Origin of the sequence: Rhodophyticola sp., from assembly GCF_965284195.1 — a bacterium.
Taxonomy (GTDB): domain Bacteria; phylum Pseudomonadota; class Alphaproteobacteria; order Rhodobacterales; family Rhodobacteraceae; genus Rhodophyticola.
On the sequence record NZ_CBDIRM010000001.1, the window covers coordinates 218,179 to 669,531 of the forward strand.

Below are 451,353 nucleotides of genomic sequence, written 5' to 3' on the forward strand. Positions count from 1 at the left end.
TGAGTTCGGTGCGATGCTCTATCTTTTTGATTTTACGTGCAAGATGGTCTGCCCCCGGTTTCACCTTTTTGGCCCACGCCTCAGGCGATGATGTCGGGGGTGAGTTCATCCTCGATCCGGGCAATCCGGTCTTTGAGCGCCAGCTTCTGCTTTTTCAGCCGCTTCAGCGTCAGCTGGTCGGGCATGGCGCGTTCGGACAGGGCCGCAATCGCGTCATCCAGATCGCGATGCTGCCGGCGCAGCACTTCAAGCTTCACGCGCAACACCTCTTCATGGGTCATCTCGGTGGGGGCGTTCATGAACCGGCCTTGATGGGATTCGTCTCGGTAGCGGTTCAAGATAGCGACAAATCTGCGTGACGCAAAGCGTTGCCGCCCTTGCAGCGGTGGCCCGAGCGCCCCATATTCTCCGATGACAGGGCTGCCGAATGCGGGGCCCGGATACGCAGATCGCTTGAGCTTTGAGGATGTGCCCGATGACGAAACTGACCCTTGGATCGCACCCTTTCCTTCTGGGTTTCGATCAGCTGGAACGCCTGGTGGAACGCACCGCGAAATCCGGCAATGATGGATATCCGCCCTACAATATCGAACAGAAGGGCGAAAACGCCTATCGGATCACCCTCGCCGTGGCCGGGTTCGCGGAAGAGGATCTGTCCATCACGGTCGAGGACCGGCAGCTGATGGTGCGCGGGCGCCAAGCCGAGGAAGACCATGAGAGGATGTTCCTGCATCGCGGCATCGCGGCGCGGCAGTTCCAGCGGTCTTTCGTTCTGGCCGAGGGGGTCGAGGTTGCCGGAGCGGCGATGGAGCATGGTCTGCTGCATGTGGATCTGGCCCGCGTGGTGCCCGACAAGGTGGTGCAGAATATCGAGATCAAAACCGGAGGTAAGAGCAATGTTTGAACAGAATGATGCCGCCCGGACCGTGGGTCAGCCTATCGTCTACATCCGCCAGGTCGCCGTGGCCGACCTGCCGAGAGAGTTGCGCAAACAGGCAGCGGGGCTGGATACGCTCTATGCGATCGGCAGCGAGACCGGAGAGCAGCTTGCCCTTGTGAGAGACCGCAAGCTGGCCTTCATCGTCGCGCGCCAGAACGACATGACGCCAGTCAGCGTGCACTGATATCTGCGGCACCAATGTGTGTGGGAAAGGACGCTCCCCGTTTGGGCGTCCTTTTTCTTTGGGGCTTGCCCCCGTGACCACCGATGCGCTGGCCGCGGCGGTCTTCTCTTTGCCTTGGTCAGCCGCCTGACTACAGGTGCCATCGCGGCCAAGCTTCAAATCTGCAAACAACCGCTCTTCGCCCGACTCGCCACGTAATCGAGAAGCTTAGGTCAAGGATGGCTAATGGATTGGCACCGCACACCGGCGCTGCGGCACCAATAGCTCTGCGACCAGGCGAGATCACGCGCTACTTCGTAGCGCTCTCGCGTTTGCGCCGTTCCCGGCCACCGTTTCCTAGTCGGTATGAAGGCTGATCCAGACGGTTTCACGTGGCTCGACGCCCTGATACCGGCGCGGGACGCGGCGGCGGAGGTGATAGAGACGGCCTCGTTTGGCAATGCTCATGGCGGAGAAACCCCCATTTGTGCAGCAAATTGTGAAGAAAATCGAGCGGACTAAACCCCGCCACCAGCGCGAAAACGCCGAATTCCGACCTGATATCAGGTGGTTGCGCAAAAGCCGATTTGAGGAAAATGGCGGAGGGGATGGGCCTCATATCCAACCTTCTCCACCTCGCAACACACTGATTCTACTAGATTAAATTACGCCTCACTTCGGCCTGTGGTCTTGCGCCGAGAGTTTTGCACATCGCGATGCCGTCATGGAAGAGCGACAACCACCCTATCTCCTGCCTTCAATTATGTTTTGCAGCAGCAACGTGCGCTTCGGGCTGCTCTTCTACTAGGGGTGTCCGTCGTCAGGGATTTTGGGACAGATGGCTGCCTAAACTAAGAGAGGGTCTGGCGCATCTGTTTGGTTTGATTATGCGGCGGATTTGCTGTGAAGCAAGCGTCGCGTTTCGATGGTCTTCTGTTTGATCCTTTCTCGTTGTTTCAGGATGGTTTCACCGCGTCCGAAGTAGACGTCAGCTGGCGTGAGGTTCTGTAGGCTCTCGTGGTAGCGTCGGTGGTTGTAGTGCTCGACGAAGGCGTCAATCTGCTGCTGGAGATCGCCCGGCAGGTAGTAGTTTTCCAGCAGGATGCGGTTCTTGAGGGTCTGATGCCAGCGCTCAATCTTGCCTTGAGTCTGGGGGTGATACGGCGCGCCTCGAACATGGTCCATCTGCTGATCTTCCAGCCAATCTGCCAGTTCGCCCGAGATGTAACTCGATCCATTGTCGCTGAGCAGACGTGGCTTATGCAGGACCGTCGCCTTATCGCAACCCGAAGCCAGCAGCGCGAGGTCGAGCGTGTCGGTCACATCTTCGGCCATCATCGTTGTGCACAGCTTCCAGGCGATAATGTATCGGCTGTAATCGTCCAGGATCGTCGAGAGATAGAACCAGCCCCAACCGATCACTTTCAGATAGGTGAAGTCGGTCTGCCAGAGCTGGTTCGGCCGAGTGGTCTTGTCTTGGAACTCGTCCGCAGCTGACAGAACCACATAGGCCGGACTGGTGATCAGGTCGTAGGATTTGAGGATACGATAGACCGAAGCCTCTGACACAAAATACTTTTCCGTGTCAGTGAACTGAACCGCAAGCTCGCGCGGCGATAGATCACTTTCCTTCAAAGCCAGGCCTTTGATCTTCTCCCGAACTGGCTGGGGAATGCGGTTCCAGACCCGCGACGGCTTGGGACTGCGATCCTCAAGGGCCTCGGGGCCACCCGACAGATACCGGTCGTACCAACGGTAGAAAGTGGTTCTGGGGATGCCGAGCTTATCCAGCGTTCGTTTGGTCGGGAGATGCGAGCCTTCGACCAGGCGAATGATCTCCAGTTTCTCAGATGCGGGGTATCTCATTCGTCGTCGTCCCCATCCGCGATCATGCTTTTTTGAGCAGCCGCAGCTCCAGGGCTTGTTCAGCGACGACCTCTTTCAAATCACGGGATTCCCGTCGCAGGCCTTTGACTTCGGTCGACGTCGCTGCACGGGCCGTATCGCCCGCCAGCCGCTTCTTCCCAGCCTCAAGGAACTCCTTGGACCAGCTGTAGTACAGGCTCTGGGCAATGCCCTCCCGGCGGCACAGCTCAGCTATGCTGTCTTCACCTTTCAGACCGTCCAACACGATCCGGATCTTCTCTTCCGCTGAATACTGCTTGCGCGTCGCACGGCGGATGTCTTTGACAACCTTCTCGCCGTGGCTCTTTCGTGTTCCGGGTTTCTGTCTCATCTCCACTCCTTGGTGGTTACGATGTGCCAGAAACCCTCTCTTATCAAATCGACCTAAACTGTCCCATTGGTGCTGACGTCAGACACACACCTGCCTGTGCAAGGCGCGTCACCATCGTGTGCCGCAGGCTGTGGAACACCAGACCGCTTTCCTTCATGCTCAGTCCCGGCAAGAGCACGTTGTTGAACCGGCGACCCAAGTTGCGGCCATAGCCCTCCTTGGCATTGTAGCTAAACGATAGGAATAGCCGCTTGTCCTTCGGCTTGGCGGCGACCCAATCGAGGAAGCCCAGCCCGATCAGGTCCGAGTGGACCGGCACGCGGCGCTTGGCGGCAGGGGTCTTGAGGCTCTTGTTTGACCCGTCCTCATTGATATCGAGGTACCAGATATCGCCTTCTTGTCGAATGTCGGCAACGTCAAGCTGTGCTACCTCGCGCAGTCTTGCGCCCGTGTAGAGGCCCAGAAGCGCCCCCCACTTGTGATCGTCCTCCTTCACAAACCCGGACGTGTTCTCAGTCAGTTCTTGGAACAGTCGCTTGGTTTGGGCTGGCGAGAATGCCTTGCGTCCGTCATCCGGCTTTTTCCGCGCCTTGATCTTCATTTCTTCAAACAGCTTCTCTGTGGCTACACCATGCGTGACGGCCCATTTCCAGAAGCGATAGAACATGGCCATATGGTTATTCACCGTCTCAACAGATACCTTCTTCATTCCCGGCACTTCTATCGCCTCAAGCAGCGATAAGTCTTTCGTTTCAGTCTTGGTTTTCCGATTGAGCGGCAGGGACTGCAACACCTTTTTGACTTCGGCAGCGTCATGGCGCGTTATGTCCGCCATCCTGCGATCAGGCCCGAAATACTCCAACAGCACAGACAAGAAGGCTCTCGCCTTCGCGGCCATCTGGTCAGACCATTGCGGCTCAGCCATGAAATCCTCGATTGCCTCTCCCAGAGACGCGGAGCGGGCCTGTGGTGGCCTTGGCGTTGTCTGGGCGGGTTCGTTGAAGGAATAGCCTTCAAGGCCCTCAGCGGCGCTTAGAATGGCTTTGATCTGGTCCCGGCGGGCCTTGCGCATCTCTTGGCGCAAGGATGGCTCGTTCGCGGCCCACTGAGCGTCTGTGAGGCCCGCTGAGGCGCGGAAGCCGTCCAAGGTGCCCGCATCAAGGTAGAGGTCTGACAAGTCGTCAAAGCCGCCTATGGCGTCCTCATGCACGTCCAACTCTTGGCGCAGGGCATCAAGGGACCGATCTGGCAGGCCGGTGTCGTTCAACCGTTCCACATAGCGATCCAGCGAAGCCGCAAAGTAGCTTCGCACCATGTCCCGCATCTCGTCTTGTCTGAGCCTAGCCAAAGTCTTGTTCTCGCGCATCAATCTGCCACAGGATGCAAGATGACGGGCAAGATCGCCAGCCCGATCTGGGCACTTCGTGCGAAGGGATATTCTGACGGTACGGCGCTTGTGATCCTCAGCACGAGGAAGGGGCCAACGGAAGTAGTAAACTCCGTGACGTGATGGCGACAGATAGGCGGACAGTTTCATTGGCTGTGCGTTCCACTTTGTGTCGCACTTGCCTGTCCAAGACCTAAGTCATTGTTTTAGCAGGTTATGGCGGAGACGAAGGGATTCGAACCCTCGAGACGGTTTCCCGCCTACTCCCTTAGCAGGGGAGCGCCTTCGACCACTCGGCCACGTCTCCGCCGACCCGTTTAGCGGAGACCGTGTGGAACACACAAGCCGAAAACACCCGGTCTGATGGTATTTGCCGGGGAATGGCCGGGCGTGAAGCGCAATGTCCGGGTTCCGGGCGGTCCGGGCCAGCGTGGCTGCGGAGCGCCCGGATACGGTTGATCCGTGTCCTTTGCCCGGCCTCGACCTGAGATCGCTGATGCGTCTGGACGGTCGCTGTTGCGGGGCGCCCAGCTATCCGAAGGGCCGCGCGGCTGGCCGGTTTCCTGCCGCGCGGCCGTAGTGTTCAGACGGTTTCCAGTTCCTTACCGCGGGCCATGGCGGCGGCCTGCACATCGGCGGGTAGGGGCACGCGCCAACTGGTTTCGGGATCGCGGCCCACGCTTTCGTCGACGAAGGCGTTGTCGAAGGTGATGTTCACGTTCTGCCAGACATTCTTGTACTCCTCGGGCAGGAACTTCTTGACGACAAACAGGGTGGGCCGCCGGTCACCGAAGGCGGAGCGCTGGATCAGCAGGCCTTCGGGCGCAACGATCCCCCGGCTGGCCAGAGCCTCGTCATTCAGGAGAACATCGAAAACGAAACGCGGGCGTTCGACGGGGGAAAGTGCGCTCATCTCGGTCATGAGCGCCTTGAATTCGGGCGTGGTGACGAAGTCGATGATCTCGTCATAGGTGGCGCGCATCACGCGGGCGAGCTCGTCGCGGTCATAGGCAAGGCCATCATAGCCCGTATAGGGCAGGGTCTGAGGTGTCATGGGGGTATCTCCCGTGCAAAATTGTGCAAAATCTGGGTGGGCGGCGCCCGCCATGATGCCGGGCGCCGCTGTTGAAATCCGAAAGGACAGAAAGAGCCGCTTAGGTCGAAAACCCGCCGCAGCCGCACACCGTGGCCGCACCGCCGCCGGCGCACGCACCCCAGCCAAGCGGATCGATATCCGAGATCCGGTCCAGTTTCGGGGTCACTTCGAAGCGGAGGCCGTTGACCTTATCCTCGAACACCCGGCTGGTGAGGCGGAAATCCTCCGGAATATCGGCCCCCGCCTTGCGCAGCCCCTCGATCGTCAGCATTTCGCCGACCTTCTCCATACCCGCGCCATCGGCGGCCTCGTCTCGGGCCACGCGCATACGCTCGATGAATTCCGGCGCGGTGATGGTCTCGATCACATTGCTGGTGATCTTGACCAGACGCTCCCGGTCAAGCTGCGCCTTGATCTCGGCGCGTTCCGCGTCGACCTTGGCCATGCGATCTTCCAGTTTCGATTGAATTTTGGCGTTTGCCATTATGAAGTCTCCTTTGCTGAAAACAGCAACTCAAGGCCGTGACGCAAAAAAACAGCGAAATACGCCATGCGCCACGTAATAAAATTGCCCAAGTCGCAATTCAAAACTCAGAAAATTATCGATTCGATGGGTTAACAGTGCAGATCATGTGCGCAATCGGCGAAAAGACGCCGAGATCCCGGCGGCCTTGCAGGTGCGGCCTCAGGTGTTGAACAGAAAGTGCAGCACGTCGCCGTCCTTGACGACATAGCTCTTGCCTTCGGCGCGCATCTTGCCGGCGTCCTTGGCCGGCTGTTCGCCGCCCAGAGCCACGAAATCCTCATACGCAATGGTTTCGGCGCGGATGAAACCCTTTTCGAAATCGCCATGGATGACACCGGCGGCCTTGGGTGCCGATGTGCCCGCGGTGATGGTCCACGCGCGGGCCTCTTTCGGGCCGACGGTGAAATAGGTTTCCAGATCCAGCAATTCGTAGCCCGCACGGATAAGCCGGTCGAGACCTGCCTCCTCCAACCCCATTTCCTCTAGGAACAACTGCGCCTCCTCGGCGTCCAGCTGGCTGATCTCCTCCTCGATCCGGGCCGAAATGACCACATGCGCCGCGCCCTGTTCGGCGGCCATCCTCGCCACTTCGGCGGAGCGCGCATTGCCGTTTGCCGCAGCCTCCTCCTCCACGTTGCAGACATAGAGGATCGGCTTGGTGGTGAGAAGTTGCAGCCCGGCCCAGACCTTCGCGTCCTCGGGGTCGACCGCGACCAGACGGGCGGGCTTGCCCTCTTCCAGCATCGCCAGCGCAGCTTTCAGCAACCGCTCCTGCTGGATCGCCTCCTTGTCGCCGCCGCGCACTTTTCGCACGAGGTTCTGAAGCCGTTTCTCGATCGATTCCATGTCCGCCAGCATCAGCTCGGTCTCGATGGTCTCGGCATCCGCGATGGGGTCGATCCGACCCTCTACATGGGTCACATCGCCATCCTCGAAACAGCGCAGCACATGGGCGATGGCGTCAACCTCGCGGATATTGGCCAGAAACTGGTTGCCCAGACCCTCGCCCTTCGATGCGCCCTTCACCAGCCCAGCAATATCCACGAAGGTGATCCGGGTCGGGATAACCTGCTTCGACTTGGCGATCTCCGCCAGCTTTTCAAGCCGGTCATCGGGCACGGCGACATCGCCCACATTCGGCTCGATCGTGCAGAACGGGAAATTCGCCGCCTGCGCCGCGGCGGTGCGTGTCAGCGCGTTGAACAAGGTGGATTTGCCCACATTCGGCAGACCGACGATCCCCATCTTGAAACCCATCTCGCGCCCCTTTTCGGCAAAGCTGCAATCGCGGCGCATCTAGGTCGCGCCCGGGGCGGGCGTCAAGCCGCGTGGTGCGCCTTGACTTGGATTGCGCCCTCCGTAATCTCGCCGGGCGGGCCCGAAGGGTCGCCCTCGCGTGGCTGAGGAGATATCTTTCGCGCCGAACCGGGGGCCCGCCGGACGCGCATCCAGTCTGGCCCATGTCGGTTGTCGCAAATGGAAAACCCGGCCCTCCGCCGTCGGGCGGTCGCACCCGCGCAGAGGTGATGCCGCTGCTTCGGCTGTCGATGCCGTTGATCATCGCCTTTGCCGCGGCCACGCTGATCGGTGTGATCGATACCGTCATGATCGCCCCTCTGGGCACGGTGCCGCTGGCGGCGGCCGGGATCACCACCGCCTTTCTGATCATCCTGATCTCGGCGCTTTGGGGCCTTGTCACGATTGTGGGCGTCAGGATCGCCCAGGCCCATGGTGCCGGCGACGCGGGCGAGGTGGCCAGCAATCTTCGCAACGGTCTGGCGCTTTGTGCAATCGGCGGGGCAGGGGCGGGGCTACTGATGGTTCTGGCCTTCCCGTTTCTCGATCTTCTCGATCAGCCGCCGGAGGTCCTGGCGATCCTCCTGCCTTACTGGCTCAGTATGGCGCTCTGGCTGGTTCCGATTCTGACGTTCTTCGCCTTCAAGGCCCTGTTCGATACGGTCGGGCGGCCCTGGACCGGGGTCGCAATCTCATATCTCGGTGTGGTGGTGAACCTGCCGCTGAACTACGGGCTGATCCATGTCGCGGGTCTCGGGCTGGTCGGGGCGGGCATCGCCAGCGTGCTGTCGAGCAGTGCGACGCTTCTGGTGGCATGGCTGTTCTGGCGCCGCTCCCCCGATCTGGCAGCTTATCGCGTGGCCGTCCCGATCCGGTGGTCCCGGATCAGATCGCTTTACCGCGAGGGGCTTCCGATATGCATCGGCTACGCAGGCGAGGGTGCGGCCTATGCGTTTCTGGGCATCATGCTTGGGTGGTTCGGCGCGGTCGAACTGGCGGCAAATCAGGTGGTGAACGCGATTGGCGGCGTCTTCTACGTGATCCCGCTTGGCATGGCGAGCGCGGTCTCGATCCGGATCGGTATGGCGATCGGCGGGAAGGAACGCGCACGGCTTCGCCCCATTCTGGCCGCAGCGCTCTGGATCGTGACGCTCTGGATGCTGGCGATCACCGCGCTTTACATCTTCGGGGGGCGGGCAATGTCGGAAGCGCTGACCAAGGATGGCGCAGTGGTGGATGTCGCCGTGGGTCTGTTCATCGTCGCCGCACTGGTTCAGGTGGCCGATGGCGTGCAGTCAAGCACTCTGGGTGCGCTTCGCGGCATGTCCGACAACCGCGTACCCACGGCGATCACGCTGATCAGCTACTGGCCGCTGGCCCTGCCGGCCGCCTATGTCATCGGCTTCCCGCTTGGTTATGGGGCCATCGGGGTCTGGGCCGGCTACGGCGCCGGCATCGGTCTGGCCGCGATCCTGCTTTCGGTCCGGTTCTGGCGAAAAACCGGATTCGCGCCCGGCCGATGAGCGTTGCGGCCGGGCCGCCCGTCCAAGCCCCATTGATTTCCTCCGGCCTTTGTCCCAAACCGTCCCGGATCAATGCCAAGGGACGCCCATGACACGTATCGACGACACATTCGCCCGCCTCAAGGCCGAGGGAAAGAAGGCCTTCGTGGCCTATGTCATGGCCGGCGATCCCGATTACGAGACATCGCTGGAGGTCATCAAGGGCCTGCCGGGCGCCGGGGTAGATATCATCGAACTCGGCCTGCCGTTCACCGATCCGATGGCCGACGGGCCGACCATCCAGCTTGCCGGCCAGCGGGCACTTGAAGCGGGCCAGACCCTTGAAAAGACGCTGCAAATGGCGCGCGAACTGCGCAAGACCGACGACAAGATCCCGATCGTGATGATGGGCTATTACAACCCGATCTACAGCCGCGGTGTCGCGCGTTTTCTGACCGATGCGCGCGAAGCCGGCATCGATGGTCTGATCGTCGTGGATCTTCCGCCGGAGGAGGACAAGGAGTTGTGCATCCCCGCGCAGGAAGCCGGGCTGAACTTCATCCGCCTCGCCACACCCACCACCGATGACGCGCGCCTGCCGAAGGTGCTGCAGAACACATCCGGTTTTGTCTATTACGTCTCGATCACCGGGATCACCGGCGCGGCAGAGGCGCAGGCCGGCGATGTGGGCCCCGAGGTGGCGCGGATCAAAGCGCAAACCGATCTGCCCGTGATCGTGGGCTTTGGGATCAAGACACCGGAGGCCTCGGAGGCGATTGCGGGGGTCGCGGACGGGGCGGTCGTGGGCTCTGCCATCGTGGGGGAGATCGCCGCGGGCAAGCCGGTGGCCGAGGTCCTCGCCTTCGTCAGATCGCTGGCCGATGGCGCACATCGGGCCTGAAAAGGGCCCACGGCAAATGCAATCAACCTCGGCGCGACGCGTTTTTCCGGCCCTTTCCTGCCGTCGGCGGCGGGCCTGACTTCCCCTAGGTCGGCCACCTTGCGTGTCCGATCTGCCGCATTGCGCGAAACCTGGCCTATTGGTAAATCAATGTGACCAATACGTGCCGGAAGGGAAGCCGATGCCCGTCATCACCGAGATCGAAGATCTGCGCCGCATGCATAAGCGCCGCACGCCGAAAATGTTCTACGACTATGCGGAATCGGGCAGTTGGACGGAGCAGACCTTCCGCGAGAACTCCTCCGATTTCGACATGATCCGCCTGCGTCAGCGGATCGCCGTGGATATGGCGGGAAGGTCCACCAAAAGCCAGATGATCGGCGAGGATGTGGCGATGCCGGTGGCGCTGGCCCCGGTAGGTCTGACCGGCATGCAATGTGCCGATGGCGAGATAAAGGCGGCCCGCGCGGCGGAGAAGTTCGGGGTGCCGTTTGCGCTCAGCACGATGTCGATCTGTTCCATCGAGGACGTGGCGGACCACACGACCAAGCCGTTCTGGTTTCAGGTCTATACGCTGAAGGATGACGAGTTCATGCAGCGGCTGTTCGATCGTGCGCGGGCAGCGAACTGCTCGGCAATCGTGATCACGGTGGATTTGCAGATCATGGGCCAACGCCACAAGGACCTGAAAAACGGCCTGTCCGCCCCGCCGAAATTTACCATCGCCAGCATGGCGAACCTGGCCACGAAAATCCCATGGGGGCTGGAGATGCTGCGGACCAAGCGACGCTTCTTCGGCAATATCGTGGGCCATGCGAAAGGTGTGAGCGACCCGTCGTCACTCGCCTCCTGGACCGCGGAAGCCTTCGATCCGTCCCTCGACTGGGAGCGGATCAAGCAGTTCCGCAAGATGTGGGGCGGCAAGGTGATCCTGAAGGGCATTCTGGATGCCGAGGATGCGAAGAAAGCGGTGGAGGTCGGCGCGGATGCGATTGTGGTGTCGAACCATGGCGGGCGCCAGCTCGATGGCGCGCTCAGTTCCATCCGCATCCTGCCCGAGGTGATGGATGCGGTGGGCGACAAGGTGGAGGTGCATCTCGACAGCGGCATTCGCTCCGGTCAGGACGTGCTGAAGGCGTTGGCGCTCGGCGCCAAGGGGACCTATATCGGGCGCGCATTCGTCAACGGTCTGGGCGCGATGGGCGAGGCGGGCGTGACCAAGGCGCTGGAAATCATCCACAAGGAACTGGACGTGACCATGGCGCTTTGCGGCGAGCGGGACGTCGCCAATCTGGGCAAGCACAACCTTCTGGTCCCGAAGGAGTTTTACGGCGATTGGGCATAGCGCGCCGAGCGCGCGCGCAACATCAGCGCCAGGATCGGCGCGATCAGGGCCAGCCCGCCCACCACCGCGAAGGCGACGCGGAGGCCGTATGCCTCCGAAACCTGGCCCATGACGAGCGGCGCCAGCAGGAAGGCCGCGAACCCCATGACGTTGACCCGCGCCACGGCGGAAGTCCGGTGTGCGGGTGGCACAAGCCGGCCCACCAGTGCGAGAGCCATGGGGCCGACGACGGAAACGCCGAGCCCCATGATCCCGAAGCCGATATAGGCCAGGAACGGCCCGCCCGCGAGGGCCGCCAGAAACGCACCGGCACAGGCCATGGCCGCGCCGAGCGTGATGATCGAGACATCCGAAAACCGCCCGCTGATCGCCTGACCCGAAAACCGGCCAAGCGCCATGGTCAGCCCGAGGATCGCCGGACCGAAGGCCCCTTCGGCGGCGCGGCCGCCCAATGTGCGTTCGATGTGAAGCGCGGACCAGCTTTCCACGACGGCCTCCACGAAAAAGGCCAGAAGCACGATCCCACCGCAGATCAGAACGATCGCCCAAGGCAGGCGCACCGCCCGGCGCTCCTCGTCCGAGACGGGCGTCACCTCGCTGCGCATGCCGAGGCTGAGGCCGGCGACGAGAAGCGCCAGCGCGGAGAAGATCTCCGCCGATGAAAGCCCGGCCTCGCGGGCAAATCCCGTGGCGATGGCGCTCACCGCGTAGGCCACGGAAAACATGCCGTGATTGGCGTTCATCAAGGAGCGGTTGTGCCGCGCCTCCAGTTCCGAGACACGGGCGTTGGAGACGATATCCAGAAGCCCGGAGCCCAGCCCGAGGCCGATCATCGCCGCCAGAAACACCCAAGGTCCGGTGGCCAGCCCCGGCACCAGATAGGCCAGCGCCACGGCAAGTGCCGCGATCGGCAGCGACAGCGCGCCAAGCCTCCGGTCGAACAGCGGGGCGAGCCACAAGGTGGCCAGAAGCCCGAGCGGGCTGCCCAGAAGCAACAGGCCGAACACGGCGTCATCGGCCCCGATCTGGGCTTTCAGAACCGGCACCTGTGCCGCGAAACTGCCCCACAACACCCCCATCGCCACGAAACCGAGCGCGGCGCGGCGGGACAGTCGGAGGGCGGAGAGAACGGCCATCGCGCACGATTGCCACGGGGCCCGGGGCCGCACAAGCCGACAAACCCAGAATCGCCTTTTCAAACCTGCATCTCTGCCCTATACGCACGGCTTCACGCGGCCCGACACCCTTGGAGGCAGCCGCATAACCTATGGAGAAATAGCAATGGCTGGTGAGATTCCTGATCTCGTCGCCGAGGCACGGACGGGGACAGGCAAGGGGGCCGCCCGTCAAGCACGCCGCGAAGGCAAGGTGCCCGGTATCGTTTATGGTGGTGGCGTTGACCCGCTGCCGATCAATATCCCCTTCAACGAGTTGCTGAAGCGCCTGAGAAGCGGCCGCTTCCTGTCGACCCTGTTCAACATGAAGGTCGAGGGGCAGGACGATGTGCGCGTGATCTGCCGGAATGTGCAGCGCGACGTGGTGAAGGACCTGCCGACCCATGTGGATTTCATGCGTCTGCGGCGCACCAGCCGGATCAACCTGTTCATTCCGGTCGAGTTCATCAACGAGGAAGACGCGCCGGGCCTGAAACGCGGTGGCGTTCTGACTGTCGTGCGCCCCGAGGTGGAACTGATGGTGACGGCCTCCGACATCCCCGAAAAACTGGTGGTGGATCTGACCGGCCTGAATATCGGTGACACGGTGACGATCAGCGCGATCAGCCTGCCTGAGGGCACCCGCACGATCATCGACCGCGATTTCGTGATCGCCAACCTCACGGCGCCGTCCAGCCTTGTCTCGCAAGAGGCCGAGGAAGATGCGGCCGCAGCCGAAGACGCCGCCGAAGCAGCCGCGGCAGAGGCCACGGAGACCGAGGAGGGCTGAGCCGCCCCCAACCGGTCAGGTATCGGAAACGCCGCGCGGGCAATTGCGCGGCGTTTTTCGTTTCTGCCGGCACCCTGGCCAGGATGATCTGGGACAGCCGGCTGCCCGGCGCGCGGTGTCCTGCCCTTGTCTCCTGTCCTGCTTCCGGCGGGCCGGGCAGGGTCGCGCGCTTCCGGTCATTCGCGTTTGCATCGCGCAATGCCGAATGCGACACTCCGCATCACGCATATCCCGAGAAAGACAGCCGCCATGCATTTTGCCCGTTTCCCCCGCGTTTCGCTCGCGCATCTGCCGACCCCGCTCGAACGTCTGGACAGGCTGTCGAAGGAGCTTGGAGGCCCGGAAATCTGGATCAAGCGCGATGATTGCACGGGCCTGTCGAGCGGCGGAAACAAGACCCGCAAGCTGGAATTCCTGATGGCCGAGGCCATGGCGATGGGCGCCGATATGGTGATGACCCAGGGCGCGACGCAGTCGAACCACGCCCGACAGACGGCTGCGGCTGCCGCGAAACTGGGCATGGCCTGCCATATCCTTCTGGAAGATCGCACCGGCTATCAGGACCACAACTACAACGAAAACGGCAATGTTCTGCTGGACCATCTGCACGGCGCCACGACCGAAAAGTTTCCTGGCGGCCATGACATGCCCGGCGAGATGGAACGCGCGGCCAAGGCCGCAAGGGCGGAGGGCAGGAAGGTCTACACGATCCCGGGCGGCGGCTCGAACGCGACCGGTGCGCTTGGCTATGCCAACTGCGCGATGGAACTGCTGAGCCAGGTGAACGAGCGGCGGCTGGTCGTGGATCATCTGGTCCACGCGACCGGTTCGTCGGGCACGCAGGCCGGGCTGATCGTCGGGTTGAAGGCGCTGAACGCGGGTATCCCGCTTCTGGGCTTCGGAACGCGCGCGCCGCAGGAACGTCAGGAACAGATGGTTTACGATCTGGCCGTGAAAACGGCCGAGAAGCTGGGCTGCGCCGGTGTGGTCGCGCGCACCGATGTGCGGGCCGACACCAGCTATGTGGGTGCCGGCTATGGCCTGCCCCGGGCCGATACGATCGAGGCGATCCGGCTTTTCGCGGAACTGGAGGGGATCCTGCTCGATCCGGTCTATTCCGGCAAGGGGGCGGCGGGTCTCATCGATTATTGCCGGACGGGGAAATTCACTAAGGGTGAACGTGTCGTGTTTCTGCACACCGGAGGCTCCGTCGGGCTGTTCGGCTATGACAATGTGCTGATCGCTGCGGACAAGCAGATGGCGGCGGAATAACCGATGATGCGCCGGGTCGGCATATTGGGCGGTATGGGCCCCCAGGCGACCGTTCTTCTGATGCAGAAAGTGCTGGCCGCCGTGCCCGCGCGCGATGACGCCGATCACGTGCCGCTGATCGTCGACCAGAACCCGCAGGTGCCGTCGCGCATCAGGCGGCTGATCGAGGGCACAGGCGACGATCCCGCACCCGTGCTGGCGGAGATGGCGCAGCGGCTGGAGGCGGCGGGTGCCGAGGCGCTTGCGATGCCCTGCAATACGGCGCACCACTATGCCGACGCCATTCGCAGCGCAACGTCGGTGCCGTTTCTCGACATGGTGGTGCTGTCCGCAGGCCATGCCGCGACGCTTTCCGGTCGCGGCGCCAGGGTCGGTATTCTCGCCTCGCCTGCGCTGCGCAAGGTGGCGCTGTTCGATGCGGCTTTCGCGCTGGAAGATCTGACGCCGGTCTATCCCGAGGACGATGACGCGATGCTTGCGGCCATCCGCAGGATCAAGGCGGAGGGGGCCAACGCCGCCTCCCGCGCGGTACTGGCCGCCGCTTCCGCCGAGGTGCTTGCGCAAGGGGCGGTGGTGCAGATCATCGCCTGCACCGAGTTTTCGCTTATCCCCGATGCGGTGGCCCCCGGCGCGACGGTATTCGACAGCCTAGACAGGCTTGTCGCGGAGCTGGTGGCCTTTGCCACGTCGCCAGCGGGTCGCGAGGGGATGACGGGTGAACCATCCCATGCCGGGCTCCGATCGGCTGCGGTACCGTATCGGGCAGGGCCTGTCTGACGCGCCGACAACGCTCAGCCAGAGACTGCGGAGATGAATGTGCTAAAGACCAACCCCTTATGGGAACGGCGCTGCGCCCCGGCCATGTCTCAGGCCGCGCGATCCAGCGGCGTGACCGCCCCCGCGCCGTAAAGCGCCCCGAACTCGGTTGCCAGAAAGTCGTCCAGCCGCACCTGTTCCTGTCCGATGAACCCCTTGGCGGGCAGCTTGCCCTGCCGCATCAGGTCGACCACGGCTGTCACCCCGGCGGCGGTGGTTACCTGAATGGCGCTCCAGGTCTTGCCTGCGATCTGGCGCGCAGTGCACTTGTTGACATAGGAGCGTTCGGTGAAGACGCCATCCTTCATCCCGGTCGCGGTGCAGAACACCAGCACCACGTCCTGTTTCGTTCGCGGCAGCGCGGTTTCGAAAACTTCTTTCAGAAGATCTCGGCGGCGGGCGAGCCCGAGATCGTCCAGCAAAAGCTTGATGATATCGCGATGGCCAGGATAGCGGATTGTGCGATAGGAGACACGCCGCGCCTTGCCGGACAGGCTTTCGGAAAGCGTGCCCAGCCCGCCGGACGTATTGAAGCACTCGTAATCCACGCCGTCATGGCTGATGATTTCCAGGTCTTCCAGGGGCGCAACCTTCACCGGGCGCCCGTCGATCAGGGCATCGCAGGGGTTGAGATACTCGTTGATCAATCCGTCCGTCGACCATGTCAGATTATACTTCAGTGCATTGGTCGGATAGAGCGGCAGCGCGCCCACCCGGAGCGACAGGGTATCCAGTTCATCGAACTGGTCGGCCAGATCCGCGCCCGCGATGCCGACGAACCCGGGGGCCAGCCCGCATTGCGGCATGAAGGCGGTTTCCGCATCCCGCGCCAGCGCGCGCACCGCATCCGTGGCGGCCACATCTTCGGTCAGGTCGAAGTAATGCGCGCCCGCGGCTTTCGCGGCTGTCGCAATCGCCGGGGTCAGGAAAAAGGGCGCGGCGCTGATCGCGGCATGGCAATCGCCGAACGCCTCCGTCAGCGCGCGGGCATCCTCCACATCGATCTGCATGACCTCAACCCCGGTCGTGTCGATCTGCGCCAGACCGCTGGCATCCCGGTCGATCACGCGCACGTCGTAATGCACCGAGGTTTTCAGAAGTGCGGCGATCATCCGCCCGATCTTGCCTGCACCGACGATACAGATTTTCCAACGCGCCATGAGAGCCCTCCGCCTGTTTCTTCCCAGTTCACCGGTGATCCTGTCGGGTGCGAAGACGGAAATCTGGCGATAATGCCGGCTCGTTCGGCAATTTGCCGGTCAAGGCTGCAATCTGTCAGGATCGCACGTTTGGTGGAAGCATCATCCGGGCGGCGGTCTCGCTGTAGCGCCTGTCGAATTTCCGCCCGAAGACGACGAAAGTCTTGGTGCGGATCACACCGGGGATTTCGGCGATTTCATCCACTAGAAGATCCAGATCCTCGATCCTCGGCGCCTCCGCAGTGAGAAACAGGTCGAACTCTCCGTTGATCGACAGGCAAAGTTTGATCTCTGGCAGATTGTTCAGTCTTTGCAGGATCTTGCGGGTGTCCTGCTGCCGGATTTCCAGCAGCATCAGGATCTGGACGACCTCGTCGCCCTGAGGCTGGCCCAGTACAACCGAATAGCCGGCGATGGTGCCGTCCCGTTCCATCCGGGCAATCCGTTCATGCACGGTGGAGCGCGCCACGCCCAGCCGCCCCGCGATCTGGGAGGTCGACGCGCGGGCGTTATGTTGCAGTTCGGCCAGGATCCTGCGATCAAGGGCGTCGCGCATGAAGCCTCTCTTGCGGCTGGACATCCGCTGCAGGTTTCGGGATATCCGGTGAAACGTCAAGCCTGGCTACGAGTATCCGTCGAATTGCCGGGGTTCCGGACATTCTGTGCCCGACCTGCATGGCGCAGCACAAGAGACGGGTCGCCGCCCTCAGGCGACACGGATACCGTTCGACCAGACCCCGTGCAGTACCGGCACCTCGCCCACCCGGGCGAAGCGGACGAGATCGGCGCGCATGCCGGGTGCGATCGCGCCCCGGTCCACCAGCCCCGCGGCCTTCGCCGGGGCCGATGTGACGGTGGCCATCGCGCGGGCCAGATCATCCCAGATCGCGCCCAGTTTCACAGCTGCGTAAAGCAGCGCGGCGGGCACATAGTCCGAGGACAGAATATCCAGAAGTCCGGTTTCGGCCAGCGTTTCGGCGGCGACATTGCCGGAGTGAGACCCGCCGCGGATCAGGTTCGGCGCGCCCATCATCACGGCGATCCCGTGCTGATGGCAGGCTTTGGCGGCCTCCAGCGTGGTCGGGAACTCCGCAAGCTGAATGCCGTGGCTCGCCGAAACGCGGACATGTTGGGCGGTCGTGTCGTCATGACTGGCCAGCACCGCGCCAAAGCGTTGTGCGGCCTCCACCGCCGCGATCTCATGGGCCGGCCCGACACGTGCGCCAAGGGCCACGCGCGCCTCCACATGGGTGTCGAAATCCTCCTGGCTCAGCCCGTGTTTGCCACGCATGTAGGTTTCATACTGGCTGAGATCGGCAAACTGCCTCTGGCCCGGCGTGTGATCCATCAGGCTGAGGATGCCGACCCGGTCGTCGGGGCCGAACCCGGCCAGTTCCTCCAGAAGCGTTTCCGAGCAGATTTCGGCCCTGAGATGCAAATGATGGCTGATTTTCAAGGCGCCTTCGGCCCGCATGGCAAGGATTTCATCGGCCATGGTGCGGGCGTAGCGTTGCCAGCCCGTGGCGCCCTTGCCCTCGATTGAGCCCACGCGGATCGCGTCGAACACAGTGGTGATCCCGGTCGAGGCAAGCTCCGCGTCATGGGCGACGATCGCGGCCTTATGGGGCCAGTTCACGCGCGGCCGGGGGCGCAGATGGCGCTCCAGATTATCGGTATGCAACTCGATCAGGCCGGGGGCCAGAATGTCGCCCCCGCAATCCGTCGCCCCTTTGGGCACGGCGGTGCCGGTGTCGATATCGACGATCTCGCCCTTTTCGATATACAGGCTGCCAGTGAGAGTTTCGCTCGGCAGAACCAGTGTCGCATTGGCAAGGGTCAGGTTGTCTGGCATGGCCGGGGCCTCCGGTATTCGGCGCAGGGGCCAAGGTTATGAGCGAATTCACCCGATACGCGATTTACATGCTGCCGCAAGGCGCTTTTTATCAGGCCGGAGCGGCCTGGCTGGGATGGGATGCGGAGGCCGGCGCGGAACGTGCGCATCCCGTGCTGGACGGCCTGCCCGCCACGCCGGAAGAGATCACGGCGACACCTCGCAAATACGGCTTCCACGGCACGATCAAGCCGCCCTTCCGTCTGGCGGAGGGGACGAGCCGCGCCGAACTGGAAACTGCCGCGGAGGCCTTGCTGGCCAGCCTTTCGCCGGTGCAGCTTCCCGGTCTTGTCATCCGACGTCTGGGCGGGTTCGTGGCCGCGGTGCCCGAGCGGCCGTCGGCGGGGTTGGCCGATCTGGCGGCGGCCGTCGTCCGGGGGCTCGACAGGTTCCGCGCCCCGCCGGGCGAGGCGGAACTGGCCCGGCGGCGCAAATCGGGCCTCAGCCGGCGGCAGGATGCATTGCTGGAGGCTTGGGGTTATCCCTATGTGATGGAGGAGTTCCGGTTCCACCTGACATTGAGCGGGCATTTCGCCGAGGCAGAGGCCGAAGCGCTGGCAGGCCGCCTGACAGCGCATTTCGCGCCGGTGCTGCCGCGCCCCTTCGGGGTCGATACACTGGCCCTGATGGGCGAGGCGCAGGATGGCCGGTTTCATCTGATCCACCGTTACACCCTTGCCGGGTAAAGTGCGGCCAGCGCGGCGGCGACGCTCGCCTCCAGCGCGCCGCTGTTGTCGATCTGGGTGACCCGCACGCCCTGCGGCATGGGTGGCGCAGCGCGTGCGAGCCTTGCGGCGATGTCCTCCGGTGTCTCGCGCCCGCGGGCCGAAAGCCGGTCGGCCAGAACCTCCGGATCGGCGCTGATCGCCAGCACATGAACCCGTGCGAACGCGGCTGCCGCATCCTCCAGCTTGCCGCGCGACAGGTTGGCCAGCACATCGCGACCGGCGTCGAGATCGTTGCGTATCTGGGCCGGGATCCCGTAGCTCAGGCCATGGGCCTGCCAATGCAGCACGAAGGCGCCCGCCCTTGCGCGCCGGGCAAAGGTTTCCGCGCTGACGGCCTCATAGTCTTCGCCGCCCGCCTCTGCCGCACGGGTGATCACCCGGCGCACCCGGTGCAGACCGGGCCGCGCGTGGCAGAGCGCCTCCATCACGCTGTCCTTGCCGACACCGGAGGGGCCGACCACCGCGATGAAGCGCCCCTGTGTCATGCAGCCCGTGCCGGGGTGAAGGCGCTGACATCGATTTCGCGGTTGGCCAGCCGGTCGCGCGCCGGGGCGTCGTGGAAGATGCCGACAATCGCGGTGCCGCGGGCCTTGGCCTCTTCGACGAGGCTCAGAACCACCTCCCGGTTCTGCGGATCGAGGCTGGCGGTCGGCTCGTCCAGCAGCAGCGCGGGGTAGGTGTGGGCGAAGCCGCGGGCGATGTTCACCCGCTGCTGTTCGCCACCCGAAAACGTGGTGGGCGACAGGGCCCAAAGCCGTTCGGGGATGTTCAGCCGCGCCAGCAGGCCGCGCGCCCGGTCAAGCGCTGCGCCTTCCTCCATGCCGATGGCCAGACAGGGCTCGGCCACCACCTCCAGCGTCGGTACGCGCGGAACCACGCGCAGGAACTGGCTGACATAACCAAGTGTTTCGCGGCGCAGCGCCAGTATCTCGCGCGGCTCGGCCGCCGTCAGGTCGACCCCGCCGATCAGCACCTGACCCGCCTGCGCCAGATAATTCCCGTAGAGAATGCGCATGACCGTGGATTTCCCCGCCCCCGACGCGCCGGTCAGTGCCACGCATTCGCCGGGTGCCACCGTGAAGCTTGCGCCTTCCAGAACCGGGATCACCGCACTGCCCTGATTGTGCAGCGTGAATGATTTGCCAAGCCCCTGAACCTCGATCATTCCCTGTCCTCTCATACCTGCAGAACCGAGCTGACAAGCAGCTGCGTATACCCGTGTTGCGGATCGTCCAGCACCTGGTCGGTCAGCCCGGTTTCGACCACATGGCCGTCCTTCATCACCATCAACCGGTCGGCCAGCAGACGCACCACCGCCAGATCATGGGTGACCACGATCGCCGAGAGGCCCATGCGCCGGACCAGTCCGCGCAACAGATCCAGAAGGCGCGCCTGCACCGAAACATCCAGCCCTCCGGTGGGCTCATCCATGAACACCAGCCGCGGCCCGGTGACCAGGTTGCGGGCGATCTGAAGCCGTTGCTGCATGCCGCCGGAAAAGGCCGCCGGGCGGTCGTCGATCCGGTTCGTGCTGATCTCGACCCGGTCCAGCCAATCCTCGGCGGCGGTCCGGATCTCTGCGTAATGGCGTGCGCCCACGGCCATCAGCCGTTCGCCCACATTGCCGCCCGCGCTGATCCGCATCCTGAGCCCGTCGCGCGGATTCTGATGCACAAAGGCCCAGTCGGTGCGGCCCAGCATCCGCCGTTCCGGCTCCGACATCCGCAGCGTGTCGCGCGGCCCGTCGGTGCGCGTGTCGAAGAACACCTCGCCCCGGTCCGGCTCCAGATGCCCGGCCAGACAGTTCAGCAAGGTCGATTTGCCGGATCCGCTTTCCCCCACGATCCCCATGACCTCGCCGGGGTAAAGCGTGAAGGACACATCGGCGCAGCCGGTGCGGGACCCATAGGTCTTGGTCAGGCTGCGAACATCCAGAAGCGGTGTCATATCGCTCTCCAATCGGTCGGCGTCGAGGTCAGGTTGGGGGCGAAGGTGAACCGGCACCCGCCGCCGTGGGGCCGGCCTTCGGCGTGGTTGATCCCGACATCCGGAAGATGATGCCGCAGCGGCGCACCCACGCCACTATGAGCCACGATCGGGATATCGCCGTCGGCGGGGGCGTCGAACAAAGCCCGGTCCACCGCACCGACGATGCGCCCTTGTGCGGTGCACGCCGTTTCCCACGCCTTGGCGCTCAGCGCCCGGTCCGTCACAGCGACGCCCGGGTCGATCATGCCTTCGGCATCGGTCAGGAAGATCACTTGTCCGGTCATGCGGCATCCTCTCGCCGGCCGGCGCAGAAATCGGTGTCAGAGCAGACGAACATCCGCCCGCCGGTATCATTGACGATCACCTCGTCGAGATAGCTGTCCTCGGCCCCGCAAAGCGCGCAGGGATGATCGGCCTTCGAGGGATCGAACGGGTGGTCGTCGAAATCGAGGCTCACGACCCTGGTATAGGGCGGCACCGCATAGATCCGCTGTTCCCGTCCGGCGCCGAACAGTTGCAGGGCTGCGCTTTCCAGCTTGGGGTTGTCGAATTTCGGGATCGGCGACGGGTCCATCACATAGCGCTCCTCCACCTTCACGGGGTAGGCGTAGGCGGTCGCGATCTCGCCATGCCGGGCGATGTCCTCGTAAAGCTTCACATGCATCAGCCCGTATTCCTCAAGCGCGTGCATTTTCCGCGTCTCGGTCTCCCGCGGTTCCAGAAACCTGAGCGGTTCCGGGATCGGCACCTGATAGACAAGGATCTGCTCCTCGCCCAGCAAGGTCTCCGGGATCCGGTGCCGGGTCTGGATGACGGTGGCCTCAGTCGTCTTCTCGGTCACCGCCACCCCTGCGGTTTTTTCGAAGAACTTGCGGATCGAGACGGCGTTGGTGGTGTCGTCGGCCCCCTGATCGATCACCTTGAACCGGTCATCGGGCGTCAGGCAGGCGGCCGAGACCTGAACGCCGCCCGTGCCCCAGCCATAGGGCATCGGCATCTCGCGGGAGGCGAAGGGCACCTGATAGCCGGGGATCGCGACGCCTTTCAGAAGCGCGCGGCGGATCATGCGTTTTGTCTGTTCATCGAGATATGCGAAGTTATAGTCGGTCATGCTGAACGGCCGTGATCTGAGGGAGAATGAGATGGAATGGATCTCTGAGCATCTTTACGGGATTATCTTTGCCGGCGTGATGAGCTTGGTGGGCATCTGGCTGATCCGGGTGTTCGGCCCGCTTTTCGCGCTGATCTTCCGCGCCGATCGCGAAAGCCGGGCCTTGCGCCGCCGCGGCTGATAGGCCGAACACGGTCCTTCCGCGGCCTTCCGGTGGCCGGTGGCCGTCCTTCCCGTCACGGCCGCATCTGTCCATTGGCTCGAAGAGCTTGCGGAATGGCGCCGCGTGGGTCTTATCGGCCCTGCGCCCGATTGCCTTGAGCGTGTCATCGGGCGTCACGCATGTGGCCGGGACCTGCCCGCCGCCCGTGATCGCGAGATGGATGATCTGCTTGGTCTGTCCTTGGAGATATGCCAACTTGCAGTCAGACACGGCACGCTCCGGGAGGATTTTCAATGGAATGGGTCATCTGGGGTTTCGGCAGCCTGTTGGCGCTTGCGCTGATGATCATCGCCGTAGCGGCTTGGCGGAGTCTGGTTCGCGACAGGCACGAACCCAATCTGGGCCCGCAACGGATGAGCGACGCGCGGCGCGCGGCGCGCAGGTCCATGCCGCGCGGCGTGCCCAAGTCGCGGTAGCGGGCGACAGCGGTCATTCCGCCGCCTCCTGCGCACGGGTGGCCATGGCCTCGGCTCTCAACCGGCGGATCAGTTCCAGCTCCGACTGGAAGTCGACGTAATGCGGCAGCTTGATGTGCTCAAGAAAGCCCGTGGCCTGCACATTGTCCGAATGGCTGAGCACGAACTCCTCGTCCTGTGCGGGCGCGCCGACATTGTCCTCGCCCAGTTCCTGCCAGCGCATGGCCCGATCCACCAGCGCCATGGAAATCGCCTTGCGCTCCGTATGGCCGAAGACCAGCCCGTAGCCGCGGGTGAATTGCGGCGGCTCGGTTTTCGAGCCGGTGAACTGGTTCACCGTTTCGCATTCGGTGACCGTGATCTCCCCAAGCTCGATGGCGAACCCCAGTTCGGGGATCTCCATCTCCACGGGTAGCTGGCCCACGCGCAGTTCGCCGACGAAGGGGTGATTGCGGCCATAGCCGCGCTGCGTGGAATAGGCCATCGACAGCACGAAACCTTCATCGCCACGGGTCAGCGCCTGAAGCTTCAGCGGGCGATCGGCGGGAAAATCAAGCGGCTCCCGGGTCAGGTCACGCGGTGTTTCGGTGCCTGCGGGTTCCGTCTGGATCAGGTCTTCGCGGGCCAGAAACCCGGTGATATGGGGCGTCTTGTCCGTTTGCGGGGTGGTCTGTGGTGCGTCGGACGCGTCTCCCTCGGCGGCCAGCGCGAAATCGATCAGCCGGTGGGTGTAATCGAAGGTCGGGCCCAGTATCTGGCCGCCCGGGGCATCCTTGAACGTGGCGCTGATCCGCCGGTCGCAGGTCATCGCGCCCGTATCGATCGGCTCGGATGCGCCAAAGCGCGGCAGGGTGGTGCGATAGGCGCGGATCAGGAAAACCGCCTCGATCATGTCGCCGCGCGCCTGTTTGATCGCCAGCGCTGCCAGATCGGGGTCGTAAAGCGAACCCTCGGCCATCACACGGTTTACCGCAAGGCTCAGTTGTTCGCGGATCTGCGCCACCGACATCTCGGCGACGGTCCGGTCGCCGCGCCGCTCTTCGGCCAGCCAGGCATGGGCATTGTCGATGGCGCGCTCGCCGCCTTTTACCGCCACATACATCAGATCGCCTCCGTCACGTGGGTGGATCGGGGCAGGGCGGCCAGTTGAGCGCCTGCGGTGAAGATACAGTCGAAGCCAAGCGGGAACCGCGCCCGGTTTGCCCGGAACGCGGCGATCTCCGGCAGGTTCAGACAGGCCCGGTCCCTGATCCCCGGCCCGCTCAGTACGGTGCCATCGGCGCGCAGGTCGTCGCGCTCCACGATCAGCGTTGCCGAGCGGTCGGGATACTCCGGGGTGCCGATTGCATAAGCCGACAGCGGCGCCAGCGCGTCCCATGTGCCAAGGGCGAACATCGCGGCTTCGGCGCCGACAAAGGGCGCACCGGTATGGAATGTGATCCAGGCGCGCGCGGCCTCCGTGTCATGGCCGGGTGCCAGATAGACGCCGGTCTCCGGATCGCAGAGCGTCAGGATCACGGCACCGGCCGCCGCAGAGATCGGGGCGGGCGGTGCGGCTCTGCTGACGGTTTCGATCCGCCCGGGGCGGGCCATGGCCTGCAAGACCGCGCGAAACGCGAAGGCCGCGTCGAAGGCGGGCGCTTCGAACCCGCCGGTCATCGCATCGCTTTGGGTCGGTGCCGACATCATCCCTCTCCCCGTACCATCGTGAAGAACTCCACCTTCGTCGCGGCGGCGCGGGCGGCGCGCGCGGTCCGCTTGGCGGCCGCCTCGTCGCGCAGCGGGCGCAGGATCGCGGCCTCCAGCGCTTCGGCCTCGCCGGCCTCGGCCAGCGCGTCGATCAACGCCGCCGTGCGCGCCGCCTGCTTGTCGCGGCCTTGCACATATCCATGGCCGACGGCGCCGTCGCTCAGCCGGATGGAACAGCGTGTCACGCTCATTTCACCCAGATTGAAGGGCGCCCCGACCGCGCCGGCCCGGCCCCGCACCATCACGGTTCCGATCTCCGGCGGGCGCAGCGTCTCATGCTCGGGCGTCCTGCCAAAGGCCTGCCAAAGAGCGGCGAGCCGCGCCGCCGGGGCCTGCGCCAGGGTCGACAGTCGGGCCTTGCGGTCTGTGTTCGCGTCTATCTCAGACATCTTGCGGAGTTGTCCATATTTATATACAACTAGACAAATTGTTACGCCCAGCCCGCGAGTCGCGCAAGCCCGGGCTCCGTGAAACTTTGATGACAAACGGATACCGACATGGGCCGCACCGCGCTTTGGACATCGATACGGGACACCCTGACGGGGGAGATCGGCGCGGGCCGCTACGCGCCCGGCGACAAGCTGCCGACCGAGGCGGAACTGGCCGCACGGTTCGGCGTGAACCGCCACACGGTGCGCCGGGCCCTTGCGGCCCTGGCCGAGATCGGCACGGTGCATGCACGGCGCGGCGCGGGCGTTTTCGTGACGCACCAGCCCACCTATTATCCGATCGGCAAGCGTGTGCGGTTCCACCAGAACCTGATTGCCGCCGGCCGGGAGCCGCGCCGCCGGTCGTTGCACCGTGCGACCCGCGCCGCCGACGCGCGGGAGGCCGACGCACTTGGCCTGAAACCCGGCGATCCGGTGCATGTCTCCGAAGGCGTGTCTTTCGCCGACGATCAGCCCATTGCAGTGTCGCGCGCCGTCTTCCCGGCCGAACGGTTCCCGGATCTACTCACCCATCTGGCCCGTACCGGCTCGGTCACCGCGGCGTTCCGGGCCGAGGGGCTGATGGATTACACCCGCAGCTGGACCCAGCTTACGGCGCTTGCCGCCTCGCCCACGCAGGCCGGGCATCTGCATCTGCAGCCGGGCGCGCCAATCCTGCGCACAGTCGGGCTGAGCGTCGATCCGGAAGGCCGCCCGGTGGAATACGGCCGCACCTGGTTTGCCGGCGATCGGGTCACTCTGACCCTGGCCGAGGGCGAGGGCTGACCCCCCATTGGCACCTTTGCGCACCCGCGTTATCACGGGGGAGCGCCGCGCCAATTCAGGACTTGCTTGCACCATGACATCCGCCCCCGTTTCCGCATCCGGCTCATGGCCGGTCATCCGATCCCTCGGCCTGACCGGGCTGCTGGTCAGCTTCGCGGATGCGTTCAGCGAACCTGCCAACCGGGCGGCGCTTGCGTTTCGGGCGGCCCTGGAACGGGACCCATGGCCGGGGGTGGAGGAAACCGCCCCCTCGCTGGTGTCGGTCTTTCTGCGCATCGACCCGCTGGCCGCCGATCACGCGGATCTGGTGTCCCGGCTGAGCGATCTGGTGTCCCGGCAGGACTGGTACGAGGCACCCCTGCCTGAGGGGCGGCGCCTGTTCCGCGTGCCGACCGTCTACGGCACCGATCTGGCCCCCGAACTGTCCGAGGCGGCTACGGCGGCGGGCCTGTCCGAAGCGGAGGCGATCAGGGAGCTTTCCACCGCCCGGCTGCGGGTCATGGCGCTTGGCTTCGCGCCGGGGCAGCCCTATCTGGGCGAGCTTCCGGAAAACTGGAACCTGCCACGGCGGACTGAGCTGAACCCCATGGTGCCCGCCGGCGCGATGATCCAGGCCATCCGGCAATGCGTGCTCTTCTCCCGGCCGTCGCCCACGGGCTGGCGGCATATCGGTCAGACCGCGTTCGAGAATTTCCGCCCCGACAGCGACCCGGCCTTCCCCCTGAACCCCGGTGACGAGGTGCAGTTCGTCGCCACCGACCGCGCCCATGTGGAGCGCATGATGGGCGATGCCGATGTGCTGGACGGTGGCGCCGAGGTCGAGGTGATCTCATGACCGCACTGATCGTCCACCGCGCGGGGCCCGGTGTCACCGTGCAGGATCTTGGCCGCCCCGGTCATCTGGCGCAGGGCCTTTCGCGGGGCGGGGCGATGGACCGGCTGGCACTTTACGAAGGCGCCGCGCTCCTCGGTCAGGCGCCCGAGCTTGCCGTCCTTGAAATGGTCGGCATGGGCGGAGAGTTCGAGGCCGATGCGCCCCTTCGCATCGCCCTTACCGGCGCGCCGATGAAGGCCACGCTCGACGGCGCGCCGTTGATCTGGAATGCCAGCCACCACATGCCCGCGGGCAGCAGACTGTCCATCGGCGGCGTGATCGAAGGCGCGGTCGGCTATCTGCATGTGGGCGGCGGGTTCGACACCGATGTCAGACTGGGCGCGCGCGCGGCGCAGCTGAACGCGGGGCTGGGCGGCCCGGTCGAGGGGGGCACGCATCTGCCCGTCGGCACCGACAGGCAGGGCGCGACCGGCATGGTGCTGGATGTGGCCGATCGCTTTTCGGGCGGTCGGTTGCGGATCTTGCCATCGGTCCAGACCGGCTTTTTCGACGAAGACACCCGCGCCCGGCTGGAAGCGACCGCGTTTCAGCGCGATCCGCGCTCGAACCGCATGGCGCTGCGCCTTGCGATGGACGGCGAGGGGTTCGCGCTGGAAGGCGGTCTTACCGTGGTCTCCGAAGTCATCGTGCCGGGGGATATCCAGATCACCGGCGACGGGGTGCCGGTGATCCTGATGGCGGAATGCCAGACCATGGGCGGCTACCCGCGGATCGCGACGGTTCTGCCGGCCGATCTGCCGCGCGCGGCGCAGACCCCGCCCGGCGCCCCGCTCAGCCTTGACTTCATCACGCCCGACGAAGGTCTGGCGGCGGAACGCGCCGATCTGGCCGCGCGCAACGCGCTCCGTTCCAATGTGCGCCCGCTTGTGCGCGACCCGCGCGACATCCCCGATCTGTTGAGCTATCACTTGGCCGACGGAGCCATTTCCGGCCATGAGGAGGAGCATCAATGAGCCTGACTGTCGATCTGAACGCGGATATGGGCGAAAGCTTCGGCCCCTGGGTCATGGGCCGGGATGCCGAGCTGCTGCAGATCATCACCTCGGCCAATATCGCCTGCGGTGCCCATGCGGGCGACCCCGACGTGATGGCGGAAACCATGGCGCTGGCGGTGGAAAACGGCGTCGGGATCGGCGCGCATCCGGGTTTTCCCGACCTGCAGGGGTTCGGACGCCGGCGGATGCATCTGCCCCACAGGACACTGGCCAATTTTGTCCGGTTCCAGCTTGGCGCGGCGCAGGCCATGGCGCGCGCCGCCGGCGGCAGGGTCCGGCATCTGAAACTGCACGGGGCGCTCGGTAACATGACCTCGGAGGATGCCGAACTGGCGCGGGTCTGCTACGACGCGGCGCTTTCGGTGGACCCTGACCTGATCATCATGGTGCTGACCGCCACCGCGCAGGAAGAGGCGACGCGCGCCCTTGGCTGCGCCTGGGCTGGCGAGATTTTCGCGGACCGCGCCTATAACGACGATGCGACGCTTGTCGATCGCTCCCGGCCCGGCGCGGTAATCCATGATGCGGGCGTGGCCGGGCCACGCGTTGCCGCTATGGTCAAGGCCGGCGCGATCATCACAGGAAGCGGCAAGGAGATCCCGGCGGCGATCGACACGATCTGCCTGCATGGCGACACGCCCGAAGCGGTGGAGATCGCCCGTTCGGTCCGCGCGGCGCTGGAGGCCGAAGGCGTGGCGCTGGCACAATTCGAAGGCCGGACGCCCTGAACCGGCCCCGGCCGTCTGGTCGGCGGGATCGCGCGCTGCTAGGTCTGCGCGCAAGGGATCGTCAAGCGGAGGGATGAAATGGCAAAACTGGCGTTTTTGGGTCTGGGGGTCATGGGCTATCCGATGGCCGGGCATCTGCGGAACGCAGGCCATGAGGTAACCGTCTACAACCGGACAACCGCCAAGGCCGAAGCCTGGGCGGCGGAGCATGGCGGCGATTTCGCGGCGACCCCGCGCGAGGCGGTGGCGGGCGCGGAGTTCGTGATGTCCTGCGTCGGCAATGACGATGATCTGCGCGCCGTCGTGATGGGCGCGGACGGGGCGCTTGCCAGCATGGCGCGGGGATCGGTTTTCGTGGATCACACGACCGTATCGGCAACGGTCACCCGGGAACTGGCGGCGCAGGCCGCGGAACAGGGGGTGGGCTGGGTCGACGCGCCGGTCTCTGGCGGGCAGGCCGGGGCCGAAAACGGGCAACTGGCGATCATGTGCGGCGGCGAGCAGACGCATTTCGCGGCGGCCGAACCGGTGATCGATGCCTATGCCAAGGCGATTGTGCATTTCGGCGATGTCGGGGCGGGCCAGTTGACCAAGATGATCAATCAGGTCTGCATCGCCGGTGCGATCCAGAGCATTTCCGAGGGTCTGTTCTTTGCCATGCAGGCCGGGCTGGACGCAAAGAAAGTGGCCGATCTGGTGTCGCAGGGCGCGGGCGGTTCGTGGCAATTGGCCAACCGGGCCGGCACGATGGTGGACAATGAGTTCGATCACGGTTTTGCCGTCGACTGGATGCGCAAGGATCTGGGGATCGCGCTGGCCCAGGGCAAGGAGATGGGCGTGAGCCTGCCGGTCACCGCGCTGGTGGACCAGTTCTATGCCGAGGTGCAGCAGCTTGGCGGCGGGCGGTGGGACACTTCCAGCCTGATCCAGCGGTTCCGCAAGATGCACGGGCAGGACATCTGACGACACCGCGCCGCCGCGTTTCGCCGCGTCCGGGGCGCCCGACCGGCGGGAGCGGATTTGCCGCGTGGACCCGTTGACGGGTGCCGGGGCCCGCCATGGCGCTGTTTTTTTGAGGCAAAGAGGACTTTGGGGAAAGGCGGATCCGACTTGGGCGACACCGGGGCATTTGCCGAAACGATGGATTGGGCCGCTGGCTTCGATGCGATCATCGACGTGCGCAGCCCGGCAGAGTTTGCCGAGGATCACATGCCCGGCGCGGTGAACATGCCCGTCCTCAGCGATGCGGAGCGGGCGCGCGTCGGCACGATCTACGCGCAGCAGAGCCCCTTCGCCGCGCGCAAGATCGGGGCAGCGCTGGTGGCGCGGAACGCCGCCGCCCATATCGAAAACTCCCTGATGGCGCAGGGCGGTGATTGGCAGCCGCTGGTCTATTGCTGGCGCGGCGGCCAGCGCTCGGGCTCCTTCGCCACGATCCTGCGGCAGATCGGATGGCGGGTGGAGGTTCTGGACGGCGGATATCGCAGCTATCGGCGGCGGGTGGTGGAGATGCTCTACGACCGGCCCCTGACGCAGCGGCTGATCCGGCTGGATGGCAATACCGGCAGTGCCAAGACCGACCTTCTGGCCCGGCTGGCCGCACGTGGGGTGCAGGTTGTCGATCTGGAAGGCCTGGCGGCGCATCGCGGCTCCATCCTGGGCGAGATGGAGGGGCCGCAGCCCCCGCAAAAGGCGTTCGAATCGGCGCTGGCCATGGCGCTCTCCCGAGTGGATCCCGCGCGGCCGCTGCTGTTGGAGGCGGAATCGAGCCGGATCGGAAAGCTGCGCCTGCCGCCCTCGCTCTGGGCTGCGATGCGGGCCGCGCCGCGTCTGGTCGTTGCCGTTCCGGCGCCGGCGCGCGCGGCCTATCTGGCCGATGTCTACGGAACGTATGCCGCCGATCTTCCGCGCCTGATCACCCGGCTGGATCATCTGCGCCCTCTGGCCGGACATGAGATGGTGGATGGCTGGATCGCGCTGGCCCGTCATGGGCGGTTGCAGGAGCTTTCCGCAGGATTGATCGAACGCCATTACGATCCGGCCTATGCCCGGGCGCGCAGATCCGACGCCACGGAACGGCTGGCGGAGTTTCGGAGTGACAGCCTGACGGTGGAGGCGCGCGAAGCCCTGGCGGACCGGCTCGCCCGATGGATCGCGAGCGCCTAGATCAGGGTGATCCGTGGCGCGCCGGTCCCGAACCGGCCGATGACGGCCGCGTCATGGCCGGCCGCGCGCAGCTCCGCCACCGCCGTGGCGGCATCGGTCGGCGGCAGAGCGGCCAGAAACCCGCCCGAGGTCTGTGGGTCGAACAGCAGCGCCTTCCGCGCGCCGTCGCCGCCGCTGATCCGCCCGGCAAGGGCGGCCTCGTTCTCCGCATGCAGGCTGGCCCGCTGGCCCGCATCCAGAAGCGCCCGGGCACCCGGCAGCATGGGCAGGTCGGCCAGCGCGATTTCGGCGCCGAGGGCCGAGGCGTCGCATATACCGATCAGGTGCCCGGCCAAACCGAAGCCGGTGACATCCGTCATCGCATGGGCAAGCGCGCCGATACGGGCGGCGACGTCGCCTTGCGGGCGACTCATCTGCGCCCAGGCGGTGGTCACATCCGCGCCTTTCGCGGCCTGCGCCATTTCAGCGGCGAGGATCACGCCGGTGCCAAGCGGGCGGGTCAGAACCAGCGCGTCGCCATCCTGAGCGCCGGCCAGCGTCACGGGCGGGCCATCGGGCAGACCGGTCAGGGTGAAGCCGATCGACAGTTCGGCCCCTTGGGCGGAATGGCCCCCGGCGATCTCCACCCCCTCGGCGGCGAAGATCGCACCGGCTTCGGCCATGATTTCGGCCAGCCAGGCCGCCTGCATCCGCGGCACCATCATCGGCAGGGTAACGCTGGCCAGGGCCGCCTGCGGCCGGGCGCCCATGGCCCAGACATCACCCATGGCATGGACCGCGGCGACCCGGGCCAGCAGCCCTGGATCGGGGCTGAACGCGCGCAGATGATCGGTGGTCAGCACAAGCGTCCGCCCGCCGATGTTCAGCACTGCCGCGTCATCGCCCGGGCGGCTCAGCACATCGTCGCGCAGGCCCGTCGGCAGCGCGCCCAAGGCCGTCTGCAGCGCCGTCCGGCCCAGCTTCGCGCCGCAGGCGCCGCAAGGGGCAGGGCCGCGCATCTGCTCGGCCACGCCGTCCGCGGCACCCCGGGGCACGGGGGGCGACGGCATCGGGCGCAGGTTGGTGAAGCGGGCCATGAAGGCGCGGTCGATCCGGTCCTTCCAGCGCCACATCAGCGCGCCGGACAGCATGATGCCCCGTTTCTCGGCCAAGGCGGATTTGCGGCCAAGGGAGATCAGCTTGAGATAGTCGCGCTGCGGGGCAAAGGCCCGCCTGGACCCGCCGGTCAGATCGGCCCGCAGGTTATGGGCCAGAACCGGCGCGGCGCGCACGGCGAAAACGCCGGCCTTGGGGCGCGGAGCATGGGAAAGATGGGCGCAGTCGCCCGCCGCGTAGATGGCTGGATCGGTGACCGAGCGAAGGGCCGCGTCGACCACCAGATACCCCGCCTCGGTCTCAAGGCCCAGATCGGCCAGCCAGTCATGGGGCCGGGCGCCCGCCGCGCCGATGGTCATGTCGCTGCGAAGCGCGCGACCGTCGGACAGGCGAAGTGTGTCGTCGCCAAGTTCGGTGACCCCGACCCCTTCGATCAGGGCGATGCCCGCGGTTTTCAGCGCCTCCATCAGCCGCGCGCGGCTTTTTTCGGGGAGCCCGGCAAGCGCCTCGGCCTGCTCGATGATCGTGACCGTGGGCGCGCATCCCAGACCGGTCAGCCGATGCTGCGCGGCCATGGCAAGCTCCACCCCGGCCACGCCGCCGCCGATCACGGCAATTTCCGGGCGGGCCGGCGGATCGGCGCAGAACCGGGCCCAGGTATCGGCGAAGCGGTCCAGCGGCTTCGCAGGCACGCCGAAGCTGGCGAAGCCGGGCAGGCCGGGCATGGCCGAGGTCACGCCCACATCGATCGATAGGATGTCGTAGGAGATGGGGGCGATCCGGCCCTCCACGCGGACGGTCCGGGCGTTCCGGTCGAGCCCGGTGGCCGCGCCGAGGATCAGCCTTGCACCGGCGAAGCGTGCCAGCCGCACCAGATTGATTTGCAGCTCATCCCGGTCGTAATGTCCCGCCACATGGCCGGGCAGCATGCCGGAATAGGGCGCGCTCGGGCCCGGGTTGATCAGCGTCAGGCGCGTGCCGGGCACCGGATTCATCCCCCAATTGCGCAGAACCAGCGCATGAGTATGGCCGCCGCCGATCAGGACCAGCTCCCTTGAGAACGGCGCGGCGGGGGTCATCCGGCAGGTTCCGCGAACGGATCCGACGCATAGCCGACCCCCGTCAGATAAAGCCCGAACGGGGGTGCGACCGGCCCGCAGGCGGCGCGGTCCGCGGCCTCCAGCGCCGCCTTCATGTCGGCGGAGCTCCAGCCGCCCGCGCCCACGCGTTCCAGCGAGCCGACAAGGGAGCGGACTTGCGAATGCAGGAAGGACCGGGCCCTGAGACGAAACTGAAACTCGACCCCGTGATCCAGCGGCAGCTCCGTGATCTCGATCGCGTCGAGCGTCTTGACCGGGCTTTTGGCCTGACAGATCGTGGCCCGGAAGGTCGTGAAATCATGACGCCCGATCAGGTGCCGGGCGGCCTCCCGCATCGGGTCCGCCCGCAGTTTGCCCCGCACATGCCAGGCCTGTCCTGCCTCAAGCGTCAGCGGTGCCCGGCGGTTGACCACCCGGTAGAGATAGCGCCGCTCCTCGGCCGAAAACCGGGCATGCCAGTCGTCATCGACCCGAGCGCAGGCAACAACGGCCACCGGCAGGGGCTTGAGATGAAAATTCACCGCCTCCGACAGGCGAAAGGGCGTCCAGTCGCGCGCCATGTCGCAATGGGCCACCTGACCCGTGGCGTGAACGCCCGCATCGGTGCGCCCGGCGGCGGCAATCGTGGGCACATCCGGCTCCAGCCTGGCCAGCGCCGCCTCGACCGCGCCCTGCACCGTGGCGCAGTCGGCCTGACGCTGCCACCCGGCAAAGGGCGCGCCATCATATTCCAGTTTCAGGGCATAGCGGGGCATGGGGTTCGCCTATGACAAAGCGGAGGGGCGCAATCAACCCTGTAAACCGCACCCGCCGATGACTATTCTTTGATCCTGAGGCAGGCAAAGGACGATTGCGCAGTGGTCATCGGGACAATAGCGGACACTCTGGGCCGGGGGATCGAAAGCGTGACCGGCGCCGTGTCGGAAACCTTTTTCGAACCGGTGGTCCGGTTGGGCGTGACCGGGCTCAGCCGGGCGGGCAAGACCGTTTTCATCACCTCGCTTGTCGCCAACCTTCTGGATCGCGGGCGGATGCCGGGGCTTGAGGCGGCGCAATCGGGCCGGATTCAGGCCGCGTTCCTGCAACCGCAGCCCGATGATACGGTGCCCCGGTTCGACTTCGAAACCCATCTGGCGGCCCTGACCGGCCCCAAGCCGCATTGGCCCGACAGCACCCGGCATGTGTCGGAACTGCGCCTGTCGCTGAGGGTGCAGCCAAGCGGTCTGCTTTCGGGCCTGTCCGGGCCGCGCACGGTCCATCTGGATATCGTGGACTATCCCGGTGAATGGCTGCTGGACCTGTCGCTTCTGGATCAGGGCTATGCAGACTGGGCCGCGCAGGCGCTCGATCAGGCCCGCAGCCGCCCCGGCGGGGCCGAATACCTGGCGCATCTGGCCGATCTTGACCCGTCCGCCAGGCTGGACGAGCCGCAGGCGCAGGCGCTGGCGCGCGCCTATACCGCCTATCTGGCCGCGGCGCGGGCGGCGGGTTTCTCCGATTGCACGCCGGGCCGGTTTCTCCTGCCCGGGGAACTGGAAGGCAGCCCCGCGCTCACATTTGCGCCCCTGCCGCCCTCGGCCAGCCCGCGCGGTTCGCTGGCGCGCGAATTCGCGCGGCGTTACGAGGCCTACAAGGCGCAGGTGGTCAAACCCTTCTTTCGCGACCATTTTGCCCGGATCGACCGGCAGATCGTGCTGATCGACGCACTTGGCGCGATCCATGCTGGCCCGCCCGCGGTGGAGGATCTGCGCCGCACGATGGCCGGGATCCTCCGTGCCTTTCGCCCCGGCCGGAACAGCTTTCTGAGCACGCTTGTGGGGCGGCGCACGGACAAGATCCTGTTTGCCGCGACCAAGGCGGACCATCTGCATCATTCCCAGCACCCGAAACTGACCGCGATCATGGAGGCGCTGGTGCGCGACGCCCGCGATCGCGCCGATTTCGCCGGGGCGGCCACCCGGGCCATGGCCATTGCCGCCCTGCGCGCCACGGTGGAAGAGACCCGCAGCCATGATGGCGGGCGCCTCGATCTGGTGCGCGGCACCTTGCTGGACGGCGGCAAACAGGCCGCGTTCCATCCCGGCGACCTGCCGGAGGATCCGAATGCGCTTCTGGTCCCCGCGCGGCAGGGACAGGCGGCGTGGCTGGACGGTGATTTCGACGTGATGCGCTTTGCGCCCGCGACGCTGACATTGAAACCGGGGGAGGGGCCACCCCATATCCGGCTGGACAGCGCGGCGGAGTTCCTGCTCGGAGACAGGCTCAGATGAGCGCCGGTGGCTTGCGCGGGACGGGGCTCTGCCCCCGGGCCGGACCCGCCCCGTGGGATTTTTTTGCACCAGAAAAGCAGGACAGGTTGGATGGTTAATCGCAAGGGCCCCGTTCTGATCGAGCTGGAGGACGCACCCGAGATCGGGCCGGGGGCGGCGCCGCCGGTGCCCGATGCGGGCGTGCCGGTCGCCAGCGGGCAGGCGATGCAGACCATGGCGACCCTGGCCGCGCGCCGCCCGTCGCGCCTGGGGCGATTCTTCTGGGCGGCGGCACTGGCGCTTCTTGGCTTCGTGCTGTCCATCGCGGCGTGGAACTTCGTCACCGGGCTTTTGGCGGCGAACCCGATCCTCGGCTGGACCGCGACGGTTCTGGTGGGGCTCGTGTTGCTGGCGCTGGTGCTGATCGCGCTGAAGGAGGCGGCGGCGTTTTCGCGTCTTGGCAGGTTGGATGACCTCAGACGGGAGGCCGATGCGGCGCTGTCCGCGGGGGATCTGGGCGCCGCGCGCAGGGTTTCCGACAGGCTGACGGCGCTTTACCGCGACCGGCCGGAGTTGCGGCTTGGCCGCGAAACGCTGGCGCGGCGGCGGGACGACGTCTTCGATGCGGCGAACCTCTTTGCCCTGACCGAAGCGGAACTGCTCGCCCCGCTGGATGCCGCCGCCCGCCGGGAGGTGGAGGCCGCCGCCCGGCAGGTGGCGACCGTGACCGCACTTGTTCCCATCGCGCTGGCCGATGTGATCGCGGCGCTGACCGCGAATTTGCGCATGATCCGGCGCATCGCCGAGATCTATGGCGGCCGGTCCGGCACGCTTGGCGCCTGGCGGCTGACGCGCGCGGTGCTGACCCATCTGGTGGCCACGGGCGCCGTGGCCGTGGGCGACGATCTGATCGGGTCGGTCGCGGGCGGTTCGGTCCTGTCGAAAGTGTCGCGCCGGTTCGGCGAGGGGGTGGTCAATGGCGCGTTGACCGCGCGGGTCGGCGTCGCCGCGATGGAGGTCTGCCGCCCGCTGCCCTTTGGTGACAATCGCCGCCCGAGCGTTACATCGCTGGTCAGGCGCGCCCTGACCGGGCTTTTTGGCCAGAAGGATTGAGACCGGGATGGAATCGCTTGCCGCCGATCTGACCACGATGATCCGCACACCGCTTCATGACGCCCATGTCCGCGCCATGGCGCGCATCGGCACCGAGCGGCATCTGAAAGCGGGGGAGTGGCTGGCCCATGCCGGCGATCCGATCACCGAGTTTTGCTATCTGATCGAGGGCGAGATCGAAGCGATCGATCCGCGCACCAACCAGCGATACGGCAATGCCTCCCTCGGGCCGACGCAATTCTTCGGCGATATCTCGTTTCTGTCGGGCGGGACCGCGATGATGTCGGCCCGCGCCGTGAAGGATACGACGCTTCTGTGCGTGCCGCGGGACGCGATGCTCGACCTGATGCGGCGGATCCCGGAAATGTCGGACATCATCATCACGGTCTATGCCGCGCGCCGCCGGGGGCAACTGGAGAGCGGGCGCGCCAGCCTGACCCTGATCGGCGCCGAGGCCGACAGGAACATCCGCCAGATCGCCAGTTTCGCCGGCCGGAACCGCATTCCGGTTCGCTCGCTCACGCTGGACGAGCATGAGGCCGAGGCGCTGGCCCATCAATGCAATATCGGGGCCCCGCAGCCGGCGGTGATTTTCGGCAAGACCGATGTGATTGCCGATCCGACGCCGCGCAAGGTTGCGGCCCTGCTCGGCCTTGATCTGACATTCGACGCGGACGAGGTTCACGACGTGCTGATCGTGGGCGGCGGACCGGCGGGCGTGGCGGCGGCCGTTTATGCCGGGTCCGAGGGAATGAACGCGCTGGTGGTGGAGGATATGGCGATTGGCGGGCAGGCGGGCACGTCAAGCCGGATCGAGAACTACATGGGCTTTCCCACCGGCATTTCCGGCGCGGACCTGTGTTGGCGGGGCGAGGTGCAGGCGATGAAGTTCGGCGCGCGCTTTGCGGTGCCGCGACGGGCGGCGGGCCTGTCCGTGCGCGACGACGGGACGTTCTGTATCACCCTCGATGACGGGGCCGAAACCTGCGCCCGCGCGCTGGTGGTGGCGACAGGCGTGCAATATCGCCGCCTGCCGATCGAAGGGCTGGAACGGTTCGAGAGCGCCGGCGTCTATTACGCGGCAACCGATGTGGAGGCACGCTATTGCCGCGATACCGAGGTGGTCGTGATCGGCGGCGGCAATTCGGCCGGTCAGGCCGCGATGTTTCTCAGCCGGACCGCGCGGCATGTCCATGTACTGGTGCGCGGCCCGTCGCTGGCCGCGTCGATGTCCGACTATCTGCTCAGCCGGCTGGAGGCCGACCCGAGGATCACCATCCATTACCGGACCGAGATGACCGCGCTGCATGGCGGAGAGGAGCTGGAGGGCGTCGATATCCGCGACAAATCCGCAGGCCAGGACTGGCGGATCAACAGCAGCGCGGTGTTCATCATGGTCGGCGCCGCCCCCAATACCGGATGGTTGTCCGGCCATGTGGACCTGGACGACCGCGGTTTCGTGAAAACCGGGTCGGCGGTCGGGGCGTCCTCGGCCTATGCCACGTCCTGCCCGGGGGTTTTCGCCGTGGGGGATGTGCGTGCGGGCTCGGTCAAGCGGGTCGCAAGTGCGGTGGGCGAGGGCTCCGTCGTGATCTCCCGGGTCTGGGATTTTCTCGAAAACCGGGACTGAACGCGATGCTGAGATCCCTGGGGCTCAGAAGCGATGTGGTGGTCCAGCGCGGCGTCAGCCTGATCGAGCGCCATCCCGACAGGCTTGTCCTCCGCACCCCGTCGGAGCCGGATTTCTGGTTCGGAAACATGCTGATCTTTCGCCACGGGGAAGTGGACCCCGACGCGCAGATCGCCCGATTTCACGCCGATTTCCCCGATGCTGGCCACGTGACGCTCGCCTGGGACGTGCCGGGTATGGTGCCGGGCGCGGGCCATGCGGAACTGGCCCGCCGGGGGTTTGCAATAGAGGCGGCCGATGTGCTGACATTGACCGGCCCGCTCCGGCGCCATGGCACTCCCGAAGGGATCACGATCCGCCCGGTCGCCACCGATGCGGACTGGGATCAGGTGATAGGCTTGCAGATCGAGACAGGTGTCGAGGAAGGGTATGATCCCGGCCCGCATCGGTCTTTTGTCACGGCCCGTTTCTGCAATCGTCGCCGCCATCTCGGGGTCGGCGGGGCGGTCTGGCTGGGGGCGTTCGAGGGTGACCTGCTGGTTGGCGATCTGGGCGTGTTTCTGGGTGATGGGGTCGCGCGCTATCAGAGTGTAGAGACCCGGGCCCGTTATCGCCGCCGCGGGATTTGCGCGGCCCTTGTCACCGCGGGCGCCGATTGGGCCGCCGCAGAGGAGCCACACGCGATCCCGGTGATCGTGGCGGATCTGGATGGCGCGCCGGGCCGGATCTATCGCCGCTGCGGCCTTGCACTGGCCGAGACTTTGATCTCCGCCGTCAAGGGCAGCTATTGACGGCTGACATCGCGGGCGAAACATGTCAGGCCTTGCCCCATGACCGCCGACCGCCCCCTTCTCGGCATCCTGCTGATGCTTGGCTTTTGCATCGTGATCCCGGTTGCCGACGCGCTCGCCAAGATACTTGGCGATACCATCCCGCTGCTGCAGTTGATCCTTGTGCGCTTCGGGGCGCAGGCGGGGCTGCTTCTGCCGTTTGCCCTCCTCGCAGGCGCCGCGCTCTTCCCCTCGGCGCGGATCGTGCGGCTGACATTGCTGCGCACGATCCTGCAGGTTCTGGGGCTTGGTCTGATGTTCACGGCGCTGCGCTATCTGCCGCTTGCCGATGCGGTCGCCATCGCGTTCGTGATGCCTTTCATCATACTGATCCTCGGAAAGTACTTCCTGGGTGAGGAGGTGGGCCCGAGGCGGCTGATCGCCTGCGCGGTCGGTTTTGCGGGCACCCTCATGGTGGTCCAGCCGAGCTTTGCCGAGGTCGGTGCACCCGCGCTCCTGCCGCTCGGTGTGGCGCTGGTGTTTGCGCTCTTCATGCTGGTCACCCGGAAAATCGCCAAGGAGGTGGATCCGGTGGCGCTGCAGGCGGCCTCCGGTCTGATGGCGCTGCCGCTTTTGTTGCCGCTCTTTCTGTTTGCGCCGGGTCCGGGCAGCAACCCGCCGATGATTGGCTGGATCGCCCCGCAGAGTACCGAGTTGTGGCTGCTGGCCGCCGTTGGCGTCTTCGGTGTCGTGGGTCACCTGCTGATGACATGGAGCTTGCGCTTCGCGCCATCGGCCACGCTGGCGCCCATGCAGTATCTGGAGATTCCCATGGCCACGCTGGTCGGCTGGCTGGTCTTCCGCGATCTTCCCGACGGGCTGGCGGCCTTCGGCATTGCGCTGACCATCGCCTCGGGGCTTTACGTCGTCCTGCGGGAACGGGCCGTGTCGCGGGCCGCGGCACCGCCTGCCGCCTAAACCGTTTCGCGCTGTTCCACCGCGTGGGCCAGCGGGGCGGCGCCCTGATGACGATAGACCGCACGATACGCCTCGGCCTCATACCGGCGCAGCACCGGCGCGGCCGTCGGGCCGTAGGCGGCCGGCCGCCGGATCAGATCGGGATAAAGGCTCAGCAGTTCGGCCATCGGCTCGTAGTCCAGCGCCGCAAGCGCCATGTCGGCGGGAAAGAAGCTTTCGCTGAGGCAGCCATTGGCATCGACGATCCGATGCCTGTCGAACATCAGATGGGTGTAGGTGATGGTCCCGCCCGTCCGGCGGTCGACCCCGGGCAGGCCAACCAGATGTTTGGCCGCGACCAGCGCCCGGTCATGGCCGAAAAGCAGATCCAGCGCCAAATCCTCGAAATAGATCCGGTGTTCCGGGGACACCACAAGCTCCTCGGAATTGCCGATTGCGCCCGCCGCGATCACCACCGGCGCAAACCGGCCTTCGGCCTCGACCGTCGCGCGGCCGATCCAGCTGACGGGGCAGGCCGGATCGTCCAGCGTCCAGATCATCTGCCCGATCTCCAGATCTTCCACCGGAACCGGGCCGTTCGGGCCGCGCAGCACCGTCCGCGGGCCGAAACAGGTTATGAAATCGGAATAGCTGGACGACCCGTTATTGCTGCCGCCGGTCTTGACGTAGCGGGTGCCGTCGACCAGCGCTATATCGCTGGCAAACCCCCAGACATCCGATGTATTTCCGCCTTGCGAGAAGACATAAACCGTAATCTGCGGCCCGGTTTCATTGCCGAACTCGTCCAGTGCGCGCAGGAAAATCTGCGATTCCGATTCAACGCTGGCGCCGTCGCTTACAATCCCCGCGCCATCGGTGATGGTGTGGCTGCCGGGCTGATCGTCATCGAAGATGGATGTGTTGCTGCTGAGATCGTTCAGCGCGATGTTCACGCCAAACCCGGCGGCGTAATCGAAGATCGTGCCATTCGGAGTGCTGGAATTGTTGATGATGCTGCTGCCCGGCGTCAGCGATGGCGATCCGGCGGCGACAGTCAGTCCAGCACTGTCGAAAGCGACAAAATTTCTGATAGCCATTCATTTTCCTGACTCAATACACTCATTACATACGCGGAGATATTGACTAAAATTCATGCTGCGAAGTGAAGAAATCGGGGCATTGTCGTGACGCAATGCCAGAGTTTGGCCAGAATTCGCTCATGAAAGAGCCCCCAATCCGGGTAATTCCGGCGGATTATCGCCGGAAACGGAATTAATTAACAAAGCATGAAGGGGCGCGGAGCCGATTTAACGGTTTCTTGCGAATCAGCCTGCAGACAGCGGCGTTCTCAACGTCGGTGCCGCCGCCGGCCTCTCGGAGCATGACCCCTCATACGACCTTTGCGCTGCTCCCGTCGAAGGGGCGGCGATCCCGCCGGGGGCACCATGGATCGGTGGTTCAGCGCGGGGCGCGTCGGCACAGGCCCTCAACGGGCGCTCCGTGGGTGCGTTCGGCATCTTTACGCCGCAGCGCCGCGCGCCTATAACCCGGGTCATGACGTATGTGATCGCGCGCATCATCATTCGAATTACAACCCCGGCTCTCTAGCAACTGAGACGCCGGGACAAGGTGTTTGAGCCCTCGCACCGCCCTGAAATCCCTGAAGAATTCCGCACCAAAGGACGCCTGACATGTGCGCCGAGACCCCTGATTACAAGTCCACCCTCAATCTGCCGCGAACCGAATTTCCGATGCGCGCGGGCCTGCCCAAGCGCGAGCCCGAGTGGCTGGAAAGATGGGAGAAAATCGGAGTTTACGACAAGCTGCGCGAGAAAGCGGAAAACCGCGCGCCCTTCACGCTCCATGACGGCCCGCCCTATGCCAACGGGAACCTGCATATCGGTCACGCGCTGAACAAGATCCTCAAGGACATGGTGGTGCGCAGCCAGCAGATGATGGGCAAGGATGCCCGCTACATCCCCGGCTGGGACTGCCACGGCCTGCCCATCGAATGGAAGATCGAGGAGAAGTACCGCCAGAAGGGGCGCGACAAGGATGCCGTGCCCGTGGTCGAGTTCCGTCAGGAATGTCGTGATTTCGCAACGGGTTGGGTGGATATCCAGCGCGAGGAGTTCAAGCGTCTCGGCGTCACCGGCAAGTGGGAGAACCCCTATCTGACGATGGATTTCCACGCCGAACGGGTGATTGCGGAGGAGTTCCAGAAGTTCCTGATGAACGGCACGCTCTATCAGGGCTCCAAGCCCGTTATGTGGAGCCCGGTCGAGAAGACGGCGCTCGCCGAGGCGGAGGTGGAGTATCACGACCACCAGAGCCATACGATCTGGGTCACCTTTCGGGTACTTGCTGACAAGCGCACCGATCCGTTGGTCATGGGGCCAGGTCTGACCCCGGGGCGGCTAGAGCCGCTTGGCGATCTGGACGGCGCGCATGTGGTGATCTGGACGACGACGCCCTGGACGATGCCGCAGAACCGGGCGATCTGTTTTGGTCCGGAAATATCCTATGGTTTGTACGAGGTTACAGGCCGCCCTGAGGAATGCTGGGCCAAAATCGGCCGCAGATATCTGATGGCGGATACATTGGCGGAAAGCATTTTCACCCAGGCGCGGTTGGACGACACCATGTATCGCCGGCTGCGCGACGTGACCGCCGACGAACTGGGCACGCTGGCTTGTGCCCATCCTCTGCGCGGCGTCGAGGGCGCGAACGGCGAGTGGGACTTCGACGTTCCCGTCCTTCCCGGCGATCATGTCACCGATGACGCCGGGACCGGGTTCGTTCATACCGCGCCCAGCCACGGCGATGACGACTACCAGATCGGGCTGAAATACGGGCTGCCGATGACCTATAACGTGCTGGAAGATGGCTCCTTCCGGCCCGACCTGCCGTTTTTCGGAGGCACGCAGATCCTCAAACCGAACGGCAAGGAGGGCAATGCCAACACCGCCGTGATCGACAAACTGGTCGAGGTCGGCGCGCTTCTGGCCCGAGGCCGCCTCAAGCACTCCTACCCCCACAGCTGGCGCTCCAAGGCGCCGCTCATCTATCGCAACACGCCGCAATGGTTCGTCGCCATCGACAAGCCGGTCGGCGACGGGCAGGACACCTATGGCAAGACCATCCGTGAGCGCGCGCTGCGCTCCATCGACGAGCTGGTCACCTGGACCCCGCAGACCGGCCGCAACCGCCTGCATTCGATGATCGCGGCGCGGCCCGACTGGGTGCTGTCCCGCCAGCGGGCCTGGGGCGTGCCGCTGACCTGCTTCGTCCGGAAGGGGGCCAAGCCCGATGAGCCCGATTTCCTTCTTCGCGATCCGGCGGTGAACGCCCGTATCCTCGCGGCCTTCGAGGAGGAGGGCGCCGATGCATGGTACAAGGATGGCGCCAAGGCGCGGTTCCTCGGCAACGACCACGATCCGGACGCCTATGAGCAGGTGTTCGATATCCTCGATGTGTGGTTCGACAGCGGCTCCACCCACGCCTTCGTCCTGCGGGACCGGCCCGACGGCTCCGAAGACGGCATCGCCGATCTCTATCTGGAAGGCACCGACCAGCATCGCGGGTGGTTCCATTCCTCGATGCTGCAGGCCTGCGGTACGATGGGCCACGCGCCCTATCGCGGCGTGCTGACCCATGGTTTCACGCTGGACGAAAAGGGCATGAAGATGTCCAAAAGCTTGGGCAACACCATCGTGCCCGAGACGGTCGTCAAGCAATACGGCGCCGATATTCTGCGGCTCTGGGTGGCGCAGGTGGACTTTACCAACGATCAGCGTATCGGGCCCGAAATCCTGAAAGGCACCGCCGACAGCTACCGGCGGCTGCGCAACACGATGCGGTTTCTGTTGGGCAGTCTGGCCGATTTCAGCGAGGCGGACCGGGTCGCGCCCGCAGAGATGCCCGAACTGGAGCGGTGGGTTCTGCACCGTCTGGCCGATCTCGACCAACTGGTTCGGGAGGGCTATGCCAGATACGATTTCCAGGGCGTGTTTCAGGCGGTCTTCACCTTCGCCACCACCGATCTTTCGGCCTTCTATTTCGATATCCGCAAGGACGCGCTGTATTGCGATGGCGACACGCCGCGGCGCCGTGCCGCGCGCACGGTTCTCGATATCCTGTTCCATCGACTGACCACATGGCTTGCGCCGGTTCTGGTCTTCACGATGGAGGAGGTTTGGCTGGAGCGGTTTCCGGGGGAGGAAAGCTCGGTCCACCTCACGGATATTCCCGAAACGCCGGCCACGTGGCGCGACGATGCACTTGCCGCGAAATGGGCGAAAATCCGCACCGCGCGGCGCGTGGTGACGGCGGCGCTGGAAATCCAGCGTCAGGACAAGGTGATCGGGGCTAGCCTCGAAGCGGCCCCGGTGGTCCATGCCCGCGATGGCGACATGCTGGAGGCGCTCAAATCCGTGTCCTTCGACGATATCGCCATCACGTCGGGTCTGACGCTGACCGGCGATCCGATCCCGGCGGAGGCGTTCCGCCTGCCGGAAGTGGAGGGCGTCGGCGTGGTGTTCGAGATGGCCGAGGGCGAGAAATGCCAGCGTTGCTGGAAGATCCTGCCCGATGTGGGCCGGCATGCGCATCCGGGCGTTTGCGGACGGTGTGATAAGGCGCTGTCGGACTGAGGAGGAAGGGCGCGACCGGTTCGCGCCCGTTTCCCGTGGACGGTACGGCGCGGGTTTGCGGCGTTGACCCCAAGTCAATTCGTACAAGCTCCGATGTCCTTCTCAGCCGCTGCCGTCACCGATATCGCCCATGCCTATACGGCCGCCTGGAATTCCGGCGATCCCGACGCGGTGGCATCGTTTATGCGGAGGACGGCGAGATCATCCTCAATCGCGGCGAGCCGTGGACGGGCCGTGCGCGCGTGGCCCAGATGGCGGCGGGATTCTACGCCGATGTTCCGGATCTGGCGCTGCCCTGCCATGTCGTGCGGCCAGCGGGCGATCACGTGATCTTCGTCTGGAGTCTCACGGGCCATGATGCCGGCACCGGGAACCCCCTGAAGATCAGCGGATGGGAGGAATGGGATCTCGATGAAGACGGCAAGGTGATTGCCTCCAAAGGCTGGTTCGACGCCGAAGACTATGCCCGTCAGGCATCAGGCGACTGACTTGCAAATTCGCACATTTGCTTGTGCCTTGGGTTTTCCGGTCGCGCGGCCTAGCTTGCGATGGAATTGCAAACAGGAGGCCCCGCATGACCCGTTCCGACGACTACACACCCCCCAAGGTCTGGACCTGGGACAAATCCTCCGGCGGGAAATTCGCCAGCACCAACCGCCCCATCGCGGGCCCGACCCATGACAAGGAACTGCCCACCGGCAAACACCCGCTGCAGCTTTATTCGCTGGCCACGCCCAATGGGGTGAAGGTCACGGTTCTTCTGGAGGAGTTGCTGGCGGCGGGCCACGCAGAGGCCGAATACGATGCATGGGTGATCAACATCTCCGAGGGGGATCAGTTCGGCAGCGGCTTTGTCGACGTGAACCCGAACTCCAAGATACCGGCCCTCGTGGACCTGTCTACCACGCCGCCCACCCGTGTTTTCGAGTCCGGCGCGATCCTGCTTTATCTGGCCGAAAAGCACGGCGCGTTCCTGACGGACGCCAAAGACCGGCCCGAGATGCTGTCCTGGCTGTTCTGGCAAATGGGGTCGGCTCCGTATCTGGGGGGCGGGTTCGGCCATTTCTATGCTTACGCGCCGGAGAAATGGGAGTATCCGATCGACCGGTTCGCGATGGAGACAAAGCGGCAGCTCGACGTGCTGAACCGGCATCTGGCCGACAGGGACTGGATGGCGGGCGGGGTCTATTCCATCGCCGATATCGCAATCTGGGCATGGTACGGGCAACTGGTTCTGGGCCGTCTCTACGATGCGGCGGAGTTTCTTGACGTGGCCAGTTACACCCATGTGGTGGAATGGGCCGGTCGCATTGATGCCCGCCCGGCCGTCCAGCGGGGCCGCATGGTCAACCGCACCTTCGGCGAGCCGAGCATGCAGTTGTACGAGCGTCACGACGCGGGCGATTTCGAGACCCGGACCCAGGACAAGCTGGACGCGGCGGAATAGGGCGCATGCAGGCGAGCGTGGAAACCCCGGTCGGCTGGCTGACCCTGACCGAGGAGGATGGCGCGATCGCCGCCGTCCGCTGGCGGCAGGGTGCAGGCGCGGCATCGACACCGATCCTGAGACAGGCGATGGCGGAGCTGGAGGCCTATTTCGCGGGAGATCTGACGGTGTTCACCGTGCCGCTTGCGCCAAGTGGCTCCACGTTTCAACGCGCGGTCTGCGATGCGATTTCCGCCATTCCCTACGGTTATACCCGCACCTACGGAGAGATCGCCGCCGATCTGGGCCAGTCCGCCCAATCCGTGGGGCAGGCCTGTGGCGGCAACCCGATCCCCATCCTGATCCCCTGCCACAGGGTCATGGGCGCCAAGGGTCTGACCGGCTTTTCAGGCGCGGGCGGGGTGGAGACCAAAGTGGCGCTTCTGCGTCATGAGGGGGCGGCCTCGCTTCTCATCTGACCGTCGCGCGTGGTGACGGTGCCGCCGCCCCGCGCGGGATTCACCCGGATCAGCCCCTGGCGCCGGGCCAGGACAGCCGCGCCTCGCCCGCCGTCATCGGACCCTTGGCGCGGTCGAAGCGCAGATAGGCCAGGGCACGCCCGTCGGCTTGGGTGTAGACCGTGCCCGCCGCGCGGCCATCCTCGGCCAGAACCTCCGTTCCGACCGGCACCGCGCCCTCGATCTCGACCTGCACCAGACCTTTGCGCAGCTCGGTCTTGTGCTTCATCCGCGCCGTCACCTCCTGCCCGACGTAACAGCCCTTGCGATGGTCGACGCCGGACAAGCGGTCAAACCCCATCTCCAGAATGAAGCTGCCATCGGGCACCAGTTCCACGCCTGTTTCGGGGACCACATGGCTTACGCGGAGCGCGTCCCAATCCACCTCGGGCTGGCCGCCCTCCATCCCGTAGCCGCGCCAGCCAAGCGCTGCATCGCGGGGGTCGGGCCATGCCCCGGCGGGGGCCTCGCCCAGACCGCGCACAACCGGCAGACCGCTGTCCTCTATCGTCACATCGGCGCGAAGCTTGTACATCATCAACCGCTGCGCCAGCGCCTGAGCCGCGTCGGCCTTCACGTCGAGCAGGATGTGATCGCCCCGATTGAGAAGGAAGAAATCGGCAAGATACTTGCCTTGCGGGCTCAGCAGCGCGGAATAGGCCAGCCCCTCCCCCTCGGGCTTGAGATCCTGAGTCACCAGCCCGTAGAGGAAATGCTCCCGCTCGGCCCCGCCGATCTTCAGGACCATCCGGTCCGTCGCGATTTCACCTGTCATATCATCGCTCCTGATATCTCAAATCACAGCTAATCATGACCCTGCCGCTGCCAAGACCTGCCCGTGCAATTGACCGGACGCAATCCCCGATTTACGTCTGGCCCTACTGTAAAGGAAAGACGCAAAGATGAGCCTTGCCAACGGTCGCCATTACCTCGCCATCCCCGGCCCCTCGGTCATGCCCGACCGCGTGCTGCAGGCCATGCATCGCCCCGCGCCGAACATCTATACCGGGGAACTGGTGGATATGGTGGCCGATATCGTGCCCGATCTCAAATCCGTGGCCCGGACCCGGCATGACGTGGCGATGTATATCGCCAATGGCCATGGCGCGTGGGAAGCGGCGTTGACCAATACCCTGTCGCGCGGCGACCGGATCCTGATCCTTGGAACCGGCCGATTCTGTCTTGGCTGGGGCGAGATGGCGAGCGCGCTTGGCGTGGAGGCGCAGGTAATCGATTTCGGTCTTGCATCGGATATCGATATGGGGCGCGTGGCCGAGGCGCTGGCCGCCGACCGGGATCATCGGATCAAGGCGGTTCTGGCCGTCCATGTGGACACTGCAACCTCCGTGAAGAACGACATTCAGGCCCTGCGAGAGACCCTGAACGCCGCCGACCACCCGGCGATGCTGTTTTCCGACAACATCGCCTGCCTGGCCTGCGATGAGTTCCATATGGATGACTGGGGTGTCGATCTGATGGTCACCGGCAGCCAGAAGGGCCTGATGACACCGCCCGGAATGGCCTTTGTCTATTTCAATCCCAAGGCCGATGCGGCCCGGGACACCGCCGATCTGGTCACCCCCTATTGGGATTGGCGTCCGCGAACCAAGCCGGAGCTTTTCTACCGGTACTTCTGCGGCACCGCGCCGACCCATCATCTTTACGGCTTGCGGGTGGCGCTGGACATGATCCTGAAGGAGGAGGGGTTGGAACAGGTCTGGGCCCGCCATGCCACGCTGGCCCGTGCGATCTGGGCCGCGTTCGAGACATGGGGGCAGGGTGGGCAGATGCGCCTCAATATCGCCGAGGCCGGCAAACGCAGCAACGCCGTCACCACGGTCAACATGGGCGGCGGGAACGCGACGCGGCTGCGCGAATGGATGATCCATGAGGCGGGCGTGACCCTGGGCATTCCGCTCGGCATGGACGCCGCGCCGGATGATTTCTTCCGGATCGGCCATATGGGCCATGTGAACGCGCAGATGGTTCTGGGTGTTCTGGGCAGCCTTCAGGCGGGCATGGCCGCGCTGCAGATCCCCCATCATCCGGGCGGGCTGGAAGCCGCCACCGCCGTCATCGCCGGAACAGGAGCCTAGCCCGCGGCCTCGGCCAGCGCGTCGGGTAGCGCGGCTTCGAACAGCGTCAGATCGGCCTCCGTTCCGCAGGAAACCCGGATGCAGCGATCTTGCGGCGGCGTGAAGGGCATGCGCACGAAAATTCCCCGCCGGCCCAGTGCGGCGACCACGGCGCGGGCGAAATCTCCGTCCCGCCCGCAATCGATGGTGACGAAATTCGTGGCCGATGGCAGCGGCGTCAGCCCGGCTTCGCGGGCGATCCGGCCAATCCGCTCGCGGGAGGCGGCGATGCGCGCAAGCGTGGCGTTCAGATGGTCCTGATCGCTCAGCGCGGCGAGGGCCGCGGCCTGCGCCAGCCGCCCGAGGCCGAAATGGTTGCGGATCTTGTTGAAGCCGGCGATCAGGTCGGCATGGGCCAGCGCATAGCCGACCCGCAGGCCCGCCAGACCGTAGGCCTTGGAGAAGGTCCGAAAGCGGATCACGCGGCGGTCCTCCATGTCCAGCGCCGGGGCGGTGCCCGGCGGGGCCATATCGACATAGGCTTCGTCCAGCGCCAGAAGGCAGCCTTCGGGAACGGCCTCAATCATCGCCTGCACGGGGGCCGCCGCGTGCCAGCTTCCCATCGGATTGTCGGGATTGGCGAAGTAGATCAGTTTCGCGCGCGCCTCTTCCGCGCGGGTGATCAGCGCGTCGGGGTTTTCATGGTCGCCCTGATAGGGCACCTGATGCAGCACGCCGCCGAAGCCCGCCACATGATAGTTGAACGTCGGATAGGCCCCGGCGGAGGTCACGACCGCGTCGCCGGGCTCCACCAGCATCCGGGCGAGATATCCCAGAAGCCCGTCGATCCCTTCGCCCACAACGATATTTTCCGGCTGCACGCCATGATGGTCGGCCAGTGCCCGGCGGAGATCGAACACTTCGGGATCGCCATACATCCAGGCTTCGGCGCCCGCATCGGCAATTGCCTTCAGCACATTCGGGGATGGGCCGAAGACGCTTTCGTTGGCGCCCAATCGTGCGACGAAAGCCGCGCCATTGGCGCGTTCCTGGGTTTCGGGGCCGACAAAGGGCACGGAGGCGGGCAGGCTGTCCACCAGCCTTGTGTAACGGGGTCCGGTCATGGGCGCAGGAAAAGCCGAAAGCGGGGCGCGGTGCAAGAGGCGTTCCGGGCCATTCGCCGTCATGGCCCGCGCCCGGCAGCCATCGGCCTTCATGCAGGATGTCTACCCCACTATGGGGTCGATGAAGGCTCTCTCTCGACGGCCCGGCCGGGTGCCGGCGGTGGACAGGTTGCCGGGAAACGCGCGCGCGCGGTCGCCGGTAACCCTTCAGCCGCCATCTTCCGTTAGGTATCGGGCATTGACCCAGCCGATCTGGCGGCCGTTCCAGCCGACCAGGCACCAGCGCGACTGACCGGCACCCCACGCGGATTGCTGCGCCTCGCTCAGCGCGAAGAACTGCTCCCGCGTTATGGTGGGGACGCAGACCACCTGAACCAGCGCGCGGGCGTCATGGGGCAGTGTCTCCAGCACCTGATAGCGGGTGCCGGGGCCAGCGCGCGCGTTCAGAACATCGTTCGCGGAGACACCGCTGACCCGCCACCCGTCGGGCCCGTCGGCCTCCGCAAGCGCGGGGGAGGCGAGGGACAATATCGCGGCCAGAGCCAGAAAAATGCGCGTCATCGGGGAAATCCTCGACTGGTCTTTGTGATCAAGGGTGCCGGGCCCGGGCGGCAGGCGCAATGGCGGACATCCACGGTCCCGCCTCGCGCCGCGCCGCTCACCCGATCTCCTCCAGCCGGGCCAGCGCGTCCCGGATCTTGCCCTCTTCCTCTTCGCGCGAGGCAAGGTTGTTGCGGGTTTCCTCGACCACCTCCGCCGGGGCGCTTTCGGCGAATTTCGGGTTGCCGAGGCGTCCGCGCAACCCGCCCAACTCCTTGGCCAGCTTGCCGAGGAGCTTTTCCAGCCGGGCCTTTTCCTCTTCCACGTCGATGATATCGGCAATCGGCAGGCCGAAGACACCACCCTCCACCGCGACGGTCACCGCGCCCTTGGGCAGGGCGTCGACAACGGTCAGGCTGTCGACCCGGGCGATCCGCCGGATGATCGTGGCGTTCCGGTCCCATGCGGCCTGCCCCCCGGCATCCAGGTCCGCCTGCAGCAGCGGCACTTTCATCCCGGCGGGCACATGCATCTGCGCCCGGACCGAACGGATTTCGTCGATCAATCCGATGACCCATGTGATTTCGGCATCGGCCTCCGCATCGACCAGTTCTTCGCCATAGGCGGGCCAGTCGGCATGGATCAGCATCTTGTCGCGCGTGGCGATCTGGCCCCAAAGCTCTTCGGTGATGAACGGCATGACCGGATGCAGAAGGATCAGGCACTGGTCGATGACCCAGGCCATGGTGGCGCGGGTTTCGGCAATCACGGCGTCATCGCCGCTGGCGAACAGCGGCTTGGCGAATTCCAGATACCAGTCACAGACCTTGCCCCATGTGGTGGCGTAAAGCCCGCCCGCCGCATCGTTGAAGCGATAGCCCGCCAGCGCCTCGTCATGGGCGACGCGGGCGCGCGCGATCTCGCCCACGATCCATTTGTTGACCGTCTGCGTCACCGCGCCGGGATCGAAACCGGCGACCGGTTTGCAGTCGTTCATTTCCGCGAACCGGGCGGCGTTCCAGAGCTTGGTGCCGAAATTGCGGTAGCCAGCCACGCGCTCATCGGAAAGCTTCACGTCGCGGCCCATCGCAGCCATTGACGCCATGGTGAAGCGCAGCGCGTCGGCGCCGTATTTGTCTATCAGGTCCAGCGGATCGAGGACGTTGCCGATGGATTTCGACATTTTCCGCCCCTTCTCGTCCCGGACGAGCGCGTGGACATAGACATCCCGGAACGGGACTTCGCCCACCACCGCAAGCTGCATCATCATCATCCGGGCGACCCAGAAGAAGATGATGTCGAAACCCGAGATCAGGACGGAGGTCGGAAAATAGCGTTCCAGTTCAGGGGTTTGCTCGGGCCATCCCAAGGTGCCGATGGGCCAGAGGCCCGACGAGAACCAGGTGTCGAGCACGTCGGGGTCGCGCCAGACCGGATAGAGGAGCTGGGTGGGATCCTGATCCACCGTATAGGTCGCAAGGCTCTCCGCCAGCATCTGTGCGGCGGCAGAGCGATCCGGCGCCTCCACAACCCGCGCATGGTTCAGCGGCGCCGGAAGCGCCGCGATCACATCGGCGAACTGGCCCGTGACGCCATCGAAATCCATGGCGGCGTGGTGCCGTTCACTGCCTTTGAGCAGGGTCTGCGCGTCGAGCAGGCGGAACATCTCCACCTGATCAAGCGCATTGTCACCCTCGTCATCGACGAAACCACCGGCGCCAAGATCGAAGCCATACCAGACCGGGATCTGATGCCCCCACCAAAGCTGGCGCGAGATGGTCCAGGGCTGGATGTTTTCCAGCCAGTTGAAATAGACCTTCCGGTGCTGCTCGGGCATGATGTTCGTGCGCCCGTCGCGGACGGCTTCCAGCGCCGGCCCCACGATTTTCGCGGTGTCCACGAACCACTGATCGGTCAGGAACGGCTCCACCGAAACCTTGGAGCGGTCGCCATGCGGGACCATGTGCCGGTCCGCGTCGATCCCGTCGAGCCAGCCATTGTCTTCGGCCCAGGTGACAATCGCATCCCGTGCCTCGTAGCGGTCGGCCCCGTCCAGCCGTTCGATGGCCGCGGCGATCATGTCCTCCGCGCAGCCTTCGGCGAAATCCGCATTGCCGCGCAGCGCCATCGCGGCCTTGGTGTCCATCACGTTGATCACGCGCAGGCCCGTGCGCTGGCCCACATCCCAGTCGTTGAAATCATGGGCCGGGGTGATCTTGACCGCGCCGGTGCCCTTTTCGGGGTCCGCGTAGCTGTCGGCCACGATCGGGATCCGCCGCCCGGTGATCGGCAGGATCACGTGTTTGCCGACCAGATGCGCGTAGCGCCGGTCGTCGGGATGAACCGCGACGCCGGTATCGCCAAGCATGGTTTCGGGGCGCGTGGTGGCGACGGTCAGGTAATCGCGGGTCTCCGTGTCGGTGACGTTGCCGTCCTCGTCGAACTCGATCGGGTGTTCATAGGTCTCGCCATCTTCCAGCGGATAGCGGAGCCGCCACATGTATCCGTCCTTCTCGATCTGCTCGACTTCCAGATCGGAAATCGCCGTCTCGAAATGCGGGTCCCAGTTCACCAGCCGCTTGCCGCGATAGATGTAGCCCTTGTTGTACATCTCCACGAAAACCCGGATGACCGCGTCGTGGAAATTGCCCTCCTCCCCTTCGGGGGCATTGGGCGCGCCCGACATGGTGAAGGCGTTGCGCGACCAGTCGCAGGACGCGCCCAGACGCTTGAGCTGGGTGATGATCGTATCACCGCTTTCGGTCTTCCAGTTCCAGACCTTTTCCAGAAACGCCTCGCGCCCCAGATCGCGGCGGGTGGCGTTGCCTTCGGTGGCCAGTTTGCGCTCGACCACCATCTGCGTGGCGATGCCTGCATGGTCCTGCCCCGGTTGCCAGAGCGTGTCGAAGCCGCGCATCCGGTGCCAGCGGGTCAGGATATCCTGCAAGGTGTTGTTGAAGGCGTGACCCACATGCAGCGAGCCGGTCACATTGGGCGGCGGGATCATGATGCAGAAGGTTTCATCCCGCGATGCATTGGCGCCGGCCTTGAAACAGCCCTTCCGTTCCCAGTCCTCGTAGATCCGCGCCTCGGCCCGGTTTGCATCGAAGGTCTTTTCCATCGCCCTGTACCCTTGGGGTTCTTGTCCGTCGGAGGACCATCTAGCGAACGGCGCGGGAAAGGCCAAGCCTCGATGGAGACGCGGGCCCTCTGGACACTGGCGCGCGGGTCGCTAATCTCAAGGCTGAAGCAGAATGCTGCGAGGATACACCCCATGACGAAATTCGGAACCAGCCAGCCGGTCACCCGGTTGGAGGACACCCGCCTGCTGACCGGCCACGGGCGGTATATCGACGATGTGGCCCCGAAGGATGCGCTGTTCGGCCATGTGCTGCGCAGCCCGGTCGCGCATGGAGAGATCACGGCTCTCGATCTGACCGGGGCGCGGGAGGCGCCGGGCGTGCATCTGGTGCTGAGCGCCGCCGACCTGGCGGAGGCCGGTTTGCCCAACGCGATGAAGTTCTCCACGGTGAAAAACCGGGACGGATCGGATGGCGCGGCCCCGGCGCGGCCCATTCTGGCCGAGGGTCGGGTGCGGTTCGTCGGCGAGCCCATCGCCTTCATCGTGGCCGACAGCGTCGCTGCGGCGAAAGATGCCGCCGAACTGATCGTGTTCGATTTCGAGGAGCTGGAGCCGCATATGGAGCTGCGCCCCGGCGGCCCCGAGCTGCATCCCGAAGCGCCCGACAACGTGGCCTATGACTGGGCGCTTGGCGACGAGGCCGCGACGGAGGCGGCGCTTGCGGCATCGGCGCATCGCGTGCGGTTCGAGATCGAGGACAACCGGATCATCGTGAATTCGCTTGAGCCGCGCGGCTGCTACGCCGAGACGGATGGCGACAGGCTGCATCTGGCGGTGAACGGGCAGGGTGTCTGGGGCACCAAGGCGGCGCTGGCCAAATGGTTCGGGCTTGAGGCCGGAAACGTGCGCGTGACGACGCCGGATGTGGGCGGCGGGTTCGGCATGAAGGGTATGGATTACCCCGAAAGCTTCATGGTTGCCCATGCCGCGCGGGTGTTGGGGCGCCCGGTGCGCTGGATGTCCGAACGGACCGAGGCGATGCTGAGCGACAATGCGGGCCGGGATCTGGTTTGCGTGGCCGAGCTTGGCTTCGATGCCGATTACAGGATGACGGGCTACCGGATGACCTCGCTGTCGAACATGGGCGCCTATAACTCCCAGTTCGCGCAGCCGATCCAGAGCCAGCTTTTTTCCCGCGTGCTGACCGGGGTCTACGATGTTCAGGACGTGTTCATGAACAATCGCGGCGTTTACACCAACACGACCCAGGTGGATGCCTATCGCGGCGCCGGCCGTCCGGAGGCGATCTACACGCTGGAGCGCGCGATGGATTATGCCGCCCGCGAGCTTGGCGTCGATCCGCTGGAACTGCGCCGCAAAAGCTTCATTCAGCCCGATCAGTTCCCCTACAAGACCGCCGTGGGCGAGCTTTACGATGTGGGGGAGTTCGACCGCCTGCTGACGCGGGCCGAGCACGAAGCGGATCTGGCCGGCTTTGCCGCGCGCAAATCCGTCGCGGAACGGGCCGGCAGGCTACGCGGCCTCGGGATCTGCTATTACATCGAAAGCATTCTGGGCGATCCGAGCGAGACCGCCAGGATCGAGCTGACACAGACGGGTGCGCGGGTCTATGTGGGCACCCAATCCAACGGGCAGGGCCACGAAACCGTCTATGCGCAGTTCGTGCATGACCAGACCGGCCTGCCGATCGAGGCGATCGAGATCGTGCAGGGCGATAGCGACCTCATCGCCCATGGCGGCGGCACTGGCGGCAGCCGGTCGGTGACCACGCAAGGCACCGCGCTGCGCGTGACGGGGCGGGCGCTGATCGCCGGGCTCGTGCCCTTCGTCGAGGGGATGCTGGACGCCAAGGATGTGTCCTTCGACTCGGAGGAGGGCGTGTTCCGCACGCCGGGGTCGAACACGGTCGTCACGCTTCTGGAGGCCGCGGAAGCGGCGCGGGCCGATGGTCAGGCGGCGCTCTGCGTGGCGGAGGAGACCGGCAAGCTCCCCGGCCGCTCCTATCCGAACGGATGCCATATCGCCGAGGTGGAGATCGACCGCGACACCGGCGTGACCGAGGTTGTGCGCTACACGGTCGTCGACGATTTCGGCAACCTGATGAACCCGATGCTGGCCGAAGGGCAGGTGCATGGCGGTGTGGCGCAGGGGATCGGTCAGGCGATCACCGAACATGTAGTCTATGATGAAACCGGCCAGTTGCTGACCGCGACCTTCATGGATTACGGGATGCCGCGCGCCGACAACATGCCCTTCGTGGCGTTTCACGCAGAGCCCGTGCCCTCCACCGCCAACGAGCTTGGCATGAAAGGCTGCGGCGAGGCGGGGACGGTCGGCGCGCTGGCCGCGGTTGCCAACGCGGTGCAGGATGCGCTCTGGCCGCTCGGCATCCGGCGCGTGGACATGCCGTTCACACCGGCGCGTGTCTGGGCGATGCTGCAAGAAGGAGAAAGGGGCATTGCTGCGGAATAGCCGCCTCTGGACCCGATGGAAGGGCTTTCGCAACGCGCCGCCGCCGGTCCGGCTGGCCCATGTGCCCGCGCCCCGCTGCCACGTCGTGCTGCTCGATGGCACGATGTCGAGCCTCAGGCGCGGATGGGAGACGAACATCGGGCTGACCTACCGGTTGCTGTCCGAACTGGGCCCGTCCTCGAATGTGACGCTCTATTACGAACCGGGTATCCAGTGGCGCGGCTATCGTCGCGCGGTGGAGGTCCTGGCGGGTGTCGGCATCGACCGGCAGATCAAGCGCGCCTATCTCTTTCTGGCCCGCAACTATCGCCCCGGTGACCGGATCGTTCTGATGGGGTTTTCCCGCGGCGCCTATGCCGTGCGGTCGCTTGCCGGGCTGATCGACAGGATGGGCCTGCTGCGCGCTGCACAGGTGGAGGAGGAGACGCTCGCCCGGGTCTATGAGCATTACCGTTCCGACCCGGACGGGCCGCGCGCCGCGGCTCTGCGGGCGGCGCTGTGCCACCCGCAGGTTCCGATCGCGTTTTTGGGGGCCTACGACACCGTGCGCGCGCTTGGGCTGAGATGGCCACTGGTCTGGCGGTTCATGCAACAGGCCCACCCCTACCATTCCGATGCGCTCGGCCCCTCGACCCTGCAGGCGCGCCACGCGCTGGCGATGGATGAAACCCGCGATGTCTATGCGCCGGTTCTGTGGAGCGTTCCCGAGGCGCGCGCCGGGCAGGTTCAACAGATGTGGTTCCGGGGCGCCCATGGCGATATCGGCGGGCAACTGGGCGGCTGGCGGGCGGCGCGGCCGCTGGCCAACATCCCGCTGGTCTGGATGCTGACGGAGGCCGAGGCCGCGGGCCTGCCGCTGCCGGAACACTGGCGGATGCGCTACATCACCGATGTGTCGGCGCCATCGGTCGGGACGACATCGGGGTGGGGCAAGATGTTCCTGTCCCGGCACCGCCGGATCATCGGGCGCGACCCGTCCGAGCGGATACACCCGACCGCACGCGCCGCGGCGGTGGCGGCGGGCCGGGTCCTGCCCCCGGTGGGCGTAACCTGACAGTGTCCGCAGGGATGGCGCCCGGCCCGCACCGCGGCATGGCAGATGCGACGGCGCGCGAGAGAGACCGCGGGCCGGTCACTTTCTCCGGCTGGCACGCAATGTGGGGTCTGCATGGCGGGGGTCTTCGGGCCAGGGATGCTTGGGGTAACGGGCGCGCATGTCCTTTCGAACCTCTGCATAGGAGCCGTCCCAGAAACCCGGCAAATCCGTCGTGATCTGGATCGGACGGTTCGCGGGCGACAGAAGGACAAGCTTGAGCGGCAGCCGGTCCGGACCGATCCGGGGATGTTCGGTGGTGCCGAACACCTCTTGCAGGCGCAGCGCGATCTCGGGCGTCCCGGTGCTGTAATCGATCGCTGCGGCCCGGCCGAGCGGCGTTTGCCAGGCCATCGGCGCAAGCTCGTCAAGCCGTTGCCGGCGCTCCCAGCCAAGATCGGCCCTCAGCGCCTCGGCCACATTGAAACGGCTGAGATCCCCGGCGGATTTCAGGCCCGACAGATAGGGCGCGGCCCATCGGTCCAGACCGTCCAGAAGCGCCGCGTCAGACATGTCGGCCAGTCCCGCAAACCCGATGCGCGCCCGCAGGAGCGTTGCCTCCCTGCTCCAGTTCAGCGCGCCCAGACCCAGATCGCGGATGCCCGCGACAAGCGCTTCGGCCACCGCCTCCGCCGGGGCATCGGGCCAGATCCGGTCATCCAGGATCAGGGCGCCGAGGCGCTCCTGCCTGCGGGCCATGACCCGGCGATCGCGGCGCGACCAGTCACAGGTTTCATGCCACGCGATCCGGTCCGCATGGAGCGCGCGAAGGGCGCTTTCGCTGATCGGGATCGCCTGCCGGATGCGGGCCTCCCGCGGGTCGCCGTCCAGATCGGTGACAACCAGAAGCCGCTGGCCCGCCAGAGGATCGCCATCGGGCAACATCGCGCCCTTGCCGCCCGACAGCAGGTAGCGCGGCGCATCGCCCGTGCGGCGGAGCGCGATACGGTCCGGATAGGCCAGCGATGCCTGCTCCGCCGGGTCGCGGGACGGGCCGGATTCAAATCGCGACAGGCGTTTGGCTTCGGTTCTGATCCGTGCCAGCGCCGCCCGGTCGGCATTGGCGGGCACGACGCCCTGCAATGCGCGGAGACGAAGTGCCAGATCGCTGCCCTGTCCGCGCAGCGGGTCGCGTTCGGACAGAAGGGCCGCGAGCATGGCAGCGCCGGTTCCGCCAAGGGTGAGCATATGGCCGAGACGCGGGTGAAGCGGCAGCTTGGCCAGCGCCCGGCCATGGGCGGTGATGCGATGATCCGCATCGAGCGCGCCAAGTGCCGCCAGAAGCGCCCGCGCCTCGGCCAGTGCCCCGTCGGGCGGCGGCGTCAGAAAGGCGAGGTTTTCGGCGCTGCCCCATTCGGCAAGATCGAGCGCGAGACCGGTCAGATCGGCGGCCTCGATCTCGGCGGGCGGGAAGGCGGGCAAGGCGCCCTCCGCGCCGTTGGTCCAGTTGCGATAGCAGTGACCCGATGCGGTACGCCCCGCGCGGCCCCGGCGCTGATCGGCCTCGGCCCGGGAAACCGGCTCCGTCACCAGACGCGACATGCCCGACGCGGCATCGAAGCGCGCCCGGCGCGCCCGCCCGCCATCCACCACCACGGTGATATCGGCCAGCGTGAGCGAGGTTTCCGCGATGGCCGTGGCCAGAACCAGCTTGCGCCCGTGGCTTGCCGGGCGGATCGCGGCGCGCTGATCGGTCAGGCTCATCGCGCCGTAAAGCGTATGCAGCGTGACATCGGCAGGCAGATGGGGGGCGACAAGCCCCGCGACACGGCGGATCTCCCCCTCACCGGGAAGAAAGGCCAGAAGACCGCCCCGGGTTTCGCCAAGGGCACGGCGGATCAGATCGGTCATGGTCGTCTCGAACCGCTCCGTCCGTGCGGGTGGCCTGTCGCGCCAGATCGTTTCGACCGGAAAGGCCTGCCCGGCAGAGGAGATCAGCGGCGCGTTGTCGAGAAGCTGCGCGACGGGTGCGGCATCGAGCGTTGCGGACATGACCAGGATCAGCAGGTTGTCGCGAAGCGCCTGACGCACCTCCCAGGCAAGTGCGAGGCCCAGATCGGCGTTGAGCGAGCGTTCGTGGAACTCGTCGAAGATGACGGTGCCGACGCCGGGCAGATCGGGCGCGTCTTGCAGCATCCGGGTGAGAATACCCTCGGTGACGACCTCGATCCGCGTCGCGCGGCTGACCGCGCTGTCGCCGCGTATCCGGTAGCCGACGGTCTGGCCGACCTGCTCGCCAAGGGTCTGCGCCATGCGTTCGGCGGCGGCCCGCGCGGCAAGCCGGCGCGGCTCCAGCATCAGGATCCGCCCCTTCGACACATCGGCCTGAAGCAGGGCGAGCGGCACGCGGGTGGTCTTGCCCGCGCCCGGCGGCGCTTGCAATACCGCGCGCCGCTCTGTCTCCAGAGCGTCAAGAAGCTCTGGCAGGATGTCCTCGATCGGGAGTTGCATGGTCTGGGTCTGTCTGCTTGTCCGCACCCGACCATAAAGGAAGGTCCGATCGGCCGCCGTCAACACCCCCTCTGTGGCCCCGGGGGTAGGCGGGCGGCCCTCGGCGCGCGCGCCTCTGCCACGCCCGCACTGGACAGACCCCGACCGGAGCGGGCAAGAAGCAGGACGGATACTCGAAATCAGGATCGGGAAGACAGACCTCCGATGACGCAAGCAGAGCCCCTGAACGGCGATCTGGCGGCCCGTGTGCTGGCCGGGGAGCGCCGTGCCCTGGCCCGCGCGGTGACGCTGGTTGAAAGCACGCGCGCCGATCATCGCGCCAAGGCGGCGGCGCTGCTGGAAACGCTGAGGGGCCATGGGCGGCAGGCCCTGCGCATCGGCCTTTCCGGCACGCCGGGGGTGGGGAAATCCACCTTTATCGAGGCCTTCGGGATGATGCTCGTGGCCCGCGGCCTGTCGGTCGCGGTGCTGGCGGTGGATCCAAGCTCCACCCGCTCGGGCGGCTCGATACTGGGGGACAAGACGCGGATGGAACGGCTTAGCCGGGAGCCGTCCGCCTTCATCCGGCCCTCGCCCTCCCTGTCCCATCTGGGCGGCGTGTCGCGCCGCACGCGGGAGGCGGTGGCGCTGTGCGAGGCGGCGGGGTTCGATGTGGTGCTGATCGAAACCGTGGGCGTGGGCCAGTCCGAGACGATGGTGGCGGAGATGTGCGACATCTTCGTGCTGCTGCTGGCCCCGGCGGGCGGCGATGAGTTGCAGGGCGTCAAGCGCGGGATCATGGAGATCGCCGACCTGATCCTTGTGAACAAGGCCGACGGGGAGTTGAAATCGGCCGCCACACGCACCTGCGCGGATTACGCTGGTGCGCTGAGACTGATGCGCAAGCGGGCGCAGGATCCGGAAGGGTTCCCCAAGGCGCTGCCGGTTTCGGCGCTTCGGGACGATGGGCTGGACCGCGCCTGGGAGGAAATGCAGGCGCTCGCGGACTGGCGGAAGGCGAAAGGTCACTGGCAGGGCCGACGGGCAGAGCAGGCGGCACACTGGTTCGAGGAGGAGGTGCGCAGCGGGCTTCTGGCGCGGCTTCGGACCGACCGGGAGGTGAAGCGCAGAATGGCAGAAACCGGCGCGCGCGTGGCCGACGGAGAGATCAGCCCCGACGCGGCGGCCCAGGAAATGCTGACCTGGCTCAAGGGGTAACCCCCCGGGATCGCCACGACCTGCATCCCGCTTAATCCTGCGTTAACTAAATTTGGGAATTCTCCCCCCGGGGTCGGACAACGGCCCGGTGCTGGCCGCATGGCCGGCTGCTGAGACGCGGCGACGGTAGGGGATCAGATGGCAAATCAGGAAACGGGCCGGTCGGTATCCGGCATGCGGGGCGGCTTTTCCGAAGAGGCGCTGCGCGGCCTCAGCGATCTGGAAGCGCGCATTCCGCCCGCGGATGCGGTGACCAGTGCGGCCTTCACCCGCCCGTTCCGGAAGACCGAGCGGCTGTCGCAGGATGCCGCGGCGGGGGGCGGGCTTCTGATCGACAAGACGGGCGGCGTGCGGCCGCATTACTGGGGCCACCGCGCGCGTCTCAGAACCCGGTTTCTGTCGGGTGGCCACAAGGCCATGCCCGATTACGAGCTGCTGGAACTCCTGCTGTTCAACGCGATCCCCAAGATCGACGTGAAGCCGCTGGCCAAGCGGCTGCTGGAAAGCTTCGGCGATCTCAACGGCGTGGTTGCGGCCAGTGAACACAGGCTGCTTCAGGTCGCGGGCGCGACGCCGAAAGTGTATCTGCAACTGCGTATCGTCGAGGCATTTGCCCACCGGATGGCGCAGGCCCGGGTCCTGCACCGGGAGGTCGTCTCCTCCTGGGATGCTCTGGTCAGCTATTGCCGGACCACTATGGCACATCGCGAAACGGAGCAGTTCCGCGTGCTGTTTCTGGATCGCAAGAACGTGCTGATCGCCGATGAGGAACAGGCCAGGGGAACGGTCGATCACGTGCCCGTCTACCCGCGGGAGGTGGCGAAACGGGCGCTGGAACTGTCGGCCTCGGCGATCATTCTGGTCCATAACCACCCGTCCGGCGACCCCACGCCAAGCCCGCAGGATATCGACATGACGCAACGCATCGCGGATGCCTGCGGCGCGATCGACGTGTCGATCCACGATCATGTGATCATCGGCAAGGATGCGGAGGTATCGTTCCGGGCGGAGGGGTTGTTCTAGGCGCTCCCGCGGGGTCTAGGGCCCGAAGATCGTATCGCCCTGCTCCTTGATCATCTGTCTGGCCTTGGCGATGGAGATGGCCGTCGCTTCGTCCAAAGAGGCGACCAGATCGGCCCGGATCATCTGGTGGGTCTTCACCTCGCCATCGATCTCCTTCTCGATCCGCGCCGCGATGCGGTGGCCGCCCGCCTCTTTCACCGGCGCCGGGAAGATGCGGAACCCATCATGCTCGATGGGGTCGGCCTGCGGGGCCGCCGCACCGGTTTTGCCACCGCCGAAGAGCTTGGAGAAGATCGACATGAAGTTAATCCTGTTGGTCCATCCGGTCGAGGTAATGTGTAACGCAATCCTGCACCCGGCGGAACCTGTCGCCGCCCAGATGGGTGCCGCCGAACCAGCGGGTGACGATGATGATGTGGTTTTGCAGCCTCGCCCGTTCCAGCATCCGCACGATCACCATGCCCGCGCCGGCTTCTCCGTCATCGTTCTTGACGGGACCATCGGGGGTGAGCAGAGCCCATGTATTGTGGGTGGCACGCGCGAATTTCTTGTTGCGCTTGAGGGTCTTGAGGAGGGCGAGGGCCTCGGCCTTGGTGGCGGCAGGGGCACCGGAGACGGCGTATCTGGAGCCTCGGTCGGTGAGAATGGCGTCGAACGTGGTGAGCGGCATACAGGCCGATCTAGCCGAAACCCGTCCGAAGGAACAGCGCAAAGCCGGACGCGGGCTTGCCCGTGGGATGGCGCAGCTACGATGGGGCGGCGCAGTTTATGCCAGCCAGATCTTTGCTTGCGATGACCGGAGCGCGAGGTGCCCAAAGCGCCAGCCCGCCGGGACGGGCAGGCGCTCGCCCGGCGGCCTATGGCCTTGGTTCCGGGCGGGCGGCTTCATTCGTTAGTGGTCAGATCGGTGGCCAGGTCTTGCCATGGTGAGATAGACCAATACTTGTTGGCGGCGCCAGAGGTGGAAGGTAAAATCCAGACATCGGGAAATCCATCGATGGCATAGCGTCCGAAACCGCCGACGGCTTGTTTTCCAAGGAATTCTTGGGCAGCACGTTTGCCGTTGAAGGCCAGTCTTCTTGGCTCCCATTCCTCAAGAAGCTGTGTCAATTGACGTGTAACAAAGGCATCGCGAGTGATTTGGGAATCCATCCCGGAAACCCTTTTGGCAAGATCGGTCAGGCCGACGGCGTAGTCCAATACATCCCTATCGCTTTCAGGTGTGAGAAGTCGGTCTGTTATCCCGACTTCATACAATACCTTCCAGAATTTGTTGCCACGCCCGGCATAGTAGTGACCGATCATGCCTGACCGGCGGCCCGCAGCGGTTCCACAAAAAAGAACCTTCAGCCGTGGCGCCAGATAGTCAGGCAACATCTCACTGATCCAGGAAACTCCGCAACTTCCTGCTCCGGCTCGGATGTTTCAGCTTCCGCAAAGCCTTCGCCTCGATCTGACGGATCCGCTCGCGGGTCACGCTGAACTGCTGGCCCACCTCTTCAAGCGTATGATCGGTGTTCATCCCGATGCCGAAGCGCATGCGCAGCACCCGCTCCTCGCGCGGCGTGAGGCTCGCCAGAACCCGGGTCGTCGTCTCTTTCAGGTTCTCCTGAATGGCTGAGTCCAGCGGCAGGACGGCGTTCTTGTCCTCGATGAAATCGCCAAGCTGGCTGTCTTCCTCGTCGCCGATAGGTGTCTCCAGGGAAATCGGCTCCTTGGCGATCTTCATCACCTTGCGGACCTTCTCCAGCGGCATCTGGAGCTTTTCGGCCAGTTCCTCGGGTGTCGGCTCGCGGCCGATCTCGTGCAGCATCTGGCGGCCCGTGCGGACCAGCTTGTTGATCGTCTCGATCATATGGACCGGAATACGGATCGTGCGCGCCTGATCGGCGATGGACCGCGTGATTGCCTGACGGATCCACCAGGTCGCGTAGGTGGAAAACTTGTAACCGCGCCGATACTCGAACTTGTCGACCGCCTTCATCAGGCCGATGTTGCCTTCCTGGATCAGGTCCAGGAACTGCAGGCCGCGATTGGTGTATTTCTTGGCGATGGAGATCACCAGACGCAGGTTCGCCTCGACCATTTCCTTCTTGGCCTGGCGCGCCTCTTTCTCGCCCTTCTGAACCTGGTTCACGATCCGGCGGAACTCATTGATATCAAGGCCCACATAGGTGCCGACCTGCGCCATGTCGGCCCGCAGCTCCTCAACCTTGTCACGGCTCCGCTCCATCAGCGCCTGCCAGCCACGACCGGAGTTTTCGGCCATGCGGTCCACCCATGTCGGGTCCAGCTCGTATCCGCGATACGCCTCGATGAACTCACGGCGGTTGATCCGGGCCTGATCGGCCAGTTTCACCATGCCGCTGTCGATCGACATGATCCGGCGGTTGATCCCGTAAAGCTGGTCGATCAGCGCCTCGATCCGGTTGTTGTGCAGATGCAGCTCGTTCACCAGTTCCACGATCTCGGAACGCAGCTTCTGATAGGCCTTCTCTTCCTTGGAGGAGAAGCTGCTGTCCTCGTTCAGCGTGGCCGAGATCCGCAGATCCTGCATCTCGCTCAGCTTGACATAGTCGCGCGCGATCAGATCGAGGGTTTCCAGAACGCGCGGCTTCAGCGCGGCCTCCATCGCGGCGAGGCTCATATTGGCCTGATCGTCCTCGTCCTCTTCATCGTCGGTGGCGATCGGGTTGCCGTCGGCGTCCAGCTCGGGCTGGGCCTCGCCCTCCTTCTTGGCAGGGGCGGCATTGTCGTTGGACACGGGCGAGGCGACGACCGGCTCGTCATCATCGCCTTCCAGCGTGCGGCCGAAGGTGGCGTCCAGATCGATGACGTCGCGCAGCAGGATGTCCTCGTCCAGCAGTTCGTCGCGCCAGATCGTGATCGCCTGGAAGGTCAGCGGGCTTTCGCACAGGCCCGCGATCATCGTGTTGCGCCCGGCCTCGATACGCTTGGCGATCGCGATCTCGCCTTCGCGGCTCAGCAACTCGACGCTGCCCATCTCGCGCAGATACATGCGCACCGGGTCATCGGTGCGGTCGAGTTTTTCGGTTTCGGTCGCGGAAACGGCCACCTCGCGGGAGGACGAGGTTTCAACAAGATCGGTGCCTTGCTTGGTGTCGTCGCCGTCTTCGGCTTCGTCATCCTCGATGATGTTGATGCCCATCTCCGAGAGCATCGACATCACGTCCTCGATCTGCTCGGAACTCACCTGTTCCGGCGGCAGGACCGTGTTGAGCTGATCATAGGTGATGTAGCCTCGCGTCCGGGCCTCGGCGATCATCTTCTTGACGGCGGCCTGGCTCATATCCAGGCTGATATCGGCCTCTTCGCCGTCCTGTTTGCGATCGTCGGTGTCTTTGGCCATGCGCGATATCCTTTTCCTACGGGGTGATTCGCACCCGCACCGTTAGTTCATGTCATAGCGCGAATCACTGATTCGCACACCCACGTCACCTTTTTTTCTTCTCCCAGGCACGGCCGTCTATCAAGCTGCGCAGATGCGCCGACAGCGCGGCCCGATCCTCGCCCTGATCCGCGGTCTCCGGCGGGGTGGGGTGATCTGCGCGATGCCGGGTCCGTACGGCGTGGTTCAGCCGCCAGGACAGGTGCGCGTCTTCTTCGGTCGTCTCCAGATCTTCCAGCGCCTCGGTCAGTTCATGGTCGATCCCGCGCCGCGCGGCGAGTTTGGCGAATTCCTCAAGCAGACACCGTGCGGCCTGGCCTGCGTCCCCATCGGCGCGCAGGAAGGGTGCGATGCGCACATGGCCGAGCGAAAGCAGGTTTTCAAGGGTTTGCCGCAGATTTGCCGTGTCCAGTTCGGCGGAAAGACGGTCTGCGTCCCGGATTTCGGTCTGCAGAAGATGCCGGGCCAGCCGGGCCTGGTCGGCATCATGCGGCGCGAGCCGGTCGAGATCGGCCTCGAACTGGTCGATGAGGGCGGGAAACCGGCAGAGCGTGGCAAGGATCAGCGCCGACCGCAGATCCGCATCGCCCAGAGACCCCGCGGCCAGCGCGGAGGCGCGGGTGGCCGCCACGGGGGCGGTGTCTGTCTTCGGCCTGAAGCCGCCGCGGGTCTGGCTCCGGCGCTGACCCTTGAACAACTGCCAGCGAAACTCATTGATCGCCTCGCCATAATGCCGCTTCAGGGACGGATCCTGAATCCGGCCGATCGCCGTGCGAAGCGTCTTGTCGAGGGCAGCCCGGCGTTCGGGGCTGTCGAAGATCTTGCCTTCGGTTTCCCTTTGCCAGAGCAGATTGACCATCGGCTGCGCCGCCGCGATCAGCCCGCGCATGGCGTCCGGACCTTTCGCGCGCAGCAGGTCGTCGGGGTCCATGCCGTCAGGCATCAGGGCGAACCGAAGCGATTTGCCGGCTTCCAGCATCGGCAGCGCAAGATCGACGAGACGCATCGCGGCGCGCAGGCCGGCGGTGTCGCCATCCAGCGCGATGACCGGCTCATCGGCCATGCGCCAAAGAAGCCGCAACTGGTCTTCGGTGATCGCGGTGCCAAGCGGTGCGACCGTCGCCTCGAACCCGGCATGGGCCAGCGCGATCACATCCATGTAGCCTTCGGCCACGATCAGCGGCTGACCCTTGCCCGCCGCTTCGCGGGCCGGCCCGTGATTGTAGAGCGCGCGGCCCTTGTCAAAAAGATCGGTCTCGCGGCTGTTGAGATACTTCGCCTGCGCCTCGGCGGCCATTGCCCGGCCGCCAAAGCCGATGCAGCGCCCGCGCGCGTCGCGAATGGGGAAGATGATCCTGTCCCGGAACGCATCATAGGGCGCCCGCCCGTCTTCGGGCTGGCGCGCGATATCGGCCGCGATCACCTGATCCGCGGCAAATCCCTTTTCAGTCAAAGCCTTAAAGGCCGCATTCTGCCCCGCGGGCGCAAAGCCGATTTCGAACCTGTCAAGCGCCGCCTGATCCAGACCGCGGCCGGACAGGTAATCGCGCGCCGCGCCGCCGCCGGCCGTTTTCAGTTGCAGGCGGAACCAGCCCACGGCCGCTTCGGTCACCTTCGCCAATTCGCCCAGATGATCGGCTTTTTCCTGAGCCCGCGGGTCGCGTTCCGGCATCGGCATGCCCGCGTCCTGCGCCAGCATGCGGACGGCCTCCATGAACGATACGTTCTCCGTCTCCTGCACGAATTTGAAGGCATCGCCACCTGCATTGCAGCCAAAGCAATGATAGAATCCCTTGCGGTCATCCACATGGAAGCTGGCGGTCTTCTCCTGATGGAATGGGCAGGGCGCCCACATGTCCCCCTTGGCCTGGTTCGATTTGCGGGTATCCCACGTCACCTTGCGTCCCACGACCTGCGTCAGGGAAATGCGCGTGCGCAATTCGTCAAGGAAACCGGGAGGCAGACTCATGTGCTGGAGTATTGGGGCGGCCACGGGCGAAGTCCAGCGGGGTGCGCGCCCCGCGCAAAATGCAAAACCACCCCAGAAAGGCCACAGATTTGGCCTAATCCAGCGCTAGCAACATGGTTAACGGGGTGCGTAAACAAAGAATGAGGACATTATCGTGTCTTTTGTCAAAACCTTCATGGGGTCCGAGAGCGGCGCCGTTACGGTCGACTGGGTCGTACTGACGGCCGCCCTTGTCGGGCTTGGAATTGCCGTTGTCGCCGTGGTCGTGGCCGGGGTTCGGGAACCCACGAACAGCCTGAACACCCATCTCGGCACGGACATCACCGGTATGCATGACTGGACGGGTGCGCCGCCAAACGATCCGAACGGCTGATCCGGGCGGGCAATTTGCGCGGCGGGGCGCCTCGCCGCTCACACGTGTTTGGGCCGGTTCCGGGGTTGCGTTCGGTTCGCCCCACATCTCCACATTTCAGTATAACGGGTTCGGGTCGACGCCGCGGGTATGATCCGACTGCCCGCGTTGCGTGCATCGGCCTGATCCAGCGGCGTAGCGGCGCCGAGCGGACGTGCCGCTGATTTCGGATTGATGCGGCGGGACCACGCAAACCGTCGGGGTTTTCATTCCCGAGGACCTGTTAGTACAGGTGGGCGCCAGGTAACCGGACCAGGGTCCGGACAGAGCCAGCTCCCTCGGAGATGTGTAAGGCCACCGGAATCGTGCCCCATATGACAAGAAAGGCAGTACCCGCCTGTTGTGCCAGATAGGCGGTCTGCCCTCTCTGAGCAAGGGCGCAGTTCACTTTGGGCGATCTGAAACGGCGGATCGCGTCCGCCGTCGGCTTCGCCCGCGTTCCGACCCGGCTTGATTTTTGTTCACCTATTGTTCATGCTTGAGCCATGCCGGATGACCTCTCTCCTTCAACGCCCCGCCCCGGTCAGTTGTTGGCCCGCGGCGTGTGCCGCCATCTGCGAACCCATGATTTTGCCGTGCTGGAGGAATTCTCGCCCGAGCGGGGCAAACGGGTGGATGTCATGGCCCTGGGGCCGAAGGGTGAATTATGGGTGGTGGAGTGCAAATCCTCCCGCGCGGATTTCACCTCCGACGCGAAATGGGAGGGGTATCTCGATTGGGCCGACAGGTATTTCTGGGCCGTCGACGAAGCTTTCCCGACCGATCTTCTTCCCGACGGGACGGGATTGATCATCGCCGATGCCTATGACGCGGAAATCCTGCGGTTCGGGCTGGAGAGCAGGTTGGCGGGGGCAAGACGCCGGGCGCTGACCCAGCGGTTTGCCCGCCATGCGGCCCTGCGTTTGCAGGGCCTTCGCGATCCGGAGGCGATTATCTGAGATCGGCAACGGGGGGCTGACTCCGCAGTTCAAGCTCCAAGGGCTGCACCTTCCGGTCCGCGTGATGGTGGGCGCGGTGAGGATCGGCGCCGCAAGATCAGGACATGATCCATTGCCGGGCACCGCCGGGAACCGGCATCTCGGTCCGGATCGACCTATAACAATTTTATATCAATTTCGGCGGAAGCACCCGCGCCTATTTCGCCATTTTCCGGGCCGCCTCGGCGGCGGCGCGCAGCTCGTCGGCGATTTCCAGCGCCTCGTCCGGATCGAAATCGAGCGGCAGGTCCACGCCGTCGCCTTCGATATATATACGGACCATGCCAAGCGTGGTGGGGCCGATCTGCAAATTCGCGGCCAGGTCGCTTTCTTTGTTGATGCTCATCGGGCAGGTCTCCGCGCCTTGGGTGCGGCGATGCAGGTAGCCCCTTGCGATTTGCGAGACAAGAGGCAAATACTTGCCTAAGGCAAGAATAAAGAGGGGACGGCATGGATGCAATAGACCGGATCAGGGCTTTCAACCGGGCTCATACGCGGCGTCTGGGCCTGCTGCGCCAGGGATATCTGGAGGCGGGCCTGAGCCTTGCCGAGGCCCGGGTGATCTTCGAACTGGCCGACGGGTTCGGCTGGACGGCCGGGGCGCTGGCCCAGCATCTGGGCCTCAACGAGGGCTATCTCAGCCGGATGCTCGGTCGGTTGCAGAAATCGGGGCTTGTGGAGAAGACCCGGCATCCCCGCGACCGGCGGGCCCAGATCCTCGGGCTGACGCGGGAGGGGCTGATCCGCGCCGCGGAGTTGACGGCCCTGTCGCGGGCGCAGATCGCGGAGTGGATCGAGGGCCGGGCGGAGCCGGACATCGCGGCGCTGGTGGCGCGGATGGAGGCGGTCGATGCCGCCCTGTCGGAGGCAAAGACCGCCGCGCCGCAGATCGAGCTGCGCGATCTGGCGATCGGCGATGCGGGCTGGCTCATCGAACAGCACGGCACGCTTTATGCCCGCGAGGCGGGGTTCGACGCCGGGTTCGAGGCGCTGGTGGCCGAGATCCTTGCCGATTTCATCCGCACCCGGGCCCGGTCCTGCGAGCGGGGATGGATCGCATGGTCGAACGGGCAACGCATCGGGTCGATCTTCTGCGTGAAGGGCCCGGAGCCGCGGGTGGCCAAGCTGCGCCTGTTCCTGCTTCTGCCGGAGGCGCGCGGCAGGGGGCTGGGCCAGCATCTGCTTGATACCTGCATGAGCTATGCCCGTGCGCGCGGATACGACCGGCTTGTTCTGTGGACCCACGAAAGCCATCGCGCCGCCTGCGCGCTTTACGAAAAGAACGGATTTGCCCTTGAAAGCGCGGTGCCGGTCCGCGCCTTCGGTGTGGACCTGGTGGAACAGCACTGGTCGATCGGGCTGACCACGTGACCGGACAGGGGGAGCGGGCCAGGCCGCGCGGGACATGCGCACGGCGCCGACGGTCGCTCTATTCGAAATGGCCGGGGGCTAGTTGCTGTAGCAGCGCGACCGGTGGCCGAACCCGGCGGGGGAACAGATGTAGCTGCCATTGCCGATGACCCGCACACGCACGGGACGCACCTGACGCGGCTGCGCGCCGGAGAGCAGGTTGAGCCCACTGGTGTTCGCCCTCGGGCGTTGTGGCTGTACCGGGGCCACTCGGTTGGCGGCCACGAATTGCCGGGCACTGATGATCTGGTTGGCCACGACTCGCTGGCGCGTTTCAGCCTGCCGCAGACTCACCTGACGCACGGGTGCCGTATACATGGCCAGATGCATGGCGGTGTGAATACTCCCGCCCTCATCCGGTTCTGCCGTCGCCAGCGGCGCGGAAACAGCAAGCGCCGCCGCCAGAACGGACATTTTGAGCACACGAAAAAGCGGTCTCAGAGTAGCGGTTTGCATCCAAACCTCCTGCATCGGTTACCTGCACGCGGCCGATGTATCGGTCGACCGGCCTGAGACCTTGGTACTGTCAGGAGCCTAACAAACCGTTTCTCACGCAGCACAAAGGTCGCGGAGATTTGGGGCTGAATGAGGGCCGCAGGTTGTTGATTCAGTGAGGAAATGGCGTCGAAAATACGCATAAAGTCGTGCAAAACCCCTTGAAAACAAGGGGATTCGACACGCCTTCAAAGGCGACCAGAGGCCGCTTATGGTGCAGAATACAGAGCGGGATTCCGCTGCTTCAGGCCGAAGCCCCGATCAAGGTTATTCGACGACGTGTTGGGAGAACCGCCAGTCGGGCAGCCCGAAATCATCGGGCCATGGATAAACCTCGGTCTGGTTGAAGTAGATCACGGCCTCAAGTGCCGGGAAATCCGCAATATCCTGACGCACGTCGTTCATCCAGCGGGTTACGTACTCAACATCGCCGCGAAAGCCGAGTTCGGCCACCACGATCGGCTTGCCGAATTGCAGCGCGCGCTCGTAGCGGGGGGCGAGAATGTCGCGAAAGCGTTGCTCCTCTCCGAGGATTTCCTGTTCCCAGGCCTGCAGGCCGAAGACCGAAAGGCCCACCACATCCACATAATCATCGCCCGGGTAATAGTTTTCGAACCCGGTCAGGCCGAGGGGCGACCACATGTAATCGATATCCTGCGCCGCGGCCCGGCACACCGTTACCATGCGCTGATAGGCGGCGATAAAGACCTCCGGTTCCCATGCGGCCCAGATGAACTGCCCCGAGCGGTCCTCCATCTCCTGACCCCAGCGGACGGTCACCGGGCTTGAGAATGTGTTCAGGACCGCGCAGATCGTCGCCATGTTCTCGTCATAGGCGCCCTCGTTGATGCCGGCGATGAGCACCTCCGGCGAGTTGCGTTCGTCACGTGTCCAGGTCCAGGGTTCGATCGTGACCAGAACGGAACGGTTGCGGTCGCGGGCATATATGTCCGCAAGATCCAGCGAAGGGAGGAACACATCCTCCCACGGCAGGAACAGATGTTCGATCTGGACATCCGGGTCATCGGTGAATTCCCCGTTCGGATCGTAGACGCCGAAGGGCAGGTCGCCCGGCGGAGCGGCGAAGGCCATGGGTGTCACCGCGCCCAGAATTACGCCCAAGGTCGCAACCCATGGCCAGGTGCGGTTCGAAAGATCGGTGCTCTTTGGGTAAGTCATAGAATCAATCCTCTCGGTTCGGGGGCGTTCCGCTCGACCAACCCGGGTCGAAGACCATATGTACGGTCCCGGGACGTCCCATTCCGGCGCCAGCAACAACATACTCGGTCCGAACCAGTTGGAACGGTTCAAGACCCACCATCAACGCATACGAGCTTTCGACGCCGCGGATCGTGGCGGCGAAGAAAACCAAAGCTGCCAGCACAGGCGGTGCCGCGATTTGCGTGACGGCACGTATCCCCACCTGTCTTACATTCAGTCCCGCAAGTTTAAAGTGATGTATCACCACGACGCCAACGATTATCGCGTAGATGGTGCCATTCAGCAGCGTCAGTAGATAGAAGCCGCGCGCATCGATCAGGTCGTCGACCAGCAGAACCGGCAAAAGACATCCCAGCGCCAAGGCGACATAGGGCAGGATCACCCGCATCGGCAATTGCGCCTCGGCGGCCTCTCCCTTGGGGGTGATCCGGAAGTCGACGAAACCGCCGAAGAGACGGTCACGCAGCGCCATGATGCATTCCCAAAGCACCCAAGGCCATTGTATGGCCAGAAACAGCGCCTTTTCCCAGCTCAGCACCTTGCCGTCGGTGGGTCGGAAAAAACCGTCGGCCCGAATGACATAGGCGATCAGCGTGATTGCCAGAGCCGGAGCCAGGGCATGAGCGAAAAAGGCCGGGTAGGTGACATTCGCATAGCGAATATCGAACAGCACGGCCACGACGGGGATGAGGTACAACGTCAGCATGAACAGCGCGAAAAGCGGATACAGCATCTGGCAAAACAGAAACTGCAGTTTCAGACCGGGGCTGAGACGGGGCAGATAGTCAGGTGTGTAGCGCAACAGAAGCGTCACAAGGCTGCGAGACCATTGAAATTCCTGTGTGCAAAGATCGGTGATCGTCGCAGGGCCGTCGCCCTCGGCGATCGCGTCAAGCGCATGGACCCCACGCCAGCCACCGGCATTCATCAGCATGGTCGTGGAGTGGTCTTCGGCCAGTTCCGGTCCCAGTCCACCGACCTCGCGCAGGGCCTTGGTGCGTACGGCGTAATGAGATCCAATGCACATGGGAGCCATGGTGCCGCTATATCCGGTCTGGAAGACACCGTGGAACGCGGCCTCGGTATACAACCGGGTGCGCGCGGCCCAGCTCTCTCTGGCATTCTGGGAGCATATGCTCGGGGCGCTGACATAACCGATGCGGGGGTCGGCAAAACCGCGCATGATTTCGGTCAGATATGACTGGCGCGGCACGTGATCCGCGTCCAACTGCGCCACGAAATCATAATTCTCATAGCCGTAAGTGTCATAAAAGAAGGCCAGATTGCCTTCCTTGCAGCGGGTCCGGCGGGGCCATTCCGTGCGGTGATAGTCCGGCTGCCCTTTCCGGGTCGATATCTTCACACCATGGGCTTCGCACCAGGCGATCGTGTCTGGTGCGGGGTCTTCATCGGCCAGCCAGGTGTCATGTGGATAGGTCTGATCGAGCATTGCCTGCAGCGTGCGCCGGACGATCGAAAAAGGTTCGGAAGGCGTTTTTGTCACGATCATCGCGACGCGAACCTTCGCCGGATCGGGCGGGTCGACCGCCGGCACCTTGGCCTGACGGAACACGGCGATGAAGAATATCTGCAGGAAGAAGAGCCAGCCGAGTGCGGCGGTTACGACCCAGTATCTCGACCCTTCGATGATATGTTCCGGTCTGAGCCACCACGCCCAGAACCATACCGCGGCAATGGCCCAAACCAACGCCAGAAGGTTGTATTTCACCCGCTTTCGTCCGGTGAACAGCGGTTTGAGATAGGGATGCGGCGAAGCGGCGGGCGGCGGTGAGCCGGACAGAGGTGCTGCGCCGGGCATGTCAGGCACAAAGGTCATCAAAAACCTCCAGCCCAAATCCCGGCGCAGCGTGACGCAATATCGTTTCGATGTCCGAATACTGCGTCACGAACCCAAGAACGCGGCGTGCTTGGGTTATATCGGCCACAAGGATCGGCGGGTCGCCCGGGCGGCGCGGGGCCGCGCGCCAAGGCATCTTCCGACCGGTGACATCTTCGATTGCGGTGGCGATCTCAAAGATCGAAAGCCCCCGGCCGGTGCCGAGATTCAGTGCAATATCCGGTTTGCCATCAGCCAGATGCTGCAAGGCAAGCACATGCGCCCTGGCCAGATCGGTGACGTGAATGTAATCGCGGATACAGGTGCCATCGGGCGTATCGTAATCGGTGCCGAACACATCGAGCGCGGGCCGCTGCCCGGCGGCCGCCATCAGCGCCAGCGGGATCAGATGGGTTTCGGGGTCATGGCGTTCGCGGAGATCGGCCTCCGGGTCGGCCCCGCTGGCGTTGAAGTACCGCAAAATGGCGAAGCGCAGCCCATATGCGGCGGCGTGATCGCGGATCATCTGTTCGCCCATCAGCTTGCTGTGCCCGTAGGGGTTGACCGGGCGCTGGGCCGAGCCTTCGGTGATGGGCAGTTGATCGGGAATGCCATAGGTCGCACAGCTTGAGGAAAAGACGATCTGGCCGGCGCCGGCCATGTCCATCGCGCGCAGAAGGGAGATAAGCCCGCCCACATTCAGATCATAGTAAAGCCCCGGATCACCCACCGACTCGCCAACATACGCAGCTGCCGCGAAATGCATGACAGTGTCGGCGCGATAGGTGGCGATCACCTTGGCGAGCCCCTCGGTATCCCGGATATCGAGCTGTTCGAGAGGGCCCCATTTCACCGCGTCGGAATGGCCGGTACGCAGATTATCCACTGCGACGGGCAGATACCCTGCCGCAGAAAGGCATTTGCAGGCATGGCTGCCGATGAACCCGGCGCCGCCGGTTACGATGACGGGTGTCGCAGACATCACTGACCCGCGGAAGCAGTGACGGCGTTGATTTTGGACAGCTCCGCCGCGAAATAAGGAATGGTGCGCGACAACCCCCCCGCTAGATCGCATTGCGGGCTCCAGCCCAAAAGCGTCTTTGCGGTCGAGATATCGGGGCGACGCTGGCGCGGATCATCCTGCGGCAGGTCACGGAAGCTCAGCGTCGAGGAGGAGCCCGTCATGTCCAGAACGATCTTTGCCAGTTCCAGCACCGTGAATTCGCCGGGATTGCCGATATTGACCGGCTGAACAAGATCGGCGGGAGAATGCATCAGCTTCACGAGGCCGTCGATCAGATCGTCGAGATAGCAGAACGATCTTGTCTGAGACCCGTCGCCATTGACCGTGATCTCGTCGCCGCGCAGCGCCTGCACGATGAAATTGGACACAACACGCCCGTCACCGGGGTCCATCCGAGGGCCGTAGGTGTTGAAGATTCGGGCGATTTTCACTTCGACGCCAAACTGGGCGTGATAGTCGTGAAACAGGGTTTCGGCCGCCCTTTTGCCTTCATCATAGCAAGAGCGCGGGCCCTGAATGTTGACGTTGCCGTGGTAGTCCTCGCGCTGCGGGCTGACCAGCGGATCGCCGTAGACCTCCGAGGTCGAGGCCTGAAGAATGCGCGCACCCTTCTTGCGTGCAAGATCAAGCAGATGGCACGCGCCGAAGACGTTTGTTTTGAAAGTATGGATCGGATCGATCTGGTACTTTGGCGGGGAGGCCGGGCAGGCCATGTTGTAGATCAGATCAATCGGCCCCGGAGGGGAATAGGGCTGCGTCACGTCATGGGTGACCAGCTTGAAATTCTTGTGAGGAAGGAGGTGGTGAATGTTCGTGAACCGCCCGGTGGACAGGTTATCCAGGCAGATCACGCGGTCGCTGTTTTCCAGGTAGTGTTCACAGAGACTTGAGCCGAGAAAGCCCGCGCCACCGGCAATCAATACGGTTTTGGGGTTTGGCCGGGCAATTGACAAAGCTTGACTGGCCCGCGAAATGGCGGGTGAACCGGAAGACATACGCATTACCTTTTCCCACGTTCTGCGGGTAACGATTTGTGCGCTCTGCTCAAATATGGCGGTCGCCTAGCTGTTTTGCTGCTTACACCGCGGATAGCGCTTTCGGAAATTGGCTTCCCGTAGAGTTCTTGCGTTACTCACATCTTAAAAAGTTGGACATCGATAACTCCGCACTAGGACAGGCGGAAATCCGCTCGTCAATCTTTTGTTAACCTTTTGCCCTAAAACTGCCACTTTTGGACAGGTTCATACACGTATAGGTTGTATTTTGACCTTTTCACACGCTGATAAATGGCGAATCGGTGGGTTCTGGCGGGAAAATTGTCGTCTGCGGCGCCGAATCGTTCCCCCTGACTTGCGGCTCTGGCTGGGGTCGAGCTATTGAGCATTGATGGAAGGCGCGGAAATCCGCCTAGAAAAGATTGGATTATGACAACTCGAAATCGGCCGGACAAAGGCGTTGGACGCGCTCTCCATACGCTACGAACCCCACCAGCTCGGAGCGGGACAGTATGCCCAGCTTACTGCAAGCCCTGGCCTTGTAGGTTTCGACCGATTTCAGGCTGATCCCCAGTCTGCCGGCGGTTTCCTTGAGCGTGAAGCCACGGCCGATTGCCTGAAGGGTCTGGCGTTCGCGCAGGCTGAGAGAGACCGGTTCCGGCCGCTCGGTCGAGTTTGCCACCGGAAAGGGGCGTTGAAGCCGCAGCAAAGCCCTGACCACCGCTCGGCGCAAGCTGGACAGGCCTTCGATCTTGCGGGCGAACCCGATGACCGAGTTGCGCACCAGCGCGAGGGCGAGCCTGCTTTGGTCCATGGAGGTGTAAAGCAATGTCGACAGCGCCGGGTTGTCCAGGATCTCGCTTGCATCGACCGCCAGGTCGCCAAGCGTTGAGGGATCGAGGATAACCAGATCGATGGGCGTAATGAGAATTGCGTCACGGCAGGCATTGATCGTCCCGAAATGCAGGACATTCGTGATCCCGTCCAGATTGGAAATGACCTCGCTCATCGCATTTGCGACCAGAGGATCTTTTTCAATGATGGCAGCCGTCACAGTTAGAGAAGGGCGCGCAGAGGGCCTGCGCGCAACAATGCGTTCGCTCATAATCGTCCTCCCAGAAGGACTACTCACAAAAATGTATTGTTCCCAGAGTCACTCCCGCGGCACGTCTTGATGCGTGCCAGGGGCGCGATGAGGAACGGGGCGTTGCGTTCGCCGCAATCTGCTTACCGAGGGCAACAATCCGCCTAAAAACGGCGGGAACTAGCTAAGCCTTGCTCAGGCCACAATTATGCCATGAACATACCAAAAATTTACCATTTGTTAATGGTGCATATGATTTTGTGATCATGTGCCGCGTTTTTCGAAACAGATTGTTTTCCAGTCCCTGGAAAGCGCGGATTCAGAGACAATCGCTACCTTGAGCGGTTGGTTAAAATTCTATTAAAATTATGGGTTTACGTAGTGTCACCTGTCTAAAAGGTCAGGCGGTGTTCAACTTGTGGTTGAATTGTGTCAGGATTTGCCTGACTGGCGCCTGCTTCCCTTCAATGTTGTCATCCGGGCTGTGCCGACTTGGCATGGCTGAGAAGCTGCTGTCTGAACTGTCCGGGCTGATTCTTTCCTGGATGGATCCGTAGATAACTCGGCGTCTGCTGCCGATACTCGCGGACAGACCCATATTCTTCACATGTCTGGGTTGAGTCGGGCCGCTGCGGTGATTTTTGCCGCAACCAGTTCTCGGGCGCGTTGCGCCCGTTTTGGTCCATCAACCGCCCGGGATCGGGCTTAAGGGTGAACACAATGAAGACGTATCTTACAACAACAGCGGTTGCGCTGGCGCTGGCGACGTCGCCGGCTCTTGCCAACAGTAGCCAAACAGACATTGATCAGATCCTCGATGGGGTCCAGGAAGCGCTGAACTCCATCTACGCTTACGGCGGCGGTACTGATATCGATCAGACTGCAACCAATGCCGGCAACATCATTTCGCGCGGCTCCGAGTCGCTGGACGACATCTTCCAGGATGTCGACCCCATGAGCCAGTTGGCAGAAAACTATCTTGAGGATGGCCCCGGTGGCGGTTGGACCGACGTTAATCAGGCGGCGACCAACGTGCTCAACAGCCTGAGCATGGATGGCGCAGACTCGCTTGAGGATGTTACCCAGAAAGTCGACGATACGGCCCAGATTGCCAGCAACTCGATCCTGTTCGACGCCGACAGCGCAGAACTGGTTCAGGCGGCTGTCAACGCGGCCAATATCGTTTCCGCCGATGGTGTGGAACTGGACAACAATGCGTATCAGAGAATCGATGATACGTACCAGGAAGCCATCAACAACGCGGTCGGCGATGATGGTCATGACGATCTGGACGACATCACGCAGGCTGCCACCAATGTCGGCAACAGCATCACCATGGGTGATGTGGACGATATTCGTCAGAAGGTGACAGACAGCGATCAGTTCGCAGAGAACTTCATCAATATTGAAGACGACCTGCGCGCTGAGGCATTCGACCTCAATACCCAGGATGCCGTGAACGCACTGAACCTGGCGTCGATCGTAAATGGCGACACTGTCCGCCAGAAAGTCGATGACGTCTCCCAGATCGCGCGCAACTACATCGATGGCGCCAGCTCCGGTGACAATATCGAGGAAGTCGCGCAAGCGGCAACCAACGTGGCGAACAGCCTCAGCCTCAGCCCCGAAGACACCTCCGGGCTGGAACTGAACGTTCTGCTGCAAGAAATCGATGACATGGAGCAGGTCGCGTATAACGAAATCGACTATGGCGCGGATATCTCTGATATCAGCCAGGCTGCCACGAATGCGGCCAACATCGCGGCATTCCAGGATATCGAAGAGTCGGTCGACCAGTTCTACTTCGACAGCTATCAGTCTGCAGAGAACGTTGTGTTCTACGGTTCCTATACGGCTCAGGTCGCTGACCTGACCCAGGCGGCAACCAACGTGATCAACTCGCTGTCTGGCGACAGCATTGAGAACGGGTCCGGCGGTTGGGATCTTCTGCAGTACACCAACATGTTCGGCTATGGCGAGATGCAGTATGCTGGCAACTACGTCTCGTTCGGTGATGGTGGCCTTGTGAACCTGGAGCAGGCGGCAACCAACGCTGCAAACCTGGTTTCGGTTGAGGAACTGCGTGGCACCAGCCGCCAGTTTGCAATCAGCCTTGACCAGATTTCGCAGAACGTTGCAGAACCCGGCTACTGGGCTTGGGGTGGCGATGTCGTCGGTCAGGTCGACGTGACCGAGCAGTCGGCAACCAACGCGGCCAACATCCTGACGGCTGTTGAGTTGCCGGATCTCTCCGGTACGACCGATATCGTTCAGGTCTCCGTCTGGGGTGACCAGTTCGCGGCCAACTCGCTTGATACCTTCGGTGGCAACGTGAGCAACTTCGCTCAGTCCGCCGTGAACGTGGCGAACTCGATCAGCCTGCCGTCCGCTCCGTAAGCGACGCAGGTCAGACAGACAATCGAGGCGGCGGTCATGCCGCCGCCTCACATTCCAGACCTTTTTATTGGATTTATTGGGCCCGTCATGACGCGCACCGTCGCCATATTCGCCTCGCTCGCTCTCAGCGCCACGGCCGCCATGGCCGACGATACCGAGGGCAGCATCTTTCAGCAGGAATTCAGCGGCATTCAGAGCGGTCTGAACGAGATTATCCTGAACGCCGGCTCACAGAACCCCGCCAGTCTTGAAACCGAATCCGATATCGGCACCGCCGCCCCGCTTGTGGGCGGCAATGTCGACCAGCTTATCACCAATGCGCTGAACGTTCTGGTCTCCAAGGGATCCGTGGTTTCCAATGCGACGCAGATCTCGACAGGGTCGCAATATGCGACGAACCTGATGGATGGGCGCAACGCCACGCTTGCGGATGGAACGCTGCGCCAGATGGGCGAGAACCTCGCCAATGTCATCACCGCCGAACAGGTGGACAGCGTGACGCAGCAATTCGGCCCGGGCGCGATGCAGGATGTGACCAACACGGCCCTTTTGCGGGGCAATGCGGGCTCGGTCGTGCAGATCGGGCGGAACACCGCGAACATCGTCGAGGCAGAACTGTCCATCGGCCTTGGCAGTCAGGTGTTTCCCTTCGATTCAACGCAGCAGATCAACAATTTCGTCCGGATTTCCGACGCCGCCCCGCTGCCCGCCGAGATGGCCGGGTTCGACGTGCCGGAGACGACGCTGATCCGGATGTCATCGGACGCCTCCATCTGGCAGGAGGGCACCAATATGGGCAACATCCTGATTGCCGATGAAGTGCGTGACGTGGCCCGGGTTTTCAACGGCCAGCAGATCATCAACAACCACATCATCCTGGACGATATCGGTCAGGCGCCGCCGCAGATCACCCAATCGGGCATCAACGTGGCGAATTTCGTGTCTGCCTCCCGGGTATCGGGGCTGACACAGGTCTCCGACGGGGTGCAGATTGTGGAAAACCGCGTGACCGACGGATCGCTTGCCGATCTCACGGCACAAGTGCCGCAATACACCCATGTGGCTGAAAACTATGTGAATGTCCTGCATATCCGGGCGCCGGGGAACCCGTCCGGCGGCACGTTGACGGTGCTGGACGCGACGGTTTCGGCCTCCCAGGAGGCGCGGATTCCGCAATCGAGCGTGTCAGGCAACGGCCGCCAGGTTCAGGTCGGCAACGCGGCAACCGTCGAACGCTGAGACCGGGCTGACGCCGGGGCTCGCATGCGAGATTGCCAACGTCCACCGCCGCAGTTCGTAGCCATCGGGACATACCGTGCAGGACAAGCCGGGGTCCGGGCCACACCTCCCCCAAGGCACAAGATACTTCAGATCATCTAACGGACGTCCGCGCAGGACAGATCCTGGCACCAGGGTCCTGCGCTGATGCGTGGGGCAGGGGGCCAGCCGTCCGGCTTCTGGCCTTCATAGGCGGCGGCCTCTTCGGAATAGGCCAGCGCGGCGCGCCGCAACCGCTCGGTGCAGATCGAGGCGCTCTGCGGACGGATCAGTTGGTAGATGATCCTGTCCATCCGCGCATCGGTGCCGACCGGAGGCTGCTGACCCAGATCTATGAAGAATTGCGCAATCTCGGAGGAATCCGAAAGCGGCGACCCCGGCAGCACCTGTTCGCAGGAAAATGCGATCAGCCGGTAATCGACCATCGACGTCAGGAACGGGCGCGGATCGTAGGGCGGGGCCGCGTCCGCGGGCGCTGCCTGCGCGTCCGCGCCGGTTTGCGGGGCTGTGGCATCGCCCGCGGTTTGGGCCCCGGCTGTCACCGGGGCCATGAACAGGGCCAGAACGAGGCCGGATATGAGGCGCGCGTTACTCAAGGTTGTCAATCGTGGCGTTAAGGGCCGCAAGCGCCTCTTCCCCTTGACCGAAGGCTTCGGGCAGAAGCGCGTCGCAGCTTCCATCATGGTTCAGGACTTCGCTGACAATATCATAGGCCGCCTCGGCCAGCATCCAGCGGATCCCGGCATGCAGACCCTCGATGTTCTCCCGCCCGATCTGCACGTCGAACAGCTCGTCCGAGAAGAACCGGAAGATCGATCCGAACACCTCGCGCCCGACCGCCTGTTTCGAATAGGCGTTGCTCAGCACGATTTCGGTGGTCTCGGTGTTGGTCACGCGCAGATCGGCGCCTGCGGTCAGTGCGAATACCCGTCGCCCGGCCGAAGCCCCGAAAAGCCCGACTTCGCCACCTTCGGAATAGACGTTGAAATCAAGCTGGGTGATCGACCCGTCAATGACGAAATCCGACCCGCGCAGAACGCCGCGGCGAAGCGGCCGGTAGGGAATGGTCTCCCCCTCCACGTTGACGGGGCCGCCATCGCCAAGGATCTGTTCCCGCGACAGGGCTATCTCGAACTCGGTCACGGCGGTGTTGATCCGGTTGACCTGGCGCACGCCGGCGCGGTCCAGTGCCGTCACCAGCATGCCGGCCACATCGCGCGGCACATAGGCGCCGACCTCGTCGACACTGACCCGCTGTGTGAGATCGGAGATGATATGCACCGCGAATACCGCGCGGCTGTTCCGGACTTCGGGGGTTTCGGAAAGGCAAGCCAGCGCCGCATCTGCCGGCGTATCGCTGACCACGGGCAACGCGCCCACCAACTCGGGAACCGGCCTGCTCAATGGCTCGGGTAGGGCTCCGCATCCCGCCAGCGTCGTGGCGAGAAGAATTCCAGTCAGTTTCCGCATATCAGTTCAGATTCTGCAAAGCGGTCGCAGCCGCGGCAATCGCGGCGTCCGGCTCTGTACCGGATGTCTGGTTGTTGTTGCCGTCGACATCCTGGATCGACTGATTGCCGCTGTTGGTCTGGTCCAGAGTGATCGTGTTGTCACCGTTTCCTGTGATCGTGATGCTGAGCTGGTTGCCGGTCTGGCCGATGCCCTGATTGGCAAGGCTCCCCTGACGCTCGAAGTTCATGAACTGAAGGCGGGTCTGCTCTTGCTGGAGCAGCACCTGCCGTTCGCTCGGCGATCTGAACTGAAATCCACGCGCTTCCCCGAACCCGTTCGCGAAACTCGCGGGTGCCGTAAAGGAAACTGCTATGCAAACCAAAGGTCCTAAAATCTTCATGCCTGCCATCTCGTCATAATCCCCCAATCAATGCAGCTTTTCTGATCGCATCATCCGCCTCCACGCCTTGTGCGCAAGCAAAATGTTAACTTTTCAAGGGTTCTTTACCTGACCGGTGCAGATTAACCATATGACGGAAAACAATTGGGGCGCCGTGCCTGTCAAAGGTCGATATTGCCGACCCGAATCGGGCGATTCCTCGTTGCATGCGGGTCGGAAAGATTGCTATAGGCCCGCTAGCCCCGCGGTTTGAGGGGTCATGATACGGTATGAAGCCGGTTTGCCGCCTTAGCTCAGTTGGTTAGAGCGCTGGATTGTGGATCCAGAGGTCCCCCGTTCAAGCCGGGGAGGCGGTACCACTCCTCTCAGGGTCTAGTCCGCCAGGTCGATCTCATGGGTCATTTCGCCCGTGGCAAGGTCGAACACCCGGATATGATCGTCGTCACTGACCAGAATCGCGGCGGTGCCGGTCTGGCTGTAGCCGGTGATCGCCACGCCTGCGGGCATCGGGAAACTGTCGGGAAAGACCAGCGCCGGCGCGGGCGCACCCGACATCCGGATGACAAGCAGCGCGACGATGGTTATGACCCCCCCAATCATCACCACCGTCAGCACGGTCACCAGATTGCGCAGCAGCTTCAGGTGGCCGGGAAGCGGCGGATCATTGTCGTCCTGCGGAGTGTCATTCATGTCTCTGGCCCAGATCGTCACGGTCCTGATCGGCCCGGACCCGGCCCCGCGCCTTGATAAGGCACTGGCCCGCGATGTGCCAGAGGCCGCGGCGCTGAGCCGCTCGCGGCTGGCGCGGCTGATCGCGGCGGGGGCGGTGACGGTGAACGGCGCCGTGGTGACGGATGGCAAGGCGCGCGTGGCCGAGGGCGATCGGGTGGAGATCACCGTGGAAACGGCGGTGGAGATACGCACCCGGGCAGAGGATATCCCGCTGGATATCCGCCATGAAGACGACGATCTGATCGTGATCAACAAGCCCGTTGGCATGGTCGTCCACCCCGCGCCGGGCACGCCGGGCGGCACGCTGGTCAATGCGCTCCTGCATCATTTCGGCGGCAGATTGTCCGGTGTCGGCGGCGAAAAGCGGCCCGGCATCGTGCACCGGATCGACAAGGATACCAGTGGCTTGCTGGTGGTCGCGAAATCGGACCGGGCGCATCACGGGCTGGCCGAGCAGTTTGCAGATCACAGCGTGGAGCGGCTGTATCAGGCGCTTTGCCACGGTGTGCCCGATGCGGCCGATCCGCGGTTGCGCGGTATCCGCGGTGTCAGTTTCGAACCCGGGGGGGCGCTGAAGATCACCACCCAACTGGCCCGCCACAAGACCGACCGGCAACGTCAGGCGGTGCTGTTTCAGGGCGGCCGCCACGCGGTGACGCAGGTGCGCGTGACCGAAGCCTTCGGCGTGGCCGCGCTGGTGGACTGCCGGCTTGAAACCGGCCGGACGCATCAGATTCGCGTGCATATGGCCCATGTGGGCCACGGGCTGATCGGCGATCAGACCTATGGCGGGCGGCGCCGGATCGGCGCGAAAGCGGTGGGGGAGGTTCTTGCCGAAAAGTTGAACGGGTTTCCCCGACAGGCCCTGCATGCCGCAAGCCTTGGTTTCGTGCATCCCGTGAGCGGAGAAACCCTGCGTTTTCAGGCGCCTATGGCGTCCGACATGTCGGAACTGCTGGACGATCTGCGCGGTGCGTCCCTGTAACTTGTGCGCAATTGCACGTTATTTATCTGTAACACGGATTGCCGTGCGCCTGCGCCAAGCGTACTCTGGACGCAAGCCAGATGACACAACATCTTGACGTGCTGTCCAGCAATACCCACCTTAGTTAAAAGTTAACCGAATTTACATTATCTGGAGCCAAGCAGGGGGTCCGTGACATGAGTACATATGCAAATCTGCCCGCACCGTCGCCGGAACAGGGCCTGAACCGTTATCTTCAGGAAATCCGCAAATTCCCGATGCTGGAGCCCGAAGAGGAATACATGCTCGCCAAACGGTGGGTGGATCATGAAGACACCGAAGCGGCCCACAAGATGGTGACCAGCCATCTGCGTCTGGCCGCGAAAATCGCCATGGGCTATCGCGGCTATGGCCTGCCCCAGGCCGAGGTCATCTCGGAGGCGAATGTGGGGCTGATGCAGGCGGTCAAGAAATTCGACCCCGAAAAGGGCTTTCGCCTCGCCACCTATGCGATGTGGTGGATCCGCGCCTCGATCCAGGAATATGTCCTGCGGTCGTGGAGCATGGTGAAGCTGGGCACGACAAGCGCGCAGAAGAAGCTGTTCTTCAACCTGCGCAAGGCCAAGGCCCGCATCGGCGCGCTGGAAGAAGGCGACATGCGGCCCGAAAACGTGGCCCGCATCGCCAATGATCTGGGCGTGACCGAGGATGAGGTGATCTCCATGAACCGGCGCCTGTCGGGCGGCGATGCCTCGCTGAATGCGGTCGTCGGCAGCGATGGCGAGGGCGCGACCCAATGGCAGGACTGGCTGGAAGACGATGATGCCGATCAGGCCGAGGATTATGCCGAAAAGGACGAGTTCCAGCACCGCATGGCGTTGATGGAGCAGGCGATGGAGGTTCTGAACGAGCGGGAGCGCGATATTCTGGAACAGCGCCGCCTGCAGGATCAGCCCGTGACGCTGGAGGATCTGTCCGGTGTCTATAATGTCAGCCGCGAACGCATTCGCCAGATCGAGGTGCGCGCGTTCGAGAAGCTGCAGAAGCGGATGCGCGAACTGGCCCGCGAAGACGGTCTGACAGCCGCCTGAGCCGGACTTTCCGACCTTTAATCAAAAGGCCCCGCGGCAAATGCGGGGCCTTTTTTGGTCGCGACCCCGCCACCGCCATGCAAAGGCGCAAACCGGCCCTTTCCGGCCCGGCGGTCGACACGGCGCACCAGAAAGGCGCGTTTCGGGGGCTTTTCGTGCGCAACCTGTCAAAATCCGCTATGGATTGAACCCGGGCGCGGCCCGCGCCGACCCATGACACACGACCCGACTGGACAGGATGGCCCCCATGATCCGCCTTTTGCGCCTTGCATCCGCCTTCGTCTGCCTTACCGCCCCGGCCCTGGCCCAGGATATCGCGGGCAGCGCCGATCACCCGCTGGTCGGGCGTTTCGACGGCAGCGTGATCCGCGCCTATGAGACCCAGGAGTTCGACGAGGTGCACCTGGCGCGCGCGCCCGGCGAGGTCAGCACGGTCGAGGGGGCCGTCACGCGGCTGTCCTACGCCTATCCGGCGGAGACCTCCCTTGTGCAGGTGGTGCGGAATTTCGAACAGGCGCTGGAGGGGCGGGGGTTCGACATCCTGCTGAGCTGCGATCAGGCGGATTGCGGCCGTATCAGCTATGATGTGGAGCAGTTCGGCAACTCCCCCGCATGGGCGGATGCGTTCAACTACCGCTATGTGATGGCCACGCGGGACGGGCCCGAAGGGACCGCCCATGTCAGCCTGTTCCTGTCGGTCAACAACGGCAATGTCCTGTCGGTCGTGACCGTGACCGAGGAAGAGGCGATGGCGTTCCGGATGATCGACGCCGCCGAAATGCAGAGCACGATCGGCGAAACCGGCCGCGTCGCCCTTTACGGCATCACATTCGACACCGATCAGGCCACGATCCGCGCCGAAAGCGCCCCGACCATCGCCGAGATGGCGGCGTTTCTGGCGGCCAATCCGGATCTGCAGGTGGTGATCGTGGGCCATACCGACAATCAGGGCACGATGGAGTACAATCTGGCCCTGTCGGCGCGCCGGGCCGCCGCGGTGGCCGACGCGCTGGCGCGGGATCACGGGATCGCGGCCGCCCGGATGGCCCATGCCGGTGCCGGGTTTCTGGCCCCGGTCGCGGTCAATACCACGGCGGAGGGGCGCGCCCTGAACCGCCGGGTGGAGATGATCGCGCGCTAAGCCGCGCCCACCGCCCTTCCCGACGCCACTCACCGGCCACCCGATTCGCGTCTGGCTTCTCTCGGGGCACGCGCGGCACGCGCGGGGCTTGCGATTGTCACGGGGTTGCGAGGGCAAGTCTCTGTTTTCGTGAGGGATGTTGCGGCGGGTCACGAGGGCGCGAGGGCGCGTGACGGGCCGGCGGATGGTGCAGATGTGTCTGTGCGTTTGCGCACCGATATCATGTGTTTTTCACGGGTTTGTGGGGTGAAACACAGGGCCGCACCCCATAACTTCATCTCATCGGACGCAAGACAGCGCCCCGCACAGAAACCGAAACACACATGACCCAGATCCCTGAAAGGACCATTTCAATGACACGCATCGCCCTCACCACCGCCCTCGCCCTGTCGCTCGCCGCCCCGGCCTTCGCGAATGACCAACTGGCCGCTTCCCTCGGCGTCGACGCCGGCGACTACACCGTGGCCGAGCTGATCCAGCTGCGCAGCGCGCTGGAAAACGACGATCACAGCCATGTCGCCTTCCTGCTGAACGGCGGCTCCGAGACGATTTCCACCCAGAGCTTCGCCGCCCCGGCCTTCGCGAATGCGCAGCTGGCCGCTTCCCTCGGCGTCGATGCCGGCGACTACACCTTGGCCGAACTGATCCAGCTGCGCGACGCGCTGGAAAACGACGACCACAGCCATGTCGCCTTCCTGCTGAACGGCGGTGACGAGCAGGTCTCCACCCAGAGCTTCGGGGAGCCCGAGCATGTGGCCATCGCCCGCGCGCTGGTGGGGTTCACCGACAGCGAGAACGAGTGATCGCAAAGGCGGAAGCGGGCGCGCGCGGCCGGGGGCCTCTCCCTCCCCCCGCCGCCGTACCCCGACCGCCGAGAAACGGCCCCCGCGGGTATCCACCCCGGGGGCCGTTTGCGCATGCCAAAGCCGTAAAGATGTGGCCGGGCGCGCGCGATGCGGCGGCAGGCGCGACGTTTTTTCCCCCGAATTGCGCGCGGGCGCGGCTCTGCATCGGTCGATGCCGTCTTTGCGGTGGCCGACAGGGCCCGGGCTGAGCTATCATGGTTCGACCGTGCACAAGGAGAGATACGGATGCCGCTCAGCGAGGAAGAGAAAGTCAACGGTCGCCTGAACGGCGAGCAGAACGAGCCCAGTGGTCGCGAAGGGCTGGTCATGCGCTTTGTCTACATGGTGCTGATCGCCGTCATGCTGAGTTTCGCGCATACGGTTCTGGGCGCGCTGACGATCATCCAGTTCGTCGTAATGGTGATCAATGGCGGCGAGCCGAATGCCCGGCTGGCCGAATTCGGCACCGATCTGGGCATCTGGATCGCCAAGGCCGCGCGGTTCCAGACCGCCGCCAGCGAGGTCAAGCCCTGGCCCTGGACCGAACTGGACTAGATCCCCGACACGCGCCGGGTAAGCCCATGGCGGGCTGCGCGGTTGCCCGCCCAGAGAGGCTTTCGCGGAGCGCATCCCGCTTCCGTCCCCGCGAGGACGCGGTCTGACTACCGTCGCCCGCCGCCGCGGATCCGGCGCCAGATCGGCGCGATGTCGAGCGCGGCCACGGCCACGCCAAGCGGGATCATCCAGAAGCCCAGAACCGGCAGAAACCCGAAGACCCCGCCCAGGATCAGAAGCAGGCCCAGGATCAGGCGCAGGCCCGGCGGGACATGCGACCGCACCCAGACCAGCGCGCGGGCAAGCCGCCCCCTGAGGGTGCGCTTGACGGGGGGCGTCCGGGGCGGCGTATCAGGCATGGAGGCAGCCCGGTCCGCGCAGGCCGGAAAGGCGCCGGTCACGCCGTTCCGGGACGCGGCTCACCCCTCCATCGCCTCCAGTTCGTCGATGAAGCCCTCGATCATACTCAATCCCTTGTCCCAGAAGGCCGGGTCGCTCGCATCCAGTCCGAAGGGGGCCAGAAGCTCCTTGTGGTGCTTCGATCCGCCGGCCTTCAGCATCTCGAAATACTTCTCCTGAAAGCCCGGCTCGCCCTCCGCATAGACCGCATAAAGCGCGTTCACCAACCCGTCGCCGAAGGCATAGGCGTAGACGTAGAAGGGCGAATGAACGAAATGCGGGATATAGGCCCAGAAGGTTTCGTAGCCTTCCATGAAATTGAACACCGGCCCCAGCGATTCCGCCTGCACCGACATCCAGAGCGCGTTGATATCGTCGGGCGTCAACTCGCCCTCGCGCCGCGCGTCATGCAGCTTGCACTCGAAATCGTAAAACGCGATCTGGCGCACCACGGTGTTGATCATGTCCTCCACCTTGCCTGCCAGCAGCACCTTCTTCTGCTCCGGCGTTTCGGCGGCGTCGAGCAGTTTGCGGAAGGTCAGCATCTCGCCGAAAACGCTTGCGGTCTCGGCCAGCGTCAGCGGGGTAGAGGACAGCAATTCGCCTTGCCCGGCCGCCAGCCGCTGATGCACGCCATGGCCCAGTTCATGGGCAAGGGTCATGACATCGCGGGGTTTCCCGAGATAGTTCAGCATCACATAGGGATGAACGTCGACCACGGTCGGATGGGCAAAGGCCCCGGGCGCCTTGCCGTCCTTCACCGCCGCATCGATCCAGCCATCGGTGAAAAACGGCTCCGCCAGATCGGCCAGGCGCGGGTCGAACGCGGCATAGGCATCGGTCACGGTCGCGCGGGCCTCCTCCCAGTTCACCAGCCGGGTATCCTCCATCGGCAGGGGCGCGTTGCGGTCCCAGACCTCCAGCGTCTCCAGCCCCAGCCATTTGGCCTTCAGCGCATAGTAGCGGTGGGACAGGCGCGGATAGGCGGCGACCACCGCATTTCTCAGCGCCTCGACCACTTCGGGTTCCACATGGTTCGCCAGATGGCGGCCCGCCTGCGGGCTGGGCAGCTTGCGCCAGCGATCCTCGATCTCCTTTTCCTTGGCAAGCGTGTTGTGCACCCGCGCGAACAGGCCCAGCCGGGTCTGGAAGGTCGCGACAAGCGCCCGCGCACCCGCCTCGCGCCGGGCACGGTCCTGGTCGGTCAGCAGGTTCAGCGTCGCCTCGATGCCAAGGCGTTCGCCCTCCACATCGAAACCGAGCCCCGCGATGGTTTCGTCGAAGAGCTTGTTCCAGGCCGCCGCGCCAACGGTGGACTGGTCGTGCAGAAACCGCTCCAGCTCATCGGAAAGCTGATAGGGTTTCATCGCCCGCATCCGGTCGAAAACCGGGCGGTAGCGCGCCAGATCGGCATTCCCGGCCATCAGCGCTTCGTAGGTGTCATCGCTGATCCGGTTGAATTCCAGAGAGAAAAAGACCAGCGGCGTGGTAAAGGCGGTGATCCTGTCCTGACAATCGGACATGAATTTCGCCCGCGCCGGATCGGTGGTGTGCTGGTAGTAGCGCAGGCCCGCGAAGGACATGATCCGCCCGCTCACCAGATCGATCTTTTCGTAGCGCAGCACGCAATCGAGCATCTCGTCGGGGCTCAGCCCGGCCAGCTTGCCCTCATAGGTCGCGGCGAAATCGGCGCATTCGCCTTCCAGCCAGCCCATGTCGCGGGCCAGTTCGGGTGCATCCTGCGCGGTGTAGAGATCGCTGAGATCCCATTCCGGCAGGTCACCCAGGGGCGCGCCCCCGGTATCGGCGGCGGCATCGCGGGCAGGGGCGGGCAGGGGCAGGCGCATCGGAAAACCTCGGGGCTGGATCGCGTTCCCCCCTGATATGAGCCAGCGGGGGTTGAGCCTCAACCCCTCCGGGCGCAATTCGTCCCCGCGCGCGGCCCGGCACCCGGTCCGTCCGGGGATGCGGCGGCGTGGCCTAAAGCTCCACCTCGCCGCCTTCGCCCGGTTCGGGCAGAACGGGCATGTCGTCGCGGCGGCGGATGATGATATCCCCGTTGGGCAGGCGTTCGGGCGGATGATAGGCGGTCATGTCGTCCATCGCATCGGCCAGACCCTGCATGAAGGGCAGCATCTCCTCTTCCAGGAAGGGCTGGATCTCCTCCAGCATCGGCTCCATTTCCTCGCGCAGCCCTTCAAGGATCAGCTCCGCGCCCCGCGCGAAGAGATCAAGACCTTCGCGAAAGCCGCTCTCGGGCTCCGCGCCGTCCTGCGCGAGGGCGGGGGCGGGCGCGGCAAGGAGGCTCAGGGCGACGAGGGCGGCGGGGGCGAGCTGTTTCATGACCTCGATATAGGGCACTTCACGGCGTGATTTAAGGGGAAAGGCCGTCCGGCCCGTCAAGCTCCAGAACGACCGGGAAATGGTCCGACGCGGTCAGAAGCGCGCGCCCCAGCGTCTCGTCGCGCCAGCAATCGGGGTCGTCGAACGGGTGCCAGATGCGCCAGCGCCGCGCCCGCGGGCGCAGATCGGGGCTGATCATCACGTAATCCAGCAGGGCCGACAGAAACCGGTTTTCATCGCGCAGATAGAACCGCGCGGTCGTGGGCTGGGCCGCGATCCGGCTTTGCAGCGCGCGGCGCGCATGGGGGTCGAACAGCTGCCTGTCGGGGGGCAGATCCTTGCCCAGAACGATCTCCACGCCCGACCGGCCGAAGAGCTTCTCATATTCGTCGAGCCCCGGCCCGTCGTTGAAATCGCCCAGCAGGATCAGGGGCTCGCCCGCATCCAGATGATGATCGACACGCGCGCGCAGCCAGATACACTGCGCCAGCTGCTTGCGGCGGTTGGCGATGGCGATCCGCATCAGCTCGTCATCGCCGCGCGCGCCATGCGGCGCCTTCGATTTCACATGGACCCCGATCAGGCGCAGCGCGCCCGCCGCCGTGTCCAGAGCCACTTCGAGCGGCGGTTTGGAAAACCGCACCAGATCCTCGGTCGCGTCGATATCGAGGTCGATCCGGAACGTCCCGTCGAAGCGCGGCGCGCCGTCCCGGCCCTTCTTGCCGGTGGCCGCACCGATCGGGTCGTGGCGCGCGGCCATCACATCGGGATCATGGAGCAGGATCAGTTCCTGCTGGGTGTCATTGGTGAAGCCCGCCTGCGCGCGCCGCGCCCGCAGCCCGAACCGCATGGCGAACCGCTCAAGGGCGGTGGCGCCGTTGCGGTGGCGGGAACTGTCGGGCGCCTCCACCACCAGCACCGCATCGACATCGAGCGCCTGAAACACGTAGCCGAGTGCGGCGATCTGCGCCGAACGGGTCACGTCCTGCCGCCCCGACCAGCCGTCATCGTCCAGAAGCGCGCCGTCATCGTCGAACAGGTTGGCGAACCATTCCACGTTATAGGTGGCGATGCGCATCGCGGTTTCAGCCCCGGCGATGGGCGGAGATCTCCTCCCACGCCCGGTTGATGCTTCGCAGCCGCATCTCGGCGAGACGGATGGCTTCCTCCGGCACGCCCCGGCCCATCATCCTGTCGGGATGGGTCTCGCGCACCTGACTGCGCCAGACCGCGCGGATCTCCTCCAGCGGCATGGTGCTGTCGACGCCCAGAACCGCATACGGGTCGGGGGCGGCATCGGGCACGTGGCGCGCGCGCAGGGACGTGAAATCGCGCGGGCTCATCCCGAAGATCTCCGCCACCCGTTCCAGAAACATGTCCTCCTTGGGGTGATAGGCCCCGTCGGCGCAGGCGATGTGGAAAAGCCCCTCCATCAGGTCCGACAGGACGGCGGGATTGTCGGCGAACATCCGCGCAATGCGCGCGGCATATTCCTCGAACCCCGCCACATCCTCCCGCGCCAGATTGAACACCCGGGACGCCGCCTCCTCCTCCTCGGCGGGGACCTGGAACACCTCGCGAAAGGCGGTCACCTCGTCGCGGGTCACCAGCCCGTCGGCCTTGGCCATCTTGGCGCTGAGCGCGATGACCGCGATGGTAAAGGCCACCGACCGTTCCGGCGGGCTGCGCAGCCTGTCGAAGACCGCGCCAAGCCCTTCGCCCTTGGCGAGTGCCGAAAGCGCGTCCGTTATGCGGGTCCAAAGCGACATGGAAGCGCTTTTAGCGGGAAACCGCCGGGGATGTCAGAGGAATTTCTGCATCAGCACAAGATCGTGCCAGCGTCCGAATTTCCAGCCCGCCTGCGGGATACGGGCGACCTCCCGATACCCCAGCGCCGCGTGGAACCCGCGCCCGGCTGCATTCTCCGCCGAGAGGCCCGCGATCATCGAATGGATGGTCCGGCCCCGCGCATGCGCCTCAAGCGCGGCCATCAGCGCGCGGCCCTCGCCCCGGCCCCGCGCCGCCGGCGCGATATGGATCGAATGCTCCGCCGTCCGCGCATAGCCGGGCCCGGCCCGGAACGCGCCATAGGTGGCGAACCCCGATACCGCGCCCGCGGTTTCCGACACGAAGAACGGCTGCGCGGCCAAAGCATCGGTCACCGCGCCGGCGGTTTTCGGCACGGTCGTGAAGGTGGCCGTGCTGCCGGTGATGACATCGGTCCAGATCGCCGCGATCGCCGCGGCATCCTCGCCGCGGGCCCCGCGGATCACAGGTCGAGCGGCCCGCGGGCGGTGTCGAACCGCAGGCCCAGATAGGGGCTGTCCTCGGCCACGATCTCCAGCCTCGGGTCGTCGAATAGCGGGGCAAGGGCCGCGCGCAGCGCGTCCGCCTGCGGATGGGCAAGGGTCAGCCCGATCAGCCGCACGCCGCGATCGGGCAGGCGCGGGGCAGGGTGGGCCGCCCCCTCCCATTCGATCAGCGCCGGAAACAGGCCATCGAAGGGCAGCCTGCCATCCACGGGTATCGCCATCCGCCAGCGCAGACCGGCCCGGCTCAGCGACCAGGCCACCCCGATCCCGTCGGGCGCGGCGGCGATGGCCGCATCCAGATCGGGCACGCGGGCAATCCATGCGCCCGGCCGGGTCGGGCCGCGGAACCGGTCCAGATCGAACCAGCGCGGCTGCCCGGGCGCGGCCCCATCGGGGTCTATCGCGATGACCTCCAGGTATTCCTCGGGCCCCAGCGACAGCAGCCGGTTATGGGTGCCCATCTCCGCGTGGGTCCCGCCGGGCTCAAGCGGCACGCCGAAGGCCGTCTCCGCCCAGACCGTGCCGGTGGTCAGATCGGACGTGGCGATGGCGATGTGATCTAGGCTCAGCATGGCGTGTCTCCCGGAACGATGCCCTCCTGCCTACCGCGCGCCCGGCGGTTTCGCAAAGCCTTGTGGCCGGGGCCGGGCCGTCCTTCCCCTACGCCGGCCCCCCTTGGTCATCCCGTCATGCGGCCCGGCCCGGTCCCGGCATGCGGGCGTTTTTTGTTGCGTCGCCGGGCATTCGGCGCGAACGCTCCTGTCCATGATCCGATACCGTCCAGCCCCGGGATATCCGCGCCGATGACCCTGTCCGAGCAGAAAGCGGCACTTCGCCGCGACGCCTATGCCGCGCGCAAGGCCGCCTTCGCGGAAGGTCACGGGCAGGCGGCCACCGCCGCGCTCCTGGCCGAGATCGGGCCGGTCTCCGGCCATGTCATCTCGGGCTACATGCCGATCCGGACGGAGCTTGACCCGATCCCGGCGATGACGGCGCTTGCCGCGCGCAACCGTGTCTGCGTTCCGGTGATCGCGGCGAAGGGCGAACCGCTGCGCTTCCGGGAATGGACACCGGCCGCGGAGATGGTCCCGGGCCCGTTCGGCGCCCTGATCCCGGCAGATGGCGACTGGCTGGAGCCCGATATCCTGATCGTGCCGCTTGTGGGGTTCGATCGGGCGGCCAACCGGCTTGGCTATGGCGGCGGGTTCTACGACCGGACCCTGGCGCGCCTGCGGGCCAACGGCCCCGTCCGGGCCGTGGGCTTCGCCTTCGCCGCGCAGCAATTGCCGCCCCTGCCGGTGGAGCTCACGGACCAGCCCCTTGACGCCGTGGTGACCGAGGCGGGAACGATCCGCCCGCCAGAACCGCCCTTGCCGTGAGGCGGCACAGGCCCTAAGCCGATGCCCATGAGATGTTTGTTTCTGGGCGATGTGATGGGCCGGGCGGGCCGGGCGGCGGTGGTGGCCCATGTGCCCCGGCTGCGCGAAGACTGGCGGCTGGATTTCGTCGTGGTCAACGGCGAAAACGCGACCTCGGGCGCGGGGCTGTCGGCGGCGCATGCGAAAACCCTGCTGGACGCCGGGATCGATTGCCTGACGCTTGGCGATCATGCGTTCGACCAGCGCGACATGCTGCAATTCATCGAGAGCGAGCCGCGCATCCTTCGGCCGCTGAACTTCTCCAAATCCGCGCCGGGCAAGGGCGCGCGGCTGTTCGATGCGGCGGGCGGGCGCAAGGTGCTGGTGGCCCAGGCGCTGGGCCAGGTCTTCATGAAACGGCCCTTCGACGATCCGTTTTCCGCGTTGCAGGGTACGCTGGCGACCTATCCCATGGGCGGGCAGGCGCAGGCGGTGATCGTCGATATCCACGCCGAGGCGACATCGGAGAAGATGGCCGTGGGTCATTTCTGCGACGGCCGCGCCAGCCTCGTGGTGGGGACCCATACCCATGTGCCCACCGGTGACGCGCAGATCCTGCCGGGCGGCACCGGCTACATGACCGATGCGGGGATGTGCGGCGATTATCATTCCGTCATCGGGATGGAGAAGACCGAGCCGCTGCGCCGCTTCATCACCGGCATGCCGAAAGAGCGCTTCACCCCCGCCGCCGGGGAGGCGACCCTGTCGGGCGTCTATCTGGAAACCGATGACCGGACGGGCAGGGCCGGCCGCATCCAGCCGGTGCGCATCGGCGGCCGCCTGCAGGAGACGGTTCCGTGAAACGGCGCGATGCCGCGTCGCTTCTGGGCCTTCTGCTCTGCATCGGCGCGGCCTGGGGCATCACCCACCCGCTGACCAAGATCGCCGTGTCCGAAGGCTACCGCCATTTCGGCATCATCTTCTGGCAGGTCGTCATCGGCGCCGTGCTTCTGGGTACGATCAACCTTCTGCGGGGCCGGGGCCTGCCGCGGGGCCCGCGCCATATCGCGCTCTATGTCATCATCGCGCTGATCGGCACGTTGTTGCCGAACTCCGCCAGCTATACCGCCGCCATCCATCTGCCCTCCGGCATCTTGTCCATCGTCATCTCGCTGGTGCCGATGCTGGCCTTTCCCATCGCGCTGGCATGGGGTCTCGACCGGTTTTCGGGCCTGCGGTTTCTGGGCCTGGTGCTTGGCCTCATCGCCATCGTGATGATCGCGGCCCCCGAGACGAGCCTGCCCGACCGGGCCATGGTCTGGTGGTTGCCCGTGGCGCTGATCGCGCCCACCTTCTACGCGATCGAGGGCAATTTCGTGTCGCGCTATGGCACCGAAGGGCTCGACCCGGTGCAGGTTTTGCTGGGCGCCTCGCTGGTCGGCATCGTTCTGACCGCACCGCTGGCGCTGATGACCGGGCAATGGATTTCGCCGCTGCCGCCCTACGGGACGCCCGACCTTGCGATCCTTGCCTTGGGCACGTTCCATGCCATCGCCTATGCGGGATATGTATGGCTGGTCGGGCGCGCGGGCGCGGTTTTCGCGGCGCAGGTCAGCTATCTGGTCACCGGCAGCGGCATCCTCTGGGCCAAGCTGATCCTCGGCGAAACCTACTCCCCCTGGGTCTGGGCGGCCATCGCGGTCATGTTCGCGGGGCTCTTTCTGGTGCAGCCGCGCCCGAAAGAGGTGCTGGACGGCGGTGCCGGCATCGGGAATGATGCGCGCTGAGGCAGCCGCGCAGGGGCATCCATGATCGACCTGACCCTATCGGCCCAGACCCAGGCCATCGCGACGCTTGCGGTGGTGGGCCTGATGTTCGTGATGTTCATTCGCGAACGCTACCCGACGGAGGTGGTGGCGCTGGCGGGGGTATCGCTTCTGCTGGTCACCGGGCTTCTGCCCTATGCCGATGCGCTTGCGGTTCTGTCCAATCCCGCGCCATGGACCATCGCGGCGATGTTCATCACCATGGGCGCGCTGGTGCGCACCGGATCGCTTGAACGGTTCACCGCCCTGGCGGAGGCCAAGGCCCAGACCCGGCCCTTCGTGGCGCTGGGCGCGCTGATGGCCTTTGTCGTCGTCGGTTCGGCCTTCGTGTCGAACACGCCCGTCGTCGTGGTGATGATCCCGGTCTTCGTGCAGATCGCGCGGTCGCTCGGCCGTCCGGCCTCGAAACTGCTGATCCCGCTCAGCTATGGCGCGATCATGGGCGGCACGCTGACGCTCATCGGCACCTCGACCAATCTGCTGGTCGATGGCGTCGCGCGCGCGCAGGGGCTCGAACCCTTCACGATTTTCGAGATCACGCCCATTGGCCTCGTCGTGGTGGCCTGGGGCATGCTCTATCTGGGTGTGATCGCGCCGCGCCTGCTGCCCGATCGCGGGTCGATGGCCGATATGCTGTCGAACCGGGGCAAGATGAAATTCTTCACCGAGGTGGCCCTGCCCGAGGACAGCGCGCTCATTGGCCAGAATGTCAACGAGGTCGACATTTTCAGCCGCGACGGCGTGCGCCTGATCGACGTGCTGCGCGGCGACGCCTCCTTGCGCCGGAACATGGCCGATGTGGAGCTTCGCGCCGGCGACCGGGTGGTTCTGCGCACGGAAATGTCCGAGGTTCTGGGCCTTCAGGCCAACAAGCAGCTCCGCACGGTCGACAAGCTCAGCTCGGTCGCGACCCAGACGGTGGAGGTGCTGATCACGCCGGGCTGCGGCATGGTCGGCCGCTCGCTGGGCTCGCTGCGCCTGCGCCGGCGCTACGGGGTCTACCCGCTGGCTGTGCACCGGCGGAACCAGAATATCGGCCGGCAACTGGACGATCTGGTGGTCCGCGTGGGCGACACCCTGCTGTTGGAGGGCGACCCGGCGGATATCCAGCGGCTGGCGGTGGATATGGACCTCGTCGATGTCTCCAAGCCGTCGGCCCGCGCCTATCGCCGCAGCCACGCGCCGATCGCACTGGCCGCGATGGCGGGCATCGTGATCCTCGCGGCGCTCAACGTCGCGCCGATCTTTCTTCTGGCGATCGTCGCGGTCGCGGTGGTGCTGCTGACCCGCTGCATCGACGCGGACGAAGCCTTCGCCTCCGTCGATGGCCGCCTGCTGGCGCTGATCTTCTCGATGCTCGCCATCGGCGCTGCGCTTCAGGCCACGGGCGCGGTGGCGCTGGTGGTAGGCGGGCTGGCCCCGTGGCTGGCCGATCTGCCGCCCTTCCTGCTGGTCTGGGCGATCTACCTGATCACCTCGATCCTGACCGAGCTTGTGTCCAACAACGCCGTCGCCGTGGTGGTTACGCCCGTCGCCATCGGCCTGGCGCAGGCCATCGGCGTCGATCCCCGGCCGCTGGTCATCGCCGTGATGATCGCCGCCTCGGCCAGTTTCGCCACCCCTATCGGCTACCAGACCAACATGCTGGTCTATGGCCCGGGCGGGTACAAATTCACCGATTTCATGAAGGTGGGCATCCCGCTGACATTGAGCCTCGGGCTTGTGGTCAGCGCCATCATTCCGCTCATCTGGCCCCTCTGACCCACAAGGACATTCCCCCATGCCCCGCGCCCTGATCCTCACAACCGCCGCCGCCCTCGCGCTGGCCGCCTGCACCGTCGGGCCGCCGCGCCCGCTCTCGGTATCGCTGACCGACACGACCATCACCGTGCCCATGTCGAACGGGACGACCTGCACCGACACCGCGCCCCCGGGCGCCGCGGCCGGCTGGTCCGGGCGGCTGCAAGGCTGCCCCACCGCCTATGCCTACACGGTGGAGATCGACGATCGCACCAACCCGGTCCGCTATGTGCTGGAGGAGATCTTCACTGCCCTCGGCGGCCCGGATGTCATCGCGCCGCTCGCCACGGTCACCATCACCGACGGCACCGGCCGGACGCGCACCTTCGCCTCGCCCCCGCCGCTGCCGGAAAACTGAAAGCCGGAAGACTGAAACCCGGAAACCCGAAACCGAAACAGGTCGGGCACCCGGTCAAACCAATTCCGGTTTTCCCGGGCGCCTTCTCCTGGTGCGGTCATCGGCTCCGCAGCCTGTACCGCCCGGAGAGCCTCGGTGATTCCGGTTAGCAAAGCGTAAAGGGCCCTTCTTCTGGTCAAAAATACCGCCGCCGGAGGCATTGAAGTCTCTGTTGCGCCAGAAAAGACAAGATGCCTCCGGCGGCGGTATTTCGACCCAGAAGAAGCGGGAAACGTGCGACCTAGAGCGGCCAGAACACCAGAATGGCGGGGATCGAGACCGCCACGATGATGATCTCCAGCGGCAGGCCCATGCGCCAGTAATCGCCGAAGCCGTAGCCGCCGGGCCCCAGGATCAGCGTGTTGTTCTTGTGCCCGATGGGCGTCAGGAAGGCCGAGGATGCGGCGATCGCCACCGCCATCAGGAACGGGTCGGGCGAAACGTCCAGCGTCTGGGCCATCTGGATGCCCACGGGCGCCGCGACGATCGTGGTGGCGGTGTTGTTCAGGATATCGCTGAGCGTCATCGTGACGACCATCAGCACCGTCAGGATCATCCAGGCCGGCAGCCCGTCGGTCAGCGCCACGAGGGCGCCCGCGATCAGCTCCGTGCCGCCGGAGGTGTCCAGCGCCGCGCCAAGCGGGATCATAGAGCCAAGCAGCACCACGACCGGCCATTCGATATGATCGTAGATCTCCGACAGCGGCAGGATCCGGGTCAGCACATAGCCCACCACCACGACCCCCAGCGCGACCGGCAGATAGACCAGCCCCAGCGACGCCGCCAGAACCGCGGCCCCGAAAAGCCCGATGGCAAGCCAGGTCTTGCTGTCCCGGGTCACGTTCAGCCCGCGATCGGCCAGCGCCAGCCCGCCCAGCCAGTCCACCACGTCATCGGTGGTGTCGGACGGGGCCAGCAGCAGCAGGATATCGCCGGGCTCCACCACGGTCTTGCGCAGATGGCTGGTGATCCGCTTGCCCTGACGCGCGATGCCCATCAGGACCGTGCGCTTGCGCCAGGAGAGGCCCAGAGATTCAGCGGTGCGCCCGGCGATCCGGGAGCTTTCGGGAACGACCATCTCGATCAGGCTGACCCCCTCGCCGATGGCATCCGCCGCCGGGTTGTCGGCCGGCACGATGGCCAGCGAAAAGGCGATCCGGAATTCGTCCAGCGCCTCGGGCGTGGCCTCCAGCACCAGCACGTCATCGGGTTTGATCTCAAGGTTGCGACCGGTCCCGAACCGCCGCTTGCCGTCCCGCATCAGGCCCAGAATGGCCACATCGGCTTTTTCCGCCGGGTCCAGCAGCTCACGCAGCCGGGTGCCGACCAGCTTGTTCTCGGCCGGAATGATCAGCTCGGCGAGATAGGGCGCCAGTTCGCCCATGCGGTCGCCGCCGACGCCGCTGTCGCGGGCCGGGATCAGCCGCCAGCCGATCAGCGCGATGAAAAGCAGCCCGGCGATGGCCGCGATCCCGCCCACCGGCGCGAAATCGAACATCCTGAACGGCTCGCCCAGCGCATCCTGTCGGATCGTGGCGATGATGATGTTGGGCGGTGTGCCGATCAGCGTGACCATCCCGCCCAGAATCGTGGCGAAGCTGAGCGGCATCAGCGACACGCCGGGGCTGCGCCCGGCCTTGCGCGCGGTGGCGATATCCACCGGCATCAGCAGCGCCAGCGCCGCGACATTGTTCATGAAGGCCGAAAGAACGCCGCCGATCCCGCCCATGATCACGATATGCGTCTTGAGGGAGCGTGTGGCATCCACAAGCGTGCGGGTGATCAGGAACACTGCGCCCGACCGCACGAGCCCGGCCGAAACCACAAGAACCAGTGCGACGACAAGCGTCGCGGGATGGCCGAACCCGGCAAATGCCGCATCCACGGGCACGACCCCCAGCAGGACCCCGGCCATCAGCGCGGAAAACGCCACCAGATCGTACCGGAACCGCCCCCAGAGCAGCAATGCGAAGACCGCGCCGAAAAGGGTGAATAGGATGATCTGGTCCGTGGTCATAGGACAAGTCTTATGGCGAAGCTCGGGGCGTGCAAACCGCCAAACGTGCCCGATGCCGGATAAATTCGCCGTCCGATGGATTTGCCCGTCAGATGAACTCGGGCGTCGGGCCGCGCACGGCGCGCGCCACCGCCAGCGCCTCGGCCAGATCGACCGAGCGGTCGAAAAGCGCCCGCCCGACCAGCGCGCCCGAGACATGGGGCACGAATTTCAGCCGCGCGATATCGTCAAGGCTGCGCGACAGGCCCCGCGCGATCACCGGCGCGCGCGCGATGTCGGCCAGCCGCGTGACCAGCGCCAGTGAGCCGTCGCTGTCCTGCACATCGGCGTCGATATCGGTGACGATGATCGCCGCCAGCGGATCGGTCTCATAGGCCGACAGAAACGCCTCCGGCGTGATCGCGCTTGTCCGGCGCCAGCCTTCGGTCATCACCTTGCCCTGGAAGACGTCCAGCGCGATCACGATCTGGTCGGGGTAGCGCCGCGCGGCCTGTTTCACGATATCGGGGCTGGTGGCCGCCAGCGTGCCTACCACCACCCGGCCCGCGCCCATGTCGATCCAGTCCGCGATCGCGTCGAACGAGCGCAAACCGCCGCCGAACTGCACCGGAATGCCGACGCTGCGGATGATCTCCAGCACCAGATCGCGGTTCCCGGTGTCTCCGGCGACCCGGTCGAAATCGGTCAGATGGAGCCACTCCGCCCCGGCCCGCGCAAAGCTCTGGGCCTTGGCCACCGGGTCCACATGCCAGATCTGCGGCTCCTCCAGCCGGCCCCGGTAGAGGCTCACGCAGCGGCCGTTCTGCAACTCGATCATCGGATAGATCATCATGGCGGACGCCTCCCCTTGCCAGCCAGAATAGCAGGTCTTGCGGCCCGTGCGGGATTTGAAAACGGCATTTCCCGGCAATCCGGCGGCGTGCATGGTGCGCCCGCGTCATCGGGGGATTGCCCCGCCGCCATGGCCTGCCGTATAGACGGGGCTGCCGAGAATTTTGCACGAGGAATACCGATGGCGGGCCATTCGAAATGGGCGAATATTCAGCACCGCAAGGGGCGTCAGGATGCGGTTCGCTCCAAGCTGTTTTCCAAACTCGCCAAGGAAATCACCGTGGCCGCCAAGATGGGCGACCCGGACCCGGACAAGAACCCGCGCCTGCGGCTTGCGGTGAAGGAGGCGAAATCCCAATCCGTGCCGAAGGACGTGATCGACCGCGCGATCAAGAAATCGCTGGGCGGGGATGCGGAGAATTACGACGAGATCCGCTATGAAGGCTATGGGCCGAGCGGTGTCGCGGTGATCGTGGAGGCGATGACCGACAACCGCAACCGCACCGCCTCCACGGTGCGGTCGACCTTCGGAAAACATGGCGGAAATCTGGGGGAAACCGGATCGGTCGCGTTCATGTTCGACCGCAAGGGGCAGGTCAGCTACCCCGCCGATGCGGGCGACGCGGATACGGTGATGATGGCCGCGATCGAGGCGGGCGCCGAGGATGTGGAAAGCTCCGAGGACGGGCATGTGATCTGGTGCGCCGATACCGATCTGAACGAGGTTTCGACCGCGCTGGAGGCGGAACTGGGCGAAAGCGAGTCGACCAAGCTGGTCTGGCGGCCCACCACCACGACCGAGCTGGATCTGGACGGCGCGCAGAAGCTGATGAAGCTGATCGAGGCGCTGGAGGATGATGACGACATCCAGAGCGTGACCGCGAATTTCGAGATCTCCGACGAGATCATGGAGCAGCTCTAGCCGCCGCGCCCGCCCCCGGTGGAGCGTGCAGCGCGGACCTCGTCAGTCGGCGGTCACCGGATGCAGCCGGTCCGCCGCGGCCTTCCGGATGGCCCGGGTCAGCGGCCTCAGCGCGTTGGCCATCTGCCGCGGCACCTGCCAGCTCAGCGCCACGTCGAACACCTGATCGGGCCCAAGCGGCACCAGCGATCCATCGGCCAGCGCCTCCTCCACAAGGCTTTCGGGGTTCAGGCCCCAGCCGATGCCCAGCTTCGCCGCCTCGACGAAGCCGTGGCTCGACGCGAAAAAATGGGTGGGAAGCGCCACCTTCTCCCCCGTCACCTGCTCGGCCCAGCGCTGTTGCAGCCGGTCCTTGGGGTTGAAGGTCAGCGCCGGGGCCTCGGCCAGCGCCTTGGCGGTGACGCCGTCGGCGAACCAGGTTTCGGCGAAGCCCGGCGCGCAGGTCGCGATGTAGCGCAGCGCCCCCAGCGGGAACACGTCGCAGCCCGGCACCGGCACGTTGCCCGCCGTCACCGCCGCCGAGACCGCCCCGCGTTTCAGCCAGTCCGCCGAATGGTCCTGATCGTCGATCTCCAGATGATAGAGATACCCCGGCACCGCAGCCAGCGCCGGCAGGGCCCATGTCGCAAGGCTGTCGGCATTCACCGCCAGACGCAGCGGCGTCGCCGGGTCGGGCAGCAGCCCCCCCAGATCCGCGGCAAGGGTCTTTTCCAGCAACCCCACCTCCTCGGCATGGCGCAGCAGCCGCGCGCCCGCGGGGGTGGCGCTGGCAGGCCGGGTCCGGCGCACCAGAACCGTGCCCAGCTTCTCCTCCAGCGCCTTCACCCGCTGGGATACCGCCGACTGGGTGATGTTCAGCTGCGCCGCCGCCCCATCGAAGGAGCCGCTGCGCAGCACGGCGGAAAGCGCCATCAGGGCGTGGGTGTCTATCATTCGCGACTCTAATGCGGGTGCAGAAAACGTAACTGGTCTTATGGAACCCTATGGCCTAACCGGGGCGGGTTGCCAAGAGAAAGCGCCTTTGAATGACCGCCGCCTTTTTTCCCGGATTTGCCCTTGGCTTCAGCCTGATCCTCGCCATCGGGGCGCAAAACGCCTTCGTGCTCCGGCAGGGGCTGCGCCGGGCCCATGTCTTCGCCGTCTGCCTGACCTGTGCGCTGTCCGATGCGGTGCTGATCACGCTCGGCGTCACCTCCTTCGCGGCGGTGGCCGAGGCACTGCCGTGGCTGGAGCCCGCCTTCCGCTATGGCGGCGCGGCCTTTCTGATCGTCTACGGCGCCCGCGCCTTTCTGGCCGCGTGGCGCGGGGCCGATGCGTTGCAGGTGGGGCGCAGCGGCGCGGGCAGCCTGCGCGCGACGGTGCTGACCTGTCTGGCGCTGACATGGCTGAACCCGCATGTGTATCTCGACACGGTGATGCTTCTGGGCTCGGTCTCCACCCAGTACGGCGATGGGGCCGCCTGGTTCGGGGCGGGGGCCGTCGCCTCCAGCTTCGTGTTCTTCTTCGGGCTGGGCTATGGCGCGCGGCTTCTGGCGCCGTTCTTCGCCCGGCCCCGCGCGTGGCAGATCCTCGATCTGCTGGTCGGGCTGGTGATGTGGGCGATTGCGGCGAAACTGATCTTTCTGCTCTGAGCCCGCTTGCGGCCCGCCCGCCGATGGGGTTCTTTGGGGCCCATGGCCGATGCCGTCCAAACCCCTGAAAAACCTGCCGCCCGCCCCTTGATGGGCGTGTTCTGGATGTTGGTCACCGGGGCCTGTTTCGTTGCGGTCACCGCCATCGTGAAGGTGGTGGGCAACGAGGTGCCGCCGGCGCAATCGGCCTTTCTGCGCTATGTTCTGGGGCTGGTGTTCCTGATCCCGATGATCCGCCCGATCCTGCGCGCGCGGCTCAGCACCCGGGCGCTCGGGCTCTTCGGCATCCGCGGCGTGGCCCACACGGCCGGCGTGATCTGCTGGTTCTACGCGATGACCCAGATCCCCATCGCCGAGGTGACGGCGATGAACTATCTCAGCCCGGTTTACGTGACGCTGCTGGCGGTCGTCTTTCTGGGCGAGCGTCTTGCGGTCCGGCGCATTCTTGCGGTGGCCGTCGCCCTTCTGGGCGCGCTGATCATCCTGCGCCCGGGCTTTCGCGAACTGGGGCCCGGGCATTTCGCGATGCTGTTCACCGCGGCCAGCTTCGCCATCGGCTATCTGATCGCCAAGATCATGGCCGATGAGGTGGAGGCGACCGTGGTGGTGGGCATGCTGTCGATCACGGTCACGATCTGTCTGGCGCCCTTCGCATGGGCGGTCTGGGTGCCGGTGACATGGGAGCAGCTGGGCTGGCTGTTTCTGGTCGCCGTCTTCGCCACGGGCGGGCATTACACGATGACGCTGGCCTTTGCCGCGGCGCCGCTCACGGTGACCCAGCCGGTCACCTTTCTGCAACTGGTCTGGGCGACCGCGCTCGGCGCGCTGGTCTTCTCCGAGCCTGTGGATATCTGGGTGATCACGGGCGGCGGGCTGATCATCGCCGCGATCAGTTTCATGACCTGGAGAGAGGCCGTCCTGCGCCGCCGCGCGGTCACCCCGTCGGTTCCCCAGACAAAGACCTGAGCCCGGTTAACACTTTGTTAATATTTGACAGTTCCCGGACGGGGCAGGCGACCCGCGGGTGGGCGCCCGCACCGCCGGCGGGTTTCCAGCCTGCCCGGAAATTGGGCAGCCTCCGTCGCCGTCGCCCATTGCGGAACCAATGGCGTGTGCTGCGGCGCGGCAAATGCGGCGGCGATGTTGCGCGCCGCCTGTCCCGGGGGTGCCATGAGCGCGGCAGGAGACGTTTCATGACACCAAAAGCAGTCATTTTCGGAGGGATCGGCAGCCTCGCGGAATGCGCCGAACTCGACCGCGCGGCGTGGAACGCCGCGTTCCGCATCCACGGCGTGCCCTGGGAATGGTCCTGGGATACCTATGCGGAGCTGATGCGCCCCGGCGGCGACAGGCAACTGGCCGCGCGCTTCGCCGATCACCTGCGCGTGACGGTCGATGCCGCCCGGCTCGACGCGACCCATCAACGGGTGTTCGCCGCACGCCTCTCGGGGGGCATTCCGCTTCGGCCTGGGGTGGATGGCGTGCTGCGCTGGGCCGCCCGGGCCGGGCTGACCCTCGCCCTTGTCAGCCGGTCAGAGGCGGCGCCGGTTCAGGCCCTGCTGAAGGCCACCGCCCGGGCGCGGGGCGGCATTCCCTTCGACATGACGGTGTTGCGCAGCGACGTGGAGCGCATGGCCCCCGATCCGCAGGCGATGGAGCTTGCGCTGGACGAATTGTCGCTCGCGCCCGAACAGGTGGTGGCCATCGTCGACACGCCCGTCGCGGCGGAGGCGGCGGAAACGCTCGGCATCCCCTGCCTGGGCTTTCCGGGGCTGCTCGCCGCGGAGGGCGGCTTTGCCGAAACCCTCGCCCGGGCCTCGATCCTGAGCGTCGCCACGGTGCTGGAGGCGTGGCGCGGCCTGCCCATGGCGGCGGCCGAATAGCGCCGGAACCGGCCGCCGGATTAACCCTTTGTTAAGATTTCGCTTGAAGCCGGGCGCGGCTTGGGCGACCTCTCGGACATGGGATTGTGTTCACGATTTGTTTGCGCCACGGCACTCCTCCTCTGGGCGGTGTCCGGCGCCGCCGCGCGGGAGGTGAGCGGGCCCGCCCGGGTCATCGACGGCGACACGCTGGAGGTGGCGGGCGTGACCGTCCGGCTGTTCGGGATCGACGCGCCGGAACGCGACCAGCCCTGCGCGCGCAGCGATGGCGGGCTCTGGCCCTGCGGCGACTGGGTCGCCGCCCGGCTGGATGCGCAGATCGCGGGCGCGCGGATCACCTGCACCGGCGCGCGGACCGACCGCTACGATCGCCTGATCGCGCGCTGCGCCGCGCCCGCGTCCGGCGATCTGGGCGCGTGGCTCGTCGGCACCGGCATGGCCCGGGCCTATCGCCGCTATTCGGTCGACTACGTGCCGCAGGAACAGAGGGCGCAGCGGGCGCAGCGCGGGCTCTGGGCCGGTCTCTGGGCCGACCCGGCGGCCCATCGGGCGGCGCAGCAGGCTCAGGATCCGCCACCTGCCGGCATCGGCGGCTGCCTGATCAAGGGCAACATTTCGGACAGCGGGCGGATCTACCATCTGCCGGGCAGCCGCTCCTATGCCGCCACGCGAATCGATGCGGCCGCTGGCGAACGCTGGTTCTGCTCCGTGGCCGAGGCGGAAGCCGCCGGCTGGCGCGCGCCGCACGGCTGATTTGATTTCCCTCAATTGCACCCGCCGATGAGGGTGCTACCACATGACTCGGACCGCAACAGGACGCAGAAGGAAACACCGATGAGCCACACACCCCACGAACTGGCCGAAGAATTCCCCGATCAGGTGGACAAGATTCACGAGTTGAAAACCTCGGATGCGCATTTCGCAAAGCTGATGGATGCCTATCACGAGATCAACCGCGCGGTGCACCGGGCCGAAACCGGCATCGAACCCTGCGAGGAACTGGCCGAGGTTCAGATGCGCAAGGAACGTCTGGCGCTGAAAGACCAGATCGCGGCCATGCTGTCGAAAGCCTGAGCCGGAACCTGGGGCCGGGGGGTCTTCTCCCGGCCCGCCGGGACTGTCAGCAAGATGAAGATGCGCGTCGCTCCGGGCAGGCTCGGGTGCGTGGTCTCCGGCCGGGCAGGGCGGGGACCTCTGGCCGCCGCCGGGCCCGCACGTGCCCATTTTCAGTCTTTGGCCGGGGTCTCTGCCCCGTTGCCTTCCACATGGTCCTGAAACCGTTCGAAAAACTGATCCGCCATGCGCCGCGCGAAACTGTCGATCAGGCGCGAGCCGAGCTGTGCGATCTTGCCGCCGACCTTGGCATCCACATCGTAATGCAGATCCGTCCCGCCATCGGCCGCATCGCTCAGCACCACTTTCGCCGCGCCCTTGGCGAACCCCGCGACACCGCCCTTGCCCTCGCCTGAAATCATGTAGCTGGTGCCGGGCACCACATCGCTCAGCACCACATCGCCCTTGAAGGTGGCCTTCACCGGGCCGACCTTCTGCTTGACCACGGCGGAAAACCCCTCCTCGGGCGTTCCGGTCAGCTCTTCACAGCCGGGGATGCACTCTTTCAGCGTCTGCGCGTCGTTCAGCGCGGCCCAGACCGTGGCCCGGTCTGCGGCGATGGTGCGGGTGGCATGCAGTTCCAAGGGACCTCTCCTTGTGTTGGTGAGACCCGATCAGAAGTACGGTGCGCGCCGGGCTCCGGTCAACGCTCGATCTCATAGGGCAGGATATCGCGGTGGTTCGGGTCGATCCGCAGCTTGCGTTCCAGCGGCGGCACCGAGCGCTGGTGGCAGCCCGTCCGCTCGCAGATCCGGCAGGAGATGCCGATCGGCTGGAAGCTTTCCGCGCTTTCCAGATCCAGACCGTCCGCATAGACCAGCGCGCCGGCATGTTTCACCTCGCAGCCGAGCGAGATCGCATAGCGGCGCATCGGCGCGTTCCATCCGCCCCCGGATTTGGAGACGTCGCGGGCCAGAATCACATAACGCGCCCCATCGGGCGTTTCGGCCAGTTGCCGCAGGAACTGCCCCGGCGTCTCGAAGGCGCGATGCACGTTCCACAGCGGGCAGGCCCCGCCGAAGCGCGCGAATTGCAGCCGGGTGGCCGAATGCCGCTTGGTGATCGTGCCGGCCTGATCGACGCGGGTGAAGAAGAACGGCACCCCCTTGGCGCCCGGGCGTTGCAGGGTCGACAGCCGATGGGCCACCTGTTCGATCGACGCGCCGAACTGGATCGACAGGCGTTCCAGATCGTGGCGGGTTTCGGCCGCCGCCTCGGCAAAGCGGGTATAGGGCATCAGCACCGCGCCCGCGAAGTAATTGGCCATGCCGATCTGCGCGATGGACCGCGCGGTGTCGGACTGGAACCGGGCCAGATCCAGCGTCGCGCCCAGCAATTGCGCCTGATCCAGCAGCGCGAACTGGTGCAGCAGCTGAAACCGCTGCGTCTCGGGCGCGGCGCGGGGCGACAGGGTCAGCGTCCGGCTGCCCGGATCGTAATGGCGCAGGCCCGTGCCGGCCTCGTGGCGGATCGTGATGCCGCGCGCGCGCAGCCTGTCTTCGGTGTGATGGGCCAGATCGGCCCTGGCCTGCGCGGCGAACCGTTCGGCGGCACGATCCACCGCGTCGATGTAATTGTCGCAGTAGTGGAAGAAATCCCGCACCTCCTCCCACGGGGAGGGGGCGGTATCGGCCCCGTCGCGGCCCAGCGCCTCGTCCAGCGAGGCCAGCCGCTCATGGGTCTGGCGATAGCTGCGATGCAGATCCAGGAAAGCGCGCGCAAGCGCCGGCGCGTTCGACGCGGCCAGCCGCAGATCGGCCAGCGGCGGGGCGGTGTCGGTGAAGACCGGATCGGCCAGCGCCTCCCGCATGTCGGAGACCAGACGCTCCGCATCGCCCGTGCTCAGTTCGGTCACGTCGAAGCCGAATTCCTGCGCAAGCCCCAGAACCACGGTGGTGGAAACCGGGCGGTTGTTGTTTTCCATCTGGTTCAGATAGGGCAGGGAGACACCCAGCTTGGCCGCGAAATCCTTCTGGGTCAGGCCAAGCCGGGTGCGCAATTCGCGCAGCTTGGCACCCGCATACAGCTTTCGAACGGCCATCGGAGCCCTCCGCTTTGCAGAATCTGGAGCTTTGTTTGCAAACTCCGGGGGGAGCAGACCCCGCAGACCCGGCCTTGGCAAGGGAATTCTGGGCGCGCGCGGGCGTCAGATGCCGGTGACCTGGCGCTCCCGCCGGATCGTGTAGACGATCGAGGCGACGGCCAGAACCGCGGTGACCAGCATGATCCAGATCAGCGGAAATGCCCCGTTGCCCATGGTCAGAAGCGTGCCGGCCAGCGCCGCCAGTGCCGCGCCGCCGCCGATCATGAAGGCCCCGCCAAGGCCCGAGGCGGTGCCTGCCAGATGCGGCCGCACCGACAGCATGCCGGAGGTCGCATTGGGAATGACCATGCCGTTGCCCAGACCCACGAAGGTCATGAACCCGAAGAAGATGACGGCGCTCTTGAACCCGGCCAGAAACAGCAGCAGCAGCACCGTTATCCCCACGGCGGAAATCAGGCAGCCCCAGAGGATCATCGTGTTGATGCCCACGCGCACCGAATACCGGCCCGAGATGAAATTGCCGAAGAAATACCCGACCGCCGGCGCGCCGAAGAAGAAGCCGACCATCGCCGGGCTCAGCCCGAACACCTCGGAACCCACATAGGGCGCCCCGCCCACATAGGCGAAGAACGCGCCCGAGGCGAAGGCGGCGGCCAGGCAATACCCCCAGAAGCGGCGCGCCGTCAGCAATTCGGGATATTCGGCGAACTGGGCGCGGATGCTGCCTGCGCCGGCTCCTGCCGTTTCCCCCAGATCGCGCCAGATCAGCGCCCAGACCAGCGCGCCGAGGCCCGCGAGAACCCAGAAATTCGACTGCCAGCCGAAGGATTCCTCCAACCTGCCGCCAAAGACCGGGCCCACCATCGGCACCACCGCCATGCCCATGGTGACATAGCCTATCATCGAGGCCGCCTGATCCTGCGGAACCATGTCGCGCACCACCGCGCGGCCCAGAACCATGCCGACCACCACGGTGGCCTGGATCATGCGGAAGAACAGGAAGATCTCGATCGTGGTCGCGAAGATGCAGCCGATCGTGGCCAGCACGAAAATGCCGATCCCCCAGAGCAGCACCGGCCTGCGCCCGTACCGGTCCGAGATCGGGCCGATGAAAAGCTGCAACACCGCGTTCATGCCCAGATAGCCCGACACTGACAGCTGGATCAGCCGGTAATCCGTGTCGAAATAGGTCGTCATGTTGGGAAGCGACGGCAGAAACAGGTTCATCGACAGCGCGCCGAGGCCGGTCAGCACGATCAGGGTAAAGATATGCGGAGGGGTCGAACGGTCGAGAAACCGGACCACGGGGCGGGATGTCATTACCCTCGTTTACGCCCGCGGGTGGGGGTTGTCCATGAGCGCCGGCGCACAAGCGCCTGTGCGCGCCACCCGCCAGGCACCGGGAAAGGCCGCGAGTTTGCTCATTTGCAATATTACAAATCATACGGCGCAGTAATTTGCAAATATTCCAATTCGCCCTGTATTTGCGCGATCTCCCTCTGTAATCTCCGCCGAAACGCGCCATGCGGATACCGGAGGGACCCACGTGAAAGACATCCTGCAAGAGCTTGAACACCGTCGGGAGGAAGCCCGCCTTGGCGGCGGCCAGACCCGCATCGACAGCCAGCACGCCAAGGGCAAGCTGACCGCGCGCGAACGGGTCGAACTCCTGCTCGATGAAGACAGCTTCGAGGAGTACGACATGTTCGTCACCCATCGCTGTACGGATTTCGGGATGGAGAAATCCAAACCCCGCGGCGATGGCGTGGTCACCGGCTGGGGCACGGTGAACGGCCGCATGGTCTATGTCTTCTCCCAGGATTTCACGGTTCTGGGCGGCTCGGTGTCGGAAACCCATGCTGCGAAGATCTGCAAGATCATGGATATGGCGATGCAGAACGGCGCCCCGGTGATCGGCATCAACGACAGCGGCGGCGCCCGCATTCAGGAAGGCGTCAGCTCGCTGGCGGCCTATGGCGAGGTGTTCCAGCGCAACATCCGCGCCTCGGGCGTGGTGCCGCAGATCTCCATGATCATGGGGCCCTGCGCCGGTGGAGCCGTCTATTCGCCCGCGATGACCGATTTCATCTTCATGGTGAAGGACAGCTCCTACATGTTCGTCACCGGCCCCGATGTGGTGAAGACCGTCACCAATGAACATGTCACCGCCGAGGAACTGGGCGGGGCCACCACCCATACGCGCAAATCCTCCGTCGCCGACGGCGCGTTCGAGGATGACGTGGAGGCGATGTCCGAACTGCGCCGCCTGATCGATTTCCTGCCGCTCTCCAACCGCGAAAAACCGCCCGTGCGCGCCTTCCACGACGATCCGGACCGGATCGAGGAAAGCCTCGACACGCTGATCCCCGACAATCCCAACATGCCCTATGACATGAAGGAACTGATCCTCAAGGTGGCCGATGAGGGCGACTTTTTCGAGATCCAGGAGGAGTTCGCGAAAAACATCATCACCGGGTTCATCCGGCTGGAGGGGCAGACGGTGGGCGTGGTCGCCAACCAGCCGCTGAACCTTGCCGGGGTTCTGGATATCGACAGCGCGCGCAAGGCCGCCCGCTTCGTTCGCTTCTGCGACGCGTTCAGCATTCCGCTGCTCACCTTCGTCGATGTCCCGGGCTTCCTGCCGGGAACCGGGCAGGAGTATAACGGCGTCATCAAGCATGGCGCCAAGCTGCTCTTCGCCTATGGCGAGGCGACGGTGCCGAAGGTCACGGTGATCACCCGCAAGGCCTATGGCGGGGCCTATGTGGTGATGGCGTCGAAACATCTGCAGGGCGACATCAACTATGCCTGGCCCACCTCGGAAATCGCGGTGATGGGGGCCAAGGGCGCGGTGGAGATCCTGCACCGGACCGATCTGGGCGACCCGGAAAAGATCGCCGCCCATACCGCCGAATACGAGGACCGGTTCGCCAACCCGTTCGTGGCCGCCGAACGCGGCTTCATCGACGAGGTGATCCAGCCCCGCAGCACCCGCAAGCGGGTCTGCCGCGCCTTCGCCGCACTGCGCACCAAGCAGGTGGAGATGCCGTGGAAAAAGCACGACAACATTCCGCTGTGAGGCCGTGATGTCCCGCCCAGCCGTTCCATCCGCATTAAAAAGGCATCTTTATGAAGAAGCGGGTTACCGCTGCGCTGTGCCGACTTGTAGAGGCACGAGCGGTTTGCAGATGGAGCATATTGAACCGTGGGCTAAAGTTAAGGCGCATGAATTTGACAATATGATCGTGCTTTGCGCGGTTTGCCATTCACGCATTACTTCAAGAGAGATTAGCAAAGACGCCATCCGTACTTACAAACGCAACTTGGCCCTCATTAACGGCCGGTATTCTCTATTTGAGCTCAGACTGATTCAGCACTTCTTCGAGAACGAGAAATTGTCGAATCCACAGTCAAACATTCAAGTTGCTGAGAACGACCTTCTGCACCTAAAGGGTTTGATTGATGATCAATTGGTTAACATCCAACGCGGCCCAGGGTCGGTATTGATTATGGGTATGTCAGTTTCACCAGTCTACGTCCTGCTGACAGACAAAGGCCGCGAATTTATTTCAGCTTACTTCCAAGGTGAGAATCTATCTTGACGATGTCTCAGCCTTTCACCATCTCTCACGCCGACGCATCCCCTTTTGCCGGCGAAGGCCTCCGCGCCTTTTTCGAGTATCGCGGGCTCGGCATCGCGGAGGCGACGGATGGCAGGTTCGGCGCGCAGGTGATCCGGGCCGTCCCGGGACGGAAAAGCCCGGGCGAGTGGCACTCCCACAGGCTCGAATTCCAGATGGTCTACGTCACGAAGGGCTGGGTCCTCTTCGAGTATGAGGGGGAGGGGGAGCATCTGCTGCGTGCTGGCTCCTGCGTTCTCCAGCCGCCCGGTATCCGCCATAGGGAGCTGCGCCATTTCGACGACATGGAGCTGATCGAGATCACCGCGCCCGCCACGTTCGAAACCGATCCCGAGGAGGGGCCGGAAGAGTCATGATCGGGCGAATTGATATACCATTGTTATACCTCGCCGCGCCGATCTTGGCCGTCACGGCGGCCTCTACGGCGGCGCAGGAGGCGGTCGCGCCCTCCGGTGTGACCATGGAACTGCACGAGACGCTTTACGAGGAACAGCCCTTTTCCGGGGAGCTCTGGACGGTGCTCCGCGTCCTCGCGCCCGGCATCGCCGACAGCTCCGCCGACCCTCAGGAAGACCTTGACTGGCTGTGCGCCGAATGGGGCGTGGCCGCCGCCCGGAACGCGCCCGAGCCACCCGCGCAGGTTGTGGTGCAGGTCATGGACCGCATCGTGCCGCGCGGAGAGACGGCGCCCGACGCCACGCAGTTTTTCGCCGGTTACGTCATCGAGAACGACACCTGTATATGGGAGGGTTTCTGATGACTCTACAACATGTTGCGGGGCAGCGTTCATGTGGACAAGTTTATGATGCATGTCCGCCACAGACCCGCGAGGCGCACCGAAACCGGTATGGCGCGGCAGCTATTCAGGGTATTCTCGGGGACGGTCACCTTCACGTGACCGAACCAATGGGTGTGCCCGGGATCAACCCGGATGCGCCCGCACATAACAGGAGAGCGAGATGTCCAAGAGCATCAAGGCCCTTCTTGCCCTGGGTCTTCTGGCAAGCGTCGCCGCTTGTGCGCAGGCCCCGCAGGAAGAAATCATCATTGTCGAGCCGGCACCGATTGTCGAGGAACCGGTCTACAGCAAGTACAACTGACCGTGTCCCGCCCGGACGGGCCACCCCGCCCGTCCGGCACATCGCGGTAACGAAAAATCTCCCGTTTATTGAACCTCTTCCCCGATTCGGTCGAACAGAGTACTGTGTGACCATTCAATTTAAGGGGAGAACCTCATGGTTAATGTGCGATTCATGGCGTTGGCCAGTACGGCGGCGGTCGTTTTGGCGGCCTGTGCGCAACCGCCTCAGCCGCAGGTGGCGCGTGCCGTTCCGCTATATGCGAAATCCGGCGAAGCGCTTTGTGTTCCAAGTGATCCTTTGCCCGGCACGAACTATCCGCCCGATCTCGTTCTTTGTGAAGAGATCTGCATCCAAGATCCCGTCACGGCGGCCAATGTCGCAATCTGTCCTCCGCTTGTGGATCGCGGCCGAGAGCGCGACGAAGATCAGGGCGACGACAGCAGCCAGACCGGCAGAACACCTACGGGCCAACAGACGCCTACGGCCGGTATCCCATAGGGCTGCCGCACATCTGACAGAGGGGAGGGCGCGATGATCAAGCATCGCGGCTTCCCCGGTCGCCTTCCGGGCACGGACTACCAGTTCACCATTCGGCGGCAAAACAAGGCTGGCGCCACGCCGCTGGTGCGTCGGGACCGGTACGCGGACCGACGGCCCGCGGATCGGCGGGCGGATGCGGCCTTCGTCGAGGCGCTCTGGCTGTATTTCGGGGCGGAGCCCTTCGAGCGCGGCAATCTCGACGCGGGCCGGCTCAGCTGGCTCTTCGGGCGCGAGGTGATTGCCGCCGAAGACCCGTTCGATCCCGAAAGTTATGACGCGCTGCTGCGGCTGGACGAGGGCCGCGCGCGGGCCGCTTTTCCCGAAGCCTTCGACGGTACCGGGATCTGGGAAGGCGGATCGGCATGAAGCTGCCTATGCCCGTTCTGGTTGCGCGAAATCCGGCTCAAAGCAAAACCGCCCCGAACTTGTCCTTTTGGACAGGTGGAGCCTGTGCAACGGTCGAATTGTCGGCCCCTGTCCCCAGCTTTTTCCGGGCCGATCGTGACAAGACGTGTTACCCTTCCCCTTCAAAGCGGTCGGCCAGTTATTTGTGCCGACCGCCTTTTTTTAGGTCGCGTAATGGGATAGGGTCCGGTTACAGAGGCATCATATCGACAGGAGAAGACGCAAAATGCGCGGAATCCATAAAATCACTCTCGCACTCGTTGCCACATTGGGCCTGTCGGCCTGTGTGTCATCGGATCTGGAACGTGCCGCCGTCGGCGCGGCTGTCGGCGGTGTCGGCGCCGCGGCGCTTGGTGGCAGTGTCGCGACCGGCATCGTGGTCGGCGGCGCGGTCGGCGCGATCTGTGACGAGGTCACAAACATCTGCCGCTAGGGCGCGGCACACAGGCACCGAATTCAACGATCTGACAGAAGGCCGCCGGGGCAGGACCCCGGGCGGCCTTTTCTGTGCTGCAAACGGGCGAAACAGCCTGAAAAGAAGGGACAACACCTGATGTTCAAGAAACTGCTGATCGCAAACCGCGGCGAGATCGCCTGCCGCGTGATCAAAACGGCCAGAAAGATGGGGATCACCACGGTCGCGGTCTATTCCGACGCGGACCGGAACGCGCTGCATGTGAAGATGGCCGATGAAGCCGTGCATATCGGCCCCGCGCCCGCCGCCGAAAGCTACATCGTCATCGACAAGGTGATGCAGGCGATCCGCGACACCGGCGCCGAGGCCGTCCATCCGGGCTACGGGTTTCTGAGCGAGAACAGGAAATTCGCCGAGGCGCTGGAGGCCGAGGGTGTGGCCTTCGTGGGCCCGCCTGCCACCGCGATCGAACAGATGGGCGACAAGATCACCTCCAAGAAGATCGCGGCGGAGGCCGGTGTTTCGACCGTGCCCGGCCATATGGGGCTGATCGCCGATGCCGAGGAGGCGGTGAAGATCTCGGGCGAGATCGGCTACCCGGTGATGCTGAAGGCCAGTGCGGGCGGTGGCGGCAAGGGCATGCGCATCGCATGGGACGAAAGCGAAGTGCGCGAGGGCTTTCAGGCGTCGAAGAACGAGGCGGCGTCGAGTTTTGGTGACGACCGGATGTTCATCGAGAAATTCGTGACCCAACCCCGGCATATCGAAATTCAGGTTCTGGCCGATGCCCATGGAAATGCCGTCTATCTGGGCGAGCGGGAGTGTTCGATCCAGCGGCGGAACCAGAAGGTGATCGAGGAGGCTCCGAGCCCGTTTCTGGACGAGGCGACGCGCAAGGCGATGGGGGAGCAGGCCGTCGCACTGGCGCAGGCTGTGGGATACACCAGCGCGGGTACGGTGGAATTCATCGTCGACGGCGAGAGGAACTTCTATTTTCTGGAGATGAACACCCGGCTTCAGGTGGAGCATCCGGTGACCGAGCTGATCACCGGGGTCGATCTGGTGGAACAGATGATCCGTGTGGCCGCCGGGGAGCCGCTGCCCTTCAGCCAGGAAGACGTGACCCTGACCGGCTGGGCGATGGAAAGCCGCCTCTATGCCGAAGACCCCTATCGCGGGTTCCTGCCGTCGATCGGGCGGCTGGTCCGCTACCGCCCGCCGGAAGAAATCGCCGCCGGGCCGCTTCTGGCCAATGACAGATGGCAGGGAGAGGCGGCCGCGGGCGAAACGGCGGTGCGCAATGACACCGGCGTTTTCGAGGGCGGCGAGATCTCCATGTATTATGACCCGATGATCGCCAAGCTGTGCACCTGGGCGCCGGACCGTGCGGGCGCGATCGAGGGGATGCGCAACGCGCTGGACGGGTTCGAACTTGAGGGGATCGGCCACAACCTGCCGTTTCTGGCCGCCGTGATGGACCATCCGCGCTTCACCTCGGGCAATATCACCACGGCCTTCATCGAGGAGGAGTATCCCGACGGGTTCGGGGGCGTGACGCCCGAAGGCAACGACCTGCAGCATCTGGCCGCCGTGGCCGCCCATATGAAGATGCTGAAAGAGGACCGCGCCGCCCGGATAAGCGGCACCATGCCCAACCATTCCCGCCGTGTGGCGAGCGACTGGGTGGTCTTCGTCGGCAGTCAGTCCTTTCCGGTTCACATCGACGAGACCGATTTCGGCACCGAGGTCACGTTTGAGGACGGCAGCCATCTCAAGGTCAATTCCGACTGGCATCTTGGCGACAGGCTGTTCAGGGGCACCGTGGGTGACCGCCCGATGATCGTGAAGACGGAATTCATCCGCGGGGGCGCACGGCTGCGCTATCGCGGTGCCGATCTGAAAGTGGTGGTCCGCACGCCGCGTCAGGCCGAACTTGCGGCGCTGATGCCGGAGAAACTGCCGCCCGATACCTCGCGGCTTCTGCTCTGTCCGATGCCGGGCCTGATCGTGAAGGTCGATGTGTCCGAGGGCGATGAGGTCCAGGAGGGGCAGGCGCTGTGCACCGTCGAGGCGATGAAGATGGAGAACATCCTGCGCGCCGAGAAGAAAGGTGTCGTGGCCAAGATCAACGCCGGGCCGGGCGACAGCCTGTCAGTGGACGATGTGATCATGGAGTTTGAATGACGGCCTTCGGGCCGGATAGCCGCGCGCCCGGGGCTGACGCCGGGGGGCGCAGCTTTCGATTGCAAATGTTCTTCTTATGTTCTAATTCTGACGGCCCGGAAACTGCGCCCGAGTCACCCCATGCCTCAGCGTGTATCGACCCTGTTCTTCGACATGGATTCCTATTTCGCTGCGGTCTGCCAGGCGGAGGAACCCGCGCTGATGGGCCGGCCCGTGGGCGTGGTGACGACCGATGCGCCGGGGGCGGCGATGATCGCGGCCAGCCGCGAGGCGAAAGCCTGCGGCGTGAAGTTCGGCACACGGGTGGCCGAGGCGCGGCGCCTTTGCCCGGGGATCGTGTTTCGCCCGGCGCAGCACGATGTCTGTGTGGAGTATCATCACCGGATCCGCGACGCGGTGGAGACGGTGCTGCCGATCCATACCGCCCATTCGGTGGACGAGTTTTCCTGTCTGCTGGACCGCTCGCAGCAGGATCTCGCTGTGGCGCTGAAGATCGGCGCGGCGGTGAAACGGGCCGTTGCCGAACAGGTGCATCCGGCGCTGACGGTGTCGGTCGGGGTGGCGCCGAACAAGCTTCTGGCGAAGGTCGCGGCCGAGATGGCCAAGCCGGACGGGCTCGACTGGATCACGGCAGAGACCCTGCCGGAGAAGATCCTGCGCTTACCCTTGCGCGAGTTTCCCGGCATTTCCCGGGGCATTCTGGCGCGGCTGGAGCGGGCGGGCATTCGCGACACGCAGGGCCTTTATGCACTGACCCCGAAAGCCGCCCGGCATCTTTGGGGAAATGTGGAAGGCGCGCGGTTCCTGACCCAGTTGCAGGGCGGCACGGTGGTCTACCCGCCGACGCGGCGCAGTTCGCTCGGCCACGGGCAGCGTCTGGTGATGCAGAACCGCACGCCGCAGGCGGCCCGGCTGGTGGCGCGGCGGCTGCTGATCAAGACCGCCTCGCGGCTCAGACGGGAGGGGTTGCTGGCCCGGTCGCTGCACGTCAGCGCCAGCTGCGACCGCCACGGGCGGCAATCGGTCGGCGATGCGATCATGGCGACGCAGGACACCTTCACGCTACTCAAGACGTTCGAGCGATATTGGCGCGGGCTGACGCTTGCGGATCCGCGCAGCGTATCGGTGATGGTCGGCGGGCTGATCCCGATGGCGTCGCATATCGCCGATCTGTTCGAAACGCGGGAGGCGGGCCAGCAAAGCACGCGCGAAAGGCTGTGTTCGATGATCGACGGGCTGAATGCGCGCTTTGGCCAGGATACCGTGCGTTTCGGGGAGCTGCCCCCGCACAAAGTGCCCTTCACCGGTGCGAAAATCGCGTTCCAGCGGGTACCGGACAGGTCCGAATTTCACGAATAGATCACTGCGTCTCTTCGATGCGGATCGGCATGTTGTCGATGGCGCGGATGATCTCGCGCACGTCGCGCGGCGAGGGGCGGCGAAGATTGACGGCGCCGTCCTTGTCCATCAGCACCAGCGCAAAGCCCCGCGGGCGCAATTGGCGGCGGATTTCGGACTGCGCGTCGGGATCGGTATCGAAGATGATCACCACATCGCGTTCCAGCAACGGCCCCGGACGCTCCGCCAGAAGCGCCAGCTGTTCGCGGAACCGGGGATCGGCCTCGGTGTCGGCAAACACGACGATCGGCCGGGCGATCCAGAGAAAATCGTTCAAATCCAAGTCAATGGCGGACCGCGGTTCAAGCGGGTCGACGGCTTCGGGGGTTTCCCCGGTCACGTCGCTCTGGGCCATGGCCACATCCTGCGAAAGGGCTGGAAACCCGGGAAACAGTGCGAAACCAAGGGCTAAGGTAAGGGCTAGAGTACTGCGCATCGATCCTCCGTCACTGGCAGATATAGGGGGTCGGCGGGTGAAAGCGAAGGCTTTCGTAACGTATTCTGCGCCAGATCGTGGCAAACCTGCGATTTACCGTGTCTTTAGCTCTTCGACGGCATGGTGGCTGCTCCAACGCATTGATTTGCAAAGGGGCAAACACATGGACGTCGTCCTTCACATCGGTGTGCACCGCACCGGCACCACCACTGTCCAGCGGGTCATGGGCGCAAGCCGGGAGACGCTGGTCGCCGGGCGCATCGCCTATTGGGGGCCGAAGCGTCTGCGGGGGGGGCTGTTTCAGGGTCTGTCCGACGATCCGTCGCAGATGCTGCCTTGGCAGGCGCGGCGCCGGAAGCGGATGGCCGGGCGGATCAAGCTGGCGATGGAAACCCACCGGCAGGAGGGGATGCGCACCCTTCTGGTGAGCGAGGAAAACATCGCCGGCATGCTTCGCCCCAATCTGACCCGGCAAAGCCTTTACCCCGATGTGGATACCCGGCTCGCCCGCCTTGCGGAGGCGTTCGGCAACAGATGCATCCGGGTGGCGATCGGCATTCGCTGCTACGACCGGTACTGGTCCTCGGCGCTGGCTTTCGCGCTTGCCCGCGGCGGCCCGCCGCCCACATCCCAGATGTGCGGCGCGCTTGTTGCGCAGCCGCGCCGGTGGCGCGACCTTGTTCACGCGGCGGCACAGGCGTTTCCGCAGGCCGAAATCGTCGTCTGGACGCATGAGGCCCTCGCCGCGCGGCCGGAACAGCAGGTCGCGGCCTTGCTGGGCGGGCCGGCGCCGCGGCTGAAAGCGATCCGCGACTGGCACAATGCATCGCCCACCCCCGGGGCGCTGCGCGAGGTCATGATGGACCGGGACGAAGACCCGGGCCTGATTTCGGAAATGTCGGGAAAGTTCATGCCGTTCACGGCGCTTCAAAGGGCCGCGCTGCGCGGCCAGTACGCCGAAGATCTGGGCTGGCTGCGCGGCGGCGCGGACGGGCTCGCCCGCTATATCGACGACCCCGCGACAGATTGGGGCGCGACAGGACAAGGAAGAGGACATCTGAATGACGGAGAACATCGACGCCTGGCGTGACCTGGCCGCCAAGGAGCTGCGTGGCCGCGCCGTGGAGGATCTGACCTGGGAGACGCTGGAAGGCATCCGGGTCAAGCCGCTTTACACCTCGGCCGATGCCAGGGACCTGCCTCATATGGGCAGCATTCCGGGCGAGGCGCCGTTCACCCGCGGGGTGAAGGCCACGATGTATGCGGGCCGGCCCTGGACGATCCGGCAATATGCGGGATTTTCCACGGCGGAAGAATCCAACGCGTTCTATCGCAAGGCCCTCGCGGCGGGGCAGCAGGGCGTTTCCGTCGCCTTCGATCTGGCCACCCATCGCGGCTATGACAGCGATCACCCGCGCGTGGTGGGCGATGTGGGCAAGGCCGGGGTCGCGATCGACAGCGTCGAGGACATGAAGATCCTCTTCGACGGCATCCCGCTCGACAAGGTGTCCGTCTCGATGACGATGAACGGCGCGGTGATCCCGGTTCTGGCGAATTTTATCGTGGCCGGCGAAGAGCAGGGCCATGACCGGGCGGTTCTGTCGGGCACCATTCAGAATGACATTCTGAAGGAGTTCATGGTGCGCAACACCTATATCTATCCGCCCGAACCAAGCATGCGGATCATCGCCGATATCATCGAATACACCTCGAACGAGATGCCGAAATTCAACTCGATCTCGATCTCGGGCTATCACATGCAGGAGGCGGGCGCGAACCTGGTGCAGGAGCTGGCCTATACGCTGGCCGACGGGCGCGAATATGTGCGCGCGGCGATTGCGCGCGGCATGGATGTGGACAGGTTCGCCGGGCGGCTCAGCTTCTTCTTCGCCATCGGCATGAACTTCTTCATGGAGGCCGCCAAGCTGCGCGCCGCGCGGTTCCTGTGGCACCGGATCATGACCGAGTTCGGCGCGAAATCCGACCGCTCCAAGATGCTGCGGACCCATTGCCAGACCTCCGGGGTCTCCCTGCAGGAACAGGATCCCTACAACAACGTGGTGCGCACCGCCTACGAGGCGATGAGCGCCGTTCTGGGCGGAACGCAAAGCCTGCACACCAATGCGCTGGACGAGGCCATCGCCCTGCCGACCGAGTTCGCGGCCCGGATCGCGCGGAATACCCAGTTGATCCTGCAGGAAGAAACCGGCGTCACGAATGTCGTCGATCCGCTTGCGGGCTCCTATTACGTGGAGGCGCTGACCGCCGAGCTGATCGACCAGGCCTGGGCGCTGATCGAAGAGGTCGAGGAGATGGGGGGCATGACCAAGGCCGTGGCTTCCGGCATGCCGAAACTGCGGATCGAGGAAAGCGCGGCCCGGCGTCAGGCGCTGATCGACCGGGGCGACGAGGTGATCGTCGGCGTCAACAAGTACCGGCTGGACAAGGAAGACCCGATCGACATCCTCGATATCGACAACGACGCGGTGCGCGCGGGACAGGTCGCCCGGCTGGAGCGTATCCGCGAGACGCGCGATGCGGGCGCCTGCGAAGGCGCGCTTCTTGCGCTTGAGCAGGGGGCGGCCTCCGGGCAGGGCAATCTTCTGGAACTGGCGGTGGAAGCCGCGCGCGCACGCGCCACAGTGGGAGAAATCAGCATGGCGATGGAAAAGTCTTTCGGCCGCCACCGCGCCGAGGTCAGGACGCTGGCGGGCGTCTACGGCGCCGCCTACGAGGGTGACGCGGGCTTCGCGGCTATTCAGGCCGATGTGGAGAGCTTCGCCGAGCAGGAAGGTCGCCGCCCGCGCATGCTGGTGGTCAAGATGGGTCAGGACGGCCATGACCGGGGCGCCAAGGTGATCGCCACAGCCTTCGCCGATATCGGCTTCGACGTGGATGTCGGCCCGCTGTTCCAGACCCCCGAAGAGGCCGCGCAGGACGCCATCGACAATGATGTGCATGTCGTCGGCATCTCGTCACAGGCGGCGGGCCACAAGACGCTGGCCCCGAAACTGATCGAGGCGCTGAGGGCCAATGACGCGGGCGATATCATCGTGATCTGCGGCGGCGTCATCCCCCATCAGGACTACGAATTCCTGCAAAATGCCGGTGTGAAGGCGATTTTCGGGCCCGGCACGAACATCCCCGAGGCGGCTCGCGACATTCTGAAACTGATCGGGCAGGCGCGGGGCTGATACGCGACCCTGAAAGCATTGGGGGCCTTTGCCCTTGCCCTGACCCGGCGCCTGTCGCATCTAGGTAGGACAAGGAAAAGGCGCGTGCCATGGCATTGCCGGTGAAACAGCAGATGATCTATTGGGGCATCGCGTTGGCGATGTTCTTCGTCATTCTGTGGGCGCTTGGGGATGTCATCCTGCCATTTCTGGTCGGCGGGGCGATCGCCTATTTCCTCGATCCCGTGGCCGACTGGCTGGAGCGGAAGGGGTTCACGCGGATCTGGGCGACGGTTCTGATTTCGCTGGTTGCGATCCTGGTGGTCGTGGTGGCGGCCCTTATCGTGATCCCGCTTCTGGTCAGCCAGCTGACCGGGCTGATCGCGGCGGCGCCGGAACTGTTCGAACGGCTGCGCGACTTCCTGACCACGCGGTTTCCGCAGTTGATGGATGAAAACTCGCCGCTCCGCGATTCGCTGGCGGCGATCAGCGAAACGCTTCAGTCCCGCGGCGGGGAACTGGTGAACGGATTGCTCAGTTCGGCCATGTCGGTGCTGAACTTCATCGTCTTCATCGTCGTCGTGCCTGTCGTCTCGTTCTATCTGCTGTGGGATTGGGACCGGATGGTGGCGCGCGTCGACGACCTGTTGCCCCGCGATCACCGCCCGGTGATCCGCCGTCTGGCCAAGGATATCGACCGGACACTGGCCAGCTTCGTGCGGGGGCAGGGGACCGTATGCCTTATCCTCGGCACGTTCTACGCGGTGTCGCTCATGATCGTCGGCCTGCAATTCGGCGTGGTGGTGGGTTTCGTCGCAGGGCTGATCTCCTTCATCCCCTATGTGGGGGCGCTCTTCGGCGGGGCTCTAGCGCTGGGTCTGGCGCTGTTCCAGTTCTGGGGCGAATGGTGGTGGATCCTGGCGGTCGCCGCGATCTTTCAGGTCGGTCAGCTTGTCGAAGGCAACATCCTGACACCGAACCTTGTCGGCGGCTCGGTCGGACTGCATCCGGTCTGGCTGATCTTCGCACTGTCGGCCTTCGGCTCCGTCTTCGGCTTCGTGGGGCTTCTGGTGGCGGTTCCGGTGGCCGCGGCGATCGGCGTGTTGATCCGTTTCGGGGTGGAGCAGTACAAGCAGAGCCTGCTCTACCGTGGCCTGGATAACCCCGGAGACGAGTGACCCATGGCCGAGCAACTGGTTTTCGACCTCCCGCCCCGCGCGGCGATGGGTCGGGAGGATTTCTTTGTTTCCCCGGGCAATGCCGCTGCTGTGGCGGGCATCGATGGCTGGCAAGGCTGGCCCTTCGGCAAGATGTTGCTGGTCGGACCCGAGGGCGCGGGCAAGACCCATCTTGTCCATGTCTGGGCCGATATCGTCGGCGCAGAGGTGATCAAGGCCCGGGATCTGACCGATGCCGCCGGAGAGGCGCTGGCCCGGGCCTCCGGCGTCGCGGTGGAGGATGTGGACGAGATTGCCGGACGGGGGGATGCGGAAACCGCGCTTTTCCACCTCCACAATGCCCTGGCGCAACGCGGCGCCCCGCTTTTGCTGACCGCGCGCACCGCGCCCGAGAGATGGGGGCTGGACCTGCCCGATCTGGACAGCCGGATGCGTCAGGCCGGGGTTCTGCGCCTTGCCCCGCCCGATGATGCGCTGCTTGCGGCGGTGATGATGAAACTGGCGCTGGACCGGGAGATGCCGCTGAAACCGCGTGTTCTGAGCTATGCCCTGAAGCGGATCGAACGCTCTTTCGCGGCGGCGCAGGCCTTCATTGCGGCGCTGGATGCCATGGCTCTGGCGGCGAAACGCCCGCCCACGCGAAAGATGGCCAAGGCTATCCTTGCGGAAGACAAGGATTAAATGTCACGCTCATGTCACATACCGGACCTAACGCCGAGCCCATGACAAACGCAGATTTCCTGACCGCCCCGATCCCTGACCCCGTTTCGCTTCCCGAGGCGCAAACCAAGGGGCCGCAACGTTTTTTCAACCGCGAGCTGAGCTGGCTGGCGTTCAACTGGCGGGTGCTGGAAGAGGCCGGCAATACGCGCGTCCCGCTGTTGGAGCGTGTACGGTTCGTGTCGATCTCGGCGGGCAATCTGGATGAATTCTACACGGTGCGCGTGGCTGGCCTGCGGGAACTGGCGCTGGAAGGCAACGCGATGCCATCCGATGACGGCCGCAGCCCGACAGAGCAACTGGCGCTGATCAACGAGGATGCCCGCGCGCTGATGCAGAGCCAGCAGAAAGCCTGGGTCGCCCTGCGCAAGGAACTCGAAGCGGAAGGGATCAGGGTCGTCACCCGCTCGGCACTGTCCGCGGCGGACCGGAAACATCTCGAAACGGTCTTCCTGACCCAGGTCTTTCCGGTGCTGTCGCCGCTGGCCATCGACCCGGCCCACCCGTTTCCGTTCATCCCGAACGAGGGCTTTTCGCTGGCCTTGCAGATGAAGCGCGAACGCGACGGGCGCTCCTTGCAGGCACTGCTGCCGATCCCGGGCCAGATCGACCGCTTCGTCCGGCTGCCCGCCCCCGCGGGCGAGGCCCGGTTCCTCCCGATGGAGGAGTTGCTGCTGCTGCATGTGGGCGCGCTTTTCCCCGGCTACAAACTGACGGGCTCGTGCAACTTCCGGGTCCTGCGGGACAGCGATCTGGAGGTGGAGGAAGAGGCCGAAGACCTTGTGCGCGAGTTCGAAACCGCGCTGAAACGCCGCCGCCGGGGGGAGGTCGTGCGCCTGCAGATCTCTCACGGGGCGCCGGCCGATCTGCATGACGAGATCACCGAAAACCTGCATGTGCGCGGGGACGAGGTGGTGGAGGTGAAGGGCATGATCGGCCTGATCGGCCTGAAAGAGCTGGTCATCGACGACCGGCCCGATCTTCTGTGGCCCAGCTTCATGCCGCGGGTGCCCGAACGGGTGCAGGATCACGAGGGCGACATGTTCGCGGCGATCCGGCAGAAGGACATGCTGCTGCACCATCCCTACGAGACGTTCGACATGGTGATCCGGTTTCTGGCGCAGGCCGCGCGGGATCCCAACGTGGTCGCGATCAAGCAGACGCTCTATCGCACGTCGAATGAAAGCCCGATCGTGGATGCGCTTTGCGAGGCGGCGGAAAACGGCAAATCGGTCACCGCGCTGGTGGAGTTGAAGGCCCGGTTCGACGAGGCCGCGAATATCCGCCAATCCCGCAAGCTGGAGCGGGCGGGGGCGCATGTGGTCTATGGCTTCATCAACTACAAGACCCACGCCAAGATCTCGACCGTGGTGCGGCGCGAAGGCGAGAGGCTGGTGACCTACACCCATTACGGGACCGGCAACTATCACCCGATCACGGCGCGGATCTACACCGATCTCAGCCTGTTCACCTGCGACGATGCCCTTGGCCGCGACGCCACGAAGGTGTTCAACTATATCGGCGGCTATGCCGAGCCCGAGGGTCTGGAGAACCTCGCGATCTCGCCGATCAGCCTGAAATCCACGATCCTGGAAAATCTCCGCGCCGAGGCGGAGCATGCGACGGCGGGCAGACCCGCGATGGTCTGGGCCAAGATGAACAGCCTGATCGATGCCGATGTGATCGACGCGCTTTACGACGCGAGCCAGGCCGGCGTGAAGATCGATCTGGTGATCCGCGGGATCTGCGGATTGCGCCCCGGGGTGAAGGGCTTGAGCGAAAACATCCGCGTGAAATCCATCGTCGGGCGGTTTCTGGAGCATTCGCGGATCGTGTGTTTCGGCAACGGCTCGGGCCTGCCCTCGAAAAAGGCGAAGGTCTATATCAGTTCGGCGGACTGGATGGGCCGCAATCTCAATCGGCGGGTCGAAACGTTGGTGGAATGCAAGAACGCCACCGTGAAGGCACAGATCGTCAGCCAGATCATGGCGGCGAACCTTGCCGACGTGGCGCAAAGCTGGGTGCTGTGTGCCGATGGCAGCTTCCAGCGGCCCGATCTCTCGGCGATCGAGAATCCGTTTTCCTGCCACCGGTTTTTCATGGAAAATCCGTCGCTGTCCGGCCGGGGCTCCGCCGGAGCCAAGGATGTGCCGGAGCTGACGCATTCCAACGATTGACGCATGGCGCACGGCCATGCCATGCCTGTGGATATGACGGGGGATGCAACGCCAGTGCTGGATCGCGACACAGCCGAGCCACATCCCGATTGGGGGCCGTTCGGCGCGCCATTGTTCGATGGCCCACAGGCACGTGCACTCAGCCGGGTGGGCGTGATCGATATCGGGTCTAACTCGGTTCGTCTGGTGGTGTTCGACGGGGCCGCCCGCTCCCCGGCGTATTTCTTCAACGAAAAGATCCTCTGCGGGCTTGGCGCCGGGTTTGCCGAGACGGGTCGGCTCAGCCCCGATGGCCGCGCCCGCGCGCTGGTCGCACTGAAGAGATTTGCCGCATTGGCGCTCGGAATGGACGTCTCGCCCCTGGTGACCGTTGCGACCGCGGCGGTGCGCGATTCCGAGGATGGGGACGAGTTCAGCGCCGAGGTGGAGGCCGAAACCGGGCTGCGCATGGTCGTTGTCGATGGCGCGGAGGAGGCGCGGCTCTCGGCGCAGGGTGTGCTGCTTGGCTGGCCAGGGGCGCAAGGGCTGATCTGCGATATCGGCGGCTCGTCGATGGAACTGGCCAAGCTGCTGGGCGAAGGCAAGGTCGGGCGGTGCGAAACCTCCGATCTGGGCCCGCTGAAACTGATGGGCATCAAGGGCGGCAAGAAGGCCATGCGCGCCCATATCAAGGACCGGATCGGGCAGTTGGCCGCCGATTTCGGAGAGCGGCCGGAGCGGTTGTTTCTGGTCGGCGGATCGTGGCGGGCGATTGCGCGGATCGACATGGAACGGCGCGGCTATCCGCTGAAGGTGCTGCATGAGTACCGGATGACGCCGCGCGCGATCATGGAAACGATCAAGTATATCGAGCAGACCGACACCGACACCCTGCGCGGCCAGACCGGAACCAGCGAGGCGCGGATGCGGCTTGTGCCGCTGGCCTCCGAAGTTTTGCGCGTTCTGGTGCGCAGCTTCAAGCCGCGCGAGGTGGCGATCTCCAGCTACGGGATCCGTGAAGGCCTGCTCTATGAACAGATGAATGACGAGCTTCGCCGGCGCGACCCGCTGATCGAGGCCGCGCGCCACGCCGAGGCGCAGAACGCCCGCCTGCCGGGCTTCGGGCGCGCGCTCTACAAATTCGTCGAACCGCTCTTCGCCAGCGCCCGACCGGAGCGCAAGCGGCTGGTCCGCGCGGCCTGCCTGCTGCATGACGTGAGTTGGAGAGCGCATCCCGACTATCGCGCCGAGGTCTGTTTCGACAACGCGACGCGGGCCAATCTGGGCGGGATGACCCATGCGGAACGGGTGTTTCTGGGTCTGGCGCTGCTGCACCGGTACAAATCCAGCCGTTTGGGGACGAATTTCAACACCGAGCTGTTGAACCTGCTGCCCGAGACGGATGTGATCCAGGCCGAGATCCTTGGCCGGGCGATGCGGTTCGGGGCCATGTTCGCGCTGGACAGGCCCACCGATCACGGGCGTCTGAAGTTGTTTCCGAAGAAGAAACTTCTGAGGCTTCATCTGCTGACCGGTTCGGGCTGCGACCTGTTCGGAGAGGTGGCCGAGGCGCGGTTTCAGGCGCTGGCGGGCGCTATCGGGGTCGAGGGCGTCGTCATCCGGGATGTCTGAGCCGCGCCTGTGCGCCGCCGTCATCTCTTGCCCGCCGAAAGCCAATCGCGTAGGCCGGGCGGGACGTGATTTGATGTGAGAGAGCCAATGCGCCTGAGCCGCTATTTCCTGCCCGTGCTGAAGGAAACCCCCGCCGAGGCGCAGATCGTCAGCCATCGGCTGATGTTGCGCGCGGGCATGATCAAGCAGGCCAGTGCGGGCATCTATTCCTGGCTGCCGCTCGGCTTTCGCGTGCTGCGCAATATCGAGCGGATCGTGCATGAGGAACAGCAGCGCGCGGGCCATATTCCGATGCTGATGCCGACGCTGCAATCGGCGGATCTGTGGCGCGAGAGCGGGCGCTACGAGGCCTATGGCGAAGAGTTGCTCCGCGTGCGGGACCGCCATGACCGGGACATGCTTTACGGCCCCACGAACGAGGAGATGATTACCGACATCTTCCGCTCCCATGTGAGCAGCTACAAGGATCTGCCGCTGACGCTCTATCACATCCAGTGGAAGTTCCGCGACGAGATCCGCCCGCGTTTCGGCGTGATGCGCGGGCGCGAATTCCTGATGAAGGACGGTTATAACTTCGATGTCTCCAAGGAGGCCGCGCTGCACGCTTATAACCGGCATCTGGTCAGCTATCTCAGGACCTATGAGCGGATGGGCCTGCAGGCGATCCCGATGCGGGCCGATGGCGGCCCGATTGGCGGCGATTACACGCATGAGTTCCTCGTTCTGGCCGAAACGGGCGAGTCGGAGGTGTTCTACGATGCCGACATCACCGATCTGCGCTTCGGGGAGCGGGAGGTCGATTACGACGATGTGGCGGAGTGCCAGGCTGTGCTGGAGGAATTCACCAGCCGCTACGCGCGCACCGACGAGACCCATGACGCGGCGATGTTCAACCAGATCCCCGAAGCCCGCCGGCGGGTGGCCCGCGGGATCGAGGTGGGGCAGATCTTCTATTTCGGCACCAAGTATTCCGACGCGATGGGCGCCACGGTGCAGACCGCCGATGGCGGAAAGGTTCCCGTTCACATGGGAAGCCACGGGATCGGTGTCAGCCGGCTGATGGGCGCCATCATCGAGGCGAGCCATGACGACAAGGGCATCATCTGGCCCGAAGCCGTGACACCGTTCCATTGCGGCATCGTCAACCTGCGGCAGGGCGATGCGGGCACGGATGGCGCCTGTGCGGAGCTTTACAAGGCGCTGAAGGCCAAGGGTCTGGATCCGCTTTACGATGACCGTGAAGAACGCGCGGGCGCGAAATTCGCAACGATGGACCTGATCGGCCTGCCCTGGCGGATCACGGTGGGGCCACGGGGGCTGGACAAGGGCGTCGTCGAACTGACCTGCCGCAAGACCGGCGAGAGCGAAGAGATGACCGCCGAGACGGCGGTGACGAGGGTGGCCGGCATCTACGCGCCGCATCACGCCCATGTGGCCCATCACGTGGAGCCGATGGCGCAGCGGAGTTTTCACACCTGGGTGTGACCGGATCCCTGGTTTGCAGGAAAAACGGGCGGCGCAGATCTCTGCGCCGCCCGCCGATCGAGAAGCCGCGATGTCTCAGGCCGCGAGGCCCAGATAATGCAGATGTATCTCGTAGATCGGGTGGGTGTCGCCGCCCACCACCCCTTCACGGTAGTGGCGGTAGACCGAGCGCCAGTATGGCTGGATGATCACGCCTTCGTCGCGCAGGATCTGCTGGATGCGGGCCATCACCTGGCTGCGGGCATCCGCATCGGCAATGGCCGAGGCCTCGGCCAGAAGCTGGTCGAACTCCGCATTGTCGAACCCGGTCTCGTTCCATGGCTCGCCTGACTTGTAGGCCAGCGTCAGGTTCTGGACACCCAGGGGCCGGTGGCCCCAGTCGGTGGAACTGAACGGGTATTCGGCCCAATCGTTCCAGAACGTGTTGCCGGGATAGATCGTCCGGTTGACGGTAAAGCCCGCATCCCGAAGCTGCGCGGCCAGCGCGTCGGTGGTGGGCCGCCGCCAGCTGTCGTCGATGGAGATCAGTTCATGCTCGAAATCCAGTTGCCCGGCGTCCTCCATCAGGCGGCGGGCTTCCTCGGGGTTGTATTCCGGCGGGCCGATATCGGCATATTCCGGGTGGATCGGACAGACATGGTGATTTTCGGCGACCGTGCCGCGACCGTCATACCCAAGCGCCAGCAGCACGTTGTTGTCGCAAGCCAGCGCAAGGGCGCGCCGCACGCGCACATCGTCATAGGGCGCGTTGGTCTGGTTTGTCCGCAAAACCAGCGAGTTGGCCGAAAGCGCCTCGGATCTGGTCCAGCCGATGGTATCGAATACATCGACGAAGTTGCCCACGGTCTCGTAGAGCATGTCGATCTCGCCGGCCTCGGCGGCGGCCAGATGGGCGGATTGCTCGGTGCCAAGGTCGATGAACTCGATCCTGTCGAGCGCGGCGCCGTTTTCCGCGTCCCACCATGTGTGATCGGGGTTCTTTTCCAGAACTGCCCCGACGCCGACCTCGTAGGAAACCGGCAGATAGGGGCCGGTGCCGACCGGGTTGTCGAGCGGATTGCCGGAAAACCCGTTCTGCACGATGGCCGACGGGTAGTCGGACATGGTCGGGATGATCGTGATGTCGGGGAAGGCGAGGTTCAGGATCACGGTATGTTCATCCGCGATCTCGATCACGCCATCGGCGATCCGGCCGGTCTCCTCGTTGATCAGGGCGCCCATGCGCGACGACATCGAGTTGCCTTCCATATCGCGGTTGCACCAGCGGGTGACGTTGTAGGCCACGTCCTCGGCGGTGAAGGGCGTGCCGTCATTCCAAGTGACGCCCCGGCGCAGGTTCAGCGTGTAGCGGGTTGCGTCCTCGTTCACGTCCCAGCTTTCCAGAAGCCGCCCAGAGAACACGCCGTCACGGCTATATTCCACGAGATATTCAAGCCAGCCGCGGCCGATATTCGCGATCTGCGGCCAGTCGAAGGTGGGTGGATCCTTCATGGCGCGCACGTCCTGCTGGATGCGGATCGTGCCGCCCTGGCGGACATGCGCGTCGGCGCGGGCCGGGCGCGCCGATCCGATCAGGGCGTAGGCGGCGGGGATGGTGACCCCAAGCGCGGTGGCGCGGGTCAGGAACTCGCGCCGGTCCATCGTTCCGTCGGCGACTTCCCGGGCGTAGGCCACGGCGGCAGGATGCACGGTCTGTGCGGTTTTTCTCATCTCTCTGGATCTCCCGTTGAACTTCTTCGAGCGCGCCCTCGCCCGGAGATAACCCGGGCGGGTCTGTGACTGCGGGCGCAGGCATTGGATGGCCCGGCGGACCGGCACCGTTTCATGTCGAAAAACGACACAACCGATTAAAAGCGACACGGCCCTCGCGTGCAAGTTGTATTGCGGGCGGCATGAACTCCGCTTGACCCCTGTCCCCAAAGCACCCAGTTTGCGCCAAAGAATAATGAGCAGGGGGAGCCAGTATGTCTGGCCGCACCAAACCGTTTTCGGGCTTCGAGTTCATGATCGCCTGGCGCTATCTGCGCGCGCGCCGCGCCGAGGGCGGGGTCAGCGTGATGACATGGATCAGCTTCATCGGTATCGCTCTGGCGGTGATGGCGCTGATTGCCACGCTCGCGGTGCGCTCCGGGTTCCGATATGAATTCGTCGGCACGATCCTCGGCGCAAATCCCCATATCTCGGTACTGAGCCCCGCCCGTCTTACCGAAAGCGGGCAGACGGTGCGCAGCCTGCCCGATTATGCCGACCTGGCCGAGCGTCTTTCGACGGTGGAGGGGGTGGTGCATGCCGCCCCGGTGGTGACCGGCCAGGTGATGGCCTCGGCGCAGGGGCGCAATGCCGGTGTCGTGGTCAACGGCATCCATGCCCGCGATCTGGCACAGGTGCCCCTGATAGCGGAGCCGGAGCGGTCCTGGGGCGATCTGGCCCGCTTCGACGACGGGATCGCGATCGGCTCGGGCGTGGCGCGGGAGCTGGGCGTCACGGTGGGCGACCGCATCCGCCTGATCTCTCCGGATGGTGCGCGTACGGCGTTCGGCACCAGCCCCCGCGTATCGGCCTATGAGGTGACCTACATCTTTCAGGTGGGGCGCTACGATATCGACGCCACGCGCGTCTACATGCCCTTTGCGGAGGCGCAGATCTATTTCAACCGGGACGGGGTCGCCGACGAGATCGAGGTGATCGTGGAAGACCCCGACAACGTGAACCGATATACACTGCCGATCCTGCAGGCGGCGGGACGCGATGTCGTGCTCTGGACATGGCAGGACAGTTCGGGCGCCTATCTGCAGGCGCTCCAGATGGAAGACAACATCATGTTCGTCATCCTCTCGATCCTCGTTCTGATCGCGACGATGAACATCGTTTCGGGCCTGATCATGCTGGTGAAGAACAAGAGCCACGATATCGGCATCCTGCGCACCGTGGGCTTGAGCGAGGGCTCGATCCTGAGGGTGTTTTTCATCTGCGGCTCCTCCGTCGGGCTGGCGGGCACGGTCGTGGGCGTGGCGCTGGGCTGCGCCTTCGCCATCTGGATCGACCCGATCTTCTCTTTCGTGAACTGGGTCGCGGGGGGCGGCGTCTGGGATCCGTCCGTGCGGCTTCTGTCGCAATTGCCCGCCCGGCTGGAATGGGGCGACGTGGCGTCGGCGGTGACGCTGTCGCTGGGCCTGTCCTTCGTCGTCACGATCTTTCCGGCGCGTCGTGCGGCCCGGATGAACCCGGTAGAGGCGCTGAGATATGAGTGAGGCGGTGCTGCGGCTCGACGGGATCGAGAAGGGCTACAATCACGGAAAGCCGAATGAGATCCGCGTGTTGCGCGGCGCCTGCGTTCTGGTGCACCCGGGCGAGGTGGTGGCGCTGGTGGCGCCTTCGGGGGCCGGAAAATCGACGCTGCTGCATATTGCGGGGCTTCTGGACACGCCCGATGCGGGCGTGGTGGAGATCGGTGGGGTGGATCTGGGCCGGGCACCGGACCGGGCCCGAACCGCGGCGCGGCGCGGCCAGATCGGGTTCATCTATCAGTTTCACCACCTGCTGCCGGAGTTTACCGCGGCGGAGAACATCATCCTGCCGCAACTGGCCCATGGAGTATCGCGCAGCGCCGCGGAGGCCCATGCGCAGGAGTTGCTGGAAAGTGTCGGCGTGGGGCCGCGCGCCGGGCACCGGCCCGCCGCGATGTCCGGAGGAGAGCAGCAGCGCGTGGCGTTTTGCAGGGCTCTGGCGAACCGGCCCGCGCTGCTTCTGGCGGACGAGCCGACCGGCAATCTGGACCCGGAAACCTCCGAACGGGTGTTCGGCGCGCTGATGGGGCTGGTGCGGGGGCGGGGGCTTGCGGCCCTGATCGCGACCCACAACATGGAGCTTGCCGCCCGGATGGACCGGGTGTTGCGGCTCGACAACGGCGTTCTGGTGGATGCGGGCGTGACGGCCTGAGCGTCGGCGGGGGCCACTGCCGGGCCCGATGCGTTACGACTTGCGTTCGAACCAGTCCGCGATGGAGGTCAGGATGCCGTCGCGCATGCCTGGCGCCTCCATCAGCACCTCATGCTCGGCGCCGTCGATCACGTCCAGACGGCCGCCGGGCCAGCGCGCCATCCTCTCCTTGATCGCGGTGGGTTCCACGATGCGCTCCAGCGCGCCCAGAATGGTCAGGGCGTCGACAGGCGGGGCGGGCATCGCCATCAGCGCATCGGTTTCGCGAAGGGCCGCGTTGACCCAACGGATCGACGGCCCGCCAAGGGCCAGATCCGGGTGTTCGGCAACCTGCCGGGACATGTAGTCGAAATTGTCCCGATCCGAGGTCAGCGGATTGCCGTCGAACACCATCGCCTCCGCCGGGCCAGTGGTGGGGGCGAAGCGCGTATCGAGGCCAAGCGGGCCGCTCAGCCCCATCACGATGCCCGAGATCGAGCGCAGGAAGGGCGACATCTGGATGCCCCACATGGGGGCCGTGAAAACCGCCCTGTCCACCGGTATCCCGTCATGGAGCGCCCTCAGCCCGATGGCTCCGCCCATGGAATGGCCGATCAGATACCAGGGCTTCGGCGGCGCGATCTGGTCAAGCACCTGACGCACGGCGGCCACGTCCTGGCGGTATTCGTCAAAGCTGACGACATGGCCCATGTCGCGCCGGTGCGCAGGCCGGTCCGCCAGACCCTGACCGCGCCAGTCGATGGCGACCATCCCGAAACCGCGGGCGGCCATGTCGCGGGCGAGACGCCCGTATTTCTCGATGTATTCGGTGCGGCCGGGGAACATCAGGATCGTGCCCTTGCTGCCACCCGGCCAGTATCCCACCCTGATCCGGGTCCCGTCCTCCGCAGTGACCCACCAGGCCGAGGCGTCCTCCGGCCCGTCTGCCACATCGGCAAGATAGGGCGCGGGGTCGATCGATGGCGTGGTCGGGTCGGGTCGCATCATGTCAGCTGAGCGCGCTGCCCAGTCGCATCGCGGTGCCCATGTCGCCATCGACCTTCAGCCGTCCGCCCATGAAGGCCGCGGTGGGGTTCAGATCGCCCGACAGGATATCCTGAAACGTGCCGGTATCCGCGGTCATCGTCACATCGGCTTCGGCGCCGTCATCGGCGGCGCGTACCCCGGCGCCATCGACCATGACCGCACCTTCGCCTTCGATCACGAATTTGGCGCTGCCGTCGAAACCGTCGCCGATTTTCGCGCTCAGGGCCGCCACCGCGCCGTCGATTACACTGCTCATCCGAATTCTCCTTCCAGTCGATCACGCGGCTTTGTTCTGGAACCCGCGCGTCATAGTGCTAATGTTGGATGCAGAATGAGAGTATTTCGCATCATACACAACACTCTCCTTGCGGCAGTTTTGGCGATGTCGGCGGGAACCGGCGCGGCCCTTGCCCAGTCCGAGCGTCTGGACGAGTTGTTCGACCGTCTGCAGATGCCCGATCTGGGCAACTGGGAGATCGTGGAAGACGAGATCTATCAGCGCTGGTCGATCTCCGGTTCGGCCTCGGCGGACTATCTGCTGATGCGCGGCCGCGAGGCGCTGGAAGCCGGCGATCTGGATGCGGCGCTCGACCATCTGACCGCCCTGACCGATCATGCGCCGGATTTCGCCGAAGGCTGGAATGCGCGGGCCACCGCCTATTACCACCTCAACCTTTACGGCCCTTCCATGGCGGATGTGCAGCGGGTTCTGGCGCTGAACCCGCGCCATTTCGGGGCGCTGACCGGTCTTGGCATGATGCTGGAGGACATGGGCGAGTTGCAGGCCGCGCTGGTCGCATTCGAAACCGCGCAATCTATACATCCGCATCGTCTGGACATATCTCAGGCCGTAGATCGGTTGAACCGGATGCTGGGGGGCGAGACCCTCTGAACTTCAGATAAAAGGCCGAAAGGGGCCGCCCCGTTCCGGGCGGTCAGGCAGGATGGCAAGCAGTATCTCGGGTCAGGGGCGGATCGCCGCCGTTCTGGGCCCCACAAATACCGGCAAGACCCATTACGCGATCGAGCGGATGCTGGCGCACCGGACCGGGGTGATCGGCCTGCCGCTGAGGCTGCTTGCGCGGGAGGTCTATGACAAGATCGTCGCGCTGCGCGGGCCGTCGGTGGTGGCGCTGGTCACGGGCGAGGAGCGGATCGTGCCGCCGCGGACGCAATACTGGGTCTGTACGGTGGAGGCGATGCCGCAAGGCAACGGCACCGACTTTCTGGCAATCGACGAGATCCAGCTTTGCGCCGATCCCGAGCGCGGGCATGTCTTCACCGACCGGCTGCTGCATGCGCGCGGGATGCACGAGACGCTGTTTCTGGGCGCGGACACGATGCGGGGGGCGATCGCGGCCCTTGTGCCCGGCGTACAGTTCATGCGGCGGGAGCGGTTTTCCGAGCTGACCTATACCGGGTCGAAAAAGGTCAGCCGGACGGCGCCGCGATCCGCCATCGTCGGGTTCTCGGTCGAGAACGTCTATGCCATCGCCGAGCTTCTGCGCCGGACCAAGGGGGGCGCGGCCGTTGTCATGGGCGCGCTCAGCCCGCGCACCCGGAATGCGCAGGTCGAGCTGTACCAGAATGGCGATGTCGATGTGCTCGTGGCGACGGACGCCATCGGCATGGGGCTCAACCTCGATATCCGGCATGTGGCCTTTTCGGGCCTGCGCAAGTTCGACGGCCGCCGGATGCGGGAGTTGATGCCGAACGAACTGGCGCAGATCGCGGGGCGCGCCGGGCGCTACACCGAACCGGGCACCTTCGGCGTGACCGGCGAGGCGGGGGCGATCAGCGAGCCGGTCGTCGAGGCGATCAGCAACCACCGCTTTGCCCCGGTGCGCAAACTGCAATGGCGCAACTCCCGGCTGGAGTTCGGCACCGTCCAGCGCCTGATCGGCTCGCTGGAGGAACGGACCGAGGATGAATGGCTGGCACGCGCGCGCCCGGCGAATGACCTGATGGCGCTGAAGGCGATTTCCGGCCAGCCCGACGTGGCCGCGCGGATCGACGGGGCGCGGGACGTGAAGCTGCTTTGGGATGTCTGCCGCATCCCTGATTTCCGGGGCATCAGCCATGCCGAGCACGCCAGCCTTCTGGCCGGGATCTTCGACCATCTGCATGACCTCGGGCGGGTGCCGGATGACTGGCTGGCGCGACAGGTCAAAAGAATCGATCGAACCGAAGGCGACATTGACGCGTTATCGAAACGGTTGGCGTATATCCGCACATGGACCTATGTGGCGCAGCGGAAGGGCTGGGTTGACGATGAATCCCATTGGCGAGACGCCACCCGTGCCGTAGAAGACCGCCTGTCGGATGCTCTGCACGAGCGGCTGACGCAAAGATTTGTCGACCGGCGCACCTCTGTGCTGATGCGCCGGTTGAAACAGAAGGAGAGCCTTGTGGCCGAGGTGAACGACAAGGGTGAGGTAACCGTGGAGGGCCAGTTTGTGGGCCGTCTGGAAGGGTTCCGGTTCCGTCAGGATGCATCCGCAACCGCCGATGAGGCGAAGACCCTGCAGCAGGCGGCGGTGGCCGCGTTGCGCCCGGAATTCCACCTGCGCGCGGACCGCTTCTACAACGCGCCCGAGACCGAGTTCGACTATACCGAGCAAGGCGGGCTGATGTGGGGCGATCAGGCCGTGGGCAAGCTGGTGGCGGGCCCCGATGCTTTGAAACCCGTGGCCGAAGCCTTCGTGGACGACGAGGCCGGGCCGGAGGTGATGCAGAAGGTGCAACGGCGCCTGCAGCATTTCGTCGACCGCAAGGTGGCGACGCTGTTCGAGCCGCTGCTGGCGATGTCGAAAGACGAGGCGCTGACCGGTCTGTCGCGCGGTTTCGCCTTCCGCATGGTCGAGGCGCTTGGGGTGCTGCCGCGCGCCGATGTGGCCGATGACGTGAAGGCGCTGGATCAGGACGCGCGCGCGCTCCTGCGCAAGCACGGCATCCGGTTCGGGCAGTTCACGATCTTCCAGCAGGCGCTGCTGAAACCCGCGCCCACCCGGCTGCGGCTTGTGCTCTGGGGCTTGGCGAAAGGGCTGCCCGAGTTTCCCGAGAGCCCGCCGCCCGGGCTGGTGACGATCCCCGCAAATGCCGACATGCCCGAGGGCTATTATACGATGTCGGGCTACCGGCCCGCGGGCGCCCGCGCGATCCGGATCGACATGCTGGAGCGGCTGGCCGACATGCTGCGCCAGCAGGACACGCGCGGCGGGTTCGAGGCGACACCGGACATGCTGTCGATCACCGGCATGACGCTGGAACAGTTCGCCGATCTGATGGGCGGCCTTGGCTACAAGGCCGAACGAGGTGAGCGCGCGAAAGTCAAACCCGCGCCCGCGCCTGAGCCGGAGCCGGCAGCGACCGACGCGGCCGAGACGATGGACGAAGAGCTGACCGGTGTGGCCCCGCCGACCGGTCTGGAAGGCGCCGATACGCCCGACCCGACACCTGTGGAGGTTCCGGGCGACACGCCCGGCGAAGGCACCCCGGACACCCCGCAGGAAACGCCTGTGGAACAGCCGCCGGAAACCCCGCCCATGCCGCCGCAGGAGGTGCCCGTCGAGAGCCCGCCGCCCGAGACCGGCGCCAGCCCCGATGTACCGGCGGCTGAGGGTGCGACCGCCGCAGAGACGGGCGCGGAGACGGGCGGGGCTGCCGATGCCGCGCCCGAGATGGAGGTGTTCTATACCTTTGCCTGGGCCCCGCGCCGCCGCGCCAACCCGCAGGGGCAGCGCCGTGGCGAGGGCGGTGCCGGCGCCGGCAAACCGCGTGGCAAGAAGGGCAAGCCGCCCGGCAAGCCCGGCGGAAAGCCGCGGGGCAACACCAAACCGCAGAGCTTTTCCGCACGGCCTGAGCGCAAGAAAGATCGGATCGACCCGGACAATCCCTTTGCGCAGGCTCTGGCGGGCCTCAAGGACAAGTCCTGAGCGAGGCGGCCAAAGACCGGCTGGACAAATGGCTCTGGCAGGCGCGGTTCTTCAAGACCCGTGGCCTGTCGACCAGGGCGGTGTCCGGCGGGCATGTGCGGGTCAACGGCGAAAAGGTGCAGAAAAAGGCCACGTTCGTCGGGCCCGGCGATGTTCTGACCTTTCCGCAGGGTCGCGTGATCCGTGTGGTGCGGATCAGGGCACTTGCCACACGGCGCGGCCCGGCGAGCGAGGCGCAGGCGCTCTATGACGATCTGACGCCGCCGGCCGAACCGGTTGCCGCCCGGGTCGGGGCGCGGCCCACCAAAAAGGCGCGCCGTGACATGGACGCGGCGCGCGGCGACGGGTCTGATAGTCTGTAATGCAGGTGTCAGGTAGAATTGACACATAACGCCACGACCGCGCCAGAGCCGTCTTGCAACTTCGCTACGGCTTGCGTAGCTAATATCTGATCGAGACAGTCGAGTTTGCCCATGACCTATGTCGTCACCGACAATTGCATCGCCTGCAAATACACCGATTGCGTGGAGGTTTGCCCCGTGGATTGCTTCTACGAGGGCGAGAATATGCTGGTGATTCACCCTGACGAGTGCATCGATTGCGGCGTCTGCGAACCGGAATGTCCCGCCGATGCGATCCGCCCGGATACCGAACCCGATATGGAGACATGGGTGGAGTTCAACCGCAAATGGTCCGAGGCCTGGCCGGTGATCATCACCAAGAAGGATCAGCTTCCGACAGCCGAGGAAATGGACGGCAAGCCCAACAAGATGGAGCTGTTTTCGGAAGCCCCCGGCGAGGGTGGTTGACTGATTCGCTGCGGCGGAGCAGGGTGGAGCCTGTCCGAACCGTGTTGCAGCGCAGCAAAACCCCGTGAAAACAGGGTATTTCACCTCTGTGATTGTCACGGATTTTGAACCGGCCGTATTTTGTGCTATATATCTGTTACAAATATGGTGATGACACGTTTTGCAGGTGTGCCAGCCTGCGACGACAAATCAGGACATAAGAGCTCCGGCTGTGGGAAGGCAGACTTTCCGCGGGTGTTTTTGTCGCCTGACCGCAAGGGTCCGAAAGGAAGAATTATATGAGTAAAGCACGCAAGTCGCAGGATTTCAGCCCGAACGAGTATGTGGTCTATCCGGCCCACGGGGTGGGACAAATTGTGTCCATCGAAGAACAGGAAATCGCAGGGCTTGTACTGGAGCTGTTCGTGATCTCCTTCGAGAAGGACAAGATGACCCTGCGCGTTCCGACCGCCAAGGCGACCGAGGTCGGCATGCGGTCGCTTTCCAGCCCCGACGTGGTCACCAAGGCGCTGGACACGCTGAAAGGCAAGGCCCGGGTCAAGCGCGCCATGTGGTCCCGCCGCGCGCAGGAATACGAGCAGAAGATCAATTCCGGCGATCTGATCGCCATCGCGGAGGTGGTGCGCGACCTGCACCGCGCCGATGACCAGCGCGAACAGAGCTATTCCGAGCGTCAGCTTTACGAGGCGGCGCTTGAGCGGCTGACCCGTGAACTGGCGGCCGTGAACGGCATGGACGAGACAGGCGCGCAGAAGCGCGTGGACGATGTCCTGGCCGCCCGCGCCGCTGCCTGATAAATATTGAAAATCAACGGTTTGGCCCGCCGCAGGACATTGCGGCGGGCTTCTTTCTGCTTGCGGCGTGGCAGGAAAACGCCGATCATCGCGCGGGTGCAATATGCCACTCGCCTCGCTTTCGCGGGTGGGAGATGATTGAACCTGCTTGAGGGGTGGTTCGACCCATTGATATACTGGGACCCGAACCCTCGAAATTGGAGAGGACATGTCATGTCGAAACTGTTTATAAGCGCCATTCTGGCCAGCACCTTCGCGCTTGCGGGCTGCCAGCTGAGCAATCAGGACCGCGCCAATCTGGGCCTTCTGGGCGGCGCTGCGGGCGGGGTTCTGCTGGCCGACGCGCTGGATGCCAACCCTGAAATGACCATCGTGGCCGGTGTGGCCGGTGCCGCCGCGGGCACGATGATCGCGCGCAGCACGCAGCAGAACCGCTGCGCCTATGCCACCGGCGACGGCCGGAGCGTCTACTACGCTGCCTGCCCGTAAAACGGCGCCCTAGATCAGGGCGGTCACGATGACCGTCAGGGCGGCGATCTCGGCCAGTTGCTGGCTGGCCCCCAGAACGTCGCCCGTCTGACCGCCGATCTTGGCCCGTGCCAACAGGCCCAGCCCGGCGGTCACCGCATATGCCATAACAAAGGCCATCGCCCCGGCCCAACCGGCAAGGGCAATGGCGATGACCCCGGCGAGGACTGCGGCCAGAGCGGCGGTCCGGGCCGAGGGGCGGCCGACGCTTCGCGACAGCCCGTCGTTGCGCGCCGGGCGCAGCATGGCCATCAACGCCACCATCGGGGCCCGGCTGATCGCCGCCGCCGCTATGAGCGCGACCGGCCCCGCCACCGCCGCCACGCCGATCAGCGACCAGCGCGACAGAAGGCCAAGACCCAGGGCCAGCACGCCATATGTGCCGATCCGGCTGTCGCGCATGATTTCCAGCCGGCGCTCCACCGTCCAGCCACCCCAGAACCCGTCAGCCGTATCGGCCAGCCCGTCTTCGTGAAGCGCGCCGCTGGCGAGGATCATGATCGCAAGCGCAAGTGCTGCGGAGAGGCCGGGCGGCAGGCCGAGCCATCCGCCGAGCCAGAGAACGAGCGCGCCGAACCCGCCGAGAACGAGCCCCGCCAGCGGCCAGGCCCATGCCGCCTGCGCACCGCGGGCCGGCTGGTTTGTGCCCGCCGGCAATGGCAGCCGCGTCAGCAGCCCCATGGCAATGCGGAGATCGGCGGGGTGAACAAGGCGTTGATCGGTCATTTCACCATCGGGCATCCGGTGGGCCTTTCTGTCGCGTGGCGCTTGGCCGAGGCTGCGATAAACACGAAACACAAGCCCTCCGCAATGAAAGACGCGCCAGATGACCGACACCCCCAAGACCCAGGCCGCCCTGCGCGAGATGCTGGACCGCGCCCCCGGGCCCGATGCGGATGCAATCGCCGCCGCCCGGGCGCGCAATGGTCAGTTGACCAAACCCCCCGGCGCCCTTGGCCGGCTGGAGGAGCTGGCAATCTGGTACGCGGGCTGGCGCGCCGATCCGCGCCCGCGGATCGCAAAGCCGCAAGCGCTGGTCTTTGCGGGCAATCACGGGGTGGTGGCGCGCGGTGTCAGCGCCTTTCCGGCCGAGGTGACCGTCCAGATGGTGGCCAATTTCGAGGCCGGCGGGGCCGCGATCAACCAGCTTTGCACGGCCGCGGGCGCCGATCTCCGCGTGCATGCCATCGATCTCGACCGGCCCACCGCCGATTTCACCCAAGGCCCCGCGATGAGCGAGGCCGAGCTGATGGAGGCCATCGCGATCGGCTGGGAAGCGGTCGATCCCGGTGCGGACCTGCTGATCACCGGCGAGATGGGGATCGGCAACACCACATCGGCCGCGGCCATCGCGCATGCGCTTTTCGGCGGCACGGCAGGGGACTGGACGGGGCGGGGCACCGGCGTGGACGATGCGGGGCTGGCCCTGAAAACCACGGTCGTGGCCGAGGGGCTTGCGGCAAATCCGACGGCCGCTTGCGACCCGCTGGAGGCGCTTCGCTGTCTGGGCGGGCGTGAACTGGCGGCGATGGCGGGGGCCATCGCGCATGCGCGCGTTCTGCGCATTCCCGCCATTCTGGACGGTTTCATCTGCACGGCCGCCGCGGCGACCCTGGACCGGGCGGTGCCGGGCGCGCTCGATCATGCGGTGGCGGGCCATGTCTCGGCCGAGCATGCCCATGCCCCGATGCTGGCCGCCCTTGGCAAGACGCCGATCCTGTCGCTTGACATGCGCCTGGGCGAGGGGACCGGGGCCGCGCTGGCGATCCAGATCCTGAAAGGCGCGCTTGCCTGCCATTCGGGCATGGCCACCTTTGCCGAGGCGGGCGTGGCCGCCGGCCAGCCCTAGCTCCCGCCGGAGGCCGGGGTGGAGCCGGTGCTGCGCGCGATGACGCCTTTCAGCGCGCCGGCATCGCTGCGGGTGTGGCGCGCGCCGGTCTGGGGTGGCTCGCCCGTTCCGCCCTCGTCCAACTGGCTGACCAGGGCAGCCTCCAGATTGTTGTTCAACTCGCGCGCCCGCTCCATATAGGCGGCGTTCTGCGCCACCGGCACGCCAGGACGCCAGACATCGGCCAGCGCGCGCAGGTTCTGCCGGTCGTGGCGGTAAAAGGCGGTTTCGAGCTCGTGGGCTTCGTAATCGGTCAGGCCCATATCCTCCAGCACGTAGCGCCCGGCGCGCAGCGAACTGTCGAACATCTCGCGCACGATATGGTCGGCGCCTGCGTTGTAAAGCTCGTAGACATGGAGCCGGTCATGGGCCCGCGCGGTGATCGCGATGTCGGGCCGCAGGCGGCGGGCATAGGCAACCAGACGGACGGCGGCCTGTTTGTCATCCACCGCCACGACGAGCACCTTGGCCTCGTCCAGACCCGCGGCATGGAGCAGTTCCGGGCGCGTCGGATCGCCGAAGAAGCCGCGAAACCCGAACTGGCGCATCAGCCGGATCATCGCCAGATCATTGTCCAGCACCACGGTCTTGAACCCCGAGGCCTGCACCATCCGGTTCACGACCTGCCCGAACCGGCCGATGCCCGCGATGATGATCGGGGCCTGCGCGTCGATCTTGTCCGGCTCGGGTGCGTCGTCGCCGCCATCGCCCATACGGTGGCTCAGAACTTCGTAGAGGATGAAGAAAAGCGGTGTCAGCAGCATCGAAAGCGCGACAACGAGCAGCAGCATCTCGCCAATCTGGACGGGCAGAACCGATTGCTGAAGCGAGAAGGAGATCAGCACGAAGCCGAACTCGCCCGCCTGCGCAAGGCCAAGTGTGAACAGCCAGAGGTTGCGCCCCCTGAGCTTGAAGGCCAGCCCGATGCCGTAGAGAAGCAGGCCCTTGATCACCATGATCGCCAGCGTCAGGCCGACCACCGCGAAGAGATTGGCCCAAAGCACGCTGAAATTGATGCCGGCACCGACGGTGATGAAGAAAAGCCCTAGAAGCAGGCCCTTGAAGGGTTCGATATCGGCCTCAAGCTCGTGCCGGAATTCCGAGTTGGCCAGAACGACGCCGGCAACGAAGGCGCCGAGCGCGGGCGACAGGCCGACGAGGATCATCAGGAATGCGATGCCCACCACGATGACGAGGGCCACCGCAGTATACATCTCCCGCAGGCGGGCCATGTGGATAAAGCGAAACAGGGGCTGCGAAAGGTAGTATCCGGCCAGAATGACGGCGGCGACCGCGCCAAGCGTGACGAGCGTCACGCCCCAGGCCGGCAGACCTTCGACCAGCGACATGGTGTGGAGCGCCTCGTCCTCCCCCGCGCGCTGGATCGAGCCGTCCTCGTCGAAGCTGACGAGACTCTGAACCGCCAGAAGCGGCAAAAGCGCCAGCATCGGGATCACCGCGATATCCTGCGTCAGCAGGACCGAGAATGCCGAGCGCCCGCCGCCCGTCTGCATCAGCCCCTTTTCGTTGAGTGTTTGCAGCACGATCGCAGTCGAGGACAGGGCGAGGATCATTCCGATCGCCAGCGATGTCTGCCAGCCGAAGCCAAGAAGCGACGCCCCGGCCGCAAGGGCCGTGGTGCTCAGCACGACCTGTGCGCCGCCGAGGCCGATCAGCTTCTTGCGCATTTCCCACAAGCCGCGGGGGTCCAGCTCCAGCCCGATCAGGAACAGCATCAGAACCACGCCGAACTCCGCGAAATGCTGCAGGTCTTCCGTTTCGGCACCGACAAGCCCCAGAACCGGACCGATGATGATACCGGCCAGAAGATACCCGAGCACCGACCCCATCCCGAACCGCACCGAAAGCGGCACCGCGACGACCATCGCGCCGAGATAGATGGTGGCCTGTAGCAGGAAATCGTCCATGAGCGGGCGTCCTTTGGATAGCGGCCTCTACAGAGGCAGCGGGGCGTCGGGTTTCATCTGGTCCATGACGATCTGGGATTGCACGCGAGCGACAGAGGGGTGCGGCAAGAGTATCCCGTGGATGATCTGGTGCAAGGCTTGCAGATCCGCACACCAGATCCGCAGCAGGTAATCGGCCTCTCCGGTCAGGGTGAAGGCGGCGGTGATCGCATCCTGTGCGCGGACGAGCCGGGCGAAACTGTCGTCATTGTCCCGGCTGTGGGCCGCCATCTGGACCTGAACGAAGGCCTGCACGCCCAGCCCGACGCGGCCTGCATCGATGATGGCGCGGGCCCCTGTGATGAACCCGGCCGCCTCCAGCCGCTGGCGCCGCCGCCCGGCCTGGCTGGCCGACAGGTTCAGAACCTCGCCCAGTTCCTGCGCGGTCAGGGTGGCGTTTTGCTGAAGCGCCTTCAGCAACCGCTGGTCGGTCTGGTCCAGCATGCGTATTTTCCGCATCTTTGAGATATTACATGCGCAAATCTCGCAAAAATACACGTGTATGTCTAGGAAAACGCGCAGCTTTCGCAGCTTTCCCGGTCTATTATCAGTGCAGCGAACAGAGTCTCACCAACCGAGGAGGAAACCAGATGGGTCCGTTCCCCCATGACGCCCCCCGTGCAACCATCACTGCGGAGAACCCCGCCGGCACCGATGGGTTCGAATTCGTCGAGTTTGCCCATCCCGATCCGGACGTGTTGCGCACCCTCTTCGCCAAGATGGGCTATATCCAAACCGCGACGCACAAGACCAAGGCGGTCGAGCTGTGGCAGCAGGGAGATATCACCTATGTTCTGAATGCCGAGCCTGACAGTTTCGCCAGCCGCTTCGTCGACACGCACGGGCCCTGCGCCCCCTCCATGGCGTGGCGGGTGGTGGATGCGGATCATGCGCTGAAACACGCTCTGTCCAAGGGCGCCGAGGAATACACCGGCCCCGACAAGACCATGGATGTACCCGCGATCATCGGGATCGGCGGCAGCCTGATTTATCTGGTGGACCAGTATTACGACACCAGCCCCTACAACACGGAGTTCGACTGGGTCCATGATGCGCACCCCGAGGGCGTGGGCTTCTACTATCTCGATCATCTCACCCATAACGTCCACAAGGGCAACATGGATGTCTGGTTCGATTTCTATGGCCGCATCTTCAATTTCCGGGAGATCCGTTTCTTCGATATCGAAGGCAAGTTCACCGGGCTCCTCAGCCGGGCGCTGACCTCGCCCTGTGGCCGCATCCGCATCCCGATCAACGAGGACCGGGGGGAGAAGGGACAGATCGTCGAGTACCTCAAGCGCTACAACGGCGAAGGCATCCAGCACATCGCCGTCGGCGCGCGCGATATCTACAGCGCGACCGACCGGATCGCCGAAAACGGGATCAGGTTCATGCCCGCGCCGCCGCCGGCCTATTACGAGTTGAGCAAGGAGCGGGTCGTCGGCCATGAGGAGCCGCTGGACCGGATGATGAAACACGGCATCCTGATCGACGGCGAAGGCGTGGTTGACGGGGGCGAGACGCGGATCTTGTTGCAGATCTTCTCGAAAACCGTGATCGGGCCGATCTTCTTCGAGTTCATCGAGCGCAAAGGCGATGACGGTTTCGGCGAGGGCAACTTCAAGGCCCTGTTCGAAAGCATTGAGGCCGATCAGATCGCACGCGGCGTCCTCGACAACGCCTCCTGAGCGAAACCGGGCCCGCGCCATCTTGCGGCACGGGCCCCGCCCCAGCCATGGACATGCCGTCCTTGCCAACCGGGTCTGGCTGGGCAATCTAGGCGCTCTGACATGCAGGAGACGCCCGATGGACGACCTCACCGCCCGCCACAACGAAAAGATGCGCAAGATCAAGGCCGCGCGCGACAAGCTGATGGCGACCAAGACCGAGAAGAAAGGTCTGATCATCGTTCATACCGGCGCGGGCAAGGGCAAGTCCTCCTCCGGCTTCGGCATGATCATGCGCTGCATCGGGCACGGTATTCCCTGCGCGGTGGTCCAGTTCATCAAGGGCACCTGGATCACCGGGGAAAAGGAGCTGTTGCGCACCCGCTTTGCCGAGGAATGCACCTTTGTCGTGTCGGGCGAAGGATTTACCTGGGAGACCCAGGACCGGGATCGCGACGTGGCCGCGGCGCAGGCCGGGTGGGCGCGGGCCAGGGAACTGATCCTCGATCCGGAAATCCGGTTCGTCCTGCTTGACGAGATCAACATCGCGCTGCGCTACGACTATCTGGACATTGACGAGGTGGTCGACTTTCTGTTGACCCGGAAACCGCAGATGACCCATGTGGTCCTGACCGGTCGCAACGCCAAGCCCGAACTGATCGAGGCCGCCGATCTCGTGACGGAGATGACGCTTGTCAAACACCCGTTCAAGGACGGGGTGGTGGCGCAAAAGGGCGTCGAATTCTGAAACCGCCACCGGCACCGGAGGAGAGAGGCAAGATGAAGCGTTCCGAGATCAACGAGATCATGGCCGAGGCGGATGCGTTCATCCGGTCGTTCGGATTTGTCCTGCCGCCCTTCGCCTATTGGACGCCCGAGGAGATGCAGGCCAACCGCACCCGCATCGGCGGTATCGTGTCGGGGCGCATGGGCTGGGACATCACCGATTACGGGCAGGGCCGGTTTGACGAGTTGGGGCTGTTTCTGTTCACGCTGCGCAATGGCCGGCTTGCCGACCTGCAGGCGGGCGGGGGCATGTGCTATGCGGAAAAGCTGCTGATTTCCAGGAAAGACCAGATCAGCCCGATGCACCGCCATTATCTGAAGGCCGAAGACATCATCAACCGCGGCGGCGCGACCATGGCAATCGAGCTTTACGGCTCCGCCGCGGACGGCTCCTTCGATGAAAACGCGGGCGGCACCGTACTCTGTGACGGTATCGAAAGACCGTTCAGGCCCGGAGAGATCCTTCTGTTCGAGCCCGGCCAGAGCGTGACGCTGATGCCCGGCGACTGGCACGCGTTCTGGGGCGAAGGGGGCGATGTGTTGATCGGCGAGGTCTCCACCGTGAATGACGACGAAACCGACAACTGGTTTCGGGAGCCGATCGGACGTTTCGCCGAGATCGAAGAGGATACCGCCCCGACCCATCTGCTGGTGTCGGATTACAAGACCTGGCTATCCTAGCGCGCGCCAGCCGATATCGGAGCGCGCGAACCCTTCCGGCCAGTCTATCCGGTCAACCATCCCATAGGCCTTGTCGCGCGCCTCCTGCAGCGTGGCCCCCCGGGCTGTCACGTTCAGCACACGTCCGCCCGCCGCCTGAAAGCTGCCCTCCGCCCGGGTCGTGCCGGCGTGAAACACCATCTGGAAGCTGTCTTCGGGCAGGTCATCCAGCCCCTTGATCACGCTCCCTTTTTCGTAACGTCCGGGATAACCCCTGGCCGCCATGACCACCGTCATCGCATGGTCGTCGGCCCAGTTCACCCGCATCTCGGCCAGCCGATCCTCGGCGCAGGCCAGCATCAGGTCCAGCGCCTGCGCGCCAAGGCGCATCATCAGCACCTGACATTCCGGATCGCCGAAGCGCACGTTGTATTCCACCAGCCGGGGCGCACCATCCTTGATCATCAGCCCGGCATAGAGCACGCCGCGATAGGGTGTGCCGCGTCTGGCCATCTCGTCGATGGTGGGCTGGATGATTTGGGCCATGGCCCGTGCCGCGACCTCCTCGCTCAGCACCGGCGCGGGGGAATAGGCCCCCATCCCGCCGGTGTTCGGGCCCGCGTCGCCGTCGAAGGCGCGCTTGTGGTCCTGCGCCGTGCCGATGGGCAGCGCGGTCTTCCCGTCGGAGAGCACGAAGAACGAGGCTTCCTCCCCGTCCATGAACTCCTCGATCACCACCTCCGCGCCGGCGCCGCCGAAGGCCCCGCCGAACATGTCGTCGACCGCCGCCAGCGCGGTTGCCTTGTCCATCGCGACGATCACGCCCTTGCCCGCGGCCAGCCCGTCGGCCTTGACGACGATGGGGGCGCCCTGCGTCTCGATATGGGCCTTGGCGGCAGCCGCGGTATCGAAGCGCGCCCAGGCGGCGGTGGGGGCGCCGGCGACATCGCAGACCTCCTTGGTGAAGGTCTTGGAGGCCTCCAGCCGGGCCGCCGCCTGCGAGGGTCCGAAGGTTAGAATGCCGGCATCGGCCAGTGCATCGGCCACGCCCGCGGCCAGCGGCCCCTCGGGCCCAACGATCACGAAATCAATCGCCTCGTCACAGGCGAAATCGGTCACGGCGGCCGGGTTTTCTATATCCAGATCGGCACACTGCGCGATCAGGGCGATCCCCGCATTGCCCGGGGCCACGATCAGCTTGTCGCATTTCGGGTTCTGCAGAACCGCCCAGGCCAGGGCGTGTTCGCGCCCGCCGCCGCCGAGGATCAGAATGTTCATGCGCCTGCCTCCTTGGCCTTGGATCACAGGCGTTCTAAGCTTGCGCAACCCCAAGGGCAAGGCGGGCAGATGAACGACCTGATCGATGATGACGACACCACGGGCAATGCACCGGAATTCACCGTTTCGGAGATTTCGGGCGCGGTCAAACGCACCGTCGAGGGCGCGTTTTCCCATGTTCGCGTGCGCGGCGAGGTGGGGCGGCTGTCACGCCCCCGGTCGGGGCATATCTATCTGGATCTGAAGGATGATCGCAGCGTTCTGGCCGGTGTGATCTGGAAAGGCGTGTCGGCCCGGCTGGCGCATCAGCCCGAAGAGGGGATGGAGGTCATCGCGACCGGGCGGATCACCACCTTTCCCGGACAGTCGAAATACCAGCTGGTGATCGAAGATATCCGGCCGGCCGGCGTCGGCGCGCTGATGGCGATGCTGGAGAAACGTCGCGCGGCGCTGGCCGCGGAGGGGCTGTTCGACGCGGCGCGGAAACAACCGCTGCCCTATCTGCCGGAGGTGATCGGCGTCGTCACCTCGCCCTCGGGGGCGGTGATCCGGGACATTCTGCACCGGCTGCGCGACCGGTTCCCCCGCAGGGTCCTGATCTGGCCCGTCGCCGTGCAGGGGGAGAAATGCGCCCCTGAAGTTTCCAATGCGATCAAGGGGTTCAATGGGCTGACACCCGGGGGGGCGGTGCCACGCCCGGACCTGATCATCGTCGCCCGTGGCGGGGGCAGCCTTGAGGATCTGTGGGGGTTCAACGAAGAATCGGTTGTGCGCGCGGCGGCCGAAAGCGCGATACCCCTGATCTCGGCCGTCGGGCACGAGACCGACACCACGCTGATCGATTTTGCCGCCGACAAGCGCGCGCCCACACCCACCGCGGCGGCGGAGATGGCGGTTCCGGTCCGGCTGGAACTGCTGAGCTGGGTGGAGGGGCAGGGGGGCCGCTTGTCACGTGGTGTGACGCAGGCGATTGCCGCGCGCAAACAACGGCTCGGCGATCTGGGCCGCGGTCTGCCAAGGGTCGAGGCCCTGTTGGAGACGCCCCGGCAACGGCTGGACCGGGCGGTGGTGCAACTGGGACCGGCGCTGCGAAACGCAACACAGACACGGCGGCTTGCGGCGGATCGACTGGGCGGGCGATTGGCGCCCGCGCTGGAAAAAGCGCTGAATGTCAAGCGGATGCAGGCCGGCCGCGTGGGCGCGGGGCTGGCCCCCGGACGGCTGGCGGCGGGGCTGCGAACCCGGCGCTCGGAGTTTTCCGGGCTTCTGCGCCGCTTGCAGCCCGCGCGTCTGGCGGAGCGGGTGCAGATGGCCAGAGATCGATTCAGCGAGATGGAGCAACGGTTTGCGCGTGTCGCGGCAAGTTCGGTCCGCCCCCGGCGGGACCGGTTGGAGGCGCTGGAACGGCTGCACCAGACCCTTGGCTATACCGAAACGCTGCGCCGGGGATATGCCGTTGTGCGCGAGGGGAAAAACCTTGTGACCAGCCGATCCGCCGCGGCGAGGGCCGCGTATCTGGAAATTGAGTTTGCCGATGGGCGGCTCGATGTGCTGCCTGGTGGCGGCGGGGCGCGGAAACCGGCTTCGAAACGAAGCGCCGGAGCCGCGCCGAAAGCCGGGCAGGGAAGCCTGTTCGACGAGGATTAGGGTGTGGAAATCTCGGACAGGGGCCTTTCTTGTACCCTGTTGGCCGGATTCTCACCCCTCGCGCAAGCCAAGCGCGCGGCGCAGATGCAGCATCCGCCAATGCCCGGAAAACCCCGGAACGATCAGCAATGTGAGGCCCAGAAAGACATAGCCGAGCAGCATCGCGGGCAGCCAGATGGCGCCGCAGACCAGCCCGATCGCGCCTGCGATCCTGTCTGCCGCGACCTGTGGCATCACGCGGCTCAGCGCCAGATGCATCAGCGCGCCGCCGGGCAGCGGACGCATCGGAACGAGGCTGAGGATGGCGAGGCAGAGATTGAGCGTCGCAAACACCTCCACCGTCCAGATCAGAGCCTCCCCCCGCAGCAGCGGCAGCGCGAGTGACGCCAGCGCCCAGAAGGTCAGGTTGGTCAACGGCCCCATCGCCAGAATCGTCATCCGGTGACCGGGGTCGGCGGCGTCCGTGTCGCAAAGGCTGAGGCCCGCCGAAACTGCGACCTGGCGCACCTGAATGCCGTGCAGCCGCGCCACCACGGCCTGCCCCAGCCCGTGCAGGTAAAGGGCCAGCATCAGCAGCATGAAGGCGATCAGTTCAGCCACCACATCCCACGCGGTGCTGTTGTAATGGATCAGGATGGCGGCCAGAAACAGTGTGCTGAGATGAACCTGAACCGGAATGCCGAAAAGGCCGCGAAAGCGAAACAGGGTTGGATCATTCGGGATCATCTTGTGCGCCTTCGGCTTGATCGGACGTGTTTTCCAAGCAAGCTGACGGCGGTTTGTGGCAAATTTCGAGCGGTGATGCGGTGCATTTGAGACAGCACCGCCTGCCTTGGCGCGCCGCGAGGGAGCAGCGCGAAAGTCATGCGTCTTCAGCGCGATAGCCGCCTCGCGACGGGCAAAGCGGCTCTGGGGTCAGAGGATGAAATCGAACCGCCGGTTGAGCGGCAGGTCGCGGACCCGTTCACCCGTCAGATCATAGATGGCATTGGCCAGCGCGGGCATGGACGGCGGGGTGGATGGCTCCCCCACACCGCCCAGATGGGGTTGGGTTTCGAGGATACGAACCTCTGTCTCGGGGACCTGATGTATCCGCAGCGCGTCGTAATCTGGGAAGTTGAACTGCTCGACCTCCCCGCCGGCAAAACTGATCTCGCCCATCACCGCCGCCGACAGGCCGTAGATGAGGCCCGAGACCATCTGCTGTTCGATAATGGCCGGGTCCAGTGCCGTGCCCACATCGCAGGCGATCCAGGCGCGATCCATGGAAATGGTGCCGTTCCGGTCGCTGACCTCCATCGCGATGGCAACGGGCGTGTGGAAGGAGTAGGTCATCGCCACGCCGCGCCCGATCCCCACCGGGGTCTCGCCCGACCAGTTGGCCATATCGGCCACCGCTTCCAGCACGCCGGCCGTCGGGGCGTGTTCGCCGCGGGCAAGATCGAGACGGAAGGCCAGCGGGTCGCGGCCTGCGGCGTGGGCCATCTCGTCGATGAAGCTTTCCATGAAGAAGCCGTTGAACGAATTGCCGACGGATCGCCAGAAGCCGATGGGCACGGCCAGATCGGCCAGATGGCCCTGCACGCGGTAATTCGGGATGCCGTAGGGCTGGTTGAACATCCCCTCCACATGGCCCTTGTCGGGGCCGGGAGGCGTGAAACCCGCGACGCGGTTCAGCGATTGCCGGGTCACCGACGGGGCCGCGACGCGCCCGTCCAGCGTGTGGGCGAACCCTTGCCGGATCACCCCGCGCATACGGGCCGCGGCGGCGGGCCGGTAGAAATCATGGCGCATGTCCTCGTCACGCGACCAGATGGTTTTCACCGGCGTGCCGGGCATCTCGGCGGCGATGTGTGCGGCAAGAACGGCGAAATCGGTCTCTCCCCGCCGTCCGAACCCGCCACCCAGGAATGTGACGTGGCAGGTGGCCTGCGCGGCGTCGAGCCCCACGGCCTCGGCGGCTTTCTGTTCCGCCAGAACCGGCGCCTGCGTCCCGCACCAAAGCTCCAGCGCGTCGCCTGTGTAAAGGGCGACGGCATTCATCGGCTCCATCGTGGAATGGGCGAGCCATGGCACGGTGTATTCCGCCTCCAGCACGATATCGGCGGCGTCGGGGGCCTCGTCCGCGTCGCCATCGTTGCGGAGGGTCGAATTGGGGCTGTTGTCCAGCGCGGCGCGGATGATCTCCATCATCTCGGAGCTGCTTTCCGGATAGGGCGCGGGGGCCCATTCGATCTCCACCGCGTCGGCGGCCTGCATCGCAAGCCAGGTGTTGCTGGCCACGACCGCGATCCCTGTGCCCAGATCGATGATGCGTTCGACACCGGGCATCGCTTCGGCGGCGCTTGCATCGAAGTGCCGCATCTCGCCGCCAAGCCGGGGAGACATGCGCAAGGTGGCGTGTTTCATGCCAGGCAGCCGGATGTCGGCGCCGAAGGTCGCGGTGCCGGTGGATTTGGCCACCACATCGGTGCGCGGCATGCTTTGCCCGAGATATCGCCAATTGTCTTGCAAACGCAGTTCGATGCCGCGGGTGATCGGGTCGATGCGGGCGGCGGCCTCGGCCAGATCGGCATAGGGGATCGGGGTGCCGTCGGGCGGGATCACGGCCCCGGCCTCGGTGCGCAGATCGGCCCGGCTGAGACCAAGGCGATCGGCGGCGGCCTGTTTCAGCGTTTCCCGGGCGGAGGCCCCGGCAAGGCGCATTTTCTCATAGGCATCCAGCATCGAGGTGGAACCGCCGGTGACCTGAAGCGCGGCCATTTTCGGCACGACCGTCATCGCCTCGATCATCATCTCCTGAAAGCCGGAGCGCTCGTAATCGTTGATCGGCAGGCCATGGGACATCAGCCCGCCGTTGTAATAGGCCTGATCGGGCGGGCCGTGCGCCACGCGGATATCCTCCCAGGTCACATCCAGCTCTTCGGCGACCAGAGCGGCGAGGGTGGTATAGACGCCCTGACCCATCTCGGCGCGCGGCGTGATGATGGTCACCCCGTCCTGATCGATCAGCACATAGGGTGTGATCGGGTTCTGGCCTTCGCCTTGGGGAAGCGGGTTGGGCAGTGTCCGGGCGTATTGGTAGTAGCCGAAGGCGACCCCGCCCGCGATCGCGGCGGTGCCCAGCAGAAAGGTGCGGCGGGCGATTGTTCCGAAACGGCTCATCTGTTCAGGCCCCCTGAAGATTGGCGGCGGCGGTCCTGATCGCCGCGCGGATCCGGTCATAGGTGCCGCAGCGGCAGAGATTGCCGGCCATGGCGTCGTCGATCTCCTGATCCGTGGGGTCGGGCGTGCGGGAGAGCAGATCGGCGGCCTGCATGATCTGGCCGGACTGGCAATAGCCGCATTGGGCGACCTGATGTTCGACCCAGGCCGCCTGCACGGCATGGAGATTGCCGGCCTGGCCCAGCCCTTCGATCGTGGTGACCGGCCCCCAGACATCGGCCAGCGCGATCTGGCAGGAGCGGACGGCCTCCCCCTCGATATGGACGGTGCAGGCGCCGCAGGCCGCGACACCGCAGCCGAATTTGGTTCCGGTCAGGCCGATCTCGTCGCGCAGCGCCCAGAGAAGCGGGACGTCTTCGGGCAGATCCACGGTATGCGTGTCGCCGTTGATGGTCAGCGTGGTCGCCATGCGAGTACCTCCTGTCCGGTGCCTTGCAGCCAAGATAGCGCGGGTTCGGCCGGGTTTCCATGACAAAATGCGCAAAGAATGTCATTTTGCCAGACCTGGCCCGTCCGGGCGCCCGGGGCCGGGCCGCATATGGGGGGGCGGGGCCACATATGTTTCAGCCCGCTCGCGCAGGCTAACGTCCTGGTGAGCGGCATAGACAGGCGGTCTGTTTTGGCCGCTATGATCAGGGCGGAGCGAACGGAAAGCGCAGCCGCGATGAGCGATCAGGTGACACGGACGAAAGACAGCCTGCTGGACCGGCTTGGCCGGCGTCTGGCGCGCAAGCTGCGCAGTCAGAGTTCGGGCTATCGCCCCTACACGCCGTCCGATTTTCCCACACTCTGCCGCACGCTGAAGCCCGGCGATGTCGTGCTGGTCGAAGGCAGCGAGCGGATTTCGAACGCCATCAAGTATCTGACCCAATCGACCTGGTCCCATGCCGCGCTCTATGTGGGCGATGCACTGCCGATGCCCGAGGACGGAAGCGAGCGGCCGCGCCTGGTGGAGGTCAACCTGGGCGAGGGCTGCGTTGCGGTGCCGCTCAGTAAGTATGAAAGCTACAACACCCGCATCTGCCGCGCGGTGGGGCTGACCGAGGCGGAGCGGGATCAGGTCGTGCAGTTCATGATCGGCAATCTGGGGCTGCGATACGACATGCGGAACATCTTCGATCTGGCGCGGTACTTCCTGCCTACACCGCCGGTGCCGGTCAGATGGCGCCGGCGCATGCTGGCTCTCGGCGCGGGCGATCCGACGCGGGCGATCTGTTCGTCGCTGATCGCGCAGGCCTACCAGAAGCTGCGCTATCCGATCCTGCCCGAACGGCGCCCGGGCGGGTCCGATTATGCGCAGAAGGAGATCCTGCATATCCGGCATCATTCGCTTTTCGCGCCCCGGGATTTCGACCTGTCGCCCTATTTCCGTATCGTCAAACCGACGGTGGAGGCCGATTTCGACCACCGCAGGTTGATCTGGGGAGAATCGCACTGACGCCTTAGGTGTGGCCGATACGGCCCGATTTCGCCGCCCAACCGACGACTCTGGCCTTTGGCCGGTCGCAAACGGGCTGCGGCGGGGTGCCGGGCGCCTGTTATCTTTCTCCGATAACGGGCATGGCCGTGCCGGCCAAAGCCCACCCCGAAAGGGGGAGGCAGGAAACGTCCCCCCTTTCAAGAAAGGACAGGGATGTCATGGCACCAAAACCTCCATTCACGGAGCTTGAAATCCGTACCGCGGATAACGGCTTCTACGAAGGCCACTCGCTACCCATCGCGCTGATCTCCAAGATCGTCATGGTGGGGCTGGTCTTGTGGGCACTGATCTTTCCGCTGACGGCAAACGGCAGTCTGGACGCCTGGAACTGGGCGCTTCTTCAGGGCTGGAACAGCTTCTACATCATCTCGGTCGGCGCCTTCGCGTTCTTCCTGTTCGCGCTGGCACTGCTGCCGGTGGGCAAACGCAAACTGGGTGGGCCGGACACGGTGCCAGAGTTTTCCAACTTCTCCTGGTTCTCGATGATGTTCGGGGCCGGTCTGGGTGTGGGGCTGATGGTGTTCGCGACGGCCGAGCCATTGGGTCTCTGGGGGTCGAACCCGGAAATCCTGGCCGGCAATGTCGAGGCCAACAGCGAAGAGGCCCTGACCTCCGCCTTTCGCTACACCTTCCTGCATTACGGGTTTCATGCCTGGGCGATCTATGTCGTCACCGGGCTGAGCCTGGCCTATTACGCCTATACCCGGGACATGCCGCTGACGATCCGCACCGCGTTGACCCCGCTTCTGGGGCGGGCGGCAAACGGCCTGATCGGCCATCTGGTCGATATCCTTGGCGTCGTGGCCACCATTCTTGGCGTATCCGTGACAATCGGCTTCGGCGTCAGCCAGTTCGTCGATGGCGTCTATGCGGTGACCGGCATGGGCTGGCTTATGGGCCCCGCGGGCGAAGATGCGGCCCCCAAACCGTCCACCGTGGGGCTCTTGAGCGCGCTTGGCATCATCATGCTGCTGTCGATCCTGTCGGCGGTTTCGGGCCTGGGGCGCGGGATCAAGTATCTGTCGAACCTGAACCTCGTCCTGTCGATCATCCTGCTGATGACCTTTGTGATCTTCGGCTCGTTCCTGTTCGCGATGACGACCTATGCGACGGCGTTGGCGGACTACGTCCTGAGCTTCTTCGCATTGAGCTTCGAGGCGTATTCCCCCCTGACGGAGGCGGCGTTTGCCGGAGATCTGGATGCCGCCGCCGCGCCCGTGGCGGGGGAGCTGTTCGGTGGTGCCACCAATCCCTGGGGCTCGCTTGACGGATTTCAGGGCGGGCTCGGCGGTGCCGTGACAGATGCCCGGACCGCAATCGCCGCGTTGGAGGCGGAAGCCGCCCCGACACCAGAGCAGACCGCCGAGCTTGCGGCGCTGACGGCATCCCTGCCGGGCCTTGAGGCGGCGGCGGCGGTTCCGGCGGCGGCACAGGTGGCGGCCTATGAGGCGGGCACGCAGGGCCGTCTCTTCGGGTGGCAATCCAGCTGGACCACATTCTACTGGGCGTGGTGGATCGCGTTCTCGCCCTTCGTGGGGCTGTTTCTGGCGCGTATCTCCCGCGGGCGGACCGTGCGCGGCTTCATCCTCGGCTGCGTGATTGCGCCGGCGATGGTCTGTTTCGCATGGATGACCATTCTGGGCGGTACGGCGATCGATCTGGAACTGTCCGGCGTGGCCGAGGGCTCGATCATCGCGGCCAGCAACACCAACAAGCTGTTCGTGACCCTCGGGCACATGATCAGCGGCGGGTTTCTGACCGGCATCACCATCATGTGCGTGGTGCTGATCATGACCTTTCTGGTGACCTCGGCGGACTCGGGCATTCTGGTGATGAACACGATCATGTCGGGCGGCGAGCAGGAGACCGGTATCAAGCATCGGATCATCTGGGGCCTGATCATGACCGGCGTGATCGGCGCGCTGATCATCGCGGGCAATTCCGGCGGCGCGAACCCGTTGGACAGCCTGCAGGATGCGATGATCATCGGGGCGCTGCCCTTCACCATCGTGATGGTGCTGATGGTGATTTCGCTGATCAAGGCGATGTTCAACGATGGCCGCCGCGAGAAGGCGGGCGTTGTGGTGCAGCCTTCTGGCCAACCGGCGGAATAAAGCCCCGGCCGGTCAGGGCCTGCGACCGAACCGAATGGAAACGGCGGAGCACATGGCTCCGCCGTTTTTTCCTGCGCGGTTGGGCCCGGATACCGTTCCACCCGGAAGCAGGGCCGGGGTCAGGGCCTCTCAGCGACCGCGGATGCGCGGATCGAGCGCGTCGCGCAGGCCGTCGCCGATATAGTTCACGCTGAGCACCGTGAGCGAGATCGCAAGGCCGGGCCACATCACCCGCTCGGGGTTTTGCTGAAGCCAGTCGGTGGCGTCGAACAGGAGCCGGCCCCAGGTGGGGAAGTCCGACGGGAAGCCGAGGCCCAGAAAGCTGAGCGCGCTTTCGGTGATGATGGCGTTTGCGATGCCAAGCGTGGCCGAGACCATGATCGGCGACATCACGTTGGGCAGGACGTGGCGCAGGATCATCCGGTGGGACGGGGTGCCGATGGATTTTGCGGCCAGAACGAACTCCCGTTCCTTGAGCGCCAGCACGTCGCCGCGTACCACGCGGGCCGTCTGCATCCACGAGGTGATGCCGATCACGAAGACGATCAGGATGAAGATCCCGCCTTCGGGGCCGAAGGCCGCCCGAAGCTGGTCGCGGAACAGCATGATGATCACCAGCAGCAGCGGCAGAAGCGGCATGGCGAGGAACAGGTCCGTCAGGCGCATCAGCGGCCCGTCGAGACGGCGGAAATAGCCCGCCACCACGCCGATCAGCGTACCGAGGACAAGGCTCAGCAGCATCGCGGTCAGGCCCACGGCGATGGAGGTCTGCCCGCCCGCCATCATCCGGGCGAGCGTATCGCGGCCCAACTGATCGGTGCCCATCGGGTGGGCGAGGCTTGGCCCGGAATTACGTGCGCGGATGTCGATGAAGGTGGGATCTATGGTCCAGATCAGCGGGCCGACATAGACGAAGAGCAGCGCGAAGATAAAAAAGCCGAGGCCAAGCAGGGCGCCCTTGTGGGTCTTGAACTGATCCCAGACATCCCACCACTGGTTGCGCGGCGGGCGATAGGCCTCCATCTCCATGACCGGTGCGGCGCCCGCAGGCGTGGCGCCGGATGTGGCGAGCGGCTGGTTCGGTCCGTCAGTCATAGCGGATCCTCGGGTCAAGAACGCCGTAAAGCACGTCGGCGATCAGGTTGAAGAGCACGATCAACACGGCAAAGATGAAGGACACGGTCTGCACCGTCGGCACGTCGCCCGACTGGATCGCGATGATCAGAAGCTGGCCGATCCCGTTCACCTTGAACACCTGCTCGGTAATGATCGCGCCACCAAAGACGGCGGGCACGTTGAGTGCGATGACGGTGACCACCGGGATCAGCGAGTTGCGCAGCACGTGAACGAGGACGACGACCTTTTCGGTCAAGCCCTTCGCGCGCGCCGTGCGCACGTAATCCTGGTTGAGATTGTCGAGCATCGAGGCCCGCATGAAGCGGCTGATCTGGCTCGCGTTGAACAGGCCAAGAACCATGACCGGCATGATGATCTGTTTGAGCTGGACGATGAAACTGTCCCAGTCGGTGACCACATGGGTGGTGTCATAGACGCTTGGGAACCAGCCCAGATTGACCGCGAAGATCACGATGAACAGAACGCCGGTGAAGAAGGTCGGCACCGAGAAGCCGAGCATCGAGATAAAGGTGCCGAGCTGGTCGAACCATGAATACTGCCGATAGGCCGAGATGATGCCGATCGGCAGGGCGATGATGATGCCGACGATATAGGAGATGCCCACAACCCACAGCGTCTGCGGCATGCGCTGCATGATCAGGTCCATCACCGGCGAGCGGGTCTGATAGCTGATGATACGGGTGGTGCTTTCGGGGGCTACATTCCAGCCGGTCCAGCCTTCGATCAGGTGGAGCGGCTCGTTCCAGACCATGAGTTGCAGCCATCGGAAATACTGCACGAAGACCGGCTGGTTCACGCCGAGGCTTTCACGGATCTGCTCGCGCACCTCTGGCGGAATGGTCAGCGGCAGGCCCGCAGTGGGGTCCGAGGGGGAGAGTTTCACGATCAGGAAGATGATGAAACTGATGAACAGAAGCGTCGGGATGGCCAGAAGCAATCGGCGGATTGTGTAGGTCAGCATGGGCGGCGCCTCGGCTCAGCAGTTTTTCTTGGTATTGGGTGATGCTGGAAAAGGGAGCCGCGCCCCCGGATGACCGGGAACGCGGCAAGGACACATGGATTATTCGGCGCGGCGCCAATCCATGATGTTCCACAGCTCGCTGTCCCAGTCGGACATGCGGATGCCTTCCAGGCTGTTGGCATGGGCCGAAACACCGCCACGGTGGATGAGCGGAATGATCGAGTAGGACTGGATGATCATGTCGTTCATTTCACGGGCAAGGCGGCCACGTTCCTGAAGATCGGCAGTGGTGGCCATCTCGTCGACGAGAGCGTCATACTCTTCCATGCAGAAGCGCTGGATGTTGGAGCCCTGCCACTGGGTGTCGGGGCCCGGGATTTCCGAGCAGCGCCAGTTGGCCATATAGGCTTCCGGGTCCACGCCGGCGAAGTTGTTGGTGTACATCTCCACGTCGGCATAGAACTTCTGGAAGGTGTCCGGGCTCGCCGGGTCGCCGCCGAAGAAAACCGAGGCGTCGATGTTGCGGAGTTCCGCGTCGATGCCGATCTCGCTCCACCACTGTTTCACCAGCGCCTGCGTGTCCTGACGGACGGCGTTGGTCGAGGTCTGGTAGAGAACGCTCAGCGGGATGCCGTTGGCTTCGCGGATGCCGTCACCATTGGTATCCACATAGCCGGCCTCGTCCAGAAGCGCGTTGGCACCAGCGATGTCCTGCACAAGGCAGTCATCATTGGCGGTCGAGGCATAAAGCTCGGGCGCGGGCAGGACGTTGCAGGTCGGCTGACCACCGGCACCATAGCCGACTTCAACCAGCAGGGCGCGGTCGATGGCCATGGACATTGCCTGACCGATGATCGGATCCGTCAGGAACGGATGCGGGCCGCCCTCGACCGTGGAGCGCAGATCGCCGAGCGCCGGGTCGGGGTTGGTCTGGTTCAGGTGCAGACGCTCGACCGAGGTCCCGAAGGCGGTCACGACCGTGCCGTTCCCCTGCGCTTCCATCTGCGCGAGGATCGTCGGGTCGATCTGCAGGTTCCAGGCGTAGTCGAACTCGCCGGTTTCCAGAACCGAGCGTGCCGCCGCCGCCGCATCGCCGCCGCCCTTGAAGGTCACGGTGGCGAAATAGGGGCGATCGGGGTAGCGGAAGTTCTGGTTCGCTTCGAACTCGATCACGTCATTCGGCCGGAAATCGGTGACCACGAAGGGGCCGGTGCCGATCGGGCCGAAATTGGCGTCGGTGCATTCGGGCGCGCGGGCACCGAGGCATTCGGCGAATTGCGCGGCCTGAATGATCGGCGATTCCGAACCCACGAAGGCTGTGTAGGGGAAGGGCTTGGGTGCGTTGAAGTTGATCTGAACCGTCATGTCGTCAACGGCCACAACGCTTTCCACACCGTCGAAATAGGAGGCCTGCGCGCAACCGCCTTCGGGATGGGTGCAGTATTCCCAGGTGAACACGGCGTCCGCTGCGGTGAGCGGCGTACCGTCGGACCAGGTGATGCCATCGGCGATGGTCCAGGTGATCTGCGTCAGATCTTCGCTGACGCCGCCGTTTTCGACGGTCGGAATATCCGCCGCCAGCCACGGTACCATGGTGCCGGTGTCGTCAAAGCGGGCGAAGGATTCCAACACCAGAGAGGCGCTTTCCACTTCCTTGGTGCCGCCCGACAGATACGGGTTCAGCGTGGAGGGCGCTTGCCAATAGATGATGTTCAGATGGCCGGACGAGCCGCGCTCGGCCATCGCGGCCACGGGGCTTAGCATAAACGCAGCAGCGGCCCCCAGTAAAAGTGTCTTCGAGTTCATGTCTCTCTCCTTGTTGGATTGCTCATTTCACGCCTCAACCGCCGCTGTTGGTTCAGCGGGCATCTTGGTATCGTTCAGAAGGTGGCAGGCGACGAAACGGCCGGGGCGCACCTCCCGGAATTCGGGGTCGATCTTTCGGCAGATATCCATGACCGACGGGCATCTGGTGCAGAAATTGCAGCCCTCGGGCGGGTTCGACGGGCTGGGCACGTCGCCTTGCAGAATGGTGCGGTTGGCATTGTCATGGGCGACCGGATCGGGCTCCGGCACGGCCGAGAGCAATGCCTTCGTGTAGGGGTGAAGCGGGTCGGCATAGAGGTCCTCCCGCGGGGCCAGTTCGACGACCTTGCCCAGATACATCACCGCGACCCGGTCGGCGATGTGGCGCACCATCGACAGATCGTGGGAAATGAACAGATATGTCAGGCCGAACTGCTTCTGGAGATCTTCCAGAAGATTGACCACCTGCGCCTGAATGGACACGTCCAGCGCGGCGATCGGTTCGTCGCAGACGATGAATTTCGGGTTCAGCGCAAGGGCGCGGGCGATGCCGATGCGCTGGCGCTGCCCGCCGGAAAACTCATGTGGATACCGGTTTGCGAAATCCCGGTTCAGGCCGACCGCGTCCATCAGCTCGTAGATCCGGTCAAGCTGGTCGGATCTGGATTTGCCGGAATGCTCGCTCAGCGGCTCCCCGATGATCGCGGCCACGGTCATGCGCGGGTTCAGGCTGGCCTGCGGGTCCTGAAACACCATCTGCATGGTGGGGCGCATCTTGCGCAGCTTGTCGAACCCCACATCGGCGATTTCCTCGCCATCGATCTTGATCGACCCGGCGGTCGGTTCGTAAAGCCGCAGGATCGCGCGCCCGCAGGTGGATTTGCCGCAGCCGCTTTCACCGACGAGGCCCAGGGTTTCCCCCTCCATGATGTCGAAGCTGACCCCGTCCACCGCTTTCACATTGCCGGTATGGCGCCGCAGCAGGCCCGTATAGATCGGGAAATACATCTTCAGCCCGTCAACCTCGACAAGCTTCTTGTTGGCGCTGGTATCAAACATCGCGCGGAGCCCCCGCATCTACATCCCAGAAACAGGCGGCGTCATGGCTAGGGCCGACCGGCACCCGCTTGGGGTTTTCCTGTTCGCAGCGCTCGAACGCCAGCGGACAGCGCGCCCGGAACGGGCAACTGTCCGGCGACTGCGCCAGCATCGGCGGCTGGCCATCGATGACCTGCAGCCGCTCGGCCCGTTCGCCGGTTACCGAAGGCACGGTTTCCAGAAGCATTCTTGTATAAGGATGTTTGGGGTTGGCAAACAATTCGCGCACCGGCCCCTGCTCGACCACCTGGCCGCCATACATGACCATCACGCGGTCGGCGATACCGGCGATCACACCCAGATCATGGGTGATCCAGACGATGGCCATCCCCAGTTTCTGGCGCAGTTCCTTGACCAGTTCCAGGATCTGCGCCTGGATCGTCACGTCGAGCGCCGTTGTCGGCTCGTCGGCGATCAGCACCTTCGGGTCGCAGGCCAGCGCTATGGCGATCATCACACGCTGCCGCATGCCGCCGGAAAACTGGTGCGGATAATCCCCAAGCCGGCGCGCGGCATCGGGGATGCCGACAAGTTCCAGCAACTCCACGGCGCGCGCACGGGCCTTGGATTTGCTCAGTCCCATATGCTTGCGCAGCGGTTCGATGATCTGAAAGCCGACATTGAAGACCGGGTTCAGCGATGTCATCGGATCCTGAAAGACAAAGCCGATCCGCGCGCCTCGGACGGCGCGAAGCTGATCCTCGTTGCAGGCAAGCAGATCCTGCCCCTCGAACATCACGCGGCCATTCCTGACTTCCGCGGGCGGCATCGGCAGCAGGCCGATCAGCGACATCATGGTCACCGATTTGCCGGAGCCGCTTTCGCCCACCACGCCCAGAAGCTCACCGGCCTCCAGATGGAAGCTGACGTTGTTCACGGCATGGATTTCGCCGCGCCGGGTGCGGAATACAGTTTTGAGGTCCTTGACATCAAGGACAGAGGGCAGACCCCCATCGGGCATCGTGTGACGCTCCTCACCAGTTGGTTACGCCCCGCCTCTGATGGGCAGGTGCAGGTAGTGCGTGCGACGGTAACATGAAAATCGCGGCCCGCAAGCGGCAATCCGGGCTCCGTTGCGTGACGAGTGTGCAGATGCCCAAGTGTTGGGCAGTCTCCGGAGCGCAGGCTTGACGAAGGGGCGGGGAAGGAACAGGGTCGGGCATGTCCCACCGCAAGGAGCGCCTGATGCCAACAGCCCTTTCCGCTCGGGAGCTGCTTGAAAAGCTTGTATCTTTCCCCACAGTCAGCCGTGTTTCCAACCTCGATCTGGTCGACTGGGTGGAGGATTATCTGGACGGTCTGGGCGTCTCCTGCCACCGGGATTACAACGCCGACGGCACGAAAGCCTCCCTGTATTGCCATCTGGGCCCGGAGGTGGAGGGCGGCGTCATCCTGTCGGGCCACACCGATGTGGTGCCGGTCGATGGCCAGAGCTGGGACACGGACCCGTTCCAGGTGGTGGAGAAGGACGGAAGGCTTTACGGGCGCGGAACCTGCGACATGAAGGGGTTCGACGCGCTGGCGCTGAGCCTTGTCGCGCCTGCGCTGGAGCGGGGTCTGAGCCGGCCCTTGCAGATATGCCTGACCCGGGACGAGGAAATCGGCTGCATCGGGGCGCCGCCGATGATTGCCGCGATGCAGCCGCATATGCCAAGGGCGGCGCTGGCGATCATCGGTGAGCCGACCAGCATGCGCCCGGTCACGGGCCATAAGGGCGGCGTCGGCTTCGACATGCATGTGCGCGGCTTCGAGGTGCATTCCTCGCTGCCCGATCAGGGGGTGTCGGCGATCATGGAAGGCATCAAGCTGATCGATTGGGCAAACCGGATCAATGCCGAGAACAAGGCCAATGCCGATCCCGAAAGCCCGTTCGATCCGCCCTACACATCCGTGCATGTGGGCAAGATCGAAGGCGGGACGGCGCATAACATCACGGCGAAGGATTGTCGTTTCGTGCTGTCGTTCCGCTGTGTCCCGACCGAGACGCCGGGGGACTGGGCCGACAGGTATCTGGCCGAGGTTCGCGCGCTGGAGGCGGAGATCCGCAAGGTCCGGTCCGAATGTTTCATCACCGCCACGCCGCTATGGGATGTGCCTGGACTGAAACCAGAAACCGATGGCGCCGCCGAGGCGCTGGTGCGCCGCCTGACCGGTGACAACGCCACCCATGTGGTCAGTTTCGGCACCGAGGCCGGGCAGTTCCAGTCGGGCGGCTATTCGGCGGTCGTCTGCGGGCCGGGCAATATCGAACAGGCCCATCAGCCGAACGAATTCATCTCCCTGGAGCAGTTCCGCAAGGGGCAGGATTTCATGGACCGGCTGCTGGATGTGCTCACCGAATAGCGCGGCCTAGAAGATCCAGATCGCCAGCAGGACCAGCGCCCAGAAGGTCAGCCCCCAGATCGCGGCGAGCACGAAACCGCTTCCGGGCGGGCGCCTATCCATCGCAGAGCCGCCACGCGCCGGGATCCAGCGCCAGCAGATCCGCGGTGCCAAGCGTGGTGATCGCGGTCCGGCTTGACGGGCCGGACAGATACCAGGCGCGCAGGTTCGGCGGCATGATCCGCGCCATGTAACCGGTGCCGATGGCGTTGCTGCCGGCGTGAAAGCCGAAGCGCGCGTCGCGATGCAGGCAGGCATTGTCGGCGACCGCATAGATCAGGCAGGCGCTGGCGCAATACCCCTCCACCTCGACGGCCAGCCCGGCGACAAGGTAGCGGCCCGCCTGATCGTAATGACTGCTGAGCAGGCCGCCGGGGTCATAGGTGATCCGCACGCGCTCGGCCTCCCGGATATGCTGCGCGCAGCCGGTCAGAAGCGTTGCGACCAGCAGCAGAACGCGGACGATCACCGGCAGATCCGGGCGTGGCGGGCCTCGATCGCGCGGGCCTCCCCCAAGGCGGCGGCAATCTCTTCATCGACGCGCATGCCGCCGCTGATCGGGATCGGGGCGACCAGCGCCATGAAGGCGATATCCGCCGCGCGGGCCTGCCGCTGGCGTTCCACCAGCGGCCCGAGTTCGGCGGCGATCCGGGCGTGCTGCGCTTCCATCTCGGCGCAGCTCGATGTGGGGGGCGCGACCTCTGCCGGCGCGATGTTCTGGGGCGCGGTCGCGCAGCCCGCGAGGAGGACCAGCGAAAGACCGGCGGCGAGACAGGCGCCGATCCGCGCCACAAGGCGGCGGTGTTGCGGGACGGGCCGCCGGCTGCGCGCGATGCGCGGTGATGCGAGATGCATGGATCAGCACGCAGGTCTGCGCGCGGCTTCGCTTTGCCGAAGACCCGGCAAGACTGGTCTGACCGGCAACCCAGGGCCCCGATCCGCGGCTGTGTGTTCTGGTGTGTTCCGAAACATGGTGTCCCCCCTTAAACCGACTTTGACGGCCCCGGATCTGACATCCTTTTTCGGGCCGGTTTCGTGCCCCGCATCCGGCATTGACTTGTCCGTGACGCAGGGCTGTCCGAAATCGTTAACAGCACGATCCGATATGTTAACGATTTGTTAACAATTATTAATGAAGGCCCGAAGAAACTGGCGGATATTAGGATTTGTCTATCAACCGGTTGAGCAGGGCTTGCCGTTAACCATGATTTGATAGGAGGAATCTCTCAGATCTGCTCCCGTGATCGGTGTTGGTCGCGGTGCGGATCCTGCCCGGCTTGATTCGCCGGATGGCTTGAACCCGCCCCCTGGATGCGCCAAGGTCGCCCGGTCCACCAATGCAGAACACGCTGTCGCGCGGATCCCTACGACCCTTCGCGCAGCCACCAAGATGCCCGCAACCCGTGGGCGCCATAAAAGGGAGAAGACATTCATGCCCGTGAAAAACCGCCTGGCCGAGCTCCATCAGGAAATCACCGCCTGGCGCCGCCAGATCCATGCCAACCCGGAGCTGCAATACGATCTGCCGAAGACCACCGCGCTGGTGGAGGCGCAGTTGAAGGCGTTCGGGTGTGACGAGGTTGTCACCGGCATCGGGCGGTCGGGTATCGTGGGGGTGATCCGCGGCAAGACGGACACGGTCGGGGCCTGTGTCGGCCTGCGCGCCGATATGGATGCCCTGCCGATGACCGAGGAAACGGGGCTGGATTATGCCTCCGCCACGGAGGGGAAAATGCATGCCTGCGGCCATGACGGGCATACCGCGATGTTGCTGGGTGCCGCCAAGTACCTGGCCGAGACGCGGAATTTCGACGGCACGGTCTGTGTGATCTTCCAGCCCGCCGAGGAGGGCGGCGCGGGCGGCAAGGCGATGGTCGATGACGGAATGATGGACCGCTTCGGGATCAGGGAAGTCTACGGCATGCATAATGAGCCGGGTCTCCCGGTCGGGGAGTTCGGCGTCTCGCCGGGCCCGATCATGGCGGCCGCCGACGAGTTCGAAGTGCGGATCGTGGGCCGGGGCGGCCATGCGGCGCAGCCCCACAACACGATCGACCCGTCGCCTGCGGCCTGTGCCTCGGTGATGGCGCTGCAAACCGTGGCCAGCCGCAATGTCGACCCGTTGAAACAGATTGTCGTTTCGGTCTGCACGATCAAGACAAGTTCCGAGGCGCATAATGTCATTCCGAATTCCGTCCTGTTGCGCGGCACGGTCCGCACGCTGGACGAGGATATCCGCGACATGGCCGAGGTGCGGGTGATCGAGCTCCTGCAATCGACGGCGGCGGCCTATGGATGCAAGGCCGAAATCACCTATCACCGCGGCTATCCGGTGACCGTCAATCACGAGGAAAACGCAATCATCGCCGCCGAGATCGCCGAGGCCGTCGCGGGGAAGGGCCGTGTGCATTACGGGCGGCCGCCGCGCATGGGGGCCGAGGATTTCAGCTATATGCTGCGGGCGCGGCCGGGGGCCTTCATCAATGTCGGCAATGGGGAGACCGCGCGGGTCCACCATCCGGAATACAACTTCAACGATGACGCGATCCCCTATGGGTGCAGTTTTTTCGCGGAGTTGGTGGAGCGCCGGATGCCCGCCGCCTGACAAGGAGCCTGTCACGATGCCGATCAAGAACCGTTTCGCCGAGTTGCTGCCCGAGATCACCGCGTGGCGGCACGACATGCATGAACACCCCGAGATCATGTACGATCTTCCCCGCACCGCCGGGATGGTTGCCGAGAAACTGCGCGCCTTCGGCTGTGACGAGGTGGTCGAGGGCATCGGGCGGACCGGCGTTGTCGGCGTGATCCGCGGCAAGGCTCAGGGGTCGGGGCGCGCCATCGCGCTGAGGGCGGATATGGACGCGCTGCCGATCCATGAGCAGACCGGGCTCGACTATGCGTCGAAAACGCCCGGCGCGATGCATGCCTGCGGCCATGATGGGCATACCGCGATGTTGCTGGGGGCCGCGAAGTATCTGGCCGAGACGCGCAATTTCGACGGGACGCTGGTGCTGATCTTCCAGCCCGCCGAGGAGGGTGGGGCCGGAGCCAAGGCGATGCTGGACGACGGGTTGATGGACCGCTGGCAAATCGATGAGGTGTACGGCGTTCACAACGCGCCCGGCATTCCGGTGGGTGAGATCGCCACCTGCGCGGGCCCGCTGCAGGCCTCGTCGGACGAGTTCGAGATCATCGTGACGGGCAAGGGCGGACATGCCGCCGAGCCGCATAACGCGGTCGATACCACGCTGGTCGCGGCGCAGATCGTCGTCACGCTTCATACGATCGTGTCGCGCAACATCGACCCGCTGGCGCGCGTGGTGCTGACCGTGGGCACGTTCAGAACCGATTCGAGCGCGTCCAACGTGATCCCCGATACCGCCCGGATGGAGGGCACCGTCCGCTGTCTCGACCCCGGTATGCGGGGGCTTGCCGAGGCGCGCGTGCGCCAGGTCGCCGAAGACACGGCCCGCGCATTCGGCGCGCAGGCGGAGGTTATCTGGACGCCCGGATATCCCGTGACCGTGAACGACGCGACATCGGTGGCCCGCGCTGCCGAGGCCGCCCGGGCGGTCGGCATGAAGGTGGACGACACCGCCCGGCCGATCATGCCGTCGGAGGATTTCTCCTACTTTCTGGAGAAGCGGCCCGGCGCCTATCTGTTTCTTGGCAATGGCGACACCGCCCATTGCCATCACCCCGCCTATAACTTCAACGATGAAGCGATCCCCTATGGGTGCAGCTTCTTTGCCGAACTGGTCGAGCGCCGGATGCCCGCCGCCTGACCCCAACAGGAGACCACAAGATGCCCGTCAAGAACCGCTTCGCCGAATTGTTGCCCGAGATCACGGAATGGCGGCGCGACCTGCATGAAAACCCCGAGATCCTGTTCGAGACGCACCGGACCTCTGCACTGGTGGCCGACAAGCTGAAGGAGTTCGGCTGCGACGAGGTGGTCACGGGGCTTGGCCGTACCGGTGTCGTCGGGATAATCAGGGGCAAGACGGACACGGCCGGCCGGACGATCGGGTTGCGCGCCGATATGGACGCCCTGCCGATCCATGAAGAGACGGGCGTGCCCTATGCTTCGAAAACGCCGGGCGCGATGCATGCCTGCGGCCATGACGGTCACACGGCGATGCTTCTGGGGGCGGCGAAGTACCTTGCGGAAACCCGGAACTTCGACGGGACCGTCGCGGTGATCTTCCAGCCTGCAGAAGAAGGCGGCGGCGGCGGCAAGGAAATGGTCGATGACGGGATCATGGACAGGTTCAAGATCGACGAGGTCTACGGGATGCACAACTGGCCTGGCCGGCCCGTGGGCTCGTTCTCGATCCGGCCGGGCGCGTTCTTCGCGGCCGCGGATCAGTTCGATATCTATCTGACCGGCAGGGGCGGGCATGCGGCCAAGCCGCAGGATACGGTGGACACCACCGTGATGGGGGCCCATGTGGTTCTGGCGCTGCAGTCGATCGCCAGCCGCAATGCGGACCCGGTGAAGCATGTCGTGGTCAGCGTCACGTCCTTCACCACGGGCTCCAACGCCCATAACGTCATTCCCGAAACCGTGCATCTGAAGGGCACGGTCCGCACGATGGATCCGGATATCCAGGACATGGCCGAGAAACGCCTGACGGAGATTGCCGAAGGCACGGCGGCGATGATGGGCGGTGTGGCCAAGGTGGACTACCGGCGCGGCTATCCGGTGATGGTGAATTCCGAGGAGCAGACGGAATTCGCCGCCGAAGTCGCCAGATCGGTTTCCGGCGGGTGCGATGACGCCCCTCTGGTGATGGGCGGCGAGGACTTCGCCTTCATGCTCAACGCCCGGCCCGGCGCCTATATCCTTGTCGGCAACGGTGACACCGCAAACGTCCATCACCCGAAATACAACTTCAACGACGATGCGATCCCGGCGGGCTGTTCATGGTGGGCGGAGATCGTGGAGAAACGGTTGCCGGCGGCGTGACCTGAAACCGGCGTAGCGGTGCAGCGGGCTGCTCGCTACGCCCTGAAATCTCCACAATTTCCTGCAACGCCTAGGGCTTCCGATCTGGAGGCCCAGTTCATGAACGCGTTTAGACCGTGTGACGGCATCTATCTTGGCGACGGTGAATGGCTGAGTTGGGATGATTTCGGCGATTTGGACCCTGATGAACCTCAACGCGCGCGTCTACCTGTTCTTGAATGGGAAGACGCCCTCACCACCCGTTTCCCGAAATCGGAAGCGTCGGTGATCCGCCAGTTCGTGCGCCTGACCCGAGCGGCCAGGGAATATCTCGACCAAATGGGCAGGCACCTGAACATCTACGGGGCTTTGGGTGAACTCTACGGCGCGATGAGTTGGGGCATCTGCCTGCATCGCAAACCCAATGCTCAGGGCTCCGACGGTTCGCTGGATGGATCGTTCGTCGAGATCAAGACGCTGGGGCCACGCAGTAAGTCCGAAAGGGTAAAGGTGAAGCTGTCGGGGCATTTCAGCAAACTGCTGCTCGTGAAGATTGACGGCGGTCTGCACGATGAACTGGGCGGCTTCAGAATGACTGGACGCCTGATTGATCGCAAGGCCCTGACGGGGGCAACCCGCGGAATGGCAGGGATCAAATGGTCACGCGCCTGCGAAATCGGGTCGCCGCCGCCGAAGCCGTAGTCTTACCCGCCCGTATGGCTCATATGCCGTGACACCTGGCCGTCGACCTTCTGGCGGGAATAGTCGAAATCATGGCCCTTCGGTTTCCGGGCAATGGCGGCACGGATGGCGTTTTCAAGCGCGGTGTCATCCGCCGAGGCCCTGAGCGGCGCGCGCAGATCGGCCATGTCTTCCTGGCCCAGACACATGTAAAGCTCCCCGGTGCAGGTCAGACGCACCCGGTTGCAGCTTTCGCAGAAGTTATGGGTGAGCGGCGTGATGAAGCCGATCTTCTGGCCGGTTTCCTGCAACTGCACGTAGCGGGCCGGCCCGCCGGTTCGTTCGGCCAGATCGATCAGCGTGAAACGCTCCGCGAGACGCGCGCGCAGATCCTTGAGCGACCAGTATTGATCCAGCCGGTCCTCATTGCCGAGATCGCCCATCGGCATCACCTCGATGAAGGTGAGATCCATGTCGCGGCTGGCACACCATTCCTGCAAGCGGAACAACTCGTCTTCGTTGAAGCCCTTGAGTGCGACGGCGTTGATCTTGACGCGCAGCCCGGCCTTTTGCGCCGAATCGATGCCGTTCAGCACCTGCGGCAGGCGGCCCCAACGGGTGATCTGGGCGAATTTCGCCTCGTCCAGCGTGTCGAGGGAGACGTTGATGCGCCGCATCCCGGCGGCATGAAGATCGCTTGCGAAGCGGCTAAGCTGGCTGCCATTGGTGGTCAGCGTCAGTTCGCTCAATGCGCCACTGTCCAGATGACGTGTCATGGCGCGGAAGAATGTCATGATATCGCGGCGGACAAGGGGTTCGCCACCGGTGATCCGGAGTTTCCTGACGCCGAGCCGGATGAAGGTGGAACACATCCGGTCCAGTTCCTCCAGGGTCAGAAGTTCCTTCTTCGGAAGAAACGTCATGTTCTCCGACATGCAATAGACGCAGCGAAAATCGCAACGGTCGGTGACCGAGACGCGAAGGTAGTCGATGGCACGGGCGAACGGGTCGATCAGGGGGGCGTGTGTGTTCATGGCGCAAAGCGTAATCCCGGCAACAGACCGCCGCAAGCCATGATCGACCCGTTGATGCCGCCGTCCATCGGGCCTAGGCTCGGGTCCATGACAAAATGGATTGCACCGGTTCTCGTGATGTTTGCCCTGACGGGATGCGCTCAGGGCCTCGGCCTCTTTCGGGGCGGGGATGCGGGCCCCTCGGCGGCGCGGTCGCCGGATGGCGAGACACCCCGGCCGATGGAACGGCCGTCCGCGGAGGGGGGGCTGGCCCCCGATGACGGCCCGCAGCCCGTCCGGGATGCCGGCGGCGAGACCATTGCCAGCCTTGGCGACCCGAGCGAGCCGGGCCTCTGGCTCCGCACGCCGCTGGTCAGCACCGAACGCCAGGGCCGCATCACCACCGAAAGCGGCGCGTCCGTCACGCTGAGGCTGATCCCGATCGCGGGGGCGACGGGGGCGGGCAGCCGCATTTCACTCGAAGCGATGCGGGCGCTTGGCGTGCCGCTGACGGATCTGGTGCCGCTGACGGTTTCGCTCGGCTGACCGGTCAGTCCATCGACCGTCTGATCGCGCGCACCACCAGCCAGACCGCGATGACCACGGGCAGGGCCACCAGCGCCGTCAGCAGGGTCTGCGAAAGCCCGGCGTTTTCGGCGATCGGCTGGGTGAGATAGACCATGAGGTTCACCGCGTAATAGCTGATCGCGACAACCGAGAGCCCCTCGACCGTCTTCTGCAATCGCAGTTGCAGATCGGCGCGCTTGTCCATGCTTTCCAACAATGCCTGGTTCTGGGCCGAGCGGTCCACATCGACCCGGGTGCGCAGCAGGTCCCCCGCCCGCAGCGCCCGGTCGGTCATCGATTGCAGGCGGCGTTCCGTTGCCTTGATCGTCCGCATGGCCGGGTCGAACCGGCGCATCATGAACTCTCCGAAGGTCTGGCGGCCGCGGAACCGTTCCTCCCGCAACACTTCGATCCGCTGGTTGACCAGCGCTTCATAGGCCCCGGTCGCGCCGAAACGGAAGGTCGACTGCGCCATCTCGTTTTCCAGTTCGGCCGCGATGGTCAGAAGCCTGCTCAGTGTTTCGTCCGGCCGGCTGAGATCGCCGGTCATGTCGCTGACCAGCGAGGTCAGATCCTGATCCAGTTCGGACATGCGGCGGCTGATCTGGCGCGCGCGCGGCAGGCCCAGCATCGACATGGTCTTGTAGGTCTCGATCTCGCAGACTCGCTGAAGAATCCGGCCCACTCGGCGGTCGCCGATATCGGGCCGGCAGAAAATGACGAAATGCATGTGGCCGGAACTGGCGATACGGAAATCCCCCGCGATGATCGCGGCGTCATCCAGAACATGGCTGACGGCAAGGCTTTCGGGGACGAACCATTCGTGAAGCTGCGCCACGATCTGCCCTTCATCCTCCGGCGCATCGGCAATCCGGATCTGCGCCGAAGTGATGCGCGCGCCGGGGGCGGTTTCCAGCCAGTCATCGGGAAAGATTTCCCAGATCGTTGGATCGAAGGCGCGCCCGCCATTCCCGTCCAGAAAGGCGGTATAGGTCACGAACTCGGTGTGCTGTTCCCATTTCAGATGGAACTTGCCCAACGCGCCGAAAAAATGCGTGGCGTTTTCGGGCGGATGCTGTGCGCCGAACCGGTCCAGCAGTTCGATCAGATGGGCGCGGTCCAGTGCGCGATCCCGCTTGGCCGCGTCCTTGGGTTGCTTGATCGCCAGAAACGCAGCCTGCCCGGGGCAGTTCAGCGCCGGAAAGGGGCGGGCGTGAAGCTCGTTGGCAAGCGTGTAGCGCAGGGGGTGATCTTCGATGGGCGGCATGGGGCGGGGTCGCTTTCGCTGCGGGGTTCACATTCGACGTAGCAGAAACTGTCATCAAGTAAACAAAAAATACCAATGAAATGAGTAGGTTGGTGGCGCACAATGGTATACCGAACCGCGCCCTCGGGCCGCAGGGGCCGGTCTCCTGCGTGAAAATCCGCCGAAACTGCGACGGGCAGAGCATCCACGTCCGGGCGGAATGACGCAGCGGCGAGTGCGGCCGCAAGGCTGCTCTGCGGCACGTCCCCGAGGCGCGAAATGCGGGCTCAGGAGACCTGGCCACCCGCGATCTGGATCGTCTGGCCGTTGACGCTGCGCGCGCTGTCGGAGCAGAGCCACATCGCGGCGCCGGTGATCTCAGCGACATCCAGAAGCGTCTTGTGGCGGTTGCCGCCGGCCAGATAGGCGCGCGCCTCGTCGGCGGATATGCCCCGATGCGCCGCGATATGTTCGGCATTTCGGGCGACGATGGGCGTGTCGACATAGCCGGGGCAGAGCGCGTTGAAGGTGATACTGGCGCGCATGTATTCCTCGCTCAGTCCACGCATCAGCCCGATGACGCCATGTTTCGAGGCGGTGTAGGCCAGCGCGCCTTTCAGCCCGCGCACCCCGGCGATGGAACTGATCGCGATCATCCGGCCCCAGTCTCCGGGCCCTAGCGTGGCCATGGCGGCCTGCACGGTCACGAACACCCCGTCGAGATTGGTCGCCATGATCCTGCGCCAGTGGCTCATGTCGATATCGGCGAAGGCCATGGGTTCGGCGATGCCGGCATTGGCCACGCAGATGGCAACGGGCCCGCGCGATCGGGCGGCGGCGGCGATCCCGTCCCTGACCGACGCCTCGTCGCTCACATCCATCTGCAGGGGGTGGAGGCGCGGATGGGCCGTGGCGGCCTCTTCCAGCCGGTTCAGGTTGCGGCCGGTGATCGTGACGTCGGCCCCCGCCTCGGCAAGCGCCTGCGCGATGTCGAGGCCGATGCCGGTGCCGCCGCCGGTGACAAGCGCGTGACGTCCCTGATGTTCCATAATACATGACCTTTCGCTCAGCTTCCGCGATGCTAGCGGCCCCGACGCCGCGCACAAGAGACAGGCCATCTTACGCAGCGGCATGAGGTGGCGCTGGACATTCCAAAAGGCTGACGCATTTATGCGTTGGGTCGGCGGGCAGGGCGGCGGACCACATGCCGAGGGCAATTTTCTGTCGTGCGTGCAGCCCGTTGTGAAAGATTTGGCAAGTTGCTAAACGGGTGTTCGGCAACCTGCAGCGATATGAGGGATGACAGTGAAAATAGGCGCTCCGAAAGAGGTTGGTCAGGGGGAATCGCGGGTCGCGATGACGCCGGACTCGGCATTGCAGCTGCAGAAACTGGGCTATGATTGCGCGATTGAAACGGGCGCGGGGCTGGCGGCCGGGTTTTCCGACGCGCTTTACGAGGAGGCGGGCGTCGAGATCATCAAGACACCTGCGGGCCTCTGGAAAGCGGTCGATATCATCGCCAAGGTGCGCCCGCCGACCGAGACGGAAGCCAAGCGCCTGAAACACGGCCAGTTGCTGATTTCCTTCTTCTATCCGGGCCAGAACGAAGCGCTGATGGAACTGGCCAGAGCCAAGGGCGCAAGCGTGATCGCGATGGATATGGTGCCGCGCATCAGCCGTGCGCAGAAGATGGATGCGCTAAGCTCCATGGCCAATATCGCGGGCTACCGCGCCGTGATCGAGGCGGGCAACAATTTCGGCCGTTTCTTCACCGGGCAGGTGACGGCAGCGGGCAAGGTGCCGCCAGCCAAGGTGCTGGTGGTGGGCGCGGGCGTGGCCGGGCTGGCCGCCATCGGCACCGCGACCTCGCTTGGCGCGATCACCTACGCCTTCGACGTGCGCCCAGAGGTGGCCGAACAGATCGAGAGCATGGGCGCGGAATTCGTGTTTCTGGAGTTCGAGGAAAGCGGGCAGGACAGTTCGTCCACCGGCGGCTATGCGGCCCCGTCCTCGCCCGAGTTCCGCGAAAAGCAGCTGGAGAAATTCCGCGAACTGGCGCCCGAGATGGACATCGTGATCACCACGGCGCTGATACCGGGGCGCGATGCGCCGGTGCTCTGGACCAAGGACATGGTCGAGATGATGAAGCCGGGTTCGGTCATCGTGGATCTTGCCGCCGAACGGGGCGGAAACTGCGAGTTGACGGAAAAAGACGAGAAGATCGTGAGCGATAATGGCGTGACCATCGTCGGCTACACGGATTTCCCAAGCCGTATGGCGGCGCAGAGCTCGACGCTCTATTCCACCAATATCCGCCACATGATGACCGACCTGACACCGGAAAAAGACGGACAAGTCAAACACGACATGGAAGATGACGTGATCCGGGGCGCGACCGCCGTTCATGACGGCGAGATCACCTTCCCGCCACCGCCCCCCAAGGTAGCGGCGATCGCGGCCGCGCCCAGGAAGGAGGCCGCCAAGGAGCTTACGCCGGAAGAGAAGCGCGCGCAGGAACTGGCCGCCTTCAAGGCGCAGACCAAAAGGCAGGTGACCCTGCTCGCCGTGGGTGCCGCGCTGGTGCTCGGCGTCGGCCTGATCCCCGGCATGCCGGCCAGCTTCATGCAGCATTTCATCGTGTTCGTGCTCAGTGTGTTCATCGGCTTCCAGGTGATCTGGAACGTCGCGCACAGCTTGCACACGCCGCTGATGGCGGTGACCAACGCGATCTCCTCGATCATCATTCTGGGCGCGCTGATCCAGATCGGATCGTCCTCGGTGCTGATCACGATCCTGGGCGCGCTCGGGATCTTCATGGCCTCCGTCAATATCTTCGGTGGTTTCCTCGTGACACGGCGCATGCTCGCCATGTTCCAGAAATCCTAAAGGGGCAGGGGCAATGGAAAACGCATTCACGATCGCGGCCTATGTCGTCGCGGGTATCCTCTTCATCCTGTCGCTTGGCGGCCTGTCCGGCCAGGAGAGCGCCAAACGCGCCGTCTGGTACGGCATCGCGGGCATGGCCATCGCCGTGCTGGCGACGATCATCGGGCCCGGCGCGGGGCTTTGGGTCGTCTCGATCGTCCTGATCGCCGCGGGTGCCGCGGTCGGCTACCAGCTCGCCACCAAGGTCGAAATGACCCAGATGCCGGAACTGGTCGCCATCATGCACAGCCTTGTCGGGCTGGCGGCGGTCTTCGTGGGCTTCAACGCCGACATCATGATCAACTATATCGGCAATATCTACGAGGCCGAGGGCCTTGTGATGGGCGCCGTGGGCGAGGATGGCGTCACCGCCATCGGCCTGCCGCGCGAGATCTACGAGGGGCTGTCCTCCTTCGCGCAGCTGATCGCCAAGAAATCCACCGTCGAGATCGGCATCCTGCGGGTCGAACTGGTGCTTGGCATCTGGATCGGCGCGGTGACCTTCACCGGCTCCGTCATTGCCTATGCCAAGCTGGCGGGCGGCTCCAGCCTGCTGCCGTTCCAGGTCGATACCGGGGCCAAGCAACTGCCCGGCGGCCACCTGCTGAATGCGGCGGCGGCGGGTTTGTCGGTGCTGTTGCTGGTCGTCTATCTGTCCACGGGCGGATCCTGGGCGCTGGTGCTGCTGGCGCTGGCGGGGCTGTTCATCGGCTATCACCTGATCATGGGGATCGGCGGCGCGGACATGCCCGTCGTGGTGTCGATGCTCAACAGCTATTCCGGCTGGGCGGCGGCGGCCATCGGCTTCAGCCTCGGCAACGATCTGCTGATCGTGGTCGGGGCGCTGGTCGGCTCCTCCGGTGCGATCTTGTCCTACATCATGTGCAAGGCGATGAACCGCAGCTTCGTGAGCGTGATCCTCGGCGGTTTCGGCGGGACGAGCGGTCCGGCACAGGAGATCGAGGGGGAACAGATCGCCATCGATGCGGACGGCGTGGCCAGCGCCCTGAACGAGGCCGACAGCATCATCATTATTCCCGGATACGGCATGGCCGTTGCGCAGGCGCAACAGGCGGTCAGTGAACTGACCCGCAAGCTGCGCGCGCAGGGCAAGACGGTGCGCTTTGCGATCCACCCGGTCGCGGGCCGTCTGCCGGGGCACATGAACGTGCTTCTGGCCGAGGCCAAGGTGCCCTATGACATCGTGCTGGAGATGGACGAGATCAACGACGATTTCCCCAATACCGATGTGGCCATCGTGATCGGCTCCAACGACATCGTGAACCCGGCGGCACAGGACGACCCGAACAGCCCCATCGCCGGCATGCCGGTGCTGGAATGCTGGAAGGCCAAGCAGGTCTTCGTGTCCAAACGCGGGCAGGGGACCGGCTATTCCGGTATCGAGAATCCGCTGTTCTTCAAGGAAAACACCCGGATGTTCTATGGCGATGCCAAGGCGTCGCTCGACAATCTGCTGCCGAAGATCGGCTGAGACCGGAAGAACAGCACCCACGCAAAAGCCCCGGTTGTCGCTGGGGCTTTTTTGCTTGCCCGTCGCGCGCCCGCCGCGCATGCGCGCGCACTTTGCGCCCCCTGCGACCGGCTTGCATATTGCAAGGCTCCGATTATCTGATAATAATAGTCGGAATTGGAAAGTTCTGCCCATGCTTGCCCGTTTGACACCGCTCTCCACCCCTGAAACCGGCCTTCCGCGCCGCGCCTTGGCTTTGCCGCTGGAGCCCGAGACGAAGCGCGAACTGGCCTGGCTTCGTGTCGCCGGGGCGCGATGCCGGGTGATGCGGCGCAGCGATCTGTTCCACGCCTGTGCGGTGCTGAGCCTGTCGGGCGAACAGGCGGCCCTGGCCTATGCGCAGGCGCTCTTTCGTGCATTGCCCGGTCTTTTGCCGGGCGGGCTTCGGCTTTATGCGCCGGGGGATGCACAGGTGTCGTTCGATGAGGCATGGCTGCTGCAATTGCTGAACCGCGCGCGCGTGGGCGATCTCGACAGCCTGACCTTCCTGATCGGGCGGCGCATAGCGCCCCATGCGCGGCGGCAGGTGGCCTTCCTGATCCAGCGGCTGGCGGCGACAAAGGATATCCGGGGGCAGGCGGTCGAAAAAAACTGCGCATGAGCCCGGTTTTTTCGATCTTCGCTCTCGACAGTTTTTAGAATGGCTCTAAAATGGTCGGCATCGCCAACCAGCCACAGAGCCAGCCCGCCCTGACCTGAAGAAGAGGATGTAAGATATGACGCAACCAGCAGCCCAGATGAGCCCGAGTGCGCAAGAGGCCATTGTCGAGGCGCTGACCCAGGGCCTGTCCGAGACGGCGGTGACCACGATGCTGGCGCAGAATTTCCACTGGAACGTGACCGGTATGGCATTCGGCCCGCTGCACGCCCTGTTTCAGGAGATCTATGAAGACCATTTCGTCGCCCAGGACGATCTGGCCGAAAGGATCAAGGCATTGGACGGGCACGCTCTGGGCCAGCTTTCCGCGATGCTGGACCGCTCGAAGGTGGATGAGCATGATGGCCACGCGGATGCCGCGACCATGGTGTCCGCACTGCAAAAGGCCCAGGAAACCCTCGCCGCGACCCTTGCGGAGGCCGGTGCGCTGGCCGCGGAGCATGGCGACACGCTGACCGAGGATCTGTGCATCTCGCGCGGTCAGGCCCATGAGAAATTCGCCTGGATTCTGCGCGCCCATCTGCGCTGAGCAAGGTGCGCGTCGGACAAGCAAAAGCCCCGGCCGGATGGTCCGGGGCTTTTGCGTCAGGCCACGCCCTTGATCTGTTTACCAAGACCAAGCGGCGGCTTTGCCTTCTTTTTCTTGCATTTGCGGAGATAGGCAGGTTCCCACGCGGAAAACTTGCCCATCACATCCTGTTGCGCGATCAGCATCTTGATGAAGGCCTCCTGATGGCTGGCCTTGCTCAGGGTCTTGTACATCGATTTCTGGGCTTCCGTCATGGAACACCCGATGCAATGCCCGCCGCGGCGGAATTTGCACACATCGATACAGGGGCTGGGATACTTCGACATGCCTGGCCTCGTTCGCGCGAAACTATTTGGTGAGAATCAACTTGCCCGCCCGCGTGATGCGCAGCGTGTAAGTCTTGTCGTCCAGCACGATCAGCGCGGTGGAGTTCTCGGACCCGGTCAGCACGCGCGCATCATGCACGGGCATGTCGGGCGCGGGGAGGCGCGGCGTCGCCGGGTCGGACGCGACGGAGGAATGGTAGGTCATGGGGGTCTCCCGGTTGCTCATGATTCAATCCTGAGCAAAAGACTAAGACATGTCAATCCTGAGTTTTTCCCTCGGAATAAATCCGCGCGCTGCGGGGCGGCGGCGCAGATGGGCGACACGGTCCCGGACAGGCGCGCGGACCGGTCCGGGCCTGGGCGTGTCGCGGAGGGTGGTGAACCAGTGTTCCGGCGGGGCTTTCCCGGCGCGGGCATTTTCCCAACGAAGCGCGCGCAGGACCTCTTCGGCCGCAGGCGTCACCCGCTCGGGGATGTCATGGCCGTTCAAAAGCGCCCAGATCCCGGTCCAGAGCCGCCCGACCGACCAGGGGTTGTATCCGCCGCCGCCAAGAACCAGCAGCCGATGCGCATTCAGCGTCATCAGCCCGCGAAGCACGTCCCAATGGGCGTTGTTTGACAGGGTTAGGCGGGACAGCGGATCCTCGGCAACCGCATCGGCCCCGCATTGGAAAACCAGCGCGTCGGCCCCGAAGGCGGCCACCGCCGGCAGGATCAATGCCTCGCGGATATGGGCCATTTCGCTGTCGTTGAGATCGCGGGGAACCGGCAGGTTCAGGCAATTGCCGCCGCCATCCTCCTCCAGCTTGCCGGTAAAGGGCCAGCGCTTCTCCTCGTGGACAGAGATCAGCAGCGTGTCGGGATCGCCCGCAAACCCGGCCTCCACCCCGTCGGCATGATGGGCGTCGATATCCACATAGGCGATCCGGCGCGCGCCCGCGCGGCGCAGCGACAGCATGGCCAGAACCGGATCGTTCAGATAGCAGAACCCGCCCGCGCGGTCGGGCATACCGTGATGGGTGCCGCCGCCCGGATGATAGATCACGCCGCCGCCGGCCAGCAGTTCTCCGGCCAGTAGAGAGGCGCCCGCCGCGGTGCAGGGGCGGCGAAACATCTCCGGATAGATCGGGTTCGACACCGTGCCCAGCCCATGGCGTTCGCGCACCGCGCCGCTGACCGCCTGATCGCGTTCCGCCTGCTCAAGGGCGGCGATATAGGCGGGCGTGTGCCAGACCCGTAGCGCCTTCGGTTTGGCGCGCGGCGAGGTGCGGTACTGCACCTCCGGCAGCCAATCCATCGCCCGGGCCAGATCCATCACCGTGGAGACGCGCGGCACCCGCAACGGATGCCACCGCCCATAGCTCGACCCGCGATAGATTTCGGAGCCAAGAAAAAGGGGCAGGGTCCGGGGCGGGGTCACCGGGCCAGCAGGGCCTCGATATCGGCGCGGATCCGCGGGCCCATGGGGTCGGCAAGGCTGCCGTAGCTGGCCACCAGCGCGCCGTCGGCATCCAGCAGCACCTTGTTGAAATTCCAGCGCGGCACCACATTGTGATCGTCCCGCAGCCAGGCATAGAACGGATGCGCCGAGGCGCCCGTGACCGGTGTGATCACGGTCATCGGCAGATCGAGATTGAAATTGATGGCGCAGAAGTCGCGAACTTCGTCATCGCTGCCCAGTTCCTGCGCGAAATCGTCGGACGGGACCGCAAGCACGACCAGCCCGTCCTCGCGGTACTCGTCATAGAGCGCCTGCAACGCGTCATATTGCGGGGTGAAGGCGCAAAGCGATGCGGTGTTCGCCACCAGAACCGGCTGCCCGCGCCATTGATCGGTGCTGTAGCTGCCGCCGTCGATCGAGGCGAAGCGGAAGGTTTCCGCCGCCAGCGCGGGCAGGGCGGTCACACAGGCCAGACAGATCAGCAGAACGGCACGGCGCATCGGAGGGATCCTTTCGTCGTGCAAGACCTAAGCCGGGAGGATCATGGGTCAAGCACACCGCACACAGCGGCGCAAGAATCATTTCACCCGCCCCGGTTATGGTGGATTCTGCCATGAATTAGCATATGTTGTGGTCAGCATAGGATGAAAAAACGCCATATGGGTAGTCCCAGAACATATCAGGCTCCGTTGCGGATTGCGGGAGTGCCCAAGCGCGAGACGCGGACCCAGTTCGCGGCCCTGTGCTATCGGCAACGCAAATCCGGGGTCGAGGTGCTGCTTCTGACCTCGCGGGACACCAAGCGCTGGATCATTCCCAAGGGCTGGCCGATGGACGGGCTGACACCGGCGGATGCGGCGGCGCAGGAGGCCTGGGAAGAGGGCGGCGTGAAGGGCAATGTCCATGATCACTGCATCGGCATCTATTCCTACACCAAGCGCATGGAGGATCAGCCCGATCTGCCCTGTATCGTGGCGGTGTTTCCGGTCGAGGTGAAGAAACTCGATACCGATTATCCCGAAGCGGATCTGCGGCGGCGCAAGTGGTTCACGCCCAAGAAGGCTGCCAGCCGCGTCAAGGAACTTGAGCTGAAGCAGATCCTGCGCGAGTTCGATCCGTCGCGCCTTCGCTGAGATGTGGCATGCTTGATTGTCCGCGCAATATGCTTAGGTTGACCCGGTCATGATCCGCTATTCATTGAAATGTGCCGACGGGCACGCGTTCGAGAGCTGGTTCCAGTCCGCAGAGGCGTTCGACACGCTTGCGGATCGCGGGCTGCTGTCCTGCGCGGTCTGCGGCGGCGAGGACGTGGTGAAGGCGGTTATGGCGCCGCGGGTGACGAAAAAGGGCGGCGTCGAGGCCCCGCAGCCCGGCCCTGCCGATCCCGCCGAGGCGCCCGCGCCCGCAATCGCGCCCCCGGCGCCGATGGAGATTGCGGCCAAGATGATCCGGACCCATCTGGAAAAGCATTCCACCTATGTGGGCGGGCAATTCGCCAGGGAGGCCCGGGCGATCTATCTGGGCGACGCGCCGGAGCGGATGATCCATGGCGAGGCAACGGCCGAGGAAGCCCGCGAACTGATCGACGACGGTGTGCCCATCGCCCCGTTGCCCGGATTGCCCAAGGCGAAAACCAACTGACATGCGGATATTGGTGACAGGGGCAAATCGCGGCGTGGGCCTGGCACTTGCCTGCCAGATGGCGCTGCGCGGCGATCATGTGATCGCGACGACGCGCGGCGCGAAACCGCTCGACGACCTCCGGTGGGAGCAGGCCGATATGGCCGATCCGGCCTCGATCACGGGGCTGGCCGGACGTGTCGGGGGCGCGCTGGATCTGCTGGTCTGCAACGCAGGTGTGTTGCTGGACCGGGGCGAAAACCTCGACACCGGCTATGCGCCCGAGATCTGGGCCGAGACGCTGGCGGTCAACGTGACCGGGGTGTTTCTGACGATACAGGCGTTCCTGCCCCATCTGCGGCGCGCCGAGGCGGGCAGGGTCGCCATCATCTCATCGCAGATGGGCAGTTCCACCCGGAACACCGGCGGCACCTACGCGTATCGGGCCTCCAAGGCGGCGGCGCTGAATATCGGGCGAAATCTGGCCCATGACCTTGCGCCCGAGGGGATCGCTGTGGGCATCTATCATCCGGGCTGGGTGCAGACGGATATGGGCGGAACCGGTGCCGATATCACGCCCGAGGACGCCGCGCGCGGCCTGATCGCACGCTTCGACGCGCTTGGGCCGGACAGCACCGGCGTCTTCGAAACATGGGACGGGCGGGCGCACCCGTTCTGATGGCGCCCGCGTTCTGCCGGCGGCCCTAGAGAAGCCCGTCGGGCATCTTCTGTTCCGCCGCCGTGTTTGCCCTGCGGAAGATGAATGTCACCAGCGTCGAGACGATCACGATGAACAGGGAATAGAGCGCCGGCACGGCCATGATGCTCTGCGCCTCGGTCCCAGAAAAGGTGAAGGCGATGATCGCGATGGCGAGCGGACCGTTCTGGATGCCGGTTTCCAGCGCCACGGTGCGGGCATTGCGCGGATGCAGCCTGAGGACGCGCGCGAACACATAGCCGATGGTGATCCCGATGACCCCCAGACCGATGGCCGCGACATAGGTGCCGGGCGTGGTGTCGAGCAGGAACTGCCAGTTTCGCGGCACCCAGCTCACCAGCAGGAACAGGATGAAGACCACCGCCAGAAGCGAGCCCATGAACTCGGTCACCGCGCCGATATTCGCGTTGATCTTGCGCAGGACCATCCCGATCGCGACCGGCACCAGGAGCAGGATCAGCGTTACGATGATGTTTTCCCGCGGGATCTGCAAATCCAGCGCAGTGGCATAGAGGATCAGGATGATCGGGATCAGGATCACCCCGAACACGGTCGAGGTCACCGTCATCAGAACCGACAGCGCCAGATTGCCCTTGGAAAAGTAGGTGAAGATGTTGGAGGTCGTGCCGCCCGGCATGCAGGCCATGATCAGGACGCCGACCGCGATGGCCTCGGGCAGGGTCAGCGTCACCGCCAGCATGAAGCCGATGAAGGGCATGAAGCCGTATTGGGAGATCACGCCGATGGCCAGCCCGTAGGGCCGCTTCAGCGCCAGAATGAAATCGCGCGGTGTCAGCGAGGAACCCATGCCGAGCATGATGACGAAGATCATCAGCGCGAGGATCGCCTGTTCGAGAGGTCCAACCATCTTTTCCTGCCCTTATTCCGCCGCCACCTGCGCCGCATCCTCGCTGCGCAGATCCTTTCGCAGGATCTTGCCCACATTCGATTTCGGCAGATCGTCCCGGAATTCCACCTGCTTGGGCACCTTGTAGGGGGTCAGGTGCTCCTTGCAGTAGGCGCGGACGGCCTCCGATGTCAGGCTCTGGTCGCGTTTGACGATGAAGGCCTTGACCGCTTCGCCGGAGGCGTCGTCGGGCACGCCGATCACTGCGGCCTCCAGAATGCCCGGATGGCCCGCAAGGCAATCCTCGATCTCGTTGGGATAGACATTGAAGCCCGAGACGACGACCATGTCTTTCTTGCGGTCGACGATCCGGAAAAAACCGTCCTCATCCATGACCGCGATATCGCCGGTCAGAAACCAGCCGTCGCGCATGGATTTCGCGGTTTCCTCGGGCTTGTTCCAGTAGCCCCGCATGACCTGCGGGCCCTTTGCGGCAAGCTCTCCGGCCTCGCCGCGCGGCACCTGGTTTCCCTCCTCGTCCAGACAGATGATCTCGGTCGAGGGGACCGGTACGCCAATGGAGTTGGGCCGCGCCTTTCCAAGCGGGTTGAAGGTGAGAACGGGCGAGGTCTCGGTCAGCCCATAGCCCTGGATCACCGGTTTTCCGGTGATCTCCTCCCACCGCTCGGCCACGGCGGTCTGCAGGGCCATACCCCCGGCGGACGCGAATTTCAGATGCTTGGGCGGGGTGTCGGTGAACCAGATCTCGTTGGTCAGACCGTTGAACAGCGTGTTCACCCCGCTGAGCCACGTCACCTTGTAGTTCTCGAAGGCGCGTTTCAGGTTCGACAGGGGCCGCGGGTTCGGGATCAGGATGTTGCGCCCGCCCAGCCAGTAGAACCCCAGAAGGTTCACCGTGAACGCAAAGATATGATACATCGGCAACGCGGTCAGAGCGACTTCCTTGCCCTTCTCCACATGCCCGTGAAGCAGCTCGAAGGTCTGCTCCATATTCATGATCAGGTTGCGGTGAGACAGCATGGCGCCCTTCGACACGCCGGTCGTCCCGCCGGTATATTGCAAGACGGCCGTGTCGTCGGGCGACATTTCGGAATGGTAGGGCTCCACCTCGATATTGTTGCTATGCTGTTTGTGCCGCCCCGCCGCGATGGCATCGGGCAGGCGGATATGGGCAAGCTCGATCGGTTTGATCGTCCGGTCCCAGTATTTCTGCACAAGGCCGACAATCCCGCGCGGCATCGCGGGCAGAAACTCCGCCACGCGGGTCACGATGATGTTCGGGATCGGATGGCCGCGGGTCGCCCGGGGCAGCTTGTCGGCGAACATGTCGACGATGATCAGCGCGTGGGGTTCGGCATCCTCGAACTGCTTGGCCATCTCTTCGGCGGTGTAAAGCGGGTTGACGTTGACCAGTACGCAGCCCGCCTTCAGCACCGCAAATGCGGCGATCGGAAAGGAAAGCCCGTTTGGCAGTTGCACCGCCACCCGGTCGCCCTGCTCAAGCCCCGCGATCTCGCGCAGATAGACCGCAAGCGCGTCCGACATCTCGTCGACCTGCGCATAGCTGAGCGTGCCGTTCATCCCGTTCGGCAGACATGCGGTGAAGGCCGGGGCCTTGCCATAGACCGAGGCGACCGAACTGACCATGTCGCCGATGCTGCGATAGGACAGGTTGTCGATTTCCCGTCTGGCGGACGGGCCGTAAAACGCCGTCCATGGGTGATCGTCGCGCGACATGGTTCCTCCCAATTCTCCCGCAGGCAGGTTAGCGTCTTCCGCGTGTGTGGGAAGCGGCAATACAAATATGACGCAAGGTCAGCTCCTATACATGCAATAGGTTTTTGCTATGGACGTGGGCGACCTGCGCGGGCCGCGACTGGCATCCGGATCGTCGGGCCCGGGTCGCACCCCGGTCGCCGAGATTGACCTGCAGCACGGACTATGCGACGTGATCGCAGGCAACGGGGCCGTCGATCCGGCGTCTTTTCGCCGCAAACCGGTCGGCCGCCCAAGAGCCGACCCAAGGGCACCGGGGCCGATGAGCATCAGCGCGTGAAACATCTCAAACCGCACAGCACCCACGGCACGGTCATGGCCGTTTCGATGATGAAGGACGAAGCGCCGTTCCTGCTGGAATGGGTCGCCCATCATCTGGCGGTGGGGTTCACCGATATCCTTGTCTACACCAATGATTGCAGCGATGGCACGGTGGAGATGCTGAAGCGGCTGGAAGAGTTGGGTCTGGGGTATCACCGGCCGAACACGATCCCCGAGGGCGTCAAGCCGCAGCCCAGTGCGTTGAAGCATGCGCAGAACGAACCGCTGGTGCGCCAATCGGACTGGCTGATGGTTTTCGATGCCGACGAGTTTCTCTGTATCAATCACCCGTCGGGCACGCTTGAGGGGTTGCTGGACGATACGGTCGCGCGCGATGCCAACGGCGTCGTGGTGACATGGCGCATTTTCGGCTCGGCGGGCATTGTCGACTGGTCCCGCGCGCCGGTGACCGAGCAATACACCCGCGCCGCGCCGCCGCTCTGGAACAAGGGCTGGGGCGTCAAGACATTGTTCAGGTTCGACCCGCAATACTGGAAGCTCGGCATCCACCGCCCGTCTATCAAGAACAAGCATCTGGAGACCGGCTTTCCCGACACCGTGCGGTGGCTGAACGGCTCGGGCCAGCCGATGGAGGATTACTTCCGGTTTCGCGGCTGGCGCTCGATCCGGCGCACGCTCGGCTACGACTGGGCGCAGATGAACCACTACGCGGTGAAATCGGTGGACAGCTACGCGGTGCGCAAGTTCCGCGGCAATGTGAACAACAAGAAAGACAAGTACAACGCCGACTACTGGGCGCTTCAGGATCGCAACGAGGTCGAGGATCGGGCGATCCTGCGCCATGCCGAAAAGCGGGCGGCGATCATGGCCGAACTTCTGACCGATCCCGTCCTGAACGATCTGCATGAGACTGCACTCGCGCGTATCGAGGCGCGGCTGGACGACTACCGCCAGACCGATGCCTATGCGGAGCTCAAATCGAGCCTGATCGAGGCGGGAAAACTGCCGATCACACGGGTCGAGGCGAAACCGCCCCAGGCGCGCGACCCGGCCAAGATCGCCGCGCTGATGTCGCGGGTGGAAAAGACCGCCGCCGACAGGCCGGTGGCCGAGCGGCGGACCGATACCGTCGCGGGCTGGGCCGCCGAAGACGGCGGTCCCTATGTGCGGGGCGATATCGACCTGTCGGGAGAGGTGAGCGTGGATTGGGTGGCCAACCACGGCATTGCCTTGCCGGCGGACCCCCGCGTTTTCGCGCCCGAGACGCTGAACGCCGTGCTGAGCGGCCGGTTCGAGCGGCGCCACGCGCGCAATATCCCGGGCTATCTGGAGGGGTGCGCGCGGGTGCTGGACATCCGCACCGGTGTCGCCTTCATACCCGTGCGCGCCTGTCTGGAAAGGCCCGATCTGACCGTGATGGCGCAGGACAGCCGCGCGCCGCTGATCCGCATCGCCCGCGAGATCGCGGCGAAAAACGGCCTGGCGGATACATCCCGCCTGAAACTCACCGACGGCCCGTTGCGCTTTGCCTCCGACGGGCCGGGGCAGGCCAGCGGTCTGGCGGCCTGTCTGCGCGATTTCCGGCCCGATTGCCTGCGCCTGTCCCCGCCGCTTCAGATCACGTCCGACATGCTGGCGACGGTGGAGATGGGCACGGTGAACCGCGTGCTTCTGCCATTCGTGGGGGAGGCGGACGCCCGCGCGCTTCGGGAGCGGTTCACCCCGGCCCTCGCGGCCCATGGCCTTTCGGAAACGCCGGATCGGGAGACCAGCGGCTCGCTGCAATTCGACCGGGCCTGAGCCGTGGCGCCGGCACCCGTGTCGGTGGACCGCTTGCACCTAGTCTGCGCAATCCGGATGACATAACGTGGCTCAGGGGCGCGCGCGGCACGTGCGCTTCGGATCGGGTCGGATGAACGGCGCCCGGTCTGTCCGACGGTAGGCAAGGGGGGCGCTGGTGGCGCGCAAGACAACGAAGGATGATCCGGCAGAAGCCGCCGCCGCCGGGCACGGCGTGCTGGTCCGTGCCGCCAATGGCGATGTGATCCGCTACGACCCGAGCGGGCTTGTCATGCGCCTGTCGGACAAGGTGATCGACGATATCGCCCTGCGTCTGGGCACATCGCCCGCAGGGCAGGCACAGGCACCGGGCGGCGCGGCGCCTGCCGTGACGCGGGCCGATCCGCATGAGCTTCTGGAAGGGATCGACGCGTGGGATGCGCGCATCGATGGCGATTGGCTGATCTTCGCCGCGCGGCTTGCCGGGCGGCAGGGGATCCGGACCTTTCGGCGGCCGCTCTCTGGCGGGGATATCATCGCCGACGCGCCGGGGCCGCTTTACGGCGTGCTGGCCATTGGCGGGCCGCGCGCGGCGCTCGCCACGCCCGGCGGCTGCGCGTTTCCGCAGCATGTCCTTGCGCCCGCCGACGATATCGGCGCGGTCGGGCATGCCGGGGTGGAGCGCGCGGGCACCCATGACCGGCTGGAGCATCTGCGCGAGATGACCCATGAGGCGCTTGTGGCCGAAACGCTGCTGGGCTGGCAGTTGGAGAAGTTCGAGGCGCTGCCGCTGTTTCTGACCCGCGCGGAGACCGACAGCTCCGCCACCAGTGCAGATCTGGCCACCGGGCGGGCCTACAAGAACCTGATCACGGCGGCGGCGAACCTGTCGCGGGCGGCGGCGGCTCTTGGCAAACGGGCGAAGATTCTCGCCATCCACCTGGATTTCGCGCTTGAGGATATGTCGGGCTCGGCGGCGGCCTATCGGGATGGGATCCTGGCGCTGATGGCGCAGACCGAAAGGGACCTGGGACAACTCGGGTTCGACAAGCCGCTTTTCGTGGCCCGGTTCGAAAGCGGCGGGCCCGAGGTGGCGACCGAGGCCGCGATCGAAGGGCAGTGGGAGCTGATCTGGAACCACGCGGATCATCGTCTGATCTTCTCTGCCCCCGGCTACATGTTCGCCCAGGACGACCACGACCGGCCGACCGAAGCGGCGCGGCGCGAGATGGCGGAGATGACTGCCGCCGCCATTTCCGCGGCCGATGACTGGCGCTGCCCCACCTTCCATCTGGCCGAGCGGTCGAGCCGGGAGGGCGGCAGCATCATCCGTGTCGTGGCACAGGCGGCCGGCGATCTGGTGATCGACAAGGATGACCCGCTCGGCGCGGGCAAGACCGCGGGTTTCAAGCTTGTGGGCGCGGAAAACGGGGCCAGGATCACGACCGTGACGATCGATCCGGGCGATCCCAAATCGCTTCTTCTGGCGTGTTCCAAAGCGCCCGAAGGCGCCGATCTGCGGGTGGCCTATGCGTTCGGCACCGGTGATCGCGGCTGCGGATCGGTGCGCGATGACTGGCAGATGCAGGGCGCCACGGGCCGCAGCCTGCATCGTTGGGCCCTGCCGTGCCTGTTGCCGGTGCGCGACGGAGATGGCGATGCTTGAACTGGACATCGACCTGCCCCCCGGCGCGCGGGCCGACGCCGCCCGGCCCCTCCTGCGCGAGCAGATGGCGGGCGCGGGCGGGGTCTGGCTGGAAGGTGTGCGCGAGGCCTTCGCCACGGATGCGAAGACCGGGGCGGTCACGGCATGGCACGACGGCCTCGCCGGCCGCGTCGCCCACCCGACCGCACCCAATGACGGCCATACCTGTCTGTCGGAGACCGATGACCTTTGCGGCCTCGCCCTGCGGGCGGGCACCCATTGCGGGCTGGTGGTCGACAAGGTGGACCCGGACCCTGCGGGCTGGACCATGGCGGTGATCTACCTGCCGCCCGAGACGGGCGGGGCGCGTACGCTGCTGACCCTGAACGCCGGCAGCGGGGATGGCCGGTCGGCCACATATCTGTTCCTGTCCGATGACGGCGACAGGTTTACCGTCAAGGGGACCGGCGGCGCGCTTGAACTCACCGCTCCTGTCGAGGGCCCGCGAAGCCGGCCGCGCCTCGCAACGGTCACCCTGCGCGGATCGGAACTGGCGTTTCAGGAAAACGGCGGCGCGATCCACAGCGTCGTCGGAAGCGATCCCGCCCTGTCGGGCAAAGCCGATCTGTTCATCGGCTGTCGCAGTCACCGAAGCGGGCTGTTGAAGACGCTTGGCGCATCGGTGATCCTTGAGGTGCTGTTCTGGCGCGATCACACGCTCCTGCTGCCCCGGAACGAGGCCGACCGCGCCCAGCACATGGCGCTTCGGCGCTACATGCTCTGGGGGCATTGAGCCATGGCGGGGTTCACGCCTGAGACTGTGGAAGGCGGCAATATCTGCGTCATCTGGGTCGATGACATGATCGACATGTTCACCTGGCGCGATACGTTCGGCATCCGCATCGAGACCCCCAATCTGGACCGGTTCATGGGCCGCGGCGCGCGCTTCACCAATGCCTATGCCACGGTGCCGCTCTGCGCGCCCTGCCGGGCGGAACTGGCCACGGGGCTGGCCCCGTTCCGCACCGGGCTGGTCGATCTCAACCGGTTCTGGCGCGATGTCTTCCCGCCCGAAAAGGCCTGGGCCTATGACCTGCGACGGGCGGGCTTTTTCACCTTCACCACCGGCAAGGTGGATGCAAATTACCGGCCAATGCCCGAAGAGTATCGTCGGATGCTGTTCCACCGGGATATGGAGGCGTCGGATCAGGGCCGCAGGCGCGGCGTCAAGACCTATTCGGAGCGCGGGCCGGGCATCAAGGGCGTGAACCACCCCGATGATGACGGCAGCCAGGATGACCGGTTCTACGACCACAGCGTTGCCCAGAATGCGATCGACTTCCTGGCCGAGGCGGATCCGTCGCGGCGCCACCTGTTGCAGCTTGGTTTCAAGCATCCGCATTACAACCTGATCTGCCCGGACCGGTTCTACCAGATGTACGACCCGGCGCAGATCCGCTGGCCGAGCATCGCCGCCGAAGAGGATTATCACGGGCCGCAGCCGGGTTTCGCGGTGTATGAGGCGGCCTATATCGCCAATGGCCAGTGGACCCCGGAAAAGGCGGGGGACGAGGCGTGGCGGCAGGTCGTTCGCGCCTATTTCGCCGCGATCAGCCATGTCGATCACGAGATCGGCCGTTTCCTCGATGCGTTGGAAGCCTCGCCGCTGGGGCAGAACACGACCGTGGTCTTCCTGTCCGACAACGGTTTCAATCTGGGCAATCACGACAGTTTCCACAAGATGAGCCAGTGGGACAGCGCGGCCCATATCCCCTTGGCCATCTGGCATGCGGGGATGGAGACGGGGCGCGAGATCGACCTGCCGGTCTCGCTGCACAACATCCCGAAAACCATCATGCAGCTTGCGGGCCTGCCGCCGCGGCCGGACTGGATCTCGGGCCAGAGCCTGCTGCCGCTTCTGGATGACGGGTTTGGGGCGTTCGACGAGAGCAAATCGCCCGTCACCTGCGTCTTCGGCACCCTGTCGGTCCGCCCCTCGGTGGAAGGGTACCGGCACCTGCGGTACTTCCGCTACCCCAACGGGGAAGAGCATGTCTACGACATCGAGACCGATCCGGGCGAGACCACCAACCTGATCGACAGTGCCCCGGTCGACTTCCTGCGCGAGGCGTTGGTGACCGGCGCACTGGAGCTGGGGCTCGACATGCGCGGCTATGAAAACCCCGCAAGCGGGGTCAACGCGATGATGGCGGTGGATGGCAGCGTGATCCTAGCCGGTGGGCGGGCGAACAACGATTACTGGGCCTATGGCGCGGATGCCGAGAAGATCCGGGAGGAGAAGGACGGCGGCACCGATACGCTGTGGTACATGGCCGGCCCCGACGATTACGTGCTGCATTGCCCCCCGCATGTCGAAAAGATCCGTATCGCCACCGTGGTCGCCCGGCAGGAGGGCGACGGCAAGACCGGCAAGACGCTGAAGATCGTGGCCCATCCCGAAAGCCCGATCGAGTTCGAAACCTCCGAACGGGTGGAGGTGAATGTGCGCGGATCCGATGGCGACGACATCATGCTTGGCCCCAAGCACGGGCAGGCCGAATTCTACGGCGGGGCAGGAAACGACCTGCTGATCGCGCAGGCCAAGCAGTCCAACCGCCGGCATGCGTTCTATGGCGAGGCCGGCAACGACACCCTGCGCGGTGGGCCGGGCCATGATACGCTGGACGGCGGCACCGGGGACGATGAAATCCACGGGTTCACCGGCCGCAACCGCATTTTCGGCGGGCACGGGAATGACCGGATCTACGATGGCGACGGCGCGTCGCGGATCGATACCGGCCCGGGGCGCAATCTGGTGGTTCTGGGCGCCGGAGATGACGAGGTGCTGGTCGGAACCGGGGTGAATCATATCGACCCGGGCGAGGGGGCCGTGACCTTCCGGATCGCCTATGGCGGCGTGACCGTCATCGAGAGATGGCAGGCCGAGCAGATCTATGACCTGAGCCGCTGGCCCGGACGGCCCCGGATCACCGCCCGCGGCGATGCGATCCGCCTGCGGCTGGGTCTGAGCATCGTCGATCTTCACGGCGCCCCCGATCCCGCCGCGGTGGAGGCGCAGTTGCGGCTGCCATCCGGCTAGACGGGGCTTTGCGAAACCGCCACACTGGCCCCGGCTTTCGCGCGTTAACCGCAAAAGCCTTTGCCACCGGCCGTGAAATCCCGGAAAACGGTGCAAGGAGCAGATCGAACCATATCATAACGCAAAGAAGGTTCTTCCCGTGGCTGAAACCCGCCGTCCCGTTGCGTCTCTCTGGATCGGAGAGCGTCTCCAGTATCTTAACCAGTTGTGTCTGGCGTCTCATATCCGGCACGGCCATCCCGTCACGCTTTACTGCACCGATGAGGTGAAGAACGCCCCGGAGGGGGTGGTGATCCGGCCCGCGACCGAGATCATGGATATCGACATGGATGTGGTGGAGCAGACCTCCGCGTCGTTCCTGTCCAATGTCTTCCGGTACAAGATGATCCGGGCCACCGGCGCGATCTGGATCGATTGCGACGCCTTTTGCCACAAGCCCTTTCCCGACGACTGGGATTACATCTTTGCCGGCCATGGCCTGCGCGGGGCGCTGAATTGCGGCGTGGTGGGGCTGCCGCAGGACTGCGAGCTGATGGATCAGCTGCTCGATTATTACGAGAACCTGCCGGATTATCCCGCGTGGTGGAACCCGCGCCAGCGGCGGCGCATGGACAAGCAGGATCGCGCCGCGCCGCATCCGGTGCGGATCTACAAGACCGAACGGACCGCCTTCGGCCCGCAGGCCTTCACGCACTTCGCCAAGGTCACGGGCGACATCAAGAAGGCGATGCCGCCGGATGTTCTCTATCCGGTGCCGTTCCAGCTGAACGACATCTTCTATGACCCCCACGGCCGGGTGGAGGGGCATTTCACCGACGAAACCGTGTCGGTTCATCTCTATACCAACGGGACAAAACCGTGGTGGCGCAAGAACCCGCCGCTGGAAAACTCCTATGCCTGGCGGATGTGCCGGGAGGTGGGCATCCGTCCGGAGGACGCGCTGGAGTAATGCAGGACGCCGCCCCGCCAAAGCTGACCTTCGACCCCGACGAACCGATCGACTGGACGCCCGAATGGCACCGCGATGTGACACTGGTGCCCTGGGCGGAGAACGAGCCCAACGGGTACAAGCGCGCAGCGGGTGTGTTTGACCGCTCGGGCGCCCATATCGCGGCCAGCCATGCCTGGCGCTATGCCGGTGAGCCGATGACGGTCGTGCCCGATTATGACGGGGCCCGATCCGAACAACGGCTGGCCGGGCGGTGGCTTTTCGGCGGTGTCTTCTATCCGCATTTCGGGCATTTTCTGGCCGAAACCACCAGCCGGCTTTGGGCCATCGACCGGATCGGGGCGATTGACGGCATCGTGTTCTACCCGAAAAAGCGGCTCACCCATGAGTTCAGGCTGATGCGCCAGCACGTGCCGTTCTTTGCAAGGCTGGGTCTTGGCGATCTGGCGCTGCGGGCGGTGCAGGTTCCGGTCCAGATCGACGAGATTGCATTCCCCGAGCCCGCCTTCGGCATCGGCGAGATGAGCGCCGGGCGGCCTGAATACCGCCGCTTCATGCGCGACCGGCTTGGGCAGGATATCGCGCCCGACGGGGCAGAGGATATCTATATCTCCCGCTCGGGCCTGTCTTCGCGCCGGGGCCGGGTGGTGATGGAGACCCGGATCGAGGATCTCATGGCGGCCGCGGGGTATCGCGTCTACCATCCGCAGGACCACGAGATCGACGCACAGATCGCGCAATACAAGGCCGCGCGGCGGATCGTGGCGCTCGATGGTTCCGCCCTGCATCTGGCCGCGATGGTGGTGGATCCGGTGACGCGCGTGGCCATCATCAATCGCGGCCCGTCGATGAATATCGAGGATTATCTGCTGCAATTCCGCCGTTTCGCCGGGATCGAGCCTGTCCGTGTGGAAGCCATCAAAGGGTGCTGGGTGCCCTCGGGCGGGCGCTTCGTGAAACGGGAGGCGCAGGCCCATGTCGATTTCCCGACGGTCGGCGCGGCATTGGCCAAGGCGGATTTCATTCCTGACGACAGCGCCTGGACCGACCCGCCGCAGGAGGAGCTCGACGCACATGTCGACGCCCTGGCGCAGGCCCTTGGCGCGCCACTTTCTTATTGGGACCTGACAAGATGAGACGTGTTTCAGCCTGCGTGGGACGGCGAATCTCATGTTGAACAACGAACCCGCGCTTATCGTGGCCGCGATGAAGAATGAGGGGCCCTATATCCTGGAATGGGTCGCCCACAACATGGCGGTCGGCTTCGACAGCTTCATCGTCATCACCAATGACTGCGACGATCTGACCGACCGGATCCTTGACCGGATGGAGCGGCTGATCCCGCTGAAGCATGTCCCGAACCCGAAGGCGCTGTTCGGTGACCGGTCGAATTGGCATGTCATGGCTCACCGCTATGCCTCGCTGTTCAACCTCTACAAGGATGCGGGCTGGATCTATTTCACGGATGCGGACGAGTTTCTGATGATCTGGGCGGGCGGCGGCCATCTGAATGATTTCTACGAGGAAACCGGCGGGTTCGATGTGGTCTCCTTCACCTCGATGCCCTTCGGTTCGGGCGGCGTGGTGGATATCGTCGATGAACCCGTGGTCTCGCAATTCACCACGCAATCGAAGGATTACGAGGCCCTGCGCGCGGCCGGCCGCCAGCCGACGAACGCGGTCAAGACGATGTTTCACAACAAGGTGAAATTCAGCGTGCGGCGCAATCACCGCCCCCGGCGTTCGGATTTCTCCTCGACCGGATATCGCTGGATCGACGGCAGCGGCAACGAGTTCCCGCCGGAATGGACGGATGGGAGCAGCAAAGGCGCGATGTCGTTGACCACGGTCGATCTGGCGCAGTTCAACCATTACGCGATCCGCTCCGCCGAGGCGTATCTGGTGAAAATCGACCGGGGCGACGCTGTCGGCGCGACGCGCCTCGATCCGGAGCGGCGCTATGCCTATTGGCGCGATTACGATGCCAGGGGCACGGTGGACACCCGCGCCGCGACGCCATCGCCCGAGGCCACGCGCCTGCGGGAGGAGTTCCTGAGCGATCCGGTGCTTGGCACGCTGCATCAGGAATCCGTGGCGCACCATCAGAAAAAGGCCAGGCATCTGCGCAGCCTGCCGGAATTCGCCCCCCTGCTTGAAGGGATGGGGCTGGGCGGGGCTGGGTAGGCGATGCGGGTGCGCGCCCATCGCCCTTGTGCTCCGGCGCCATGACCGGGGCGTTCACGGTCGCCGCGATCATGCGGGAGCCCCTGCCGGTTCTGACCCGGTTCCTGAACTGGTATCGGGCGCAGGGGGCGGGGCGCATGATCCTGTTTCTGGATGATCCGGACGACCCGGCGCTGCCCTATCTGCGGACCATCCCAGAGGTCGATGCGCGCCCCTGCGATGCGGCGTTCTGGACCCGGCTGGGGCTGCCCCCCGGGGCACGGTTCACCCGTCGCCAGAACGCGGCCCTGACCTTGGCCTATCACGAGACCTCGGAGGGCTGGTTTCTGAACGTGGATGCCGATGAGTTGATGCGGTTCGAGGGGCGGACCATCGCGGAGGCATTGGCGACCTGGCCCGACGAGCTTCAGACCGCGCGCATTCTGTCCGCCGAGCAGGTCTTTCTTGCCGATGGGACGGAGGCGTTCCGGCTGCCGCTGCCACGGCCTACGATCAACGAGATATACGGCGCGCATGCGGATCTGTTCCGCAGCCGCTTCGGGCTAATCGGGCATCCCGAAGGCAAATCCGTCTACCGGGCAGGATTGCCGGGGATCCGTCTGCGTCAGCACTGGGCCCATGAGGCCGATGGGGCGCGCATCCATGGGGAGATTCTGCGCCATGAGGACGGTGCCCATTTGCTGCATTTCGCGGCGCCGGATTACGACACGTGGCGCAGGAAGCTGGATTGGCGGCGGGGCTCGCACGGGTTTACCGACCCGATGAAGGACGCGCTGGAGCGCATCTCCGACAGCCAGACGGAGCGGGAGGAGGGGTATCGCGCGCTTTACCAGGCCATTCATACGCTGACCCCCGAGCAGGAGGCGCAGCTTGACGCGAAGGGCGGCCTGCTGCGGCTTGGCGATGAAATCCCCCCGCTCGGGTGAGGCAAGGCTGGCCAGGTCGGGGTACGGGTGAAACCGATGACAGGCGGCCGCATCCGGGCCTTCGCCGGTCGACGGGGCACCACGCCGAGCGGCCCCGCACCGGCCCCGGATGAAGGAGCCCGGCTGCGCGATCCGCAAAGGCACCGCAGAGGGCCGGACGTATTCAGCATCGCGCCCGCCGCGCCCGCGCGCTAGTGTCGGCGCGGGATCGGATCGGATACCGCCCGCCGGGGCGGACACGCAGGAACAAGGACGACATGACCGGGCACCGCCGCACCATTCTGACGATGATGAAGGACGAGGCCGCCGATCTTCTGGAATGGGTCGCCTATCACCGCCTGATCGGCTTCGACGGCATCTGCGTCTACACAAATGACTGTACCGATGGCACCGATCAGATGCTGGACCGGATGCAACAGATGGGCCTTGTGCGGCATTTCAGGAATGTGGTGCCCGATGGCAAGAAGCCCCAGCCCCACGCCCTGACCCTTGGCCAGAAAAACCCCGAGATCCGCGACAGCGACTGGCTTTTGGTGATGGATGCCGACGAGTTTCTGGTGATCAAGACCGGCGCGGGCCATCTGGACGACCTGATCGCCGCGGTTCCGCCCGACACGCAGGCGATTGCGGCCACATGGCGGATCATGGGCTCGAACGGGCTTGTCGACTGGAACCCGGGGCTGGTGAGTGCCAGCTACACCCGCTCCGCCCCCGCCGGGTTTCGCAAGGGCTGGGGCGTGAAGACCCTGTTTCGGCCGTTTCCGCATCTCAAGCTCGGCATTCACCGCCCCACGGTTCAGCAGGCCCGGAAAGACCCGGCGCGGATGCAGGCGCTTCTGGATCAGCTCTGGATCAACGGCTCCGGTCGCCCGCTTCCGCCAAGCTTCAAACGCGCGGCCTGGCGGTCTTCGGCGGCTTCGGTCGGGCGCGAGCTTGTCGAGATACATCACTACGCGGTCAAGAGTGCCGAATCCTATCTGCTGCGCGGAATGCGGGGAAATGTGAACAACAAAATCGGGAAGTATGACGCGACCTATTTTGCGATCTTCGACCGCAACGAGGAACCCTGCGATACGCTTTTGCAGCACCGCTCGGCGATAGAGGGTGAGATTTCCGCCTGGCTGGAGGATGAAACCTTGCGAACCCTCTACCGGACGGGGCTTGCCATACATGCCGGGCGCATTGCCCGGCTGCGCGGCACGCCCGATTTTCAGGCGCGCATCGCGGCGCTGAAACGCGCCGGCGCGGTGCCATACGACCAGTTGGACGATATTCTCTATGTCCAGCCGCTGCCGCCGCAATCCAAGGCGCTGGTTCGCAAGATGCAGGCCAGCGGTCAGGACGACCGCACCATCGCGCGCCAGATCGCCCACTCCCTGCGGGCCCTGAACGAAAGGCGCGATGCGGAGGAGGCCGCGGAAATGGCCCAGATGGAGCGCGACGGGCCCGGCTGATCTTCGATGCAGGGCGGGACCCTGTCCAACCCGGCGCCCGGCTGGCAACCCGGTCCATCGAGCGGCGCATGGATCATGCTCCCTTCGGCGCCCGGCTGGTCACACGAATGGCCTGGATCAGATCTGGTGACCCCCTTCGGTCGGACCCGGCAAAAATGCATCGCAGCGGTGCAGGAATGGGGCTTCGTGGGTGTCCCGTATGCCGATAGGCTGAACCCTGGCGGGTCAGAATAGAGACTGGGTTTTTTTGCCCGGATAAGTCTCAGAACGCTGTTCGCGATATCGGATGGGCTGCGCGCAGCTTTGCGGCGCGTCCTTGTTTGTTTGGGTGTTTGATATGAGAACTGCATTTGGAAGATCTGCGGGCGCGTTGCTTGCCGGCAGTTTGTTGATGATCTCGCCAATGCCCGTTGCCGCGCAGGATACGCTTCGGCACTGTCTGGCCGCGCCGGTTCCGGACTGTCTGGACGTCATTCAGGACCGGCTGGTGGCCATAGAGACCGGGGAGTTGCCCGCCGAGCGCCTGCCATCGGCCCAATTGCAGCGGTTGACGACACTGGTCTACGCCGGAAGGCTCGACGCGGCCGAAGCCGTGCTGTGGGAGCAGCTTGCGGACACGGCCCCTTCCGACATCGTAGATCAGGCGATAACCGAAATCATCGCCGCGTCGGCACGGCATTCAGCCGCGCCGCGACGGGATCTTCTTGCCCGTCTTTCCTCGCCGGAATACTTCGCCCGTGCGCGGGCGCAGTACATTGCCAATCTGGCCCGTTTCTCGACCCTCACCGTCGCGCTGGAAGAACTTGCCGCGACGGACGATTTCGACGAGCCGCTGGCCTATATAGGGGTCCTGCATCTTGCCACGGCGCTTTTGGATGACGGCCGTCTTCAGGATGCCATCGACCTTGCCGACGAAAACCTATCGGGCGACGAGGGCTCGCATGGCGCGCTGCTGAACTCCCTTGTCATCCACCTCCTCGACGCGGGCAGGATCGAGGACGGCGGCGAGATGCTGCCGCATTTTCGGGCAGGCGACTGGCGCCCGATCGCCACAGGCAGGGTGGCGGCCGCAATGGCGCAAAACGGCCAGATGGCGGAAGCGGAGGCGCTGTTCGACGCGGCGCGGGCCGATATGGCCACGCTTGTGGAGCCGCACCGGCGCAGCTACGTCTTCGCCGAATTCGCACAAGCGGCCTGGGCTGCCCGCAGGCTCGATCTTGCGGTTGCGGCTGCCCGCGACGTGGGGACGTTCCCGGCGGACCATGCCAACGCACTTCAGACGATCATCGTCGTTGTGGCCGGATCCGCGCCCGCATCGGACTGGCGGCCTCTGGCGGATCGCGCCATGGCAGAGCTTGAAAGCATGCGGGGTGCCGACGCGGATGCGTTGACCATTCGCGACGACGGGTGGAGCCGTCTGGCAAGCGCGGTGGCCATGGCCGGCGATGCCGATCTGGCCGTCACACTGGCTGACCGCATCTCGGACGAGAGCTGGCGGATGCACGATGTCGGTACGATCGTTGCGGGTCTGATCGGGGCAGGGCGGTTGCAGGAGGCGTTCGACATTCTGCCGCGCCAGACCGATGGGAACGAGCAAACCCAAGGCTACATTCTCCTGTCGCGGGAGGCAAAGGCGGCCGGGGAGGATGCGCTGGCCGAAAGGGCCGCCGCGCTCGCCATGGGCCTGATCGAAGGGCCGTGTTGGGTTCCCGTGACGGACGCGACTGTCAGACTGTTCGCGGAACTGGAGGCCGGCAACGGCGAATACGACCGGGCCGAAACCCGCCTGCGGTTCGTCGCCAGCCCCGAGGATGCGGTGATGGGCCGTATCGCCAATATGGGGTTTGCGGCGACAAACGGGACAGAGGACCAATTCGCCACGTATTTCGAAATCGCCCGGACTGCCGCCGACGCGGTCGAGGATACGGATCTGCGGCTTGCCCTTCTGCGCAACCTGTCGGTCAGTCTGATCCAGGCGGGACGGCCCGAAATCGCTCTGGGTCTGGCGGACCTGATCGAAGATCCCGCCAGACGGGACCTGTTCCTGCAAGACGCGGCCATCTCGATGACCGGGTTTTCGGATTTCACCCATACAATGGACGCTGTTTCGAGGATCTCCGACGACGCCACCCGGGTGCGGTATGAACACCTGCTGCTTCTGGCGGCCCTGCGCGCGGCCGTTGCGCCTTGAGAAACGGATTTCTGCGTCCATCCTCGCCCTGCTGGTGCTTGGGCTTGCGACCTACATCCGGGTTGCGCCGCATCAACTGGACCACGCCCATGACGCCCCCCATCCCAGAGGGCCGGGCGACTACGCTTTCCCGACCGGCCACGAGGCGGTGCGCGCCATCTCAACCTCCGAGCGCGAGGCGTTCGAAAGGGCGCATGCCCTCGTCATCGCGACCCCCCGGACCACGGTTCTGAGAGGTGCCGGAGAGGATCTGGGTGTCACCCATGTCACCCGGTCGCAGATCTGGGGGATGCCGGATTACACAAGCGTCTACGTCCTTTCCGGCGATCCGTCGTTGCTGGTGTTTCGCGCCACCTCCCGCTTCGGGCCCACGGATTTCGGCGTCAACCGCAGGCGGATCGAGGCGTGGGTGGCCGAACTGGAACGCCCGCCGGGCGCTGTCGTGAGTGCGCTCGCGCCGGAATAGCCACGCTCAAACCCGCCGCACCGATGATGGCGAAGGGGGGCCTTTCCGGGCAGCCCCCCGGGGCGCACAGGTCCGGTTCACCCGTCCTGCGGGTCGGGATCGTAGAGGATGCGGCCCACGGCGGCGAGGGCGGCCCGCCATGCCCGACAGTACTCCGGGGGCAGGCTTTCACCGAACACCTGAAGCAGCGATTTTTCCAGGGTCGGATAAATCCGCGCATAGACCTCGGGCCCCAGACCCGATCTTGCCTGACGTTGCCTCAGCCGACAGATCATGCGCTGGCTTTCCTCCGTGCCCTCCAGCAGCGCGACGATGGCATAAAGGGACTGAAGCGCTTTTTCCGGGTGGCCGGGAACGTCCCTGCTGAAAAAGGCAAGTGTCTCCGGCGCATCGCGCAGCAGGGTGTCGTGAAACCGTGCGGCCATCATGTCACTTCTCATCTGGAAACGGCGCAGGCTTTCCTTCAGGACGTCCATGTCATTTTGCTCAAGATACATTTCGCTGACTCAATTCAAGTTGGCCCGAGGGCCGATATAATTTCACGGATCTTTGTCTTTTCGTCGTAATGAATGCCCGGCTTTCGGCGGAACCGGAGTCTTCGCAAATGCGTCAGATAACTCTCAATACGGGTTACTGCCTTGAATGCCCCGGAACCGGCACTGTCCCGAGTTCCGGTTCTCTGGGCCGGAAGGCCACGTCAAATCTGGCCCGGATCCATGTCATGAAGGCCTGGACCCGCGGCGATCCCACTGTGTCGGGGTGGATGTGACAGAACAGGATCCGCTGGAACGGCTGCTCTGTCGACGAGACCTGCTCCAGCCGGTCATCGCCCTCGGCAAGGCAGACCGGCAGCAACCCGTTGCCCATGCCCGCGGCGACAGCTTCCAGAAGGGTCTCCGCATCAAGGGCGGTGAGCCGCGTTCTGGCGTTTCCGCCACCCGACCCGATGACACGGACGCTGGCCTGATTGCCCGGGTTGCGCTCATCGAAGAAGGAAACCCACCTGCCGCCATCACAGCCCTTCTTCCTGTAAACCGCATAGGGAATGGCCCCGAGGGTGATCTGGAACGACCCGTCGACAGGCTGGGTTTCAAACCATAATCCGACCCCGGGCTCGCCGCGCCAGAGGCTGGTTTCGGGCCGTCCCGCGATCGTGCGGATCTGCAGCGACGGATATCGCTCAAGAAGTTCGCCCAGCCCGCTTTTGATCAATCGGTTGATGACCCATTGATTGCCGAGCACCCGTAAAATGCCCGCCGCCTGTTGCTCCGGCGATTTGAGAGCATCGGACAGGCCCTCTGCCTGCCGTTCGATCTCGGCGGCCTTCGCGATGAAGACCTCGCCCATATCCGTAAGCCGCAGACCGTTTTTCGACCGCAGGAAAAGGGTGACCCCCAGACTGGCCTCCAGCGCGTTCAGCCGCCGCCCGACGGTCGACTGATTGATGTCCAGAGCGATGGCCGCCCGCGAGAGGGAGCCGCCACGCGCAATCGACAACGCAAGCCTGATGTCATCCCAGTTCATGAGACCCCTTATGCATCCCTGCATGGAAGCGTCGCATCTATATTGGTAAACATCCATCGGTTCTTGTTTGCTCACGGAGTGTTGAACGCGGTTGCGTCTCCGGACCCCGCCGCGCTTGCGCCCATCGCTCCCGTAACGCCCGGCCCAGCCTCTGCGGCCGCCGCGGCGGGGCCGGGACTGCCCGGCATCCATCGGATGGTCACGATGCCGGGGACGGGCGCACGGCGTGATCCGGCGGTCAGGTCCCGCGGCCGGTTCCAACTGTGGCAAGGCCGCCGGGGGCGGGCGCCGGCGGCGTCGGGTCGGGCGTCCGCGGGTCACCGGGAGCGGTCGGGTCGGCCTGCGTGCCGAACGGCCCGTCGCCGGGCTCATCGCCCCGGTCGACATCCTCCGGACAGATGTACTCACCCGCCGACGAGACAAACCCTCCGGGGCAGTCTTCCGACGGGAGGCACGGGTCGGGCTGGCCCGCACTCGCCGAGAAAACCCGACCATCCGGTGAGACACATTCCGTGACTGCCCCGTATTTGTTGAAAACCGGTTCCGCCCGGATCGGCTCGAATTGCGGCTGGGGTGCACAGGCGGCGATCGCGACCGAACACAGGGCAAGGGCCGGCAGTTTGGCAAGATACTTCATTTTTTGACGTCTTCTTTTTCAGGACAGGAAGGGAGAGTTCCGTGAGTGTGGTCATCAGCTGTCAACCGCGTGCCAGACCTTGTCGGCACGAGTCATCCGGCGGCGATGGCTGCATTGGGACGCAAGTCGTATTCTGCGGGAAGCCGAAAAAATCCAGTGCCGCCATGCAAAAATGCATAACACGCGCGGCCAGCCTGTCGGGGCCGGGGCCGCGCGGCCAGAGGATCGGCCGCGCGCGTCTTAGGTGGCGTTACCGGATGACAAGCGATGTCCCGCACCGCCCGTGCCGGAGACATGTGTCTTGTCGATGTCGAAGCGCCCCCCCGCTGGCCGGAAATGCCGGGCGAGAGAGCCCATGGCCGTGGCCTGACTGCGCACATTTGGAGCGAGAGTTGCGGCCGCACGGCGCGTTGCTTGGGGGAGAGGAGGGCGTCCAGCACCTGACCGGTCCACGAACACCGAGTTGGCGGGCAGCTCTCGGCACCTGTCGGGAGCCGCCCGCCTGTTACACGCACCGTCTCAATGCGCCCATGATACCGGCCCAAGGGTAAGCCGTTGTCATGTTCCCACCGCAAGAAACAAGCGCAGCACCTGCACCCGGAGGACAAGAGCCGATTCCGGTTAATGTCCGGTTAAGGCGGTCCGGAATACCGCTGCGGGGCCGTGGAAATCTCCGAAGGGGGCGACTATCCCGCCAGAAGCCTCAAACCTTGCGTGACATCGGCGCGGACCGCGATGCGGAGCCCCGGCTCGTCACCGGCCTGCAGGGCCGCAAGGATCAGCTTGTGATGGCCCGGTGCCTCGGTCTTTCCCAGACGCCCGTAGAGCGCCCGCATGGTCGGCCCCAGTTGCAGCCAGACCGTTTCCGCCAGCGCAAGCATCGCGGGGGCCTGCGCGCGCAGATAGAGGGTGCGGTGGAATTCGAGATTGCTGCGGATATAGCCGACGCCGTCGCGCCGGGCGATGGCGGTGGCGATGCCCGCATTGATCACCTCCATGCGATCGATCAGCGCCATATGGGCCCGCGGCAGCGCCCGGGCGGACAGCTCGGTTTCCAGAAGCGCGCGAATGGCCGCCAGCTCCTCGATCCGCTCATTCGACAGCTCCGGCGTGGAGACGCGCCCCGAGGCCGACAGGAACAGGGCGCCTTCGCTGACCAGACGGCGGACCGCCTCGCGCGCAGGCGTCATCGACACCCCGAACTGCCGGCCCAGGCCGCGCAGGGTCAGCGCCTGGCCCGGCATCACCTCGCCATGCATGATCTGCGTGCGAAGCGCGCGGTAAACCCGGTCATGGGCCACGGCGGCGCCGGTTTCTGTCGGACGGGGATTGGTCAACATGCCATCGATGTGATCACAAAACCGGGCCATCGGGCAAGGGGTCGAACTGCCACGCCAGAAGCCGCGCGCCTTCGGCCTTCAGCCAGGCCCGGGGCGCACGATAATCGGGGCAAAGCCGCTCGCAGACATCCCAGAAGCGCCGGGAATGGTTCATTTCCGCAAGATGGGCGACCTCATGGGCCGCGACATAGTCAAGCACATCGGGCGGCGCCATGATCAGCCGCCATGAAAACATCAGATCGCCTTTCGAGGAGCAGCTGCCCCACCGGCTGCGCGGGTCACGCAGGGTGAGACGACCGTAAGACCGGCCCAGTGCCGCCGCGTGATGATCGCAGGCCGCCGCCAGACGATCCCGCGCCATGGCCTGCAGCAGCGCGCGGACACGCGGGCCCACGCGCGGGCCCTGCGGGACCTGCACCCCGCCGCCAAGCAATCGCGCGGATCGGCCGCCGCCGCAGCTTATGGGCCGGTCCTCCCCGCAGATCGGGATCCTGCCGCCGATTTCCGGACGCCGTATCGCCGGCGCGCTTGCCAGTTGCCGCCGCAGCCAGCCTTCGCGGTCCCGCAGAAAGGCCAGCGCCTCGGCCTCCGGTGCCCAGTGCGGCAGGCTGAGACTGACCCGCCCGTCGGCCCGCGATACCCTGAGCGAAAACCGTTTGGCCCGGGCGGAGCGGCGCAGCGCGACGGAGACCGGAGGGTCGCCGGGCAAAACGTGGATATCGGTGGACAGTCCGGACATTTTCCTCAAGATGGTTGCACGTCTCCGCGACGGGGTTGAAAGGCTTTGACACCCCTCCGACATTGTGGCAGGTGACCGCAATTCTCTCGATACCGATGATTGAAGGGGGTGTCATGCCGAAAGAGGAATGGGGCGTCAAACGCGTTTGCCCGACCACGGGAAAACGGTTTTACGACCTGAACAAGAATCCGATCGTCAGCCCCTATACCGGGGAGACCGTCACGCTGGATACCGGCAAGGGCTCCCGCACGCTGGTGGCCGACAAGGCCGACAAATCCGCGACCAAGAAAGACGTGGCCGAGGACACCGAAGAGGTGGTTCTCGACGACGATGCCGATCTGGTTCTGGATGACGACGCGGATGTCGATCTGGACGATGACGATGATGTTCTGGAGGATGACGACGATACGGAAACCGTCGCTCTGGACGATTTGGCCGACGTGGCGGCCACGAATGACGACGACGACTGATCGCCGTTGAGAAGACCAGCGCGGGACGGGGATTTTTCGCTTGATCTGCCCCGCGCGACACCATAAACCGCACGTCGTTGACGCGACAGGCGGCAACGGTTCGGGGCCTTAGCTCAGCTGGGAGAGCGCCTGCATGGCATGCAGGAGGTCAGCGGTTCGATCCCGCTAGGCTCCACCAACCCGCCCTTCGCGGCGGTAAATCTCCGACATACCGAAAGCCAGGGCCATTTCCGCGGTTCTAAGATGCTTTTGTGCGGTGGGGCGCAGGCGCTGCACGAACCCTTCTACGCGGTCTTTCGCGCCCGGGATGGTGCCGGTTCTCCGTATCTGCCGGGCTTGGGAGGGGTTCCGGCGCAGGCCCGAACGTATACACCCGCGAACTGGCAGACAGGCAGGAGCGATGATCCCGTTACAGACCCGCTCGGCGGTCAATCGGCCTCCCCGTCCATGTCCAGCGGGAAGACCGGGCGCGTGACATGGACATAGGGCAGGCGGTCATACTGCGTCGTGCAGAGCGCGCCGGTGTCGCAGACGATGATCCGGCCGGCGATCGGCGTGAAGGCGGCGCGGAAATGCTGCATGGATTTCAGCGCCACAACCGCCTTTTCCTCAGGGTCGATCCCGAAGGCGCGGAATTGCTGAAGGTCGAGCATCTGGTGCGCGATCGACACGATCAGCACGTCGATACCCGCCACCCGCAAAACGGCGGTCTTGCCGAAGCTGCGCTCCTGCCCGCCGAGGATCGGGCCGTCGCCCACCACGCGCCCCTCGCCACGCCAGAGCACCGTGCCGGTCACCTCAAGCGGGCCCCCCCCGAACTCGGGCGCGGTCTTGCCGCCGATGGACAGCTCCACCGTGGCGCCGAGGGGCACGTCCTGCAATGTGGCCGCCGCTTCGGCGTCGATCAGCGGGCCGAAACAGGCCTCCTTCACACCGGCGTCCAGCAGCGCGGTCAGCAGTGCGGTGGCATCGCCATAGGCGCCCGAACCGGGATTGTCGGCATAATCGGCGATGATCAGGCAACCGCCGCCCGGATGCCATCTGCGGGCGGCCTCGGCGGCTTCTTGCGGTGTCAGATAGCTGTTCAGCGCCTCATGCCGGTGGTCCCAGATATCGTCGGCCAGTTCCTCGGCGATCGACCTCAGATCGGCGCTCTCCCCTTCGCCGGTCACCAGAACGGTCGGGCCAAGCTCGGGGATATCGGCGCAGGGAAAGGCGGCATTGATGCTGATCGCGTAAACGCCCTTGCGCGCCTCGAAGGCTCGGGCCATGGCGTGGCGGTCGATCATCGGGCCGATATCGGTGCGCCCGCCATTGGCTTCCTCCAGCATCGGCCGGTGCGCGCGGTAGGTGCGCGGATGGATGTCGCCGGCCATGGTGCGGTGCAGCAACTCGGCCGTGCGCCGGCCGGTCGCGCGGATATCCACATGCGGGTAGGTGGTGAACGACACGAGGATCTGGGCCAGATCGCACATCGCGCGGGTCACGTTGGCATGCGGGTCGAGGGTGACGGCAACGGGCAGGTCCGGGCCGACTACGGCGCGCAGGCGGCGCAGAATCTCGCCCTCACCGTCATCGTGGGCCTCGATCACCATCGCCCCATGCAGGATCAGGAACACCCCGTCCCATCCGCCCCGTCCGGCGGCCTCAAGCAAGGGGGCAAGCAGCGTCTCGAACGCTGCCTGCGTCACCCGCCCGCCCGGTCCCGCCGCGGCGCTGATCACATGGGCGACATCCCAGTCATGGGCGCGGCCCACATCGAGCAATCCGGCGAGTTCGGTATTCGTATGCCCCTTCGCCCCCACGGCGGAGGGCCCGTCCAGAAGGTAGCGGTCGCGGAACGCCTGAAGGTCGGTTGGCCGGATATTGAACGTGTTGGTTTCATGGGAGATTTCTGCGGAGAGTATGGTAAACCCCAAGGGTCTTTTCCTTCGTGTTCAAAGCGGGTGGTGGCAGGCGACGGCATGGCCCGTCTCCGATGACAGGGCAGGGGTTTCCGTCCGGCAAAGCGCGCTTGCCTGCGGGCAGCGGTCGGCGAAGGCGCAGCCGGGCGGCAGGTCGAACGGGCTTGGAACCTCACCCTCCAAGGGCGCGATAAGGCGGCGCTTCTTCGGGTCGGGTTCGAAGGTACTCTCCATCAGGGTTCTTGTATAAGGATGCCGGGCGGGGGCTGCGGTGTCCGGCAGGGCCTCCACCACCCGGCCCAGATACATCACCAGGATCTCGTCGCAGAAATACTTCACCAAACTCAGGTCATGGGAGATGAACAGATAGGTCAGGCCCAGCTCGGTCCGCAGATCCTCCAGCAACCCGATGATCTGCGCCTGCACCGAGACGTCGAGCGACGCCGTCGGCTCGTCCAGCACCAGCAGGGAGGGTCTGAGCGCCAGCGCCCGCGCGATGCCCACCCGCTGTTTCTGCCCGCCCGAGATCTGATGCGGATAGCTGCTGGCGAGACCGGGGTTGAGGCCGACCATCTCCAGAAGCTCGGCCACCTCCTCGGCCATCGGTCTGGCGGGTTTGACGCCCTGCACCTCGAAGGGTTCGGCCACGGCGCGGGTCAGGGTATAGCGCGGGTCGATGGCGGAATACGGATCCTGAAACACCATCTGCATCCGGGCGCGCAGCTTGCGCATCTGCGACGGCGATTTCGCCAGCAAATCGTCGCCGTCGAAGGCGACCGTGCCGCTGGACGGTTCGATCAGCCGCAGGATCAGCCGGGCAAGCGTGGACTTGCCGCAGCCGCTTTCCCCGACGACGCCGATCACCCGGCCCTCGGGCAGATCGAAGGACACGCCGTTGACCGCATGCATGGAGCGCGCCTTGCGGAACGGCCCGCCGGCCGAGGTGAAGCGTTTCGACAGGTCGCGGACCTCAAGCAGATTGGGCATCGGCGACCTCCGCGAAATGGCAGGCGGCGGCGCTGTCGCCCTCCACCGAGAAATCCGGCGGATCGGTTGCGCAGATCGCTTCGGCGCGGGTGCAGCGCGGATGGAACGGGCAGCCCTTGGGATAGTTGATGACGGTCGGAACAGTCCCCTCGATCCCGGTCAGCCGGGCGGTGTCGTCCAGCCCCCGCGGAATGCAGGCGATCAGGGCCTGGGTGTAGGGGTGGCGCGGACGGTCGAAAATGGTCTCCACCGGCCCGTATTCCACCGCGCGGCCGGCATACATGACCACGACCTTGTCACAGGTCTGCGCCACGACGCTCATGTCATGGGTGATCAGCACCAGCGCCAGATCGCGCTGCTTCACCAGATCGTCGAGCAGGCGGATGATCTGCGCCTGCACGGTCACATCCAGCGCCGTGGTCGGCTCATCGGCGATCAGAACGTCCGGATCGGCGGCCAGCGCCATGGCGATCACGATCCGCTGCTTCATCCCGCCCGACATCTGGTGCGGATAGCGGTCGCAGATCAGCGCGGGTTCGGGGATGCGCAGGGTGCCGAGGATCTCCTCGGTCCGGGCGCGCGCCTCATTGGCGTTCATTCCCAGATGCAGCCGGGCCACATCATCGACCTGCGGGCCGATCTTCTGCAGCGGGTCGAGCGAGGTCATCGGGTTCTGCGTGATCAGCCCGATCCGCCCGCCCCTGAGCTTGCGATAGGCGCGCTCCGGCAGGCTGGTCAGATCCTGCCCGTCGAACACGATCCTGCCGCCGGTGATGCGCCCGCCGATCAGCGGTAACAGGCCCATCACGCTCATAGCGGTCAGCGACTTGCCCGATCCGCTTTCGCCGACGATGCCGATTGTCTCGCCCTTGTCGACGGAGAAGCTGACGCCCGAGAGCGGCTCCACCGCGCCGAAGGCGACCCCCAGATCGCGGACGCTGAGCATGCTCACGCCCCCCTCAGCCGGTCGCGGATATCCAGCGCGCGGATCAATTCGTCGCCGAACAGGTTCACCGCGATGACCGTGACCGCGACGGCCACCCCGGGGAAGATGATGACCCAGGGGCTGAGGAACAGCTGCGCCGTGCCCGAAGACATCATCGCGCCCCAGCTTGGCGTCGGTGGCTGCGCGCCAAGCCCGAAGAAGCCAAGCGTCGCTTCCAGCACGATGCCGTCGCCGATGGCCAGCATTCCCACCACGATCACTGGCGCGATGGCGTTGGGCATCAGGTGCCTCAGCAGGATATGGGACGGCTTCGCGCCAAGATTGATCGTCGCCTCGATGAAGGTTTCGCGCTTCAGGCGCACGATCTGGGCGCGGGTCAGCCGGGTGAACTGCGCAAGATAGGCGATCGCGATGGCAAAGGTGGTCGAGGTCAGGCCGGGGCCGATGATCGCCACGAAAATGAGCGCGATCAGGATATCGGGGAAGGACCATGTAAGGTCCACCACCGTCATCACCGCGCGCTCGAAGACCCCGCCGAAATAGCCCGCCGCGGCGCCAAGCGTCATGCCCGCCGCCATCGAAATGGCAATCGCCGTGGCACTCACCGAAAGCGAGGTGCGGGCCCCGAAGATCACCCGGCTGAGCACGTCGCGGCCAAACTCGTCCGTGCCGAGCAGATGCGGCCACCCCGGCGGTGCGTTGGCGTTCATCAGGTTCTGCGCGGCGTAGTCGAACGGCGCGATCCACGGCGCGAAGATCGCGACCAGCACCAGCAGGATCAGGAAGCCGCCGGCCACCATCCCGATGCCCGACGCGAAGGCGCGCCCGATGCTCATGCGCGCGAACGTGTCGAGCGTGCGCGCGGTCATGGAGGAAACTTTCATGATTTTTTCTCGCGAATACGGGGGTCCATGGAGGCCTGCGCGACATCGCCGATAAGCGTGCCGAGCATCACGGCCAGTGCCAGCATCAGCAGGCAGGCCTGCACCACCGGGTAATCGCGCTGGCCCAACGCGCGGATAAGAAGGGAGCCGAGGCCGGGACGGCCGAAGACGAATTCCACCGTGACCGCGCCGCCGAGGATCCAGCCGATGCGCAGGGCGAGGATGGTGACGACCGGCAGCAGGGCATGGGGCATCAGATGGCGGAACAGGATCGTGCCCGAGGACAGCCCCTTGGCATGGAGCAGGGTCACGAAATCCTCCCGCTGCGCATCCAGCAGGGCAACCCGCGTGACCCGCGCGACAAGCGCCACCCCGCCGAAGCCGATGGTCAGAACCGGCAGGACCAGCGATGTCCATCCGCCTGCGCCCGAGACCGGGAACCAGCCCAGATTGACCGAGAAGAACAGGATCAGCAGAAGCGCCAGCCAGAAGCCCGGCACGGTGGAGCCAAGCAGGATGAAGCCGCGCATGAACCGGTCCAGCACCGGGTGGCGCACCACCGCCGAGATCGTGCCCAGTGTCATGCCGACGGTGGAGGAAAACAGAAAGGCCAGCCCGCCCAGTGTCAGGCTGTAGGGCAGGTTCTGCGCCACCAGATCGGCGACCGGACGGCGCAGCACGATGGCCTGCCCGAACTCGCCCTGGAACATGTTGCCGATCCAGACGAAGTACTGGACCACCAAGTTCCGGTCGAGCCCGTATTGCGCGACCAGCTCGGCCCGGTCTTCGGGGGAGGAGCCGACGCGCAACAGGTTGTCGATGGGGTCTCCCGGCAGCAGGTAGACGATCATGAAGATCACCACCGAGATCGAGAAAGACACCGGGATCAGCATCAGCAACCGCAGGAACGTGTATCTGAGGATCATCCCGGTGTCTCCGTTTTCTCAAGGTTTCAGAGGCTTATTCGACAATCTGGATATCCATGAACGATTGGCCGCGGAACCGCGAGCCGCGCACCGGATCGGGCACGGTGATCGCATCGCTGTTGAAGGCGATATTCTGGGTCGGCTGGTAGATCGGCACGAAGAGATGCTGCGACAGGACATATTCGTGATAGGCGGTGAAGTTCGCGATCCGCTCGGCGGAGGTGCTGCTTTCGGTCATCGCGATGTCGTTCAGGCGCTGGCCTTCCTCGTCCTGCCACATCGACACGTTCGGATAGCCCAGACGATTGCCGCTGAAGAACCAGTCCAGAATGTCCGAGTTGTTCCAGTCATAGCTGCGCACCGCAAGCTGGTGGGTGTTGTTGCGGTATTCGTCGCGGATGGTGGAGCTGTCGAAGACCGTGATGATCGCCTCCATCCCGATCTCGCCCAGTTGCGCCTGCACCACCTGCGTCAGGCGGGTCAGTTCGGTCGTGTTGGCGGTGTAAAGGCGGACGGTCAGACGCTCGTCGCCCATCACGCGCACCCCGTCATCGCCCATGACCCATCCGGCCTCTTCCAGCAATTCGCGGGCGCGTTCGGGGTTGTAGCGGACGTTGAGCGCCGGGTCGACATCGGCTTCGGGCAGGGACGAGATCAGGAAGTTGTGCGCCGGCGCGCCGACGCCGTTATAGATCGCCGCGACGATCCCCTCCTGGTCGATGGCCATGCCCGTCGCCTGACGCACCAGAATGTTGTCGAAGGGCGGCGCAGTCACGTTGATCGGCATATAGCTGATGCCGACGCCGGGCATCTGGATGATCTGGATACTGGCCTCGGCCTCCAGGATCTGGAGGAAGTCCGTGGGCACACCCAACAGCAGGTCGATCCCGCCGGTCCGCAATTCCAGAAACGCGGTGGACTGGTCGGGGATCTCGCGGAAGGTGAAGGTCTCGATATGGCCCGGTCCGGTGTTCTCCGACAGATCCGAACCCCAGGTGTAATCCTCGTTGCGCACCAGAACGGTCTCCAGCCCGATTTCGAAACTCTGAAGCTCGTAGGGCCCGGTGCCCACCGCGGCGGTCACGCCGAAATTGTCGCCCAGTTCCGCAAAGGCCGTGGGGCTGGGGATGCCCATGAAGGCGCTGGCGAGGTTGTAGAGAAGGTTCGGTTCCGGCCGGTCCATGTTGAAACGCACGGTCAGATCGTCGATCACGTCGACCGACCCGATGGCCTCCACCAGATATTCGTTCTCGGTGCCCGCATAGCTTGCGATCCAGGACTGGACGGCGGCGGCGTTGAACGGCGTGTCGTCATGGAACGTCACCCCCTCCAGCAATGAGAAGGTCCAGGCCATACCGTCCGCGGTTTCCTCCCATGAGGTCGCCAGATGCGGGTGATAGGATTGGTCCGCGTCCTGCTCCACCAGCCGGTCGTAGATCAGCGATGTGGCGGTGTTGAGCGTGCTGGCCGCGACGGGATTGTAGGCCGTGGCCCCCAATTCGCTCGCGGAAAAGGCGATGGAGACGTTCTGCGCCATCGCGGCGGCGGAAAACAGCAAACCGGCAGCTACGATAGCCGATCCTGATAGAAGTTGGGTCTTGGTCGAATATCGCATGGCAGATTTTCCCTGTTATGTAATTATGTGCAGACTTACGTTGTGCGGTGGCCCTCCGCGCGCGGGGTGGCCGGATCGCCGACATGGCCCGTGAAACGGCCGTAAAGCCGGGCAATCCTGTTCATCCGGTCCTCGACTTCGGGGCCGAGTTCCAGGAACACCCCATTGACCAGCAGATTGGCGAGGCTGGCCATCTGGGCGGTGGATTCCCAGAACAGATTGACCGCCGTGGGCACCACGAACATCTCGGTGGAGACCTCACGGCCCCAGTCGCAATAGGGGTCGGTGATCAGCGTGACAGGAATGCCCGCGGCCTTGGCCTCCCTGGCCAGCAACTGCGCGTGGCGCGAATAGCGCCGCGCCTCGAAGATCACCAGGGCCGCGTCGCCGTCCGAGATCGCCAGAACCTCGGCGAAATTGCCGCCGGCAAGATCCAGCAGATGCACGTCCTCGCGCAGGTATTGCAGCTGATTGACGAAGATCTGGGCCATGCCGCGCTCGGTCTGGAAACCGGCGGCGAAAACCCGGCGCGCGCCGGCCAGCCGCTTGACGGCGCGGTGCCAGTCCGGGCTGTGGGCGGCCTCGTAGACGGCGACCAGCGCCGCCATTTCAAGCTCCAGCCCGCGGGCCAGCTGGTCCTCGCCGGCCTTGGTGCGGGCCTGCAGGTCACGCAGACGATCCCCGATCAGCCAGGGCTGATCGCCCATGTCGTTCTTGAGGTTCTTCTTGAGATCCTTGAACCCGTCATAGCCGATGGAGCGGCAGAAACGGCCCACGGTCGGCTCGCTCACCCCCACCTTCACGGCAAGGCTCGCGGCCGTCTCGAACGGCAGGGTGCTCATATCCGACAGCATGTAGCCGGCCAGCGCGCGATCCGCCTTGGAGGCGGTTGCCAGCGCCTCGTTCAGGCGGTCGCGCAAAGGTCTCGACATGAAATTTCCCCGTCAGTTCCCTTAAGTAAGAAATAAAACTTTCAAAAAGTCAACGTTTTTGGTTTTTCTTGCAAACCCGGCGCAATAGGCGTCTTGTGGCGGGGTCGGCCACTTCCGGGCACCGGCGTGCCACAAAGGCTCAATCAGCATGATCCACGATTTCCTTGTGATCGGCGGCGGGATCTCCGGCGCCTCCGTCGCCTATGAACTGGCCGAGGCCGGCACCGTTCTGGTGCTGGAGGGCGAAACCGCGCTCGGCTATCACAGCACGGGCCGGTCGGCCGCCCTTTTCACCCGGAATTACGGCGGCCCGGTGGTGCGCCGGATCAATGCGGCCAGCGCCCCGTTCTTCGCGGCCCCGCCCGCGGGCTTCTGCGACAGCCCGCTTCTGACCCCGCGCGGCGCCCTGACCGTGGCCGGCGCCGGGGCGCTGGACCGGCTGCCGGCGCTTCTGGCGCTCTCCGAACCCGGAGAGGAAGTGGTCGAGATCACGCCGGAGGAGGCGCTGGCACGCGCGCCATATCTGCGCCCCGAGCGGCTTGCGGGCGCGGTCTACGAGGCGAATGTCGCCGATATCGACGTGGCAGGCCTGCATCAGGCCTATCTCAAGGGCGCCCGGCGGCGCGGCTGCCTGATCGAAACCGGCGCGGCGGTGACGGGGCTGGAGCATGCCGCGGGTGTCTGGCAGGTCCGGACCGCGGGCCAGACCCATCGCGCGCGCATCGTCGTGAACGCCGCCGGGGCCTGGGCCGACCAGATCGGCGCCATGGCCGGGGCGGCATCGGTCGGGCTGGTGCCCATGCGCCGCACGGCGATCATCGTGGACGCGCCGGACGGGCTCGATCTGGCCACCAGCCCCGCGGTCGATTTCGTGGCCACCGGCGCCTATATCAAGCCCGAGGCGGGCAAGCTGATGGCATCGCCCGGCGATGCGACGCCCACCACGCCGCAGGATGCGCGGCCCGAAGAGCTCGACATCGCCCATCTGGCCCACTGGATCGAAACCGAAACCCTGATCCCCGTGCGCCGCATTTCCCATTCCTGGGCCGGTCTGCGCTCCTTCACCGCCGACGAGGCGCCGGTCGTGGGGTTTGATCCGCGCATTCCGGGCTTCCTCTGGCTGGCGGGACAGGGCGGCTACGGGATCATGATGGCGCCCGCCCTTGCGCGCTTCGCCGCGGGCCTTGCTCTGAACGGGGCGGCCACGCCGGACCGGTCCGGGCCCGGCTTCGATGCAGACAGCATTTCGCCGGCACGGATCGGCGCGGCGACGGACGGCTAGGACGGTCCTGCGCCGGGGGCGAAGCTCCCCGCTCCCGCTATCTCGCGTCGTACTGCGTCAGACGCAGGTGGCCATAGGTGAAGGGTCCGTCCTCCAGATGCCAGATCGCATCCCCCTCGCTGGCAAGCCGCCACCCGTCGAACTCCCGGTAGGTGCCAAGCGGTGTGCTCCAGCGCAAAGGCCGCAGCGTCCCGTCCTTTTCCAGCCTGCCCCGATCCTCGGACATGAAATCCACCAGTTCCCCGGCGGCGTTGAAGATCAGCTCCGCCGATACCGTGTTCCCGCCAAGCGCGAACCGCACCCGCGCGCGCCTGTCGTCGATCTCGCGCCATGACAGGCGCGGATCGACAAGCCGCGAGGGCGCGAAGAAGCACAGATCGTTCAGGATCGTGACCGTTTCGGTCCGGGTCAGATCGGCGCCGTCGGTATCGACCACGTTCACCAGCCCCGCAAGGCGCACGCGCATCGTGGCACGGTCGCGGTCGAAATCATGCAGCACGGCCACTGGCAGGCCTTTCATCCGCGTGGTCATCAGGAACAGGCGCTCGGGCGTGTCGAAGCGCTCGTATTGCCGGACCGGGCCGGTCATGCCCGGCGCGCCCGGGGCCTCGTACATCACGGCATCGAAATGCATCATGATCTCGGTGACGACGGGCCGCCCCACCGACTCCGTCAGCGCGATATAGCGCCGGACCGGCGGCGGCAGATGGGCGATATCGGCCTCGCCGAGGATCCTTTCGCCGCCAAGGGGAACGGTCATCGCCTCGGCCCGCCGCGCCTCGAACGCCTTCGTCAGGCTGGTCTTCCACATCACGGCGGCCAGCAGCAGCCCCAGACCGGCAGATATCGAAAGCGCCCAGATCATGGCCGTCATCCTAATCCTTTCGGGCCGCGCGGGCCCGCCGGCCACCGTCCCGGCGCCGCTACAACTCGGCCCGGTCGATCACCGGACTGCCATCGACGATATCGTCATTGGGATGGGTGACCACCATCATGCCGGGCTCCAGACCGCCGGTCACCACGGCGAACCGGTCGCTGCGCCGGCCCAGCTCCACGATGATCTCGCGGGCGGTGCTGCCATCGGCCACGAAAACGGCCCAGTCCTGCCCGCGCCTGAACAGCGCGCTCAGCGGCACCTGCACCACATCCTCCGCCTGCCATTCGATGATCCGAAGGAAGGTCGAAAACCCGTCGCCCAGCCCCGCGCGGTCCTCGGGCGGAGAGGTCAGGCGGAAAATCGCATCCACCCGCTGTTCCTCGATCCCCAGGGCGGAGATATGAGTGCGCGCCGAGGGTTCCACCCGGTCCAGTTCCGCCATCAGCGGGTCCGGCCCGCCCCAGCGTTCCACGATCGCCACCGCACCGGGCGACAGCCTCACCGCGTCCGACGACAGCAGATCGACCACGATCTCCAGTTCGCCCGGGTTGCCGATCGACATCAGCGGCGCGCCGGCGACCACCGGGCGTTCGCTGATATTGGCGACCGACAGAACCACGCCGTCCGCGGGCGCGACGATCTCGACACAGCAATCGCCATTGCCGGCACTCGCCGTCTCCGGGCCCATCAGCGCGGCGCGGGACCGCTCCAGCGTGCTCCGGGCGATCTCGATCCGCGCCGCGGCGGCCTCCACCGCGGCATCGGCAATCGCCAGCCGCTGGGTGACATCCTCCATCGCCGTGATCGACGACACGCCCCGCTCCACCAGCACCTGCATCCGCTCGAACTGCATCTGCGCATAGGTCTGTTCTTCCTGCGCGCGCCGGTGATCGGTCTGCGCCACGTTCAGCGCCGCCTCCGCCTCCGCGATGGTGGCTTCGGCCTGCATGCGCGTCCGGCTGTCCAGCAGGCTGGGCGCCACCGGTTCCACCTCGGCGACAACGGTCTGCCCCGCAACCACGGTATCGCCCACCTGAACCGGCGATCTCAGCGCGGTTCCGGTGATCGGCGCGGCCACCTCGTAGATATCGCGGATGCGCGTCCGCCCGTCGGCATCCACGCTCACCTGCAACGGCCCGCTCGCGATCTCGTGCAGATCGACCGGGATCGGCTCGGTCCGGAACGTGACATAGAGCAGCGCGGCCAGAATGGCGCCGCCGACGGCCAGGATGCCCAAGGTTCTGGGTTTCAGCGACATAGCCGTTACTCCCTTGTTTTCATGACGGAAACGAGATTGAGATTATCCAGCCTGCGGCGCACGATCAATGCCGAGGCAAGGGCCGCGGCCAGAACCACAAGGCTGGCGCGGGAGAAGATGTCGGGTTTCAGGATCAGCGGCATCGAATAGATATCCGACGAAAACGCCCCCACCATGGCCTGCGCGATCCCCGCGCCCAGCAGCCAGCCGATAGGCTGGGCCACCAGCGCCAGCAGCATCGTCTCGCCCACCAGCACGTAAGACACCTCGCCCCGTGAAAAGCCCAGGATACGCAGGCTGGCCAGTTCGCGGGCGCGCTCGCTCAGCTGGATGCGCGCGCCGTTATAGGCCACGCCCACGGTGATCAGCACGGCGATGACGATATAGACCGTGTTCATCACCACCACGTTTTCCCGGATCGTGTCCTGAAAGCTCCGGCGCGTGTCGTTCATCATGATCAGGCCGGACAGGCGCGGAATGTCCTTCAGGCGCGCGTGCAGCGCCTCCAGCTCGTTGTCATCCAGCGTGACATTGACCACCGACATCTGCGGGCTTTGCCGGAACACCTGGTTGAGATAATCCAGATCCGCATAGGCGCCCAGCCCGAAATACTGCTCCACCAGCCCGGTCACCACCATTTCATGGGTTTCGCGCCGACCCGACAGAAACTCGACCTCGACCATATCGCCGATGCCAAGGTCAAGCTGGCTGGCCAGCCGCTCCGACAGGAGCATGCCGCCGGGCTCCGCGGTGCTGACCTCGCCATCGGCGCCGATCACCCGGCTCAGATCCGTACCGGGGCGCCGGGCCTCCACGGCGAGGCTTTTTTCCAGCGGGCCATTTCGCAGGATCGCGGGCAGATATTGCTGCGGCTCGGCCTGCAGGACACCGGGCAGGCGGCGCACCTCGGCAATCGTGGTTTCCGGCACGTTCTCGGTGAACAGCAACATCGCGTCCTGCCGGTTCGACTGGTAGAACGCCACGTCGACGATGTTTTCCAGCGCGTCGTTCACGAAGGAGGCCGCCACGACGGAGGCGACCGCGAAGCCCAGCCCCAGACAGGTCATCGCGCTGCGCCCGGGCCAGCGGAAAAAGCTGCGCAGGATCATCACCGTCGGCTGCGACAGGCGCAGTCTGGCCATGGCCACATCGATCATGCTGCGCTTGAAGCGCGGCGGGGCGGGGGGCTGCATCGCGATGGCCGGGGCCAGCCGCGCCGCCGCCAGCGCCGCGCGCGCGGCGCCCAGCATCGTCGTGACAAGCGCAGCAAGCCCCGAAATCGCATAGACCCAGCCCGGCACCCGGAACAGAAGATAGGGAAAGTCGAAGAACTCGGCGTATTGCACCGCCATGCCGCGCGCAAGCCATGTGCCCGCGCCCCAGCCGATGGCGATGCCGACCACGGCGATGAAGCCCGCGAGAAGCAGGTAATGCAGACAGATTTCCAGGTCCGAATACCCGATCGCCTTCAGCAGGCCGATCTCGGAGCGTTCCAGCGCCACGATCCGGCCCATCACCATGCTGACCAGAAACGCCGCGATGGCGAAGAAGATCGGCGGCACCACCATCGCCATGCCCCGCAACTGCGCGATCTCGGAGGTGACGAAACTGTCGCTGATCTGCTGCGCCCGGCCGTAGGCGCCAAGCCCGCCATAGGGTTCGGCAAGCCTGTCCAGCGCGTCGATCACCTCGTCCTCGCTGGCATCCTGCGTGATCCGGACCGACAGGTTGTTGAACGCCCCCTCCATGTCGAAGGCGGCGGCCACGGCGCGTTCCGGCATCCAGATGATGCCGAACCCCTCGTTGTCGGGCATCATGCCGCCGGGGCTGATCGTGTAGATGTATTCCGGGCTTAGCGCGGTGCCCACGATGCGCAACTCGCGCCGCTGACCGTTCAGGTTGGCATGAAAGACCGAGCCGATCTCGAACCCGTTGGCCTCGGCGAAGGGCTCGTTGACCATCACGTCGCGGGTGGAGGTGGGCGCGGGGTAGCCGCCCGAGCGCAGAAGCGGCACATTCAGCAGCGGGTCGTCATCCTCGGGCCATGACAGGATCTGCCCCACCGCGCTTTCACTGCGCCCCTCGATATCCAGGATCGCCGCGCCGACAACCCGCGGCTCGATCGCATAGACGCCATCGATCGCGCGCAGCTCCGGCAGCAGCGTCTCGGGCGCGCGCCGCGTGTCGAGCCAGACATCCCCGAACCGGTTGCGCTCGTAATAGGCCGCGCGGGTGTCGTCCAGCGCCTGATACATCCCGAAAGAGGTCAGCAGCAACGCCACCCCGCAGGACAGCACCAGCGCGATGGCCACCGCCTGAACCCAGAGGCGCCTGAAGTCGCGGAACAGCTTTTTGTCGAGTGCCTGCATCCCGCTCACCACACGATCTCATGGGGCGCGATCCGGGTCTCGTTCACATGGACCTCGTTGATCTTGCCGTCTTGGAACTGGATCACCCGATGCGCCATCTGCTGGATCGCCGCGTTATGGGTGATCACCGCCGTGGTCGTGCCGAACTGGTCGTTGATCGTTTTCAGCACCTCCAGCACCTGCACCCCGGTCTTGCTGTCCAGCGCGCCTGTGGGCTCGTCGCAAAGCAGCACCTCGGGCCGTTTCGCGATGGCCCGCGCGATGGCCACGCGCTGCTGCTCGCCGCCCGACATCTCCGACGGGAAATGATCCAGCCGGTGGCCCAGCCCGACCAGTTCCAGCGCCTCGGCCGCGGGCATCGGGTCGGGGGCCACATCGGTGACAAGCTGCACATTCTCCCGCGCGGTCAGGGAGGGCACCAGATTGTAGAACTGGAAGACGAACCCCACATGGTCGCGGCGGAACCGGGTCAGCCCCCGGTCGTTCAGATCCGTCAGCTCCAGATCGCGAAACCAGACCCGCCCGTCCGTGACATGGTCCAGCCCGCCCAGAATGTTCAGCAAGGTCGATTTGCCCGAACCCGACGGGCCCAGTAGCACGGCCAGTTCACCGGCATAGAGCTCAAGGCTGACGCCGGCCAGCGCATAGACCTTCACCTCGCCGGTGTCGTAAACCTTGGTGATGTCTTCGGTTCTGAAGATGACCTCGGCCATTGCCGGCTCCCGTTTCCACCCTGTCGCGCCTGCGTTGTAACAGATAGGTGCCAGGGCGAATTGACTTGGCTCAATCCCGAAGACCGGAACGTCGCGTCATGCGCAGGATCGCGCCGGTGGTTTCGCGGCCGTCCGGGGGCTCAGCTCCGGTTGGCCACCGCCTGCACGATCGCCGCGGCCTGATCCGACGGCAGATTGCCCTTGCCGAACTCCACCTTGTCGGCGGCCAGTGGGCCCATGCAGGCCGGTTTCACCCAGATCGCTCTGTTGTTTTCCTGGCCCGCCGGGTATGTAGAGCGGAAAGATCTCACAATACGGCCCGTGGTTTCACTATTCGGAACAAACTCATGTCTGATACCCGCGCGCATCGTCGCTATCGCAGCCAGGAATGGTTCGACAATCCCAACAACCCGGGCATGACCGCGCTCTATCTCGAACGCTACCAGAACCAGACCTTCACCCGGGGCGAACTGCAATCGGGCCGGCCGATCATCGGCATCGCCAATACCGGCTCCGATCTGGCGCCCTGCAACAAGATCCACGTCTTCCTGATGGACCGGATCAAGGCCGGCATCCGCGACGCGGGCGGCATCCCGATGGAATTTCCCGTCCACCCGATCCAGGAAACCGGCAAACGACCCACTGCCGCGCTCGACCGGAACCTTGCCTATCTGAGCCTTGTCGAGGTGCTGCACGGCTACCCGATCGACGGGGTTGTGCTGACCACGGGCTGCGACAAGACCACGCCGGCGATGCTGATGGGGGCGGCCACCGTGGATATCCCCGCCATCGCGCTCAACGGCGGCCCGATGCTCGACGGCTGGTGGCAGGGCCGGCGCGCGGGTTCCGGCACGATCATCTGGGAAAGCCGCCGGCTGCTGGCCGAAGGCAAGATCGACTACGAGGAGTTCATGGACCGCGCCTGCGCCTCGGCGCCGTCGCTGGGTCATTGCAACACGATGGGCACCGCCTCCACCATGAACGCGCTGGCCGAGGCGCTGGGCATGACGCTGCCGGGATCTTCGGCCATTCCCGCCCCGTTCCGCGAACGCATGGAAATGGCCTTCGCCACCGGCGCCCGTGCGGTCGCGATGGTCAACGAGGATCTGAAACCGTCCCGGATCCTGACCCGCGCCGCCTTCGAAAACGCCATTCGCGTCAACACCGCCATCGGCGGCTCCACCAATGCGCCGCCGCATCTGCAGGCCATCGCGCGCCATGCGGGCGTGCCGCTCGACGTGACGGATTGGGAGGTGATCGGCCATGCCCTGCCGCTTCTGGTGAACATGCAGCCCGCCGGCAGCTATCTGGGCGAAAGCTTCTACCGCGCGGGCGGCGTTCCGGCGGTGATGGGGGAGCTTCTGGCCGCGGGGCATCTCGACGGGCAGGCGATGACAGCAAGCGGCAAACCCGTGGCCAAGGCGCTGGGCGGCGCGCGCAGCCTCGATCGCGATGTGATCCGCCCGGTCGATGATCCGCTGCGGGACAATGCGGGCTTTCTGGTGCTGTCGGGCAATCTCTTCGACAGCGCGCTGATGAAAACCTCCGTCATCTCCGAGGATTTCCGCGCCCGGTTCCTGAAAGACGGCGTGTTCGAGGCCCGCGCGGTGGTGTTCGAGGGGCCCGAGGATTATCACGACCGCATCAACGACGCCTCTCTCGGCATCGACGAAACCAGCATTCTGTTCATCCGCAACGTGGGCTGCGTGGGCTATCCGGGGTCCGCCGAAGTGGTGAACATGCAGCCCCCCGATGCGCTGATCCAGGCGGGCATCCGGCATCTGCCCACGGTGGGCGACGGCCGCCAGTCGGGCACGTCGGAAAGCCCCTCGATCCTCAATGCCTCGCCCGAGGCCGTGGTGGGGGGCGGGCTGGCGCTTCTGCAAACCGGGGATCCGGTGCGGCTCGATCTGAATGCGGGCACGCTCGATTGCACCATCGCGGCGGATGAATGGCGCGCCCGGCGCGCCGCCTGGACGCCGCCGGAGCTGGAGCATCAGACCCCGTGGCAGGAAATCTATCGCACCCATGTGGGCCAGTTGGCGCAAGGCGGCTGTCTGGAACTCGCCACCGCCTATCAGCGCATCGCCCGGGTACTGCCGCGCGACAACCACTGAGCGGCGCATCGGGCCCGGTTCGCCTTCCGGGCTCCGGGTCCGACGCCCCCGCCATATCTCGGCCGCCGGGGGGCCTGCGGCGGCAGGACGCGCCGCGCCCGGGCACAAAAAACTGACTTGCGTCAAGGCAGTGTCGCAATTTTCCGGTAGGATACCCAGATAACAGGCGAGCAGCGACCGGAGGCAGAATGCCCAAATTCACGACCACCCCCTATGACGCGATCGAGCCCGGGATGCAGGCCAGTCTGGAGCGGCTCTGCCTTGCCGACGATCTCTATGTCTTTGCCAATTCCAGCGGCAATCTCAACCCGATGCATCTGCCGAAGGAAGACGGCGACGGCGATGGCCGGCCCGAAGCGGTCGCCCCCTCGGCCTGGCTGGCGGCGCTGATTTCGGGCGTTCTGGGCAACCAGTTGCCCGGGCCGGGCACGCTTTATCTGGATCAGTCCCTGCGCTTTCTGGGCCGGGCCCATGCGGGCGATACGCTGACCGCCGCCGTGCGCGTGATCGAAAAGCTGCCCGAGAATGTGGTGCGTTTCGAGATCTGGGTCGATGGCCCCGAAGGCCGGATCGCCGAGGGCGAGGCCCGGGTCATCGCCCCCGCGGTGGTGCAGCATTTCGACGTGCACGACCTGCCCGGCCTGACCGTGCAGCGCCATGTGCATTTCGACCGGTTGCTGGAAATGGCGGCACCGTTACCCGCGATCCCCACCAGCGTCGTGGCCCCCGAAACGCCCGATGCGCTGATGGGCGCGCTTCTGGCGCGCGATCACACGCTGATCGACCCGATCCTCGTTGGCTCCGCCCGCAAGATCGCCGCCGCCGCCGAAGAGGCCGGCGGCGATCTGAGCGGGCTCGACATCATCGACATCCCCGATCACCGGGCCGCCGCGCTGCGGGCCGTGGCGCTGGTGCATGAAGGCCGGGCGCGCGCGGTGATGAAGGGCCATCTGCACACCGACCAGATCCTGCATGCGGTGTTGAAGAAGGAGGGCGGGCTGCGCACCAATCGCCGCCTGTCCCATGTCTTCGTGATGGATGTGCCGGGGCTGACGCATCTGCTGTTCGTGACCGACGCGGCGATCAACATCACGCCCGATCTGGATTGCAAGATGTCCATCGTCCAGAACGCCATCGATCTTGCGCTGGCCCTTGGGGTGGAGCAGCCGAAGGTCGGGATCCTGTCGGCGGTGGAGACCGTGACCGCGTCGATCCCGTCGACGCTGGACGCGGCGATCCTGTCGAAAATGGCCGACCGGGGACAGATCACCGGCGGTCTGGTGGATGGGCCGCTGGCGATGGACAACGCCGTCGATCTGGATGCCGCGCGGACCAAGGGCCTCAAGGGTCTGGTGGCAGGGCGGGCGGATATCCTCGTGGCGCCCAATATGGAATCCGGCAACATGCTGGCCAAGCAGCTCACCTTCCTTGCCCATGCGGAGGCGGGCGGCATCGTCATGGGCGCGCAGGTGCCGATCATCCTGACCAGCCGGGCCGATGACGACAAGGCGCGGCTGGCCTCCTGCGCCATCGCGGCGCTTTACGCGGCGAGCAAATCGCCATGAGCCGGCTGATCCTCACCCTGAACGCGGGCTCCTCCTCGATCAAGTTCGGGCTCTATGCCGCCGCCGCCGAACCGGTGGAGGAGGCGCGCGGCCAGATCGACGCGCTCGGCCCCGCGGCCCGGCTGATCCTGGAGCCGCGCGGCGCCGCGCGGCAGGACACCGATCTCGGCCCGACGGATCACGCGGGCGGCGTGCAGGCGATCCTCGATGCGCTGGCCCCGCTCACCGCCGGGCGGCCCATCGCGGGCGTCGGCCACCGCGTGGTGCATGGCGGCCCCGATATCGACGGGCCACGGCAGATTGATATACCATTGTTATACCTTCTGCGCGGGTACGAGCCGCTCGCGCCCCTGCATCAGCCCCATAATCTGGCGGCGGTGGAGGCCGCACAGGCGGCCTTTCCCGAGGCGGTGCAGATCGCCTGTTTCGACACCGCGTTTCACCGCGGCCACCCGTGGGTGAACGACACGTTCGCCCTGCCGCGCCGCTATTACGACAAGGGTGTGCGGCGCTACGGCTTCCACGGGCTCAGCTATGATTACGTGATGGGTGCGATGCGCCGGGACTGGCCGCGTCTGGCCGACGGCCGGGTGATCGTGGCGCATCTGGGCAACGGCGCGTCGATCTGCGCGATCCGGCAGGGCCGTTCCGTGGGCTCGTCCATGGGATTTTCGGCGCTGGACGGGTTGCCGATGGGCACCCGCTCGGGCCAGCTCGATCCGGGCGTATTGCTCTACATGATGCAGAGCGAAGGCCTGACCGCGGATCAGATCAGCGATCTTCTGTATCGCGAAAGCGGGCTGAAAGGGCTGTCGGGCCTCAGTCACGACATGCGGACGCTGCTGGAGAGCGACCGCAAGGAAGCCGCGGAAGCCATTGATTACTATGTCTTTCGTCTCCGGCGGGAGATCGGGGCGATGGCGGCGGTTCTGGGCGGGGTCGATGCGGTGGTGTTCACCGGCGGCATCGGAGAAAACGCGGCCCCGATCCGGGCACGGGCCATTGCGGGGCTGGGCTTTCTGGGCCTCAGCATCGCGCCCGCCGCCAATGAAGTCAGCGCCCCGCGCATCGATGCGGGGCCGGTTCCGGTGCTGGTGGTGCCCACGGATGAGGAGCGGGTGATCGCGCGGGCAGTGGCGAGCTCCCTAGACGGTGCGGCCCGGGCCGCGGGATGACCCCGCCCCGGCGATAGCTTTTAAGGTGGCCCCCTTGACGTGACGCGGCACGGCCGCAGGATGGCGGGCAGAGGTTCGGAGGGTTTGAATGCGTTTCATCGTCATCGCTGTGGGCATCGTCGCGGTTCTTTTCGCCGGAACCGCGATTGCCATGCGGCTGGTTCCGATGTCGGCCGAGGTCTGGCATCTGGACCCCGCCGACGTCACGCCGCCCGGCACCCCGAATTTCGTTCTTCTCAGGGGAGATGAGGCCGTCACACGCCCCGGCACCGTGGCCGATGTGTCCGCTCGCATTGATGAAATCGTCCGTGACGACGGGGCGCGGCTGATCGGAGGGACCGTGGCGGAGGGGCATATGACCTATGTGCATCGCACGGCGCTCATGGGGTTTCCCGATGCGATCTCGATCCGTGTCCGCCCGGCGGAGGATACGGGGCAGGCCGCGATCGAGGTCTTCTCCCGCTCCCGCTTCGGCCACTCTGACATGGGCGTGAATGACAGGCGCGTGACCCGGTGGCTGGAACAGCTGGGCTCTTGACCTTTCCCGGCGCTCAAGCGACACCGCGCAGATGCTGCCCACCGACCGCCTGCACCAGATCACCGACCGGTTCGAGTTTCTCGAAGCGCGGCTGAACGCCGGGCCGCAGGCCTCCGAGATTGCCGTGATCAGCCGCGAATATGCCGAGTTGAAGCCCATCGTGGAGCAGATTTCCGCCTATCATCAACTGCTTGCGGATATCGCCGATGCCGAGGCGATGCTGGGCGATCCCGAGATGAAGGCGCTGGCGGAGGAGGAATTGCCGGTTCTTCGCGCCGCGCTGCCCAAGGCCGAACAGGCGTTGCGCATTGCGCTATTGCCGCGCGATGCGGCGGATGCGCGTCCCGCGATGATCGAGATCCGTCCCGGAACCGGCGGTGACGAGGCCGCGCTTTTCGCCGCCGATCTGCTGCGCATGTACGAGCGCTACGCCGAGGCGCATGGCTGGAAGCTGGAGATCATCGAGCAGAGCCTGACCGAGCTTGGCGGTATCAAGGAGGTGATCGGCCATGTCTCGGGGGAGGGGGTCTTTGCCCGGCTGAAGTACGAAAGCGGCGTTCACCGGGTCCAGCGGGTTCCAAGCACGGAATCGGGAGGGCGCATCCACACATCGGCCGCGACGGTCGCGGTCCTTCCCGAGGCTGAGGAGGTCGATATCGATATTCCCGCCGCCGATATCCGCATCGACACGATGCGCGCGTCCGGCGCGGGCGGGCAGCATGTGAACACCACCGACAGCGCTGTGCGGATCACCCATATCCCCTCGGGTATCGTCGTCACCAGTTCGGAGAAATCGCAGCACCGCAACCGGGAAATCGCCATGTCGGTTCTGCGGGCACGGCTCTACGATCTGGAACGGCAGCGGATGGACGACGCCCGCGCCGCGGACCGGAAATCGCAGGTCGGCTCGGGCGACCGGTCCGAGCGGATCCGCACCTATAACTTCCCCCAGGGCCGGATGACGGACCACCGGATCAACCTGACGCTCTACAAGCTCGATCAGGTGATGCAGGGCGATCTGGACGAGGTGATCGACGCGCTGATCGCCGATGATCAGGCCCGCATGCTGGCGGAGATGGAGGGGTGACACCCCGGACGATCCAGACGGCCCTGACCGCAGGCCGCGACCGGCTGCGTGCGGCGGGGCTGGACGGGGCCGACCGGGACGCGCGCTGGCTGATGGCCGGCGCCCTGGGTGTCCCGCCCGACCGCGTGATCCTTCGGTTGCAGGATCCGTTGGGCGACCCGGCGGCGCGCTCCTTCGAAACCGCCATCGCCCGTCGGCTGGACCGCGAGCCGGTCAGCCATATCCTTGGCGGGCGCTGGTTTTACGGGCGCTGGTTCCGGGTGACGCGGGACGTTCTGGACCCGCGCCCGGAAACCGAAACGCTGGTCGATCTGGCCCTGAGCGCGCCGTTTTCGACGGTGCTTGATCTGGGCACCGGCACGGGCTGCATCCTGCTCAGCCTTCTGGCGGTGCGCCCGGGGGCCACCGGGCTGGGCACGGACATCTCGCCCGAGGCTCTGGCGGTCGCGGATCGGAACGCGACCGGACTGGGCCTGTCCGACAAGCTCGACCTGCGCCTGTCGGACTGGACCGCGGACGTCACCGGCAGGTTTGATCTGATCGTGTCGAACCCGCCCTATATCTCCGCCGCGGAAATGGCCGATCTGGCGCCCGATGTCCGCGACCACGAGCCCCATCTTGCCCTGACCGATGGCGGGGACGGCCTTGCGGCCTATCGCGCGATCACGGCCGGGGCGCCGCATCATCTGGCGCGGGGCGGCCGGCTGCTTGTCGAGATCGGATGGACGCAAGGGCCCGCGGTTTCCGCTCTCTTCCGCGCGGCCGGGCTTGAAGAGATTGCCGTGCATTCCGATATGGATGGCAGGCCCCGGGTCGTCAGCGGACGGGCTCGCGCATGAGGTAAAGTGCGAAAACCGGCCAATTTGGGCAAAAACAGCGTGCTGCCGTCACTTTGGCCTTGTTTTGGCCCGCATTGCGTGGTTACTCCCTACCCAACGGACGCAGATTGGCTTGGCCAATCGCCCGTGGTTTTGCCACAGAAACGGGTCACTCGATACTCGACCCAAGGCGCATGTATACGGGATCGGCACGGGGCTGATCCGATGCGGCCCTACCAGAACACTGGAACAGAAAAACCAATGAGATCATCGAAGAACCGCTCGCGGTCCAAGGGGAACCGGAACCGTTCCGTCGGCAATATCGTCAACCGTGTGTTTGACAGCTCGGGGCCCGAGGGCAAGGTGCGCGGCACCCCGCAGCAGATTATCGACAAATACAACCAGCTTGCCCGCGATGCACAGCTTTCCAACGATCGTGTGGCGACCGAGAACTTCCAGCAGCATGCGGAGCATTACACCCGCATGCTGAGCGAAGCGCAGCGCGAGATGGATGCGCGGCGCGAGGCGCAGGAAGCGCAACAGAATCAACAGAACCAGCAGCGCGATCAACGCCCGCCGCGGAATGACGACGGCCAGCAGGGCGATCAGCGCCAGCCGTGGAACGACGATGGCGATCAGGGTGACACCCGCAACGCTCCGCAGTCGGAGTCCGGCTTGGGCGACGTGATCGACACCGCATCTGCCGCCGATAGCGGTCTTGTGGAAACGCCCGAAAGCACCGGCAAGCCGAAACGCACCCGCGCCCGGCGCCCGCGCAAGACCGATGCCGACAGCGCAGGCGACGCCCCGGCGCAAGAGGCGTCCGAGCCGAAGCCGGGCAATCCTCAGGAAGCGGCCGAGTAAGCCCGGGCTCAGCCCGCCGCGATCTGGCGGGCCAGCGCGCAGAACCCCTCGATCGGAACCTGTTCGGCCCGATCCGTGGGCGTCAGCCCGGCGGCCAAAATCCGCGCCTCGATATCCGGGACAAGCCCCTTGAGCGCGGCGCGCAGCATCTTGCGCCGCTGGTTGAAGGCCTTGGCCACGACCCGTTGCAGCACATCCGGATCCGCGGGATAGCGTGGCTGCGGCAGCGCGGTCAGATGCACCACGGCGGAGCTGACCTTGGGGGGCGGTGTGAAGGCTTCGGGCGGCAATCCCATCACAACCCGCGCGTCGCAGCGCCATTGCGCCAGCACGGCCAGCCGCCCATAGGCCTTGCCGCCGGGCCGGGCCACGATCCGGTCTGCAACCTCGCGCTGGAACATCAGGGTCAGGCTGTCCCATAGCGGGGGCCAGACCGGCGGCGTCAGCCAGCGCACCAGCAATTCGGTCCCCACATTATAGGGCAGGTTCGCGACGATCTTGACCGGGGGCTGCAGATGCGCGGCCCAGTCCAGATCCAGCGCATCGGCATTCAGCACCTCAAGCCGGCCGGGATAGGCCGCCGCGATCTCGGCCAAGGCCGGCAGGCAGCGGGCATCCTTTTCGACCGCGACCACGCGGCGCGCACCTTCGGCCAGCAATCCGCGCGTCAGCCCGCCGGGTCCGGGGCCGATCTCAAGAACGTCGCAGCCGGTCAGATCGCCCGCGGACCGGGCGATTTTCGCGGTCAGATTCAGATCCAGCAGAAAGTTCTGCCCAAGCGATTTCCGTGCGCTCAACCCATGGGCGGCGATGACCTCGCGCAGCGGGGGCAGGGTGTCGATACCGCTCATTTCGCGAAAATCCGGTCATTTCGGCTCATCCCCCCCTCATCGCAGGGCAGGGCGGGCCTTGTCGAGCGGCAGCGGCATGTTTTTTGCAGGCGGATTGTGGTATAATCTTGCCATATTTCGCGACAACTCTTTGATTTTCAGTGTGATTTCTTGAGGTATGTGGTTCGTTGACCCGAAGTGATTTCCTAAACGCGTGGTCCGCAAGCACCCCAGATCAGCGCTTTTCCGCCTTCGTGGCGTGGATCGGCGATGCACTTGCCAGCTACGACTCCCTGATCGGCCCGATCGACCTGCAGCGCGATGCGGCGGCCGACCCAATCCTTCAACCCGACAAGATGAGCTATCGGCTGTCGCCTGATCTTTTCACCCAGGGCGCGCCCGACGCGGCCGCTGATCTGGGCGATCTCATCATTGACCGGTCTGTCTATCTGGCGATGCGCGCCTGGGAGGAGAGGCAGAAGGAGAAACAGGAATGGGAGAAGGAGGCGCGCAAGCAGCGCGACAAGGACTACGAGAAGATGCTGAAAGACGCCAAGCCCAAGGGCAGCAAGGCGGGTTATGGAGACTACCTGCTTTATCTGCGGATGAAGGAGCTTGAGGGCGGATCGGGCTAGGCGGCGAACAGGGAGTTTTCCAGATGGCATTTGCAGAACTGAACGAGCATCAGATTGAGGCCCTGACCACCCATGCGGCCGCGCGCAAGACCCATACCCGCGCCGGGCTGATGCGGATGCTGGCCGAACTCAGGCTGGAATTCATCGAAGGCGCCGAAGAGGCCCTGCATTGCAGTCAGTGGCTGGGCGCGCAGACCGCGCTGGTGCAGGCCGCCTATCGTCTTGAGGTCGCCAGCGCCCGCGCTGAGGAGGAGGCGCGGCGCGCCGACGCGCTTGTCTGGTTGGCCGAAACGCCCGATCTCATCGCGTCGACGCGGGCCCGCGCGCTGCCGCAGGAGGGTGCATCGGATGGCTGATCCCGTATTCGGCGTCACCGGCGCCGGGGCCGCTCTGGTGCCCGACGACACATATGGCGATGTTGCGCGCGGCATGATCGGGCGGTCGCGGGGATACTGCCTTGCGACCCTGTTCATCGTCGATCTGGACCCGGCGGGCGACACCGATCTGCGCGTGGACGGCATGGTGCAGGAGATGGCGGCGGCGGCATGGCGCGGGGTGGACGCACGGCTGATCGTGGGCGGCTCCCGCGTGAATGGCGATATTCTGGATATGGCGCGTCTGGCGCGGGCGCGGGCCCGTTCTTTGGGCCTGCCGTGCCGGATGGTGGCGACGACCGAGCAGATCTCCAACCATTCCAAGGTGTTGGTGGCCGACGGGGTCACGCTTCTGGGATCCCATAACTGGTCCCCCGGTGCGTTGACGGGCCAGCGGCAGGACAGTGTCGCGATCACTTCGGCGGTGTTCGCGGCCTATCAGCTGTCTCGCTTCGCCGCGCAATGGGCCACAGCGGGCGCGGAGGGTTTCGATGTTCCGGATTGATTGGCACGATGTGACGACGAAGGATGTGCTGGACGGGCTGCGCCAGATCGCCGGGGCGCCTGAGGGTGCGGCGGCGCGCGACGATCTGCTGCGCCCGGTTGTGGCGGGCATTCTGGCGCATGTGGGCGGCCTGCCGGTCACCGGGCAGCCATGGTCCGGGGCCGACTGCACCGCGGCCGCGCGGCTGCTACTGGCCGAGGCCGTGGCCGGGTTTCTGCGCCGCGGCCATGGGCATGGAACGGATCTGCCGGGCTGCGATCTTGGCCCCGCTGCGGGGATGTTGGAGCGTACGCTGACCGCGCGCGCCCGCGTGGAGGTCAATCACGCGGATGCCGACACGCTTGCCGCGCTGCCGGTGATCGGGCCCGCAACCGCCGCCCGCATTCTGAACGACCGCCGCGCGCGCGGGCCCTTCTCCTCCGCCAGCGAACTTGCCGAGCGGGTCAGCGGGATCGGGCCGGCCGGCGCGGAGCGGCTGAACCTCATGCTGTCCTTCGATGGCCCGCTAGTGTCGGGAGGGCGGGTTTCGGGCGATCTGGATGCGGATCTTCCCCGTCTGCTGGCCCTCTCTCCCGAACCGGATCCCGCTCGCCGTCTGGCCCGCATGCTGGAGGCGGTGGCCGGGTTCGTGGCGGCGGATCCGCATCCGGCGACCGTGGCGGGGCGTCCGCGCGATGATCTTCCGGTGGGCGACACAACGCCACTTCCGCAGATGCAGGCCTGCGACCAGATCGAGGTGCTGGAAGACGGCGCCTATTATCTGCGGCTGCAAACCCTGCTTGAAGAGGCTCGAAACCGGATCGACGTGGCCATGTTCTTCATGGCTTTCCCCGGCCCGACCCACCCGACCCGCGCGCTTCTGGAGCGGCTGGCGTCGGCACATGACACCGGTGTTGCCGTCCGGGTGCTGCTGGATCGGGACCGGGAGGATGATCCCTACCGGTCCCGCGTGATCAATGCGGAGGCGGCGGGATTCCTGAAGTCGCGCGGCGTGCCGGTGCGGATCGACCCGGAGGAGGTTCTCATGCATTCCAAGACGGTCGCGATTGATCGCAGGCTGGCGGTTGTCGGCTCCCATAACTGGACCGCCGGGTCCTACTTTCGCTATCGCGACATGTCGGTGGCGATCACCTCGCAAGAGGTGGCGACTGCTCTGCATGACCGGTTCGACGGCCTATGGGCCTTGGGGACGGACGCCTGACCCCCCCCGCTTCATGCAGCCTGCCAAGCCTCGTCGATGGCAGGTTCAGGCGGCGCGCGCCCTTGCCATCTGCTCTGCCATCCGCAAGGCCGCGATCAGGCTGGTGGCATCGGCCTGGCCCGTGCCGGCGATGTCGAACGCCGTGCCGTGATCGGGTGACGTGCGGATGAAGGGCAGGCCAAGGGTGACGTTCACGCCGCCCGAGAAATCCAGCGTCTTGATCGGGATCAGGGCCTGATCGTGATACATGGCGATGGCCGCGTCATAGCCCGCGCGGGCTGCATCATGAAACATCGTGTCTGCGGAATGCGGGCCGGTGATGGCCATGCCCTCGGCCTTCAGCGCGGCGATCACGGGCGCGATCAGGTCGGTCTCCTCCGCGCCGATTGTACCGCCTTCGCCCGCATGGGGGTTCAGTCCGGCCACGGCGATGCGCGGCGCCTCCACACCGAAATCCCGGCGCAGCGCCGCCTCGGTGATGCGGATCGTGTCCATCAGGAGCGCGCGGTCCAAGACGCCCGGCACCTTGGCCAGCGGGATGTGGATGGTGGTCGGCACCACGCGCAGCGCGTCGCAGGCCAGCATCATCACCACACGGGGCACGCCCGCCAGATGGGCCAGATACTCCGTATGGCCGGGATGGGAAAACCCGGCCCCGTCTTTCAGCGCCTTCTTGTTGATCGGCGCGGTGCAGAGCGCGGATGCCTCCCCCCGCATCACCAGATCGACACCCCGGGCGATCGCGTCGATCACGGCCTGGGCATTGGCCGGGTCGGGTTTGCCGGGTATGGCAGCGGCGGGGAAATCATGGGCCAGAACCGGCAGCGCGTGGCCCGAGATATGGGTGGCGTCGCCGGGGGCATGGATCACCTCCACCGGCGCGCCATGGCCGGTCAGATGCTTTGGATCGCCAATCGCGAAAAACGGCAACCGGGCCCCGAGCCGGGCCCAGGCCTTGGCGGCGATTTCGGGCCCTATGCCCGCGGGCTCCCCACAGCTCAACGCGATGGGGGCAGTGCTCATTCGTCTTCCGTGATGATCGCGTCGGCCCGCAACTCGGCCAGGAACCCGTCGGCATAGCTTTCCAGACGCTGCTGGAACAGGGCCTGGCGTACCTCTTCGCGGCCGCCTTCCGGCAGTTCGGTCGAGCGGCCGCAGAGCATCAGCACCTGCAGGATCTGGCCGTTGTTGCGGGTGATGCCAAAGGACATCTCGTTATCGTCGAGCTTCGCCAGTTCCAGCGATACATCCGCCGGCACGTCCCCGATCGGCAGGGATTGCCGGGTAAATCCGCCGGGGCGCGCACCATAGAGGTCGTCGCAGACATCCACGTCGTTGCGCAGACGCTGCGCCTCGGCAAGCGCGTCTTCGGAGCGTCCGCCCTCGATCGGGATCGTTGCGTATTCGACGGCGGTGATCACCGGGGTCACGAAATCGGTCTCTTCGAAATCTCGCAGCTGGAAGATCGCGATGGCCGGACCAAAGGGAATCGGCTCGGTCACATCGCCCGGCCCAAGCGTCAGCACCAGAGACCGCAATCCGGGCGGCAGGCTGGACAGGGGCCGCCAGCCAAGCGACCCGCCGGCCCGTGCGGTACCGGCAGCCGAAAACCGGCGCGCGGCGGCCGAAAATCCGGCCACATCGCCATCCAGCGTCTCGGAAAGCCGCTGGATCTGCGCCCTCGCTTCTTCCTGGTTCTGCGGGGTCAGCGGAATGACCAGTTCGGCCAGCAGGATGCGTGCGCCCTGCGAGGATCCGCTCAGCGTCAGCGCGCGGTCGATCTCTTCCTCCGTCACCTGTGCGCGCGGGCCGAAGCGGGTGCGCAGCACGTTGCGCCAGGTAACGCCCGCCGCGACGAAATCCCGGAATGTTTCGGCGGAAACACCTTCGGCCGCGATCGCCTGAATGAACTGTTCGGGTTCCAGATTGGCGCGCGCGGTGAATTCGGCCATCCCCTCCTCGATCTCCTCGGCCGAGGCGGTCAGACCGAGCCTTTCGCTGGCTTGAGCCTGCAGACGTTCATTGACGAGGTCCTCGCGGGCTGTCTCTTCCAGATCGCCGGGGGCGTTCAGAAGCTCCAGAAACCGGCGGCGTTGCTCGATCTCGTAATAGGTCACCGCGCGGTCGTTGACGGTGATCGCGGCCGTGAAGGGGCTTTGCTGCGCGTTTGTGGCGACAGGCGCCAGCGCGGCAGTCAGGGACAGGGCGCCGGCGATGACCAGGGCGATCCAATCGGGCCGTGAAAACTGTTTTGCTCGCATGCTCATCGTTTCTTGTCCGTTATCCTGTTGCGCAGTTCCGGTCAGCGGCAGCTGCGATCGTAGCGGCGGCCATCCCGCGTAGCGCCAAAGCCATTCAGCGCGACAGTCAGGCCCAATTCGGTTGACGGCTCCAACGTAGCCGAGGAGGTGAAGCGGCGCGAGAGGGAAAACTCCACATCAACGCATTCCGTTGCATAGCTCAACGCCAGCCCGGCCCGCGTCGGTTCGTCGGTGACGAAATCATAGCGCCAATCGACGGCCGCGGCCCAAGCATTCTCGAAATCATAGCGGGCATCGAAGGACCATTCGGCCATATCCAGCGGGCGGCCCTCGGCCGGGTCGGCCCGTAGCCAAGTGAAGCGGGAGGTGAGGCCGTGTGCCTCCCCGGTCCAGGAGACGGCAAGCTCGTTGGAGGTGAAATCGAACGCATCGTCGAACAGCATCCGGTTCATCACACTCAGATCCTGCCCGAGGCCCAGATTGGCAGAAAGCAGCCAGTCGGATTGGCGCCCGTCCAGCCCCGAGCCCGGCGTGAAAGGCCCGAAATCCCCTTCGCGGAAGACCCGGCCTACCGTAACGCCGAGTGACCAGCCAAGCGGGTCGGTCCGCGTATAGGTCACGCCGATATTCAGCCGCTGTCCGGTTTCGCGGGCGTCGTTGCCCGGGAACCGGTTGAGCGAAAAAAGATTTGCCTCGTCGAATTCCACCACCGCGCTGTCCTCATTGGGGATCATCGCCGTGTCGTCCTCGCTCCAGGCCAGTTGCACGGTCGGCTCGATAAGATGGGTCACGCCGCGCTCGCTGGTCATGGCCCATGGCCAGCGCAGTTCGACGGCGGCAAAGGGGGCGATCCGGGTTTCCTGATCCGGAAAGCCGCTGTCTTCCCGGATGTTGTAATAGTCGGCGTAAACCTCCGTTTCGACGGCGAGAAGGAGCCCGGCGGGCAGCACCCAATCGCGGCGCCAGTCTGCACTTGCCGTCACGCGCCCGACATCGCGGCCAATCATATCGGTGTCATCGACGCGGTAATGGGCATGGGTACTGAAGCTGAGGGACGCGATGCCGCCAAGCCCCGCGGGCGTGTAGCGTCGGGTATACTCCGCATTCAGCGCCCGGTTCGGCAGGATGCGGTTGTCGTCGCCGTCGCGCAGCGAGGTGAAATAGGTAAATCCGCCTTCGATATACTCATCCCGGCGGGCCCGGCTGAAGGTGAGGTGGCTTCGCAGCCGGTCCTCATCGGAATAGCCATAGGCGAGAAGATAACTCCGGTCGGTGACGCCTTGCAGCCCGAAATCGAGCTGGAAATCGCGGGGCAGGTCGAATGTGCCTTCGGCAAAGACATATCCGCGCTGGTCGTCATCTGTCAGATCATCCCAGGTCAGCGCCCCATCGACCTCGACAAACCCGTTGCGAAATGCCTGGCGATAGCGCGCCTCGATGCTTTGGCTCTGGCCAAGCGTCAGAAACGGCGTCAGCGTCAGATCGGCATGGTCGCCCAGTTCGATGAAATAGGGCAGGCGGATGCCGGTGCCGATCAGATCGTCGCCGCCGATCGAAGGGGCGAGAAAGCCGGTGGCGCGCTCCAGCGTCGGGTCGGGCAGGCGCAGGCGGGGGATATAGGCAAGCGGGATGCCAAGCGCCCGGAACTGCGCCCCCTCGAAGTATAACTGCCGCTCCAGTTGATCATGCACGATCCGCCGGGCGCGGATCTCCCAAAGCGGGATCGGGTTGTTCGCGCAGATCTCGCAGGAGGAGGCGACGGTCTGGTAAAGCTGCGTATACCGCCCCTCCGTCCGGTTGATCTCGGTTGCCGCGATCTGCAGTTGCCGGTCCAGCACCAGCCGCGCGGATTGCAGAATGCCGCTTTGCATATCCGCCGACAACTGGGCGAACTCGGCGAAGAAAACGGTGCGCCCGTTGGCTTCGATCACGCTGAGCGGGCCTTGCACGACCATCGTGTCGTTCACACCGTCGTAGCGCACGGACTGGGCCCGCATCCGGCTGCCCTGATAAAACACCTCGACATTGCCGGTGGCCTCGACGACCTGGCTAGCGCCGTCGAACTCGATGCTGTCCGCGATCAGGGTGGCGGGCATCGGGTCCGTGGGCTGGGCGTCGGCCCCGGTGGCGCCAAGCGCGGCTGCGAACAAGGACAGGGCCAGGAGAAGGGCGCGCAGCGGGCTCATCCATCCTCCGTATGAAGCAAAAGGCCGAGCGCCAGAAGAATTGCGGCCAGGGGCGGCGTCCAGGCGACGACAGAAATCGGAAGCTGGCCGGTCTCGCCCAGAACCTGTGCGAAGCTGCGGATGAAAAACACCCCGAACCCCAGCAGGATCGCCGACAGGACCATGACGCCGGTCTTTCCGAACCGCGTGTGCCGCATCGTGAACCCTGCCGCGATCAGCACCATCGCGGCCAGCATCAGCGGATTGCTCAACTCCATCTGAAGCCAGACCCGATGCTGAAGCGCGGCAAAGCCCGCGCGGTTCAGCTGCCGGATGAAACCGGGCAGTTCATAGATCGGAACGGTCGTGGGGCTGCCGAAACTGTCACGGATCTGTTCGCGGGTCAGGGTGGAGGGCAGGGTATGCGCGGCCAGCGTTTCGGCCTCGGCCTCGGGGTTGGCGCTGCCCGCGAGCGGCCAGATCTTCACATTCTCAAGCGACCATGCCCCCAGTTCCAGCTGTGCCGACCCGGCATCGATCCGGCGCTGCATGGTTCCCTGGTCGTCGAACACGAAGAAGCTGGCATTGCTCAGCACCGTGCCGTCGGCATTGGATCTGTCCGCACGGATGACGGTCTGCCTTGCCTCGCTGCCCTGACGCAGCCACAAGCCCTCCGCGCTGACCGAAAGCGTGCGCTCTTCGCCGGTCTGGAAGCGCGCGATGCTTTGCGAATATTGCCGTTCCGTCGCCGCGACAATGGGGTTGAGCACGGTGATCCCCAGGACGCCCAGCAGGACCGCCACCACCACAGGCGACATCGTGCTGCGCAGGGCCGAACGCCCCGCCGCCCGCACGACCACCAGTTCCGAGGTCCGCGCAAGCCCGAGGAACAGGAACAGGGTCGCGATCATGATGAACAGCGGCAACATCTCGTAAAGTGTGCCGGGCAGATTAAGCAGCGCCAGCTGGAACGCCGCGTTCAGGCCGGCCTCGGGGTTGCCGATCCGGCGCAACTGTTCGGCCAGATCGATGGGCAGCAGGATCGAGATGAACACCCCCAGCACGATCGCGAACGATCTCAGGAAGCGCCGCGCGATATACAGATGCAGGATCATGCCGCCGCCCGCCGTCGCACGCGGGGCCCGCGCATTCCCCGAAGGGTCAGCCCGGCGACAATCAGAAGTGCAAGAAGCGGTTGCAGATAGATCAGCAGGATCTGCCCGCCCTCCCTGAGGGCCAGCGCTTCGGCCGCATTCCACGTCATCTGAAGCGGGATGATCAGAACCACCGCCAGCAGGATCTGCGGCCAGACCCCGAAACGGGAAAAGGAGCCGAGCATCAAGGTGGCCGCCCCGATCGCCGGCACCAGCAGGACGAAGAGCGCGCGCGCGATCCGGCTGTGCCCCTCGAACTGCATGGCGGCGCGGTCAAATCCCTGTTCGGTGGCGAAATCCGGATCGGCGCGCAGCAGAACCGGCGTGGACAACTCGCCCAGATCGTAGCGCCGCGCGTCCGGCGCCTCGATCAGACCGGCGATGTCATAGGTGAAATCGTCGAATTCCACGATCGAAAGCCGCTGATCGGCGGCCGTTCGGGTCTGTGCCATCCCGTCGAACATCACCAGCCGCGGCCCGGCCTCGCCGCGGACCAGAAGCGCCCTGCGTGCGTTGTAAGTGGTTTCGGCACCCAGGCTGGAGCGATCCTGCAGAAAGATATCCCGGAACTCGCCCAGTTCGGTGATTTCCCGGATATAAACGGTCAGCCCGGCGGTGGGGTGGATGAACTCCCCTTCGCGCAAAAGTCGCCCGGTCATGTCCTGGGTGACCTCGGCGCTGCGCTCGTTGAACTGGCCGCGGGCGGCGGGCGCCAGCACATTGGCCAGAATGCCGACCAGAACCGCCAGCAGCAGCCCGAACAGCGCCACGGGCCGCAACAGCCGGATCACACCCATGCCGGCGGTCTGCAGAACCACGAGTTCGGATTCGGCGATCATCCGGTTGAAGATGTAAAGCGTGGCCACGAATGCGGAAACCGGTAGCACCGTCAGCATGATCTGCGGCAGGCTGAGCGCGGTGAATTCAAGAAAGACGGCAAGGTTCTGGCCATCGGCGATCAGCGAGTCGAACAGGTCGACCGCCCGGTTGATCCAATACACGGATATCAGGACAAGGCTGAAAAAGCCGAACAACACCAGCAGTTGTGACAGGATATACCGGTCGTACCGCCCCACAGGTCATGCCCCTCATCTAGTGTCGTTCGTTGGTCTTTTACCCGGTTTTACTGCAATCCCGTCTCCGTTAACAGGCCCATCTGGTCATCCTCCGCGGCCCCGCCTAAGCTGCGGCAAATCTCGAACATCATGAGGCCCCGTATGACCACCCCCATCGACATTTCCTTTGCTGAAACCGACCTGGACGCCTTGCGCGAATTCGAGGGAAAGATCGCGGTCTTTGCCACCGAGGACGGCAAGATGGATGCCGGCGCCCGGCGCGCCAACCGGCTGACACGGGGCGCGGTCGCGCGGATGCTGGATGCGGAGGGCTGGAGCAAGGTGAAGGAGGGCGAAGGCTTCGTGATGGGCTTTCCCGCCGGGGTTCTCGCCAGCGCGGTGATGGTCCTGAAACTGCCGCGCCGTCCGTCGACGGAGCTGGCACGCAAGGCCGGCGCGAGCCTTGCCAAGTTCAAGGGCGACGAGCCGCTTCTGGTGGTGGCAGGCACGTTGAACCGGATCGAGGAAGTCTCGCTCGGGCTGGCGCTTCGGGCCTACAGCTTCACCGATCACAAGACCGAAGAAATCGCCAAACCCGGCCCCGCCACAATCTTCTGCAGCAAACCCGAGGCGGTGGCCGCCGCCGCCAAACCGGCCATGGCACTGGCGGAAGGCGTGTTTTTCACACGCGATCTGGTCAGCGAACCGGCCAATGTGCTGACCACCGATGATTTCGCCGCCCGGCTGGCCGCGATGCAGGAAATCGGCCTTGAGGTCGAAATCCTGGAAGAGGCCGACATGAAAAAGCTCGGCATGGGTGCGCTTTTGGGGGTGGGGCAGGGCAGCGATGCACCCTCCAAGATCGTGGTGATGCAGTGGAAGGGCGGCGGGAAGGAGCCGCCGCTGGCGCTGGTCGGCAAGGGGGTGGTGTTCGACACCGGCGGGATCAGCCTCAAGCCGGCGGCAGGCATGGAAGATATGACGATGGACATGGGCGGCGCGGGTGTCGTCTCGGGGGTGATGCGCGCGCTGGCCCTGCGCAAGGCGAAGGCCAATGTGGTGGGGCTGGTCGGACTTGTCGAAAACATGCCCGGGCCGAATGCGCAGCGCCCCGGCGATGTGGTCAGATCCATGAAGGGCGACACGATCGAAGTGATCAACACCGATGCCGAGGGGCGGTTGGTTCTGGCCGATGTCATGTGGTACGCGCAGGATCGGTTTGCCCCTTCCGCGATGGTCGATCTGGCAACGCTGACGGGCGCGATCATCATCGGTCTGGGTCATGAAAACGCCGGCGTGTTCTCCAATGACGACGGGTTCTGCAACGCGTTTCTCAAGGCGGCCGAAGCGGAGGGCGAAGGGGCCTGGCGGATGCCCTTGGGGGAGGCGTATGACAAGATGCTGAAATCGGAAGTGGCTGATATGAAGAATGTCGGCGGCCGCCCGGCCGGCTCGATCACGGCGGCGCAGTTCCTGAAGCGGTTCGTGAAGGACGAGACCCCGTGGATCCATCTGGACATCGCGGGCGTGGCCAGCGTGAAATCGGACACGGCACTGGCGCCCAAAGGGGCGACCGGCTGGGGCGTGCTGGCGCTCGACCGGCTGATCCGCGACCGCTACGAGGGCTGACGCTTGGGGGATGCCTATTTCTACCATCTGACCCGGCGCCCGCTTGAAGAGACGCTGGCCAGTCTGGCGGGCAAGGCGCGCGGGGCGGGCTGGCGGGTGGCGGTGCGCGCCCGGACCGATGCGATGGTGGAGCGGCTGGACGATCTGCTCTGGCTGCGCCCGGAGGACGGGTTTTTGCCCCATGGGCGCGCCGGCGGTGATCATGACGCGGAGCAACCGATCCTGTTGACGACCTTGACCGAGATGCCCAACGGCGCCACCTGCCTGATGAGCGTCGAGGGTGCCCCCGTCGAGGCCGAGGAGGTTGCGGCGCTGGACCGCGTCTGCATCCTGTTCGATGGGCACGATCCGGGCGCGGTGCAGCAGGCACGGGAGCAATGGAAGACGCTCACAACTGCGGGCTGCGCCGCCCGATACTGGTCCGAAGAAAGCGGCGCCTGGGAGATGAAAGCCGAAAGCGGCACCTGATCGCCCGGGCCCCGGCGTTGCCTGGCCATCCGCCCGGCAATGTTCAGCGGGTCAGAACCAGCTCCCCGCCGGTGATCTCGATCCGGTCGAAGCGGTTGAGATAGGTCATCCCAAGCAGGCTTTCGGCCATGGCCCCCGAATTCACCACCGCAGGCACATCCGTTTCCACCACCCCGCCAAGGGCCACCTGATCCAGACGCACGGGGGCGGTTTCCACCAGACCGTTCGCCGTCATCGCGCGGCCCGAGAAGACGAGGCGGTCCATGTCGACCCCGACGCGCACCGCGTCCTGCCGGGTCAGCACCATATCCGATGCGCCCGTGTCGACGACGAAGCGCACCGGGGTCTCGTTGATGTCCAGCATCAGATAGTAATGCCCGTCAGGCGCGCGCGGCACCTCGATCACGGCACCATCCAGCGCGGTCGATTGCCGGGGCAGAACCGTGCCGCGGATGTCGCCCCAGACGCCGACCGCCACGATCGCGCCCAGGAAGATGAACACCCAGATCGCGGCCTGCTGCGCCATCTTGCCCATCTGGTGCCGGTTCGCGACCAGAAAGTATCCGGCGATAACCGTGCCGAAGAGCCCCAGATAGATAAATGAGGCGATTTGATCTCCGCTCATGCGCGACCCTCCATTCGCCCCTGATATAGGGGCTTCGGCGCTCAAATCACCTGCAGATCGCGGAAACCGTCGATCACGAACTGCACCGAAAGCGCGGCCAGCAACATGCCCAGAATACGGGTCACCACATTGATGCCGACCGGCCCCAGCAGGCGCTCCAGCGGGCTGGCCAGCAGAAACAGCACGAAGACGCACAGCAGCACCAGCACCATGACCCCGTGGATCATCGCGATATGAAGCGTATCGGTGCCGGGCTCGCCCGCCAGTAGGATCATCGTGGTGATCGACCCGGGCCCGGCGATCAGCGGTATGGCCAGCGGAAACACCGACGGATCTTCGGGATGGGCGGCATCCGCCTGCCCTTGACGGCGGGGCGCGCGACGTTCGAACAACATGTCGAGCGCCGTCAGAAACAGCAAGATGCCGCCGGCCATCCGAAAGGCGGGCATCGAGATGCCGAGGAAATTCAGCACGGCCTCCCCGGCCAGTCCGAAAAGCGTTAGCAGCGCCACCGCCACGAGACAGGCGCGGATCGCGATGCCGCGGCGCGCCCGGGTGGTCATGCCCTGGGTCAGCGCCACGAAAAGCGGGGCCATGCCGATCGGGTCGATGATGACGAAAAGCGCCACGAACGCGGGGATGGCGGTGGAAAAATCCATCGCCCTAGCCCTGCAGCGATTTTGCGGGTGCCGGTGTCATTCGGCGGCCTCTTCGGCTTTTTCGATCCGCTCCTGCGCGGCCATCCACAAGGCTTCCGCCCGGTCGAGCCCGTCCATCACCTCGGCATACTTCTTCTGCCATGTGTCCAGCTCACCCTTGCGGCCATCTTCATAGAGGGCGGGATCCGCCAGTTTGGTGGCCAGCTTGTCGCGCATCTGGTTGAGCTTCTCCACCCGCGCGTCGGCCTTTCTCAGTTCGGCCCGAAGATCCTGCATCTGCGCGTGGCTGGGGCGCTTCGGCCTCGGTTTGTCGGGCTTCGGCGGTTTCTCGTCGCCTTGCAGGAGCATCCTGCGATACGCTTCGAGATCCTCGGTATAGGGCGCCACACTGCCATCTTTCACCAGCCACAACCGGTCGGCGACCATGCTCAGCAGGTGCATGTCGTGCGAAACGAGAATGACGGCGCCGGAATAGGCGGTCAGCGCCTCGACCAGCGCCTCGCGGCTTTCGATATCCAAGTGGTTCGTGGGTTCGTCCAGGATCAGCATATGGGGCGCATCGATGGTTGCCAGCAGCAGCGACAGCCGCGCCTTCTGCCCGCCGGACAGGCGGGCCACCTCGGTATCGGCCTGATCGGGGCCAAGCCCGAACCCGGCCAGCCGGGCCCGCAGCTTGGACTGCATTTCCGTGGGCCGCTCGCGCTGGATATGCTGAAGCGGCGTTTCATCGATATGCAACTCGTCCACCTGATGTTGCGCGAAATAGCCCACGCGCAGTTTGGAGGACTGGGTTTTTCGACCTTCGGAGGCCTTGAGTTTCCCCGCCAGCAGCTTGGAGAGCGTGGATTTGCCTTCGCCGTTCCGGCCCAGAAGCGCGATACGGTCGTCCTGATCGATCCGCAGGTTCAGCCGTTTCAGCACCGGGGGGCCGTCATATCCGACGGCTACACCGTCCAGTTGCACGATGGGCGGCGACAGATCCTCGGGCCTGGGAAAGGTGAACACGGTGCGCGCGGCGTCTTCGGGCATCCGGATCGTGTCCATCCGCTCCAGCATCTTCACCCGGGACTGGGCCTGTTTCGCCTTGCTGGCCTTGGCCTTGAAGCGGTCGACGAAGCTTTGCAGATGGGCGCGGCGGGCCTCCTGCTTCTTGGCCTCTGCCGCCTGCACCGCGCGTTTTTCGGCCCGCGTGCGCGCAAAGATGTCGTAGCCGCCGGTGTAAAGGGTCAGCTTCCGGTCGGCGAGATGCAGGATGTGGCCCACGGCGCGGTTCAGAAGCTCCCGGTCGTGAGAGATGATCAGCACGGTATGCGGGTATTTGGCCAGATAGCTTTCCAGCCAGAGCGCGCCTTCGAGATCCAGATAGTTTGTCGGTTCATCCAGCAGCAGCAGGTCGGGGGCCGAGAACAGAACCCCCGCCAGGGCCACGCGCATCCGCCACCCGCCCGAAAAGGCGGAGCAGGGCATATGCTGTTCGGCATCGGTGAAACCCAGTCCCTTCAGGATCGTGGCCGCCCGCGCCTCCGCCGACCATGCGTCGATATCGGCAAGCCGGGTCTGTATCTCGGCGATCCGGCCCGCATCCTGCGCGGTGTCCGCCTCGGCCATCAGTTGCGCGCGTTCGGTATCGGCCTCCAGCACGGTGTCCAGCAACGAGGTTTCGGAGGAGGGGACTTCCTGCGCGACGCCGCCGATGCGGGCGCGCTCGGGCAGGGTAATCGCGCCGCCATCCAGCACCAGTTCCCCGCGGATCAGACGGAAAAGCGTGGTCTTGCCGGTCCCGTTCCGGCCCACGATACCCACCTTGTGACCCGCCGGTATGGAGGCCGAGGCCCCTTCAAGCAGGGGTCGGCCAGCAATGGAATAGGATATCTCGGCAATTCGTAGCATGGGCGCGGTGTGGCGGAGCGTTGCGCCGGTGTCAATCGGCGGCTTTCCAAGCCCGGGCCCCCATGCTAGAGGCGCGCCAAACCTTAAACTTGGAGCAAGACCCATGGCCCTGGAACGGACCTTTTCGATCATCAAACCCGATGCCACCAAGCGCAATCTGACCGGCGCGATCACCGCCAAGTTCGAGGAGGCGGGCCTGCGTGTCATCGCCTCCAAGCGCATCCACCTGACCAAGGCGCAGGCGGGCGTGTTCTACGCGGTGCACAAGGAACGCCCGTTCTATGACGAGCTGTGCGAGTTCATGTCGTCCGAGCCGATCGTGGTGCAGGTTCTGGAAGGCGAGAATGCGATTGCGAAGAACCGCGAAGTGATGGGCGCGACCAACCCCGCGGAGGCGGCCGATGGCACGATCCGCAAGGAGTTCGCGCTGTCGATCGGTGAGAACTCGGTCCATGGCTCCGACGCGCCTGAAACGGCGAAAGAGGAAATCGCCTATTTCTTCTCGGGTCTTGAACTGGTCGGCTAGGCTTCCATCCGGTGCGGCTTCTGAGCGGCGGTCTGAACGGACCGCCGTTTTTCTTTTTCCAGATGCTCTTTCAGGAGGGCCACATTGCGCTTGTTGGCCTTGAAGCCGACATCGAAGATGTCACCCACAAGCGGGATCGCTCCGATAGCAAGATCGATACCGGTATTCATGGCCATCCGGCCGATCAGATACCACGGCGCGCCCATGTTGCGGGCCTGGGTGATGATGTAGATGGCAGGCGCGACGGCCAGCCCGTCGCCGACCCCGGGGATCAGCCCGATCAGACTGTCCAGACCGATGCGGATGCCGGTGCCGGGAATGCGGAAGGCCGCGTCCATCTGCGCGGCCAACCGATCGAGTTTGCCAATATCTGCGGGCATCCGCGTCTATACGGTCCGCGGATTGTCGCGGGCGATGATGTAGACGGCATGCACGATGCCGGGGATGTAGCCCAGAAGCGTCAGGATGATGTTGAACCAGAAATGCTTGCCCAGACCTTCCTGAAGGAAAACGCCGAGCGGCGGCAGGATGATGGCGAAGAGAATGCGAATGAGGTCCATTGGTATCTCCTTTGATTGTCGTCATACCAACGGGCGGGGCGGCGATTTGTTCCCGGGTCTGGGGCGAAAAACAACAGCCGCGCCCGAAAGCGCGGCTGTCCTTCATGTATGAACCGCAGGTCGCGGTCTTCTCCCACCGATATCAGAAATCCGTTTCCGGCAGCGGGGTGGCGTCGGTCCGCACCGGCAGGATCGGGTGAACGACCTCCGGTTGCTCGCCGGTGAGCGTGCGCAGGAAGGCGACGATATCCGAGACGTCCCCTTCATCCAGATCGGCCCCCAGTTGCGCGGTGCCCATGACGGCGACCGCTTCCTCCAGAGACCAGACCGTGCCGGAATGGAAATATGGCGCGGTCAGTTCGATGTTCCGCAAGGGCGAGGCGCGGAACACGTAATCATCCGTGACCGTCTGGGTGATCGCAAACCGCCCCCGGTCCCCCACGGGGAGGATATCCGCGCCCGGCCGCTCCACCAGACCGAAGGGATAGTACTCCTGCCCGCCCAGATTGACGCCCGCATGGCAGGCGACGCAGCCTTCGTCCATGAACGCGGCAAGGCCACGCAACTCTTCCTCTGTCAGGCTGTCGGCACCTTGAAGGAACTGGTCGAACCGGGCATTCGGCGTGATCAGCGTTGCCTCGAAGCTTTCGATCGCAAGCGCGAAGTTATCGAAGGTGATCGGCATGTCCTCGCCCGGGAAGGCGGCCGCGAAGGCGTCCACATATCCGGGCATGGATTCGAGCGTCGCAATCACGCGGTCCGGCGTGTTGTTCATCTCGACCCCGGCTTGCACCGGTCCCTGCGCCTGCTCGGCAAGGTCTGCCGCGCGGCCGTCCCAGAATTGCGCGATGTTGAACACCGCGTTGAACACGGTTGGCGCATTGCGCGGGCCCCGCTGCCAGCCATGGCCGACCGAGGTTTCCAGGCCGTCATCCCCGCCCAGCCCGACATTGTGGCAGGATTGACAGGAAAACAGCCCCGACCGGGACATGCGCGGGTCAAAGAACAGCATCGCGCCCAGATCGACCCGGGTGCGGCTCACGATGTTGCCATCGAGGCTTGGCGGGCTCAGGGGGATGGGTTCGAAAAAGTCCTGCGCGGCTGCGCGCAGGTCCGTATCGGCAAATGCCGGCATGACACCTGCGGCCAGTATGGCGCAGGCGGTAGAGAGCAGACGTCTCATAGACTCGAGTCCTTATAAGTTTAGAGTAAGAATGATTCTAAACTACGCAGGCCGGGCGCATTTGATCTGGATCAACAGGAGACAGTTTGACCCAGTGCTAAGCATCGGATTTCCGGGTATTTTTGTCGGCTATTTGCTGTGGCGCGGGTCGCGTCGGATCCCGGTCGATATCTCTCCGATCCAGCCCTGATCGCAACCGGCATTGGGGGCCGCGACCCTATCTGCATGTCTGTGTGAACCAATGTGTCGGTCAGCTTTGCGGTCGCGTCGGACCTGTCGCCGCAAGGATTGTGCGGCATGCAGCAAATGAGGGCGCGTCGGCACCATGCTTTATGCAATCGGTGACGCCGGCCGCACATGCCCGTGGTCCGGCATGAGCCGGCCCATGCTTGCGGAAGGCCGTGACCGGATCCGCGGCGCGGTCATCGCCTGTTTCGGGGGCTTTGGGGCCTGCTCGTCTCAGATACTGGCCCAGTCAGAAAAGCGGACCGGTGTCGGGCGCTCTTTCTGGGGCTGCGCGTCGCGCGGGCTTGGTTTGCGTGTCTGCATGATACTGCTCCAATGGGTATAGGTCTTGATGCCTATGATCTTTCAGGATCCGCTGCGATTCGGGCCTGACATGGACGGAAATGAGGCATGAATGTGGCAAGGGCCGTTTGTGCGGCGGAAAAAGGTCTGGCGACCCGACAGGGTGGAAGAGAGACAATTGAGCCGGGCCGCCAGCCAGTATTCGCGTCAGGTCACCGAAGCGCCGGAGGAAGGGAGGAGAGGCACGTAAGCGATCCTGACATGTCGAGTGTGCCCCGCAGCGGCAGGGTGGCCCAAGCGGAACCCGTCGATTCCCCCGGAGATTCGTTGTCTGACGTTTTTTTGGGCGCGATATCTCGGGGGGAGGGCGGATTTCTGGGCGGTTCCGATGCGCCCCGCTGCGCGCCCATCCGGTCGCGATGTCATGACCATCTTCGGTTCGAAAGGCCGGGCCTATGGAAATTGCCTGCAAAAGCTCAAACAGTTGTCATCCAGGCTTTACACTTTCCGGAAGTGACCTAAAATGCCTCCTGCTTCATCAAAAGAAGGGCGTTTACGGCCCTGTTTTGCTTGCACCATCAGAATGTAACTAAAAACTTACACTTGATACTGTCTACTTTAAATGACACTATCGAGGCTGATGGGGCCGTCTGTTCCTAGACCGGAGGCGCCGACACTTCCATCGTTCAAGGCCGGAGGCGCGGGTGACCACGCCTTGCGGGCCAGACCTGAACTGTAGAGGAGTGGGAGGCAAATTATGTCTGATCCCGATAAAATATGGCCTACCGGCCTGACTGAGAGAGAAGCCGAAGAGGTGCATAGCTACCTCATCGACGGAACGCGCGTCTTCGGGGTGATCGCCCTGATCGCCCACCTTCTGGTGGCGGTGTCGACGCCGTGGCTCGGATAAGGAGGCCCGGTCATGAATAACGCAAAAATGTGGCTTGTCGTTAAGCCCACCGTGGGGGTTCCGCTGTTTCTCAGCGCGGTCGCCATCGGATCGTTTGCCGTGCATGTCGCGGTGTTGAGCAACACGACCTGGGTCGCGGATTTCCTGTCCGGCCAGGAGCTGGGCAGCGGCATGGCCGCGATGGACACGAACAACACCGCTGTTCTGCCGGCCAGCGTCGATGCGACAACCGCTGCACCCGTCTATATCGACGCGGCGGCGACGACCGAAGATGGCATGCTGGTGATTCTACCCGACGGGAGAACGGCCAGACTTGTGATCGATCAGGGCGTCGCGCTTGCATCGTCGCAATAGCGCGCAGGCGCCACGTAAGTAAGGGAGTGGGCCGGGGGTATGTTTCCCTCTCCGGCCCGTCCTCCCGCTCCTTCGGTTTGCCCGGCCGGCCTCAGTCGGCCGGGTGACCGAACCGGGTGGCAAGGACCAAGATGATCCAGTTCCGCAAATTCGCCCTGAGCAAGATAGGCCGGATCGCACCACGCTATCTGCCCTTCGCCGATGTCGCGACCGAGGATCTGCCCCTGTCGCGCCTGCTCAGGCTGGCGCTGTTTCAGGTCACCGTCGGGATGGCGCTGGTCCTGCTGGTGGGCACGCTGAACCGGGTGATGATCGTGGAACTGAATGTGCCCGCCTCGCTGGTGGGCATCATGATTTCCCTGCCATTGGTTTTCGCGCCGTTCCGTGCGCTGATCGGGTTCAGATCCGATATTCACAAATCCGCCCTCGGCTGGCGGCGCGTGCCCTACATCTGGAAGGGGACGATGCTGCAATTCGGCGGTTTCGCGATCATGCCCTTCGCGCTGCTGGTGCTTTCGGGCTATGGCGAGGCGGTGGACGCCCCTGCTTGGATCGGGCTGTCCAGCGCGGCACTGGCGTTTCTGCTGGTCGGCGCGGGGGTTCACATGGTGCAGACCGTAGGCCTTGCGCTGGCGACCGATCTGGTCCCGGTGGAGGATCAGCCGAAAGTGGTGGGCCTGATGTATGTCATGCTGCTTCTGGGCATGATCGTCAGTGCGATCGTCTTCGGCGCGCTGCTGACGGATTACACGCCGGGGCGGCTGATACAGGTGGTGCAGGCCGCCGCCGTCATCACCATTGCATTGAACATCCTCGCCCTGTGGAAACAGGAGCCGCGCGACCGGACGCGTGCCAATTCCATCGCCCCCGTCCCCGAGTTCCGGGAGGCCTGGGGCGTATTCGTCACCGGGCGCAATGCGATCCGCCTGCTGATTGTCATCGGCCTTGGCACGATGGGTTTCGGCATGGCCGATGTGCTGTTGGAGCCCTATGGCGGCCATGTGCTCGACATGACCGTGGCGCAGACCACGCGGCTTACGGCGGTTCTGGCCGTGGGCGGGCTGGCGGGGTTCGCGCTCGCCTCCCGCGTGTTGCTGCGTGGCGCGGACCCGATCCATGTGGCGTTCTGGGGCGCCGTCGTGGGGGTGCCGGCCTTCGGCGCGATCGTGCTGGCCGCACCGTTCCATTCCGTGGCCGGCTTCGTTCTGGGCACGCTGTTCGCGGGCTTCGGCGCGGGGCTTTTCGGCCATGGCACGCTGACCGCGACCATGCGCAACGCGCCGCGTGAACAGATCGGGCTTGCGCTCGGGGCCTGGGGCGCGGTTCAGGCCACGGCGGCCGGGATCGCCGTGGCGCTTGGCGGCGTGATCCGCGACCTGATCGTCGCGATGCCCGGAAGCGACGCTTTCGCGGCGGAGGCGCCCTATGTCCCGGTCTTCGCACTGGAAATCGTGTTTCTGGCGCTTGCGCTGCTGGTTGCCTACCCGCTGCTGAGGCGGCTGGCTGGACCGGAGCAGCGGGCGCATTACGTTTCGACCGAGACAACAGACCTAGCGGCGAAATCGGTGCCCTGAGAACAGGCGCCATAATGCTGACCGGGCCGGCGGTGAGCGGAAATGGAGGAAAGATGACTACCGTAATCAGCAGGCTCTATGCCGATGCGTCTACCGCGGATGCGGTCGTGGCGGCGCTTCACGCAGCCGGGCATCCGGCCGCGAATATAAGTGTGATCGCGCCAGGCCCCGGGGCGGAGGCCGAGATCAGGGAGGCCCGCGTCCCCACCCGCGCGGCGGCCAAATACGCCGGCGCCATGTCGGACGACAACCGGCTGGTGGTCAACCGCGCGCCCTTCACGCCCTTCGGCGCGGCACGGAATGCGATGGAGATCATGAACTCCCGCGACAGCATGGATGCGGGTGTCCCCGACGAAAACATCTATGTCGAAGAGCCGCGCAACGTGCGTCTGTCCAACAGCATACTCAGCAACCATCCCAGATTCCTGTCCAGCGACATGGATCCGGGCCGGGGCCGGAAGCGCGGTCTGGTCTCGAATGCCTTCCGGATGCCGCTTCTGGTCAAGAACCGGAACGCCAACTCGGCCATTTCGGGCGGGAGGCAGATCTTTCCCGGCAAGCAGCTGCTGAGCAAGAAGCGCAAACTGTCGGTCATCTCCGGCGGGCGCCTGTTCACGGCTGCCCTCGGGATGCCGATGTTGAGCCATCGCGGTCCGCGCTAGGCTTTTTCATGGGGGCGACGGACACCCTGCCTGATCTTCGGGATCGGGCAGGGTTTCATTTGTCTGGCTGCCGGCGCCTGCATCGGGCACAAGATGGCCGACATGGCCCTGCGGGCCCGGCGAAAGGCGCGATCCGATGACTGATGCGAACCAGCCCCTTGTCGGGCTTCGGGTGCTGGATTTCGGCCATACGGTCATGGGGCCCACCGCCGGTCTGGTGCTGGCGGATCTGGGGGCGGATGTGATCCGGGTGGAGCCCGCGGCGGGAGACCCGACACGGGAACTCAAAGGGTTCGGCACCGGATACTTTCCCTTCTACAATCGCAACAAACGCTCCATCGCGCTTGATCTGAAGGATCCGCGCGGGCTGGAGATCGCCCGCAGGCTGATCGGGACCGCCGATGTGCTGATCGAGAATTTCGGCCCCGGCACGATGGCGCGGCTGGGTCTGGGATATGAACAGATCGCCGGTGCATACCCGCGTCTTGTCTATCTGTCGCTGAAGGGCTTCCTGCCCGGCCCCTACGAGGATCGGGTGGCATTGGATGAGGTTGTGCAGATGATGTCCGGCCTGGCCTATATGACCGGGCCGCCGGGGCAGCCTCTGCGGGCAGGCGCGAGTGTGATCGACGTGATGGGCGGCGTGATGGGGGTGGTCGCCGTGCAGGCCGCGCTGGCGGAGCGGGAGCGGACGGGCAGGGGCCAGTTCGTGACCTCGGCCCTGTTTGAAACTGCGGTGTTCCTGATGGGGCAGCATCTGGCCTATGCCGCCTTGTCGGACGGGCCCGTGCCGCCGATGCCCGCGCGGGTATCGGCCTGGGCAATCTATGATCAGTTCGAGAGCGCCGAGGGCGAGCGCGTGTTTCTGGGCATCACCTCCGACCGGCACTGGCTGAGATTCTGCGAAGTATTCGAAGTGCCGACGCTGGCGGCGGATGCGACGCTGGCAACCAACAATCAGCGGATCGAGGCCCGCACCCGGCTGCTGCCTGAGGTGGCTCGTATCATCGGGCGCCTTTCCCTGCCCGAACTGGCCGAAAAGGCGCGTGAGGCGAAGCTTCCCTTCGCCCATATCGCGCGGCCCGAGCATCTGTTCGACGATCCGCATCTGGCCGCCGGCGGGCGGCTCTTGCCGACCAGATTGTCGGGCGGGGTCGACACACGGCTGCCTGCCCTGCCGATCGAGATGGCGGGGCGCAAGACCGTGCTGGCAGCCGACCCGCCCCTTGCGGGGGCGGATACGCGCGCGCTGCTTGGCGAGCTGGGATATGACGGAAACGAGATAGATGGGCTGGCCCGCGCGAAGGTGATCGCGATGCCGGGGGAGGAGCAGGAATGAGCGATGTCGCCGACTGGTGGTCGACCGCGATTATCGACATGGAACCCGGTCGGATCGCGATGCGCGGCCATGAGATTCAGGATCTGATCGGCCGGGTGAGCTTTCCGCAGATGATCTGGCTGATGATCCGCGGAACCCTGCCCACGGAGGCGGAGGCCCGGCTGCTTGAAGCCGCGCTTGTGGCGGCGGTGGATCATGGGCCGCAGGCGCCCTCCATCGCGGCGGCTCGGATGGCGGTGACCTGCGGGCTGCCGTTGAACAATGCGATGGCGAGCGCGGTCAACATGCTGGGGGATGTCCACGGGGGCGCGGGCGAACAGGCGGTGGAGCTTTACGGATGGATCGATCGCGCAGGCGGCGATCTGGCTGTCGCAACCGCCGCCGCGATCGACCGGTGGCAAAAGGAGCGTGACCGCTTCGTTCCGGGCTTCGGCCACCGGTTTCACAAACCGGTCGACCCGCGCGCGCCGCGTCTTCTGGCGCTGGTTGACGAGGCCGCCGCCGCAGGCACCGTTTCGGGCCGGTTCGCCGCCATCGGCCGGGCGGTCCAGACAGAGCTGAATGCCCGCAAGGGAACCGCCGTGCCGATGAATATCGACGGGGCCACCGCCGTGATCTATGCCGAACTCGGCTTTGCGGGGCCTTTGGCGCGGGGGCTTTTCTGCCTTTCGCGATCTGTCGGCATACTTGCCCACGCGTGGGAGCAGATGGAGCAGGGCGGGCGCAACAAGGGGCCGACACCGCCCGCCTATCGCTGGCGATACACCGGACCCGAGGGGCAGGAAAACGGCTGACCCCCTCCGCCCGTCGCGGAGGGTTTTTCCGGGGGCAGGAGACGACCGATCCGCGCCTCCGGTTGGCCCGCGCGTCCGGCGGGTGTTATGGGAACACCAGGACCGGGGCCTATTCTGCCGGTGTGAGGCTTGGGGCTCGGCGGTGCCGGGGGAAGGGGACCAGGCGCCCGGCCTCTTCATCCCAGAGCTTCAGGGTGAAGCTGCGCAACGCCTCGGGCCAGCGGATCGTCTGCACGTCGTACTTCCGGCGGAGCGCGCGGTGGCACTGCCGCAGCCGGTAGCTGGGAATATTGGCGTTGAAATGGTGGATGTCATGATAGGTGATATTGGCGACGGCCAGATCCCACCACCAACCCAGATCAAGCGCGGATGACCCCTGAAGCGCTGCGCGGGCGGGGTTCAGATCCGGCTTGCGGTCCCAGTACGTGTCTTCGAAATTGTGCTGAAGATAGACCAGAAACACCCCGATGCAGCCCGCCACGAAGACGGTGCCGGCATAGATGACCAGACCGGGAAGACCGGCGAAGAGCCAGATCAGCCCGACCCAGGCGGCAAGGCCCAGATTATGGGCCAGAACCAGGGCCGCGCCGGTTCTGGTCGAATTCTTCGGCCAGCGATAGGCCAGGACATAGGTGAACAGCCCGCCGACCGGGATCATGATGAATGGGTTGCGGTAAAGCCGGTAATACAGCCGTTTCCAGAAACCCGCCTGCTGCCATTCCGACAGGGTCATGGTGAAGATCTCGGTCGTGTCGCGCTCGTCGAGATTGCCGAGATGGGAATGGTGTTCGTTGTGATTGAACTGCATCACCCGGTAGGGCGTGAGCGTGAAGACCGAAAGCCCGTGACCCGCAAGATCGTTATGCTGCTTCTTCGAGAAGAGCGAGGCATGGCCGCAATCATGTTGCAGCACATAGAGACGAACCCCCGAAAAGGCGTTCAGCACGATCAGCGGAACCACCAGAAACGGGTTCGGCCAGGCCAGAACCGCAAGCGCCAGAGTTGCGAAATAGGCGGCGAATGTGCCGAAATAGCTGATCAGCGCGATACGGTCGTCACGGGCGGTCCAATCGCGGGTAAAGGCCCGAATCTCGCGCTCCGCCTCGCGCCTGTAGGCCGGGGTGATATGGGGCGTCGTCACACTCATGATCGCGTCTTTCATCCGTCAATGCCAAACGGGCGGGCATGTGCCCAGTCGCCCCTTAAATTGCCATTGGCACGGCATACGGGCAACCCCGGGAAGTCATAGGAAAAACATACGCTTGTACTGCCTCGGCGAGGGTTCGCCGAGGGTAATCAACCAAAAGATGTGCGCCGCCTACAGCTCGGGATAAATCGGGAAGCGTCCGCACATCTCCAGAACCTCGTCGCGAACGCGCGCTTCGGTTCCGGCATTGCCGTCTTCGCCGTTGGCGGCCAATCCGTCAACCACCTGAACGATCCAATCGGCGATCTGGCGAAACTCGGGTTCGCCGAAGCCGCGGGTGGTTCCGGCCGGAGAGCCAAGGCGAATGCCCGACGTGATCGTGGGCTTTTCGGTGTCGAAGGGAATGCCGTTCTTGTTGGTTGTGATATGGGCGCGGCCAAGGGCCTTTTCCGTCGCGTTGCCCTTCACGCCCTTGGGTCGCAGATCGACCAGCAACACATGGGTGTCGGTGCCGCCGGTGACGATATCGAGCCCGCCCTTCATGAGCTGGTCACCCATCGCCTGGGCATTCTTGATCACCTGGGCCTGATAATCCTTGAACTCCGGGCGCAGCGCCTCGCCGAAGGCCACGGCCTTGCCCGCGATCACATGCATCAGCGGGCCGCCCTGGATGCCGGGGAAGATGGCGGAGTTGAACTTCTTGGCCAGCGCCTCGTCATTGGTGAGGATCATGCCGCCGCGCGGTCCGCGCAGGGTTTTGTGCGTCGTGGTCGTGGCAACATGGGCGTGCGGGAAGGGGGAGGGATAGTGACCCGCCGCCACCAGACCGGCGAAATGGGCCATGTCGACCAACAGCCATGCGCCAACGCTGTCCGCGATATCGCGCATGCGGGCGAAATCGATGATCCGCGGAATGGCCGAGCCGCCGGCGATGATCATCTTGGGCTGATGCTCGGCGGTCAGTTCCGCGATCTGGTCGTAGTCGATCTGAAGATCCTGCTGGCGGACGCCGTATTGCACGGCGTTGAACCATTTGCCCGACTGGTTGGGTTTCGCCCCATGGGTCAGATGCCCGCCCGCATCGAGGCTCATGCCAAGGATCGTGTCGCCGGGCTGCAGGAGCGCCTGAAACACGCCCTGATTGGCCTGGCTGCCGGAGTTCGGCTGCACATTGGCGAAGTCGCATGCAAAAAGCTGCTTGGCGCGCTCGATCGCCAGATTTTCGGCGATATCCACATATTGGCAGCCACCATAGTAGCGCCGGCCCGGATACCCTTCGGCATATTTGTTGGTCATGACGGAGCCTTGCGCTTCCATCACGGCGGCCGAGACGATGTTTTCGGATGCGATCAGTTCGATCTCGTCTCGCTGGCGACCAAGCTCGGAGCGGATGGCGCCGAATAGCTCCGCATCGCGGGTTTCCAATGGTTCGGTGAAAAATCCGTCATCGCGGTGGGGGGCATTCATGGCAGCGGCTCCTGGACACGGTGCAATTTTGCGTTTGTTTATGGCAATGCGCGGGGTCGGGGAAGGGGAGATTCCGCCGCAATGGGCGCCTTCGGCGGCATTTCGGCAGATTGGCCCGCCGGTCTTGGGAGAATGGCGTGATCGAAAGGCCGTGACCAGGACCGCCGATGGAAAGGCCCGATCAAGCGGCGCTATCAAAAGGATTGTGTTTCGCGATGGGGCGCGCAAAGACTTGGGTCCGGTTCCGAGGACAGGGAGGGGCCATGCCCGCCGCCCGCAATATAGCCTTTCTGGCCAGTGAGATGCCCATCGCGGAGGAGGCGCGGGATCGGCTGGCCGCAAGATACGGTCAGCACAAGCCGTCGGAGGCGGATGTGATCGTGGCCCTTGGCGGGGATGGCTTCATGCTGAGCACGCTGCATGCCACCCAGGCGTTGGAGGCGCCGGTCTACGGGATGAACCGGGGCACCGTCGGCTTCCTGATGAACGAATATGCCGAAGACGGCCTGATCGACCGGCTGGAGCGCGCCGAGGAGGCGGTGATCAACCCGCTGCACATGCGCGCGCTGTCCGAAGGCGGGCGGGTGACCGAGGCGCTGGCCATCAACGAGGTCAGCCTGCTGCGCGCGGGTCCGCAAGCGGCCAAGCTGCGGATCTGGGTGGATGGCAAGCTGCGGATGGAGGAACTGGTCTGCGACGGGGCGCTGGTCAGCACTCCTGCGGGGTCGACCGCCTACAACTATTCGGCCCACGGGCCGATCCTGCCTATCGACGCGGACGTTCTGGCCCTGACGGCGATGGCGGCCTTTCGCCCCCGGCGCTGGCGGGGGGCCTTGCTGCCAAAGGGCGCGGTGGTGAAGTTCGAGGTGATGGATCACCTGAAACGCCCGGTCATGGCCGATGCCGACAGCCGCTCGGTCGCCAATGTGATCTCGGTCGAGATCCGGTCGGAACCGTCTGTGGCGCACCGGATCCTGTTCGATCCCGGCCACGGGCTGGAGGAACGGCTGATCAAGGAGCAATTCAGCTGACAGGGTGGACGGGGACGACGCGGGCGTCCCGGGTTGCGCTGGCAGCGGACGGCAAGGTAGTTTAACGCTAAACTATCACTCAAGGGAGGGTGCCATGAACGAAGACAAGCCTGACAGTCTGCGCGCGGCGGCGCTGTTTTATCATGAGCATCCGAAGCCCGGAAAGCTGGAGATCCGGGCCACCAAGCCGCTGGCAAACGGTCGCGATCTCAGCCGCGCCTATTCCCCCGGCGTGGCGGAGGCCTGCCTTGAGATCAAGGAAACCCCGGCGGATGCGGCGCGGTATACCGCCCGCGGCAATCTGGTCGCGGTCGTCACCAATGGCTCGGCGGTGCTGGGCCTGGGCAATATCGGCGCGCTGGCATCGAAACCGGTGATGGAAGGCAAGGCGGTCCTGTTCAAGAAGTTCGCCAATATCGACTGTTTCGATATCGAACTGGATGAAAGTGACCCCGAAAAGCTGGCCGATATCGTCTGCGCACTGGAGCCGACCTTCGGCGCGATCAATCTGGAGGACATCAAGGCACCGGATTGTTTTATCGTTGAACGATTGTGCCGCGAGCGGATGAGCATCCCCGTGTTCCATGACGACCAGCATGGCACGGCGATCGTCGTGGGCGCCGCCGCGACCAATGCGTTGAAGGTGGTAAACAAGGCATTCGGCGACATCAAGGTCGTCTCCACCGGTGGCGGGGCGGCAGGCATCGCCTGCCTGAACATGTTGCTGAAGCTGGGCGTGAAGCGGGAGAATGTCTATCTGTGCGACCTCGAAGGCCTCGTCTATGAGGGGCGGGAGGCTCAGATGACGCCGCAGAAGGCGGAGTTCGCCCAAGGCAGCGTCCCGGCGGCTCTGGGCGACGTGATCGAGGGCGCGGATCTGTTTCTGGGGCTCAGCGGCCCCGGCGTTCTGACCCAGGCCATGGTCAGGAAAATGGCCGCCAAACCGATCATCTTCGCACTGGCCAACCCGACGCCCGAAATCCTGCCCGATCTGGTGCGCGAGGTTGCGCCCGACGCGGTGATCGCCACGGGGCGCAGCGATTTTCCCAATCAGGTTAACAATGTATTGTGTTTTCCGTTCATTTTCCGCGGCGCGCTGGATGTAGGTGCGACGGAGATCAATGACGAAATGCAACTGGCCTGTATCGACGGGATCGCCGCAATGGCGCGGGCCACGACCAGTGCTGAGGCCGCGGCGATCTACAGGGGTGAGCAGTTGACCTTCGGGCGCGACTACCTGATCCCGAAACCGTTCGATCCGCGGCTGATGGGGGTGGTCGCCAGCGCCGTGGCGAAGGCGGCGATGGACAGTGGCGTGGCGACCCGCCCGATGCGCGATCTTGCGGCCTACAAGGCGAAGCTCAACCAGTCGGTCTTCCGCTCCGCGCTGATCATGCGGCCGGTTTTCGAGGCGGCCGCCACCACCAGCCGCCGGATCGTCTTTGCCGAAGGCGAGGATGAGCGGGTGTTGCGCGCCGCGCAGGCGATGCTGGAGGAGACCACCGACAAGCCGATCCTGATCGGCCGCCCCGAGGTGATCGAGGCGCGGGTGGAGCGCGCGGGCCTCGATATTCGCCCGACCCGCGATTTCGAACTGGTGAACCCGGAAAACGACCCGCGCTACCGCGATTACTGGGGCACCTACCACGAGGTGATGCAGCGCCGGGGGGTCACGCCGGATCTGGCCCGCGCGATCATGCGCACCAATACGACCGCCATCGGGGCCGTCATGGTGCATCGCGCCGAGGCCGACAGCCTGATCTGCGGCACCTTTGGCCAATATCTGTGGCACCTGAACTATGTGCAGCAATTGCTGGGCACAGGCACGCTGCACCCGGTCGGCGCGCTGAGCCTGATGATCCTGGAGGATGGGCCGCTTTTCATCGCCGACACCCATGTGCACGCCCATCCGACCCCGCTGCAGATCGCCGAGACGGTGATCGCCACCGCGCGCCATGTGCGCCGGTTCGGGGTGGAGCCGAAAATCGCGCTCTGTTCGGGGTCTCAGTTCGGCAATCTGGACAGTGACAGCGGCCAGCGGATGCGCGATGCGCTGATCCTGCTGGACGACCGGGGCCTGGATTTCGAATATGAGGGCGAAATGCATATCGACAGCGCGCTCGACCCGGATCTCCGCGAACGGATTTTCCCGAACTCCCGGCTGGAGGGCGCCGCGAACGCGCTGGTTTTCTCCAACACCGATGCGGCGGGGGCGGCGCGGAACATTCTGAAGATGAAGGCCGGCGGGCTGGAGGTGGGCCCGGTTCTGATGGGCATGGGCAACCGCGCCCATATCGTCACGCCCGCGATCACGGCGCGGGGATTGCTGAACATGTCCGCGCTGGCGGGCACACCGGTCGGGCTTTATGGCTGAGCGGCCTGACGGGGGAGGGAACGGGCCCGATGGCGCGCGGCGTGCGTGTGGCGCAAGCCCGTCCGGCCGCAGGCCGCGGCGGGTGCCCTGTGTTACCGCTGCCAGTGACGCCCTGTCGCTTTGCGGGAAAGGCGCCTTCGGCTATGTCTGCGCAACGTTGAAAGGGAGGAAACGCCATGGGCTACCGCGAAATCTATGCGCAGGCTGCGACCGATCCGGACGCATTCTGGATGGCCGCCGCCGATGCGATCGATTGGGACCGGACACCGACCAAGGCGCTTTTCGACGAGAACGCGCCGCTTTACCAATGGTTCGCCGACGGGATGGTCAACACCTGCTGGAACGCGGTCGATCGCCATGTGGAGGCCGGTCATGGCGACCGGATCGCGATCATCCATGACAGCCCTGTCACCCATACCAAGCACGAAATCACCTATGCCGAGTTGCAGGCCCGTGTCGCCAGCCTTGCCGGTGCGCTGGCCGCCAAGGGCGTGACCAAGGGCGACCGTGTCATCATCTACATGCCGATGGTGCCCGAAGCGCTGGAGGCGATGTTGGCCTGTGCGCGTCTGGGGGCGATCCATTCGGTGGTCTTCGGCGGCTTCGCGGCCAATGAACTCGCCGTGCGGATCGACGATTGCACGCCGAAATGCATCATCGCGGCCTCCTGCGGGATCGAGCCGGGGCGGGTGGTGCATTACAAGCCGCTTCTGGACGGGGCGCTGGAGCTGGCCCGCCATCAGCCTGAATTCTGCGTGATTTTCCAGCGCGAACAGGAGGTCGCCCATCTGGAAGAGGGGCGCGACGTGGAGTGGCACGGGTTTCAGTACGGTGTCGATCCGGCCCCGTGTGTGCCCGTCGAAGGCAATCACCCGGCCTATATCCTTTACACCAGCGGCACGACCGGCCAGCCCAAAGGCGTCATTCGCCATACGGGCGGACATCTGGTCGCGCTGAACTGGTCGATGCGCAACCTTTATGACATGAACCCGGGGGAGGTGTTCTGGGCCGCGTCCGACGTGGGCTGGGTCGTGGGGCATTCGTATATCTGTTACGCGCCGCTCGTTTTCGGCTGCACGACGATCGTGTTCGAGGGCAAGCCCGTGGGCACCCCCGACGCGGGCACATTCTGGCGCGTCATTCAGGATCACAAGGTCAAATGCCTGTTCACCGCACCGACCGCGTTCCGCGCCATCAAGCGGGACGATCCACAGGGCGCGCTGGTTTCCGATTACGACCTGAGCAGTCTGGAGACCCTGTTTCTGGCCGGTGAACGCGCCGATCCGGACACGATCGAATGGGCGCAGGACAAACTGGGTGTGCCGGTGATCGACCATTGGTGGCAGACCGAAACCGGCTGGGCGATTGCGGGCAATCCCCTGGGGATCGAGAAGCTGCCGGTCAAGATCGGCTCGCCCGCCGTGCCGATGCCGGGATACGACGTGCATATTCTCGATGAGGGCGGGCACCCGGTGAGGGACGGGGAGTTGGGCGCGATTGCGGTGAAACTGCCGCTGCCGCCGGGCACCTTGCCGACGCTCTGGAACGCGGAGGCGCGCTATCGCAAAAGCTATCTGGAGCATTTCCCCGGCTATTACGAGACGGGCGATGCCGGGTACAAGGATGCCGACGGCTACCTTTACATCATGGCGCGCACCGACGACGTGATCAACGTTGCCGGCCATCGCCTCTCCACCGGCGCCATGGAGGAAGTTCTGGCCGCGCATCCCGAGGTTGCGGAATGCGCGGTGATCGGGGTCAGCGATGGGCTGAAAGGTCAGCTTCCCATGGGGTTCCTGTGCCTGAATTCCGGCTCGGCGATGGGGACCGAGGAAGTCATCGCCGATTGCGTGAAGCTGGTGCGCCAGAAGATCGGGCCGGTTGCCGCGTTCAAGCTGGCGCTTGTGGTCGACCGATTGCCGAAAACCCGCTCCGGCAAGATCCTGCGCGGTACGATGGTCAAGATCGCCGATGGCGAGGATTTCAAGATGCCCGCCACGATCGACGACCCGGCGATCCTGGACGAGATCGCCGAGGCGTTGAAAGGAATTGGATATCCAAATGCATCTACCCGATAGGAAGAATCTATTCTTCTCGGGTGTCTTGGACTTTTTACGTATCTTAATGTAAAGTTAACGCGTGACGTAACGCAGTTGACCGGCGAGGACGGCTCGCCCTGGAGTTCCCGCCACGATGGACGATATGTCTGGCACCAACCGGCCCGCCAGCGGCGCCGGGCGGCCCGATCCGGTCTCGGAGACATTACGTCTTTTCAATCATGATATTCGCGCCGCGATGTCCGATGTGATCGGCGGGTTGCGGCTTGTGGATATCGACAAGCTGCACCCGGATGCCAGAGCGCAGCTGGAGCGGGTTCAGGCCGCCGGAGAGACGCTGGCCGAGCTTGTCGACGCCGCATTGATGGAGGCGGCGGGCGAAACCCTGCTGCGCCTCGATGACGGCGGTATCGACCTGCGCGGGTATCTTACCGGGGTCGAGATGCGTTGGGCGGGCCGTGCGGCGGAGGCCGGGTGCCGTTTCCTTCTGCAAACTGCGCCCCATTTGCCGGACAGGATCGGCATTCCGCGGGTGACGCTCGACCGGATCCTGTCAAATCTGATCGGGAACGCGTTGAAACATGGCCGGGGGGGCGATGTGGATCTGCGTGTGGAGGTGACCGGCGACGGCGCGCTCCGGTTCACGGTTGCCGATCAGGGGCCCGGGTTTTCCCGCGCGGCGATGATCGGGCTTTTCACACCGCATCGCCGGGTCAACCATGACAGGCCCCCCGTCTCGGGGCTGGGGCTGCGCATTGCAAAGGATATGGCTGTCGGCCTTGGCGGCGATCTGGAACTGTCCGATGCGCCAACCGGGGGCGCGGTGGTCATGCTGGATCTGCCGCCTGCGGCCTGGCAACGATCGCTGGCGGCGGGGCACCCCCCCTGCGCGCCGCCGGACCTGTCGAATTTGCGCATTCTGGTCGCCGAGGACAATGAAACCAATCAGTGCATCGTCCGGCAGTTGCTGAACACGATGGGTGCGGACCCGGTGATCGCCAATGACGGGATCGAAGCGCTTGAATTGATGGATCGCCAGGAGTTCGATATCGCGCTGGTCGATATCGAGATGCCGCGCATGTCGGGGCTGGAATTCATGCGCGCGGTCCGCAATCTGGACGACACGCGCGCGGCGATGCCGCTGGTGGCGCTGACCGCCTATGTGCTGCGCGACAATCGCGAGGCGATCTATGCCGCTGGCGCAGGAGGCATCATCGCCAAGCCGATCCGGTCGGGTGCGGCCTTTGGCCGGGCGATCCTGCGCCACACGGGCCAGGAGATGTCCGTGACCGATGTGGAGACGGTTGTGTCGGCGGCGGCGGGGGGCGCCTCCGGCGAACGGGTGCCGCCGATGGATCAAGGCCAGTTCGATGCGCTGCTGACCACCGCAGGTCCGAACGGCGCGCGCGAATTGCTCTATCATCTGCGAGAGGATCTTCACGATGTGGCCAAGGCGCTCCAGATCGCGTTTCAGGCGGGTGCGTTGCGCGATATCCGGTCGCAGACCCATATTCTGGTCTCTCTCGCGGGAGCTGTCGGGGCAGAGCGTTTGCGCCATCTGGCCGAAGCCCTGAACATCGCCGCCCAACACGACCGGCGGGACGATCTGCCCGGTCTGGCGGCGGCCTGCCGGGACGATCTGCGCGATCTGATCGCCATTGTCGAAACCCGGCTTGAGGACCTGATGGGTCAGGGGGCGATCGCCTAGGCTTGCGCTTGGTCCCGGCGCGGCACAGACTGGGTTCCGAAACAACACTCTGGAGCCCCCTCGCATGTCCCTTCTGGATGCCGCCGCCGCCGTGCGCCTGAACGCCCACGCGCCTTATTCCGGTTTCAAGGTGGGCGCCGCCCTGCGCAGTGTCGAAGGCCGCGAGCATCGCGGCTGCAACGTGGAGAACATCGCCTACCCCGAAGGCACCTGCGCCGAGGCCGGCGCAATTGCCGCGATGGTCGCCGCCGGAGACAGCCGGATCGCCGAGGTCGCGGTGATCGCGGACAGCCCCGCGCCCGTGCCGCCCTGCGGTGGATGCCGGCAGAAGCTGGCTGAGTTCGCCGATGGCGACGTGGTGGTGACCCTTGCCACGACCGATGGCGCGACGCTGCGCATGACGGTGGCCGAGCTGTTGCCGGGGGCGTTCAACGCCGACCATATGGACCGGGTCTAGAGCGATGGATGCACGGTCGATCCTGATCAAGGCCCGCGAGGGGCTGCCTCTGACAGAAGCCGAGATCTACTGGTTTGCCGAAGGCATCGCCCAGGGTCAGGTCAGCGATATGCAGGCCGGGGCCTTTGCCATGGCGGTTTGCACCAAGGGTCTCAGCCGCGACAACCGCGTGCATCTGACCCATGGCATGTTGCAGACCGGAGAAGTGCTGAAATGGGATCTGGACGGCCCGGTTCTGGACAAGCATTCGACCGGCGGCGTGGGGGATGCGGTGTCCTTGTTGCTGGCGCCCGCGCTGGCGGTTTGCGGCGCCTATGTGCCGATGATTTCGGGCCGCGGCCTTGGCCACACCGGCGGCACGCTGGACAAGCTTGAGGCGATCCCGGGCTATCGCACGCAGGTCGGCGTGGAGGAGTTGCAGGAACTGGTGGCCGATATCGGCTGCGCGATCGTGGGCGCGTCGGGCGATATCGCCCCGGCCGACAAACGGCTTTACGGGGTTCGCGATGTCACCGGCACGGTGGAAAGCATCGATTTGATCACCGCGTCGATCCTGTCGAAGAAACTGGCCGCGGGGCTTGAGGCGCTGGTGCTGGATGTCAAGGTCGGATCGGGCGCCTTCATGGCCGATTCGGACGACGCGCTGGCGCTGGCGCAATCGCTGGTGGAAACGGCGCAAGGGGCGGGCTGCATGTGTTCGGCCCTGATCACGGATATGAGCCAGCCCGCGGCCAAGGCCGCCGGCAACGCGCTGGAGGTGATCGAGGTGATGGAGGCGCTGACCGGATCTTCGGTTGGCACATCGCTCCACCGCTTGACGGTGGCGCTTGGCGGCGAGGTTCTGGCCCTTGGCGGGCTGGCCGCGGATGCCGCCGACGGCGAAGGACGGATCGCAGCGGCCCTCAGCTCGGGCCAGGCCGCGGAACGGTTTGGCGAGATGGTCGCGGCCCTGGGTGGGCCCGCGGATTTCGTGGAACGCTGGCGCGACCGGTTGCCCGCGGCACGGGTGATGATGGATGTGCATCCCGGCGAGCCCGGCCATGTGGCCGCGATCGACACGCGCGCCCTGGGCGAGGCGGTGGTGCATCTGGGCGGTGGGCGACTGGTGGCGACCGATCAACTGGACCCGGGCGTTGGCCTGTCTGATATTGCGCCCATTGGTGCGCGCGTCGATGGCGAGCGCCCGCTGGCCCGCATCCACGCCGCAACCGAAGAGGCCGCGCGCGCGCAGGCGGGCCGTATTCGCGATGCATATGTGCTGGCGGAGCGGGCGCCGGATTCGCCGCCGCTGATCCATGAAAGGATCGGCTGATGGCGCGGGCCTTTCTGGTGGTGATGGATTCGGTCGGGATCGGCGGTGCGCCGGATGCGGACCGGTTCTTCAACGGCGACGTGGCCGACACGGGCGCCAACACTCTGGGACATATCGCCGATGCCTGCGTCGCGGGCAGGGCGGAGGACGGGCGCAACGGGCCGCTGAAGATGCCGGTTCTGGACGGGCTCGGCCTTGGCGCGGCGGCGCGACTGGCCGGCGATGCCGAGATGCCGGGGTTCACGGCCGAACCCGCCGGCCTCTGGGGTGCGGCGACGGAGGTCTCTCCCGGCAAGGACACGCCATCAGGCCATTGGGAACTGGCCGGGCTGCCGGTGCCCTGGGACTGGACGTATTTCCCCGACAGGACGCCCTGTTTCCCGGATCATCTGGTGGAGGAGGTCAAGCGCATCGCGGGCGTGCAGGGCATCCTCGGCAACCGCCATGCCTCTGGCACCGTCATCATCGCGGAGGAGGGGGAACGGCACCAGAAAACCGGCTGGCCAATCTGCTACACTTCCGCCGACAGTGTTTTCCAGATCGCGGCCCATGAGCAGAGCTTCGGCCTCGACCGGCTTCTGGATCTGTGCGAACGGCTGGCGCCAAGCCTGCACGAGATGAAGGTTGGCCGTGTCATCGCCCGGCCCTTCATCGGTGATCCGGGGGCCTACACGCGCACCGCCAACAGGCGGGATTATGCAATCACCCCGCCCGGGCCCACGCTTTGCGATTGGGTGCAGCAGGCGGGCGGCAAGGTTCACGCCATCGGCAAGATCAAGGACATTTTCGCCACGCGGGGCATCGACGATGTGGTCAAGGGCGAGGATCGTGCGCTGATGGACCATCTGGCGCGCGCCGTTTCCGATGCCGAAGACGGCAGCCTGACATTCGCCAATTTCGTGGAATTCGACAGCCTTTACGGCCACCGGCGCGACGTGTCTGGCTATGCGCGGCATCTGGAGTGGTTCGATGCCTGCCTGCCGCCGATCCTTGCCGCCCTGCGCCCCGATGATCTGATGCTGTTCACCGCCGATCACGGGAACGACCCGAGCTGGCCCGGGACCGATCACACCCGCGAGCGCGTTCCGGTGGTTGCGGCCGGCCCTTATTCGGGGCAGATCGGGCAGGTGGCATTCGTGGATGTGGCGGCCTCGGTCGCGGCCCATCTGGGGGTGCCGGCGCAAGGACCGGGAAAACGTTTCATATGAGTTTGGCGACGCTGCCCAAGATCGAACTGCATCTGCATCTGGAGGGCGCGGCCCCGCCTGCCTTCATCCGCGGTCTGGCCGCCGAAAAAGGCCTCGATCTGCGCGATATCTTTACCGAGGACGGCGGCTATGCCTATCGGGATTTCACCCATTTTCTGAGCGTCTACGAGGCCGCGACCAGTGTGCTGACCGGCCCGGATGACTTCGCCCGGCTGACCACGGCGGTGCTGGAGGAAAGCGCCGCGCATGGCGTGATCTATACCGAGGCGTTCCTGTCGCCCGATTTCTGCGGTGGCGGCGACCTTGGGGCGTGGCGCGAATATCTTGCCGCGATCCGTGAGGCGGCGGCCCGGGCGGAGGCGTCCGACGGCATCGTCATGCGCTGCATCGTCACCCCGATCCGTCATTTCGGGCCGGAGCGCGCCAAGCCGATTGCCCTTTGCGCCGCGGAGACCGCGGGCGAGTTCATCACCGGCTTCGGCATCGGCGGCGACGAGATGGCCGGCAAGCTGAAGGATTTCGCCTGGAGCTTCGACATGGCGCGGGAGGCGGGCCTGCGCATCACCGCCCATGCGGGCGAATGGGGCGGCGCCGGTTCCGTCTGGGATGCGATCAACGATCTGGGTGTGGAACGGGTCGGCCATGGCGTGCAGGCGATCGAGGATCCGGCGCTGGTGGAGCATCTGGCCGAAACCGGCGTGGTTCTGGAATGCTGTCCCGGGTCCAACGTGGTTCTGGGCGTGTTTCCGACATGGGAAAGCCACCCGATCGAAAAGCTGCGCGACCGGGGTGTGCGGGTCACCGTCTCTACCGATGATCCGCCGTTTTTCCGCACCACCATGTCGCGGGAATATGAGCGTCTGGCCGATACCTTCGGTTGGGACGAGGAGATTTTCGCACAGGTCACCCGAACCGCGCTGGAGGCGGCCTTCTGCGACGAGGCCACACGCGAAACCCTGGCCAAGAAACTGGAGCCGAGCACATGAGCGACCACCTGAATATCGTCGAGCACCCGCTGGTGCAGCACAAGCTGACATTGATGCGGGAAACCGGCACCTCCACGGCCGTTTTCCGGCAATTGCTGCGCGAGATCAGCCTTTTGCTGGCCTATGAGGTCACCCGGGGCCTGCCGATGACAACCCGGTCCATCGAGACGCCGCTGGAACGGATGGATGCGCCGGTGCTGGCGGGCAAGAAACTGGCGCTGGTGTCGATCTTGCGGGCGGGTAACGGGCTTCTGGACGGGATACTGGAGTTGATCCCGTCGGCGAGGGTGGGCTTTGTCGGGCTCTACCGGGACGAGGAAACGCTGCAACCGGTTCAATACTATTTCAAGGTACCCACGGAGCTTGAGGACCGGCTGGTGATCGCGGTCGACCCGATGCTGGCCACGGGCAATTCCTCCGCCGCGGCGATCGATCTGCTGAAGGAGGCGGGCGCCACCAATATCCGGTTCCTCTGCCTTCTGGCTGCGCCCGAAGGTGTGGCTCGGATGAAGGAGGCGCACCCCGACGTCCCGATTGTGACCGCCGCGCTGGACAGCCATCTGAACGAAAAGGGATACATCGTTCCGGGTCTAGGGGATGCGGGTGACCGGATGTTCGGCACAAAATAAGCGATTTCAGTTCTTTACTTGAAAACAATCCTCCGTCACAGTTTCTGCCAAGATTCTGGGGGAATCCGATGCGTGTTTTGCCAATTGCTGTTCCGGTTTGTCTTGCGTTGACCCTTGCCCTGGGGCTTGGCCTTGCCGTGCCGGGGGCCGCTCAATCCGTCTCCGATGTGGGCGGGCCGGCAGAGGTGCCGCCGGCCAGCTATACCGCCAATCAATATGTGGACAGCCGGGGCTGCGTCTTCATCCGCGCGGGTTTTGGCGGCAACACCACCTGGGTCCCACGGGTCAGCCGGTCGCGCCAGGTGCTTTGCGGCTATACCCCCTCGCTCGACATCCGCGCGGCAGCCGCGCCCGCCGCCGCCGCGCCGCGGGCCGCGCCCGAGGTTGTTCGCACGGCCCCCGCGGCCACAACCGCATCGGCCGCGCCCCGGCCCGGCACCGGCACGACGGGGCAGGTGTTCCGGCCCGCCGGTTCGGCGAACACCGCGGGGGCATCCACCCCCAGTACCCCGCGCACCACGACGACGATCCTGCAGGAGCCCGTCGCGGCAACGGCCGCCGCGTCGGCCGGACCTTCGCCCGCCGGCCGGACGGTGGCGAGCGGATGCCCGAATTTCCCCGCCGCCGATCAGCGCTACCTGCGCGGCGAGGGGGTGCGCTGCGGCCCGCAGCCCCACCATCCCGGCGGCGGCCCGGCCATCGGACAGGTGGCAGGCACCTCCGCGGCGGTGGTGCGACCCGTCCAGCCGGTCATTCCGCCCGGCTATCGCGCGGCCTGGGAGGATGGGCGGCTGAACCCCAATCGCGGGCCGCAAACGGCCCTTGGAGACGCCCAGATGAGCATGATCTGGACCGATGAGGTGCCCCGCCGGGCGGTCGAATGGTCGCCGACCCAGGGTGGCACCGTCTATTCCACGCCGATCCTGCGCGGGCAGAACACGCCCCGTGCGCATGCGGCCGATGATGTGATGCTGGTGCCGCGTGTGGCCCCGACCGCCTCCAGCCGCACACCGATGACGCGGACGCGGACGGTAACGGCGCCCCGTGCCCCGACCGCCGCAGCGCCCGGCGATGTCGACAGGGCGCCGGGCCACCGCTTCGTGCTGGTCGGGCGGTATGGCAGCCAGGCGGATGCGAGACTTGCCCGCGACCATCTGGCGGCGCGTGGATTGGGGGCCAGCATCGGTCTGTCCCAACGTGGCGGGGGCACGACCTATGTGGTTTTGGCCGGCCCCTATGGCGACAGCGCCACGCTGGACCGTGCGTTGCAGACCGCGCGTGGCGCCGGGTTCGGCGGCGCGGTCACGCGGCGCTGAGGGGCGTGGGTTCCGGCCCGGATCAGCCGCCGCAGATCTGCTGCAGGGCGACCCAGCTTTCGTCGGGCATCAGCGGCGCGCGCAGGCGGGCGCGCATCGGATCCCCCTCGATCAGCGGAAGCGTCGTTTCGCCGGACAGATCAAGCGCGAAGGCATAAGGTTCCGATGACAGCTCCGCCGCGGCGAAACGGGCCAGAAGCGCGTCGTCCGTGACGGGCTGCGGGGTGCGTGTCAGAAGCGTGGCGGCATGGGCATGGAGATGGCGCGGGTCGATCTCGCCCGTGGTCAGCATGCGGAATGTGGCGACCAGCCCGGCCTCCTTCAGAAGCCGGGCGGCGGGGTCCTGCATTGCCCGGCGCTCATCCTCGGCCAGAAGATAGCCGGCCAGAACCTCCGGCGTTTCGTAATCCTCCACAAGGGACCGGTTGAGAACGATGATATCCCCCGGCAAATGGGCGCTCCCCGGGACGGACGACGGGAGCACCACCAGCCTTGGCGCGTCAGGACCAAGGGTTTCGCGCGCAAGGCCCGCCAGAGCCCGCACCCCGGCCGTGTCGCCGCAGGGGCGCCCTGCCAGCGTTGCCATTTCGGCCAGGATCTGACGCCCGAGCTCCGCCCGTTTCGCGTCGGGCAGCACGGCGGCGGTCTGCCGCAGAAGCGCGCCCGGCAGCCAGAAGATCACGGCCATGACGATCACGAGGCTGATCAGGGCGCCCAGAACCAGCCGCAGCCGGCCCGGATGGGGCCGCGACCGTTCGATCACGCCGCGCACCTTTTCAATGGCGGCGATCATCTCGGGTTCGCTCAGTTCAAGGATCTCGTCGGCCTGGGTGTCGGGGGCGTAAAGGGCGGGCGTCTTTCCGGGGTTCAGCCGTTCGATGGCGGGCAGCGACCAATGGGAAAGGGCGGTTTCGCTGAGCGTGGAGATCATCAGCGTCGCGTCGCCGAGAGACACCAGTACCTCGCGGCGCTGACTGTCCTCGGTCTCGCGCCAGAGGCCGGTCGCCTCCAGCCGCTGATATTCGGTAAGCACCGTCATGCCAGATCTACTGCCCGTTGTTTTGCAGGAAGGATAGCCGATGGCGAAAACCCGCTCAACTTAAAGCTCGATCCGGCGCGTGACGCCGATGTTTCGCAAAAAGGCCTCCTCATGGCTGACGACAAGAAGCGCGCCGTCATAGGCCGCCAGCCCGGCCTCGATCGCGGTGATCGCGTCAAGGTCCAGATGATTGGTGGGTTCATCCAGGATCAGAAGCCGCGGCAGGCGGCTGCGGCCCAGGATGCAGGCAAGCCCGGCGCGCAGCATCTGGCCGCCGCTGAGCCTGCCCACAGACTGCAAGGCCGCATCTCCGCGAAACAGGAACCGGGCGAGCGCCGCGCGACAGGCGTTTTCGTCGGCCTGCGGGTTCAGGGCCCGAAAGTTGTCACGCAGGGAGAGCGCGGGGTCCAGCAACTCGACATTCTGGTCCAGAAAGGCGTGATCCGGGACGATGGCGACCGTTCCGGAGTGCGGGGTCAGCGCGCCCGTCACCAGGTGCAGGAGCGTCGATTTTCCTGCCCCGTTCGCACCGGTCAGGGCAAGCCGTTCGGGGCCGGTGATCTGGAGCGACAGATTGCGGATGACAGGGGCGGCGGAATCGAACCCGCCGGTCAGATCCTCGACGCGCAGCACCGTTTGCCCTTTCGCCAGCCCCGTCGGCGGAAGATGCACCGCCAGCGGGGTCAGGCGTTCAACGCGGGCGGCCGCCTCCGTCACCGCGGCCTGCGCGGCATCGGCCTGCTTTTCGGCCAGTCGCGCAAGGGCGCCTGCGGTCGCCTCGGCGCGGGCCTTGGCCTTGTCGGCGGAGATCTTGGGAATGCTTCCGTCGCGCCGCTTGGCCCGGCCGTAGCGGTCCTTGCGGGCCTTGCGCTCAAGGGCGGTCTGCCGCCTCCGCCCGGTCTGGGCCAGATGCCGTTGGGCGATATCCAGATCGCGGGTTGCCGCGGCCAGTTCGACGTCCTTTTGCGCCCGATAGGCGCTGTAATTCCCGCCATAGGTCGTGGCGCCAAGGGTGGTCAACTCCACGATTGCATCCATGATTTCAAGAAGATCACGGTCATGGCTGACGATGATAGCGCCGCCGTGCCAGCCGTGCAGCAGATCCATCAGGGCCATGCGCCCACCCGTATCGAGATTGTTGGTCGGTTCATCCAGAAGCAGCATGTCGGGCGCGCCAAAGGTCAGCGCGGCCAGCGCCGCGCGGGTCTGCTGCCCGCCCGACAGCTGCGCCAGCGGGGTGTCGAGGGGGACCGACAGATCGAACCGGGACAGCGCCGCCGCGATCCGCGCCTCAAGCGTCCAGTCGGCGCTGGCCAATTCCGCCGTGGTCGCCAGCCCGGCCTCCGCCCGGGTCAACAGGGCAAGAGCGGCGCGGGCATCGAACAGATCGGCGATGGTCTCGCCCGGGCGCGGCTCCGTCTGCTGGGCAAGAACTGCGATGGCGCCGTCGCAGGTGATCTGGCCGGAGCGGGGCTGCAAGGCACCCTGCATCAGACGCAGAAGCGTGGTCTTGCCCACGCCGTTGCGGCCGACAAGGCCGGTGCGAACGGGCCCGAATACCAGGCTGAGATCGGTGAAGAGGGACTGGCCGTCAGGTGTGGACCAGGACAGGTTCGAAAGCTGGATCGTCGCAGGCATGAGAGGTCATTTCCACAAGGACAGAAAAACGCGTCGCGGGTGTCTTGTGGAAAATCGTCATCGAACAGGGGCTCCTCATCTGCTGGTCCAGAGGTAGTCTGCGGCGGGCTCCGGATCAAGCCGGGGATTTCAGAGCGTTTTGGCCTGCTGCCTGAGTTCAAATTTCTGGATCTTGCCCGTCGAGGTCTTGGGCAGGTCGGCAAACACCACATGTTTGGGTGTCTTGAACCCTGCCAGACGCTCACGGACAAAGGCGATCAGCTCCGCCTCGGTGGCGCGCGCGCCCTCTTTCAGCTCCACGAAGGCGCATGGCACCTCGCCCCATTTCTCGTCCGGCTTGGCGACGACGGCACAAAGCGACACGGCCGGATGATGCATCAACGCGCCCTCCACTTCGACGGAACTGACATTTTCGCCGCCCGAAATGATGATGTCCTTTGCCCGGTCGGCGATCTGCACATAGCTGTCGGGGTGTTGCACGGCGATGTCGCCGGTGTGGAAATAGCCGCCCGCAAAGGCCTCTGCGGTGGCGCGCGGGTTCTTGTAATACCCTTTCATCACCGAGTTGCCGCGCATCACGATCTCCCCCAATGCGGCGCCGTCCATCGGGATCTGCGCCATCGTCTCGGGGTCCATCACGGTCACGTGGTCCATGTTCGGAAAGGCCACTCCCTGCCGTGCCTTGATCGCCGCGCGGGTATCGGGCGGCAGATCATCCCAGAGCCCATCCTGCCAGGTGCATTCGGTGGCCGGGCCATACACCTCGGTCAGGCCATAGACCTGGGTGACGTTGAAGCCGATCGTTTCGATCGCGGCCAGCGTGGCTGCCGCCGGCGGTGCGCCCGCGGTGAAGACCTCCACCACGTGATCAAAACTCCGCCGCTCGTCCTCGCGCGCATTGACGATCATGTTCAGTACGATCGGCGCGCCGCCGAAATGGGTCACGCCCTCATCGGCGATGGCGTCATAGATGTTCTTTGCGGTGATCTCGCGGCAGCAGACGGTCGTTCCGCCAAGCGCCGGCATCGCCCAGACATGGCACCAGTTGTTGCAATGGAACAGGGGCACGATGGTCAGATAGCGGGGGTAAAGCGTCATCCGCCAGGAAATCGGCGTGCCAAGCGTGATCAGATAGGCGCCCCGGTGGTGATAGACCACGCCCTTGGGCCGCCCGGTGGTGCCCGATGTGTAGTTGAGCGCGATGCTTTCCCATTCGTCTTGGGGCATGATCCAGGGGGCCTCTGCATCCCCTTCGGCCAGAAGCGCGTCATAGGTGAGATGCCGGCCGGAGGCATGATACCCGGCCTGTTCGTCCGGCACCTCGACAATCAGCGGCTGTTCGCCCTCCATCGCGCCGATGGCGGCCTCCAGCACCGTCAGGAACTGGGTGTCGGCCAGAACGACCTTCGCCTCGCCATGATCGAGGATGTAGCTGATCGTGCCGGGATCGAGGCGGATATTGATGCTGTTCAACACCGCCCCCGCGGCCGGAACGCCGAAATGCGCCTCCACATGGGCGGGGATGTTGGGAAGCATGGCGGCCACCACATCGCCCGGCGCCACGCCGCGTTTTGCAAGGGACGATGCAAGGCGGGAGACCCGCGCATGATACTCCGCATAGGTGATGCGAAAATCGCCATAGACCAGCGCCTCGCGCGTCGGAAACACCGAGGCCGCCCGCGCGAGGTGAGACAACGGGGTGAGCGGCACATGGTTTGCCGGGCGCTTCTCCAGCCCGGTTTCGTCCTTCATCCAGCCCATCGAACATCTCCCCCCTGAACCCTGCGATGTAGTGGCAGTATTAGATGGCAGAGGGCAGGTGGAAAGGGAAGACGGGCCGCTTTGGGGATCGTTCGATCCATCTCGCCACGCCCCCGGCGCCACGGTAACCGGGGCGCGTTCCGGTTGCACGCGGCACGCATGAATGGAAGGGCGCGAGAGGGGATGTTCCGGGATCAGACTGAGGTTTCACCGCGATCCCGTAACACAACCGCAACCCGCGCCCCCGGTCGTACCGGGAGCGCGTTTTTTCGAACCGGTGCCGGTCAGGCGGCCGCTTTGGCCTCGGGGCCGAAGCGGCCATAGAAGCTCTGGCCCTTGTCGGCCATCTCGCGCAGGAGATCCGGGGTCGTGAAGCGCGCGCCATAGGCCTTGGTGAGCTGATCGCAACGGTCGGCGGCATAGGGCGCACCGAGGATGTCCAGCCAGCTGAACGGCCCGCCCGACCAGGGGGCGAAGCCCCAGCCCAGGATCGCGCCCACATCGCCCTCGCGGATGTCCATGAGCACCTCGTCCTCCAGCGCGCGGACCGCCTCCAGCACCTGGGCGAAGAGCAGCCGGTGCTGGACCTCGATCAGATCTGGCTGGTCCTCTGCAAGCGGATACTTGTCCGCCAGCCCGTCCCAGAGCCCCAGACGTTTGCCCTTGTCGTCATAGGCATAGAACCCTGCATTCGCCTTGCGGCCGAGACGACCCTCCGCCTCCATCCAGAACAGCAGCTCGTCGACGCTGTCATCATAGGCATCGCCCATTGCGGCCTTGGTGGCCTTGGCGATCTTCACGCCCAGATCGATGGAGGTCTCATCGGTCAGTTGCAGGGGTCCAAGCGGCATCCCCACCAGCTTGGCGGCATTTTCGATCAGGGCCGGGGCCACGCCCTCCTTCACCATCCGGATGCCCTCGTTGATATAGGGAATGATGCAGCGGTTGGCGTAGAAGAAGCGCGCGTCGTTGACGACGATGGGCGTCTTACGGATCTGGCGTACGAAATCGAGCGCCTTGGCCACCGCCACATCGCCGGTTTTCTCGCCCCTGATGATCTCCACCAGCATCATCTTGTCGACGGGCGAGAAGAAGTGGATGCCGATGAACTGCTCGGGCCGGGCGCTGGCCTTGGCGAGTTCGGTGATCGGCAGGGTGGAGGTGTTGGTGGCGAAAATCGCGTCTTCGGGGATGACGGCTTCGGTTTTCTTGGTGACCTCGGCCTTGACGCCGACATCCTCGAACACTGCCTCCACGATCAGATCGCAGCCGTCAAGTGCCGCATAATCCGTGGTGGCGGTGATCCGGCCCAGAACCTGATCTTTCTTCTCCTGCGTGACCTTCTTGCGGGCCATGCCCTTGTCGAGAAGATCGGCGGAATAGGATTTGCCCCTGTCCGCGGCCTCCTGCGCGTTGTCGATCAGCACCACCTCTATGCCCGCATTGGCCGAGACATAGGCGATGCCCGCGCCCATCATGCCCGCGCCGAGGATGCCGACCTTGCGCACTTTCTGGTCGTCCACCGCCGGACGGTTCGCCCCTTTTTCCAGGGCTTCCTTGTTGATGAAGAGCGAGCGGATCATGGCCGAGGAGGAGGGGTTCATCAGCACCGAGGTGAACCAGCGCGCCTCGATCGTCAGCGCGGTGTCGAAGGGCACCAGCGCGCCTTCGTACACGGCAGACAGAAGCGCCTTGGCCGCGGGGTAGACGCCCTTTGTCTTGCCGTTAATCATGGCGCTGGCGCCCACGAAGGTCATGAAGCCGGCCGGGTGATAGGGCGCGCCGCCGGGCATTTTCCAGCCCTTCTGATCCCAAGGTTTGACGATATCGGCATCGGTGGCCGAGAGAACCCATTCCTTCGCCTTTTCAAGCAGCTCCCCGGCGGGCACCACCTCGTCGACCAGCTGCGCAGATTTTGCCTTGGCGGGGTCGAGCGTCCGGCCTTCCAGCAGCACCGGCGCGGCGGCCATGGCGCCCACCATGCGGGAATAGCGCGTGGTGCCGCCGCCGCCCGGGAAGATCCCGACGAGGATTTCGGGCAGGCCGATCTTCGCCTTTGGATTGTCGGCCATGAAGCGGCGATGACAGGCAAGCGCGATTTCGGTGCCGATGCCCATGCAGGTGCCGGTGATGGCACAGGCGACGGGCTTGCCGCCCTTGTTGGTTTTCGGGTCCATCCCGGCGCGTTCCAGTTTGCGCAGGATCCGGTGGCCGTTCATGGTGAAATCGAACAGCCCCTTGGCCGGGTCATCGCCGCTTTCCTGACGGATCGAGGCCAGCACGTTCAGATCCATCCCACCGGCGAAGGTTTCCTTGCCCGAGGTGATGACGATGCCTTTCACCGCGTCGTCGGCAAGGGCCTGATCGATCAGCGTTTCCACCATTTCGAAGGCGTCCCGGCTCAGCACATTCATCGATTTCCCGGCCACGTCCCAGGTGATCACGGCCACGCCGTCGGCGTCGGTTTTCATTTTAAAGTCAGTCATTTCTCAATCCCTCTCGGTTCGGGTTCTGGGGAAGCACAGGCCCTGCAAAGAGATGCAGGGCCGATGCATATGTCGGTTTGAAACGGGTCATGACGGCGCCCGCGGGTAGGCTCTGCCGTCTTTGTGAAAGTATCCGCGGCCCTGCTCGGTGCGGCGGTATTCCAGGTCGATATCGGGGTAGTGGACGGTGTCGGTGGCCGCGCGGGTGCCGATGATCACATAGCGCGCCGGTGCGTCGCCGCGGTTCACGATATGATGGCCGTTCGGCGTGCCCGCGGTCCAGGCGGCGGCATCTCCCGCGCGCAGGATGTGTTCGCCGTCATCCTCGATCAGCACCGCCTCGCCCTCCAGCATGATCAGGCATTCGTCCTCGTTCTCGTGCCAATGCCGTTGGGAGGACAGACCGCCCGGCAGCAGGGTTTCGATCCCGACGCCGAACTGGGTCAGCCCGCCGGCGCGACCGATCTCGACCGCCTCATACAGGTCGCAGCCCTTGCCGTAGGGCGAGGGGTAACCGGTGAGGCCGCGGGCCACGGGCAGATCCGCAAGAGTGATTTTCGGCATCAGTCGGCTCCTTCATAGTCGCGGCCGTCCTTATGGGTGAAGCGGGCCTTCCCGTCAGCTATCTCCACGGCCAGATCGACATCGGAATAGGTCGCGCGTTCGGGGTTCATCTTGCTGCCGACGACCAGAAATTTCGCCACGCTCTCCGATCGGTTGACGAAATGATGGCCATTGGCCTCGCCCGCGGGGAAGGCGGCGCAATCGCCGGCCCCCATGACATGTTCGCCATCATCGTCGATCAGAAGGCAGGTGCCTTCGGTCACCATGACGAATTCGTCCTCCCGTTCGTGCCAGTGACGCAGGGAGGATTTGGCGCCCGGCTCAAGGGTCACCAGATTGACGCCGAACTGTGTCAACCCGCCCGCCTCGCCAAGGCGGAGAGACGACCGGTCGGCCATCTGGGCCGCATAGGGCGCGGGATAGATCGAGCCGGTCTTCACCGGCACGCTGGCGAGGTCAAGTTTGGGCATTGTCGGCTCCGCAGACCCGCGGCAGAAGATCCGGCCAGGTCACATAGTCCGCGTGCTGGATCACGCGGCGCACTTTCCAGATACCGTCGATGTTTTCCAGATCGAGAGAGCTGGGAAAGGACGGCATCGCCTCCTCGGAGCCCCTCATCAGGCGGCTCCCGTGCAGTCCGATGATCCGGTCGGGCCCTTCGAACCGCGCTTCCTCGCAGGTCCGCAGGTAATCGGTGATCCCGCCGCTGCGCAAGGTGAGGGACCAGATGTGAAACTTGTCCCGCGCATCGTCCAACGTCGCGATCACGATTTTCTCGGACGCGGTTTCGACGTAATGCGGCGCGGCGATGTTCTCCAGAAAAAGCGCATCGTCCCCCGACATGATCGCGCGGGAAAGCTTGTCCAGTACGGCCTGATATATCTGACGCGGGTCAGTCATTTGGTCTCCAAGAAGGGCTTGCCGGAGCTTCTCCGACGTTTGAGGCCGCGCGGCTTCGGACGGGGCGCGCCGCGATGTGCCCCGATGTGATCTCATGGGTCTTCATTGCGATTTGTGTCTTTCTGCTCGGGCAGTTTCGGGTTCGTCGGAACCTTCGGCAACAGGACCGGCCAGGTGGTGTTGCCGATCGCATTGAGGGCATTGCCGACCTTCCAGACGCCATCGACACGGTCGAGGACCAGCCGGTTGGGATAGGCCGGGGCCAGGTAGATGGCGTTGCGCAGGATGTGACTGGTATGCTCGCCCACGATCCGATCCGGTGTTTCAAACTCCGCCTGATCCGTCAGGCGGATGTAATGGGTTGCCTGATGGGCTTTCAGCGAGGCCGAAAACCCTTCGAAACTGCGTCGTAACTCGTCTTCGTCTTCCATTCGCAACGTGCCCGAAAGCGTCTGCATGACATGGGGCAGGGTGAAGTAGGGACCGAACTTGCTGAAATCCCCCTCCATCAGAGCGTCCGACAGAATGTCGATCACGCGCTGGTATATCTCTTTTGCTTCCTCGCTCATGATTGTTCCGTGGAGGTCTTCCAGATTTCGCGAAGCTGGCCCAGGCTAATGACCGTGCAGGTCACGTTGTCGACATGGGCGCGCAGCTTGGTGCTGCGCCAGATACCGTCCTGAAGCTCCAGAACCATCTCATTGCTGTAGGGTTCGATCACGTACTGGCCGCCACGCAGGATACAGGCGACATGGCGGCCGTGGCGGCGCAGGTCGTCGCGGGAGTGAGTGGCGGCTTCGGCCATGCGGCCCGGACCGTGGAGCCATGGCTGAAGATCGGCACTCCGTATGGTTTGCGGATCGTGCATCGCCGCGGCGACGGGGCCCTGCTGGAGCAGGCCCGTCACGTCGTTGGGATCGGCCCGGCTGACATCTGCGGCGCGGTCGGTCATGTGTTCACCCGCGGCAAGAGATCGGGCCACGCGATGTAGCGGGCATGGTGTCGCGAAACGGTGCAGCCCCAGACGTTTCCCCGCCATTCCAGGGAGGCCGTATTGGAGAATCGCGGTACGACCAGAGAACTCCCCGACATGAGGAAGGTCTCGTGTTCGCCTTCGATGTGGTCGGGCCCGTCGAACCGCGCCCGGCGCGCGATCCGGATATAGGCATCGACGCCATGACCGCGGAGCGCTTCGCAGAAGCCGTGAAACTGCCTTACAACATTTTCCCGGCTTTCCAGCAGCACCCGGAAGGTTTCCGTTTCGATGACATGGGGCAGGAAGATCCGCGCCGCGAAGGCATCCGTATCGGCGGCGAGCACGGCTGCGCCCATCTCGTCGAGGAAGGTCTGATAGATATCCAGCGCCTTGCCGGTCATGAAAACGCTCCGAGCGACCCTGCGGGCTTACACGCGTTCGATGATCGTGGCCGCGCCCATGCCGGAGGCGACACAGAGTGTGGCAAGGCCGGTCCCCTTACCGCTACGCTCCAGCTCGTCAAGCAGCGTACCGATGATCATGGCGCCTGTCGCGCCAAGCGGGTGGCCCATCGCAATGGCGCCGCCGTTCACGTTGACCTTACCATGATCCACGTCAAAGGCCTGCATAAAGCGCAGCACGACCGACGAGAATGCCTCGTTGACCTCGAAGAGGTCGATATCCCCGATGCTCATGCCGCTGTCGGCAAGGATCTTCTCGGTCGCGGGCACCGGGCCGGTCAGCATGATCGTGGGGTCGGTGCCGATCTTGCAGGTGGCGCGGATCCGGGCGCGGGGTTTCAGCCCGCGGGCTTCGCCAAACGCCTTGTTGCCGATCAGAAGCGCAGCGGAGCCATCGACGATGCCGGAGCTGTTGCCCGCGTGGTGGATGTGGTTGATCGCCTCCAGATGGGGGTATTTCATCAAGGCGATCTGGTCGAAGCCGGGCATCACCTCGCCCATCTCCTTGAACGCCGGTTTCAGGCTGCCGAGGGTCTGCATGTCGGTGCCGGGGCGCATGTATTCATCGGTATCGAGGATGGTCAGCCCGTTACGATCCTTGACGGTGATGATCGAACCGGCGAACCGGTTGTCGTCCCATGCCGCCTTGGCGCGGGCCTGGCTTTCCATGGCCAGGGCGTCGGCGTCGTCGCGGGAAAATCCGTACTCGGTGGCGATGATATCGGCCGAGATCCCCTGGGGGACGAAATAGGTCTCCATCGCGATGGACGGATCGACCGCAATCGCCGCCCCGTCGCTGCCCATGGCGACGCGCCCCATCATCTCGACGCCCCCCGCGATATACGCGTCGCCACCCCCGCCGCGGACCTGATTGGCCGCAAGGTTGACGGCCTCCAGCCCGCTTGCGCAGAACCGGTTGATGGCAAGGCCGGGGATGCGTTCATCCAGATCGGAGGCCAGAACGGCGGTTCGCGCCAGGCATCCGCCCTGTTCGCCGACCTGGGTGACATTGCCCCAGATCACGTCTTCGACGGCGTGGCCGTCAAGGTTGTTGCGTTCCTTCAGGGCATTGAGCGTCACGGCGGACAGGCGCGCGGCGGTCACCTCGTGCAGGGCGCCGTCCTTGCGGCCTTTGCCGCGGGGGGTGCGGATCGCGTCGTAGATATAGGCATCGGTCATGAGTATCAGCTCCGAAGGTCTTGGCCCACCGTGGGGGCGGGCATCAGGTCATAGGGATGTTGCCAGCCGGGTGTGGCGGCGATGGAGGTCAGCCAGCGGTCGATATTCGGGTAATCGGCCCGCTCGAAGGTGAAGGGCTCAGGGTAGAAGAGGTATCCGGCGCAGGAGATATCGGCGATGGTCAGGCCGTTGCCCACCAGCCATTCGCGATCGGCCAGCGCGGTGTTCATGACCTTCAGCGCCGATGCAAGACGCGCGGCCATATACCCGTTCACATCCGCGTTTCTCTTGGCTTCGGGAAGGAAGTTCATGTTGAAGCGCAAGGGTCCGGCGACCCCCGAAACCTTGTGATTGTCGAAAAAGATCCAGCGCAGGACCTCGCGGCGTTCGTCGGCGCTGGTTCCGCCCATCTTGCCGGTTTTCGAACTGATGTAATCAAGGATCACGCCGGATTGGGACAGGGTGATATCGCCGTCGACCAGCACGGGAACCTCGCCCATCGGATTAAGCGCGCGGAATTCCGGAGTGCGGGTTTCGCCCGCGAAGAAGTCGACGAAGACCGGCTCCCACTCAAGCTCTGCGAGGTCCAGCGCCAGAGCGGCCTTGTAGGCGTTGCCGCTTTCGGCAAAGCAATGGAGTTTCATGGTCATGTTTCGCGCCTCCCCCGCGCGGGGTCTTTATGATGCCCGATGGCGCGGGAGCAAACCCCCGCGCCATGCCTGCGCTTCTGAAACATGAGGTCGGCCCGTGACGCGGCCCCTGTGTCTGTCCTGCCCGCTTCGGTTTCCATCAGCGTTTGCGGTCTTCCAGTTCCGAGTTGAACAATCTCAGCCTGGCGGTCAGGTTTTCCTCGTCGATCACGCTGGCCCAGTTTTCGAACAGGAAAGACAGAAACTCGCCCGCGTCCAGACCCGACTCCGCCGAAAGCGTCCGCAAGCGGCGGAACCCATCTTCGCTCATCGCGATATTGGGGCGACGGGTCAGGCGGAGGCGTTTGGGCATATCTGCGTCTTTCCTGCATTCAGGCCATCAGAAATTGGCCGCCTCCAGAGCCATCACCGTGTCCCCGCCCGACTGGATGCGTACCAGATGGGTGGCGGTCATCGGCAATTGACGGGCCATGTAGAACCGGCCCGTGGCCAGTTTGGTCTCATAGAAATCAGGGTCGGAGGTGCCGGTTTCAAGGGCCGCCAGTGCCGCCTTGGCCATCTGCGCCCACATCAGGCCCAGGCAGACATGCCCGAACAGATGCATGAAATCATAGGAGCCGGACAAGGCGTTGTTGGGGTTCTTCATGCCTTCCTGCATGAAATACATCCCCGCCGCCTGCAGATCCTTCGAGGCCGCTTTCAGCGGATCGAGGAAATCGGCCTTCAGCGCGGCATTGTCCTCGTTCTCCTTGAGGAAGTCCTTCACCAGATCGAAGAAGGCCATCACGTGCTTGCCGCCGTCCTGAGACAGTTTGCGGCCGACAAGATCGAGCGCCTGCACGCCGTTGGCGCCTTCATAGATCATGGCGATCCGCGCATCCCGGGTGAACTGGGACATGCCCCATTCCTCGATATAGCCGTGGCCGCCATAAACCTGCTGGGCCAGGACGGTCATGTCATAGCCCTGATCGGTCAGGAATCCCTTGATCACCGGCGTCAGCAGCGAAACCAGGCCGTCGGCGGCCGCATCCTCACCCCGATGGGCGCGGTCGATCAGCGTGGCCCCCCATAGCAGAAACGCCCGGCCACCCTCGGCGAAGCTTTTCTGGGCCATCAGCGAACGGCGGATATCGGGATGGACGATCAGCGGGTCGGCGGGGCCGTCGGGGTTCTTCGGTCCGGTCACGTCGCGGCCCTGCAGACGGTCCTTGGCGTATTCCAGCGCGTTCTGGAACGCCGCCTCGGCCTGCGCGAGGCCCTGCATGCCCACACCGATGCGCGCTTCGTTCATCATCGTGAACATGGCGCGCATGCCCTTGTGCTCTTCGCCAAGCAGATAGCCGGTCGCTTCGTCATAGTTCATGACGCAGGTGGAGTTGCCGTGGATGCCCATCTTCTCTTCGATCTTGCCACAGCTCACGCCGTTGCGGGCGCCAAGCGAGCCGTCTTCGTTCACGAGGAATTTCGGCACGATGAACAGCGACACACCCTTGATGCCTTCGGGGCCGCCGACAATCTTGCCCAGCACCAGATGGATGATGTTGTCGGCCATGTCGTGTTCGCCGGCAGAGATGAAGATCTTCTGGCCGGTGATCTTGTAGCTGCCATCGGCCTGCGGTTCGGCCTTGGTGCGCATCAGGCCCAGATCGGTGCCGCAATGGGGCTCGGTCAGGTTCATGGTGCCGGTCCAGTCGCAGGCGACCATCTTGGGCAGATAGGTATTTTTCTGCTCTTCGGTTCCATGGACCAGAATGGCCGAGGCCGCGCCATGGGTCAGACCCTGATACATGGTGAAGGCCTGATTGGCGGCCGAGAACATCTCCCCCACGGCGGTGCCGAGCACATAGGGCATGTTCTGGCCGCCATATTCCTCGGGCATGTCCAGACCGGGCCAGCCGCCTTCCTTCATCTGCGCGAACGCATCCTTGAAGCCGGTGGGCGTGTAGACGACGCCGTTTTCCATCCGGCAGCCTTCGGTGTCGCCAACCGTGTTGAGCGGGGTCAGCACCTCGCTCGCGATCTTGCCGGCCTCGTCCAGAACCGCGCCGGTGAAGTCGCGCTCCATTTCGTCATAGCCCGGAATGTCCTGCGCCGAGATATCGAGAACCTCGTGCAGGATGAACTGCATGTCTTTGGTAGGGGCGGTGTAGCTTGGCATCTTCTGTAAATCCTCCCGGACGGTCGTGTTTTGGCGTTTACTCGGCAGCGTCTTTGGTGGTGGTCACATTCGTCAGCATGTCTTCGACAAGGCCCATCTGCGATTTGAGATCGGCGATTGCGAGGTCAAGCTCGGCGCGCTGGCGCTCCATATCGGCCAGCCGGTCGCCGGCCACATCAAGTGTCCGCGAAAGCTGCGTGGCCTGCTGGTCGCCAGCGTAGTAAAGGTCGAGAAGCTGGCGGATTTCCTCCAGGCTGAAGCCGAAGCGCTTGCCGCGCAGGATCAGTTTCAGCCGTGCCCGGTCGCGGCGGGTAAAGAGGCGTTTCTGGCCTTCCCGGATCGGAAACAGCAGTTCCTTGGACTCGTAAAAACGGAGCGTCCGGGGCGTTACCTCGAACGTGTCGCACATCTGGCGGATGGTCATGGTCTCTTCGGTCATGAGATCCCTCATTGCATCAAACATCGATTCTGGCTCCTGATGTGCGCGGCCCGGATCTTTTCTACAAGCAAAGCTTACGTTGACGTAAACGGAACGTTGCGTCACTTCGCGATTGACGAAAGGTCAGGAAAGATGACGCAGGGTCAGGCGCAACATCTGCAAACGCCGGATTTGGCGCGAAACCCCTTTCAGGTAAGGAAAACCTTACCTTCCGATGTCACTCGCGGATCAGCCTGAGCGGGTTCGGGGACAGATGCCAGAACTGCCCGTCAGGGGTCAGAAAGCGCCATCCGGTCCCGGTCCACTGATATCCGGCGATCCAGCGATGGTGCGATGCGGCGGGTTCCAGATCGGCCGGATCCATCAGCGTCCCCAAGGGAACGGTGCCCAGCAACTCGCCCGGTGCGGCCCAGACCTCCATGACGGTGCGCTCCGGCGTGGGCTCCCCTTCGAGCAGGTTCAGACCGGGATTTCCGACCAGCACATATTGCCCGTCCGCCGACGGGTGGACATTGCGCCGCCAGCCAGGAATTTCCCAGGTGTCCTCGATCCCGCTGACGGGCTCGATCCGGACCACATCGCGCGCCAGAACGCCGGTTACATGCACCCGGCTCTCGGTGATGAAGAAATACTGCGCCGGGGGCGGCAGCGGCTGATCCGCCAGGGCGGGGGTGGCTGCTGCAAGAAAGGCCACCGCCCAAAGCAGGGAGCGCGGGGTCATGACCCGCCGGCCGCTGTCGCGTCGCGAAGCGCCTGCAACTCGGCGATGATCTCGTCCAGTTCGTTCCGGCGCTGGTCAAGCTCGGCCAGTTGCCGGTCGGCCATGGCAAGCCACGCGTCCCGTTGCAACTTGCCTTCGGGGTCTGCGTCGTAGAGCTCAAGCCACTGGCGGATTTCCTCAAGGCTGAACCCAAAGCGCCGCCCGCGCAGAATCAGCGTCATCCGGGCCACCTCGCGCGGGCCGTAGAAACGGGCGCGGCCATCGCGCTCAGGTGCCAGAAGCTCGATATACTCGTAATGGCGCAGGGTGCGCGGTGTCACCTCGAAGCGGGCGCACATCTGCTTGAAATCCAGCCGGTCGTCTGACATCGCTTGATCTAAGTGGTTGTTGCCGTCACGTCATTTCTGCACCAGCCGTCACGCGAATGCAAAGCGATGTTATGGCTTGCACCCGGGCCCGGGCTTCTGGAAACCTGTCGGCCCGTGCTCAGGGCCCGCGCAGCCGGCCCCGGAATAAGGACAGAAAAGATGGCGACGACGTCAGAGGACAAGGCCCGGATCGCCCGGCAGTTCATCGAGGCGATCCCGTTTTCCAAGGCGCTGAGGATGCATCTGGACGAGATCGGGGAGGGGCTTGCCGCCATTTCGATGCCCTATGACGCGGCCTTGGTGGGCGATCCCAGAACCGGCGTGATCCATGGCGGCGCGGTATCGGCCCTGATGGACACCTGCGGCGGCGCGGCGGTGATGAGCCATGCGGATGCGCCGGCCGGCACGGCCACGATCGATCTGAGGATCGACTACATGCGTCCCGCCACCCCCGGTCAGCGGATCGTGGCGCGGGCGGAATGCTATCACGTCACCCGCAGCGTGGCCTTCGTGCGCGCCCAGGCCTTCGACGAGGACGAGACCCGGCCGGTGGCCGCGGCCACCGGCGCCTTCACCATCGAACAGGCCCGGACGCCGGAGCGTGCGCCATGAGCCGCCCCCGCCCCGAGCCCGTGCATCTGATCAAGCAGCGGCGCGACGCGGCGCTGTCGGCGCTTGTCGACGGGGTGCCCTATATCCGCACCATGGGGATCACCTTCGACCGACGCGGCGACGAGTTGACCGGGGTGCTCAACTATGACGACAAGCTGATCGGCAATCCGTTTCTGCCGGCCCTGCATGGCGGGGCCACGGCGGCGTTTCTGGAGACGACGGCGATCATCGAGCTGAGTTTCCAGATTCTGTGGGACGAGATCGAAAGCGGCCGTCTGGAAGGCGGGGCGCTGACGCCGGAGACGCTGCCGCGACTGCCAAAGACAATCGATTTCACCGTCGACTACCTGCGCTCGGGCCTGCCGCGGGATGCCTATGCGCGCGCGCGGGTCAACCGCAGCGGGCGGCGTTACGCCTCGGTCCATGTGGAGGCATGGCAGGACAACCGTTCGCGGCTTTTCGCGCAGGCCACGGGGCATTTCCTGATGCCGGGCCGGCCGGGGTAGGGTGCTGGCCTCGCAGATCCCGGCCCAGCCCCTCAGCCATCGCCGGGTTCTGAAAATCGCGCTGCCCGTGGTGTTGTCCAATGCGACCGTGCCGATCCTCGGCGCCGTGGACACCGGCGTGGTCGGGCAACTGGGGGAGGCCGCGCCGATCGGCGCGGTGGGCATCGGTGCGATCATCCTGTCCACGATCTACTGGATTTTCGGGTTCCTGCGGATGGGCACCGTGGGGCTGACCGGACAGGCCATCGGCGCGCGTGACGCCGCCGAGGTCTCGGCGCTGCTCAGCCGGGTTCTGATGATCGCCGGGGCGGCGGGGCTGATGCTGATCGCGCTGCAGGGCCCGATTATCCGGGCTGCGTTTCTGATCGCCCCGGCCAGCGCCGAGGTCGAGGCGCTGGCCCGGGATTACATGGCGATCCGGATCTTTTCCGCCCCCGCCGCGATTGCGATCTACGGGCTGACCGGCTGGATGATCGCCCATGAACGCACCACCGGCATGCTGGTTCTGCAATTGGGGATGAACCTGCTGAACATCCTGCTGAGCATCTTTTTCGTACTCGGCCTCGGCTGGGGCGTGCAGGGTGTCGCGCTGGGCACGTTCGTGTCGGAATGGGCGGGCTTCGCGCTGGGCCTGTGGCTTTGCCGGGGGGCGTTCCGGCGGCCCGCTTGGCGCGACTGGCCAAGGGTCTTCGACCGGGCGCGGCTGATCCACATGGCGATGGTGAACACCGATATCCTGATCCGTTCGGTCATCTTGATGGCGGGGTTCACATCGTTCCTGTTCATCGGCGCCGATTTCGGCGACGTGCCTTTGGCGGCCAATCAGATCCTGATGCAGTTCATGTATATCACCGCCTATGCGATGGACGGGTTCGCCTTTGCCGCCGAGGCGCTGGTGGGGCAGGCGATGGGCGCGCGGGCGTCGGGCCGGCTGAGACGCAGCGCGCTGCTGACCGGATTCTGGGGGCTGATGATCTGCATCGCGATGGCCATTGGCTTCGCGCTGCTTGGCGGCTGGATGATCGATGTGATGACCACTGCGCCCGAGGTGCGGACGGAGGCGCGGACCTACCTGCCATGGATGGTGGCCGCGCCGCTGGTGGGCTGTGCGGCCTGGATGCTGGACGGGATCTTCATCGGCGCGACCCGCAGCCGCGACATGCGCAACATGATGATCCTGTCGGGGCTGGTCTATCTCGCCGCGCTCTGGGCACTGGTGCCGGCCTTCGGCAATCACGGGCTCTGGGCGGCGCTGCTGGTGTTTTTTGCGGCCCGCGGGGTGAGCCTCGCCGTACGCTATCCGGCGCTGGAGCGGGCGGCGGGGTAGGCGTGCCCCAGTGGCGGGGATGAGGATGAGCCGACCCTATTTCAGCCAGGGCTCGCGCTCCGTGCCCACGGCGGCGGCGACCGTCTCGTGGCCGTCGCGGGCCAAGAGCCTGTCCAGATCCTGCGCGATTCTGGCGGCTAGGCTGAGCCCGCCATAAACGAGGCCGGTGTAAAGCTGAACGGCCGACGCGCCCGCCTTGATCTTGGCATAGGCCTGATCGGCGGAGGTCACGCCGCCGACACCGATCAGCGGCACCGCGCCATCGGTCAGTTGCGACAATCGGGCAAGAACACGGGTGGAGCGTGCGAAAAGCGGCTGCCCGGAAAGACCGCCTTTCTCCCCGGCATGGGGGCTTTTCAATCCATCGCGGTCCAGCGTGGTATTGGTCGCGATGATCCCGCTCAGCCCGGCGTCGATGGCGGCTTCGGCGATATCCTGCAGCTCGGCGGGTGAAAGGTCCGGGGCGATCTTCAGGAAGATCGGGATCGGGCGGGCCAGACCGGCATTGGCGGCCATCACGCCGGACAGAAGCGCCGTGAGCGCCGATTTGCCTTGCAGATCGCGCAGCCGCTCGGTGTTGGGGGAGGAGACGTTGACGGTGGCGAAGGCCACATGCGGACCGCAATGGCCAAGCACCGTCGCGAAGTCTTCGGCGCGGTCGGCGCTGTCCTTGTTCGCACCGAGGTTCAAACCCACCGGGATCTCATGGGCGGTGGCCGCAAGACGGGCCGCGATCGCCGCCATCCCGTCATTGTTGAAGCCGAACCGGTTGATCGCGGCCCGATCCTCGGAAAGCCGGAAAAGGCGTGGTTTCGGGTTGCCGGGCTGGGGCCGGGGCGTGGCCGCACCTACCTCCAGAAAGCCGAAGCCCGCGCGCATCAAGGGCCCGAACGCGGTGGCGTTCTTGTCGAACCCGGCGGCCAGACCGACCGGGTTGGGCAGAGCCATCCCCGCCAGATCCGTGCGAAGCCGCGGCGATGTCACAGGCCCCGGACCGCGCGCAAGTCCCGCCTTCAGCGCCCAGAGCGCCAGCCCGTGCGCGCGCTCGGGCTCCATCCGATGCATCAGGGCCAGACCGGCGCGTTCCAGCATCAGATCACGCCTTCGGGAAAGACATGGCGCCCGTCTTCAAGGGGTAGCGGGCTGTGCCAGAGCATATCTGACAGGCGGAGCGGGCCATAGAGATGCGGAAACAGCGCGCCGCCGCGCGACGGCTCCCATTTCAGCGCCGGGCCGAGCGTTTCGCTGTCATAGGCCAGAAGCTCCAGATCGCGGGCGTCCGCGAAATGCCGAGCCGCCGTTTCGGCCACCTGCGCCGCCGTGGAAAAATGGATGAACCCGTCGGCGACATCGACCGGCGCCCCCCGGGTTTCGCCGCCGCTGCGGAGCGCGGCCCATTCCCCGGCGCGCAATATCTTGTAAATCAGCATGGCGCCGGGGATGGCCGCAATGCGCCGTGGCGTCAAGTGTCACCTCCATGTCACTCAAATCCCTTTACTTGCTTCCGTCTGCCCGCCAATCTCGGCGGGTCCAACAAGACCTGGGAGTTATAGACATGCTTGCGAACATCATGCGCTCGACCGCGATGCTTGCCGCGCTTGGCATCGCCGCGCCGGCGGCAGCGGAAACGACGCTGCACATTCTGCATATCAACGATCTGCACAGCCGAATCCAGCCGATCAACCGTTTCGACAGCACCTGCAATGCCGAGGATGACGCCGCGGGCGAGTGTTTCGGTGGCGTGGCCCGGGTGGCCACCGCGATCAACACGCTGCGCGACGAACTGACGGCGGCGGGCGAAAACGTGATCGTTCTGGATGCGGGCGATCAGTTTCAGGGCAGCCTGATGTACACGACCTACAAGGGCGAGGTAGAGGCCGAGATGATGATGGCCATCGGCTTCGACGCGATGGCCGTGGGCAACCACGAGTTCGACGACGGGCCGCAGGGTCTGTCTGATTTCCTCGATCTCGTGGATTTCCCCGTGCTCTCCGGCAATCTGGATCTGAGCCAGTCGAACCTGCTGAACGACCGGGTTGGCGATTACGCGGTGCTGGATGTGAACGGGATGCAGGTGGGCGTGGTCTCCGCGCTGGCCACGGACACGGTGGAAACCTCCAGCCCCGGCCCCAACATCATCTTTCAGGACGAGGTCGACGCGCTGCAGGCGGATGTGGATGCGCTGACCGAGCAGGGCGTGACGATGATCGTTGCGCTGACCCATGTGGGCCTGCCCGTGGATATCGCCATCGCCGAGGCGGTCACCGGTATCGACGTGATCGTCGGTGGCCATTCGCACACCTATCTGTCGGCCACGGACGAGGATCGCGCGGGGCCTTACCCGACCTTCGCCACCAACCCCGAGGGGACGCTGGTGCCGATCGTGCAGGCCTATGCCTATTCGAAGTATCTGGGCCATCTGGAAGTGACCTTCGATGACGCCGGCAATGTGGTCTATGCCGGCGGCGACACCATGGTCCTGGATGCCAGCGTGGAACCCGACCCGACGATTGCCGCGCGCGTCGCCGAACTGGCCGGGCCGATCGAAGAGGCGATGAGCGAAGTCGTGTCCGAGGCGTCCGAGCCGATCGAAGGATCGCGCGAGGTTTGCCGGGCCGGGGAATGCCCGATGGGCAACCTCGTGGCCGATGCGATGCTGGAACGGGTGCGCGATCAGGGCATCCAGATCGCCATTCAGAACGGTGGCGGCCTGCGCGCCTCCATCGACGGCGGGCCGATCACCATGGGCGAGGTCTTCACGGTTCTGCCGTTCCAGAACACGCTGGCAACCTTCCAGCTGAGCGGCGCCGATGTGGTGGCGGCGCTGGAAAACGGGGTCAGCCGGGTCGAGGATGGCGCGGGCCGGTTCCCGCAGGTCGCCGGCATGCGCTATGTCTGGGACGCGGCGGCGGAACCGGGCAGCCGGATCGTTTCGGCCGAACTGGAGACCGAAGCCGGGTGGGAGCCGATCGATCCCGAGGCGATCTACGGCGTCGTGTCGAACAACTACATGCGCGGCGGCGGCGACGGCTATTCGATGTTCGCCACCAACGGCATGAACGCCTATGATTTCGGCCCCGGGCTGGAACAGGTCGTGGCCGACTATCTGGCCGAGAACACGCCCTATGCGCCCTATACCGACGGGCGCGTGAGCCAGGCCGAGTAACCGGCTGATCCAACTTGCAAAGGGCCGGTGGGGGTGTTCCCTCACCGGCCCTTTCCGTTGTCATATGCTGCTATGCAGAAAACTCATGGCGGACATCGAAAACTGTCAATTGTAGATCCGGTTAGCGCTATCATATGGAGATCATCGAAGACGAACACACCAGCATTGAAAGGAGCTGCACAATGACCTCGATGATTGCACGCCTGCGCACTGCCGCCGCAAAACGTGCGGCCTACAACCGGACCGTAGCCGAGATTTCCCGGATGCCTCTGGATGTTGCGCTGGATCTGAACATCTATCGCGGCGATGCCGAAAAAATCGCCTATCGGGCCGTCTACGGCGCCTGATCCAACTTTTATCCCCGTCACGCCCGCACTAGGCTCAGCCTCATGTGCGGGCGTTTTGTTTTGACCCATCCGACGGGCGAGGTGGCGGAGCTGTTCGAGGCGACGCCGGCGAATGATCTGCCCCACGGGCCGCGGTACAATATCTGCCCGACGCAACAGGTCGGTGTCGTCACGTCCGAAACGGGCCTGCGGCGCTATCGCCCGATGCGGTGGGGTTTCCTGCCCCATTGGTACAAATCACCCACGGATGGCCCGCTGCTGATCAATGCGCGGGCGGAAACCATCGCCCGGAAACCCGCGTTCCGGATGGCATGCCGGGAACGGCGCTGCCTGATCCCGGCAACCGGCTTTTATGAATGGACCAAGGATACGGATGGCGCGCGCCTGCCATGGTACATCCGGCCCGACACGGCGCAACCGCTTGCCTTCGCGGGCATCTGGCAAAGCTGGACCGGGGGGCCGGACAGTCTTGAGACCTGCGCCATCGTGACCTGCGCCGCCGGCGATGCGATGTCGCGGATCCATCACCGCGAGCCCGTGAGCCTTGCGCCCGAGGCATGGGCGCTGTGGCTGGGAGAGGCCGGGCACGGGGCCGCACGGCTGATGAAGGCCGCGCCCGAGGAGCGGTTGCGGGCCCATCGGGTGGACAGGAAGGTGAACTCGAACACGGCAGAGGGCGCGGAGCTGATCCGGCCCCTCGCGGCCTGAGATCGATGCCGCCCGAGGTCAAAAAAAGGGGCCGCGCAAGAGACGCGGCCCGGTCCAGTCCAGGGAGAATTCGTTTTTGATGCAGCCTGCTCGTTGTTGATCTTATTGTTGCTGCTTGAGAAACAGATACGCTTGAAAAGAGGCGGAAATAAGGCGCTGGAAACAATCGGCCCGCTGCCGCGCCCGGCCGGGGTGCCGTTGCACGCCATTACCTTGCGCCCGCCGGTCATGGTGCCGGAGCCGAGGAAGCCCGCCCGGCCGCTTGCGACAAGGTCCTGCCGCCGGGGGTTTGCGCCATATCCGGCTTGACGCCTTGGCCGCCATGACTTACCCCAATCCCGGTCTGCGGGCGTTGTGTAATGGTAAGACCTCAGCCTTCCAAGCTGATGATACGGGTTCGATTCCCGTCGCCCGCTCCATCCCCTTCAAATTGACTTATGCCCGATTGCGGGCAACATGCCCTCCTGCGACCTGACGGCAAATTGGGGGGCGTATGACGGATTTCCTGCTGCTGGCGTTCATTTTCCTGATCGCGGGCGTGATCGCGGTGCCGATTGCCTCGCGTCTCGGGCTCGGCTCGGTGCTGGGCTATCTGATCGCCGGTATCGTGATCAGCCCGATCCTCGTGGTGCTGGGGGTCGATGTGATCTCGATCCAGCATTTTGCGGAATTCGGCGTGGTCATGATGCTGTTTCTGGTCGGTCTGGAGCTGGAGCCAAGGCTGTTGTGGGAGATGCGCGCGCGGCTTCTGGGGCTGGGCGGGGGGCAGGTCGTGCTGACCGCCGGGCTGGTCATGGCGGCCGCGATGGCCTTCGGGCAGCCCTGGACCATCGCCTTGGCGATCGGTCTGGTCCTTGCGCTGTCTTCCACCGCGATCGTGTTGCAGACCCTGAACGAAAAAGGGCTGATGAAGTCCGATGGCGGGCAATCGAGCTTTTCGGTCCTGCTGTTTCAGGACATCGCCGTGATCCCGATGCTGGCCTTCATTCCGCTATTGGCAATGCCGGAGCTGATGGATCTGGGCGCGGAGCTTTCCCATGGCGCGGACGTGGCCCATGGCGCCGCCGACGATCATTCGGGCGGCGATCACGCCGCGCCGATGAGCCTTGTGTCGGGCCTGAACGGGTGGCAGACGGCGCTGGTGACCATCGGCGCGATTGCGGCCGTGGGTCTGGGCGGCACCTATCTGACCCGGCCGATTTTCAGGTTCATCGCGGTGGCGCAACTGCGCGAGTTGTTCACCGCGACCGCGTTGATGATGGTCATCGGGATCGCGCTTTTGATGTCGCTGGTCGGGCTCTCGCCCGCATTGGGCACCTTTCTGGCTGGCGTGGTGCTGGCCAACAGCGAATACCGCCACGAGCTGGAATCCGATATCGACCCGTTCCGGGGCCTGCTTCTGGGCCTTTTCTTCATGACGGTCGGCGCGGGGATAAATTTCGCCCTTCTGTTCGACAATCTGGCGCTGATCCTGGCCATGACACTTGGGCTGATCGCGATCAAATGCGCGGTCTTGCTGGCCCTTGCTCCGTTTTTCGGCATCAGGGGCGGTGACAAATGGCTGTTCGCCCTTGGGCTGGCGCAGGCCGGGGAGTTCGGCTTCGTGCTCTTGTCCTTCACGGTGGCCAGTTCCGTTCTGCCTACGGCGATTGCCGATCAGCTCCTTCTTGTTGTGGCGTTGTCGATGTTGCTGACCCCGGCGCTTTTCATTCTCTACGATCGGGTCATCGCGCCGAAATTCTCCCAAGGTCAGGAACGCCAGCCCGACGAGATCGACGAAACCGGTCAGGTGATCATCGCCGGGCGGGGCAGGGTCGGCGGGCTGATCGGGCGGATGCTGACGGCGGCGGGCTTCTCCTCCACCGTCATCGACTTCAGTTCGAAACAGATCGACAATCTGCGCGCCTTCGGGATCAAGACCTATTTCGGCGATGCCACCCGGCCCGACATGCTGCACGCGGCCGGGATCGCCGAGGCGAAACTGCTGATCGTGGCTATCGACGACAAGGAGCAGATTACAGAACTGGTTCGCTACGCTCTCGACAACTACCCCGATCTGCACGTGATGGCGCGCGCGGTCGACCGGGACCATGTCTATCAGCTCTGGTCCGTGGGGTGCCGCGATATCATCCGCGAGACCTATGACAGTTCGATCCGCATGGGCCGGTCGGCATTCGAGGCGTTGGGTATTCCGCGCACGCATGCCGAGAGGATGGCGGCGGCCTTCGATGAGATGGACCGCCGCGCGATGGTGGACGTGGCCGATGCCTACGACATCAACATACCGCCGCCGGAAAACCCCGCCTATATCGCGCGCATCAAGGAGGTTCTGGGCCCTCGGCAGGAGGCGCTTTCCGCCGAGATGGCCGCGATCCGGCGCGGCGAACGGGACGCCGGGGACAAGGACCTGTCCGCCGGCTGATCTTTCCCGCGCCGGTCAGCGGCCAAGCGTGGCGACGACCAGTTCGGCCGCGGCCGCGCCCGAAAACTGCTGCTGTCCGGTGATGAGATTGCCGTCGCGGATCGCGAAGGGCTTGAACATGGAATGGACCACGAAATTGGTATCTTCCATCTTGCGTGCTTCCTCCTCGATCCAGAAAGGCTGGATCTTCTGCCCGACGAAAGCATCGGCAAACGCCTCCTCGGCATCGGCGAAGCCGGTCCATGTCTTGCCCTTGACCAGCAGATCGCCGTTCGACAACCGGGTTTTCAGCAAGATGCAGGTTCCGTGGCATACGATGCTGACGATCTTTCCGGCCTCATAGGCGCGCGCCACGAATCCGTGCAGGTCTGTGTCGTCGATCATCGTGACCATCGGGGATTGGCCGCCGGCGATGAAAATCGCGTCGTAGTCGTCGACCGATACATCCGCGATGGATCTGGTCGCCTGCAATCTGGCGCTATGGGCGGGCGAGGCCTTGAACCCGAGCGACAGGATATCGTGGGCCGAATACTGGCTTTCGTCTTCCGGGTCGGAAAACCCGTCTGCCATCAGATCGCCGCCCTTGGGGGAGACGATCTCCACCTCGTAGCCGGCTTCGGTGAAGGTCCAGAACGGGTGGGTGACCTCGGCCCACCAGAAACCGACGGGCCAGCCGGTTGTCGGTGAGGTGCCCGGATTGGCGACGATCATCAGGATGCGTTTGGTGCCGAATGTGTCGATGGATGCAGACATTGTATCTTTCCTTTTCAGTGGGTTATCGGGTTGAATAGATCCAGGCGCCAAGGGCCTTGGTGACCCGCGGCATGATCACGTAGGTCATCAGGAAGACCTGCAGGATCACCGTCAGAAGCAGGCGCGGCGCCAATGGCCAGCCGCCGATCACCGGCGCAAGCGCGAGGTTCAGCGCCAGCACCAGCAGGAACACGACCGCGACCAGAACCAGCGCCATGCGCAAGGCGTTCGGCTGCGGAAGGGGCGCGCCCTTCGGCGCCTCGAACCAGATCTCCAGACCGGTCAGCCGGTCCCAGACCGCATCGCCCTGGACATGGGGCGCGATCTCGGCCAGAAAGCGGGCGCGAAGCCCGGATGCCTCGAACGCGGCGAGATTGTCGGGCGTGTCGAAGCGGAAGACGCTGGTGTAAGGCGCGTCCGGTATGTCAGGCCGGTGAAATTCGGCACCCAGATAGCCGGGCAGGGTGGCCGCCGCATCGGTCAGGCGGGACAGCCAGTCCTCGTAGATCGCTTCGGATCCGGGCTTCAAATGGCGACGGGCCACGACGGTGACGGGATCGCTCATTTGCCTGCCCGCGGCATCACGCCGAAGGCCCAGTTCCGGCCCTTGCCGCGCATCAGCGCCTGATTGATCCAGACAAGGGCAAAGGGTTCCAGCAGGCGCGCCTTGAGCAGATCGCCCGCATCCAGCGGCTCGAACCCGAGATCGTCCAGCAACCCGGCGACGACGGATTTCGCGCCATCGTCGTTGCCGGCCATCAATTGCACAGGACGCAGGGCGAAGCCGGTGGTGTCTGCCATGACCTCCGCGCCCACCTGATTCAGCGTCTTGATGACATGAGCCTCAGGCAGCCAGGCCTGCACCTGTTCCGCGCCCGAGCTTGTGTGGCCGAGGGCGAGCCCGATCCCGTCGGGACTCCGCGCAATCGGGTTCATGCAGTCGATGACCGGCTTGCCCGCAAGAGTGCCCAGATCGGCCGCCACATCCCTGGCCGCCGCCCAGGGCAGGGCCAGAACGACCACCGCGCCCCAACTGGCGGCCTCGCGTGGCGTCATCTCGTCCGCCGCCTTCCGGCTGCGGGTGCCATGGCGGATCTCGTGGCCCGCCTTGGCCCAGCTTGCGCCAAGTGCACGCCCGACATTGCCGGCGCCGATGATCGCGATCTTCATGTCCGTCTCCCTTGGCATGTGCCGTCGAGCCGTGCTAGCAAGCGACTGACTTAAATGAAAATGCATATACCTCATGTATGATATTGATGAAATTGCACTCAGGCGTCTGGATCTGACCGTGCTGCTGGTGTTTCTGGGGCTGATGCAGCACCGCAAGGCCGTGGAGGTGGCGGGCCGGATGGGGCTGACCCAATCTGCGATAAGCCATTCGATCAAACGCTTGCGGGATATCTTCGATGATCCGCTGTTTCTGCGCCGGCCCGCCGGAATGGAGCCCACCGCCGTGGCCATCGCGCTTGAGCCGAAGATCCGCCGCGCGGTGGAAACTCTGTCCGAGGCCCTGACCACGGAAACAGAGTTCGATCCGGCCGCCGAGACGCGCGTGATGCGGATCGGGGCCTATGACAACGAGATGGCCACGCTGATTCCGGGCCTTCTGCACCGCGCGCGGGCGCAGGCACCAGGCCTGCGGTTTGCGATCCGGTCCCTTGGGCGGGAGGCGGCGCTGACCGCGCTGGAAGCGGGCGAGCTGGATCTGGCCCTGGGCTTCATCTGGGATCTGCCGCAACGGTTTCAGGCCGAGCCGATCCACGAGGAAGGCTATGCCGTGGTGTTTCGCGCCGATCATCCGCTGGCCATCCGCGACTGGACGCTTGAGGCGTTTCTGCAGGCCGATCATCTGGTTGTCTCGCCCGCGGGCGATCTGACCGGCGTCGTCGACCGGGAGCTTGAACGTCTGGGCCATGCGCGCCGGGTGGTGGCCGCTGTTCCGCTGTTCTTTCCGGCGCTGGCCGCGGTCGCCGCCAGCGACATGGTGGCAACCTTGCCCGGCCGCTTGGTTGCGGCGCATGCGGGCCGGTTCGGCCTGACCACCCGGCAACCCCCATTGGCGATCCGGCCCTTCGAGGTTGCCGCCATCCGTCATCAGCGCAACGCCAAAAGCGCCATGCACGACTGGCTGACCGCGATGCTGCGCCAGGTTTGACCGGCGGCCCGGGGTCGCAGGCGGCAACCAGGCCTTGTGCGCAGGCGTTGGTCCATTTATCTCGGATTGAAACACGTTAAGAAAACCGGGACCGTCATGGCAGGGCCACAAATCAGCCCAACCCAATCAGTGGAAGAGCGCGAGAAATCCAAACGCATCGGCAGCCTGCGGGCGCTGGTGCCTTTTCTCGCGCCCTATCGCGTCATGCTGGGGGCGGCCGTCGGTGCGCTGGTTCTGACGGCGATCGTGTCGCTGACGCTGCCGCTGGCGGTGCGCCGCGTCGTTGACGGGTTCGAGACGGAAAGCGCGGAACTGCTGGACAAGTATTTTCTGGCGGCACTTGGCATCGCGGCGCTTTTGGCGATTGGCACGGGGCTGCGCTACTACCTTGTCACCCGGCTTGGCGAACGAGTGGTGGCCGATATCCGCAAGGCGGTGTTCGACCGGATGATCGGCATGAGCCCCGCCTTCTACGAACGCATCATGACCGGCGAGGTGCTGAGCCGGATCACGACGGACACCACCCTGTTGCTGAGCGTGATTTCCTCTTCGGTTTCCGTCGCCTTGCGCAATCTGCTGATCCTGATCGGCGGGCTGATCCTGATGACCGTGACCTCCCCGAAGCTGGCCGGAATGGTCTTGCTGATCGTGCCGGCCATCATCATACCGATCGTGGTTCTGGGCCGGCGCCTGCGGGTGCTGAGCAAGGAAAATCAGGATTGGATCGCCGAAAGCTCCGGCAATGCGTCCGAGGCGCTGTTGTCGGTGCAGACCGTGCAGGCCTTCACCCATGAGCGGCCCTCCGCCGCGACCTTCGACAAGGTGACCGAGCGCAGTTTCGACAGTGCCAAGAAACGCATCGCCACGCGGGCGGTGATGACGGTCATCGTGATCGCGCTGGTTTTCACGGGGATCGTGGGCGTGCTCTGGATCGGGGCGCGGGATGTGCGCGCGGATGCGATGACCGTGGGAGAGCTGATCCAGTTTCTGATCTATGCGATCATGGTGGCCGGATCGGTCGGCGCGCTGTCCGAAATCTGGGGGGAGTTGCAGCGCGCCTCCGGCGCGACGGAGCGGCTTGTGGAACTGCTGCAAACCGCCGACAGCGTGGGCGATCCGGCGTCAGGTGCGCCGCTGCCGCTTGGCGGGCGCGGGGCCATCGCGTTCGAAAATGTGCGCTTCCATTACCCGACGCGCCCCGAAACGGCCGCGCTTGACGGTGTGAACCTGACCGTGCAGCCCGGCGAAACCGTCGCCCTTGTCGGGCCTTCGGGGGCCGGGAAATCCACCATATTCCAACTGCTCTTGCGGTTCTACGACCCCGAGTCGGGCCGCATCACCCTTGACGGTCAGGATCTCCGCGCCATGACGCGCGCGACCTTCCGCGACGCGATGGCGCTGGTGCCGCAAGACCCGGTGATCTTCGCCACCTCGGCGCGGGAGAACATTCGGTTCGGCCGCCCCGATGCCAGCGATGCAGAGGTGGAAGAGGCCGCCAGAGCCGCCGCCGCCCACGGGTTTCTGAGCGCGCTGCCGGAGGGGTACGACACCTATGTGGGCGAACGCGGCATCATGTTGTCGGGCGGGCAGAAACAGCGCATCGCCATTGCCCGCGCGATTTTGCGCGATGCGCCGATCCTGTTGCTGGACGAGGCCACATCGGCGCTGGACGCGGAAAGCGAACGCGCGGTGCAGGATGCCGTTGCCGCGATGAGCGCGGACCGGACCACGCTGATCGTGGCCCACCGGCTGGCCACGGTGAAGCAGGCCGACCGCATCCTTGTCTTCGAAGACGGGCAGATCGTGGCCGAGGGCACCCATGACACGCTGGTGACCCAGGGCGGGCTTTACGCCCGTCTGGCGCGGCTGCAATTCACCGAGGGCATGGCCGCGGAATAACGCGGGCCCGGGGGATTTGCGCAGCGTTACGCTTGCGTCACGGCCCGGTTGTGCCCAATCTACTCCCCGGAGGAGAGGCCAGACGCAAAATGGCCTCCGACGCGACTTAAGGGAGGGTGGCATATGGTGCGTTTTGCCAACGCCGAGGATATCAAGGCCGTCGAGCAGTCGAACCCGTGGCCGGCCAGCCAGCCGGCGACCACGCTTTACGAATTGCTGAGCAGCACCAAGGACAAGTTCGGCGGCATGAACGCGATCTCGTTCCAGCTGTTCTCCGGGCCGCGGGACAAGGCAGAAACCCTCACCTGGAACGAGTTGCATGCCCGCGCGACGCAGGCGGCCAATCTGTTCCGCAGTCTGGGCATCGGCGAAAGCGACACGGTGGCCTTCGTTCTGCCCAATTGCAACGAAACGGCCGTCACGCTGATTGGCGGGGCCGTCGCCGGTATCGTCAACCCGATCAATCCGCTTCTGGATGCCGAGCAGATCGGCTCCATCATGCGGGAGACGAATGCCAAGGTCGTCGTCACGCTCAAGGCCTTCCCCAAGACCGATGTCGCGCAGAAAGTGGCCGAGGCGGTGGAACTGGCGCCGAATGTCAAAACCGTGCTGGAGGTCGATCTGCTGCGGTACATGACCGGCCTGAAAAAGCTGATCGTGCCGTTTATCCGCCCGAAATACGAGATCCAGCACAAGGCCCGCATACTCGATTTCAATGGGGAGCTGAGCCGCCAGCGGAGCGAACATCTGGATTTCGCAGACAGTACCGCGGACCGGGTGGCCGCCTATTTCCATACCGGCGGAACCACCGGCATGCCGAAGGTCGCGCAGCACAAGTATTCCGGCATGATCTATAACGGCTGGATCGGGCACACATTGCTGTTTACCGAAAAAGACAACATCATCTGCCCGCTGCCGCTGTTTCACGTCTTTGCCTGCCACGTGATCCTGATGGCGGCGATCGCATCGGGGGCGCATGTGGTGTTTCCGACGCCGCAAGGCTATCGCGGCGACGGCGTGTTCGACAATTTCTGGAAGCTGGTGGAACGCTGGCAGATCAGTTTCATCATTACCGTGCCGACCGCGCTTGCAGCGATGATGCAACGCCCGGTGAATGCCGATATCTCGTCGGTCAAGACGGCGTTTTCGGGCTCCTCCCCGCTTCCGGTGGAGCTGTTCAAACGGTTCGAAAAGGCAACTGGCGTGACGTTGATCGAAGGCTACGGATTGACCGAAGCCACCTGTCTGGTCAGCTGCAACCCGGTGGATGGCGACAAGAAGATCGGCTCGGTCGGGCTTCCGTTCCCGCATACGGAAGTCAGGATCATGAAGCACACCTCCGAAGGGGTGACCTTGTGCGATACCGATGAGGTGGGCGAGATCTGCGTCGACAATCCCGGCGTGTTCGAAGGATCGACCTATACCGAGGACGACAAGAACATCGATCTTTTCAACGACGATATCTATCTGCGCACCGGCGATCTGGGCCGGATCGACGAGGACGGCTATCTGTGGATCACCGGGCGCGCGAAGGATCTGATCATTCGTGGCGGTCACAATATCGACCCTGCCGAGATCGAAGAAGCGCTGGCGGGTCACCCGACCGTTGCCTTCGCCGGGGCCATCGGTCAGCCCGACGCGTTCGCGGGCGAACTGCCTTGCGTCTATGTGGAGTTGGTGGAGGGCGCGGATATCACGGTCGCCTCGCTGCTGGATCACTGCAAGGAACACGTGCATGAGCGTGCGGCCATCCCGAAGCATCTGGAAATCCTGCCGGAACTGCCGAAAACCGCCGTCGGCAAGATTTTCAAACCCGATCTTCGCAAGCGGGCGATCAGCCGCGTCTACAATGCCGCCCTCGAAGAGGCGGGTCTGGCGGCCCGTGTGGTCGATGTGACCGAAGACAAGAAACGCGGTCTGGTCGCGCATCTGGAACGCACAGGCGAGGTGGATGAGGCGAAGCTGGCCCAGGTTCTGGGCGAGTTCACCCGGCCATGGGACTGGGCGGACGGAAGCGCCAAAAGCGCCGCCTGACGGGTGTAGCCCCTCCGACCACACGCGGGGGTCCGGCGGCCCCGGGGGAGATGAACATGGCACCGGCCGCGCCGCAGGCCTGTGCCCGACGCGGTGGCCGGGATTGCCGAACGGGCGGAGATCTCTACGCGGCCCGCTTGGCGGGTACATGATCCGGTTTTGTCGGGGCCACCAGAGGATCACCGATTGCGATTGCATCCGCCGGGATCCGCGCCCCATGATACGGCCATGGCTCGGCCCCTGATATACAATGGCACCGCGCGACGGTTGTTTCTGCATCGCCACGGGCTGGCGACGGCCCCCAACGGGGCGGCCCGGGGCGATGCGCTGGCCGCGGTCATCCAGGATCTCGGGTTCGTGCAGGTCGACAGCGTCAATACCGTGGCGCGCGCCCATGACATGATCCTGTGGTCCCGCCGGCAAGCTTACAAACCCGCAAGCCTGCGCTGGCTGAACGACCGCAAACGGGCGGTGTTCGAGCACTGGACGCACGACGCCTCGGTCCTTCCGGTGGCATTCTTTCCCCATTGGCGACTGAAATTCGCCCGGGACGCCGCCCGGCTGCGCGAACGCTGGAAAAACTGGCACGGCTCCGCCTTTCACGCCGAAATCGACCGGGTCCTGGCCCATATCGGCGATCATGGGCCCGTCGGCAGCGGCGATCTGGCCGACAAGCGGCCCGAAAAATCCACCGGCTGGTGGGATTGGCATCCATCCAAGACCGCGCTGGAGTATCTGTGGCGTTCGGGGGAGTTGTCCGTCTCAAGGAGGGAGGGGTTTCGCAAGATCTACGACCTCAGCGAGCGGGTGATCCCGCCGGAGGCACTGAATGCGCGGCATCCGGCGGAGGAGACGATAGACTGGGCCTGCGCCGGGGCGCTGGACCGGCTGGGATTTGCCACCTCGGGGGAACTGGCGGCGTTCTGGGATCTGGTGCAGCCGGACGAGGCGAAGACATGGGTGGCAGAGGCGCTGGCAAGCGGCCGGGTGATGGAGGCGGATATCGCGCTGGCCGGTGGCGGCCAGCGCTGCGTCATCCTGCGGCCGGAGGTGATGGACGGCCTGGCCGATCTGCCTGCCGTCGCGCCGCGTCTGCGGATCCTCAGCCCGTTCGACCCTGCGCTGCGCGACCGCAACCGCGCCGAGCGGCTGTTCGGGTTTCATTACCGGATCGAGATTTTCGTGCCCGAGGCGAAGCGGCGCTATGGCTATTACGTCTTCCCGGTGATGGAGGGGGACCGGATGATCGGCCGCATCGACATGAAATGCGACCGGAGCGCCGGCGGGCTGGATGTGAGCGCGTTCTGGCCCGAGCGCGGAGTGAAGACGGGCAGGGGCCGCATCCGCCGGCTGGAGGCCGAGCTGGAGCGCGTGGCCCGGTTCACGGGCTGCGCGGATATCCGGTTCGCGCCCGGCTGGTTGCGGGTGCCTTAGGGGTTGCATGCGCGGGGCGCACATATGACCTATGGGGGCGATGAACCGCCGACCGGAGATGCCCATGCGTGACGTTCTGACCCTGACGCTGAACCCGGCGCTGGATGTTTCGGCCGAGACGCCGCAGGTCGTGCCGGGGCCGAAACTGCGCTGCGCGGAGGCGCGGCTGGATCCCGGCGGGGGTGGCGTGAATGTGTCCCGGGCGATCGCGCGGCTTGGTGGGGCATCCCGCGCGGTTGTGGCCACGGGCGGTGTGACCGGCGCGCTTCTGTGCGACCTGCTGGAGGCCGAAGGGGTGCAGGTTGCGCGGTTGCCGATTTCCGGGCTGACGCGGCAATCCTTCGCGATCACCGATATGGGCGCAGGCGGGCAATACCGGTTCGTGATGCCGGGCCCGGTCTGGGCGGCGGCGGATGTGGACGGGCTCTGGACCCTGCTTGACGAGGTTCTGACGCGCGACACACTGATGGTGGTGTCTGGCAGCCTGCCGCCCGGGCTGTCGCCGGATCTGCTTGTCCGGATGAATGCGCGTGCGCGCGCCGCCGGGGCGGCGATGGTTCTGGATACATCGGGCGCGGCCCTGGTGCAGGCGGTGGAGCAGGCGACCGCCCCCTATCATCTGCTGCGTGTCGACGGTGCGGAAGCCGATGAACTGGCGGGGCGGGCGCTCACCACGCCCGAGGATACCGCCGCCTTCGGCCGGAGCCTGATCGCAAGCGGCCGCGCGGAGCACGCGGTGATGGCGCTTGGCGCGACGGGTACGCTTGGGATTTCGGCCAGCGAGTGTTTTTTCTGCCGCCCGCCTTTGATCGAAACCGTCAGTGCCGTGGGCGCCGGCGACAGCCTTGTGGGCGCCATGGTGATGGCGCTTGCCCGTGGCGACGGGTTTCGCGCGGCGGTGGCGTTCGGAACCGCGGCCGCGGGGGCGGCGGTGATGACGCCCGCCACGGAACTGTGCAACCGCAGCGATGCGGAAGCATTGCTGAACAGGATCGAAATCCAGCCACTCTAAGGCTCTGCGCCCCGCACGACCATGGAGATACTGCGCTCAGTTGGGCCGGCGCGGGTTCAGACGCCCAGATACCGGTTGGTGATATCTTCGGTCAGGTTGGCCATCGCGTCGGACCAGACGGTCTTGCCGCGCTGCACGATCACCGCCCTGTCGGCGATGGCCGATAACTCGCGCAGGGATTTGTCCACCAACAGGATGGCGAGGCCCGCATCCCGCTTCAGCGTGGCGATGGCGGCCCAGATTTCCTGCCGGACGACGGGGGCCAGCCCCTCGGTCGCTTCATCGAGGATCAACAGGCGCGGGTTGGTCATCAGCGCGCGGCCAATGGCCAGCATCTGCTGTTCACCCCCCGAAAGCGATGCTGCCGACTGGTCGCGCCGATCCGCCAACTGCGGGAAAAGCGCGGCGATCCGGTCCATGTCCCAATGGCCGGGGCGGGCCGCCGCGATCAGGTTTTCCGCAACCGTCAGATTGGTGAAGCAGCGTCGCCCCTCGGGAACCAGACCCAGCCCCATTCGCGCGGCCTTGTAGGCCGGCAGGCGCGCCAGATCCTGACCGTCGAACAGGACCGTGCCCGCGCTGACCGGCAGAAGCCTGCAGATCGTCTTGACCGTGGTGGTCTTGCCCATCCCGTTCCGGCCCATCAGCGCAAGAACCTCGCCCTCGGCGATCTCCAGCGAGACATCGAAAAGCGCCTGCGACGCACCGTAGAAGGCGCCGATATGGCGAACCGACAGAAGCGTCATGCGTCCTCCCCCAGATAGGCGACGCGCACATCGGGATCGTTGCGGATTTCCTCGACCGTGCCGGTGGCGATGATCCTGCCATAGACCAGCACGCTGACCCGGTCCGCCAGCGCAAAGACGGCGTCCATATCATGTTCCACAAGAAGGATCGGAGCGGTATCGCGCAAGCCGTCAAGGAAGTTGGTCAGGTTCTTCGAGCCTTCGAAGCCCAGGCCCGCCATCGGTTCGTCCATGACAAAGGCCTTGGGGGCAAGTGTCAGGGCGACGGCCACCTCCAACTGACGACGCTGACCATGGGAAAGCTCGAATGTGGGGGTCGCGGCATGCGCGCTCAAGCCGACCAGTTCCAGCGCGTTTTCGGCCACCGCGCGCAGGTCCCGCTGCGCAAGGGCGGGGCGGAAAAAGCGGAACGCCGTGCCGCCTGCGCCCATGGCGCCAAGCAGGGCGTTTTGCAGCACGGTGTCCTCCATCGCCAGGGCGGAGATCTGGAACGTGCGGGCAAGCCCGCGTCTGGCACGTTCGGCGGTGCCGAGCGGGGTGACGTCCTCGCCGCGGAACAGGACCTGCCCCGCATCGGGCCTCAGGCCTCCGGCGATCTGCTTGATCAGTGTCGATTTGCCCGCGCCGTTCGGGCCGATCAGCGCGTGTATCTCGCCCGGGCGCAGGTCGATGGAGATATCCTGGCTGGCTTGCAGCGCGCCGAAGGACTTGGTGATGCCGATGGTTTGCAGGATGGGCTCAGTCATGGGCCTTGCCCCGGCCCGCGAGCGACCCGATCACCCCGCCACGGGCGAACAGCACGATCAGAAGCAGGAGCACGCCCAGATAGACATGCCAGTAGTCCGACAGCCCGCCAAGCAGATGTTCCAGCAAGATGAACAGCATTGCGCCCACCACCGGCCCGAACAGGCGCGCGACCCCGCCGATGATGACGAAGACCATGATCTCGCCGCTGGTCTGCCAGCTCAGCATGGTGGGGCTGACGAACCGGTTCAGATCGGCAAACAGCGCCCCTGCCAGCCCGGTGATCATGCCCGAAATCGTGAAGGCGATCAGCCGCAGCCGGTAGGGTGAGATGCCGACGGTTTCGACCCGCACGGGCGATTGCCGCGCCGCATTCAGCGCAAGGCCGAAGGGGGATTTCGCCAGCCGCGATGTCAGCAACAGCACGGCTGCCAGAAGGGCCAAGACGATGATGTAGAACTGGATGGGGTCAAGGGTGTTCAGGCCCGGAAAATCGTTGCGGACATAGATGGACAGACCGTCTTCGCCGCCATAGGCGGGCCAGCTGATCGCGAAGAAATAGAGCATCTGCCCGAAGGCCAGCGTGATCATGATGAAATAGACCCCCGAGGTCCGCAGGCTCAGCGCGCCGATCGCCAGTGCCGCGAGCCCCGAGGCCGTGATCGCGACCAGCCAGATGATCGGCATGGATTTCGTGCCCTCGATCAGAAACGGGCTTTCGAGGATCGGATCGTAAAGCTGTGCGTGGCTGGCCAGAACGCCCATCGCATAGCCGCCGATCCCGAAAAACGCCGCATGGCCGAGGCTGACCAGCCCGCCAAGGCCGAGCGCGATGTTCAGCCCGACGCCCGCGAGGGCCAGAATGGCCGCCTTGGTCGTCAGCGTGATCAGGAAGGGTTCATCCGCCGCCCAGGCCCAGAGCGGGAAGGCGACGAGCGCCAGCATCACGGCGGCGTTCAGGATCTGTTCGCGGCTCATGCCTTCGCCCCGAAAAGACCGGTGGGGCGCACGATGAGAACGGCCGCCATGAGGATGTAGATCAGCATCGAGGCCAGCGCCGAACCGGCGGAGGAGGCGGCCGAGCTGTCCATGAACTGCCGGAAAAGCTCGGGCAGCAGGAGCCCGCCCAACGTGTCCGTCAGCCCCACAAGAATGGAGCCGATCAGCGCGCCCTTGATCGAGCCGATGCCGCCGATCACGATAACCACGAAGGCCAGGATCAGGACCGGCTCCCCCATGCCGACCTGCACGGACTGGATCGCGCCCACCAGCGCGCCGGCCAGCCCGGCCAGTGCGGCGCCCAGCGCGAAGACGATGGTGTAGAGCCCCGATATGTTGATGCCGAGCGCGGCGATCATCTCCCGGTCGTTTTCACCGGCCCGGATCTGGATGCCCAGACGGGTGCGGCTGATCAGCAGGAATAGGCCGAGCGCCACCGCCAGCCCGATCAGGATCAGCGTCAACCGGTAGAACGGATACTGAATGCCGCCGGGCAACGTGACCGGTCCGGCCAGATAATCGGGGATGTTGAGAAAAAGCGGAAACGATCCGAAGACCCATCGGGTTCCTTCGGAAAAGATCAGGATCAGCGCGAAGGTGGCCAGAACCTGATCGAGATGGTCGCGATTGTATAATCGCCGGATCACCACAAGCTCCACCAGCGCGCCGGCAGCGGCGGCGGCGGCAAGGGCGGCCATCAGCGCAAGCAGGAACGACCCCGTGGCGCCCGCAACTGAGGCGGCCGCAAAGGCGCCGATCATGAACAGCGATCCATGGGCCAGATTGATCAGCCCCATCACCCCGAAGACAAGGGTCAGCCCGGCGGCCATCAGGAACAGCATCACGCCCAGTTGCAAGCCGTTCAGGACCTGCTCGGCAAAAAGGATGAGAGACATGTCCGGTCTTTCTGCGAAGCGGCGGCTGACGCGACCTCAGGGCCGCGTCAGGCCTTGGGGCGGATCAGAACGAACACTCGGTTGCGTAGACGTCGCCATGATCCTCCAGCGCCACACCGATGATCCGGTTGGTGAATACATCGCCATCCTGGATCACTTCGCGGACATAGATGTCCTGGATCGGATGCTGGTTCGGGCCAAAGGCGAAATCGCCCCGTGTGCTGTCGAAATCGGCGGCGGCAAGGGCCGCACGGAACGCATCCCCATCGCTTGGATCGGCAACCGCAAGGGCCGAGATCAGCAGGTTCGCCGTGTCAAAGCCCTGGCTTGCGTAAAGTGAGGGCAGCCGGCCGTATTCCCCCTGAAAGCTTTCGACGAAGGCCGCATTGGTCGGGTTGTCGATGTCGCGGTTCCACTGAGAGGTGTTCACGATGCCCAATGCATCCGCGCCCACCGCCTGCAGGATCCCCTGGTCGAAGCTGAAGGCCGGGCCGATCAATGGGATATCGACGCCGCTATCGGCAAACTGCTTGACGAAGGCGATGCCCATGCCGCCCGGCAGGAAGAAGAACACGCTATCGGCACCCGAAGCGCGGATCTGCGCAATCTCGGAGGCGTAATCGGTCTGTCCCAGCTCGGTGAAAAGCTCGCCCGCAAGCCCGCCTTCATACATCCGCTTGTAGCCGGTCAGCGCATCCTGACCCGCCGGATAGTTCGGCGCGAGAATGAAGGAGTTGGTGTAGCCTTGCGAATTCGCATAGGCTCCGGCCGCCTCGTGCAGGGCGTCGTTCTGCCAGGCGACATTGAAGTAATTCGGATGACAGCCCCGCCCGGCCAGTTGCGACGGCCCGGCATTCGGCGACAGGTAGATCACGTCCTGCGCCACCGCGCTCGGGATCACGGCCATGGCCAGATTGGACCAGATGATGCCGGTCATGACATCCACATCATGGGACTGGATCATCTCGTCCGAAAGCCGAACGGCCACATCGGGCCGGCGCTGATCGTCCTCGATGATCACCTCGATATTTTCGAGCCCGGATTGGGCAATGGCGAGCATGAAGCCATCGCGCACATCGATGCCCAGCCCCGCACCGCCGCCGGAGAGTGTGGTGATCATGCCGACGCGGACCGCATCGTCATGGGTGTCGCCCAGTGCAGCCGTACCAAACGCCATCATGGAGGCCGCCATCGCAAGTGATTTCAGTGTCATCAGTGTCTCCTTGTTGGGTGGGGCTCTTTTCTGGCCCCTCATATTATTTCAAAAAGGCTAGCATGGGCGAATTTTAACTTCAAGCTCAAATAATTTATGCTTAAAATAATATCCCCACCCGCTGCTGATCGTAGCTGACCGCCAAAGCGGCACTCTGGCAAGCCCGAGTTGCGGGATGGGGCCGAAGAGACGCCCGCCGCGGGCCGTAGGGGACATTCGGAAGGGCCTGTCATACGCGCCGGGCGGTGGCGGTGAAAAGCCGATGGGGATATGATGAGAAATGGGTGACCCGAACCGTAGGGACGCCCGACGGACGTCACGGGTACAGGCGAGGTGGAACTGGTGCCGCAGGGGAGGATTGAACTCCCGACCTCGTCATTACCAATGACGCGCTCTACCACTGAGCTACTGCGGCCCGCGTTCTCGCGTGGGCGGTGGATTAGACGCTATTGCCCAATGACGCAAGCGCAATCTGGACCCTTTCGCGCGCCTGCGGTAGAGAGGCAGGCATGGAGCGGAAGACCTCGAAAAACAACCGGTCAGAGAAGGGCAAAACCCGCGAAGACAGGTTGAAATCGGCGCTGAAAGCAAACCTTCAGCGCCGCAAGGCACAGGCCCGCGCGCGCGATGCGGCCGCGGATAAAGAGACCAAAGAATAAGGGCAGGCGGCAATGGATTCGATTATTGTGGAGGGGAACGGACCGCTTTCGGGCCAGATCCCCATTTCGGGCGCGAAAAACACCTGTCTGAAACTGATGACGGCGGCATTGCTGAGCGACGAGCCGCTGACGCTGACCAATGTGCCGCGCCTGTCCGATATCCGGACGCTCAGCACATTGCTGGAATCCCATGGCTGCGAGGTGGCGCTGTTGCAGGGTGGCCGTGTGATGGTGCTTTCGGCGCGCGAGATTGCCAATCGTCGCGCGGATTACGAGATCGTGCGCAAGCTGCGCGCGTCATTCAATGTGCTGGGTCCGCTTCTGGCGCGCGAGGGCGAGGCGATCGTGTCGCTCCCCGGCGGCTGCGCGATCGGTGCGCGCAAGGTCGATCTGCATATTATGGCGCTGGAAAAGCTGGGTGCCACGATCACGCTGGAGGAGGGGTATGTGCATGCCACCGCACCGAACGGGCTGACCGGCGCGGTCATCGAGTTCCCCTTCGTCTCGGTGGGGGCCACGGAAAACGCGCTGACGGCGGCGACCCTGGCCAAGGGCACGACCGTGATCAGGAATGCCGCGCGCGAGCCCGACACGGTCGATCTGGCGAAATGCCTGGTGGAGATGGGCGCGAAGATCAGCGGGGCGGGCACATCGGAGATCACAATCGAAGGGGTGGACCGGCTGCATGCGGCCACCCACCAGGTGATCCCCGACCGGATCGAGATGGGCACCTTCATGATCGCGCCCGCGATCTGTGGCGGCGAGGTGGAGCTTCTGGGCGGCAGGCGGGATCTGCTTGAGGCCTTCTGCGAGAAGCTGGAGGCCGCCGGGATCGACATCACCGAAACCGAGGCCGGGTTGAAGGTGGCGCGCCGCAACGGGGCGGTGAAGGCGGTGGATGTCACGACGGCGCCATTCCCGGGTTTCCCCACGGATCTTCAGGCGCAGTTCATGGCGCTGATGTGCACCGCCGAGGGCACCAGCACGCTGGAAGAAACGATTTTCGAGAACCGCTTCATGCATGCGCCGGAACTGATCCGCATGGGTGCACGGATCGACGTTCATGGCGGCACGGCGACCGTCACCGGGGTGAAAGGTCTGACCGGCGCGCCGGTGATGGCGACCGACCTGCGCGCAAGTGTCAGCCTGATCCTTGCAGGTCTTGCCGCCGAGGGTGAAACCACGGTGGCGCGGGTGTATCATCTGGATCGCGGGTATGAGCGGATCGAGGAAAAGCTTTCCGCCGTTGGCGCGAAGGTTTCACGGGTGAAGGCGGATGGTTGAAGATGCCCGGTTTGAAGATGGCGGCGAGGGGCCGATTGCGCTGAAGGCGCTGGACGCGGAAGATCTGAAAGTGATCTCGGCGCTGGTTCAGGATGCGGTTTTTCCGGTCACCGAAATGACCTGGGACCGCAAGAAGCGCCGGTTTGCCGTGCTGCTCAACCGGTTTCGATGGGAAGATCGCGGCGGCAGGACCCCGCCCGAGAGGGTGCAGGCCGTGCTGGTGTTCGAAGATGCGATGGCGGTCGCCAGCCAGGGCGTGGATCAGGCCGACCGGGATCTGGTCCTGTCGCTCTTGTCGCTCGACTGGACACCGGGCGAAGACGGCACCGGCCGCGTCACGCTGGTTCTGGCGGGCGACGGCGCCGTGGCCGTGGAGGTCGAAGCGCTGGAGGTGACATTGAAAGACGTGACCCGCCCCTATATCGCCCCGTCGGGCAAAGTGCCCGACCACCCGGAATGACCGCGCCCGGTCTTCTGGTACGGCGGGCGAAGGTGGAGGACGCCCCCGCCGCCTCGGAAGTTCTGCGCGCGTCGATCACGAGGCTCTGTGGCGCAGATCACGGCGATGATCCGGAGGTGATCGCGGGATGGGTGGCCAACAAGACGCCCGACTGGGTGCGCCGGATGATCGGGGACGAGACCGGCATGATGTTGGTCGCGGAGCGGGGCAGACGGATCGTCGGTGTCGGTATGATCGGCGAGCTGGATCCGGCGGCGGGCAAGGGGGCCGTGCTGCTGAATTACGTCGCCCCCACGGATCGCGGAACCGGTGTCAGCACGGCGGCCCTCGCCCATATGGAACTCCAGTTGCAGGGGCAGGGCGTCAGACGCGCGCATCTGGTCAGTACCCGGACGGCGCGCCGTTTCTACGAAAAGGCGGGCTGGCAGCCGGTGATCTCCGATCGGCAGGGCGGCCCGGTCGAGGGCGTTCCAATGGAAAAATGGCTGACGCCCGCAGGGTCGGCGCGATGACGGTTCGGCGACTGACGCCCGCGGATGCGGAGGCTTTCCGCCGGATACGCTTGCAGATGCTTCGGACCGACCCGATGGCCTTCGGCTCGAACCATGCGGATTGGGCGCGGAAATCGCTTGCGGAGATCGCGGACTGGATCGCGAAGATGCATCTGTTCGCCGAGATGCAGGACGGCAGATGCCAGGCCACGGGCGCATGGTACCGGCGCCCGGAAGATGCCGCGGACGGTCGCGGCCATGTCATTGCGGTCTACACAACGCCCGAACTGCGCCGGCAGGGGCTTTTTCGCCGGATCATGCAGGTGCTGGAGCAGGACGCGCGCAGGAATGGTGTGCTGCAGCTTGACCTGGACGTATCGGCCAGCCAGCCCGCGGCGCAGGCGGGCTATCTGGCGCTTGGTTATGGCGAGGTGGGGCGGCGCCCAGGCGCCAAATGCCATGACGGAGCTTATTCCGACACGATCACGATGCGGAAGCGTCTGCCCGCCTAGGCAGCGCTTGAGACCCGGAGCCGCGCGCGCTATGGCTCGGCCCGACGGTCTGGAGGCAGGGATATGCCGATTTTTCTGAACAGGGACGAACCGGGGTTCGAAACCCGCTTCGCCGCGCTTCTGGAGATGAAGCGCGAGGATGCACCCGAGGTGGACGATGTGGTCGCCGGGATCATTTCGGATGTCCGCGCGCGCGGCGATGCGGCGGTGATCGAGTTGACGGAACGGTTCGACCGTTTGTCCCTGACGCCCGAAACGATGGCCTTCACCGCCGATGAGATCGCCGAGGCGGTCGCCCGGGTTCCCGCCGATGAACGCGCGGCGCTGGAACTGGCCGCCGACCGTATCCGCGCCTATCACGTGCGCCAGATGCCGGAAGATCAAAGCTGGACCGATCCCGACGGCGCCACGCTTGGCTGGCGCTGGACCCCGGTGGAGGCGGCGGGGCTCTACGTCCCGGGCGGGCTTGCCAGCTACCCGTCATCGGTTCTGATGAACGCGATCCCGGCGCAGGTGGCAGGGGTGGACCGGCTGGTGGTCTGCGCGCCGACGCCCGATGGCGTGGCAAACCCGCTGGTTCTTCTGGCGGCGCAGCTTTCGGGTGTGGACGTCGTTTATCGCGTGGGCGGCGCGCAGGCCGTGGCCGCCATGGCCTATGGCACCGACACGATCCGCCCCGTGGACAAGATCACCGGGCCCGGCAACGCCTATGTGGCGGCGGCCAAGCGCCGGGTCTTCGGCAAGGTCGGCATCGACATGATCGCCGGGCCGTCCGAGATTCTGGTGATTGCGGACCGGCATAACGATCCGGACTGGATTGCCGTCGACCTGCTGAGCCAGGCCGAACATGACGCCTCCGCGCAGTCGATCCTGATCACCGATGATGCGGCCTTCGGCCGGGCCGTGGCCGATGCTGTCGAAAAGAGGCTTGAAACGCTGGAACGCCGCGCCATCGCGGGCCCAAGCTGGCGCGATTATGGCGCGGTCATCACCGTGGACACGCTCGATCAGGCGGCGGCGCTGTCCGACCGGATCGCGCCCGAGCATCTGGAGCTATGCGTCGCTGATCCGCACGCGCTTCTGGCCAGGATTCGGCATGCGGGCGCGGTTTTCATCGGCCAATGGACGCCCGAGGCGATCGGCGATTACATCGGGGGTCCGAACCACGTGCTGCCGACGGCGCGATCGGCGCGGTTTTCGTCGGGGTTGAGCGTGATGGATTTTCTCAAACGCACCACTTTGGCGGAAATGTCGCCTGCGGCCTTGCGCGCCATAGGCCCGGCCGCGGAAACTCTGGCAAGGTCCGAAAGCCTCGAAGCGCACGGATTGTCCGTCCGGGCCCGGCTTGACCGATTGAATGACGGCCCATTGGAAGAAGGCCATTGAGTGATGACCATGCATTTGACCCATATTGAAATCGACACGACGGGACTGCCCGCGCCCACGCCCGAGATCGAGCAGGAGCGCAAGGTCGCGATTTTCGATCTGCTGGAGGACAATTCCTTCGTCCTTCCCGCCCGCGAGGAGCGCGCGGTGCCGTCGGGCCCGTACCGGCTGTCGCTGGCGATCCGCGAGAAACGTCTGGTCTTCGACGTGACCACCGATGACGGCGCGCCCGCGGCGGAGTTCCACCTGTCGCTCAGCCCGTTCCGGCAGGTGGTCAAGGATTACTGGCAGATCTGCGAAAGCTATTTCGACGCGGTGAAAAAACTTCCCCCCAGCCAGATCGAAGCGATCGACATGGCGCGTCGCGGCATCCACAACGAGGGTGCGCGCGTGTTGCAGGAACGGCTGGACGGCAAGGCGGAGGTCGATATCGACACCGCCCGGCGGCTCTTTACCCTGATCTGTGTCCTGCATTTCGGGGCCTAGGACGACGTGGGTCAGGCGTTTCCCAGCTCGGTCCTGTTCTGCTGCGATCACAATGCCACCCGGTCGCCCATGGCCGAAGGGCTGATGAAGAAGTTCTATGGCCACCGGGCCTATGTCCAGTCCGCCGGGGTGAAGCATGAGCTGGAGATCGACGGCTTCGCCGTGGCGGTCTGCGAGGAACTGGGCGTGGAACTGGCCCGCCATCGGGTGCGCAGCTTCGACGAGATGCAGGAATGGGGAGACGATCTTTCGGGGTTCGATCTTGTGGTGGCCCTGTCCCCCGCCAGTCAGCGCATGGCGCTGGAATTCACCCGCCACTATCACCTGGATGTCGAATACTGGCCGATCCTGGACCCGACCGGTCTGGGCGAGACGCGCGAGGCCAAGCTTGCCGCCTATCGCCAGGCCCGCGACCAGATCATCGACCGGATGCAGGATCGGTTTGGCCCGCCGCTGGAACCAGCGGACGGTACGGCGGGCGAGGTGGGCTGAGCCGCGAAGGGCATCCGCAGCGGGCCGTCACCTCGCGCCCGAGACCGGCGCGACGCGCCGCAGGCACACAGCTTTGCCGCTAAATCCGGACCGGAACAGTTTTGCCTTGAAAAACGGGCGCTCAGGGCGCATTTACCCGCTACCCGCAGATTGGGCGGGTCGTTAAGCAAGGAGAGACCATGGCCAAGGAAGAAATGCTCGAATTTCCCGGCGTCGTGAAGGAACTCCTGCCGAATGCGACATTCCGGGTCGAGCTTGAAAACGGCCATGAGATCATCGCACACACGGCAGGCAAGATGCGCAAGAACCGGATCCGGGTTCTGGCGGGCGACAAGGTTCAGGTGGAAATGACCCCCTATGACCTGACCAAGGGACGCATCAATTATCGCTTCAAGTAAGCAGGCATGATCGGGGTCCGCGCTTTGGGAACCGATGTCCGGATATGGCGCGGGGCCTTGACATGAAACTGATCCTCGGATCGGGCAGCCCCCGCCGGAAAGAGATGCTGGCGGTGTTGGGCGTTGTGCCTGATATGATCGAGGCCCCCGATATCAACGAAGATCCGCAGGCAGGCGAGTTGCCGCGCCCCTATTGCCGGCGCGTGGCGCGCGAGAAGGCGCTTGCGGTGCAGGCGGGCCCGGACGAACTGGTGCTTTGTGCCGATACCACCGTGGCGATGGGCCGCCGGATCATGGGCAAACCCGCAGATGCGGCACAGGCGGCGGCATTTCTGACCGCTCTGTCGGGCCGCAGGCACCGGGTGATCACCGCGGTCGTCCTGCGCCGGGGGGAGCGGCTCTGGGAACGCGATGTCGAAAGCCGGGTGCAGATGAAGCGGCTCAGCGATGCGGAACTGAACGGCTATCTTGCAACCGGTGACTGGCGCGGCAAGGCGGGTGCATACTCGATCCAGGGCCCGGCGGGCGCGTTCATTCCATGGATCAGCGGCAGTCATTCGGCGATTGTCGGCCTGCCGCTTGCGGAAACCGCGGCGCTTTTGCAGGCCGCCGGCTGGCCGGTCTGGAGACCGGAATGAAAGGTCGGGTGGTCCTGCTGGATCAGGTCGCGGGCCGCAAGGCCGCGGCGCTCATGGTCGATGGCCGTCTGGAAGAGCTGGCCATCGATCCGCCAGAGGGTGCCGCGCCGGCCCCCGGCGCCATCCTGCGCGCGGTGTGCGACCGGCCGCTGAAAGGGCAGGGCGGGATGATCCTGAAACTGCCCGGGGGTGCGGGTTTCCTGCGCCAGGGCAAGGGGTTGAGCCCGGGTCAGCCGCTCCTCGTTCAGGTCACCGGACTGGGCGAGGGCGGCAAGGCCACCCCGGTCAATACCCGGCTGTTGTTCAAGAGCCGTTACGCGATCGTCACGCCCGATGCGCCCGGTCTGAACATCGCGCGCTCAATCCGCGACGAGGCGGAGCGGGACCGGCTTCTGGAACTGGCCCATGAGGCGATGGCAGGCGCGCCCGAAAGCCATGGCCTGATCCTGCGCAGCGCCTCAGATGGCGTGGACGCAGAGGCGCTTGCCGATGATATCGCCGAGATGCGCGCCCTGGCGGATGCGGTTCTGGGCGATGTCGGGGGCGACCCGGAACTGCTGCTGGATGCCCCTGACGCGCATCTTCTGGCCTGGCGCGACTGGTCGGTGCCCGACCCGGACGAGGTGCTGGATCATCCGGGCTGTCTTGCAGAACTGGGTGCGCTGGAGGCGGTCGATGCGCTGTTGTCCCCGGGCCTGCGACTGCCCGGCGGAGCGACCGCGATGATCGAGCCGACATCGGCCCTGGTCGCGGTCGATGTGAATACCGGGCCCGATACGTCGCTTGCGGCGGGGCTCAAGGCCAATCTGGCCCTCGCCCGCGAATTGCCGCGGCAGCTTCGCCTGCGCGGGCTGGCCGGCCAGATCACGCTGGATGTGGCGCCCATGCCCAAGAAGGACCGCCGCGGTTTCGAAGACGCGTTGAGACGGGCCTTTCGGGGCGATGCCACCGACACGGTCCTTGCAGGTTGGACGCCGCTTGGCCATTTTGAACTGCAAAGGAAACGCGACCGCTGGCCGCTGACGGAGCTTTGGCCCAAATGACTTGCCCGATCTGTTCGAAGAAGACCGCCCCGGAGTATCGCCCGTTCTGTTCGCGCCGCTGCGCGGATGTGGATCTGGGCCGCTGGCTGAACGGCAGCTACGCGATCCCGTCGAGCGACCCGGAAGACGCCGATGAACTGCCGGAGGCCCTGGAAAACGCTCGAAATCCCGGCCCTGGCCGGCCCCACTGACGGATGTCCGGGTATCGCGAAAAAAACGCCCACAGAGCTATGGACAGCCCCCGCCCAAACCCCTAGAAGGCGTGCACCCAACGGAGGCGTCCGCCCCGTTTCCCGTGCCCGGGTAGCTCAGGGGTAGAGCAGTGGATTGAAAATCCTCGTGTCGGTGGTTCGATTCCGCCCCCGGGCACCATTTAATCATTGAAAATTCATAATTTACAATAGCTTGAGGGCTTTCGGTTAACTCGCCTCCCCCAGCTTATCCCCCAAACAAAGCCTGTTGGACGCTCTTCGGCCTATTGGTTGAGAAATAAAGCGTTACTCTGTGTCTGGTATGGACAACATGCCTTAATCTGTCCCAGCGGGTTCGGAAACCATGTTCCTAGAATTTGTTCACATTTTGTTCAAGTGCCGTGCTAAGGCTGAACAGCGCAGGTTGAGGAAGATTTTCAGATATGGTCCCAAGCCACTTCGGTGGCGAGATACTCGCGGATCACCGTTCGAACGATGAACTGGCCTTGGTCCATTACCGCGAAGCGGTAGACATTTGGTTGAACGACCACCCAACCATCTGGCCTCATATCTTCGCCGGATACGAGCCTCTGCATCAGGCGGCTGCCTACCTCGGGCCATCCGGCCCCGTAGTCGATAGTTTCAAAGTCGGCCAGCATATCCGGGGACAGGGTAGGGATCGGCTGGATCGCCACGCGCGCTGGTTCGCCCTCCGCTGGCTGCCCATGCTCAAACAGGACATGGCCTCGGGCATTCTTTACAACGACATTTTGAATCCTCACCATGTCCGGGACAAAGGTGATCTGATCGTTTCCATCCGCGTCCTTGACGATCTGAAGTTGGGACTCGATTTCATCCTGAAGGCGGTAGTTGCTGTCCAGTATCTTCTCGGACCGCGCTACGACCTGTTGATCCGGGTCTGCGCTTCCTGCGAGAACCGATCCCAAGAATGCTGTGAAATACTCTTCGTCATTCGAGAACGAAGTATTGCAGGACTTGCATATGCGGACTGTCGGAAGATCATTCGGAAAGGGGCGATCAAGTATGGTTTTCGAGGGAACATGGTCGAGATTGCTCTCGACACTTCCGAAAACGGCTTTGCAGTGGATACACCACCCCTTGTGCCGTTCGTCAGCATAGTCCCGCATCTGCTTCATCGGTGATTTCCTTTCACCTTCAATAAATTTTACGCCCGCCGCACGGTTCTCTCGCTAACTCTGAACAGCCGTGCAATCTCCGCAACGGCACGGTGTTCGTCATCCCTCATGCGGCGCACCTCGTCCTTTTGTGCAGGCGACAGGGCAGGAGGCCTGCCGCCTATGCGGCCACGCTTACGCGCGGACGCCAAGCCTTCCTTGGTCCGTTCGGAAATCCGCTCGCGCTCGAACTGTGCAATGGATGCGAAGACATGGAATACCAGACGGCCTGCCGGCGTCGTCGTGTCGATGTCTTCGGCCAGGGACCGGAAGCCGGCACCACGTTCACCGATAGTTTCCACTAGCTCCAGAAGGTCTTTCAGAGACCAGGCCAGGCGGTCATACTTGGTGACCGTCACAACGTCGCCGTCGCGGAGCTGATCCAGCAAATTGTCCAGCTCTGGCCGTTCGCGCTTCGATCCGCTGATCTTGTCTGCAAACAGTTTGCCAGCTCCTGCCGCTGTCAGCGCGTCGGTCTGGGCATCGAGGTTCTGGTCATCCGTGCTGACGCGGGCATATCCGATAATCATCTTGCGAGATGGCCAGAAACGTATAGTTTTGTCCAGAATGTAAAGACCAACCAATGCCCCGATAGGTGGCGCGTGGAGCCATAAAAGATTGGAAGATGGGCCAGAGCCAGGACCGTTGGGTGAAGTTGTTGATCTATTCTGTGGCGTCGGCTCTCTAAGCCATGGCCTCATGAGAGCCGGTTTCGATATCAGGGCAGGCTACGACACCGACAGACGCTGCAAACACGCATTCGAGACCAACAACGAGGCGACCTTCCATACCAGGGATGTTGCGCTGTTGCAGCCGGAAGAAATCCTGGCTCACTTCTCCGGCGAGCGTCCGTCCGTGCTGGCAGGCTGCGCTCCATGCCAACCATTCTCAACCTATAAGCAACGCTATGACGAAGACCCGAGATGGGATTTGGTTGACAGCTTTGCACAACTTGCCGTGAAGGTCTCGCCAGACTTCATTACAATGGAAAACGTTCCCGCACTCCTGAAATACAGGGCCGGGGCCGTGTTCTCGAACTTCAGCCATACCCTTCAAAATGCCGGATACAATGTGATTTGGCAGGTCGCGAAATGTGAGCTGTTTGGCGTGCCGCAGAAACGACGACGCCTCGTTGTGGTTGCCTCTAAGGCCGCGAATCCGCCCCAACTCTCGCCGACGCATCAAACACCTCTGACGGTGAAGGATGCGATTGCAAACCTGCCGCCGGTCGCGGCAGGAACAAGGGCAGAAAACGATCCACTGCACATCTCAGCGTCCCTGTCCGAGACCAACCTACGCCGCATCCGCGCATCAAAGCCGGGCGGAACGTGGCGGGACTGGCCCTACGAACTGAGGGCAAAGTGTCATCAGCGATCGTCCGGGAAGACATACTCGGGGGTGTATGCGCGCATGGTCTGGGACGCACCGTCTCCGACGATGACAACCCAATGTTATGGGTATGGCAACGGTCGATTTGGTCATCCTGAGCAGGATAGGGCCATTACCTTGAGGGAAGCGGCGCTCTTGCAATCCTTCCCGCCAAGATATTCATTTTTGCCCGATGGCGAAACTCCGAACATGTCTGAAGTCGGCAGGTGGATCGGCAACGCCGTTCCGGTCGGGCTGGCGCAGGCGATCGGCAGATGTATCGGGTCGGTGATTGAGGAGAACGAGTTTGGCACCAGAGAAATCACCTGACCCCTACCGCTTCGAGATTTCGCTGAGTGTTCTGAATCATCTGGGGCGAAACCTATACAGGAACTTTGTCACGGTTCTTGGCGAGGCAATTTCAAACTCTTGGGACGCCAACGCTAAGAACGTCTGGATCGAGATTGACCGGGATAGTTCGTCATTTTCGATAAAGGATGATGGCGACGGCATGGACAGCGTTGATTTTCAAGGAAAATTCCTGAAGATCGGATACTCCAAGCGCAAGGCGGGTGGCAGCAAGTCTTCCACCGGACGGCCCTACATCGGTGCCAAAGGTATAGGCAAGCTGGCACTGCTTTCATGCGCAAAGCGCGTTTCCGTGTTCTCCAAAACCGGCGGAACAGACTACGTGGGCGGTGTTATCGACAATGCAGGCCTAGACGGTGCAATTCTGGGTGACAGAAGCACCGAAGAATATCCTCTGGAACAACTGGACTTCTCGCTTATCAGCGAACTGCAAGAGGGGCATGAGAAGGGCACGATAATCTACTTCGAGGGAACGAACGAACAGCTTAAGAACTCCGACGCGTATATAAAGAAACTTCTTGCCCTGAGCTTCAAGTTCTCGCTTCTGGACAAAGAGTTTACGATCCATGTCAGCGGTGATCCCGTCACTGTTGATGACCTGAAGCCGTTATCCGACGCGACCCAGTTTCTATGGAGGGTCAACGGCTACACCGACGGCTACATTGATGGGTTGAACAACCTCGAACTGCCTGTGTCTGAAGTGACGACACCGTTGGACATTAAGGGGTTTGTCGCGTCGGTAAAGAAACCGGCCAATCTGAAAATTACCGGAACCGACGAGCGCGGCACAATCGACCTGTTTGTAAATGGCCGACTCCGCGAGAAGAACATCATACGGCACATCCCGTCCCAACGGATTGTGGAAAGCTATATCTACGGGCAAATCCACTTTGACGCCCTTGATCGCGAAGGCACCGATCCCTTTACCAGCAGCCGGGAAGGTATTGTAGAAGACGATGAGAAATTCCGCAGTCTGATGGATTACCTCAAGCGGGACTTGCTCACGAAAATCATTGATGAGTGGGACAAGTTTCGCCTGGAGGTCAAAGACGAAGGTGACGACGACAACACACGGAAGTCCAAACGGGATCGAAAGGCACAAGCGCTTGTGTCAGAGGCCAAGAAAGACTTTCAACCTGATGACGACGCGCCCACAAAGGATATTGTCGAGGAATGGCTCACTGAAATGCAGGCGGATGCGGAGTTCAATACTTCTGCATATGTGGACTGTTTTCTGTCCGAAAATTTGGTTCGAAAATACATTGGTCACAAAAATCTCAGCCCGATCGACGGTATTCAGAAAGAGATAGTGAAATTCAAAGAGCGCGAAGAGAAGACGAAGCAGGCCGCGAATATCAGCTTCCCGATCCGGCAAATCTCTCTTGATCTGAGCTACTTGGATATGGACGCTCTGGCATTCACAGCGGAAGGCAGCAAGAACACAAACACTCAGTCTCTTTGGGGTGACGCTATTGGCTTCAAGCCCGTCAGAAATGCCGTAGGCCACACAGGACGCCTGACAAATGTGGCCAAGAACCACTTGAACACGACCTTTGAAAATATCAAAGCAAGGGTCCGAACTATGCTGTCAAATTGACGGCTTCATAGGTTAGTCGATCCGAATAGGAAGAGCGCGACCATAGCTTGGCCGGTTCCGCCAAAAACCTGCCAAAACCTTTTCTATTTTGCCGGGGGGTTTTGTCACTGCGAAGTAGTTGACCTTGCGTGGGTCAGAGCGGGGCGGCAGAAACGACCGTTTCTGACCGTTAATTATGACCAAAGGTTTTTGTCCGACATCGGCCGTTCGTGACGTGTGCGGCGAAAGTCGGAATCGAGCCCGATTTGACCCAGATCAAACACGCGATACAATGGATTGATGAAACGATATTGGACTACTGGCAGAGTGCTTGCATGTCAGAAGGGGTGGACATGGACGATAATCGGACGACCGGACAATGCCTGTGTGGCGCAGTAAAGTTTAGCATATCAGGGGAGTTCGAAAGCTTCTTTCTCTGCCACTGCGCCCGCTGCCGTAAGGACAGTGGCTCGGCTCATTCGGCAAACCTGTTTTCAACAACGGCAAAGGTCAACTGGGTGTCGGACCACAGCAATATCACGACATTCCGGCTTTCCGGATCACGACACATCAAGAGCTTTTGTAATAATTGCGGTTCCGCGCTGCCGGTTTTTCAAGTGGATCTTGGTTTGCTTGTTGTGCCTGCGGGATCACTTGATAGCCGGATCGACATACGGCCCAACGCACATATCTGCTTTTCCAGTCGCGCGGACTGGGACAGCGACCTGGCCTCCATCGAAAGGATAGACGGACTTCCGGGTTGAAGGTTGTGCCCGGTCATCCGACGATTGAAAAACAGTCATGCGAAAATGATGCGACAGTCCGCTTCGTCCGCACAGCGGACGGTCATCAGAGCGCCGATGAAGGCGCTGCTGTGCGCCTCAGGTGGTCAAAACTCAGATGTTTCTGTCACCGGCGAATAGGACCGTTTTTGCCCCATAGATTTTAACCGGAGATTTTTGTCCGGTGGCAAGGATACGCCTTCTTGGTCAATTTGTGGCCTGCCGGATGTTCAGTGGTCGCTGTACTAACCTTTTTTGGCCCTTTCGATGAGCCAAGCTCGGAATATTTTCGCCTCTGGTGACAATTTGGCTTGGTCATTGTACAGCAGCCGATAACTGCCATATGCGATACCATGATCCGACAGTTTTCTTAAACGGGCAGCTTTCACGTCGTTCTCGGCCAGCCTAGGCGATGTAAGAAAAATGCCATCGCTAGCGATGGCTTCTTCGAAAGCAAGAACCGCCGGAAGCGCACTAGTAGTAGCAGGTAAAGGCGTTGGCCCATATCCGGCCGTTTCGCACCACTTCTGCCAAAGTGTCCCATCATCTTCGTGGAGTAGCGTCTTTTGCTGCAAGTCTTTTGGTCCGCGTATTTTGTTAATTACGGGTGCTCCATAAGGATACACATCTTCCTCAAATAGGGGATCTTGTGATGTACTCACATAATCGCGGGTGCAGTATCGAATAGCGAAGTCAAACGCTCCTGTCCGCAGATCAATCACATCTCCGGATGAGACTAGCACAATCGCGATATCGGGGTGACTGCTGCGAAACTCACTGATGTGGCGCATAAGCCATTTCGCCGCAAAAACGGGTTCGCAGGTTACGGAAATTGGCGGGCTTTTCCCGGTCTTTAATTGCACGGAAACAACCGATATCTCATCCAAAGCAGAGGTGACAATCGTGAGGTATTTTTGGCCAATGGCCGTCAGCTCTACCCCTTTCGGAACTGTTCGAAAGAGTTCTGCACCGAGCTGCTTCTCAAGTCCCCTGACATGGCGGCTGATGGCTGAGTGAGTGAGGTTGAGCTCATCACCGGCACCCGAGAAGCTGTTGTGACGACCAGCGGCCTCGAAAGCCTTCAACGCGTTGAGATTTGGTAAAAATCTGCGCATTTCACTGTAACTTTTCCTGACGCCCCACTTTCGAAAATAGCATTTGAGGCCGCACCTCCACCAGTACAAACTTATGATCATTCATGTCGCGCTTTTCGGTCCTCGGTATGAGCTGTGCCTCATTATAACTTTCTGTTTGATGAGGTACAGCTCCCGCTTTGCATCGGTGTAGAGATGTTTTGCGGCGATGATCGGTTTGTTTGGGTGGCATGTCGTCTTCATCGTCTTGGTTGAGCGGAGTTGGAACAAAGATGGTCATTGAACAGTCGCAGCTGAACGAACGCAAAGCCAATTTTTCTGGCGTTTATAACGAAAAGACCCCCCACGCCTATTTCTCGACTATGCGAAGACTAGAATATCAAATTCCAGAGAACGCAAAACCACAGATCAATGCGGTCATAGATCAGATAAAACGTCAGGGCCAAAGCTCTGTCTCTGTTCTCGATCTGGGCTGCTCCTATGGTGTGCTTTCCGCTCTAATTCGGTTCGGCTTACCGCTTGATACGCTTTATCAGCGCTATCGCCTCACGACAGCTTCGAATGTCTCAGACTTCAGTCAAGAGGCAACTTGGTATGCCGACCGGGCTCAGAGAGACGATGTAAGGTTTTACGGAATCGATATCAGCACAAATGCAATCAATTTCGCCGTGTCTGTCGGACTACTCGATGCAGGTGTATCGGTTGATCTAGAGGACAGCAGCACGTCCGCGAATACGCTGTCTGTCCTGCCTCCGCGGCTTGATCTCGTCGTATCAACCGGATGCGTCGGATACATCACTGAGGTGACATTCAAAAAAATTCTTGCCTACCTAAGTGTTCCATCCCGGATGATCACATAGATCCTCGGCGATCTGCGTTTTTCATGGCAAGATCGGTTCTGAGTGACGTTCGGGACGGAGTGCAACCATGCTGATCCATCTTCACAAGCAGGCGACGACGACGCCCAAGATAAGGGCTGCAATCCAGGCGAGCGATGAGCCTGCATCGGCCCTGGCGTCACGCTTCGGCACGACTGAACAGACGGTGTATAAATGGAAACACCGCGACAGCGTTCACGACCGCAGCCATACGCCGCACCGCCTGCAAACGACGCTGACCCCGGCCCAGGAGGCCGTCGCCGTGGCGCTGCGCACGACGCTGCTGGTGTCGCTGGACGACCTGCTGGCGGTGGTGCGCGAGTTTCTCAATCCGAATGCCTCGCGCTCTGGGCTGGACCGCTGCCTGCGTCGGCATGGCGTTGGAAACCTGCGCGATCTCAAGGCGAAGGGACAGAAGCCGAAGCACAGCGCCTTCAAAGCCTATGAGCCCGGCTACATCCACGTAGACGTGAAATACCTGCCTCAGATGGCTGACGAAACTTCACGCCGCTATCTTTTCGTGGCAATCGACCGAGCGACGCGTTGGGTCTTCATCCGCGTATTCAGGGCCAAGACTGCGGCCAACGCCCGGCGCTTCCTGCGTGACCTGGAGCGCGCTTGTCCGCTGCGCATCCGCACGGTCTTGACCGATAATGGCAAGGAGTTCACCGATCGCCTCTTCGGCTTGCGCAGGCGCGTCGCGACCGGCGCTCACGAGTTCGACACGCTGTGCGCCGCCCTCGACATCGAACATCGCCTTACTCCGCCGAGGTCGCCTCAGACAAACGGCATGGTCGAGCGCTTCAATGGCCGCATCGAAGACGTGCTTCAAAGCCACCATTTCAAATCAGGTGAAGAACTGGAGACGACGCTGCACCGCTACGTCTGGCTCTACAACCAGCAACTGCCGCAGTCAGCCTTGGGCAGCAAGACGCCCTTACAGGCGATGAAGGACTGGCACAAACTCAAGCCGGAACTGTTCAAGAAACAACCATATTACCTGCCGGGATGTGACACCTAAGCATGGAAAATCCGCCAATTTTCGCAAACTTTGTTCTGCGCGCTTTTGACTACTCAAAGATTGAACATGTTCTTGCGCAGTATGGATTTGCAACATTCAAAGTGCCCTCTACAACTTTCATTCAACGTCGGTTTAAGGATCCCGTTGAACAGGCAAGCATTCTCTCATTGTTAAGGCATTCGAAGTCTCAACACGGCCTGGCAAGCCTTCCTGAAGAGGATGGTTACTATCATGCCGAGCTGTTCGTCAGCGTGCATCGATCAGCGAAGCTTGCCACCTTCTTGGACCTTCAAAGCATTGGAAAGGAACAATGATGACGGTCGAAATTGCCGCGCGACATTCACGCTCAGAAATTACGGGATACCCAAACTATCATCAGGTTTCGGATCTCGGGGTAGTCCAATTTCGGCACAGCTACGATGATGACTTGCTAGGGCACATTCTCAAGCGGGCGCTCGAGATCAAGGAAATGCATGCTGACAAGCGACAACTAAACCTGAACTATATTCGAGATGCAGCATCACATATCCCCGAAATAAACGATCTCTTGCATTCGCCAAGGCGCATGGAGGTTGCTGAAAAGTTGTCAGGGACTAGGCTGGAACCTTACCCGATCTCGATCATTTCGTCGATCATTACATTCACCAGTGCGCGTCCTGAAGATGGTGCAATCACATGGCATGCGGATGGTGTGCCTGTAACCGAACTCATTCCGCTATCGATCATCGACCCCCAAGGCGGTGAACTAGAATTGTATAGGGGATCCGCCGATGAGGGGCTTTACCGGGCTCATTCTGGAGAAGAAATCCCTCAAGACCGCATTATCAGCATCCAGCATCGCGAAGGCTTCAGTGTTCTCGGCCAACTCATGCGGTTGATGCACAGGGTTCGACCTATGACGAGAGGCTATCGCATCACGCTCAATTTGAATTTTCGATCAGCGGAAAAACCGTTCATTGATGACAACACCATGTGCTACTTGGCGGCCGACAATCCGGACTTTGAGTGGCAGAACGCCTACATCGAGGACGTTAAGGCGCGTCAGTTACCGGCCTATCTCCGTAGCATTAGCGCGGCTTCACCATGACACACTTTGAGACAATCCAAGGGCATTTAGGAACGGGGGGCAGCATATCGCCCCCACGCCGCATTGGCACATTGGTCTTGGCTTCCGATGGCTCAATAGAAGCTGATACATACTCGATGCTACCACATGGGTGTGTAGCTCATTTCAGCCGCATGGAAAATTACGAGACCTGTGCCGCACGGGGAACGGATCACCGCTCTGATCTTGCAAGATCCACGCGTCTTTTGGCGAGCTGTAAAGACATATCGGCCGTCATTTATGGGTGCACATCCGGCGAAGTCCTGCATGGTCGTGACTTTATTGAGGATGCGATTAGAGACACCCTGTCTGGTGCGTTTGTCGTGACCCCACTTGCAGCGGTTGTGGAAGCTTTAGAGATGTGTAGCGCGCAAACAATCTCGATCTTGAGCCCCTATGGGGATAGTCTGAACCGAAAGCTCGTAGAACTGTTCGAGAACAACGGCATTGCTGTTGAACAGGTTGCATCGCCAAATGAATGGAGAGCACGCGACCTATCTGCAATAGATATTCTCGATCTGACGACAGCTGCGAGCGCTATGGAGTTTTCGCGAAGCGGAGCGCTGTTTATTCCTTGCAACGCGCTGTCCGTTGTCAATGTGATTGATGGGATTGAAGCCTCAATAGACATGACGGTCCTTACCAGTACTCAAGCGAGCGTTTGGAAGGCCCTTCAGCTTCTAGACCAACTTGGCGCGCAATCTCTCGCTAAGTTTGGGTCGATTTTTTCCACTGTGGAGACACCAAATTAATGAGGACGGAAACTTTGCGGCCAAGCGTGTCAGCGACAGTCCTGTTGCTCACGTTGGTGGTTGTGATCTGGGGTGTAACTTGGCCTATCATGAAAATCGGCATCGAGTTTATACCTCCAGTCTTCTTCGGTGCCTTGAGGATGTTCGTAGGGGCCGCATTCATGTTCATCGTTGTGCGCGCTTATGGTAAAATCACACTGCCCTCCTACGCTGATTGGCCTATGGTTGTGAGTGTTGGCGTGCTGCAGATGGCGATCCCAACAGCTCTGATGCACTTCTCTCTCTCTTTTGTAGAAGCGGGCAGGGCGTCATTACTTGCATTCACACACCCGATTTGGGTGGCTCCCTTGGCTTTCATTTTCCTACGCGAACGATTAAACTGGGGTACGATCGGTGGTTTGATGGTCGGAATGCTCGGATTACTAGTGTTGTTCAATCCATTTGGATTTAATTGGACAGACCAAGATGTGCTGTTGGGAAATGGCTTACTGATCCTATCAGCACTCAGTTGGGCAATCGGAATAGTACATGTGCGGCTTCATAACTGGAATGCGTCGCCTCTCGCTCTGAGCCCATGGCAGATGCTCGTGTCGGGCATGTTGCTGATATCGCTAAGCCTGCTGCGCGAGGATCCATCGGAGACAGTCTGGAACCAAAATCTAATCTTGGTTCTGACCTTTGTCGGCATTGCTGCGACGGGGTTTGCATATTGGGGCGCTGTCATGGTTGCAAAAAGCTTGCCTGCGATGGTCTCGTCCCTCGGCTTTCTTGGAGTTCCGATTGTCGGAGTTCTATCTTCGGCGCTTCTATTGTCTGAGCCTCTGACCCTTACCCTAAAACTAGGCACCGGTCTTATCTTGGGGGGGCTCGTGATCATGACCCTGTTCCGAGAAAAAGCCGATGATTGATCCTAAAGGCACTTGGACAGCCCAAGAGGGGGGCGATGGCGGCCCGAAGTCGGTAAGGCTGGCCAAGGAAGGCGACGCTTGGCGGGTGACGCATCTGCAAAGAACCGGCTATCCTGAGCTGCATGGTGTAGGATTTACCTACAAGGGCTTTCTTTGCATTGCCCGAGGGCTGGTCCAACAAGCTGCTGATTTGGGTGATGTCGTTGGGCTCGTGAAATATGATATCACTCAGTTCGGGGAGCTGCCCGCTGCATGGTATCATTGTAGCCTGAATGGACAATTGAGCACTGGATTGTCCTCTGGGGGACCATCAACGAGCCTTCTTGGTGAGTATCGGGCAGACTATTCCTCCGGCGATGGAGCTGCCTTCAATCCTCTCAGAAAAACGATCTCTATGGAAGGCGACGCGATGCGTTTTGCATGGTGGGACGATGAGAGATTTCACTATCTTGGCATCGGTCAGATGGTAGCCGGCAGTCTGTTCGCAGCGTGGGGGCCGCCAGGCGCTCTTGTCCAATTTGCCTTCTACGACTTAGACACTGAAGACGGCACACTTCAGGGGCAGTGGTGGGACCTGGGTCGGTCATTTTCAGGTAGCGAAACGCTCATCAAGATCTGAGCCAAACGCTGGGCTTTAGAAGCCTTTTAAAGCGACCCGCCCAAAACCTGAATCGCGGGGATTCCCACACGCATGATTTTGTGATTCATCCTGTTTGGGAGGATGGATCATGTCAGCACCTTTGCCAGACGCGCTTCGGGTGCGGTTTCAGCGATACATTGAGGAAGGGTTAAGCGGTCGCGCGGCGGCATTTCGTTTGAAACTCTCGCCCGCCACGGGAGCGCGATGGGCGCTTGCGATCCGGCGGACCGGCCGGGCGGAGGCCGCTCCGCAGGGCCGACCAAAAGGCCGAGGCAAGCTGGACCCGCATCGGAGCTTCTTTGCTGAAATCATCGAGCAAGATGGAGACATCACGATGCCCGAGCTGAGTGCAGCCCTGGTTGACGCAACGAGTGTTCAGGCGCACCCCAACGCCATCGGCAAGTTCCTTCGCAAGCTGGGCTATACGTATAAAAAAAATCGCTGGTCGCCACCGAACGCCGCCGTGCCAAGGTAAGGCGACAGCGCGAAGACTGGTTCAAGCAGCGCGTCCCAGCCGTATCGAAGCACCCGGAACGCGTTGTCTTTATTGACGAAACATCCGTGAAGACGAACCTGACGCGGCAGCGGGGATGGGCCCCTTGCGGCAACCGCCTGATCATGGACGCCCCCTTCGGCTCATGGGGCACCCAGACCTTCATAGCCGGACTGAGTGCCGACGCGATGATCGCCCCCTGGGTGATCAAAGGGGCCATGGATGGCGCGGCCTTCGCCGCTTACGTTGAAAAGGTGCTGGTGCCGGAACTCTCACCCGGAACCGTCGTCATTCTGGACAATCTCGCCACGCACAAGAATGCCGAAGCGGAAAAAGCATTGCGTAAGGCAGGGTGCTGGTTCCTGTTCTTGCCGCCCTACAGTCCCGACCTCAACCCCATCGAAATGGCGTTCTCAAAGCTCAAAGCACACCTGCGCCGGATCGGAGCGCGAACATTCACCGACATGTTCAACGCAATCGCCGAGATCTGCGACCTCTACTCTCCCGACGAGTGCTGGAATTACTTCACGGCTGCCGGATATGTCGCAGGTTAAAGGCGGGACGCTTTAAATCAGCCGAGACCCGCTGACGCGCGTTATCGGTAAAAACTCGGGCCACCAGATGTTGTGGTGATTACCGGGAAGCGATATTATCGCGTCAGGCATCGTCTCGGAAGAAAGGAGGCGACTTGGGCCATAACCGCGTAAATACGGGACGAGGCAGCGATACCCTTGCTCAGCAAGGCTAACTGAAAACAGCGTCGTAAGCACGGATATCGTAAGGAAAGTCGCGCAACAGGATGGCTGGATCACCGTCTTCCGGCCCCGCCGCATGATAGAAAATTTCCAAGCATCCTGCTGTAATCGACTGCATCCGGTTTCACCTGACCTTCCCTGATCTTTCACACAGCCTAAGGCATGGGACAGATCAGTAACAATGGGTGCTCTTCGGAGTCCCATCGCTCATCAGGATGGACGAAAACTCAAGCGTTTCTGTCACCAACGTTATGAACGATTTTCGGGCATTTTATGCCCGTCCGCGCGAAGCGCCGGGCCTGTCGACGGGTGGCCTTTTGGTTGCCCGCCGACAGGTCACCTTGAAACCGCCTGCAACCATGATCACGCCAGAACGCAAAAGACCCCCGCCTGCTGACGGGGGCCTCGATCATTTCGGCGGTATGGAGCTGTTACTCGGCGGCCATCCGGTCGGCCTGCGCGGTGCGGGCCATGATGTAATCAACCGCTTTTTGCGCTTCGGACGCGGCGCGGAATATTGCGCGGCTGTCTTCCTTAATCGCGTCGAGCCATCCTTCGACATAGGCGGCGCTTTGATCAAATTCAGGCTCCACCCCGATCTGCGTGCAAAGCATGCAGTTGCCGATCTCCGCGACCAGCTCCTCGAACGCGTATGCCTTGCGATCATTGAACCGGCCAAAACGGTCCAGTCGCTTTGTCGCCCCTGTCCAGTGAGTCAGTTCGTGGGCCAAGGTGCCGTAATATCCTGTGGCTCTGTGAAACGTGCCAATCGGCGGCATGTGGATGCGGTCGGTCTTGATGTTGTAGTAGGCGCGCGGCTCCTCGGTGCTGTCGATCTGCGCGCCACTCGCGGCAAAGAATGCCTCCAACGCTGGATCGGCCAAGGTGCCAAGATCACGGGGCGGATCGGGTAAGATATAGAATTCAGCGGGCAAACCCTCGATCTGATCGTGTGTGGATGCTCCCGGTTTTGCAAGTCTGCTCTGGTTCGGATTCCTGGCGTCGTGATCGGTATCGCCCGTGTGTCAGGCCTCTCGATGTGACACCTTCCGCCACGGGCCGTTATGGTGTTCGAGGCTCCGGTTCCAAAATCAGCGTTCCGGACTCGAAGGTCCTGGACCAGAGTATGGTTTTCCCGAAGCTGAACGTGAGATCAGTTAGCCCATAATCCCCTCAGAACTCCTTGCGCTTCACCTCAGGCGTTGCGCCCTCGGCAAAATCCTTCAGGTGGCTTGATCAGGCGTAGGTGACCAGGCCGCCCGCGTATTCCTCTTTCTTCGTGACCATGGCCCAAAGTGCTCGCGCCATCTTGTTCGCGAGTGCGATCGCGGCGACCTTCCATGGTTTCCTTGCCATCAGGCGGCCGAGCCAGCTGTCTGGATCGACACCCTTGGCAGCGGCCCATCGCATGCAGACGGTCGCGCCATTTACGAGCAGTCGCCTCATATCCGACTGCCCCATCTTGTTCACCCGGCCCAAGCGGGTCTTCCCGCCTGTCGAGAGCTGCTTCGGAACGAGGCCAAGCCATGCGGCAAAGTCACGGCCGCGTTTGAAGGATTCCATCGGCGGGGCGAAGGCGAGGAATGCAGCTGCATTGACGGGCCCGACACCGGGCATGGTCTGGATGCGACGGGCAACTTCGTCTTTCTTGGCAATATCGGCCATCTGTCGCTCCAGCGTCTTGATGGACTGACCGAGCTGGCTGATCTGATGATAGAGCAATCGAACCGTCTCCAGCACAAGATCCGGGACGCGCTCGGGGTTTCGTTCAAGCTGCTCCTCGAAGGCGAGAAGCGCGGCATGGCCCTTCGGCACGATGACCCCATGCTCTGCGAGTTGTCCGCGCAGTGTGGTCATCATCCGAGCCCGCGCACGCGTGAACGACTGGTGCGTGCGGAAGAGGATAGCCTGCGACTGTTGCTCCTGACTCTTCACGGCAACAAAGCGCATGTCTGGCTGTCGGACTGCTGTCGCTATGGCCGCTGCGTCATTCGCATCATTCTTTCCACGCCTGACAAACGGCTTCACGTATACTGGCGGGATCAGTCGCACCTCGTGGCCTGCCGCCATAGCCGTCCGACCCCAATGGTGGCTCGTCGCACAAGCCTCCATCGCAACCAGGCAGGCCGGATGGGATGTCAGAAACTGCTCGAACTGCGCGCGGGAATATTTCCGATTGAACAGAATCTCGCCGTCCGTGGTGGTACCGCAAACCTGAAAACTGTGCTTTGCGAGATCAATGGCCAAGATGCTAACGTCCTTCATGGGTGCTCCCTTTCAATTTCACTGGCTTCAACCAAGTCCAGTTTGGCACATCGCGATGCCGTTGCGGGAGGGAGCATCCACCCAATCAGCGTTGAACACGCGGTAGGCCTTGGCATAGGGGATCTGGCGTTCCTCGCCGTTCTCGTCCTCGCGCTCGACGGTGCCGTATTTCACGACCGTGGCGGATTTCTCGCCCTTGCGGACATGGCCCCCAAGCTGCTTGGCCTGATTGAACGTCATCCAGCGGGCTGAGCTGTAATCCTTGGCCATCGCTGTCGCCCAAAGCATCAGGATATTGATGCCCCGATAGGCCTCACCGTTGAACCGTTGGGGCAAGCTGACCGATGCTCCGCTGCCGGTCCACGGCTTGCGCCAGGGCGGCGTTCCCGCCTCGATCTGCGCGACAATCTGATTGGTGACATGGGAGTAAACGTCAAACTTCTCTGCGGTCATTTGTGACCCTCCTTCGCGTGATGCGGTCCGGGTCTCTTCCCCCCTTTCCGCCAATGGGCGGGCCTTCCTGGTCTGATCTTTGGAATGCCCATGCATTCCGAAGGGCAGAGCAGGTAAGGGCAAAGCCCGTCCTGCGGCCTGGCGGGGCCGTGACAACCGGGTGGAGGGCGTGAATTTGGGAGGGAACCGCGCGCCTGCGCGTGGGAGGAACCGGAATTCTCGACCGGAACCGACGCCAACGGCGGCGCTTGCCGGTTTTCTCGGACCTGCCGGGATGGCAGGCGGATCAACAGGATGTGGAAACTGCCAGGGTTGGGGTGAGCGGGCGTCAGCCCGTCGATCCCCTTCCCTGTCTATTGCTTATAGCGAGATCGGCTCTTTGCCGTGATCACAGAATTTTTGTAGCTTCCTTGTTACCCAAACTGCAAATCCTTCGCGGCAATCAGCCTTCCTCTCGCTCCAATCGCCAGCCTGTTGGGTTTTCGACCCACCGGTTGATGTCGGACTCCCGCCACCCAGCACCGTGGACGCTGATCCGGAGCTGTGCGGGGAAGGTGCCCTCGGCGATCTTGCGATAGATGGTGGACCGGGACAGGCCGGTTCGGTCGAGGACGGTGTTCAGGCGGATGATACGATCTGGGTCGGACATGGGATTATTGCCTCCTGCTGGATGTTCTTGATCCAGACAGAACGCCGCGTGCTGTTGGCGCAAGACCGTCCGGCCCATCGTCGTAGCAGGGCGTGGAATGGGCGGCAGATCGGACGGGTCTCAGAGGCCGAGACCACGTCCCCTTGTGATGTCGATGCCGTGGCAAAAGGCGAGCTCGGCCCCGAGTCGGCGGCAAGAGTCCATGCTGATGCCAAGGGCTGCCTTGCGGTTGGCGAGGAGGGATTCCAACTGCGGATCGCGCTGCAGGCTCTTGGCCATCTCGCCCATCTCCGCGCGTGTCGACCGGTAATCGGACATCGTCCCCGACCGGTAGTGCGTCAGGCTGGTCCGATGGAGCTTTTGCCAGCGATCCACGAACTGTGCAGCCCGGCGCTCCGGAGTGTTGCGCAACTGCGTCTCAAGCTGAAGCGCCCGGATAGCGCGGTTGGCTTGGCCCGATCCGGCCTCGCGGGCAAGGGACGGGTCCTTGGCATAGGCCGCCTCGGCATCGCACCAGCCGTGAGGCCGGACCTCCTCGAAGGCCGCGCGAGACTCAGAAAGGTGGCGCAACTGATCGGATGTGCCGGTGCCGCCCCTCTCCTGAGCCGTGAAGACCGCATCCACCGCGCGGGCATGGCGCTTGAGGGCTTCGGTGCGGGCTATTCGCATTACCGCTTCCGGGTCGTCAGTCAAAGCCATTTCCGGCGCGTTCGCTGCTCCGCCCCTGATTTCTTTGCCGGCTTTTTCCCTTCCCGGCCCCCGCACCTCTCTCGCTCCAAGCGTGCCGCCTCTGGCAGAGCGCGTACCATCCGACAGCCCGTCGATGCCGTCGCGCAGCCGCTCCGGCATCACCTTGCGCAGGGCCTCGACGACACGTTCGCGGAAGGTGATGCCGCGCCTCTCGGCAAAGTCCTGCACCGGATTGGCGTCCACGTAGTCGAGCGCCATATCCTTGGCCCGATCGCGCGACAGGGTGCGGATCAAACGATCCTGACTGGTGAAGTCGTCGCGACCGTAGTGCAGGTTCAGTCCGTCCCGATGCCGCGACAGGGCGACATAGCTGCCATGGGCGTCCAGGCCCGGCGTCGCGAGAACATGGGTTCGGTCCACCGTCATGCCCTGGGCCTTGTGGATTGTCGCGGCATAGCCGTGGTCGAGGCGGTCGTAGTCCTTGAGGTCGAAGGCGATGGAGCGCCCATCATCGGTATGAACGGACAGGGACTGTGTGCTGGCCTCATGGATGGTCCCGAGCGTACCGTTCTTTACGCCCAGACCACGGTCGTTCTGCAGGAACATCACCCGGTCGCCAGACGCAAAGCAACGGTCACCCCGCTCGACCGTCAAGGAGACGTCCTCGCCCAGATCGCCCGCCGCGCGTTTCCGCTCCCGCGCCAACTCATTGAGCAAGAGCACTTCGGCGTTGGTGTGGGTCAGGATGATCCGGCTCTGGTCCGGTGTCGCCTGCCGGTCGCGGTCCCAGCGGTCGATCAGGTCGGCGCGCGCCTGCTCACGGGTCTCGGCGGCATGCACCATGCCTTGCGCCTCATAGGCCTCGATCGCCGCCCCGGTCCGACCGGTCGCCAGATCGCGGGTGGCGTTGCGCTGCCAGTCCATGCGTTGGCGACGCACCTCACCGATCTGCGCGCCGCCGTGACGGTCGTGAAGCGACCGGAAGGCCGCCCCGGCCTCTATGGATTGCAACTGCTGCTGATCGCCGACCAGCACCACCTTGGCCCCGGCATCTGCCGCATGTGACAGCACCCGCTCCAACTGCCGCGTGCCGACCATGCCCGCCTCGTCGATGACAAGGACATCACTGGAGGTGAGCCGGTCGCGATCCTGCGCCCAACCGTGTTCCAGGCTGGCGATGGTGCGCGACGCGATGCCCGATCCGGCCTCCAGTCCGTCCGCCGCGATGCCGGAGAGCGCCGCGCCGCGCACCCGATACCCCGCTACCTCCCAGGCCTCCCGCGCCACGCCCAGCATCGCGCTCTTGCCCGTCCCGGCATGGCCCACGACGATCCCGATATCACGCCCACCGGTAATCTGCGTCAGAGCGTCAGCCTGCTCGCGCGACAGAACCAGACCGCGCGCTTCCGCACGCGCCAAGGCTGCTTTGCGATCCGCGTCCCGCACGTCGTGACGTTCCTTCTCGGCCAAGACTTCGGCGGCGCGATGAAGGCGCTGTTCGGCCTCGATCATCGCGCGGGTGGTGAAACGGTCCTCGCCGCACCCATCCTGGCCAAGCACAACCAGATCGGGCCCGCTTCGGATCGCGCTTGTCACTGCATTGAACTGGTCGATCCCATCGCTGTGCCGATGGGCGAAGCGTGCCATGTCGCGGTCCGTGAAGGTCGATTGCTGATGGGTAATCGCCTCCAGTGCGAGCGCGGGATTGGCGATGATCCTCGCGCCGTTGCCGCGCGCAATCTCACGATGCAGTTCGGCCCGGTCGGCGGCCTCAAGACCTTCGCCCTCAATCCGCTGCGCTGGCGCGCCGATCTGGCTTTGCGGCTCCAGCGCTATGCCTTGGTCTTCCAGACTCCTGTGATCGATGCTTGCGTCGATGTCGAGTCCAGCCAGGCGCTCGTTGGCAAGCGTCGCCCAGCGTTCCCTCCAACGCTCGACCATCCCGGTGCTGTTCCAGTCGCGCACCTTTTTGCCAAACCCATCTTCATCGACGGACCGCATCGTCAGCATGACATGGGCATGGGGTTTGGGCAGGCCATCGGCACACCTGTCCCAATGCACATTGAGATCGGCGATCATGCCGTGATCCACAAACTCCGACTGCACGAAGTCGCGGGCGAGCGCGATGCCCTCTGCCTCACTCATCTCGCGCGGGATCGCGAACTCGACCTCCCGGGCCAGTTGCGCATCCTTCCTAACCTCGACCGCCTCGACCGCGTTCCAGAGCTGTTCGCGGTCGGACCATGCTTCGGGCGTGTTCTGCGGTAGCAGCACTTCGGAATGCACAACGCCGCGCTTTGCGGTAAAGTCATGAGGGCGCTCGATCCGGTCATCGCGCAAACGGGACGCTGCGCGATAGGCAGCGGACGCCACCGCGCTGGAGCCAGCCGCGCGCCCGATGACCTTCACGTGGAGATGATAGATCGCCATGATGGCGCAATCATCTACACAAGAACGCCCACGTCTGAACGACGTATAAGCGCGCCCTCCCTCAATAAAATCTCGGGATGGACCGGTGCGTCCCCAGCCGTCCTGGCGACTCTGCTGCCTTCTGAAACATGCCCCGCTATCCTCGCTGCATCAACAGGTTATGGAGGCAGGAATGCGCAAACCACGGGATTATGACGCTGAGTTGAAAGGACTGGAAGCGAAGGCGAAAGAGCTGAAGACTCGCAAGGTGCAACAGTTAGGTGAGTTGGTCATCACCACTGGAGCCGATGCGTTCAGTGCCGACGAACTGGCTGGTGCGTTGATCGTGTTGGCCGAGACCACGGACCCCGGCAAGAGGGAGGCCTGGGCGAAACGCGGGGCGGCGTTCTTTCAGCGCCGGTCGCGGCGATCTCAGAAAACGGCTGACCGCAACGCGGAAAGCACTCCGGCGCAACCGAGCGGCACGCAACCGGCACCAGGCGACAAAGGCACGGCATGACATGCGCAACTGGCAGGTAGAACGCCGCAAGCGCACACGGCATCTGATCGAACTTGGAGGACTTGTGGTCAAGGCACGCGTCGTGGAACTGACCAGCGATGATCGCGCTCTGATCTACGGCGCGTTGCTCTGGATTGCCGACAAGCTCGAGAGTGAACAAGGCGATCATGCACGAGAAGTTTGGGCCGAGAAGGGGAAAGGGGCGTTCGAAGACGCTCAGAAAGGAGATGGGCCCTTGGGCCGGTAGTGGACCAGAGGTCAGCGGCCAGCGACGTGTCAGGGGCATTGCCCCGTGCAAATCTTTGCCCAGCGGTCCATCAAAGGTCGCCGCTGATCGAGGAAATCGGTCTGGCGATAGGTCCGCACCACCTTGCTGTCCGAGGCGTGCGCCAGCACCATCTCGGCCACCTCGTGCGGGGCGTCCGTCTCTTCGGCAAGCCAGGTCCGTACACTGGACCGGAAGCCGTGCGGACGTGCTTCCAAACCTCTGCGCTCCATCAGCCGCGCCATGGTTGCGTCACTGATGACGCCCTTGCGAACCGACGGGAACAGATAGCCATCGCGCTCAAACGGGCGAGCGAGGTCGATGACATGTTGTGCCTCTTCACTGAGGGGCACGCGGAAGTCCTCTGCAGCACCGAGGCGTGCCTTCATGTTGTTCGCGGGCACGGTCCAGATATCCCCTTCGATCTCGTCCAGCCGCGCAAACCGCACGGGTCGTGAGCGAAGCCCTGTGAGGATAAGCAATCGCAGTGCGAGATGCGTGATCGTTGGCTCTTCCAGCGAGGTGTAGAACGCAGGGACCTCCGCCCACGGCATACTGGGGATCGACGTGACCTCGTGCCGCTGCCGACCGAGGAGTTGCTTCGCCTTGGCAACCGCCTGCAAATCGACATCGAGGCCCAGAGCGGCTGCGTGATCCAGAACGATCTTGAGGCGATTAGCGGCCTTCGTGGCTGTTGCAGCTTTGGCATGCCAGATCGGGGCTAAGGCGTCCCGGACATCGCTTTGGGTGATCTCGCTGACGGGCATGCGCCCGAGTTTGGGAAGCACATGATGCTCCAACGGGCTGAACCATCGTCCCGCAGCGCCATCCCCCTTAAGGTCGGCTTTGCGACTCTCGAAGGCGTCCGACGCGACATCTCTTAGAAGGTGGCGGCTGCGCATGGCGTCCTGGCGTTGCTTGCGCCGATGCTCGATTGGGTCTTTGCCTTTGGCGACCAAAGTCCGATACTCGGACGCAAGGTCCCGGGCGTCCTTCAGGGAGAGCGCCCTCAGCCCACCGAGACCCATCTCCCGTCGGCGTCCATAAAGCGTGTAGCGGAAAACCCATTGGCCGCCGCCGCCCTCGCGCTTGATCAGGCGCAGGCCATCGCCGTCCTCGTGCTTGCCGGGTGGCGCGGATTTGATGAAGAGGGCTGTTAGGTTCCCCAAAAATATATCCCCCAAATTATCCCCCACAGGTTACGGGATTTGCTGGAACGGCGCAAGCACTCCTGAGAGCGCCAGGCAAGGAAAATACATTTATTACAAGCTTCTAAGGTATCGCATGGGGCTCAATGGGACTGGAATGCCATGCCGCCCCCGGGCACCACGTTTCCTGCCATCGAAACCACGATGTCTCAACAAGCACCGCTTCCTCCGGGTCTGACCTGCCTTTGACCAGCGTTTCGGGCCGCGCAATGGCAGTTCGTCTCCGCCCCTTGTCATCGGGCGGGGATGTCCACAATGTGCGACGGCGGATACGCGGGGCCGGATGCCGCGCAGGAACGTGGAGGGGAGACGCCAGATGATCGGAAATGAGCGATTTTCGCAGGCCGTGACCGGAAAACCGGCGGGCCGCCTGTCGTGAGCGCGAAGCAACCCTTTCTGGAGACCTCCCCCCGGGTTTCGGACGAGGTTCGCAAGACCACCTGCTACATGTGCGCCTGCCGCTGCGGCATCGATGTGCATCTGCGCGCGGATGCCGACGGGGTGCCTCGGATCCGCTATATCGAAGGCAACCGCGATCATCCGGTGAACCGGGGCGTGCTGTGCGCGAAAGGCTCCGCCGGGATCATGCAGCATTACGCTCCCGCACGGCTGAAGGCACCGCTCAAGCGCGTGGGGCCGCGCGGCTCGGGCCGGTTCGAGGAGATCGGCTGGGAAGAGGCGATGGAGATCGCCGTCTCATGGCTGAAACCGATCCGTGAGAAAGACCCGAAGAAACTGGCCTTCTTCACCGGCCGTGACCAGAGCCAGAGCTTCACCGGCTGGTGGGCGCAGCAATACGGAACGCCGAATTATGCTGCCCATGGCGGGTTCTGTTCGGTCAACATGGCGGCGGCCGGTATCTACACGATGGGCGGCGCGTTCTGGGAGTTCGGCTCCCCGGATTGGGACCGCACGAGGATGTTCATGATCTTCGGTGTCGCCGAGGATCACGACAGCAACCCGATCAAGATGGGTCTGGGAAAGTTGAAGGCGCGCGGGGCCAAGGTGGTTGCCGTCAACCCGGTGCGCTCGGGGTACAATGCGATTGCCGATGAATGGTTGGGGATCACGCCGGGTACGGACGGGTTGTTCATTCTTGCGCTGATCCACGAGCTGTTGCGGTCGGGGCATGTCGATCTCGACTACCTGCTGCGCTACACGAACGCGCCGCATCTGGTGGTGCAGAACGATGGCGGGCCCGATCACGGGCTGATCGCGCGAAACGAAGCCGGGGAACCGCTGGTCTGGGACCGGGAGGAGCATCGCGCGCGCGGCTGGACGGAGATCTCGACCAAAGCCGCGCTGCACGGTGAGGTGACGCTGCCCGACGGGCGAAGTGCGGTCCCGTCCTTCGACCTGCTGGCCCGGCGGTATCTGGGGGCGGAATATGCGCCCGAGGCGGTGGCCGAGCGGACGGGTGTGCCAGCGGAAACCATCCGCCGGTTGGCCGCAGAACTGGCGTGCACCGCCTTCGACGAGGCGATCACGCTCGATCAGCCCTGGACCGATATGCGCGGCGAGCGTCATGCCACGATGATCGGCCGGCCGGTCAGCTTTCATGCGATGCGGGGCATCTCGGCCCATTCCAACGGGTTTCAGACGGCGCGCGCGCTGCACCTGCTGCAAATCCTGCTTGGCGCCGTCGAATGCCCGGGCGGGTTCCGTTTCAAGCCGCCTTACCCCAAGCCCGTTCTGGCCCACCCCACGCCGCATAGCGAAGCCCATCCGAACGCGCCGCTGGCGGGCCCGCATCTGGGCTATCCAAGGGGGCCGGAGGATTTGCGCCTGGACAAGGACGGTCATCCCGAACGGATCGACAAGGCCTTCACATGGGAGGCGCCGCTGTCGGTTCACGGGCTGATGCATATGGTGATCTCGAACGCGGTCGCGGGCGACCCCTACGAGATCGACACGCTCTTTCTCTACATGGCGAACATGGCATGGAATTCGTCAATGAATACCCGCGGCGTGATGGACATGCTGGAGGCCACAAACGCCGATGGCAGCTACAGGATTCCGCATATCATCTATTCCGATGCCTATTCGTCGGAAATGGTGGCCTATGCCGATCTGATCCTGCCGGACACGACCTATCTGGAGCGGCATGACTGCATCTCCTTGCTGGATCGCCCGATCTGCGAACCCGACGCGGTGGCCGATGCGATCCGCTGGCCGGTGGTGGAGCCGGACCGGGAGGTGCGAGGCTTTCAATCGGTATTGATCGATCTGGCCGCGCGGCTTGGCCTGCCGGGCTTCGTCACCGAGGCGGGCGATGCGGTTTACAGGGATTACGCGGATTACATCGTCAATCACCAGCGCAAGCCCGGTGTCGGGCCGCTGGCGGGCTGGCGGGGAGAAGGGGAGGATATCGGGCGCGGTCGGCCGAACCCCGATCAGCTGGACCGCTACATCGAGAATGGCGGCTTCTGGCAAAGCGATATTCCGGCCAACGCGCAGTTCTACAAAATGGCCAATCAGGCCTATCAGGATTGGGCCGTCGGGATGGGGTTTTACGATGCGCCGCAGCCCTATACCTTCGACATTTATGTCGAAACCCTGCGCAAGTTTCAGTTGGCCGCCGAAGGCCATGGCGAGCGGCAACCTCCGGAGCATCTGCGCGCGCAGGTGGCCCTGGCCTTCGATCCGCTTCCCGTCTGGTACCCGCCATTCGAGGGCGAGGCCGTGACCGGGGATTTCCCGCTTCACGCAATCACGCAGCGCCCGGCGGCGATGTACCATTCCTGGGGGTCCCAGAATGCCTGGCTGCGGCAGATCCACGGGCAAAACCCGCTTTATGTGCCCGGGGAGGTGATGGAGAGCGCGGGCCTCACCGATGGCGGATGGGCCTGGGTGATCTCGCATCACGGCAAGATCAAGGTGCCGGTGCGCCGGACCGATGCAGCCAATGGCAAGACGCTCTGGACATGGAATGCCATCGGCAAGCGCAAGGGCGCCTGGGCGCTGTCGCCGGGCGCGCCCGAGGCGACGAAGGGGTTCTTGCTTAACCACCTCATCTCCGAGCTTCTTCCGCCCAAGGGCGACGGGCTGCGATGGGCCAATTCCGACCCGGTGACGGGGCAGGCGGCGTGGTACGATTTGCGGGTGCGGATCGAACCGGCCGAGGATGGCCCGCTCGACCCGCTGATGGACGCGCAGGACAGCCCCGTGGGGCGCGGCACCGGAGATGTGACCTACGGGGAGGAGTGGACATGACCTCTCTGCCTGCCTCGACCGGGGTGAAACTCGGCCTCGTGATCGATCTGGATACCTGCGTCGGTTGCCATGCCTGCGTGATCTCCTGCAAGGAATGGAACACCGGCAGCTATGGCTCGGCCCTGGCCGATGCCGATGCCTACGGCGATGCCCCGCTTGGCGCGTTCCTGAACCGGGTCCACACATTCGAGGTCAAGCCGGAGGAGGGCCCCGCCGCAGTCGTGCATTTCCCGAAATCCTGCCTGCATTGTGACGATGCGCCCTGCGTGACCGTCTGCCCGACGGGGGCCAGTTACAAACGCGTCGAAGACGGGATCGTGCTGGTCAATGAGGATGCATGCATCGGCTGCGGCCTGTGCGCCTGGGCCTGTCCCTACGGCGCCCGGGAGATGGATCCGGTCGAAAAGGTCATGAAGAAATGCACCCTCTGCGTCGACCGGATCTATAACGAGAACATCGTCGAGGAGGATCGGATTCCGTCCTGTGTGCGGACCTGCCCTGCCGGTGCGCGGCATTTCGGCGATCTGAACGATCCGGCCTCGGCCGTGTCCGAACTGGTGGCCGCGCGCGGCGGGTTCGACCTGATGCCGGAGCAGGGCACCGGACCGGTGAACAAATACCTGCCGCCCCGGCCCAGAACGCCCGAGCCCGTTCCTCATCTGCCCGATCTTGCCGATCTGGCGGCGGATGCGCGCGAGACACGGGCGGAGGGGTTCTTTGGCTGGCTGGACCGCGCGCTGGAGAGGCTCTGATGCATCCGGCCTATTCGATCATCTTCTTCACGGTCAGTTCCGGCGCTGGTTTTGGCGTTCTTGCGGCGCTTGGTCTGGCTGCGTTTCTGGGCCTGACGCCGCAGGGGGGTCTCTATTGGGCCGGGTTCGTGATCGGCTTTGGCCTGTCCATGGCCGGTCTGGTATCCTCGACCTTCCATCTGGGCCATCCGGAGCGGGCATGGCGCGCGCTCAGCCAGTGGCGCAGCTCCTGGCTCTCGCGGGAGGGCGTGCTGGCCATCGTCGCGCTGGCCCTTGCCGGGGCCTTCGCGCTGAACCTGTTGATGGGCGGGCAAGGGCGGCTACTGGGGCTGCTGACGGCGGCCTTTTCGCTGATCACGGTCTATTCCACCTCGATGATCTATGCGCAGCTGAAAACCGTGCAGCGCTGGTGCCAGCCACTGACGCCGGTGGTGTTTCTGTGCTTTTCGCTGGCCGGTGGCGCGCTGATCTACGCGTTTCTGGCGCAGGTCTTTGCCGGTGGCGCGGGCCTGTTACCGACCGTGGCGGCGCTGCTCGTGTTTCTGGCGTGGGGCGCAAAGCTCGGCTGGTGGCGCCGGGGGGATACGGCCCCGGTCCTGTCCACCCCGGAAAGCGCCACCGGTCTGGGCGCCATGGGCAAAGTGCGCATGCTGGAAGCCCCGCACACGGGCGGGAATTACCTGCTGAAGGAGATGGGCCACAAGATCGGGCGCAAGCATCGGGCCAAGCTGCGCCAGATCGCGCTGGTGCTGGGCGGGATCGTTCCGGTCTTCGCGACTTTGTTTGCATCCTGGGGCCTGTGGCCCGGGCTTTTTCTGCTTATGGCCGTTCTTGCCTTTCTGGGCGGGCTGCTGGCCGAACGCTGGCTGTTCTTCGCCGAAGCGGAGCACAGCGTGATGACCTATTACACCCGCGCCTAGAGGTCGATTTCAACAATGCCTCCGGGCTCCGCCGCGCGGGATTGACACAAGATGATGCTGTGTTGCCGCTGCGCTTTCGACAGCACGAAATCCCTGTGCTCCACGGCGCCGGAAACCAGCCCGCATTTGCAGACGCCGCAGATCCCGTCGGAGCATTTCACATCCACATGAATGCCGTTTTCAGCCAGAACATCCGTGGCGGATCTCTCGGCCGGCACAAGCAGATCGCGCCCATCCCTGAGGCGCAGGATGAAATCGTGGTTCACATAGTCCGGCACTTCGGGGACCGAGAAGTATTCCAGATGCCGCGCCTCTTCGGGGATGCCGTGCGCCGTGGCGCTGTCGATCACGGCGCCCATGAATGTCTCGGGGCCGCAGGTATAGACATGGGTGCCTTCGGGGGCGGCGGCCATGATCGCGTCCAGATCGGCCCGTGTGCCTTCGTCGGAGATATGAAGATGCAGATTTGCGGCCCATTCCATTGCGGCCAGATCGTTCAGGAAACCCGCGCTGGCCCGTGATTTCGCGCAATAATGCAGGGCAAAGGGCCTGCCCAATGCATGCAGGCGATGGGCCATGGCGATCATCGGCGTGATCCCGATGCCGCCGCCCATCAACAGGCTGAAGGGGGCCTGCTCCTCCAGCGGGAAGTGATTGATCGGCCGGGAGATGAAAATCTGCCGCCCCTCGCTGAAAATGCGGTGCATCAGCCGGGAACCGCCCCGGCCCAGATCCTCCCGCAGGACGCCGATCTGGTACTTCGTGCGATCCGCGGGATCGCCGGACATGGAATACTGGCGCAGGAACTCGGGCGCCACGACAATGTCCAGATGCGCGCCCGCGGTCCATTCCGGCAACGCACCGCCATCGGCGGCGCGGAACTCGTATTTGGTGACCTCCGGTGTCATCGCCTCGGCCCTGGTCACCACGACCTGCAGGACCGGGCTGTCGCCATCGTTGGTGTAGCGATGCACCACGCTGTCGTCCCCGCGGGCCAGACGGTCGCGATGCTCCTCCGCGGTGATCATCGCCTGATAGGCTTCGATCCCCGCCTCGCGATCCATCGGGAACGGGTAGGGATACGGATGCGGCGCCAGCGGGGCGGGGTAGACCGCCAGCGTCTGATCCTCGTATTTCAGGTTCAGATCGCGCTGCAGATCGCGGGCGTTGACCGGATGCGACGCAGGGCCGTAACTGTCGTCTTCGCGCAGCTCCAGATCCCACCACCATTTCTTGACCGGGTTCAGCCCCCCGTTTCCCAGCGCGTCATCGAGCCTGGCCAATGCGGGGGCCGTCGCCGGGATGTTCATCGCCGCCCATCGAAAGGGCTTTTCGGCAAACAGCCCCTCCAGGTTCCACGGACAGGTTTTCATGCAGCGGCCGCACATCGCCCCGCCAAGTGTGGTGATCCGGTAGCTGGCGCAGCGTTCGCTGTCCGATTTCCAGATTTCATAGCCGTTGAACATCAGCTTCGGCCCGGCGGTGATGGCCCCCGAGGGGCATTCGCGCGCGCATTTGTTGCAGCTTTCGCAGAACCGTTGCAGGCCGAAATCGATCGGCTTGTCATGGGCCATGGGCATATCGGTCGTCACCACGCCCGATTTCAGGCGGGGGCCAAGGAACGGGTTCAGGATGACCTCCCCGATGCGGGAGACCTCGCCCAGACCGCTCAGCAGCAACAGGGGCGGCTGCAACACCTCCCCGTCAAGCACCGTATGGGCCTTGGCGCTGTAGCCGAGATTTCTGATCTGCTTGGCGATGACGCCGCCCAGAAGCGAAAACCGCAGATAGGCGCGCATGGATTGCGCAACGCTGATCCAGTCATCGCCGGAGGCGCCTTCCATCGTCTCATAGCCCTGATCGATGATCATGCTGATCGCCTGATCGTGGGGCGGTGTGATCGGGTCGCCGCGCGCGTCGTGGGAATACCATGTCCAGTCGGGGCAGCGGCTGATCCCGACGGCGTCGATGCCCAGAAAATAGCTGGCCGCCTTGATCGCATCGGCATTGGCCTGGGGGTCGTCGGGGCGCGGCCCGTCTGCGGCCGGCCCGTCCTGCAACAGCACGAATGCCCCCAACATCCGCCGCTGCGCCATGGAAGGTGCGGCCTTGCGCACGTAATAGCCGCCTTTCGCGGCGTTCTGATTGGCCTTGCCCATATCGCCGAACTGGGCGCGGGCAAACATATCCGAACGTTTGGGCACGCGGGCGACATTCGGTTCGTCGATATAGGTCGTGGGCGTGTCCACGCGCGTCAGCGTCTCGAACAGGTGCGGGCCGTCGGCGAAGTCGCGCCGCGCGAACGGGTCACGGTTCAGCGCGGATTTGGCGAACCCCTTGCCCAGCCACCAGGCCGGCCCCTTGGTTCTGAACCGGGGTTGCCGGGCCATCTGAGCCAGCGGCGCGTCAACGGTCAGATCGAATTCGGTGGTGATCGCGGCGATGCCGAAACGGCTGCCCAGATAGGGGTTTGCCAGCGTGCCATTCTCGACACTCGCTAGGCCCGCGGCCACGGCCAGAACGTTGAGGTCCACATCCGCGCTGGTGCCCGTATGCGCCTTGGCATCCCAGCCCAGAATGCGGATGTAATTGGCCAGCACCACGGCGGTTTCGGTTGCGCGCAAACAGGCGCGATGGGCCTGCGCATCGTCCAGCCAACCCACCCCTTTCTCGTCCGAACGCGGGTCGCGCGGCATCTCGTAAAGAAAGACGATCGCGCGGGTATGGGCATCGATCGTGCTCGGCGGGGCCTCTACCGCGTCTTTCAGATCGGCCATGATCATGTCGATGCCAGAGGCAAGCGTCTTGGTCTGCTTGGTGCGCAGATCATCGGCCAGCGCGTCGATGCCGGGGTTGCGATAGGGCTCCGCCAGGCGCGCCGCGGCGGGCAGCGGCCCGATCCCCACCATCGACGCGTCGGAGAAGTATCCGAACGCCTTCAGGTGGTTGGCACGTTCGGTCGGGTCATCCGGGCATACGGACCGGGACTCTGTCACCAGCCCGTCGCGGATGGCGTCCATCATCGCCTGATACTCCGTCATCGCATTGACGATGGAGGCGGGCGCATCGGGGCGCGTGAAGTCCAGAGGCACGAAGGGCGGCACGTGAGACAAATCCGGCATCGAGCCGCGGGCCAGCCGTTCCATCGGGTAGGGGCCCATGTGAACCGGACGGTTTGCATCGGAAAAGAAACGGATTGTCATGAACGATAGTGCCTCCCTCGGGGCGGACTATTGCGCGAACCGGGGCCGTGTTCCAGTGCCTGAGCCAAGAAAGCGGTTGACGGGTCAGCCAAATCGGATCAACTTAATGGAACGTTCCAAAAAAGCCGGCCAGACTGGCCACGCGGAGCGAAAGGGGAGGATGATGCCGATGAAATGGGGTCTGATCGGGGCCAGTACGATTGCGGCCGAGCGCATGATCGAGGCGTTCCGCTCCGTGTCCGGCGAGGGTGCGGTGACCCATGTCCTGTCCTCCAGCCCCGAGCGGGCGGAAAGCTATGCCGCCGAACACGGCATCGCCCATGGGGTCAGCGATCTGGAGGCGCTGCTGGCCGGGGATATCGATGCTGTCTACATCTCCACCACCAATGAAAAGCATTTTAGTCAGGCCATGGCCGCCATCGCGGCGGGCAAGCATGTCTTGTGCGAAAAGCCGCTGGCGATGACCGTCGCGGATGCGGTGACCATGGTGCGCGCCGCACAGAAGGCGGGCCTTGTCTTTGCCACCAATCACCATCTGCGCAACGCCGGCAGCCATCTGGCTATTCGGGAGGCCGTGCGGGCCGGCCGCGTCGGCGATGTGTTGAGCGTGCGCGTTTTCCACGCCGTCTATCTCCCCCCGCATCTGCAGGGCTGGCGGCTGGACAAGCCCGAGGCCGGCGGCGGCGTGATCGCGGATATCGTGGTTCATGACGCCGATACCGTGCGGTTCCATCTGGGGGAGGATCCCGTGGATGTGGTCGCGATGGCAAGCAGCGCGGGCATGGGCAAGGGCGTCGAAGACAGCGCGATGTCGGTCTGGTCCATGCCGTCGGGCGCGATGGTGCAGACCCATGAAAGCTTCACCCATCGCTTTGCCAGAAGCGGGTTTCAGGTCCACGGAACGAAGGGCTCCATCGTCGCCACCGACGTGATGACGCAAGGCGCCGTCGGCGAGATCGTCCTGACCACCGAAGCCGGAGCGGAAACGCTGCCCTATGACACGCATGATCTCTATCGGCGTTCGGTCGGCTTGTTCTGCGATGCGGTGGCCGGGCAGGGTCGCCCTTCGGCTGACGGGGTGGACGGCGTGAAATCCCTCGCCGTGGCCGCCGCTGTCGCGAAGGCGGCGGAAACCGGGCGGCGCGTTGCCGTCGACTACGGAGGCATTTGAGCCATGGGCAAGATCGTTTCCGGGGCCGAGGCCGTGGCGCATATCGGGGATGGCGCGGTGGTGACCGTATCGTCCTCCTCGGCACTCGGGTGCCCGGATGCGGTGTTGGAGGCGCTTGGCGCGCGGTTCAGGGACGAGGGGCATCCGCGTGGCCTGACCACCATCCACCCGATCGCGGCGGGCGACATGTACGGGGTCAAGGGGGTCGATCATATCGCGCAGGACGGTCTGCTGGCGACGATCATCGGCGGGTCCTATCCTTCGGGTCCTTCCAACCTGCCGATGCCCGCGATCTGGCAGATGATCGTGGAAAACCGGGTTGCGGCCTACAATGTCCCCTCGGGCATCCTTTTCGACATGCATCGCGACGTGGCTGCACGCAAACCGGGCGTGCTGACCAAGGTGGGGCTGGAGACGTTTGTCGACCCGCTCCGCGAGGGGTGTGCGATGAACGAGGTCGCGGTGGGCCGGAGCATTGTGGAACGGGCGGAATTCGGCGGGGAAACATGGCTGCATTTCCCGAATATCGTGCCAGATGTGGCGATCATCCGGGCAACGACGGCGGATGAACACGGCAATCTGACCTACGAACATGAAGGCGCCACCCTTGGTGCGCTGGATCAGGCGATTGCCGTGCGAAACCATGGCGGCCTTGTGATCGCGCAGGTCAAGCGGGTCACTGCGGCGGGGTCCCTCCGGCCCCATGACGTGCATGTGCCGGGGCATCTGGTGGACATGATCGTGGTGGCCCCCGGTCAGAAACAGACCACCGAAACGCTCTATGACCCGGCGATCTCGGGGGAGATCATGCGGCCATGGGACAGCTTCGCCCGGGCCGAACATAATGTGGAGAAGGTCATCGCGCGCCGCGCCGCGATGGAGCTGCGGGCGGGACAGACCGCCAATCTGGGCTTCGGCATTTCGGCGATCGTGCCCCGGATCCTGTTGGAGGAAGGTCAGGCGCAGGCCGTGACCTGGGCCATCGAACAGGGGGCGGTCGGGGGCATGCCGTTGACCGGGTTCGCCTTTGGCTGCGCCTCGAATGCCCATGCCTTCGTGCCGTCACCGAACCAGTTCACCTATTTTCAGGGGGGCGGGTTCGACATGTCTTTCCTCTCCTTTCTGGAGGTGGATGTGCAGGGCAATGTCAACGTCTCGAAGCTTGGGAAAAAACCTTATCTCACCGCAGGGTGCGGGGGGTTCGTGGACATCACGGCCCACGCGAGGAAGATCGTGTTTTCCGGATATTTCGAGGCCGGCGCGGAGCTGTCCCTGACGCCGGAGGCCATAAGCGTCACCAGACCCGGCAAGTTCACCAAGATGGTCGAGGCGGTGGAACATGTCACCTTTGCCGGTCAGCGCGCGCTGCGGCAGGGGCAGGATGTGCTCTATGTGACCGAGCGCTGCGTGATGCGACTGACCGAAACCGGGCTCGTGGCGACCGAGATCATGCCCGGCATCGATCCGGAGCGCGATATCGTGACGGCCTCCGAAGGGCGCGTCGCGGTCGCGGGCAATGCCAACCGGATGCCTGTGAGCCTGCTGTCGGAAACACCCATGGGGCTTGCGCTGTGAGCGCCGTTCATCTTCATCGGGGCGCGATCGCGCGGCTTGAGCTGGACAATCCGGGCAAGCTCAACGCCTTCACCCCCGACATGCTGGAGCAGTTGGAGAGCCATTGCGCGGCGCTGGACGCGGATCCCGCCGTGCTTGGGGTGCTGGTCACCGCGGCGCCGGCCAGAGCCTTTTGCGCGGGCGCGGATATCTCGGCCTGGGCCGGTCTTGCCCCAGCGGAGTTTGCCCGTCACTGGGTGCGTGATGGCCACCGGGTGTTCGACCGGCTTGCGCGACTGTCGAAACCCACGATTGCCGTGATCGGCGGCCATGCCTTCGGTGGCGGGCTGGAACTGTCGGCGGCGTGCGATGTTCGGGTAATGGCGACGGAGGCCAGACTTGGCCTGCCGGAAAGCTCGGTCGGGATCGTTCCGGGATGGTCCGGCACGCAGCGCCTGCTGCGTCTGGTGCCGGAACCGGTGGTCAAGGAGATGGCGCTGTTCGGGCGCCACCTGACGGCGGAGCGGGCGAGGGAGCTTGGCTTCGTGGCGGAGGTTGCGGCGGATCCGCTGGCCGCCGCAGAGGAGATCGCCGCGCGTCTGGCGCACACCAGCCCGCGGGCGACCGAGATTGCCAAATACCTGATCCACGCGGCCGCGGGCGAGGACCGGGCCGCGATGATCGAGGCTCTGGGTGGTGGCATGATCGCGGCCAGCGCCGACAAGTCCGAGGGCGTGGCCGCCTTTGCCGAGAAACGCAAACCTGAGTTCCCGGGGGTATGAGATGACGGAGTTTACCCTGATCCCGGCCTGCGGCGCCGCCATCCCGACCGACCCGTTCATCGGGCAGCATCTGATCGATGGCGCGTGGGTGGGGAGCGCCGACGGCGCCGTGTTCGAGCGACACTCCCCGGCGCATGGCGATCTCGTCAGCCGATCCGCACGGGGCGGCGGCGATGATATCGCGCGCGCGATTGCGGCGGCCAGACATGCCTTCGATGCGGGCGACTGGGCCGCCTCCCCGGGCGCGGCGCGGGCAAGGATCCTGCTGAAAACCGCTGATCTGATAGACGAAAACCGCGAACGGATCGCGGTTCTGGAAACCCTGGAAAGCGGCAAGCCGATCACTCAGGCGCGCGCCGAAATCGAGGGCGCCGCCGATCTCTGGAGATATGCCGCCGCCCTTGCACGCACGCTGCATGGCGACAGCCATAACAGCCTGGGCCCCGATATGCTGGGCATGGTGCTGAAGGAGCCGGTGGGCGTGGTCTCGCTGATCACGCCATGGAACTTCCCCTTTCTGATCATAAGCCAGAAACTTCCCTTCGCGCTGGCCGCAGGCTGCACCGCGGTGGTGAAACCTTCGGAGATGACGCCCTCCACCACGGTGATCCTCGGCCAGTTGCTGCAACGGGCCGGCTTGCCCGACGGTGTGGTCAACATCGTGCTGGGATACGGCGATCCGGTCGGGGCGCTGATGACGGGCGATGACAGGGTCGACATGGTGTCCTTCACCGGCTCCACCGCGGTCGGCAAGCAGATCGTCAGGACCGCGGCCGGGACGCTGAAAAAGGTCTCGCTGGAGCTTGGGGGCAAGAACCCGCAGGTGATTTTCCCCGACGCCGGCCTTGAGGCCGCCGCCGATGCCATCGTGTTCGGTGTCTATTTCAATGCGGGCGAATGCTGCAACTCCGGCAGCAGGATCATCGTGCATGAAGACGTGGCCGGGACGCTGACCGAAATGATCGTGGACGCGTCGCGCAAGGTGCCCTTCGGCGACCCGCTCGATCCCCGGACCAAGGTCGGCGCAATCATCTCGCCCGACCATCAGGCGAAGATCGCGGCCTATGTCCGGGATGCCGAGACCGCCGGGGCGCAGGTGGCGCTTGGCGGCAAGGCGCTGTCGATCGACGGTTTGGCGGGCCAGTTCCACGCCCCCACGATCGTCACCGGCGTTACCCCCGACATGGCCATCGCCACCGAAGAGGTGTTCGGGCCGGTTCTGTCCGTCCTGACCTTCCGAACAATGGATCAGGCGATTTTGCTTGCCAATTCCGCGTCTTACGGGCTGTCGGCTGGCGTGTGGAGCCGCGATGTCCACACCTGTCTTGAGTTCTCCCGCAGGGTTCGGGCCGGGACGGTCTGGACCAATACCTGGATGGATGGTTTTGCCGAGATGCCCTTCGGCGGGGTCAAGCAGAGCGGGCAGGGCCGGGAACTGGGCCGATACGGGATAGAGGAGTTCCTGGAGGTCAAATCCGTCCAGATGCGGATCGGCGACACCCGGCCGAGATGGGTGGCCTAATGGTCGCTGTCGCCGCAAAATCCGGTGTCGGGGCGGAACAGCACATTGAGCGCTTCCGGCGGCTCGCCCGCCATCCGGCGCAACAGCATCTCCGCCATCGCGCGGCCCGTGGCGCGCAGGTCTTCGAACACGGTCTCGATCCGCGGACGGATATTGTCGAAGATGGGAGAGGCGCGTTTGGCCAGCACATCGGCCTCCACCCCCGGTGTCACGCCCACATCGCCAAGGGCCGTCAGCGTCACCAGCGCGGTCACCTCGCCCACACAGATGTACCCGTCGGGCGGGTTCGGCCGATACCTTCGCCGCTTGGTGGCCTCCGCGATATCGGCGGTGGCGGAATCGAGCGTCACGTCGGTGACGATCTCGTACTCGACACCGGTTTCCCGCACCGCGCTCATGAAGCCGTAGCGCAGATGCTGGGTGAAGGTGAACCGGTCCTCCGGCAGGATCAGGCTCAGCCGTCTGCGGCCCTTCTCGACCAGCCGGTGCACCGCCTTGCGGGCAAAGGTCTCGTTGTCGAAATCGACCCATGGATGGGGCGTGGTGAATTCGGTTCGGCCATGGCTGACAAAGGGAAATCCGTTCTCCATCATCAGCCGGACCCGGGGGTCGAAGCATTCCGTCCGGGTGAAGAGAATGCCATCGGCCAGATTGTTGCGCAAAATGGTGCGCACCGGATCCAGCCGGTCCTTGCCAACCGTGTCGGGAACGACGGTAACGGAATAGCCCGTGCCGCGCAGGACGTCGGTGATGCCGGTCAGAAACTCATGGGTGAAGCCCAGAAACTCATGCTCGGTATTGAGCAGAAGGCTCACGACCTGCGTGCGCCCGGTGCGCAGCCGCCGCGCCGCGCGGTCGGGCACATAGCCCAGATTCTTCGCCGCAAGGGACACTTTTTCGCGGGTCGTCTTGGCGATTCGCGGGTCGTTGGCCAGCGCCCGCGACACGGTGGCCACGGCATATCCAGTCTGCTCCGCGATCGTTCGCAATGTCGGGCGTTCGCCGGGCGCAAGCGGCGCGGTCTCGTCGGTGTCCTTGGTCATCAAGCCGGGGTGCTCCGCTGCGGAAGGCTTGGGTCACTATGGCGATTATTTGAAACCTTTCAACTGAAAAGCGTTTCGCGATGTTGTGGCCATGTAGTCGCCTTTGTGCCTGTAACGCTGAGTATATGGCAATCGCGTTGCAACCCAGACGCGAAATTTTCCGTTGACTCAGGGCTGTGTTATAACGTTTTAATTCCAGCAGTCCAAAAGGGACTCATAACGAAAAGGGAGGACGATCATGACCATTCTCAGAAAGCTTCAGCTGTCTGCCGCAGCTGTCGCGCTGTCGACCACGGGGGTCGTGGCGCAGGAAGTTGAAGTTCTTCACTGGTGGACATCTGGTGGCGAGGCCGCGGCGCTGAACGTGCTGCGCGAGGATCTGGCCGGCAGCGGCATCGGCTGGACCGATATGCCAGTGGCCGGCGGCGGCGGCTCCGATGCGATGACCGTTCTGCGCGCCCGCGTGACCGCAGGCGACCCGCCCACCGCCGTGCAGATGCTCGGCTTCTCCATTCAGGACTGGGCCGCCGAAGGCGCGCTGGCCAATCTCAACGATCTGGCCGCCGAACAGAACTGGGACGATGTCGTGCCCGCGGCGCTGCAGCGTTTCTCCACCTATGACGGTGACTGGGTGGCGGCACCGGTGAACGTCCATTCGACCAACTGGGTCTGGGCCAATACCGCGCTGATGGAAGAGCTTGGCATCGAACAGCCCGGAACATGGGATGAGTTCGTGGCCGCAATGCAGGCCGCGCAGGATGCGGGCTACACCGCACTCGCCCATGGCGGTCAGGCCTGGCAGGACGCCACGATCTTCGATTCGATGGTGATGGGCGTCGGTGGCCCCGAATTCTATCAGGCCGCGATGGTCGATCTCGACCCCGAGGCGCTGGGCTCAGCCCAGATGGTCGAGGCGTTCGAGCGTATGGCCGTATTGCGCGGCTTCGTGGACGACAACTTCTCGGGTCGCGACTGGAACCTCGCCTCGGCGATGGTCGCCAATGGCGACGCGCTGTTCCAGATCATGGGGGACTGGGCCAAGGGCGAGTTCATCAACGCAGGCCAGACCGCCGGAGAAGAGTTCCAGTGCTTCCGCGTGCCGGGCACCGAGGGAATGGTCACCTTCAACTCCGACCAGTTCGCGATGTTCAACGTGACCGACGCCGCGGCGATGGAGGCGCAGACGGCCATGGCCTCGGCGGTGATGAGCCCCGAGTTCCAGGTGGCCTTCAACACGGTCAAAGGCTCCGTGCCCGCCCGGACCGATATCTCGCCGGAGGCGTTCGATGCCTGCGGACAGATGGGGATGGCGCAGCTTGCCGAAGCCGCGGCCAGTGGCGGGCTTTTCGGGTCCATGGCCCATGGCCATGCCAACAATCCGTCGGTGCAAAATGCGATGTATGATGTGATCACCGCGCATTTCAACGGCGAATACGATGCCGAAACCGCTGCCCAGGAAATGGTGACAGCCGTCGAACTGGCGATGTAACGCCTGTCGGGACCGGCCCTTTTTTCGGGGCCGGTCCATGGGTCCGGGCAGGGGCCCGGTCGTCACCGCAACGACAAAGGGGAGGGGGCCAATGGCTGCTACCGACGCCGGGCAGGATACGGGCGTGGATTTCCGCACGCGTCTTCAGAACTGGCTGCCCAAGATCGTTCTGGCGCCGTCCTTTGCGGTGATGGTGATCTTCGTTTACGGCTTCATCGCCTTCACGGTCTATCTGAGCTTCACAGACAGCCGCATGCTGCCGTCATACGAATGGGTCGGCTGGCAGAATTACGACCGGCTGTTCCGCGTCCGCGAATGGGATATCGCGGTCAAGAACCTCGCCATATTCGCCTCGCTCTACATCGTGATCTGCACGCTGATCGGCCTGATGCTGGCGATTTTTCTGGATCAGAAGATCAGGGGCGAAGGTATTTTGAGGCCCATCTTCCTTTATCCCATGGCGCTCAGCTTCATCGTGACGGGCACTGCTTGGAAGTGGTTTCTGGACCCCGCGATCGGGCTGGAAAACACCATGCATCTCTGGGGCTGGGAAAGCTTCACCTTCAACTGGATCAAGGATCGCGAAATGGCGATCTACACCATCGTCATCGCCGCGGTCTGGCAAAGCTCGGGCTTCGTCATGGCGATGTTTCTGGCCGGTCTCCGCGGGATCGACAACGAGATCCTGAAAGCCGCCCAGATGGACGGGGCCTCGAACTGGAACCTGTATCGCCGGATCATCCTGCCGCAGCTTCGGCCCGCGTTCCTGTCGGCCTTCGTCATTCTCAGCCACCTTGCGATCAAATCCTATGACCTTGTGATCGCCCTGACCGGCGGCGGGCCGGGCAATGCGACGGCGCTGCCTGCGACCTTCATGTATTCCTACACATTCACGCGCAACCAGATGGGCATCGGCGCCTCGTCTGCGGTGATCATGCTGATGACCATCGCGGCGATCATGGTGCCCTATCTCTATGCCGAATTGCGGGAGAAGAAGTGATGGCCATCGCATCCGCCGACACCGCAATCCGGTCCTCCAGCTTCAGCCGGGTGCTGATCTATCTGGTGCTTCTGCTCTTCGCCCTGTTCTACCTGCTGCCCTTCGGCATCATGCTGGTGAACTCGCTCAAGCCGCTGGAGGAGATCACCGGCGGAAACATGGTGTCGCTCCCCCGGGAATGGACCATCGCGCCCTGGCTGAGCGCCTGGTCGACCGCGCAGATCGGGGTGGAGCCGACCGGCCTGCGCCCGTATTTCATCAACTCGATCGTGATGGCGGTGCCCGCCGTGGCGCTGTCGACCATCGTGGGGGCGCTCAACGGCTATGTTCTCACCAAATGGCAGTTCCGGGGCGCGACGCTGATCTTCGGGCTGTTGCTCTTCTCCTGCTTCATCCCGTTCCAGATCGTCCTGATCCCGATGGCGCGCATTCTCGGCATTCTTGACATCGCCGGCACGACGACCGGTCTGATCCTTGTGCATTTCGTCTACGGGATCGGGTTCACCACGCTCTATTTCCGGAACTACTATGCCGCGTTCCCCACGGAGCTGGTGCGCGCCGCACAGATCGACGGGGCGGGTTTTTTCCAGATCTTCTGGCGGATCATGCTGCCCAGTTCGGGGCCGATCATCGCGGTGTCGTGTATCTGGCAGTTCACCAATATCTGGAACGATTTCCTGTTCGGCGCCTCCTTCGCATCGGGCGGGTCCGCCCCGATGACGGTGGCGCTCAACAATCTCGTCAACTCCTCCACGGGTGTGCGCGAATACAATGTGCATTTTGCCGGCGCCATCATGGCGGCCGCACCCACTCTTCTCGTTTACATCGTCGCTGGCCGCTACTTCGTGCGCGGTCTGATGGCGGGCTCAGTCAAGGGATAAGTCCGATGGGTTTTCTCGACATCAACAACGTCACCAAATCCTACGGCGCGGTGGAGGTGCTGCATAAGGTCGATATCGAGGTGCAGGAGGGCGAGTTTCTTGTTCTTGTCGGCCCCTCGGGCTGCGGCAAGTCCACGCTTCTCAACATGATCGCGGGGCTGGAGGGGATCACCTCCGGCGAAATCGCCATCAAGGACCGGGTGATCAACGGCGTGCACCCGTCCAAGCGCAACATCGCGATGGTGTTCCAGTCCTACGCGCTCTACCCCAACATGACCGTCGGCCAGAACATCACGTTCGGGCTTGAGATGCATGGCGTTCCGAAGGCCGACCGCGACCGCGCGATGGCGGATGTGGCCAAGCTGCTGCAGATTGAAAACCTGCTTGACCGGAAACCCGGCCAATTGTCCGGCGGTCAGCGGCAAAGGGTGGCGATGGGCCGTGCGCTTGTCCGCAACCCGGACGTGTTTCTGTTCGACGAGCCGCTGTCCAATCTCGATGCCAAGCTGCGCGTGGACATGCGGACCGAGATCAAGAAACTGCACCAGAAGCTGGGCACGACGATCGTTTACGTGACCCATGATCAGATCGAGGCGATGACGCTCTCCACCCGTATCGCGGTGATGTATGACGGCTATGTGCAGCAGCTCGGCACGCCCAAGGAGATCTACGACAACCCCGCCAACCTGTTCGTGGCCAGCTTCATGGGCTCGCCCTCGATGAACGTGCTGCCGGCACGGTTGCGGAACTTGAATGGCGAGATCCACGCCGAGATCACCGGCGCGGAGGATCAGCCGCTGCATCTGCGGATCGAAAACGCGCCGGAGAGCTACCGGGCCTATCTGGACGCGGAGGTGATGCTGGGCATCCGCCCGGAGGCGATCACCGATCCCGAAGGCGCCGACCGCAACGCCCGCAATATCCAGTCGCTGCACAACACGGTCAGCGTGACGGAACCGGCCGGCGCGGATACCTTTGTCAGCACGACGCTTTCGGGCAAGGACTGCATCGCGCGGATGCGGGCCGATGCAGATGTCCACCCGGGGCAGGCCTTCGATTTCGCGGTGAACATGGACAAGGCTGTGCTGTTCGACCCGAAGACCGAAGAGCGGATCGGCTGAGGCGGATGGGGTGGCCCGAGGCCGCCCTTTCTTTTATGTAGAAATTGGAATGTTCCAAGTGCAGATCGCGGCATGACGACCGACATCCTGATCATCGGCTCCGGCATGGGGGGTGCCACATTGGCCGCCGCCCTGGCGCCGAGCGGTGCGCGGATCGTGGTTCTGGAGCGGGGGGATCATCTGGCCGACAGCCCCGCCGCGCGCGACCCGCAGGCGATTTTCCGCGACGGCGTTTTCCGGCCCGATGAGACATGGCTGGACGGGCAGGGCGAACCGTTCAATCCGGGCAACTACTATTGCGTTGGCGGCAACAGCAAATTCTACGGTGCCGCACTGATCCGGTTTCGCGAAACGGATTTCGCGCCGGTCCGGCATATGGGCGGCACGACATCGGGCTGGCCCTTCGACTATGCCGAACTGGAGCCGTGGTATCAGGCCGCCGAAGAGATGTATGAGGTGCGCGGGTGTTTGGGCGAAGACCCGACCGAGCCGCCCCATTCGGGCAGATACCCGCATCCGCCCGTGCCCGATGAACCCGAGATTGCGGCGCTTCGCGCCCGGCTTGTCCGTATCGGGCTGCATCCGTCCTCCCTGCCGCTTGCGGTCGATCTGCCCCGCTGGCTGGCGCGGGGCCAAACGCCATGGGATGCGTTCCCCGATACCGATGGCTCCAAGATGGATGCCGAAAGCGTGGGGATGCGCCGGGCCTTATCCTTTGAAAACGTAACCTTGCACACCGGTATGCATGTGGATCGTCTGTTGGCCGATGACGCGGGGCGCATCACGGCGGTACAGGTCACCGGCCCCGATGGCCGGTCAGAGATCGCGGCCCGCAGCTTCGTGCTGGCCGCTGGCGCGGTGAACAGCGCGGCGATCCTGCTGCGCTCGGCCACGGACGCTTATCCCAAGGGGCTCGCCAATCGCTCCGATCAGGTCGGGCGGAATTTCATGAACCACAACTGTTCCGCCGCGCTGGCGATCCATCCCTGGAGAAAAAATCGTTCCGTCTATCAAAAGACGATTCAGATCAACGACTTCTATGGAAAGCCTCATGCCGGCGACATGCCTCTTGGCAACATTCAACTGCTTGGGCGCGTCTCCGGCCCGATCCTCGCCTCGCAGACCGGGCTGCCGGGGCTCGTTGCCCGATGGATCGCGGATCATGCGATTGATTTCTACGTGATGTCCGAGGATCTTCCCGATCCTGAAAGCCGTGTCACGCTGCGGGGGGATCGGATCGTGCTGGACTGGAAGCGCTCCAACTGGGCGGCGCATGACGCGCTGGTGGCGCGGCTGAAACGGGTTCTGCGCAAGGCCGGTTTTCCGGTGGTCCTGTCGCGGCCGTTCGACCGGCGCACACCGTCGCATCAATGCGGCACCGCCCGTATGGGGACCGATCCGGCGCGCAGCGTGGTCACGCCGACAGGCCGTGCCCATGACCATCCGAACCTGTTCATTGCCGATGCCAGCATCCTGCCCACATCGGCGGCGGTGAACCCGGCGCTGACCATCGCCGCCAACGCCTTGCGGATCGCCCATCATTTCCAGCAGAGGGAGCGTGCCATATGACCCGAACAGCCCTGATCGCCGGCGGCCAGCAAGGCATAGGTCTCGGCATTGCGCGGGCCCTTCGCGGGGCCGGCTATCGCGTCGCGGTCTGCGCGGAGCAAGCGGCGGACAGCGCCGCCGTGCGTGGTGTCGTGGAAGAACTGGAGGTTGAGTATTTTGTACATGATCTCAGCTCTCTGGGGAACGAAGCTGATCTGATCACGGAGGTCGAATCCCGCCTCGGCCCGCTGACATGTTTCATCTCGAATGCGGGGGTTCCGGCGCATGTGCGGGGCGATATGCTGGGGTTGATGCCGGACAGCTTCGATCATGTCATGTCGGTGAACCTGCGCGGCGCCTTCTTTCTGGCGCAGGAGGTCGCAAGGCGGATGCTGGCCACCCCCTCGGCGCATTACAGATCGCTGCAATTCGTCACCTCCGTCAGTGCGTCCATGGCCTCGGTCGAGCGGGCGGAATACTGCATGTCCAAGGCGGCGGCCTCGATGATGGCGCAGCTTTTCGCGGCCCGGCTTGCCGAGGCGGGGATCGGCGTATTCGAACTTCGCCCGGGCATCATCGAGACGGCGATGATCGCAGGCGCGAAGGACATCTATGATGCGCGTATCGCCGCGGGTCTGGTGCCTGCCAAACGGTGGGGGCAGCCCGCCGATCTGGGCCAGGTGGCCGCGGCCCTGGCCGAAGGTCAGTTTGCGTTTTCCACGGGTGCGATCATCCCGGTGGATGGCGGCCTGTCCATAGAACGGTTGTGAGGGAACGGATGGCCGAGAGTTACGACATCATCATCGTGGGCGGGGGCAGTGCGGGATGCGTGCTGGCCGCGCGGCTGTCCGAAGTGCGGGAGTTGCGGGTCTGCCTGCTGGAGGCCGGCGGCAGCGACCGGCACCCGTTTTACAAGATGCCCGCCGGCTTCGCCAAGATGACCAGGGGTATCGGGTCCTGGGGGTGGCGGACGGTTCCCCAGAAACACATGAAAAACATGGTGATCAACTACACTCAGGCCCGCGTGATCGGCGGCGGGTCGACGGTGAACGCGCAGATCTACACGCGCGGCAATGCGCTGGATTACGACGAATGGCGGCAGATGGGGTGCGACGGCTGGAGCTATGCCGACGTGCTGCCGTATTTTCGCAAGGCGGAAGACAACGACACCTATGACGACGCGTTTCACGGGCGCGGCGGTCCCTTGGGCGTGTCGCAACCGCGCGCCCCGCTCCCGATCTGCGAGGCCTATTTTGCGGCAGCGGGGGAGCTGGGCATCCCGCGGGCCGGCGACATGGCCGGAGAGAACCCGGAGGGCGTGGGGTTTTACCAGCTGACACAAAGAGATGCGCGCCGATCTTCAACCTCCGTGGCGTATCTGGGGCCGGTGCGTGGGCGGCCCAACCTGACCATCAGAACCGGGGCGCAGGTCCGTCGTCTGATCATCGAGACGCATCGGGCCGTCGGTGTCGAACTGATGGATGGCACCCGCCTGATGGCCGGAGCCGAGGTGATCCTGTCTTCCGGCGCGATCGGGTCGCCGCGCCTGTTGATGCTGTCGGGGATCGGCCCGGCAGACCATCTGTCCGAGGTCGGGGTGCCCGCGATACTGGATCAGCCGGAGGTCGGTGCGAACCTGCAGGATCACCTCGATCTCTTCACGATTTCCGAATGTACCGGCGATCACACCTACGACAAGTACGCCCGCCCGCACTGGTCCGCGCTGGCCGGGTTGCAGTATCTGCTGACAAAACGGGGCCCGGTCGCCTCCAGCCTGTTTGAGACCGGCGGGTTCTGGTATGCCGAGGAGGGCGCGCGAAGCCCCGATCTCCAGTTCCATCTGGGGCTTGGGTCGGGGATCGAGGCGGGCGTTGCCAAGATGCGGAACCCCGGCGTCACGCTCAACTCCGCCTATCTGCGCCCCCGGTCGCGCGGTACTGTCCGACTTCAAAGCGCCGATCCGTCCGCCGCGCCGCTGATCGACCCGAATTACTGGGCCGACCCGCATGACCGGGCGATGTCGATACGCGGCCTGAAGCTGGCGCGGGAGATCTTGCGGCAACCCGCGCTGGCGCCCTTCGTCGAGCGGGAGGTTCTGCCGGGGCCGGATGTCCGGACCGATGCGGAGTTCTTCGATTTCGCCTGCGCCAACGCGAAAACCGATCATCACCCGGCGGGCACCTGCCGCATGGGCGCGGATGCGACCGCCGTGGTGACGCCGCGTCTGCGGTTCAACGGCATCGACGGGCTGCGCGTGGTCGATGCGTCGATCATGCCGCGCCTGATCTCCTCCAACACCAATGCGCCGGTGATCATGATCGCGGAGAAAGCCGCCGATCTGATCCGCGCCGATCACGGGGTCTGAACCGATGCTCTTGCCAGGCCGTGATGGCCGCCTGAAACCCTATCGCCTGACCGGGGCCTCCTTGACCCCGCGCGCCCCACGCCGGCCGTTCACCCGGACGGCATTCGCCGCGGCCCATGTAGTCAGCGACCCGCTGGCTGAGCGCGACCCGTGGCAGGGCCGCCCTGCGGTGGATTGGGATGCAACGCTGAAATTCCGTCATTATCTGTGGGATCAGGGCCTTGGTCTGGCCGAGGCGATGGACACCGCCCAACGCGGCATGGGCGTGGATTGGCCGACGGCGCGGGAGCTGATCGAGCGGACGATGCGCGAGGCAAAGGCGCATCCGCTGGCCCCCCGCGTCGCCTGTGGCGCCGGGACCGACCACATCGCGCCCGACGATTTGCGCGACGCGGACGCCATCATCGCGGCCTACGAACATCAGATGGAGGTGATCGAGGCCGCGGGCGGGCAGGTCATCTTGATGGCGACCCGGGCCTTGCCCGCAATCGGCGCGGGCCCGGAGACCTATGCCCGTGTCTATGGCCGTCTTCTCGATCAGGCCCGGGACAAGGTGATCCTGCATTGGCTGGGCGATATGTTCGACCCGGCGCTTGCGGGCTACTGGGGCGGGGCGGATGTAAACGCGGCCTCCGATGCGGTGCTCGCGATCATTGCGGCCCGGGCGCACAAGGTCGACGGTATCAAGATTTCCCTTCTGGATCAGGCGCATGAAGAGGCTTTTCGCAAGCGGCTGCCCGCCGGTGTCCGCCTTTATACGGGCGATGACTTCAACTATGCGCCGCTGATCGAAGGGGACGGCCGGTATCATTCCCACGCGCTTCTGGGCATTTTCGCGGCCATCGCCCCGGCGGCATCGCAGGCATTGGAGGCGCTGGCGATGGGCAACAGCGCAGAATATCACGCGCTTCTGGCCCCGACGGTTCCGCTGTCGCGGGAGATTTTCAAGGCGCCCACACAGTTCTACAAGGCAGGCATCGCCTTTCTGGCCTGGCTGAACGGGGCACAGGATCACTTCATCATGCCCGGCGGTTTCCAATCCTCCCGCGAGATCACGCATTATGCCGAGGTTTTCCGCCTCGCCGATCAGGCCCGGCTTTTGACCCGACCGGATCTGGCAGAGACGCGGATGCGTATGCTACTGGGTCTGCACGGGATCGACGGGGGCTAGGCCGGGCTTGGGCAAGAGACCAACCATTCTGGATGTGGCGCACCATGCGGGCGTGTCCAAATCCACGGTGTCGCTGGTGTTGCAGCGCAGCCCGCTGGTGAAGGCGCAAACCGCCGAACTGGTGCGCAAATCCATGGCCGATCTGGGCTATGTCTACAACCGCGCGGCGGCGCAACTCCGCTCGGGCGGGGTCGGGCTGATCGGGATGGTGATCAACGATCTGAGGAACCCGTTTTTCACGGAGTTCGCCATATCGGTGCAGATGGCCCTGTCCGCGCGGGGCTACGCCACGATCGTCTCGAACTCGGATGAGGACGCGGACCTGCAGGCGCAGGTCACAGGCTCGATGATCGAACACGGGGTGTCGGGCCTGATCATGTCGCCCGCCTACGGGGACGCCACGGGCGCGCTTTTCGACCGGATCGCCCGGGCCGGGCTGCCCTGTTTGCAGATGCTGCGACAGGTCGATCCGCGGACCGATCTCTTTCCCTTCGCATCCTTCGACTACAGCGCGGGCGGGCGCGCGGCGACGCGGGCGCTTCTGGCATCCGGGGCGCGGAACATCGCCTTTGTGGGCGGGGTCGAGGGGCGCGAGATCACGCAGGAGCGCCTGTCGGGCTATCTGTCGGAGACGCGCAGCGCGGGACGGGATCCATTCGTCCTTTATGGGCGCGCGTCCCGCGCTTTCGGGCGCGATGCGGCGAAGGTTCTGGCCCGCGAGCACCCCGAAATAGATGCCGCGATCTGTTTCAACGATCTTGTCGCCCTTGGGGTGCATTCCGGCTGCGCCGAGATCGGACGGCGGGTGGGTGCGGACTTTCAGCTGATCGGGTTCGACGATATCGAGGAATCTGCACAGGTTTATCCACAACTCTCCTCGGTAAGTTGCGATATTGAAAGCTTTGGGTCTTATACTGCTTATCTGATGGCTGAATGGTTGGAAAAAGGAAATAAACCCGCGCCGGAGTATCGGGCGCCGGTGCGTCTGGTAACCCGATCTTCAAGCCGTGAGCCCGACAGATGACCGCTCCCGCCCTGCTTCGCGGCCTTTTCGACCGCGCCGTGGAAGTGGCCGACCCGATGCGCAGCCTGTCTGCGTATCTGCCGCCGAAACCCTCCGGGCGAGTGGTCGTCGTCGGGGCAGGCAAGGCGTCGGCCCGGATGGCCGAGGCGGTCGAACGGGCCTGGGGCCCTTGCGAAGGGCTGGTCATCACCCGCTACGGCTATGCACGGGCCTGCCAGGGGATCGAGATCGTCGAGGCCGCACATCCGGTGCCCGACGAGGCAGGCGAGGTCGCCACAAGGCGCATGCTGGCGCTCCTCCACAGTCTGGGGGAGGAGGATTTCGTGCTGGCACTGATCTCGGGCGGCGGATCGGCCCTGCTGACCGCCCCGGCTGCGGGCATCACCCTCGCCGAGAAACGCGCGCTGACCCAGGCGCTGCTGGCGTCGGGTGCATCGATCGGCGATATCAACGGCATCCGAAAGGAGGTGTCCGCGGTCAAGGGCGGGCGGCTTGCGGCTGCGGCCTATCCGGCGCGGATGCTGGCGCTGATGATTTCGGACGTGCCGGGAGACAATCCGGGCGATATCGCGTCGGGCCCGACGGTGGGCTATCGGGGCGATGCGGTGCGCGCCTTGGCGACCCTGGATCGGTGGGGCGTGACGCCGCCCGATGCGATTGGGGATTTTCTGGCCGCAGGGGGAGATCCGGTCCGGCCGGACGATCCGCGCCTGTCCCGCGTGGAAAACGTGGTCTACGCCGCCCCGTCGCAGTCTCTGGCCGCAGCGGCGGAAATGGCGCGGGCCCGCGGGCTGACCGTGGAGATGCTGGGCGACGCGCTGGAAGGGGAGGCACGACGCATTGCGGCGGACCACGCGGCGCTTGCCCGCGCGCGGCAGCAAGGCCTGACGCCCGGCGCCGCCGGCCACCTGATCCTGTCCGGCGGGGAGTTGACCGTTACCCGGCGTGGTGGCGGCAGCGGTGGGCCCAATGCGGAATACGCGCTGGCGCTGGCCATCGCGCTGAAGGGCGCGCCGGGCATTCATGCGCTTGCCTGCGACACCGATGGCGTCGATGGCGCAGCCGAGGTGGCCGGGGCGCTGATCGGCCCCGGAACGCTGAGCAAGGCCGCGGCCGCCGGGATCGACCCCGAAGCGGCGCTGGCCGATAATGACAGCCACGGGTTTTTCGCAGCGACCGGAGAGCAGGTCGTGACCGGCCCGACCCTTACCAATGTCAACGACTTCCGGGCCATCCTTGTAGAAAGACAGACCTGATATGCTGAAACACTGCGTTTTTGTTGCCGCGAACACACCTGACGCCTTGGCGCAAACCGCCGAAGCCATGGCATTGATCGAGGGGCTTTTGCCCAAGATCCCGGGCATGCTTGATCTGGCCCATGGCCCCAACCGGGATTTCGAGGAGAAAACCGGGGCCTATCCTTACGGCTTCATCATTAGTTTTGAGGGTCGCGCGGCCCATCTGGCCTATGAGAACCACCCCGATCATCAAAGGGCGGGCGCATTGCTGGTGGCTGCCGCGACCGGCGGCGCAGACGGGATACTGGTCGCCGATTTGGAGGTGTGAGAGCGGGGGGCGCAGTGTTTGCCTGATCGCCGGAAATGCGATAGACGGCGGTGATATAGCAAGACGCATTCAATCCGGCTCACACAGTCTCTTTGCATCCATGTCCGTGAACTCCATGACCGAAGATCAGACCCAGGCCGCGTTGCTGACCCGCATGGCCGATGGCGACCGGCAGGCGCTGGCGGCGCTTTACCGGGCATTGGAAAAGCCGGTTTTCAGATTTATCCGCTCCAGATTGAACGATCCGTTCGAGGCCGGCGACATACTCCATGACGTATTCATGGAGGTGTGGCGTTCCGCCGGCCGTTTCGAAGGGAGATCGAAAGTGCAGACATGGATATTCGGCATCGCCTATCGAAAGGTGATCGACGCCCATCGCAAACGCGGCCGCACCGATCTTGTGGGAGACGTTCCCGACAGCGCGGATGAAGGCCCCGATGCGGAGACCTGTCTGGCCGCGGGGCAGGAGGCCGAACATGTGCGCCACTGTCTTGGCACGCTGAAGGATGACCACCGGGCCGCCATCTCGATGGCATTCTACGACGACATGACCTATGGCGAGATCGCCGAGATCGCAGGCGTGCCGGAAGGCACGATCAAGACCCGGATCTTCCACGCCAAGAAACTGCTGATGCGCTGCCTGTCCGGCCGTGTCGCACGGAGGGCGCCCGCATGACCCGGCCTGTCGAAGAGCTTCTGCCGTTTTACGTCAACGGCACCCTCGGCGCAGCCGAGCGCGCCGAGGTCGATGCGGCGCTTGCCGACAGTGCCGATCTGCGCGCCGAACTGGAGGTTCTGACGGCCCTGCGCAAGCAGATGCAGGCCGACGAGGTCGAAAGCCCCGGTGAGTTCGGGCTGGCCCGGCTGATGCGCGATGTCGATCGGGAGGGCCCCCCGTCTTCCGCGCCGGTGGAGGAGCCCGGCACTGTCGTGCCGGTCCGGCAGTTGCGGATCTGGCAGATCGCGGCGGCGCTGGTTCTGGCGATTGGCTTGGCGCAATCCTTCGTCTTGCTGAACGCGCCCGGCGAGCCCGGGTTCGAACTGGCCAGCGGCGGCGCGGCCGGAGCGGATTTCGTGGTAGGCTTCGCCCCGGATGCCACGGAGGCCCAGATTCGCGCGCTGTTGCTGGACGCGGGCGTCGAGATTTCCGCCGGACCCTCCGCGTTGGGCCTCTATGAACTGGCCGTGCTGGACGAAGCGGGAGTTGAGGCGGCCGAAGAGATGCTTCTCGCGGCGGAAGGGCGTCTGATCGATACGCTGGAAGTCACGGCCCCTTGAAACGAGGTTGATGAAAATGCGGGTTATCGCGGTGCTTCTGATCGTTTTGCTGGGCCTCGCGCTGCCCGCTGCGGTCGCGGCGCAGACCACCGGCCAGCAGGGCTCCCGCCCGCAAGGCGAGCCGACCCCACGCGATGACGGGGCGTGGGAGGAAAGCCGCCGTGCGGCCTCCACCGACGCGCACAGGATCGCGGGAAACCTACTGGAATACATCGTGATCGGCCCGCCGGGCCAGTCCAACGCCGTGATCCAGGCCTTGACTGCGGCGGGCGCGGAACTGCGCCGGACCCGCGATTACCCGACGCTCAACCGGCGCGGGCTGTTCTTCGATTTCCGCAACCGTCTGCAACTGGCCGAAGCCGAACGGATCCTGGCCCAGGCCGCGCCGCAGAGCTTCGTCGACATTCATGCCTTTTACCGGTTTGCCCAGGGCAGCCCGCGGATATACGCCCCCGAAATGGTGGGCGTGGCATCGCCGGGCCTTTGCCGCATCTCCGGCTCGGTCACGCTTGGCCTGATCGACGGGCCCGTCGATACCTTGCACCCCGCGCTGCAAGCCGTGCAGATCACGAACGAAAGCGTTCTGAACCGGGGCGAACGCCCACCCGCTGCGGACCATGGCACGGCCATTGCGATCCTGATGGCCGGGCAGGACGGGGGCGGACCGCTGACAGGTCTGGCCGGGGGCGCCCGGCTTCATGCGATCTCCGCCTTTTCGCGGAATGCCGGGCGGGAGGCGGGCGATATCGAGCGGATTGCGGCGGCCATCGACCGGCTGCTGAGCCGGAATGTGCGCCTGATCAACATGTCCTTTGCCGGGCCGCAGAACCGGGCCATGGCGGCCGTGCTGGAGGCTGCGGCCGGGCGTGGCGCGGTGATGATCGCCGCGGCCGGCAATAACGGCCGTGATCTGGCCAGCTATCCGGCGGGCTACCCCGATGTCATCGCCGTAACCGCCATCGATGCAGGCTATCGGCGGTACCGGCGGGCCAATTTCGGCACGCATATCGAATTTGCCGCCCCGGGTGTGGACCTTTTCGTCGCCACGCGACGCGGTGGCAGTTACGCCTCCGGCACATCCTACGCGGCGCCGATCGTCACGGCACTGGCCGCGCGTCTGGCCCCGTCCGCGTCGGTCCAGACGGTGCGCAGCCGGCTGCGTGCGGCGTCCGTCGATCTGGGCAGTCCCGGCCGGGATGCGGAGTTTGGCTGGGGCCTTGTCCGCGTGCCGGGCTGCTAGGCGTCAGCGCGTTTCCCGCGTCTCCCGACCCTTTCGCCATCGCGCCTGTCGGGGCCCCGATCCCCGCCGCCGTGGAGCCGACCCCGATACCGATCCCGGTGATGCCGCCGCCCTATCCGAGGCCGGTTCCGCCCTCCGAGGATGCCGCCGATACGGCCCCCGATCCGGGTGAGGGGATCGACCCCGAACTTGCGGCTCTCCTCGGTCTGATCGAGGCACTTGCCGGGCTCTGAACCGTCCCCGATCAGTTGCCCGGCGGAACCGGCCTGCCGAGGTCCCGCGGCAGGCCGGTCTTTTCAGGCGACCGCCAGTCCCTCGTTCGACAGCCCGTCAAGCTTGGGCATCAGCGACAGCAGATCGCGGGTATAGGGATGCTGCGGTCTGGCAAACAGATCCTCGGTATCGGCGACCTCGACCAGTTTGCCGCCCTTGAGCACGCCCACCCGGTCGCACATTTGCCGGACCACGGGCAGATCGTGGGAAATGAACAGCATCGTCAGATTCAGATGCTCCTGCAAATCCTTGAGAATATTGAGGATCTGCGCCTGGATGGAGACATCCAGCGCCGAGGTCGGCTCATCGCAGATCAAGAAGCGCGGTTGCGTCGCCAGCGCGCGCGCGATGGAGATCCGTTGCCGTTGCCCGCCCGAAAACTCGTGCGGATACTTCAGCCCCGCATCCGCCCCCAGACCGACGCGGTCAAGCAATTCGCTGACCCGCGCCTGCAACGGCTCCCCCGACAGCAGCCCGTGATGGCGTGCGGGCTCGGCCACGATCTGATCGACCCGCATGCGCGGGTTCAGGCTGGAATAGGGATCCTGAAAGATCATCTGGATCTGCTTGCGGTAGAAATCGGGCACGCCGCGCCGCCCCGCCGTGACCTCCTGGCCTTCGAAGCGGACCGATCCCTCATCGACCGGATAAAGCCCCGCGATCATCCGCGCGATGGTGGATTTCCCCGACCCGCTTTCGCCCACCAGCCCGAACACCTCGCCCTGCCGGATCTCGAAATTGGCGTTGTCGACCGCGGTGAAGAACTCCCGGCGCGATGGCAGCAGGGCGGCCTTCTGCAGGAACCGTTTGGTAAGCCCCGACACCTCCAGCAGCGCGCTTCCCCGCTCGGCTTCGGTGGAGGGCCAGTTGCGGGCCAGATCCTCGATATGGAATTCCGTCACCCGCCCGCCATAGCTGATCAGCGGGAACCGGTTCAGCTTGACCGTGGGGCGGGGAACGGCGGCGATCAGCGATTTCGTATAGGGATGATCGGGCTGGCCCAGAACCTGTACCGTTGCCCCGCTTTCGACGACTTCGCCCTGATACATCACGGTGACCTTGTCGGTCGTGTCGGCGATGACGCCCATGTCATGGGTGATCAGGATCACACCCACCTGGCGTTCGCGCGCCAGTTCCTTGATCAGGTCAAGGATCTGCGCCTGAATCGAGACGTCGAGCGCGGTCGTGGGCTCATCCGCGATGATCACGTCGGGCTCGGAACACAGCGCAAGCGCGATCACCACACGCTGGCGCATGCCGCCCGAAAACTGGTGCGGATACTGGTTCACACGGATTTCCGGGTCGGGAATACCGACACGGTTGATCAGTTCGATCGCGCGGGCGGCGGCGGCCGCGTCGTCGAAGCCCAGATGCTCCTGAATGGTCTCCACCAGTTGCTGTTTCACGGTGAAAAGCGGGTTCAGCGAGGTCAGCGGATCCTGAAAGATCATGCTGATCTTCCTGCCCCGAAGCGCCTGCATCGCGACGGCATCCAGCCCCGAGATCTCCTCGCCCCGGAAGCGGATCGTGCCGCTGGTGATATGCCCCGGCGGGTCCAGAAGACCCATGACGGCGGCGCCGATGGTGGATTTGCCGGCCCCGCTTTCGCCCACCAGCCCGTGGATCTGGCCCGGTTCGACGGTCAGATCGGCCTTGTTGACGGCGACGAAGGTCTTGCGGCGGGTGGGGAACTCCACCGTCAGGTTGCTGATCTCAAGCAATGCCATCGGAGCGCCCTCCCATCATCGCCAGACCAGCCCGAAGACAAACAGCAGCACGAAGACGATGCCGCCGAACACCGCGAATTGCTTGCCGCGCGACAGGCGCGGCAGCGGCGAGAACATCACCAGCGCGTAATAGACGCCCACCACCAGCAGAACCTGCGCGATGTAGCGCCCCCAATCGACCTCCATCACGGGCCCCCTTCATCAGCGCAACCTCGGGTTCAGCGCATCGCGCAGCCAGTCCCCGAGCAGGTTGACCGCCAGCGCCAGCGCCAGCAGCGTGCAGGCCGGGAAAAACAGGATCCACCACTCGCCGGAGAACAGGAAGCCCTGACCGATCCGGATCAGCGTGCCGAGCGAGGGCTGGGTCGGCGGCGCGCCGACGCCCAGGAAGCTGAGCGTCGCCTCGGCGATGATCGCCAGCGCCAGCGAGATCGTGGCGATCACCAGAACCGGGGAAAGTACGTTGGGCAGGATATGACGCACCATGATCGCCAGCGGGGTGCGCCCGATCAGCCGCGCGGCCTGCACGTATTCCTTTGATTTCTCTACAAGGGTTGCGCCGCGAACCACCCGCGCGAACTGCACCCAGTCACTCAGCCCGATGGCGATGATCAGCACCCAGATCGCGACCTGATCGCGGTATTCGATGGGCGTGATCCCCTTGGCGACCCCGAAGATCAGCATCGCGACAAGGATCGCGGGGAAGGTCAGCTGCACATCGGCCACGCGCATGATGATCGTTTCGGTCCAGCCGCCCACATAGCCCGCCAGAAGACCGAGGGAGATCCCCAGCACCATGGCGAAGAGCACCGCGGCGAAACCCACGAAGAGCGAAATCCGCAGCCCGTAGAGGATGGTTGAAAACACGTCGCGCCCCTGATCGTCGGTGCCGAGCAGAAAGCTTTCGCCGGTAAAGGCGTTGGCCTCCCCCGGCGGGGTGAACCCGTTCATCAGGTTCAGCGTTGCGGGGTTGAACGGGTCATGGGGGGCGATCAGCGGGGCGAAAACGGCCGCCAGAACAAGCAGAAGCGTCACGAAGAGCGAGACCATGGCCACCGGCGAGTGGCGGAAGGAATAGCCCACGTCGCTGTCCCAGGCCATATACAGGCGCGACCGCGCGCGGGCTTTTTCCGGCGGGGTGATCGGCGTGTCGGTCATCAGCTTTTCCCTTCGGTCCGCAGCCGCGGATCAATCGCCACATAGAGCAGGTCAACCGCCAGATTGATGCCCACGAACATGACCGAGATCAGCATCAGATAGGCGGCCATCACCGGGATATCGACGAACTGGATGGCGTTGATGAACAAGAGCCCGACACCCGGCCACTGGAACACGGTTTCGGTGATGATGGCGAACGCGATGATCGAGCCAAGCTGCAACCCGGTCACGGTGATCACCGGCACAAGCGTGTTTTTCAAGGCGTGGCGGAAGTTTATCGCGCGTTGTTTAAGCCCGCGCGCGCGGGCGAAGCGGATGTAATCCTGCCGCAGCACCTCCAGCATTTCCGAGCGGACCAGCCGCATGATCAGCGTCATCTGGTAAAGGCCGAGCGTGATCGAGGGCAGGATCAGCGCCATGAGGCCCGATTGGGTCAGAAAGCCGGTGGACCAGCCGCCGATCTGCACAACCTCGCCGCGTCCGAAACTCGGCAGCCAGCCCAGTTCCACCGAAAAGAGGTATATCAATAGTATACCAATCAGGAAGGTGGGCAGCGACACGCCGATCAGCGACAGGGTCATGATCGCGTTCGAGGCGAAGCCGTCCCGTCGGATCGCCGTGAAGACACCAAGCCCGATGCCAAGGACCAGCGCAAAGACACCCGAGACCGCCGCCAGTTCAAGCGTTGCGGGAATGCGCTCGGCGATGATCTCGGAAACCTGCCGGCCCTGACGGTAGGAGATCCCGAATTCGCCCTGCACGGCGCCCTGAAGGAAGCGGTAATATTGCACGACGAAGGACTGGTCGAGGCCGAGCTGTTCGCGCAGGCGTTCCACATCCTCCATGGTGCGTTCCTGACCGAGCATGTTGTCGACCGGATCGCCCACGAACCGGAACATGGCGAAGGCCACGAGCCCCACGACCAGAAGCACAAGAACGGATTGCAGCACGCGGCGTATGATATAGTTGAGCATCCCGCTGTTCTGCGTTGCGGGCGGGCGCGGGTCAAGGGTTCTGCGCGGGGGAGGAGAGGGTTGTGATCCAGGTTTTCGCCGATCGGGCCGCATGGGGCGCGCCGACGGCCCGGCGATGCCGTCGGGAAGACGGCAGGCGCGCGCCGCCCGCCTGTCTGCGCATTCCGGCCGGCCGCCGCCGGACAGGGGCCCGGCGGCGGCGGTTTGGAACCGGTGTTCAGTTCACCGTCACCCAACGCAGGATGAAGAAGTTGTCGGGGCGTTGCGTGAGGTCGATATTGTCGCGGGTGCCCCAGATCAGCGGCTGCACATACATCGGCAGATAGACCATATCCTCCTGAATGATGCCGGCGGCCTCGTCCAGCATGGCCTGCCGCGCGGCATCGTCGATCTCGGACTGGATCAGGGGAAGCATCTCGTCGATGCGCGGGTTGGAATAGCCGCCGAAATTCCACGTGCCGAGCCGCTCGCCCGATGTATGGACCAGAAAGCGGATCGGGTGTTCGGCGTCGAAGGTGCCGGGCGACCAGCCCAGAAGATACATGTCGAAGTTATCGGCACGCAGTTCGGGCCAGTAATTCGAAACGGGCATCGCATCGAGCTGCGCCTCCAGCCCGATCTGCGCCAGCATGCCGACCACGGCCTGACAGACGGATTCGTCGTTCAGATAGCGGTCGTTCGGGCAGGACAGACCGAAGGGGAACCCGTCGGGATATCCCGCCTCGGCCAGAAGCGCGCGCGCGGCGTCCAGATCGACGGCGGGGCGGGCCGCATGGATCGCGGAATAGCCGCGCATGGCGGGGCTGACCAGCTGGCTGGCGGGTTCGGCATTGCCGCGCATGATGGTTTGCAGGATCGCGTCGACATTCACCGCATGGGCCACGGCGCGCCGGACGCGGACATCGGCAAACGGGTTCGGCGCGCCCGCATCGGCGCCCCCGTAGAGCACCTCGTGGTCATGGGCGAAGCCCAGCATGATCACGCGCGCCTCGATCCCCTGGACAACCTTGACGCCGTCCGTTTCCGACAGTCGCGCGGCATCCTGGATCGGCACCGGGTCGATCATGTCCACGTCGCCCGACAGGAGCGCGGCGACCGCGGTGGCCGAATTCTGGATCGGCGTCAGTTCGGCGCGGGTGATGTTGTGCTCCACCTCGCCCCACCAGCCGTCGAAGGGCACCAGAACGGTGCTGAGGCCCGGCTGCCGTTCGGCCAGCATGAAGGCGGCGGTGCCGTTGGCGTTCAGCGTGGCGTGGTTTTCCGCGTCCCGGGCGGGCAGTTCCGCACCATTGGCCGCGGCCCATCCACTGTCCATCATCATCCAGTTGGCGATGCTGTCGGGAAAGATCGGCTGCGGCGAGGTGGTCATGATGTCCACGGTGAACTCGTCGACCACGATGACCTCGGAGACGGGGGAGAACCAGCTTGCCACATCCGACTGTTCCGAGGATGCGCGTTGATAGGAGAACAGCACATCCTCGGCGGTGAAGGCGCTGCCGTCATGGAAGGTCACGCCCTGGCGCAGGGTGAACCGCCAGCCGTCGCCGGCCCCGATCGGCTCCCATCCCGTGGCGAGCGCCGGTTCGATCGACATGTCGCGGCCGCGCCGGACAAGCCCCTCGTAGACATTGTTCAGAAAGCCGAGCACCGGTGCCGAGCTGACCGCGTGGGGGTCCATGGTTTGCGGATCGGTGGTGGTGGCCCACCGGAAGGTTTCCGCGGTGGCCGCGGTGCCAAGGCAAAGCGCCATGGCGGTGAGTGTCAATGCGCGTTTCATCGGCAGCAGTCCCTTGAAGATATGCGCCCTGCCGTCAGGGCCTGCGGCAGCCTGACCGAGAAGCCGCGCCGGCGCAAAGAGACCCCGATCACAACCCCGTGAGGCGCAACCGGCCATCGGCGGGTGACATGTGGACCGTCATGCGCGGCGCACGGCCCAGTCGAGCGGCGATCCCTGATCGATCTCGGAGATCAGAATATCGGGGCCTTGTGTGCTGGCGCGGTGCAGCGCGTGCTTGAGCCGGTCCCAGACCGTGTCGATCTTTTCGCTGAGGCCGGGGCGGACGAGCCCGATGCTGACGGTGGAACAGCCCACATCGCCGGGCGCAAGGTCGACGACCATATCGCCGATCTTTTCCCGGAGCATATCCATCACCCATTCCGCGTTTTCGGTATCCTTATCGTGCATTGCGATCCCGAATACGGATTTGCTGAGCCGCGCGACGCGGGTGCCCGACTGGATGTGGGAGGTGACGTGATCCATGATCGCGGAGATCAGCCTGTCGGCCATCCGGGATCCGTAGAGATCCGAGATCTCGTCGAAGTCATCGACCCTGATCGCGGCCACGGCCGGCAAGGGCCGGTCGCTCAGGATATCTTCCTGCAACATGGCCTGCCACCGGGCGCGGTCGACCATCTGGCTGATCGGCCGGAGCTCTTCAAGCCGGCGCCGTTTTTCGAGCATGTCGATGATCACCGTGGACAGGTGCGACAGGATCGTCCGGTCGGTCTCGGTGAAATCCCTGGGTTGCAGCCCGATCGCGCAGATCGTTCCAAGCTGGTAGCCCTCGGGCGTACGGAGCGGGCAGCCGATATAGCTGCGCACGAAGGGCGCGCCCGCCACGAGCGCGTTTGCGTTGAACCGGGTATCCTGACGCATGTCCGGCACGGCCAGTATCTCGGGCTTGCGGATCGTGTAGTCGCAGAAGGCGAGGCCGCGTTCGGTGCCGCGGATATCCACGCCGGTGGCGGATTTGAACCACTGGTGATGCTCGTCGATCAGCGCGATGGTCGACACTTCGGTGCCGACCGTGGCCTGCACCAACTGCGTTATCGCGTCAAAGGCGGCCTCCCGCTCGGTATAGAGGACGTTGTAGTTTTCCAGCGCGCGCATGCGGCCGCGTTCGTCGGATCGGAACGGTGTCAAGACGGCTCTCCGGCAGGGGGACATCGATCCGCCGACGCTAGACCGGATAGGTAAACCAATACCTAAGCGGAGCGGGGTGCCGGGCGCGAAAAATCACGCAATTGAACCGATTTCCCGTACACCGTCGGGCCGGCCCCGGAACCTGCGAAACGCCAAGGGGCGCCGCCGGTCATCCGGCGACGCCCCCTGACTGCGCCGGCAACGGGACATGGCCCCGTTGCCTGTCGCGCTTAGTTTCTGGTGAAATACTTGAATTTCACCTGGTCATCCGCATCCACGACGGTGCTCCAGTCATCGCTGATGCCCCAGTTCAGGATCTGGTTGTGGATTGGCAGATAGATCAGCTCTTCCTCGGCCATCTGCCAGAGGCTTGCGATCATGCCGTCCCGCTCGGCCAGATCCACCTCGGAGGACAGACCGACGATCATCTCGTCCATCACCGCGTTGGAGAACCCGGTGCCATTCCAGCTTCCGCGGCCTTCGTCGCGGGTGTGGTAGAGGAAGTTGAAGATGTATTCGCTGTCATAGGTCGGCACGCCCCATCCCAGCAGGTAGAAATCCGTCTCCCCATTGGCGATCAGCGGAAAATGCTGGGCGCGCGGCAGGGCGGAGAGGTTCACGGTGACCCCGATCTGCGCGAACATGCCCACCGCCGCCTGGCAGATCGCCTCGTCATTGACGTAGCGGTCGTTCGGGCAGTCGAGCTGGATCGTGAACCCGTCGCCATAGCCGGCCTCTTCCATCAGGGCCCGCGCGGCCTCCACGTCATAGGCGGGATAGGCGTCAAGCTCTTCGGTCCAGCCATGGACGGGCGGCGGCATGATGACACCGGCGGGTGCGGATTGCCCGCGCATCACGACCTGCTGGATCGCCTCGCGGTTGATGGCGATGTCCATCGCCGCACGCACCCGGCGGTCGGCCAGCGGGTTCGCCCCGTCGACGCTGTCGCGGTCGAGATCGTCGGCCCCCACGTTCAGCCCGAAGAAGATCACCCGGTTCTGCGGCGCGGTGGCAAGACCGAGACCATCGGCCCTCGCTACACGCTCCAGATCCTGCACCGGAACGTCCTGAATGAAATCCACCTCGCCCGACAGGAGCGCCGCGACGCGGGTCGCGGGGTTCTGGATCGGCGTGAAGACGATCTCGGAGGCGGCCAGCGGGAACTCCCCGATGCCCCAGTAATCCTCGAAGGCGGTCAGCACGGTCTGCGCATCGGCCTGACGGCTGGACATCACGTAAGGACCGGTGCCGTTGGAGTTGCGCGCGCTGAACGTGTCTTCGCCACCGGCGTAATCCTGCACCTCGACCGCGTCGTTCTCGGTGGACCAGCCTTCATCCATCATGAAGATATTGGTCAGGTTGTTCGGCAGAAGCGGGTTCGGCCCGTCCGTTTCGATCTCCACCGTGTAGGGCCCGGTGGCGCGGACATCGACGACGCCGCTCAGCAATTCGCGGAAGTTGGAGTTGGCCGACATCGCGCGGTTCAGCGAGAAGACGGCATCGGCGCTGTCGAAGGTCTGCCCCTCGTGGAAGGTCACGCCTTCGCGCAGGGTGAAGACCCACACATTCGGGTCATCGCCCGAGGGCTGCCAGTCGGTTGCCAGCGCGGCCTCCATGGCGCCCTCCATGTTCCGCAGGATCAGCGGTTCATAGACCTGATGGTTGAGCGTGGTCGTCGGCCCCTCGTTCTGGGCATGGGGGTCCTGGGTGAGGGCTTCGGCGGCGCGGGCCCATCGCAGGGTTTCCGCATCGAGCGGCGCGGTGGTCATGGCAGTGGTGGCCAGCAGCGCGGTGGCCATCGCGGTAAAGCGAAGTGTCATTGTTATGTGCTCCCTGAAGTTGATGGGCGGAGTATGGCCGCTAAATCCGTCTTGGCAAGAGACCGCCGACAGGACGGCATGGGAAGTTTTGCGATTCGGGTCAGGATTGAGCTGTTGCGGCGCACAATCGGGCTTTCCAGTGAAACCTGGGCCCGCGCGCGGCTCAAACCGGTTGCCGGGGCGGGCCGGCCCGTGGTTCTGTAGCGGGATAACCCCAGCCAATGGAGACCCCCATGCGCCCGGTAGAGACCGATGCCCTGACCATTACCTTCGATGCCCGAACCTGCATCCATGCGCGCCGCTGCGTGCTGGGCCTGCCCGGTGTGTTCAGGCCCGGGGCCAGGGGCGGCTGGATCCAGCCCGGCGATGCCGACCCCGAGGCGCTGGTGCGTGTGATCGAGGCCTGCCCGTCCGGGGCGCTCAGCTATACCCGCAAGCAGGGCGCGGAGGAGCCGACGCCGGAGGTGAACACCGCCCGCCTGTGGGAAAACGGACCGGTGGAACTGCGGGGCGAGATCGTCATCGGAGAGGAGAGCTATACCCGCGTCACGCTTTGCCGCTGCGGGAAGTCGGCGAACAAGCCCTTTTGCGACAATTCCCATATCGAGGCGGGATTCACCGCAACCTCCGAGCCTGCCGCGAACGAGGAGGCCGCGCCGCTTGAGGCCCGGAACGGGCCGCTGAACCTGCGCGTCGCCCCGAACGGCCCGGTCATCATATCGGGCAATCTGGAGCTGATCGCCGGATCGGGGCGGGCGCTCGACACGACGGAGAAGCTTTATCTGTGCCGCTGCGGCGCGTCGGGCAACAAGCCCTATTGCGATGGCAGCCACAAGGAGGCGGGTTTCACGGCCGAGTAAGCCCCGGCGGGCCGCGGGCCCGGTTCCATCATGCCGCATGCCGCGGGGGGTTGAAGTTATGACTACTTGTCAAATATTGATACTGTAAATCAATTTGGCCCTGTCTGACCCATGTCCCGACCCGATTTCACTCGTTACCTGCCGATCCTGGATTGGGGGCGCCGCTATGATCGCACGGCGCTGACCGGGGATCTGATCGCGGCGGTGATCGTCACGATCATGCTGATCCCGCAATCGCTGGCCTATGCGCTGCTGGCCGGGTTGCCGCCGGAGGCGGGGCTTTACGCCTCGATCGCGCCGATCCTGCTTTATGCGGTCTTCGGCACCTCGCGGGCGCTGGCGGTGGGCCCGGTGGCGGTTGTGTCGCTGATGACGGCGGCGGCGGTGGGGCAGGTGGCCCAGCAGGGAACCGCCGGCTATGCGGTCGCGGCGCTGACGCTGGCGGTCCTGTCGGGCGGTATCCTCTTGCTGCTGGGCGTGCTGCGGATGGGGTTCATCGCCAATTTCCTGTCCCATCCGGTCATTTCGGGGTTCATCACCGCTTCGGGTATCCTGATCGCCGTCAGCCAGGTGAAACACATCCTCGGCGTAGAGGCATCGGGCCATACGCTGGTGGAGATCGGCAGGTCGCTTCTGGCCGGTCTGCCGCAGACAGATATGACGACGCTGGCGATCGGGGTCGGGGCGACGGGCTTTCTGTTCTGGGTGCGCAAGGGCATGAAACCGGCCCTGATCCGGCTTGGGCTGGGCGCGCGCCCGGCCGATATCGCCACCAAGGCGGGCCCGGTTCTGGCGGTGATCGTGACCACGCTGCTGGTCTGGGGGCTGGGCCTGTCAGACCAGGGGGTGGCCATCGTGGGCGCGGTGCCGCAATCCCTGCCGCCGCTGACCATGCCGGCCTTTTCCCCCGATCTGGTGGGCGCGTTGCTGGTGCCGGCGCTGCTGATCTCGGTCATCGGATTTGTCGAGTCGATCTCGGTGGCGCAGACGCTGGCCGCCAAGAAGCGCCAGCGGATCGACCCAAATCAGGAGCTGATCGGACTGGGCGCCGCCAATATCGGCGCGGGCTTCACCGGCGGCTATCCGGTGACCGGCGGCTTTGCGCGGTCGGTGGTGAATTTCGATGCGGGCGCCGAAACGCCTGCCGCCGGGGCCTTTACCGCCCTGGGGCTGGCCATCGCGGCGCTGGCGCTGACCCCGCTGATTTTCTTCCTGCCGAAAGCGACCCTCGCGGCCACGATCATCGTCGCGGTGCTAAGCCTTGTCGATTTCGGCGTTCTGAAACGCGCATGGGGCTATTCGAAGGCCGATTTCGGCGCGGTCGCGGCGACCATCGTGCTGACCCTCGGCTTCGGCGTCGAAATCGGCGTGTCGGCCGGGGTGATCCTGTCGGTGCTGCTGCATCTGTGGAAAACCTCGCGCCCGCATGTGGCCGAGGTGGGGCTTGTTCCGGGCACCCAGCATTTCCGGAATATCCTGCGCCACCGGGTGGAGACCGATCCGGCGGTGCTGACGATCCGGATCGACGAAAGCCTCTATTTCGCGAATGCCCGTTTTCTTGAGGATTACATCCTGAACCGGGTGGCCGAGGACCGCGCGCTGCGCCATGTCGTGCTGATGTGTTCCGCGGTGAACGCGATCGACCTGAGCGCGCTGGAAAGCCTTGAGGCGCTGAACGAGCGGCTTGGCGATCTGGATATCAGGCTGCATCTGAGCGAGGTGAAGGGCCCGGTGACCGACCGGCTGACGCGCACCCATTTTCTGGATGCGCTGACGGGCGAGGTCTTCTTGTCGCAATACGACGCTTGGGCCGCCCTGACCGGCGGATCGGCAGGGCCCGCGCCGGTGCCGGTGGCGGGCCGCTGACCGGGCGGACGGGTCCCGGCGGGCGCGCCTATTCCACCATGCTGAGACTTGGGGCCGCGACCGGCGCCATTGCCCGCTCCTCCCCGTCGAAGAAGGTGATCGCCTGGGCAGGTGCGGAAAGCTGCACGGTCTGGCCCTGCCGCATTCCCGCCTCCAGCGGCGCGCGCAGGATCAGGCGATCCTCCCCCAGCTTCACATGGACGAGCATTTCCGCGCCAAGCGCCTCCACCAGCAGAACCTGCGCCTCGGGGCCGCTGTCGCCGGCATGGAGCGCTTCGGGGCGGATGCCCGCAAGGGCCGCGCCCGGCGGCTGCGCGCCCGCCATGGTGCACAGCGCCTGCCCGGCGGGCGAGGCGAGCGGGTAGATGTTCATCGGCGGGGCGCCGATGAACTCCGCCACGAAGCGGCTGGCGGGGCTGGAATAAAGCTCCATCGGTGTGCCGATCTGTTCGATCCGGCCCGCCGACATGATCACGATCCGGTCGGCGAGGCTCATCGCCTCCACCTGATCGTGGGTCACGAAGACGAAAGTCGCGCCAAGCCGGGCATGCAGGTCCTTCAGTTCGGCGCGCAACTGGGTGCGGAGCTTGGCATCGAGGTTCGACAGCGGTTCGTCGAACAGGAACACGGCGGGTTCGCGCACGATGGCCCGGCCCATCGCCACGCGCTGACGCTGACCGCCGGACAACTGGCGCGGCTTGCGATCGAGATAGTCGGTCAGTTGCAGGGTCCGCGCCGCCTCGGCGATGCGGCGCGCGATCTCGTCTTTCGGCATCCGGCCGTTCTTGAGCCCGTATTCCATGTTCTTGCGCACGGACATATGCGGGTAGAGCGCGTAATTCTGGAACACCATCGCGATGTCCCGCTCCCCCGGTTCGAGCTTGTTGACCACGCGGCCCCCGATGCTGATCTCGCCTTCGGTGATCTGCTCCAGCCCGGCGATCATCCGCAGGATGGTGGATTTGCCGCAACCCGAGGGGCCGACCAGCACGATGAATTCCCCGTCCGCGATCTGGAAATCGGCGCCCGCCACGGCGGTCACCCCGCCGGGATAGGTCTTGCCCACATTTTTCAGCGTCAACTCTGCCATGTCTTATTTCTCACTTTCCACCAGCCCTTTGACAAAGAGCCGTTGCATCGCCAGCACCACCACGACCGGCGGTATCAGCGCCAGAATTGCAGTGCCCATTGTCAGGTGCCAGATCGGCAGACCCTCGCCGACATTCACCATCCGCTGAATGCCCATCACGACCGTGTAGAGATCCACATCCGTGGTGATGATGAAGGGCCAGAGATACTGGTTCCACCCGAAGATGAAGAGGATGATGAAGAGCGCCGCGATATTGGTGCGGCTCAGCGGCAGAAGGATATCGAAGAAGAAGCGGATCGGGCCGGCGCGGTCGATCCGCGCGGCCTCCACCAGTTCGTCCGGGATGGTCAGAAAGAACTGCCGGAACAGAAACGTCGCCGTGGCCGATGCAATCAGCGGCACCGTCAGGCCCCAGTAGCTGTTGAGCATGCCCAGATTGGTCACGATGTCATAGGTGGGCAGGATGCGCACCTCGATCGGCAGCATCAGCGTGATGAAGATCAGCCAGAAGAACCCCATGCGGAAGGGGAAGCGGAAATACACGATGGCATAGGCCGCCAGCAGGCTGACCGCGATCTTGCCGAAGGTGATGCCGAGCGCCATCAGAAGGCTGTTCCACATCATCCTGAGCACCGGCACGCCGCCGGCCTCGGCCACGCCGCCGGACAGAAGCGTGGTGTAATTCTCCACCGCCTGATCGCCGAACCACATCGGGATGGGGGATCGGACCAGCGCATCGCCCGGATGGGTGGAGGCGACCAGCGCCATCCAGACCGGGAAACACAGGAACAGCACGCCGAGGATCAGCACCGCATGGGTGAGGATTTTCAGAAAGGGGCGATTTTCGACCATCAGTAATTCACCCTGCGTTCGACATAGCGGAACTGGATCACGGTCATCACGATCACGATCCCCATCAGGATCACCGATTGCGCCGCGGAAGACCCGTAATCCTGCCCGACGAAGCCCGTGGAATAGACCCGGTAAACGAGGATCGAGGTGGCATCGGCCGGCCCGCCCGACGTTGTTGCGTGGATGATCGCGAAGGTGTCGAAGAAGGCATAGACGAGGTTCACGACCAGAAGGAAGAAGGTGGTGGGCGACAGCAGCGGGAAGACGATCGTCCAGAACCGGCGCGTCGGGCTGGCCCCGTCGATGGCCGCGGCCTCGATCATGGATTTCGGGATCGACTGCATCCCGGCCAGAAAGAACAGGAAGTTGTAGCTGATCTGTTTCCACGCCGCCGCGATGATCACCATGATCAGGGCCTCGCGCCCGTTGACATAGTGGTTCCAGTCATAGCCGAAGAAGCTTTCCAGCCAGTAGGCGATGATGCCGAGCGACGGGTTCATCATGAAGAACCAGATCACGCCGGCCAGCGCCGGGGCCACCGCATAGGGCCAGATCAGAAAGGTCCGGTAGGTGGTTGCGCTGCGGATCACCCGGTTGGCGCAGACCGCCAGCGCCAGCGCGATGGACATGGACAGGAAGGTGACCGAGACCCCGAAGACCAGCGTGGTCCAGAAACTACGCAGATAGCCCGGATCGTTGAACAGGGCACGAAAGTTGTCCAGCCCGACGAAATTGCGCGAAAAGCCGAAGGCGTCCTCGATATAGAACGAGGTTTCAAGCGCCTGATAGGCGGGCCAGATGAAGAATACCAGAGTGACGGCGATCTGCGGCAGAACCAGCAGATAGGGCAGCCACCAGGATCGGAAAACAACACGTTTTTGCATGGAGAGCGGCCGGTATCCGGAAAGAGTGAACCGGCCGGGTATCAGGCCCGGCCGGTTCTGGAAAGGTGAGGCTTAGCTGTTTGCGGCTTCGAAGCGGCGCAACAGGTCGTTGCCCCGCTCGACCGCGGCGTCCATTGCCTCGCGGGCGGTCTTGTCACCGGCCCAGACGGCCTCCAGCTCTTCGTTGATCACGTCGCGGATCTGCACGAAGTTGCCGAAGCGCAGCCCGCGGCTGGCAGGGGTCGGCTCGTTCAGGCTGAGCTGTTCGATGGCCGTGTCGGTGCCCGGGTTCTCTTCGAAGAAGCCCTGCTCGGTCATCAGATCTGCCGCGGCCGTGGTGATCGGCACATAGCCGGTGGAGCCGGCCCAGTCGGCCTGCTGCTCGGCGGTGGACAGGAAGGCGAGGAATTCGGCCGCGCCCTGATACTCGTCCGCCTCGTGGCCCTGCAGCACCCAGAGCGTGGCGCCCCCGATGATGGAGTTCTGCGGCGCGTCGGCCACGTCCGTGTCGAGCGGCAGCATCGCCTGACCGAACTCGAAATCGGTGATGTCGTTCACGAAGCCGCCGTAATAGGCCGAGGAGTTGATCCACATCGCCACCTCGCCATTGACGAACATGCCCCGGCTGTCGCCGCGACGCCCGCCATAGGTGAAGAGACCCTCTTCGCCCATATCCGCGATGCGCTGGATGTGGTTGACCACGGCGTCATTGTTGAAGGTGAACTCGGTGCCGACACCGGCGAAGCCGTTTTCCATCGTGCCGAGCGGGATATTGTGCCAGGCCGAATAGTTCTCGATCATCGTCCAGGACTGCCAGCCGAAGCCGAACGGGCTTTCGACGCCGTTTGCCTTGAGCGCGCGGGACGCCTCGACAACCTCGTCCCATGTGGTGGGAACCTCGACGCCGGCGGCCTCGAACATGTCGGCATTGTACCACATCACGGGCGTGGAGGAGTTGAAGGGCAGGGACAGAAGGTTGCCCTCTGTGTCGCTGTAATAGGAGATCACACCGGAGATGTAGGACGCCTCGTCGAACGGGATGCCGGCATCTGCCATCAGCTGATAGACCGGGTAGATCGCGCCGTTATCCGCCGCCGACATCATCGTTGCGGTGCCAACCTCGAAGACCTGCACGATATGGGGCTGCTCGCCCGCGCGGAAGGCCGCGACCGCGGTGGTCATCGTCTCGGTATAGTTGCCCTGATAGATGCTGTTGACCTGGTAGGTGTCCTGCATCGCATTGAAATCGGACGCGAACTGGTCGACGCGCTCGCCCAGTTGACCGCCCATCGCGTGCCAGAAATCGATTTCGATCCGATCCTGGGCCTGCGCCGCCGTGACGGCGATGACGCTTACCGCGGTCGCGGCGAAAAACAGCTTGGTTTTCATGTTGGAATTCCTCCTCCCGGTGCAAACTCGTGGTCTCGGCCGGGGCTGATTGTTGGTCGTTACGTGAGCGTTAACGCTCTGCCCGGCGGCGATAGACCTCTCGTGTATCGGCGATGTTACGGTTTTGAAACAGTTTTGTGAAGCACGCGATCGGGCTCTGGCAAGGCGATCACGGTATCGTCAGACGCGCCTTATTGTGACGTCTGCATAAGGATTTGTCTATTGCAAGCGCTTGCAATGAATGTCTTGAACCGCCCGATGAAATATCGCTAGGGTTGAAGCCGAGCAGGTGTCGAGACCTGCCAAGGGAGGACTACAGATGATGAAAATGACAAAGGCGGCCTTCGTGGCCGCCACGATTGCCGCGTCCGGCGCGACCATGGTGCAGGCCGATGGCCATCAGGTGGTGGACAGCATTCACTTTCTGGTGCCCGGCGGGGCAGGCGGCGGATGGGACGGCACCGCGCGCGGCACCGGCGAGGCGCTGACCGAAAGCGGGCTTGTGGGCAGCGCGACCTATGAGAACATGTCCGGCGGCGGCGGCGGTCTGGCGATTGCCCATCTGATAGAAACCAACGATCCGGGCGTGATGATGGTCAACTCCACGCCGATCGTGATCCGGTCGCTTCAGGGCGTGTTTCCGCAATCCTTCCGCGATCTGACGCCGGTGGCGGGCACGATCGGGGACTATGCGGCGATGGTGGTGCATTCCGACAGCGAGATTACGGATTTCGGCCAGCTTCTGGAGATGTTCGAAGCCGATCCGACCGCGCTCAACATCGGCGGCGGCTCCGTCGAGGGTGGCATGGACCATCTGGTGGCCGCGATGGTGTTCCAGGCCGCAGGCGGCAACCCCTCGGATGTGAAATACATCCCCTATGACGCGGGCGGAGAGGCGATGGCAGGCCTTCTGACCGGCGAGATCCAGGCGCTGTCCACCGGCTTTTCCGAAGCCATCGCCCTGGCCAATCAGGGTGAGGTCCGCATTCTCTGCGTGACCTCGGCCGAGCGTGTCGATGCCGCCGCCGACGTGCCGACCTGCGCGGAGACCGGTGCCGATGGCATGGAGTTCGTGAACTGGCGCGGGTTCTTTGCCGCCCCCGGCATCTCCGACGAGCAGGTGAATGCCTATCGCGATGCGCTGGAAGCGATGTACGAGACCGAGGCCTGGGCTGCCGTGCGCGACCGCAACGGCTGGGTCGAGATCTGGAACCGTGGCGAGGATTTCAACGCCTTCCTGGAAAATCAGGAACAGGTGATCGGCGATCTGATGCGCGATCTGGGCTTCCTCTGAGGGGCTGAGGCAATTCGGGTCGCCCCCGGGACCCGGGGGCGGCCCCTTCGCACAAGGGCAGGGGGCAGCGTGCCATGATGCTTTCCAAAGACCGGATCGGCGGGGTTCTGCTGCTGCTGTTCTGCCTGATCTATGCCTGGCTGAGCCAGGATATCCGGCTGCTGCCGTTTCAGGAGCGCGCGGCCTTTCACGCCCGCACGATGCCGGAAATCCTGTCGATCCTGGGGATCGGGCTGGCCCTGTGGACGATCATCCTGCCGGGCAAGTCGGAAAGGCCGGAGCTTGGCGGCGCCGACTGGCTCAAGGCGGGGCTGTTTCTGGTGCTGATGTCGGCCTATGGGTTCACGGTGCGTCCGCTGGGCTTCATCCTGTCGACGTCGCTGTTCCTGATGATCGGATATGCGTTTTTGGGGGAACGCAAGGTCGTGCCGCTGGTGCTGGCCTCGGTTCCACTTGTCGTCGCGTTCTGGGTGCTGATGACGCAGGGGCTGGACGTGTTCATCGAACCCTGGCCCGGGTTCCTGCGGGAATGAGATGCGCCGACGCCATTTCGCCCCGAACCCGCATCTTGGGGCCGTCGCCGACATGCGTTCCGCGCGCGCAAGCCAGTCATGACGTGGCCGGGGCCGCCGTGGGCGCGCGCGGCCCGCTTCGCGCGCCGCCGTCCTGTCCCGCCCGTCCCGGTGCCATCCCTCAGCCAGCTTTCGCCCGGCCTGTCACGGGACCGGTTCTGAGCGCGCGACACATCTCATCCACGGAGGCCCTCTCATGATCGAAGGCATTATGATCGGCCTCGGTACGGCCCTGACGCTGCAAAACCTGCTCTTCGTGATGATGGGCTGCCTTGTGGGCACCTTCATCGGCATGCTGCCGGGGCTGGGGCCGATGTCGGCCATTGCGCTGATGATCCCGATCGCCGCGTCGCTCGATCCGTCGGCGGGCATCATCCTGATGGCGGCGGTCTATTACGGCGCGATCTTCGGGGGCTCCACCTCGTCGATCCTGATCAACGCGCCCGGTGTGGCCTCCACCGTCGCCACCTCCTTCGACGGCTATCCGATGGCGAAACAGGGCAAGGCCGGCAAGGCACTGGCCATCGCGGCCTATTCGTCCTTTTCGGGCGGGGTCATCGCGGCGCTGTTTCTTCTGGTGGCGGCGCCGTTTCTGGCCTCGGTCTCGCTCAGCTTCCAGTCGACCGACTATTTCGCGCTGATGGTGCTGGGTCTTGTCGCGGTTTCCGCCTTCGCGGGCAAGGGCGACATGATCAAGGCGCTGCTGATGACGGTGATCGGGCTGATGCTGTCCACGGTCGGCACGGACCAGACGCAAGGCGTGCCGCGTTTTACCCTCGGGATCATCGACCTGATCGACGGGATCTCCTTCCTGCTTCTGGTGATGGCGACCTTCGCCCTCAGCGAGGCGCTGATGGCGATCCTCCGGCCCAAGGGCGATGCGGATCGCAAGAAGGAAAAAGAGGCTTCGGAAAACCTGGGCTCGATGAAGGTGAGCCGCGCGGAGGTCAGGGAAATGGCCCCGGTCATCGGGCGCTCCTCTGTGCTGGGATTTCTGATCGGCGTTCTGCCGGGGGCCGGTGCCACCATCGCCTCCTTTCTGGCCTATGGCACGGAACAGCGGATTGCGGGCCCGAAAAAGGGGGCCGAGTTCGGCAAGGGCTCGATCCGCGGCCTGTCGGCTCCGGAAACCGCCAACAACGCCGCCGCAACCGGCTCCTTCGTGCCGCTTCTGACGCTTGGCATTCCGGGCTCGGGCACCACGGCGATCATGCTGGGCGCCTTGATCGGCTACGGCATCCAGCCGGGGCCGCGTCTTTACGTGGACCAGCCCGAGATCTTCTGGTCGGTCATCGTGTCGATGTGGATCGGCAACATCATCCTTCTGGTGCTGAACCTGCCGCTGATCCCCTATATCGCCAAGGTTCTTGCCATCCCGTCGCGGTTTCTTCTGCCGCTCATCCTCTTTTTCAGCCTGATCGGCGTCTACTTCGTCAGCTTCAACACGTTCGATATCCAGCTGATGGTGATCTTTGCGGTGGCCGCGGTGATCCTGCGGGTGCTCGATTTTCCCATGGCGCCGATGATCCTCGGCTTCATTCTGGGCGGGATGATGGAGGAGAACCTGCGCCGTGCCCTGCTGATCAACAACGGCAGCTGGTCCTTCCTGTGGGAGCGTCCGCTGACCGTGACGATCCTGGCCATCGCGGCGGCCTGCCTGCTGCTGCCCTTCTTGACCGGCTGGCTGCGCCGGGTCAAAGACAGGGCATATGAGAAGACCTCCTCCAGCGGGGACTGATGCAGACCACAATTCTGACCCTTGCCATCGGGGCGACAGGTGCGGTGATCGCCTGGGCGCTTGGCGTGCCGGCGCCGTTTCTGACCGGGCCGGCGGCGCTGGTTTCTGCGGCGTCGCTGATGGGGGTCAGAACGGCGGTTCCGATGCCGCTGCGGGATGTCTGTTTCGTGCTGATCGGGGTTGGCATGGGCACCGGCGTGACGCCGGAAGTGCTGGCCGCCGCGCGGCAATGGCCGATCCCGCTGGCGATGCTGAGCCTGCTGCTTCTGGTGATCTTCTTCGGCGGGTCATGGGCGGTCGGGCAACTGTTCGGATATGACCGCAACACCGCGCGGCTGGCGGCCACGCCCGGGCATCTGAGCTTCATCCTGTCGCTTTCCACCGAGGTCAGGGCGGATATCCCCATCGTCGCGGTCATCCAGTCCCTGCGGGTTCTGATCCTGACGCTTCTGGTGCCCGCCGTGGTCGCCATGATCACCGAGGCGGACCTGTCGATGAGCCTCGCGCCCGCCACAACCATGGCGCTGCCGGCGCTGGCGGTGATCGTCGCGCTGGCGGCCGGTCTGGGCCTGCTTCTGAAGCGGAAGAACGTGCCCGCGGCCCTGTTGCTGGCCGGGATGGCCGTGTCGACCGTGGCCCATGGCTCGGGCCTTGTGCCGGGGGGCATGCCGCTCTGGGTAGTGATCCCGACCTTCGCGATCATGGGCACCCTGATCGGCACCCGGTTTTCCGGTGTCACGCTGAACCTGGTGATGCGCGCGGCGGCGGCGTCGGGCTTTCTGACCGCGCTGGCGCTGGCCGCGACGCTCGCCGCGGCCCTGGTGGTGAACCGCATGACCGGGCTCCCGCTCACCGATCTGATGATCGCCTTCGCGCCGGGGGGGCTGGAAACCATGGCCGCGCTGTCGATCATGCTGGAGGCGGATCCTGCCTTTACCGCGCTGCACCATATCTATCGGCTGGTCTTCCTGACGTTTCTGGTCCCGATCTTCATCGAGCCCGACAGGGATCGCGCGGAGCGGGCGGAGCGCTGACCCCGGGGCCGGGCGCGCCGCCCCGTCAGGCCGCCAGATCGACCCAGACCGGCACGTGATCCGACGGTTTTTCCCGGCCGCGGATCTCGTGATCTATCCGCACATCGCTCAGCAGGTCGGCCGCCTGCGGGCTGAGCAACAGGTGGTCGATCCGGATCCCGTCATTCCTGTTCCAGGCGCCGGCCTGATAATCCCAGAAGGAGTAATGCCCGCCGCCGAAGACACGCGCGCGAAACGCGTCGGTAAAGCCGAGGTTCAGGATACGCCGGAACGCCGCCCGGCTTTCGGGGCGCGCCAGCGCATCGTCCTGCCAGACCTCCGGGCGGGCGGCGTCCTCGTCTTGGGGAATGACATTGTAGTCGCCCGCCAGAACCACGGCCATCTCGCTCGCCAGCAGGGCGCGGGCATGGGCCTCCATCCGCGCCATCCAGGCAAGTTTGTACTCGTATTTCGGCCCCGGCGCGGGGTTGCCGTTGGGCAGATAGAGCCCGCAGACGCGAACCGCCGCGGTCTCGCCGATCACGGTTGCCTCGATCCAGCGGGCCTGCGTGTCATCGTCATCGCCGGGCAGGCCGCGAGATACATCCTCCAGCGGGAGTTTCGACAGGATCGCGACCCCGTTGAAGCCCTTCTGCCCGTGGGTTTCCACATTGTAGCCGCGCTCCTCGAACATCTCGCGGGGGAAACCTTCGTCGACGGTCTTGATCTCCTGCAGCAGCGCCACATCGGGTCTGGCCTCGTCCAGCCAGTCGGGCAGGGCGGCCACGCGGGCCTTGATGCCGTTGATGTTGAATGTCGCGATCTTCATCTCAAGGAGTCCTTTTCCGCCAGTCCCCCAGATGTGCCCGGTTTCACGGCATAATCCAAGCCTGTCCCCGCCGATCGTCGCAGAAGTGTGAATTTGGCTTTGGGATCATCGCCCGGCCCGCTAGTCTGGGAACCGGTGACGCGCTGCAATTCAGGGGGAGAGATGCTGAAATTTCTTTTTGGAGGCCGTAAGAAGCCTGACGTGAAGATCGAGACGCAGCGGGAGAGCTTCGTTCGTCTGGTGACCGAACTGAACGAGGCGATCGATGCGCTGCCCGACAAGCCCCGGGTCACCATCGACCCGGCAAGCGGCCACATCCTGCCCGAGGCGCCCGAGCATTTCCCCGACGAGGCGCTGGCCCTGCCCGCACCCGGAGAAAAGGTGGCGGCCGATGCCGCCCCGACCCCTGAGGAGACCACATCCGCCGACACGCCCCCCGAAGGCGACGGTCCCAGAACCGCCGGTACCGCCGACGCCAAGGACGCGCCCGGGCAGGCCCCGGACGACAAGAGCGTGCAGTCGGCGCTGGAGGCCGATGGCGGGGTGCGCACGGGGCGGGTGCCCCCGGTTTTGCCGGGCACGCCGGTTCCGAACCCGCCCAAGGCGGCCAATTCGGCGCAGGAGGCGCCAAAGCCCTCCCACTAGCGCGAGTGGCGCGGCTGTTCGGGGGAGAGGCCGGTTGGGTCGTTCTGCGATCAGCTTGCGGTCGCATCCACGCTCAGCGGGGCCGCCAGCCAGTCGCGGGCCTCCGCCTCCGCATCCGGCGGGAAGCTTTTGATCACCAGATTGGGGATCAGCGCGCTTTCGAGCCCCGCAAGGGTCCTGACCCATGACCGGTCGGTCAGAAGGGCGACCTTGTCGACCTTCTCCACCATGGCCATGAGCTGCACCCAATGGCGCAGCTCGACGCCGATCGCCCCCAGACTGGGCCACTCCACCCCTTCGGCGCGGATCAGAACGCCGCCATGGTGCATCCCCTCCATCTCCGCGACCAGCATGTTGAGCGCCACCTCCATACCGACGGCATCGAGCGCGCCATGGGTTTCGATCACCAGAAGGTCCGGGGTCTCGAGCCTGCTGCTGAAATTCGGTGTGGTCATCGCGGGATCTCCTTTTCCTGGGCTGGAGAGTGACAAGATCGCGGAGGCCCGACCTTGATGCGTGTCAAGCGCACGCAGGTTGACCGTCAGATACCTCGGGCCTTCGCGGCAAAGCCGAGCCATGAGTGCCGATCGAGATCCATGCTGGCCGTCCATGGATGCTGTAACGCATCCGGGGGGTCGCTTGGAGGTCAATTTGCTCGATGCTGCGGCAAGTCTGAATGGCTGCTTTAGTTATGCGCGACCGTTCGCCATGCTGAACTTGTCTGGAACCCAGGTCTGCGACCGGAAAGGGATCGAATGAAAAGTCTTTCTCACGCACCCATGCTGACGACTGAGCGGTTGGTTTTGCGTGGGCCCGAACGGGATGATTTATCGGAGTTCACTCGTTTCATGACCAGCGCCCCGTCGATGGAAGCTCAGGGAGAGACGGTCACGGCGGAACAGGCCTGGTTCGGGTTTCTGACTGGTATTGGCCATTGGCATTGGCACGGCTTCGGCTTCTTTACGGTCGTGGAACAGCAGATCGGGCATCCCGTCGGCCGGGTGGGCCTGATCAAGCATTCCAACTGGCCGGATGTAGAGCTGGCATGGCATCTTTTCGAAGGCGCCGAGGGAAAGGGTTTTGCCACGGAAGCTGCGATGGCCGTCAAGACATGGGCCCGTGAGGATCTGGGCCTAGACAGGCTGTACAGCTACATAGACCGGAAAAATACGCGTTCACAGGCTGTGGCAAAGAGGCTCGGTGCCACCACGGACGGAACGCGCGCCCCGCATGAACCGGAGGCGGAGGTATGGGTTCACTCAATGAAAAGCCATTGAACCACGCTTGCGAGACCTTGCAAAGCGGCCGTCCTCACTAAGCCGTCCGCCGGTGAGGCTCCGGCTGACCTGCGGGCCGCCGTTCAAGGATCTTGCGGCGAAGGGGCGGTCAGGGCCGTGTGCGGCAGCCCCTTGGGCCTTGATGCTAAAGGATGCTGCGCCTGCTCCTAGGTCTGGTACGAGCCCTACGAAGACATTGGTGCAACGACAGCGAAGGGCCGTTAGACTGCCCTGACACAGGAGCCACCGGACGACGGATGAAGATATCACCACGCCCCACCAATCACAGTCTTGTTCGCCTGAAGGACGGGCGTGATCTTTCGTTTTGCGAGTTTGGCGCATCTAATGGTTTTCCAGTGTTCTACTTCCACGGCACGCCAAGCTGTCGATTGGAAGCTGGATTTGCGAACGATGCTGCTCAACACTTTGGATTCCGTCTGATTGCGACGGACAGGCCCGGTTTTGGCAGGTCAAAATTCCAGAAAGGTCGAAAGTTTAAGCACTGGCCTGACGACATTCTAGCCTTGGCCAAATATTTGGACATCGATCAGTTTGGCGTTGTGGGTCATTCAGGTGCCGGTCCGCATCTCTTTGCGTGCGGAGCTTTCATCGATCCGGACAGGCTGAAATTCATCGGCGCGCTGGGACCTTGGGGTCCAGTTGCGTCCCCGGAGATAATGGAGGACCTTAACCGGCTTGATCGGGCTTTTGCGAGACTGGCGCATCGAATGCCATGGATGATGCGTGTTGGCTTTGCGCCCATGGGATGGGCTGCTCGATTTTCGCCCGGGATCTTCTTCCGGCTGTTGAAGCGCTCGGTTTCACGATCTGATCAGGTCATCCTCGAACGCCCGGAGATCGCGGAGAGATTTCGCGCAATGCAGGCCGAAGCATTTCGCCAAGGAAGTCGAGGGGCCGCGCAAGAGGCCAGTCTGGCCTACTCAGACTGGGGTTTCGACATCGGCACCATTCGCGTTCCAACGCATATATGGCTTGGTGAAGAAGACATCTTTGTTACCAACGCAATGGGACGCCATATGGCCCGTACGATCCCGAATGTTGATTTTCACTGGGTCGCGGGTGCAGGTCATCTGAACTTTGATAACTGGAACGATATCTTTACCGCCTGCCGCAATGATCTGGAATAAGCGATCATGGTCAGGCGGGGAAACGCTTGCGGCTGCAGAGCGTAATTCTACCCGTTTTTGGATTCGCATAAGAGCCAAAAGGTAGCGCGGTCTAACAAACCCTCTGATCAAAACAACGGGAGGCTTTTGCAGATTGCATTTCAGCTTGACGGTTTCAGGAACGCGTATGCCGTCAGCGCAACGCCAAGCGTGAACAGCATTGCGATCACGATATAGGTGCCCAAGCCAGCGGCCAATTGCTGTGCTGTCGGAAAGAACATGCGGAAGGCACCAGCCGAAACGAGGAGCCATCCTGACACCGTAACCAACAGGCTCAGGTCCAAGCGCCAAATATTGTGGGTCGTTACGATCACCAAACCCCCGATTAAGAAGAGCAATCCGTTAAGATAAACGACTGTGGGATGAACGTCGTGCCAAATGCTCAGATTGAGGACCTCTGATACAGTCACAACGATCAGAGTTGGACCCAGCACCGCCGCGATATGTCCAGACGTGTCCACAGATGTAGGCTCCTCAACCCCAAACCGGTTCAGGCTTGACGCAGATATGGGCAGTCCAATACCCGCTTACAAGCCGCCCTGATTCCCGAGGGGACGCAGGTTACCTTTCTATAGCTAACGTTGAGGCGATCTGACCGAAACGTAACTTTGTCCCGCGCTTTTGCCCTCAGTATATCAAGCAGCCACGGTCAAGTTCAGGCCTACTTTGCCAGATGCAGCACGCTGAACGAATCGGTGATTTTGGGCTTTTCCAAATCTAGACACTTGAAAACCGATTTCCTGAATTGTTCACTGGGGGAGTGTTACATACCGGAGTCTTGCTAATGAGCCCCGCACAACCTCGCCCCGGATTAATCGGATCATGGGACCGTTTCGTTGGCCCGGGCATGAGCAAAGGCGAGAACGCATTGTTGTTCGGCTCGACTCTCGTAGGTGCGGCCTTAGTAGCCTTGCATCTTTCTGCTCTCGGATTGAGTTGGCCGCTTGTATTACTCGGTGCGCTCATCGGGGCCGATGTTATCGGTGGTGCCGTCTGCAACATGACTGAGACCACCAAGAGATGGTACCATCGCCCTGAACATCGTCCACGCGATCATCTAAAGTTCATCGCACTACATGTTCTTCACATTGTCGTTGTTGCATGGGCATTTCGGGGCGAGGGGTTCGATGCGATCTATGCGTTTACTATAGGTGGATGGTTATTTGCCTCTGCAATTACCGTCCTTTTCGCGCCCGCAGCCCTTCGTAGTCCGCTTGCAACGACACTCTTCGCGATTGCCCTGGGCCTTTCGCTCTACGCTCTCGGACCGACGCCGGGCTTTGAATGGTTCGTGCCATTGCTTTTTGTCAAGTTGCTGATCGGTCATGCCGTCCCGCTGAGAGGTTGAGCAGCGTTCGAACCCGGACGTGTCGCTGCAGACTGCCACTCGGACAAGCGGACATTCAGACAATACTCGGCAATGGCAGCTCCGTCCGGCCGCACTGCAACGTCCTGCATTTCAGGTGTACGGCAGCTCTGGGCCGTGTGCGGCAGCCCCTTGGCCTTGATGCTAAAGGATGCTGCGCCCGCTCCTAGGTCTGGTACGAGCCCAATCTCCCCGATTTCTGCAGGATGGCGAAAGTCGGCTTCCACTGTAGTATTCGGCAAAGACCAGGTTTCAAGGCCGAGTGAACATCGGCGATTTCACAACCACGCTGCCAACGGGAACTGCGCTTCAAATGAACGATGATGGATACTTTGGTGCAAAGGTCGCAAGAACCTATGATCAGGACCATGGTGGCAACGACCCGATCGTTATCGATCGTGTCGTCGCTTGCCTGAAGGAACTCGCTGGTACAGGCGAAGCTCTAGAGTTTGCCATAGGAACGGGGCGTATTGCGCTGCCGTTATCCGCGAGCGGCTGCAAGGTGAAGGGCATTGAGCTATCCAATGCAATGGTGGCGGAGCTCCGAAAAAAAGAAACCGATGGCTCCTTGCAGGTTGAGATCGGAGACATGGTATCTGCGCGCATACCGGGCGCATTTTCGCTCGTTTATCTGGTCTTCAACACGATCGACAATCTCGTCACGCAGGAGGCGCAAACTGCTTGCTTCGAGAATGCAGCAAGGCACTTGGTGCCTGGTGGACGGTTCCTGATCGAGACCCGCGTACCTCCTGTTCAACGCATCCCCTTTGGTCAAACCACTCTCGCATTTGCATGTGACGAGAAGCATATTGGGGTCGATGAGTTCGATTTGGTGAATCAAACATATACTTCAAACCATGTTTGGATGACCGGAGACCGGCACGAGTTTCTATCGATCCCATTTCGCTATGCATGGCCGAGTGAGATGGACCTTATGGCCAAACTCGCGGGGCTTGAATTGGAATACCGGTGGGCCGACTGGGACAGATCGCCCTTCGACCATTTGAGCGCATCTCACATCTCGGTATGGCGAAAAGCAGACGTTTGATCGCCTAGCTTAAGCGTACGCTCCGTCCCGCAGTGCCGACCTTCGCACGGATGGCGATGAAGCTCTGGTTTGGGCCGGAAACCCCTGATCCTTGGGCCGATACCGTGTGGCGCCGCCTCATTACAGCGATCAGACAACCCGCCCCATCCCGTCACAGATATGCGACGTTCTCAAGCGCCCGGAGACATCCGTGACGCGGAAGCGCGCCCGTCGCGGGGTTGGCGATCGGGCGGGTGGGGGATCCGCGACGATCCTGCGGGCAGACATGGCGTGCCTGCCGGGCGCATCCCGTGCCTGAAGGCGCGCTACATGGAGAAGGACGTGCCGCACCCGCAGGATGACGAGGCGTTGGGGTTTTCGATGGTGAAGCGCGCCCCGATCAGTTCTTCGGAAAAGTCGATCACCGCATCGGCCAGAAACGGCAGCGACACGCTGTCGACCACGACTTTCTGGCCGCCGCTCTCCAGCACCAGATCGTCTTCGGCCGGGTCGTCCAGCTTGATCTCGTACTGAAATCCGGAACATCCGCCGCCTTCCACGGCCACCCTCAGGGCCTTGGGCGTGTCCGTGTCTTCGTTGATTTCGGCCAGACGTTCAAAGGCGCGCGGGGTGACTTTGGGCGGAACGGTCAGGGTCAGGGTCATCTTTCGGGCTCCGGGCGGTGTCGCTTCGCTACGAAACTGAATATATGGGGCGCAAGGGGATGCCACAAGGAGGCGGCGATGCTGGCGGTCTATGCCTGCGATCCGGGCAACAGCCGGGGACGGCTGATAGCGGAGGAGGAAAGCACTTTTCGCTCCTGCTTTCAGCGGGATCGCGACCGGATCATCCATGCCTCCGCCTTCCGGCGGCTGAAACACAAGACGCAGGTCTTCGTGGAGCATGAGGGGGATTACTATCGCACCCGCCTGACCCATTCGATCGAAGTGGCGCAGGTGGCGCGCACCATCGCCGGTGTGCTCGGCCTCAACGCGGAGCTGACCGAGGCGCTGGCGCTGGCCCATGATCTGGGGCACACGCCCTTCGGTCATACCGGCGAAGACGCGCTGTCGGCGCTGATGGCGCCTTATGGCGGGTTCGATCACAATGCGCAGGCGATCCGCATCGTGACCTCGCTTGAGCGGCATTACGCGGAATTCGACGGGCTGAACCTGACATGGGAAACGCTGGAGGGTCTGGCCAAGCATAACGGCCCGGTGACCGACGATCTGCCCTGGGCCCTGGCCGGTTACAACGCGCGCCACGATCTGGAACTGCACAGCCATGCCAGCGCCGAGGCGCAGGTGGCGGCCATCGCCGACGATGTGGCCTACAATCACCACGATCTGCATGACGGGTTGAGGGCCGAGCTGTTTTCGACCGACGAATTGGCGGAACTGCCGATCCTGTCGGACTGTTTCGCCGAGGTTGACCGGCTTTACCCGAACCTCAATTACTACCGGCGGCGGCACGAGGCGCTGAGGCGGTTTTTCGGGGTTCTGGTGGAGGATGTGATCGCGGTTGCCCGGCGCAACCTGGCCGAGATCGCGCCGGAAAGCGCGGAAGACGTCCGCGCGGCGGGCCGGGGCGTGATCCGCTTTTCCGATGCGCTCTGGGTGGATCTGAACGTGATCCGGCGGTTCCTGTTCAAACGCATGTATCGCGCGCCCGGTGTGGTCGAGATGCGCGCGGAGGTGACCGGCGTGGTCAATGACCTGTTTCCATACTTCATGGCGCATACCGAGAGCCTGCCGAAACAGTGGCGCAAGGATGTGGAGGACGCCGATGGCGAGGTGGCTCTGGCGCGGATCGTGTCGGACTACATCGCAGGCATGACGGACCGCTTCGCGCTTCAGGAACACGCGCGGCTGATCGGCGGCGCTTGAAGGCAGCATTATTGATCTTTTGGTGTTTTTGACCTATGTCTGAGTGGATGAAACAGGAGTTGACATGAACGACAAGATCATCGCCTTTCATGCTCTGCGCGTGAACAAGTTCGTTGAGAACCGCGCTTGGTTCATCCTGGCGGCTTTTCTGGCTGTTCTGCTGCTGGCTGCTGTTCTCGGCTGAGTTCGTCGTCAATCTCTTTTTGCAACTCTTCCGAACGCTGTCGAAGCCGATCCAATTCGGCTTGCAGACGTGAAACCCGCCTTTGACAGGCAAGCAGCAGGGTTTCGATATCTTCCTCTTCCACCGGGTCCGCTTCGGGGGCGGAGCCATCGCCGTTTTGACCGGTGCCGCTGAGCAAGAAAAACGCTGACGCGGCGAAGAGCGCCAGATGCAGATTGCCAACGACGGCCTCCCCTGCTGCAACGGCACGGCTCAAGCCCTCCTCTGGCGTCAGATCGCCAAAGCCGAGGGTCGAGAAAGACACTGTAGAAAAATAGAACGCTTCAGCGGGATCTGTAACGCACCCCGTACCGTTCAATCCGTAGCTTATGTAGAAAGCGGCGCAGCTTGTGACCGTCTGAACCGACGAAATGGCGATATGAAGCAGAAAGTCGCTGATACTGCCTTTGCCTGAATAGGCCGAGTAGGCGAAGGTTGCCAGAAACGCGACATACAACACTGCGAATACAAGCAAAACGACGGCGATCGCAGGCGTGTCTGCGATCCAGCGCCCGGAGAACACGACCAGCAGGATGCTGATCGTCGTGATAATGCCAAATATCGCGTGGACCCGCATCCGCCCGATACTCCAAGCCGGCGTTGACCTTCCTTTCCCAGATGCTAAACCGCCGGGCAGTTAGGGGAAAGCCATATGCATCTGTTCACCGATATCCGTGCCCTTGTTCTGCAAAGCCTCGACGCGCTTGTCGCCGAGCAGGTTCTTCCGGGCGGGCTGGAGATGCGAAACGTCACGGTGGAGCCGCCGCGCGACGCCGCCCATGGGGATATGGCGACCAATGCGGCGATGGTGCTGGCCAAGCCCGCCGGGATGAAACCGCGCGACATCGCGGAGGCGCTGGCGGGCAAGCTGGCCGCCGATGACCGGATCGACAGCGCCGATGTGGCCGGGCCCGGCTTTATCAACCTGCGGCTGTCGGCGGAGACCTGGCGCGGCGTGATCCGGGGGATCCTTGCCGCCGGGGCCGGGTATGGCCGCTCCGACGTGGGGGCGGGGCGGAAGGTGAATGTCGAATACGTCTCCGCGAACCCGACCGGGCCGCTGCATGTGGGCCACACGCGGGGCGCGGTGTTCGGCGACGCGCTGGCCAGTCTTCTGGATTTCACCGGCCATGCGGTAACCCGGGAATACTATATCAACGATGGCGGCGGGCAGGTCGATGTGCTCGCCCGGTCCGTCTATCTGCGCTACCTGGAGGCCCATGGGCAGAAGGTCGCCTTCGAGGACGGCACCTATCCGGGCGATTACCTCATCGAGGTCGGGCAGGCGCTGAAGGACAAGGTCGGCGATGCGTTCCTGGACAAGGGGGAGCAGTTCTGGCTGGCCGAGGTGCGCGACTTCGCGACCGACGCGATGCTAAAGATGATCCGCGCCGATCTGGCGCAGCTTGGCGTCGAGATGGACCTGTTCTATTCCGAAAAATCGCTCTATGGCAGCGGCCGGATCGAAGAGGCCATCGCGGAACTGCGGCGCAAGGGCCTGATCTATGAAGGCACGCTGGAGCCGCCCAAGGGCAAGACGCCCGAGGATTGGGAGCCACGGGTCCAGACCCTGTTCAAATCCACCGAATTCGGCGACGACGTGGACCGGCCGGTCATGAAGTCGGATGGATCATGGACCTATTTCGCGCCCGATATCGCCTATCATTTCGACAAGGTGTCGCGCGGGTTCGACGAGCTGATCGACGTCTTCGGCGCCGATCATGGCGGTTATGTCAAACGGATGAAGGCGGCAGTGGCCGCGCTGTCGGACAGCAAGGTGCCGCTCGACATCAAGCTGATGCAGCTGGTCAAGCTGCGGCGGGGCGAGGAAGAGCTGAAAATGTCCAAACGCGCGGGCACATTCGTCACACTGCGCGATGTGGTGGATCTGGTCGGGCCGGACGTGACCCGGTTCGTGATGCTGACCCGCAAGAACGACGCGCCGCTTGATTTCGATGTGGAGAAGGTGACCGAGCAATCGAAGGAAAACCCGGTCTGGTACGTGCAATACGCCCATGCGCGCATCGCCTCGGTGCTGCGCAAGGCGGCCGAGGCGGGGATTTCCGCCGATGATGCGGTTCTGGCGGAGGCGGATCTGTCCCCGATCTCCGATCCGGCGGAGCTGGCCCTGGCCGCGAAGCTGGCTGAATGGCCGCGGCTGGTCGAGATCGCGGCCCAGACCCACGAGCCGCACCGGGTGGCCTTCTATCTCTACGATCTGGCCTCGGAATTCCACGCATTGTGGAACAAGGGCAACGCCGATCCGTCGCTGCGCTTTCTGCAGGAGGATGACGAAACCGCAACTTTGGCGAAATCTGCGCTGATTCGCGCCGTAGCCGTTGTTATTTCGGGCGGTCTTGGTATTTTGGGTGTGACCCCGCTGAACGAAATGCGCTGAGGCAAGACCTCGATAACTAGGCGCCGAGGCGGGGACGAGCAGGCAAACCCCGGCATCGCCATTGCCGGGCATAAGAGGGCAGGCATGGCTGATATCGATTATTTCGAGGATGAGGCGCATGGTCATCCGCCGCCGGCGGGGCCGTCGCCAGTTGCAACTTTGATCAATTGGGCCGGGGCGCTGATCTCGCTGGGCCTGATCGCGGGAATGGCGATCTGGGCGTGGCAGCTGACGATGCGCGACGTGACCGGGGTGCCGGTCGTCCGCGCGCTGGAAGGGGCCATGCGGGTCGCCCCGGAAAACCCCGGCGGCAGTCAGGCGGACCATCAGGGGCTGGCGGTGAACCGTATCGCCGAAGGGCGGGAGGCCGAGCCCGCCGCCGAACGGATCGTGCTGGCCCCGCCGCCTGTGGAACTGGTCGAGATCGATCTCAGTTCGGCCAGCCTGCCGGAGGCGCCACGCGAGGCCGTGCCGGAAACGCCCACGCCGCAGGCCGCCAGCGAAGCGACGCTTGCCCTGATCGACCGGCTGATGCAGGACGAAACGCAGACGCCCCCCGTGCCCGAGGCAGGGGCCGAGACGGCCGCGACGCCTGAGGCCACATCACCCGACCCCACGCCGGAGCCTGCGCCGCAGACCCGCGATGCGATTGCCGTGATCCCGGTTTCGGTGCCGGGCGTGCGCAGTTCTCCGCGCCCGACCACCCGGCCGGCGGCGGTTCAGATGGCCGCGCTGAGCGCCGCGGCCGATGCGGCGACCGCCACCGCAGGCGCGACGCCGGCTGCCGAGATCGACCCCGACAGCCTGCCGGCGGGGACCCGGCTGGTCCAGCTTGGCGCCTTTGACGATGCCGAGACCGCGCGCACGGAATGGGAGAGGCTGACCCGCAGCTTCCCGGATTTCTTCGACGGACGCTCCCGGATCGTACAACCGGCGGTCTCGGGCGGGCGGCAGTTCTACCGGCTGCGCGCCCATGGGTTCAGCGATCTCAGCGATGCGCGGCGCTTCTGCACGACGCTTCTGGCGCAAGGCGCGGCCTGTATCCCCGTCACGGTACGCTGAGCGGGATGGCGGCGGGCTCTGCCACGATCCTGGGATGTCTCGGTCCGGTCCTGTCCGCTGACGAAGCCGCCTTTTTCGCCGAAGCGCAGCCCTGGGGCTTTATCCTGTTCGCCCGGAATGTCGAAAACCCGGGGCAGCTTCGCCGCCTGACCGGCGATTTGCGTGCGTCCGTGGGCCGCGAGGCCCCGGTGCTGATCGATCAGGAGGGGGGGCGTGTTCAACGCATGGGACCGCCCAACTGGCGGCAATGGCGCCCCGCGCTCGATCAGGTGATGACTGCGGGCCGGGACCGCGCCGCGCGGTCGATGTTTCTGCGCGCGCGGCTGATCGCCCATGAACTCCATGATGTCGGGATTGACGCGAATTGCGCCCCGCTTGCCGATGTGGCCCGCGAGAGCACGCATCCGGTGCTGCGTAATCGCCTTTACGGCCATGATGCGCCCGGCGTCATCGGTGCGGCCCGGGCCGTGGCCGAAGGGCTGATGGCCGGCGGCGTCCTGCCGGTTCTGAAACATCTGCCGGGCTACGGACTGGGCGAAGTGGACAGCCACCGGACCCTGCCGCGGGTGGCGGCCCCGCTGGAGGAGTTGCGCGCGGTGGATTTCGCCGCGTTCCGGCCACTGGCCGGTCTGCCCATGGGGATGAGCGCCCATATCGTCTATGAGGCCGTGGAGGACGGTTTGCCCGCTACCATGTCGCCACGTCTGATCGACCTGATCCGGCAGGAGATCGGCTTTGACGGGTTGCTGATGACCGACGATCTTTCCATGGGGGCCTTGCCGGGCCCGCTGGCGGAGCGGGCCGCGCTGTCGCGGCAGGCGGGGTGCGATATCGTTCTGCACTGCAACGGCGACCGCGCCGAGATGGAGGAGGTGGTCAGCGCCAGCGGCGGATTGACCGGGCGCGCGAAATCCCGCGCCGACGCGGCGCTTGCCGCGCGCCGCCGCCCCGAGCCGCTTGACATTGACGCCGCCGAAGCCGACCTTGCGGCGCTTCTGGACGGACAGGTTTATGGCTGAGATCCCGGTACCGGCAAATGACAATGACGCGGAATGGGACGCGGTCAGCGAGCGGCGCGCCGCCGAAGCGCTGATCGTCGATGTGGACGGGTTCGAGGGGCCGCTCGATCTGCTGCTGATGCTGGGCCGCACGCAGAAGGTGGATCTGCGCAAGGTCTCCGTCCTGCAACTGGCCGAGCAATATCTGGTCTTCGTCGAACAGGCGCGCGCGCTGCGGATCGAACTTGCCGCGGATTATCTGGTGATGGCGGCATGGCTCGCCTTTCTGAAATCGCGCCTGCTTCTGCCGCCCGACCCAAGCGAAGACGGGCCATCGGGGGAGGAGATGGCGGCCCATCTGGCGTTCCAGCTGGAACGCCTTGCCGCGATGCGCGACTGTGCGGCGAAGCTGATGGCCGGGGACCTGCTGGGGCGGGACCGGTTCGTGCGTGGCCTGCCCGAGGATGTGACGACCGCGCGCAAGATCACCTATACCGCCAGCCTGATCGACCTGATGCAGGGATATGCCCGGATCCGCACCCGCGACGAGTTCCGCCCCTATGTGATGGATCGCGAAAGCGTCTTCACCATGGAGGAGGCGCTGGAGCGCATGCGCGGGCTGATCGGGTTTGCGGGCGACTGGACCGATATCTCCTCCTACATCCCCGAGGGCTGGGAGATGGACCCCAAGCGGCGCCGCTCCGCGACCGCCTCCACCTTTGCGGCGGCGCTTGAACTGGCCAAGGCGGGCAAGGTGACGTTGCGACAGACCGAAACCTTCGCGCCGATCCAGCTGAAACGCAAAGACGACCCGCAATGAGCGACCCAGAGACCGACACCGAGGAAAGCCTGTTTCAGGCGCCGCCCCTGGCCGAGCAGGAACGCATGGTCGAGGCGTTGCTGTTCGCGTCTTCCGAGCCGATGAGCACCCGCGAGATGGAAGCGCGGATGCCCCATGGCTGCGATGCGGCGGAGGCGCTTGTGTTGCTGCGCCGCCGCTACGAGGGCAGGGGGGTGACCGTGACCCGTGTCGGCGATGCCTGGGCGATCCGCACCGCCGCCGATCTGGGCTTTCTGATGAGCCGTGAAACGGTCGAGACCCGCAAGCTGAGCCGGGCCGCGGTCGAGACGCTGGCGATCATCGCCTATCATCAGCCCGTCACCCGCGCCGAGATCGAGGAGATCCGCGGCGTTTCGGTCAGTCGCGGGACGGTGGATCAGCTGATCGAGATGGAATGGGTGCGTTTTGGCCGCCGCAAGATGACGCCGGGCCGGCCGGTGACCTATGTGGTGACACAAGGCTTTCTGGATCATTTCGGTCTGGAAAGCGCCCGCGATCTGCCGGGGCTGAAAGAGCTGCGATCCGCCGGTCTGCTCGACAGCCGACCGCCGCCGGGGCTGATGCCGGGACCGGGCGGCGAAGACGACCTGTCGGAGCTGGACGATGGCCCCGATAACGATGGCCAGGACGAGCTTTTCGGGGAATGACGGGCGGGACGCCTGAATTCTGCCGCGTTTTGCCCTATATTGCCGGGGAGTAACGAACAGGAGGCCGATGATGGACCGCATCATTCGCATGGTAATGAATACGCTGATCCGTCAGCTTGTGAACCGCGGCGTCAATGCCGGGATCAACCGCGCCACCCGTGGCCGGGGCGACGCCCGCGAAGAGGCGATGACGCCCGAACAGCGCGAAAGCGCCCGGAGCAGCCAGAAAAACACCCGCCAGATGATCCGCACGATGCGCAAGGCCTCCCGGTTCACCCGGTTCTAGCGGGCCGCGTCGTCGGGAAGGCCGGAAAGCCGGTTCACGAACTGGTTGAGCGTGACCTGCCAGACATCGAACGTATCCTCGAAATTGCGCTGGTTGACGCCGTAGCGGATGCTGGTGCTGTAGTGCAGGATGACATCGCCATCCTCCTGAAGATAGGCCGAGCCGAACCGTTTGTCCGCGTTCCACTGGTTCAGAAACTCCAACGTGGTGCCGGATTCCGAAAACGTGGCGAAGAACTGCACGCTGTCGCAGCCATCCCCCTCGTCGCAGCCATACATCAGCACACCATAGCGGGTGCCGTTCAGCATACCGGTCACAAGCGGGCGGCCGGCCCTGTCGGCGGCTTCCATCTGGGCCGCGCCGAAGCCCCTTGCAACCTCAAGGATCGCGTCGGGATCGGTGCCCAGTTCCGCAGGCGGCGCGGCGTCCTGGGCGAGGGTCGCGGTGGTCAGAAGGGCGAAGGGCAGCGCAAATAGGGCCAGGCGGGTCATGGGTCTTCCGGTTCGGGTCTGTTTCAAAGGTTCGGCTGATCCTCAACCGGTGCGCATGTCGGGTCAAGCCTTTCGCTTGATATCGCAAAAGAAAAGGGCGCCAACATGGCGCCCTTTCCGAAACCCGAACCGCTTCGGCTCAGCAGCTGTAATAGTTGAGATACTCCACCGGGTGAGGGGTATGCTCGAAGGCATAGACCTCTTCCCATTTCAGCTCCATGTAGCCTTCGATCTGGTCCTTGGTGAACACGTCGCCGGCCAGCAGGAAGGCGTGATCGGCCTCCAGCGCGTCCAGCGCTTCGCGCAGGCTTGCGCAGACCGTGGGGATGCCCGCCAGCTCTTCGGGCGGCAGATCGTAGAGGTCCTTGTCCGAGGGATCGCCCGGATGGATCTTGTTCTGGATCCCGTCCAGACCGGCCATCAGCAGGGCCGCGAAGCACAGATAGGGGTTTGCCGACGGATCGGGGAACCGCGCCTCGACCCGTTTTGCCTTGGGCGATTCCGTCCACGGGATCCGCACACAGCCCGAGCGGTTGCGGGCGGAATAGGCGCGCAGAACCGGCGCTTCGAAGCCCGGGATCAGGCGCTTGTAGCTGTTGGTCGACGGGTTGGTGAACGCGTTCAGCGTCTTGGCGTGCTTGAGAATGCCGCCGATGAAATACAGCGCCTCATCCGACAGGTCGGCATATTTGTCGCCTGCGAACAGGGGCTTGCCGTCTTTCCAGATCGACATGTTCACATGCATGCCGGTGCCGTTGTCGCCTGCGATGGGCTTGGGCATGAAGGTCGCGGACTTGCCGTAGGCATGGGCCACGTTGTGGATGACGTATTTGTATTTCTGCAACTCGTCGGCCTGTTTGGTCAGGCTGTCGAAGATCAGGCCCAGCTCGTGCTGGCACGACGCCACCTCATGGTGGTGCTTGTCGACCTTCATGCCGATCCGCTTCATCGTGGACAGCATTTCCGAGCGCAGATCATGGGCCGCGTCGGTGGGGTTCACCGGGAAATAGCCGCCCTTGACGCCGGGCCGATGGCCCATGTTGCCCATCTCGTATTCGCTGTCGGTGTTCCAGGCGGCGTCCTGCGCGTCGACCTCGTAGGAGACCTTGTTCATGCCGACCGAAAAGCGCACGTCGTCGAACAGGAAGAACTCCGCCTCGGGCCCGAAATAGGCCACATCGCCGATGCCGGAGGATTTCAGATACGCCTCGGCCTTTTCCGCCGTGCCGCGCGGGTCGCGTTCGTAGGACTCGCCGGTGTCCGGCTCCACGATCGAGCAGTGCAGGCAGATCGTCTTTTCCGCGTAGAACGGGTCGACATAGACGCTTTCGGTGTCGGGCATCAGTTTCATGTCGGAAGCTTCAATGCCTTTCCAGCCGGCGATCGAAGAGCCGTCGAACATGAACCCTTCGTCCAGGAAGTCTTCATCAACCTGGTCGGACAACACCGTGACATGCTGAAGCTTGCCTCGCGGATCGGTGAAGCGGATATCGACATATTCGACATCCTCGTCCTTGATCATGGACAAAACCTTATCTTTGCTCATCGTGACCTTCCTTGACGTTTTGGGTCTGTTTCCGGGGCATGGTCATGCCCCTCTCGTACAACTGATCGCGGTTCAAAGCGCGTCTTCGCCGGCCTCGCCGGTGCGGATGCGGATCGCCTGTTCGATGGAGGAGACGAAGATCTTGCCGTCGCCGATCTTGTCGGTCTTGGCCGCGTCGATGATCGCTTCGATCGCGGTATCCACCTGATCATCGGCCAGCACGACCTCGATCTTCACCTTGGGCAGGAAATCCACAACGTATTCCGCGCCACGGTAAAGCTCGGTATGGCCTTTCTGGCGCCCGAACCCTTTGACTTCGGTGACGCTCAGGCCCTGTATGCCGATCTCCTGAAGGGCCTCTTTGACCTCATCCAGCTTGAACGGTTTGATGATCGCCTCGATCTTTTTCATGTCCCCCGGGCCTCCTCGTCATGCATGCCCGCCCGTGACACCACTTTCGCCCATGGGGGGCAATCGGGTAGCATGACGCATGTGTTGCGCCACTGATGGAAACCCAGCGGTGCGATGACGAATTAAGCGGTACGCATATTTTTTATGCAGAACTGAATCGCAAGAGGGGATCGGCGTGACGGAATTGCTGACGGCGGCGCAGATGCGCGGGATCGAAACCGCCGCGATCGACAGCGGCTCGGTCACGGGGTTGGAGCTGATGGAGCGCGCGGGCCGGGGCGTGGTGGAGGCCGTCTTCGCCGAATGGCCGGATCTGGCGCAGGCCCCGCACCGCGCGGTTGTGCTGTGCGGCCCGGGCAACAATGGCGGCGACGGGTTCGTCGTCGCGCGCCTGCTGAAAGGCTGGGGATGGGAGGTGGAGGTGTTCCTATACGGCGATCCCGACCACTTGCCGCCGGATGCGAGAGCGAATTATGAGCGCTGGAGAGAGTTGGGCGCGGTCACCATGCGCGGTATCGACCCGCCCCCCCTGCAAGACGACAATCTGGAAGTACCCGAATGCAGCCTGATCGTCGACGGATTGTTCGGGACCGGGCTCACGCGCCCCTTTCGCGGGCTTTTCACGGTTTTTGCGCAGGCGCGGGACGTGTTTGGAAAAAAGGGCGTTCGCGTGGTGGCGATTGATACGCCCAGTGGCCTCTGCGCCGATAGCGGGCGCATTCTGGGCACCGCGATCAGGGCGGATCTGAGCGTGACCTTTCATGCGGCGAAGCTTGGCCATTATCTGGATCGTGGCCCGTCGGAATGCGGGAAAACCGTTCTCTGTGACATCGGCTTGACGCCGCGATCCGGGGGGAGCGCGGTCGTGCCGCCTGTCGAGACTGTGCGGCTGGTGGAGCGCCCGGCGCATGGGGCGCTGGCAAAACGCGCGGATCATCACAAGTATTCCCATGGTCACGCGCTCATCCTCTCCGGCGGGCCGGGTGCGGGCGGTGCCGCCCGCCTTGCCGCGCGCGGTGCGCTCAGGATCGGGGCGGGCCTCGTCTCCGTTGTCTGCGAGGATGCGGCGGTGGCGGAACATGCAGCACAACTGACCGCCATCATGATCAAACGTGCCAACGGGGCGGGGGGGCTTGCTACTCTTCTGGAAGATGAGCGGCTGAATGCGCTCTGCCTCGGTCCGGGACTGGGTGTGGACCGCGCGAGGGATCTTGTGCCGGTGGCCCTCGGGGCCGGGGACCTTGCGTCACGGGCCCGCGCGCCGGGTGCGCCTCCGCCGCGCCGCTCCGTCGTTCTGGACGCCGATGCGCTCACCGCTTTTGAGGATGCCCCCGCGGATCTGTTCGCGATGCTGCATGACCGTTGCATCCTGACACCCCATGCGGGCGAATTCAGACGCCTTTTCCCGGATCTCTCCGAAAGGCTGGACGCCGCGCCCACCAAGGGCCCCGCCTATTCCAAGGTCGACGCCACGCGGGAGGCCGCCGCGCGGGCGGGCTGCGTGGTGCTGTTCAAAGGGCCGGACACGGTGACCGCAGAGCCGTCGGGGCGGGCGTCGATCAACGCCGCCCGGTATGACCGCGCCGCGCCGTGGCTTGCGACCGCAGGGTCGGGCGATGTGCTGGCCGGGTTCATCACCGGCCTGCTGGCGCGGGGCATGAGCCCGATGGAGGCCGCGGAGACCGGCGCATGGCTGCATGTGGACTGCGCCCGCGCCTTCGGGCCGGGCCTTGTCGCGGAGGATCTGCCCGAGAGGCTTCCGGAGGTGTTGCGCGATCTTGAGGATGCTGCGCCGCTTGGGAGCCTCTGAGGGGAACCTATGGCCGGGGCGCGGGAAACGCGTTGCCGTGCGCGCCCTTGCGCCGTGTTAGGCCGCGTCAGAGACCGGCGGGGCCAGCCGGGCCGTGCTCTGTAGCTCCAGACCCGCGGCATAAAGGATGAGCTGCCGGTCGAAATGGAGAGAGATCACATGCGCCGGCGTGTCCATCGTCCAGCGCACATATTCCCTGTCGATCAGACGCTCGACAGGGACACAGGCTTGCGGCGTGTCGTAAAGCGCCCGGGCGCGCCAATCGCGGATCAGAACGCGCTGCCGGGGCAGAAGCGTGATATCCGCATCCGGTTTTCCGCCAAGCGCATCGCGGCTGACGCGGACCATGCGCAGCCCTTGTGGGACAGTATGGCGCAGCGCGGCGCGCAGCCGATACGCCCCGTCGCGGGTGATCACCCGGTCGCCGGGCACGAGATATTCGACCGGAAGCGTGCCATCCAGCGTAAGCAGGGTGGTGCCGATCGGAAGCGCGGCGTCATCGAGCCACGCCGCCTTGTCCAATGCGCTATGATGGCGCCGATCATCTGCGGGCCGTGTCATATGAAATCCTGCTCATGGATCTGCGGGCAATGCTGCCTCATTGTGATTAGGAAAAGGTTAACCGATACAGGCGGAATTCCCAAAGCCTTTTGACTGGGCGGTTTTTCGCCGTGACAAAGAGGCATCGCCCGGCGGTTTCCCGCAGGCGCATTCGGTCGGCGCGGGGCATGGGGCGCGAAGGCTGCGCCGGTCGCCACGTGACGGTTTGTGCCTTGTTCCGGCCGCCCGGACCGGGGATTTGGCGCGCGCGGCACCCGGCCCGGCCGATGCGTTTTGCCTCTACCCTGTGACCAAGCCCTCTGCTAAAGAACGCGGCGCATGCGGGTGTGGCGAAATTGGTAGACGCACCAGATTTAGGTTCTGGCGCCGCAAGGCGTGGGGGTTCAAGTCCCTCCACCCGCACCAAACCCCTTTCATTTCGGGGTTGAACGCCCCCCGGCCCCCCACTAGTAAGGCGCAAATTCTGCCAAGGGACCCGCCGGGTGCCCTTTTCACCTATGCGAGGACAACGATGAACGTCACCGAGACGCTGAACGACGGACTGAAGCGCGCCTATGAAATCACCATCACGGGCGCCGAGCTGGACGCGAAGGTGGACGAAAAGCTGGCCGAGGCGCAGCCCGAGGTCGAAATGAAGGGCTTTCGCAAGGGCAAGGTGCCGCTGCCGCTGCTGAAGAAGCAGTTCGGCCCGCGCCTGATGGGCGAGGCGATGCAGGAAACCGTTGACGGCGCGATGCAGGGCCATCTTGAGGAGAGCGGCGACCGCCCCGCGATGCAGCCCGAGATCAAGATGGTCAACGAGGACTGGAAGGAGGGCGACGATATCGTCGTGGCCATGTCCTACGAAAAGCTGCCCGATATTCCGGATGTGGATTACAAGAAGCTGAAGCTGGAGCGGCTGGTCGTGTCCCCCGCGGAGGCGGAGGTCGACGAGGCTTTGGGCAAGATCGCCGAAAGCGCGCAGAACTTCGCGACCAAGAAAGGCAAGGCGGCCAAGGGCGATCAGGTGGTGATCGACTTCCTGGGCAAGGTCGATGGCGAGCCCTTCGATGGTGGCGCGGCGGAGGATTACCCGCTGGTGCTGGGGTCCGACAGTTTCATTCCGGGCTTCGAAGAGCAGCTTGTCGGCACCAAGGCGGGCGAGGAAAAGGATGTCGAGGTCTCCTTCCCCGAGGAGTATCAGGCCGAGCATCTTGCCGGCAAGGCGGCCGTGTTCGAGTGCAAGATCAAAGAGGTCAAGAAGCCCGTACCGGCCGAGATGAATGACGAGCTGGCCAAGCAGTACGGGGCCGAGGATCTGGCCGCGTTGAAGGGCCAGATCGAGGAGCAGTTGAAGGCGCAGTATTCCGGCGCCGCCCGGCAGGTGCTGAAGCGGCAACTGCTGGACCAGCTGGACGATCTGGTGAAGTTCGATCTGCCGCCGTCGCTGGTCGCTGCGGAAGCAGGCCAGATCGCCCATCAGCTCTGGCATGAGGAAAACCCCGATGTGCAGGGCCACGACCACCCGGAGATCGAGCCCACCGAGGAGCACAGGACGCTGGCCGAACGGCGCGTCCGTCTGGGCCTGCTTCTGGCCGAGCTTGGGCAGAAGAACGATGTTCAGGTTTCGGATGCCGAGATGACCCAGGCGATCATGAATCAGGCCCGGCAGTATCCGGGGCAGGAGCGCCAGTTCTTTGAATTCATTCAGCAAAATCAGGCCGCGCAGCAGCAGCTTCGGGCCCCGCTTTTCGAGGACAAGGTGATCGACTTCATCTTCGAAATGGCAGCGGTGGAGGACAAGGACGTCTCCAAGGACGATCTGCAAAAGGCCGTCGAGGCGCTGGAAGAGGAGGACTGAGACGTCGGCGCAACCCGCGCAGCCGATATCGCAGACCATCAGACAGTGTGATTTGGGCCGTCCCTGGGGCGGCCCTTTTTACATGCAAAACGCACAAAAAAGGCACGTGCCGCGAAAGGTTTCCCCTATGCGTTTGGCGGTAATCCGCCTATCGTTGTCGGTGTGCCCCGGTCACGGGGCGGCCCGTCCCGTGCCCGGCACGTGGAAGCATCATGCATGGCGGGGGCAGGCCAATTGATCCGGATCGTGGTCGGAGGGTTCTGCCTGCGCCCACATATTTGACACTGATAAGCTTAGGGGAGGGAATTCCGATGAGATTATTCCTAGCCAGCATTTTTCTGTTCTTGTCCATGGGTGTGGCGGCATTGGCCTGCCCGGCCTACCAACTGGCCGGCGGGTCCTTCACCTATACCGGCGACCAGCTTTACACCCCGACGACCTTCGGCGTGCAGGCTGGCGGCGACAACAGCCTGGCCAATTGCGGTCTTGGCACTCTGGGATCGGGCAATTTCCGGTCCGCGCCCGATTACTCCTTCGATCTGTCGGGAATGGACAGCTACCGCCTAGTCATCGATGTGGACAGCACGTGCGACGCGGCGCTGCTCGTTAATACGGCCAACGGTCAGTGGCTGTTCGACGATGACAGCAACGGCAACCTAGATCCGCGGATCGAGCTTGCGACCGCGGCGCAGACCAATGGCCGCGTCGATGTCTGGGTCGGCACATTCGCAGGCGGCGGGTGCAGCGCGACCGTGACACTTGAGACCTTCCTCACACAGGCGCCCGCGCCCGCGCCCACCCCGGCACCGGCACCGGCACCGGCAAGTTGCCCGACATGGAACACGCAAGGCGCGCAGATCCAGCTTACCGGCGACCAGCTTTACGCACCGCAGCGTTATGGGGTTCAGGCGCAGGGCACCACGCCGGCATCGAATTGCGGCGAGTTCCAGGGCACGGGCTATTTCAGCGCCGCGCCGCAATACTCCTTCTATCTGAGCGGTATGGATCCCTACCGTCTGGCGATAGACGTGGTGGCGGAATGCGATACGACCCTGCTGGTCAACAGCGCCGATACCACGTGGCATTTCGACGATGATGGCGCGGGATATCCGAACCCCCGCCTCGAACTGGTCGGCGCCCAGGCGTTGAACGGGCGGGTCGATGTCTGGGTCGGCAGCTATTCCGGCACGCCCTGCAACGCGACCCTGAACATGGAGACCTTCTATGTCACCGCGCCCGCGCCCCAGCCGCAACAGGCCGGTGGATGCCCGAGTTTCGCGCTGTCGGGTCAGCAGGTGAACATCACCGGTCAGCAGCTTTACAGCCCGCAGGCCTATGGCGTTCAGGCCGGTGGCGGCACGCCCGTCGGCGATTGCGGCATCGGCGCGGGGGGCTATGCCAACGCGACGCCCGATTACACCTTCTTCCTGAGCGGTATGGACCAGTATCGGCTTGCCATCGACGTGGACAGCCAATGCGACAGCACGCTGATCGTGAACGCGGCCAACGGGCAGTGGTTCTATGATGACGACAGCAACGGCAATCTGGACCCCCGGCTGGATCTGCGGGGCGCGCACCTGTTGAACGGGCGGGTCGATGTCTGGGTCGGCACCTTCAGCGGGGATAGCTGCCCCGCCACGCTGAACATGGAGACCTGGAACAACTGACCGGTTTCCAGCCTGACGGCATCGCAAGACCCGCCCTCCGAGGCGGGTCTTGTTTTGTCGGTTTTCGCCCGGCTGCGTCACAGCATCTGTGAGAGACGGGACGGCGGACCCCGATGGCGGACGGGCCATGAGGCCCTGCCAGGGCATGAAAAAACCGCGCCGGTAAGGGCGCGGTTTCGATTTCTCCGGTAATGCGGAAGATCAGGCGGTCTTGTCGTCGTCTTCGCTGTCGCCTGCGTCTTCGGCAGACGCGTCGTTGCCGGTTTCGGCAGGCGCCTCTTCCAGATCGTCCAGTTGTGCCGCGCCGATATCGTCGAACAGCTCGGCGATCTCGAACTCCGCGGCGGCCTCTTCTTCGGCGGCCAGTTCCTGGATCGACTTGCCGGAGGCCTGAAGCTCGGCTTCCTCGACGGAGCGGGCGACGTTCAGCGTGATGTCCACCTCCACCTCGGGGTGCAGGATGACATGCACGGTGTGCAGGCCCAGTTCCTTGATCGGACGGCTGAGCGCGACCTGCTTGCGGTCGATGGTGAAGCCATCGGCGGTGGCGGCACCGGCCGCATCGCGGGTGGTCACCGAGCCGTACAGCGCCCCGGAATCGGAGGCGGAGCGGATCACGACAAACTGCTGACCGGCGAGTTTTTCGCCCATCTTGTCGGCCTCGGCCTTGGTTTCGAGGTTTTGCGCCTCAAGCTGGGCTTTCTGGGTTTCGAAGGCTTTCAGATTGCTTTCATTCGCGCGGAGGGCTTTTTTCTGCGGCAACAGATAGTTGCGCGCATAGCCTTCCTTGACCGAAACCACTTCGCCCATCTGGCCGAGCTTGGCCACACGTTCCAGAAGGATAACATCCATGGGTCGTTCTCCTTATTTCACGGCGTAGGGCAGAAGGGCGAGGAACCGCGCCCGCTTGATGGCCTGGGCCAGACGGCGCTGGTTCTTGGCACCGACGGCGGTGATGCGGCTGGGCACGATCTTGCCACGCTCAGAGATATAGCGTTGCAGCAGACGCGTGTCCTTGTAGTCGATCTTGGGTGCGTTGTCGCCTTCGAACGGGTCGGATTTGCGACGGCGGAAAAACGGTTTTGCAGCCATTGGTCTTGATCCTTCCCTTAACGGCGCTCGCGGCGGTCGCCGCGTTCGTCACGTTTCTGCATCTGAACCGAGGGCAACTCGGGGTGTTCATCGACCTTGATGGTCAGAACCCGCATCACGTCATCATGCAGACGCATCAGGCGTTCCATTTCCTGCACGGCGGTCGCGGGCGCGTCCGAACGCATGTAGGCGTAGTGGCCCTTGCGGTTCTTGTTGATCTTGTAGGCCATGGTTTTGACACCCCAGTACTCGTGATCCACGAGGGTGCCGCCATTGTCGGACAGCACGGAGCCAAAATGTTCGATAAGGCCTTCGGCTTGCGTGTTGGACAGGTCCTGACGCGCAATCATCACATGCTCATAGAGCGGCATGTCTTCTCCAGTTCATATCAAAGCGTGTTTCAAAGACCGGGGCGATGATCCTCCGCCCCCCGGTCACGAGAGACCACGCCGGTGCGAAAGCAACGACGGAGGAAGGGCGCCTTATAGGAAGGGTTCGCCCGTGGCGCAAGGGGAAACGCGCCCGCCTCGCCGGGTGCGGGCCGGGGGAGGAATTTCGCCGAGCGGGCGGGCGCGGGTGGCGAAAACCGGCCGGCCCAAGTCGACCGGCGGCGGGGCGCGGCTATCTGTGGACGGGCCGGGCGGCACTCGTGCGGTGGCGCACAGGATCTGTTGAGGCAGATCGGGTTGTCATCGCCGGGTAAGACCCGAGATGTGTTCCGTTATCACTTTGTTCTTTCAGGGAGTTCCCAAGATCATGAAACAGCTTCTGTCCTCTGCCGCGCTGCTTGCCGCGGTGACCGCCACCCCCGCCCTCGCCGATGCGGAGCTTTACCGGCTTGACGCATCGCACAGCCAGATCGTGTTCAGCTGGAACCATCTGGGCCTGTCCACGACCTATGGCATGTTTTCCGGTTTCGAGGGCGAGATCATGTTCGACGCCGACGATCCGGCAAGCTCGTCTGTCAGCGTGTCGATGCCCACGACCTCGATGTTCACCGGCTGGGAAGCGCGGACCGCCCATATGCTGGGCGAGGATTTCTTTGCCGCCTCCGACGAGGACATGATCACCTTCGTCTCCACCGGGATCGAGGTGACCGGCGACGACACGGCCCTGATCACTGGCGATCTGACCATCGGCGACACGACGCAGGAAGTGGTGCTGGACGCGACGCTGAACTCCGCCGGGCCCAGCCCGTTGCCGCAGATGAACGGCGCGCTGGTGGCCGGGTTCGACGCGACCACAACCTTGAGCCGGACGGCGTTCGGCCTGAGTGCGTTCACCCCCTTCGTGGGCGACGAGGTCGGCGTGATGATTTCGGTGGAAGCGATCCGCGCCGCAGATATGGAAAGCTGAGCGCGGCCGCACCGCGGGCACGGTGGCGTGCCGGGCCGCCCCTTGCGAAAGGGGCGGCTTTTTTTGGCCGACATGGGGGGCGTTGTGCGGCGGGCGGGGGCGGGCGGAGGTTATTCCGCGTCGGCACGAACCGCCGTCAGGGCGACCCGCACATCCACACCGAAACCCACGCTGCTTTCATCGGGGTAGCTGGGGCCCATCCCGAAATCGCGGCGATCAAGCGTCACCTGCGCGGAAACCGTTGCCGTATCATCGGCGATGGCCAGTGTGAAGGGCAGAACGGCAGCCACATCGCGACCGGCAAGCGACAGGATGCCATCGACGACATAGCCCTGATCCGCCGCGCGGATGGGGCCGGAGAAACGGGCCGTGGGGAAGGCGGCGGCGTTGAAGAATTCCGCATCCAGCGCCTGCGTGGTCACGCCGCCGAGAGACAGCGACCCGATGGCGATGACCACGTCCACGCGGCCATGGAGCCGATCCGCCGGCGTTTCGGTAAAGTCGATCTCGGCCGTCCAGTCGGCGAAGCTGCCGGTGACGGCGCTGCCCAGTTGCTGGACAGTGATTTCCAGCGTGCCGTCCTGCACCGCCCACTCCGACTGCACCTCGGCCAGGCGCGGGATGGCGGCCCGATCGTCGGCTTGCAGGCCGAGGAGCGTTCCGCCCGCAAGCGCCAGCGCCCAGATCGCGAGCGCGAGAATGCGGGCGCGGCGGCCTTCGCCCCCCGTCCGCTGCGGCATCGGGTCCGGCAGGGCGGGCTGGCCCGGCAGCATCCGGGCGAGGGTCGCATCCCGTTCGATGTAGTGGTGTTTCAGCGCGCCGGCGATGTGAAGCAGGATTGCCGCGGCCAGAAGCTTGGTGAAAAGCCAGTGCCAGGCGGCGAAGAAACCGGCCACCGCCTCCGACCGGGGAACGAAGGGCAGGGTCTGGCCAAAGGGCCACCAGATCGGCGCGAAGCCGGTGGTCGCGGCATGGTGCAGCCAGCCGGAAAGCGGCACGATGACGAGACTTGCATAGAGCACCCAATGCGTTGCATCGGCCAGGAGCAGTTGGGTGGGCCGCCCGGCTATCAGCGTTTGCGGCCGCGGCTGGATCGTGGCCCACAAGATCCGCGCAAGCGCCACGAAGAAGGCGAGAAGCCCGATGGTCTTGTGCAGCGAGAAGAGCAGAGCCTTGACCGCCAGTTGCGCGGAGGTGTCATAGGGCCAGGCATTGGCGACGAGCCCGAGCGGAATGGCCGTCAGAATCAACAGCGCGGTGAGCCAGTGGAGTGTTTTTGCCACGGAGCCGTAGCGCCGCGAACTGTTGCGGGGGCCGGGGTGGTCGGGCCGGGCATCGGTTGCCGTCATGATCCTTCGATCCTCTGCCGTGCTGGGGTGCGATTGATGGTTCAGAGGTAGCGGCTGGCGCGCCCGGCGCAACGCACAAGGCCTGTTCGCAATTGCGAAGAGCGGTTTCATGCGATAGCCCCGATCCTCGAAGCCAGCGATGTGGAGGAGCATCCCATGACCCGAGCCTTTATCTTTCCCGGACAGGGGGCGCAGACCATCGGCATGGGCCGTGATCTGGCCGATGCCTACCCCGAGGCCAAAGCCGTCTTCGAGGAGGTCGACGAGGCGCTGGGCGATGCGTTGAGCACGCTGATATGGGAAGGGGACATCGACGAGTTGACCCTGACGCGCAATGCACAGCCGGCCCTGATGGCCACGTCGATGGCGGCGATGGCGGCCTTGCGCGCCGAAGGTGTCGAGGTGACGGCGGCCTCCTATGTGGCGGGGCATTCGCTGGGCGAGTATTCGGCGCTTTGCGCGGCGCGGTCGATCTCGCTGGCCGATGCGGCGCGGCTTCTGCGGCACCGGGGCGAGGCGATGCAGGCGGCCGTTCCGGCGGGCGAGGGCGCCATGGCCGCGCTTCTGGGGCTGGATTTCAAGGCGGCCATGGCGGTCGCCAAGGAGGCGGCGGACGGACAGGTCTGCCAGGCCGCGAATGATAATGATCCGGCGCAGGTCGTGGTGTCGGGGCACCGGGGCGCAGTGATGCGTGCGGTGGAGATTGCCAAGGTCAAGGGCGCGAAACGGGCGGTGCTGCTGCCGGTCAGCGCCCCGTTTCACTGCGCCCTGATGGAGCCCGCCGCCAGCGCGATGGCCGAGGCGCTGAGCCATGTGGATATCGAGGAGCCGGTGGTGCCGCTTGTCGGGAATGTCACGGCCCATGCCGAAACCTCCAAGATGCTGATCCGGAACAATCTGGTGGATCAGGTCACCGGCTCGGTCCGCTGGCGCGAGAGCGTGCTGTGGATGGCCGCCCATGGCGTGACCGAAACCTGGGAGATCGGTGCCGGCAAGGCGCTGTCGGGGATGGTGCGCCGGATCGACCGGGAGATTGCCACCCGGACGGTGGGAACCGCCGATGAGGTCAAGGCGGCGGCCGAGGTGCTGAACAATGGCTAGGCGCGTTCTGTTCTGGGGTCTGGGCCTTGTCATTCTGGGGGCCGCCACCGCCGGTCTGCTGTATTTTGCAACCGCAGGCGCGACGGTGTTCCGGGTGGAGGGAGACCGGATGTACATGTCGGGCCCGATGACCGGGGCCAGCCCGGAGCGGTTCGAGATGCTGGTGGAGCAGAACCCGGGCCTGAGAACCGTGGTTCTGGGCGACATGCCGGGGGCCGCGGATATCACGGCGTTGCTTCAGAACGGCTATCGCATCCGGAGGCTGGGGCTGACGACCGAGGTGGCGCCCGGTGCCCGGATCGAAGGGGATGCGGTCTGGCTGGTGCTGGCGGGCGCCGGGCGGCAGATCGGCGCGGGGGCCGAGATCGTGATCAGCGACTGGGGCGGCGCGGCCCTGGCCGAGGATGACGTGGCCCATGAGGAACGCCGCCGCTACGTGACCGATATGCTGGGCGATGACGCGTTTTACCGGGCCACGCTGGATGCGGGCGCAGAGGGCCGCCTCCTGACCGGGGAGGATTTTTCCCGGTTCGGGCTGGTGACCGGCGGTTGATTTCAAAAGGAGACGGTGATGACGGATTTGACGGGCAAATGCGCTTTGGTGACCGGGGCGTCAGGCGGGATCGGCGCGGATATCGCGAGACAGCTGCACGCCGCGGGCGCGACTGTGGGTCTGAGCGGAACGCGGGTCGAGCCGCTGGAGGCGCTGGCCGCGGAACTGGGCGAGCGGGCCCATGTCCTGCCCTGCAACCTGAGCGATGCAGAGGCCGTCGAGGCGCTCCCGAAACAGGCGATAGCGGCGATGGGGTCTGTGGATATCCTTGTGAATAACGCGGGGATTACGCGGGATAACCTGTTCATGCGGATGTCCGACGAGGAATGGGCCAGCGTTCTGGAGGTGAACCTGACCTCTACCATGCGGCTGTGCCGGGGCGTGTTGCGCGGCATGATGAAGGCGCGCTGGGGCCGGATCGTCAACATCAGCTCGGTCGTGGGCGCGACGGGCAACCCGGGGCAGGGGAACTATGCGGCCTCCAAGGCGGGGATGGTGGGCATGTCGAAATCGCTGGCCTATGAAGTGGCGTCGCGGGGGATCACCGTCAATGCGGTGGCGCCGGGCTTCATCGAAACGGCCATGACCGACAAGCTGACCGACGACCAGAAGACCAAGATCCTTGCACAGATCCCGGCGGGCCGGATGGGCACACCGGGCGAGATCGCCGCGGCGGTGGTGTATCTTGCAAGCCCGGAGGCGGGCTATGTGACCGGGACCACGCTGCATGTGAATGGCGGGATGGCGATGCTTTGAGCGATATCTCCTGGCAGCAGCGGGTGAGCCTGATACTGGCCCGATATGGGCAGAAACCCGTGCTGGCGCTGCCTTTTCCGCAGCCGGTGGCGCGGGCGCTGTTCAATCTGAACGCGCGGATCGTCTACAGGACGCCGCGCGATCTGACGCTGCGGGCGGACAGGATCGGCGGTGTGCCGGGCGTTTGGGCCGGCCGGCGGGGGCAGGCGAAAAACGGCGTGCTGCTGTTTCTGCATGGCGGCGCCTTTGTTCTGGGATCTGTCCGGTCCTATCGCCATCTGGTTGCGGCCCTTGCGGCCGAGGCGGGGCTGGAGGGGTTTCTGGCGGATTACCGGCTGGCCCCGGAGCATCCGTTTCCCGCGGCGCTGGACGATGCGCTGGCGGCCTATCAAGGGCTGCTGGCGGCGGGACACGCGCCGGACCGGATCGCCCTTGCCGGAGACAGCGCGGGCGGAGGGCTGGTTCTGTCGCTGCTGCATGTGCTGGGGCGGGAAGGCCTGCCGATGCCGGCGGTGGCCGGCGTGATGTCGCCGATCACGGATATGACCTTTTCCGGCGCTTCGATAGCCGCGAACCTGAAACGCGACCCGCTGATCCCGGTGAAATGGGGATATCGCGGCGTCATGGAGTATCTGAACGGGCACGACCCGCACGATCCGCGGGTTTCGCCGCTGTTCGGAGATTTTTCGAGCGCCCCGCCGGTGATGATACAGGCTTGCGAAACCGAGGTTTTACGCGATGACGGAGTTCGCATGGCCGATTTGCTGCGGCGGGCCGGGCGGGAGGTGGTTCTGGATATCTGGCCCCGGGTGCCCCATGTGTGGCATCTGATGGCCGGACGTGTGCCCGAGGCGGACCGGGCCATTGCCGAGCTGGGCGGATTTCTGAGCCGCCATACTGCAGGGGAAACGGGCGATTCGGGACAACGGGAGGGACCGGAAAAACCGCAACCAGCATAGTTGCCTTCGCTTCGGAGTATGCTATAGGCGGCGCAGATTTGCCGGGGGGCGGGAACGCCAGACGGAAATGGACCGGCTTGACCGGTTTGGAAACCGCCAGATGGGCGAAACGAAGGGTGGCACGGACTATGTCTGCCCGCAACGGATGAGGAAAGACCATGAGCGACATCGCAGATCGCGTGAAGAAAATCGTCGTCGAGCACCTGAGCGTGGAAGAGGACAAAGTAACTGAAAACGCCTCGTTCATCGATGATCTGGGCGCAGATTCGCTCGATACCGTTGAACTGGTCATGGCATTCGAAGAGGAATTCGGCATCGAGATTCCGGACGATGCGGCCGAAACCATTCAGACTTTCGGCGATGCGGTGAAATTCATCAAGGAAGCATCGTAAGCGATCGATTGCCAGTTTTGGAATTTGCAGGCGGCACCCTTTTGCGGGTGCCGTTTTGCTTTTGCGGGCTGTTTTCCGCCGGAAACCCGGGTTGTGGGCCCTTGGTTTGCAAGGCGCGGCCGAGCGGTATCCCCTGTTGGAATTGCATGTAGCATCTTGCCGGGCGGGATATAGAGAACCGGACGCACGCCACGTGATCGCCGGGCTGGGGATTGCCCCGGATCACCCAATGGCGGTATCAGGTGTCGAATTGCGCTGAGAAGATAAGGGGCGGGATATGAGGCGAGTGGTTGTTACCGGGCTGGGGCTGGTTACGCCTTTGGCCTGTGGGGTCGAAGAAAGCTGGTCGCGTTTGCTGGCCGGAAAATCGGGCGCGGGCACGATTACCAAGTTCGATACGACGGGCTTTGCCACGACCTATGCCTGTGAAGTGCCGCGGGGCGATGGTACGAATGGGACGTTCAATCCGGATGACTGGATGGAGCCGAAAGAGCAGCGCAAGGTCGACGAATTCATCCTTTATGGAATGGCCGCCGCGCAGCAGGCCGTGGAAGACGCGGGCTGGATGCCGGAGGCCCATGAAGACCGGATCCGCACCGGGGTCATGATCGGATCGGGGATCGGTGGGTTGAACTCCATCGCCGAGACCTCGATCACGCTGAACGAACGCGGGCCGCGGCGGGTGTCGCCCTTCTTCGTGCCCGGTGCCCTGATCAATCTGGTCAGCGGTCAGGTGAGCATCCGCTATGGGTTCAAGGGACCGAACCATGCGGTCGTGACCGCCTGTTCGACCGGCGCGCATGCCATTGGCGACGCGGCGCGTCTGATCATGCTTGACGACGCGGATGTTATGATCGCCGGCGGGGCCGAAAGCCCGATCGGCGCCATCGGCGTGGCCGGGTTCAACGCGTGCAAGGCGCTGAGCACCAAGCGGGGCCATGAGCCCGAGAAGGCCAGCCGGCCCTGGGACGCGGATAGCGACGGGTTCGTCATGGGAGAGGGCGCGGGTATTGTCGTGCTGGAGGAATACGAGCATGCGAAGGCCCGCGGCGCTCGGATTTACGCCGAGATACTGGGCTACGGCCTGTCGGGCGATGCCCATCACATCACCGCGCCGCCGCCGGATCACGAAGGCGCGGAGCGGGCCATGCGGGCGGCCCTGAAACGGGCGGGGCTGGAGCCTTCGGCGGTGGATTACGTGAACGCCCATGGAACATCCACCATGGCCGACACGATCGAACTGGGGGCCGTGGAACGGCTGATGGGGGACCATGCGGAAAACGTGCTGATGTCGTCCACCAAATCGGCGACCGGGCATCTGTTGGGCGCGGCCGGTGCGATAGAGGCGATCTTCGCGATCCTGGCGTTGCGCGATCAGGTGGCACCGCCGACGATCAACCTGGACAACCCGGCGGCCGAAACCCGGATCAACCTTTGTGCAAACACCAAGGTCGAGGGCGAGATCAACGTGGTTCAATCGAATTCTTTCGGGTTTGGCGGAACGAATGCCTGCCTGATCATGGGGAAAGTCTGACCTTATGTGGAAACACGTCGCCGCCAACGGGCTGAGCTTTCTGATCGTGGCGTTCATCGCCTTTGCGGCGGCAATCGGCTGGGGGCAGAGGGAATTCACCACGTCGGGGCCCTTGCAGCAGGCGATCTTTTTCGAAGTGGAGCGGGGCGCGAGCCTGCGCACCGTGTCGGAGGGGCTTGCCGAGGAGGGGGCCATTTCCAGCCCGATGGTCTTCCGGCTTGGCGCGGATTACACCGGACAGGCCGGGGAACTGCGGTTCGGGAATTACGAGATCCCGGCGGGTGCCTCCATGGCGGAGATTCTGGATATCGTGACATCCGGGGCGGCCTCCACCTTTCGCTATACGGCGACATTCGTGTTGCGCAACCAGGGCACGGGCGAGATCCGTCTGCGGGAGCGTGTGCCGGGCACGGGCGAGATCATAGAACTGGCGACTTTTGCCTATGAAGAGGAAGTGCCGGAGATCTACCGGGAACTGACCGGCAGCGATGCACAGGTGGTGTATCGGGTTTCGGTGCCCGAGGGGCTGACCAGCTGGCAGATCGTCGAGGGGCTCAACCAGGCGGAGTTTCTGAGCGGGGAGGTGCCGGAACTGCCGCAGGAGGGCATGCTGGCGCCCGACACCTACGAGGTGGAGCGCGGCGCGGACCGGCAGGAGTTGCTGGCGCGGATGCAGGCGGCGCAGGAGGAGATCCTGACGGCGGCCTGGGAGGCCCGTGCCGATGACGTGCCGCTGGACACAATCGAGGAGGCGCTGATTCTGGCGTCGATCATCGAGAAGGAAACCTCGGTGCCGGAAGAGCGCGGCCGGGTGGCGAGCGTTTTCGAGAATCGCCTGAACAGGGGGATGCGGTTGCAGACCGACCCGACGGTGATTTACGGGGTCACGAACGGACGCGGCGTATTGGGCCGCGGCATCCGGCAGAGCGAGTTGCGCGATGACAATCCGTGGAACACCTACGTGATCGATGGCCTGCCGATAACCCCGATCGCCAACCCCGGACGGGCCGCGATCGAGGCGGCGCTGAACCCGGACGAAACGGATTACGTGTTCTTCGTTGCCGATGGGACGGGGAGCCATGCCTTCGCCGAAACCCTTGAGGAGCATAACCGGAACGTGGCCCGCTGGCGCCAGATCGAAGCGGAACGCGAGGCGTCCGCGACCGAGTGAGGCCGCGCCCGATGCGGATCGCGGGGCGTGGAGTGCCAACCTCTCCGCGGCCTCGGCATCTCGGGGAGAAGGAGGCGCGGGAGGTTAACAGAGTGTAACGCCGTGCGGGCCCCGTTAACCCTTTGTAAATGAAAAACTTATTGACTGTGCGCGCGGTCTGTGGCATCACTTGTGACATGCTGGAAGAAGTGGGTAAGCGGCCCGGGATTTGATGTCCCGCGGTCGCTTTTTCATTTCTCGCTCGTGCGGGTTTTGAAGCACGGGGACTATTGAACTTGACAGCTATTACTCACGAAACACCCGGTCTGGAAACGGACCGTAACGATCTGGCACGGGCCGAAGGGATCGTGGCCGAGGCGATGAAGGCGTTCGATGTGGCGCTGGAGGTGCTGTCCGATGCGATTGACGCGCTGCGGGCAGAAAAGACGGTGGGCGAACAGGAGGTCACCAAGGACCTCAGGGCGATGAACACCGCCTACATGTTCGCCTTGCAGATGCGGGAGAAAGCGCGTGACGCAGGAGACAGACACGGGACCGCTGCCGGGGGGGGAGGACTTGACCTTGACGCAGCGCGCGAGGAGATCGGCCTCCGCCTGGCTTGCCTTGAGGCCGCAAGCGGAAGTGGACGCGTTTCTGGAAAGCCTGAGTGATCAGGCGCTGGCGGCGCTGCCCTACGTCTTCGATGTCTGGGCCTTGCCGCACCAATTGCCGCCGGAGGGGGACTGGCGGACCTGGGTGATCCTGGGCGGTCGCGGCGCGGGGAAAACCCGCGCCGGGGCCGAATGGGTGCGGATGATGGTCGAGGGCGGCACGGCCGAGGCACCGGGGCGGGCGCGGCGGCTGGCGCTGGTGGGGGAGACCTATGATCAGGCGCTGGCCGTCATGGTGAAGGGGGAGAGCGGGATATTGGCCTGCTCTCCACCCGACCGGCGCCCGCGCTGGGTGGCCGGGGAGCGGATGCTGGTCTGGCCGAACGGTGCGGAGGCCCGGCTCTACTCCGCCCATGATCCGGAGGCGTTGCGGGGGCCACAGTTCGATGCGGCATGGGTCGATGAGCTGGCCAAGTGGAAACGGGCGCAGGACACCTGGGACATGTTGCAGTTCGGGCTGCGGCTGGGTCGCCATCCGCAACAGGTCGTCACCACCACACCGCGCAACGTGGCGGTTCTGAAGGACCTGCTGACCCGGGAGAACACGGTGATGACAAGCGCACCGACGGAGGCGAACCGGGCCTATCTGGCGCCGTCCTTTCTGGACGATGTGAGGGAGCGCTACGGCAATACGCGACTGGGCCGGCAGGAGCTGGACGGGGAGCTGCTGGAGGATGTGGATGGGGCGCTGTGGCGGCGGGCGGATCTGGATGCCGCACGGGTCGAGACGGTGCCCGACGGGGCGCGCGTGATCGTGGCGGTGGACCCGCCAGTGACGGGACATGACGGCTCCGACGCGTGCGGGATCGTGGTTGTGGGCGTTGTTCGGGACGGGCCGCCCGAAAAATGGCACGCGGTGGTGATCGAGGACTGTTCGGTCCGGGCGGCAACGCCGCAGGGCTGGGCGGAAGTGGCGAGTGCGGCCTATCACCGGCACGGGGCCGGACGGATGGTGGCGGAGGTCAATCAGGGCGGCGATCTTGTCGAGACGATCATGCGGCAGACCGATCCGCTGGTGAATTACCGGGCGGTGCGGGCCTCCCGCGGGAAGGTGGCCCGCGCGGAGCCGGTGGCCGCCTTGTATGAGCAGGGCCGGGTCCGGCATCTGGGCACCTTGCCGGAACTGGAAGACGAGATGTGCAAGATGGCGCTGACCGGGTTCGAGGGCCGCGGAAGCCCGGACCGGGTGGACGCGCTTGTCTGGGCGCTGACCGACGGGATGCTGGGACCCGCGCGGGCCTATCGGAACCCCGCGGTGCGGACGCTGTAACGAAGGTGAAACTGGTCGAAGGGGCGCTCATCCGCCCTTGTCGGGGTGCCTCGCATGATGCGGCGGCGCCCTTTTTCATGGACTGAGGAGAGATGCGGATGGTGTTGGATTTCTTGAAACGCGGCACGGTCGAGGTGCCGGAGGCCAAGGCCTCGGCAGCGGGCCGGGTGATGGCCTGGGGCGGGGCCGGGCGTGTCGCATGGAGCCCGCGGGACACGGCGTCTTTGACGCGGACCGGATTTCAGGGGAACCCGGTGGGCTATCGCTCTGTCAAGCTGATCGCGGAGGCGGGGGCGGCGCTGCCGGTTGTCTGTCAGGATGCGGAGCGGCGCTATGACCTCCACCCGGTTCTGGGGCTTCTGTCGCGGCCCAATCAGGCACAGGGGCGCGCCGAACTGATGGAGGCGCTTTACGCCCAGCTATTGCTGTCGGGCAATGGCTATCTGGAGGCCGTGACGCCGGAGCCCCGGGTTCCGGGAGAGTTGCATGTGCTGCGTTCGGACAGGATGAGCCTTGTGCCTGGCGCCGACGGCTGGCCGGTGGCCTATGACTACACGGTGGGGGCGAAGAAGCACCGTTTTGCGCCCGAGCTGATCTGCCATATCCGAAACTTCCATCCGCAGGACGACCATTACGGGCTGGCACCGCTTCAGGCGGCGGCGACGGCGATCGACGTTCATAACAGTGCCTCGCGCTGGTCGAAGTCGCTTCTGGACAATGCGGCGCGGCCGTCGGGCGCGATCGTCTATCGCAGTGCGGATGGCGCCGGATCGATGAGTCAGGACCAGTTCGACCGGTTGCAGGCCGAGATGGAGGCCCATCACCAAGGCGCGCGGAATGCCGGCCGGCCGATGTTGCTGGAAGGCGGGCTTGACTGGAAACCGATGGGCTTCAGCCCGTCGGATATGGAGTTTCAGAAGACCAAGGAGGCCGCCGCGCGGGAAATCGCGCTGGCCTTCGGGGTTCCACCGATGCTGCTGGGCATTCCAGGGGACGCGACCTACGCGAATTATGCCGAAGCGAACCGGGCGTTCTATCGGCTGACCGTCTTGCCGATGGCGCAGAAGGTTCTTGCGCAGCTGTCGCACTGGCTGTCGGGGTTTGCGGGCGAGATCGTCGAGTTGAAGCCGGATCTGGATCAGGTGCCCGCCCTGGCCACGGAGCGCGATGCGCAATGGCGCAGGGTGGCCGAGGCCGATTTTCTGACCCAGGCGGAAAAGCGCATGATGCTTGGGCTTCCGAAACTGGTGGAGGATGAATGAGTGGGCGCGACGCGGGCGGCTCCCGGTATCTTTATGACCCGTTCGATGCGGCCAATGCACGGATCGAGGCCAATGAACGGGTGCTGGAGGAGCGGTGGCAGGCGCTGACCTTCCGCCTGGAAGCGATCGAAACCGCGATCGAGCGGCTGGAACGGCGATTATGGCTGGCCGTTTTTGGCGTGGTCAGCGTGATCCTGGCCCAGGGTATCAACGAGTTGATCCAGATGAGTTCTGGTGGATAGGAGACGGGAATGACGGCAGTAAACACCGCAGGGCTTGAGACCAAGTTCTGCCAGTTCGATGACGCGCTTGTTGTCACCGAGGGGCGGGTGATCGAGGGCTATGCGAGCCTGTTCGGCGCCTGCGACCAGGGCGGAGACGTGGTGCAGCCCGGCGCCTATGGGCGCAGCCTGAAAGCGCTGCAGACCGCGGGCCGCAACGTGAAGATGCTCTGGCAGCATGACCCTGCGCAGCCCATCGGGATCTGGGACGAGGTTCGCGAGGATCGCAAGGGGCTTTGGGTCAAGGGGCGCCTTCTGGACAGTATCGAAAAGGGCCGCGAGGCTGCCGCGCTGATCGAGGCGGGGGCGATCGACGGATTGAGCATCGGGTATCGCACGGTGCGGGCCCACAAGGACGATCAGGGGCGCAGGCTTCTGTCGGAGGTGGAGCTTTGGGAGGTCTCTCTTGTGACTTTCCCGATGCTGCCACAGGCACGGGTGGATGCCCAGGAGGCCGCGCAGGCCAAGGGCGACATCCTGCATGAACTGGCGACGGTGTTTCAGGACGCCCGCCGTAAACTGGCGGCGCGCGAGCCCCGCTGATCTCATCTTAAACAATCAGGATGATGTGATGACCGAGACTGAGACCAAGTCCGGGGCCGGAGGTGGTGTGTCTGCCGACCGGGGCCCCGCGGCTGAAGTAAAGAGCGCCCTTGACGGGTTTCTGAGCGAATTCAGCCAGTTCCAAGACGATATGACTGCAAAGCTTCAAAAACAGGAAGAGCGTATTGCCATGCTGAACACCAAGACCATGACCCACCGCCGCCCCGTGTTGTCGGCGGCAATCGACGAGGGTGCGCCGCACAAGAAGGCGCTCTCCACCTATCTGCGTTGCGGCGACGATGATGCGCTGCGCGGATTGGAGATCGAACAGAAGGGGCTGAACGTGGCGGTGAACGCCGAGGGTGGTTTCCTTGTGGATCCGCAGACGGCGGAGCAGATCCAGGGCGTCCTGCGGTCGTCCTCTTCGCTGCGTTCGGTGGCCAATGTGGTCAATGTGGAGGCGACCTCGTTCGACGTGCTTGTCGATCACACCGATGTTGGCGCCGGCTGGGCGACGGAATCCGGACCGCAGGCCGAGACCGATACGCCGCAGATCGAACGGATCTCGATCCCGCTTCACGAGCTTTCGGCGCTTCCCAAGGCGTCTCAGCGCCTGCTGGACGACAGTGCCTTCGACATCGAGGGCTGGCTGGCGGACCGGATTGCGGACAAGTTCAGCCGCGCCGAGGCGATGGCGTTCATCTCGGGCGATGGTACGGACAAGCCGACCGGCTTTCTGACACATCCGACAATCGACAACGCTGCCTGGACTTGGGGCAACCTGGGCTATGTCTTCACCGGCACCGATGGCGATTTCGACGCCACAAACCCGGCGGATGCGGTCGTTGATCTGGTGTATTCTCTGGGCGCCAGGTACCGCGCCAACGCGAATTTCGTGATGAACTCGAAAACCGCAGGAGCTGTGCGGAAGATGAAGGACGCCGACGGCCGGTTCCTGTGGTCCGACGGGCTGGCGGCGGGCGAGCCGGCGCGCCTGATGGGGTATCCGGTTCTGATCGCCGAGGACATGCCCGATATCGGCTCCAACGCGATGGCGATCGCCTTTGGTGACTTCAACGCCGGGTACACGATCGCGGAGCGTCCCGATCTGCGGGTTCTGCGCGATCCGTTCAGCGCCAAGCCGCATGTCCTGTTCTATGCCACCAAGCGCGTGGGCGGCGATGTCAGCGACTTTGCGGCGATCAAGCTGCTGAAATTCGGCACGCTCTAAAGCCACGGTCGCGCGAGGCCAGAAGATCCCGCCCGGATGATTTCCATCCGGGCGGGCAGGGGCGGCCGGCCCAGAGATATTTGCGTTGTCCAGCAGTGTGTGTCCTTCCGCCCGAGCGGCGCGAAGGGCCGGTCGCCCTATCCAATGAGGTAGGTATTTCCCGGAGAAAACAACATGATGATGGTCGAATTGACCTCGGTCTCAAGTGCTGCGTTGCCAGTGGCGGAACTGACCGATCATTTGCGGCTGGCCACCGGGTTCGCCGATGACGGCAGCCAGGACGCACAGCTGGAAAGCTGTTTGCGGGCGGCCCTGTCGTCGATCGAGGCGCGGATCGGCAAGGCGCTGATGCGGCGCCGCTTTGCATGGCAGCTGAGCAAGTGGCAATCCGACGAGCTGCAATCGCTGCCCTTGGCGCCGGTCGAGAGCATCGAGAGCGTCAAGGTGATCTCGCGCTCGGGCGGCGAGACGCTGGTGGATCCGGCGCGCTATGTGCTGCGCGGCGATACCCATCGCCCGGCAATCCTGGCTGTCGGCGGCACGCTGCCATCGCCGTCGCAGGGCGGGATGATCGAGATCGAGTTTACCGCCGGCTACGGTGTGGACTGGGCCGGCGTGCCCGCTGATCTGCGGCAGGCGGTTCTGATCCAGGCGGCGGAGTTCTATGGCGGTCAGGCGGATCACGACACCGGGTTGCCCTTTGCGGTGACGGTGCTGATCGAGCCCTATCGCGCGATCCGGCTTCGCGGGGGTGGGGCATGAGCGCCCGGCCGCATTTGTCGCGCCGTCTGCGTCTGGAGGGGCCGATGCGGGTGCCTGACGGCGCGGGCGGCTTCACCGAGGTCTGGCAGGCCCTGGGCCATATCTGGGCCGAGGTGGCTGCGCGGACGGGACGGGACGACGCCACGATTTCCCGTCTTGGCCTGCGGATCACGGTCAGGGCGGTACCGCAGGGGGCCGCGTCGCGCCCGACCCCGCAGCAGAGATTTGTCGATGGGTCGCGGATCTACCGGATCGAAGCGGTGACCGAGGCCGACCCGGAGGGCCGGTACCTGACCTGTTATGCCAGCGAGGAGGCGGGGGCATGAGTTACGGGATGACAGCCGCCCTGCAAACGGCGGTTTATGCCGCCCTTGCAGGCGATGCGGTGCTGGACGGGCTGGTTGGCGGGGCGATCTACGATGCACTGCCGCCGGGCCCCGTGCCGCCGATCTACGTGAGCCTGGGCCCCGAACGGGTACGCGACCGGTCGGACAAGACCGGCGACGGTGCGCTGCATGATTTCAGCGTGACCGTGTTCAGCGAGCAGGCCGGTTTTCAGACTGCCAAGGAGGTCGCGGCCCGTGTGTCCGACATTCTGGATCGGGCGGAGCTGACGCTTGCGCGGGGGCGTCTGAGTGGCCTGCTGTTCACCCGGGCGCGGGCCCGACGCACGACCGGAGGACGAGAGATAGAGATCTGGTTCCGCGCCCATGTGGATGACGCCGCGCCGGTGTGAACCGCGGGACCCAAGCCTTTGACTTGATTGGAGAGAAATATGACTGCCCAAAACGGTAAGGACCTTCTGGTGAAGGTCGATCTGGATGGCCAAGGTGTGTTCCAGACGCTTGCAGGCCTGCGCGCCACGCGGCTGAGCTTCAACACCGAAACGGTGGATGTGACCAGCCTGGAATCCACCGGCGGCTGGCGCGAATTGCTGGGTGGCGCGGGTGTGAAATCGGCCGCGCTGTCAGGCTCGGGCGTGTTTCGCGATGAAGCGACGGATGAGCGCGCGCGGCAGATCTTCTTCGACGGGGAGGTGCCCGAGTTTCAGGTCATCATTCCGGATTTCGGGACGGTCGAGGGGCCATTCCAGATCACCGCGATCGAGTATTCGGGCAATTACGATGGCGAGGCGACCTACGAGTTGTCGATGGCCTCGGCGGGTGCCTTGAATTTCACTCCGCTCTGACCGGATGGCGAACCCCCTGAGAGGCGAGGTGGCGCTGGTTCTGGATGGCGAACGCCGGGTCTGCAAACTGACCCTGGGTGCGCTGGCAGAACTGGAAGCCCGGCTGGAGGCGGAGAGCCTGACGGCCCTTGTCGAACGGTTCGAGGGCGGCCAGTTGCGCGCCCGCGACGTTCTGCTGCTTGTCCTGGCGGGGTTGCGCGGGGGCGGCTGGACCGGCGATCTGCCCGATCTGGTGCAGGCCGAGATCGAGGGCGGGCCGCTGGAAGCCGCGCGGGTGGCCGCGCGGATGCTGGCGCTTGCCTTCCAGCCGCCCCGATGAGGACGGATGCGGGCTTCGACTGGCCCGGGCTGATGCGCGCGGGCCTGCAGGGTCTGGGCCTGACCCCTGACCAGTTCTGGGCGCTGACACCGGCGGAACTGCTGATGATGCTGGGTGAGGGGCAGGGCCCCGCGCCGATGGGACGGGCGGGGCTTGAGGCCCTGGCCGCCCGGTTCCCTGACACCACACGCAGCCCGGAGGGCGAGACATGACGACCGAAACGGAAGACGAGTTCGCGAGGCTGGAGATCCAGATCGAGCAGATGGAGCAGGCGCTGGCCGGGGCGTCCACCATGGCCTCCGCCTTTCAGAGCGAGCTGCGCGGCATGCAGGAGACGATGCTTTACACGGGCCGCGAGGTGCAGGGCATGTCGCGCAGCATCGGCGGTGGCCTCAGACGGGCCTTCGACGGCGTGATCTTTGACGGGATGCGCCTGTCGGATGCGCTGAGAAACGTGGCGCAGAGCATGGTGGACGCGGCCTACAACACCGCCATGCGGCCGGTGCAGAACGCCCTGGGCGGCGCGCTGAGCAACGGGATCAACAGCCTGGTCAGCGGCATTCTGCCGTTTCAGAACGGCGGCGCGTTCAGTGGCGGGCGGGTGATGCCCTTCGCGCGCGGCGGGGTTGTCAGCGGTCCGACGCATTTTCCGATGCGCGGCGGGCTGGGCCTGATGGGAGAGGCGGGGCCGGAGGCGATCATGCCGCTGAGGCGCGGGGCGGATGGCCGCCTGGGCGTCGCCTCGGCGGGCGGTGCCCCGGTCAATATCACAATGAATGTCAACACGCCGGATGTGCAGGGGTTCCAGCGCAGCCAGACCCAGATTGCCGCGCAACTGAGCCGGGCGATGGCGCGCGGACAGCGCAACCGCTGAGACACCGCTGAGACAAGGGACGCAACATCATGTCATTTCACGAAGTCCGGTTTCCCGCCAATCTGAGCCTCGGTTCGGTCGGCGGGCCCGAAAGGCGCACCGAAGTGGTGACGCTGGCCAACGGGTTTGAGGAGCGCAACACGCCCTGGGCCCATTCGCGGCGCCGTTACGACGCGGGCGTGGCCATGCGCTCGCTTGACGATATCGAGACCCTGATCGCGTTTTTCGAGGCGCGGCGCGGGCAGCTTCACGGGTTTCGCTGGAAGGATTGGGCGGATTACAAAAGCTGCGCGCCCTCCAAGGAGCCCGCTTATCGCGACCAACTCATCGCGATGGGCGATGGCTTCACCAGGGTTTTCCAGCTGAACAAGACCTATTCCTCGGGCGGGGAGAGCTATACCCGCCCGATTTCCAAGCCGGTCGAGGGGTCCGTGCGGATCGGTATCTCGACCGACGAGCTGGTCGATACGGTGCACTACACGGTCGATACCACGACCGGGTTGGTCAGTTTCGTCGATGCACCGGACGACGGCGAGCGGATCACGGCGGGGTTCGAGTATGACGTGCCGGTGCGCTTCGATACGCCGAGCATCCAGACGTCGGTTGCGAACTTTCAGGCCGGCGAGGCCCCGAGCGTTCCGGTGGTGGAGATCCGGGTATGAGCGGGGTGGAGGCGCTGGACGCGCATCTGGCAGAGGGCGCGACGGGGGTTGCACGCTGCTGGAAGCTGACACGGCGGGACGGGGTCTGTTTCGGCTTTACCGATCACGACATGCCGCTGGAGTTCGACGGCGTGATCTTCAAGGCCGATAGCGGGCTGACCGCGGCAGCGCTGAGCCAGACGACCGGCCTGTCGGTGGACAATACCGAAGCGATGGGTGCGCTGAGCGATGCCGCGATTACCGAGGCCGATATCGAGGCAGGCCGCTATGACGGCGCGGAGATCGAGGCATGGCTGGTCAAATGGGCGGAGCCCGACGCGCGGGTTCTGCAGTTTCGCGGCACCATCGGCGAATTGAGCCGCCAGAATGGCGCGTTTTCGGCCGAGCTGCGCGGTGTGGCGGAGGCGATGAACCAGCCGCGCGGGCGGATCTACCAGAAACCTTGCGGTGCGATCCTTGGCGACAGCATGTGCCGTTTCGACCTCGCCACCACCGGCTACAGCGAGGAGCGGCCGGTGGAACAGGTCGAGGAGGCGCGCGTGTTCCGTTTTGCCGGGTTCGACTCGTTCGAACCGCGGTGGTTCGAGAAGGGCCGGTTCGAGGTTTTGAGCGGGGAGGCCGCGGGCCTTGTGGGTGTGATCAAGAATGACCGCTTTGACGACGGTGTCCGCAGCGTCGAGTTGTGGGAGCCGTTTCGCGCGCCGGTTGCGCCGGGCGATATGATCCGGCTGGAGGCCGGGTGCGACAAGCGCATGGAGACCTGCCGGCTGAAATTCAACAACCTACTGAATTTCCGCGGTTTTCCGGACATACCGGGAGACGACTGGCTGATGAGCTATCCCGCCAGGAGCAATGCGCGCGACGGCGGGTCACGCCGATGAGCAGGGTCGTGATCGCGGCCCGTGGCTGGCTGGGAACGCCCTATCTGCATCAGGCGAGCTGCAAGGGTGCGGGATGCGATTGCCTTGGATTGCTGCGCGGTGTCTGGCGCGAGATCCATGGCGCGGAGCCCGAAGCGGTGCCGCCCTATTCGCAGGACTGGTCGGAGCCCGAAGGGGTTGAGCGGCTTTGGGCGGCGGCGCTTCGGCATCTGTGCCCCAAACCTCTGACCCAGATCGCGACGGGCGATGTGCTGTTGTTTCGCATGCGTGAGGGATCTGTCGCAAAGCATCTGGGGCTTCAGGGAGATATCGGCCCCGCGGCAACATTCATCCATGCGTATTCCGGGCATGGCGTGGTGGAAAGCGCGCTGAGCGCCCCCTGGGCACGGCGCATCGTCGCGCGGTTTGCCTTCCCCGAAAGGACATAAAGACATGGCAACGATAGTTCTGTCAGCGGTGGGTGCGGCCATCGGTGGAGCAGCGGGCACGGGCACGTTTCTGGGCCTGACCGGTGCCGTGGTCGGGCGAGCCGTGGGGGCAACCCTTGGCCGGGTCATCGACCAACGGCTTCTGGGCTCGGGATCGGACCCGGTCGAGGTGGGGCGGGTCGAGCGGTTTCGGCTGACCGGCGCCAACGAGGGCAGCCCGATTGCGCAGCTCTTCGGGCGGATGCGGCTGGGCGGGCAGGTCATCTGGTCGACCCAGTTTCTGGAAACCGTCACCCGCTCGGGCGGCGGCAAGGGTGCGCCGTCGCAGCCCGAGACCACCAGCTATTCCTATTCGATCAGCCTGGCCATGGCGCTTTGCGAAGGCGAGATTTCGCGGGTCGGCCGTGTCTGGGCGGATGGTGTGCAATTGTCCCGCGACGAGATCACGATGCGGGTCTATCGTGGTACCGAAGACCAGATGCCGGACCCCAAGATGGAAGCCGTCGAAGGGGCGGGCACCGTGCCGGCCTATCGCGGGATCGCCTATGTCGTGATCGAGGATCTGCCGCTGGCGCAATTCGGCAACCGGGTGCCGCAGTTGAGTTTCGAGGTGATCCGACCGGCGCAGCCCGCGGCCCAGCCATTCCTGCCTGCGGTGTCGGAGGCGGTTCAGGCGGTGGCCCTGATGCCCGGCACCGGCGAATATGCGCTGGCGCGGTCGCGGCTGAGCTATCGCGGGGCGGTTGGCAGTTCGGAGGCGGTGAATGTCAACACGCCCGCCGGGGAGAGCGACCTTGAGGTGTCGCTGGAGGCCTTGCGCGGAGAGCTGCCCAATGTCGGGTCGGTTTCCCTGATCGTCGGCTGGTTCGGTGACGATCTGCGCGCAAGCCAATGCCAGATCAAACCCAAGGTCGAGAATACGAGCCGGGACGCGGCGGAAATGCCGTGGCGCGTTTCGTCGGTCACCCGCGGCGCGGCGGAGGAAGTTGCAAGGCTGGACGACAGGCCGGTCTATGGCGGGACACCTGCCGACGCCTCCGTCATTCAGGCCATCGAGGCGATCCATGCGGGCGGGCAGCATGTTGTGTTCTACCCGTTCCTTTTGATGGAAATCCTGTCCGGCAACGGTCTGCCGGACCCGTGGTCGGACAATGCGGATCAGCCTGTCTTGCCCTGGCGGGGCCGGATCACTGGCGACAAGGCGCCCGGACAGCCGGGCAGCGCCGACAAGACCGCGGCCAACCGTGCCGCGGTGGTGGCGTTTTTCGGAAATGCCCAGGTCAGCGATTTCACGATTTCGGGCAGCACCGTCACCTATTCGGGCCCCGAGGATTGGGGCTATCGGCGGTTCATTCTGCATTATGCGGCGCTTTGCGCGGCGGCAGGCGGCGTGGAGGCATTTTGCATCGGAACGGAAATGCGCGCACTGACCCAGATGCGCGATGAGTTCGGGTTTCCGGCGGTGGACGCGTTTCGGGCGCTTGCCGCGGATGTCCGGAGTCTGTTGCCGGACGCGAAGCTGAGTTACGCGGCGGACTGGTCGGAGTATTTCGGCTATCATCCGCAGGATGGCTCGCATGATGTGTATTTCCATCTGGACCCGCTTTGGGCGGATGAGAACATCGATTTCATTGCCATCGACAATTACATGCCGCTGTCGGATTGGCGGGATGGGCCGGATCATGCGGATGTGGCCTGGGGCAGTATCTACAACACAGATTATCTCAGGGCGAATGTGGCCGGCGGTGAAGGCCATGACTGGTATTATGCGTCGAGCGAGGGGCGGGTGGCGCAGCGGCGTCTGCCGATCGAGGACGGCTCGACGGGCCTGAGCCTGAGCGGGTTCCTGGAAACCATGGCGCCGGGCGTTTCGGGTAGCTTTGCCGTGGCTTACCGTCAGGAGACGGTCGTCTTTTCCGGGCAGGTGAGGTTTCCGGACACGGCCGTTGAGGCGACCCTCTGGGAAGCCGGCGCTGCGGGGTTCGGCGCGTGGATGGGTGTGCGCGACGCGGGCGCGACCTTCCGGTTGCGGGCGGGGGACGGCTCCAGCGCGAAGACCGCGTCTGACACCGGAACCGTGGTTCTGGATCTGGCGACCGATCTGCTGCCGTTTGACGGACTGATCCACGAACTGGTCTGGGAACTTCGCCCGGTCGCGCCGGGACATGTGAAGCTGTGGATCGACGGGCAGCTTGTCGGGATGAGCAGCATTTCGGACGGCTCCGGCATGCTGGGAGGCTATTGGGCGGGGGCGGCCGATACACGCTGGACCGGGCCGATCGACCCGGCCAATGTGACCAGAGGCGAACCCGTCGCGCCGTGGCCGGAAACCGATGCCGGAGAGCTGAGCATCTATGAAGCGGTATCCGATGGCCCGACCAATGCGCCATGGGTTTATCGCTACAAGGCGATCCGCGAGTGGTGGGCTTCGCCCCACGCTGATCGGAGGGGCGGGTACCAGTTGGCGACGCCAAGCCCCTGGGTTCCGAAATCCAAGCCGATCTGGTTCACCGAGTTCGGCTGCGGCGCGGTCGACAAGGGGAGCAACCAGCCCAACAAGTTTCTGGACCCCAAAAGCTCGGAAACCGCGTTGCCCTATTTCTCCGACGGGCGGCGGGATGACCTGATTCAGGCGCAGTATCTGCGCGCCACGATCGCCTATTGGAGCGACCCGGCCAACAATCCGGTCTCGCCGATCTATGGGGCGCCGATGGTGGATCTCTCGAAGGCGCATGTCTGGGCGTGGGATGCGCGGCCCTGGCCCGCATTTCCGAACAAGCGCGACATCTGGAGCGACGGGGAGAATTACGGGCGGGGCCATTGGATCACCGGCCGCGTTTCCGGCCAGCCGCTTGCCATGGTCGTGGCAGAGATCTGCGAAAAGGCGGGGGTGACCGATTACGATGTCTCGGGTCTGTTCGGGTTCGTGCGCGGGCATGTCTCTTCCGATATCGAAACGGCGCGGGCGCGGTTGCAGCCGCTGATGCTGGCCTATGGGTTCGGCGCGGTGGAGAGAGATGGCAAGCTGCATTTCCTGCATCTGCCCTTGTTGCCGGATGGCGAGATTCTGGCCGAGACGACGGCCGTCGATGAGGATGGCGCGGCGGGTCTGCGCCTGACGCGCGCGCCGGAGGCGGAGACCGTCGGTCGGGTGCGGCTCGGCTATACGGAGGCGGATGGCGCGTTCGAGACCCGCGTGGCCGAAGCGATTTTCCCCGACGACGACGATATCGGCGTGAGCCAGAGCGAGTTGCCCCTTGCGCTGACGCTGGCCGAGGGCCGGGGCATCGCCGAGCGCTGGCTGGCAGAGGCGCGCGTGGCCCGCGATACGGTGAGCTTCGATCTGCCGCCGTCGCGCCGCGATCTGGGTGCCGGCGCGATGATCGCGCTGGAAGATGGCTCCACCTGGCGGATCGACCGGGTGGAGGATATCGGCGCGCGGCGGATCGAGGCGGTGCGGGTCGAGCGCAGCCTTGCCGAGCCGTCCGATGCGACCGACGAGGCGGTGCCACAGCAGGCCTTTGTCCCGCCATTGCCGGTCAGCCCTGTGTTCATGGACCTGCCGCTTCTGAGCGGCGATGAGGTGGAGCATGCGCCGCATCTGGCCGTCGCGGCCAAACCCTGGCCGGGCTCGGTGGCGCTTTATTCCTCAAGCAGTTCGAACGGGTACACGCTGAACCGCCTGATCGAGGCGGGCGCCGTCATCGGCACGCTGGAAACACCGCTCTTCGCGGCGAGCGCGGGTCTTTGGGACCGTGGCGCGCCGTTCAGGGTGCGGATCGCATCCGGCGGCGGCCTGTCGTCGACCGACCGGGAGGCCGTGCTGAACGGGGCCAATGTCGCCGCGATCGGCGCGGGTGACGAAGGCCCATGGGAAGTGGTCCAGTTCGCCGATGCCGAACTGGTCGGCACCGGTTTGTGGGAGATTTCCATGCGGCTGCGGGGGCAGGTGGGCAGTGACGGGGTGATGCCCGATGTCTGGCCACCGGGCAGCCTGTTCGTACTTCTGGACGGACGCCCGCAGCAGATCGATCTGGCCGTCTCGGCACGTGGCCTGGCGCGGTACTACCGCGTCGGTCCGGCGCGCCGCGCCCTAGACGATGCAAGCTATCAGGAGCGCGTTCTGGCCTTCGACGGTGTGGGGTTGAGACCCTATGCGCCGGCCCATCTGCGGGCGCGGGCCGGAACCGGCGGGCTGGAGGTGACATGGATACGACGGACCCGGGTCGATGGCGATACGTGGCAGGGCACCGAGGTTCCGCTTGGCGAGGATGCCGAGACCTATCTGGTGCAGGTGCGCGACGCAGGTGGACTGAAACGCGAGGTGACGGTCAGCCAGCCCGGCTGGATCTATGACGATGCCGTGCGCGGCAGCGATGGCACCGTTGCGCCGTACAGCATTGATGTTGCTCAAGTATCCGGGCGGTTCGGCCCGGGCCCCTTCACAAGGATCATGATTGATGACTGATACTCCGCAATTGAACCTGCCCCTTCTCAGCCCGTCGCAGGCGCAGAAACATGTGACCGTGAACGAGGCCCTGAGCCGGCTTGACGGGATGGTGCAGCTGCGCCTGAAGTCGCTGAGCGTGAACGACCCACCGGCTGTTGCCGAAGAGGGCGATTGCTATGCTGTGCCGTCCAACGGGGTCAACGCATGGGCCGGGCAGGGCGGCCAAATCGCCATTTACGTCAATGGCGGATGGGATTTCGTGGCCCCGCGGCAGGGTTTCCGCGCCGTGATCCTCGATGAGGGGGTTCTGGCGATGCATGACGGCGAGGACTGGCGCGCCGGGGCGGTGACGCTGACCCAGAACGGGGCCGGGATGGCCCTGCGCTCGGTCGAGATCGACGTGGCCCTGACCGCGGGCCCGACGGTTGCCACGCCCGCGGTCATTCCCGACCGCGCGATTGTCTTCGGTGTGACGGGACTGGTCACCGCCGCGATTGGCGGCGCGACGACCTGGCGGCTGGGCGTTGCGGGCGACGATCTGCGTTATGGCTCCGGTCTGGGCGTCAGCCAGAACTCGTGGGTTTCGGGGCCGACCACGCCGACCGTGTACTGGGCGCCCACGGAATTGCTGATTTCTGCGGAAGGCGCGGATTTCACGGGCGGCACCGTTCGGCTTGCGGTCCATTACGCAAGCCTTGCCCTGCCCAACGCCGTTTGATGGCGGCGATCACGGTTTCTGTCTTGGGATGGCCTGCCGATCTGGTATAAAGGGTCGGCAGACTGCCCTGAAGGAGCCCGCCATGGCTGAACGCCGCACCCATATCGCAGAGATCGACCCGGTCTGGTCGCGGATCACCGCCGAGGCGCAGCAGGCGGTTCAGGCCGAGCCTTTGCTCGGCGGGCTGGTGCATGGATCGGTCCTGGACCATGCGACATTGGAGAGGGCGCTGGCCTATCGCGTGGCGCAGAAGCTGACGTCGGGCGACATGTCAGAGCAGATCCTGCGCGAGATTGCCGATGAGGCCGTTGCCGCCGATCCGGGGGTTGGCGCCGCGGCCCGCGCCGATATCGTCGCCGTTTACGAGCGCGACCCCGCCTGCCATCGCTTCTTGCAGCCGCTTCTGTACTTCAAGGGGTTCCAGGCGATCCAGGCCTATCGGGTCGGCCATTTCCTGTGGCGGCAGGGGCGCAAGGATTTTGCCTATTTCATCCAGATGCGGGTGAGCGAGGTGTTCGGTGTGGATATCCATCCCGCGGCGCGGATCGGGCAGGGGATCATGATCGACCATGCCCATTCCATCGTCATCGGGGAGACGGCGGTGGTGGGCGACAATGTCTCGATGCTGCATTCCGTCACCCTTGGCGGCACCGGCAAGGAAGAAGAGGACCGGCATCCGAAGATCGGCAACGGTGTTCTGATCGGGGCGGGCGCGAAGGTTCTGGGTAACATCCGGGTCGGGGATTGCTCCCGCGTCGCCGCGGGGTCCGTGGTGCTGGAAGATGTGCCGGCCTGCAAGACGGTGGCGGGCGTGCCTGCGAAGATCGTGGGAGAGGCCGGTTGCGACCAGCCGTCGATGAACATGGATCATCTGTTGCCCTGCGGCGGATCATCCACCTGAGGGACGGTTTCCAGTCAATTGAGAGATAACGAAAAACGGCGCCCACAAAGGCGCCGTTTCTTTGCGTTCAGCTGGCCGCGCGGGCCTGGCGCTTGCGCTCATGCGGGTCCAGGAAGCGTTTGCGCAGACGGATCGCGTTGGGCGTGACCTCGACCAGTTCATCATCGTCGATATAGGCGATGGCCTGTTCCAGCGACATGGTGATCGGCGTGGTCAGGCGGACCGCATCGTCGGTGCCGGAGGCGCGGACATTGGTCAGCTTCTTGCCCTTCAGCGGATTCACTTCCAGATCGTTGTCGCGGCTGTGTTCGCCGATGATCATGCCGGTATAGATGGCTTCCTGCGCGCCGATGAACATCTTGCCCCGCTCTTCGAGGTTCCAGAGCGCATAGGCAACCGATGTGCCATTTTCCATCGAGATCAGGACACCGGCGCGCCGGCCCGGGATCGACCCCTTGTAGGGCTCCCACGCGTGGAAGACGCGGTTCAGAACGCCGGTGCCGCGGGTATCGGTCAGAAACTCCCCGTGATAGCCGATGAGACCGCGGGAGGGCACAAGCGCCACGATCCGCGTCTTGCCCGCGCCCGCCGGTTTCATCTCCGACAATTCGCCCTTGCGGGGGCCTGTCAGCTTTTCGATCACGGCGCCGGTGTATTCGTCGTCGACATCGATCGTGACCTCTTCGACCGGCTCCAGTCTCTCGCCGTTTTCTTCGAGGAACAGCACCTGTGGCCGGGATATCGACAGCTCGAACCCCTCCCGGCGCATGTTTTCGATCAGAACGCCCATCTGCAATTCGCCACGGCCCGCGACTTCGAAAGCCTCGCCGCCGGGGGTGTCGGTGACGCGGATCGCGACATTCGATTCCGCCTCTTTCATCAGGCGTTCGCGGATCACACGGGACTGAACCTTCTTGCCGTCCTTGCCGGCCAGCGGGCTGTCATTGATGCCGAAGGTGACCGTGATCGTGGGCGGGTCGATGGGCTGCGCCGGGATCGCGTCTGTCACCGAAAGATCGCAGATCGTGTCGGCCACGGTGGCCTTGGACATGCCCGCGATGCTGACGATATCGCCTGCTTCGGCGATGTCGATCGGTTGCTGGCCAAGCCCGCGAAACGCCAGAATCTTGGTCGCGCGGAACTGTTCGACCTTCTCGCCGTCGCGGGACAGCGCCTTGACGGTTTCGCCGGTTCTGAGCGTGCCGCTTTCGACCCGTCCGGTCAGGATGCGGCCGATGAACGGGTCGGAGCCGAGCGTCGTCGCCAGCATGCGAAACGGCTCCTTGTCATGGGCGATCTGTTTTGGGGCGGGCACATGGGCCACCACCAGATCGAAAAGCGCGGTCAGGTCCTTCCGCGGGCCGTCGAGCGTGTCATCGGCCCAACCGGCGCGGCCGGAGGCGTAGAGATGCGGAAAATCGAGCTGATCGTCATCGGCGCCGAGATTGGCGAAGAGATCGAAACATTCGTCCAGGGCCCGGTCCGGTTCGGCATCGGGCTTGTCGACCTTGTTCAGCACCACGATCGGGCGCAGGCCAAGCGCCAGCGCCTTGGATGTCACGAATTTGGTCTGCGGCATCGGCCCTTCGGCCGCATCCACCAGCAGCACGACCCCGTCCACCATCGACAGGATCCGCTCCACCTCGCCGCCGAAATCGGCATGGCCGGGCGTGTCGACGATATTGATGCGCATGCCCTTCCATTCCAGGCTGGTGGCCTTGGCCAGAATGGTGATGCCGCGTTCGCGTTCCAGATCGTTGCTGTCCATCGCGCGTTCGGCCACGGCCTGATTGTCGCGGAATGCGCCGGATTGCTTCAGCAGTTCGTCCACAAGCGTGGTTTTGCCATGATCGACATGCGCGATGATCGCGATATTGCGGAGGTCCATGAGGGAACGGCCTTGGATAAAGGTGGAGTTGGCAGGGCGTTACAATGCTGCGGGCGCAAAGGCCAGTGCAAAACGCTCAGGCGCGGGCCGGGGCGGGATTACACCGAAGCGGCAGATCCTGCCCGGATATGATCAGGTTTTGCGGCGGAGCCGGATGACGACATCGACCTTGGCGATCTCGTGCCCCTCGGGCGGGGTCGGCAGGGAGGTGATCTTCAACTGGGAGGCGGGCGCGTCGGTCAGCCTTCCGTCATCTTCCCAGTAGTAATGCGGGTGATCGTCCATCCGCGTATCGAAATAGGACCGCGACCCGTCGACCGTGACCTCCTGCATAAGGCCCGCGTCGCAGAACGCCTTGAGCGTGTTGTAGACCGTGGCCAGCGAAACCTTGTCGCCAGTGCCCAACACCGCGGCATGCAACCCCTCCGCAGTCACATGCCGATCCTGACCGTCCCCCACAAGCAGCGAGGCGAGAGACAGACGCTGCCGCGTGGGCCGCAGATCGGCCTGAGCGAGCCATTTGGTGCCGCGTTCAAGGGCTTCAGGGGTCATAAGCGGGGTCTTTCCTGGCGTTTCAGCGTATATATATGGCGTTTGGCCCCCGTTTTTCAAACGGTTTTGCCCACAGGTCCGCGATCTGTGACCAAACGGCCCGCACTTGCCAGCTTTGCCGCCCCAATGATAGGGACAAAGAAGCAAACGCATCTGAGAATGCTACATATAGCGGCAGGCAGGGACATATGGCGGATTTTCCAACGAGCTTTGACAAAGATGCGTTGCTGCAATGCGCGCGGGGCGAGTTGTTCGGGCCGGGCAATGCCCAGTTGCCGGAACCGCCGATGCTGATGATGGACCGGATCACGGACATCTCCGGCGATGGCGGCGAGCACGGCAAGGGCCATGTCAGGGCCGAGTTCGATATCACCCCCGATCTGTGGTTTTTCGAGTGCCATTTTCCCGGCAATCCGATCATGCCCGGCTGTCTGGGGCTGGATGGGCTGTGGCAGCTGACCGGGTTCAATCTGGGCTGGCGGGGCTGGCAGGGGCGCGGCTATGCGCTTGGCGTGGGCGAAGTGAAGCTGACCGGCATGGTCCGGCCCGATCGCAAGATGCTGACGTATTTCGTGGATTTCACCAAGGCGATCCAGACCCGACGCCTGACCATGGGAGTGGCCGATGGACGGGTGGAGGCTGACGGAGAAGTGATCTATCAGGTCAAGGACATGAAGGTCGCGTTGTCGGAAAGCTGAGTTTGCGAGGGAGGGTGCGTTCATGCGCCGTGTGGTTGTTACAGGTCTGGGAATTGTCTCGCCGATCGGAAACGGGGCCGACGAGGTCACCGCCGCGCTGAAAGCGGGCAAATCCGGCATCGAAGCTTCGCCCGAAATGGCCGAGCACGGGTTCCGCAGCCAGATCGCCGGGACGCTGAAAATCGACGTGACCGAGCATGTGGACAAGCGCGCGCTCCGGTTCATGGGGCCGGGCGCGGCCTATGCCCATATCGCCATGACGCAGGCCATCGCCGATGCGGGGCTTGAGGAAAGCACGGTCAGCACGCCGCGAACCGGGTTGATCGCGGGCTCCGGCGGGCCGTCGACCAGCGCCATGTTCGCGGCCCATCAGACCGTCCTGAAGACCGAGGCGACCAAGCGGATCGGGCCGTTCGCCGTGCCCAAATGCATGTCGTCGACGATCAGCGCCAATCTGTCCACCGCCTTCAAGATCAAGGGGATCAACTATTCGATTACCTCCGCCTGCTCCACCTCGCTGCATTGCATCGGGGCGGCTGCCGAACAGATCATGATGGGCAAGCAGGATGTCATGTTCGCAGGCGGCGCGGAGGAACTGGACTGGACGCTTTCCTGCCTGTTCGACGCCATGGGTGCGATGAGTTCGAAATTCAACGAGACGCCCGTACGCGCCAGCCGTGCATTCGATGCGGATCGCGACGGGTTCGTGATCGGCGGCGGCGGCGCGATCCTTGTGCTGGAAGAACTGGAGCACGCGCTGGCGCGTGGCGCCAGGATCTACGCCGAAGTCACCGGGTTTGCGGCCACATCCGACGGGCATGACATGGTCGCGCCCTCGGGCGAAGGCGGCGAACGGGCGATGCGGCTGGCGCTGCAGACCCTGCCGGAGGGTCGCAAGGTCGATTACATCAACGCGCATGGCACTTCCACGCCGGTGGGCGATGTCGGCGAGGTCGAGGCCGTGCGGCGGGTGTTCGGCCAGCGGAAGACGCCGCCGATTTCCTCCACCAAGTCCATGACGGGGCATGCGCAGGGTGCGGCAGGAGCGTTGGAGGCGACCTTCTGCCTGCTGATGCTGGAGCATGATTTCATCGCGCCGTCGATCAATGTCGAGACCCTCGATCCGGCCCTTGACCCTTCCGAGATCGCCACGGCGCTGGTCGAAAATGCGGGGCTCGACACGGTCATGACCAATTCCTTCGGGTTTGGCGGGACCAACGGCTCGATGTTGCTGTCGAAATACAACGGATAAAAAAATGTCGGAATTGATGAGGGGCAAGCGCGGGCTGATCATGGGGGTCGCCAATGAGCGCTCCATCGCCTGGGGCATCGCGCGGGCGATGCATGCGGAAGGGGCGGAACTGGCCTTCTCCTATCAGGGGGAGGCGTTCGGCAAACGCGTGGAGCCGCTTGCCGCATCGCTTGGCTCGGATCTTCTGATCGACGTGGATGTGACCGATGACGCCTCGATGGACGCCTGTTTCGAGCGTCTGAAAGAGGTCTGGGGCAGTATCGACTTCGTGGTCCATGCCATTGCGTTTTCGGATAAATCCGAGCTGACGGGCCGGTTCATCAACACCACGCGCGAGAATTTCAAGACCTCGCTGACCATCTCCTGTTACTCGCTGATCGATGTGGCCAGGCGGGCCTCGGCCCTGATGCCCGATGGCGGGACGATCCTGACGCTGACCTATCAGGGATCGAACCGGGTCACGCCGTTTTACAACGTGATGGGTGTGGCCAAGGCGGCGCTGGAATCAGCGGTGCGCTATCTGGCCAACGATCTGGGCCCCGAGGGCATTCGCGTGAACGCGATCAGCCCGGGCCCGATGAAGACGCTGGCTGGCGCCGCGATCGGCGGGGCGCGAAAGACCTTCAAGACGACCGAGGCGAACGCCCCGCTGCGCGCCAACGCGACCCTGGAGGCGATCGGCGGCACGGCGGTTTATCTCGCCTCCGACTACGGGGCCTGTACCACGGGCGAGATCATTATCGTGGATGGCGGCTATCACGTGCTCGGGATGATGCAGCCCGAGAACCTTTAGCGCCCTAGCCAAGCGCCACGATATGCACCGCGAAGGTCAGATCCTGACCGGCCAGCGGGTGGTTCGCATCAACTGTCACATGGGTGTCCGACACCTCGGTGATCGCGGCGACCATGGTTTGCCCCTCTGGCGTCTGCAATTGCAGTTTTGTGCCCAATTCCAAGGGGATATCGTCGGGAATGGCCTCCCGCGGGACCTGCTGGACGCCATCGACGATATGCTGGCCATAGGCCTGATCGGCGGGGACGGTGACGGTTTTCCTGTCGCCGAGGCTCATGCCCTCGAAGGCGGCCTCCAACCCTGGTATGATCTCACCTTCGCCCATGGTGAATTGCAGGGGGTCGCGGCCGTCCGAACTGTCGAAGACGGACCCGTCGTCGAGGGTTCCGGTGTAGTGGAACGATACCGAAGTGCCTGGGGTAACCTTTGTCATATGACATCCTTGTCGGGGGGAATTTGTGCGCCGCGATCCGCGTCGCGATCATCCCCCGAGCCTAGCCGAATTCCGACCTAAGTAAATATTGCTGTTGAGAATTGTCGGAAGAGGCGGCCTGTGTCACGATGGCGCCACCAAAACAGGAAGGCGATGCCATGCCGGTTACAACCTGTGTATTCGATGCGTATGGGACATTATTTGACGTAAACGCCGCTGCGAGAAATCTGGCGGAGGAAGACGGGCTGGAAGGGTTTGCCGCGGTCTGGCAGCAGGTTTCCAGCCATTGGCGGGCCAAGCAGCTGCAATATTCATGGATCCGCACGATCGCGCGCGACCACGTGGATTTCTGGCAGATCACGCAGGACGGGCTGGATTGGGCGCTGGATGTCACCGATCAGGCCGATCCGGAACTCAGGGAGCGATTATTGGGCCTTTACTGGACCTTACCCGCCTATCCTGAAGTGCCGGAAACGCTGGCCAGGCTGAAAGCCAACGGGATGAAGACGGCGATTTTGTCGAACGGATCGCCCAAGATGCTGGAAGGCGCGGTGGACAGCGCCGGGATCGGCGATCTGCTGGATGCGGTGCTGAGCGTCGAGGAGGAGCGGGTTTTCAAGCCCGATGCGCGGGTCTATGCGTTGGTGGGCCGCCATCTGGATGTCTCCAAGGACGAAGTTTTGTTCGTGTCGTCGAACGGGTGGGATGCCGCCGCGGCGGCCTCCTACGGGTTCCGGGTGCTCTGGGTGAACCGCGCCGGGGAGCCGGTGGACAGGTTGTCGGGCAAGCCGGGACAGACCGCGCGGGATCTGCGCTGCGTGCCCGACGTGGCCCGGGCCGATCCCGCATGATCCGATATGCGGTGTCCGACGATGGTCTGCGTCTCGCCTACGAGGATCGGGGGGCGGGGGAGCCGCTGGTCTGCCTGCCCGGGCTGACCCGGAACATGGAGGATTTCGAGCCGGTGGTGGCGGCCTTTTCGGAGCGCGCGCGCATCATACGGATGGATTTCCGGGGGCGCGGCGCATCGGATCACGCCCCCGACCCGATGAGCTACAACGTCCCGCAGGAGGCGCGCGACGTGCTGGCCCTGCTGGACCATCTGGGGCTGGACAAGGTGGCCATTCTGGGCACATCGCGCGGCGGGCTGGTGGCGATGATGCTGGCGGCGACCGCCAAGGAGCGGCTTTCCGGCGTTGTGCTGAACGATGTGGGCCCGGTGATCGAGCCCGGCGGGCTGGACGCGATCATGGATTACATCGGGCGACGCCCCGGATTTGCCACGCTGGCCGAAGGCGCGGCGGCCCTGCCTGCAAGCTATGCGCCGGATTTCCGGAACGTCCCGCCCGCCACATGGGCGGACATGGCGCGGCGGATCTGGCGGGAGGAGGAGGACGGGCTGCATCTGCGCTATGATCCGCGCCTGCGGGAGGCCGTGGCCCCCGCCTTCGACACCACGCAGCCGGCGCCGGACCTCTGGCCGCTCTTCGATGCGCTGGACGGGCTGCCGCTTGCGCTGATCCGGGGGGCGAACTCCAACCTGCTGTCACGGCAGACCACCGCCGAGATGCGCCGCAGGCGGCCGGACATGCTGGTGGCCGAGATCCCGGACAGGGGCCATGTGCCGTTTCTGGACGAGCCCGGCGCAGTCGCCCTGATCTCCGAATTTCTGGATCTTGTTTCATGAGTGATATCAAAATGATAGAGGCCGCGGCTGACAGGGCGCGGGGCCATGTCAGGCGCACGCCCTTGCTGTCCTCCCCGTTTCTGGACGAGATCGCCGGGCGGCGGGTTCTGGTGAAGGCGGAATGCCTGCAACATACCGGCAGCTTCAAGTTTCGCGGGGCGTGGTCGGCTCTGTCCGGTCTTGCGCCCGAACGGCGCCGGGCGGGGGTTCTGGCGTTCTCCTCGGGCAATCACGCGCAAGGCGTGGCGCTGGCGGCAAAGCTTCACGGCGTGCCGGCCACCATCATCATGCCGCAGGATGCGCCGGCGCTGAAGATCGATAATACCCGCGCCTTCGGGGCCGAGGTCGTGCTCTACGACCGCGCCGGGCGTGAAAAGCGCGAGGAGATCGGTGCGCGTCTGCAGGCCGAACGGGGGCTGACCCTGATCCGGCCCTATGACGAACCGCTGGTCATCGCCGGGCAGGGCACCTGCGGGCTGGAGATTGCCGAACAGGCGGCGGAACAGGGCGTGACCAAGGCGGAGGTGCTGAGCTGTTGCGGGGGCGGCGGCCTGACCTCGGGCATCGCGCTGGCGCTGGAGGCGCGCGCGCCGCGGATGCGGGTGAGACCGGTGGAGCCGGAGAGGTTCGACGATACCGCGCGCTCGCTCGCCTCGGGCGGCATCGTCCGGAATAGCGGCCCGGAAACAGGGTTTTGCGACGCGATCCTCACACCATCGCCGGGGGAGATTACATTCCCGATCATGGCCGCGCGTTGCGGCCCCGGGCTGGTGGTGAGCGATGCCGAGGTGCGCGCGGCGATGCGGCTGGCGGCCGCCCGGCTGAAGCTGGTGATCGAGCCGGGCGGCGCGGTGGCCCTTGCCGCAGCATTGTTCCATGGCGACGCGCTGGAGGGCGATGCGGTGATCGCCACGGCCTCGGGCGGGAATGTGGATCTGGCGCTTTACAGCGAGGTCTTGTCGGAGGCGGCCTGAGATCGCCTGCGGCTGAGGCCGATGGCGAAGATCGCAAAGGACATCGACATCAGAACCGCCGACAGCAGGAAGGGCGCGCCGGGCAGCACCGGATCCGCGCCATCGCGGGTGAACCAGAAAAACGCCTGCGTCATCATCAGTGGCGACAGGATCATCGACAGAGCCGCGATGGAGGACAGGACGCCCTGCAATTCGCCCTGCTGGTCCGCGCCCGCCGCCCGCGACATCACCGCCTGCATGGCCGGGGCCACGATCGCGCCGATGGCCGAGATCGGGATCAGCGCCCAGATCATCCAGCCCTGGCTCGCCAGACCGTAGGCGACCAGACAGATCATGTTCAGGATCAGCCCCCAGTAGACCGCGCGGACCTCGCCCAGGCGGGGCAGGATGAGACGGATCAGGCCCGCCTGCACCACGGCCATCGCCAGACCGTAAAGCGCAAGCGACAGACCCACCTTGCCGGTGCCCCAACCGAACGCGGCTTGGGTGTAATAGGCCCAGACCGCGGGATAGACGAAGTTGGAAATCTGGTAGACCAGCATCACGATCAGCAGCAGCCTCACACCCGGCAGGGCGCCCACATGCTGCAACGCGCCAAGCGGATTGGCCCGCCGCCAGCGGAGCGGGCGGCGCTTTTCGGGCGGCAGGGATTCGGGCAGAACGACATAGCCGAAGACAAAGCTGAGCGCGGCGAGACAGGCCGCGGCGATGAAGGGCGCGCGCGGGTCCAGCCCGCCAAGCAGACCGCCGAGGATCGGGCCAAGAATGAAGCCGACGCCGAAGCCTGCCGAGATCAGGCCGAAGTTCTGCGCCCGTTTCTCCGGCTCCGTGATGTCGGCCATATAGGCCAGCGCGGTGGCATGGGTGGCCGCTGCGATGCCCGCGACGATGCGGCCCGCCAGCAGCAGCCAGATCGTGCCTGCAACCGCCATCACCGCATAATCCAGCGCCATGACCGCCATCGAGACGAGCAGGATCGGGCGGCGTCCGAACCGGTCGCTGAGATTGCCGAGGGTCGGCGAAAAGCCGAATTGCATCACCGCATAGGCGGCCGACAGGATCCCGCCCCACAAGGCCGCATTCGCCAGATCGGCGCCGCGAACCTCGCGGATGAGATCCGGCATCACCGGCAGGATCAGCCCGATGCCGATGGCGTCGAGGGCGACGGTGATCAGAATGAAGATGACAGGCAGGCGGCTGCGCATGGGAAAATCCGGTTCTGCCGCCGCGTCGGACAGCGCATTTACCTATCGGGCCCGCCCGGGCCTGTCCATCCCCAAGGGGATTTGCTCAGGAAAACCGCCGGTCCGCGGCCGCTGCATAGGCGCGCGCCTCGGCGGGGGCGTGGCCAAGCGCGCGTCGCGGATCGCGCGCGGGGGCGAGGTCCAGATCGGGAAAGTCGCGGGCCACCAGATCGCCAAGCGGCGCGCCGGATGTCTGAGCTTCGGCGCATAATGCCTTGATCGCGCTTTGTGCTTCGGGTCTGGAGATCCGCTCCGCAAGCAGGAAGCTGTACGCTTCCGCATGGATCAGCTCCAGCGGATCGGCGATGTTGGAGGCCATGCGCGCGGTGTCCGGCGTCAGCGTTTCGGCCAGATCGGCGGCGAGTGCCAGGGCCTTTGCGGCCCCCGCCACCATGGCCGGCAGGCTCAGCCATTCGCAAAGCCACGCCGCGCCGTCCCGTTCCTGCCGGTGCAGCATCGCGCCCTGCATCGCGGTGTTGAGTGCGGCCACATGCCGGGCCAGCGCCACCAGAACCGAGGGGCCGACCGGGTTCTGCTTCTGCGGCATGGTCGAGGAGGCGCCGGCGGCGGCCAGGGAGATTTCCGCAATCTCGGTCTGGGTCAGCAGGATCAGGTCCTCGCCCAGCTTTCCGGCCGAGCCCGCGACCAGCGTCAGCCAGCCCGCAAGCTCCGCGATCCGGTCGCGCTGACTGTGCCATGAGGCGTGCGGCGCGGCGAGGCCAAGTGCCTCTGCCAGCGCCTCGCGAAGGGCGGGCAGTTCGGGGCCGAGGGCCGCGCCCGTGCCCGCCGCCCCGGACAGCGAGACCGTCAGAAGCCGCGGGCGCAACTGATCGAGACGATGCAGATGCGCCAGAAACGGATGGCCCCAGCCCGCCGCCACCATGCCGAAACTGGTGGGCGTCGCCCGCTGGCCATAAGTGCGGCCGGCCATCGGCGTTTCCGCATGCCGCCCGGCATGGGCGGACAACGCCTTGCAAAGGCGGGATATTTCACCTTCCATCCGCACCAGCGCCTGGCGCAGCCGAAGGATCAGGCCGGTGTCGACGATATCCTGCGACGTGGCCCCCCAATGGACGTATTGGGCCGCATCCCGGTCGCCGATTTCGGCCCGGAAGGCGGCAACCAATGCAGGGATCGGCACCGCGTTCCGCCCCGTGGCGGCGGACAGGGCGGAGGGGTCGATCTGAACCTCCAGACTGGCGCGGTGGATGGCGTCGCCCGCCGCCGCCGGGATGATGCCAAGCGCGCCCTGAGCCTTGGCAAGCGCCCCCTCGACCAGAAGCAGGGCGCGGATCTCGGCGCTGTCGGTGAACAGTTTCGCGGTTTCGCGATCCGTAAACAGATCGCGGTAGAGCGCACTGTCGAAGGGAGAGATGCTCATGATCCGCCCTCGATCACGCCCAGACCGGTGAGGAAATCAACCAGATGGCCGGTGTAGATGTCGGGCTTTTCCACGCATGGCAGATGGCCCGCCCCCCGGATCAGCTCGTACCGCGCGCCGGGGATGAGCCCGGCCATTTCGCGCACCAGATCGGGCGGGGTGGAGCCGTCTTCGGACCCCGCGATCACCAGCGCGGGCAGGCGCAGCGCCGCCGTGGTGGTGTAGAAGTCCGTTCCCGCGATCGCGGCGGAACACCCCGCATAGCCCGCCGCCGGTGTGGTTTCGACCATGCGTTTCCAGGGCAGAACCGCCGCGCTCTCCCGAAAGGCCGGGGAAAACCAGCGTTGGAGGATGGTGTCCGACATGGCCGAAAGACCTTGGCTTTCCACCATTGCGATCCGCTCATGCCACATCTCGCGCGTTCCGATTTTGGGGGCGGTGTTCGACAGGACGACCGCGCGGATCTGATCGAGCCGTTTGGCGGCAAGCCCCTGCGCGATCATGCCCCCGATGGAAAGGCCCACGAACACGCAGTCGCGCACCTCCAGCGCGTCGAGAAGCTGCTCCGCATCGCGCACCAGTGCGCCCATGGAATAGGGCGCGGGCGGGCAGGCCGACAGCCCGTGGCCGCGTTTGTCATAGCGGATGATCCGCAGGTTTTGCGGAAGCCGCGCCACCACATCGTCCCAAAGCCGCAGATCGGTGCCGAGCGAGTTGGCGAAGACCACCGGCGGGCCGTTCGGGTCGCCATCCTGCCGCACATGCAGATGGATATCGCCAAGCTGGATGCTGTTCATGTGATCCTCCCTCAGGGGCTTTGTCGGACAGATCGGCCCGTGCCGCAAGCCGGGCGTGGTGGCGCAAACGGACCTTGCACGCCGCGAATGGGCTTGCGGGCGGGTGAAACCCTTCGCACTCTGCCCGAAAGCGAGAAGGATTCATCGGTGACACTCATCCGCGCGGCCGTCTGCCATGCCTTTGGCGAACCATTGAAAATCGAGGAGGTTACCCTGCGCGCGCCCGCCGCGGGCGAGGTGGAGGTGACGCTGGAGGCGGTGGCGATCTGCCATTCCGACATCTCCTATATCGACGGCGGATGGGGCGGCGGCCTGCCGGCGGTCTATGGCCATGAAGCGGCCGGGATCGTCACCGGCATCGGGCCCGGCGTGACCGGTCTGGAGGCTGGCGCACGGGTGATCGTGACGCTGATCCGCGCCTGCGGCACTTGCGTCGATTGTGCCTCGGGCGCGCCGGTCTATTGCAGTTCCGCCGCACCGGTGCCGCCAAGCCTGACGGGCGCGGACGGGCGCGCGCTGGTCAAGGGACTGAAATGCGCGGCCTTCGCGGAAAAGGTGGTGGTCGACCAGAGCCAGGTCGTGGATGTGGGCGGGCTTGCGCCGGAGGCGGCTTGCCTTCTGGCCTGCGGGGTGCCGACGGGCGTCGGCGCGGCGGTCAACACCGCCGGGATCCGCCCGGGGCAGAACGTGGTGGTGATCGGCGCGGGTGGTGTGGGCCTGAACGCGATCCAGGGGGCCCGGATCGCAGGCGCGGCACGGATCATCGCGATGGATCTGGAGCCGTCGAAGCTGGAGGATGCCAGGGCATTCGGAGCCACCGACGGAGTGCTGGCCAGCGAGCCGAAGCCGTGGAAGGCGATCCGGGCGCTGACCGGCGGGCGCGGCGCCGATCATGTGCTGGTCTCCGTCGGTGCGATCCCGGCCTATGACGTGGCGATGCGGCTTCTGGCGCCAAAAGGCACGGTCTATGCGGTCGGCATGCCGCATTCGGGCGACACGGTCAGCTACGAACCGGTGATCATTGCCGCGACGGGGCAGGGCATGCGCGGCTCGCTGATGGGGGAGGTCGTCCCGAAACGCGATATCCCCTGGATGGTCGAGCTTTACGGGCAGGGCCGTCTGAAGCTTGATGAGCTGGTGACCGGGCGGTGGACGCTGGACCAGATCAACGAGGCGATCGCCGATACCAGAAGCGGCAAGGCACGGCGCAATGTCATCGTGTTTCGGGGCGCATCCCCGGGCGGCACCGGCCCCGCAGGACTGGCGGCGGATCAGGCCCTGCCCGGGTGACGGGCGCGCGGCCGGACCGGATCGCAAGGCCGCCGCGCCGGGCCCGCCGATGGCTGGGCCGGGTCAACTGGACCCGTTCGGCGAAACGTGATCTGGTCGGCCCTCCCGGCCCCGGAAAAAGGAGAGCCCGCCATGAAACTCGCCGATCTTGAGGTGTTTGTCGTCGCGCCGCCGCCGCCGGGCTGGGGCGGGCGCTACTGGCTGATTGTCCGCGTCACCACCGCCTGCGGGATCACCGGACTGGGGGAGGTCTATGCCGCGGCTGTCGGGCCGGAGGCGATGCGCGCGGTCATCGGCGACGTGTTTGCGCGGCACATGGAGGGCGAAAGCCCCGAAGATATCGAGAAGATGTTCCGCCGGGCCTATTCAAGCGGGTTCACGCAGCGGCCCGATCCGACCGTGATCGGCGCGTTTTCCGGGCTGGAAATGGCCTGCTGGGACATTCTGGGCAAGGCGCGGGATCGGCCGGTCTGGGCGCTGATCGGGGGCCGGATGAACGACCGTCTGCGCGCCTATTCCTATCTGTACCCGATGGATCACCACGATCCGCGCGCCTTCTGGACCAGCCCCGATATGGCTGCCGAGGCCGCGGCGGCCCTGGCCGATGACGGCTGGACGGCGGTGAAATTCGACCCTGCCGGCCCCTATACGATGCGCGGCGGACATATGCCCGCGCTGTCCGATATCGCCCGATCCGTCGCCCATTGCGCGGCGATCCGCGCGGCGGTGGGAGGGCGGGCCGATCTGCTTTTCGGCACCCACGGGCAGTTTTCGACCGCGGGCGCGATCCGGCTGGCCCGCGCGTTGGAGCCCTATGACCCGCTCTGGTACGAGGAGCCGGTTCCCCCCGACAACGCGGCCGCCATGGCCGAGGTCGCGGCGGCCAGCATGATCCCGGTCGCGACCGGCGAACGGCTTTGCACCAAGGCGGAGTTTGCCCCGGTTCTGCGCGCCGGGGTGCGCATCCTGCAGCCGGCCCTTGGCCGGGCGGGCGGCATCTGGGAGGTCAAGAAGATCGCCGCGATGGCCGAAAGCCACAATGCGCAGATGGCGCCGCATCTCTATGCCGGGCCGGTGGAATGGGCCGCCAATGTGCATTTCGGCGTCAGCACGCCCAACCTGCTGATGGTCGAGGCGATCGAGACGCCCTTTCACGACGCCCTGGTCTCGGGGCGGCCCCGGGTCACGGACGGCTTCGTGGAGGCGCCCGCCGCGCCCGGTCTGGGGATCGAACTGGACGACGCGGTGGCCGCGGCGCATGCCTATGCCGGCGGCCGTCTGCATCTGGAGATGCGCGACGCGCCGTGCGACTGGCAGGGCGGCAATGCCTTCGCGGGCGGGGCGGAGGATTAGCGCGCCTTTTCGTGCTGGTAGCGCAGCCTTGCCACTTCTTCGTTCTTCTCGGCCCGCTGCTGATTCTTCAGGTCTTCTTCCACATAGTTCATATGGGTGATGATCGCCGCGCGGGCGGCCTCGGGATCGCGGGCCTGAATTGCGTCGTTGATGATGCGGTGGTGTTCCAGAAGCAGGTCGCGGGTTGTGCGCTGCTTGAACATGATCTGGCGGTTATAGAACACACCTTCGCGCAGCAGGTCGAACATCGACCGCATCATGTGCAGCATGATCACATTGTGGCTGGCCTCGATGATGGCCAGATGAAACTCCGCGTCCAGTTCCGCCTCGTCCGAGGGGTTCCGCTTGGAATGGGCGGCCTCCATCTTGTGGTAAAGCGTGTCGATGACCTTCAGATCGGTGTCCGAGCCATGAACGGCGGCGCGGGCGGCGGCCAGCCCTTCGAGATCCCGGCGGAAGGAGACATAATCGAACACCGCCTCGTCATGGGCGGCGAACAGCCGGATCAGGGCCTCCGAAAAGGCGCTGCCCAGCACATCGGCAACATAGATGCCGGCACCCGCCCGTGTGGCGAGCAGGCCGCGGGTCTGCAGTTCGGCGATGGCCTCGCGGAGTGACGGCCGCGACACGCCCAGGCGTTCGCTCAACTCCCGCTCGGACGGCAGCCGTTCGCCCGGCCGCAGAATGCCGCGCAGGATCAACTCCTCGATCTGTCGCACAACGGAGTGGGACAGTTTTTCCGCCTCTATGCGCTGAAACGGCACGACCGGGCCCTCCCTCCCAATTGGTCAAAACATATGACCAGCACGGGCGGGTTGTCTAGGGCTGTGATGGGGGAATGATGCCCGGCAGAAACGTCGCCGGGCGCGAACCCGGCCCGTTCGGGGGCCGGGTTCGGGTTTGCGTTCCTGCCGAGGCGTCAGTTCATCGGGCGGATGACGATCTCCACCCGGCGGTTTTGCTGGCGGCCTTCCGCAGTGGCGTTGGTGGCGATCGGTGCGGTTTCGCCCCGGCCATAGCTGCGGACGCGCGCGGGGCTGACGCCTTCCTCCAGAATCACCCCGGCCACCGCGTTGGCGCGGCGCGTGGACAGATCCTGATTATAGGCGGCCGAGCCGGTGTCGTCCGTATGGCCGATCACGTCCACCGTGGTGTTGGGGTATTGCTGCAGGTTGCGCGCGAGGGCGCGGATATCGTTTTGCAGGCCGGGGCGGATGGCGGCGCTGTCCACGGCGAACAGGATGCCCTCGGGCATCGTCACCACCAACTCCTCGCCGGTGTTGTTGATCGAAATCTGGTCATTGGCCATCGACGACCGCAGATCGCGCGCCTGACGGTCCAGCATCTGGCCGATGCCTGCGCCGGCAAGCGCGCCGACGGCCGCCCCTGCGACGGCGCCCATGCCCCGGTCGCTGTCATTGGCCTGCGCCCCGATCGCAGCCCCCAGGATGCCGCCAACGATCGCACCGTCCCGGGTGCGGTTCGCATTCGGGTCGGTGTTGGTCGGCACGCAGGCGGTGAGGCCCAATGCGGCGATGGCGGTTACGGCGATGCCGGTTTTACGAATGGTCATGTAGCTGCCCTTTTCCCATGTCTTCTGGCCCGGTATCTGTCACGGGCCTCCTTGGCTATCTGCAATAGCAGGGCCTTGTTATTCAATAACATCGAAAAAAGCGACGGCGGAAAGCCGCCGGTTCGCCGGGCCCGCCCGGTCAGGCGGTGCTCCGGGCGTCCTCGGCGGCGGTTTCCCAGGCGAGCATGGCGCGCTTGACCGGCAGGCCCCAGTGGTATCCCGCCAGCGCACCGGATTTCCTGATCGCCCGGTGGCAGGGGATCAGCCAGCTGATCGGATTGCGTCCCACGGCGGTGCCGACGGCGCGCACCGCGCGGGGGTTTCCGACCGCCCCGGCAATCTCGGAATACGTGGTCACCTGCCCCGAGGGGATGGACAGAAGCGCCTCCCAGACCTTGATCTGGAAGGGGGCCCCGATCAGATGCAGCCGCGTCTCGCCGGTCCGGCCGAAGGCGGCGGCGACCCATGGGGCCAGCGCGGCGGGATCCTCGACATAGGCCGCATTGGGCCAGCGCCCCGACATGTCGGCAAAGGCCGCCTCGCGCCCGACCTCGGAGGCAAAGGCCAGCCCGCAGAGGCCCCGCTCGGTCCCCATGGCGAGCGCGTCGCCGAACGGGCTGTCGAACCAGCCATGGCGGATGGTCAGGCCCGCGCCGCCGCGGGCGTAGTCACCGGGGCTCATGGCTTCCCACCGCAGGAACAGATCATGCAACCGGCCGCCGCCGGAAAGACCGGTTTCGGCCACCGTATCCAGCACCGTGAACCGGTCGGCCAGCAGGCGCTTGGCATGATCCAGCGTCAGGTATTGCTGATAGCGTTTGGGGGACACGCCGACCCATCTGGAAAACACGCGCTGCAGATGGGCGGGGCTCATCTTGAGCGCGCGCGCCAGTTCCTCCAGCGAGGGGCCGGGCGCGGGTGCCGCATCGATGATGTCGATCGCGCGGCGCACCACGTTGAAGTGATAGGCTGTGTCGGGTTCCGGCAGGGTCATCTCATTCATCTTACGCTCCATCCTCTGGTCAAGGATAGGGGGGCGGTGACGGTTGATGCGACCCGGTTCTTGCGCCAAACGGATGGCCGGTGTCAGGCGACGCTGGCGCGCGTTTCCCGTTCTCTCTGACGTTGCGGATAGAGGCAGAGGATTTCCTCGGGCACCAGATCGAGACGGGCAAGGCAGGGCCGGTCGGATAGCCCGCGGGCGATCTGCTGCGCGATGACCCGCGCGATCGGCGGCAGGGCCTTCAGCGTCGGTTCGCCCAGCCAGAGACTTTCGACCCAGAGCCCGTTGACCTGCACGAGTTCATGGACGTCGAAGAGAAGCTGCACAACCGTGACCGAGGTGCCGGCCGGCCGCGCGGCAATGGCGCCGCCATCGGCCAGCCGGCCCGCCTGCGCGAAAACCTGCGGCTCACCGAATAGAAGCTCGGCCATCGGTTCGCGGATCTGGACCCGCAGAGAGCCCGAAACGGTCAGCGGCTGTTCGGGCCGCCCTGTTGACACCGCACCGGCGGCAAGCTGCACCGGAGCCGTGCCGGGGCTGGTCGTGGATGTGCCCGCTTGCATGCGATGGCGCAGGATCCAGCGAACGGGTTGCAGCCCGTTGTCATGGGTCAGCACCATGTCCCCCTCGCGCAGGCTGTCCGCGCGGCGGAGGCCAGCCCCGGTCGCCACCAGTGCGTCGGAGGCGAAACCGGGCAGATCATGGGTGGCGCGGGAGCCGGCGCTGTCGGCGTGCGCAGGCGCGCACGATCCATCTTCGCCGGTCAGGTCCGCATAGCTGAGGCCCGGCACAAGCGGCCGGGAGCTTGCATAGCCCACCGCGCGCCCGTCGATTTCGATCCGGTCGAGACAGATCGCCGCTCCGTCGGGCGCGCGCAGCCGTGCATAGGGCGTGGCGTCGACCGCGCCGCTGATCCGGGGCCTGTCGGCGGGCGTGGCGATGCTGGCCACAGGCGCAGGCGACGGCCCGCCGGGCACACCGGGCGCGACGATCATCTCGATCTCGTCCCGCCGCGGGTCGAACCCGGCCCCAAGGGCGAATGTCGCCTCCCGCCGGTCATAGACGAGAGCCAGAGGATCATAGGCGATAAGACGAATGCGGGGCATGGCAGTGCCTTTCCAGGTCGACTTTCGGGCCCCGCGTCCTAACAGGCTGATCGTCATCACCTGATTAACCGCACCGGGCAAAGCGCGTACAATTCGCAACGAATTGGCGGTATTCATCCGGGGGGCTTGCCGTGCCGGTTCTGCCGCGCCATACGGTTGCCCGAAATGGCCAAACAGCTCGACTATCATACGCTCCAAGAGATT

General features: G+C 64.5%; 438 protein-coding genes, 7 tRNA genes and 2 pseudogenes (1 of these 447 only partly in view). 260 read left to right on the forward strand and 187 right to left on the reverse strand.

Annotation, left to right across the window (positions count from 1 at the left end):
- Positions 1–80: 80 nt before the first annotated feature.
- Positions 81–299 carry a YdcH family protein gene (locus ACQ651_RS01170; RefSeq protein ID WP_121896850.1) on the reverse strand — a complete coding sequence of 73 codons (219 nt, stop codon included), beginning with the start codon at positions 297–299 and terminating at the stop codon, positions 81–83.
- A gap of 176 nt (positions 300–475) precedes the next feature.
- Between ACQ651_RS01170 and ACQ651_RS01175 the strand changes: the two genes are divergently transcribed.
- A complete protein-coding gene (locus tag ACQ651_RS01175) occupies positions 476–904 on the forward strand; it encodes an Hsp20 family protein (protein WP_121896688.1) in 429 nt (142 codons plus the stop codon).
- Positions 897–1,124, forward strand: coding sequence for a DUF1150 family protein (locus ACQ651_RS01180; RefSeq protein WP_227284228.1), 228 nt, complete (start codon positions 897–899; stop codon positions 1,122–1,124). Before ACQ651_RS01175 ends, ACQ651_RS01180 begins: the two co-directional genes overlap by 8 nt.
- A gap of 864 nt (positions 1,125–1,988) precedes the next feature.
- Here ACQ651_RS01180 and ACQ651_RS01185 read toward each other — a convergent pair.
- The 6 genes from ACQ651_RS01185 to ychF all read right to left on the reverse strand — a co-directional run bounded on the left by ACQ651_RS01185 (position 1,989) and on the right by ychF (position 7,605).
- Positions 1,989–3,339, reverse strand: a protein-coding gene (locus ACQ651_RS01185; protein ID WP_430447931.1) for an IS3 family transposase whose coding sequence is annotated in 2 segments (ribosomal slippage) — positions 1,989–3,003 and positions 3,002–3,339 — 1,353 coding nt in all. Because the reading frame shifts where the segments join, the coding sequence is not laid out codon by codon here.
- Positions 3,340–3,382: 43 nt separating this feature from the next.
- Entirely contained in the window at positions 3,383–4,654 is a 1,272-nt protein-coding gene (locus ACQ651_RS01190) for a site-specific integrase (RefSeq protein ID WP_430447933.1), read from the reverse strand.
- 289 nt (positions 4,655–4,943) lie between these two features.
- Positions 4,944–5,033, reverse strand: a tRNA-Ser gene (locus tag ACQ651_RS01195).
- Positions 5,034–5,309: 276 nt separating this feature from the next.
- The gene (locus ACQ651_RS01200) at positions 5,310–5,780 is read right to left on the reverse strand and encodes a hypothetical protein (RefSeq protein WP_430447934.1); all 471 of its coding nucleotides are present in this window, start codon (positions 5,778–5,780) and stop codon (positions 5,310–5,312) included.
- Between the two features lie 100 nt (positions 5,781–5,880).
- Complete coding sequence (locus tag ACQ651_RS01205; RefSeq protein WP_227284226.1) at positions 5,881–6,306, reverse strand: hypothetical protein; 426 nt, start codon at positions 6,304–6,306, stop codon at positions 5,881–5,883.
- A gap of 201 nt (positions 6,307–6,507) precedes the next feature.
- Positions 6,508–7,605, reverse strand: a complete 1,098-nt coding sequence (gene ychF / locus ACQ651_RS01210; protein ID WP_430450292.1) for a redox-regulated ATPase YchF — start codon at positions 7,603–7,605, stop codon at positions 6,508–6,510.
- 269 nt (positions 7,606–7,874) lie between these two features.
- Here ychF and ACQ651_RS01215 point away from each other — a divergent pair, with 269 nt between their 5' ends.
- From ACQ651_RS01215 to ACQ651_RS01225, 3 genes are all read left to right on the forward strand, one after another.
- Positions 7,875–9,167 (forward strand): MATE family efflux transporter, encoded by a 1,293-nt coding sequence (locus tag ACQ651_RS01215; protein ID WP_227284225.1) that lies wholly within the window; start codon positions 7,875–7,877, stop codon positions 9,165–9,167.
- 88 nt (positions 9,168–9,255) lie between these two features.
- Positions 9,256–10,047 carry a tryptophan synthase subunit alpha gene (trpA, locus tag ACQ651_RS01220; RefSeq protein ID WP_430447935.1) on the forward strand — a complete coding sequence of 264 codons (792 nt, stop codon included), beginning with the start codon at positions 9,256–9,258 and terminating at the stop codon, positions 10,045–10,047.
- A 181-nt stretch (positions 10,048–10,228) separates the two neighbouring features.
- Entirely contained in the window at positions 10,229–11,392 is a 1,164-nt protein-coding gene (locus tag ACQ651_RS01225; protein ID WP_375550486.1) for an alpha-hydroxy acid oxidase, read from the forward strand.
- Here ACQ651_RS01225 and ACQ651_RS01230 read toward each other — a convergent pair.
- On the reverse strand, positions 11,374–12,528 hold the full coding sequence (locus tag ACQ651_RS01230; protein WP_375550485.1) for an MFS transporter: 1,155 nt from the start codon (positions 12,526–12,528) through the stop codon (positions 11,374–11,376). The genes ACQ651_RS01225 and ACQ651_RS01230 overlap by 19 nt on opposite strands.
- Positions 12,529–12,673: 145 nt before the next feature.
- On the opposite strand from ACQ651_RS01230, the gene ACQ651_RS01235 reads away from it, so the two are divergent.
- From ACQ651_RS01235 to ACQ651_RS01245, 3 genes are all read left to right on the forward strand, one after another.
- The gene (locus tag ACQ651_RS01235) at positions 12,674–13,336 is read left to right on the forward strand and encodes a 50S ribosomal protein L25/general stress protein Ctc (RefSeq protein ID WP_227284221.1); all 663 of its coding nucleotides are present in this window, start codon (positions 12,674–12,676) and stop codon (positions 13,334–13,336) included.
- A gap of 249 nt (positions 13,337–13,585) precedes the next feature.
- Entirely contained in the window at positions 13,586–14,608 is a 1,023-nt protein-coding gene (locus ACQ651_RS01240) for a D-cysteine desulfhydrase (RefSeq protein WP_227284220.1), read from the forward strand.
- 3 nt (positions 14,609–14,611) lie between these two features.
- Complete coding sequence (locus tag ACQ651_RS01245) at positions 14,612–15,385, forward strand: aspartate/glutamate racemase family protein (RefSeq protein ID WP_430447937.1); 774 nt, start codon at positions 14,612–14,614, stop codon at positions 15,383–15,385.
- Between the two features lie 89 nt (positions 15,386–15,474).
- On the opposite strand, the gene ACQ651_RS01250 is transcribed toward ACQ651_RS01245, so the two are convergent.
- The 3 genes from ACQ651_RS01250 to ACQ651_RS01260 all read right to left on the reverse strand — a co-directional run bounded on the left by ACQ651_RS01250 (position 15,475) and on the right by ACQ651_RS01260 (position 18,475).
- Positions 15,475–16,584, reverse strand: coding sequence for a saccharopine dehydrogenase family protein (locus ACQ651_RS01250; protein ID WP_430447939.1), 1,110 nt, complete (start codon positions 16,582–16,584; stop codon positions 15,475–15,477).
- A gap of 115 nt (positions 16,585–16,699) precedes the next feature.
- Positions 16,700–17,179, reverse strand: a complete 480-nt coding sequence (locus ACQ651_RS01255) for an Lrp/AsnC family transcriptional regulator (RefSeq protein ID WP_430447941.1) — start codon at positions 17,177–17,179, stop codon at positions 16,700–16,702.
- 150 nt (positions 17,180–17,329) lie between these two features.
- Positions 17,330–18,475 (reverse strand): alpha-D-ribose 1-methylphosphonate 5-triphosphate diphosphatase, encoded by a 1,146-nt coding sequence (locus ACQ651_RS01260; RefSeq protein WP_430447942.1) that lies wholly within the window; start codon positions 18,473–18,475, stop codon positions 17,330–17,332.
- Between the two features lie 38 nt (positions 18,476–18,513).
- Between ACQ651_RS01260 and ACQ651_RS01265 the strand changes: the two genes are divergently transcribed.
- Positions 18,514–19,200 carry a DUF1045 domain-containing protein gene (locus ACQ651_RS01265; RefSeq protein WP_430447944.1) on the forward strand — a complete coding sequence of 229 codons (687 nt, stop codon included), beginning with the start codon at positions 18,514–18,516 and terminating at the stop codon, positions 19,198–19,200.
- On the opposite strand, the gene phnN is transcribed toward ACQ651_RS01265, so the two are convergent.
- Genes phnN through ACQ651_RS01290 form a run of 5 tightly spaced genes read right to left on the reverse strand, consistent with a single transcriptional unit; the run spans position 19,182 to position 22,342 of the window.
- Positions 19,182–19,727 (reverse strand): phosphonate metabolism protein/1,5-bisphosphokinase (PRPP-forming) PhnN, encoded by a 546-nt coding sequence (phnN, locus tag ACQ651_RS01270; RefSeq protein WP_375550477.1) that lies wholly within the window; start codon positions 19,725–19,727, stop codon positions 19,182–19,184. The genes ACQ651_RS01265 and phnN overlap by 19 nt on opposite strands.
- Positions 19,724–20,407 (reverse strand): phosphonate C-P lyase system protein PhnL, encoded by a 684-nt coding sequence (phnL, locus tag ACQ651_RS01275; protein WP_227284214.1) that lies wholly within the window; start codon positions 20,405–20,407, stop codon positions 19,724–19,726. Before phnL ends, phnN begins: the two co-directional genes overlap by 4 nt.
- Positions 20,408–20,418: 11 nt before the next feature.
- Entirely contained in the window at positions 20,419–21,189 is a 771-nt protein-coding gene (gene phnK, locus ACQ651_RS01280; protein WP_227284213.1) for a phosphonate C-P lyase system protein PhnK, read from the reverse strand.
- The gene (locus ACQ651_RS01285; RefSeq protein WP_430447945.1) at positions 21,186–21,515 is read right to left on the reverse strand and encodes a hypothetical protein; all 330 of its coding nucleotides are present in this window, start codon (positions 21,513–21,515) and stop codon (positions 21,186–21,188) included. Before ACQ651_RS01285 ends, phnK begins: the two co-directional genes overlap by 4 nt.
- Positions 21,512–22,342 carry an alpha-D-ribose 1-methylphosphonate 5-phosphate C-P-lyase PhnJ gene (locus ACQ651_RS01290; protein WP_430447946.1) on the reverse strand — a complete coding sequence of 277 codons (831 nt, stop codon included), beginning with the start codon at positions 22,340–22,342 and terminating at the stop codon, positions 21,512–21,514. The genes ACQ651_RS01285 and ACQ651_RS01290 overlap by 4 nt, the downstream gene beginning before the upstream one ends.
- Positions 22,343–22,373: 31 nt before the next feature.
- Between ACQ651_RS01290 and ACQ651_RS01295 the strand changes: the two genes are divergently transcribed.
- Together ACQ651_RS01295 and ACQ651_RS01300 are read left to right on the forward strand one after the other, a co-directional pair.
- Positions 22,374–22,523, forward strand: a complete 150-nt coding sequence (locus ACQ651_RS01295; protein WP_227284210.1) for a hypothetical protein — start codon at positions 22,374–22,376, stop codon at positions 22,521–22,523.
- A 275-nt stretch (positions 22,524–22,798) separates the two neighbouring features.
- Positions 22,799–22,981: a hypothetical protein gene (locus ACQ651_RS01300; protein ID WP_430447947.1), complete on the forward strand. Its 183-nt coding sequence runs from the start codon at positions 22,799–22,801 to the stop codon at positions 22,979–22,981.
- 13 nt (positions 22,982–22,994) lie between these two features.
- Here the strand turns inward: ACQ651_RS01300 and ACQ651_RS01305 are convergent, their stop codons facing one another.
- Genes ACQ651_RS01305 through phnG form a run of 3 tightly spaced genes read right to left on the reverse strand, consistent with a single transcriptional unit; the run spans position 22,995 to position 25,119 of the window.
- A complete protein-coding gene (locus tag ACQ651_RS01305; protein ID WP_430447949.1) occupies positions 22,995–24,083 on the reverse strand; it encodes a carbon-phosphorus lyase complex subunit PhnI in 1,089 nt (362 codons plus the stop codon).
- Positions 24,083–24,667: a phosphonate C-P lyase system protein PhnH gene (gene phnH / locus ACQ651_RS01310; protein ID WP_227284207.1), complete on the reverse strand. Its 585-nt coding sequence runs from the start codon at positions 24,665–24,667 to the stop codon at positions 24,083–24,085. The genes ACQ651_RS01305 and phnH overlap by 1 nt, the downstream gene beginning before the upstream one ends.
- A complete protein-coding gene (phnG, locus tag ACQ651_RS01315) occupies positions 24,667–25,119 on the reverse strand; it encodes a phosphonate C-P lyase system protein PhnG (protein WP_430447951.1) in 453 nt (150 codons plus the stop codon). The genes phnH and phnG overlap by 1 nt, the downstream gene beginning before the upstream one ends.
- A gap of 108 nt (positions 25,120–25,227) precedes the next feature.
- On the opposite strand from phnG, the gene phnF reads away from it, so the two are divergent.
- From phnF to mnmH, 6 genes are all read left to right on the forward strand, one after another.
- A complete protein-coding gene (gene phnF / locus ACQ651_RS01320; RefSeq protein WP_227284205.1) occupies positions 25,228–25,944 on the forward strand; it encodes a phosphonate metabolism transcriptional regulator PhnF in 717 nt (238 codons plus the stop codon).
- A 73-nt stretch (positions 25,945–26,017) separates the two neighbouring features.
- Positions 26,018–26,779, forward strand: coding sequence for a 5-oxoprolinase subunit B family protein (locus ACQ651_RS01325; RefSeq protein WP_227284204.1), 762 nt, complete (start codon positions 26,018–26,020; stop codon positions 26,777–26,779).
- Positions 26,776–27,792, forward strand: a complete 1,017-nt coding sequence (locus ACQ651_RS01330; protein WP_430447953.1) for a biotin-dependent carboxyltransferase family protein — start codon at positions 26,776–26,778, stop codon at positions 27,790–27,792. The genes ACQ651_RS01325 and ACQ651_RS01330 overlap by 4 nt, the downstream gene beginning before the upstream one ends.
- Positions 27,789–28,562, forward strand: a complete 774-nt coding sequence (locus tag ACQ651_RS01335; RefSeq protein WP_227284202.1) for a LamB/YcsF family protein — start codon at positions 27,789–27,791, stop codon at positions 28,560–28,562. The genes ACQ651_RS01330 and ACQ651_RS01335 overlap by 4 nt, the downstream gene beginning before the upstream one ends.
- Positions 28,563–28,640: 78 nt before the next feature.
- On the forward strand, positions 28,641–29,525 hold the full coding sequence (locus ACQ651_RS01340; RefSeq protein WP_430447955.1) for an NAD(P)-dependent oxidoreductase: 885 nt from the start codon (positions 28,641–28,643) through the stop codon (positions 29,523–29,525).
- Between the two features lie 177 nt (positions 29,526–29,702).
- Positions 29,703–30,728: a tRNA 2-selenouridine(34) synthase MnmH gene (gene mnmH / locus ACQ651_RS01345; RefSeq protein WP_430450293.1), complete on the forward strand. Its 1,026-nt coding sequence runs from the start codon at positions 29,703–29,705 to the stop codon at positions 30,726–30,728.
- Here mnmH and selD read toward each other — a convergent pair.
- Together selD and truA are read right to left on the reverse strand one after the other, a co-directional pair.
- Positions 30,725–32,902: a selenide, water dikinase SelD gene (gene selD / locus ACQ651_RS01350; protein ID WP_430447957.1), complete on the reverse strand. Its 2,178-nt coding sequence runs from the start codon at positions 32,900–32,902 to the stop codon at positions 30,725–30,727. The genes mnmH and selD overlap by 4 nt on opposite strands.
- A complete protein-coding gene (gene truA / locus ACQ651_RS01355) occupies positions 32,899–33,678 on the reverse strand; it encodes a tRNA pseudouridine(38-40) synthase TruA (RefSeq protein ID WP_430447959.1) in 780 nt (259 codons plus the stop codon). Before truA ends, selD begins: the two co-directional genes overlap by 4 nt.
- A 102-nt stretch (positions 33,679–33,780) precedes the next feature.
- Between truA and ACQ651_RS01360 the strand changes: the two genes are divergently transcribed.
- The 5 genes from ACQ651_RS01360 (at position 33,781) to ACQ651_RS01380 (ending at position 39,663) form a co-directional block, all read left to right on the forward strand.
- Positions 33,781–35,193: a YcjX family protein gene (locus ACQ651_RS01360; protein ID WP_430447960.1), complete on the forward strand. Its 1,413-nt coding sequence runs from the start codon at positions 33,781–33,783 to the stop codon at positions 35,191–35,193.
- Between the two features lie 90 nt (positions 35,194–35,283).
- Positions 35,284–36,285 carry a YcjF family protein gene (locus tag ACQ651_RS01365; RefSeq protein WP_430447962.1) on the forward strand — a complete coding sequence of 334 codons (1,002 nt, stop codon included), beginning with the start codon at positions 35,284–35,286 and terminating at the stop codon, positions 36,283–36,285.
- 7 nt (positions 36,286–36,292) lie between these two features.
- Positions 36,293–37,915, forward strand: coding sequence for an FAD-dependent oxidoreductase (locus ACQ651_RS01370; protein ID WP_227284196.1), 1,623 nt, complete (start codon positions 36,293–36,295; stop codon positions 37,913–37,915).
- Positions 37,916–37,920: 5 nt separating this feature from the next.
- Entirely contained in the window at positions 37,921–38,706 is a 786-nt protein-coding gene (locus ACQ651_RS01375) for a GNAT family N-acetyltransferase (RefSeq protein WP_430447964.1), read from the forward strand.
- A gap of 39 nt (positions 38,707–38,745) precedes the next feature.
- Positions 38,746–39,663 (forward strand): DMT family transporter, encoded by a 918-nt coding sequence (locus ACQ651_RS01380; RefSeq protein WP_227284194.1) that lies wholly within the window; start codon positions 38,746–38,748, stop codon positions 39,661–39,663.
- On the opposite strand, the gene ACQ651_RS01385 is transcribed toward ACQ651_RS01380, so the two are convergent.
- Positions 39,660–40,739 carry a Hint domain-containing protein gene (locus ACQ651_RS01385; protein ID WP_430447966.1) on the reverse strand — a complete coding sequence of 360 codons (1,080 nt, stop codon included), beginning with the start codon at positions 40,737–40,739 and terminating at the stop codon, positions 39,660–39,662. The genes ACQ651_RS01380 and ACQ651_RS01385 overlap by 4 nt on opposite strands.
- A gap of 594 nt (positions 40,740–41,333) precedes the next feature.
- Here ACQ651_RS01385 and ileS point away from each other — a divergent pair.
- From ileS to ACQ651_RS01405, 4 genes are all read left to right on the forward strand, one after another.
- The gene (gene ileS / locus ACQ651_RS01390) at positions 41,334–44,294 is read left to right on the forward strand and encodes an isoleucine--tRNA ligase (protein WP_430447967.1); all 2,961 of its coding nucleotides are present in this window, start codon (positions 41,334–41,336) and stop codon (positions 44,292–44,294) included.
- A gap of 35 nt (positions 44,295–44,329) precedes the next feature.
- Positions 44,330–44,782 carry a nuclear transport factor 2 family protein gene (locus ACQ651_RS01395; protein ID WP_430447969.1) on the forward strand — a complete coding sequence of 151 codons (453 nt, stop codon included), beginning with the start codon at positions 44,330–44,332 and terminating at the stop codon, positions 44,780–44,782.
- An 86-nt stretch (positions 44,783–44,868) separates the two neighbouring features.
- Positions 44,869–45,741 carry a glutathione-dependent disulfide-bond oxidoreductase gene (gene yghU / locus ACQ651_RS01400; protein WP_430447971.1) on the forward strand — a complete coding sequence of 291 codons (873 nt, stop codon included), beginning with the start codon at positions 44,869–44,871 and terminating at the stop codon, positions 45,739–45,741.
- 5 nt (positions 45,742–45,746) lie between these two features.
- Entirely contained in the window at positions 45,747–46,199 is a 453-nt protein-coding gene (locus ACQ651_RS01405) for a methylated-DNA--[protein]-cysteine S-methyltransferase (protein ID WP_430447972.1), read from the forward strand.
- Positions 46,200–46,248: 49 nt separating this feature from the next.
- Here the strand turns inward: ACQ651_RS01405 and ACQ651_RS01410 are convergent, their stop codons facing one another.
- Positions 46,249–47,013, reverse strand: coding sequence for a YgfZ/GcvT domain-containing protein (locus ACQ651_RS01410; RefSeq protein WP_375550463.1), 765 nt, complete (start codon positions 47,011–47,013; stop codon positions 46,249–46,251).
- 127 nt (positions 47,014–47,140) lie between these two features.
- Between ACQ651_RS01410 and ACQ651_RS01415 the strand changes: the two genes are divergently transcribed.
- The gene (locus ACQ651_RS01415; RefSeq protein ID WP_227284188.1) at positions 47,141–48,334 is read left to right on the forward strand and encodes a pyridoxal-phosphate-dependent aminotransferase family protein; all 1,194 of its coding nucleotides are present in this window, start codon (positions 47,141–47,143) and stop codon (positions 48,332–48,334) included.
- On the opposite strand, the gene ACQ651_RS01420 is transcribed toward ACQ651_RS01415, so the two are convergent.
- From ACQ651_RS01420 to ACQ651_RS01430, 3 genes are all read right to left on the reverse strand, one after another.
- Positions 48,331–49,437 carry a pyridoxal phosphate-dependent aminotransferase gene (locus tag ACQ651_RS01420; protein ID WP_227284187.1) on the reverse strand — a complete coding sequence of 369 codons (1,107 nt, stop codon included), beginning with the start codon at positions 49,435–49,437 and terminating at the stop codon, positions 48,331–48,333. The genes ACQ651_RS01415 and ACQ651_RS01420 overlap by 4 nt on opposite strands.
- Before the next feature lie 207 nt (positions 49,438–49,644).
- Positions 49,645–49,998, reverse strand: a complete 354-nt coding sequence (locus tag ACQ651_RS01425) for an SH3 domain-containing protein (RefSeq protein WP_227284186.1) — start codon at positions 49,996–49,998, stop codon at positions 49,645–49,647.
- A 97-nt stretch (positions 49,999–50,095) separates the two neighbouring features.
- Positions 50,096–53,098, reverse strand: coding sequence for a valine--tRNA ligase (locus ACQ651_RS01430; protein WP_430447974.1), 3,003 nt, complete (start codon positions 53,096–53,098; stop codon positions 50,096–50,098).
- 153 nt (positions 53,099–53,251) lie between these two features.
- Here ACQ651_RS01430 and ACQ651_RS01435 point away from each other — a divergent pair, with 153 nt between their 5' ends.
- Both ACQ651_RS01435 and ACQ651_RS01440 read left to right on the forward strand, forming a co-directional pair.
- On the forward strand, positions 53,252–55,552 hold the full coding sequence (locus ACQ651_RS01435; protein ID WP_430447976.1) for a xanthine dehydrogenase family protein molybdopterin-binding subunit: 2,301 nt from the start codon (positions 53,252–53,254) through the stop codon (positions 55,550–55,552).
- On the forward strand, positions 55,539–56,606 hold the full coding sequence (locus ACQ651_RS01440) for a DUF2235 domain-containing protein (protein WP_430447978.1): 1,068 nt from the start codon (positions 55,539–55,541) through the stop codon (positions 56,604–56,606). Before ACQ651_RS01435 ends, ACQ651_RS01440 begins: the two co-directional genes overlap by 14 nt.
- Positions 56,607–56,684: 78 nt before the next feature.
- Here the strand turns inward: ACQ651_RS01440 and hrpB are convergent, their stop codons facing one another.
- Positions 56,685–59,096 (reverse strand): ATP-dependent helicase HrpB, encoded by a 2,412-nt coding sequence (hrpB, locus tag ACQ651_RS01445; protein WP_430447979.1) that lies wholly within the window; start codon positions 59,094–59,096, stop codon positions 56,685–56,687.
- Between the two features lie 204 nt (positions 59,097–59,300).
- Here hrpB and meaB point away from each other — a divergent pair, with 204 nt between their 5' ends.
- Complete coding sequence (gene meaB / locus ACQ651_RS01450) at positions 59,301–60,293, forward strand: methylmalonyl Co-A mutase-associated GTPase MeaB (RefSeq protein ID WP_227284181.1); 993 nt, start codon at positions 59,301–59,303, stop codon at positions 60,291–60,293.
- Between the two features lie 138 nt (positions 60,294–60,431).
- Complete coding sequence (gene radC, locus ACQ651_RS01455) at positions 60,432–61,316, forward strand: RadC family protein (protein ID WP_375550454.1); 885 nt, start codon at positions 60,432–60,434, stop codon at positions 61,314–61,316.
- Positions 61,317–61,331: 15 nt separating this feature from the next.
- Here the strand turns inward: radC and ACQ651_RS01460 are convergent, their stop codons facing one another.
- From ACQ651_RS01460 to dnaG, 5 genes are all read right to left on the reverse strand, one after another.
- A complete protein-coding gene (locus tag ACQ651_RS01460) occupies positions 61,332–61,616 on the reverse strand; it encodes an HlyU family transcriptional regulator (RefSeq protein ID WP_430447981.1) in 285 nt (94 codons plus the stop codon).
- Between the two features lie 4 nt (positions 61,617–61,620).
- Complete coding sequence (locus ACQ651_RS01465) at positions 61,621–61,986, reverse strand: YigZ family protein (RefSeq protein ID WP_430447983.1); 366 nt, start codon at positions 61,984–61,986, stop codon at positions 61,621–61,623.
- A 215-nt stretch (positions 61,987–62,201) separates the two neighbouring features.
- A complete protein-coding gene (locus ACQ651_RS01470) occupies positions 62,202–62,693 on the reverse strand; it encodes a mismatch-specific DNA-glycosylase (protein WP_430447985.1) in 492 nt (163 codons plus the stop codon).
- A 1-nt stretch (position 62,694) separates the two neighbouring features.
- A complete protein-coding gene (rpoD, locus tag ACQ651_RS01475) occupies positions 62,695–64,686 on the reverse strand; it encodes an RNA polymerase sigma factor RpoD (protein ID WP_430447987.1) in 1,992 nt (663 codons plus the stop codon).
- 85 nt (positions 64,687–64,771) lie between these two features.
- Positions 64,772–66,694, reverse strand: a complete 1,923-nt coding sequence (dnaG, locus tag ACQ651_RS01480) for a DNA primase (protein WP_430447989.1) — start codon at positions 66,692–66,694, stop codon at positions 64,772–64,774.
- Between the two features lie 154 nt (positions 66,695–66,848).
- On the opposite strand from dnaG, the gene ACQ651_RS01485 reads away from it, so the two are divergent.
- The gene (locus ACQ651_RS01485) at positions 66,849–67,067 is read left to right on the forward strand and encodes a pilus assembly protein (protein WP_430447990.1); all 219 of its coding nucleotides are present in this window, start codon (positions 66,849–66,851) and stop codon (positions 67,065–67,067) included.
- Between the two features lie 524 nt (positions 67,068–67,591).
- The gene (locus ACQ651_RS01490) at positions 67,592–68,044 is read left to right on the forward strand and encodes an MmcB family DNA repair protein (RefSeq protein ID WP_430447992.1); all 453 of its coding nucleotides are present in this window, start codon (positions 67,592–67,594) and stop codon (positions 68,042–68,044) included.
- A gap of 196 nt (positions 68,045–68,240) precedes the next feature.
- Here ACQ651_RS01490 and ACQ651_RS01495 read toward each other — a convergent pair whose 3' ends face one another.
- The gene (locus ACQ651_RS01495; protein ID WP_121896857.1) at positions 68,241–68,429 is read right to left on the reverse strand and encodes a DUF6324 family protein; all 189 of its coding nucleotides are present in this window, start codon (positions 68,427–68,429) and stop codon (positions 68,241–68,243) included.
- A gap of 104 nt (positions 68,430–68,533) precedes the next feature.
- On the opposite strand from ACQ651_RS01495, the gene ACQ651_RS01500 reads away from it, so the two are divergent.
- Positions 68,534–69,454: a bifunctional helix-turn-helix transcriptional regulator/GNAT family N-acetyltransferase gene (locus tag ACQ651_RS01500; protein ID WP_430447994.1), complete on the forward strand. Its 921-nt coding sequence runs from the start codon at positions 68,534–68,536 to the stop codon at positions 69,452–69,454.
- A 78-nt stretch (positions 69,455–69,532) separates the two neighbouring features.
- On the opposite strand, the gene ACQ651_RS01505 is transcribed toward ACQ651_RS01500, so the two are convergent.
- From ACQ651_RS01505 to ACQ651_RS01530, 6 genes are all read right to left on the reverse strand, one after another.
- On the reverse strand, positions 69,533–69,949 hold the full coding sequence (locus ACQ651_RS01505; RefSeq protein ID WP_227284174.1) for a hypothetical protein: 417 nt from the start codon (positions 69,947–69,949) through the stop codon (positions 69,533–69,535).
- Between the two features lie 306 nt (positions 69,950–70,255).
- Positions 70,256–71,167, reverse strand: a complete 912-nt coding sequence (locus tag ACQ651_RS01510; RefSeq protein ID WP_227284173.1) for a glycoside hydrolase family 26 protein — start codon at positions 71,165–71,167, stop codon at positions 70,256–70,258.
- 4 nt (positions 71,168–71,171) lie between these two features.
- Positions 71,172–73,046, reverse strand: coding sequence for a glycosyltransferase family 2 protein (locus ACQ651_RS01515; RefSeq protein WP_430447996.1), 1,875 nt, complete (start codon positions 73,044–73,046; stop codon positions 71,172–71,174).
- Positions 73,030–74,028: a UDP-glucose 4-epimerase GalE gene (gene galE / locus ACQ651_RS01520; protein ID WP_227284171.1), complete on the reverse strand. Its 999-nt coding sequence runs from the start codon at positions 74,026–74,028 to the stop codon at positions 73,030–73,032. The genes ACQ651_RS01515 and galE overlap by 17 nt, the downstream gene beginning before the upstream one ends.
- Positions 74,028–75,065, reverse strand: a complete 1,038-nt coding sequence (locus ACQ651_RS01525; RefSeq protein WP_430450294.1) for a UDP-glucuronic acid decarboxylase family protein — start codon at positions 75,063–75,065, stop codon at positions 74,028–74,030. The genes galE and ACQ651_RS01525 overlap by 1 nt, the downstream gene beginning before the upstream one ends.
- Positions 75,066–75,492: 427 nt before the next feature.
- Positions 75,493–76,170, reverse strand: coding sequence for a LuxR C-terminal-related transcriptional regulator (locus tag ACQ651_RS01530; protein WP_430447998.1), 678 nt, complete (start codon positions 76,168–76,170; stop codon positions 75,493–75,495).
- A gap of 699 nt (positions 76,171–76,869) precedes the next feature.
- On the opposite strand from ACQ651_RS01530, the gene ACQ651_RS01535 reads away from it, so the two are divergent.
- The gene (locus tag ACQ651_RS01535) at positions 76,870–78,546 is read left to right on the forward strand and encodes a hypothetical protein (protein WP_430447999.1); all 1,677 of its coding nucleotides are present in this window, start codon (positions 76,870–76,872) and stop codon (positions 78,544–78,546) included.
- Positions 78,547–78,633: 87 nt separating this feature from the next.
- Positions 78,634–79,785 (forward strand): hypothetical protein, encoded by a 1,152-nt coding sequence (locus ACQ651_RS01540; protein WP_430448001.1) that lies wholly within the window; start codon positions 78,634–78,636, stop codon positions 79,783–79,785.
- A 137-nt stretch (positions 79,786–79,922) separates the two neighbouring features.
- Here ACQ651_RS01540 and ACQ651_RS01545 read toward each other — a convergent pair whose 3' ends face one another.
- Genes ACQ651_RS01545 through ACQ651_RS01555 form a run of 3 tightly spaced genes read right to left on the reverse strand, consistent with a single transcriptional unit; the run spans position 79,923 to position 81,685 of the window.
- The gene (locus tag ACQ651_RS01545; protein ID WP_227284166.1) at positions 79,923–80,420 is read right to left on the reverse strand and encodes a hypothetical protein; all 498 of its coding nucleotides are present in this window, start codon (positions 80,418–80,420) and stop codon (positions 79,923–79,925) included.
- Positions 80,413–81,294 carry a CsgG/HfaB family protein gene (locus ACQ651_RS01550; RefSeq protein ID WP_227284165.1) on the reverse strand — a complete coding sequence of 294 codons (882 nt, stop codon included), beginning with the start codon at positions 81,292–81,294 and terminating at the stop codon, positions 80,413–80,415. The genes ACQ651_RS01545 and ACQ651_RS01550 overlap by 8 nt, the downstream gene beginning before the upstream one ends.
- A gap of 1 nt (position 81,295) precedes the next feature.
- Positions 81,296–81,685 carry a hypothetical protein gene (locus ACQ651_RS01555; protein ID WP_430448003.1) on the reverse strand — a complete coding sequence of 130 codons (390 nt, stop codon included), beginning with the start codon at positions 81,683–81,685 and terminating at the stop codon, positions 81,296–81,298.
- 273 nt (positions 81,686–81,958) lie between these two features.
- Between ACQ651_RS01555 and ACQ651_RS01560 the strand changes: the two genes are divergently transcribed.
- A tRNA-His gene (locus ACQ651_RS01560) sits at positions 81,959–82,035 on the forward strand.
- 13 nt (positions 82,036–82,048) lie between these two features.
- Here ACQ651_RS01560 and ACQ651_RS01565 read toward each other — a convergent pair.
- A complete protein-coding gene (locus ACQ651_RS01565) occupies positions 82,049–82,366 on the reverse strand; it encodes a DUF6476 family protein (protein ID WP_430448005.1) in 318 nt (105 codons plus the stop codon).
- Between ACQ651_RS01565 and ACQ651_RS01570 the strand changes: the two genes are divergently transcribed.
- The 5 genes from ACQ651_RS01570 to ACQ651_RS01590 all read left to right on the forward strand — a co-directional run bounded on the left by ACQ651_RS01570 (position 82,365) and on the right by ACQ651_RS01590 (position 87,004).
- Complete coding sequence (locus tag ACQ651_RS01570; RefSeq protein ID WP_430448007.1) at positions 82,365–83,393, forward strand: RluA family pseudouridine synthase; 1,029 nt, start codon at positions 82,365–82,367, stop codon at positions 83,391–83,393. The genes ACQ651_RS01565 and ACQ651_RS01570 overlap by 2 nt on opposite strands.
- Positions 83,394–83,569: 176 nt before the next feature.
- Positions 83,570–84,463, forward strand: a complete 894-nt coding sequence (gene rpoH / locus ACQ651_RS01575; protein ID WP_121899237.1) for an RNA polymerase sigma factor RpoH — start codon at positions 83,570–83,572, stop codon at positions 84,461–84,463.
- A 247-nt stretch (positions 84,464–84,710) separates the two neighbouring features.
- On the forward strand, positions 84,711–85,604 hold the full coding sequence (locus tag ACQ651_RS01580) for an OmpA family protein (protein ID WP_430448009.1): 894 nt from the start codon (positions 84,711–84,713) through the stop codon (positions 85,602–85,604).
- Between the two features lie 353 nt (positions 85,605–85,957).
- Entirely contained in the window at positions 85,958–86,407 is a 450-nt protein-coding gene (locus ACQ651_RS01585; protein ID WP_430448011.1) for a hypothetical protein, read from the forward strand.
- Between the two features lie 288 nt (positions 86,408–86,695).
- Entirely contained in the window at positions 86,696–87,004 is a 309-nt protein-coding gene (locus ACQ651_RS01590; protein WP_227284159.1) for a DUF4389 domain-containing protein, read from the forward strand.
- Positions 87,005–87,111: 107 nt separating this feature from the next.
- On the opposite strand, the gene ACQ651_RS01595 is transcribed toward ACQ651_RS01590, so the two are convergent.
- The 7 genes from ACQ651_RS01595 to ACQ651_RS01625 all read right to left on the reverse strand — a co-directional run bounded on the left by ACQ651_RS01595 (position 87,112) and on the right by ACQ651_RS01625 (position 92,630).
- Positions 87,112–87,363 (reverse strand): hypothetical protein, encoded by a 252-nt coding sequence (locus ACQ651_RS01595; RefSeq protein ID WP_375550439.1) that lies wholly within the window; start codon positions 87,361–87,363, stop codon positions 87,112–87,114.
- Positions 87,364–87,423: 60 nt separating this feature from the next.
- Positions 87,424–89,250: a M3 family oligoendopeptidase gene (locus ACQ651_RS01600; protein WP_227284157.1), complete on the reverse strand. Its 1,827-nt coding sequence runs from the start codon at positions 89,248–89,250 to the stop codon at positions 87,424–87,426.
- Positions 89,251–89,383: 133 nt separating this feature from the next.
- Positions 89,384–89,746 (reverse strand): hypothetical protein, encoded by a 363-nt coding sequence (locus tag ACQ651_RS01605; protein ID WP_375550437.1) that lies wholly within the window; start codon positions 89,744–89,746, stop codon positions 89,384–89,386.
- Between the two features lie 31 nt (positions 89,747–89,777).
- Positions 89,778–90,824: an endonuclease/exonuclease/phosphatase family protein gene (locus ACQ651_RS01610; RefSeq protein WP_227284155.1), complete on the reverse strand. Its 1,047-nt coding sequence runs from the start codon at positions 90,822–90,824 to the stop codon at positions 89,778–89,780.
- 7 nt (positions 90,825–90,831) lie between these two features.
- Positions 90,832–91,515, reverse strand: a complete 684-nt coding sequence (locus tag ACQ651_RS01615; protein ID WP_227284154.1) for a molecular chaperone DjiA — start codon at positions 91,513–91,515, stop codon at positions 90,832–90,834.
- A 33-nt stretch (positions 91,516–91,548) separates the two neighbouring features.
- Positions 91,549–92,019, reverse strand: coding sequence for a GNAT family N-acetyltransferase (locus ACQ651_RS01620; RefSeq protein WP_227284153.1), 471 nt, complete (start codon positions 92,017–92,019; stop codon positions 91,549–91,551).
- A complete protein-coding gene (locus ACQ651_RS01625) occupies positions 92,016–92,630 on the reverse strand; it encodes a VOC family protein (protein WP_430448012.1) in 615 nt (204 codons plus the stop codon). Before ACQ651_RS01625 ends, ACQ651_RS01620 begins: the two co-directional genes overlap by 4 nt.
- Positions 92,631–92,861: 231 nt before the next feature.
- Here ACQ651_RS01625 and ACQ651_RS01630 point away from each other — a divergent pair, with 231 nt between their 5' ends.
- The 5 genes from ACQ651_RS01630 to ACQ651_RS01650 are packed head-to-tail and all read left to right on the forward strand — an operon-like array spanning position 92,862 to position 97,400.
- Complete coding sequence (locus ACQ651_RS01630) at positions 92,862–93,437, forward strand: 5-formyltetrahydrofolate cyclo-ligase (RefSeq protein ID WP_430448014.1); 576 nt, start codon at positions 92,862–92,864, stop codon at positions 93,435–93,437.
- Positions 93,438–93,464: 27 nt separating this feature from the next.
- Complete coding sequence (locus ACQ651_RS01635; protein WP_227284150.1) at positions 93,465–94,277, forward strand: TIGR00282 family metallophosphoesterase; 813 nt, start codon at positions 93,465–93,467, stop codon at positions 94,275–94,277.
- The gene (locus ACQ651_RS01640; protein ID WP_227284149.1) at positions 94,274–95,203 is read left to right on the forward strand and encodes a DMT family transporter; all 930 of its coding nucleotides are present in this window, start codon (positions 94,274–94,276) and stop codon (positions 95,201–95,203) included. Before ACQ651_RS01635 ends, ACQ651_RS01640 begins: the two co-directional genes overlap by 4 nt.
- 21 nt (positions 95,204–95,224) lie before the next feature.
- On the forward strand, positions 95,225–97,003 hold the full coding sequence (locus ACQ651_RS01645; protein WP_430448015.1) for an SLC13 family permease: 1,779 nt from the start codon (positions 95,225–95,227) through the stop codon (positions 97,001–97,003).
- A gap of 19 nt (positions 97,004–97,022) precedes the next feature.
- On the forward strand, positions 97,023–97,400 hold the full coding sequence (locus tag ACQ651_RS01650; protein ID WP_430448016.1) for a hypothetical protein: 378 nt from the start codon (positions 97,023–97,025) through the stop codon (positions 97,398–97,400).
- A gap of 280 nt (positions 97,401–97,680) precedes the next feature.
- Here ACQ651_RS01650 and ACQ651_RS01655 read toward each other — a convergent pair whose 3' ends face one another.
- Both ACQ651_RS01655 and ACQ651_RS01660 read right to left on the reverse strand, forming a co-directional pair.
- Positions 97,681–99,456 (reverse strand): SLC13 family permease, encoded by a 1,776-nt coding sequence (locus ACQ651_RS01655; protein WP_430448017.1) that lies wholly within the window; start codon positions 99,454–99,456, stop codon positions 97,681–97,683.
- Between the two features lie 88 nt (positions 99,457–99,544).
- Positions 99,545–100,288 (reverse strand): HisA/HisF-related TIM barrel protein, encoded by a 744-nt coding sequence (locus ACQ651_RS01660; protein WP_227284145.1) that lies wholly within the window; start codon positions 100,286–100,288, stop codon positions 99,545–99,547.
- A 180-nt stretch (positions 100,289–100,468) separates the two neighbouring features.
- Here ACQ651_RS01660 and ACQ651_RS01665 point away from each other — a divergent pair, with 180 nt between their 5' ends.
- Positions 100,469–101,209 (forward strand): YebC/PmpR family DNA-binding transcriptional regulator, encoded by a 741-nt coding sequence (locus ACQ651_RS01665; protein ID WP_227284144.1) that lies wholly within the window; start codon positions 100,469–100,471, stop codon positions 101,207–101,209.
- A 42-nt stretch (positions 101,210–101,251) separates the two neighbouring features.
- Here ACQ651_RS01665 and ACQ651_RS01670 read toward each other — a convergent pair whose 3' ends face one another.
- Entirely contained in the window at positions 101,252–102,142 is an 891-nt protein-coding gene (locus ACQ651_RS01670) for a LysR family transcriptional regulator ArgP (protein WP_121898347.1), read from the reverse strand.
- A gap of 92 nt (positions 102,143–102,234) precedes the next feature.
- Between ACQ651_RS01670 and ACQ651_RS01675 the strand changes: the two genes are divergently transcribed.
- The 5 genes from ACQ651_RS01675 (at position 102,235) to ACQ651_RS01695 (ending at position 105,797) form a co-directional block, all read left to right on the forward strand.
- A complete protein-coding gene (locus tag ACQ651_RS01675; RefSeq protein WP_430448018.1) occupies positions 102,235–102,840 on the forward strand; it encodes a LysE/ArgO family amino acid transporter in 606 nt (201 codons plus the stop codon).
- 42 nt (positions 102,841–102,882) lie between these two features.
- The gene (locus tag ACQ651_RS01680) at positions 102,883–103,806 is read left to right on the forward strand and encodes a DMT family transporter (protein ID WP_227284142.1); all 924 of its coding nucleotides are present in this window, start codon (positions 102,883–102,885) and stop codon (positions 103,804–103,806) included.
- Positions 103,807–104,033: 227 nt separating this feature from the next.
- Positions 104,034–104,723, forward strand: a complete 690-nt coding sequence (locus tag ACQ651_RS01685) for an HAD family hydrolase (RefSeq protein WP_227284141.1) — start codon at positions 104,034–104,036, stop codon at positions 104,721–104,723.
- A 153-nt stretch (positions 104,724–104,876) separates the two neighbouring features.
- Positions 104,877–105,476 (forward strand): thermonuclease family protein, encoded by a 600-nt coding sequence (locus tag ACQ651_RS01690; protein WP_430448020.1) that lies wholly within the window; start codon positions 104,877–104,879, stop codon positions 105,474–105,476.
- An 81-nt stretch (positions 105,477–105,557) separates the two neighbouring features.
- Positions 105,558–105,797, forward strand: coding sequence for a YdcH family protein (locus tag ACQ651_RS01695; RefSeq protein WP_227284139.1), 240 nt, complete (start codon positions 105,558–105,560; stop codon positions 105,795–105,797).
- Between the two features lie 152 nt (positions 105,798–105,949).
- Here the strand turns inward: ACQ651_RS01695 and ACQ651_RS01700 are convergent, their stop codons facing one another.
- The 3 genes from ACQ651_RS01700 to ACQ651_RS01710 all read right to left on the reverse strand — a co-directional run bounded on the left by ACQ651_RS01700 (position 105,950) and on the right by ACQ651_RS01710 (position 109,200).
- Positions 105,950–106,420, reverse strand: coding sequence for a CoxG family protein (locus ACQ651_RS01700; RefSeq protein WP_227284138.1), 471 nt, complete (start codon positions 106,418–106,420; stop codon positions 105,950–105,952).
- Between the two features lie 59 nt (positions 106,421–106,479).
- The gene (locus ACQ651_RS01705) at positions 106,480–107,877 is read right to left on the reverse strand and encodes a helix-turn-helix domain-containing protein (RefSeq protein WP_430448022.1); all 1,398 of its coding nucleotides are present in this window, start codon (positions 107,875–107,877) and stop codon (positions 106,480–106,482) included.
- A gap of 105 nt (positions 107,878–107,982) precedes the next feature.
- The gene (locus ACQ651_RS01710) at positions 107,983–109,200 is read right to left on the reverse strand and encodes a multidrug effflux MFS transporter (RefSeq protein WP_375550426.1); all 1,218 of its coding nucleotides are present in this window, start codon (positions 109,198–109,200) and stop codon (positions 107,983–107,985) included.
- A 226-nt stretch (positions 109,201–109,426) separates the two neighbouring features.
- Between ACQ651_RS01710 and ACQ651_RS01715 the strand changes: the two genes are divergently transcribed.
- The 9 genes from ACQ651_RS01715 (at position 109,427) to ACQ651_RS01755 (ending at position 117,506) form a co-directional block, all read left to right on the forward strand.
- The gene (locus ACQ651_RS01715) at positions 109,427–110,959 is read left to right on the forward strand and encodes an acyl-CoA carboxylase subunit beta (RefSeq protein WP_227284136.1); all 1,533 of its coding nucleotides are present in this window, start codon (positions 109,427–109,429) and stop codon (positions 110,957–110,959) included.
- Between the two features lie 7 nt (positions 110,960–110,966).
- The gene (locus ACQ651_RS01720; protein ID WP_227284135.1) at positions 110,967–111,482 is read left to right on the forward strand and encodes an HNH endonuclease signature motif containing protein; all 516 of its coding nucleotides are present in this window, start codon (positions 110,967–110,969) and stop codon (positions 111,480–111,482) included.
- 2 nt (positions 111,483–111,484) lie between these two features.
- Complete coding sequence (locus tag ACQ651_RS01725; protein WP_430450295.1) at positions 111,485–111,877, forward strand: cupin domain-containing protein; 393 nt, start codon at positions 111,485–111,487, stop codon at positions 111,875–111,877.
- The gene (locus ACQ651_RS01730; protein ID WP_375550423.1) at positions 111,874–112,278 is read left to right on the forward strand and encodes a DUF6497 family protein; all 405 of its coding nucleotides are present in this window, start codon (positions 111,874–111,876) and stop codon (positions 112,276–112,278) included. Before ACQ651_RS01725 ends, ACQ651_RS01730 begins: the two co-directional genes overlap by 4 nt.
- A 202-nt stretch (positions 112,279–112,480) precedes the next feature.
- Complete coding sequence (locus ACQ651_RS01735) at positions 112,481–112,621, forward strand: hypothetical protein (protein WP_199709347.1); 141 nt, start codon at positions 112,481–112,483, stop codon at positions 112,619–112,621.
- Between the two features lie 513 nt (positions 112,622–113,134).
- Positions 113,135–113,509 (forward strand): hypothetical protein, encoded by a 375-nt coding sequence (locus tag ACQ651_RS01740; RefSeq protein WP_430448024.1) that lies wholly within the window; start codon positions 113,135–113,137, stop codon positions 113,507–113,509.
- 265 nt (positions 113,510–113,774) lie between these two features.
- Positions 113,775–113,981, forward strand: a complete 207-nt coding sequence (locus ACQ651_RS01745; RefSeq protein ID WP_227284132.1) for a hypothetical protein — start codon at positions 113,775–113,777, stop codon at positions 113,979–113,981.
- 120 nt (positions 113,982–114,101) lie between these two features.
- Positions 114,102–116,147, forward strand: a complete 2,046-nt coding sequence (locus ACQ651_RS01750; protein WP_430448026.1) for a biotin carboxylase N-terminal domain-containing protein — start codon at positions 114,102–114,104, stop codon at positions 116,145–116,147.
- A 120-nt stretch (positions 116,148–116,267) separates the two neighbouring features.
- Positions 116,268–117,506, forward strand: coding sequence for a type VI secretion protein ImpB (locus ACQ651_RS01755; protein ID WP_375550419.1), 1,239 nt, complete (start codon positions 116,268–116,270; stop codon positions 117,504–117,506).
- Between the two features lies 1 nt (position 117,507).
- Here ACQ651_RS01755 and ACQ651_RS01760 read toward each other — a convergent pair whose 3' ends face one another.
- Positions 117,508–117,900 (reverse strand): DUF4174 domain-containing protein, encoded by a 393-nt coding sequence (locus ACQ651_RS01760; RefSeq protein WP_353618424.1) that lies wholly within the window; start codon positions 117,898–117,900, stop codon positions 117,508–117,510.
- Between the two features lie 244 nt (positions 117,901–118,144).
- On the opposite strand from ACQ651_RS01760, the gene ACQ651_RS01765 reads away from it, so the two are divergent.
- The 7 genes from ACQ651_RS01765 (at position 118,145) to proS (ending at position 128,325) form a co-directional block, all read left to right on the forward strand.
- A complete protein-coding gene (locus tag ACQ651_RS01765; protein ID WP_430448028.1) occupies positions 118,145–119,071 on the forward strand; it encodes a hypothetical protein in 927 nt (308 codons plus the stop codon).
- Positions 119,043–121,175, forward strand: a complete 2,133-nt coding sequence (gene scpA, locus ACQ651_RS01770; RefSeq protein WP_430448030.1) for a methylmalonyl-CoA mutase — start codon at positions 119,043–119,045, stop codon at positions 121,173–121,175. Before ACQ651_RS01765 ends, scpA begins: the two co-directional genes overlap by 29 nt.
- Positions 121,176–121,264: 89 nt before the next feature.
- Complete coding sequence (locus ACQ651_RS01775; protein ID WP_227284126.1) at positions 121,265–122,332, forward strand: AI-2E family transporter; 1,068 nt, start codon at positions 121,265–121,267, stop codon at positions 122,330–122,332.
- A 3-nt stretch (positions 122,333–122,335) separates the two neighbouring features.
- Complete coding sequence (locus ACQ651_RS01780; RefSeq protein ID WP_430448031.1) at positions 122,336–123,013, forward strand: chromosomal replication initiator DnaA; 678 nt, start codon at positions 122,336–122,338, stop codon at positions 123,011–123,013.
- A 41-nt stretch (positions 123,014–123,054) separates the two neighbouring features.
- Positions 123,055–125,229 carry an RNA degradosome polyphosphate kinase gene (locus ACQ651_RS01785; RefSeq protein ID WP_227284124.1) on the forward strand — a complete coding sequence of 725 codons (2,175 nt, stop codon included), beginning with the start codon at positions 123,055–123,057 and terminating at the stop codon, positions 125,227–125,229.
- Between the two features lie 33 nt (positions 125,230–125,262).
- On the forward strand, positions 125,263–126,840 hold the full coding sequence (locus ACQ651_RS01790; protein ID WP_430450296.1) for a Ppx/GppA family phosphatase: 1,578 nt from the start codon (positions 125,263–125,265) through the stop codon (positions 126,838–126,840).
- 87 nt (positions 126,841–126,927) lie between these two features.
- Positions 126,928–128,325, forward strand: coding sequence for a proline--tRNA ligase (proS, locus tag ACQ651_RS01795; protein ID WP_227284123.1), 1,398 nt, complete (start codon positions 126,928–126,930; stop codon positions 128,323–128,325).
- 75 nt (positions 128,326–128,400) lie between these two features.
- On the opposite strand, the gene ACQ651_RS01800 is transcribed toward proS, so the two are convergent.
- Positions 128,401–130,035, reverse strand: coding sequence for an ABC transporter substrate-binding protein (locus tag ACQ651_RS01800; RefSeq protein WP_430448033.1), 1,635 nt, complete (start codon positions 130,033–130,035; stop codon positions 128,401–128,403).
- A 254-nt stretch (positions 130,036–130,289) separates the two neighbouring features.
- Here ACQ651_RS01800 and ACQ651_RS01805 point away from each other — a divergent pair, with 254 nt between their 5' ends.
- Together ACQ651_RS01805 and ACQ651_RS01810 are read left to right on the forward strand one after the other, a co-directional pair.
- Complete coding sequence (locus tag ACQ651_RS01805; protein ID WP_227284121.1) at positions 130,290–131,576, forward strand: lipoprotein-releasing ABC transporter permease subunit; 1,287 nt, start codon at positions 130,290–130,292, stop codon at positions 131,574–131,576.
- Positions 131,569–132,264 (forward strand): ABC transporter ATP-binding protein, encoded by a 696-nt coding sequence (locus ACQ651_RS01810; RefSeq protein ID WP_227284120.1) that lies wholly within the window; start codon positions 131,569–131,571, stop codon positions 132,262–132,264. Before ACQ651_RS01805 ends, ACQ651_RS01810 begins: the two co-directional genes overlap by 8 nt.
- A gap of 33 nt (positions 132,265–132,297) precedes the next feature.
- On the opposite strand, the gene ACQ651_RS01815 is transcribed toward ACQ651_RS01810, so the two are convergent.
- Both ACQ651_RS01815 and ACQ651_RS01820 read right to left on the reverse strand, forming a co-directional pair.
- The gene (locus ACQ651_RS01815) at positions 132,298–133,251 is read right to left on the reverse strand and encodes an alpha/beta hydrolase (RefSeq protein ID WP_430448035.1); all 954 of its coding nucleotides are present in this window, start codon (positions 133,249–133,251) and stop codon (positions 132,298–132,300) included.
- Between the two features lies 1 nt (position 133,252).
- On the reverse strand, positions 133,253–133,546 hold the full coding sequence (locus ACQ651_RS01820) for an SCP2 sterol-binding domain-containing protein (RefSeq protein ID WP_227284118.1): 294 nt from the start codon (positions 133,544–133,546) through the stop codon (positions 133,253–133,255).
- Between the two features lie 126 nt (positions 133,547–133,672).
- On the opposite strand from ACQ651_RS01820, the gene ACQ651_RS01825 reads away from it, so the two are divergent.
- From ACQ651_RS01825 to ACQ651_RS01850, 6 genes are all read left to right on the forward strand, one after another.
- Positions 133,673–134,182: a tetratricopeptide repeat protein gene (locus ACQ651_RS01825; protein WP_430448036.1), complete on the forward strand. Its 510-nt coding sequence runs from the start codon at positions 133,673–133,675 to the stop codon at positions 134,180–134,182.
- Positions 134,183–134,234: 52 nt separating this feature from the next.
- Positions 134,235–137,225: a helicase-related protein gene (locus tag ACQ651_RS01830; protein ID WP_430448037.1), complete on the forward strand. Its 2,991-nt coding sequence runs from the start codon at positions 134,235–134,237 to the stop codon at positions 137,223–137,225.
- Entirely contained in the window at positions 137,222–137,587 is a 366-nt protein-coding gene (locus ACQ651_RS01835) for an RNA-binding S4 domain-containing protein (protein WP_430450297.1), read from the forward strand. The genes ACQ651_RS01830 and ACQ651_RS01835 overlap by 4 nt, the downstream gene beginning before the upstream one ends.
- Before the next feature lie 111 nt (positions 137,588–137,698).
- A complete protein-coding gene (fdxA, locus tag ACQ651_RS01840; protein WP_121898376.1) occupies positions 137,699–138,034 on the forward strand; it encodes a ferredoxin FdxA in 336 nt (111 codons plus the stop codon).
- A gap of 278 nt (positions 138,035–138,312) precedes the next feature.
- Positions 138,313–138,828, forward strand: coding sequence for a CarD family transcriptional regulator (locus tag ACQ651_RS01845; protein WP_121898377.1), 516 nt, complete (start codon positions 138,313–138,315; stop codon positions 138,826–138,828).
- Positions 138,829–139,041: 213 nt separating this feature from the next.
- Complete coding sequence (locus ACQ651_RS01850; protein WP_227284115.1) at positions 139,042–139,317, forward strand: glucose-6-phosphate isomerase; 276 nt, start codon at positions 139,042–139,044, stop codon at positions 139,315–139,317.
- Between the two features lie 9 nt (positions 139,318–139,326).
- Here the strand turns inward: ACQ651_RS01850 and cobS are convergent, their stop codons facing one another.
- On the reverse strand, positions 139,327–140,082 hold the full coding sequence (cobS, locus tag ACQ651_RS01855; RefSeq protein WP_430450298.1) for an adenosylcobinamide-GDP ribazoletransferase: 756 nt from the start codon (positions 140,080–140,082) through the stop codon (positions 139,327–139,329).
- Positions 140,083–140,182: 100 nt separating this feature from the next.
- On the opposite strand from cobS, the gene cobT reads away from it, so the two are divergent.
- Positions 140,183–141,205 carry a nicotinate-nucleotide--dimethylbenzimidazole phosphoribosyltransferase gene (gene cobT, locus ACQ651_RS01860; RefSeq protein WP_430448038.1) on the forward strand — a complete coding sequence of 341 codons (1,023 nt, stop codon included), beginning with the start codon at positions 140,183–140,185 and terminating at the stop codon, positions 141,203–141,205.
- On the opposite strand, the gene ACQ651_RS01865 is transcribed toward cobT, so the two are convergent.
- Positions 141,202–143,172 carry a monovalent cation:proton antiporter-2 (CPA2) family protein gene (locus ACQ651_RS01865; RefSeq protein WP_430448039.1) on the reverse strand — a complete coding sequence of 657 codons (1,971 nt, stop codon included), beginning with the start codon at positions 143,170–143,172 and terminating at the stop codon, positions 141,202–141,204. The genes cobT and ACQ651_RS01865 overlap by 4 nt on opposite strands.
- Before the next feature lie 27 nt (positions 143,173–143,199).
- Positions 143,200–143,655: an Lrp/AsnC family transcriptional regulator gene (locus ACQ651_RS01870; protein WP_430448041.1), complete on the reverse strand. Its 456-nt coding sequence runs from the start codon at positions 143,653–143,655 to the stop codon at positions 143,200–143,202.
- Between the two features lie 146 nt (positions 143,656–143,801).
- On the opposite strand from ACQ651_RS01870, the gene hppD reads away from it, so the two are divergent.
- The 3 genes from hppD to ACQ651_RS01885 all read left to right on the forward strand — a co-directional run bounded on the left by hppD (position 143,802) and on the right by ACQ651_RS01885 (position 146,345).
- Positions 143,802–144,899: a 4-hydroxyphenylpyruvate dioxygenase gene (hppD, locus tag ACQ651_RS01875; RefSeq protein WP_227284110.1), complete on the forward strand. Its 1,098-nt coding sequence runs from the start codon at positions 143,802–143,804 to the stop codon at positions 144,897–144,899.
- A gap of 118 nt (positions 144,900–145,017) precedes the next feature.
- Complete coding sequence (gene cobO, locus ACQ651_RS01880; RefSeq protein WP_227284109.1) at positions 145,018–145,626, forward strand: cob(I)yrinic acid a,c-diamide adenosyltransferase; 609 nt, start codon at positions 145,018–145,020, stop codon at positions 145,624–145,626.
- A 32-nt stretch (positions 145,627–145,658) separates the two neighbouring features.
- A complete protein-coding gene (locus tag ACQ651_RS01885; protein ID WP_227284108.1) occupies positions 145,659–146,345 on the forward strand; it encodes a D-lyxose/D-mannose family sugar isomerase in 687 nt (228 codons plus the stop codon).
- Here ACQ651_RS01885 and purD read toward each other — a convergent pair.
- Positions 146,337–147,602 carry a phosphoribosylamine--glycine ligase gene (gene purD, locus ACQ651_RS01890; protein WP_430448043.1) on the reverse strand — a complete coding sequence of 422 codons (1,266 nt, stop codon included), beginning with the start codon at positions 147,600–147,602 and terminating at the stop codon, positions 146,337–146,339. The genes ACQ651_RS01885 and purD overlap by 9 nt on opposite strands.
- Positions 147,603–147,671: 69 nt before the next feature.
- Here purD and xseA point away from each other — a divergent pair, with 69 nt between their 5' ends.
- On the forward strand, positions 147,672–149,249 hold the full coding sequence (gene xseA / locus ACQ651_RS01895; protein ID WP_430448044.1) for an exodeoxyribonuclease VII large subunit: 1,578 nt from the start codon (positions 147,672–147,674) through the stop codon (positions 149,247–149,249).
- A gap of 51 nt (positions 149,250–149,300) precedes the next feature.
- Here the strand turns inward: xseA and ACQ651_RS01900 are convergent, their stop codons facing one another.
- The 3 genes from ACQ651_RS01900 to ACQ651_RS01910 form a co-directional block, all read right to left on the reverse strand.
- On the reverse strand, positions 149,301–149,975 hold the full coding sequence (locus tag ACQ651_RS01900) for a hypothetical protein (RefSeq protein ID WP_430448046.1): 675 nt from the start codon (positions 149,973–149,975) through the stop codon (positions 149,301–149,303).
- A 189-nt stretch (positions 149,976–150,164) separates the two neighbouring features.
- Complete coding sequence (locus ACQ651_RS01905; protein ID WP_430448047.1) at positions 150,165–152,414, reverse strand: molybdopterin cofactor-binding domain-containing protein; 2,250 nt, start codon at positions 152,412–152,414, stop codon at positions 150,165–150,167.
- A gap of 4 nt (positions 152,415–152,418) precedes the next feature.
- A complete protein-coding gene (locus tag ACQ651_RS01910; protein WP_227284103.1) occupies positions 152,419–152,883 on the reverse strand; it encodes a (2Fe-2S)-binding protein in 465 nt (154 codons plus the stop codon).
- Between the two features lie 255 nt (positions 152,884–153,138).
- Here ACQ651_RS01910 and ACQ651_RS01915 point away from each other — a divergent pair, with 255 nt between their 5' ends.
- Both ACQ651_RS01915 and ACQ651_RS01920 read left to right on the forward strand, forming a co-directional pair.
- On the forward strand, positions 153,139–153,912 hold the full coding sequence (locus ACQ651_RS01915; protein ID WP_430448049.1) for a YiiX/YebB-like N1pC/P60 family cysteine hydrolase: 774 nt from the start codon (positions 153,139–153,141) through the stop codon (positions 153,910–153,912).
- 200 nt (positions 153,913–154,112) lie between these two features.
- Entirely contained in the window at positions 154,113–156,068 is a 1,956-nt protein-coding gene (locus ACQ651_RS01920; protein ID WP_430448050.1) for a BCCT family transporter, read from the forward strand.
- 129 nt (positions 156,069–156,197) lie between these two features.
- Here the strand turns inward: ACQ651_RS01920 and ACQ651_RS01925 are convergent, their stop codons facing one another.
- The 5 genes from ACQ651_RS01925 to ACQ651_RS01945 form a co-directional block, all read right to left on the reverse strand.
- Positions 156,198–157,163: an ABC transporter permease gene (locus tag ACQ651_RS01925; RefSeq protein WP_121898390.1), complete on the reverse strand. Its 966-nt coding sequence runs from the start codon at positions 157,161–157,163 to the stop codon at positions 156,198–156,200.
- Positions 157,156–158,166 carry an ABC transporter permease gene (locus tag ACQ651_RS01930; protein ID WP_121898391.1) on the reverse strand — a complete coding sequence of 337 codons (1,011 nt, stop codon included), beginning with the start codon at positions 158,164–158,166 and terminating at the stop codon, positions 157,156–157,158. The genes ACQ651_RS01925 and ACQ651_RS01930 overlap by 8 nt, the downstream gene beginning before the upstream one ends.
- 99 nt (positions 158,167–158,265) lie before the next feature.
- On the reverse strand, positions 158,266–159,972 hold the full coding sequence (locus tag ACQ651_RS01935) for a peptide ABC transporter substrate-binding protein (protein WP_227284099.1): 1,707 nt from the start codon (positions 159,970–159,972) through the stop codon (positions 158,266–158,268).
- A gap of 27 nt (positions 159,973–159,999) precedes the next feature.
- Positions 160,000–161,031, reverse strand: coding sequence for an ABC transporter ATP-binding protein (locus tag ACQ651_RS01940; RefSeq protein ID WP_375550399.1), 1,032 nt, complete (start codon positions 161,029–161,031; stop codon positions 160,000–160,002).
- Positions 161,024–162,031, reverse strand: coding sequence for an ABC transporter ATP-binding protein (locus tag ACQ651_RS01945; protein WP_430448051.1), 1,008 nt, complete (start codon positions 162,029–162,031; stop codon positions 161,024–161,026). Before ACQ651_RS01945 ends, ACQ651_RS01940 begins: the two co-directional genes overlap by 8 nt.
- A 224-nt stretch (positions 162,032–162,255) precedes the next feature.
- Between ACQ651_RS01945 and argE the strand changes: the two genes are divergently transcribed.
- Positions 162,256–163,413: an acetylornithine deacetylase gene (gene argE, locus ACQ651_RS01950; protein ID WP_430448053.1), complete on the forward strand. Its 1,158-nt coding sequence runs from the start codon at positions 162,256–162,258 to the stop codon at positions 163,411–163,413.
- A 94-nt stretch (positions 163,414–163,507) separates the two neighbouring features.
- Here the strand turns inward: argE and ACQ651_RS01955 are convergent, their stop codons facing one another.
- Positions 163,508–163,921 carry a hypothetical protein gene (locus tag ACQ651_RS01955; RefSeq protein WP_375550397.1) on the reverse strand — a complete coding sequence of 138 codons (414 nt, stop codon included), beginning with the start codon at positions 163,919–163,921 and terminating at the stop codon, positions 163,508–163,510.
- A complete protein-coding gene (locus tag ACQ651_RS01960) occupies positions 163,918–164,307 on the reverse strand; it encodes a hypothetical protein (protein WP_430448055.1) in 390 nt (129 codons plus the stop codon). Before ACQ651_RS01960 ends, ACQ651_RS01955 begins: the two co-directional genes overlap by 4 nt.
- Before the next feature lie 577 nt (positions 164,308–164,884).
- On the opposite strand from ACQ651_RS01960, the gene ACQ651_RS01965 reads away from it, so the two are divergent.
- From ACQ651_RS01965 to ACQ651_RS01980, 4 genes are all read left to right on the forward strand, one after another.
- A complete protein-coding gene (locus ACQ651_RS01965; RefSeq protein ID WP_430448057.1) occupies positions 164,885–166,057 on the forward strand; it encodes a M20 aminoacylase family protein in 1,173 nt (390 codons plus the stop codon).
- Positions 166,058–166,073: 16 nt separating this feature from the next.
- Entirely contained in the window at positions 166,074–167,240 is a 1,167-nt protein-coding gene (locus tag ACQ651_RS01970; RefSeq protein WP_227284093.1) for a M20 aminoacylase family protein, read from the forward strand.
- 20 nt (positions 167,241–167,260) lie between these two features.
- Positions 167,261–168,424 carry a M20 aminoacylase family protein gene (locus tag ACQ651_RS01975; RefSeq protein WP_227284092.1) on the forward strand — a complete coding sequence of 388 codons (1,164 nt, stop codon included), beginning with the start codon at positions 167,261–167,263 and terminating at the stop codon, positions 168,422–168,424.
- A gap of 99 nt (positions 168,425–168,523) precedes the next feature.
- Entirely contained in the window at positions 168,524–169,105 is a 582-nt protein-coding gene (locus ACQ651_RS01980) for a hypothetical protein (RefSeq protein ID WP_430448058.1), read from the forward strand.
- A 2-nt stretch (positions 169,106–169,107) separates the two neighbouring features.
- Here the strand turns inward: ACQ651_RS01980 and moaA are convergent, their stop codons facing one another.
- Complete coding sequence (gene moaA / locus ACQ651_RS01985) at positions 169,108–170,118, reverse strand: GTP 3',8-cyclase MoaA (protein WP_430448059.1); 1,011 nt, start codon at positions 170,116–170,118, stop codon at positions 169,108–169,110.
- An 87-nt stretch (positions 170,119–170,205) separates the two neighbouring features.
- Here moaA and ACQ651_RS01990 point away from each other — a divergent pair, with 87 nt between their 5' ends.
- Positions 170,206–170,643, forward strand: coding sequence for a D-galactarate dehydratase (locus ACQ651_RS01990; RefSeq protein WP_430448061.1), 438 nt, complete (start codon positions 170,206–170,208; stop codon positions 170,641–170,643).
- Positions 170,644–170,647: 4 nt separating this feature from the next.
- Here the strand turns inward: ACQ651_RS01990 and ACQ651_RS01995 are convergent, their stop codons facing one another.
- Both ACQ651_RS01995 and ACQ651_RS02000 read right to left on the reverse strand, forming a co-directional pair.
- A complete protein-coding gene (locus ACQ651_RS01995) occupies positions 170,648–171,931 on the reverse strand; it encodes a DUF3422 family protein (RefSeq protein ID WP_375550392.1) in 1,284 nt (427 codons plus the stop codon).
- A 266-nt stretch (positions 171,932–172,197) separates the two neighbouring features.
- Positions 172,198–172,959 carry an SDR family NAD(P)-dependent oxidoreductase gene (locus ACQ651_RS02000; protein ID WP_430448063.1) on the reverse strand — a complete coding sequence of 254 codons (762 nt, stop codon included), beginning with the start codon at positions 172,957–172,959 and terminating at the stop codon, positions 172,198–172,200.
- A gap of 256 nt (positions 172,960–173,215) precedes the next feature.
- On the opposite strand from ACQ651_RS02000, the gene ACQ651_RS02005 reads away from it, so the two are divergent.
- The 4 genes from ACQ651_RS02005 to ACQ651_RS02020 all read left to right on the forward strand — a co-directional run bounded on the left by ACQ651_RS02005 (position 173,216) and on the right by ACQ651_RS02020 (position 177,553).
- Positions 173,216–174,796: a Re/Si-specific NAD(P)(+) transhydrogenase subunit alpha gene (locus ACQ651_RS02005; protein WP_430450299.1), complete on the forward strand. Its 1,581-nt coding sequence runs from the start codon at positions 173,216–173,218 to the stop codon at positions 174,794–174,796.
- 13 nt (positions 174,797–174,809) lie between these two features.
- On the forward strand, positions 174,810–176,327 hold the full coding sequence (locus tag ACQ651_RS02010) for an NAD(P)(+) transhydrogenase (Re/Si-specific) subunit beta (RefSeq protein ID WP_430448064.1): 1,518 nt from the start codon (positions 174,810–174,812) through the stop codon (positions 176,325–176,327).
- Between the two features lie 172 nt (positions 176,328–176,499).
- Entirely contained in the window at positions 176,500–176,967 is a 468-nt protein-coding gene (locus ACQ651_RS02015; protein ID WP_430448066.1) for a hypothetical protein, read from the forward strand.
- Positions 176,968–177,082: 115 nt separating this feature from the next.
- Positions 177,083–177,553: a Dps family protein gene (locus ACQ651_RS02020; RefSeq protein ID WP_227284084.1), complete on the forward strand. Its 471-nt coding sequence runs from the start codon at positions 177,083–177,085 to the stop codon at positions 177,551–177,553.
- Between the two features lie 56 nt (positions 177,554–177,609).
- Here ACQ651_RS02020 and ACQ651_RS02025 read toward each other — a convergent pair whose 3' ends face one another.
- The 4 genes from ACQ651_RS02025 to ACQ651_RS02040 are packed head-to-tail and all read right to left on the reverse strand — an operon-like array spanning position 177,610 to position 179,820.
- Positions 177,610–177,879: a DUF1289 domain-containing protein gene (locus ACQ651_RS02025; RefSeq protein WP_227284083.1), complete on the reverse strand. Its 270-nt coding sequence runs from the start codon at positions 177,877–177,879 to the stop codon at positions 177,610–177,612.
- A gap of 22 nt (positions 177,880–177,901) precedes the next feature.
- Positions 177,902–178,105: a hemin uptake protein HemP gene (gene hemP / locus ACQ651_RS02030; protein ID WP_375550388.1), complete on the reverse strand. Its 204-nt coding sequence runs from the start codon at positions 178,103–178,105 to the stop codon at positions 177,902–177,904.
- 21 nt (positions 178,106–178,126) lie between these two features.
- Positions 178,127–179,299 carry an acetoin utilization protein AcuC gene (locus ACQ651_RS02035; RefSeq protein ID WP_227284081.1) on the reverse strand — a complete coding sequence of 391 codons (1,173 nt, stop codon included), beginning with the start codon at positions 179,297–179,299 and terminating at the stop codon, positions 178,127–178,129.
- Positions 179,296–179,820, reverse strand: a complete 525-nt coding sequence (locus ACQ651_RS02040) for a glutathione peroxidase (protein ID WP_227284080.1) — start codon at positions 179,818–179,820, stop codon at positions 179,296–179,298. Before ACQ651_RS02040 ends, ACQ651_RS02035 begins: the two co-directional genes overlap by 4 nt.
- Positions 179,821–180,024: 204 nt before the next feature.
- Here ACQ651_RS02040 and ACQ651_RS02045 point away from each other — a divergent pair, with 204 nt between their 5' ends.
- From ACQ651_RS02045 to ACQ651_RS02055, 3 genes are read left to right on the forward strand one after another with little or no spacing between them, the layout of a single operon-like run.
- Complete coding sequence (locus ACQ651_RS02045) at positions 180,025–180,453, forward strand: NUDIX hydrolase (RefSeq protein ID WP_227284079.1); 429 nt, start codon at positions 180,025–180,027, stop codon at positions 180,451–180,453.
- A 49-nt stretch (positions 180,454–180,502) separates the two neighbouring features.
- Positions 180,503–180,961 (forward strand): DUF1178 family protein, encoded by a 459-nt coding sequence (locus tag ACQ651_RS02050; RefSeq protein ID WP_227284078.1) that lies wholly within the window; start codon positions 180,503–180,505, stop codon positions 180,959–180,961.
- A gap of 1 nt (position 180,962) precedes the next feature.
- Positions 180,963–181,619, forward strand: coding sequence for an SDR family oxidoreductase (locus tag ACQ651_RS02055; RefSeq protein ID WP_430448068.1), 657 nt, complete (start codon positions 180,963–180,965; stop codon positions 181,617–181,619).
- A gap of 25 nt (positions 181,620–181,644) precedes the next feature.
- On the opposite strand, the gene ACQ651_RS02060 is transcribed toward ACQ651_RS02055, so the two are convergent.
- Positions 181,645–182,526, reverse strand: a complete 882-nt coding sequence (locus tag ACQ651_RS02060; RefSeq protein WP_227284076.1) for a bile acid:sodium symporter family protein — start codon at positions 182,524–182,526, stop codon at positions 181,645–181,647.
- Between the two features lie 12 nt (positions 182,527–182,538).
- Positions 182,539–184,263 carry an AMP-binding protein gene (locus ACQ651_RS02065; RefSeq protein WP_430448069.1) on the reverse strand — a complete coding sequence of 575 codons (1,725 nt, stop codon included), beginning with the start codon at positions 184,261–184,263 and terminating at the stop codon, positions 182,539–182,541.
- A gap of 315 nt (positions 184,264–184,578) precedes the next feature.
- Here ACQ651_RS02065 and ACQ651_RS02070 point away from each other — a divergent pair, with 315 nt between their 5' ends.
- From ACQ651_RS02070 to ACQ651_RS02120, 11 genes are all read left to right on the forward strand, one after another.
- Positions 184,579–186,384, forward strand: coding sequence for a glycosyltransferase family 2 protein (locus ACQ651_RS02070; RefSeq protein WP_430448071.1), 1,806 nt, complete (start codon positions 184,579–184,581; stop codon positions 186,382–186,384).
- Between the two features lie 157 nt (positions 186,385–186,541).
- On the forward strand, positions 186,542–188,029 hold the full coding sequence (locus tag ACQ651_RS02075) for a hypothetical protein (RefSeq protein WP_430448073.1): 1,488 nt from the start codon (positions 186,542–186,544) through the stop codon (positions 188,027–188,029).
- The gene (locus ACQ651_RS02080) at positions 188,022–188,801 is read left to right on the forward strand and encodes a hypothetical protein (RefSeq protein WP_227284072.1); all 780 of its coding nucleotides are present in this window, start codon (positions 188,022–188,024) and stop codon (positions 188,799–188,801) included. Before ACQ651_RS02075 ends, ACQ651_RS02080 begins: the two co-directional genes overlap by 8 nt.
- Before the next feature lie 3 nt (positions 188,802–188,804).
- A complete protein-coding gene (locus ACQ651_RS02085) occupies positions 188,805–191,108 on the forward strand; it encodes a sulfatase-like hydrolase/transferase (RefSeq protein WP_375550380.1) in 2,304 nt (767 codons plus the stop codon).
- 139 nt (positions 191,109–191,247) lie between these two features.
- The gene (locus ACQ651_RS02090; protein ID WP_227284070.1) at positions 191,248–192,057 is read left to right on the forward strand and encodes a hypothetical protein; all 810 of its coding nucleotides are present in this window, start codon (positions 191,248–191,250) and stop codon (positions 192,055–192,057) included.
- Positions 192,057–193,193 carry a glycosyltransferase family 61 protein gene (locus tag ACQ651_RS02095; protein ID WP_430448074.1) on the forward strand — a complete coding sequence of 379 codons (1,137 nt, stop codon included), beginning with the start codon at positions 192,057–192,059 and terminating at the stop codon, positions 193,191–193,193. The genes ACQ651_RS02090 and ACQ651_RS02095 overlap by 1 nt, the downstream gene beginning before the upstream one ends.
- Before the next feature lie 34 nt (positions 193,194–193,227).
- Positions 193,228–194,241: a glycosyltransferase family 2 protein gene (locus ACQ651_RS02100; RefSeq protein ID WP_227284068.1), complete on the forward strand. Its 1,014-nt coding sequence runs from the start codon at positions 193,228–193,230 to the stop codon at positions 194,239–194,241.
- Between the two features lie 41 nt (positions 194,242–194,282).
- Positions 194,283–195,167 carry a glycosyltransferase family 2 protein gene (locus tag ACQ651_RS02105; protein WP_430448076.1) on the forward strand — a complete coding sequence of 295 codons (885 nt, stop codon included), beginning with the start codon at positions 194,283–194,285 and terminating at the stop codon, positions 195,165–195,167.
- Between the two features lie 257 nt (positions 195,168–195,424).
- Complete coding sequence (locus tag ACQ651_RS02110) at positions 195,425–196,621, forward strand: glycosyltransferase family 2 protein (RefSeq protein ID WP_430448078.1); 1,197 nt, start codon at positions 195,425–195,427, stop codon at positions 196,619–196,621.
- Positions 196,622–197,024: 403 nt separating this feature from the next.
- On the forward strand, positions 197,025–198,812 hold the full coding sequence (locus ACQ651_RS02115; RefSeq protein ID WP_430448079.1) for a hypothetical protein: 1,788 nt from the start codon (positions 197,025–197,027) through the stop codon (positions 198,810–198,812).
- Entirely contained in the window at positions 198,802–199,278 is a 477-nt protein-coding gene (locus ACQ651_RS02120) for a DUF1499 domain-containing protein (RefSeq protein ID WP_430448081.1), read from the forward strand. Before ACQ651_RS02115 ends, ACQ651_RS02120 begins: the two co-directional genes overlap by 11 nt.
- Before the next feature lie 77 nt (positions 199,279–199,355).
- Here the strand turns inward: ACQ651_RS02120 and ACQ651_RS02125 are convergent, their stop codons facing one another.
- The 5 genes from ACQ651_RS02125 to ACQ651_RS02145 all read right to left on the reverse strand — a co-directional run bounded on the left by ACQ651_RS02125 (position 199,356) and on the right by ACQ651_RS02145 (position 203,518).
- Complete coding sequence (locus ACQ651_RS02125; protein ID WP_375550373.1) at positions 199,356–199,775, reverse strand: hypothetical protein; 420 nt, start codon at positions 199,773–199,775, stop codon at positions 199,356–199,358.
- Positions 199,776–199,908: 133 nt separating this feature from the next.
- On the reverse strand, positions 199,909–200,802 hold the full coding sequence (locus ACQ651_RS02130) for a LysR family transcriptional regulator (protein WP_430448083.1): 894 nt from the start codon (positions 200,800–200,802) through the stop codon (positions 199,909–199,911).
- 238 nt (positions 200,803–201,040) lie between these two features.
- On the reverse strand, positions 201,041–201,439 hold the full coding sequence (locus ACQ651_RS02135; protein ID WP_227284061.1) for a hypothetical protein: 399 nt from the start codon (positions 201,437–201,439) through the stop codon (positions 201,041–201,043).
- Between the two features lie 686 nt (positions 201,440–202,125).
- Positions 202,126–202,779, reverse strand: coding sequence for a GntR family transcriptional regulator (locus tag ACQ651_RS02140; protein ID WP_286193171.1), 654 nt, complete (start codon positions 202,777–202,779; stop codon positions 202,126–202,128).
- 13 nt (positions 202,780–202,792) lie between these two features.
- A complete protein-coding gene (locus tag ACQ651_RS02145) occupies positions 202,793–203,518 on the reverse strand; it encodes a M48 family metallopeptidase (RefSeq protein ID WP_375550370.1) in 726 nt (241 codons plus the stop codon).
- A 113-nt stretch (positions 203,519–203,631) separates the two neighbouring features.
- Between ACQ651_RS02145 and ACQ651_RS02150 the strand changes: the two genes are divergently transcribed.
- Complete coding sequence (locus ACQ651_RS02150; RefSeq protein WP_375550369.1) at positions 203,632–203,988, forward strand: TIGR02300 family protein; 357 nt, start codon at positions 203,632–203,634, stop codon at positions 203,986–203,988.
- A 102-nt stretch (positions 203,989–204,090) separates the two neighbouring features.
- A tRNA-Ala gene (locus ACQ651_RS02155) sits at positions 204,091–204,166 on the forward strand.
- 250 nt (positions 204,167–204,416) lie between these two features.
- On the opposite strand, the gene ACQ651_RS02160 is transcribed toward ACQ651_RS02155, so the two are convergent.
- The 7 genes from ACQ651_RS02160 to ACQ651_RS02190 are packed head-to-tail and all read right to left on the reverse strand — an operon-like array spanning position 204,417 to position 212,182.
- Positions 204,417–205,907, reverse strand: coding sequence for a M81 family metallopeptidase (locus tag ACQ651_RS02160; RefSeq protein WP_430448085.1), 1,491 nt, complete (start codon positions 205,905–205,907; stop codon positions 204,417–204,419).
- Between the two features lie 18 nt (positions 205,908–205,925).
- Positions 205,926–206,879, reverse strand: coding sequence for an ABC transporter ATP-binding protein (locus ACQ651_RS02165; RefSeq protein ID WP_227284056.1), 954 nt, complete (start codon positions 206,877–206,879; stop codon positions 205,926–205,928).
- Entirely contained in the window at positions 206,863–207,825 is a 963-nt protein-coding gene (locus ACQ651_RS02170; RefSeq protein ID WP_227284588.1) for an ABC transporter ATP-binding protein, read from the reverse strand. Before ACQ651_RS02170 ends, ACQ651_RS02165 begins: the two co-directional genes overlap by 17 nt.
- Positions 207,826–207,827: 2 nt before the next feature.
- Complete coding sequence (locus ACQ651_RS02175) at positions 207,828–208,709, reverse strand: ABC transporter permease (RefSeq protein ID WP_227284055.1); 882 nt, start codon at positions 208,707–208,709, stop codon at positions 207,828–207,830.
- A complete protein-coding gene (locus tag ACQ651_RS02180; RefSeq protein ID WP_227284054.1) occupies positions 208,706–209,635 on the reverse strand; it encodes an ABC transporter permease in 930 nt (309 codons plus the stop codon). Before ACQ651_RS02180 ends, ACQ651_RS02175 begins: the two co-directional genes overlap by 4 nt.
- A 34-nt stretch (positions 209,636–209,669) precedes the next feature.
- Positions 209,670–211,250, reverse strand: a complete 1,581-nt coding sequence (locus ACQ651_RS02185; RefSeq protein ID WP_227284053.1) for an ABC transporter substrate-binding protein — start codon at positions 211,248–211,250, stop codon at positions 209,670–209,672.
- Between the two features lie 35 nt (positions 211,251–211,285).
- Positions 211,286–212,182, reverse strand: a complete 897-nt coding sequence (locus ACQ651_RS02190; RefSeq protein WP_227284052.1) for a MurR/RpiR family transcriptional regulator — start codon at positions 212,180–212,182, stop codon at positions 211,286–211,288.
- Between the two features lie 148 nt (positions 212,183–212,330).
- Here ACQ651_RS02190 and ACQ651_RS02195 point away from each other — a divergent pair, with 148 nt between their 5' ends.
- Positions 212,331–213,464, forward strand: a complete 1,134-nt coding sequence (locus ACQ651_RS02195; protein ID WP_430448087.1) for an NAD(P)/FAD-dependent oxidoreductase — start codon at positions 212,331–212,333, stop codon at positions 213,462–213,464.
- Between the two features lie 37 nt (positions 213,465–213,501).
- Here the strand turns inward: ACQ651_RS02195 and ACQ651_RS02200 are convergent, their stop codons facing one another.
- Genes ACQ651_RS02200 through ACQ651_RS02215 form a run of 4 tightly spaced genes read right to left on the reverse strand, consistent with a single transcriptional unit; the run spans position 213,502 to position 218,681 of the window.
- Positions 213,502–214,338, reverse strand: coding sequence for a DUF6544 family protein (locus ACQ651_RS02200; protein WP_430448089.1), 837 nt, complete (start codon positions 214,336–214,338; stop codon positions 213,502–213,504).
- Between the two features lie 49 nt (positions 214,339–214,387).
- The gene (locus tag ACQ651_RS02205) at positions 214,388–215,599 is read right to left on the reverse strand and encodes an efflux RND transporter periplasmic adaptor subunit (protein ID WP_430448091.1); all 1,212 of its coding nucleotides are present in this window, start codon (positions 215,597–215,599) and stop codon (positions 214,388–214,390) included.
- A 5-nt stretch (positions 215,600–215,604) separates the two neighbouring features.
- A complete protein-coding gene (locus tag ACQ651_RS02210) occupies positions 215,605–217,968 on the reverse strand; it encodes an FtsX-like permease family protein (protein ID WP_227284048.1) in 2,364 nt (787 codons plus the stop codon).
- 5 nt (positions 217,969–217,973) lie between these two features.
- Positions 217,974–218,681 (reverse strand): ABC transporter ATP-binding protein, encoded by a 708-nt coding sequence (locus ACQ651_RS02215; RefSeq protein ID WP_227284047.1) that lies wholly within the window; start codon positions 218,679–218,681, stop codon positions 217,974–217,976.
- 347 nt (positions 218,682–219,028) lie between these two features.
- Between ACQ651_RS02215 and ACQ651_RS02220 the strand changes: the two genes are divergently transcribed.
- The 7 genes from ACQ651_RS02220 to ACQ651_RS02250 all read left to right on the forward strand — a co-directional run bounded on the left by ACQ651_RS02220 (position 219,029) and on the right by ACQ651_RS02250 (position 226,845).
- Positions 219,029–220,798, forward strand: coding sequence for an IlvD/Edd family dehydratase (locus ACQ651_RS02220; protein ID WP_227284045.1), 1,770 nt, complete (start codon positions 219,029–219,031; stop codon positions 220,796–220,798).
- Between the two features lie 188 nt (positions 220,799–220,986).
- Entirely contained in the window at positions 220,987–222,363 is a 1,377-nt protein-coding gene (locus tag ACQ651_RS02225; protein ID WP_375550364.1) for a bifunctional enoyl-CoA hydratase/phosphate acetyltransferase, read from the forward strand.
- Positions 222,360–223,538 carry an acetate/propionate family kinase gene (locus ACQ651_RS02230; RefSeq protein ID WP_430448093.1) on the forward strand — a complete coding sequence of 393 codons (1,179 nt, stop codon included), beginning with the start codon at positions 222,360–222,362 and terminating at the stop codon, positions 223,536–223,538. Before ACQ651_RS02225 ends, ACQ651_RS02230 begins: the two co-directional genes overlap by 4 nt.
- Positions 223,539–223,626: 88 nt before the next feature.
- Positions 223,627–224,076, forward strand: coding sequence for a DUF1499 domain-containing protein (locus ACQ651_RS02235; RefSeq protein WP_430448095.1), 450 nt, complete (start codon positions 223,627–223,629; stop codon positions 224,074–224,076).
- A gap of 31 nt (positions 224,077–224,107) precedes the next feature.
- Positions 224,108–225,163 carry a peptide chain release factor 1 gene (gene prfA, locus ACQ651_RS02240; protein ID WP_227284041.1) on the forward strand — a complete coding sequence of 352 codons (1,056 nt, stop codon included), beginning with the start codon at positions 224,108–224,110 and terminating at the stop codon, positions 225,161–225,163.
- The gene (prmC, locus tag ACQ651_RS02245; protein WP_430448097.1) at positions 225,160–226,002 is read left to right on the forward strand and encodes a peptide chain release factor N(5)-glutamine methyltransferase; all 843 of its coding nucleotides are present in this window, start codon (positions 225,160–225,162) and stop codon (positions 226,000–226,002) included. The genes prfA and prmC overlap by 4 nt, the downstream gene beginning before the upstream one ends.
- A 240-nt stretch (positions 226,003–226,242) precedes the next feature.
- Positions 226,243–226,845 carry a DUF4167 domain-containing protein gene (locus ACQ651_RS02250; RefSeq protein WP_375550361.1) on the forward strand — a complete coding sequence of 201 codons (603 nt, stop codon included), beginning with the start codon at positions 226,243–226,245 and terminating at the stop codon, positions 226,843–226,845.
- An 8-nt stretch (positions 226,846–226,853) separates the two neighbouring features.
- On the opposite strand, the gene rsmA is transcribed toward ACQ651_RS02250, so the two are convergent.
- On the reverse strand, positions 226,854–227,696 hold the full coding sequence (gene rsmA, locus ACQ651_RS02255; protein ID WP_430448099.1) for a 16S rRNA (adenine(1518)-N(6)/adenine(1519)-N(6))-dimethyltransferase RsmA: 843 nt from the start codon (positions 227,694–227,696) through the stop codon (positions 226,854–226,856).
- A gap of 167 nt (positions 227,697–227,863) precedes the next feature.
- Here rsmA and ACQ651_RS02260 point away from each other — a divergent pair, with 167 nt between their 5' ends.
- The 4 genes from ACQ651_RS02260 to ACQ651_RS02275 are packed head-to-tail and all read left to right on the forward strand — an operon-like array spanning position 227,864 to position 230,390.
- Positions 227,864–228,310, forward strand: a complete 447-nt coding sequence (locus tag ACQ651_RS02260; protein ID WP_430448100.1) for a hypothetical protein — start codon at positions 227,864–227,866, stop codon at positions 228,308–228,310.
- A 23-nt stretch (positions 228,311–228,333) separates the two neighbouring features.
- Positions 228,334–228,666: a hypothetical protein gene (locus tag ACQ651_RS02265; RefSeq protein ID WP_430448102.1), complete on the forward strand. Its 333-nt coding sequence runs from the start codon at positions 228,334–228,336 to the stop codon at positions 228,664–228,666.
- Complete coding sequence (locus ACQ651_RS02270; RefSeq protein ID WP_430448103.1) at positions 228,659–229,189, forward strand: phospholipase D-like domain-containing protein; 531 nt, start codon at positions 228,659–228,661, stop codon at positions 229,187–229,189. Before ACQ651_RS02265 ends, ACQ651_RS02270 begins: the two co-directional genes overlap by 8 nt.
- Positions 229,176–230,390, forward strand: coding sequence for a phospholipase D-like domain-containing protein (locus ACQ651_RS02275; protein WP_430448105.1), 1,215 nt, complete (start codon positions 229,176–229,178; stop codon positions 230,388–230,390). The genes ACQ651_RS02270 and ACQ651_RS02275 overlap by 14 nt, the downstream gene beginning before the upstream one ends.
- Positions 230,391–230,435: 45 nt before the next feature.
- Here ACQ651_RS02275 and pdxA read toward each other — a convergent pair whose 3' ends face one another.
- Genes pdxA through lptF form a run of 5 tightly spaced genes read right to left on the reverse strand, consistent with a single transcriptional unit; the run spans position 230,436 to position 237,046 of the window.
- Entirely contained in the window at positions 230,436–231,413 is a 978-nt protein-coding gene (gene pdxA / locus ACQ651_RS02280; protein ID WP_430448106.1) for a 4-hydroxythreonine-4-phosphate dehydrogenase PdxA, read from the reverse strand.
- The gene (locus tag ACQ651_RS02285; protein ID WP_430448107.1) at positions 231,410–232,657 is read right to left on the reverse strand and encodes a peptidylprolyl isomerase; all 1,248 of its coding nucleotides are present in this window, start codon (positions 232,655–232,657) and stop codon (positions 231,410–231,412) included. Before ACQ651_RS02285 ends, pdxA begins: the two co-directional genes overlap by 4 nt.
- A gap of 35 nt (positions 232,658–232,692) precedes the next feature.
- Positions 232,693–234,837 carry an LPS-assembly protein LptD gene (locus ACQ651_RS02290; RefSeq protein ID WP_430448109.1) on the reverse strand — a complete coding sequence of 715 codons (2,145 nt, stop codon included), beginning with the start codon at positions 234,835–234,837 and terminating at the stop codon, positions 232,693–232,695.
- On the reverse strand, positions 234,834–235,931 hold the full coding sequence (lptG, locus tag ACQ651_RS02295; RefSeq protein ID WP_227284030.1) for an LPS export ABC transporter permease LptG: 1,098 nt from the start codon (positions 235,929–235,931) through the stop codon (positions 234,834–234,836). The genes ACQ651_RS02290 and lptG overlap by 4 nt, the downstream gene beginning before the upstream one ends.
- Complete coding sequence (gene lptF / locus ACQ651_RS02300) at positions 235,928–237,046, reverse strand: LPS export ABC transporter permease LptF (RefSeq protein WP_227284029.1); 1,119 nt, start codon at positions 237,044–237,046, stop codon at positions 235,928–235,930. Before lptF ends, lptG begins: the two co-directional genes overlap by 4 nt.
- 141 nt (positions 237,047–237,187) lie before the next feature.
- Here lptF and ACQ651_RS02305 point away from each other — a divergent pair, with 141 nt between their 5' ends.
- Positions 237,188–238,654, forward strand: coding sequence for a leucyl aminopeptidase (locus ACQ651_RS02305; protein WP_430448111.1), 1,467 nt, complete (start codon positions 237,188–237,190; stop codon positions 238,652–238,654).
- Positions 238,655–238,657: 3 nt separating this feature from the next.
- Positions 238,658–239,122: a DNA polymerase III subunit chi gene (locus ACQ651_RS02310; RefSeq protein ID WP_430448113.1), complete on the forward strand. Its 465-nt coding sequence runs from the start codon at positions 238,658–238,660 to the stop codon at positions 239,120–239,122.
- A 43-nt stretch (positions 239,123–239,165) separates the two neighbouring features.
- Here ACQ651_RS02310 and ACQ651_RS02315 read toward each other — a convergent pair whose 3' ends face one another.
- The 3 genes from ACQ651_RS02315 to ACQ651_RS02325 are packed head-to-tail and all read right to left on the reverse strand — an operon-like array spanning position 239,166 to position 242,296.
- On the reverse strand, positions 239,166–239,747 hold the full coding sequence (locus ACQ651_RS02315; RefSeq protein WP_227284026.1) for a retropepsin-like aspartic protease family protein: 582 nt from the start codon (positions 239,745–239,747) through the stop codon (positions 239,166–239,168).
- A gap of 41 nt (positions 239,748–239,788) precedes the next feature.
- Positions 239,789–240,406 carry a MarC family protein gene (locus ACQ651_RS02320; RefSeq protein ID WP_227284025.1) on the reverse strand — a complete coding sequence of 206 codons (618 nt, stop codon included), beginning with the start codon at positions 240,404–240,406 and terminating at the stop codon, positions 239,789–239,791.
- 36 nt (positions 240,407–240,442) lie between these two features.
- A complete protein-coding gene (locus ACQ651_RS02325; RefSeq protein ID WP_375550352.1) occupies positions 240,443–242,296 on the reverse strand; it encodes an ABC-F family ATP-binding cassette domain-containing protein in 1,854 nt (617 codons plus the stop codon).
- A 103-nt stretch (positions 242,297–242,399) separates the two neighbouring features.
- Here ACQ651_RS02325 and ndk point away from each other — a divergent pair, with 103 nt between their 5' ends.
- On the forward strand, positions 242,400–242,822 hold the full coding sequence (gene ndk / locus ACQ651_RS02330; RefSeq protein ID WP_375550351.1) for a nucleoside-diphosphate kinase: 423 nt from the start codon (positions 242,400–242,402) through the stop codon (positions 242,820–242,822).
- Here the strand turns inward: ndk and ACQ651_RS02335 are convergent.
- The 3 genes from ACQ651_RS02335 to ACQ651_RS02345 all read right to left on the reverse strand — a co-directional run bounded on the left by ACQ651_RS02335 (position 242,819) and on the right by ACQ651_RS02345 (position 244,565).
- Positions 242,819–243,202 (reverse strand): DUF4112 domain-containing protein, encoded by a 384-nt coding sequence (locus ACQ651_RS02335; protein ID WP_430448115.1) that lies wholly within the window; start codon positions 243,200–243,202, stop codon positions 242,819–242,821. The genes ndk and ACQ651_RS02335 overlap by 4 nt on opposite strands.
- A gap of 6 nt (positions 243,203–243,208) precedes the next feature.
- Positions 243,209–243,382, reverse strand: a complete 174-nt coding sequence (locus tag ACQ651_RS02340; protein WP_121898459.1) for a YqaE/Pmp3 family membrane protein — start codon at positions 243,380–243,382, stop codon at positions 243,209–243,211.
- 142 nt (positions 243,383–243,524) lie between these two features.
- Positions 243,525–244,565 (reverse strand): cytochrome-c peroxidase, encoded by a 1,041-nt coding sequence (locus ACQ651_RS02345; protein WP_375550349.1) that lies wholly within the window; start codon positions 244,563–244,565, stop codon positions 243,525–243,527.
- Positions 244,566–245,850: 1,285 nt separating this feature from the next.
- Here ACQ651_RS02345 and pufB point away from each other — a divergent pair.
- The 6 genes from pufB (at position 245,851) to ACQ651_RS02375 (ending at position 250,726) form a co-directional block, all read left to right on the forward strand.
- Positions 245,851–246,003: a light-harvesting antenna LH1, beta subunit gene (gene pufB, locus ACQ651_RS02350; protein WP_121898461.1), complete on the forward strand. Its 153-nt coding sequence runs from the start codon at positions 245,851–245,853 to the stop codon at positions 246,001–246,003.
- A 12-nt stretch (positions 246,004–246,015) separates the two neighbouring features.
- Positions 246,016–246,357 (forward strand): light-harvesting protein, encoded by a 342-nt coding sequence (locus tag ACQ651_RS02355; protein WP_121898462.1) that lies wholly within the window; start codon positions 246,016–246,018, stop codon positions 246,355–246,357.
- A 131-nt stretch (positions 246,358–246,488) separates the two neighbouring features.
- Positions 246,489–247,931: a PucC family protein gene (locus ACQ651_RS02360; protein ID WP_375550348.1), complete on the forward strand. Its 1,443-nt coding sequence runs from the start codon at positions 246,489–246,491 to the stop codon at positions 247,929–247,931.
- A gap of 53 nt (positions 247,932–247,984) precedes the next feature.
- Positions 247,985–248,593, forward strand: coding sequence for a hypothetical protein (locus ACQ651_RS02365; RefSeq protein ID WP_430448117.1), 609 nt, complete (start codon positions 247,985–247,987; stop codon positions 248,591–248,593).
- A 136-nt stretch (positions 248,594–248,729) separates the two neighbouring features.
- The gene (locus ACQ651_RS02370) at positions 248,730–249,932 is read left to right on the forward strand and encodes a CaiB/BaiF CoA transferase family protein (RefSeq protein ID WP_430448119.1); all 1,203 of its coding nucleotides are present in this window, start codon (positions 248,730–248,732) and stop codon (positions 249,930–249,932) included.
- Positions 249,929–250,726, forward strand: coding sequence for a citryl-CoA lyase (locus tag ACQ651_RS02375; protein ID WP_430448120.1), 798 nt, complete (start codon positions 249,929–249,931; stop codon positions 250,724–250,726). The genes ACQ651_RS02370 and ACQ651_RS02375 overlap by 4 nt, the downstream gene beginning before the upstream one ends.
- A gap of 109 nt (positions 250,727–250,835) precedes the next feature.
- On the opposite strand, the gene ACQ651_RS02380 is transcribed toward ACQ651_RS02375, so the two are convergent.
- Both ACQ651_RS02380 and glyA read right to left on the reverse strand, forming a co-directional pair.
- Entirely contained in the window at positions 250,836–251,873 is a 1,038-nt protein-coding gene (locus ACQ651_RS02380; protein ID WP_227284017.1) for a fatty acid desaturase, read from the reverse strand.
- Positions 251,874–252,044: 171 nt separating this feature from the next.
- On the reverse strand, positions 252,045–253,340 hold the full coding sequence (gene glyA, locus ACQ651_RS02385) for a serine hydroxymethyltransferase (protein ID WP_430448121.1): 1,296 nt from the start codon (positions 253,338–253,340) through the stop codon (positions 252,045–252,047).
- Positions 253,341–253,603: 263 nt separating this feature from the next.
- Between glyA and ACQ651_RS02390 the strand changes: the two genes are divergently transcribed.
- The 10 genes from ACQ651_RS02390 to ACQ651_RS02435 all read left to right on the forward strand — a co-directional run bounded on the left by ACQ651_RS02390 (position 253,604) and on the right by ACQ651_RS02435 (position 266,418).
- Positions 253,604–254,371: an NAD kinase gene (locus ACQ651_RS02390; protein WP_375550343.1), complete on the forward strand. Its 768-nt coding sequence runs from the start codon at positions 253,604–253,606 to the stop codon at positions 254,369–254,371.
- A 94-nt stretch (positions 254,372–254,465) separates the two neighbouring features.
- Positions 254,466–256,745 carry an NADP-dependent malic enzyme gene (locus ACQ651_RS02395; RefSeq protein WP_430448123.1) on the forward strand — a complete coding sequence of 760 codons (2,280 nt, stop codon included), beginning with the start codon at positions 254,466–254,468 and terminating at the stop codon, positions 256,743–256,745.
- Positions 256,746–256,921: 176 nt separating this feature from the next.
- Positions 256,922–258,823 carry a propionyl-CoA synthetase gene (locus tag ACQ651_RS02400; protein ID WP_430448124.1) on the forward strand — a complete coding sequence of 634 codons (1,902 nt, stop codon included), beginning with the start codon at positions 256,922–256,924 and terminating at the stop codon, positions 258,821–258,823.
- A gap of 115 nt (positions 258,824–258,938) precedes the next feature.
- Positions 258,939–260,510: a response regulator gene (locus ACQ651_RS02405; protein ID WP_430448126.1), complete on the forward strand. Its 1,572-nt coding sequence runs from the start codon at positions 258,939–258,941 to the stop codon at positions 260,508–260,510.
- 64 nt (positions 260,511–260,574) lie between these two features.
- Positions 260,575–260,967 carry a cytidine deaminase gene (locus ACQ651_RS02410; RefSeq protein WP_430448127.1) on the forward strand — a complete coding sequence of 131 codons (393 nt, stop codon included), beginning with the start codon at positions 260,575–260,577 and terminating at the stop codon, positions 260,965–260,967.
- A 4-nt stretch (positions 260,968–260,971) separates the two neighbouring features.
- Positions 260,972–262,279, forward strand: coding sequence for a thymidine phosphorylase (locus ACQ651_RS02415; RefSeq protein ID WP_430448129.1), 1,308 nt, complete (start codon positions 260,972–260,974; stop codon positions 262,277–262,279).
- The gene (locus tag ACQ651_RS02420) at positions 262,279–263,487 is read left to right on the forward strand and encodes a phosphopentomutase (protein WP_430448131.1); all 1,209 of its coding nucleotides are present in this window, start codon (positions 262,279–262,281) and stop codon (positions 263,485–263,487) included. The genes ACQ651_RS02415 and ACQ651_RS02420 overlap by 1 nt, the downstream gene beginning before the upstream one ends.
- Positions 263,484–264,473 (forward strand): adenosine deaminase, encoded by a 990-nt coding sequence (locus ACQ651_RS02425; protein WP_375550337.1) that lies wholly within the window; start codon positions 263,484–263,486, stop codon positions 264,471–264,473. Before ACQ651_RS02420 ends, ACQ651_RS02425 begins: the two co-directional genes overlap by 4 nt.
- Positions 264,470–265,102, forward strand: coding sequence for a uracil phosphoribosyltransferase (gene upp, locus ACQ651_RS02430; RefSeq protein ID WP_227284007.1), 633 nt, complete (start codon positions 264,470–264,472; stop codon positions 265,100–265,102). The genes ACQ651_RS02425 and upp overlap by 4 nt, the downstream gene beginning before the upstream one ends.
- 107 nt (positions 265,103–265,209) lie before the next feature.
- Complete coding sequence (locus tag ACQ651_RS02435; protein WP_430448133.1) at positions 265,210–266,418, forward strand: SPOR domain-containing protein; 1,209 nt, start codon at positions 265,210–265,212, stop codon at positions 266,416–266,418.
- A gap of 22 nt (positions 266,419–266,440) precedes the next feature.
- Here the strand turns inward: ACQ651_RS02435 and ACQ651_RS02440 are convergent, their stop codons facing one another.
- From ACQ651_RS02440 to ACQ651_RS02520, 17 genes are all read right to left on the reverse strand, one after another.
- Positions 266,441–267,457, reverse strand: coding sequence for a hypothetical protein (locus ACQ651_RS02440; RefSeq protein WP_227284005.1), 1,017 nt, complete (start codon positions 267,455–267,457; stop codon positions 266,441–266,443).
- A gap of 60 nt (positions 267,458–267,517) precedes the next feature.
- Positions 267,518–269,095, reverse strand: coding sequence for an ABC-F family ATP-binding cassette domain-containing protein (locus ACQ651_RS02445; protein ID WP_430448135.1), 1,578 nt, complete (start codon positions 269,093–269,095; stop codon positions 267,518–267,520).
- 129 nt (positions 269,096–269,224) lie between these two features.
- On the reverse strand, positions 269,225–270,856 hold the full coding sequence (locus tag ACQ651_RS02450; protein ID WP_430448136.1) for an AMP-binding protein: 1,632 nt from the start codon (positions 270,854–270,856) through the stop codon (positions 269,225–269,227).
- A gap of 284 nt (positions 270,857–271,140) precedes the next feature.
- Positions 271,141–273,342, reverse strand: a complete 2,202-nt coding sequence (locus ACQ651_RS02455) for a 3-hydroxyacyl-CoA dehydrogenase NAD-binding domain-containing protein (protein ID WP_430448138.1) — start codon at positions 273,340–273,342, stop codon at positions 271,141–271,143.
- A gap of 87 nt (positions 273,343–273,429) precedes the next feature.
- The gene (locus ACQ651_RS02460) at positions 273,430–273,906 is read right to left on the reverse strand and encodes a cupin domain-containing protein (RefSeq protein WP_227284001.1); all 477 of its coding nucleotides are present in this window, start codon (positions 273,904–273,906) and stop codon (positions 273,430–273,432) included.
- Positions 273,906–274,376, reverse strand: coding sequence for a cupin domain-containing protein (locus ACQ651_RS02465; protein WP_430448139.1), 471 nt, complete (start codon positions 274,374–274,376; stop codon positions 273,906–273,908). Before ACQ651_RS02465 ends, ACQ651_RS02460 begins: the two co-directional genes overlap by 1 nt.
- Positions 274,363–274,806, reverse strand: a complete 444-nt coding sequence (locus ACQ651_RS02470) for a hypothetical protein (RefSeq protein WP_375550331.1) — start codon at positions 274,804–274,806, stop codon at positions 274,363–274,365. The genes ACQ651_RS02465 and ACQ651_RS02470 overlap by 14 nt, the downstream gene beginning before the upstream one ends.
- 92 nt (positions 274,807–274,898) lie before the next feature.
- Positions 274,899–275,375, reverse strand: coding sequence for a hypothetical protein (locus ACQ651_RS02475; protein WP_375550330.1), 477 nt, complete (start codon positions 275,373–275,375; stop codon positions 274,899–274,901).
- On the reverse strand, positions 275,372–275,758 hold the full coding sequence (locus tag ACQ651_RS02480; RefSeq protein ID WP_430448140.1) for a hypothetical protein: 387 nt from the start codon (positions 275,756–275,758) through the stop codon (positions 275,372–275,374). Before ACQ651_RS02480 ends, ACQ651_RS02475 begins: the two co-directional genes overlap by 4 nt.
- Positions 275,755–276,183: a hypothetical protein gene (locus ACQ651_RS02485; RefSeq protein WP_227283996.1), complete on the reverse strand. Its 429-nt coding sequence runs from the start codon at positions 276,181–276,183 to the stop codon at positions 275,755–275,757. The genes ACQ651_RS02480 and ACQ651_RS02485 overlap by 4 nt, the downstream gene beginning before the upstream one ends.
- 27 nt (positions 276,184–276,210) lie before the next feature.
- Positions 276,211–277,422, reverse strand: a complete 1,212-nt coding sequence (locus tag ACQ651_RS02490) for an acetyl-CoA C-acetyltransferase (protein WP_227283995.1) — start codon at positions 277,420–277,422, stop codon at positions 276,211–276,213.
- Between the two features lie 5 nt (positions 277,423–277,427).
- A complete protein-coding gene (locus tag ACQ651_RS02495) occupies positions 277,428–278,072 on the reverse strand; it encodes a glutathione S-transferase family protein (RefSeq protein ID WP_430448141.1) in 645 nt (214 codons plus the stop codon).
- A 139-nt stretch (positions 278,073–278,211) separates the two neighbouring features.
- On the reverse strand, positions 278,212–278,424 hold the full coding sequence (locus ACQ651_RS02500) for a hypothetical protein (protein WP_227283993.1): 213 nt from the start codon (positions 278,422–278,424) through the stop codon (positions 278,212–278,214).
- 27 nt (positions 278,425–278,451) lie between these two features.
- Positions 278,452–280,230 carry an acyl-CoA dehydrogenase C-terminal domain-containing protein gene (locus ACQ651_RS02505; RefSeq protein WP_227283992.1) on the reverse strand — a complete coding sequence of 593 codons (1,779 nt, stop codon included), beginning with the start codon at positions 280,228–280,230 and terminating at the stop codon, positions 278,452–278,454.
- A 37-nt stretch (positions 280,231–280,267) separates the two neighbouring features.
- Entirely contained in the window at positions 280,268–280,669 is a 402-nt protein-coding gene (locus tag ACQ651_RS02510) for a MerR family transcriptional regulator (RefSeq protein ID WP_227283991.1), read from the reverse strand.
- Positions 280,670–280,886: 217 nt separating this feature from the next.
- A complete protein-coding gene (locus ACQ651_RS02515; protein ID WP_430448143.1) occupies positions 280,887–281,390 on the reverse strand; it encodes a hypothetical protein in 504 nt (167 codons plus the stop codon).
- The gene (locus tag ACQ651_RS02520) at positions 281,387–281,758 is read right to left on the reverse strand and encodes a MerR family transcriptional regulator (protein ID WP_227283989.1); all 372 of its coding nucleotides are present in this window, start codon (positions 281,756–281,758) and stop codon (positions 281,387–281,389) included. The genes ACQ651_RS02515 and ACQ651_RS02520 overlap by 4 nt, the downstream gene beginning before the upstream one ends.
- Positions 281,759–281,917: 159 nt before the next feature.
- Here ACQ651_RS02520 and ACQ651_RS02525 point away from each other — a divergent pair, with 159 nt between their 5' ends.
- Genes ACQ651_RS02525 through ACQ651_RS02535 form a run of 3 tightly spaced genes read left to right on the forward strand, consistent with a single transcriptional unit; the run spans position 281,918 to position 284,203 of the window.
- On the forward strand, positions 281,918–282,370 hold the full coding sequence (locus tag ACQ651_RS02525; RefSeq protein ID WP_121898601.1) for a PaaI family thioesterase: 453 nt from the start codon (positions 281,918–281,920) through the stop codon (positions 282,368–282,370).
- A complete protein-coding gene (locus tag ACQ651_RS02530) occupies positions 282,367–282,876 on the forward strand; it encodes a PaaI family thioesterase (protein ID WP_227283988.1) in 510 nt (169 codons plus the stop codon). Before ACQ651_RS02525 ends, ACQ651_RS02530 begins: the two co-directional genes overlap by 4 nt.
- 1 nt (position 282,877) lies before the next feature.
- A complete protein-coding gene (locus ACQ651_RS02535) occupies positions 282,878–284,203 on the forward strand; it encodes an MATE family efflux transporter (RefSeq protein WP_430448145.1) in 1,326 nt (441 codons plus the stop codon).
- A 36-nt stretch (positions 284,204–284,239) separates the two neighbouring features.
- On the opposite strand, the gene ACQ651_RS02540 is transcribed toward ACQ651_RS02535, so the two are convergent.
- Both ACQ651_RS02540 and ACQ651_RS02545 read right to left on the reverse strand, forming a co-directional pair.
- Positions 284,240–285,295 (reverse strand): quinone-dependent dihydroorotate dehydrogenase, encoded by a 1,056-nt coding sequence (locus tag ACQ651_RS02540; protein ID WP_430448147.1) that lies wholly within the window; start codon positions 285,293–285,295, stop codon positions 284,240–284,242.
- On the reverse strand, positions 285,295–285,633 hold the full coding sequence (locus tag ACQ651_RS02545; RefSeq protein ID WP_375552794.1) for a DUF952 domain-containing protein: 339 nt from the start codon (positions 285,631–285,633) through the stop codon (positions 285,295–285,297). Before ACQ651_RS02545 ends, ACQ651_RS02540 begins: the two co-directional genes overlap by 1 nt.
- Before the next feature lie 125 nt (positions 285,634–285,758).
- On the opposite strand from ACQ651_RS02545, the gene ACQ651_RS02550 reads away from it, so the two are divergent.
- From ACQ651_RS02550 to ACQ651_RS02570, 5 genes are all read left to right on the forward strand, one after another.
- Complete coding sequence (locus ACQ651_RS02550; RefSeq protein WP_375550321.1) at positions 285,759–287,369, forward strand: bifunctional metallophosphatase/5'-nucleotidase; 1,611 nt, start codon at positions 285,759–285,761, stop codon at positions 287,367–287,369.
- A gap of 182 nt (positions 287,370–287,551) precedes the next feature.
- Complete coding sequence (locus ACQ651_RS02555) at positions 287,552–287,716, forward strand: hypothetical protein (protein ID WP_227283984.1); 165 nt, start codon at positions 287,552–287,554, stop codon at positions 287,714–287,716.
- Positions 287,717–287,758: 42 nt separating this feature from the next.
- The gene (locus ACQ651_RS02560; RefSeq protein WP_430448148.1) at positions 287,759–288,424 is read left to right on the forward strand and encodes an SOS response-associated peptidase; all 666 of its coding nucleotides are present in this window, start codon (positions 287,759–287,761) and stop codon (positions 288,422–288,424) included.
- 345 nt (positions 288,425–288,769) lie between these two features.
- Positions 288,770–288,843, forward strand: a tRNA-Gly gene (locus tag ACQ651_RS02565).
- A gap of 74 nt (positions 288,844–288,917) precedes the next feature.
- A complete protein-coding gene (locus ACQ651_RS02570; RefSeq protein WP_227283982.1) occupies positions 288,918–290,846 on the forward strand; it encodes a cation:proton antiporter in 1,929 nt (642 codons plus the stop codon).
- Positions 290,847–290,861: 15 nt separating this feature from the next.
- On the opposite strand, the gene ACQ651_RS02575 is transcribed toward ACQ651_RS02570, so the two are convergent.
- Genes ACQ651_RS02575 through ACQ651_RS02585 form a run of 3 tightly spaced genes read right to left on the reverse strand, consistent with a single transcriptional unit; the run spans position 290,862 to position 292,769 of the window.
- The gene (locus tag ACQ651_RS02575; RefSeq protein ID WP_430448149.1) at positions 290,862–291,599 is read right to left on the reverse strand and encodes a type 1 glutamine amidotransferase domain-containing protein; all 738 of its coding nucleotides are present in this window, start codon (positions 291,597–291,599) and stop codon (positions 290,862–290,864) included.
- A gap of 22 nt (positions 291,600–291,621) precedes the next feature.
- The gene (locus ACQ651_RS02580; RefSeq protein ID WP_430448151.1) at positions 291,622–292,164 is read right to left on the reverse strand and encodes an antibiotic biosynthesis monooxygenase; all 543 of its coding nucleotides are present in this window, start codon (positions 292,162–292,164) and stop codon (positions 291,622–291,624) included.
- Positions 292,161–292,769 carry an NADPH-dependent F420 reductase gene (locus tag ACQ651_RS02585; protein WP_375550316.1) on the reverse strand — a complete coding sequence of 203 codons (609 nt, stop codon included), beginning with the start codon at positions 292,767–292,769 and terminating at the stop codon, positions 292,161–292,163. Before ACQ651_RS02585 ends, ACQ651_RS02580 begins: the two co-directional genes overlap by 4 nt.
- A 73-nt stretch (positions 292,770–292,842) precedes the next feature.
- Here ACQ651_RS02585 and ACQ651_RS02590 point away from each other — a divergent pair, with 73 nt between their 5' ends.
- The 5 genes from ACQ651_RS02590 (at position 292,843) to ACQ651_RS02610 (ending at position 300,133) form a co-directional block, all read left to right on the forward strand.
- Complete coding sequence (locus ACQ651_RS02590; protein ID WP_430448153.1) at positions 292,843–293,754, forward strand: LysR family transcriptional regulator; 912 nt, start codon at positions 292,843–292,845, stop codon at positions 293,752–293,754.
- A gap of 96 nt (positions 293,755–293,850) precedes the next feature.
- Positions 293,851–295,653 carry an ABC transporter transmembrane domain-containing protein gene (locus ACQ651_RS02595; protein ID WP_430448155.1) on the forward strand — a complete coding sequence of 601 codons (1,803 nt, stop codon included), beginning with the start codon at positions 293,851–293,853 and terminating at the stop codon, positions 295,651–295,653.
- Positions 295,654–295,776: 123 nt separating this feature from the next.
- Positions 295,777–297,687 (forward strand): acyl-CoA synthetase, encoded by a 1,911-nt coding sequence (locus tag ACQ651_RS02600; protein WP_430448157.1) that lies wholly within the window; start codon positions 295,777–295,779, stop codon positions 297,685–297,687.
- A gap of 228 nt (positions 297,688–297,915) precedes the next feature.
- Positions 297,916–299,121, forward strand: a complete 1,206-nt coding sequence (locus tag ACQ651_RS02605; protein WP_430448158.1) for a winged helix-turn-helix domain-containing protein — start codon at positions 297,916–297,918, stop codon at positions 299,119–299,121.
- Between the two features lie 64 nt (positions 299,122–299,185).
- Positions 299,186–300,133, forward strand: a complete 948-nt coding sequence (locus ACQ651_RS02610) for a 1-phosphofructokinase family hexose kinase (RefSeq protein WP_430448159.1) — start codon at positions 299,186–299,188, stop codon at positions 300,131–300,133.
- Between the two features lie 56 nt (positions 300,134–300,189).
- Here ACQ651_RS02610 and ACQ651_RS02615 read toward each other — a convergent pair whose 3' ends face one another.
- The 6 genes from ACQ651_RS02615 to ACQ651_RS02640 form a co-directional block, all read right to left on the reverse strand.
- Complete coding sequence (locus tag ACQ651_RS02615; protein WP_227283973.1) at positions 300,190–300,879, reverse strand: ABC transporter ATP-binding protein; 690 nt, start codon at positions 300,877–300,879, stop codon at positions 300,190–300,192.
- Positions 300,876–301,625, reverse strand: coding sequence for an ABC transporter ATP-binding protein (locus ACQ651_RS02620; protein ID WP_430448161.1), 750 nt, complete (start codon positions 301,623–301,625; stop codon positions 300,876–300,878). The genes ACQ651_RS02615 and ACQ651_RS02620 overlap by 4 nt, the downstream gene beginning before the upstream one ends.
- Entirely contained in the window at positions 301,618–302,601 is a 984-nt protein-coding gene (locus ACQ651_RS02625; protein ID WP_430448163.1) for a branched-chain amino acid ABC transporter permease, read from the reverse strand. Before ACQ651_RS02625 ends, ACQ651_RS02620 begins: the two co-directional genes overlap by 8 nt.
- Complete coding sequence (locus ACQ651_RS02630; protein ID WP_430448164.1) at positions 302,598–303,518, reverse strand: branched-chain amino acid ABC transporter permease; 921 nt, start codon at positions 303,516–303,518, stop codon at positions 302,598–302,600. Before ACQ651_RS02630 ends, ACQ651_RS02625 begins: the two co-directional genes overlap by 4 nt.
- Positions 303,519–303,582: 64 nt before the next feature.
- Positions 303,583–304,731, reverse strand: a complete 1,149-nt coding sequence (locus ACQ651_RS02635) for an ABC transporter substrate-binding protein (RefSeq protein ID WP_227283969.1) — start codon at positions 304,729–304,731, stop codon at positions 303,583–303,585.
- A gap of 340 nt (positions 304,732–305,071) precedes the next feature.
- Positions 305,072–305,146: transfer RNA gene (locus ACQ651_RS02640), tRNA-Thr, on the reverse strand.
- Positions 305,147–305,402: 256 nt separating this feature from the next.
- Between ACQ651_RS02640 and murA the strand changes: the two genes are divergently transcribed.
- The 12 genes from murA to ACQ651_RS02700 all read left to right on the forward strand — a co-directional run bounded on the left by murA (position 305,403) and on the right by ACQ651_RS02700 (position 312,952).
- The gene (murA, locus tag ACQ651_RS02645) at positions 305,403–306,674 is read left to right on the forward strand and encodes a UDP-N-acetylglucosamine 1-carboxyvinyltransferase (protein ID WP_227283967.1); all 1,272 of its coding nucleotides are present in this window, start codon (positions 305,403–305,405) and stop codon (positions 306,672–306,674) included.
- The gene (locus ACQ651_RS02650) at positions 306,667–307,134 is read left to right on the forward strand and encodes a DUF2948 family protein (RefSeq protein ID WP_227283966.1); all 468 of its coding nucleotides are present in this window, start codon (positions 306,667–306,669) and stop codon (positions 307,132–307,134) included. The genes murA and ACQ651_RS02650 overlap by 8 nt, the downstream gene beginning before the upstream one ends.
- The gene (locus ACQ651_RS02655; RefSeq protein WP_430448165.1) at positions 307,131–307,646 is read left to right on the forward strand and encodes a GNAT family N-acetyltransferase; all 516 of its coding nucleotides are present in this window, start codon (positions 307,131–307,133) and stop codon (positions 307,644–307,646) included. Before ACQ651_RS02650 ends, ACQ651_RS02655 begins: the two co-directional genes overlap by 4 nt.
- A complete protein-coding gene (locus ACQ651_RS02660; RefSeq protein WP_430448167.1) occupies positions 307,643–308,137 on the forward strand; it encodes an N-acetyltransferase family protein in 495 nt (164 codons plus the stop codon). The genes ACQ651_RS02655 and ACQ651_RS02660 overlap by 4 nt, the downstream gene beginning before the upstream one ends.
- Before the next feature lie 63 nt (positions 308,138–308,200).
- Positions 308,201–309,523 carry a histidinol dehydrogenase gene (gene hisD, locus ACQ651_RS02665; RefSeq protein WP_430448168.1) on the forward strand — a complete coding sequence of 441 codons (1,323 nt, stop codon included), beginning with the start codon at positions 308,201–308,203 and terminating at the stop codon, positions 309,521–309,523.
- A 3-nt stretch (positions 309,524–309,526) separates the two neighbouring features.
- Positions 309,527–310,009 carry a UPF0262 family protein gene (locus ACQ651_RS02670; protein WP_227283962.1) on the forward strand — a complete coding sequence of 161 codons (483 nt, stop codon included), beginning with the start codon at positions 309,527–309,529 and terminating at the stop codon, positions 310,007–310,009.
- Positions 310,010–310,015: 6 nt separating this feature from the next.
- Positions 310,016–310,501 carry a low molecular weight phosphatase family protein gene (locus tag ACQ651_RS02675; protein WP_430448169.1) on the forward strand — a complete coding sequence of 162 codons (486 nt, stop codon included), beginning with the start codon at positions 310,016–310,018 and terminating at the stop codon, positions 310,499–310,501.
- 179 nt (positions 310,502–310,680) lie between these two features.
- On the forward strand, positions 310,681–310,899 hold the full coding sequence (infA, locus tag ACQ651_RS02680) for a translation initiation factor IF-1 (protein ID WP_011455993.1): 219 nt from the start codon (positions 310,681–310,683) through the stop codon (positions 310,897–310,899).
- Between the two features lie 62 nt (positions 310,900–310,961).
- Positions 310,962–311,537, forward strand: a complete 576-nt coding sequence (locus tag ACQ651_RS02685; RefSeq protein WP_227283960.1) for a Maf family protein — start codon at positions 310,962–310,964, stop codon at positions 311,535–311,537.
- Positions 311,534–312,580 (forward strand): ribonuclease E/G, encoded by a 1,047-nt coding sequence (locus ACQ651_RS02690; protein ID WP_430448171.1) that lies wholly within the window; start codon positions 311,534–311,536, stop codon positions 312,578–312,580. Before ACQ651_RS02685 ends, ACQ651_RS02690 begins: the two co-directional genes overlap by 4 nt.
- The gene (locus tag ACQ651_RS02695; RefSeq protein WP_121898539.1) at positions 312,577–312,771 is read left to right on the forward strand and encodes a DNA gyrase inhibitor YacG; all 195 of its coding nucleotides are present in this window, start codon (positions 312,577–312,579) and stop codon (positions 312,769–312,771) included. The genes ACQ651_RS02690 and ACQ651_RS02695 overlap by 4 nt, the downstream gene beginning before the upstream one ends.
- 106 nt (positions 312,772–312,877) lie before the next feature.
- Positions 312,878–312,952: transfer RNA gene (locus ACQ651_RS02700), tRNA-Phe, on the forward strand.
- A gap of 256 nt (positions 312,953–313,208) precedes the next feature.
- Here the strand turns inward: ACQ651_RS02700 and ACQ651_RS02705 are convergent.
- Positions 313,209–313,928: a hypothetical protein gene (locus ACQ651_RS02705; RefSeq protein WP_430448173.1), complete on the reverse strand. Its 720-nt coding sequence runs from the start codon at positions 313,926–313,928 to the stop codon at positions 313,209–313,211.
- A gap of 29 nt (positions 313,929–313,957) precedes the next feature.
- On the reverse strand, positions 313,958–314,497 hold the full coding sequence (locus ACQ651_RS02710) for a recombinase family protein (protein WP_430448175.1): 540 nt from the start codon (positions 314,495–314,497) through the stop codon (positions 313,958–313,960).
- Positions 314,498–314,612: 115 nt separating this feature from the next.
- Here ACQ651_RS02710 and ACQ651_RS02715 point away from each other — a divergent pair, with 115 nt between their 5' ends.
- From ACQ651_RS02715 to ACQ651_RS02725, 3 genes are all read left to right on the forward strand, one after another.
- On the forward strand, positions 314,613–315,665 hold the full coding sequence (locus ACQ651_RS02715; protein WP_430448177.1) for a DNA cytosine methyltransferase: 1,053 nt from the start codon (positions 314,613–314,615) through the stop codon (positions 315,663–315,665).
- A complete protein-coding gene (locus ACQ651_RS02720; RefSeq protein ID WP_430448178.1) occupies positions 315,643–317,301 on the forward strand; it encodes an ATP-binding protein in 1,659 nt (552 codons plus the stop codon). The genes ACQ651_RS02715 and ACQ651_RS02720 overlap by 23 nt, the downstream gene beginning before the upstream one ends.
- Positions 317,302–317,546: 245 nt before the next feature.
- Positions 317,547–318,044 carry a GFA family protein gene (locus ACQ651_RS02725; protein WP_430448180.1) on the forward strand — a complete coding sequence of 166 codons (498 nt, stop codon included), beginning with the start codon at positions 317,547–317,549 and terminating at the stop codon, positions 318,042–318,044.
- A 263-nt stretch (positions 318,045–318,307) separates the two neighbouring features.
- Here ACQ651_RS02725 and ACQ651_RS02730 read toward each other — a convergent pair whose 3' ends face one another.
- The gene (locus ACQ651_RS02730; RefSeq protein ID WP_430448181.1) at positions 318,308–319,177 is read right to left on the reverse strand and encodes a LysR substrate-binding domain-containing protein; all 870 of its coding nucleotides are present in this window, start codon (positions 319,175–319,177) and stop codon (positions 318,308–318,310) included.
- Position 319,178: 1 nt separating this feature from the next.
- Complete coding sequence (locus ACQ651_RS02735; protein WP_430448183.1) at positions 319,179–319,436, reverse strand: hypothetical protein; 258 nt, start codon at positions 319,434–319,436, stop codon at positions 319,179–319,181.
- Here ACQ651_RS02735 and ACQ651_RS02740 point away from each other — a divergent pair.
- The 8 genes from ACQ651_RS02740 to ACQ651_RS02775 all read left to right on the forward strand — a co-directional run bounded on the left by ACQ651_RS02740 (position 319,429) and on the right by ACQ651_RS02775 (position 325,507).
- Positions 319,429–320,016 (forward strand): class I SAM-dependent methyltransferase, encoded by a 588-nt coding sequence (locus tag ACQ651_RS02740; RefSeq protein ID WP_430448185.1) that lies wholly within the window; start codon positions 319,429–319,431, stop codon positions 320,014–320,016. The two genes, ACQ651_RS02735 and ACQ651_RS02740, sit on opposite strands and share 8 nt — an antisense overlap.
- Before the next feature lie 67 nt (positions 320,017–320,083).
- Positions 320,084–321,055, forward strand: a complete 972-nt coding sequence (locus ACQ651_RS02745) for an IS481 family transposase (protein WP_430448186.1) — start codon at positions 320,084–320,086, stop codon at positions 321,053–321,055.
- A gap of 2 nt (positions 321,056–321,057) precedes the next feature.
- Positions 321,058–321,369: a hypothetical protein gene (locus tag ACQ651_RS02750; RefSeq protein ID WP_430448187.1), complete on the forward strand. Its 312-nt coding sequence runs from the start codon at positions 321,058–321,060 to the stop codon at positions 321,367–321,369.
- Entirely contained in the window at positions 321,369–322,142 is a 774-nt protein-coding gene (locus ACQ651_RS02755; RefSeq protein ID WP_430448189.1) for a hypothetical protein, read from the forward strand. Before ACQ651_RS02750 ends, ACQ651_RS02755 begins: the two co-directional genes overlap by 1 nt.
- Positions 322,139–322,912, forward strand: coding sequence for a maleate cis-trans isomerase family protein (locus ACQ651_RS02760; RefSeq protein ID WP_430448190.1), 774 nt, complete (start codon positions 322,139–322,141; stop codon positions 322,910–322,912). Before ACQ651_RS02755 ends, ACQ651_RS02760 begins: the two co-directional genes overlap by 4 nt.
- Positions 322,912–323,820, forward strand: a complete 909-nt coding sequence (locus ACQ651_RS02765; protein WP_430448192.1) for a DMT family transporter — start codon at positions 322,912–322,914, stop codon at positions 323,818–323,820. Before ACQ651_RS02760 ends, ACQ651_RS02765 begins: the two co-directional genes overlap by 1 nt.
- The gene (locus ACQ651_RS02770) at positions 323,813–324,439 is read left to right on the forward strand and encodes a hypothetical protein (RefSeq protein ID WP_430448194.1); all 627 of its coding nucleotides are present in this window, start codon (positions 323,813–323,815) and stop codon (positions 324,437–324,439) included. The genes ACQ651_RS02765 and ACQ651_RS02770 overlap by 8 nt, the downstream gene beginning before the upstream one ends.
- 109 nt (positions 324,440–324,548) lie before the next feature.
- A protein-coding gene (locus ACQ651_RS02775) for an IS630 family transposase (protein WP_430448196.1) occupies positions 324,549–325,507 on the forward strand; the annotation gives its coding sequence in 2 pieces (ribosomal slippage) (positions 324,549–324,890 and positions 324,893–325,507; 957 coding nt in all).
- Positions 325,508–326,139: 632 nt separating this feature from the next.
- Here ACQ651_RS02775 and ACQ651_RS02780 read toward each other — a convergent pair.
- The 5 genes from ACQ651_RS02780 to traA form a co-directional block, all read right to left on the reverse strand.
- Complete coding sequence (locus ACQ651_RS02780; protein WP_430448198.1) at positions 326,140–326,643, reverse strand: zincin-like metallopeptidase domain-containing protein; 504 nt, start codon at positions 326,641–326,643, stop codon at positions 326,140–326,142.
- Between the two features lie 301 nt (positions 326,644–326,944).
- The gene (locus ACQ651_RS02785; RefSeq protein WP_430448200.1) at positions 326,945–327,973 is read right to left on the reverse strand and encodes an IS110 family transposase; all 1,029 of its coding nucleotides are present in this window, start codon (positions 327,971–327,973) and stop codon (positions 326,945–326,947) included.
- A 27-nt stretch (positions 327,974–328,000) separates the two neighbouring features.
- The gene (locus ACQ651_RS02790) at positions 328,001–328,426 is read right to left on the reverse strand and encodes an ArdC-like ssDNA-binding domain-containing protein (protein WP_430448202.1); all 426 of its coding nucleotides are present in this window, start codon (positions 328,424–328,426) and stop codon (positions 328,001–328,003) included.
- A 442-nt stretch (positions 328,427–328,868) separates the two neighbouring features.
- Positions 328,869–329,075 carry a helix-turn-helix transcriptional regulator gene (locus ACQ651_RS02795; protein ID WP_430448204.1) on the reverse strand — a complete coding sequence of 69 codons (207 nt, stop codon included), beginning with the start codon at positions 329,073–329,075 and terminating at the stop codon, positions 328,869–328,871.
- Between the two features lie 120 nt (positions 329,076–329,195).
- On the reverse strand, positions 329,196–332,195 hold the full coding sequence (gene traA / locus ACQ651_RS02800) for a Ti-type conjugative transfer relaxase TraA (RefSeq protein ID WP_430448206.1): 3,000 nt from the start codon (positions 332,193–332,195) through the stop codon (positions 329,196–329,198).
- Between the two features lie 172 nt (positions 332,196–332,367).
- On the opposite strand from traA, the gene ACQ651_RS02805 reads away from it, so the two are divergent.
- Together ACQ651_RS02805 and ACQ651_RS02810 are read left to right on the forward strand one after the other, a co-directional pair.
- Positions 332,368–332,694 carry a conjugal transfer protein TraD gene (locus tag ACQ651_RS02805; RefSeq protein ID WP_430448208.1) on the forward strand — a complete coding sequence of 109 codons (327 nt, stop codon included), beginning with the start codon at positions 332,368–332,370 and terminating at the stop codon, positions 332,692–332,694.
- Between the two features lies 1 nt (position 332,695).
- The gene (locus ACQ651_RS02810; protein ID WP_430448210.1) at positions 332,696–332,941 is read left to right on the forward strand and encodes a conjugal transfer protein TraD; all 246 of its coding nucleotides are present in this window, start codon (positions 332,696–332,698) and stop codon (positions 332,939–332,941) included.
- A gap of 29 nt (positions 332,942–332,970) precedes the next feature.
- On the opposite strand, the gene ACQ651_RS02815 is transcribed toward ACQ651_RS02810, so the two are convergent.
- On the reverse strand, positions 332,971–334,128 hold the full coding sequence (locus ACQ651_RS02815) for a tyrosine-type recombinase/integrase (protein WP_430448211.1): 1,158 nt from the start codon (positions 334,126–334,128) through the stop codon (positions 332,971–332,973).
- Between the two features lie 414 nt (positions 334,129–334,542).
- Here ACQ651_RS02815 and ACQ651_RS02820 point away from each other — a divergent pair, with 414 nt between their 5' ends.
- Genes ACQ651_RS02820 through ACQ651_RS02830 form a run of 3 tightly spaced genes read left to right on the forward strand, consistent with a single transcriptional unit; the run spans position 334,543 to position 339,052 of the window.
- A complete protein-coding gene (locus tag ACQ651_RS02820; RefSeq protein WP_430448213.1) occupies positions 334,543–337,380 on the forward strand; it encodes a molybdopterin oxidoreductase family protein in 2,838 nt (945 codons plus the stop codon).
- Positions 337,377–338,132, forward strand: coding sequence for a 4Fe-4S dicluster domain-containing protein (locus ACQ651_RS02825; protein WP_430448214.1), 756 nt, complete (start codon positions 337,377–337,379; stop codon positions 338,130–338,132). The genes ACQ651_RS02820 and ACQ651_RS02825 overlap by 4 nt, the downstream gene beginning before the upstream one ends.
- The gene (locus ACQ651_RS02830; RefSeq protein ID WP_430448216.1) at positions 338,132–339,052 is read left to right on the forward strand and encodes a dimethyl sulfoxide reductase anchor subunit family protein; all 921 of its coding nucleotides are present in this window, start codon (positions 338,132–338,134) and stop codon (positions 339,050–339,052) included. The genes ACQ651_RS02825 and ACQ651_RS02830 overlap by 1 nt, the downstream gene beginning before the upstream one ends.
- Here the strand turns inward: ACQ651_RS02830 and ACQ651_RS02835 are convergent.
- Positions 339,049–342,255 (reverse strand): reductive dehalogenase, encoded by a 3,207-nt coding sequence (locus ACQ651_RS02835; RefSeq protein WP_430448217.1) that lies wholly within the window; start codon positions 342,253–342,255, stop codon positions 339,049–339,051. The genes ACQ651_RS02830 and ACQ651_RS02835 overlap by 4 nt on opposite strands.
- Before the next feature lie 169 nt (positions 342,256–342,424).
- Between ACQ651_RS02835 and ACQ651_RS02840 the strand changes: the two genes are divergently transcribed.
- Genes ACQ651_RS02840 through ACQ651_RS02855 form a run of 4 tightly spaced genes read left to right on the forward strand, consistent with a single transcriptional unit; the run spans position 342,425 to position 347,284 of the window.
- Entirely contained in the window at positions 342,425–343,426 is a 1,002-nt protein-coding gene (locus ACQ651_RS02840) for a Gfo/Idh/MocA family protein (protein WP_375550282.1), read from the forward strand.
- Between the two features lie 3 nt (positions 343,427–343,429).
- A complete protein-coding gene (locus ACQ651_RS02845; RefSeq protein WP_430448219.1) occupies positions 343,430–345,001 on the forward strand; it encodes an acyl CoA:acetate/3-ketoacid CoA transferase in 1,572 nt (523 codons plus the stop codon).
- Complete coding sequence (locus ACQ651_RS02850; RefSeq protein WP_430448221.1) at positions 344,998–345,762, forward strand: enoyl-CoA hydratase/isomerase family protein; 765 nt, start codon at positions 344,998–345,000, stop codon at positions 345,760–345,762. Before ACQ651_RS02845 ends, ACQ651_RS02850 begins: the two co-directional genes overlap by 4 nt.
- A gap of 1 nt (position 345,763) precedes the next feature.
- A complete protein-coding gene (locus tag ACQ651_RS02855; RefSeq protein WP_430448223.1) occupies positions 345,764–347,284 on the forward strand; it encodes an aldehyde dehydrogenase family protein in 1,521 nt (506 codons plus the stop codon).
- On the opposite strand, the gene ACQ651_RS02860 is transcribed toward ACQ651_RS02855, so the two are convergent.
- Positions 347,281–348,327 carry a LacI family transcriptional regulator gene (locus tag ACQ651_RS02860; RefSeq protein ID WP_227285232.1) on the reverse strand — a complete coding sequence of 349 codons (1,047 nt, stop codon included), beginning with the start codon at positions 348,325–348,327 and terminating at the stop codon, positions 347,281–347,283. The two genes, ACQ651_RS02855 and ACQ651_RS02860, sit on opposite strands and share 4 nt — an antisense overlap.
- A gap of 238 nt (positions 348,328–348,565) precedes the next feature.
- Between ACQ651_RS02860 and ACQ651_RS02865 the strand changes: the two genes are divergently transcribed.
- From ACQ651_RS02865 to ACQ651_RS02935, 15 genes are all read left to right on the forward strand, one after another.
- On the forward strand, positions 348,566–349,816 hold the full coding sequence (locus ACQ651_RS02865; protein WP_227285233.1) for an ABC transporter substrate-binding protein: 1,251 nt from the start codon (positions 348,566–348,568) through the stop codon (positions 349,814–349,816).
- Positions 349,817–349,907: 91 nt separating this feature from the next.
- The gene (locus ACQ651_RS02870) at positions 349,908–350,816 is read left to right on the forward strand and encodes a carbohydrate ABC transporter permease (RefSeq protein ID WP_227285234.1); all 909 of its coding nucleotides are present in this window, start codon (positions 349,908–349,910) and stop codon (positions 350,814–350,816) included.
- Positions 350,816–351,697, forward strand: coding sequence for a carbohydrate ABC transporter permease (locus ACQ651_RS02875; RefSeq protein ID WP_121898551.1), 882 nt, complete (start codon positions 350,816–350,818; stop codon positions 351,695–351,697). Before ACQ651_RS02870 ends, ACQ651_RS02875 begins: the two co-directional genes overlap by 1 nt.
- A 5-nt stretch (positions 351,698–351,702) precedes the next feature.
- A complete protein-coding gene (locus tag ACQ651_RS02880; protein ID WP_227285235.1) occupies positions 351,703–352,818 on the forward strand; it encodes an ABC transporter ATP-binding protein in 1,116 nt (371 codons plus the stop codon).
- Positions 352,819–352,890: 72 nt separating this feature from the next.
- Positions 352,891–354,387 (forward strand): FAD-dependent oxidoreductase, encoded by a 1,497-nt coding sequence (locus tag ACQ651_RS02885; RefSeq protein WP_430448225.1) that lies wholly within the window; start codon positions 352,891–352,893, stop codon positions 354,385–354,387.
- Complete coding sequence (locus tag ACQ651_RS02890) at positions 354,384–355,136, forward strand: 3-ketoacyl-ACP reductase (RefSeq protein ID WP_430448226.1); 753 nt, start codon at positions 354,384–354,386, stop codon at positions 355,134–355,136. Before ACQ651_RS02885 ends, ACQ651_RS02890 begins: the two co-directional genes overlap by 4 nt.
- Positions 355,137–355,144: 8 nt before the next feature.
- The gene (locus ACQ651_RS02895) at positions 355,145–356,731 is read left to right on the forward strand and encodes a GMC family oxidoreductase (protein WP_430448228.1); all 1,587 of its coding nucleotides are present in this window, start codon (positions 355,145–355,147) and stop codon (positions 356,729–356,731) included.
- A 4-nt stretch (positions 356,732–356,735) separates the two neighbouring features.
- Positions 356,736–357,902, forward strand: a complete 1,167-nt coding sequence (locus ACQ651_RS02900) for a dihydrodipicolinate synthase family protein (RefSeq protein WP_375550271.1) — start codon at positions 356,736–356,738, stop codon at positions 357,900–357,902.
- A 7-nt stretch (positions 357,903–357,909) separates the two neighbouring features.
- Entirely contained in the window at positions 357,910–358,926 is a 1,017-nt protein-coding gene (locus ACQ651_RS02905; protein WP_227285240.1) for a LacI family DNA-binding transcriptional regulator, read from the forward strand.
- Positions 358,923–360,182, forward strand: coding sequence for a glycerate kinase type-2 family protein (locus ACQ651_RS02910; protein ID WP_430448230.1), 1,260 nt, complete (start codon positions 358,923–358,925; stop codon positions 360,180–360,182). The genes ACQ651_RS02905 and ACQ651_RS02910 overlap by 4 nt, the downstream gene beginning before the upstream one ends.
- Before the next feature lies 1 nt (position 360,183).
- Positions 360,184–360,492 (forward strand): Dabb family protein, encoded by a 309-nt coding sequence (locus ACQ651_RS02915; protein ID WP_227285242.1) that lies wholly within the window; start codon positions 360,184–360,186, stop codon positions 360,490–360,492.
- A 115-nt stretch (positions 360,493–360,607) separates the two neighbouring features.
- Positions 360,608–361,168 (forward strand): RNA polymerase sigma factor, encoded by a 561-nt coding sequence (locus ACQ651_RS02920; protein ID WP_227285243.1) that lies wholly within the window; start codon positions 360,608–360,610, stop codon positions 361,166–361,168.
- Positions 361,165–361,770, forward strand: a complete 606-nt coding sequence (locus ACQ651_RS02925; protein WP_430448232.1) for a zf-HC2 domain-containing protein — start codon at positions 361,165–361,167, stop codon at positions 361,768–361,770. Before ACQ651_RS02920 ends, ACQ651_RS02925 begins: the two co-directional genes overlap by 4 nt.
- Before the next feature lie 10 nt (positions 361,771–361,780).
- On the forward strand, positions 361,781–363,010 hold the full coding sequence (locus ACQ651_RS02930) for a S8 family serine peptidase (RefSeq protein ID WP_430448234.1): 1,230 nt from the start codon (positions 361,781–361,783) through the stop codon (positions 363,008–363,010).
- A gap of 101 nt (positions 363,011–363,111) precedes the next feature.
- A complete protein-coding gene (locus ACQ651_RS02935; RefSeq protein ID WP_286193336.1) occupies positions 363,112–363,243 on the forward strand; it encodes a hypothetical protein in 132 nt (43 codons plus the stop codon).
- 63 nt (positions 363,244–363,306) lie between these two features.
- Here ACQ651_RS02935 and ACQ651_RS02940 read toward each other — a convergent pair whose 3' ends face one another.
- The 7 genes from ACQ651_RS02940 to ACQ651_RS02970 all read right to left on the reverse strand — a co-directional run bounded on the left by ACQ651_RS02940 (position 363,307) and on the right by ACQ651_RS02970 (position 371,885).
- Positions 363,307–365,010: a dipeptide ABC transporter ATP-binding protein gene (locus ACQ651_RS02940; RefSeq protein WP_430448235.1), complete on the reverse strand. Its 1,704-nt coding sequence runs from the start codon at positions 365,008–365,010 to the stop codon at positions 363,307–363,309.
- Positions 365,011–365,025: 15 nt separating this feature from the next.
- The gene (locus tag ACQ651_RS02945; protein WP_227285247.1) at positions 365,026–365,196 is read right to left on the reverse strand and encodes a hypothetical protein; all 171 of its coding nucleotides are present in this window, start codon (positions 365,194–365,196) and stop codon (positions 365,026–365,028) included.
- Positions 365,197–365,211: 15 nt separating this feature from the next.
- Positions 365,212–366,168 carry an ABC transporter permease gene (locus ACQ651_RS02950; protein WP_227285248.1) on the reverse strand — a complete coding sequence of 319 codons (957 nt, stop codon included), beginning with the start codon at positions 366,166–366,168 and terminating at the stop codon, positions 365,212–365,214.
- Positions 366,168–367,142 carry an ABC transporter permease gene (locus ACQ651_RS02955; protein WP_227285249.1) on the reverse strand — a complete coding sequence of 325 codons (975 nt, stop codon included), beginning with the start codon at positions 367,140–367,142 and terminating at the stop codon, positions 366,168–366,170. The genes ACQ651_RS02950 and ACQ651_RS02955 overlap by 1 nt, the downstream gene beginning before the upstream one ends.
- A gap of 217 nt (positions 367,143–367,359) precedes the next feature.
- Positions 367,360–368,919: an ABC transporter substrate-binding protein gene (locus ACQ651_RS02960; protein WP_430448237.1), complete on the reverse strand. Its 1,560-nt coding sequence runs from the start codon at positions 368,917–368,919 to the stop codon at positions 367,360–367,362.
- A 138-nt stretch (positions 368,920–369,057) separates the two neighbouring features.
- On the reverse strand, positions 369,058–370,065 hold the full coding sequence (locus ACQ651_RS02965; protein WP_430448239.1) for a sensor domain-containing diguanylate cyclase: 1,008 nt from the start codon (positions 370,063–370,065) through the stop codon (positions 369,058–369,060).
- Positions 370,066–370,295: 230 nt separating this feature from the next.
- The gene (locus tag ACQ651_RS02970; RefSeq protein ID WP_430448241.1) at positions 370,296–371,885 is read right to left on the reverse strand and encodes an ABC transporter substrate-binding protein; all 1,590 of its coding nucleotides are present in this window, start codon (positions 371,883–371,885) and stop codon (positions 370,296–370,298) included.
- Between the two features lie 233 nt (positions 371,886–372,118).
- Here ACQ651_RS02970 and ACQ651_RS02975 point away from each other — a divergent pair, with 233 nt between their 5' ends.
- Positions 372,119–372,745 carry a CDGSH iron-sulfur domain-containing protein gene (locus tag ACQ651_RS02975; RefSeq protein ID WP_430448243.1) on the forward strand — a complete coding sequence of 209 codons (627 nt, stop codon included), beginning with the start codon at positions 372,119–372,121 and terminating at the stop codon, positions 372,743–372,745.
- A 111-nt stretch (positions 372,746–372,856) separates the two neighbouring features.
- Positions 372,857–374,611, forward strand: coding sequence for a SulP family inorganic anion transporter (locus ACQ651_RS02980; protein WP_430448245.1), 1,755 nt, complete (start codon positions 372,857–372,859; stop codon positions 374,609–374,611).
- Positions 374,612–374,639: 28 nt separating this feature from the next.
- Here ACQ651_RS02980 and ACQ651_RS02985 read toward each other — a convergent pair whose 3' ends face one another.
- The 4 genes from ACQ651_RS02985 to ugpB form a co-directional block, all read right to left on the reverse strand.
- Positions 374,640–375,701 (reverse strand): ABC transporter ATP-binding protein, encoded by a 1,062-nt coding sequence (locus tag ACQ651_RS02985; RefSeq protein WP_430448247.1) that lies wholly within the window; start codon positions 375,699–375,701, stop codon positions 374,640–374,642.
- A gap of 3 nt (positions 375,702–375,704) precedes the next feature.
- The gene (gene ugpE, locus ACQ651_RS02990) at positions 375,705–376,553 is read right to left on the reverse strand and encodes a sn-glycerol-3-phosphate ABC transporter permease UgpE (RefSeq protein WP_227285256.1); all 849 of its coding nucleotides are present in this window, start codon (positions 376,551–376,553) and stop codon (positions 375,705–375,707) included.
- Entirely contained in the window at positions 376,553–377,437 is an 885-nt protein-coding gene (gene ugpA / locus ACQ651_RS02995) for a sn-glycerol-3-phosphate ABC transporter permease UgpA (protein ID WP_227285257.1), read from the reverse strand. Before ugpA ends, ugpE begins: the two co-directional genes overlap by 1 nt.
- Positions 377,438–377,509: 72 nt before the next feature.
- Positions 377,510–378,826 (reverse strand): sn-glycerol-3-phosphate ABC transporter substrate-binding protein UgpB, encoded by a 1,317-nt coding sequence (gene ugpB / locus ACQ651_RS03000; RefSeq protein ID WP_375550261.1) that lies wholly within the window; start codon positions 378,824–378,826, stop codon positions 377,510–377,512.
- A gap of 319 nt (positions 378,827–379,145) precedes the next feature.
- Here ugpB and ACQ651_RS03005 point away from each other — a divergent pair, with 319 nt between their 5' ends.
- From ACQ651_RS03005 to ACQ651_RS03020, 4 genes are all read left to right on the forward strand, one after another.
- Positions 379,146–380,120: a tripartite tricarboxylate transporter substrate binding protein gene (locus ACQ651_RS03005; RefSeq protein ID WP_430448249.1), complete on the forward strand. Its 975-nt coding sequence runs from the start codon at positions 379,146–379,148 to the stop codon at positions 380,118–380,120.
- Positions 380,121–380,194: 74 nt separating this feature from the next.
- A complete protein-coding gene (locus ACQ651_RS03010) occupies positions 380,195–380,653 on the forward strand; it encodes a tripartite tricarboxylate transporter TctB family protein (protein ID WP_430448250.1) in 459 nt (152 codons plus the stop codon).
- 235 nt (positions 380,654–380,888) lie between these two features.
- The gene (locus tag ACQ651_RS03015) at positions 380,889–382,430 is read left to right on the forward strand and encodes a tripartite tricarboxylate transporter permease (RefSeq protein ID WP_227285260.1); all 1,542 of its coding nucleotides are present in this window, start codon (positions 380,889–380,891) and stop codon (positions 382,428–382,430) included.
- A complete protein-coding gene (locus ACQ651_RS03020) occupies positions 382,430–383,464 on the forward strand; it encodes an AbrB family transcriptional regulator (protein ID WP_227285261.1) in 1,035 nt (344 codons plus the stop codon). Before ACQ651_RS03015 ends, ACQ651_RS03020 begins: the two co-directional genes overlap by 1 nt.
- A 25-nt stretch (positions 383,465–383,489) precedes the next feature.
- Here ACQ651_RS03020 and xth read toward each other — a convergent pair whose 3' ends face one another.
- A complete protein-coding gene (gene xth / locus ACQ651_RS03025; RefSeq protein WP_227285262.1) occupies positions 383,490–384,272 on the reverse strand; it encodes an exodeoxyribonuclease III in 783 nt (260 codons plus the stop codon).
- Between the two features lie 162 nt (positions 384,273–384,434).
- On the opposite strand from xth, the gene ACQ651_RS03030 reads away from it, so the two are divergent.
- On the forward strand, positions 384,435–384,917 hold the full coding sequence (locus ACQ651_RS03030; protein WP_430448252.1) for a hypothetical protein: 483 nt from the start codon (positions 384,435–384,437) through the stop codon (positions 384,915–384,917).
- Positions 384,918–384,967: 50 nt separating this feature from the next.
- On the opposite strand, the gene ACQ651_RS03035 is transcribed toward ACQ651_RS03030, so the two are convergent.
- A complete protein-coding gene (locus tag ACQ651_RS03035; RefSeq protein WP_227285264.1) occupies positions 384,968–385,372 on the reverse strand; it encodes an STAS/SEC14 domain-containing protein in 405 nt (134 codons plus the stop codon).
- Positions 385,373–385,672: 300 nt separating this feature from the next.
- On the opposite strand from ACQ651_RS03035, the gene ACQ651_RS03040 reads away from it, so the two are divergent.
- Entirely contained in the window at positions 385,673–386,194 is a 522-nt protein-coding gene (locus tag ACQ651_RS03040) for a GNAT family N-acetyltransferase (RefSeq protein WP_430448253.1), read from the forward strand.
- Positions 386,195–386,451: 257 nt separating this feature from the next.
- Complete coding sequence (locus ACQ651_RS03045) at positions 386,452–387,342, forward strand: alpha/beta fold hydrolase (protein ID WP_430448255.1); 891 nt, start codon at positions 386,452–386,454, stop codon at positions 387,340–387,342.
- Between the two features lie 140 nt (positions 387,343–387,482).
- Here ACQ651_RS03045 and ACQ651_RS03050 read toward each other — a convergent pair whose 3' ends face one another.
- Positions 387,483–387,842 carry a hypothetical protein gene (locus ACQ651_RS03050; protein ID WP_430448256.1) on the reverse strand — a complete coding sequence of 120 codons (360 nt, stop codon included), beginning with the start codon at positions 387,840–387,842 and terminating at the stop codon, positions 387,483–387,485.
- A gap of 386 nt (positions 387,843–388,228) precedes the next feature.
- Between ACQ651_RS03050 and ACQ651_RS03055 the strand changes: the two genes are divergently transcribed.
- Both ACQ651_RS03055 and ACQ651_RS03060 read left to right on the forward strand, forming a co-directional pair.
- Positions 388,229–388,729, forward strand: coding sequence for a hypothetical protein (locus tag ACQ651_RS03055; protein ID WP_375550719.1), 501 nt, complete (start codon positions 388,229–388,231; stop codon positions 388,727–388,729).
- 280 nt (positions 388,730–389,009) lie between these two features.
- Positions 389,010–389,795 (forward strand): methyltransferase domain-containing protein, encoded by a 786-nt coding sequence (locus ACQ651_RS03060; protein ID WP_227288090.1) that lies wholly within the window; start codon positions 389,010–389,012, stop codon positions 389,793–389,795.
- Between the two features lie 305 nt (positions 389,796–390,100).
- Here ACQ651_RS03060 and ACQ651_RS03065 read toward each other — a convergent pair whose 3' ends face one another.
- Positions 390,101–390,439, reverse strand: coding sequence for a HesB/IscA family protein (locus ACQ651_RS03065; protein ID WP_227285267.1), 339 nt, complete (start codon positions 390,437–390,439; stop codon positions 390,101–390,103).
- A 78-nt stretch (positions 390,440–390,517) separates the two neighbouring features.
- Between ACQ651_RS03065 and ACQ651_RS03070 the strand changes: the two genes are divergently transcribed.
- On the forward strand, positions 390,518–391,660 hold the full coding sequence (locus ACQ651_RS03070; RefSeq protein ID WP_430448258.1) for a deoxyguanosinetriphosphate triphosphohydrolase: 1,143 nt from the start codon (positions 390,518–390,520) through the stop codon (positions 391,658–391,660).
- 131 nt (positions 391,661–391,791) lie between these two features.
- Here ACQ651_RS03070 and ACQ651_RS03075 read toward each other — a convergent pair whose 3' ends face one another.
- Positions 391,792–392,460, reverse strand: a complete 669-nt coding sequence (locus tag ACQ651_RS03075) for an ion channel (protein WP_227285269.1) — start codon at positions 392,458–392,460, stop codon at positions 391,792–391,794.
- Positions 392,461–392,535: 75 nt separating this feature from the next.
- Here ACQ651_RS03075 and argS point away from each other — a divergent pair, with 75 nt between their 5' ends.
- The 6 genes from argS to ACQ651_RS03105 all read left to right on the forward strand — a co-directional run bounded on the left by argS (position 392,536) and on the right by ACQ651_RS03105 (position 398,115).
- Positions 392,536–394,281 carry an arginine--tRNA ligase gene (gene argS / locus ACQ651_RS03080; RefSeq protein WP_430448259.1) on the forward strand — a complete coding sequence of 582 codons (1,746 nt, stop codon included), beginning with the start codon at positions 392,536–392,538 and terminating at the stop codon, positions 394,279–394,281.
- Positions 394,282–394,365: 84 nt separating this feature from the next.
- Positions 394,366–395,343, forward strand: coding sequence for an SPOR domain-containing protein (locus tag ACQ651_RS03085; RefSeq protein ID WP_430448261.1), 978 nt, complete (start codon positions 394,366–394,368; stop codon positions 395,341–395,343).
- Positions 395,344–395,348: 5 nt separating this feature from the next.
- Positions 395,349–396,362 carry a glycoside hydrolase family 3 N-terminal domain-containing protein gene (locus ACQ651_RS03090; protein ID WP_430448263.1) on the forward strand — a complete coding sequence of 338 codons (1,014 nt, stop codon included), beginning with the start codon at positions 395,349–395,351 and terminating at the stop codon, positions 396,360–396,362.
- A complete protein-coding gene (locus ACQ651_RS03095; protein ID WP_430448265.1) occupies positions 396,355–397,161 on the forward strand; it encodes a segregation and condensation protein A in 807 nt (268 codons plus the stop codon). Before ACQ651_RS03090 ends, ACQ651_RS03095 begins: the two co-directional genes overlap by 8 nt.
- Positions 397,158–397,829, forward strand: coding sequence for an SMC-Scp complex subunit ScpB (gene scpB, locus ACQ651_RS03100; protein ID WP_430448266.1), 672 nt, complete (start codon positions 397,158–397,160; stop codon positions 397,827–397,829). The genes ACQ651_RS03095 and scpB overlap by 4 nt, the downstream gene beginning before the upstream one ends.
- A 70-nt stretch (positions 397,830–397,899) precedes the next feature.
- Positions 397,900–398,115 (forward strand): hypothetical protein, encoded by a 216-nt coding sequence (locus ACQ651_RS03105; RefSeq protein ID WP_375550249.1) that lies wholly within the window; start codon positions 397,900–397,902, stop codon positions 398,113–398,115.
- Here the strand turns inward: ACQ651_RS03105 and ACQ651_RS03110 are convergent.
- From ACQ651_RS03110 to ACQ651_RS03120, 3 genes are all read right to left on the reverse strand, one after another.
- Positions 398,112–398,606 (reverse strand): YbjN domain-containing protein, encoded by a 495-nt coding sequence (locus tag ACQ651_RS03110; RefSeq protein WP_227285276.1) that lies wholly within the window; start codon positions 398,604–398,606, stop codon positions 398,112–398,114. The genes ACQ651_RS03105 and ACQ651_RS03110 overlap by 4 nt on opposite strands.
- A gap of 139 nt (positions 398,607–398,745) precedes the next feature.
- Positions 398,746–400,152 (reverse strand): type I glutamate--ammonia ligase, encoded by a 1,407-nt coding sequence (gene glnA / locus ACQ651_RS03115; RefSeq protein WP_430448267.1) that lies wholly within the window; start codon positions 400,150–400,152, stop codon positions 398,746–398,748.
- Between the two features lie 72 nt (positions 400,153–400,224).
- Positions 400,225–400,563 (reverse strand): P-II family nitrogen regulator, encoded by a 339-nt coding sequence (locus tag ACQ651_RS03120; protein WP_227285278.1) that lies wholly within the window; start codon positions 400,561–400,563, stop codon positions 400,225–400,227.
- 175 nt (positions 400,564–400,738) lie between these two features.
- Here ACQ651_RS03120 and ACQ651_RS03125 point away from each other — a divergent pair, with 175 nt between their 5' ends.
- Positions 400,739–402,373 (forward strand): NAD(P)H-hydrate dehydratase, encoded by a 1,635-nt coding sequence (locus ACQ651_RS03125; protein ID WP_430448269.1) that lies wholly within the window; start codon positions 400,739–400,741, stop codon positions 402,371–402,373.
- A 57-nt stretch (positions 402,374–402,430) separates the two neighbouring features.
- Here ACQ651_RS03125 and ACQ651_RS03130 read toward each other — a convergent pair whose 3' ends face one another.
- On the reverse strand, positions 402,431–402,934 hold the full coding sequence (locus ACQ651_RS03130) for a Hint domain-containing protein (protein ID WP_430448270.1): 504 nt from the start codon (positions 402,932–402,934) through the stop codon (positions 402,431–402,433).
- A gap of 320 nt (positions 402,935–403,254) precedes the next feature.
- Between ACQ651_RS03130 and ACQ651_RS03135 the strand changes: the two genes are divergently transcribed.
- The 3 genes from ACQ651_RS03135 to ACQ651_RS03145 all read left to right on the forward strand — a co-directional run bounded on the left by ACQ651_RS03135 (position 403,255) and on the right by ACQ651_RS03145 (position 406,441).
- Positions 403,255–403,339, forward strand: a tRNA-Leu gene (locus ACQ651_RS03135).
- Positions 403,340–403,445: 106 nt separating this feature from the next.
- Positions 403,446–404,774 carry a trigger factor gene (tig, locus tag ACQ651_RS03140; protein WP_227285564.1) on the forward strand — a complete coding sequence of 443 codons (1,329 nt, stop codon included), beginning with the start codon at positions 403,446–403,448 and terminating at the stop codon, positions 404,772–404,774.
- A gap of 311 nt (positions 404,775–405,085) precedes the next feature.
- Positions 405,086–406,441: a hypothetical protein gene (locus ACQ651_RS03145; RefSeq protein ID WP_430448271.1), complete on the forward strand. Its 1,356-nt coding sequence runs from the start codon at positions 405,086–405,088 to the stop codon at positions 406,439–406,441.
- Positions 406,442–406,642: 201 nt separating this feature from the next.
- On the opposite strand, the gene rplI is transcribed toward ACQ651_RS03145, so the two are convergent.
- The 3 genes from rplI to rpsF are packed head-to-tail and all read right to left on the reverse strand — an operon-like array spanning position 406,643 to position 407,904.
- A complete protein-coding gene (rplI, locus tag ACQ651_RS03150) occupies positions 406,643–407,293 on the reverse strand; it encodes a 50S ribosomal protein L9 (RefSeq protein ID WP_430448273.1) in 651 nt (216 codons plus the stop codon).
- A 12-nt stretch (positions 407,294–407,305) separates the two neighbouring features.
- Positions 407,306–407,533 carry a 30S ribosomal protein S18 gene (gene rpsR / locus ACQ651_RS03155; RefSeq protein ID WP_121898262.1) on the reverse strand — a complete coding sequence of 76 codons (228 nt, stop codon included), beginning with the start codon at positions 407,531–407,533 and terminating at the stop codon, positions 407,306–407,308.
- Between the two features lie 17 nt (positions 407,534–407,550).
- Positions 407,551–407,904: a 30S ribosomal protein S6 gene (gene rpsF, locus ACQ651_RS03160; protein ID WP_121898261.1), complete on the reverse strand. Its 354-nt coding sequence runs from the start codon at positions 407,902–407,904 to the stop codon at positions 407,551–407,553.
- Between the two features lie 385 nt (positions 407,905–408,289).
- On the opposite strand from rpsF, the gene ACQ651_RS03165 reads away from it, so the two are divergent.
- Positions 408,290–408,889, forward strand: coding sequence for a YceI family protein (locus ACQ651_RS03165; RefSeq protein WP_430448274.1), 600 nt, complete (start codon positions 408,290–408,292; stop codon positions 408,887–408,889).
- 110 nt (positions 408,890–408,999) lie between these two features.
- Here ACQ651_RS03165 and ACQ651_RS03170 read toward each other — a convergent pair whose 3' ends face one another.
- Entirely contained in the window at positions 409,000–410,238 is a 1,239-nt protein-coding gene (locus ACQ651_RS03170; RefSeq protein WP_430448275.1) for a cytochrome b/b6 domain-containing protein, read from the reverse strand.
- Between the two features lie 156 nt (positions 410,239–410,394).
- On the opposite strand from ACQ651_RS03170, the gene fabD reads away from it, so the two are divergent.
- From fabD to cysE, 27 genes and pseudogenes are all read left to right on the forward strand, one after another.
- Positions 410,395–411,339 carry an ACP S-malonyltransferase gene (gene fabD, locus ACQ651_RS03175; RefSeq protein WP_375550242.1) on the forward strand — a complete coding sequence of 315 codons (945 nt, stop codon included), beginning with the start codon at positions 410,395–410,397 and terminating at the stop codon, positions 411,337–411,339.
- Positions 411,332–411,892 (forward strand): hypothetical protein, encoded by a 561-nt coding sequence (locus tag ACQ651_RS03180; protein ID WP_430448277.1) that lies wholly within the window; start codon positions 411,332–411,334, stop codon positions 411,890–411,892. The genes fabD and ACQ651_RS03180 overlap by 8 nt, the downstream gene beginning before the upstream one ends.
- Positions 411,893–411,910: 18 nt before the next feature.
- Positions 411,911–412,648, forward strand: coding sequence for a 3-oxoacyl-ACP reductase FabG (gene fabG, locus ACQ651_RS03185; protein ID WP_227285288.1), 738 nt, complete (start codon positions 411,911–411,913; stop codon positions 412,646–412,648).
- Positions 412,645–413,607 carry an alpha/beta hydrolase gene (locus tag ACQ651_RS03190; protein ID WP_430448279.1) on the forward strand — a complete coding sequence of 321 codons (963 nt, stop codon included), beginning with the start codon at positions 412,645–412,647 and terminating at the stop codon, positions 413,605–413,607. The genes fabG and ACQ651_RS03190 overlap by 4 nt, the downstream gene beginning before the upstream one ends.
- Positions 413,608–413,765: 158 nt before the next feature.
- Positions 413,766–413,999, forward strand: a complete 234-nt coding sequence (locus ACQ651_RS03195) for an acyl carrier protein (protein ID WP_121898256.1) — start codon at positions 413,766–413,768, stop codon at positions 413,997–413,999.
- 277 nt (positions 414,000–414,276) lie between these two features.
- Complete coding sequence (fabF, locus tag ACQ651_RS03200) at positions 414,277–415,533, forward strand: beta-ketoacyl-ACP synthase II (RefSeq protein ID WP_227285290.1); 1,257 nt, start codon at positions 414,277–414,279, stop codon at positions 415,531–415,533.
- A gap of 4 nt (positions 415,534–415,537) precedes the next feature.
- Entirely contained in the window at positions 415,538–416,704 is a 1,167-nt protein-coding gene (gene mltG, locus ACQ651_RS03205) for an endolytic transglycosylase MltG (RefSeq protein WP_430448280.1), read from the forward strand.
- 275 nt (positions 416,705–416,979) lie between these two features.
- Positions 416,980–417,354: a hypothetical protein gene (locus ACQ651_RS03210; RefSeq protein ID WP_430448282.1), complete on the forward strand. Its 375-nt coding sequence runs from the start codon at positions 416,980–416,982 to the stop codon at positions 417,352–417,354.
- On the forward strand, positions 417,326–418,624 hold the full coding sequence (locus ACQ651_RS03215; RefSeq protein WP_430448284.1) for a DNA-packaging protein: 1,299 nt from the start codon (positions 417,326–417,328) through the stop codon (positions 418,622–418,624). Before ACQ651_RS03210 ends, ACQ651_RS03215 begins: the two co-directional genes overlap by 29 nt.
- Positions 418,625–418,722: 98 nt before the next feature.
- Positions 418,723–419,886, forward strand: a complete 1,164-nt coding sequence (locus ACQ651_RS03220; RefSeq protein WP_430448286.1) for a phage portal protein — start codon at positions 418,723–418,725, stop codon at positions 419,884–419,886.
- Positions 419,883–420,128, forward strand: coding sequence for a GTA head formation protein, RCAP_rcc01685 family (locus ACQ651_RS03225; RefSeq protein WP_227285295.1), 246 nt, complete (start codon positions 419,883–419,885; stop codon positions 420,126–420,128). Before ACQ651_RS03220 ends, ACQ651_RS03225 begins: the two co-directional genes overlap by 4 nt.
- 9 nt (positions 420,129–420,137) lie before the next feature.
- A complete protein-coding gene (locus ACQ651_RS03230; protein WP_227285296.1) occupies positions 420,138–420,710 on the forward strand; it encodes an HK97 family phage prohead protease in 573 nt (190 codons plus the stop codon).
- Positions 420,711–420,738: 28 nt separating this feature from the next.
- Complete coding sequence (locus tag ACQ651_RS03235) at positions 420,739–421,941, forward strand: phage major capsid protein (protein ID WP_227285297.1); 1,203 nt, start codon at positions 420,739–420,741, stop codon at positions 421,939–421,941.
- 174 nt (positions 421,942–422,115) lie between these two features.
- Positions 422,116–422,703 (forward strand): head-tail connector protein, encoded by a 588-nt coding sequence (locus ACQ651_RS03240; RefSeq protein ID WP_227285298.1) that lies wholly within the window; start codon positions 422,116–422,118, stop codon positions 422,701–422,703.
- The gene (locus tag ACQ651_RS03245) at positions 422,700–423,029 is read left to right on the forward strand and encodes a head-tail adaptor protein (protein ID WP_227285299.1); all 330 of its coding nucleotides are present in this window, start codon (positions 422,700–422,702) and stop codon (positions 423,027–423,029) included. The genes ACQ651_RS03240 and ACQ651_RS03245 overlap by 4 nt, the downstream gene beginning before the upstream one ends.
- On the forward strand, positions 423,026–423,439 hold the full coding sequence (locus ACQ651_RS03250; protein WP_430448288.1) for a DUF3168 domain-containing protein: 414 nt from the start codon (positions 423,026–423,028) through the stop codon (positions 423,437–423,439). Before ACQ651_RS03245 ends, ACQ651_RS03250 begins: the two co-directional genes overlap by 4 nt.
- Positions 423,440–423,478: 39 nt before the next feature.
- Entirely contained in the window at positions 423,479–423,892 is a 414-nt protein-coding gene (locus tag ACQ651_RS03255; protein WP_227285301.1) for a phage major tail protein, TP901-1 family, read from the forward strand.
- Positions 423,893–423,896: 4 nt separating this feature from the next.
- A complete protein-coding gene (locus ACQ651_RS03260) occupies positions 423,897–424,211 on the forward strand; it encodes a gene transfer agent family protein (protein WP_430448289.1) in 315 nt (104 codons plus the stop codon).
- Positions 424,208–424,423 carry a rcc01693 family protein gene (locus ACQ651_RS03265; RefSeq protein ID WP_430448291.1) on the forward strand — a complete coding sequence of 72 codons (216 nt, stop codon included), beginning with the start codon at positions 424,208–424,210 and terminating at the stop codon, positions 424,421–424,423. Before ACQ651_RS03260 ends, ACQ651_RS03265 begins: the two co-directional genes overlap by 4 nt.
- The gene (locus tag ACQ651_RS03270; RefSeq protein WP_227285304.1) at positions 424,420–425,085 is read left to right on the forward strand and encodes a phage tail tape measure protein; all 666 of its coding nucleotides are present in this window, start codon (positions 424,420–424,422) and stop codon (positions 425,083–425,085) included. Before ACQ651_RS03265 ends, ACQ651_RS03270 begins: the two co-directional genes overlap by 4 nt.
- Positions 425,086–425,114: 29 nt before the next feature.
- The gene (locus tag ACQ651_RS03275; protein WP_227285305.1) at positions 425,115–425,747 is read left to right on the forward strand and encodes a DUF2460 domain-containing protein; all 633 of its coding nucleotides are present in this window, start codon (positions 425,115–425,117) and stop codon (positions 425,745–425,747) included.
- Entirely contained in the window at positions 425,744–426,628 is an 885-nt protein-coding gene (locus tag ACQ651_RS03280; protein ID WP_430448292.1) for a DUF2163 domain-containing protein, read from the forward strand. Before ACQ651_RS03275 ends, ACQ651_RS03280 begins: the two co-directional genes overlap by 4 nt.
- Positions 426,625–427,056: an NlpC/P60 family protein gene (locus tag ACQ651_RS03285; RefSeq protein WP_227285307.1), complete on the forward strand. Its 432-nt coding sequence runs from the start codon at positions 426,625–426,627 to the stop codon at positions 427,054–427,056. The genes ACQ651_RS03280 and ACQ651_RS03285 overlap by 4 nt, the downstream gene beginning before the upstream one ends.
- 4 nt (positions 427,057–427,060) lie before the next feature.
- A pseudogene (locus ACQ651_RS03290) lies at positions 427,061–428,878 on the forward strand (baseplate multidomain protein megatron); the annotation flags it as partial.
- A 540-nt stretch (positions 428,879–429,418) separates the two neighbouring features.
- Positions 429,419–431,524, forward strand: a pseudogene (locus tag ACQ651_RS03295) (baseplate multidomain protein megatron); the annotation flags it as partial.
- The gene (locus ACQ651_RS03300) at positions 431,517–432,224 is read left to right on the forward strand and encodes a DUF2793 domain-containing protein (RefSeq protein ID WP_430448293.1); all 708 of its coding nucleotides are present in this window, start codon (positions 431,517–431,519) and stop codon (positions 432,222–432,224) included. The pseudogene ACQ651_RS03295 and the gene ACQ651_RS03300, both read left to right, overlap by 8 nt.
- Positions 432,225–432,306: 82 nt before the next feature.
- Positions 432,307–433,125: a serine O-acetyltransferase gene (gene cysE, locus ACQ651_RS03305; RefSeq protein WP_430448295.1), complete on the forward strand. Its 819-nt coding sequence runs from the start codon at positions 432,307–432,309 to the stop codon at positions 433,123–433,125.
- Positions 433,126–433,192: 67 nt separating this feature from the next.
- On the opposite strand, the gene typA is transcribed toward cysE, so the two are convergent.
- Both typA and irrA read right to left on the reverse strand, forming a co-directional pair.
- On the reverse strand, positions 433,193–435,013 hold the full coding sequence (typA, locus tag ACQ651_RS03310) for a translational GTPase TypA (protein WP_375550233.1): 1,821 nt from the start codon (positions 435,011–435,013) through the stop codon (positions 433,193–433,195).
- A 132-nt stretch (positions 435,014–435,145) separates the two neighbouring features.
- A complete protein-coding gene (irrA, locus tag ACQ651_RS03315; protein ID WP_227285312.1) occupies positions 435,146–435,565 on the reverse strand; it encodes an iron response transcriptional regulator IrrA in 420 nt (139 codons plus the stop codon).
- Positions 435,566–435,753: 188 nt separating this feature from the next.
- Between irrA and fabA the strand changes: the two genes are divergently transcribed.
- Genes fabA through ACQ651_RS03330 form a run of 3 tightly spaced genes read left to right on the forward strand, consistent with a single transcriptional unit; the run spans position 435,754 to position 438,308 of the window.
- Entirely contained in the window at positions 435,754–436,263 is a 510-nt protein-coding gene (gene fabA, locus ACQ651_RS03320; RefSeq protein WP_121898244.1) for a bifunctional 3-hydroxydecanoyl-ACP dehydratase/trans-2-decenoyl-ACP isomerase, read from the forward strand.
- A 22-nt stretch (positions 436,264–436,285) separates the two neighbouring features.
- Entirely contained in the window at positions 436,286–437,515 is a 1,230-nt protein-coding gene (gene fabB, locus ACQ651_RS03325) for a beta-ketoacyl-ACP synthase I (RefSeq protein ID WP_430448297.1), read from the forward strand.
- A gap of 4 nt (positions 437,516–437,519) precedes the next feature.
- Positions 437,520–438,308, forward strand: coding sequence for an enoyl-ACP reductase FabI (locus tag ACQ651_RS03330; protein WP_227285314.1), 789 nt, complete (start codon positions 437,520–437,522; stop codon positions 438,306–438,308).
- A 4-nt stretch (positions 438,309–438,312) separates the two neighbouring features.
- Here the strand turns inward: ACQ651_RS03330 and ACQ651_RS03335 are convergent, their stop codons facing one another.
- Positions 438,313–438,741 (reverse strand): FKBP-type peptidyl-prolyl cis-trans isomerase, encoded by a 429-nt coding sequence (locus ACQ651_RS03335; protein ID WP_430448299.1) that lies wholly within the window; start codon positions 438,739–438,741, stop codon positions 438,313–438,315.
- Positions 438,742–438,899: 158 nt separating this feature from the next.
- Here ACQ651_RS03335 and ACQ651_RS03340 point away from each other — a divergent pair, with 158 nt between their 5' ends.
- From ACQ651_RS03340 to ACQ651_RS03350, 3 genes are read left to right on the forward strand one after another with little or no spacing between them, the layout of a single operon-like run.
- Positions 438,900–439,592: a haloacid dehalogenase type II gene (locus ACQ651_RS03340; protein WP_227285316.1), complete on the forward strand. Its 693-nt coding sequence runs from the start codon at positions 438,900–438,902 to the stop codon at positions 439,590–439,592.
- Positions 439,592–440,428 (forward strand): alpha/beta fold hydrolase, encoded by an 837-nt coding sequence (locus ACQ651_RS03345; RefSeq protein WP_430450300.1) that lies wholly within the window; start codon positions 439,592–439,594, stop codon positions 440,426–440,428. Before ACQ651_RS03340 ends, ACQ651_RS03345 begins: the two co-directional genes overlap by 1 nt.
- Positions 440,425–441,402, forward strand: coding sequence for a threonine ammonia-lyase (locus ACQ651_RS03350; RefSeq protein WP_430448300.1), 978 nt, complete (start codon positions 440,425–440,427; stop codon positions 441,400–441,402). Before ACQ651_RS03345 ends, ACQ651_RS03350 begins: the two co-directional genes overlap by 4 nt.
- On the opposite strand, the gene ACQ651_RS03355 is transcribed toward ACQ651_RS03350, so the two are convergent.
- The 3 genes from ACQ651_RS03355 to pcaD all read right to left on the reverse strand — a co-directional run bounded on the left by ACQ651_RS03355 (position 441,372) and on the right by pcaD (position 444,824).
- Positions 441,372–442,607: a TCR/Tet family MFS transporter gene (locus ACQ651_RS03355; protein ID WP_227285318.1), complete on the reverse strand. Its 1,236-nt coding sequence runs from the start codon at positions 442,605–442,607 to the stop codon at positions 441,372–441,374. The two genes, ACQ651_RS03350 and ACQ651_RS03355, sit on opposite strands and share 31 nt — an antisense overlap.
- Before the next feature lie 85 nt (positions 442,608–442,692).
- Positions 442,693–444,027, reverse strand: coding sequence for a lyase family protein (locus ACQ651_RS03360; RefSeq protein ID WP_430448301.1), 1,335 nt, complete (start codon positions 444,025–444,027; stop codon positions 442,693–442,695).
- Complete coding sequence (pcaD, locus tag ACQ651_RS03365) at positions 444,024–444,824, reverse strand: 3-oxoadipate enol-lactonase (protein ID WP_430448303.1); 801 nt, start codon at positions 444,822–444,824, stop codon at positions 444,024–444,026. The genes ACQ651_RS03360 and pcaD overlap by 4 nt, the downstream gene beginning before the upstream one ends.
- A 147-nt stretch (positions 444,825–444,971) precedes the next feature.
- Here pcaD and ACQ651_RS03370 point away from each other — a divergent pair, with 147 nt between their 5' ends.
- Both ACQ651_RS03370 and ACQ651_RS03375 read left to right on the forward strand, forming a co-directional pair.
- Positions 444,972–446,114: a zinc-binding dehydrogenase gene (locus ACQ651_RS03370; RefSeq protein WP_227285321.1), complete on the forward strand. Its 1,143-nt coding sequence runs from the start codon at positions 444,972–444,974 to the stop codon at positions 446,112–446,114.
- 132 nt (positions 446,115–446,246) lie between these two features.
- Positions 446,247–447,467: a mandelate racemase/muconate lactonizing enzyme family protein gene (locus ACQ651_RS03375; RefSeq protein WP_430448305.1), complete on the forward strand. Its 1,221-nt coding sequence runs from the start codon at positions 446,247–446,249 to the stop codon at positions 447,465–447,467.
- On the opposite strand, the gene ACQ651_RS03380 is transcribed toward ACQ651_RS03375, so the two are convergent.
- The 4 genes from ACQ651_RS03380 to ACQ651_RS03395 all read right to left on the reverse strand — a co-directional run bounded on the left by ACQ651_RS03380 (position 447,464) and on the right by ACQ651_RS03395 (position 451,149).
- Positions 447,464–448,231 carry a FadR/GntR family transcriptional regulator gene (locus tag ACQ651_RS03380; protein WP_375550224.1) on the reverse strand — a complete coding sequence of 256 codons (768 nt, stop codon included), beginning with the start codon at positions 448,229–448,231 and terminating at the stop codon, positions 447,464–447,466. The two genes, ACQ651_RS03375 and ACQ651_RS03380, sit on opposite strands and share 4 nt — an antisense overlap.
- 155 nt (positions 448,232–448,386) lie before the next feature.
- On the reverse strand, positions 448,387–449,040 hold the full coding sequence (locus ACQ651_RS03385) for an OmpA family protein (protein WP_227285324.1): 654 nt from the start codon (positions 449,038–449,040) through the stop codon (positions 448,387–448,389).
- Between the two features lie 139 nt (positions 449,041–449,179).
- Entirely contained in the window at positions 449,180–450,043 is an 864-nt protein-coding gene (locus ACQ651_RS03390; RefSeq protein WP_430448307.1) for a methylated-DNA--[protein]-cysteine S-methyltransferase, read from the reverse strand.
- 83 nt (positions 450,044–450,126) lie between these two features.
- Entirely contained in the window at positions 450,127–451,149 is a 1,023-nt protein-coding gene (locus tag ACQ651_RS03395) for a Hint domain-containing protein (RefSeq protein ID WP_430448308.1), read from the reverse strand.
- 165 nt (positions 451,150–451,314) lie between these two features.
- Between ACQ651_RS03395 and nth the strand changes: the two genes are divergently transcribed.
- A protein-coding gene (gene nth, locus ACQ651_RS03400) for an endonuclease III (RefSeq protein ID WP_430448309.1) crosses the window boundary here: on the forward strand, positions 451,315–451,353 show its 5' portion. 606 nt of this gene lie beyond the right edge of the window; the window shows 39 of its 645 coding nt (coding positions 1–39); its start codon is at positions 451,315–451,317; its stop codon lies beyond the right edge, outside the window.

Bases quoted from the DNA above. Each gene is read 5' to 3' on its own strand.
- ACQ651_RS01415 (WP_227284188.1), top strand. From the start codon at position 47,141: ATGAGCCTTGCCAACGGTCGCCATTACCTCGCCATCCCCGGCCCCTCG.
- ACQ651_RS02615 (WP_227283973.1), bottom strand. From the start codon at position 300,879: ATGACGCTTCTGTCGGTTCGCCATATCGGCGCCTTCTACGGTGCGTCG.
- ACQ651_RS03385 (WP_227285324.1), bottom strand. From the start codon at position 449,040: ATGACCATTCGTAAAACCGGCATCGCCGTAACCGCCATCGCCGCATTG.
- ACQ651_RS02015 (WP_430448066.1), top strand. From the start codon at position 176,500: ATGCTTGCCCGTTTGACACCGCTCTCCACCCCTGAAACCGGCCTTCCG.
- typA (WP_375550233.1), bottom strand. From the start codon at position 435,013: ATGGACCTCCGCAATATCGCGATCATCGCGCATGTCGATCATGGCAAA.
- ACQ651_RS03195 (WP_121898256.1), top strand. From the start codon at position 413,766: ATGAGCGACATCGCAGATCGCGTGAAGAAAATCGTCGTCGAGCACCTG.
- ugpA (WP_227285257.1), bottom strand. From the start codon at position 377,437: ATGCAAAAACGTGTTGTTTTCCGATCCTGGTGGCTGCCCTATCTGCTG.
- ACQ651_RS01525 (WP_430450294.1), bottom strand. From the start codon at position 75,065: ATGTCTTCCGGTTCACCCGCCATTTCGCGGGCCAGTCAAGCTTTGTCA.
- ACQ651_RS01595 (WP_375550439.1), bottom strand. From the start codon at position 87,363: ATGCCTGATACGCCGCCCCGGACGCCCCCCGTCAAGCGCACCCTCAGG.
- ACQ651_RS02985 (WP_430448247.1), bottom strand. From the start codon at position 375,701: ATGGCAGAGTTGACGCTGAAAAATGTGGGCAAGACCTATCCCGGCGGG.
- ACQ651_RS02195 (WP_430448087.1), top strand. From the start codon at position 212,331: ATGATCCACGATTTCCTTGTGATCGGCGGCGGGATCTCCGGCGCCTCC.
- ACQ651_RS01325 (WP_227284204.1), top strand. From the start codon at position 26,018: ATGACATCCGCCCCCGTTTCCGCATCCGGCTCATGGCCGGTCATCCGA.
- ACQ651_RS01465 (WP_430447983.1), bottom strand. From the start codon at position 61,986: ATGCCGCTCACCACGTTCGACGCCATTCTCACCGACCGAGGCTCCAGA.
- ACQ651_RS02460 (WP_227284001.1), bottom strand. From the start codon at position 273,906: ATGCCGAAAATCACTCTTGCGGATCTGCCCGTGGCCCGCGGCCTCACC.
- ACQ651_RS03120 (WP_227285278.1), bottom strand. From the start codon at position 400,563: ATGAAAAAGATCGAGGCGATCATCAAACCGTTCAAGCTGGATGAGGTC.
- ACQ651_RS02020 (WP_227284084.1), top strand. From the start codon at position 177,083: ATGACGCAACCAGCAGCCCAGATGAGCCCGAGTGCGCAAGAGGCCATT.
- ACQ651_RS01490 (WP_430447992.1), top strand. From the start codon at position 67,592: ATGCCGGATGACCTCTCTCCTTCAACGCCCCGCCCCGGTCAGTTGTTG.
- ACQ651_RS01675 (WP_430448018.1), top strand. From the start codon at position 102,235: ATGACCGCCGCCTTTTTTCCCGGATTTGCCCTTGGCTTCAGCCTGATC.
- glnA (WP_430448267.1), bottom strand. From the start codon at position 400,152: ATGAGCAAAGATAAGGTTTTGTCCATGATCAAGGACGAGGATGTCGAA.
- ACQ651_RS01925 (WP_121898390.1), bottom strand. From the start codon at position 157,163: ATGACTGACGGACCGAACCAGCCGCTCGCCACATCCGGCGCCACGCCT.
- ACQ651_RS02765 (WP_430448192.1), top strand. From the start codon at position 322,912: ATGAGGACGGAAACTTTGCGGCCAAGCGTGTCAGCGACAGTCCTGTTG.
- ACQ651_RS01555 (WP_430448003.1), bottom strand. From the start codon at position 81,685: ATGGCAGGCATGAAGATTTTAGGACCTTTGGTTTGCATAGCAGTTTCC.
- ACQ651_RS01570 (WP_430448007.1), top strand. From the start codon at position 82,365: ATGTCTCTGGCCCAGATCGTCACGGTCCTGATCGGCCCGGACCCGGCC.
- ACQ651_RS02360 (WP_375550348.1), top strand. From the start codon at position 246,489: ATGATCCAGTTCCGCAAATTCGCCCTGAGCAAGATAGGCCGGATCGCA.
- ACQ651_RS01970 (WP_227284093.1), top strand. From the start codon at position 166,074: ATGCCGATCAAGAACCGTTTCGCCGAGTTGCTGCCCGAGATCACCGCG.
- ACQ651_RS03110 (WP_227285276.1), bottom strand. From the start codon at position 398,606: ATGACCCGCCTGGCCCTATTTGCGCTGCCCTTCGCCCTTCTGACCACC.
- ACQ651_RS02390 (WP_375550343.1), top strand. From the start codon at position 253,604: ATGCCCGCCGCCCGCAATATAGCCTTTCTGGCCAGTGAGATGCCCATC.
- ACQ651_RS01980 (WP_430448058.1), top strand. From the start codon at position 168,524: ATGAACGCGTTTAGACCGTGTGACGGCATCTATCTTGGCGACGGTGAA.
- ACQ651_RS01915 (WP_430448049.1), top strand. From the start codon at position 153,139: ATGAGCGATCAGGTGACACGGACGAAAGACAGCCTGCTGGACCGGCTT.
- ACQ651_RS01750 (WP_430448026.1), top strand. From the start codon at position 114,102: ATGTTCAAGAAACTGCTGATCGCAAACCGCGGCGAGATCGCCTGCCGC.
- ACQ651_RS02655 (WP_430448165.1), top strand. From the start codon at position 307,131: ATGACCGCGCCCGGTCTTCTGGTACGGCGGGCGAAGGTGGAGGACGCC.
- ACQ651_RS01800 (WP_430448033.1), bottom strand. From the start codon at position 130,035: ATGAGAAAAACCGCACAGACCGTGCATCCTGCCGCCGTGGCCTACGCC.
- ACQ651_RS02010 (WP_430448064.1), top strand. From the start codon at position 174,810: ATGGAAAACGCATTCACGATCGCGGCCTATGTCGTCGCGGGTATCCTC.
- rpoD (WP_430447987.1), bottom strand. From the start codon at position 64,686: ATGGCCAAAGACACCGACGATCGCAAACAGGACGGCGAAGAGGCCGAT.
- infA (WP_011455993.1), top strand. From the start codon at position 310,681: ATGGCCAAGGAAGAAATGCTCGAATTTCCCGGCGTCGTGAAGGAACTC.
- phnK (WP_227284213.1), bottom strand. From the start codon at position 21,189: ATGACACCGCTTCTGGATGTTCGCAGCCTGACCAAGACCTATGGGTCC.
- ACQ651_RS02400 (WP_430448124.1), top strand. From the start codon at position 256,922: ATGGGCTACCGCGAAATCTATGCGCAGGCTGCGACCGATCCGGACGCA.
- ACQ651_RS01900 (WP_430448046.1), bottom strand. From the start codon at position 149,975: ATGATCCCGAATGATCCAACCCTGTTTCGCTTTCGCGGCCTTTTCGGC.
- cobT (WP_430448038.1), top strand. From the start codon at position 140,183: ATGACCGACACCCCCAAGACCCAGGCCGCCCTGCGCGAGATGCTGGAC.
- ACQ651_RS01230 (WP_375550485.1), bottom strand. From the start codon at position 12,528: ATGGCCGTTCTCTCCGCCCTCCGACTGTCCCGCCGCGCCGCGCTCGGT.
- ACQ651_RS01685 (WP_227284141.1), top strand. From the start codon at position 104,034: ATGACACCAAAAGCAGTCATTTTCGGAGGGATCGGCAGCCTCGCGGAA.
- ACQ651_RS01365 (WP_430447962.1), top strand. From the start codon at position 35,284: ATGGTTAATCGCAAGGGCCCCGTTCTGATCGAGCTGGAGGACGCACCC.
- ACQ651_RS02865 (WP_227285233.1), top strand. From the start codon at position 348,566: ATGACCATTCTCAGAAAGCTTCAGCTGTCTGCCGCAGCTGTCGCGCTG.
- ACQ651_RS02930 (WP_430448234.1), top strand. From the start codon at position 361,781: ATGAAAATGCGGGTTATCGCGGTGCTTCTGATCGTTTTGCTGGGCCTC.
- ACQ651_RS01655 (WP_430448017.1), bottom strand. From the start codon at position 99,456: ATGACCACGGACCAGATCATCCTATTCACCCTTTTCGGCGCGGTCTTC.
- ACQ651_RS01605 (WP_375550437.1), bottom strand. From the start codon at position 89,746: ATGAAACAGCTCGCCCCCGCCGCCCTCGTCGCCCTGAGCCTCCTTGCC.
- galE (WP_227284171.1), bottom strand. From the start codon at position 74,028: ATGTCTGCGACACCCGTCATCGTAACCGGCGGCGCCGGGTTCATCGGC.
- ACQ651_RS01205 (WP_227284226.1), bottom strand. From the start codon at position 6,306: ATGGCAAACGCCAAAATTCAATCGAAACTGGAAGATCGCATGGCCAAG.
- ACQ651_RS03130 (WP_430448270.1), bottom strand. From the start codon at position 402,934: ATGACACGGCCCGCAGATGATCGGCGCCATCATAGCGCATTGGACAAG.
- ACQ651_RS02370 (WP_430448119.1), top strand. From the start codon at position 248,730: ATGACTGATGCGAACCAGCCCCTTGTCGGGCTTCGGGTGCTGGATTTC.
- ACQ651_RS01380 (WP_227284194.1), top strand. From the start codon at position 38,746: ATGACCGCCGACCGCCCCCTTCTCGGCATCCTGCTGATGCTTGGCTTT.
- ACQ651_RS02860 (WP_227285232.1), bottom strand. From the start codon at position 348,327: ATGACCAAGGACACCGACGAGACCGCGCCGCTTGCGCCCGGCGAACGC.
- hemP (WP_375550388.1), bottom strand. From the start codon at position 178,105: ATGAGCAACCGGGAGACCCCCATGACCTACCATTCCTCCGTCGCGTCC.
- ACQ651_RS01865 (WP_430448039.1), bottom strand. From the start codon at position 143,172: ATGGACGATTTCCTGCTACAGGCCACCATCTATCTCGGCGCGATGGTC.
- ACQ651_RS02375 (WP_430448120.1), top strand. From the start codon at position 249,929: ATGAGCGATGTCGCCGACTGGTGGTCGACCGCGATTATCGACATGGAA.
- ACQ651_RS02890 (WP_430448226.1), top strand. From the start codon at position 354,384: ATGACCCGAACAGCCCTGATCGCCGGCGGCCAGCAAGGCATAGGTCTC.
- ACQ651_RS01235 (WP_227284221.1), top strand. From the start codon at position 12,674: ATGGCTGGTGAGATTCCTGATCTCGTCGCCGAGGCACGGACGGGGACA.
- ACQ651_RS03145 (WP_430448271.1), top strand. From the start codon at position 405,086: ATGAGATTATTCCTAGCCAGCATTTTTCTGTTCTTGTCCATGGGTGTG.
- lptG (WP_227284030.1), bottom strand. From the start codon at position 235,931: ATGATCCTGCATCTGTATATCGCGCGGCGCTTCCTGAGATCGTTCGCG.
- ACQ651_RS02690 (WP_430448171.1), top strand. From the start codon at position 311,534: ATGAAAGGTCGGGTGGTCCTGCTGGATCAGGTCGCGGGCCGCAAGGCC.
- ACQ651_RS02520 (WP_227283989.1), bottom strand. From the start codon at position 281,758: ATGTCAGACGACCGGCTGGATTTCAAGCAGATGTGCGCCCGCTTCGAG.
- fabG (WP_227285288.1), top strand. From the start codon at position 411,911: ATGACGGATTTGACGGGCAAATGCGCTTTGGTGACCGGGGCGTCAGGC.
- ACQ651_RS01290 (WP_430447946.1), bottom strand. From the start codon at position 22,342: ATGACCGACTATAACTTCGCATATCTCGATGAACAGACAAAACGCATG.
- phnL (WP_227284214.1), bottom strand. From the start codon at position 20,407: ATGATCGAGGTTCAGGGGCTTGGCAAATCATTCACGCTGCACAATCAG.
- ACQ651_RS01910 (WP_227284103.1), bottom strand. From the start codon at position 152,883: ATGGCGACCACGCTGACCATCAACGGCGACACGCATACCGTGGATCTG.
- ACQ651_RS02805 (WP_430448208.1), top strand. From the start codon at position 332,368: ATGCGCAAACCACGGGATTATGACGCTGAGTTGAAAGGACTGGAAGCG.
- ACQ651_RS03255 (WP_227285301.1), top strand. From the start codon at position 423,479: ATGACTGCCCAAAACGGTAAGGACCTTCTGGTGAAGGTCGATCTGGAT.
- ACQ651_RS02975 (WP_430448243.1), top strand. From the start codon at position 372,119: ATGCGCCCGGTAGAGACCGATGCCCTGACCATTACCTTCGATGCCCGA.
- ACQ651_RS03335 (WP_430448299.1), bottom strand. From the start codon at position 438,741: ATGACAAAGGTTACCCCAGGCACTTCGGTATCGTTCCACTACACCGGA.
- ACQ651_RS03390 (WP_430448307.1), bottom strand. From the start codon at position 450,043: ATGAATGAGATGACCCTGCCGGAACCCGACACAGCCTATCACTTCAAC.
- ACQ651_RS01885 (WP_227284108.1), top strand. From the start codon at position 145,659: ATGAAGCGTTCCGAGATCAACGAGATCATGGCCGAGGCGGATGCGTTC.
- ACQ651_RS02730 (WP_430448181.1), bottom strand. From the start codon at position 319,177: ATGCGCAGATTTTTACCAAATCTCAACGCGTTGAAGGCTTTCGAGGCC.
- ACQ651_RS02235 (WP_430448095.1), top strand. From the start codon at position 223,627: ATGCGTTTCATCGTCATCGCTGTGGGCATCGTCGCGGTTCTTTTCGCC.
- ACQ651_RS02710 (WP_430448175.1), bottom strand. From the start codon at position 314,497: ATGATTATCGGATATGCCCGCGTCAGCACGGATGACCAGAACCTCGAT.
- ACQ651_RS02440 (WP_227284005.1), bottom strand. From the start codon at position 267,457: ATGACGGTGCTTACCGAATATCAGCGGCTGGAGGCGACCGGCCTCTGG.
- ACQ651_RS01830 (WP_430448037.1), top strand. From the start codon at position 134,235: ATGGCAAGCAGTATCTCGGGTCAGGGGCGGATCGCCGCCGTTCTGGGC.
- ACQ651_RS01665 (WP_227284144.1), top strand. From the start codon at position 100,469: ATGGCGGGCCATTCGAAATGGGCGAATATTCAGCACCGCAAGGGGCGT.
- ACQ651_RS02835 (WP_430448217.1), bottom strand. From the start codon at position 342,255: ATGACAATCCGTTTCTTTTCCGATGCAAACCGTCCGGTTCACATGGGC.
- ACQ651_RS03330 (WP_227285314.1), top strand. From the start codon at position 437,520: ATGTCGGAATTGATGAGGGGCAAGCGCGGGCTGATCATGGGGGTCGCC.
- xseA (WP_430448044.1), top strand. From the start codon at position 147,672: ATGAACGACCTGATCGATGATGACGACACCACGGGCAATGCACCGGAA.
- ACQ651_RS02920 (WP_227285243.1), top strand. From the start codon at position 360,608: ATGACCGAAGATCAGACCCAGGCCGCGTTGCTGACCCGCATGGCCGAT.
- ACQ651_RS02735 (WP_430448183.1), bottom strand. From the start codon at position 319,436: ATGACCATCTTTGTTCCAACTCCGCTCAACCAAGACGATGAAGACGAC.
- ACQ651_RS01460 (WP_430447981.1), bottom strand. From the start codon at position 61,616: ATGTCGATCTTCTCCAAGCTCTTCGGCGGTGGCAAAACCGGTGCGGCG.
- upp (WP_227284007.1), top strand. From the start codon at position 264,470: ATGAGCGACCACCTGAATATCGTCGAGCACCCGCTGGTGCAGCACAAG.
- ACQ651_RS02345 (WP_375550349.1), bottom strand. From the start codon at position 244,565: ATGAGACGTCTGCTCTCTACCGCCTGCGCCATACTGGCCGCAGGTGTC.
- ACQ651_RS01680 (WP_227284142.1), top strand. From the start codon at position 102,883: ATGGCCGATGCCGTCCAAACCCCTGAAAAACCTGCCGCCCGCCCCTTG.
- ACQ651_RS02405 (WP_430448126.1), top strand. From the start codon at position 258,939: ATGGACGATATGTCTGGCACCAACCGGCCCGCCAGCGGCGCCGGGCGG.
- ACQ651_RS01340 (WP_430447955.1), top strand. From the start codon at position 28,641: ATGGCAAAACTGGCGTTTTTGGGTCTGGGGGTCATGGGCTATCCGATG.
- ACQ651_RS03260 (WP_430448289.1), top strand. From the start codon at position 423,897: ATGGCGAACCCCCTGAGAGGCGAGGTGGCGCTGGTTCTGGATGGCGAA.
- ACQ651_RS01930 (WP_121898391.1), bottom strand. From the start codon at position 158,166: ATGCTGACCTACACAATCCGCCGATTGCTTCTGGCCATCCCGACGCTT.
- ACQ651_RS01300 (WP_430447947.1), top strand. From the start codon at position 22,799: ATGGAATGGGTCATCTGGGGTTTCGGCAGCCTGTTGGCGCTTGCGCTG.
- selD (WP_430447957.1), bottom strand. From the start codon at position 32,902: ATGACCCCCGCCGCGCCGTTCTCAAGGGAGCTGGTCCTGATCGGCGGC.
- ACQ651_RS01585 (WP_430448011.1), top strand. From the start codon at position 85,958: ATGACACGCATCGCCCTCACCACCGCCCTCGCCCTGTCGCTCGCCGCC.
- ACQ651_RS02490 (WP_227283995.1), bottom strand. From the start codon at position 277,422: ATGACCGATGCCTATATCTACGACGCGATCCGCACCCCCCGCGGCAAA.
- ACQ651_RS02825 (WP_430448214.1), top strand. From the start codon at position 337,377: ATGACCTCTCTGCCTGCCTCGACCGGGGTGAAACTCGGCCTCGTGATC.
- ACQ651_RS02915 (WP_227285242.1), top strand. From the start codon at position 360,184: ATGCTGAAACACTGCGTTTTTGTTGCCGCGAACACACCTGACGCCTTG.
- ACQ651_RS02380 (WP_227284017.1), bottom strand. From the start codon at position 251,873: ATGAGTGTGACGACGCCCCATATCACCCCGGCCTACAGGCGCGAGGCG.
- phnH (WP_227284207.1), bottom strand. From the start codon at position 24,667: ATGTCGGCACCGACCCAAAGCGATGCGATGACCGGCGGGTTCGAAGCG.
- ACQ651_RS02660 (WP_430448167.1), top strand. From the start codon at position 307,643: ATGACGGTTCGGCGACTGACGCCCGCGGATGCGGAGGCTTTCCGCCGG.
- ACQ651_RS02590 (WP_430448153.1), top strand. From the start codon at position 292,843: ATGTATGATATTGATGAAATTGCACTCAGGCGTCTGGATCTGACCGTG.
- ACQ651_RS02105 (WP_430448076.1), top strand. From the start codon at position 194,283: ATGACCGGGGCGTTCACGGTCGCCGCGATCATGCGGGAGCCCCTGCCG.
- ACQ651_RS02505 (WP_227283992.1), bottom strand. From the start codon at position 280,230: ATGCCAAGCTACACCGCCCCTACCAAAGACATGCAGTTCATCCTGCAC.
- ACQ651_RS02980 (WP_430448245.1), top strand. From the start codon at position 372,857: ATGTCCCGACCCGATTTCACTCGTTACCTGCCGATCCTGGATTGGGGG.
- ACQ651_RS01425 (WP_227284186.1), bottom strand. From the start codon at position 49,998: ATGACGCGCATTTTTCTGGCTCTGGCCGCGATATTGTCCCTCGCCTCC.
- ACQ651_RS02880 (WP_227285235.1), top strand. From the start codon at position 351,703: ATGGGTTTTCTCGACATCAACAACGTCACCAAATCCTACGGCGCGGTG.
- ACQ651_RS01370 (WP_227284196.1), top strand. From the start codon at position 36,293: ATGGAATCGCTTGCCGCCGATCTGACCACGATGATCCGCACACCGCTT.
- ACQ651_RS01180 (WP_227284228.1), top strand. From the start codon at position 897: ATGTTTGAACAGAATGATGCCGCCCGGACCGTGGGTCAGCCTATCGTC.
- ACQ651_RS03275 (WP_227285305.1), top strand. From the start codon at position 425,115: ATGTCATTTCACGAAGTCCGGTTTCCCGCCAATCTGAGCCTCGGTTCG.
- ACQ651_RS02635 (WP_227283969.1), bottom strand. From the start codon at position 304,731: ATGACACTGAAATCACTTGCGATGGCGGCCTCCATGATGGCGTTTGGT.
- ACQ651_RS02550 (WP_375550321.1), top strand. From the start codon at position 285,759: ATGCTTGCGAACATCATGCGCTCGACCGCGATGCTTGCCGCGCTTGGC.
- ACQ651_RS01430 (WP_430447974.1), bottom strand. From the start codon at position 53,098: ATGGAAAAGACCTTCGATGCAAACCGGGCCGAGGCGCGGATCTACGAG.
- ACQ651_RS02525 (WP_121898601.1), top strand. From the start codon at position 281,918: ATGGCGACGACGTCAGAGGACAAGGCCCGGATCGCCCGGCAGTTCATC.
- moaA (WP_430448059.1), bottom strand. From the start codon at position 170,118: ATGAACACACACGCCCCCCTGATCGACCCGTTCGCCCGTGCCATCGAC.
- ACQ651_RS01260 (WP_430447942.1), bottom strand. From the start codon at position 18,475: ATGCCAGACAACCTGACCCTTGCCAATGCGACACTGGTTCTGCCGAGC.
- ACQ651_RS01790 (WP_430450296.1), top strand. From the start codon at position 125,263: ATGACGGGGGATGCAACGCCAGTGCTGGATCGCGACACAGCCGAGCCA.
- tig (WP_227285564.1), top strand. From the start codon at position 403,446: ATGAACGTCACCGAGACGCTGAACGACGGACTGAAGCGCGCCTATGAA.
- meaB (WP_227284181.1), top strand. From the start codon at position 59,301: ATGACGCAAGCAGAGCCCCTGAACGGCGATCTGGCGGCCCGTGTGCTG.
- ACQ651_RS02320 (WP_227284025.1), bottom strand. From the start codon at position 240,406: ATGGATTTTTCCACCGCCATCCCCGCGTTCGTGGCGCTTTTCGTCATC.
- trpA (WP_430447935.1), top strand. From the start codon at position 9,256: ATGACACGTATCGACGACACATTCGCCCGCCTCAAGGCCGAGGGAAAG.
- ACQ651_RS02515 (WP_430448143.1), bottom strand. From the start codon at position 281,390: ATGACCCCGCGCTCCCTGCTTTGGGCGGTGGCCTTTCTTGCAGCAGCC.
- ACQ651_RS01735 (WP_199709347.1), top strand. From the start codon at position 112,481: ATGTCCAAGAGCATCAAGGCCCTTCTTGCCCTGGGTCTTCTGGCAAGC.
- ACQ651_RS01515 (WP_430447996.1), bottom strand. From the start codon at position 73,046: ATGACCTTTGTGCCTGACATGCCCGGCGCAGCACCTCTGTCCGGCTCA.
- ACQ651_RS03035 (WP_227285264.1), bottom strand. From the start codon at position 385,372: ATGACCACACCGAATTTCAGCAGCAGGCTCGAGACCCCGGACCTTCTG.
- ACQ651_RS01435 (WP_430447976.1), top strand. From the start codon at position 53,252: ATGACGAAATTCGGAACCAGCCAGCCGGTCACCCGGTTGGAGGACACC.
- ACQ651_RS03165 (WP_430448274.1), top strand. From the start codon at position 408,290: ATGAAACAGCTTCTGTCCTCTGCCGCGCTGCTTGCCGCGGTGACCGCC.
- ACQ651_RS02200 (WP_430448089.1), bottom strand. From the start codon at position 214,338: ATGACGGCCATGATCTGGGCGCTTTCGATATCTGCCGGTCTGGGGCTG.
- ACQ651_RS02250 (WP_375550361.1), top strand. From the start codon at position 226,243: ATGAGATCATCGAAGAACCGCTCGCGGTCCAAGGGGAACCGGAACCGT.
- hisD (WP_430448168.1), top strand. From the start codon at position 308,201: ATGCCGATTTTTCTGAACAGGGACGAACCGGGGTTCGAAACCCGCTTC.
- ACQ651_RS02895 (WP_430448228.1), top strand. From the start codon at position 355,145: ATGGCCGAGAGTTACGACATCATCATCGTGGGCGGGGGCAGTGCGGGA.
- ACQ651_RS02325 (WP_375550352.1), bottom strand. From the start codon at position 242,296: ATGCTACGAATTGCCGAGATATCCTATTCCATTGCTGGCCGACCCCTG.
- ACQ651_RS01695 (WP_227284139.1), top strand. From the start codon at position 105,558: ATGAGCCACACACCCCACGAACTGGCCGAAGAATTCCCCGATCAGGTG.
- ACQ651_RS02220 (WP_227284045.1), top strand. From the start codon at position 219,029: ATGTCTGATACCCGCGCGCATCGTCGCTATCGCAGCCAGGAATGGTTC.
- ACQ651_RS03065 (WP_227285267.1), bottom strand. From the start codon at position 390,439: ATGACCCTGACCCTGACCGTTCCGCCCAAAGTCACCCCGCGCGCCTTT.
- ACQ651_RS03230 (WP_227285296.1), top strand. From the start codon at position 420,138: ATGACGGCAGTAAACACCGCAGGGCTTGAGACCAAGTTCTGCCAGTTC.
- ACQ651_RS02210 (WP_227284048.1), bottom strand. From the start codon at position 217,968: ATGCAGGCACTCGACAAAAAGCTGTTCCGCGACTTCAGGCGCCTCTGG.
- ACQ651_RS01250 (WP_430447939.1), bottom strand. From the start codon at position 16,584: ATGGCGCGTTGGAAAATCTGTATCGTCGGTGCAGGCAAGATCGGGCGG.
- ACQ651_RS01565 (WP_430448005.1), bottom strand. From the start codon at position 82,366: ATGAATGACACTCCGCAGGACGACAATGATCCGCCGCTTCCCGGCCAC.
- ACQ651_RS02630 (WP_430448164.1), bottom strand. From the start codon at position 303,518: ATGTCTCTCATCCTTTTTGCCGAGCAGGTCCTGAACGGCTTGCAACTG.
- ACQ651_RS02170 (WP_227284588.1), bottom strand. From the start codon at position 207,825: ATGCTCAGCGTCCGCGATCTGGGGGTCGCCTTCGGCGCGGTGGAGCCG.
- cobO (WP_227284109.1), top strand. From the start codon at position 145,018: ATGGACGACCTCACCGCCCGCCACAACGAAAAGATGCGCAAGATCAAG.
- glyA (WP_430448121.1), bottom strand. From the start codon at position 253,340: ATGAATGCCCCCCACCGCGATGACGGATTTTTCACCGAACCATTGGAA.
- ACQ651_RS02555 (WP_227283984.1), top strand. From the start codon at position 287,552: ATGACCTCGATGATTGCACGCCTGCGCACTGCCGCCGCAAAACGTGCG.
- ACQ651_RS01960 (WP_430448055.1), bottom strand. From the start codon at position 164,307: ATGCATCTCGCATCACCGCGCATCGCGCGCAGCCGGCGGCCCGTCCCG.
- hppD (WP_227284110.1), top strand. From the start codon at position 143,802: ATGGGTCCGTTCCCCCATGACGCCCCCCGTGCAACCATCACTGCGGAG.
- ACQ651_RS01265 (WP_430447944.1), top strand. From the start codon at position 18,514: ATGAGCGAATTCACCCGATACGCGATTTACATGCTGCCGCAAGGCGCT.
- ACQ651_RS01625 (WP_430448012.1), bottom strand. From the start codon at position 92,630: ATGCTGAGCCTAGATCACATCGCCATCGCCACGTCCGATCTGACCACC.
- rpsF (WP_121898261.1), bottom strand. From the start codon at position 407,904: ATGCCGCTCTATGAGCATGTGATGATTGCGCGTCAGGACCTGTCCAAC.
- ACQ651_RS01775 (WP_227284126.1), top strand. From the start codon at position 121,265: ATGGCATTGCCGGTGAAACAGCAGATGATCTATTGGGGCATCGCGTTG.
- ACQ651_RS01760 (WP_353618424.1), bottom strand. From the start codon at position 117,900: ATGGCCCAGAGCGACGTGACCGGGGAAACCCCCGAAGCCGTCGACCCG.
- ACQ651_RS02305 (WP_430448111.1), top strand. From the start codon at position 237,188: ATGACCACCCCCATCGACATTTCCTTTGCTGAAACCGACCTGGACGCC.
- ACQ651_RS02785 (WP_430448200.1), bottom strand. From the start codon at position 327,973: ATGAAGGACGTTAGCATCTTGGCCATTGATCTCGCAAAGCACAGTTTT.
- ACQ651_RS03010 (WP_430448250.1), top strand. From the start codon at position 380,195: ATGATGCTTTCCAAAGACCGGATCGGCGGGGTTCTGCTGCTGCTGTTC.
- ACQ651_RS02395 (WP_430448123.1), top strand. From the start codon at position 254,466: ATGAACGAAGACAAGCCTGACAGTCTGCGCGCGGCGGCGCTGTTTTAT.
- ACQ651_RS02530 (WP_227283988.1), top strand. From the start codon at position 282,367: ATGAGCCGCCCCCGCCCCGAGCCCGTGCATCTGATCAAGCAGCGGCGC.
- ACQ651_RS02745 (WP_430448186.1), top strand. From the start codon at position 320,084: ATGCTGATCCATCTTCACAAGCAGGCGACGACGACGCCCAAGATAAGG.
- ACQ651_RS02795 (WP_430448204.1), bottom strand. From the start codon at position 329,075: ATGTCCGACCCAGATCGTATCATCCGCCTGAACACCGTCCTCGACCGA.
- ACQ651_RS01375 (WP_430447964.1), top strand. From the start codon at position 37,921: ATGCTGAGATCCCTGGGGCTCAGAAGCGATGTGGTGGTCCAGCGCGGC.
- ACQ651_RS02755 (WP_430448189.1), top strand. From the start codon at position 321,369: ATGACGGTCGAAATTGCCGCGCGACATTCACGCTCAGAAATTACGGGA.
- ACQ651_RS03040 (WP_430448253.1), top strand. From the start codon at position 385,673: ATGAAAAGTCTTTCTCACGCACCCATGCTGACGACTGAGCGGTTGGTT.
- ACQ651_RS01610 (WP_227284155.1), bottom strand. From the start codon at position 90,824: ATGCGCATCGCCACCTATAACGTGGAATGGTTCGCCAACCTGTTCGAC.
- ugpE (WP_227285256.1), bottom strand. From the start codon at position 376,553: ATGGTCGAAAATCGCCCCTTTCTGAAAATCCTCACCCATGCGGTGCTG.
- ACQ651_RS03395 (WP_430448308.1), bottom strand. From the start codon at position 451,149: ATGCCCCGCATTCGTCTTATCGCCTATGATCCTCTGGCTCTCGTCTAT.
- ACQ651_RS03030 (WP_430448252.1), top strand. From the start codon at position 384,435: ATGCTGAAATTTCTTTTTGGAGGCCGTAAGAAGCCTGACGTGAAGATC.
- ACQ651_RS02465 (WP_430448139.1), bottom strand. From the start codon at position 274,376: ATGCCCAAACTTGACCTCGCCAGCGTGCCGGTGAAGACCGGCTCGATC.
- ACQ651_RS02145 (WP_375550370.1), bottom strand. From the start codon at position 203,518: ATGTCCGGACTGTCCACCGATATCCACGTTTTGCCCGGCGACCCTCCG.
- ACQ651_RS03235 (WP_227285297.1), top strand. From the start codon at position 420,739: ATGACCGAGACTGAGACCAAGTCCGGGGCCGGAGGTGGTGTGTCTGCC.
- ACQ651_RS03180 (WP_430448277.1), top strand. From the start codon at position 411,332: ATGGCTAGGCGCGTTCTGTTCTGGGGTCTGGGCCTTGTCATTCTGGGG.
- ACQ651_RS01745 (WP_227284132.1), top strand. From the start codon at position 113,775: ATGCGCGGAATCCATAAAATCACTCTCGCACTCGTTGCCACATTGGGC.
- dnaG (WP_430447989.1), bottom strand. From the start codon at position 66,694: ATGAGTCTGCCTCCCGGTTTCCTTGACGAATTGCGCACGCGCATTTCC.
- fabB (WP_430448297.1), top strand. From the start codon at position 436,286: ATGCGCCGTGTGGTTGTTACAGGTCTGGGAATTGTCTCGCCGATCGGA.
- ACQ651_RS02875 (WP_121898551.1), top strand. From the start codon at position 350,816: ATGGCCATCGCATCCGCCGACACCGCAATCCGGTCCTCCAGCTTCAGC.
- hrpB (WP_430447979.1), bottom strand. From the start codon at position 59,096: ATGCAACTCCCGATCGAGGACATCCTGCCAGAGCTTCTTGACGCTCTG.
- ACQ651_RS03280 (WP_430448292.1), top strand. From the start codon at position 425,744: ATGAGCGGGGTGGAGGCGCTGGACGCGCATCTGGCAGAGGGCGCGACG.
- ACQ651_RS01755 (WP_375550419.1), top strand. From the start codon at position 116,268: ATGCCTCAGCGTGTATCGACCCTGTTCTTCGACATGGATTCCTATTTC.
- ACQ651_RS02575 (WP_430448149.1), bottom strand. From the start codon at position 291,599: ATGTCTGCATCCATCGACACATTCGGCACCAAACGCATCCTGATGATC.
- ACQ651_RS01600 (WP_227284157.1), bottom strand. From the start codon at position 89,250: ATGCGCCTGCCCCTGCCCGCCCCTGCCCGCGATGCCGCCGCCGATACC.
- fdxA (WP_121898376.1), top strand. From the start codon at position 137,699: ATGACCTATGTCGTCACCGACAATTGCATCGCCTGCAAATACACCGAT.
- ACQ651_RS02545 (WP_375552794.1), bottom strand. From the start codon at position 285,633: ATGCTGATTTACAAGATATTGCGCGCCGGGGAATGGGCCGCGCTCCGC.
- ACQ651_RS03070 (WP_430448258.1), top strand. From the start codon at position 390,518: ATGCTGGCGGTCTATGCCTGCGATCCGGGCAACAGCCGGGGACGGCTG.
- ACQ651_RS02695 (WP_121898539.1), top strand. From the start codon at position 312,577: ATGACTTGCCCGATCTGTTCGAAGAAGACCGCCCCGGAGTATCGCCCG.
- ACQ651_RS01245 (WP_430447937.1), top strand. From the start codon at position 14,612: ATGATGCGCCGGGTCGGCATATTGGGCGGTATGGGCCCCCAGGCGACC.
- ACQ651_RS01705 (WP_430448022.1), bottom strand. From the start codon at position 107,877: ATGGCCGTTCGAAAGCTGTATGCGGGTGCCAAGCTGCGCGAATTGCGC.
- rplI (WP_430448273.1), bottom strand. From the start codon at position 407,293: ATGGATGTTATCCTTCTGGAACGTGTGGCCAAGCTCGGCCAGATGGGC.
- ACQ651_RS02580 (WP_430448151.1), bottom strand. From the start codon at position 292,164: ATGAGCGATCCCGTCACCGTCGTGGCCCGTCGCCATTTGAAGCCCGGA.
- rpsR (WP_121898262.1), bottom strand. From the start codon at position 407,533: ATGGCTGCAAAACCGTTTTTCCGCCGTCGCAAATCCGACCCGTTCGAA.
- ACQ651_RS01730 (WP_375550423.1), top strand. From the start codon at position 111,874: ATGATCGGGCGAATTGATATACCATTGTTATACCTCGCCGCGCCGATC.
- ACQ651_RS02540 (WP_430448147.1), bottom strand. From the start codon at position 285,295: ATGCTGGAACGCGCCGGTCTGGCCCTGATGCATCGGATGGAGCCCGAG.
- ACQ651_RS02740 (WP_430448185.1), top strand. From the start codon at position 319,429: ATGGTCATTGAACAGTCGCAGCTGAACGAACGCAAAGCCAATTTTTCT.
- ACQ651_RS02190 (WP_227284052.1), bottom strand. From the start codon at position 212,182: ATGTCGAGACCTTTGCGCGACCGCCTGAACGAGGCGCTGGCAACCGCC.
- ACQ651_RS02085 (WP_375550380.1), top strand. From the start codon at position 188,805: ATGGCGGGGTTCACGCCTGAGACTGTGGAAGGCGGCAATATCTGCGTC.
- ndk (WP_375550351.1), top strand. From the start codon at position 242,400: ATGGCCCTGGAACGGACCTTTTCGATCATCAAACCCGATGCCACCAAG.
- ACQ651_RS02290 (WP_430448109.1), bottom strand. From the start codon at position 234,837: ATGAGCCCGCTGCGCGCCCTTCTCCTGGCCCTGTCCTTGTTCGCAGCC.
- ACQ651_RS02040 (WP_227284080.1), bottom strand. From the start codon at position 179,820: ATGCGCCGTGCCGTTCTGCTGATCTGTCTGGCCTGTGTGACCGCCCTG.
- cobS (WP_430450298.1), bottom strand. From the start codon at position 140,082: ATGACCGATCAACGCCTTGTTCACCCCGCCGATCTCCGCATTGCCATG.
- ACQ651_RS01780 (WP_430448031.1), top strand. From the start codon at position 122,336: ATGGCCGAGCAACTGGTTTTCGACCTCCCGCCCCGCGCGGCGATGGGT.
- ACQ651_RS02175 (WP_227284055.1), bottom strand. From the start codon at position 208,709: ATGAAAGTTTCCTCCATGACCGCGCGCACGCTCGACACGTTCGCGCGC.
- ACQ651_RS01725 (WP_430450295.1), top strand. From the start codon at position 111,485: ATGTCTCAGCCTTTCACCATCTCTCACGCCGACGCATCCCCTTTTGCC.
- ACQ651_RS02760 (WP_430448190.1), top strand. From the start codon at position 322,139: ATGACACACTTTGAGACAATCCAAGGGCATTTAGGAACGGGGGGCAGC.
- ACQ651_RS01740 (WP_430448024.1), top strand. From the start codon at position 113,135: ATGATCAAGCATCGCGGCTTCCCCGGTCGCCTTCCGGGCACGGACTAC.
- ACQ651_RS03085 (WP_430448261.1), top strand. From the start codon at position 394,366: ATGGCTGATATCGATTATTTCGAGGATGAGGCGCATGGTCATCCGCCG.
- ACQ651_RS02225 (WP_375550364.1), top strand. From the start codon at position 220,987: ATGCCCAAATTCACGACCACCCCCTATGACGCGATCGAGCCCGGGATG.
- ACQ651_RS02620 (WP_430448161.1), bottom strand. From the start codon at position 301,625: ATGACTGAGCCCATCCTGCAAACCATCGGCATCACCAAGTCCTTCGGC.
- ACQ651_RS01660 (WP_227284145.1), bottom strand. From the start codon at position 100,288: ATGATGATCTATCCGATGATCGAGTTGCAGAACGGCCGCTGCGTGAGC.
- ACQ651_RS02485 (WP_227283996.1), bottom strand. From the start codon at position 276,183: ATGACCGGCAAGGCGCTGGATATCTATCAGACCTTCCTCGACGAGATG.
- proS (WP_227284123.1), top strand. From the start codon at position 126,928: ATGCGCCTGAGCCGCTATTTCCTGCCCGTGCTGAAGGAAACCCCCGCC.
- traA (WP_430448206.1), bottom strand. From the start codon at position 332,195: ATGGCGATCTATCATCTCCACGTGAAGGTCATCGGGCGCGCGGCTGGC.
- ACQ651_RS01500 (WP_430447994.1), top strand. From the start codon at position 68,534: ATGGATGCAATAGACCGGATCAGGGCTTTCAACCGGGCTCATACGCGG.
- ACQ651_RS01255 (WP_430447941.1), bottom strand. From the start codon at position 17,179: ATGCGCGACGCCCTTGATCGCAGGATCCTGGCCGAACTGCAACATAAC.
- ACQ651_RS02410 (WP_430448127.1), top strand. From the start codon at position 260,575: ATGTCCCTTCTGGATGCCGCCGCCGCCGTGCGCCTGAACGCCCACGCG.
- ACQ651_RS01190 (WP_430447933.1), bottom strand. From the start codon at position 4,654: ATGGTGCGAAGCTACTTTGCGGCTTCGCTGGATCGCTATGTGGAACGG.
- ACQ651_RS02945 (WP_227285247.1), bottom strand. From the start codon at position 365,196: ATGGAGGTCGATTGGGGGCGCTACATCGCGCAGGTTCTGCTGGTGGTG.
- fabD (WP_375550242.1), top strand. From the start codon at position 410,395: ATGACCCGAGCCTTTATCTTTCCCGGACAGGGGGCGCAGACCATCGGC.
- ACQ651_RS02050 (WP_227284078.1), top strand. From the start codon at position 180,503: ATGATCCGCTATTCATTGAAATGTGCCGACGGGCACGCGTTCGAGAGC.
- mltG (WP_430448280.1), top strand. From the start codon at position 415,538: ATGTGGAAACACGTCGCCGCCAACGGGCTGAGCTTTCTGATCGTGGCG.
- ACQ651_RS02060 (WP_227284076.1), bottom strand. From the start codon at position 182,526: ATGGTTGGACCTCTCGAACAGGCGATCCTCGCGCTGATGATCTTCGTC.
- ACQ651_RS03270 (WP_227285304.1), top strand. From the start codon at position 424,420: ATGACGACCGAAACGGAAGACGAGTTCGCGAGGCTGGAGATCCAGATC.
- ACQ651_RS01785 (WP_227284124.1), top strand. From the start codon at position 123,055: ATGACAAACGCAGATTTCCTGACCGCCCCGATCCCTGACCCCGTTTCG.
- ACQ651_RS02910 (WP_430448230.1), top strand. From the start codon at position 358,923: ATGACCGCTCCCGCCCTGCTTCGCGGCCTTTTCGACCGCGCCGTGGAA.
- ACQ651_RS02610 (WP_430448159.1), top strand. From the start codon at position 299,186: ATGCGTGACGTTCTGACCCTGACGCTGAACCCGGCGCTGGATGTTTCG.
- ACQ651_RS02080 (WP_227284072.1), top strand. From the start codon at position 188,022: ATGCTTGAACTGGACATCGACCTGCCCCCCGGCGCGCGGGCCGACGCC.
- ACQ651_RS01505 (WP_227284174.1), bottom strand. From the start codon at position 69,949: ATGCAAACCGCTACTCTGAGACCGCTTTTTCGTGTGCTCAAAATGTCC.
- ACQ651_RS02180 (WP_227284054.1), bottom strand. From the start codon at position 209,635: ATGATCCTCAGATACACGTTCCTGCGGTTGCTGATGCTGATCCCGGTG.
- ACQ651_RS01975 (WP_227284092.1), top strand. From the start codon at position 167,261: ATGCCCGTCAAGAACCGCTTCGCCGAATTGTTGCCCGAGATCACGGAA.
- ACQ651_RS01590 (WP_227284159.1), top strand. From the start codon at position 86,696: ATGCCGCTCAGCGAGGAAGAGAAAGTCAACGGTCGCCTGAACGGCGAG.
- ACQ651_RS02790 (WP_430448202.1), bottom strand. From the start codon at position 328,426: ATGACCGCAGAGAAGTTTGACGTTTACTCCCATGTCACCAATCAGATT.
- ACQ651_RS03045 (WP_430448255.1), top strand. From the start codon at position 386,452: ATGAAGATATCACCACGCCCCACCAATCACAGTCTTGTTCGCCTGAAG.
- ACQ651_RS02110 (WP_430448078.1), top strand. From the start codon at position 195,425: ATGACCGGGCACCGCCGCACCATTCTGACGATGATGAAGGACGAGGCC.
- ACQ651_RS02500 (WP_227283993.1), bottom strand. From the start codon at position 278,424: ATGCCCAAACGCCTCCGCCTGACCCGTCGCCCCAATATCGCGATGAGC.
- ACQ651_RS01175 (WP_121896688.1), top strand. From the start codon at position 476: ATGACGAAACTGACCCTTGGATCGCACCCTTTCCTTCTGGGTTTCGAT.
- ACQ651_RS01305 (WP_430447949.1), bottom strand. From the start codon at position 24,083: ATGTATGTGGCGGTAAAAGGCGGCGAGCGCGCCATCGACAATGCCCAT.
- ACQ651_RS02205 (WP_430448091.1), bottom strand. From the start codon at position 215,599: ATGTCGCTGAAACCCAGAACCTTGGGCATCCTGGCCGTCGGCGGCGCC.
- ACQ651_RS01420 (WP_227284187.1), bottom strand. From the start codon at position 49,437: ATGACCGGACCCCGTTACACAAGGCTGGTGGACAGCCTGCCCGCCTCC.
- ACQ651_RS02830 (WP_430448216.1), top strand. From the start codon at position 338,132: ATGCATCCGGCCTATTCGATCATCTTCTTCACGGTCAGTTCCGGCGCT.
- ACQ651_RS02425 (WP_375550337.1), top strand. From the start codon at position 263,484: ATGAGTTTGGCGACGCTGCCCAAGATCGAACTGCATCTGCATCTGGAG.
- scpA (WP_430448030.1), top strand. From the start codon at position 119,043: ATGACGGAGAACATCGACGCCTGGCGTGACCTGGCCGCCAAGGAGCTG.
- ACQ651_RS01920 (WP_430448050.1), top strand. From the start codon at position 154,113: ATGGCACCAAAACCTCCATTCACGGAGCTTGAAATCCGTACCGCGGAT.
- ACQ651_RS01905 (WP_430448047.1), bottom strand. From the start codon at position 152,414: ATGAGCCGTTTCGGAACAATCGCCCGCCGCACCTTTCTGCTGGGCACC.
- ACQ651_RS01335 (WP_227284202.1), top strand. From the start codon at position 27,789: ATGAGCCTGACTGTCGATCTGAACGCGGATATGGGCGAAAGCTTCGGC.
- ACQ651_RS01530 (WP_430447998.1), bottom strand. From the start codon at position 76,170: ATGAGCGAACGCATTGTTGCGCGCAGGCCCTCTGCGCGCCCTTCTCTA.
- ACQ651_RS02970 (WP_430448241.1), bottom strand. From the start codon at position 371,885: ATGACACTTCGCTTTACCGCGATGGCCACCGCGCTGCTGGCCACCACT.
- pufB (WP_121898461.1), top strand. From the start codon at position 245,851: ATGTCTGATCCCGATAAAATATGGCCTACCGGCCTGACTGAGAGAGAA.
- cysE (WP_430448295.1), top strand. From the start codon at position 432,307: ATGGCTGAACGCCGCACCCATATCGCAGAGATCGACCCGGTCTGGTCG.
- ACQ651_RS03245 (WP_227285299.1), top strand. From the start codon at position 422,700: ATGAGCGCCCGGCCGCATTTGTCGCGCCGTCTGCGTCTGGAGGGGCCG.
- ACQ651_RS01635 (WP_227284150.1), top strand. From the start codon at position 93,465: ATGAGATGTTTGTTTCTGGGCGATGTGATGGGCCGGGCGGGCCGGGCG.
- ACQ651_RS03220 (WP_430448286.1), top strand. From the start codon at position 418,723: ATGGTGTTGGATTTCTTGAAACGCGGCACGGTCGAGGTGCCGGAGGCC.
- fabA (WP_121898244.1), top strand. From the start codon at position 435,754: ATGGCGGATTTTCCAACGAGCTTTGACAAAGATGCGTTGCTGCAATGC.
- ACQ651_RS02940 (WP_430448235.1), bottom strand. From the start codon at position 365,010: ATGGCATTGCTTGAGATCAGCAACCTGACGGTGGAGTTCCCCACCCGC.
- ACQ651_RS01550 (WP_227284165.1), bottom strand. From the start codon at position 81,294: ATGCGGAAACTGACTGGAATTCTTCTCGCCACGACGCTGGCGGGATGC.
- ACQ651_RS01630 (WP_430448014.1), top strand. From the start codon at position 92,862: ATGACCCTGTCCGAGCAGAAAGCGGCACTTCGCCGCGACGCCTATGCC.
- ileS (WP_430447967.1), top strand. From the start codon at position 41,334: ATGTGCGCCGAGACCCCTGATTACAAGTCCACCCTCAATCTGCCGCGA.
- ACQ651_RS03095 (WP_430448265.1), top strand. From the start codon at position 396,355: ATGGCTGAGATCCCGGTACCGGCAAATGACAATGACGCGGAATGGGAC.
- ACQ651_RS01410 (WP_375550463.1), bottom strand. From the start codon at position 47,013: ATGACAGGTGAAATCGCGACGGACCGGATGGTCCTGAAGATCGGCGGG.
- ACQ651_RS03240 (WP_227285298.1), top strand. From the start codon at position 422,116: ATGATGATGGTCGAATTGACCTCGGTCTCAAGTGCTGCGTTGCCAGTG.
- ACQ651_RS03265 (WP_430448291.1), top strand. From the start codon at position 424,208: ATGAGGACGGATGCGGGCTTCGACTGGCCCGGGCTGATGCGCGCGGGC.
- ACQ651_RS01615 (WP_227284154.1), bottom strand. From the start codon at position 91,515: ATGTCGCTTTGGACCCGCATAACGGACGCGCTTTCGGCACTCGCCAAG.
- phnF (WP_227284205.1), top strand. From the start codon at position 25,228: ATGGGCCGCACCGCGCTTTGGACATCGATACGGGACACCCTGACGGGG.
- ACQ651_RS03355 (WP_227285318.1), bottom strand. From the start codon at position 442,607: ATGCGCAGCCGCCTGCCTGTCATCTTCATTCTGATCACCGTCGCCCTC.
- ACQ651_RS02230 (WP_430448093.1), top strand. From the start codon at position 222,360: ATGAGCCGGCTGATCCTCACCCTGAACGCGGGCTCCTCCTCGATCAAG.
- scpB (WP_430448266.1), top strand. From the start codon at position 397,158: ATGAGCGACCCAGAGACCGACACCGAGGAAAGCCTGTTTCAGGCGCCG.
- ACQ651_RS01580 (WP_430448009.1), top strand. From the start codon at position 84,711: ATGATCCGCCTTTTGCGCCTTGCATCCGCCTTCGTCTGCCTTACCGCC.
- irrA (WP_227285312.1), bottom strand. From the start codon at position 435,565: ATGACCCCTGAAGCCCTTGAACGCGGCACCAAATGGCTCGCTCAGGCC.
- ychF (WP_430450292.1), bottom strand. From the start codon at position 7,605: ATGGGTTTCAAGATGGGGATCGTCGGTCTGCCGAATGTGGGCAAATCC.
- ACQ651_RS02570 (WP_227283982.1), top strand. From the start codon at position 288,918: ATGACGGATTTCCTGCTGCTGGCGTTCATTTTCCTGATCGCGGGCGTG.
- ACQ651_RS02705 (WP_430448173.1), bottom strand. From the start codon at position 313,928: ATGAAGCAGATGCGGGACTATGCTGACGAACGGCACAAGGGGTGGTGT.
- ACQ651_RS01535 (WP_430447999.1), top strand. From the start codon at position 76,870: ATGAAGACGTATCTTACAACAACAGCGGTTGCGCTGGCGCTGGCGACG.
- ACQ651_RS02950 (WP_227285248.1), bottom strand. From the start codon at position 366,168: ATGACCGACACGCCGATCACCCCGCCGGAAAAAGCCCGCGCGCGGTCG.
- ACQ651_RS02475 (WP_375550330.1), bottom strand. From the start codon at position 275,375: ATGAGCGAGGAAGCAAAAGAGATATACCAGCGCGTGATCGACATTCTG.
- ACQ651_RS01330 (WP_430447953.1), top strand. From the start codon at position 26,776: ATGACCGCACTGATCGTCCACCGCGCGGGGCCCGGTGTCACCGTGCAG.
- ACQ651_RS03360 (WP_430448301.1), bottom strand. From the start codon at position 444,027: ATGAGCATCTCTCCCTTCGACAGTGCGCTCTACCGCGATCTGTTTACG.
- ACQ651_RS01540 (WP_430448001.1), top strand. From the start codon at position 78,634: ATGACGCGCACCGTCGCCATATTCGCCTCGCTCGCTCTCAGCGCCACG.
- ACQ651_RS02135 (WP_227284061.1), bottom strand. From the start codon at position 201,439: ATGAAGTATCTTGCCAAACTGCCGGCCCTTGCCCTGTGTTCGGTCGCG.
- argE (WP_430448053.1), top strand. From the start codon at position 162,256: ATGCCAACAGCCCTTTCCGCTCGGGAGCTGCTTGAAAAGCTTGTATCT.
- ACQ651_RS02185 (WP_227284053.1), bottom strand. From the start codon at position 211,250: ATGCGATATTCGACCAAGACCCAACTTCTATCAGGATCGGCTATCGTA.
- rpoH (WP_121899237.1), top strand. From the start codon at position 83,570: ATGAGTACATATGCAAATCTGCCCGCACCGTCGCCGGAACAGGGCCTG.
- xth (WP_227285262.1), bottom strand. From the start codon at position 384,272: ATGAAGATCGCGACATTCAACATCAACGGCATCAAGGCCCGCGTGGCC.
- ACQ651_RS02600 (WP_430448157.1), top strand. From the start codon at position 295,777: ATGGTGCGTTTTGCCAACGCCGAGGATATCAAGGCCGTCGAGCAGTCG.
- ACQ651_RS02445 (WP_430448135.1), bottom strand. From the start codon at position 269,095: ATGCCTGCGACGATCCAGCTTTCGAACCTGTCCTGGTCCACACCTGAC.
- ACQ651_RS01765 (WP_430448028.1), top strand. From the start codon at position 118,145: ATGGACGTCGTCCTTCACATCGGTGTGCACCGCACCGGCACCACCACT.
- purD (WP_430448043.1), bottom strand. From the start codon at position 147,602: ATGAACATTCTGATCCTCGGCGGCGGCGGGCGCGAACACGCCCTGGCC.
- ACQ651_RS01650 (WP_430448016.1), top strand. From the start codon at position 97,023: ATGCCCCGCGCCCTGATCCTCACAACCGCCGCCGCCCTCGCGCTGGCC.
- ACQ651_RS01510 (WP_227284173.1), bottom strand. From the start codon at position 71,167: ATGACTTACCCAAAGAGCACCGATCTTTCGAACCGCACCTGGCCATGG.
- ACQ651_RS03055 (WP_375550719.1), top strand. From the start codon at position 388,229: ATGAGCAAAGGCGAGAACGCATTGTTGTTCGGCTCGACTCTCGTAGGT.
- ACQ651_RS01240 (WP_227284220.1), top strand. From the start codon at position 13,586: ATGCATTTTGCCCGTTTCCCCCGCGTTTCGCTCGCGCATCTGCCGACC.
- ACQ651_RS03250 (WP_430448288.1), top strand. From the start codon at position 423,026: ATGAGTTACGGGATGACAGCCGCCCTGCAAACGGCGGTTTATGCCGCC.
- ACQ651_RS02595 (WP_430448155.1), top strand. From the start codon at position 293,851: ATGGCAGGGCCACAAATCAGCCCAACCCAATCAGTGGAAGAGCGCGAG.
- ACQ651_RS02150 (WP_375550369.1), top strand. From the start codon at position 203,632: ATGCCGAAAGAGGAATGGGGCGTCAAACGCGTTTGCCCGACCACGGGA.
- ACQ651_RS02845 (WP_430448219.1), top strand. From the start codon at position 343,430: ATGGGCAAGATCGTTTCCGGGGCCGAGGCCGTGGCGCATATCGGGGAT.
- ACQ651_RS02065 (WP_430448069.1), bottom strand. From the start codon at position 184,263: ATGTCGCGCGACGATCACCCATGGACGGCGTTTTACGGCCCGTCCGCC.
- ACQ651_RS02315 (WP_227284026.1), bottom strand. From the start codon at position 239,747: ATGAGCGGAGATCAAATCGCCTCATTTATCTATCTGGGGCTCTTCGGC.
- ACQ651_RS01470 (WP_430447985.1), bottom strand. From the start codon at position 62,693: ATGTTGCCTGACTATCTGGCGCCACGGCTGAAGGTTCTTTTTTGTGGA.
- ACQ651_RS01995 (WP_375550392.1), bottom strand. From the start codon at position 171,931: ATGCCGCCCATCGAAGATCACCCCCTGCGCTACACGCTTGCCAACGAG.
- ACQ651_RS02885 (WP_430448225.1), top strand. From the start codon at position 352,891: ATGACGACCGACATCCTGATCATCGGCTCCGGCATGGGGGGTGCCACA.
- ACQ651_RS02215 (WP_227284047.1), bottom strand. From the start codon at position 218,681: ATGGCCGAGGTCATCTTCAGAACCGAAGACATCACCAAGGTTTACGAC.
- ACQ651_RS01810 (WP_227284120.1), top strand. From the start codon at position 131,569: ATGAGTGAGGCGGTGCTGCGGCTCGACGGGATCGAGAAGGGCTACAAT.
- ACQ651_RS01225 (WP_375550486.1), top strand. From the start codon at position 10,229: ATGCCCGTCATCACCGAGATCGAAGATCTGCGCCGCATGCATAAGCGC.
- phnG (WP_430447951.1), bottom strand. From the start codon at position 25,119: ATGTCTGAGATAGACGCGAACACAGACCGCAAGGCCCGACTGTCGACC.
- ACQ651_RS03285 (WP_227285307.1), top strand. From the start codon at position 426,625: ATGAGCAGGGTCGTGATCGCGGCCCGTGGCTGGCTGGGAACGCCCTAT.
- ACQ651_RS02140 (WP_286193171.1), bottom strand. From the start codon at position 202,779: ATGTTGACCAATCCCCGTCCGACAGAAACCGGCGCCGCCGTGGCCCAT.
- ACQ651_RS02650 (WP_227283966.1), top strand. From the start codon at position 306,667: ATGGTTGAAGATGCCCGGTTTGAAGATGGCGGCGAGGGGCCGATTGCG.
- ACQ651_RS02670 (WP_227283962.1), top strand. From the start codon at position 309,527: ATGACCATGCATTTGACCCATATTGAAATCGACACGACGGGACTGCCC.
- ACQ651_RS01495 (WP_121896857.1), bottom strand. From the start codon at position 68,429: ATGAGCATCAACAAAGAAAGCGACCTGGCCGCGAATTTGCAGATCGGC.
- ACQ651_RS01285 (WP_430447945.1), bottom strand. From the start codon at position 21,515: ATGACCGGACAAGTGATCTTCCTGACCGATGCCGAAGGCATGATCGAC.
- ACQ651_RS02285 (WP_430448107.1), bottom strand. From the start codon at position 232,657: ATGAGCATGCGAGCAAAACAGTTTTCACGGCCCGATTGGATCGCCCTG.
- ACQ651_RS03090 (WP_430448263.1), top strand. From the start codon at position 395,349: ATGGCGGCGGGCTCTGCCACGATCCTGGGATGTCTCGGTCCGGTCCTG.
- ACQ651_RS03020 (WP_227285261.1), top strand. From the start codon at position 382,430: ATGCAGACCACAATTCTGACCCTTGCCATCGGGGCGACAGGTGCGGTG.
- ACQ651_RS02900 (WP_375550271.1), top strand. From the start codon at position 356,736: ATGCTCTTGCCAGGCCGTGATGGCCGCCTGAAACCCTATCGCCTGACC.
- phnN (WP_375550477.1), bottom strand. From the start codon at position 19,727: ATGACACAGGGGCGCTTCATCGCGGTGGTCGGCCCCTCCGGTGTCGGC.
- ACQ651_RS03350 (WP_430448300.1), top strand. From the start codon at position 440,425: ATGAGTGATATCAAAATGATAGAGGCCGCGGCTGACAGGGCGCGGGGC.
- ACQ651_RS02480 (WP_430448140.1), bottom strand. From the start codon at position 275,758: ATGACCGACCGCGCCGCAGATGTCAGCCGGGCCGATCCCAACGACGTG.
- ACQ651_RS02470 (WP_375550331.1), bottom strand. From the start codon at position 274,806: ATGACTGACCCGCGTCAGATATATCAGGCCGTACTGGACAAGCTTTCC.
- ACQ651_RS02415 (WP_430448129.1), top strand. From the start codon at position 260,972: ATGGATGCACGGTCGATCCTGATCAAGGCCCGCGAGGGGCTGCCTCTG.
- ACQ651_RS01170 (WP_121896850.1), bottom strand. From the start codon at position 299: ATGAACGCCCCCACCGAGATGACCCATGAAGAGGTGTTGCGCGTGAAG.
- ACQ651_RS02685 (WP_227283960.1), top strand. From the start codon at position 310,962: ATGAAACTGATCCTCGGATCGGGCAGCCCCCGCCGGAAAGAGATGCTG.
- ACQ651_RS01870 (WP_430448041.1), bottom strand. From the start codon at position 143,655: ATGCTGGACCAGACCGACCAGCGGTTGCTGAAGGCGCTTCAGCAAAAC.
- ACQ651_RS02335 (WP_430448115.1), bottom strand. From the start codon at position 243,202: ATGCCCGCAGATATTGGCAAACTCGATCGGTTGGCCGCGCAGATGGAC.
- ACQ651_RS02955 (WP_227285249.1), bottom strand. From the start codon at position 367,142: ATGCTCAACTATATCATACGCCGCGTGCTGCAATCCGTTCTTGTGCTT.
- ACQ651_RS02750 (WP_430448187.1), top strand. From the start codon at position 321,058: ATGGAAAATCCGCCAATTTTCGCAAACTTTGTTCTGCGCGCTTTTGAC.
- ACQ651_RS02055 (WP_430448068.1), top strand. From the start codon at position 180,963: ATGCGGATATTGGTGACAGGGGCAAATCGCGGCGTGGGCCTGGCACTT.
- ACQ651_RS02095 (WP_430448074.1), top strand. From the start codon at position 192,057: ATGCAGGACGCCGCCCCGCCAAAGCTGACCTTCGACCCCGACGAACCG.
- ACQ651_RS01815 (WP_430448035.1), bottom strand. From the start codon at position 133,251: ATGATGCGACCCGACCCGACCACGCCATCGATCGACCCCGCGCCCTAT.
- ACQ651_RS02275 (WP_430448105.1), top strand. From the start codon at position 229,176: ATGTTCCGGATTGATTGGCACGATGTGACGACGAAGGATGTGCTGGAC.
- ACQ651_RS02025 (WP_227284083.1), bottom strand. From the start codon at position 177,879: ATGTCGAAGTATCCCAGCCCCTGTATCGATGTGTGCAAATTCCGCCGC.
- ACQ651_RS03170 (WP_430448275.1), bottom strand. From the start codon at position 410,238: ATGACGGCAACCGATGCCCGGCCCGACCACCCCGGCCCCCGCAACAGT.
- radC (WP_375550454.1), top strand. From the start codon at position 60,432: ATGGCAAATCAGGAAACGGGCCGGTCGGTATCCGGCATGCGGGGCGGC.
- ACQ651_RS03105 (WP_375550249.1), top strand. From the start codon at position 397,900: ATGGACCGCATCATTCGCATGGTAATGAATACGCTGATCCGTCAGCTT.
- ACQ651_RS01720 (WP_227284135.1), top strand. From the start codon at position 110,967: ATGTCCCGCCCAGCCGTTCCATCCGCATTAAAAAGGCATCTTTATGAA.
- ACQ651_RS01670 (WP_121898347.1), bottom strand. From the start codon at position 102,142: ATGATAGACACCCACGCCCTGATGGCGCTTTCCGCCGTGCTGCGCAGC.
- ACQ651_RS02165 (WP_227284056.1), bottom strand. From the start codon at position 206,879: ATGCCCAATCTGCTTGAGGTCCGCGACCTGTCGAAACGCTTCACCTCG.
- ACQ651_RS01945 (WP_430448051.1), bottom strand. From the start codon at position 162,031: ATGCCCGATGGGGGTCTGCCCTCTGTCCTTGATGTCAAGGACCTCAAA.
- ugpB (WP_375550261.1), bottom strand. From the start codon at position 378,826: ATGAAAACCAAGCTGTTTTTCGCCGCGACCGCGGTAAGCGTCATCGCC.
- ACQ651_RS01295 (WP_227284210.1), top strand. From the start codon at position 22,374: ATGGAATGGATCTCTGAGCATCTTTACGGGATTATCTTTGCCGGCGTG.
- ACQ651_RS02420 (WP_430448131.1), top strand. From the start codon at position 262,279: ATGGCGCGGGCCTTTCTGGTGGTGATGGATTCGGTCGGGATCGGCGGT.
- ACQ651_RS02625 (WP_430448163.1), bottom strand. From the start codon at position 302,601: ATGAGCCGCGAACAGATCCTGAACGCCGCCGTGATGCTGGCGCTCGTC.
- ACQ651_RS02100 (WP_227284068.1), top strand. From the start codon at position 193,228: ATGTTGAACAACGAACCCGCGCTTATCGTGGCCGCGATGAAGAATGAG.
- ACQ651_RS01820 (WP_227284118.1), bottom strand. From the start codon at position 133,546: ATGAGCAGTGTAATCGACGGCGCGGTGGCGGCCCTGAGCGCGAAAATC.
- prfA (WP_227284041.1), top strand. From the start codon at position 224,108: ATGCTGCCCACCGACCGCCTGCACCAGATCACCGACCGGTTCGAGTTT.
- ACQ651_RS03375 (WP_430448305.1), top strand. From the start codon at position 446,247: ATGAAACTCGCCGATCTTGAGGTGTTTGTCGTCGCGCCGCCGCCGCCG.
- ACQ651_RS03340 (WP_227285316.1), top strand. From the start codon at position 438,900: ATGCCGGTTACAACCTGTGTATTCGATGCGTATGGGACATTATTTGAC.
- ACQ651_RS01645 (WP_430448015.1), top strand. From the start codon at position 95,225: ATGATCGACCTGACCCTATCGGCCCAGACCCAGGCCATCGCGACGCTT.
- ACQ651_RS01965 (WP_430448057.1), top strand. From the start codon at position 164,885: ATGCCCGTGAAAAACCGCCTGGCCGAGCTCCATCAGGAAATCACCGCC.
- murA (WP_227283967.1), top strand. From the start codon at position 305,403: ATGGATTCGATTATTGTGGAGGGGAACGGACCGCTTTCGGGCCAGATC.
- ACQ651_RS02270 (WP_430448103.1), top strand. From the start codon at position 228,659: ATGGCTGATCCCGTATTCGGCGTCACCGGCGCCGGGGCCGCTCTGGTG.
- ACQ651_RS02365 (WP_430448117.1), top strand. From the start codon at position 247,985: ATGACTACCGTAATCAGCAGGCTCTATGCCGATGCGTCTACCGCGGAT.
- mnmH (WP_430450293.1), top strand. From the start codon at position 29,703: ATGGATTGGGCCGCTGGCTTCGATGCGATCATCGACGTGCGCAGCCCG.
- ACQ651_RS02450 (WP_430448136.1), bottom strand. From the start codon at position 270,856: ATGGGCTGGATGAAGGACGAAACCGGGCTGGAGAAGCGCCCGGCAAAC.
- ACQ651_RS01215 (WP_227284225.1), top strand. From the start codon at position 7,875: ATGCCGCTGCTTCGGCTGTCGATGCCGTTGATCATCGCCTTTGCCGCG.
- ACQ651_RS02130 (WP_430448083.1), bottom strand. From the start codon at position 200,802: ATGAACTGGGATGACATCAGGCTTGCGTTGTCGATTGCGCGTGGCGGC.
- ACQ651_RS02560 (WP_430448148.1), top strand. From the start codon at position 287,759: ATGTGCGGGCGTTTTGTTTTGACCCATCCGACGGGCGAGGTGGCGGAG.
- ACQ651_RS03225 (WP_227285295.1), top strand. From the start codon at position 419,883: ATGAGTGGGCGCGACGCGGGCGGCTCCCGGTATCTTTATGACCCGTTC.
- ACQ651_RS02115 (WP_430448079.1), top strand. From the start codon at position 197,025: ATGCCCGTTGCCGCGCAGGATACGCTTCGGCACTGTCTGGCCGCGCCG.
- ACQ651_RS02770 (WP_430448194.1), top strand. From the start codon at position 323,813: ATGATTGATCCTAAAGGCACTTGGACAGCCCAAGAGGGGGGCGATGGC.
- ACQ651_RS02855 (WP_430448223.1), top strand. From the start codon at position 345,764: ATGACGGAGTTTACCCTGATCCCGGCCTGCGGCGCCGCCATCCCGACC.
- ACQ651_RS03075 (WP_227285269.1), bottom strand. From the start codon at position 392,460: ATGCGGGTCCACGCGATATTTGGCATTATCACGACGATCAGCATCCTG.
- ACQ651_RS02960 (WP_430448237.1), bottom strand. From the start codon at position 368,919: ATGAAACGCGCATTGACACTCACCGCCATGGCGCTTTGCCTTGGCACC.
- ACQ651_RS02925 (WP_430448232.1), top strand. From the start codon at position 361,165: ATGACCCGGCCTGTCGAAGAGCTTCTGCCGTTTTACGTCAACGGCACC.
- ACQ651_RS01940 (WP_375550399.1), bottom strand. From the start codon at position 161,031: ATGTTTGATACCAGCGCCAACAAGAAGCTTGTCGAGGTTGACGGGCTG.
- ACQ651_RS01200 (WP_430447934.1), bottom strand. From the start codon at position 5,780: ATGACACCTCAGACCCTGCCCTATACGGGCTATGATGGCCTTGCCTAT.
- ACQ651_RS03005 (WP_430448249.1), top strand. From the start codon at position 379,146: ATGATGAAAATGACAAAGGCGGCCTTCGTGGCCGCCACGATTGCCGCG.
- ACQ651_RS02125 (WP_375550373.1), bottom strand. From the start codon at position 199,775: ATGTATCTTGAGCAAAATGACATGGACGTCCTGAAGGAAAGCCTGCGC.
- ACQ651_RS01825 (WP_430448036.1), top strand. From the start codon at position 133,673: ATGTCGGCGGGAACCGGCGCGGCCCTTGCCCAGTCCGAGCGTCTGGAC.
- ACQ651_RS02840 (WP_375550282.1), top strand. From the start codon at position 342,425: ATGAAATGGGGTCTGATCGGGGCCAGTACGATTGCGGCCGAGCGCATG.
- argS (WP_430448259.1), top strand. From the start codon at position 392,536: ATGCATCTGTTCACCGATATCCGTGCCCTTGTTCTGCAAAGCCTCGAC.
- ACQ651_RS01405 (WP_430447972.1), top strand. From the start codon at position 45,747: ATGCAGGCGAGCGTGGAAACCCCGGTCGGCTGGCTGACCCTGACCGAG.
- ACQ651_RS01710 (WP_375550426.1), bottom strand. From the start codon at position 109,200: ATGACATCCCGCCCCGTGGTCCGGTTTCTCGACCGTTCGACCCCTCCG.
- ACQ651_RS02935 (WP_286193336.1), top strand. From the start codon at position 363,112: ATGCCGCCGCCCTATCCGAGGCCGGTTCCGCCCTCCGAGGATGCCGCC.
- ACQ651_RS03015 (WP_227285260.1), top strand. From the start codon at position 380,889: ATGATCGAAGGCATTATGATCGGCCTCGGTACGGCCCTGACGCTGCAA.
- ACQ651_RS02510 (WP_227283991.1), bottom strand. From the start codon at position 280,669: ATGACCGAAGAGACCATGACCATCCGCCAGATGTGCGACACGTTCGAG.
- ACQ651_RS01935 (WP_227284099.1), bottom strand. From the start codon at position 159,972: ATGAACTCGAAGACACTTTTACTGGGGGCCGCTGCTGCGTTTATGCTA.
- ACQ651_RS02810 (WP_430448210.1), top strand. From the start codon at position 332,696: ATGCGCAACTGGCAGGTAGAACGCCGCAAGCGCACACGGCATCTGATC.
- ACQ651_RS03300 (WP_430448293.1), top strand. From the start codon at position 431,517: ATGACTGATACTCCGCAATTGAACCTGCCCCTTCTCAGCCCGTCGCAG.
- ACQ651_RS01805 (WP_227284121.1), top strand. From the start codon at position 130,290: ATGTCTGGCCGCACCAAACCGTTTTCGGGCTTCGAGTTCATGATCGCC.
- ACQ651_RS01850 (WP_227284115.1), top strand. From the start codon at position 139,042: ATGTCGAAACTGTTTATAAGCGCCATTCTGGCCAGCACCTTCGCGCTT.
- ACQ651_RS01990 (WP_430448061.1), top strand. From the start codon at position 170,206: ATGACAAAATGGATTGCACCGGTTCTCGTGATGTTTGCCCTGACGGGA.
- ACQ651_RS02340 (WP_121898459.1), bottom strand. From the start codon at position 243,382: ATGGACCTCATTCGCATTCTCTTCGCCATCATCCTGCCGCCGCTCGGC.
- ACQ651_RS02000 (WP_430448063.1), bottom strand. From the start codon at position 172,959: ATGGAACATCAGGGACGTCACGCGCTTGTCACCGGCGGCGGCACCGGC.
- ACQ651_RS02605 (WP_430448158.1), top strand. From the start codon at position 297,916: ATGGCTCGGCCCCTGATATACAATGGCACCGCGCGACGGTTGTTTCTG.
- pcaD (WP_430448303.1), bottom strand. From the start codon at position 444,824: ATGAACAGCATCCAGCTTGGCGATATCCATCTGCATGTGCGGCAGGAT.
- yghU (WP_430447971.1), top strand. From the start codon at position 44,869: ATGACCCGTTCCGACGACTACACACCCCCCAAGGTCTGGACCTGGGAC.
- rsmA (WP_430448099.1), bottom strand. From the start codon at position 227,696: ATGAGCGGTATCGACACCCTGCCCCCGCTGCGCGAGGTCATCGCCGCC.
- truA (WP_430447959.1), bottom strand. From the start codon at position 33,678: ATGCCCCGCTATGCCCTGAAACTGGAATATGATGGCGCGCCCTTTGCC.
- ACQ651_RS01845 (WP_121898377.1), top strand. From the start codon at position 138,313: ATGAGTAAAGCACGCAAGTCGCAGGATTTCAGCCCGAACGAGTATGTG.
- pdxA (WP_430448106.1), bottom strand. From the start codon at position 231,413: ATGAGCACTGCCCCCATCGCGTTGAGCTGTGGGGAGCCCGCGGGCATA.
- ACQ651_RS02265 (WP_430448102.1), top strand. From the start codon at position 228,334: ATGGCATTTGCAGAACTGAACGAGCATCAGATTGAGGCCCTGACCACC.
- ACQ651_RS02455 (WP_430448138.1), bottom strand. From the start codon at position 273,342: ATGACTGACTTTAAAATGAAAACCGACGCCGACGGCGTGGCCGTGATC.
- fabF (WP_227285290.1), top strand. From the start codon at position 414,277: ATGAGGCGAGTGGTTGTTACCGGGCTGGGGCTGGTTACGCCTTTGGCC.
- ACQ651_RS02870 (WP_227285234.1), top strand. From the start codon at position 349,908: ATGGCTGCTACCGACGCCGGGCAGGATACGGGCGTGGATTTCCGCACG.
- ACQ651_RS01385 (WP_430447966.1), bottom strand. From the start codon at position 40,739: ATGGCTATCAGAAATTTTGTCGCTTTCGACAGTGCTGGACTGACTGTC.
- ACQ651_RS02495 (WP_430448141.1), bottom strand. From the start codon at position 278,072: ATGACCATGAAACTCCATTGCTTTGCCGAAAGCGGCAACGCCTACAAG.
- ACQ651_RS02585 (WP_375550316.1), bottom strand. From the start codon at position 292,769: ATGAAGATCGCGATCATCGGCGCCGGCAATGTCGGGCGTGCACTTGGC.
- ACQ651_RS02355 (WP_121898462.1), top strand. From the start codon at position 246,016: ATGAATAACGCAAAAATGTGGCTTGTCGTTAAGCCCACCGTGGGGGTT.